A 336,224-nucleotide genomic window follows, 5' to 3' on the forward strand; every position below is an offset into this window, starting at 1 on the left:
GCGTCTTCTTCTGCGATCCCCAGAGCCCTTGGCAGCGAGGAAGCAACGAGAATATGAACGGCTTGTTGCGGCAATACTTCCCCAAAGGAGTCAATATCTCGGACTACTCACAGGCACAGCTCAATGCAGTCGCTAGAAAATTAAACGAGCGTCCCAGGAAAACTCTAAACTACGAAACACCTGCTGATCGATTCAGCCAACTTGTTGCATCGACCGGTTGAATCCGCCCCCTGCCGCTGACCTTCATCACTTTCGGACTGTTCTTGCTGGTCATCAATGCGCTGATGATCTTGCTGGTGTCAGCCTTGGTGAGGGGGTTTCAGGTGTCGAGCTTCTGGACGGCCTTCTTTGCCAGCATCTTTGTGTCTGTCATCAGCTTCGTGCTGGAAGTGTTCTTCCTGGGTAACGGCTCCGTGCATGAGATACGGATGCCGCATAGTGGGGTGTGGCTGTAGAAAACAGGCGGACTACTTCTGTAGTGGCAAACCCCAAGAGTGTCGGCAAGGCTAACGTAGTGATAAGGAAAGAGATGAGTGGCATTGACATCAGTTGGTATTGGAATTTCATGTTCAAGAAAATCCACTTCTCGCTGGTGTTCGCGCTCATCTTGCTATTTGGCAGCGTGCATGCTGAAGAAAAGCCCACGGAAATACATGACCGCATAGCATCATCAAATGCATTACACAAGCGGGTGGCGTTGACCTTGGATGCATGCTCCGGCAAGTTCGATGACGACTTAATTGAATTCCTGATCCGTAACCAGATCCCCGCGACACTGTTTGCAACAAAAAAGTGGCTGCTGGCCAATCCGGTAGGTGTTTCCATCATCAAAGCGCATTTGGACCTGTTTGACGTAGAAGACCATGGTGAAAATCACATTCCGGCGGTCATAGGTGTTGGCAGGAAGGTCTATGGCATCCCGGGTGAGCCTGATGTCTTGCACCTGAGGCGGGAGGTCTCGGAAGGGGCCAAAGCAATTACCGAGATGATTGGTGTACCTCCGCACTGGTACAGGGGGGCAACTGCGGAGTACGACTCGCGGGCAGTGACCGAGATAGAAAAGATGGGTTATGGGATAGCAGGGTTCTCGGTCAACGCTGATTCAGGAGCAACACTCAAGAGGCTGGCGATTGAAGAGCGGCTGAAGCAAGTCAAGGACGGTGATGTCATCATTGCACACATGAACAAGCCCGCCTCCGATTCAGCGGAAGGACTGTCAATGGGGCTGATCCACTTGCTCAAGACAGGTTTTGTATTCGTGCGATTGGATCAAGTCAATCTCACAGAGGTGCCGCTTCCAAATCGCTGACATATCGAGTAAATGCGATGTTATTTATGCCAGGATAACGATTGTTCACGTCCAGGTGATTGACGGCTTGATCGAAGGCATGGTGGTCCACGTCTGGATTGACTATGAACAACCCGCGTAGTCCAAAAGCTATTTCAACGTAGCCCTCTATGCGACCCGCCAAGACCTCGCGCAGTGAACTCGAAGTTTGTGCAAAGTGGGCACCCTCAACCATATTGATGGAATCTGCTTGCTTGAGTCCAGGAAAATACTTGCCGCTGTTCTTGTCAGTGCAACGATTCGTCCCCAATACTTAGGGAAGAATTTATAGCGACGCGCCTTTTTTGTCATTCGAAAATGCACGATTGAGTCTATGTGTTGCTGGCATCATTTCAGAATGGGAACGGAATCCTAAGTCTTGCGCCGGTAGTCATGCTGAGTCAGCGGCACAGAGATTGCCAGCGGCAATGCCATGGACCTAAAACAGCTCAACATCACCGATATTGGTAGTCGGTTCGATCAGCGCACCATTCGATACCAAGGCGCTATAGCTGCAAACTTGATTTCGGCCATGCTCCTTGGCGTAGTAAACGGCTTTATCGGCTCTTTCGATGGCACCGCTAGGAGAATCACCGGCTCGGATTTCCGTAAATCCGATACTTAAAGTGATAGTGCCCACCTGAGGAAAGGCATAGTGTTGGGCGGTTATTCGTAACCGATCCAGCAGCGTTGAGGTTTCAACCTCGCTATGACAGCGCACCAGCACCACGAATTCCTCTCCACCAAACCGATAGATCTGATCATGAAAGCGAAAGTGGGAGCGCATCATGCGGGCCAGTAGCAAAAGCACTTCGTCTCCAATAAGATGTCCGAAGTTGTCGTTCACGCGCTTGAAGTGATCGATGTCAATCATCGCCAACCAAAATGTTGCTGCCGTATGAATGTCACGCCGTTCAGTCTGAGGGTAATTTTTGTCTCTACCGCCGCTGCTTTTCTGTTCCAAGGTAGCGCGGAGAAATGCGCCGTCAAAAGTCTTGCGATTCAGCAAATCGGTCAAGGAGTCTCGCTCACCATAGTCCAGGAGTGCTGAAAAATTGCGATACAGCCTGAGAATTCCGCTTATCAGATCGCGTCTTTCTGTGGAAAGGGGCGCATCCGTGAGCAACTCCAATACACCGGCATTACCGGATGGGCTACCAAGGGGGAACACCACGACGTGTTCTTCACTGATGGACTCCTGAATTCCTTCCGCCATCGCCTTCTTCCGTAAAGGAAATTGCGACAGCAAGGGAAGTTGGTCAAAGGGCGTCCATACCGTGTCTCCAATTACACATGTCTTACCCGCCCATACCTGGGCGGATAGTCGCCACCGCTCCTTGCCCTGCTCCCCGATAGCGCGATAAATGCTTGCGCAGCGTGGGAGCAACAAATCACTGATTGTGTTGACCAGGGCAACGTCTAGCGCCCCCCGATCCCGCAAGGCTGTCAGGTCGGCAAGGTTATCGACGAGGTCGTACATTTGCGCAGGCTATTTTGCAGGTGCTTACTAAATCCTGGCATCCAAAAGACGGAGGGGCTGCGTTGACTGCTTCCCTGCAACCGTATTGAAAACCAGCTTATGTCTTGACGCTAACAACCAATGCAAGTTGGCTTATGCCCGTGAACATGATGGATAGATCGGTTATCTAGCATTGCCGCTGCCGCAATGCTCTCAGCGTCACCGTGCAGGCCTTGGACTGGATCTTCGTGCATCATGCTTTCCAACGAAATGGTTCTTCCCGTGAATCGGGAAAAACTTTATGTTTTTAGACGTCTTGCATTCTGACATAGGGCAAACGATAGCGATAGCCTTTGCATAGAGGCTTCGGACCTGGAGTCCCGGTTGACCACCATCTGCACAGTTATCTCAACATTCGGGCAAATGATTTTGCTGAATTGGGTCACATTCCCGTTTGTATCAAGAACAGGGACTCCATCGCCGGCCTTGTGGACTTTCCATTTGAAAGGCGTTCCATGAACCTTACATCAGCGCCTCGAGCAACGTCATGTCGTCCGGATAGGTACTGCGCTGAAAATCGGTCGCCAGCTTTTCAGCTACTGTGTAACTCAATATGGGGTACAGGATGGCATTCACTTTTTTGGAGCTGCCATCGGCGGATACGATGGCCGTGCCGTGTGTTGCCGCCCCAAGGTCACGCTTTGTTCAATGGTTGCGGCCTGGGTCTTGAACAGCCTTCAGTGTCTCAAACTCGACGTTGTAGAGTTCACCGCCAACACGTTCAACGCGTCGGATATATACGTCCTGCACGATGTCGCGCGTCTGGCCATTGATCAGTACCGGACCGCGAGGACTCTCAAACGTCTGACCTTTCATGGCATTGAGTAGGGCGTCGCCGGTTTCTCCCTTGGTTGATTTCAATGCATTGGCAATCACACGCATACCGTCGTACGCGGCAACGGCCATGTAGTTGGGCCTCTTACCGCCATTGGCCTTCTTGAACGACTCCACGAATTTCTTGTTGGCAGCAGACGGATGCATGGCAGAGTAGTGATGAGAGGTCACCACGCCCAATGCCACATCCCCCATTTCATTCAGGATGTCGTCCTCGGTCACGTCGCCCGTTGCAATGAGCCGAATGCCCGCCTTGTCGAGTCCGCGTTCGGAGAACTGTTTCATGAACAAGGAGCCAACGCCCGCAGGCAGGAAGACAAAAACCGCATCGGGCTTCTCATCGCGCACCTTTTGCAAGTACGGTGCGAAGTCGGGGTTTCGCAGCGGCACCCGGATGGCTGCCTTGATGGTGCCGCCGTTGAGCATGAAGCGCACCTTGAATGCACTTTCGGCGTCCAGTCCAGGACCATAGTCGCTGACCAGCGAGACCACGCTCTTGATGCCGTTCTTGGGTGCCCACTCGGCCACTCCGATTGTGACCTGGGGCAAGGTGAAGCTGCTGCGGATGAAGTAGGGTGAAGCATCGATCACGCTGGAGGTGGCGGCAACGAACACCACCGATGGCGTCTTGCTTTGCGTTGCAATCGGTGCCACCGACAGTGCTAGCGGCGTCAAAGAGAAGCCGCCCAGTACCTGGACCTTGTCGTTGACGATAAGCTCCTGGGCAATGCGCTTGGCCTGATCCGGCTGGCCGGCATCGTCCCGGATGACCAGCTCGATCTCCTTGCCGCCAAAGGTGTCACCGTTTTCACGCAGGAAGTGCCGCGCACCAGCTTCCAGCTGTTTGCCGGTGGAGGCAAAGGGCCCCGTCATGGTGAAGATCAGCCCGACCTTGACTGTGCCGGATTGCGCCCAGGTGGACAGGGGAGAGCTTGCCAAGGCCATGGCCCCGGCTGCACATGCTGTTTTCAATACCAGTCGTCTGTTTGTCATTTCAGCCTCGTACGCGCAGGATTGCGCTGAAGTAGTTGGTCAAAGCGTCGCGGGCCTGCAACGGCAGGATGTGACCCACATACTGGTCCGGGCGCACGATGACCATGCAACCCGCCGCGCGATCAATACCGCGGATCGTGAAAATGTCCTCGCCCAGCTTGGCGTCTACACAGAAGACCTTTTCGTAGTCGCAAAGCCCATAGCGGCCCACGCGCGGGCGCAGCAAGGAGGGCATGTCGCCGTAGTCCAGTGCGCGGAATTCCTGCTGGAAGACGGCGCGGGTGTCGATCACCGCATCCACGTCTTCTCCAGGTTTGGTATGCCGACGTACGGGGGAGGCCGGGTCGTTCTCCAGCCAGTTGCACAGTGCTGCAACAGTGCCCCCTGCTGTGCCTGCATCGCCTGCAGGCGCAAAAAGGAATAGATGGAAGCGCGCATCCGCTTCAATGCAGTGCCCCAGATGCATGGGCTTGGCGTCTGCCAGCCGAATCACGGGCGCCGAATGCAGGCGCTTGCCGATGTCGAAACCGGTGGCTAGGTGCTGATGCGTCGCAGCACCCGTCAGTGCGCTGGGTTCGTACTGGATGGTCAGGCCGCAGGTGAAGGGCAGGTTGTTGACAAACTCGCGCGCCACGCGAGGCAGACCTTCGTCCGTGATGTCTTCCTCGGACTTGGCACCAACAACGCGGGCCCATTTATGGTCGAACTCCACCAGACCCTTGGCCGCTGCACGACGCTCACCGGAGTAGCTATGCAGCAACGACGGATCCGCACGACCGGTCAATACGGAGATCAGTTTCCAGCCCATATTGAAGGTGTCACCCATGGACACATTCATGCCCTGGCCCGCCTTGGGGCTGTGGGTATGGCAGGCATCGCCGGCCAGCATCACGCGGGGTGAACGCGTGCGCACTTGGTCCTCAGGCACGTCGTCAAATTTATCGGTCAGGCGGTGGCCGATCTCGTAGATGGACGACCAAACCACCTCTTTCACGTCCAGCGTGAAGGGCGCCAGGATGCGCTGTGCCTTGGCAATGATGTCGTTGGCGCCCATGCCGCGGTCGGCTACGCGTTCGTTCTCGCCCAAGCGATCCATTTCGACATACAAGCGCACCAAGTGTCCACCCTCGCGTGGCAACACCATCAGAATGCCCTCGTCCTTGGAGCGTACAAAGGACTTCTTGCGCCAGTCCGGGAAGTTGGTAACGGCCAGCAGATCAATCACGCCCCAGGCCTGATGCGCTGCATCGCCGTGCAGTGCTCCGCCAATGGCATTGCGCACGTTCGAACGCGCGCCGTCGCAACCAATGACGTAATTGGCGCGTACTATGGCGGTCTGCCCTTCGCGACCGGGCGCTGTGTGTTCCAGCGTGACGGTGACGGGGAACTCTTGTGCGTTCGGGTCAATCTTCAGGTCCCGCACTTTCAGGCCATAGTCCGGCTCCAGTCGGGTGGGGGCGTTGCGCATGATGTCCATGAACATGTCATGCACCCGTGCCTGGTTGATCAGGATGTGGGGCATCTCGGATATGCCATCCGGCACGTCCTGCACACGGGCCACACGCCGGAGGTTGGCGTCCGTTCCGGGGTTCCAGAAGGTGGTCTCGTTGATCCAGACCGATTCGCGTTTGACCTTGTCGGCAAATCCAAAGGCTTGGAACATTTCCATGGTGCGCACGCTGATGCCATCGGCCTGGCCCTTTTCCATGGGCCCCAGTTTGGGCTCGACCAGCATGGTGTGGATCTGCGGGACCCGGGCAAGCTGGGCGGCTAGGCAGAGGCCGGCAGGTCCGGAGCCTGCGATCAATACATCCACCGTTTCCGGCAGTGGATCACCGGCGCGACGGTGGTCAGGGGCCGCCACCGAAACGTCGGGGTCCCCGGGAATGAATCCATTTGTGTGAAATTGCATGTTGTCTCCTGCGGTGCGTTTGTTGGGGCAAGCATTTATAGAATGTATAGATATCATATGCATACGTTCTATAATCGTCAAGTGGGTCATCAAAACCTGCAAAATGGCTCTGATTTGCGATAAACGGAGACGACGCATGGACGAGAGAGAGATGGCCGGGCACCTGATCCGGCGCCTGCACCAGCAGTCGATGCAGGTATTTCAGGCGCAGACCCAGGCTGCGGGCTTTGACCTGACCTCGGTGCAGTTTGCCGCGCTCAACGCGCTTGCCCGTGATCCTGGCATTGACCAGGCAAGTCTGGCCGCAACCATAGGATTCGACCGAGCCACCATAGGCGGCGTCATAGATCGTCTGGAGCGCAAAGGCTTGGTGCAGCGCGAGGTCAGCGCGCAAGACCGTCGTGCGCGTCAGCTGACACTTACCGCAGAAGGTGAAAGCATGCTGACCGCATGCAGGCCCGTGGTGAAAGCCTTGCAGACCGACATCCTGGCGCAGCTGTCACCCGCAGAGCGCGAAGCTTTCATGGCATTGGCGAAAAAGGCGCTGGGGCTGGCGTGAGCTGACGCCATAGCCACCGGATGCCGGGTCAGCGGTTGGATGTCGGCAGGCCAAGGGCCTGCCGCAGCAGGGGTTGTGAAATACCCAGTCCCAGCTGCACGGCGCGCTCCACCACCGGCAGTATGCGTCGCTGCAGCTTTTCTTCGTGGTTCTTGGCAATGTCGGCCAGGCGGTGTTCCAGAAATGGATTGAGCAAGCGATCCCTCAGCTCCACCAGATAGGACCGTGCCTGCAAGCCGCCGTCTTCGGCATCAAACACCGGCAACACTTCATCGGCCCAGACCGACTCCAGTGGATCACGCATCAAAGGGTCATGCATGGCTTGCAGCACCGTTTCGTCGGCCGGGCGCGATAGGGACAGCCAGCGGTCCGCCAGAAAGGTGTGGGCGAGGTTGAGCAGCCACAGTTTGCGTTGTTCGAACTGTGGCAGATCTTCGGTCAACACCATGGCCGGATGCCGGCATGGCAGTACCAGGCCGGGTTGCAATTCAATAGCCCACAGGGCATAAGGCTCGGTCACGGCGCCTGCCGGCTCCAGGGGCGATGACACGATGCGGTCCACCAACGAGTTCACCCACACACATTGCGCCTGCAGGTAGTGCACAAAGGCCGGTTCGGTTCCCCACTGGCGTGCGACGCTGACCACGATGTTGCGCAGCGTATCTCCATTGCGGCTCACCAGTTCACAGGGAAGAATGGTCAAGGGGGCAGCGGGCAGCGTGCGCCAGCGGTGGTACAGCAATGCCAGCAGCTTGGCCGGAAAGCTGCGGGGCGTCACGTTGCGCACCTGCAAAAGTTCAGCGTTGTCCGCGTCATTGAGAACATAGCCTGCGTCCGCCGTGTTCGAAACGATGACTTGCACCGAAGTTGCCATGGCCTCCAGTAGCTGCGACCAATCACGATCGGCGTGCCAGACGGTTTGCACCGAATCGACTTCCACGGTTGTTTCGACCGGCCGGCCACCTTGCATGCCTCGGACCTCCACCCGATAACCCTGTGACAGGGCCGCAGCTCGCGCGCTGCTCTGTGGACTGGCCGTGCTCTGGACCACCGTAACGCGCCCCAGCGCCTGCCCTTGCCGCAATGCCTCGGCGACAAACAGGTCCACATGGGCCTGCAAAAAACGGCCGGTGCCGAACTGCAGAATGGGATGGGCTGCCGCCATCTGCTGGCTCAGCATTCAATCAGTGCCTTCACCACGCCCATGGCGGGATCCAGCAGCGTGGAGAAGTTCGCTGGCACATCGGCCAGCGCCATGCGGTGCGTGTTCAGCGCAGCAGTCGGTATCTGACCGGCGCGCATGGCAGTCAGGACGGTTTCAAAGTCTTCCATCGTGGCGTTGCGGCTGCCCAGCAGGGTTGCCTCGCGTTTGTGAAATTCCGGGTCCGAAAAAGTGATGTTGTCCCGCACCACCGAAACCATCACATATTTGCCACCATGCGCGACGAACTGGAAGCCGCGTTCCATGGCACGCGCGTTGCCGGTTGCATCCAGAACGACGTCGTAGAACTCGCCATGGGTCAAGGCACTAAGTTCCTGTACATCGTTGGGGCCGATGAGTACACCAGCTGCGGCCCCCAGATGTTTCCTGCAGAAGTCCACCCGATCGGGGCGTGTATCCAGAGCCGTCACGATGCCGCCGCGCAGATGCGCAAACAGGGCAGCGGCCATGCCAATCGGACCGGTGCCCACCACCAGCACTCTTTGTCCGTGCTGGATATCGGCCCTGCGCACGCCGTGTGCGCCTATGGACAGGAACTCCACCATGGCGGCCTGATCCAGTGTCACGCCCTCGGCCTTGTGCACGAAAGGTGCGGGAACGCTCAGGTATTCGGTGAAAGCCCCATCACGATGGACCCCCAATACCTGGATGTTGACGCAGCAATTGGTTTTGCCCTGGCGGCATGCCACGCAGGTTCCGCAGGAGAGATAGGGCATGACGTAGACCACGTCTGCGCGTTGCAGAAAGCTGCCTTGCGGTGCCTCTTCTACCGTGCCGGAAATCTCGTGACCCATCACGCGCGGGTAAGCCAGATAGGGCTGGTTGCCACTGAAGATGTGCAAATCGGTCCCGCAGACACCGACGCGGCGTATGCGCAGCAAAACGTCGTTGGATGCACGCGTGGGTATGGCGCTTTCAACGGCGCGCAGTACGCCTGGTGTTTCACAAATAACTGTCAGCATAAATTTCCTTGTGTGGGGTTGTTCGATGCGGCCTGCGCAGGGTCTTCTCGTTACATAGGGACCGGTGCGGCCGGGTCGAGCAGACCGCGCTCGCGCAGGAATCGCCACAGCTCCGCTGGAATGGCGTATTCAAACCACTCCACATTCATGAGAAGCTGGGCGGCGGTACGTGTTCCTGTGACGCAGGAAACCACGGCGGGATGCGCCATGGGAAACTGCAGCGCCGCGGCTTGCAGCGGAACCCCCCATTCGCTACAGACACTCTCGAGCGCGCGCACTTTGGTCACGACCGCAGTCGGCGCTTCTGCATAGTTGAATTTGGCGTTGCCGGCCAGAATGCCGGAGTTGAACGGCCCGGCGATGACGATGGCGTTGCCGCGACGTACGCACTCGTCCAGAAAAGGGTTGAGGCAGGTTTGCTCCAACAGCGTGTAGCGTCCTGCCAGCATGGTGCAGTCGAGGTCGAACTCGCGCATGCTGTCCATCACGACCTGCCATTCGTTGACACCCAGTCCCACGGCCTTGACCATGCCTGCGCTGCGCAGCTCGTCCAATGCCTTGAAACCGCCGCCCTGGGTGAGTTGCTGCCAATAGTGCGTATGCAGGTCGCCGTGCGTATCGCGGCCGATGTCATGCACATACAGGATGTCGATGTGCGCCAGCCCCAGGCGCTGCTGGCTGTCCTCAAAGGAGCGCATGACGCCCGAGTAGCTGTAGTCGTACTGTGGGCGAAACGGATAAGGATTGGCCCAACCGCCGTCACCCGGTGCCACGCTGGCATCGGGCCGCATCAGCCGGCCCACCTTGGTGCTCACCACGTACTCAGCACGGGGCACTTCGGCCAGTTGCGTGCCCAGGCGGTGTTCGGAGCGGGTGTAGCCGTAGAAGGGTGCCGTATCAAAGTAGCGCACACCGGCAGCCCATGCGCTGGCGAACACGTCCTCCACTTCGCGGGCGCTGGTTGCGCGGTACAGACCACCCATTTGCGAACAGCCTAGCGCCAAGGCTGTCAACTGAAGGTCCACGCGGAATAGTTTTCGGAGATCGATGCTTTTCATAGGGCTGCCCCCGACGCCAGTGCGTCGGGGCGTTCATGGAAGATGAAGGAGGAGGTTCAGTACAGAACGTTCTTGGCCGCAGCGCTGTCGATGTTCTTCTTGTTGACCATCAGCACACCGGTGTCGCGGAAGGCGGGAACCTTCTTGCCTTCGGTGATTTCCACCACGGTCTTCACACCCAGGTTGCCCATCTCAAATGCGCTTTGTACGGCGATGGCTTCAATGGTTCCATCCCGCACGAAGCCTTGCAGGTCAGAGTTGCCATCAAAGCCGATGGCAACCACCTTGCCAGCCTTGCCAGCCTGGGCCAGTGCGCGGCCCATGCCAATGGCAGTGGGCTCGTTCGCGCCAAAGATGCCCTTGAGGTCAGGGTTGGCTGCCAGCACGTCGGTGGTTTGGTTCAGCGCGGTTCCCATCTGCGAGTTGGAATAGAAGGGGCCCACGATCTGCAGTTTGGAGTGCGCCTTTACATAGTCGATGAACCCACCAACGCGGCCAATCTCGGAGCCCGAACCTGCGGTGTAGGACATGACGGCAATCTTTCCGGTGGTGCCGATCTTGTCGATCAGGGTCTTGGCGGACATTTCACCCGCGGCCTTGTTGTCCGTGGCCAGGAACGACTGGTAGTAGGCCTTGCCGGCGTCCGATGCTGCCGAGTCGATCAGCACCACGGGGATCTTGGCCTCCCATGCCTTCTTCATGGCGGGAATCAGTGCATCCGGATCGGAAGGTGCCAGCACGATGCCTGCCACCTTGCGGTTCACCGCGTTTTCCACCAAAGCCACCTGACCAGCAAGGTCGGTGTCGGACGCTGCCCCCTGGAAGGTGGCGGTGTAGCCCTTGAGTCCGCTCACTGCGGCATTGGAGCCCTTCTTCACGTTTTGCCAGAAGTCGGAGTTGGTCGTCTTGACGATGACGGCGATTTCCTTGTCGGCCGCAAAGGCCATGTTCGATGCAGCCACCAAGGTGGTAGCAATCAGGGTGCTCAGCAGTTTTTTCATGTCGTTCCTCTTTATCGATGGGTTGTTTCAATGTCCCGGTAAGCCCTGCCGGTAGGGATCACTTGCGATGGCGCATCTGGTCAATCCACACTGTCAGCAGGATGACCAGGCCAATCAGAATTTGTTGAGTGAAGGCGGACACGCCGCCCATGTTCAGGCCGTTGCGCAAAATGCCGATCACGAAGGCGCCTATGATGGTTCCGGAGATCGTTCCCACGCCGCCTGTGAGCGATGTGCCACCGATGACGGCGGATGCGATGGCATCGAGTTCGTACATCAACCCCTCACTGGGTTGCGCAGTCACCAGGCGCGACATCAGCACGCAGCCCGTCATGCCGGCGAGCAGGCCCGAGAACACATAGGCAAACAAGGTGACACGTTGCACCTTCACCCCGGACAGGCGCGCTGCTTCCAGGTTGGAGCCAATGGCGTACAGGTGCCGGCCCAGCGTGGCGCGGTTCAGCAACACAGATACTGCGATGGCCAGCACCACCATCAGCAGCACCGGATACGGGATGCCCACAAACACCACATCCGGGAAACCATCGGCACCAATCTTCACCACGCGCCACAGGGAGCCGTTACCCAGTTCGGCAAAGCTGTCGCCCAGCCCGCCCACGGCCTTGGCATCGGTGATTTGCAGTGCCACGCCGCGGGCAACCAGCATCATGCCCAGCGTGGCGATGAAAGGTGGCAGCTTGAGTACCGTCACGCACAGGCCGTTGATCAGGCCGCAGAGGGCGCCCACCAGCAGACCCGCCAGCATGGCCAGTGGCACCGGGGCTCCTGCCTTGGTGGCCATGGCGGCGATGACGCCGGCCAGCGCCAGAATGGCTCCCACCGACAGGTCAATGCCGCCAGTGATGATGACGCAGGTCGCACCGATGCCCAGGTAGGCGATGGACGTCACCTGAAGGGCAATGGTCATGCCGTTGCCCACGGAGAAGAAGGCATTGCTGGTGAAAGAGAAGATCACGATCAAGCCCAGCAGGCTGGCAAGCGCGGCAAATTTCTGTAGCAGGTCTTTCTGGTGTTCGGTCATGGGGCAGTCGGGGGAGAAGGTGTTTCAGGAAAGGTGTGCGGCCTTGCGACCGGAGGCGTAGTGCATGACTTCCTCCTGGCTGGTCTCGCGGGTGTTCAATGTGGTGACAAGGTGGCCTTCGTGGAATACGGCAATGCGGTCGGTCATGCCCATGATTTCCGGCAACTCGGAACTGATCATCACCACGCCTATGCCTTGTGCAGCAAGCTGGTCCAGCAGTTGGTAGATCGCGTACTTGGCACCCACGTCAATGCCGCGTGTCGGTTCGTCGAAGAACAGGATGCGCGACTCCCGGAAGAGCCACTTGCTGATCACCAGCTTTTGCTGGTTGCCCCCTGACAGCAGACGCACGGTCTGGCGCGTGCTGGGTGTGCGTATGCCCAGTGCTTCGATGTAATGCGCTGCAGCAGCCTGCTCCTTGTCGAAGCGAATCATTCCTGCACGGTTGGAGACGGCCTCCATATGTGCCAGGGTGATGTTTTGCGCCACGTTCATCTTGACGGCCAGACCGTCGTGTTTGCGGTCTTCCGACAGATAGGCCAAGCCTTGGCGCACCGCATCCACTGGCGAGCGTATGGTCAGTCGCTTGCCCAGAAGATGCACTTCGCCGGCGTCTATGGGATCTGCGCCAAAAATCGCGCGCGCCACTTCGGTCCGCCCCGCACCCATCAGGCCGGCAAAGCCCAGGATTTCGCCCCGGTGCAAGTTGAAGCCGATGTCATGGAAAGCACCTTTGCGGCTGAGCCCCTTCACCTGAAAGATCACCTCGGCCTGGGGCTGGCTGGTGCGCTTGGGAAACACATCGTCCAGCGAACGCCCCACCATCTTGGCCACGATCTTTTCAACGCTGGTGTCGCAGAAGCGGTCGGTGGACACATAGCGCCCGTCACGCAACACGCTCACGCGGTCGACGATATGCGCCAGCTCATCGAGGCGGTGCGAGATATAGACGATGCCTACTCCCGCTCGCTTGAGCTCGTGGATGATGGCAAACAGCTGGCTGGTTTCGGAGTCGGTCAGCGACGAGGTCGGCTCGTCCATGATCAGCACCCGGGCGTCGAGCGACAGGGCCTTGGCGATTTCCACCATCTGCTGCTGCGCGACCGACAGCGTGTGCACGATGGCATCCGGCGAAATGTCGACGCCCAGGCGGTCCAGGCATTGCTGGGCATCCTTGCGCAGCCGGACCTTGTCGATCAGCCAGGCCTTGCGTGGCTCGCGCGCCAGGTAGATGTTCTCTGCCACCGACAGGTGGGGCACCAGATTGAGCTCCTGGTGGATGATGGCAATGCCAGCGGCTTCGGACTGCGCGGTGGAATCGAAATGGCACACCTGTCCCAGGTATTCCAGTCGCCCGGCATCTGGCCGGTACTGGCCACTGATCACCTTCATCAACGTGGATTTGCCGGCACCGTTTTCGCCACAGACGGCATGCACCTCGCCGCGCAGCACCTCAAAGCTCACCCCGTCGAGCGCGAGCACACCGGGGAACCGTTTGGTGATGCCGTCCAGTCGCAACAAGGGAGCCGATGCATCGCCGCTGGCCGGGCTCTGGGCATGAACGTTGACGGACACTGGTTGCGGCAATTGCAGACTCCTGGAGGCGGTAATGCGGGAAAGGGAAAGGTGGCTGCCTGGGTTCAAAATGGGTAAGGCCACCCGACCTAACGAGTCGTATTTGGCCTTACCAATTGACGAATTGGCATGGGTGTTTACCCTGGGTTTTGGGCTGAATGGCGGATTTCCGGCCGCGGCAGAGCCTCCCGGGGGTGCGGGTGTCATGCAAGCGTGTGGGATTTCCCGGCTGCTGCCGGGCAAGAGGAATTAGCTCAGGACCATTCGCGCCGGTTGTTTTCCACCCAGCGCTGCTCGGAGGCCTGCAGGTGCGCGCGCACCGCGGTCTGGGCGGCCAGGACGTCGCGGTTTTCGAGTGCGCGCAGGATGGCTTCGTGCTCCTGCAGTGCAGTTGCCCAGGTCTGTCCTGATTCGGAGTGGGCGCTCAGGCGGGCTGTGATGGGGCTGTGGCGCTCATCGAAGAGTTCGCCCACCAGCCGCTCCAGCACCGTGTTGCCGGACATGGCTGCAATGGTCTGGTGAAACTGGCGGTCATAGGCTAGGGGGGAGCGGTTCTGCGCCATGGCCGACAGCATGTTGTCCAGGGTTTGCCGCAGCGTAGCCAGTGCTGCCGGTGTGGCTTTGGCGCAGGCCATTTGCACCACTGTTCCCTCGATCGCGGCACGTGCCTGCATCAGTTCGATGGGGCTTTCCCCCATGGCGGCCTGTGCCTGTGGTTTGCGCTGGGTGACGCTGCAGACATATACGCCGGCCCCCATGCGCACTTCCACGCAGCCTTCGATTTCCAGTGCAATCAAGGCCTCGCGCACGGAAGGGCGTGATACGCCCAGTTGCTGGGCCAGCTCACGCTCGGGCGGCAGGCGCGCGCCGACGGCGTAGTTGCCCTTGTCTATCAGGGTTCTGATCTGGTCGGCAATTTGCTGATACAGCCGACGGTTGTCGACTTGTTTCAATTGATCCAGCATGCTCACTCCTAGGCGTTGTCTGGCAGTTTAAGTCACCGGTTGGATTCGCTCTGCGATTTGACACGCGGGGTCAGGCCAATTTATCATCAATCAAACTGGCCTGACCAATTTGAGTATATTCGGGCTTGCCTCATCCGACCGGAGACTTCCCCATGACCATACAAGTGCCTGCGCTGATCCAGCTCAGCGATCTGGACAACGTGGCCGTTGCGCGCAGCCGCATCGAAGCCGGGCAAACCGTTGCAAGCGCCGCGAGCCGCGTTCTGGCAGTGGATGCCATAGATGCGGGCCACAAGATCGCGCTGCAGACCATCGGTACCGGAGAACCGGTGCGCAAGTACGGACAAATCATCGGGCTTGCCACGCGCGCGATCGGTGCTGGCGAGCATGTTCACGTCCACAACGTGGGCATGGTGGCTTCGCGCGCGCAGCATGGAGCGGGAGCGGATTACCGGGCCACGCCCATCACCCTTGATGGGGCAACGTTTGAGGGCATTGTGCGCCCTGATGGCCGTGTGGCAACGCGCAACTTCCTGGGCATTGTTGCCAGCGTCAATTGCTCGGCCACGGTGTGCCAGCGCATCGCACAGCATTTCACGCCGCAGGTGTTGCGGGACTATCCGAACGTGGATGGTGTGGTGGCGATCACCCATGGCCAGGGCTGCGGCATGGCCAGCAAGGGCGAGAGCATGGACGTGTTGCGTCGCACCCTGCGGGGCTATGCCGACCAGCCCAACTTTGCCGGTGTGTTGGTCATCGGCCTGGGTTGCGAGGTGAACCAGGTCGCCGGCATTGTGGACGGTCTGGCCCCACGTGGGCCAGGCCTGCTGGCCACATTGAAGATCCAGGAGGCTGGCGGAACACGAGAAGCCATCGCGGCAGGAATTGACGCACTCACTGCCATGCTGCCCATGGCCAATCAGGCAGAGCGCACAACCGTCAGTGCCAGCCATCTGGTGGTAGGTTTGCAGTGCGGTGGCTCTGACGGTTACTCCGGCATCAGCGCCAACCCGGTGCTGGGCGCTGCGGTGGACCTGCTGGTGCGCCATGGCGGCACGGCCATTCTGTCGGAGACGCCGGAAATCTACGGCGCCGAACACCTGCTCACAGCGCGTGCTGCGTCCCAGGCCGTGGCCGATCAGCTGCTGGCGCGGCTGCAATGGTGGGAGACCTATACCTCGACCCATGGCGCCGACATGAACAACAATCCGTCGCCCGGAAACAAGGTCGGCGGCATCACGACCATATTGGAAAAGTCCCTGGGTGCGGTGGCCAAGGCAGGCAGCACCGGACTGATGGCGGTATACGAATATGCGCAACCGGTGCGCACGCACGGGCTGGTCTTCATGGATACCCCGGGCTACGACCCGGTCTCCGCCACCGGCCAAGTCGCGGGCGGCGCCACCCTGATCTGCTTTACCACCGGGCGTGGTTCCACCTATGGCTGCAAGCCGACCCCTTCACTCAAGCTTGCCACCCGCTCCGCGCTGTTCCAGCGCATGCGCCTCGACATGGACTTCGATGCGGGCACCGTGGTGGAAGGCAGCCAGACCATCGCCGAGGCAGGGCAGGCCTTGTTTGAACTCATGCTGGCAACCGCTTCCGGACAGCAAAGCAGCAGCGAGCGCAATGGCCTGGGGGACAACGAGTTCGTTCCCTGGCAGCTCGGAGCGGTCATGTGAGTACCATGGTGGAGTTTCTTCAACCACCTGTTCCCATGCAAGCTCTAGACGTACTCACCGTGGGTGAGGCCATGGCACTGTTCTCAGCGTGTACCACCGGGCCGCTGCCAGAAGTCGAGCAATTCAACCGTTCCGTCGCAGGTGCGGAGCTCAATGTGGCTATTGGCCTGAGCCGCCTGGGGCTGCGTGTCGGGTACGTCAGCCGCGTCGGCAACGACATGCTGGGTGAGTACCTGCTGTCGGCCATGGCGCGCGAAGGTGTGGATTGCCGCTATGTACAGCTGGACCGCCTGCACCCCACCGGCCTCATGTTCAAGTCGCTGGAGGAGTCCGGCAAGGATCCCAGTACCCAGTACTTCCGCAAAGGCTCAGCGGCCAGTCACATGGGGCAGGGGGACATGCCCCCGGATGCATTCCAGACGGTTCGGCATTTGCACATCACCGGCATCAGTCCAGCACTTTCCGGCAGTGTGCGCGAGCTGGTGGAACACATGGTGCGTCAGGCGCGTGCGACCGGGGTTGCCATTTCGTTCGACCCGAATCTGCGCCCCAAGTTATGGGAGAGCGAATCCGTGATGGTGCGCACCCTCAACGCGCTGGCTGCCCAATGCGACCTGGTCATGCCGGGGCTGGCGGAAGGCCGGCTTCTGACCGGACTCGACACGCCACAGGACATTGCCACTTACTACCTGGATCGGGGCGCCAGACAGGTCGTGATCAAGTGCGGACCGGCGGGGGCTTATTACGCCAGTGCCTCGGCACAGGGAATGGTGAGCGGATTCCTGGTGCCGCAGGTGGTGGACACCGTGGGGGCGGGTGATGGCTTTGCCGTCGGTGTCATCAGCGCGCTGCTGGATGGCCTCACTCTTGCAGAGGCCGCCTTGCGCGGGAACGCTATCGGCGCCCGCGTGGTCCAGTTTCCCGGTGACAACGACGGACTGCCTACGCGGGCTGAGCTGGAGATTGCAATGCATGCACCACGTACGGGCGAAGTTGAAAGCGGTCCGCGCATGGAGGTCAGTCGAGCAAAGGCTTGAGCAGCATCCATGCAGCTGTGGCCAGCAGCATCCAGGCAAAGGCCAATCGCATGCGCCGCTCGGGCAAGCGGTGGGCCACCGCGACACCGGCAGATACCGTAAACAGTCCGCCAATGGCCATGGGAAGCCCCATGGACCAGGCCACCCGGTGCGCGCCGCTGTAGGTCAGCAGGGCAATGATGGAGCTCGGTGCCACCAGAGCCAGCGAGAGGCTTTGCGCGACCGTCTGGCGCTGACCAAACCAGCCATTGAATATCGGCGTAGCCACCAGCCCACCACCGATGCCCAGCAGCCCCATGCTGCTGCCGCCCACAATTCCGACCAGGGGCAGGTAACGCAAGTCGCGTGGTTTGTTCTCCCCGGGGGCGGCGGTGGCATGGGTTCCGACCAGCATGCGCAGAGATAGCAACAGCAGGAATATGCTGAAGATGGTGCGCATGAGGTCGGTGGGCAAGCGGGTAGCCATGTGTGCAACCAGCCAGGTGGTGATGCAGGCCAGCAGACCGATCTGCAGTGCGGTCTTCCAGGCGACCGGATGGCGCTGGCTGTAACGCAGCCAGGCAATCAGCAGGTTGGGCACCATCAGGACCAGGGCCGTGCCTTGGGCCACCGCCTGGTCCAGTCCAAAGCCCAGCACCAGCATCGGAATGCAGATGATGCCGCCACCAATGCCAAACAGGCCACCAAAGAAACCCAGAGCTGCGCCCAGGCTCAGCATCATCAGAAGTTCAGGCAGGGAAATGGCGGGCATGCAGGTGTGATGAAAAGACGGTAGGTCAATGCTATTGCTAGCAGCCAATAGCATCAATGGCATCACAAGTAATTCATTCGGTAATAATTTGCACGAATGAAAGACTCTCCAGACCTGCAGTTCTTCTCCATCCTGGCGCGCCAACCCAGTTTGGCCGCCGCCTCATTGGAGCTGGGTGTAACGCCGCCGGCCGTGAGCCGCAGACTGGCCCAGCTGGAGAAAAGACTGGGCGTGCGCCTCTTGAACCGGACCACCCGCCGTTTGAGCCTGACGGCCGAGGGCGAGCGCTACCTGGAAGAAGGCGGGCGCATCCTGCGCGAAATCGAAAGCCTGGAGCGCACCCTGGCGGCGGGGTCCGACGTGCCCCATGGGCTGTTGAGGATCAACGCTACCTTCGGTTTTGGACGGCGCCATCTGTCGCCAGTGATTGAGGCGTTCAGGCGGCTGTATCCGTCGGTGGAGATCGTTCTGGAGCTGACGGACCGATCCCTGGATCTGGCAGCCCACGCCATGGATATCGGCATCCATTTCGGCGCACCACCGGACCGGCGCATCCTTGCGCGCAAGCTTGCGCCCAACCGGCGCTTTCTATGCGCTGCGCCCACCTATCTGCAGGGCCGCAAGGCTCCGACCGTGCCGCGCGATCTGCATGCCCATGAGTGCATCGTCATCCGTGAGAGCAGCACCGCTTTCAACAACTGGCATTTGTCGGACGGGCAACACCAGGAGATGGTGAAGGTGTACGGCGGTCTGAGCACCAACTTTGGCGAGATCGCCGTGGAATGGGCGTTGGCCGGACACGGCATTGTGTTGCGCTCAGAATGGGATGTCGCACCGTATCTGCGTTCGGGGCAACTGCAGCGTGTGTTGCCCGCGTGGGAAGGACTGTCTTCGGACATCTATGCCATCTATCCCCAGAGGCATCACCTGTCTTCGAAGGTAAGGGTGTTTTTGGATTTTTTGGCCGCAAGGTTTGCAGAGCAGCGTGAACCCAAGGCCCACAACGCCGACGTCTGGTGACAGTCGGGGAGAAACGGCATCATGGACTTGAAACTCGAATCAAAACGCGCACTTGTCACGGGGGGCAGCCGTGGCATCGGCAAGGCGGTGGCGCGCGCACTGGCTGCCGAAGGTGTTGACGTGGCCTTGCTTGCGCGCGACCCGCAGCGTCTTGCGGCTGCAGCGACCGAACTGTCCGCGGCCAGCGGTCGTCGGGTGATCGGCGTGGCGGCCGACACCGGTGATCTGCAGGCCGTGCGGCGCGCTGTGGCCGAAGCCGAGGAAAAGCTGGGTGGTGGCATCGATATTCTGGTCAATGCCGCGGCTGAACCGGCTGGCTATGCGCCACCGCCGCCACTCGCAGACATCACCAGCGACTTCTTTCACCAGCAACTGGACATCAAGGTCATGGGCTACCTGCGCACGGCCCAGGCAGTGGCACCTGGCATGAAGGCGCGCGGCTGGGGTCGCATCGTCAACGTCAGCGGGCTGGCTGCGCGTTCCACCGGCAATGCCGTGGGCAGCATCCGCAACGTGGGCGTTTCGGCTCTGACGAAAAACTTGGCCGATGAGCTGGGGCCACATGGCATCAATGTGACGGCGGTGCACCCGGGTGTGACCGTCACTGAGCGCACCGCGGACATGGTGGCGCACCATGCGCAACGCCGCGGTGTGGACAAGGTGGTGGTTCAGGCGGAGCTGGATGCGGGCAACAGTACCGGGCGTGTGGTTACTGCAGAAGAGGTGGCGGACGTGGTTGTGTTTCTTGCTTCACCCAGGTCTCGCGCAATCAATGGCGATGCGGTTGCGGTGGGAGGCGGTGCTCCGCGCGCGATCCACTACTGAGGTACGGGGCGGATGGTGGCGTTAGGCGCTCTCGACGAGTTCGACGACGGCACGTACCAGAGATTGGGAGTTGTCGGAGAAGGAGTACAGCCGCTCCAGGTCGTAATAGTGCGCGAAATTTTTGCCCCATTCTGCAAACTCCTCCAACGCGGCGTTCTGGTTGGGTGACATGCGTCGATTCTGGAAATCGACGTAGACCAGGTTGTCATGCACTGATTCCATTGGGTTACTCCTTCATGTTGTCCCGAAGGATGCCGCCTGCGCGTGAGCAGGGCGAGCAGTGTTACGCGTGATTTACAAAACCCACTCCTTTGCCCCACGTCAAGTTTGCCCTGATTGCCGTTGGTCAAGTCTTGCGCCCACGATTACCATGTAAGCATGGGAAGAGGAAAAACGAAGGAGAGACCATGATGGAAGACTATGACCTGAATGCCCTGCTGCGCGTGGTCGTTGACCGCAAAGCTTCCGACCTCTTCCTGACCACGGGTGCGCCGCCCCAGATCAAGGTGGATGGCCGCGTGCAGGCGCTGCCTGTACCTAAGCTGCTGCCCGGTCAGGTGCAGGCGCTGGCGTACTCGGCCATGGAGCCGCAGACCATTGCGGATTTTGAACGCACGCTGGAATGCAATATTGCCTACGCGCCACAAGGCGTTGGGCGTTTCCGTATCAATGTCTACCGTCAGCGCAGGGAAGTTGGTCTGGTGGCGCGTCTGGTGCAAAGCCATATTCCCGATTTCAATGCCTTGGGACTGCCGGAGATCGTGGGTGAGCTTGCGCTATTGCCGCGCGGACTGGTGCTCATCATCGGTGCGGCTGGCTCCGGCAAGACAACGACATTGGCATCCATGGTGGAATACCGCGCCAACCGACAGAGCGGGCACATCCTGACGGTGGAGGATCCGATTGAATACCTGTTCAACCATGGCGCTTCCACAGTGGACCAGCGCGAAGTGGGCGTGGACACGCACAGCTTTTCCGACGCGCTGCGCAACGCCATGCGTCAGGCGCCCGACATGATCATGATTGGTGAGATCCGCGATCAGGAGACCATGCAACATGCCGTTGCCTATGCGGAAACCGGTCACCTGTGCGTGTCCACCCTGCATGCCAGCAATGCCAGCCAGGCTATCAAACGCATACTCAATTTCTTTCCGGAGTCGGCGCACAAGCAACTGCTGATGGACCTGTCACTCAATCTACAGGCCGTGGTGGCGCAGCGTCTGCTGCCAGGACAGGGAGGCGGCCAGGCACTTGCCACCGAAGTGCTGCTGCAGTCCGCCCATGTGGCCTCGCTGATACAGCGTGGCGCGATCGATGAGCTGCGGCTGACGCTGGAGAAGGCGACCATCGCAGGAACCCATACCTTCGATCAGTCACTGTTCGAACAAGTGCAACGCGGCCGCATTGCCCCCGAAGTGGCGCTGGCCAACGCCGACTCACGTACCGATCTGGGATTGCGTATGCGTCTGCGCCGTTGATTGAAGGAACAAAAACCATGGCTATCCGGAATCTGTCGCGCTCGGAACTGCGTTTGCGCATTCCCGTGGCGGCATTGCACTTTGCTGACACCTCGGAGCTGGTGCAGCAGCCCTTACCCTGGATCGGCCAGGACCGAGCGGAGCGGGCCGCACGCTTTGGGTTGGGGCTGGAGCACCCGGGCTACAACCTGTTTGTGCTGGGCGAGGTGGGAAGCGGACGTTCGTCACTGCTTCTGCAAAGCATGCAGTCGGTGGCCGAGACCCGGTCGGTTCCGCCGGACCTGTGCTACCTGCACAACTTCGATATGCCAGAGCATCCGCGTGCCCTGCGCATGCCGCCCGGGCAGGGAAGGCAGTTGCGTCAGCTCATGCAGGCGCTCGCACGCACGCTACAGACGGAAATACCACTGCGCCTCTCCAGTGAGGATTTCAAGGCCGAGCAGGAGCGCATACGCAATGCCTACAAGGTGGAAGAGGCTAAGGCCTATGCCGAGCTCGACGCCTTTGCCGAGGCCAGGCACTTCACCTTGTTCCGTGAATCGGGGCATCTGGTTTTCACCCTGATTGGCGACAAAGGGCGCGCTCTGACTGAGGCGGAGGCACGTGCCCTGCCCAAGGAGCAGCGCTCCGAAATAGACCAGGCAGAGCAGCAGCTGCGCGAGGAAATCACGCGCTTCATGGAGAAGATGCGGCCGCTGGAGCGTGTCATGAACGAGGCGCTGGCTTCCCTGTGCCGCCAGAGCGTCAAGCCCTTGCTGGACCATGAGCTGCAGGAAATCCGCATCAGCTTGAAGAAGCAGATCAAGGATTCGGTCAAGTTGGGAGCCTATCTGGACCAGGTGCTGCACGATGTGCTGGAGAACGTGCAACTCTTCACGCCCTTAGATGATGAGGAAGCCGAGTTGGCGCGGCGTGAAGCACTGGTGCAGCAGATGGCACGCTATGCCATCAACGTGGTGGTGGACAACGCGGGGCGCACCGGGGCACCGGTCATATCCGAGCAGAACCCGGTGTTCCGCGCCCTGTTCGGCAGTATCGAATACCAGGTGGAAGAAGACGTGCTGATGACCGACTTCTCCCGCATCCGCGCCGGCAGCCTGCTCAAGGCGCATGGCGGCTTTCTCATGCTGCATCTGCGGGACTTGCTGGCCGACGAGTTGGTCTGGGAGAAGCTGCGTCGCTACCTGCGCAGCGGTCGGGTGCAGATCGAAGAGCCCGGCACCGGCGCCATGCCCATGGCGGCCATGTCGCTGGAACCTGAAGCGGTGGATGCTGACGTCAAGATCGTGCTGATCGGGTCGGTAGAGCAGTACTACGCCGTGCAGGAAGCGGACCCGGAATTTGCCCGCCACTTTCGTGTCAAGGTGGACTTCGCTGAGAGCTTTCTGGCCAATGACGAAACATGGACGGGCACCGCCGTGTTTGTGGCCCACACTTGCCGCAAATGGGGACTGCCGCACTTCTCGCGCGAGGCCGTTGCGCGGCTGCTGGAGGAGACGCATCGCCAGGTGGATGACCAGACACGCCAAAGCGCCATATTTGACCGTACCGAGACCCTGGTGGTGGAGAGTGCCGCCAGGCGCCGTGCCCGCGCCCAGGGAGAGGGAAGCCTGCTGGTGGACCGTGTGGATGTGGAGCAGGCCCTGGTGGCCCGGCGTCTGCGCCACGACTACCCGGAGCAGCGCCTGCAGCAAGCGATTGCCGAAGGCGATCAACTGATTTCGGTGCAGGGCACGCGCGTGGGCCAGGTCAATGGCCTGACGCAAATCGATCTGGGTGACTGGCGCTTCGGGCTGCCGGTTCGCATATCCGCGCGCACGCACGCGGGCCATGGCGGTGTGCTCAACATCGAGCGCGAGGTATCCATGTCAGGCCCCATTCACGACAAGGGTGTGCTCATTCTGCAAAGCTATCTGACGTCGTTGTTTGCGCACAGGGCGCCACTGGCACTGAGCGCGTCCATCGTGTTCGAGCAGGAATACCAGGGCGTGGAAGGCGACTCCGCTTCGTGTGCCGAGCTGTTTGCATTGCTGTCCTCTCTTTCGGGTGTGGCGCTGCAACAAGGCATTGCGGTGACCGGCGCGCTCAATCAGCACGGCGACGTGCTGCCGGTAGGCGGCATCAACGAGAAGATCGAAGGCTGGTTCCGCGTCTGCGCAAACCAGGGCCTGGATGGTCACCAGGGCGTGCTGATACCGGAACGCAACCTGCGCCACCTCATGCTCGACGACCAGGTGTTGGACGCGGTGGAGCGGGGGCAATTTCACATCCATACCGCCAGCCATGTCTTGGACGGTTTGGCGTTGTTGAGTGGACAGCCCTCCGTGCTGTCAGAAGGCCCCACGGATGGCTTTGCCGAAGGGGGGCTGCTGGAGCGTGCCGAAGCCAACCTGCAGGCCTTCCGTCGTGCCTGCCGCCTGTCGCCGCGCGGCAGATAGGGCGCGCTCGACTTCCTTCTGGGACTCCGTTTCGTGCATATTTGATCCATCTCAATCAAACACCAATCCCGACTTGAGAATTGAATCCTGCGACCTAAATTTGTCAGTGGGGGCCGTGGCCATTGTGGCTGCGGTGTCGTAGCAACAAGTTTTTTCAAAGGAGCACAACCATGAGCGCACTCATCAACCGGGGCAATCTGTTCGACGATTTCTTCCGCGATATTGGACCCAGTTACTACGTCAGGCCATTGCACGGAGATCCTTTGCCCTCTCCTGCACAGATCAAGGTGGATATCAAGGAGACTCCGGAGGCATACACCGTTCACGCGGAAGTTCCTGGCGTTGCCAAGGAAGATATCCATGTGGTTCTGGATGGCAACACGGTGACCCTGAGTGCCGAAGTCAAGCAGCAGGACAGCACCACCAAGGACGAAAAAGTGCTGCGTAGCGAGCGGTATTTCGGTGCCGTTTCGCGCAGCTTCCAGTTGCCCGTGGACATTGACCGGGATGCCTCCAAGGCCAAGTTCGAGAACGGCGTTCTGACGCTGACACTGGCCAAGAAGAGGGCTGGCGGCGGCACGCACCGCCTGAGCATCGACTAGTGGCCACGCGTCCCGTCTCATGAATGAAAAAATCCGCCGTCTGCTTGATCAGATGAGCGCGCTGGAGGAAGACCTGCGCCGGGAGGTGCAGGCGCAGGAAGCCAACGCGCTGTACCAGATCAAGGGTCGGCGGATTGAGTTTGAGGAGTCCGTGCGCCAGGCACATCTCAAGCTCAAGACCGGCTTCTTTCATTGGCTGGTGACCTATAGGCCGCAGAACCTGATCACCGGACCCATCATCTACAGCATGATCTTTCCGATGCTGCTGCTGGATGTGTGTGTGAGCTTCTACCAGGCGACCTGTTTTCCCATCTATGGCATCGTCAAGGTACGTCGCGGCGACTACATGGTTTTTGACCGGCAGCAGCTTGGCTATCTGAACTTCATTGAGAAGTTCCATTGCACCTATTGCGCCTATGGCAACGGCCTGATGGCTTATGTAACAGAGATAGTCGGCAGGACCGAAGAGTATTTCTGCCCCATCAAGCATGCGCGCAAGATGCTGGGTGCCCACTCACGCTACGCACGCTTTCTGCGCTATGGCGAAGCGGATGACTATGAGGCCAGACTGGAGCAGTTCCGCGTCGGCCTGGGTGATATCAAGCAAGTGGAGTCCGCAGCTGCGCAAGCGTCTGACACAGGTCACTCACCCGGTTCCTGAGAGCCCTGGCTGACCGCATCGCCATCGTGGGGCTTCAAGGCCCAGAAGGAAAGGGATGAGCCGATGGTGACGGCGCCCAGGGTCAGGAATGCGTGGTGCAGTGCGCTGGTCACGGCCAGCCTGTCGGTCTGGGGAATGTCTCCCAGATACCAGCCCGTCACCAGTGAACCGCAGGCCAGTCCGAAGCTCATGGACAGCTGCTGCATGGAGCTGCCCATGGTGCTGGCCATGCTGGAGTCCTTGGCTTCGATATCCGCATAGGCCATGGAGTTCATGCTGGTGAACTGCAGCGAATTGAAGAAGCCTTGTGTAAGGCTCAGGCACACGATGTGCCACAGAGGTGTGGAGGACCCCACCAGGGAAAAAAGCGAGACGGTCAGGCCGATCAGCACGGTGTTGACGACCAGGACCTTGCGATAGCCAAAGCGGCCCAGCACGCGGGACGCAACCAGCTTCATGCCCATGGCCGCCGCCGCTGCGGGCATCATCAGCAGACCCGATTCCCACGAGGTAAGTCCAATGCCCACCTGGTAGAGCAGGGGCAGCAGGAAAGGCATTCCGCCCAGACCCAGGCGCGTGACAAAACCACCCAGTACGGAAATTCGGAAGGTACGCACCTTGAACAGCGTCAGGCGCAACAGTGGAAAGGCGGTCTGACTGGCGTGAACACCATAGGCCAGCAGCAGACTGACAGCAATCACCAGCAGCACCGTGGCCGAAGTACTGTCGATGCGATGCTCACCAAACACCTCCAGCAACCACGACAGCAAGGCTGTGCCCGAGCTGAACAGCACCAGCCCGACCAGATCCAGCGGATGCTGCGTGTCGCTGCGGTAATCGGGCATGTAGCGGTATATCAGCCACTGCGCAGCCAAACCCACCGGCACGTTGACGAAGAAGATGTCGCGCCAGGACAGCCAGTGCACGATCACGCCGCCTACGGTCGGGCCCAGCAAGGGGCCGATGAGCGCGGGAATGACGACAAAATTCATGGCCACCAGCAGTTCGGACTTGGCAAAGGTCCGGATGATGGTCAGCCGCCCCACGGGCACCATCATGGATGCGCCAATGCCTTGCAGGATGCGTGCACCCACCAGCATGGGTACGTTGACCGACAGGCCGCAGAGCACCGACGAAAGGGTGAACAGCGCCACGGCCCAGGCAAATACGCGGCGGGTGCCGAACCGGTCTGCCATCCATCCGCTGATGGGAATGCCTACGGCCAGACTCAGGATGTAACTGGCCACCACGCCCTTGAGGCTCAATGGAGTCACGTTCAGGCTTGCGGCCATGGAGGGGACCGCCGTGTTGACGATGGTGGAGTCCAGCTGCTCCATGAATAACGCTGTTGCCACCACCCAGGGTAAGTAGCGTTTGACGGTGGTTTGCTCCATGCTGGAATTGTGTACGAATTTAGAGAAAAATGACGTACGTCATGGAATGTGCGGTTTGAAGGTCCCAGAGGATCATCGCGCTGCATATTGGAGGCATGATGTTTTTGTAAGTTGGGACCTCACCTTATCCATACGAATATGAATGATCACGCCGAACTCCTGCACATCATCACCCCGGCCAATCCCGCAGAGTTGTGGCATACGCTCTCCAACTCCTCGGCAGATGCCCAGCGCTTTGGCCATATCGGCGAAGCCTTGCTGGACGCCAAGCTGATAGACCAGGAGCAATTGGGCAAGACGCTCAGGCAACAGGAGCTGGACCGTTCGCGCGGCATACACAAACCGTTGGGCACCATGCTGGTGGAGGCAGGTTCGGTTTCCAACCAGCAGATCGACCATGCAATCGCATGCTGGCTGGGCACCGGCGTGGTGGATGCCACGCAATTTGATTTCGACCCGCAGGCGATTGCGCTGATCAAATCCAATGTGGCTGAACGTGAATCGGTGGTACCCCTGATGCTGCACGAAGACGTGCTGGTGCTGCTCATGGCCGACCCGCAGGACCGGCGCTTATTGCAGGAACTGCGTTTCATGACGCAAAAGCGCATTTTGAGTCTGTTGCCCGCACCTGGAACGCTGATGCCCGCCATCGCCCGTGCCTATGCCCGCCCAGCCATTCCTGCTGAGTCTGCAACCTCTGTCAACCGCATGTCTTCCAAGGACCTTGCAAGTGACCTCGCGCTGGATAGCGACCGGGCGACCGAGCAGGCCAACGACGTGGTCAGCGAATCGGACAACACCCTGGTGCGCCTGATCAACTCGTTGATCGAAGAGGCGATTGCGCTCAAGGCATCCGACATCCACATCGAAACCCGCCCGGCACCCGCCAATGTGCGTATCCGCTTGCGCCTGGACGGTGAGCTCAAGCTCCATCTGGAAGTCGAGTCGCGCTACCGCTATGCACTGGTTGCGCGCATCAAGATCATGGCCAACATGGACATCTCCGAGCACCGCAAGCCGCAGGACGGAAAGATCGACTTCTCGCGCTTTGGCGGGACCAAGACGGAATTGCGCGTGGTGACGGTCCCCACGTCCAGCGGACTGGAGGACGTGGTGCTGCGTCTGCTGGCGGGCTCCAAGGCGCTCCCCATCTCGGGGATCGGACTGGGCGAGGCAGACTTGAACAACCTGCGCGAAGTCGTGCGCAAACCCTATGGCCTGATTCTGGTGTGTGGCCCCACGGGCAGCGGCAAGACCACCACGCTGCATTCGCTCATTGCCGACATCAACACCGAAAGCCGCAAGATATGGACTGCAGAGGACCCCATTGAAATCACGCAGGAGGGTCTGCGCCAGGTGCAGATGAATGCGCGCATCGGCTGGACCTTTGCCGCGGCCATGCGCACGTTCCTGCGCGCCGACCCCGATGTGATCATGATTGGCGAGGTCCGCGATGAAGAGACGGCACGCATCGCGATCGAAGCCTCGCTCACCGGCCACCTCGTGCTGTCGACCTTGCATACCAACTCGGCTTCCGAGAGCATTGCGCGTCTGCTGGAGATCGGGCTGGACCCTTTCAACTTCTCGGACTCGCTGCTGGCGATCCTGGCGCAGCGCCTGGTGCGCAGGCTATGCCGTAAATGCGTGCAGTCACGCCCGGCAACCGATCAGGAGATCCACGATCTGGCGTTTCAATACGTGGAGAGCGTACAGCGCGCTGACGAGAAGAATGTGCAGATGCAGGTGGAGATCTGGAAGGCCGCCTTTGGCAAGCCCGATGGCAAGGGAGGTCGCGTCCTCTACAGCTACCAGAAGTGCGGCTGCGAAGCCTGTGAGGGCCGCGGCTACAAGGGGCGATTGGGCATCTATGAGCTGCTGCTCAACAGCGAGGAGATTCGCCACCATATCCGGCAGCGCGACTCGGCTGGTGATATCCGCTTCACCGCCTTGCGCGGGGGCATGCGCACGCTGCGCCAGGACGGACTGGAAAAAGTGCTGCTGGGTTTGACCGATGTGTCCGAGGTCATGGCCGCCAGCAATCTCTGAGCGCTGCTCTGGAGATTGCCGGCTGTGCAAGCCCTAGACCAGACCGGTAGACGTGGCCAGCAGGAAGCCCACTAGGCAGGAGGTGCTCACACCAATCAGGCCGGGTGCAATGAAGCTGTGGTTGATCACATACTTGCCGATGTGGGTGGTGCCTGAACGGTCGAACTGGATCGCGGCCAGGTCACTCGGATAGGTAGGAAGGATGTAGTAGCCATAGGACGCTGCGGCAAAGGCCACGATGTAGCCCGGAGGCACGCCAATGGCCAGACCCACAGGCACCATGGCACTGATGGCGGCGGCCTGCGAATTCACCAGCTTGGAGACCAGCAACAGGGCAATCGCATAGGTCCAGGGTTGGGTTTTCACCATGTCGGTCAATGCGAGCTTGAGCTGCGGCAGATTGGCTTCAAACACGGTATCTGCCATCCAGGCAATACCAAACACGGCTACCACCGCGACCATGCCGGCGCGAAACACTTCCATCTTGCCGATGGTGCTGGGGTCGGTCTTGGTGCACACGATCATCAAGGCACCGGCCAGCAACATGAACATCTGGATGGTCAGCACCATGTTCAGCGGCTTGCCGCCCACGACGGGGCGCAGCTCCTGGAATGCGCCCAGGAATGCCACCACCACAATCGAACCGATGAAGATCCACATGGCCACCCATTGGTCGCGCGACAGGATCTTGCCGATCAGCGAAGCAGTGTGGCCGTAGACGAGCTCGCGCTTTTCCGGGTCGGCAATGCGTTGTTGGAACTCCGGGTCGTCCTTCAGTTCTTTGCCGCGGAACCAGCTGAAGATGCCAATCATCAGCACACCAGCCAGTGTGGATGGGATGGTGATGGACAGCACCTGGATGAAGTCAATCACATGGCCGTTGACTGGCACCTTGGCCAGAAAGGCCACCAGCGACACCACGGCAACGGATACCGGGCTGGCCAGGATGCCCATCTGGCTCGCAATGGATGAGGCGGCCATGGGCCGCTCCGGACGGATGTCGTTCTTGATGGCGATGTCATAGATGATGGGCAGCATGGTGTAGACCACATGCCCGGTGCCGCACAGCATGGTCAGAGCACAGGTGGTGAACGGTGCCAGGATGGACACGTATTTGGGGTTGCGCCGCAGCAGCTTTTCAGCGCCCAGCAGCATCACTTCCAACCCACCGGACGCCTGCAAGGTGGCCGATGCAGCCACCACCGCGATGATGGTCAGCATCACATCCACTGGTGGTTTTCCAGGCGTGAGGTTGAAGGCAAAGGTGAGTAGAACAATGCCGATACCGCCGAGCAAACCCAGTGCGATACCGCCTTTTCTGGCGCCGTAGAAAAGGCAAACTAAGATGATGGCGACCTGAAGCAAAACACTCATGACAGACTCCCAATAAGCAAGTCTTCACTGTATGCCTCGCAGGTTTTTTTGCCTGTTTTGACCACATCAATCATTGATGTGGGTCAAACTAGCAATACGCTTTCAGCGGGATTGGCGGTGGTAGAACCAGCGCTTGCCCGCCTCCACCATCAACAGGTATGCCAGCAACAGCGCGGCCAGCAGGGCGAAGAATTCACCCGGCAGCGGTGTGAAGCCCAGATACACCGCCAAGGGCGAGAAGGGCAGCGCCATGGCGGTGAGTACCACGCCCAGGGACGAGAGCACCAGCCAGCGGTTGGGGTGGCTGCGCAGCGGATTGCGCCGCGTGCGGATCACAAAGATCACCAACACCTGTGTGGCAATCGACTCCACGAACCAGCCGGTGCGAAACAGCGACTCGTGGGCGTTGAACAGCTTGATCAGCAGGTAGAAGGTGAGGAAGTCGAATAGCGAACTCACTGGCCCTATGGTCAGCATGAAGTTGCGGATGAAGCGCATGTCCCAGCGCTTGGGTGCGGCCAGGTCTTCGGCGTCCACGTCGTCCAGCGGCAGCGCAATCTCGGACACGTCATAGAGCAGGTTGTTGAGCAGGATCTGCAACGGCAGCATCGGCAGGAAGGGCAGGAACAATGTGGCCGCGGCCATGCTGAACATATTGCCGAAGTTGGAGCTGGTGGCCATCATGATGTACTTCATCACATTGCCGAAGGTGCGCCGCCCTTCCAGAATGCCCTGGTGCAGCACCATCAGGTCCTTCTCCAGCAGGATCATGGCCGCAGCCTGCTTGGCCACATCCACTGCCTCGTCCACCGAGATGCCAACGTCGGCGGTATGCAGTGACGGTGCATCGTTGATGCCGTCGCCCAGATAACCCACCACATGGCCGCGCGCCTTGAGCGCCAGGATGACACGGTTCTTCTGCGATGGGTTGACGCGGCAGAACAGGTTGACGTCATCCACACGCGCACGCAGTGCGTCGTCGTTCATGACGGCGATCTCGGTGCCGGTCAGCACACCTTGGATTTCCAGGTTCAGCTCGGTGCACACATGGCGGGTCACACGCTCGTTGTCTCCGGTGACGATCTTCACCGCTACGCCGCTTTCGGTCATGGCCTTGAGTGCCAGACCGGCGCTTACCTTGGGTGGGTCCAGAAACGCGGTAAAGCCGGCAAATACCAGTTCACTTTCGTCCGACACCACCGCATGCGCCATCTCCAGCGGCACGTCCCGCCAGGCAATGCCCAGCACCCGGAAGCCTTCTTCGCCCAGGCTGTCGAACAGCTTGTGGATGCGGTCGTGGACGGCATCGTCCAGGGGAACCGGTTGGCCGTTGTCGTCCAGCACGTGGGTACACAAGGTGATGACGTCTTCCGGTGCGCCCTTGACCACCAGGCGACGGGCCAGGGGATGGTTGGCATCCGAGGTGCTTTGCAGCAACACGGATACACGGCGGCGCTCGAAGTCAAAGGGCACCTCGTCGATCTTGGCCCAACGGCTGACGTCGATATCACCGTGCGCCAGGATGGCATCGTCCAGCGGACTCTTGAGTCCGCTCTCGAAGAAGCTGTTCTGGTAGGCCAGCTCCAGCACCTGGTCGCTGCTCTTGCCTTGTGTATCCAGATAACGCTCCAGCCGGATGCGTGCTTCGGTCAGGGTGCCGGTCTTGTCGGTGCACAGCACGTCCATGGCGCCCATATCCTGTATGGCAGACGGGCGCTTGACGATGACCTTGAGTGCGGCCATGCGCAAGGCCCCTTTGGTCAGGGTGACCGACACCACCATGGGCAGCAGCTCGGGTGTGAGGCCCACGGCCAGTGCCACCGCAAACAGAAAGGACTCCAGCAACGGTCGATGCAAGGCCACGTTCACCAGCAGCGTCACCAGCACCATGAGCAGGGTGAAGCGCATGATCATGGTGCCGAACTGCCGCGTACCCAGCTCAAACGCCGTGGGTGGTGCGGTCTTGTTCAGGTCCACCGCAATCTGTCCCAGCGCCGTGGTGCTGCCGGTGCGCCCTATGAGCGCCTGTGCTGAACCGCTGACCACGGTACTGCCCAGGTAGATGCGATCCGCCGCGTCCAGCTCCCAGGTGTCTTTATGTGTGGCGGGCGCGCCGGCTTGCGGTGCGGTTTTTTCCACCGGATAGGGTTCACCGGTCAGTTGCGCCTGGTTCACGAAGAAGTCGTTGGCCTGCAGCAGGCGCGCATCCGCTGGTATCAGGTCACCCGCGGACAGGTGCACCACGTCGCCTGGTACCAGATCACCCACCAGGATCTGCTGCGTCTTGCCATCGCGCAGGGCCATGGCCGTCACAGCGACCTTCATGGCCAGGCTGGCTGCGGCCTTGCCGGCGCGGTGTGCCTGCACGAAATCCAGCGTGACACTCATCACCACGATGAGGCCGATGATCAACGCGCCGCTGACGTCGCCCGTCACGCCGGTCAGCACGCTGGCGGCCAGCAGTATCAACACCAGCGGATTGCGGAAGTTCAGCAGAAACTGCCAGATCAGTGCCAGCTGCTTGGCGTCTTGCAGTCGGTTAGCCCCGTACTGTTGCAAACGCTGCTGGGCTTCGGAGGTGGTGAGGCCGACCTCGGCGGACTGCGGTGCGTTCAGGGGTGCCATGCTTGCATCATAGGCACGGATATCCAGGCAGCACAACCCGCATACTCAAAGATAGTCTTGCTTCTCCCAGGCGCGTAGCGCTCTGAGCAGGGACTTCTTCTTGACCTGATGCCCAGCCATCCTGCGCAAGATGTCGTCCAGCGTACGGATGGCATCCACAATGAACGGGCCCTTGTTGAGCATCACGCACTCCGCACGCTCGCCCATGCTGGCATCCGAAATTTCCGCACGCGAGGGCATGCCGGTCTTGCCCAGCGTCTCCAGCACCTGCGTGGCCCAGATCACCGGCATGTGCGCAGCCTCGGAGCAGCTCAAGATTTCCTCCTGGATCTCGGCCATGCGCTCGAAGCCGCATTCCACCGCCAGATCGCCGCGCGCAATCATCACGCCAGCAGATGGCGCGGCCATGGAAGCCAGCATCAGGGCTGGCAGGTTCTCAAATCCGCGCAGGGTTTCGATCTTGAGCACCACGCCCACATCGTCGCGTTGCAGATCATGCAGCGCCTGCAGCAGGTGGTGGATGTCCCGGGCTTCCTGCACAAACGACAGTCCCACCAGGTCGGCAATCTCGGCCACGGTCTGCAGATCCTGCAGGTCCTTGTCGGTGAGCGCAGGCAAGGCCAGCTGGCTGTCCGGGAAGTTGATGCCTTTGTCGGCCATCAGGTTCTCGCCGGTATCGCGCGCCTGAACGATTTCCACCTCCATGAATTCGGGTGTGACCTTGCGGATCATCCCGCCGATGTGGCCATCATCGAACCAGATGCGCTCACCCGCGTGCACCTGCTCAAACACCAGGGGCATGGTGCAGGAGATGTGGGCCACCGCGACCGGCCCTTGCGGGTCGTCCGTGCTGACCATGGCGCCCTCGGCGGTGTCATTGGTCAGGCGCAGGATGTCGCCGCGGTGCAGGCGCAGCGCAACGGAGCGGGGCGCAATGCCGCGCGGATAGGCGGTGAACTCCTTGTGGGCATGCTTGCCCTTGACGCTCAGAGCCACGTCCGGGCTCAGGTAGTAGGTTTCCAGGCATTCCGCCACCACGCCATCGGGTGTGCACTCCACAACCCGCAGGCGGCGCTTCTTGTCACGTGCGTCGGTGAAGTTGATGGGCATGCCTTCTGCCAATCGCTCAAACCACTCGCCATCCACGACCACGGCCGCATCACAGCGCGCGCCTATGGCCGCGTCCTCGGCATGGCCTATCCACAGCCGGGATGCTGCCAGCACAAGGCCATAGTCGTCCCGCTGCGGCTTGAGCTTGACGACCATGGGGCCTGGTTTCAAGGGGCCGGTGCGCACCTTGGGTCCGCCCAGATCCATCAGGATGCGCACTTCGCGCTGCGCGTCCTGGGCGGCGCGACGCACCAGGTTGGCCATGGCCTTCCAGGCCTGGGCATCGTCATGCGCGCAGTTGATGCGCGCCACGTCCATGCCAGCTTCGACCAGATTGCGCACCATGCTGAAATCGGAGGCTGCTTCGGATGACAGGGTCACCATGATGCGCACGCCGCGCCCGGACGTGGCCGGACCCAGCAGCAGATCGGTGTGGCTTTGCAGCAGGTGGCGACCGGTCAGGCTGCCAGCCGGTTCATCCTTGGAATGGTCCTGCCAGGGTTGCCCGGTGAGGCGGTGCAATATGCCAAGCACCTTGTCCAGGTTGGCCATCACATGGGATTCGGAGTGGCTCAGCGACGACACGCCCAGCCAGGTCAGGCTGTTCTGCAGCGTGCGCAAGTCCTTGGAGCGCAGTGCCAGGTAGTGCACCAGATTCAGCGCGCTGTTGCGATACGGTGGCGCCACGCCTTTGAGCGCACGGGCAAAACGATGTTCTGCCTCCTGCATGGACTTGCGCAACTCCCACAGTTGCTCGATGAGGGACAGGCAGGTTGTCTTGTCCCAAGGGTCGGCATCACTGCCAGTGGCGGGCTGGGTGGAGGCGGCGGGTTGGTGTTTCATATGCACCGGTATAGACCCGCCATGCTACAGCTGCGTGACAGTCGTCGCGCCAGGCGACTTGCAAAGGATGGCCTTACGCGATGAAGCGCGCCAGGATTTCTGACAGACCTTCCTTGTTGAAAGGCTTGGTCAGGAAGTCGTTCATGCCAGCGTCAAAGCAGGCATCCTTGTCCGACTGCATGGCGTTGGCGGTGAGCGCCACGATGGGCGTGTGCGCATTGGGCCCGGCGCCAGCGCGTATGGCCCGTGTGGCTTCAAAGCCGTTCATGACCGGCATCTGAACATCCATGAATATCAGCGCATAGGGCCGTTGGGCGGCGGCCTCAACGGCTTCCTGCCCGTCCTTTGCCAGATCGATCTGGAAACCCAGGCGCTCAAGCAGCACGCTGGCGAGTTTCTGGTTGATGGGATGGTCCTCGACCAGCAGGATCCGGGTGTGGGCTTTTGCTGTGTCGTCCCGATGTGACTGGACGGGCGATGCCTCCAGCTCCCCGGGGACAGTCTCCACATGGTTCGCTGCACGTGCAACGGCCAGTGCCTCGGATGCAGGGGCGAGGGTGGAATCTGTGGCCGCGGACTTCTCGACGGATCTGGCCAGAGGCAATTCAAACCAGAACAGACTGCCTTGCCCCAGTTGGCTTTGAACGCCTATGCGTCCATGCATGCCCTCCACCAGCTTCTTGCAGATCACCAGTCCCAGACCGGTGCCGCCGAACTTGCGGGAGGTGGAAGTGTCTGCCTGGACGAAGCTGGTAAACAGCTTGCCCATGACCTCATCCGAAATGCCCACACCTGTGTCCTGTACCTCGAAGCGCAGGCCTTCGGGCACAGTCTGGACACGCAGGTGGACTGCACCCTGGCGGGTGAATTTGACGGCATTGCCCACCAGATTGAACAGAACCTGGCGGATGCGCAGGCTGTCACCCACGTAATCGCAATCCGGTCCGGTGGGCAATTCCACATGGAAGCCTATGCCCTTGTCCTGTGCCCGCATGGCAAGAATGGAGGTTACCGAATTCACCAGCACGCCCATGGAAAATGCGTGGGATTCGAATTCCATGTGTCCGGCCTCGATCTTGGAGAGGTCCAGGATGTCGTTGACCAGTGCCAGCAGTGCCTCGCCAGAGTGTGCGATGTTGCGCGCATAGGACTTCTGTTCGGGGGTGAGTCCGCTGTCTAGCAGCAGATCGGCCATGCCAAGCACACCATTCATGGGTGTGCGGATTTCGTGGGACATGTTGGCCAGGAATTGGCTCTTGGCGGCGTTGGCTTCTTCGGCCTGGATCCTGGCCGTCTCCAGGTCCTGCTGCAGCCTTTGTGCGGCAAGCAATGAACGCAGCAGCAAGTGGAACAGGAAGATGCTCAGCACACTGACCAGGGTTGCCGTCCACAGCACGATTTTGCGGTTGGTCACATAGGGGGCGAGGACTTCCTGCAGGCTTTCGCCCACGACAAAATTGAGCCCGTATTCCTCGTCGCGGAAGAAGCCATACAGGCGCTCGATTCCGTCGGTAAGCGCCAGCCTACGAAAGCTGCCGGACAGGGGCGCGTCAGGCTGCAGGTAGGGGGATTCCTTCACGATCAGGCCCAGGCTGGACTCGCTGGATGGAAACCGGGACATGATTTCGCCGGTGTCGCGTACCAGGGCAACCGAGCCGCTCTGGTGCACACCCAGCGTCTGCGAGAAATCGGCAAACAGATCCGGACTGATGGATACCACCAGGACGCCGTTGAAGGCGCCGTCATTGAAGATGGGGCGGGTGAACTGGATGGACCATTTGCCCGAAACTTTCCCCTTCACCGGCTTGCTGATGAAGAGGTGATCCAGGTTGGGGGACTGCTGATGGACACGAAAATGCTCGCGTGTGCTCAGATCGGTCCGCTCGCTCGGTGGTGCCAGGTTGGAAAAGGCCAGAAAGCCGTCCTTGTCAATCACGGCGATCTGGAACGATATGTCCTGGATATTTTCCTGACGCTGCTTCACCAAGGCGCCAAAGGACTTCCAGTCCCCCGTCCAATGGGTGCGCATGTCCAGCAGAATCTCGTTGACGCGCTTGATGGTGGAGCGTGTGCTTTCGGCAAACACGCGGGCTTGCACCATGGTTCTGACCTCTGCCTCATGCAGGTAACTCGCCCGACTGCGCTCCAGCTCGAAATAGGCTACCGACCAGATGATGGTCAGACACAGCAGAACCACCAGTCCAACCCGGAATTTCAACGCTCGGGAATCTGGACGAAATACGGCTTGGGGTCTCATGGTCGAGACTCTACTATGGAAGCCCGGCGCAACGCGGCCGCCTCAATGCATGCGGCGCGCGTGCTCGTACTTCTGCACTTCTTCCATGGGAAACCGCAGAAACCCGTCCTCCCTGACGTATTTGGGTCCCAGCCCGACGGCACTGTACAAACCAATGAGCACCACGGATACGCCCCAACGTTCGGCCAGTTCTTCTTTTGACAACAGGTGCGGGCTCTTTGGTTTCATGGAGTTCTGCAGGCTTGGTGTGAACATGCTGCATTGTTCCCTGCACGGGGCACTTCAATCCACCGAAAAGGCCGGTTTATCCGAAGCTCATTCGCCACCCGCAAGGGCACCCAAAAGAATTGCGACAATAGAGGGCTGGCCGAAATTGTTTGGCCAGATAAACAAAAAGGAAATCTGAAAATGGCAACTGCGAAAAAAGTGGCTCCCAAGGCTGCAAAGACCACCAAGAAAGTAACCGCTCCCGCTAAGGCTGCTAAGCCCGTGGCCAAGAAGGCTGCAGCCCCTGTGGCGAAGAAGGCTCCCGTGTCCAAGGCCGCCAAAGCCATTGCCAAGCTGACCGAAAAGATCGTGAAGCTGACCGCCCGCAAGAACGCCCTGGGCGCAGAAATCAACGCGCTGAAAGATCAGCGTACCGCGTTGAAGGCACCTGCTGCCGCTGCACCCGCCGCCGCTCCCGTGGTGGCCAAGGCCAAGAAGGCTCCCGCCAAGAAGGCCAAGTAATTTGCCGCGGCCTTCGGGCCTCGCATCTTGAAAGCCCCTCTGCGAGGGGCTTTTTTTTTGCCTTTCTCGTTGCTGGCAGAATTTGCGCAACCATTCATCAACAGGAGTTATCCATGTCAAAAGAAAAAGTGGCCCTTATCACTGCTGGCGGCTCGGGCATGGGCGCCGCTGCGGCGCGACGCCTGGCGCAGGACGGCTACCACGTGGCCATTCTTTCCTCTTCGGGCAAGGGTGAGGCCCTGGCCATCGAGCTGGGCGGCATTGGTGTGACGGGCTCCAACCTGGTCCCTGACGACCTCAAGCGTCTGGTGGACCTGACCATGAACAAGTGGGGTCGCATCGATGCGCTGGTCAATTCCGCCGGCCACGGTCCGCGTGCGCCCATTCTGGACATATCTGACGAGGACTGGCACAAGGGCATGGAGGTCTATCTGTTGAGCGCAGTGCGCCCCGTCCGGCTTGTGACACCCATCATGGAAGCACAGGGCGGCGGTGCCATCGTCAACATCTCCACCGCCTGGGCGTTTGAGCCCGTGTCCAACTTTCCCACATCGGCGGTGTTCCGTGCCGGGTTGGCCAGCTTTACCAAGATATTCACCGACACCTACGCACCCAAGAACATCCGCATGAACAATGTGCTGCCCGGCTGGATCGACAGCCTGCCCGCCACCGAGGAGCGGCGCAGCGGCGTGCCCATGGGCCGCTATGGTCGTGCCGACGAAGTGGCCGCCACCATTGCCTTCCTGCTGTCCGAGGGCGCGGGCTACATCACGGGTCAGAACATCCGGGTGGATGGCGGTGTGACCCACGCGGTGTGAACGCGCGCCATCTGGCGCACGCCCACAGCTATTGGCGTGGCCGACCCATGAACAAGGCCAGCATACCCAGCGTGCCCATGGCAATCGCCATGGCGGTGATGACAAATGGCGCATTGGCGTGCCCCGCGAACAGTCCCACAAACAGACCAGCAATGGGTTGTGTCAGATTGTTGAGCAGCACAATCAGCCCGGTGGTCTTGCCCAGGTCGGCGGCGGGAATGACGTGCAGCCGACGTGTCCGGATGTAGACGCTGAACATCTTGTCAAACCCCACCACCATCAAGAAGCCAATGGCATAGCCCCATGGCGTGTGGCAGAGCGCGGTAGCAAGGCCACCCAACCATATGCAGGCAAACGAGAGCCAGCCCAGGGTACGCAACGGCAAAGAGAGGCGGGCAATCAACAGCAGGATCACCACGGTGGTAACCGCCCCTGCCGTTTGCAGCAAGGCGTAGTCATTGCCCGTCTGGTGAAACGCGCCCGTCACCATGGCGGCTGAGGTGGAAAGGGTCACGCCGACTACAAGATTCACCCCCGCGGCCAGAACAATGAGCGGCAATAGCCCCGGCAAATGCAAGACGTGAACCAGTGCCGTGCGATAGGGCTGCAGCCAGTGCATGCCTTGCAGCGGATGCGCCAGCGCGGGATCGTTCAACGTGACCGGGCTGGTTGCGCGCCATAGTTTCATGGCACCGTCGGCAGCCAGGAAGAGCAGCGCCGTGCCACCCAGCACCATCACCCATGACCACCGCTCAAGTGCCAACGCCGCCAGCAGCGGCCCCAGCACCATGCCCAGTTGGTCTGCTATCTGCGCATGTGCCAGGACGCGCTCGGTGCGAAACCCCCGGAATACTTGCGGCAGCATGACCTCGCGCGCCATCAAGCCCTGGGTGGTCAGCACTCCGCATACGGCAGACACCACCACCAGCCAGGCCACATCCCCCGTCAACCCCGACGCCAGCGAACCCAATACACAGGTGACGGCGCGAAGCGTCTGGCTGATGCGCAGCAACCGGAACGGCGAAACCCGGTCACAGAGCGCGCCACATACCGGAAAGGAGAGGAACCGGGGCAAGGTCTCCACAAAGAATGCAACCCCCGACCACGCCACGCTCTGCGTGACCTGAAACACCACCAGAGGAACTACAAACAGCAGAACCTGATCGGCCAGTCGCGACAGGAAGAGTGATGCGTAAAACGCGGAGTGGTCCGTGCGCACAGCGGTGGGCTCGCTCAGTCCTTGTCCTTGGGCTTGACGACATGGATGGTCTCGCCGCGCGCGAGCATTTCCACGAGTTGGGCTATGCGCCTCGCACGTGTCTCGGTCTTCACAGCCGTTTGAATGCGCCACAGAATGGCGTAGCGGTTGGCCGCGTTGATCGTCGAGAAGAACGCCTTGGCCTTCGGTGCGGCGTCGAGCGCCGCCATCAGGTCATCAGGGACCACGGCCGTACGTGCGCCGTCGTACGCCTGCGCCCATCGGCCGTCGGCCTTTGCGGCCTCGGCCTGGGCAAGGCCCGGTGCCTGCATGCGCCCCGCCTTGATGAGCGCCCCCACCTTTTCGATATTGACCTTTGACCAGACGCTACGGGCGCGCCTGGGAGAGAAACGCTGGAGAAAGTACTGCTCGTCCAGGCCTTTCTTCTGACTGTCAATCCACCCCCAGCAGAGTGCAATTTCCACCGCTTCCAGGTAGGTGACGCTGGCACTGTCGGCGCCGCGCTTGGCGATCTTGAGCCACAGACCAGGGGATGTGGCATGGTGCTGCTTCAACCAGGTTTCAAACGCCCGGGCGCTCTTGAACAGGGTTGGGGTATCGGCGGTTGTGTCAGTACGCGAGGCTGTCATGCAATCTGGATTGTGGCGTCCTTCAGTGAACTATGTGCCTGACCCAATTGGAATACCGCAACGGCTTGCACCAACTCATTGGCCTGGTGTTTCAGCGCACTTGTTGCGGCGGACATTTGTTCAACCAGTGCCGCATTTTGCTGTGTAACCTGATCCAGCTGAGATACCGCTTCCCCGACCTGCGCTACGCCCTGGGCCTGATCTTTGCTGGCCACGTTGATCTGGCCAACGATGTCGGCCACATTTTGTATCGACCCGACCACTTCCGTCATCGTGCTGCCTGCCTGATTGACCAAGGTGGTGCCTTGTGCGACCTGACTTACGCTATCGTTGATGAGTTGTTTGATTTCTTTTGCGGCATCTGCGCTGCGGCCCGCCAGTGTACGAACTTCGCTCGCCACCACGGCAAATCCTCGGCCGTGTTCACCGGCTCGGGCTGCCTCGACAGCAGCATTCAGCGCCAGGATATTGGTTTGAAACGCAATGCCGTCTATGACGCTGATGATGTCTGAAATCTTGCGCGATGAGGCATCGATGTCCTTCATGGTCGATACCACTTTCAGCACCGCGTCCCCGCCTCTGTTGGCCACCGAAGATGCCTGACGCGCGCGCTCGTTGGCATCTTGTGCGCTTTGGGCATTCTGTCGCACGGTGCCGCCCAGATCATCCATGGATGCGCCAGCTTCTTCCAGTGCCGTGGCCTGACGCTCGGTCCGGTGGGACAAATCCAGATTGCCCTGCGCTATCTCGGTGCTGGCGTGGGCAACCATCTCGGCCCCTTGGCGTACGGCAAACACTGCCTGTGCCAGATTGTGTTGCATGGTGCGCAAGGAGTTCAGCATCTGCCCCAACTCATCTCCGCCACCTTTCGGGATGTGGTTGTCCAGCTTGCCGTCGGCCACATTCATCACGATCTGTGCGGCGTCCCCAATGCCCCGCGCTATGCGCGAGCTGATGGAATAGGCAATTGCCGCACCCAGAACAATCATCAACAAAACGAAGGTGGACGTGGAGGCAATGGCATTTCGATAGGTTGACGCAATGCCCTCATCTGTCGCGTTTGCAGCTTGCTGATTTACCTGGTCCAGATTCTTCAGCGCTTCTGCCAGTGCCAGAAAAGCTTTTGCTCCTTTGGTCAGTTGCGCCTGTGCAGCTTCGGCATCGTTGGAACGCGAGAATTCAAGGGCCTGGGTGCGGACGAAGCCTACCTTCTTCCACTCGACCTTGAAGGCTTCCAAGGATTGCTTTTCCTCTTCCGTTTCCGCATGGCTGGCATAGGCCTTGAGGCTGTTGTCGAGTTCGGCGTCAAGTTTTGTCAGGCTCTCCTCGATCTTCTTCTTCTTTTCGCCATCGGACTCCATCACGTGGCGCAATAGCTCCACGCGAATGTTCGACGTTGTAGCGTGAATATGCCCCACTTGTTCTATGGCAGGCAGGTGGGTCTGCGCAATGGTCTGGGCCTTGCGATGCACCATGTCCAGCTGGTAGACGCTGATCGCGCCCTGCAATAAGCCCATGAGAAGAACCAACGAGAAGCCAATCAAAAGCTTCTTCCCAATTTTCATGTTTGTCGCCATCAGCAATGCTTTTCTTATATGTTGCGAGAGGTGCTTGTCCGTCCTCGGTGCGAGGGATGGTACGTTCTAAAGAAATAACACTCCAATCGAATTGCGGATGCAACTGATGTCAAAAAGCAGATAGGTGTGCGACTTTGATCAACCTCGCATCAACTGAATGCGAATGTCCCTACAGGCGGCATGGGCCGGTGTTTTGCCACCCGCTATTGGGCCTATAGTGAATCAAACTGCCTGGGAACTACATGGAGCCGAAAAGCACAGCGCTATCGTTCAGCGAATCGCCTGATGCGCTCATATTGCTGAGTGCGGATGGCCGGATCATGAACTGGAACTCCGGTGCGCAACTCATCTTTGGATTTGCCAGAGACGAAGCCTTGGACTTGCCGCTGCTGGACCTGGTGGTGCCACCCGATCACCGTGCCGAGCAGCAACAGCGCTTTGATGAAACCCTGGCCGGAAAAATCACCACGTTTGAGTCCGTGCGTAGACGCAAGGATGCATCCTTGCTTTATGTGGATGTCACCATGCAGTGCACCCGTTCGGCGCAAGGTGAACCATGCGTCGTTTCCGCCGAAAAGGATGTCACCAACATCAAGGTGATGCGTGATGCCAAGCTGATGGAAGCGCGCTTTCGCGATTTGCTGGAGTCCACGCCCGATGGCATCGTCATGGCCAATCCCACCGGCCACATCGTGATTGCCAATAGCCAGGCCGAGCGTCTGTTCGGCTATGCACCGGGGGAGTTGCGCGGTGTTTCAGTGGACCTGTTGCTGCCTCTGCGTTACCGCCATGCCCATGTGGGACACCGTTCCAATTATTTCCAGCAACCACGAACCCGTGCCATGGGCTCCGGGTTGGACCTCTCGGGCCTGCGCAAGGATGGCAGCGAATTCCCGATCGAAATCAGCCTGAGTCCGTTGCGCACCGAGGAAAGCGCGTTTGTGATGAGCGCCATCCGCGATATCAGTGAACGCAAGCGCTTTGAGAAGGCGCTACAGGAAAAAAACCAGGAACTGGCCAGTGCCAACCAGGCAAAGGATCATTTCCTGGCAGGCATGAGTCATGAACTGCGCACCCCACTCAACGCCATCATCGGATTTACCGGCACCTTGCTGATGCAGTTGCCGGGCCCCTTGAACAAGGAGCAGGAAAGGCAGTTGCGCACCGTGCAGTCCAGCGGCCGGCACTTGCTGGCATTGATCAACGATTTGCTGGATGTCTCGAAGATCGCCGCCGGCAAGGTCGAACTGGCATTTGAAGCCGTTGATTGCAAGGACGTTCTGCACGAGGTTGAAGCGACGCTGAGGCCGCAGGCGTCGGACAAAGGACTGGCCTTTGAGCTGCGGATGCCGCAACAGTCGGTGGTGCTCAAGACCGATCGCCGTGCGCTGTGCCAGATCATTCTGAACCTGACGGGCAACGCCATCAAATTTACCGAATCCGGGTACGTGAGGCTCACCCTTGCGGCCCACTCGCCCCAAGGCAAGAACGTAGTGGAAATACGTGTCGAGGACAGTGGCGTGGGTATTTCCCCGGAAGACATGGACAAATTGTTTGGTGCCTTTACCCGCATCAATCCGGCCCGTGCCAATGCCCCGGAGGGCACCGGCCTGGGCCTGCACCTGAGTCAGAAACTGGCCGAGCTGCTGGGAGGCAAGATTTCGGCAATCAGCCAAAGTGCCGTCGGTAGCAGCTTCACCTTGAGTCTGCCAAGGTAGTCGGCCATGACAGCACGCATACTCATTGTTGAAGACAACGCCGCCAACCTGGAGCTGGTGCGCTATCTGCTGTCCTACCACGGTTACGCCGTCATGTCGGCCAGGGATGGTCCGCAAGGCGTGGCTGTGGCCTTGCAGGAGCGCCCCGATCTGATCCTGTGCGACCTGCAAATGCCCGGCTTTGACGGTTACCAGGTGTTGCAGGAATTGCGCGGCAAACTTACCGCCGTGATCGTTGCACTGACGGCCTTTTCCATGCCCAATGACCGTCAAAAGGTATTGACGGCGGGGTTTGATGGCTACATGTCCAAGCCAATAGACCCGGAAAAGTTCGTGCAGGAAGTGGAGCTTTACCTACCCGTTGCCCAGCGCGCGCGGGCAGGCAACTAGGGCCCGCGCGCCGTCTGCTTGTCGCCATGCCTGTCGTACTCATTGTTGATGACCAAACCGACAACCGTGACCTGGTGACCACCCTGGTCCGCTACGCCGGACACACCTCGCTGGAGGCAGCCAATGGCGGCACGGCGCTGGAACTGGTGCGTCGGGAAAAGCCTGATCTGGTGATTTGCGATTTGCTGATGCCGGTGATGGACGGCTATGAATTTGTGCGGCAGCTGCGCGCACACGCCGACATCGCGCATACCCGGGTCGTCTTCTACACCGCCACCTACCTGGAGGAGGAGGCACGTGCGCTGGCCGCTGCCTGTGGGGTGAAGTATTTGCTGTTCAAGCCATGCGAGCCGGAACTGATTTTGAAAACCATAGAGCTGGCCTTGCAGCAACAGCCGTCGAACGCTGCGTTGCCCGATGAAGCGGGTTTTGACCGTGAGCATATGCGCCTGTTGACCGATAAGCTGGTCTTGAAGGTGGGCGAACTCGAAGCAGCCAATCAGCGCCTGCATATGGAGGTCATGGAGCGCCAACGCGCCAGTGAGCGGCTGCAGGAGAGCGAGCTGCGTTTTCGCCAGATTGCCGACAACATCCGCGAGGTGTTCTTTCTCACCGACCCCGAGGAGTCAAGGTACTACTACGTCAGCCCGGCCTATGCCGGCATCTACGGTTTGAGCTGCGAAAGCCTGTATGCCAACCCGCAGTCATGGCTGCAGGTCGTCCATGCAGATGACCTGGAGCGTGTGGTCCGGAAACTGGCCGCGGGTCGCGCTGACGGCACGGGCTATGAACTGGAATACCGCATCCTGTGGGCCGATGGTCAGCAGCGCCATATCCATTCCAGTGCCTTTCCCATTCGCAATGCAGCCGGAGCGGTTTACCGCTTTGCCGGCGTGGCCGAAGATGTCACAGAGCAGGTGCGTCTGCGCGTGGAGCTGCGTGCGCGTGAGACCGATTTGCGCCGGGCCCAGTCCCTGGCCAAACTGGCCCACCTGGTTACGCGACCCGATGGGTCATTTGAGAGTTGGTCGGATTCCTTGCCCGCCCTTTTGGGCGTGGCGGCTGATCAAGTGGAGTCCAGTAGCCGGGCTTGGCTGGCTCGGGTGCATCCGGATGACCGCGCGCGATTTCGCGCCGTGTGCATTGAGGCCGCCAGAACCGATGCACCGGCCACTGTGGACTACAGGTTGCAAAGCGGAGGGGAAGGGTGGATTCACCTGCACCAGGAGCTGGAGCCCTTGCATAACGGCGCCAACACGCCGGGCAACCGGCGCTGGTTCAGTACGCTGCAGGACGTCACTGCGCAAAAGCTGTCCGAGCAAAAAATCCACAAGCTCAACCGCGTGTATGGAATGCTCAGCAGCATCAATTCACTGATCGTGCGGGCCACCAGTCGGGAACAACTGCTGCGCGAGTCCTGCCAGGTGGCCGTGGAGAAAGGTCAGTACCAGCTGGCCTGGATTGGTTCTCTGGAGGAAGGGTCCAGCGAAGGCGAGGTGCAGGCCTGGTGCGGGGATGATGGCACGTATGTGCGGCTGATCCGCCTGACCACGGCGTTGGATGCCCCTTTCAGCAGTCGGCCTGCGAGCCGCGCCCTGCAAAGCCTCAAGCCCATTGTTTCCAATGATGTACGCGCAGACCCCACGCTGGCAGAACTGGTGGACACCATGCTCGCACGCGGTCTGCACTCGCAGGCCTGTTTTCCCTTGGTTATCGGCCACCAGCCGGTGGGCGTGCTGACATTGTGTTCGGCAGAATTGAATGCCTTTGACGCACAGGAAATTCAGCTGCTGGTGGAGTTGTCGGGCAATATTTCCTTCGCACTGGACCACATCCAGAAAGGTGAGCGGCTGAACTACATGGCCTACTTTGATGCTCTGACGGGTTTGCCCAACAGCGCCTCACTGACCGAACGGCTTGAACAGGGCATCGCCGCCAGTGCGGCTCAGCAGCGCAAACTGGCCCTGGTTTTGATGGACGTGGAACGCTTCAAGGCGGTCAACCAGGCCTACGGGCGCCAGGGTGGCGACGCATTGCTCAGGCAATTGGCCCAGCGCCTGTTGGCTTGCCCTGATACGCGTCTGCAAGCAGCGCGCATCAGTGCGGACCGCTTTGCACTGCTCCTGCAGGACATGGCCGACGTGGACGAGGTCGCAAGGTGGATGACCCAGCAGTACCGCGACTGGTTTGACACACCCTTTGTCATACAAGGCCAGGTCTTGCATGTATCGGCCAAGATGGGCGTTGCCATCTATCCCACGGACGGCTCGGACGCTGAAACGCTGTACCGCAATACCGAGGCGGTCCTGAAGAAGGCCAAAAGCAGCAACGAGCGCGTGCTCTTTTACGATGTGCGCATGGCCGAGGCGGTAAGTGAGCGACTGGCGCTCGAAGGCAAGCTGCGTCTGGCTCTGAAGCGCGATGAGTTTGTGCTGCACTACCAGGCAAAGGTGGATGTGGATACCCGGCGTCTGGAAGGAGTGGAAGCCCTGATCCGCTGGAACAGCCCGGAATTGGGCCTGGTGCAGCCATCGCGATTCATTCCTTTGCTGGAAGAAAGCGGTCTGATCGTGGAGGTCGGCCTTTGGGCCTTGCGCCGTGCGGCGCAGGACCATGCGCGCTGGCGGGCACAGGGTCTGGTCGCCCCACGCATTGCGGTCAATGTTTCTGCTGTGCAACTGCGCGAGGCCGATTTTGTCAGCCGCGTGACCAAGCTGCTGGGTGAGCAGGTCGCACCGCAGGGCATCGATATCGAGTTGACGGAAAGTCTGCTGATGGAGGACGTCGAGAGCAATATCGAGAAGCTCAACGCCCTTCGCAGTTACGGCGTGCGGCTCTCCATTGACGACTTTGGCACCGGCTATTCATCCATGGCCTATCTGTCCAAACTTCCGGCAGAGATTCTCAAAATCGATCGCGCCTTCATACTCACCATGCTGGACGATCCCGACACTATGACACTGGTATCCACCATGATTTCCATGGCGCATTCGCTGCGCATGAAGGTGGTTGCCGAAGGCGTGGAAACCGAAGAGCAGGCCAAGATCCTGCGCCTGCTGCGCTGCGACCAGATGCAGGGCTTCCTGATCGGCCGGCCGGTTCCGTTTGAGGAGTTACGGCCTTGAGCCTACCGGTTACTTCTTTTGTATCCGGGTGATCTTGGTACCTTCGATACTCAGACTGGCCATGAGCCCCTGCTGGTCAAAGATGTAGGCATAGGCATCGTCCTTGATGGTGGAGCTGGAGATGTTCTTGGCCACTCCTTCGTTCACAACCACTACGCTGGGGCCGATACCGATCTCCCAGCCATTGGTCTTGTCGAGGTAATTCACGGCTTTGTCATTCATCAGGAAGACCACATAGCCATAGGATTCGGCCCCCGCCTGCCATCCCCAGGAGGCAGACACCGAGTTGTAGTATCCGTAAAACTTGCCTTCACGCGTCATCACGCCTTCACCGTAGCTGCCGCCAAACACCAGGCCCGCCTTGATGATTTTGGGAAACACCAGTACCGCGTGGGCACCCTTGGCCAATCGCTGCGCTTCCGGGTGGGCGCTGTACAACGCGTTGAGTGCCCGCTGCGCTTCGGCATTCAGGTCTTCCCCGGTTTCCGCCAGTGCCGGAAGCCCCACCGCTCCAAGAAGAAGAGACGATGCGGTAACGACCATGATGCGGTGGAAATTGCGGCGTGTAGATGGAGTCTGCATTGCGAAGTCCTTATAGGTGAACGCATATCGCCAACAAGGTCAGGTGCACAACCATGTTGCAACCTGATCGGCGTGACCGCGCATGGGCGAGCACTGGTTGTTGGCAGGGTCCGATGGCACGGATGCCATCACGAAGTGGTCATTTTTTTCCAGATGAAAAACCGACGGGGTAACAGGTCGTAAATTTCTGGAACAGGCACCCAGGGTTTACCCATGCAGGCATGGAAATGGCATGGCAGGGGCCGAATGCGCCGGGGGCTTACGGTACAGAGAGCCAGCAGACTTTGTTGCTGTCTTTCGTGAGCGAACACTGCCCAAATTCGTCATCGCAATCGCTGTGACCCATCTCCTGCGATTTGCACAACGCACACATGGCGTTTTGCAACTGGGTGACTTTGAAGGCGTCGAGATTGAAGCCTCTCTCGACGTCTCTTGCCTCATGGTAGAGACGGGCCACCTTGGCTTGAAGCACGGGATCTTCGGTCAGCTCCGCATGGCGTCCGGCCGCGTCTGCTATCGCGCTGGCTCTCTTTCGCACCCAGATTGACATGGTATTGAATCCTCCTTGCCGCAGTATGGAGATCGCTACGCAAGATGGATATCCCCCAAGTGGGTGAATTTGCAGTGCTTGTCGGTAACAACAGCGCACTTTTTTGCTCGGGAGCGACAAGTTTCTGCGGTACCAGGCAAGTGACCCGGGCAATGCTCTTACATCCGGTTACCTCTTGGCCGCCGGCTTGCGAATCGTCCACACGGCCAGACCCATCAGCGTCACACCTGCGATCTGCACCAGACTCAGTGTGGTGCCGTAAATGCCCCAGTCGAACAGCACGGCGGCCAGGGGGTAGACGAACTGCAGCACAGCGATCTGACCCAGGGTGAGGCGGGCCATGCCAGCGAAGAGAATGACGTAGGCAAAGCCGGTGTGGATGGCGCCCAGGCCGGCCAGCCAGGCCCAGGCAGAGACCTGCTGTGGCCAGCCGAATACAAACGGCGCCCAGGCCAGCACCACGCAGCCCACGGCGCATTGCCAGAAGGCCAGGGTGAAGGGGCTGATGGCCTGTTTGGACTTGGCCAGCAAGGTGACGCCGGCATAGCTCAGCGAGCCGCCCATGCAGAGCAGCAAACCCGTCACGTAAGCGCTGTCGGCTGCGTGCTGCGGCGCGTTGCTGTCCAGCAGGCCGGTGGTCAACGCCAGTCCGAACAAGGCTACGGGCGTGGCAATCCACTGCGCTCTGGAGACGCGCTCGCGCAGCACGATGGCGCTGAAGACGATGACCCAAATGGGCTGGATGTGGAACACCACCGTAGCCACCGCAATGGAGGTGCGCGGGATGGCGGCGAAGAACATGGCCCAGTTCAGGATCATCAGGCAGCCGGTGGCGCAAGCCACTGCCAGCGCTTTGCCGCTCAGGCGCAAGTCCTTCAGCGTGTGGTTGGCCGCACTCCAGGCCAGCAGGGCCAGCGCACCAAAGGCACAGCGAAACCACACTGTCACCAGCGGATGCTGTGCCGCTTCCTGCACGAAGACACCGATGGTGCCCAGCAGCGCACCACCTGCCACCATCAGCCACACGCCCCGTTTTTCGTTTGCCGCGGCGGTGTTGGACGCGGGGGCGGCGGCAGGCAGGGTCTTGGTTTGCATGGCCGGATGTTCAGCCAAGTGCCATACGCTGTAAAGCGCATAGTTCGAACATATATCATTCGATTTTCGAATGGATTGAGGAGTGCTGTGATCTATCCGGACTTTCAGATCGACTGGATGCGTGCATTCGTGGCGGTGGTGGACGCAGGCTCGCTGTCTGCGGCCGCACCGTTACTGCACCGCTCGCAGTCGGCAGTGAGCATGCAGATCAAGAAACTGGAGAACGCGCTGGGCCGGCCGGTGCTCTCACGCGGGCCACGTCATCTGCAGCTGACCGCTGCCGGCGAGGAGTTGCTGCCCTACGCCCGCCGGATGCTGGAGCTGCAGGCCGAGACACAGGCCGTTCTGTTCGGGCCACCGCTGGAAGGGCGGGTGCGCCTGGGGGTGCCGGATGACTACGCCTCAAGCTACCTTACGCCGGTGTTGCGCAGCTTTGCCGGGCGCCATCAAGGTGTGGAGATCGAGTTGACCTGCGAGCAATCCACTTCCCTCATCCCCAAGGTGACGCGTGGCGACCTGGACCTAGCGCTGGTTTCGCGTGACAAGCCGCAGCGCGGCAGCTTCCTGTTTCATGAGCCGCTGGTGTGGGTGGGTTCGCCCCAGTTTGAGGTCTGGCGCAAAGACCCCTTGCCCATCGCCGTGTACGAATCCGGCAGCATGGCCCGCATCGAAACCCTGGCGGCACTGGGCGCCAAGCGGCGCTCCTACCGCGTGGTCTATCACAGCTCCAGTCTGGCCGGGCAGGTAGCCGCGGTGGAGAGTGGCCTGGCGGTTGCGGTGCTGACCCGTTGCAGTGTGCCGGCGCACCTGCAGGTGTTGCAGAGCCTGCCCAAGGAGTACGAGTTGCCCGGACTGGCTACCATGGAGGTGGCGGTGTTGCGCAGCAAGGTGTCCAAGCGCTCGCGCGCGGTGGACGCCATGTATGAGCAATTCAGCCAGACCCTGGGCACTTGAGCAACCCACGAACGCAACCCGTTATTGACACTGCAACCCACCATGCCACGCTTCGCCGCCAACCTCTCCCTGCTCTACAACGAATTTGCCTTTTTGGACCGTTTTGCGGCTGCGGCCAGGGACGGCTTCTCGGCCGTGGAGTTCCTGTTTCCCTATGACTTCGAGCCCAGTGCACTGGCGCAGGCCTTGCAGGACAATCAATTGCAGCAAGTCCTGTTCAATGCGCCACCGGGCGATTGGAGTGCCGGTGAGCGGGGCATTGCGTGCCTGCCGGGACGTGAGGCGGAGTTCAGAAGCGGCTTTCTGCGCGCACTGGAATATGCCTAGGCACTGCAGTGCCCTCGCATCCACGTCATGGCGGGACTGGCGCCGGCGGGCGTTGAGCCTGCGGCACTCAAGGACACATTCCTTGCGAATCTGCACTGGGCCTGCGAAGCCGCCGCCGCGGGGCCGGACGTCCTGATCGAGCCCATCAACACCCGTGACTTTCCAGCCTACTACCTGAACCGTCAGGACGCTGCGCATGCCATCGTGCAGGAAGTGGGCGCTGACAATCTCAAGGTGCAGTTCGATCTCTACCACTGCCAGATTGTGGAAGGAGACGTGGCAAGCAAAATCCGCCACTATCTGCCCACCGGGCGTGTCGGCCACATCCAGATTGCAGGTGTGCCCGAGCGGCATGAACCATCGGTGGGGGAGCTGAATTACCCCTATCTTTTCGAGGTGATTGACCAGGTGAGCGCCACCTGTGGCTGGAGCGGCTGGGTCGGCTGTGAATACCGGCCCGCACGAGGCGCTGTGGCAGGTGCAACCTCACAGGGACTGGGCTGGCTGCCGCGATAAGGGGGATGCAGAAGCGGGCTGCATACACTTCTTTACCTTCTTCACACGCCACTAACAATTTGGATGCCCGCCATTCATCCAGGACTGCTTAAATTGGTTTTCACCAATACGAGGAATTCTTCCTCAATGGAGCAAAGTACATATGGCAAGTCAATTCACCTTCGTTCGTCAATGGACATCCCCCAGGTTGCGAATGGAAGTCGTGCTCGGTAGCCACACCATCAAGGCGTTTGTAACCGCACCCAAGGAGTTCAATGTGCTGGGCATTGTGCGTTTGGGCATGGAGTTTGGATTGCTGGGATTGACGGACGAAGGTAACTATGTCCGTATCAATGGTTCCAACGTCCAGACGTTGAACAACGATGAAGTGGAGGCTGCCATCGACCGGGCCACCACTTACGGCAGGGGCGAGCCCTTTGCTGCAAGGCGTCCTGCGGACGCTCCAAAGACCGCGCACGTGCCGGTTGTCACTGCGCGCAAGTGCCGCAAGATCGATCCGCTGCTGACCAACGCCAGCACCTGGTCGCGGCCGCACGCCGCGCGACGCACCACCGTTTAGCGCACCAGTCGGTAACCCACCGCGGTCTCGGTCAGCAAATGCTCGGGCTGAGTCGGATCGGGCTCCAGCTTTTGCCGCAGATGACCCATGTAGATGCGCAGGTAGTGGCTCTGCTCCGTGTGTGACGGCCCCCAGACCTCCTTGAGCAGCTGGCGGTGTGTCATTACCCGCCCCGCGTTGGCGATGAGCACCATCAGCAACCGGTATTCAATCGGCGTGAGATGGACCTCCTCACCGGCGCGGCGCACGACGCGTGCTTGCCGGTCCACCTCCACGTCGCCAAAGGCAAAGACCGGGACTTCGTCGCCCGTGCCTTGTTGCGCAGAGTCTTCGGGCCCTACACGTGTGCGGCGCAGGTTGGCGCGCACACGGGCCAGCAACTCACCCACACCAAAAGGCTTGGTGAGGTAGTCGTCCGCACCGGCATCCAGCGCTGCGATCTTGTCGGACTCGTCGGCGCGCGCAGAGAGCACGACGATGGGCACGTTCGACCAGGCACGCACGTCGCGGATCAGGTCCAGTCCATCGCCATCGGGCAGACCCAGATCGACCACCAGAAGATCAGGCTTGCGCGTTCCCGCATCAAGCAGGCCACGCCGCACGGTGTCGGCCTCATGCACCTGCCAGCCTTCAGCCTCCAAAGCCAGGCGCACAAAGCGGCGTATCTGCGGCTCGTCTTCAATCAGGATGGCTACCGGGGCGGACATGGGGGTATGGGCTTGCGGGTTAAATTTCTTCCACCGTCTCCATGGGCGGAGGTTCGGTGCGTGGCAGGCTGATTGTGAACGCTGCGCCCCCTCCGCTGGCCTGGCTGACGCTGATTTTTCCCTTGTGCGCTTCGGCAATGGCTTTGCAGATGGCCAGGCCCAGGCCGACACCCCGCGTGCTGGATTCGCTCTGGCCGCGCGTGAATTTCTCGAACAGCACATGTTCCTGCCCTTTGCTCGATGCGGGTAGGCCGGGGCCGTAATCGCGCACGGTGAGCTCCAGGTTGTTGGCCGTGGTACGGGCCGATACCCGTACGGCAGGCGTGTGCCCCTCCGGTGGGATGCCGTATTTGGCAGCGTTCTCCAGAAGGTTGACCAGGGCCCGCTCCACCAACGCTGCGTCGAACTCCACCAGCGGCAGGTCGGCGGGCACATCGGTTTGCACACTCAGTCCGGCCAGCGCATGGCGTGCGGCACGTATGGCACTGCCCACCACTTCCTCTACCGACTGCCAGTCGCGGCGCAGTTGCACCTGCCCGCTCTCCAGACGGGCCATATCCAGCAGGTTGCCCACCAACGCGCTGAGTTCGCGTGCCTCATTGCCCATGGCCTGCACCATGCTGTGCTGTTCGGTTGTGAGCGAGCCCATCTGTTCCAGCGTCTGCGCCTGCCCGATCAGTGCCGTCAACGGGGTTCGCACGTCGTGGGACATGGCTGCCAGCAGCGTGTTGCGCAGGCGCTCGGACTCCATCTGCACCACCACCTGCTGCGCCACCTCCACATAGTGCACACGCTCCAGTGCAATGGCAATCTGGCGCGCCAGGGTCTCAAGCTGCTGCACCTGCTCAGGGATCAGCAGCCATCGCCCCTGTGCCGGTTGCACTGCCATTACGCCGCGTATGCGCATGGGCGCCTGCAGGGGCACGTAATGCCAGGGGTTGGAGGGCAGGGTGGCGGTGGCCATGCCGGCCCGCTGTCCATTGCGAAAGCTCCAGTCGGCAATGCTGGCATCCATGCCCTGCGGCAAATGGGAGCCCAGCTCCAGCTGGTCTTCGGCATTGGCAATGAAGACCTTGGCCTGCCCGCCAAAGGTGCGGGTCACTGCGGCCTCGCCCAGCTCCACCACCTGCACCGTCTGCAGCGCGGCGGAGAGGTCGCGCGTCAACTCGAACAGGGCATGGGCGCGACGCTCCCGGCTGGCCGATACGCTGGCGGCAAAACGCAGATTGGCAGTGAGCTGGCCAATCAGCAGACCCACACCCAGCATCACACCAAAGGTCACCAGGTATTGCACATCGGTCACCGCAAACGACAGGCGCGGAGGTACAAAGAAGAAGTCGAATGCTGCAACCGACAGCACCGCAGCCAGCATCGCCGGGCCGCGCCCCAGGCGCACTGCCACCAGCACCACGCACAGCAGGAACAGCATGACGATGTTGGCCAGATCGAACAGCGCCAGCATGGGCAGCGTCAGCACCGTGGTGGCCACACAGGCCACCAGTGCCCAGGCATAGCGCTGCCAGCTGGTGTGCTGACCAGAGGCTTGCGTATCTTCATCGCTGTTGGCGGGAACCGCAGGCGCTATGCGCCGTACGGCCTCGGTGGACCCCACTTCGACAATGTCCAGCTCCTTGGCCAGGCTGGCCAGGCGCTGCATCAGGCGTGGGCGCAGCATATGCCTCCACGCGCTCCAGCGCGACGGCGCGGGCCGCCCCAGGACCACGGTGGCGCAATTGAGCATGCGCGCCCGCTCCATGAGCGTGCGGGCGACGTCGTTGCCGGTCAGCACCACGGTCTCGCCACCCAGCTCTTCGGCGAGCTTGAGCACCGTGAGCACGCGGTCACGCGCCACGGCGGGCAAGCGTTGCAATGCCGGCGTTTCCACATACACCGCGTGCCAGCGCACATTGAGCTGGCCTGCCAGGCGCGCCGCACTGCGCACCGCATGCTCGGCACCTTCGCCCGGGCTGACGCAGACCAGCAAGGCGCCCGAGGTATTCCAGGCATCGGAGTTCCTGTCCTGTCCCTGGCTGGCGATGCGGTGCTGGCGCGCACGGTAGCTGCGCACGTCGTCGCCCACATGTTCGGCGGTGCGGCGCAGCGCAATCTCGCGCAGGGCAAACAGATTGCCTTTGCGAAAGAAGTTTTGTGTGGCCCGCTCGGCCTGATGCGGCACATACACCTTGCCGGCCTTGAGCCGCGCCAGCAACTCATCGGCGGTGACATCCACCAGGATCAGTTCATCGGCATCATCGAGCACGGTGTCGGGCACGGTTTCGTTGATGCGGATGCCAGTGATGGCGCCCACGGTGCCGTTGAGGCTTTCCAGATGCTGTACGTTGAGCGCGGTCCAGACGTCGATGCCCACGCCCAACAGCTCCTGCACATCCTGCCAGCGCTTGGGGTGGCGTGAGCCCGGCGCATTGCTGTGGGCCAATTCGTCGAGCAGCAGTATTTCCGGCTTGGCCTGCAGCGCGGCGTCGATGTCAAACTCTTGCAGCACCTGTCCGCGGTAGGCGATCTGCTGGAGCGGCAGTTGCTCCAGTCCCGTGAGCAGTTCATCGGTTTCGCGCCGGCCATGGGTTTCCACCAAGCCGATCAGCACGTTCTTGCCTGCCGCCTTGGCGCGCTGTGCGGCCTGCAGCATGGCGTAGGTCTTGCCCACACCGGCGCTGGCACCAAAGTAGATGCGTAGCTTGCCGCGTGTGACTTCCTGTGCCTGCTCGCGTAGTTGGGCGAGCAGGGCGTCGGGGTCGGGGCGGGTGTCGGAATGCGAGGCCATGGGGGCTTTTGGAAGCTTGGGCAAATACGGTTGTTGTGGTTCGATTATTGAGCGGTTATTCCGGGTTACTTCGGGAATCAGGCCGCCGCGGCACTCAGCGCCGTTCGTGTCCCCCGGCCTGCGGCCTCCTCCTTTACCTCACCGCGCTGAGCGCCACGACCTCCTGATTCTGCAAACGTGTTTGGCGCGCAATGGATCCAAAGGCAATATCACATCGCGTCCAGCGCCAGGTTCAGCCGCAGCACATTCACTCCAGGCTCACCCATCAGTCCCAGCAAAGGACGCTCGGTGTTCTGCGCAACCAGCGCCTCCACCTTGACAGCGTCCAGCTTGCGCGCAGCAGCCACGCGCTTCACCTGGTACAGGGCGGCGGCCACGCTGATGTGTGGGTCCAGACCACTGGCAGACGCGGTGACCAGATCCACCGGCACGCTGGCTGTGTTGCTGGGATCGGCATCATGCAGGGCCTGCACGCGGCCTTTGACTGCGTCCACCAGCGCGGGGTTGAGAGGGCCCTGGTTGGAGCCACTCGACGCCAGTGCATTGTTGGGCTGTGGGCCGGTGGCGGAGGGGCGGCCCCAGAAGTGGCCGGGGTCGGAGAAGTTCTGTCCGATCAACAGCGAACCGACCGGCTTGCCGTCTTTGAGGACGAGGCTGCCCGCAGCCTGTGTCGGGTACAGAGCCTGTCCGAGGGCGGTGACTGCCAGCGGGTAGAGCAGGCCGGTCAGCACGGACAGCAACAGGAACAGAACCAACAAGGGGCGAAATGTGTTTTTCATGTGAGTGACTCCAGAATCAGGCCAGGTTCATGGCAACCAACAACATGTCGATGGCCTTGATGCCGGCAAAGGGGACGATCAGCCCGCCCAGGCCGTAGATCAGCAGGTTGCGACGCAGCAGGGAGGCTGCACCCACCGGGCGGTACTTCACGCCCTTGAGCGCCAGCGGAATGAGCGCCACGATGATCAGCGCGTTGAAGATCACCGCGGACAGGATGGCCGAGGACGCACTGCCCAGGCGCATGACGTTGAGGGCCGCGAGCTGCGGGTAGGTGGTGACGAAGATGGCCGGGATGATGGCGAAGTACTTGGCCACGTCATTGGCAATCGAGAAGGTGGTGAGCGAGCCGCGCGTCATCAGAAGCGCCTTGCCGGTCTCCACCACTTCCAGCAGCTTGGTCGGGTTGGAGTCCAGGTCCACCATGTTGGCGGCTTCCTTGGCGGCCTGCGTGCCGCTGTTCATGGCAACGGCCACGTCGGCCTGGGCCAGTGCGGGTGCGTCATTGGTGCCGTCGCCGGTCATGGCCACCAGACGACCTTCGGCCTGGTAACGGCGGATCAGCATCAGCTTGTCTTCCGGCGTGGCTTCGGCCAGGAAGTCGTCCACACCCGCTTCGGCGGCGATGGCTGATGCGGTGAGCTTGTTGTCGCCGGTGATCATCACCGTGGTGATGCCCATGCGGCGCAGTTCGCCAAAGCGTTCCTTGATGCCGGTCTTGACGATGTCCTTGAGCTCCACGATGCCCAGCACCGTGCTGCCATCGGTCACCGCCAGGGGCGTGCTGCCGCGGCGGGACACGTCGTCTGCAGCAGCAATCACGTCCGCATGCATCAGGCCGCCCTGGGCCAGCAGGTATTTGCGCACTGCATCCACTGCGCCCTTGCGCAGCACGCGGGTGCTGCCGTCGGGCTGTGTGGCGTCCACGCCGCTCATGCGGGTCTGGGCAGTGAAGGGCACTTCAATCACTGCGCCGGACAGATCGGGCACCTTCACCGTGCGCTGTGCCAGAAGCACGATGCTGCGGCCTTCCGGGGTTTCGTCGGCAACGGACGATTGCGCGGCGCAGATGGCCAGTTGCTGCAGCGTCACGCCGGGTGCCGGGATGAACTTGGAAGCCTGGCGGTTGCCATGGGTGATGGTGCCGGTCTTGTCCAGCAGCAGCACGTCCACGTCGCCAGCAGCCTCCACCGCACGGCCCGAGGTGGCAATCACATTGGCCTGCATCATGCGGCTCATGCCGGCCACACCCACGGCGGACAAGAGGCCGCCAATGGTGGTGGGTATCAGGCACACCAGCAGCGCCACCAATGCGGTAATGCTCACCGCCGTGCCGGACTGCATGGCTTCCACGCTGAACAGCGAGTAGGGCAGCAGCGTGACCGTCACCACTAGGAACACAATGGTCAGCGCGATCAGCAAGATGGTGAGCGCGATTTCATTGGGCGTTTTCTGGCGCTTGGCGCCTTCGACCATGCTGATCATGCGGTCCAGGAACGACTCGCCGGGGTTCACACCAATGCGCACCACCAGCCAGTCCGACAGCACACGGGTGCCGCCGGTGACCGAGGCAAAGTCGCCACCGGACTCTCGCACCACGGGGGCGGATTCGCCGGTGATGGCACTCTCATCCACCGTGGCCACGCCCTGGATGACTTCGCCATCCACGGGAATGATCTCGGTTGCTTCCACCAGCACCACATCGCCCTTGCGCAGGTTTTCTGCCTTCTCGGGCAGCCACGTGGAGCCGTGCACCGGTTCCTTCAGCTTCTTGGCCCAGGTGCTTTGCTTGAGGCTGCGCAGCGACTCGGCTTGGGCCTTGCTACGGCCTTCTGCAATGGCTTCGGCGAAGTTGGCAAACAGCACGGTAAACCACAGCCAGACGGCAATGCTGAGGATGAACCAGGCCGGTGCCTCACCGTGGCCTTGCAGCGCCTGCAGGCCCTGCAGGGTGGTGAGGATGCTGCCGATGTAGACGACAAACATCACCGGGTTGCGCCACTGCACGGCAGGGCTCAGTTTGGTAAATGAGGCCTTGATGGCCGGGCCCACCAGGGCCGGGTCCAGAATGGTCAGGGAAGAGCGGGTATTCATGATGGGTTTCTCGAAAAGTGCTTTCACTTGGGGGCCACGCTCAATGTGCGGGCCAGAGCATCAGGTGCTCCACCATGGGCCCCAGCGCCAGTGCCGGCACGTAGTTCAGCAGCCCTACCAACAGCACCGTGCCGATCAGCAGCACCACAAACAGCGGGCCGTGGGTAGGCAGCGTGCCAGCCGTGACAGGCAGGCGCTTCTTGGCGGCCAATGCACCGGCAATGGCCAGCACCGGAACGATGACGCCAAAGCGGCCCAACCACATCAGGAGGCCCAGCAGCACGTTGTAGAACGGTGTGTTGGCGGACAGGCCGGCAAAGGCGCTGCCGTTGTTGTTGGCGGCGGAGGTGAAGGCGTACAGGATCTCCGAGAAGCCGTGCGCACCGGGGTTGGCAATGCCGGCCTTGCCCGCATCGGCCATGACGGCAATGGCCGTACCCACCAGCACCAGAATCGGTGTCACCAGGATGGCCACCGAGGTGAGCTTCATCTCGTGCGACTCGATCTTCTTGCCCAGGTATTCGGGTGTGCGGCCAATCATCAGCCCGGCAATGAAGACGGCCAGGATGGCAAACACCAGCATGCCGTACAGGCCGGTGCCCACGCCACCGAACACCACTTCACCCAGCTGCATCATCACCATGGGCACCATGCCGCCCAGCGGGGTGAGCGAGTCGTGCATGCCGTTGACGGCACCACAGCTGGCGGCCGTGGTGATCACGGCAAACAGGCTGGTTGCGTTGATGCCAAAGCGGGTTTCCTTGCCTTCCATGTTGCCGCCGGATTGCAGGGCGCTGGCGCCCTGGTCCACACCCAAGGGGGTGAGCAAGGGGTTGCCGGTCTGCTCCGCCGGCATGATGGCAATCACCGCCACCACGAACATGACGGTCATGGCAGCCAGCACCGCCCAGCTCTGGCGCTTGTCACCTACTTCGATGCCGAAGGAGAAGCACAGTGCCGCCGGAATCAGGAAGATCGACAGCATCTGCACGAAGTTGCTCAGCGCCGTGGGGTTCTCATAGGGGTGGGCCGAGTTGGCATTGAAGAAGCCGCCGCCATTGGTGCCCAGCATCTTGATGGCTTCTTGCGAGGCCACCGGACCCATGGGCAGTGTCTGCTTGTCGGTCTGTGCGTCTTCCATCACGGCTACGCCCTTGGCATCGAGCACGGGTTGGCCGGCAGCGTCCACCTTGGGTTGCTGGAACTTGGTCACCTCCAGGGTGGTCACGTCCTTGTAGCCGTCAAAGTTCTGGATCACGCCCTGGCCGACCAGGAAGATGGCAAACACGAACGACAGCGGCAGCAGCAGCCACAGCGTGACGCGGGTGATGTCCACCCAGAAGTTGCCGATGGCTGCACTGGAGCGCGCGGCAAAGCCGCGCACCAGCGCAAATACCACGGCAATGCCGGTGGCCGCAGAGAAGAAGTTCTGCACCGCCAGCGCCAGCATCTGTGTGAGGTAGCTCATGGTGGACTCACCGCTGTAGCCTTGCCAGTTGGTGTTGGACACAAAGCTGACGGCGGTGTTGAAGGCGGAGTCCGGCGACACTGCCGCCATGCCAGCCGGGTTCAACGGCAGCACCGCCTGCAGGCGTTGCAGGGCATACACGGCCAGCGCACCCAGGGCGTTGAAGGCCAGCAGCGCCAGTGCGTATTGCAGCCACTTCATGGTCTGCTCTGGCGATGTGCCAGCCAGGCGGTAGAGCGGTGCTTCCAGCGCATGCATCCAGCGTGGCAGACGGCCGGAACTGATACGCGCGATCCACATGCCCAATGGCCAGGCCAGGGCAAGCAGTACGACAAGGTAGAGGGCCAGCAGGCCCCAGGCAGAGGCAGTCATCAGAAGTCCTCCGCACAAAACAGCGCATAGACCAGATACACCAGGAGCAGCAGCGCGCACATGCCGCCGGCTCCATATAGGACGTGCAAGGTGTTCATGGTCGTGCACTCCCCGGTTTTTCCAGTTTCTTCAGACCCCAGGCCATCAGCACCATGGCAAGCCACAGCGCCAGACCTCCAGCAACAAACAGTGCGTCCATACGTTCTCTCCAAAAAGATGGAGTCAGTATGTTTTTTGCGGCGTAAAACTGCTGTTCAGATTGGCGGGGTGGGCGTAAAAAAAGCGTAAAAACACCGGGCAGCCGGCGCTGTGCTCAGTGGACCGGGCTTGCGTGGAAGCGGTCCAGCACGTGGCTGGTCATGCCCCGGGCCAGCTCCTCTTCACCAAAGAAGACCGTGCCCACGTCCTCCTTGTGGAGCAGCAGGGACTCTTCTTCGCTGTGGGTGCGCACCACGATTTCAATGTCCGGGTTGAGCAGCCGGGCCGTCTCGGCCATCTTGCGCACATGCAGTGCGTCTGGTGTGGCAATCACCAGCATGGCGGCCTTGGCAATGTGGGCCTGTATCAGCACGTCGGGCTCGGATGCATTGCCGGAGACGGCCGCCACACCGCTCTTGCGCAAATCTTCCACCAGCTCACGGCTCTGCTCGGCCACCACATAGGGGATGTTGTTGGCCTCCAGCGCTTTGGCAATGCGCTTGCCCACGCGGCCAAAGCCGACCAATACCACCTGGCCTTCCAGGTACTTGCGTTCGGTGCTCACAGGCAGTTCGGCGTACGGGTCCTGCCGCTGCTCCAGCCTGCGCGCCAGATCGGATTTGGCCAGCACCCAGGTGCGCAAGGGTTCCACCGCGCGGAACAGGAAAGAGTTCAAAGCAATGGAGATCACCACACCCGCCAGGATCAGGCTCATGCCCTCGGGCGGCAGCAAGCCCAGCGACAGTCCCAGCGTTGCCAGAATGATGGAGAACTCGCCAATCTGGCCCAGCCCGGCGGCGATGGTCAGCGCCGTGTTCAGCGGATAGCGAAAGACCAGCACCAGCCCCAGCGTCATCAGTGCATTGCTCAAAATGACAATGGCCACTACGCCCAGCACCCGCAGCGGCTCCTGCACCAGGATCAGCGGGTTCACCAGCATACCCACCGACACGAAGAACAGCACCGAGAATGCGTCACGCAATGGCAGTGACTCTTCTGCCGCGCGGTGACTGAATTCGGATTCGCGCATGACCGACCCGGCAAAGAAGGCCCCCAGGGCAAACGACACGCTGAACAGCGCCGACGCACCGTAGGCAATGCCAATGGCCGTGGCAATGACCGAGAGCGTGAAGAGCTCGCGCGATCCCGTGCGGGCCACCAGCACAAACAGCCAGGGCAGCAAACGCCGCCCCACGATCAGCATCAGGGCGATGAAGGCCGACACTTGCAGCAAGGTCTGGCCAATCGTCACCCACAAGGGCTTGATGGGGCCAGCCACAGCGGCCGGACCTCCCAGCGCCGTGGCCAGGGGCGGCAGCAGCACCAGCACCATGACGGTGGCCAGGTCCTGCACCACCAACCAGCCCATGGCGATGCGCCCGCTCATGGTGTTCATCTGACCGCGCGCCTCCAGCGACTTGAGCAACACCACCGTGCTGGCACAGGCCAGTGACAGTCCGAATATCAGCGCGCCGCCCACGCTCCAGTTCCAATACCAGGCCATGGCCATTCCCAGCGCCGTGGTGACCGACATCTGGATGACGGCGCCAGGTATGGCGATGCGCTTGACCGCCAGCAGGTCGTCCGGCGCGAAATGCAGGCCCACACCGAACATCAGCAGCATGATGCCGATCTCCGAAAGTTGCGAGGCAATCTGCACATCGGCCACAAACCCCGGCGTTGCCGGACCAATGACCACGCCGGCCACCAGGTAACCCACCAGTGCAGGTACCTTGATGCGCTCAGCCACATAGCCCAGCGCCAGGGCAACGCAAAAGCCCGCAGTCAGTGTGGTGATCAAAGAGATGTTGTGATCCATGCGGTGTCCAGATGAACGTACGGGAGAAGGGGATTGCCCTTTTGTAACAGAACGAGACGGTCTACCCAGGCTTTGTAGGGGGATTTGCGTGCGCTTGATCCATGTTGTCACGCAATTTACATTTGTTCAAATATAATTGGCTTGACCCGCTCCACCACCAGTGTTTCGCTGTTTGTTGGCGTGAGAAGGCCTTTTCAGGAGAATCCGCATGAATCACTTCCGCTCATTTGCACTCGCAGCTTCGGTCACCGTTTTGCTGGCCGCCTGCAGCTCCACTCCCATCGCCAAGGTTGAGCCGGCGAGCCCGCCACCCGCAGTGACAACGCAGCCTCAGGCACCGGTTGCCTCCAAGGCTGAGCCCGTGGCGGCATCGACGGTGGCCTCCGTGGTGGTGCCCCCCTATCTGGACCCCAGCAACGCCCTGGCCAAGGACCGCAGTTTCTATTTCGACTTTGACGACTTCTCGGTCAAGCCCGAATACAGCCGCCAGCTCGAACTCCATGGCAAGTTCCTGGCAGGCAGCCCCAAGGTCTACATCCGCGTTGAAGGCAATGCCGACGAACGTGGCAGTTCCGAATACAACCTGGCGCTGGGGCAGAAACGCGCCGCAGCCGTGGTGACCGCATTGAAGGTCTATGGCGCCACCGATGCGCAGATGGAAGCCGTGAGCTGGGGCCGTGAAAAGCCCAAGGCCCTGGGCCATGACGAAGCTTCCTGGGCGCAGAACCGCCGCGTCGATCTGGTCTACCCCACCAAGTAGGCCAACAGGTGGCACCGCTTGTGGCGGTGAAGAAGGTCACGCGTGAAGAGGTCACCCCTGCCAAGGTGGTGCGACGCTTCCGCGTGATTTTCAACGCCGTGCGAACCCATTTTCGGCAACTGGAAAAAGAGGTGGGATTGGGCGGAGCCCAGGTCTGGGCATTGAGCATCATTGCGGACCATCCCGGCATCGGCATGGGCGACATTGCAGAGGCCATGGACATCCACCAATCCACTGCCAGCAATCTGGTGAAGGCGCTGCAAAAGAAAGACCTGATCGCCGTGGACAAATCACTGGAAGACAGGCGCAGTGTGTGCGTCAAGCTGTTGCCCTCCGGTCGCAAGCTGCTTGCCAAGGTGCAGGGGCCGTTTTCCGGCGTATTGCCAACCGCTCTGGAAGAGCTGGACCCCGTCATTCTCAAACGCCTGGACAAGGATCTGGATGCCCTGATCCGCGCCTTGCATGCGGACGAGTCCGCTGCTGAAATACCATTGGCCAATTTGTAAAGGCCGCACATGACCAATTCCTCACCCTGGTTTTTCTGGGCAGTCCTCTCCGCCGTCTTTGCTGCGCTGACTGCCATCTTTGCCAAGATCGGCATACAGGGTGTGGATTCGGATCTGGCTACACTGGTGCGTACCGGCATCATCATCGTGGTGCTCAGTGCCTTTGTGTGGTCCACGGGAAAATGGTCCAACCCGTTCGAGCTGCCTGCACGCACCTGGCTCTTTCTCGGACTCTCCGGTCTGGCGACCGGTGCATCGTGGGTTTGCTATTTCCGCGCCTTGCAGGTGGGTGAGGCCTCCAAGGTTGCGCCGGTGGACAAGCTCAGTCTGGTTCTGGTGGCCTTGTTTGCCTTTGCCTTTCTGGGCGAGCGTCCCTCGCTGAGGGAGTGGTCCGGCATTGCGATGGTGGCAGGCGGCGTGCTGGTATTGGCCATCAAGCGTTGATGCAGTCGCATCGCCAGCAGGTTTAGGACCAGGATGGCTTCTGCATTGCGCTTGCGCCTGATACTGGCTGCAGTCCTGTGGTGCACAGTGTGCGGCGTCGGCCGCGCTGACGCCTTGGCCGACGCCCTGCAGGTACGCAGCCGCGGCGATTACGCGGCAGCGGCCCAACAGTTCAGGCAACTCGCTGCTGCCGGCAATGCATCTGCTGCGTTCCAGCTGAGCCTGCTCTATGCCAGCGGGCAGGGGGTCAAGGCAGATGCACGGGAATCGGTGCGCTGGCTCAAGATGGCGGCCGTCGGCGGTGATGCGCAGGCTCAGATCAACCTGGGTGTGGCTTATGCCAAAGGCCGGGGTGTGCCGCAGGACGACGGCAAAGCATACGTGTGGTTCTCAAAGGCAGCGGGGTCCGGCGATTCGGTTGCGCTAACCAATCGCGATATCGCTGCGCGCAGGTTGTCGACCATGCAGTTGAATCAGGCCAATGAACTGTTGGTGCAGTGCCAGGGCCCGCATCTCGACGCCTGTCTGTAGAACCACAGCAGTTCCGATGGCCTTTGCAAATGGAAGGTAAAGGTCTGCAAACCCGTTGGAAGCCACGGGTAGCTCAGGCAAACTGCACGGCTATGCAAAACGTCACCAGTGCCGAGAAGCCGCGCAGTGTCCAATTGGCAGTCCTGCTGATCTGGGTCAGCATTGCCGTGGACGCTCTGACGACCCTGCTGGGCAATGACGGCCTTACTGGCGATACCCTGCTGTTCAATGGCGTCATGCTGGCGGTCTACGGTGTGGTGAATCTCATGATCGCCAGCGGACGAAACTGGGCGCGCATCGTCTACTCGGTGCTGGTCGCCTGTGAAGTGGCACTGCTGCTGGCTTTTGGCCTGGATGGCGCATCCGATCTGGATGTGCTGGTGACTTCCTTCACGCTGCCTCTGGAGGCATGGAGCCTGATCATGCTGTTCGGCGCCAGTGCCGACAAATGGTTTGCCGCCCCGGCCGCCGAATGACTTGAGCGGCAACCGGGGTGAGGCAGCCTCGCTCAGGCGAAGGTGTTGACGTTGTTGCCCAGGGTGTCGGTGGGTTTGCTCACTGCCGGTGCAGGCGCGGCTGGAGCATTGGCGGCAGCGCTCTTGCTGCCGTCTTTGTCACCATCCGAGTCCGTTCCGCCTACGCGCGCAGGTGTTTGGGGAATGGGTGATGCGGCTACGCCGGAAATTGCGGTCATGGAGATCCTTTGTGGTTGATGCCTTTCTATCGACCACAAGCGCCTGGAACTTCACTGTTCATTGCGGAGCCTTAAGAAAGCGGTAAGAAGTCGGCCAGGATCACTATGGAACGCACTACAGAATCTGCGCCACCTCTTCAAAACCAAGCCGCAGGTTGCGCGGTCGTATCCCCTTGGGGTCAGACACGCCCAGATTGACCAGGAAGTTGGCTGCATAGCGACCGTCGGGGAAGAATTCCTTGTTGACCAGTTCGGCATTGAAGCCCGACTGCGGGCCGGCCTCCAGCCCGAGCGCGCGTGCGGCCAGTATCAGGTAGGCGCCTTGCAGACTGCTGTTGCGAAATGCAGTCTGTTCGGCCAGTGCCGCATTTGCCTCGAACAGCGGCTTGGCGTTGTAGGCCGGAAACTGGGTGGGCAAGTTCTCGTAGAAGCGCTTGTCCTGCGCCACGATCACGGTCACTGAGGCTGCCAGCGTCTGCGCCACATTGCCGGACGACAGCGCAGGCTTGAGCCGCTCCTTGGCCTCGGCGCTTCGCACGAACACATAGCGTGCGGGCTGTGCGTTGAAGGCGGTGGGTCCCCATTTGAGCAGGTCGTACAGCGCGTGCAGAGTTTCGTCCGATACGGGCACGGGCTGGAATCCGTTGACCGTGCGGGCGTTGGTGAAGAGCTGCTTCAACGCAGCATCTGGAAGCGCTTGAAGTTGTGTCATGGTGGTGGGCCCAGGTGATGTTGACGAATTTCAGAAACCGGCCAGGACGGCGCCCTTGAACTCGGTCTGCAGATACTTGCGGATTTCCTCGGACTGGTAGGCCTTCACGATCTTTGCGACCCAGGGCTTGTCCTTGTCCTGTTCGCGCACAGCGATCAGGTTCACATAGGGGCTCTTGGGGCTTTCCTGCGCGATGGCATCGCGACCGGGTTGCAGACCGGCCGACAGGGCGTAGTTGGTGTTGATGGCCGCTGCATCCAGGTCATCCAACGAACGTGGCAACTGGGCAGCGTCCAGCTCCACGAACTTGAGCTTCTTGGGGTTCTCGATCACATCCAGCGGAGTGGCTTTCAGGCCGGCCTCGGGCTTGACCTTGATGAGGCCCTTGTCCTGCAGCACCAGCAGCACGCGGCCACCGTTGGTGGGGTCATTGGGAATGCCGAAGCGGGCACCTTCCTTCAATTCCGCCAGGCTCTTGACCTTCTTGGAGTACAGACCGATGGGGAAGTTGACGGTGTAGCCCACGTTCACGAACTTGTAGCCGCGGTCCTTGATCTGCTGGTCCAGAAACGGTTTGTGTTGGTAGCTGTTGGCGTCCAGGTCACCAGCGGCCAGCGCGGCATTGGGCTGGATGTAGTCGGTGAACTCCACGATCTGGATCTTCAGGCCGTCCTTCTCCAGAATCTTTTTCACCTGCTCAAAAATCTGCGCGTGCGGTCCCGCCGTCACACCGATCTTGAGCGGCTTGTCCTGCGCCCACACCGGCAGCAAGGCGGCAGCCACGACGGCGGTTGCAACTGACTTCAAAAGAAAACGCTTGTTCATGAAAACTCCGTGAAAAAAATCTACTTGTGACTGAGGCTGCGCACCAGCCGGTCACCTGCGCTCTGCAGCGCCTGTACGAAAAGAATGAGTACCAGCACCACGGCCAACATCACTTCGGGCAGAAAGCGCTGGTAGCCGTAGCGGATGCCCAGGTCGCCCAGGCCACCGCCGCCAATGGCACCGGCCATGGCCGAGTAGCCGGTCAGGCTGACCAGGGTGATGGTGATGGCCGCCACAATGCCCGGGGCCGCTTCGGGCAGCAGCACCTTGAAGATGATCTGCCGGGTGCTGGCGCCCATGGCCTGCGCGGCTTCCACCAAACCATGGTCCACTTCGCGCAGCGCCGACTCCACCAGCCGCGCCACAAAGGGCGCTGCGGCCAGGGTGAGCGGCACCACGGCAGCAGCCGTGCCGATGGAAGAGCCCGTGATGAAGCGCGTGAGCGGAATCACCGCAACCAGCAGGATGATGAAGGGCGTGGAGCGTATGGCATTGACGATGGTTCCCACCACGCGGTTCACCGCCGGGTTTTGCAGCAATGCGCCTGGGTTGGTCAGGTGCAGATACACGCCCAGCGGAATGCCGATGAGCGAACCCACTACGCCGGAGATGCCCACCATCACGGCGGTCTCCCACAGCGAGGAGGCAAACAGGGTGAGCAGCTCGGTGCTGAAGGTCTCAAGCATGCGACACCTCCTGCACCAGCACGCCGGCGCCGCGCAAGTGGGCAATGGCGGCACTGACCGAACCCGATGCGCCCCGTGCCAGCACAGCCAGCGTGCCAAAGGGCTGACCCTGCACCTCATCGATCTGGCCGTGCAGCACGTTCAGGTCCAGGCCGAAGCGGCGGATCACATCTGAAAGCAGTGGTTGGTCGGATTCCGCACCGGCAAACACCAGGCGCAACAGGCTGGCGGAGGGCGCATGCGCCGCACCCAGCAGCGCACGCACGCGCTCCAGCACCGACTCCGGCAGGGCCTGCGGCACCACGTCATCGAGCAGGCTGCGGGTGATGGCATGGGCCGGTCGGCTGAATACCTGCAGCGTGGGCCCTTCTTCAACAATGCGCCCGGCATCCAGCACCGCGACCGCATCGGCTACCTGCTTGATGACCTGCATCTCGTGGGTGATCAGCACGATGGTGAGGTTCAGCTCACGCCGGATCTCGCGAAACAATGCCAGGATGGAGCGCGTGGTCTCCGGGTCGAGCGAAGAGGTGGCCTCGTCCGACAGCAGCACTTGAGGGTTGCTGGCGAGTGCGCGGGCAATGCCGACGCGCTGCTTCTGGCCGCCGCTGATCTGTGCCGGGTAGCGGTCGCGCTGGCCGTGCAAGCCCACCAGCTCCAAGAGGGGTTCCACCCGCTGCACGATGTGCGCGCGGCGCATGCCTTGCAGTTCGAGTGGCAGGGCCACGTTGTCCAGCACGGTGCGTGAGGACAGCAAGTTGAAGTGCTGGAACACCATGCCGATGTTCTGGCGCGCCAGGCGCAGGGCCTGGGCATCCAGTGTCGTCAGGTCCTGGCCGTCCACCACCACGCGTCCGCTCTGGGGACGGTTGAGCAGGTTGATGGTGCGTATCAGGGAGCTCTTGCCCGCGCCACTGCGTCCGATGATTCCGGTGATGCTGCCGCGCGGCACGTGCAGGGTGATGTTGCGCAGCGCCTCGACCGGGCCTTGGCGGCCATGGTAGGTCTGGGTAATGGAGTCGAGTTCAATCATGTGCAATGTGCCAGACGCCGCAAATGGCTGACAGCGCCTGGAGAGATGTCTGCATTCTGGAAGGGGCGTGCTCCGCTGGGAACGACCAAATCTGCAGTTCGTAATTACCTTTTCAGATATTCAGCCGGGTTTGTTCTGCGCTTAGTGACAATGCAGCACTGCGGTGTAGAGTGCGGCAGTGGCAGCAATAACTGGTGGGGAGCGGTTGCAATGTTCTTGAGAGTGGGCAAGCGGTTGGTGGTGGCGGGATGGGTGGTGCTGCAGGTGTCGTGCGCCACCATGTCGCCCGAGGAATGCAAGCTGGCGCGCTGGAATGAGGTGGGCCAGCGCGATGGACTTCGGGGCGCGCCGCTGTCGGTGCTGGGCGACCGTTTGGAGGACTGTGCCAAGGTGAATGTGGTGGTGGATACGCAGGCCTACAGTCAGGGCCGCGACCTGGGCCTGCAGAGTTACTGCCGCATCGAAAACGCCGTGCCGCTGGGCTTGAGCGGCGGCAGCTACGCGGGTGTCTGTCCTCCGGCCATCGACGTGGTGTTCCAGCAGCGCTACCAGGTGGCCCACGCGGTGTATGCCTTGCGCAATGAAGTCAAGAACCTGGACGATCGCACCGAGTCGCTGGAGCGCCAACTGCGTGACATCAACCGCAGCGAAGACGAACGGCTGCGCGGCGCGGGGTCCGACGCCGAGCGCAGCAAGATCCACAAGGACATCGACAGCCAGCGCCAGAACATCCGCAACGAGCTGGCAGAAACCGACCGGCGCCTGCACAGAAGGCGTGACGACTTGCGCAACGCAGAATTTGACTTGAGCAACCTGCGTTAGCGCCGTTCAGCGCGGCACTAGAAACCTGCTGCGCTCGGATACTTCTGTCGCTACGTCCGCGTCACCCACGGGGCGGATGTGAAACTGGATGGCAATGCTCTGCCCCGCGAGGGCTTCGGCCTGCGCCGCCGGCAACCGTACGGCAATCGGCAGCGTGCGCTCTTCGGTGGAGGCCAGCTCCAGCTCCGCCGGGCCCACAGTGCCAAGGCCGTCGACTTGATCACTGGAGACGCTGATGCGGTAGCGCTGGGCATGCTCCAGCGCATGCATGACCTGCAGCCGGTAGACGTTTTCAATGGCGCCTTGCTCCACCATGCGGGCCATCACGCCACGGTCACGGATGACGTTGACGCGCAGCGGGTTGTGCACGGCCAGGCCGGCAACCAGGCCCAGGACGAGTGCCAGCAACAGGCCACCGTACACCAGCACGCGTGGCCGGCGCAGGTGGTGCACCCACGGCAGCCCGGTTTGATTGGCGTCCATGGCGTTTTGCGTGGCATAGCGCACCAGGCCGCGGGGTGTACCGATCTTGTCCATCACGTCGTCGCAGGCGTCGATGCAGGCCGCGCAACCAATGCAGTTGCTCTGCAGCCCGTCGCGGATGTCGATGCCCGTAGGGCAGACCTGTACACACATCGTGCAGTTGATGCAGTCGCCCAGACCCTTCGCCTGAGCCTCGGTGCCACGTGCCCGGGAGCCACGGGGTTCGCCGCGGCGGCTGTCGTAGCCGATGATGAGGGTGTCCCGGTCAAACATGGCGCTCTGGAAGCGCGCATAGGGGCACATATGCTTGCAGACCTGTTCGCGCAGGTAACCGGCATTGCCGTAGGTTGCCAGGCCATAGAAGCCGACCCAGAAGGCCTCCCACGGCCCCCAGCCGGCCTGCAGTGCCTCCAGGGCCAGCGTGCGCGCCGGCGTGAAATAGGCCACAAAGGTAAAGCCGGTCCACAGACTGAGTGCGACCCAGCTCACCTGCGTGCCCGTCTTGCGGGCCAGCTTGGCAAGTGACCAAGGCGATGCGTCCAGTCGCATGCGGGCACTGCGGTCGCCTTCGAACTGCTGCTCCAGCCACATGAAGAGCTTGGTGTACACCGTCTGCGGGCAGGCAAAACCGCACCAGATGCGGCCCGCCAGCGTGGTCACGAAAAACAGGCCCAGCGCCGAGATGATGAGCAGCAGGGTCAGGTAGATGAAATCCTGCGGATACAGCACCAGGTTGAAGAGGTAGAAGCGCCTGGCATCCAGATCGAAAAGCACCGCCTGGCGCCCGTTCCACAGCAGCCAGGGCGTGGCGTAGAACACCAGTTGCGTCAGCCACACCATGAGCCAGCGCAGGCGGGCAAAACGGCCGCTGGAAGAGCGGGTGTAGATCTTGATTTCGGCGTAGGGTCGGGCGGTGGTGGACGATGGCATGGTGCAATCCTGATCGTTGCACCGACTATGCCGCGCCTTGAACTGATGGGTAAGATGCAGATTCCAGAAAAAATACCGTATCAGATAGACCATGAAGCTGTATGAACGCTATGCCGACGAGATTGCCGACCTGATTCGCAACCAGGTGCTGTTGCCGGGTGCGCGCCTGCCGTCCGTGCGCCAGGCCCGCAGCCAGCGCAAGGTCAGCCCGTCCACCGTGTTCGAGGCCTACAGCCTGCTGGAAGCGCGTGGCCTGATCCAGTGTCGCCCGCGTTCCGGCTATTACGTCAATGCCCAGAGCCGCGTGCGCACGCCGGAACCCGCCACGGCCCCGCCCGTGCCGCAGTCCACTGCCGTGGATATCAGCGACCTGGTGTTCGATGTGCTGGGCTCCACCCGCAACACCGAGCTGGTGCCGCTGGGCTCGGCCTTTCCTTCCGCCCATCTGTTTCCGCTGGACAAGCTGGCCAAGGGACTGACCCCGGCGATGCGCCAGCTGGCGCCCGAGCGGTTGACCGAAAACCTGACCATGGGTGACGAGCAGTTGCGCCGCCAGATCGCCTTGCGCTACACGGTGGCGGGCACCCGGGTGGACGCGTCGGAGCTGGTCATCACCAACGGCGCCATGGAAGCCCTGAACCTGTGCCTGCAGGCCGTCACCCAGCCGGGTGATGTGGTGGTGGTGGAGTCGCCTACCTTCTATGCGGCCTTGCAGGCGCTGGAGCGGCTGCAACTGCGCGCGGTGGAGGTGGCCACCCATCCGCGCCACGGGGTGGACCTGCAGTCTCTCGCGGCAGTGCTCGAACAGCATCCGGTCAAGGCCTGCTGGCTGATGCCCAACTTCCAGAACCCGCTGGGCAGCCTGATGCCGGTGGAAAACAAGCGCAGTCTGGCAGCGCTGCTGGCCCGCCACCAGGTTCCGCTGATCGAAGACGATGTGTATGGCGAGCTGTACTTCGGCCTCTCGCGGCCATCACCTGCCAAGGCATTTGACACGCAGGGGCTGGTGCTGCATTGCAGCTCCTTCTCCAAAAGCCTGGCGCCGGGTTACCGCGTGGGTTGGGTGGCCGCCGGGCGCTATGCCGAGCAGGTGCAACGGTTGAAGCTGATGACCAGCCTGTCAACGGCGATTCCGTCCCAGCTGGCCCTGGCGTCTTACCTGCAGACGGGAGGCTTTGACCGGCACTTGCGCCAGATGCGGTTGCGCCTGGAGGAAAACGCCAGCATGGCATTGCGCACCATCGCCCGGTATTTCCCCAAAGGCACGCGGGTGACGCAACCGCAGGGCGGCTACTTTCTGTGGGTGGAGTTGCCGCAAACGGCAGATGCCCTGGCGCTGCACCGTGTCGCTCTGGCAGAGGGTATCAGCGTGGCACCAGGGCATCTGTTTTCAGCCGACCGGCGTTTCTCGCACCACCTGCGTCTGAACTATGGGCACCATGATGCGGCTATTCTGGCCGCGGCACTCAAGGTGCTGGGGCGAGCGTGTGGCGTGCATTGACCAGCCCTGCGCGGCGGACATGCATCAAGCCCTATAGTGGCTGGCATATTGACCCGAGCAGCAAGGAACTCCAAAGGGATTGCAATGAAAAAATGGTTGATGACGGGATTGTTGGCCTTGGGCCTGCTGGGATGGGCGCACGCTGATGAAGCACTTCGCCAGGCCATAGCCAGCCCGCTGCGCACACCGGCTTTTGCCGCACGCGACGGCTGGCGTCACCCCTATGAAACGCTGACCTTCTTTGGTTTGCGCCCAGACAGTACCGTGGTTGAAATCAGCCCCGGTGGGGGCTGGTACACGGAAATCCTGGCGCCTTATCTGCGCGAAAAGGGTCAGTTGATTCTGGCGGCCGATGATCCGCTCTCAACCAAACCGGAAACGGTCAAGGGTCTGGAGCGGCTCAAGGCCAAGCTGGCGACCCAGCCGGCGTTGTACGACCGAGTCAAACTGGGTGTGTTTGCACCACCAGACAAGCTGGACTATGCAGCGTCCGCCAGCGCCGATCTGGTACTGACATTCCGCAATGTGCACAACTGGATGAGCGATGGCGACGCGGGCGTGCGTGCGGTATTTGCCAGCGCCTATCGCGCGCTCAAGAAAGGTGGGGTGCTGGGGGTAGTGGAGCATCGTTTGCCCGCCGCAGCCATTCAGGATGCCACCAGCAGAAGCGGCTATGTGCACCAGGATTACGTGGTCCAGCTGGCACAGGAAGTCGGATTCCGTCTGGAGGCCAGTTCGGAGATCAATGCCAATTCCAAGGATACGGCAGACCATGTCGGTGGTGTCTGGGCCTTGCCACCAACCTATGCGAACAAGGATGTGGACAGGGACAAATATCAGGCTATTGGGGAAAGTGACCGCATGACGCTGAAATTCGTCAAGCCGTGAGTAGCCTGGTGCTGCAGCCTTAGCAGCATATTCAGCAGCCGGGCACCGTCGGCTAGGCGGCGGTCATTGACCGGCAGGAATCGCCGCTGGGACTGTTGCCTGCGTAACCACGTTGAAAGGTTCCACCTCGGAACCGAACTCCGACTCTTCTGCCTGCAGCTTCTGAGCGATCACGAAGTTGTTGATGTTGGTCAGCGAGGTGATCACCGGAAAACCGAAATCGTGAAGGGTTGACCCATAAATCACGATGTTGTTGCAATGCGCCTGGTTGATTCGCTGCGCCACCCGTTGCCAACCCTCTTGCTCGGCCACGGGAACAATGGATAGCGTGGGCCACGGCATACCATTGAAGGACTTGGCGGACCAGATTCGCAGCTCGAAATGGTTGGTGACGGAGTTCAGCAAAGCTTCTTTGATCATCTGGATGGCGGTCGTGTCGTAGAACTCTTCAAAGTCCACCATTTCCACGTAGATGCGGCATTTCGTCATAGACATTCCTCACAGTATTTGGCGTTCCGTATTGGAAAGGCGCGCAGGCTTTGGCTCAAGTTCTGTGTAGCCGCTTTTACATTCGTGTTCACGCAGTTTTGTAAATGCCACGTAACACTTTTTGCGACCTCGTTCTCCGCTCGATTCAATGGCGGCAGGTTGAATTTTCAGCCAGCCAATATGAATGAAAAGTGCTGTCCCGTTCCGGTTCAAGGCGGACAGCATGCATAGACAAAGGAGTATCTATGTTCGCCGTGTTTGATAACCTGGGCATACGCAACCGATTCGCCATCCTGCTGGGAATCTTCCTACTGGGTTTTGCGTTATTCGGCTTCTGGTCCTTCAAGACATTGAATGAACTGCAAGTCAATGGCCCGCTATTCCAGCGCATTGTCAAGAACAAGGACCTGGTAGCGGACATTCTCCCTCCGCCAGCCTACATCATCGAGTCCTATCTGACCGTCCTGCAACTCAGCTCTTCGTCCGATGCGAAGTCGCGTGAAGAGCTCATACAAAAGCTCTCGCGTCTGCATGGCGAATACAACGAATCGCACAACAAGTGGAACGCCAGCCATTTGAGTGAGGACCTGGCGGATGTGTTTCTCACGCAGGCTGATACGCCGGCACAGGCCTTTTATGAAACCGTTGCATCCAAACTGATACCTGCTGTGCAGGCCGAAGACAGGGATGCCACTGCAAAAGCCTTGCAGGAGCTGGAGGCCATATACGAACTTCACCGGACAGCCATTGATAGCACCGTGCTCAAGGTCAACAAACTGGTGGAGCAGGATCAGGCCGATGCAGAGGTGCGTATTCAGGACGCCAGTAATTTGCTGGTTGCGACTCTGGTCGTGTCCTTGATTGCAAGTCTGGGCGTGGCTGTCCTGATTATTCGCAGCATAGTCAGGCCCTTGGCCGAAGCCGTACGGGCAGCCAAGACCTTTGCCTCCGGCGATCTGAGTGCCAGCCTGGACCCCAAAGGCAAGCATGAGTTTGCGCAACTGCTGGCTGCCATGCGTGAAATGCAACTCAGACTGTCAGCGCTGGTGCTGCGTGTGCGCATGGGATCGGAAGCCGTGGACTTGGCATCGGGAGAAATATCCCACGGCAATATGGATTTGAGCGAGCGCACGGAACGTCAGGCAGGGGAGTTGCAGAACACGGCGGCATCCATGGAGCAGCTCAGTGCACAGGTGCGTCACAACGCCGACAATGCCCGCGCCGCCGATCAACTGGCGCGCAATGCCTCGCAGGTTGCGTCCCAAGGAGGCGGCGTTGTGGAACAAGTGGTCGAGACCATGAAGGGCATCGATCAGCAGTCACAGAAGATTGCGGAAATCACCAGCGTGATCGACGGAATTGCCTTTCAGACCAATATCCTGGCGTTGAATGCCGCAGTGGAAGCGGCGCGCGCCGGTGAACAGGGCCGTGGGTTTGCGGTCGTCGCCAATGAGGTGCGTGCTCTGGCCGGCCGCAGCGCAGAAGCCGCAAAGGAGATCAAGGAACTGATCACCGCCAGCGTGGATCGCGTGCAGAAGGGATCGGTGTTGGCAGATCGTGCGGGCGAAACCATGCGGGACGTGGTGCAGTCCATCCAACGCGTGTCCGATATCGTGGGCGAAATCACCGTGGCAAGCATCGAACAGTCCGCCGGGGTGAATCAGGTCACCGACTCCGTGGCTCAAATGGACCAGGTGACGCAGCAGAACGCCGCCTTGGTTGAAGAGATGGCCGCTGCAGCCATGGGGCTGAAGCAACAAGCCAATGAGTTGGTTTCTTTTGTATCGGTTTTTCGTTTGCCGCCCAAGCTCGCCATGAATGAGCTGCCTGTCGGAATCGAGTTTGCAGGCTGAGTGACGCAGATGCGTCGAACGATCGGGACGTGTCAGGCCACGTCCACCTGCATCGACGTGTTGACTGCAGGTGCCGTGTTGAAAGCTGGAAGTTCGACGTAGCGCCTGCGCTTGTGCTGAACGACAGTAGCGGTGACGCCCTCTGCCGCATTGGTGTTGCGCCGGCGTGTAGTTGCATACGACTCCCCGCGTCCGGTAGTCAGCGCCAATTGAATGGCTTCTTCTACCGCGCGGGCGTCCAGCGGACGGACCAAGGAACCATTGACACGCACATAGGACCCTGACGCCGTGGTGGCCAGCAGGCCAAACTCCATGCCCATGCGCACAATACCCAGTACGTTGAACTCTTTTGGGGCCGCCACAAAGGCCTTCATGGCTTGCGTTCCGAGCACGACCTTCAAAGTTTGCAAGGATTTTGATTTGCTGTTCATATGCCTCTCACCCAGGTCGATTGCTGCCGCCACTGTGTGCTGAAACTATTGCGGCGACAGGCGGAATGTGGTGATTCGATTAGATGACAGGCCGGCAAAATCCACTGTAAAAGCCACTTTGCAATCGCTGCGGAAAAGTTGCTGTGAATCAATCCGGGCCATGCGCCAGAATCGGAGTTAGCAGATAGGAGTAGGAATGTTTCGACCAGATCGCTTGGGAGCCAGCAGACTCAATGACTTTGCACGATTGTGCGCGCGTGGTTGCGGGCTTGCGTTGACTGCCCTTGTCGCGTTGACAGCTTGCTCCGGAAGGCAGGCGTCAGGCTGGTCCGGTTATGCCGAGGGCGACTATGTGTACGTGTCTTCACCGTTGAGCGGGCAACTCAACAGTGTGGACGTGCGTATCGGCCAAACCGTGGAGCAAGGCGCGCAGTTGTTCGTGCTGGATGCGGAAAGTGAACTCGCGGCCCAGCAGGAGGCCGCGTTCCGCCTCAGCGCGGCACAGGCGCAGTCGCGGGATATGGACACCGGCAAGCGCCACGAAGAAGTCGCCGTCACGCAGGCGCAACTGGAACAGGCTCGCGTGGCGGAGACCCTGGCGGCGAGCGACCTGCAGCGCCAGCAGCAACTGGTGGCGCAGGGCTTTGTGTCCAAGGCACGTGCCGAAGACGCCGCGACCACACTGAAGCAGGCTCACGCCCACGTCGAGGAACTCGCCGCCGCCATGCAGGTGGGGCATCTGCCCGCCCGCAATGAGGAGCGTGCGGCACAGCAGGCCAGTGCCCAGGCGGCCCGGGAAGTCTTGCATCAAAACCAGTGGCGCGTGCAGCAAAAGCAGCAGAAGGCGCCCGTTGCAGCTTGGGTTGCAGATGTGTTCTACAGGCCGGGCGAGTTCGTACCGGCGGGGCAGCCGGTGGTGTCGCTGTTGCCGCCGACCAATATCAAGGCGCGTTTCTTTGTACCGGAGGCGGACCTGGCCAGTTTGCACGCCGGGCAGAGCGTTTCACTTTCCTGCGATGGTTGCGGTGCTCCGATTGCTGCAGTGGTGAGCCGTATCTCCACCCAGCCGGAGTTCACGCCGCCGGTCATCTATTCCAATTCGCAGCGCAGCAAGCTGGTCTTCATGGCCGAGGCGCAACCCTCTGCACAGGATGCGTCGCGGCTCAAGCCGGGGCAGCCCCTTGACGTTCGTCCGGCAACACAGGCAAACGGGGCTGCCAGATAGCATGCAGAACACCCAACTGGATCCCTCGATGGGCGCCTCAGGCGGGCTCGCAGACCGCAGCGAAGGTGCAGGACCGTGGGCAATCGACGTACGCGGCCTGATCAAACGCTATGGCAAACGCACGGTAGTCAATGGCATCGCCCTGCAGGTTCAGACCGGCAAGATCGTGGGCTTCCTGGGGCCCAACGGCAGCGGAAAGACCACCACCATCCGCATGATCTGCGGCCTGCTCACACCCGATGCGGGCAGTGGTACCTGCCTGGGGTTGGACCTGATCCAGGGTGCTGCGGCGATCAAGCGCCAGGTGGGTTATATGACGCAGAAGTTCGGTTTGTATGACGATCTATCCATCCGCGAAAACCTCGATTTTGTGGCGCGACTTTTTGAATTGCCCGACCGTAAGCAGGCGGTAGACGGCGCGTTGGAGCGCCTGGGTCTGAGCGCCCGCCAGCAGCAACTGGCCGGGACGCTCTCAGGCGGCTGGAAGCAGCGGCTGGCGCTGGCGGCCTGTCTCATCCACAAGCCGCGCCTGTTGTTGCTGGATGAGCCTACTGCCGGGGTAGACCCCAAGGCACGACGCGAATTCTGGGATCAGATCCATCAGCTGGCGACGCAAGGCATAACCGTGCTGGTGTCCACCCATTACATGGATGAGGCCGAGCGCTGCGATTCGCTGGTCTACATCGCTTATGGAAACATACTCGCCCAAGGCACGGCACAGTCCATTGTGGCGGCCTCGGGCGCCAGCAATCTGGAGGATGCCTTTGTGCGCCTGGTGGGGCAGGTCAAGGACAATTTCGAATGAGTGCCGCACACCCCACACGTTTCAGTCTGGCACGGATGATGGCGGTCTTCATCAAGGAGTTCCAGCAAATGATGCGCGACCGCCTGACCTTTGCCATGGCGGTTGGCGTGCCCATACTGCAGCTGGTGCTGTTCGGCTATGCCATCAATACCGACCCCAAGGGGCTGCCCACTGTCATCGTCAGCACCGACAGTGGGCCCATGGCGCGTGGCGTGGTGGCGGCGTTGCAAAACACGGGCTACTTCCGCATCGACCATGTGCTGACCAGCGAGCGCGTGGCAGAGGAACTGGTGGAAACCGGAGAAGTGCAGTTCATGGTTGTCATCCCTACCGACTTTTCGCACCGGCTCGTGCGCGGTGAGCGACCGGCCATCCTGGTGTCTGCCGATGCAACGGACCCCAGTGCATCCGGCAACGCCATTGCGGCGCTCAATTCCCTGGTGCCGCAGGCCATCGCCCATGACCTGCCGGGTGCACTCAAGGCGCTGGCGGGCAGCCCCGCATCCTTTGAAGTGCGGGTGCATAGGCGCTACAACCCGGAAGGCCTGTCGCGCTACAACATTGTTCCCGGTCTGGTGGGCACCATTCTCACCATGACCATGGTGATGCTGACTTCGCTGGCTATGACGCGCGAGCGCGAACGCGGCACCATGGAAAACCTGTTGGCCACGCCCGTGCGTCCCAGCGAAGTCATGGTGGGCAAGATACTGCCTTATGTGGTGTTGGGGTACATCCAGCTGGGCGTGATTCTGGGTGCGGCCTTTGTGCTGTTCGAGGTCCCCATGGAAGGCAGCAAGACGCTGCTGCTAGCCATGATCGGTGTCTTCATCGTGGCCAATCTGGGGGTGGGCTTCACGTTCTCCACCATCGCCAAGAACCAGTTGCAGGCCATGCAGATGACTTTCTTCTTTTTCCTGCCGTCCATGCTGCTGTCGGGATTCATGTTCCCCTTCCGGGCCATGCCGCAGTGGGCGCAGTACGTGGGTGAGCTGCTGCCCCTGACGCACTTCCTGCGCGTGGTCCGCGGCATTCTGCTCAAGGGCAACACCTTCGGTCAGCTGTGGCCCGAGCTATGGCCCATGCTGCTGTTTCTGCTTGCTGCCGGAGTCGTGGCACTCAAGCGCTACCGCCAGACATTGGACTGAAGCCGGCAAGGGCTCAGCCGGCGGCGACCCGCCTCAGGCAATCGGGTCGAAATCGTTGCCCGCAATGGGCGTTCTTTGCATGGCCCGTTTGCTTAGCAGAGTGATCAGCAGTGCCGCGGCGGCGGACCCAGCCAATACTGGAGAGGTCGCCACGATCTTGGACAGACCGTCGACGGCCTGCACGCTCACTTGCTGCACGTGGTTGACCAGTGCCACTACGTCGCCGGCAGCCACCGATCTGGCATCCTCTGCATTCACCTGCAATTTGGACCAGCCTTCGCTGAAGGTGATGCGTGCAAAGATGCCGTTGGCTACGGCCGCCAGAGACAGAACGCTCAGTGGCTTGAGTAAATGTTCCAACAGTCTGCCGCGAACGGCAGGTGGAGCCTCTTCGTAGACCTTGGCAACGAGCAGGGGCACCAGATCGCCAGGCGGTTGTGGAGTCGTTGTGACCGCGTCGCTCAGCGCCACAGTCAATGGATTTGAAGTGTGTACTGTAGTCATGGCCAACCCATTATTGGCGGGTAGTGTGAACGAGTGAGGATGATGCCACCCGACCATGACGATGGTGTGAAAACCAACTGAATCTTGCGTAAAGGAATGTAACGACGCGCTCAGTTCTCCGGGAGGTTTCTGCGCTCGGCACGCTCCTGGGCCATCTGTGCTTCGAACTGCGCCCGGCCCTCCTTGATGACCGCAACCATCTTGGCCTGGTCGCGGTAATACGGGTGCATTTTTTCAAACAAAGCCAGGTTGTGGGTCCTGAAGCGCACCGCGCTTGCGCTGGCATCTTCGTGGGAGCGCCCCAGGATTTCCAGCACGCTGCGTGCGCTGACCAGGCTGGACTCGAACAGCTCGCGCTCCACCCGCATGACCTTGCGCTCGCGCAGCTTGTTCCAGTGGGTTACATCGTGGGCTCGTGCCACGATCTCCAGCTGCGGGAAATGCGCCTGCGCCAGGTCCACGATCTCCAGAGACTGCTCCACATCGTCGACGGCGATGACCAGTACCTTGGCAGTTGCCGCACCGGCGGTGCGCAGCAAATCCAGGCGGGTGGCATCGCCGTAAAACACGCGGTAGCCGAACTTGCGTGCCGCTTCTATCATTTCTGCGTCATGGTCCAACACGGTGGTGGTAAAACCTTCTGCCACCAGCACACGCGAAACAATTTGCCCGTAGCGGCCGAATCCTGCAATGAGAACTGGCGCCTGCTGTTGCTCGGAAATCTCCTCCAGTACCGGCACACCGCAGTGCGCATAGCGCGGCAACACCAGCCGGTCCACGGCCACCAGCACCAGTGGGCTCAGCAGCATGGACACTGCGACCGTGCCGACCAGCAGCGAAGCCGTTTCATCGGAAAACACATTGGCGCCAGCGGCCGCCTGAAACACGACAAAAGCGAACTCGCCACCCTGGGCCAGCAGCAGCGTGAATACCGGGCGCTCCTGGTAGGGCAGTTGCATGCCACGCGCCAGCGTCCAAATCACCAGAGCCTTGACGGCCATGAAACCCGCCAGGATCAGAGCGACCCGCCCGGGTGATTGCAGCAGCACACCAAAATCGATACCCATGCCTACGGCGATGAAGAACAGGCCCAGTAGCAATCCCTTGAACGGCTCTATGTTGGTCTCCAGCTCACGCCGGTATTCGCTCTCGGCCAGCAGCACACCGGCCAGAAAGGCGCCCAAGGCCATGGACAGGCCCACCAGTTGCATCAGTGCAGCAATGCCAACCACCAGCAGCAGAGAGGCGGCGGTAAAAATCTCCGGCGTTCTGGAGCGCGCAATCCAGCGGAACAGAGGCCGCATCAACAGCCGCCCGCCCAATATGATGCCGCCAATCACCGCCAAGGCCTGAATGGCCTTGATGCCAGTTTGCGACAGGGACAGAGGTTCATGGGTTTGGGCTACGGCACCCAAAAGCGGCAGCAGCGCCAGGATGGGAATGGCTGCAACATCCTGAAACAGCAAAATGGAAAATGCCGCCTGCCCGCTGCCGGTGCGCAACAGATTGCGCTCATCCATGACCTGCAATGCAATGGCGGTGCTGGACAGGGCCAAGCCCAGGCTGCCGACCAGCGCAATGCGCCATGGCACACCCAGCATGCATGCAATCAATGCCAGCAACACGGCGCAGCCCAGCACCTGCGCACTGCCCCAGCCAAAGATGGGTCTTCGTAGTGCCCACAGTCGTTGCGGCTCCAGCTCCAGGCCCACCATGAACAACATCAGCACCACGCCGAATTCGGCGAAATGCAGAATGTCCTCCACGTTGGTCACCAGACCCAGGCCCCAGGGGCCGATGGCAATCCCGGCGGCGAGGTAGCCAATGATGGAGCCCAATCCCAGGACCTTGCTCAAAGGCACGACCAAGACGGCGGCGCTCAGATAGATGAAGCTGTTGATCAGCCATGCGGGCATATGTTGCATGCCCGCAAGATAACCCAAACCGGACGGGATATTTCCAGGTGCACGAGGATTCATCACACATACCGGGTGGTGCGCCTTGTGATTGCGCAATAGGGCACACTGCGGGCATTGCAAAACTTTCCATGCCGCTCTGCGGAACTCTGCATGACGACAAGCCCCGCTCCTCAAGCGCCCACCTTCCGTGAGGCATTTGCCTACTGGCTCAAATTGGGACTGATCTCTTTTGGCGGACCCGCCGGGCAGATTGCCATCATGCATGAGGATCTGGTGGAACGCAGGCGCTGGATTTCCGAACAGCGTTTTTTGCACGCCCTGAACTACTGCATGGTGTTGCCTGGGCCGGAGGCGCAGCAACTTGCCACGTACATTGGTTGGCTGATGCACAGAACCTGGGGTGGCATTGTTGCGGGTGGGCTCTTCGTATTGCCGTCGTTGTTCCTGCTCGTGGCCCTGTCCTGGGTCTATATGGCGTTTGGGGATGTCCCTGCCATTGCAGGTGTGCTGTACGGCATCAAGCCGGCAGTGACGGCCATCGTGTTGTCGGCTGCTTACCGTATCGGCTCGCGTGCTTTGAAGACCGGCTATCTCTGGGCCATTGCCGTGGCGGCATTTGTTGCCATCTTTGCGTTGAGCGTGCCCTTTCCCCTCATCGTGTTGTCAGCGGGCGTGGCGGGCTATCTGGGCGGACGTTTTGCTCCAGGCAGATTCACTGTGGCAGCGGGGCACGGGAGTGCAGGGGTCAATGCGGGAGCCGCCGTCATCGATAACGACACGCCGACACCGGCCCACGCACGGTTCAGCTGGACACGGCTGGGTTTCATACTGGCCGTGTTTCTTTTCATATGGGCCGCAGCCATGGGTACCTTGACGGTGTTGTTCGGATGGGATGCGGTACTAACCCAGATGGCCTGGTTCTTTACCAAGGCCGCGCTTCTGACATTTGGTGGTGCCTACGCAGTGCTGCCCTATGTCTACCAAGGTGCGGTGGAGCACTTCCATTGGCTGACCGCACCCCAGATGATCGATGGTCTGGCGTTGGGGGAGACCACTCCTGGGCCGCTCATCATGGTGGTCTCATTCGTGGGGTTTGCAGGAGGTTGGAGCAAGGCTGTCCTGGGGCCTGACGCCCTGTTCCTGTCCGGCATGGCGGCGGCGACCGTGGTCACCTTCTTCACTTTTCTGCCGTCCTTCTTCTTCATATTTCTGGGCGGTCCCTTCATCGAAACCACGCACGGAAATCTCGCATTCACTGCGCCACTTACCGGCATCACGGCGGCCGTCGTTGGAGTGATTGTGAATCTGGCGGTGTTCTTTGCCTACCACGTGCTGTGGCCGCAAGGCTTTGCCGGACCATTCGAATGGATGTCCGCCATCCTGGGTGCGGCGGCTGCAGTGGCCCTGATCCGCTACAAGATCGGTGTCATTCCCGTGGTACTGGCGAGCGGGATTGCGGGACTGGCGCTGCATGCGCTGAGGTCCATGCTGGTCACGCAGACATAAAAAAGCCGCCAGTCAATACAACAACTGGCGGTTTTTGCACCCTGAGAGGCAGCCCTGCGGGCCGCGCGGCATCAGGCGCTCAGTTTATAGTCGCTGCGACCGTTCTTGAGAACCGCGCCACTGGCAACCACGCGCTTCAGTGAAATTCCAACAGAGCCCAAAGGCAGACCGGAACCTTGGGAAATGGCCAATCCCGTAATGGTTGTCCAGGTGCTGTTGTTCAGCACTGTCTGCAAATACTGCAGGACCTTGGTGTCATTGCCTGACAGCGCGCCACTACCGGCCTTTTTTGGGGCCTTGGTCTTTGGAGTCTTTGCTGCCTTGACGGTCTTGCGTGCGCGCCGTGCTGCTGCGGGTTTGACGATGGCGTCTTCAGCAGCTTCTGCACCTTCAGCCAAACGGGCCTTGGCCGATACGCGGGGCAGCGTGGCAACCACATCCATTTCCGGGCTGGCCAGTTCGGATGCAGTGGCGTAGAGACCGCGCAATTGTTCTTCCAGTGTCAGCAGGTCTTGTGACAGTCGCGCCAGCATCTTGAAATTGGCAAATGCCTGTTCACCTTCGGCCTGGAATGGTTGACTGGCTACGGTGGTGACAAGGTGCTCAGCTTGCTCACGGACCGCGCCAGAGACCACGACGGTGGCTTGGTGAAGTGCCTGACCGGCTTGCTGAATGGCCGAGAGCGTGGTTTTGGACAGCGACATATGGATCCTAAATTGACTGATATAAATACCCGCACCTGCAGTGAGCAGCCATGCGTGGCAGGGGCTATTTTAATAGTTTTGTGAAATGCTCCCATTTTTTGAGCATATGGGCATGACGGGTTGTGTCGAATATTCAAACGGGCCGATAGTGGAGTGCCTGTCCAATCTGCGGTAAATTGGCCCAACATAAACAGACACTGCCATGACAACCACACCCTCCGCCGACTCCATTTATCTCCCCGTCGAAGATGCATTGCGACGCACCTTGCATAACGAAGTCCATGCGCGGCCACAGGCCAGTATTTCCATGCCGGCACTGGTGTTGTATGTGGCAGTATTCAACGAAGGCGTGACCCGCGAACAGGAGTGTGAACACCTGCGTTTGCTACCCGGTCAGCAGAGCCTGGAGCCCGATCAGATGCATGGCAACTTCATGCGCCTGCATCTCGATGGTTACACGCTGAAGTGGGAGCGCCATAGTGAATTCACCCGCTATTCGCTGGTCTATCCCACACCGTCCCTGGCTTTGGAAAACGGCAGTCGTGCAGACTTGATGGACCTGGTCAGACTGCCACCGCATTGGCTGCAATCCATCCCGGGGCGCACCATCGCGGCAATCCGGTTGGTGATGCTGCACGGCGATCTGAACGACGCGACGGGGACCATGGTCCAGGCGCAACAATGGTTTGGCGAATATCCCTTGGTGGCTTCCTTGATGGGTAGCAATGGCCACTCCTGTGCTGTCACCGATTTCATGCTGCGCCCGGATGGCTTTGAGCACATCCTGGTAATTGCGCCGCAGAACACTTCGCAGACGCGCGCTGGGCGCGTATCCCAGCGTCTGCTGGAATTGGAAACCTACCGCCTCATGGCATTGCGGGGATTGCCGCTGGTCAAAGAGCTGGGACCCATGCTGCACCAATCGGAACGCGAGTTGGCGGATATCACCACTAGCCTGGAGAACAAGTCTGCAGCCGATCAGGAACTGCTTGATACGCTGGTATCTTTGTCTGCGCGCGTGGAGCGGACTACCGCAACCCATATGTACCGTTTTTCTGCAACCCGTGCCTACCAGGCTCTGGTAGCGCAGCGTATTGTCGAGCTGCGTGAAAAGCCCTTTTCGGGAATGCAGACCATCGGCGAGTTCATGCAGCGCCGCCTGTCTCCTGCCATGGCAACCGTTGCGGCAACGGCCCAGCGACTGACGTCCCTGTCCGAGCGCGTGGCGCGTGCCAGCAGTCTGCTGCGCACCCGTGTGGATATTGCGGCGGAGCTGCAGAACCAGCAGTTGCTGGCCAAGCTGACGCGTGGGCAGGAACTGCAGCTGCATCTGCAAACCACGGTGGAAGGACTGTCGATTGCTGCCATCTCGTATTACGTGATCAGTCTGTTGCTATACGGTGCCAAGGCGCTCAAGGCCGGCGGCGTGCCGGTGAACCCTGAGTTGGCAGTGGGGGCTTTGATTCCTGTAGTGCTGTGGGGCGTATGGAGTGCGACGCGGCGCATCCACAAAAGTGTTGTGATGCTCACCCAGAAAGATGAACCCAAGGCAGGCCATCCTCCATCGCGGTAAGCTAGTGCCCTGACAAACAAGTTGCTTGACGCACAGGAGCTGAAGTGATTGAAGGATTGGTGGCGGGCAATATCTGGGGCGACCCCGAGAAGCGCATGGGCAAGAGCAACAGCATCTTCGTGGTGGCCAAGGTGCGCGCGCAAGGGACACAGCCTGACCTGGTCATTGTCAATGTGATTGCTTTTGATGCCCAGGTATGCAAGGACCTGCTGGCGTTGCGGGATGGTGATGCGGTGTCACTGGCCGGCAGCCTGAGTCCCAAGGTGTGGGTTGACAAGCAGGGTGTGAGTCGCGCCGCACTCGATATGGTGGCCAGCCGTGCACTGGCTGTGCATGCACATGACTAGCTCATCCATCATCTCCGCGCCTGAGGGCGACGGCATTTCTCACACCCTTGCGCGATTGGTGCTGGACATCGCAGGCCGGGTTCCGCCCAGTTCTGAGCATCCGGCGACGCAAGCGCAGCAGGCAGCGTTGGAGCTGACGCGACAGGCTGCACAAAAGGCAGCCATGACGTCGGGCTCTCTGGCTTTGGCGCCAGGCCCCTTCGGATTGGTGACGCTGTTGCCTGACTTGCTGGCGGTTTGGAAGATCCAGTCGCAACTGGTCAGCGACATTGCCGCGGTGTATGGGCAGAGCGCGACCTTGACCCGAGAGCACATGCTGTATTGCCTGTTCAAGCACAGCGCCGCACAGGCCGTGCGCGATCTGGTGGTGCGGGCCGGTGAGCGCTGGCTGATTCGCCAGGCATCCGGCGCAGTGATACAGGCCATTGCCCGGCGAATTGGGCAGCGCCTGAGCGAAAAGATGCTGGCGACCGGTGCTTCACGCTTAGTCCCGTTCCTGGGGGCCGTGGGGGTTGGCGCCTATGCCTATTACGACACGCGCCGTGTCGCCGAGAGCGCCATGGAATTGTTTGCGGCAGCAAGCGCAGCTGAGGCCGAGTAGCATCACTTCTTCCCCCCAGTGAGGGCATTACTGGCGCGGCTGCATGCTAGGCAGTGCCTGCAGATAATGGGCGCATGTCCAAAACCACGCTTTCCATGCTCGATCTGGTGGCCGTCCGCGAGGGCTCCAGCGTATCCGATGCCATTGCCATTTCCCTGCAAACCGCACAGCATGCCGAGCGACTCGGTTTTACCCGTTACTGGCTGGCGGAGCACCACAACATGCCTGGTCTGGCCTGCTCCTCCACTGCGGTACTGGTGGGGCATATCGCTGCGGGGACTGAGCGTATCCGCGTAGGTTCCGGCGGCATCATGTTGCCCAACCATGCGCCGCTGGTAGTGGCAGAAGCCTTCGGAACTTTGGAAGCCCTGTACCCTGGTCGCATAGATCTGGGCCTGGGACGTGCACCCGGAACCGATCAGGTCACCATGCGAGCCCTGCGCCGCAATCGCGTCGAGACCGAAGAAGACTTTCCGCGTGAAGTGGCCGAGCTGCAGCAGTTGCTGGGCGAGCCGGTGGCGGGCCAGCGCGTTGTCGCTTCGCCCGGTGCGGGCTCGCATGTGCCGATCTGGCTGCTGGGCTCCAGTCTGTTTTCAGCGCAACTGGCTGCCTCGCGTGGACTGCCTTATGCCTTTGCCTCGCACTTTGCGCCACGCATGCTGATGCAGGCGCTGGAGTTGTACCGCAGCAGCTACGTGCCATCAGCTGATTGGCCCAAGCCACGCGTGATAGTCGGCGTGCCCCTGGTGGCAGCACCGACCGACGACGAGGCCCAGTTCCTGGCCAGCAGCATATTTCAACGGGTCTCAGGCATCGTGAGGGGTGAGCGACGCGCGTTGCAGCCGCCCGTTGCGGGTTACCTGGAGTCGCGTGATGCGCAGGAGCGCGCAGCCATTGCCGATTTCCTGGCCATGGCCGTCATCGGCGGCCCGGCCACCGTGGCCCAACATATGAAGAGAATCGCCGAAGTGACCGAGGCCGACGAACTGATGCTGGTCTGTGATGTGTTCGACCCCGCCATGCGGCTGCGCAGCCTGGACATTGCCGCTGCCGCCCTGGCGGCCTGAAGGACTAACCGTCTGCCAGCGCTGCACGCAACTGGTTGAGCCGGTCCTTACGCGATATGGCAATGCGTGCACAGGCATCGATGATGGTGCGCAGCATGGAGGGATTCAGCGTCATCAGAAAGTCGCGGGTACTCATCTCGCCGATCAGCATGCGTCGGCTAGCCGCCAGCGCCGCGTCGCACCCTTGCGGTCCCAGGCTGCGGTAGATGAAGGCAGTCAGAGGGGAAACCGCCAGATCGTTGCTGGCGTCTTCCGGCCGGCCTTTCTCCAGCATTTGCAGCAGTTGCGCATCCAGCCCGGCAGGCGATGGGCCCTGCGGCAGATAGTCTTCCACCCGCTCGGGCATGCCCGCGTTGGAACGGATATCACCCAGGAACATGGACACCGGGCAGTTGCCTCCGGTGTCGCGGGCCATGGCCTCGATGATCACGATGGACAGGATCTTCAGACGCAGAAAGGCCACGGTAAATGCGATGTTGGCAGCTGCTGCTGCCGTCATCTCGGCATATTCGGCAGCCGATGGAAAGTTGGCATATTGGTGGAAGACGCGGGGGGCCTGCAGGCTTTCGAGGAAGTTGTGCATGCGCGAAAGCGCTTCACGATAGTCCTGCAAGGTGTAGACGCCAACGGCCGACAGCGGCGCATTGGATTCCTCGATCAGAAGCCAGGTGCCGGAAACGAATCGCCCCGGGTTGGGCTCCGCGAAGCTGGCCACATCGCGGTTGGTGATCTGGATTGCTCCCACCATGGTGGCATCCACAAAAGCGTCGAGTGCGGGGCCGTCTGTCAATCCCAGGCGCTTGATGCCCTGTTGCCGCACCCGTTCTGCAAGTACCTGGATGTTGTCGCGACCATCCGGTTCGGGTGCGCGAAAGGGGATCGTTGCTTCAATGCAAGCCACTACGGCGATCAGGTCAGCCGGGGCCAGGAAGGGTTGCAACATGCGCACCGCGACTGCGGCGCTCATGAATTCATTCATGCCGCGAAACAGCGGCAATGTCTGGCCGGGGATGAAGTCAAATATCTCAAGGCACAGTTGCATGTCCGGATCGTCACCCGCGGTCTTACGCAGGATCAGATCGTTTCCCTGGCGACCCACAAGCGGGTTGAGCAAGTGTGTTACCCGCGCGGGAAAGCCGTCATCCAACTGGTAATAGACGATGTCGTGGAAAACGGCGGCCAGCACCTGTCTGGGGGCCATGCCTTCGCACATGTAGAGCGCATGGTCGGAGCAGTGGTAGCGGCGCCTGGAACTCTCCATGGCGCTGTGCACCACCATGGCGATCTGCTCTATTTGTTCCATCGCAATCTCTACCTGCAAGGCGTCGAATGCCGTTCGCAGGTATTGGATAAAGCGGTTGATATTTGCGATCTTCATATTGTTCTCACCCTTGAATTTCGGCCTGTACTCCGGTGCGGAATGGTATCGTATGCCGCTGACAAACAGCATGCCGCAAGAGGGGGTTTCGACCATGGAAAAGAAGGCTGGCTCGCCGTGGGCATTGCTCTTGCCCATGTTGCCAGTGTTGCTGGGGCTGGCCTTGATGGTCATGGATACACGCTGGCAGCAGGCGCTACGCAATAACCAGTTTGATCAGTTTCAGCGTTGGCATCCGCGCGAATACCAGCCGGCTCCGGTGCGGGTGGTGGACATAGACGATGAAAGCCTGGCGCAATTGGGGCAATGGCCGTGGCCGCGCACGCGCCTGGCCCAATTGCTGGATACCTTGGGTGCAGCGGGCGCGGCAGCCGTCGGGTTTGACGTGATTTTTTCTGAACCGGATCGCACTTCACCCAAAGTGGCGGCTGATCTGTGGAAGCTTCAGGGGCAGCAGCGGGCCAACGTTCTGGCCCTGCCTGACCATGATGAGGTCTTTGCGCACAGCCTGGAAAAAGGCGATGCGGTGCTGGGTTTTGCCATGCTGCGCAACAAGATTGCCAGCAAAAAGAGTGCGTCGGAAAAGTACGCGCCTCTCTCGCAAGTGCTGCCCGAGCAGAAGTCCCGTTTCATCTATTCCGGAGAGCCACAGCCAGAATGGTTGCATGCCTTTGATTCGGCCGTTACGTCCCTGCCACTCTTCGAGAAGGTGGCCAAGGGCAATGGCGCTTTGACTTTTGTACCGGATGGCGATGGCGTGGTGCGTCGGGTGCCGCTGGTATTCCAGATCGACGGCACACCGGTGGGCAGTCTGGTGGGAGAGTCGTTACGCGTGGCCCAGGGCGCCAAGAATGTGGTGCTCAAGAGTGCCGGCCAGAACAGTGGCCTGTCGGAGCTACGCATTGGTGATTTGATCGTGCCGACTACGCCGCACGGCGAAATGTGGGTGCACTACACCAGGCCGGTCAAGGAGCGCTATGTGTCGGCCTGGAAGGTTTTGGCCGGACAGGTTCCGCCAGAGCAGTTGGCAGGGCACATCGTATTGGTGGGCAGCTCAGCCCAGGGGTTGATGGATTTGCGCTTCAGTCCCATGGGCTTGATGCCCGGCGTGGAGGCCCATGCACAAGGGCTGGAGCAGGCGTTGACTGGACACTTCCTGGAGCGGCCCAGTTGGGCACGCGGGCTGGAGAGCCTGGTGCTGATGATCAGTGGCCTGATGGCCGGGCTGTTGGCCATGCGCACGCGCGCACTGGTGGCGGCCAGCGCCAGCGTGGCGTTGCTGGGTGCCATCGTGGGCGGCGCATGGTGGGCCTTTGTGTCCCAGGGCTTGTTGCTGGATGCAGCGACCCCGGCACTGGCAGTGCTCCTGACCTACATCATCTGCAGTCTGTGGCACCACTTCAGCAGCGAGCGCGAACAGCGCTGGATCAAGGATGCCTTCTCGCGCTACGTCTCACCCAACCGCGTGGCCTATCTGGTCGAAAACCCGGATGGCATGGCCTTGGGTGGCCAGCGCCAGACCTGCAGCTTCATCTTTACCGATCTTGCCGGTTTCACCTCTTTGATGGAGGGTGTGGATCCGGCGCAGGCGGTGAGTCTGCTCAACGCCTATCTGGACGAGATGATTGCGATTGCCTTTCGCTTTGACGGCACCCTGGACCGCATCGTCGGTGATGCGGTGGCCATCATGTTCTCCGCTCCCGTGCCCCAGGCCGACCACCGAGTGCGCGCGCTGACGTGTGCCCTGGAGATGGACGCATTTGCCAACCGGTACGCAACCCGGCTGCAGAAGGAAGGTTCGGCATTTGGCAAGACCCGCATCGGCGTGCACAGCGGCGAAGTGATCGTGGGTAACTTCGGCGGCAGCCATATGTTTGACTACCGCGCGCTGGGCGATGCGGTCAACACGGCGGCACGGCTGGAGAGTGTCAACAAGCATCTGGGCACGCGCATGTGCATTTCCGAGGCGATCCTGGCAGATAACCCGCAAGCCGTGGTGCGCCCGGTCGGACGCCTGGTGCTCAAAGGTAAAAGCAAGGCGCTGGCCGTGTTTGAACCGGTGACGGAAGATGTGGTGCAGCGGGCTCCACTGGAGGCCTACCGCGCAGCGTTCCAGGCCATGGCGGCAGAAGATGCGCAGGCCCTTGCCCTGTTTGCCCAATTGGCGCAGGACTGGCCGCAGGATCCGCTGGTGAAGCTGCACCACGAGCGCCTGCTGGCCGGTGAACGTGGCGACCTGATTGTGATGAGCGCGAAGTGAGTAGACAGGCAGACAGGGCCGTTTAGCGGATGGTGATTTCGACCCGGCGGTTGCGCGGCTCCGGTGTTTCGTCCGGTGTGGGGATCAACAGGTTGCGTTCGCCATGCGACTCCACGGAAACCTGGTCAGCTTTCAGTCCCTGGGCCTTGATCAGTTCGGCAACCGCCTGGGCACGCTTGAGCGACAGGGCCTCATTCACCTCGGCTTTGCCAACCGTATCCGAGTGCCCGGTGATAGACACGTCCACGGAACTGCGCTTGCTGGCCGCATCCACGACCCGTGGCAGCAGAGCCTGGGATTCCGGTGTCAGCTGTGCACCACCGGTTTCGAAATAGAGGATGTAATGAACCGGCAACTCGGGCCGCGCCGCTCTGGCTTCGGCGAAGTCCCGCTGCAGCGTCTGTTCGTCGACTGCAGCAGGCGCTGCCGAGCCGTCCAGCAAAGCGCCAAAGCGCGCCTGATCGATGATCTGCTCACCCTTGGAGCCTTTGACGACGACTTTGCCCACCGTGCCATCCGGGCTTTCCAGCAGGGCGACGTAAGAAAGATCCTTGGGGGGCGGCGGCGAAGCGCACGATGCCAGAAGGCAGGCACTCAGCAGGGCAGGCAGGCTGCGAAACATGGCCGCGCACTTCATTGTGCGGGCTCGTCAACCTTCACCACAAACTGGGTGCCGCGTACGCCAATGGTCCCTGTGGGCGTCTTGACCGAAACCGCATCGGGCTGCAGCTTGGCGATCACACCGGAGACGTAGTTCATGCTGCCCTTGGCCAGGCTGCTGCCCAGCTTGAGCTTGCCTTGGCTGGGCGCGTACAGGTACTCGTCCACCGTCAGCTCGGTATCTGCGCCAAAGGACATGACGGTGTCGTCCTTGAATGTCACACCCAAGCTGCTCTTGTGCCCGGTCTTGAGCTGACTGCCCTGAAACAAAGGCGTGCCCAACTGCGCGTTGACCTTGTTCTTGCCGGTGGTGATGGTTGCCTCCCCCGACAGGGTCTTGACGTAGCCGATGGCGGCATCTTCCGCCCAGGCCGCGGTGAGCGCAGTGAGCAACAGGCAGGCAACGATGGGACGAATGTTCATGTCGGACTCCAGAAAATGCCCGGTACAGGCGGCCCGCCTTGGTCGACAGGGCGGCACAAACATCTTACACCGCAAGCCCCGAACGCTCCACCTCTACGGCACAGTCGTAGAAAGTGGGTGCATGGCCCATATCGGTCAATTGCTGGCTGGTCAGCTCGTTGACATTGGTGCCGTCCATACCCAGCTTGCGCCACCATACGCCCAGACCGTGGACTACGCCAGGCCGTGCGCGCGTACTGACCTTGGCGACGCAACGGTAGGTTCCCCGGGCGTTGAATACCCGCACCGTGTCGCCGGAAGCGATACCCCGCGCGGCCGCATCGTCCGCATGGATTTCCAGCAGCGGCTGGCCTTCGATGTCGCGCAGGCTTTTGACGTTGACAAAGCTGCTGTTGAGGAAATTGCGTGCCGGTGGCGAGATCATGGCCAGCGGATAGGTGTCGCCGCTGCGCGCCACTTCGTAGTTGGGCAGGTAGTCGGGTAGGCCGTCCTGCCCGGCATCGGCCAGGCGCTGGCTGAAGAACTCGCACTTGCCCGATGGGGTGCGAAATCCGCCCTGCGCAAAGGGCGCGTCTGGCACAGCCAAGGTGGTAAAGCCTTTTTGCAGCAGCTCTTCAAAATCCACGCCCGCTTTGAAGGCACTGCGGGCCAGCGTCAGGTCGTCGTCGGAAAAGCAGGCGTCGGTGTAGCCCATGTGCCGCGCCAGGTCGCGGAATATCTGCGTGTTGCTGCGCGCCTGTCCCAGCGGCGCAATGGCCGGGCGGTTGAGCAGCACATCGGTATGGCCATAGCCGCCGTGGATGTCCCAGTGTTCCAGCTGTGTGGTGGCGGGCAGTATGTAGTCGGCGTAGTCGGCCGTGTCGGTGCGAAAGTGTTCCAGCACCACGGTGAACAGGTCTTCACGGGCAAAGCCCTGGACCACCTTGACCGAGTCAGGAGCCACGGCCACGGGGTTGCTGTTGTAGACCACCATGGCCTGTACCAGCGGGGCGCCGTCGTCCGCCTTCTGCAGCAGGGCATCACCGATGGTGCTCATGTTGATGGTGCGCTTAACCGGGCCGGTGCGCAGGTCGGGGCGCTCCAACGCATCGTCGTCATAGGGGAAGGTTCCGCTGGAGGACAGCAGCATGCCGCCGGCGCGGTGGCGCCAGGCGCCTGTGAGCGCAGGCAGACAGGCCACGACGCGCACGGCATTGCCGCCGCCACGCACGCGCTGCATACCGTAGTTCAAGCGGATGGCGGCGGGTTCACCCGCCTTGCAAGTTTCGCCGTAGATACGTGCCAGCTCGGTGATTTCCTGCACCGTGATGCCGCAGACTTCGGCGGCGCGTTCGGGCGTCCACTGCAGGGCACGCTCCCGTAGCGCGTCCCAGCCCACGGTGTAGCCGGCAATGTAGTCATGGTCCAGCCAGTCATTGCGGATCAGCTCATGCATCAGCGCCAGCGCCAGTGCGGCGTCGGTGCCGGGACGCAGGGCGATGTGCTGATGGCACTTCTCGGCGGTCTCGGTTTTGCGCGGGTCTATGCAGATGATGTGCGCGCCATTGCGCTTGGCCGTCTGCACATGGCGCCAGAAATGCAGGTTGCTGGCAATGGAGTTGCTGCCCCAGATCAGGATGAGGCGCGACTCGGCAAAAAACTGCACCTGGGTGCCCAGCTTGCCGCCCAGCGTGTGGACCAGGGCCGCGCCGCCTGCTGAAGCGCAGATGGTGCGTTCCAGCTCGGCGGCCCCCAGCTTGTTGAAGAAGCGCCCGGCCATGCTTTCACCCTGCACACACCCCATGGTGCCGGCATAGCTGTAGGGCAAGATTGCCTGCGGCGTATGTACAGCCACAGCCTTGAGGCGTGCCGCGATGTCGGCCAGGGCCTCTTCCCACTCCACTTCCACGAACTGACCGCTGCCCTTGGGCCCGCTGCGCTTGAGCGGCTTGAGGACGCGTTCGGGGTGGTAGGTGCGCTCGGTGTAACGCGACACCTTGGTACACAGCACACCGCCGGTATGGGGGTGGTTCTCGTTGCCGTGGACCTGGATGGCCACGCCGTCCTGCACCGTGGTGCGCAGGGAGCAGGTGTCGGGGCAGTCGTGCGGGCAGGCGCCCAGGACGTCAAACCGGCCTTGGGCGGGAGGGGGGGAGATAGAGACGTGCATGACGCTATGGTAAATGCGGCGGCGACATAATGCTTGGATGAAGCTGATTGAACCCATTGTTTCCGCAGCGGCCGAGATGGCGGCCATACGCCGGGACCTGCATGCGCACCCGGAACTGTGTTTTCAGGAAGTCCGTACCGCCGACGTGGTGGCCGCCAAGCTCACCGAGTGGGGCATCCCTATCCACCGGGGGCTGGGTACCACCGGGGTGGTGGGCATCGTCAAGGCCGGCACCAGCGACCGGGCCATCGGTCTGCGTGCCGACATGGATGCCTTGCCAGTGCAGGAGTTCAACACCTTTGCCCACGCCAGCCAGCACCAGGGCAAGATGCACGCCTGCGGCCACGACGGTCACACCGCCATGCTGCTGGCCGCAGCCAAACATTTTTCCACGCATCGCAACTTTGATGGAACGGTGTACCTGATATTCCAACCCGCGGAAGAAGGGGGCGGTGGCGCGCGCGAGATGATCAAGGAAGGGCTGTTCGAGCGCTTTCCCATGCAGGCCGTCTTCGGCATGCACAACTGGCCGGGCATGGAGCAAGGGCAGTTTGCGGTCAGCGCCGGTCCGGTGATGGCTTCCAGCAATGAATTCAAGATCACCATACGCGGCAAGGCCGGCCATGCCGCCATGCCGCACAACGCACTCGACCCGGTGGTGGTGGCTGCGCAGATGGTGCAGGCCTTCCAGACCATCATCAGTCGCAACCTCAAACCCATAGAGGCCGGCGTGATCTCGGTGACCATGATCCATGCGGGCGAGGCCACCAACGTGATTCCCGACAGCTGTGAGCTGGAAGGAACCGTGCGCACCTTCAGCTTGGCCGTGCTGGACATGCTGGAGCAGCGCATGCGCGTGGTGGCTGAGCACACGGCCCAGGCGTTTGGTCTGACCTGCGAGTTCGAGTTCTTCCGCAACTACCCGCCCACCATCAACTCCGCTGCCGAGGCCGACTTTGCGCGTGGCGTGATGGCGGAGCTGGTGGGGGCCGAGCGTGTCATCGCCCAGGAGCCCACCATGGGCGCCGAAGACTTTGCCTACATGCTGATGGAAAAGCCGGGCTGCTACGTGTTCCTGGGCAATGGCGACGGTGGCCACCGCGAGAGCGGCCATGGTGCGGGGCCGTGCATGCTGCACAACCCCAGTTACGACTTCAATGACGAACTGATTCCCTTGGGCGCAAGCTACTGGGTGCGGCTGGCCGAATCCTGGCTGGCCTGAGGCCCGGGGGGGTCCCTACTTGTGGTCCCAGTCCTGGCGCTCCAGGTAGCTGGCTGCGTACATGCCCACGGGTTCCGGCCGGTGCAGTGCGTAATGGTGGGTCAACGCGTGGACCCATTTCAGCAATGTCTTGATGGTCATGGCGTTCTCCTCTTTTAAACGGTATATACAGTTTATACCGTTAAACCGGAATTGCAAACCCGTGTTTCCACAAGCGCCGCCCGCTCAGCCGCCGAAACGCTTTTGCCCTATGTACAGCAGGCCGTCAAAAATCAGGTTGTCCACCAGCTCGAAGGGGCGCGTCATGCTGGGCGCCATCTTCCAGGCGGCACCCCCGGTCATGATGCATTTGGGTTCGGCGCCGCAGTGCTGGCGCACGTGCTGCACCATGCATTCCACCGCCCCGGCAATGGCGTAGGTGCCGCCGCTGGTGAGGGCGTCGCTGGTGTTGGTGGGAAAAGGTTTGACCTCTCCCGTGGGGACGTGCAGCCCGGCGGTGCCGGATTCCAGGGCGCGCAGCATGATGCCGTGGCCCGGCAGGATGAAGCCGCCCAGGAACTTGCCGCTGGCATCCACTGCTTCCACCGTCACGGCCGTACCCACCATGACCACCACCATGGGGCGGTTTGCGCCTTGGCGGCGCATGTGCTGGTAGGCACCAATCATGGCGACCCAGCGGTCAGCGCCCAGTCGGGTGGGGTGGTCGTAGCCATTGCGCAGGCCGGCTTCGGCCTCGCTGGCGACCACCCACTGCGGCGCCACGTCCCAGGCTTCCATCTGCTCCTCGACGCGGCGTCGTATCACATCGCCGGCCACCACGCAGCCCAGTACGTGGCGTGGAGCCTCCAGTGACTTCCATGGGCCCTCGGCCAGCTTGTCGATGTTTTCCAGAAACTCGGCGCCATGGTCCAGTACCTTGGCGTCGCTACGGGGGGCGTCATACAGCGCCCATTTCAGGCGGGTGTTGCCGATATCCAGTGCAAGAAAGGTCATGGTGTGCCCGGCCTAACCCTGACGCCAGGGCAGTCCGGCACGGCGCCAGCCCCCTTTGTTGCCACGGTGGGCCTCGGCATCCGGATCACCTTCAAAACCTTCCAGAATGTTGTAGGCCTGTAGGCCCAGTTCCGTAGCCCGCTTGGCTGCTGCGACCGAGCGGACTCCGCTGCGGCACAGGAGCAGCACCTTCTTGCCGCCCGCTGCCGACTTGATTTCGGCGTCGAAGTTGGCGTTCATGGCCATACCGGGCCATTGTTTCCAGGCCACAGACACTGCGCCCGGAACCTGGCCGACCCATTCGCGCTCGGCATCGGTACGCACGTCCACTAGCACGGCGTCTCCGGCCTGCCACCAGGCATAGGCCAGCGTGTTGCTGATGTCGCCTGCATAGCCTTCGGCTGACTTGACGGCCAGATTGGCGGCGTCGGCATCGTGGCGCACCCCGGAGCTGAGGTTGGCGGGCACGGCTTCGTCTATGCGTCGCGGTTTGGGAAGGTTGAGTGCATCCATGATGGCAATGAATTCCTGCAAAGTTTTACCTGCGACCCGGGCGTTATGCGCCTTTTCTTGGCCGATGCTGGAGTGGGTACGTCCCTGGTAATCGTGGCCGGGCCAGACGGTGGTGGCGTCGGGCAGGGCAAACAGAATCTGAGTGAGGCTGTGGTACATGGCCTCGGAGCTGCCCGACTGGAAATCGGTGCGGCCACAGCCGTTGATCAGCAGTGTGTCACCGGTGAACACATGGTCGCGCCAGACAAAGCTCATGCTGCCCTGGGTGTGCCCCGGGGTATGCAGCGCCTTCAGTGTCTCGCCGCCAAAGACCAATGTGTCGCCGTGAACCAGCAGCTTGGATGCGGTGGCAATGCCGCAGCCCGCTGGAGCTGCCGTCTTGGCGCCCGCGTGCTCGGCCAACAGATAAGCGCTGGTGATGTGGTCGGCATGCGCATGCGTCTCGATGGTCCATTGCAGACGCAGGTCGTTCTCGCGCAACACGGCCAAGTCACGTTCGATCTGCTCGTCCACCGGGTCGATGATGACCGCGTCCCGCGTGGCGGGATCAAACAGCACATAGGTGTAGGTGCTGGAGGCGGGATCGAAAAGCTGTAGGGGTTGCATGGCGGATTTGCTTGGCAGTGTAGCCACTTGTGCTGGCCCTGACGCTGGCGCCCATGCAATTGAACCTGCGGTTTACCCTAGGTTGGGGTAGTCGGGATGGGGTTGGACGGACTTATCCGATACGTGCCAGCAAGGTTTCCATGTCCTTGACCATGTGGTCCAGGTCGGCTTTTTGCGCGGCGTCCGGGTGGATGCGGGCATTGAGTTCCTGCTCCAGAAAGCACACGGTCATGCGCAGGTAGGTGCTGTCCAGTGCCTTGCGCACGGCAGAGAACTGCTGGCCGATCTTCAGGCAGTTCTCGCCTTCCTCCACCATGCGCTGGATGCCACGCAACTGACCCTCCGCGCGGCGAAGGCGGTTGAGTACATCGGTTCTGGCCTGTTGATCCTGCAAAACGCTCATGGCGCGACTCTCCGAAGGGTGCATAGTTGATGGCTCCATTTTCCCAGCAGTTCACCCGGTTTGGAGCGGGCGAACGGTAAACCGGGTTATTTCTGGCATGCCATGTTGGATTCCGGCACACCCAGCTTTTTCAGGAAATAGCCCATGGGGCAAAAGTTGGTGATGCCGAACTGGAACAGGTTGGCGCCGACGAATGCGGTAAACGCCAGCCACCAGTGCGAAACAAACAAGGGGCTGGCGTCCACGCCCAGGGCCAGCGAGATCAGGATGAAGCTGCCGGCAAAAATATGGATGTAGCGGTCTACGGTCATGGGTTTCTCCAAAGGGGGTTGTTGTCAAACATGGGGATGGGGAACCTTGTCGGCAAGACGGACAATGCCCAGTGCCTTGAGCACGTATTTCTCGTACACCGGCTCCGAGGTTCCCTTGCGGATCTTGCGCATGAAATATTTTTCGAAGGCAATCTTGGCCAGATGTACCCATTTGCCTTTCTTGAACCAGTTCACGTTGCGTGGCGGGATCTGCGGTAGCGCCACGAAGGCCGCACCGATGTCGCCCATATCGGCCAGGCAGATGGCGTTCCAGGTTCCCTTGGCATTGGCGGGTTGGCCGCTCAGATCGGCCGCTATGTTGTGGGCAATGGCGCCTACCATGCTCTCGATCATGTAGCCGGTCTTGGGTGTACCCGTGGCCACTGGCGTGACTTCCACCGGCGGGATGGCTACGCACACACCTGCCGAGTAGATGTTCTTGTAGGCCTTGCTGCGCTGGTATTCATCAATCAGCACGAAGCCGCGCGGGTTGCACAATTCCGGCACGGCCGCCACGGCATCCACGCCTTTGAAGGCTGGCAGCATCATGGACAGTTTGAAGCCCAGCTCGTGCTCCTTGTAGACATTGCCCAGGTCGTCTAGCTGGGTCACAAACATCTTGCCTTCCTCCACCTTGGTGGTCTTGGCGTTGGTGATCCACTTCATGTCGCGGTTGCGCATCTCGGACTCCAGCATGGACTTGCTGTCGCCCACGCCACCCAGGCCCAGGTGGCCGATGTAGGGTTCGCTGGTCACATAGGTGATGGGTACCTTGTTGCGCAGTTTGCGCCGGCGCAGGTCGGTGTCCAGGATGAAGGCGAATTCGTAGGCCGGACCGAAGCAGCTGGCGCCCGGCATGGCTCCAATGATCACCGGGCCCGGATTCTTGAGGAAGTTTTCATAGTCCGCCCAGAAGGCCTGCGCGTGGTCCACGCTGCACACCGAGTGGGTGAAGCCGCCGCCGCCATGCGACAGCGGGCCCGCACCAGGCACTTCGCTGAACGACAGCTTGGGGCCGGTGGTGATGACCAGGTAGTCGTAGTCCATGGTGGCACCGTCGCCCAATGTGAGCCGGTTGTCGGCGGCATGGATGGCAGTGACCGGTTGGGCTACAAAGCCTATGCCCTTGCGTTCCAGGTAAGGCCGGATGGGCAGCGTGATTTCGTCGCGCTGGCGCCAACCCACGGCAAGCCACGGATTGCTGGGAACAAACTGGAAGTAGTCCACCGCGTTGACGACAGTAACTTGGTGCTCCTTGCCGAGCAGCTCGCGGATTTCATAGGCGGCCGGAATGCCGCCTATGCCTGCGCCTACGATCACGATATGGGCCATGGTGTTGTCTCCTGGTTTTGTAGTGGATTGGGGTTTAGGAAAGGGCCGCGTCTGCGCGCAGCTCCATACGGCGCCGGAACAGCGCGTAATACAGGACCGGTATCACCACCAGTGTGAGCAGGGTGGACACCAGAATGCCAAAGATGAGCGAGATGGCCAGCCCGTTGAAGATCGGGTCATCCAGGATGAAGAATGCGCCGATCATGGCTGCCAGACCGGTGAGCACGATGGGTTGCGCCCGCACGATGGCCGACTGCAGCACGGCCGACTTGAAGTCCACGCCTTCTTTCACCTGCAGCTCGATGAAGTCCACCAGCAGGATGGAATTGCGCACGATGATGCCGGCCAGCGCGATCATGCCGATCATGCTGGTGGCGGTGAACTGTGCGCCCAGCAGCGCGTGGCCTGGCATCACCCCGATGATGGTCAGCGGAATCGGCGCCATGATCACCAGTGGCGTGAGATAGCTCTTGAACTGCGCCACCACCAGCAGGTAGATCAGGATCAAGCCGACACCGTAGGCAGCTCCCATGTCGCGGAAGGTCTCGTACGTGATCTGCGATTCGCCGTCCCACTTGAGCGCGTATTGGCGGTAGGTGTCGGTGGGCTGGTGGATCCAGTACTCGGCATTGCCGGCCATGGGCTTGTCGGCAGCAGACTGCATCGTCGAGCGGATGCCAAACAGGCCGTACAGCGGCGAGTCGAGCTTGCCGGCCATATCGCCAAAGACATAGCTCACTTCCTTGAGGTCCTTGGTGCTGAGCGGCTTGTCGATGATGCCGCGTTCTACCTGTACCAGTTCGGACAGGGGAACCAGTTGCCCATTGGCCGCGCGCAGGGGCAGGGCCAGGATGGCATCCAGGCCGAGCTGCGACTGCAGGGGCAACTGGATGCGCACCGGCACCGGGTACTTGGAAACACCGTCGTGCAGATACGCCGCATCCGCACCCGCCAGGGCGGCTGAAACCGTCTGGGCGATGGATGCCACCGGTATGCCCAGCGATTCGGCGCGTTGCCGGCGCACGCGCAGGAAAGCACGCGGCGCATCTTCCCGCAGGCTGCTGTCCACGCCGACGATGTCAGGGGTTGCGGCAAATGCGGCCTCTACCTGGGCAGCCAGTTTCTGGCGACCGGCTTCGTCCGGGCCATAGATCTCTGCCACCAGGGGCGACATCACCGGCGGGCCAGGCGGCACCTCCACCACCTTGATGCGGGCATGGTGCTGCATGGCTATCTTTTCCAGGGCCGGGCGCAGGCGCTGGGCAATCACATGGCTCTTGTCGTCGCGGTGGTGCTTGTCCACCAGATTGACCTGCAGATCGCCCTGTTCGGCGTCCGAGCGCAGGTAGTACTGGCGCACCAGCCCGTTGAAGGTGATGGGCGAGGCGGTACCGGCATAGGCCTGCAGATCGGTCACCTCGGGCTGGGTTGCCAGATAGGCACCCAGTTCCTGCAGCGTGGCCGCGGTGTCTTCCAGCGGCGTTCCGGCAGGCATATCCACCACCACCTGGAACTCGCTCTTGTTGTCAAAGGGCAGCATCTTGAGCACCACCAGTTGCACCAGCGCCAGGCCTACCGACAGCAGCAAGGCCGCCAGAATGCCGCCCAGCAGCAGCCAGCGCTTGCGCGCACTGTCGAGAAACGGCCGGAGAACCGCATGGAAGATGCGCGTGATCCGGGTCGGGGCCGAAGCGGGTTGGGCCGTGCCGGAATGTGTCGGGTGCGCGCCGTGCTCGCGCATGAACTTGAGCGCCAGCCAGGGCGTCACGGTAAAGGCAATGGCCAGCGAGATCGCCATGCCCAAGCTGGAGTTGATCGGGATGGGGCTCATGTAGGGCCCCATCAGGCCGGACACAAAGGCCATGGGCAACAGTGCGGCAATCACGGTCAGCGTAGCCAGAATGGTCGGGCCACCCACCTCATCCACCGCCAGCGGAATGATGCTGCGCAAGGGCGCATCCGGTGTGAGCTGCTGGTGGCGGTGGATGTTCTCCACCACCACGATGGCGTCGTCCACCAGAATGCCGATGGAGAAGATCAGCGCAAACAGCGACACGCGGTTGAGCGTGAAGCCCCAGGCCCAGGAGGCAAACAGCGTGGCTGTCAGCGTCAGGATCACGGCAGTGCCGACGATGATGGCTTCCCGGCGCCCCAGTGCAAAGCCCACCAGCAGGATCACCGAGCCGGTGGCAAAAGCCAGTTTCTGGATCAGCTTGTTGGCTTTTTCGGCGGCGGTCTGACCGTAGTCGCGGGTGACGCTGGCGTGCACGCCTGCCGGGATCACGGTGTTGCGCAAGGCATCCATGCGCGCGCGCACGGCGCTGGACACGTCCACGGCGTTCTCCCCAGGCTTCTTGCTGACCTGGATGGTGACTGCCGGGTAGTTTTGGCCCGCTGCGGGCGCGCTGGCCGCGCCTTGGCTGGTCGCGGCGGTTGGGGTTGTGGCAAAGGCCGCGCCGGGCGTAAACCAGACGTAGTGCTGCGGCTGCAGGGTGCCAGTGCTGATATCGGCTACATCGCGCAGGAACACGGGCTTGCCGTTGCTCACGCCCACCACGATGTCGGCCACATCCTGTGCGTTGCGCAGGAACTCACCCGCGTCCACGGTCAGCATGTGGGAGCCCGGGCTGTTGGCGTTGCTGCTAGGTGTGGTGTCCAGGACGGCGCCGGCCGGCATGCCGTAGTTGGCCGCAGCCACCGTCTTTTGCAGCGTCAGCACGTCCACGCCCCGTGCCCGCAGGCGCTCCGGGTTGAGGGCGATGCGGATGGCGCGTCCCGGGCCGCCAATGGTCTGCACCTCGCGCACACCGGGCACGGCCTTCAGGTCGGCTTCCACCGCGTGGGCGACCGTCTCCAGTTCGGCAGCGGAACCCGCGTCCTGACTCCAGAGGGTCAGTGCTGCCACGGGGACATCATCAATGCCCTTGGGCTTGACGATGGGGGTCAGCGTGCCGAGATCGCGCGGCAGCCAGTCCTGGTGGGCGTTGAGCACGTCATACACGCGCACCAGCGCTTCGGTGCGCGGTACGCCCACCTTGAACTGCACCGTGAGAATGGCCATGCCGGGGCGGGCCACCGAATAAGTGTGCTCTATGCCGGCAATCTGCCCCAACACTTGCTCGGCGGGTTTGGCCACCATGTTCTGCACGTCCTGGCTGCTGGCCCCGGGGAAGGGAATCAGCACATTGGCCATGGTCACATTGATTTGCGGCTCTTCCTCGCGCGGCGTCACCAGCACGGCAAACAGGCCCAGCAGCAGCGCGACCAGCGCCAGCAGGGGCGTGAGCGCATTGCCCTGAAAGGCCGCGGCGATGCGGCCGGAGACACCCAATGAATTGGTTTGCTTCATGGAACGCTCACTTGGACGCGGGTGTCGCGTCGGGCTGGGCGGCACGCAGCGGGTCGGTGGCGACGACCTCGCCAGCACGCAGACCGGTGAGCACCTCGGTGCCCTCGCTGCCCAAATCGGCACCCAGACGCACGGCACGCAAGGCAAAGGTCTTGCCGGAAGCGACGTACACGGCGGTCAGCTCGCCACGGCGCACCACGGCGCTGGTGGGCACCAGCAAGCGTGCGCTGCCGGAACCGCCAGCAACGGCAAATTGCACACGCACCTGCTGGCCCGGGACCAGAGCAGCCGCCTCTTTGGCTGGCAGGTCCATGCGCCATTCGGTGGTCTGGGAGACCGGATCGCTGGAGGGGACCTCCACGCGATTGAGCGGGGTAATACTTTGGGGGGTACCCACACCACTGTCCACTACGACAGCGGTTTGTCGCGCCTGGCGCACGGCTGCGGTGCGTGAAGCTGGTACCTGCACCACCGCGCGCAGGGGCTGCGGCGTGTAGACCACCAGCAACGGCGTACCCGGTACGGCCAAGTCACCGGCCTGGGCAAAAGTCTGCAGAACCCAGCCGTCCAGCGGCGCCGTGACGCGGGTGTAGCCCTGTGCCAATGCCGATTGGCGGGCGCTGGCTGTGGCCTGTTCGCGTTGGGCCTGGGCTGACTGGAACTGCGCGGTAGCGGTATCGAGTGCGGCCTGGCTGACGAACCCTTGGGCCTGCAGGTCGCGTGTGCGCTCCAGCTGGGCCCGTGCGTTGCGCAGGTCGGCGTCGGTCTGGCTGACCTGCGCCTGGGCGCGTTGGCTGCCGACCTGGGCTTCGCGGTCGTCTATGGTGGCAATGACCTGGCCGGCACGTACCTTGTCACCGGCCTTGACGGAAAAGCTGACGATGCGCCCGGACGCCTGCGCGGCTACGGTGCTTTGTTTGACGGCCTGGATCACGCCATCGAGCACGTAGCTGTCTGCGCTGGCGCTGGACTTGACGGTAACGGTGGGGACAGCTTGGCTCTGTGCCAAGGCGGGACCGGCGCCCATGGTCACCAGGCCCAAAACGGCAGCCAATGTCATGCGGCGGGGGCACAATAGCGTGTAGGGAAAGGTTTTCATGCCCCGATTTTATACCCCATACAGTATTTTGTATAGGGGATACCTGCTTTTCCGCGGGTGTCCAGTGTTCGTATGCGATTGATATAGGTCAGTCGATTGCATACTAGTATGGGTATTATCGGGTTAATACCGTTGAAAGTACGAAATTCAAGTGTCTGATTCAAATAGCCCAGTCAAAAAGGTCATTCCCCTGACGGTGTCCACCGCGCCCATCGAGCCGCCCCCGGGTGCCGATCCGGAGTTGGTGTCGCTGTACCAGTCGCACAAGAAGATTTATCCGCGCAGTGTTTCCGGTGTGTTCTCGCGCTGGCGCTGGGTGCTGGTGTTCCTCACCCAGATCGTGTTCTACGGATTGCCCTGGCTGGAGTGGGGTCAACGCCAGGCGGTGCTGTTCGATCTGGGCGCACGCCGCTTCTACATCTTCGGCCTGGTGCTGTATCCCCAGGACTTCATCTATCTCACCGGCATCTTGGTGATCTCAGCGTATTCGCTGTTCCTGTTCACGGCGGTAGCAGGGCGTCTGTGGTGCGGCTACGCCTGCCCGCAGACGGTCTATACCGAAATATTCCTGTGGCTGGAAAAGCTGGCCGAGGGTGACCGCTCCATGCGCATGCGCCGCGACGCCGCGCCCTGGACACTGGAGAAGTTCGGTCGCAAGGCGGCCAAACAGTTCATGTGGATCACCCTGGCGCTGTGGACGGGTTTCACCTTCGTTGGCTACTTCACGCCGATCAAGGTGCTGGCTGGCGAATTTGCCCAGTGGAACCTGGGTTCCTGGGAAATCTTCTGGACCTTCTTCTACGCCTTTGCCACCTGGGGCAATGCCGGCTTCATGCGCGAGCAGGTCTGCAAATACATGTGTCCATATGCGCGCTTCCAAAGCGCCATGTTCGACAAGGACACCCTGGTCGTCACCTACGACAAGGAACGCGGTGAGCCGCGCGGCGCCCGCAGCAAGAAGGCCGATCCGGCAGCGCTGAATCTGGGCGCCTGCGTGGACTGCAGCCTGTGCGTGCAGGTGTGCCCCACCGGCATTGATATCCGCAACGGCCTTCAGTACGAGTGCATTGGCTGCGGCGCCTGTGCCGACGTCTGCGATACCGTGATGGACAAGGTGGGCTATGCGCGCGGCCTGGTCAAGTACAGCACCGAACATGCGCTGGAGCAAAAGTGGACGCGCCAGCAGACCCTGCGCCACGTGCTGCGCCCGCGCGTGCTGATCTACACCACCATCCTGGGTGTGGTGGTCACGGCCATGGCCGTCAGCTTGGCATTGCGCCTGCCATTCAAGGTCGATGTGGACCGCGACCGCGGTTCGCTGGCCCGCATTGCTGAAGGCGGCAAGATCGAGAACGTGTTCCGCATCCAGGTGATGAATGCGGCGGAGTCCTCCCAGTCCTTCCATATCTCGGTGGAAGGTCTGCCAGGACTGAGCGTGGCCAGCAACGCCGACGTGACCGTGGCCTCCACCGAGTCGCGCTGGGTACCGGTGCGGCTGCAGTTGCCCTACGAAGGCGCGGAGCCTGGCTCGCACACGATCCACTTCAAGATCGAAGCGACCGGCATTGGCAAGAGCGTCACCGAAAAGTCCGTCTTTATCGTGCCACGCTGAACCGTTCCGCGCTACAGTGACCCCATAAAAGCAGGAGACAAAAAATGAAGCAAAAGCTGATGTGGATTGCATGGCCTTCGTTTTTGATGGCGGGTGTTCTGGAGTTGCTGGTGTTCGCGGTCATTGATCCCCAGGACATGAGCTGGTTTGGCCACGCTTTCGAGCTGTCGCGCCAGGCCACCTACACCCTGGGCTTCTTCGTATTCTGGTTTGTGACCTCGCTGGCGGGCGCTCTGACGCTGTTCCTGTCGCTGCCGCCTAACGCGGTCAACCAAAGCCCCCTGTAGAGCTCCGTTCTGCAAGTCAGACGGGCGGTGTAAGCCTGTGTTGGTCTAAATCGTTTACAGTTGACGTTTACGTAAACGTCAAGTGCGCCTGCGATGCGCCGCCCGAGGAAGACCCATGACCGACCTATCTGCCGAATTCAAGGCACTTGCCAACTACCGCCCCAGCAACAAGGTGCGCTTTGTCACCGCTGCCAGCCTGTTTGACGGGCACGATGCGGCCATCAACATCATGCGCCGCATCCTGCAGAGCATGGGCGCCGAAGTCATCCACCTGGGCCACAACCGTAGCGTGGACGAGGTGGTGACCGCCGCCTTGCAGGAAGACGTGCAGGGCATTGCCATCAGCTCCTACCAGGGCGGGCATGTCGAATACTTCAAGTACATGGTGGACCTGCTCAAGAGCCGGGGCGGCGCACACATCCAGGTGTTTGGCGGTGGCGGCGGCGTGATCGTCCCACCCGAAATCCGCGAGCTGCATGCCTACGGCGTGGCCCGCATCTACAGCCCGGAAGACGGTCAGAAGATGGGCCTGGCCGGCATGATCGGCGAGATGGTGATGCGTTGCGACCAGGACTTGAGTCCCTTCGCGCCCAAGGACGTGGCAGCCCTGCAGGGCCACTCCGAGGCCAGCTGGCGTGCGTTGGCGCAATTGCTGACCGCCGTGGAAGCAGGCAAGGTGGATGCTGCACTGATGGGTGCTCTGCAAGCCCAGGCGGCGAGTCGCACCATTCCTGTGGTGGGTATCACCGGCACCGGCGGTGCGGGCAAATCGTCGCTGACCGACGAGCTGATCCGCCGCCTGCGTCTGGACCAGGACGACAGCCTGCGCGTGGCCGTCATCTCGATCGACCCTTCACGCCGCAAGAGTGGAGGCGCATTGCTGGGCGACCGCATCCGCATGAACGCGATTTCTCCGTGGAAGTCCGGCCCGCGCATCTTCATGCGCAGCTTGGCCACACGCGACTTCGGCTCCGAGATCAGCGCGGCATTGCCCGACGTGATCACCGCCTGCAAGGCTGCAGGATTCGATCTGATCGTGGTGGAAACCTCCGGCATCGGCCAGGGCGATGCGGCCATCGTGCCGCTGGTGGATGTGCCGCTGTATGTGATGACGCCGGAGTTCGGTGCGGCCAGCCAACTCGAAAAAATCGACATGCTGGACTTTGCTGAGTTCGTCGCCATCAACAAGTTCGACCGCAAGGGCGCCAGCGACGCGCTGCGCGACGTGGCCAAGCAGGTGCAGCGCAACAAGGAAGCCTGGACCACGCCTGCAGAGCAGATGCCGGTATTTGGCACCATGGCGGCACGCTTCAACGACGACGGTGTCACCGCCTTGTACCAGGCGCTGCTGCCGCGCCTGCAGGCTCTGGGCCTCCAGGCAAAAGCAGACGGCCTGTTGCCCCGCGTGAGCGTACGCTTCAGCTCCAACCAGACACCGGTGGTGCCGGCCGCAAGGGTGCGCTACCTGGCCGATATCAGCGATACCGTGCGCGCCTACAAGGCCAAGGCTCGCGCCCAGGCCAAGCTGGCGCGCGAGATCCAGCAACTGCGCGCAGCAGCCAACATGCTGGCGACCGACAAGCCGCACCGCCCCAAGGCGTCCGAGGCGGCCATCGATCTGGCTGAACAGCGGGAGTCCAACCAGGATGCTGCCGCTCGCAAGCTGCTGGCTCAGTGGCCCGAGATGCAAAAGGCCTACGCTGGTGACGAATACGTGGTGAAGATCCGCGACAAGGAGATTCGCACCGCGCTGACCACCAAGAGCCTCTCTGGCACCACCATCCGCAAGGTGGCCCTGCCGCAATACGAGGACCATGGCGAAATCCTCAAGTGGCTGATGCTGGACAACGTGCCCGGCAGCTTCCCCTACACCGCGGGTACCTTTGCCTTCAAGCGCGAAAACGAAGACCCCACGCGCATGTTCGCCGGCGAAGGCGATGCCTTTCGCACCAACAAGCGCTTCAAGCTGCTGAGCTCCGGCATGCCGGCCAAGCGCCTGTCCACCGCCTTCGACTCGGTCACCCTGTACGGCAACGACCCCGACCCGCGACCGGACATCTACGGCAAGGTGGGCAACAGTGGCGTGTCGATTGCCACGCTGGATGACCTCAAAGTCTTGTACAGCGGATTCGATTTGTGCAACCCGGCCACTTCGGTCAGCATGACCATCAACGGCCCGGCGCCCAGCATCCTGGCCATGTTCATGAACGCCGCCATCGACCAGAACATCGACAAATTCAAACAGGACAACGGCCGCGAACCCACCGAGACCGAGACCGCCAAGATCCGCGAATGGGTGCTGGCCAATGTGCGCGGCACGGTGCAGGCCGACATCCTCAAGGAAGACCAGGGCCAGAACACCTGCATCTTCAGCACCGAGTTCAGCCTGAAAGTCATGGGCGACATTGCCGAATACTTTGTGCACCATGACGTGCGCAACTTCTACTCGGTGTCGATCTCGGGCTACCACATTGCAGAAGCAGGTGCCAACCCGATCAGCCAGCTCGCCTTTACGCTCTCCAATGGTTTCACCTTTGTGGAGGCGTACCTGGCGCGCGGCATGCACATCGACGACTTCGCGCCCAACCTGTCCTTCTTCTTCAGCAACGGCATGGACCCGGAGTACACCGTCATGGGCCGCGTGGCCCGGCGCATCTGGGCGGTGGCCATGAAGGAGCGCTATGGTGCCAACGAACGGTCCCAAAAGCTTAAGTACCACATTCAAACGAGTGGCCGCAGCCTGCACGCGCAGGAGATCCAGTTCAACGACATCCGCACCACGCTGCAGGCCCTGATTGCCATCTACGACAACTGCAACAGCCTGCACACCAATGCGTTTGACGAGGCCATCACCACGCCTACCGAAGACTCAGTGCGCCGCGCCATGGCCATCCAGCTCATCATCAACCGCGAGTGGGGTCTGGCCAAGAACGAGAACCCCAACCAGGGTGCCTTCATCATCGAAGAACTCACCGAGCTGGTGGAAGAGGCCGTGCTGTCCGAGTTCGAGAAGATTGCTGAGCGCGGCGGCGTGCTGGGCGCCATGGAAACCGGCTACCAGCGCAGCAAGATCCAGGACGAGAGCATGACCTATGAAATGCTCAAGCACACCGGTGAGCTGCCCATCATCGGCGTCAACACCTTCCGCAATCCGCATGGCGACCAGGTGCAGGACAAGCTGGAGCTGGCCCGTTCCACCGATGAGGAAAAGCAAAGCCAGTTGAAGCGCCTGCAGGACTTCCACGCCCGCAACGCAGACAAGGCGCCCGCCATGCTGAAAGCCTTGCAACAGGCCGTGATCGAAAACAGGAATGTGTTCGAGGTGCTGATGGACGCGGTGCGGGTCTGCTCGCTGGGGCAGATTACCAACGCCCTGTTCGAGGTGGGTGGTCAGTACCGGCGCAGCATGTAAGGCTCAGGCCTTCTTCGTCATCACGACCTTCTGGTACAGGCCTGCGAAGTAAGTCTGTTTTTCGATCTTTTCCACTGGCGCACCTTCGGGTAGCCAGCTGGCGATCTCGTGGTTCCAGACATCCATGGCAAAGGGCTCCAGTATGGTGAGCACCGGCACCATGAGGTAACGGAACGGGCTGAAGGCGCGGGGCTTGTGGTAGTCCACAAACACCAGCCTGCCGCCCGGCTTGGTGACCCGCAGGGCCTCGGCAATGGTCTTGCGGCGCACTTCGGCAGGCTGCTCGTGCAGCAGAAAGAACACCACCGTGGAGTCGTGGCTGCCGTCGGCAAACTGCAGCGCGGTGGAGTCCTGCAGATGGGCATTCACCCGCTGCGTGTTCTTGAGCTTGGCGTGCAGGTTCTTGATCTGTATGGGCGCCACATCAATCACGTCCACGCTGCCCTGCGGACCCAGACGCCGCACCAGATGTTCGGTGAAATCGCCATACACGCAGGCCACCTGCAGTACGCGGCCATTGATGACTTCGCCCATTTCCTGCAAGGCGGCGTCGCGCAGGCGCGCAAAGTTGCCCCACAGAATCAGGTTGACCAGCCACTGGCGTTCAAAGATGTGCACCGCACGCGGATGCAGGTAAGCCCACCAGTACGTGTTTTCCAGATAGGCTGGAATCGTGGCTGGAGGTAGCGCGTGTTTGGCGGACAGGGAAGTGGTTTCCACGGTATTGGCGGCGGGAGGTGGGCTCACTACATGTCTTTCAGGATGGGCCCGGTGCAGCAGAGCGGCACCGGGCAGTGGGAAGAGGTCAACAGTATCGCCACAAGCTCTTACAAACTGGTGAAGAAACCGATGCCAACCAGCGTCAACAGGGTCAGGCCGAACGCGATCAGTGTGAAGCCCAGGATCCTGGATGCCTTCATCTTGGCCGGTGACGGAGCATCGACCAGGCGGCTTTCCAGCTCGCCGCTATCGACCAAGCGCTGGTACTCCAGCGGATGCTCGTGCTTGAACTCTTCGAGCGAGAAGGTGCCGGTGAACATCACCACCTCCAGCGGGAACTTGTCGGGCCGGAAGTGGTTGTTGAAGAAGTGCACGGTGAACAGGAACACCACCGCCAGGAAGGCCTCTTCGCCGTGGAAGATGGCCGCCACATTGAACACCCAGCCCGGCAGGAAGGCACCAAACACATTGGGCAGCCACATCACCAGGCCACTGACGCCGATGATGGTGACACCCCAGAACGGAGCCCAGTAGTCGAACTTCTCCCAATAGGTCCAGCGGTCAAACTTCGGACGCGGACCCTTGCCGAAGAACCACTTGAACATGCCCAGCATGTCGGCAGCGTCCTTCAGATTGGGCACCAGCGAGTTCGGGCCGAAGATCTTGAAGTTCTTCCAGTCGCGTGCCACGCGCATGCCCATGTAGAACAGGTGCCAGAAGAACACGCCAGCAAAGATCACCGCATTGACCCGGTGGATCTTGCCCGCAATGTGCGGGCCGCCCAGGGCGTTCATCAGGTGCGATGCCCAGGGTGCATCCGGATAGAACAGCGGCATACCGGTCAGCGTGAGGATCATCAGGCTCAGTGCGAAGGTGATGTGGCCCAGGCGCCAGATCGGGCTGAAGCGCTGGATATGCTTGCCGGCCATATTGGCTGGAAGCACGTCGGCCTTGATGTGCGGCTGGCTTTGGCGTTGCTTGCGTTCCTTGTACTCGCGGAAGAACCACAGCAGGGTGTGCAGCCAGAAGAAGCCGAAGGTACCCACCAGCAACTGCACCATGATCTGGAAGGCAATCCAGATTTGCGGGTACTTGTTGAAGTCGTGGTGGTTGCCGTGTGGCTGGAAGGAGGCAAAACCGTCCGGCGCCAGCGGGATTTCCTTCTTACCGCTGTGGCAGGTCTTGCAGGTCTTCATGCGGTTGTCCGGATGGACCTTGGAGGCCGGGTCATCCACCCGCAGGATGTCGTGGCTGCCATGGCAGTTGTAGCACTTGGCGGTATAGGCATAGCCTAGCGTGCTGATCTGGCCGTGGTAGGTGGCCTTGTACGACGCAAAGTTGGCCTCGTGGCAGCTTCCGCACTGCGAGGAGATGGACAGCTTGAAAGCGTTACCCGAGGTGCTGTTGACGGAATGCGCGCTGTGGCAGTCGCTGCAGACGGCGGCCTTGGGGTTGTGCTTTTCCAGCGATTCTTTGCCATGCACCGAGTCGGTATAGGCTTCCAGCTGGTCGGTGTGGCAGTTTTCGCCGCAGGTCTTGGAAATGCTCAGGCGCCAGGCGGCGCGCTCCGGCGAGTCCTTGGGCAGGCTGGCCGAAGGCACATTGAAGCTATGGGTGTCGTGGCAGTTGTCGCACGTGGCGTTGGGCTTGGTCTCGTCGTCTTCATTGGGCTTGGCGTGGAAGGACTTCTTGTACAGCTCAATGTTCTGAACTACCGTGCCCAGACGTGGGCGCTCGGCGGCCTTGCCATCCTTTTGCACCTGTTCCCAGAGCGCCTGGTGGCAGCCCGCACAGTCCACTTTCTTCAGCGGCTCGGTGGTGTTCTTCTGGTGGGCATTGCCTGTGCCCGCGTTGTCCTTGATGTCGGTGTGGCAGGCCACGCACTGCATCTTGCCGTGCACACCCTTGGCCAGCGCGTCTGCGGCGACCGCATGCAACACCCGTTCCTTGCCCTTGCCGTCGCTGGCTTTGAGTTTGCCTTTGCCACCATCGTGGCAGCTCAGACAAGTGGCGTTGTCCAACCCGGTTGCGGCGGCGCTCGCCGCGCTTTGGGCCCAGGCCCCGACTGACAGAAACAGTGCCAGAAGGCACATCAAGAAGTGACGCAGTGACAGAGCAGGGTTGGTTTGCATGGTGTATTTCAGATTATTTTGGATGCTACTTCCCGAGGACCATTATGTGGGGCGAGTGAAGAAGGCCACAACCATTACCAGCGGAGGACTTGATTTACCTCAATCTACTGTTGTGAACAGTCCCAATGGCGTCCGGTGGGCGCGTGCGGTTATCCGCCGGCCGCACCCTTGATTTGCCCGGCCCATGCCAGAATCTGCCCACTTTCCCGCACTTACTGACCATGAACACGCTCTCAGACTTTCCCATCACCCGCAAATGGCCTGCCCAGTATCCGCAGCGCCTGCAGCTGTACTCGCTGCCCACCCCGAACGGAGTCAAGGTTTCCATCATGCTGGAGGAAACCGGCCTGCCGTATGAGCCACATCTGGTGAGCTTCCAGACCAATGACCAGACTTCGCCGGAGTTCCTTTCGCTCAATCCCAACAACAAGATTCCCGCCATCATTGATCCCGACGGCCCGGGCGGCAAGCCGCTGGCGCTGTTCGAATCCGGCGCCATCCTGTGGTACCTGGCCGAAAAGACCGGCCAACTGATTCCGGCGGATGCAGCCGGGCGCTACGAAACCCTGCAGTGGCTGATGTTCCAGATGGGCGGGATTGGCCCCATGTTTGGCCAGGTGGGCTTCTTCCACAAGTTTGCCGGCAAGGACTTTGAAGACAAACGTCCGCGCGACCGCTACGTGGCCGAAAGCCGCCGCCTGCTGGGTGTGCTCAACCAGCGCCTGGAAGGGCGCGCGTGGGTCATGGGTGAGAGCTACACCATCGCCGACATTGCCATCTTCCCCTGGGTGCGCAACCTGATCGGTTTCTATGGTGCAGGTGATCTGGTGGGTATAGAGAAGTTCCCGCAAGTGATTCGTGCACTGGAGCAGTTCGTGGCGCGCCCAGCGGTGGAGCGCGGCCTGCAGATTCCGAAAGCAGCGGCTTGAACCGTTCAGCGGAGAAGCACAGGCTGTTGCTGGGCGGCATGCTGCTGGTAACGGCTCTGGTGTGCTTTGTCATTCTGGACACCACCACCAAGTGGGTGACGCAAACCGTGCCGCCCTTGATGGCGTTGTGGGTGCTGTTCGGGATTCAGGCGGCGGTATCCATTGCCTTTGTTTCCTGGCGTCGCGGGTTCGCGAGCATGCGCACGGTTCATCTGAAGTGGCATGTGGTGCGCGGTGTGCTGCTGCTGGCGGTCCAGGGGCTTGCGTTCTTCAGCCTGCGCTATTTGCCGGTAGGCGAATTCACCGCCATGGCCATGACCACGCCCCTGTTTGTCACGCTGCTGGCGAGCCGGATTCTGGGGGAACACGTATCGCTGTATCGGCTGTTGTTGGTGGGTGGCGGCCTGGCCGGCACCCTGATCATCGTGCGGCCCGGCAGCGGTGTGTTCGGCTGGGCCGTGCTGTTGCCAATGGGGTTGGTCTTTTTCAATACGGCGTACCAGCTGCTGACCAGCCGTATGGCCCGCACTGAAGATGCGGTGAGCACCCAGGCCTATACCTGTTCGACCGCGTTGCTGTGTCTGACTGTGGTTCTTCCCTGGATCTGGGCGCCCGTGCCGGACCTGCAGGCTGGGCTGGGTCTGCTGGTGATGGGGCTGGCTGCATCGGCAGGCAATCTGCTGTTCATCCTGGCGTTTGAGCGAGCCCCGGCGGCCACGCTGACACCCTATATGTATCTGCAGATCGGCTTAGGCATTCTGGGCGGCTGGCTGGTGTTCAGGCACGTGCCCGATGCGCAATCGGTCATGGGCATGGGTCTGATTGCTGCATGCGGCGTGGCGGGCGCGGTCCTGACGCTGCACGAAAAGCACAGGCTCGCCGCGACCTGAGTCTTCACGGCAATCCCACCGCCAAGCCATCGCTGCGCGGATCGTGCGCGCCGGTCATTTGGCCGCTGACTGCGTCGATGGCAATGGCGCCCGGGTGTCCCATGAGCGGATTGCGCGCATCGATCAGGCTGATGGCGTGCCCACGCGTGCGCAACTGCGCGACCACGCTTGCAGGGATGTCGCTTTCCAGCTTGAGCGTGTCCTGGCTGTCGGAGAACGTTTTGCCCAGCAGGAAGCGCGGCTGGCGCAGCGCGGTCATGGGGTCCATGCCGTAGTCAATCAAGCGTGTGAGCACTGCCGCCAGGGTTTGCGGTTGTCCGTCGGCGCCCTGGGTGCCGTAGAGCAGTTGCACCTTGCCGTTCTTGCGGTACATGCCGGGGTTGAGCGTGTGAAACGGGCGCTTGGCCGGCGCGAGCGCATTGGGGTGTGTTGGATCCAGCGAAAACGAGGCGCCCCGGTTGTGCCAGATCAGCCCGGTGTCGCCCACCACCATGCCGCTGCCCCAATCAAAGTAGATGGTGGCCAGCATGGAGACACTGTTGCCAGCCATGTCGGTTGCGCCCACATACACCGTGTCCCCGGTTTGAAACGTCTGCGGCCAGGGCAAGGCCGCACCCATGCGGATGGCGCGTGCGCGCGCATCCAGGTGGGCCGTGGACAACAGCCCACCGACAGGGACCATGGCGAATTCCGGATCGGCCACCCAGCGGTTGCGGTCCATGAACGCCTGCTTCACCGCCTCCACCAGCAGGTGGTAGTAGTCGGCACTGCCTTCGGCAATGCCCTGCAGGTCGAAGCGCTCCAGGATGCCCATGATTTCCAGCGTGGTCATGCCTTGCGTGGGGGGCTGGTGCGCCAGCAGTTCGCCGCCGCGGTAGGGCAGGGACAGCGGTTGCTCCAGCCGGGCCCGCGTCAGCGCCAGATCGTGCTGGGTGAGCGGTGAGCCTGCAGCTTGCAGTGCGCTGCCCATGCGCTCGGCCAGCTTGCCCTCATAGAACTCCCTGGGGCCGCGCTCGGCCAGTGTTTCCAGGGTGCGGGCCAGATCGGGTTGGCGTCGCACAAAGCCCGCGGGGGGAATCTGACCTTGGTGCAGAAAATGGCGATAGATGTCGGGCAGCGCCTGGGCATCGGGCAAACGGAAATTCAGCCAGAAGCGCTCGGAGTCGCTCACCTCGTAGCCGTCGCGCGCCAGCGCGATGGCCGGGGCCAGCAAATCGCCCCAGCTCCGGCTGCCGCCCAGGTCGTCGCGGCTGATGGCCTGCGCCTGCGCCAGCGTGTCCACGGTTGCAGCGCTGGTCAGTGCGGAGCGCGGGCCCCGCAGCGGGATGGCCCCGTCATAAGCCGGTACCACGGCGGCAGACTGGCCAATGCCCGAAAGCGTTTGCACACGCCCCTGTGCATCGCTGATGAGCATGAAGGCGTCACCCGCCAGCCCGCAGAAGTGCGGGTAGGTCACGCACAGGCTGGCCGTGGTGGCAATCGCAGCTTCCACCGCATTGCCACCACGTTCCAGTATCTGTGCCCCGACTTGACTGGCCAGTGCATGCGGACTGGTCACCATGCCCCGGGAGGAATGTGTCGATGCAGTGCCCCTCATGGGTTGAGCGCCAGCATGTGGTCGCAGATGGCGCCCGGTGTCGTGAACCAGATGTCTCCAGCGTCACGCGCGCGGGCAATGTGCTGCAGGGCACGCCGCAAGTGCCGCAGGCGATACGGCTGGCCGACGATGTAAGGATGCAGCGCAATCCCCATGACCAGCGGCTGTTGGAGGCTCTGCAGCAGCATTTCGTCAAAGTTGTCGATCACCATGTCGGCAAAGGCACAGGCATCCATGTGCCGGCCCATGATCATGGGGATGTCGTTGAGTTCCTGCGGGTAGGGGATGGACCACAGCGTCTGGCCGCTGCGTGTGTGCATGCGCGTGGGTTGGTCGTCATGACACCAGTTCAGGCTGTAGCTGTAGCCGGTTTCCGCCAACAGGTCCGGCGTGCTGCGGCTCTCCGATATCCAGGGAGACAGCCAGCCAGCAGGCACCGCACCCTGCCATTGCGCAATGCGTGTGCGGCAGCCGTCCAGCAACTGGCGTTCCTGGTCCTCCGTGAGGTCCGACTGGCGGAACGCGTTGCTATGTCCATGCCCTATCAGTTCGTCGCCCCGCGCCAGCACCGCCTGCAGCAATTCAGGGCAATGGTCCATCAGCGCGGTATTGACGAGGGCACCGGTGGGCAGACTCAGTTGGTCAAACAGCTCCAGGCAGCGCCAGGCTCCCACCCGGTTGCCATATTCACGCCAGCTGTAGTTGAGCACGTCCGGCTGTGGCGATGCCGGGCCTATGCCGGCACCCAGTCCCTCGCCGAAGGCAAAGTGCTCCAGATTGAACCCTATATAGACAGCCAGCCGCTTTCCCTGGGGCCAGTGGTAGTCGGGGCGCCGGGCAATGCCGCTGTAGGCAAAGCGCCCGTGGCCGGGAAGGGTGGCAAATGGAGTCACCATGGGAGCCTTACAGCGTGGCCAGGCCCGCGCGCACGAGCAGCCACTCTGCGCTGTCGTTCCACACCTGCATCTGCACGATCTTGCCGTGGCTTACCACGTAGCGGTCCACATAACGGTTGCCTTCAAAGGGCGTGCCGTCCAGCCACTCGCCGTACAGGGTCCCGATGTTGTAGACGATGGCCTCTGCATCGGTGGCGCCAACCACCAAGTCAGTTTGTATGAAGCGCTTCTTTACCCACTTGTAGCGGCTGGCATTGAAGGCACTGGTTTGTGCGGGCTCGCGCATGGCGCGTCCACCGGTAAAGAGTATCTGCAGATCGGGAGAAGTGAAGGCGCGGGCGGACTCCGGGTCGGGAATCATGACGATGCGCAAAAACTCTTCCACGATTTCCTTGGGGCCCATTGCGGTTGCAGTGTTCATAGCTTTCCTGGTCGTGCCGGGCACGGTTGGTGTGCAGCGCGTGCACGGATGTGTTTGCACCGCTATCAAGCAGTTTCTGTTCCATGTGCATGCCGTGAGGATGGGTGGTGCGCATGCACCGAATTGAAAGGTGCACGCGCCCCATCGAATCGCGCAGTGCACAAATGAAGTGCAATTTGCGTACATTCGATTGAAAAATTGTGTACAAAAGCATGGCACAGTGTTTGCGTAGTGGTGGGTCATATGAATGCAGTCGCCACTCCTCCCAGTGCCATCGAAGTCGTCGGGCTGACCAAGCGCTACGGCGCGGGAAAGCCTGCCGTGGACAACATCAATCTGCGCATTGCCAATGGCAGCTACTGCTGTCTGTTGGGCCCCTCGGGCTGTGGCAAGAGCACGACCTTGCGCATGATTGCCGGCCACGAGTCGGTCAGCAGCGGAGACGTGCTGCTGGAAAACCGCAACATCACCGACCTACCCGCTGCCGAGCGCGGCACGGCCATGATGTTCCAGAGCTTTGCGCTGTTCCCGCACCTGAGTGCGCTGGACAACGTGGCCTTCAGCCTCAAGATGAAAGGCGTGGCCAAGGCCGAGCGGCTGGCCAAGGCGCAGGATCTGCTGGAGCGCGTGGCCATGGGCCATCTGGCCGCACGCAAGCCGGGCGAACTCTCCGGCGGGCAACAGCAGCGCGTAGCGCTGGCGCGTGCCCTCATCACCCAGCCCAAGGCCTTGCTGCTGGACGAGCCGCTCTCTGCACTGGACCCCTTTCTGCGCATACAGATGCGCGCCGAACTGCGTCGCTGGCAAAAGGAACTGGGCCTGACCTTCATCCATGTGACCCACTCGCAAGAAGAAGCCATGGCCCTGGCCGACACCATGGTGGTGATGAACCACGGCATCATCGAGCAAAGCGGCTCGCCGCACACCATCTACAACAAGCCGGTCAATGAATTCGTGGCGCGCTTCATGGGCGGCCACAACGTGATCGAAACACCTGCCGGCAAGATCGGCGTGCGTACCGACCAGACCCGCGTGGCCCTTGCCGGTTCCAGTGAGATTGAAGGACTGCCCAGCATTCCTGCGCTGGTGACCGACGTGGAATACCAGGGCACCTATGTGTTGCTGGGGCTGCAGAATCCCAGCGCTGCGCAGGCCGTGGTGAACACGGCCGAGTACTCAGTCATGCTGTCCGAAGCGCAGTTCGCTGCCAGGCCATTTGCCGTAGGCGACGCGGTGCAACTGGCCTGGACGCCCGAGTCCGCGCATTCCCTGCAGGCCTGATTCCAGGTTCAACGATTTCCCCAACCTTCGCAAGAAGATTCATCACCCCCAAAGGAGTTACTTCCATGTCAGACGCAACGAAAGATTCCCCCTTGAGCGCACTCTCCGTGCAGCGCCGCTCGGTTCTCAAAGGCACCGCAGGCATTCTGGCTGCTGGCATGTTCCCCGCCATCCATGCGCAGGAAAAAATCGTGCTGCGCTATCTGGGCACTGCGGTGAACCAGGACAAGGAAATCGCCGACAAGTTCAAGGCCGACACTGGCATTGAAATCCAGTACGTGGCCGTGACTACCGACGACGTCACCAAGCGTGCCGTCACCGCGCCCAACAGCTTCGACCTGATCGACACCGAATACTTCTCGCTCAAGAACATCGTGCCCACCGGCAACCTCAAGGGCATTGATACCAAGCGCATCAAGAACGCCGACAAGATCACCACGCTCTTCACCAAGGGTGAAGTGGCCGGCAAGAAGGTGGGCGACCAGGGTACCGCTCCCAAGAAGACCATCTTCCTGGAAGGTGAGAAGTCCAAGAAGTTCTCTGCGACTCCCACGCAGTTCATGAGCCTGATCCCCACCGTGTACAACGCCGACACGCTGGGCATCCGTCCCGACCTGATCAAGCGCCCCATCAGCTCTTGGGCTGAACTGCTGAACCCTGAGTTCAAGGGCAAGGCCGCCATCCTGAACATCCCCTCCATCGGCATCATGGACGCTGCCATGGTGGTGGAAGCCATGGGTCTGTACAAGTACCCCGACAAGGGCAACATGACCAAGAAGGAAATTGATCTGACCATCAAGACCCTGATCGAAGCCAAGAAGGCCGGCCAGTTCCGCAGCCTGTGGAAGGACTTCAACGAGTCCGTCAACCTGATGGCCTCTGGCGAAGTGGTGATCCAGTCCATGTGGAGCCCCGCCGTGACGGCCGTGCGCACCAAGGGCATCGCCTGCACCTTCCAGCCGCTCAAGGAAGGCTATCGCGCCTGGGCTTCCGGCTTCGGTCTGCCCGCCACCCTGTCCGGCAAGAAGCTGGATGGTGCCTACGAATTCATCAACTGGTTCCTGGACGGCTGGGCTGGTGCCTACCTGAATCGCCAGGGCTACTACAGCGCCGTGCTGGACACTGCCAAGGCCAAGATGGAAGCTTACGAGTGGGCCTACTGGATGGAAGGCAAACCCGCCACGCAAGACATCAAGAGCCCGCACGGCGACCTGCTGGCCAAGAAGGGCGAAGTGCGCGACGGCGGCAGCTATGAAGCCCGCATGGGTGGCATCGCCTGCTGGAATGCGGTGATGGACGAGAACGCGTACATGGTTCAGAAGTGGAATGAGTTTGTAGCGGCGTAAGCCGCACCCCCGTCCAGGCTCACTGCGTGTAGCCTGTTCCCCCCTTAAAAGGGGGCAACACCTGCGGCCCGGCGAAGCCGGTTCCGCGGTGTTCCTGGATGGGGTGGCACTGCGTGCACCCTGGGCGTTGCTTCGCTCGTCGAGTGTGTGCGCAGACGTATGGTTTTCTTGCTTGCATAACTGGCTACTTCAATGAGCGCACCTACACCTTCATTACCGGCTTCTGGCGCTGCGCCGGGGCGAACGATTGCGGCCTGGTGGCAGGCTTTGCCGTTGACCACGGTGTTTGTGCTGTTCTTTCTGATCCCGTTGGCGCTGGTGCTGATGGTGAGTTTCTGGGACTACAACCAGTACGAGATGCTGCCGGACTTCACGTTCAAGAATTACGTGGCGGTGTTTGAGGGTTGCTTGTCAGGTGACGATATGTGCGTCACTTTCAAGACCTATCTGTCCACCTTCAAGTTCTGCCTGCTGGTGTGGTTTCTCACGCTGGTCATCGGCTTTGCGGTGTCCTATTTCCTGGCTTTTCACGTCAAGTCCAATGGCGTGCAGGTGGTGCTGTTTGTGTTGTGCACCATCCCGTTCTGGACGTCCAACGTGATCCGCATGATTGCCTGGGTGCCGCTGCTGGGGCGCAATGGGCTGGTCAACTCCATGCTGGTGGGGCTGGGGGCGGTGGACCAGCCGGTGGAGTGGTTGCTGTTTTCCAATTTCTCGGTGGTGCTGGCCTTTGTGCACCTGTTCACCACCTTCATGATCGTGCCCATTTTCAATTCCATGATGCGCATTGACCGCAGCCTGCTGGAAGCCGCCGCCGACAGTGGCGCCACGGCGTGGCAGACGTTGTGGAACGTGATCGTGCCGCTGTGCCGTACCGGCATCATCATCGGCTCCATCTTTGTCATCACCATCGTCATGGGCGACTTCGTCACCATCGGCGTGATGGGCGGCCAGCAGATTGCCTCGGTCGGCAAGATCATCCAGGTGCAGACCTCCTACCTGCAGTTCCCGCTGGCTGCGGCCAACGCGGTGATCCTGCTGGCGCTGGTGCTGATGATCATCTGGGCGCTGACCCGCCTGGTCGATATCCGCAAGGAGCTGTGAACATGGCTGTCGAAAAACGCGCTTCCGGCTTTTGGCCACTGGCCCTGTTCTTTGCGGCCTATGTGCTGTTCCTCTACGGCCCCATGCTGGTGATCGTGGTGCTGAGCTTCCAGGGCCCCCAAGGCGGTCTGACATTCCCCATGCAGGGTTTCTCCACCCACTGGTTCCACAAGCTGGCCGAAGGGTTGGGCGTGGTGGACATTGGTGCCGCGCTGTACCGCTCGCTGGGTCTGGGCTTGACCGTGATGGCACTGACCGTGGTGCTGTCGATACTGGCCGGTCTGGCATTCCGCAAGAAGCTGTGGGGCGGCAACGTGCTGTTCTTTGTGGTGGTGGCCAGTTTGATCATGCCGTCCATCATTGTGTCGCTGGGCATTGGTCTGGAGTTCCGCCTGCTCGACACGGGCATCAAGAAGGTGCTGGAAGCCTGGGGCATGGAGTCGCTGCTGGAGAGCTACAGCACGGCACTGGGGATTTACACTTCGGCCCTGGGCGCGCACCTGACCTGGACGTTGCCCTTTGGACTGCTCATCATGTTTGCCATCTTCAACCGCTTCAACCCCGCCTACGAGGAAGCCGCACGCGATCTGGGTGCCACACCCTGGCAAGGTTTTCGCCATGTGGTGCTGCCGCTGATCGCACCGTCCGTAGTGGGCATTGGCATGTTCGGCTTCACCTTGAGCTGGGACGAGATTGCCCGCACCTCGCAGGCCATTGGCGACGTCAATACGCTGCCACTGGAGCTGCAGGGCCTCACCACCACCGTGACCACACCGTCCATCTACGCGCTGGGCACCGTGACTATGGTGGTGTCCTTTGTGGTGATGGGTCTCACCGTGGGCTTGGGCAAGCTGTTGAGCAAACGGCAGAAGTCAAGGCGTGCGGCATGAGTGAACCGGTAGTTCTCACCGAGAACGAAATCTACGAGCGCATGGTGGAGACCATTCTGGACCACCGTCTGCCACCCGGCACCAAGCTGGTGGAGGACCGCCTGGCCACGGCGTTTGGGGTGTCGCGAACCCGCATCCGTCCGGTGCTGGTGCGTCTGGCCAACGAGCAGATCGTCACCCTCACACCCAACCGTGGTGCCATGGTGGCCCAGCCCACCGAAGCGGAAGCGCGCGAAGTGTTTGAAGTGCGCCGCATGATCGAGCCCACCCTGATTGCCTGCTTTATCCAGCGCGCCAGCAAGAGCGATATCGCCGTGCTGACGCAGTGCATAGCGCAGGAGGAAGAGGCGCGCCGCCAGGGCGACATGCGCAGGGCCATACGCCTCTCGGGCGACTTCCATCTGCACATTGCCAACGCGGCGCAGCACCAGACGTTGGGCCGCATCCTGCGTGAGCTGGTATCGCGTACCTCCCTGATTCTGATGACCTATGGCACACCCAAGATGCAGCCGCATCTGGATGCCAACACCTGCGCCTGTCAGGAGCACCGTGCCCTGCTGGACGCCATCCGCCTGCGCGACGCCAAGGAGGCCGCGCGACTGATGCATGAACATCTGGCCCAGCTGGAAGCACAGCTGCAATTCAACGTGCCCGAATCTGATACGCCCGATCTGCTGGCACTGTTTGGCTCGGACCCGTCCATGGCGCCGGTATGAGGACGCCATGCGCCGCCTGCTGCTGATCAATCCGAATACCTCGCTGCACGTCAGCAAGCTGCTGAGCACCCACGCCCAGGACTTGGCCGGACCACAAGTTCAAGTCGAAGTGCGCACCGCGCGCTTTGGCGCACCCTATATCGCCTGCGAAGCCAGCTATGCGGTGGCGGCACACGCCACGCTGGACGCCTGGGCCAGTGCGCTGGCGCCGGGCGAGCCGCGCTTTGACAGCGTGCTCATCGGCTGCTTTGGCGATCCTGGTCTGCTGGCGCTGCGCCAGGTCAGCCAATTGCCGGTTACCGGATTGGCCGAGGCTTCGTTCATCGCTGCGGCGGCGCGTGGGCGCTTTGCCATCGTGACGGGCGGAGAGCGCTGGAAGCCCATGCTGGAACGGCTGGCGCATAGTCTGGGGTTTGGCGAACAGCTGGCCGTCATCCACACCGTGGCGCCCAGTGGCGCCGAACTGGCAGCTGACCCGCAAGCGGCGCACACGCTGTTGGCCAAGGCCTGCGTGGACGCGGCACGCGCGTCAGGCGCGCACAGCGTGATACTGGGCGGCGCCGGGCTGGCGGGTATGGCCGCCATCATCCAGCCATGGGTTCATGTCCCGGTGCTCGACAGCGTGACGGCTGGCGTGGACCATGCCTTGCGCCAGGCCCAGCCGGAGACATTGCAGGCCAAACGCGTGTTCGACTTTGCCTGGTCCAACGTGTCGTCGGAGCTGGCCGCTACCGGGTTGGTTGCCGGGTAGGCGCCAGACCGACAGGCATTCGCTCTTTTGCCCACTTATGTAGTGTTATCCTCGGGGGAAAACGGAGGGGCGTTGCTCGTGTTGGCTTTGGCATTCAATATTTCCATAGCGCTTTTGGCAGCGGCCTGCATCGGTAACGGCATTCAGTGGCGGATCCAAGCAGCATGACGCCCCTGTCGTTGGACAGAGCAGTGGATGCCGTTCTTCGTATAACCGACCGTTTCGACATTCAATTCATCTCTGAGGCCGGCAAGCGCTGGCTGGCGCAGTTCTTCAAATCACCGACCCTGCCCAGAAACTTTCTGGACTTCATCCATGCCGACGAAGTGCCTTTGGTGCGCCAAGCCATGTTGGGCACGCCGGATGCATTCAACTGTGACGTCCGCATAGGCAGGGAAGGCAATCCGTGCTGGGTCAATTTCCGGTGCCAGCGACTGAGCACCAACGGCCAATACGTCATGACCATGATGGACATCTCGTCATGGAAGACCGAGGCGACTTCGTTGCGCCACGCGGCCGAGCACGACGATCTGACCGGCTTGCCCAACCGTGGAGCCTTGAAAAGGGCTGTTGCCAACTGCATTGAATCCACTGACGAAGGATTCATCGTTGCCTTGATGGATCTGGACGGATTCAAGCGAGTGAACGATACCCTGGGACATCAGGCCGGCGACGCCGTGCTGGTGGAGACGACCAAGCGTCTGCTGAAGTTGCTGGGCCCGCAAGACATTCTCGCGCGCCTGGGGGGCGACGAATTCGTGATCCTGTTTCCGGGCAAGAGCCTGCAGTCGGCGATTCAGGTCCTGAAGGCGGTGCTGATCGCCGTTGCCAGACCTTTCCAGACCGCGCCGCACAATGCCTACCTGGGAGTCAGCATCGGCATTGCCGAATACCCGCTGCATGGGGATGACTACTCATCGCTGCTCAAGAATGCCGATACAGCGATGTACCAGTCCAAGAATGCGGGAAAGAACCGCATTTCGGTGTTTGCGCATGGTGAGACCAGCCCTGACTTTTCCATTACGTCCGCCATGCACAAGGGCATCCAGGAAGGCGAGTTTTACCTAGAGTACCAGCCACAGTTCGACATGAACAGGCAGTTGGTGGGAGCCGAGGCCTTGATGCGTTGGGAGAACCGCAAGCTCGGCACGGTGGGGCCCAACGTCTTCATCCCCATTGCAGAGTCGGCCGGGCTCATGCCTTTTCTTGGCAACTGGGCATTGCGAAGCGCCTGCCATCAGCTCAAGCAGTTTCAGTCCCTCTGCCCGGGCTTTGTCATGTCCGTCAATGTGTCGGCGCTTCAATTCGATGGCGACCATTTCGATCAGCAGGTGATCAGTGCCATCCAGGAAGCTGGTATCGATCCGCGTTCGCTGATCCTGGAAATCACGGAGTCCACCTTGTTGCTTGCCAAGGACAAGACGGAGCAGGCGCTTCACACGCTGCGTGAGCGCGGTGTCCGGTTTTCCATAGACGATTTCGGCACCGGTTTTTCCAGCCTGTCCTACCTGACGCGCCTGCCGGTATCGAGCATCAAGATCGACAAGGCGTTCGTGTGGGCGATTGCAGAGCTGCACGACGGTCCTACGCCGGACAAGCAGCTCATCAGCGCAATGATCAATCTGGGGCAAAGCATTGACTTGCGTGTGGTCGCCGAAGGCGTGGAAAACGACACCCAGTTCGACTTTCTGAAGGCGGCTGGATGTGACCTGATTCAAGGCTATCTGCTGGGCCATCCCATGTCGGCTCAAGCAATTTGCAGGCACCTGTTGCGTCAAATGGAAATGGCCGCATGACGATTGGCACACTGGAGCGTTTGCTGGAGGCCATGCAGGATTCCAATGGGATCCCGGCCAGGGAACGTTCTGTGGCATCGGTGTTGGGTGCACTCGATAGCGCAGACGAAGGCAAGCACCAGGTGGTTGACTTCATCGTGGAGGACTTTGCCCTCACGCAAAAGGTGCTCGCGCTGGCCAATTCACCGATGTACGCTGCCTTCGGCAAGGGCGCTGCATCGGTAACCGCCGCCATGAAAGTGCTGGGAAACGATGCCCTGATGCGGGTGGTGCTTGGGACCGAAGTGGTGACCGAAGAGGAGTTGTCGGCGGACGACAATTTGTCCCGGACGCTGTTTGCTTCCGAGTTGGCCCGGTGCGCCTATGAGGATCGAGCGGAAGAGGCATCCATCGCCACGCTGATGTACGAGATCGGTCGCCTGATGACCGGAAGATATCTTCCCCAGGAGGCTGCCACCATCGCGCGCCTGGTGGCCGATGGATCAGACCCGCATACGGTGGAGACGGCGGTACTGGGTGTGACCTATCAGGAGCTGGGCGTGGAGCTGGCCGCGCGCTGGAATTTGCCCAACTTTCTTCTGTCCATCATCGATGGCTCCGGCGATGCCTCCCTGGTGGGGCTGGCTGCGTTCGCGAGTTCGTCGTCCTCCCTGATCCACGAAGGGCGCCTGGACGAGGCCAATGAACTCTTGCGCAATCTGAATCTCCCCGGGGTGGACAAGGAGCGACTGGGCAACCTGACGCGACGCAAGATGGATGAGATGGTGCGACAGAATGGCATAGTGCCCCCCCAGTCCGCCGAACAGGATTTGCTGGACCTGTTGGGCAAGCTGGAACAGCAAAGCGGTCTGTCGTTTGATGCCATGCTCAATGCCATGTTGCCCGAGGTTGCCCGGCTGTTGGGCATGGCGCACTGTGCGCTCCTGATGATGACGCGAACCGGGTCGTTCCGGGTGTATGCGGGCTTTGGCAAGGACCAGGAAGCTTTCCGTGCGCAATTCAAGATAGCGGCGGAATTCAAGCCGACACCGTTTCATGCGGTCATCCTGAGAAGCATTGACGTATCGATAGATGACGTTTCCAGGCTGAAGTCGGCTTCATTGCCGGATGGCTATCGGGATCTGCTGCCCGATGTGAAGAAATTCATTCTGCTACCTGTGGCAAATGGCAGTGTGCGGGCCATGCTGTATTGCGACTGGGAGTCGGACAGGGCGCTGTCAACGGGTGAAATGAGCGCGGTATCAGATCTTCGCAACCTTCTGTTGCCATACATGTCAAGTTAATGTGCTGTGACACCCCTATTCATGGCATGGGGCAAGCATGCGTCATTGCTTAATTGGTTGATATGCGCTAAAAAGGGCGCTTGAATTTTTTGCAAACTCAGGGAGTGTCCGGCATGACGCAATGGAGTACAAAGAGGGCAGGGTTGCTGTATGACGCGGTTACCACATATGTGGCAACTTCGGGCGAATCGGAATGTCACCCCCAGCTTGCGAAAGTACTTCGCCTGGCGGGAGACGCATCCAGCACCGCCGTGACGAGTGAGTATGAGCTCAACGCCATCCATTTCGAGCTGTGCGCATTCTGCATTGGCAAGAACCTCTTCAACTGCGCCGGGCACCAGCATCAGCCGGAATGTGCATTCATCGACACCGCCCTGGAAACCAAGATAAGCCAATTCAACGGGCAGCCTAGCTAAGCATCTAGTCGCCCGTAGCGCAGGCTGCCTGCAGCTTGGCGGCCAGCCAGGTGCACAACGCACTGCCTGCATCTTCAAATCCCCCGATCACCGTGAAATGGTTGGCGCCCGGAATGGGGCGCAACTCCGACACATTGCCCGCCGCCTGCCAGGCCTCGTGGTAGATGCGCGACTGGCGCGCGAACTCCGTGGTTTCGTCTCCGCCCCAGGTAATCCATAGCGGCGTCTTGCAAGGTCTTACCGAGAAGGCCGGTGAGTTGCGGCGGATGATGCCGTCATCCAGCTGGATGGCGGGCTGCAGGTAGCTGTAGCGCAGCGGCGCAATGTCAAACAGGCCACTCAGGGGAATGGCGGCCACAAACGGGTCCTGCGGCAGCCCGTAGTCCTGCGCCCATTCCGTCTGCAGGGCCATGGCTGTCAGATGGCCGCCAGCCGAATGGCCGCCAATACTCACGCGTGCCGGGTCACCGCCATAGTGCTGGATGTGGCGCAATGTCCAGGCCAGGGCCGAGCGGGTCTGGCGCACGATCTCGTCAATCGTCACATGCGGGCACAGCGCGTAGTTGATTACCACCGTGGTGATGCCTGCGGCCTGCAGGCCCAACGCCACACCGCTGAAGGTCTTGCTGGACAGCGCCCGCCAGTAGCCGCCATGGATGAACACAAACACCGGTGCATTGGGCTGTACCGCCGGGAAGATGTCCAGCGTCTCCTCCAGCGTGGGGCCATAGGGCACATCCAGCATGCAGCGCAACTGGCTGCGCGCCTGCTGCGCGGTGGCGACGAAATGCCGCCCCGGTGCATCCGGATCGGGCAGGGCGATGGAAGGGTTGTACTGCGCATCCAGCTCGGACTGGGCACAAAACTCTCGGTACAAGGGGCGCATGGCGGCAACTTTCTGTTTGACAAATAAATAGTTTAGAACTAAAGTAAATTCCACTCAACGGCATTGTGCTGTATTTTGACTGGGGTGTGTGATGAAGATCGTGTGCATAGGCGGCGGACCTGCCGGACTCTATTTCGCCCTGCTGATGAAGATGCGCAACCCGGCGCACGACATCACCGTGGTGGAGCGCAACAAGGCGTATGACACCTTTGGCTGGGGCGTGGTGTTTTCCGATGCCACCATGGACAACATGCGTGTGCACGACCCGGTCACCGCGGCTGAGATCCAGCAGGCCTTCAACCACTGGGACGACATCGAGCTGGAATTCAAGGGCCAGCGCATCCGCTCCGGCGGCCACGGCTTTGTGGGCATTGGGCGCAAGAAGCTGCTCAACATCCTGCAGGCGCGCTGCGAGCAGCTCGACGTCAAGCTGGTGTTCGAAACCGAAGCGGAGTCCGACCTGCAATACCCGGATGCGGACCTCATCATTGCCAGTGACGGCATCAACTCGCGCATACGCACGCAGTACGAGGACATCTTCAAGCCCGACATCGCGGTGCGCCCCAACCGCTACATCTGGCTGGGCACGCACAAGCTGTTCGATGCCTTCACCTTCGCTTTCGAGAAGACCGAGCACGGCTGGTTCCAGGCGCACATCTACAAGTTCGACGAAAACACCACGACCTTCATCGTGGAATGCCCCGAACACGTCTGGCAGGCGCACCGGCTGGACGAGGCCGACCAGCAAGCATCCATTGCCTTCTGTGAGAAGCTGTTTGCAAGCACCCTGGGTGGCGCATCCCTGATGACCAATGCGCGCCATCTGCGCGGCTCGGCCTGGCTCAATTTCCAGCGCGTCAAGTGCGAACAATGGTCGCTCTACAACGGCCGCAGCCATGTGGTACTGATGGGCGATGCGGTGCACACCGCACACTTTGCCATCGGCTCGGGCACCAAGCTGGCCATAGAAGACGCCATCGAACTGGCCAACCAATTTCAGGCCCTGGGCGATACGCGTGAACACATTCCCGAAGTGCTGCAGCGCTACCAGGCTTCCCGCAACATCGACGTGCTGCGTCTGCAGAACGCCGCGTGGAACGCGATGGAGTGGTTCGAGGTTTGTGGTGGTCGCTACTGCGACCAGCTTGAAGGACCGCAGTTCATGTACTCCATGCTGACGCGCAGCCAGCGCATCAGCCACGAGAATCTGCGCCTGCGCGATGCCGCCTGGCTGGGCGACTTCGAACGCTGGTTTGCCAATAAGGCCGGCATGCAGATCGCGCCGGACCAAAAGGCTCCGCCGCCCATGTTCACGCCTTACTCCGTGCGTGGTGTCACGCTCAAGAACCGCGTGGTGGTCTCGCCCATGGCGCAGTATTCCGCAGTGGATGGCCTGGTGGGCGACTACCACCTGGTGCATCTGGGCGCGCGTGCCATGGGCGGTGCGGGCATGGTGTTTGCCGAGATGACCTGCGTCAGCGCACAGGGCCGCATCACCCCCGGCTGCCCCGGCATCTACACAACCGAACAGGCACAAGCCTGGGCGCGCATCGTGGACTGGGTGCACGCCCATACCGACGCCCGCTTCGCCATGCAGATCGGCCATGCCGGCCCCAAGGCCTCCACCCGCGTGGCCTGGGAAGGCACCGATCAGCCGCTGCAGAGTGGCAACTGGCCCATCATCAGCGCGTCCGAGCAGCAGTACCTCCCTGGCGTGAGCCAGGTTGCCAAGGCCATGACGCTGGAGGACATGGTCACGGTCAAAGCCGAGTTTGTCGCCGCAGCCCGCGCCGCAGCCGACATCGGTGTGGACTGGCTGGAGCTGCATTGCGCGCATGGCTATTTGCTGTCGGCCTTCATCTCGCCCCTCACCAACCACCGCACCGACACCTATGGCGGCAGCCTGCAGAACCGCCTGCGCTATCCGCTGGAAGTGTTTGCCGCTGTGCGTGCCGCATGGCCGGCAGACCGGCCCATGTCGGTGCGCATTTCGGCGCACGACTGGGTGGAGGGCGGTATCACACCGTCGGATGCGGTGGAGATTGCGCGTGCCTTCAAGCAGGCCGGTGCCGACATGATCGACTGCTCGTCGGGCCAAGTCAGCAAGAGCGAGAAGCCTGTGTATGGCCGCATGTACCAGACGCCGTTTGCCGACCGCATCCGCCAGGAGGCCGGCATCGCCACCATCGCCGTGGGCGCCATCAGCGAGGCCGACCACGTCAACAGCATCATTGCCGCCGGACGTGCCGATCTGTGTGCGGTCGCACGTCCCCATCTGGCCAACCCGGCATGGACCCTGACCGAAGCCGCCAAGATTGGCTACACGCCCATGGTGTGGCCCAAGCAGTACTGGGCAGCCAAGGCGCAGATGGAGGCCAACTTCCAGCGCGAAAAAGCCCAGGCCGCTGCGGCAGCGTTGTCGCCTGTGCGCGCGGCGGAGGCCTGAAGACCATGTTGTCTTTATCCGATGAAGTTGGACTGCGTACTGGTGGGAGGCACGCGGGATTCAGGACGGTATGGCACTCCGCTCCGTCCGTGTCCCCCGCCCGCAAGCGGGCTCCTCCTTTACCTACCGGAGCGAAGTGCCATACCGTCCTGAATCCAGAAGTGCTGTTGGTACTCAGACGGTATTCAGTCTATGCACGCCAACACGACTTGCTGCTGCTGGCGCCGGGGTGGATGCTGCAGCGGCATAAAGGAGGAGGCCGTAGGCCGGGGGACAGCCGCGGAAGCATTTACCCCGGCGTCAGCAGCCCAACCACCGCAACGAAAGCAATGCCTCCAACACGCAACAAACAAGCAAGCCATGTCTGACGCAGCAACCGCCCATCAAGCCACCCAGCGTTTGCAGGGAAAGCACGCACTGGTAACCGGAGGCGGCAGTGGCATTGGTGCAGCGATTGCACTGACCTTGGTGGAACAGGGTGCGCATGTCACCGTGCTGGGTCGTCGCATGGAACCCTTGCAAGCGCTGGTGGCGCAGCATCCTGAAACCCTGCAGGCCGTCTGCGCCGACGTATCCGACGCAGCGCAAGTGGACGCAGCAGTACACGAGGCACAAGTGCGCTTCGGCCCCATCCACATTCTCATCAACAACGCCGGCCAGGCTGCCAGTGCGCCCTTTCTCAGGACCGATGCATCGCTCCTGCAACAGATGCTGGACGTGAACCTGCATGGCACCTGGAACTGCACCCAGGCGGTGCTGCCGCAGATGCTGCAGACCGGGTGGGGCCGCATCGTGAACGTGGCAAGCACCGCCGGTATCACCGGCTACGCCTATGTGGCGGCTTATTGCGCGGCCAAGCATGCGGTGGTGGGACTGACCCGTTCGCTGGCGCTGGAAGTAGCCCGCAAAGGCATTACCGTCAACGCCGTCTGCCCCGGCTACACCGAGACCGACATCCTGCGCGAGAGCATTGCCAACGTGGTGGCCAAGACGGGCCGCAGCGAAGCAGAGGCCCGCGCCGAATTTGCCAAGGGCAATCCGCAAGGCCGTATCGTGCAGCCCGCCGAAGTGTCCGACACCGTACGCTGGCTGTGCGGCGAGTCCGCCAGCTCCATCACCGGCCAAGCCATTGCTGTCTGCGGTGGCGAGGTCATGCATTGAACGCTTATGAAAAAAGATCCCAGCCTTGCCCTGTTGAACGCCGCCGATGAACTCGGCTACGAAGCGCGCAGCGCCAGCAACGACCACGCCGCACTCAAGCTGTGGCTGCGCATGCTGGCCTGCACCACGCAGATCGAAGACGAAATCCGCCGCCGCCTGCGCACCCGCTTTGACATCTCGCTGGCGCGCTTTGACTACATGGCCCAGCTCTACCGCAAGCCCGAAGGCCTGCGCATGAAAGACCTCACCCGCTTTCTCATGGTGACCGGTGCCAACGTCACCGGCCTGACCGACGAGCTGGAGCGCGACGGCCTGGTGGAACGCAGCAGCAGCCCGACCGATCGCCGCTCCTGGATCGTCAACCTCACGCCCAAGGGACGCAAGAACTTCGAGTCCATGGCGGCCGAGCACGAGGGCTGGATTCTGGAGCTGTTCTCCTGCCTGGACGCCAAGACTGTGAACCAGCTCTACACCGAGCTGGGCGCGCTGCGTGTGCACCAGGTGGCCCAGGCAGATGCCGCATCCAAAGAATGAAAAACGGAGACCCATCCATGACACCTACCGCAATCGATCCGACCCTGCTGGCGGGCAACCGCAAACCCATGACGGGGTACCGGGCCACGCACTTTGTCTGGCAGTGCGACCAGGGCGTGGCCACGATCACGCTCAACCGGCCCGAGCGCAAGAACCCGCTGACCTTCGATTCGTATGCCGAGCTGCGCGACCTCTTTGGCGCGCTGAAATACGCGAGCGATGTGAAGGTCGTGGTGCTGGTGGGTGCGGGTGACAACTTCTGCTCCGGTGGGGATGTGCACGAAATCATCGGCCCGCTGGTGGACCTGCCCATGCCGGAGTTGCTGATGTTCACCCGCATGACCGGCGACCTCGTCAAGGCCATGCGGGCCTGTCCACAGCCCATTGTTGCGGCGGTGGACGGAGTCTGCGCCGGGGCCGGTGCCATCATGGCCATGGCCTCTGACCTGCGCATGGGCACGGCACGCAGCAAGACGGCGTTTCTGTTCAACCGGGTGGGCCTGGCCGGTTGCGACATGGGCGCCTGCGCCATGCTGCCGCGCATCATCGGCCAGGGGCGTGCCAGCGACTGGCTCTACAGCGGCCGTTCCATCGGTGGCGAAGAGGCCGAGCGCAGCGGCTTCCTCAACCGCCTGGTGGCGCCAGACACCTTGCTGGCCGACGCACAGGCCTGGGCGCGCGACATTGCAGCTGGCCCTACGTTCGCCAACGGCATCACCAAGACCATGCTGCACCAGGAGTGGAGCATGTCCATCGACCAGGCCATAGAGGCCGAAGCGCAGGCGCAGGCCATCTGCATGATGACCGGGGACTTCAAGCGGGCCTACCAGGCCTTTGTGGCCAAGCAACGCCCCGTGTTTGAAGGCAACTGACATGAGCGACACCCGTTACCTTTCCTGGCCCTTTTTCGAGCCGCAGCATGCGGCGTTGGCACAGCAACTGGATGCCTGGGCGCAGGCCCATATCACGCAAGCCCATGGCAGCGATGTGGATGCTGAGTGCCGCGCTCTGGTGCGTTCGCTTGGGCAAGCCGGCTGGCTGCGCCATGCGGTGGGTGGCACGGTCTTTGGCGGCACGGCAGACACCATCGACACACGCAGCATCTGCCTGATCCGTGAAACCCTGGCGCGCCATTCGGGCTTGGCGGACTTTGCCTTTGCCATGCAAGGCCTGGGCTCGGGTGCCATCAGCCTGGCGGGCACCGAGGAGCAAAAGCAGAGCTACCTGCCGCGGGTGGCTGCGGGTGATGCCATCGCAGCTTTTGCACTGAGTGAGCCGCAAGCCGGTTCTGACGTGGCGGCCATGCAATGCAGTGCGCGTATCGATGGCGACTTCGCGGTGCTCAACGGCAGCAAGACCTGGATATCCAACGGCGGCATTGCCGATTTCTATGTGGTATTTGCCCGCACCGGTGAAGCGGCTGGCGCGCGTGGCATCAGCGCCTTCATTGTGGACGCCGACACACCGGGGCTGGAGATTGCTGAGCGCATCGAAGTGATTGCGCCGCACCCGCTGGCCACGCTGCGTTTCACCGATTGCCGCGTTCCGCTGAGCCGCCGCATTGGTGCTGCGGCAGAAGGCTTCAAGATTGCCATGCGCACGCTGGATGTGTTTCGCACCTCGGTGGCTGCTGCTGCGCTGGGCTTTGCCCGCCGCGCGCTGGACGAAGCCCTGGCACGGGCGACAACGCGCAAGATGTTCAACCAGACGCTGGCCGACTTCCAGCTCACGCAGGCCAAGCTGGCGCAGATGGCCACCGCCATCGACTCTTCCGCACTGTTGACCTACCGCGCCGCCTGGCAGCGAGACCAGGGCCAGAGCGTCACCAAGGAAGCCGCCATGGCCAAGATGGTGAGCACCGAAGGGGCCCAGCAGGTCATCGATGCGGCCGTGCAGATCTGGGGTGGCATGGGCGTGGTCAGCGACCACCCTGTGGAACGCCTCTACCGCGAAATCCGTGCCCTGCGCATTTACGAGGGTGCCACCGAAGTGCAGCAACTCATCATTGCGCGCGAGTTGCTCAAAGACCAGCAGGAGGCCTGACATGCCCAGCGCACACCAAGACACCTTTGCCCGTGACCACCTGCCGCCCGTGGAGCAGCAGCCGGTATTCCTGTTCGACTTGCCGGAGCTGCAGTTTCCCGCGCAGCTCAACTGCGCCACCGAACTGCTGGACCGCCATGTGCAGGAAGGCCGGGGCGGGCGTCTGTGTGTGCAAGGCGGCGGCGAGCGCTGGACCTATCGCGACCTGTTGGAGCGCGCCAACCGCATTGCCCATGTGCTGACGCAGGACATGGGGCTGGTGCCGGGTAACCGCGTGCTGCTGCACACGCCCAATACGCCCATGGCGGTGGCGTGCTGGTTCGGCATCGTCAAGGCCGGTGGCATTGCCGTGGCCACCATGCCGCTGCTGCGCGCCAAAGAGTTGCGTGCCATCGTCGACAAGGCAGAGATCAGCCATGCGCTGTGTGACCTGGGCCTGCAAGAAGAGTTGCGCCTTACCCTACCGGACACGCCCCACCTCACGCAGGTGAAGCATTTCCGCAGCCCGCATGCAGACGGTCTGGAAGCCGCCATGCAGCGCCACCCCACCACCTTTGCCAACGTGGATACCGCGCTGGACGACACCTGTCTGCTGGCCTTTACCTCAGGCACCACAGGTGTGCCCAAGGCCACCATGCACTTCCACCGCGACGTGATGGCTGCCTGCGCCTGCTGGCCCCGCCATGTGCTCAAGCCCAACGCGGACGACGTGTTCATCGGCAGCCCGCCGCTGGCCTTCACCTTCGGGCTGGGTGGGCTGGTGCTGTTTCCCATGTCGGTGGGCGCATCCACCGTGCTGCTGGACAAGGCTGGCCCGCCGCAATTGCTGGACGGCATACGCGACTACGGCGCTACCGTGGTGTTCACCGCGCCCACGTCCTACCGCGTGCTGGCTGCGCGGGGCGAGGAAGTGCGAAAGACCCGGCTGCGCCGCTGCGTATCGGCGGGTGAGGCGCTGCCCGCATCCACACGCCAGCTCTGGCGCGAGGCCACGGGCATTGAAATCATCGACGGCATTGGCGCCACCGAGATGCTGCACATCTTCATCTCGGCGGACGAGAAGCACGCCCATCCCGGGGCCACCGGCACGGTGGTCCCGGGCTATGAGGCGCGCGTGGTGGACGATTCCGGCAACCCGGTACCCCCTGGAACGATCGGCAAGCTGGCCGTGCGCGGCCCCACCGGCTGCCGCTACCTGGACGACGCACGCCAGGCCAACTACGTCAAGGGCGGCTGGAACTATCCCGGCGATGCGTATGTGATGGACGAGGCTGGCTACTTCTTCTACCAGTCACGCACCGACGACATGATCATCTCGGCGGGCTACAACATTGCCGCGCCCGAGGTGGAGGATGCGCTGATGCTGCACCCCGCCGTGCTGGAGTGCGCGGTGATCGGCGTGCCCGATGAGGAGCGGGGCCAGGTGGTCAAGGCGTATGTGACACTGCGCCCCGGCTTTGTTGCAGGCAATGCCACGGTGAAGGATCTGCAGGACTTTGTGAAGAAGTCGGTGGCGCCGTACAAGTATCCGCGGCAGATTGAATTTGTGGACAAGTTGCCGCGTACCCAGACGGGCAAGTTGCAGCGCTTCAAGCTGCGTGAGGTGGAGTGATGGGGCAACCTTTTGAGGTCCCTTGTATCGAAAAGCAGACCCTGGTGGACGCGAGCCAGCACGGCACTCAGCTCCGCGGCTGTCCTCCGCCCTGCGGGCTCCCCCTTTATGCCGCTGCGCTGAGCGCCGTACTGTCCCGCGTCTGCAGGCGCTTTCGGTATTCGCCAATTGCACGCCAATATTGTTCAGAAATAAATAAGCACGAAACTAGGAGTCAAGAATGAAACTGCTTCAACCCCCGCACTGGCCGCGTCCGCGCGGCTATGCCAATGGCGTGATGGCGCGTGGCCAGATGGTGTTTGTGGCGGGCATGATTGGCTGGGAAGCCAACGGCCAGTTCCAGTCGGACGACATGGCAGCACAGGTGCGCCAGGCGTTGATCAATGTGGTGGATGTGCTGACCGAGGCGGGAGCCAAGCCGGAGCACATCGTGCGCATGACCTGGTATGTGACCGACAAAAAGGCCTACGTACAGGCCTATACGGAGATTGGCAAAGCTTTTCGGGAGATCATTGGCAGCTTCAACGCCGCCATGACGGCGATTGAAGTGCAGGCCCTGATTGAAGACCGGGCCAAGGTCGAGATCGAGGTGACGGCCGTCATCCCTGACTGACCGTCTGCGCCTCAGTTCAGCAGGTAGGAGTTCGCCACGTCTTCAAAGTCTTCTGCATCAATGGCTGCGTCGTAGGCGGCGCGGGCTGCCAGGGCTTCCTTGGTGTAGGGGATCAGCGGCTTGTCCAGGGGGCGCAGTTTGTGGCGGCGCAGGCCGCGCAGCTGTTGTGAGCGTTCCATGGTTTGCAAAACCAGTTCAGGCTCCATCATCAGGCTGAAGGGGTTGAAGGCAACAGTGGTGTCTTTCATGGGGCTACTCCGGTTTATCAAGCGCTGTCAGATGACATTGGCGCGTGAATGAACTGTAGCCAGCCCCGCGGGTTTATGTAGTCAGAAGGCGGATGGAAACCCTGTAGGAATTTGCCTTACAGCCACCCTTAAAGCACGCGCACTTTCACACTCTTGCCCTTGACTTTGCCGGTGTTGAGTTTGTTGCAGGCCTGTTCCGCGATGTCACGCGCCACCCCCACAAAGGTGCAGAACTCGGTGACCTGGATCTTGCCAATCTGTTCACGCGTATAGGCCGGACCGCCTTCTGTGCTGGTCAGTGCGCCCAGCACATCTCCGGGGCGGATCTTTTCCTTGCGACCACCCAGAATCTGCAGACAGGCCATGGGCGGCAGCAGGGGGGCATTGCTGGCCGGGGTGAGCTCTTCCAGCTTGAACCAGACCGAAGGTGCGTTCTGGTACTGCTCGATCTTGCCGACCGCGCCCATCTCATTCATGCTGGCCAGGCTCAGCGCCAGACCCGATTCGCCGGCGCGTCCGGTGCGTCCGATGCGGTGTACATGCACTTCGGGGTCGGGCGTGATATCCACGTTGATGACGGCTTCCAGTTCCTTGATGTCCAGTCCGCGTGAGGCCACGTCGGTGGCCACCAGCACTGAGCAGCTGCGGTTGGCAAACTGCGCCAGCACCTGATCGCGCTCGCGCTGCTCCAGTTCGCCGTAGAGTGCCAGCGCATGGAAGCCCTGCTCCTGCAGCAGCGTGACCAGATCCTTGCACTGCTGCTTGGTGTTGCAGAACGCCAGCGTGCTGACCGGGCGGAAGTGGTTGAGCAACTTGCCCACGGTTTGCAGGCGGTTGCTGCGCTCGACCTGGTAGAAGCGCTCTTCGATCTTGCTTTCCGCCACGGGTGCGGCCACCTTGATCTGCTGTGGCTCGCGCATGAATTGTTTGGCCAGCTTCTCGATGCCTTCGGGGTAGGTGGCAGAAAACAGCAGGGTCTGGCGCGCCGCCGGGGTTTGTTTGACCACGGTGGCGATGTCGTCAAAAAAGCCCATGTCCAGCATGCGATCGGCTTCATCCAGCACTAGGGTGTTGAGGCCTTCGAGCGTCAGATAGCCGCGCTCCAGATGGTCCATGATGCGCCCCGGCGTGCCCACCACGATGTGGGCTCCATGCTCCAGCGATGCGCGCTGTCCGCGCAGCGCAATGCCGCCGCACAGGGTCACGACTTTGATGTTTTCTTCGGCGCGCGCCAGCCGGCGGATTTCGGTGGTGACCTGGTCCGCCAGTTCGCGCGTAGGGCACAGCACCAGGGCCTGCACCGCAAACCAGCGCGGGTTGAGCTTTGCCAGCAAGGGCAGGGCGAAGGCAGCGGTCTTGCCGCTGCCGGTCTTGGCCTGCGCAATCAGGTCCTTGCCCTGCAGTGCCGCGGGCAGGCTGGCGGCCTGGATCGGCGTCATGGTGGTGTAGCCCAGCTGCTGCAGATTGGCCAGCGTGGCGGGCGAGAGTGCGAGGGTGGAGAAGTCATTGGCGCTTGCGGCCATGCCTGTGGAGGCGGAGGTGGGGGAGGCAGTCATACCCTCGATTATCCGCGCCACCGCCTTGTGGCGTGTTGGTGAGCGGATGCCACCGGGGCAGATGGTTCCGCGAATGTCCCCCGGCCTGCGGCCTCCTCCTTTATTTCGCTGCACCATCCGCCCCGGTGCCATCGGTAGCGGCGCTAAACTGGATTGAACTATTTTTCATCCCCCGATGCAGTCCCCCACTCCTCGACGTCCCGTCTGCGCCGCATGTCAGCGCGCGCAAAGCGCCTGCATCTGCGCGTGGGTCACGCCTGTGGACCATTCGGTGGATGTGCTGATACTGCAGCACCCGCTGGAAGTGCACCACGCCAAGAACAGTGCGGGTCTGCTGCATCGCTGTTTGCCTGGTAGCCGGTTGCTGGTGGGCGAGTCCTTTGATGCTTCCACCCTGCGTGCGGCCTTGCCTGCCGACCGTTACGTGGTGTTGCTGTACCCGGCAACGGCCAGCGTCGGCCATCGGGTTGCGCCGCCACTGGAGCCACAGCGTTTGCGTGATCCGCTCCAGGTGGGGCTGGTGGTGTTGGACGGCACCTGGCGCAAGAGCCGCAAGATGCTGCATTGCAATCCGCTGCTGCAGAGTCTGCCGCGTCTGGCGTTGACCGATGTGGCTGCGTCGTCGTATGTGATCCGCCGCGCGCACCAACCCGGGCAGCTCTCCACCTTCGAGGCTACCTGCGCAGCATTGGCGCAGTTGGAAGGCGATGCGCAGAAGTACCTGCCTTTGCAGCAAGCGTTCCAGGGCTTCGTCATGCAGCAGGCAGCGCGGAACCCGGCCCATGCCAATGCCTAGAATCCGGCCATCGAGTTGATGGGTACAAAAGGAAAGCTATGCGACTGAAGTGGATTGCCGCAGCCTTGCTGGTCTGCACATTGATCGCCTGCGGCACCGCCGTGGTGAATCCGGTGAGTGGCGAGACCGAGCTCTCCGCCATGAGCGAAGAGCAGGAGGTAGCCGAAGGCGCCAAGGGGCACCAGCAGGTGCTGCAGGAATACACCGTCTACAACAATCCCGCGGTGCAAAACTATGTGAATGCGCTGGGGCAGCGCCTGGCGGCGCATTCGCACCGCGCCAATCTGCAGTGGCACTTCACCGTGCTCGACAGCCCGGAAATCAATGCCTTTGCCTTGCCTGGCGGCTATGTGTATGTGACGCGCGGCATCATGGCCTATATGGAAAGCGAAGCGGATCTGGCTGGCGTGATAGGCCATGAAATTGGCCACGTCACTGCGCGCCATGGAGCGCAACGTGCCACCAGCCAGCAGCATGCCGGGCTGGGCGTGTTTGCCGCCAACATCCTGGGGCTGGTGCTGGAGTCGCAAGGCGTAACGGGCGCCGGGCAGATGGCCGGGCAGGTGTCGCAAACCGTGGCTGCGGGCTACATCGCCTCCTATGGGCGCGAGCAGGAGTTGCAGGCCGATGGGCTGGGCGCCGAATACCTGGCACGCAACCACTACGACCCGCACAACATGGTGGACGTGATCACCGTGCTGAAGAACCAGGAACGCTATGCGGCAGACGTTGCCAAGTCCGAAGGCCGGCCTGCGCCGACTGGCGGCGGTTGGCTGGCATCGCACCCGTCCAATGACCAGCGGCTGCAGCAGATCAAACAGACCGCCGATAGCTACGGCGCCAGCTCCACCTATGCCGATGACGGGCGCAGCCGTTACTTGCAGGTGGTTGCCGGTCTGGCTTTTGGTGAAAGTGCCGATCAGGGGCTGGTGCGCGGGCGCAATTTCTACCATGGTGGTCTGAACATTGCGGTCACGGCTCCGGCCGCGTGGACCATCCAGAACGAGTCGCAACAGGTTGCCTTGGTCAATGCGGCGACCGATGCCGCCCTGTTGATCAAGCCGGTGCCGCCTGCTGTGGGCAAGACCCATGCGGAAGTCATTCGCAACGGCTTCAAGCCCACGCAGGGCAAGAGCGAAGCCACCACGCTCAATGGCTTGCAGGCTACACACTTCACAGGTGTGCGGCAGAACGAGCAAGGTCAGAACCTGGGCCTGGAGTTCACGCTGGTGAGTGGCCCGGAAAACCATATGTATGCGTTGCAGTACGCAGCCAAGGATGCGGCCACGCTGCAGGCCAACCGCAGCGCACTGCGGGAGGCAGAGTCCAGCTTTCGCGCCATGACGGCGCAGGACCGGCAAGCGGCCAAGCCCTGGAGCATCAAGCTGGTGCCCTATCCCAAGGGCGGTTTTGCCGAGCTGGCCAAGCGCTCACCGTTGCCCCATGCGGAGCAGCAGTTGCGCCTGGTCAATGGCTTCTATGGCGGTGGGGAACCCAAGCCGGGGCAACTGGTCAAGCTGGTGGACGCCAGTTGAACAGCGATGGTCCGGTCCTGCACTCTGCAGTCCGGACCATCTGCGCATCAGGCCAGTGTCAGTTCCACTTCGATGTTGCCGCGGGTGGCGTTGGAGTAGGGGCACACCTGGTGGGCGGTGTCGACCAGGTCCTGAGCAACAGCACGGTCCAGTCCGGGCAGGCTGACGACCAGGCGCGCAGCGATGCCGAAACCTGCGGGAATGGGGCCGATGTCCACGCTGGCGTCAATGGCGGCGTCGGCAGGCACAGCCACCTTCTTCAGGCTGGCCACGTGCTTGAGGGCGCCCATGAAGCAGGCGGAGTAACCGGCGGCAAACAGCTGCTCGGGGTTGGTGCCGGTGCCGGCGCCACCCATGGCTTTGGGCAGGGTCAGCTTGACGTCGAGCAGGCCGTCGTCGGTCACGGAGCGGCCGTCCCGTCCGCCAACGGTGTGGGCGTGGGCGGTGTAGAGCACTTTGTCGAGTTTGGTAGGCATGGAAGTTCCTTTGGTTGAGGTGGGTTGAAAAACTAGGCGGACAGGCGCTGGCGTAGCGTCTTGAGCTGCTGGTTCAGCGCCAGCAGCTCGGGGATGTCGCATTGCGCCTGCGCGGCAATGCAGCCGGGAATGGGTTTTGCCTTGGCCTTGAGCGCGCGGCCCTGGGCGGTGAGCTTGATGTGCACGCGGCGCTCGTCACCCGCATCGCGTACCCGGGTGACCAGACCACTGGCTTCCAGGCGCTTGAGCAGCGGCGTGAGGGTGCCGGAATCCAGAAACAGGCGCTCGCCGATCTCGGACACCATCAGACCGTCCTGCTCCCACAACACGAGCATGACCACGTACTGCGGATAGGTGAGCCCCAGCTTGGCGAGCATGGGTTTGTACAGCTTGGTCATGGCCAGCGAAGTGGAATACAACGCAAAGCAGAGCTGGTTTTCCAGCATCAGGGCTTGGTCTGAAGTGATGTTCGTGGTTGGCATGGCATTAATGTAGCTCACAATTAAATTGCGTGCAATTTAATTGTCGAATTAACCTGTTGCAGATCAGGGGCATTGCGTGGTCCGTCGCACGTAGGGCCTGTCCCTACAATGGCCGCTCGCGCCTGGCGCGCAGCACTCCCCATCGTGAAAGCCATTGTTCATGCCTTCTCTGCACATCTCTACCGCCTTTGACTCGGGCTCCATCGACGTCGTGAACTGCACCGACCCGCGCGACATCCAGTTGCACATCCGCAAGGACAGCGCGGCCGAATTTGCCCAGTGGTTTCACTTCAGTGTGCAGGGGGCTGCGGGCCAGCAGCTGGTGCTTCGGTTTCTGAATGCCGGCCAGTGTGCCTACCCCAAGGGCTGGGAAGGCTATAGCGTGATGGCCAGCCATGATCGCCAGCACTGGTTCCGTATCGACACCGAATTTGACGGCCAGGTAATGACGGGGCGCGTGCGGCCCGAAAGCGGTTGCATCTATTTCGCCTATTTCGAGCCGTACTCCTGGGAGCAGCATCTGGACATGCTGGGCTCGGCGTCGGCTTCGCCTTTGGTGACGCAGGAGCATCTGGGGCTGACCGTGCAGGGGCGCGACATGACCCTGCTGCATGTCACCGATGGTGATAGCACCACGCCCCAGGCTGAGAAGAAAAAGGTGTGGGTGATCGCCCGCCAACACCCGGGTGAGACCATGGCCGAGTGGTTTGTGGAAGGGCTGCTGGAACGCCTGCTGGACACCTCCGATTCCGTCAGCCGCACCCTGCTGCAGCAATGCGTCTTTCATGTTGTTCCCAACATGAATCCGGATGGCGCCGTGCTGGGCAATCTGCGTACCAACGCAGCGGGGGCCAACCTCAACCGCGAGTGGCTGGAGCCAAGCCTTGAGCGTTCGCCAGAGGTGTTTTGGGTGCGCCAGAAGATGCTGGAAACGGGTGTGGACCTGTGCCTGGACGTGCATGGCGACGAAGTGCTTCCGTACAACTTCGTTGTGGGATCGGAAGGCACCAAGGACTACTCACCCCGCATTGCCGATCGCGAGAGCGTTTTCAAGGCGGCCTGGTTGGCCAGTTGCCCCGACTTCCAGGACGAAAGGAACTACGGCCAAAGTGCGCCGGGCGCTGCCAACCCCACATTGGCCACCAACTGGGTCGCACAGCTGTTCGGCTGCCTGGCGTTCACCATCGAGATGCCGTTCAAGGACAACGCCAACCTGCCCGATCCGCTGGTGGGCTGGAACGGTGAACGCTCCCGCAGGCTCGGAGCCAGCGTGTTGCAGGCGGTGCTGGCGGCGCTGTAGCAAGCAGACTTCACACAAAAGCAAAAGGGGCCTTGCGGCCCCTTTTGCTTGGTCGCGCCGCGTACAGGTTTACACCAGCAACGCGTTGACGCGCTTCACATACGAAGCCGGATCTTCCGGCAACCCGCCTTCGGCCAACAGGGCCTGATCGAACAGGATGTGGGCCAGGTCGTTGAAATGCACGGAGCCGTCCAGCTTCTTCACCAAGGGGTGTTCGGCATTGACTTCGAGCACCGGCTTGACTTCGGGCGCAGATTGGCCGGCCTGCTTGAGCATGCGTGCGAGCTGCGTGCTCATGCCGTGGTCTTGCACCACCAAGCAGGCCGGGCTGTCCACCAGGCGGGTGGTGACGCGTACGTCCTCGGCCTTGTCCTTGAGCGCTTCCTTGAGCTTGGCCAGCAGCGGCTTGAAGGCCTCGGCGGCTTCCTCGGCAGCCTTCTTTTCGGCTTCGTCCTGCAGCTTGCCCAGGTCCACTGCGCCCTTGGCCACGCTTTGCAGCGGCGTGCCGTCGAAGTCGTGGAGGTAGTTGAGTGCCCACTCGTCAACGCGGTCGGTCATCAGCAGCACTTCGATACCCTTCTTCTTGAAGACCTCGAGTTGTGGGCTGTTCTTGGCGGCGGCCAGCGTGTCGGCGGTGATGTAGTAGATTGCCTCCTGGCCTTCCTTCATACGCGCCTTGTAGTCTGCCAGGGACACGGCCGGCGTATCGCTCTGGGTGCTGGCAAAGCGCAGCAGCTTGGCCAGACGATCCTTGTTGCCGAAGTCCTCGCCCAGGCCTTCCTTGAGCACGGCGCCGAACTCTGCATAGAAGCCGGTGTACTTGCCTTCCTTGGCCTTGTCTTCATCGGACAGCACGTCGGTCACGCCATCGGCGCCAGCAACGGGAGCCTTGTCGTACTTGGCCAGGTCTTCCAGCACCGACAACACGCGCTTGGTGCAGCCTTCGCGGATGGCGCGCACGTCACGGCTCTCTTGCAGCAGTTCACGGCTGACGTTGAGCGGCAGGTCGGCGGAGTCCACCACGCCCTTGACGAAGCGCAGGTAGTTGGGCAGCAGCGCCTCGGCATCGTCCATGATGAAGACGCGCTTCACATACAGCTTGAGTCCGCCCTTCTTGTCGCGGTTCCACAGGTCCATGGGAGCCTTGGAAGGAATGTAGAGCAACTGGGTGTATTCGGTGCTGCCTTCCACACGGTTGTGGGTGTGGGCCAGAGGCGCTTCAAAGTCGTGGCTGATCTGCTTGTAGAAGTCGTCGTATTGCTCCTGGGTGATGTCCTTCTTGGCACGGGCCCAGATGGCGTTGGCCTTGTTGACGGTTTCCCACTCGCCGGTCTTGACCATGGCGCCGGGCTGGCGGCCACCGTTCTCGTCGCTGGGGTTGATCAGCTCGCCGTCTTTCCACTCTTCCTTTTCCATCTGGATGGGCAGGCTGATGTGGTCGGAATACTTGTTGATGATGCCCTTGACCTTCCAGGTCTGGGTGTAGTCCAGGGCGTCTTCGCGCAGGTGCAGGATGACGCTGGTACCGCGCGCTTCGCGCGTGATGGCTTCCACCTCGAAGGCGCCGCCGCCGCTGGCACCGCCGTCGCTCACCCAGCGCACGGCTTCGTCGGCCTTGAGACCCGCACGGCGGGATTCCACCGTGATCTTGTCGGCCACGATGAAGCCGGAATAAAAGCCCACGCCGAACTGGCCGATCAGGTTGGAGTCGGCCTTCTGGTCGCCGGTGAGCTTGGACACGAAGTCCTTGGTGCCGCTCTTGGCGATGGTGCCCAAGTTGTCGATGGCTTCCTGTTGAGAAAGACCAATGCCGTTGTCGGTGATGGTGAGGGTCTTGGCATCCTTGTCCAGCACCACCTTGACCTTGAGTTCGGAATCGTTCTCGTACAGGGCGCTGTTGTTGATGGCCTCAAAGCGCAACTTGTCGCAGGCATCAGACGCATTGGAGATCAGCTCGCGCAGAAAAATCTCTTTGTTGGAGTACAGCGAGTGGGTCACCAAGTGCAGCAGTTGTGCAACTTCGGCCTGAAAGGAAAGGGTTTGCTTGCTCATAAGTTCAATAGAAGTCCAAAACAGGGGATTTTGACGGCTCGATACGGCCCTGCGGCCAAAGCTCAGCGAATATGGGGCTGGTCAGCGACATTTCAAGGGCCTATGGGATTCGGCGATTTCATGCAAAATAGCGCCATGGCAACCCCCCCAGACAAGTCCAAACCTGCTGATCCGCGGCGTGAAGCGCCTGCCGCAAAGGAGCATTTTCTGGATCCTTTGCCGGTACCGGACGCCACGGAGAGCAATACCGATACCGCCTGGGGCTTGTGGGAACACACCCTGCGTGCCCATGAGGAAGAGGTCAAGAAGGATCCCGAGACCGACTTCCAGGACACCGTGCCGTTCCAGCCACTGCCGGTCAAGAAAAGCTGACCGACGGTTTTCAGAATTTTTCGTGCGGCAACAGGTAGCGCCACTGGCCTACCGGCAAGTTGCCCAGCATCACGCGGCCAATGCGTACGCGCTTCAAGCCCACCACTTTCAGTCCCACCAGCTCGCACATGCGGCGGATCTGGCGCTTCTTGCCTTCGGTCAAGACAAAGCGCAATTGCTCGGGGTTCTGCCACTCCACCCGGGCGGGTTTGAGCTTCTGGCCGTCCAGGCTCAGGCCATTGCGCAGCAGCGCCAGCTTGTCGGCGGGAAAGACACTCTGCACATCGCTGCTGACGGGGTCGTCGTCGTCAATCCGGCTCAGCTGCGTGGGGGCTGCCGGATAGGTGGCGGCGGCGGATATAGCGGCGGCCGCATTGTCTTTGCCGGTATAGACCACGCGCACCAGGTATTCCTTTTCCATGACGGCATCCTCGCCAATCAACTGGCGTGCCACGCGGCCATCCTGTGTCAGTACCAGCAGGCCGGTGGAGTCAATGTCCAGGCGCCCGGCAGGCACCAGGCTCTTGAGCTGGCTGGGGTGGAAGAAGAAGCGGGCGTTGTCGTCCTGCCAGCGGTTCTGCGGCTGCACCAGGGTGATGGCGGGTTCGTGCCCGTCTTCGGCCTGGCCGCTGACCAGGCCTATGGGCTTGTTGATCAGCACGGTGACCAGATTGGCCTGCTGGCCTTTGGCCTTGGGATCGATTTCGATGCGCACGTCGGGCAGCACCTGCATGCCCATTTCTGCCACCTTGCCATTGACCTTTACCCAGCCTTTGGCGATCCAGTCATCGGCTTCGCGGCGAGAGGCCATGCCCAGCTCGGCCATGCGCTTGTTCAGGCGCACGGTTCCGTTGGGGCCGGTGGCCGCCGTATTGGTTTGCCCCGCCGGAATGGGCGCGCGGCCCGCTGGGGGCGCTGCGCGGCGGAATACGGGAGGGGCTTTGGGTTCGGTCATGTGCGGTGCCAAGTGGACGATCCGGCCCATTTTACGGGCGTACCTTTGGCATGCCCCCTATCGGGGTGCCCGCAGTGACCGAAGCTGTCTAGTTTTTGACCGGGCAGGTGCGGATTCCCAGCACCGAGTACAGCGGACAGATGCCAATGGCGCCGGTCAGCAACGGAACTACACCAATCCAACCCCACAGCCCGATGGTGCCGGTGAGCGTCAGTGCCAGCAGAATCAGTCCGGCTGCGATGCGCAGTGCGCGGTCCAGGGTGCCTTCATTGGTTTTCATGGTGTGTCCTTGTCCGTCAAGAGTGGTAGATGGACGCATTGAATCCCAATGCCCGCCCAAAGTCTGTGACTTGAGTCACAGGCCGCTGTCTCCTGGAGCTCAGTCCGCTTGTGAACCTGCCAGGGTGCGCAAGGCCAGGCTGTCGCGGATGGTGATGTGTTCCCGTGCCAGCTCCACCCAGCCCTCGCGTTCAAAGCGGCGCAGCAGCCGAGACACGATTTCGCGCACCGTGCCCAGTTCGTCTGCGAGCTGCTGGTGGGTGAGCGCCAGGTTCTGCCCGCGGCCCAGCAAGGTGGCAGCCAGCCGCTGATCCAGCTTCTGAAAGGCGACGGCGTCGATCAGCCCGGTGAGGTCGGCCATGCGTTCGGCAAACAGGCCCAGCACTTCGTTGCGAAAGGCCGGCGTCTCCAGCCACCGCATGAAGGTGGGTGGGGAAATCAGCAGCAACCGGGTGGGGCGGGTGGTGATGCCTTGGGCCGCCATGGGCGTCATGCGAAACAGGCTGGCGCTGGACACCAGACACAGCTCCCCGGGAACCACGCGGTATAGCTCCAGCGAGCGGCCATCGGCAGAGTGGCGCGATACCTTGACCTCGCCTTCCAGCACCAAGGGGAAGCCCTGACAGGGGGCACGTTCGCCAAACAGCACCGTGTCTGCCGGAACCTGGATGGGTTTGCCCTCGTCGCCCAATGCCGGCAACGGCGGCGTCACATGTTCGAGCGTGGGATACAGGGACAACAGCTCAGCCATCAGCGCGACCTCCGGGTGGAAAAAAGTTGCGAACGCAGCGCCTGCAAATCCAGAATGCGCAGGCCACCGTATTCCACACGGATGGAGCCCTGGGCTTCCAGCGTAGTCAGCGCCTCGTTCACACGCTGGCGCGACAGGCCCACCAGATAGGCCAGCTCCTGCTGGGTGATGCGCAGCACCTGACCCACACCAGGGTACAGCGTGGGGTTGAACAGCGCGGCTAGGCTGCGCGCCACACGGATGTCCGGGTTGTTGAGCCGGTCGATCTCGCGGGCTGCGATGAACTGGCCCAGCCGCTCGTTGAGCTGGTTCATGACAAAGCGGTTGAAGCCGATGGAGTGGTCCAGCAGCCAGTGAAACGTGTCCACATGCAAGCCCGCTACCAGGCTGGTACGCAGCGGCTGGATGTTGTAGCGGTAGGCCTCGTGCTTGAGGGCAGTGCCCTCGCCAAACCAGCCGCCGGGCGGCACACCGGTGAAGGTCATCGTCTGGCCCTCGGCGTTGTCGGTGCTCATCTTCAACAGGCCATCCACCACGCCGAACCAATACGTTACGGGTCGGCCCATGCGGCACACGAACTCGCCGGGCTGGGCTTCGGAGATGCGCAGATCGTCCACCGCGCGCTGGCGTTCGTCCGCCTGCAGCAAGCCCAGCCAGGGGATGGCGTCCAGCTCGGCGGTTGTCAAAGGCCGGCGGCGTTGGTGAAGTGGGCTGTCGGTGGCCATGGTGTTGCGATGGGAATCTGTAAGTTGCGAATAAGTGAAGGGAAAACACCTACCAAGAAGTGGTCGAATTGTCGTCCGAATGACAACTTGACGTCAATGCCAGTTCAATAATCGCGCTTAATTCGAATGACCCCGCTTCCATTGGCAGGGCCGACAAGAGACACGAGGATTCGCATGCGAACGACTTTCCCGCAACTGCTATTGCAGCACGCAGCGCAACGACCGCTGGAGCCCGCCATGCGCGAGAAGGAATACGGCATTTGGCAGACCCTGAGCTGGTCGGGCCTGGCCACCATGGTCGAGGAGTTGGCTGCCGGTCTGCATCAGGCCGGCCTGCGCGGCGGCGACCACATGGTGGTCATCGGTGCCAACCGCCCGCGCCTGTACGCCACCATGCTGGCGGTGCAAGCGCTGGGTGCGGTGCCCATTCCGCTGTACCAGGATGCGGCGGCTCCGGAGTGCGTATTCCCCATCAACAACGCGGAAGTGAAGTTCGCCTTTGCCGAAGACCAGGAGCAGGTCGACAAGCTGCTGGAAATCCGATCGCAGTGTCCGCAGCTGGCACGTATCTTTTTTGACGACCCGCGCGGCCTGCGCAATTACGAAGAGCCGGGCCTGGCGTCCATGGATGAACTGCAGGCGCGGGGCAAGGCCTTTGCCGCGCTGCAAACCGAATTCTTCAAGGAAGCAGTGGCCAAGACCCGGCCCGATGATGTGGGCGCCATGTTTTTCACCTCGGGCACCACCGGCAACCCCAAAGGCGTGGTGCACACCCATGACTCGCTGCTCAACCGCGCCCGTGCCGGGGCCGAGTTTGACAAGCTCACCAGTGCCGAAGAGGTGCTGGCCTATCTGCCACCGGCCTGGATTGGCCAGAACATCTTCAGCTACGCGCAGTGGCTGGCCTGTGGCTACGTGGTGAACTGCCCTGAGTCCGCTGCCACCGCAACCATAGACCTGAAGGAAATCGGCCCGACCTATTACTTTGCGCCACCCCGCGTGTTCGAGGGTCTGCTCACCAGCGTGATGATCCGCATGGAGGACGCAGGCGCAATCAAGCGCAAGATGTTCCACGCCTTCATGGCTGTGGCCAACAAGGTCGGTCCGGCCTTGATGGATGGCGAGTCCGTGGGGCTGTGGGACCGCATGCGCTATGCGCTGGGCAATCTGCTGGTGTATGGCCCTTTGCGCAACACCCTGGGTTTCAGCCGCGTGCGTGTGGCCTATACCGCGGGCGAAGCGATTGGTCCGGACCTGTTCAGCTTCTACCGCTCCATCGGCATCAACCTCAAGCAGCTCTACGGCTCCACTGAAACTGCGGTGTTCGTCTGCCTGCAGCCCGACAACCAGGCGCGCGCCGACACCGTGGGCGTGCCCTGCGCCGGTGTGGAGATCAAGGTGGCGGACAACGGCGAGATCCTGGTGAAGTCGCCCGGTCTGCTCAAGGAGTACTACAAGAACCCGGCGGCCACGGCAGAAGTGCTCACGGCCGACGGCTGGTACCACACCAGTGACGCCGGCTTCATCGATGCCCATGGCCATCTCAAGATCATCGACCGCGTCAAGGACGTGGGGCGGCTCAAAGGTGGCAACTTCGATGGCGCCATGTTTGCCCCCAAGTATGTGGAGAACAAGCTCAAGTTCTTCCAGCACATCAAGGAAGTGGTGGCCTATGGCGACGGCCGCGAGAAGGTGTGCGTCTTCATCAACATCGACTTTGATGCGGTCGGCAACTGGGCCGAACGCCGCAATCTGCCGTACGCCGGGTATACCGATCTGGCGCAGAAGCCCGAGGTCTACCAACTGGTCAAGGAGTGTGTGGAAAAGGTCAATGCCGACCTCAGCGCCGATGCGCTGCTGGCGGGCAGCCAGGTCAGCCGCTTCCTGATCCTGCACAAGGAGCTGGATGCCGATGACGGTGAACTCACGCGCACCAACAAGGTCCGCCGCGGCTTCATCGGCGACAAATACAAGGCCCTGGTCGATGCGCTCTACGAGGGCAAGACCAGCCAGTTCATTGAGACCGTGGTCAAGTTTGAAGATGGCCGCACGGGCAGCGTGAGTGCCACCTTGCGCATCGATGACGCCAAGACGTTTGCCCCGGTCAAGGCCGCAGCCTGAGAGACGCACAGCACCATGAGTAAAAAGAAAATCGGTGACGTCATCCTCGACGTCAAGAACATCAGCCTGAGCTTTGGCGGCGTGAAGGCGTTGACGGACATTTCCTTCAATGTGAAGGAGCATGAGATCCGCTCCATCATCGGCCCCAATGGTGCCGGCAAAAGCTCCATGCTCAACTGCATCAATGGCGTCTACCGCCCGCAGGTCGGCTCCATCACCTTTCGTGGCCAGACCTTCAGCCACATGGACAGCCACCAGGTGGCCAGCATGGGAATCGGCCGCACCTTCCAGAACCTGGCGCTGTTCAAGGGCATGAGCGTGCTGGACAACATCATGTCCGGGCGCAACCTCAAGATCAAAAGCAACATCCTGATGCAGGCCCTGCGCCTGGGCCCGGCCGAGCGCGAAGAAATCATGCACCGCGAGGCGGTGGAACGCATCATCGACTTCCTGGAAATCCAGGCCTACCGCAAGACGCCGGTGGGGCAGTTGCCCTATGGCTTGCAAAAGCGCGTGGATCTGGGCCGGGCGTTGGCCATGGAGCCGCAGGTATTGCTGCTGGACGAGCCCATGGCCGGCATGAACGTGGAAGAGAAGCAGGACATGTGCCGCTTCGTGCTGGATGTGAACGACGAATTCGGAACCACCGTGGTGCTGATCGAGCACGACATGGGCGTGGTGATGGACATCTCCGACCGCGTGGTGGTGCTGGACTACGGCAAGAAGATTGGCGACGGCACTCCGGATGAAGTGCGCAACAACGAAGACGTGATCAGCGCGTACCTCGGCACATCCCACTAAGGAAGACGACCATGGCATTTTTTCTGGAAACTTTGCTGGGTGGCCTGATGGCCGGCATGCTGTATTCGCTGGTGGCGCTGGGCTTTGTGCTGATCTTCAAGGCCTCGGGCGTGTTCAACTTCTCGCAGGGCGCCATGGTGCTGTTTGCGGCATTGGCGATGGCGCGCTTTTCGGAGTGGATTCCGGCGCTGGGCATCACCGAGATCTTTGCGGTCAACCTGCTGGCTTTCATTGCTGCCGGTGCCGTGATGTTTGTGGTGGCCTGGGTGATCGAGCGGCTGGTGTTGCGCCATCTGGTCAACCAGGAAGGCACCACCTTGCTGATGGCCACGCTGGGCATCACCTATTTCCTGGAAGGCCTGGGCCAGTCGTTGTTTGGCAGCAGCGTCTACAAGATCGACATCGGCATGCCCAAAGACCCGGTGATGATTCTGGAGAGCACTTTCGAGGGCGGCGTCCTCATCAACAAGGAAGACTTCTACGCAGCCATCATCGCTGCTGCCCTGGTGGCGCTGCTTAGCCTGTTCTTCCAGAAGACAGCCACCGGCCGCGCACTGCGTGCCGTGGCCGATGACCACCAAGCGGCTCAGAGCATTGGCATACCGCTCAACCGCATCTGGGTGATTGTGTGGTGTGTGGCTGGCGTGGTCGCGCTGGTGGCCGGAATGATCTGGGGCAGCAAGCTGGGCGCCCAGTTCTCGCTGACTACGGTGGCATTGCGTGCCTTGCCGGTGGTGATTCTGGGCGGACTCACTTCCGTACCGGGCGCCATCGTGGGCGGACTGATCATCGGTGTGGGCGAGAAGCTGTCCGAGGTCTACCTCGGGCCGTTTGTGGGAGGCGGCATTGAAATCTGGTTTGCCTATGTGCTGGCGCTGGGTTTCCTGCTCATCCGTCCGCAAGGGTTGTTCGGCGAGAAGATCATCGATCGCGTTTGAGAGATACACATGTTCTATAGAGAAAACGGCCAATTCAAAACCAGCTACCGCGCGGACCAGCAGATACTGCCGATCCTGCAGGACCGAATTGCCATGCTGGTGCTGCTGGTCGTGGGCTTTGTCATCGTGCCCATGTTGGCCAGTGACTACATCTTCCGCGCCATCCTGATTCCCTTTCTCATCCTGTCACTGGCCGCCGTCGGCGTGAACATTCTGGTGGGCTATTGCGGTCAGATTTCACTGGGCTCGGGTGCATTCATGGCGGTGGGGGCCTACGCGGCGTACAACTTCTTTGTCCGCATTGACGGCATGCCGCTGATCCTGGCACTGGTGCTGGGCGGCGTATGTGCCATGCTGTTTGGCATGGTGTTTGGCCTGCCCAGTTTGCGGGTGAAGGGGCTGTATCTGGCCGTTGCCACGCTGGCGGCGCAGTTCTTTGCCGACTGGCTGTTCCTGCGCGTGCAGTGGTTCACCAACAACTCCTCCAGCGGCTCGGTGTCGGTCAACAACCTGCAGGTGTTCGGCTTCTCACTGGAGAGCTCTGCGGCAAAGTACTGGTTCTGCCTGTTGCTGCTCTCCGTCATTGCATTGCTGGCCAAGAACCTTGTGCGGGGTGCGGTCGGACGGGAATGGATGGCCATCCGTGACATGGACGTGGCCGCAGCCGTGATCGGCATTCGCCCCATGTTCGCCAAGCTCAGCGCGTTTGCGGTCAGCTCGTTCATCGTAGGCGTGTCCGGCGGCCTGTGGGCCTTTATCAATCTGGGTGCCTGGGAGCCTGCAGCGTTCTCGGTGGACCAGTCGTTCCGATTGCTGTTCATGGTCATCATCGGCGGCATGGGTTCCATCATGGGCAGCTTTTTTGGTGCAGCCTTCATCGTGATATTGCCCATTGCACTCAGCCAGATTCTTCCAGCCGTCACGAGCGCATTGGGGTTCGAGATCTCCACCGCCAGCATCTCCCACGCGGAGCTCATGGTGTTCGGCGGTCTGATCGTGTGGTTTCTGATTGTGGAGCCCCACGGCCTGGCCAAGCTGTGGGCGATTGGCAAGCAGAAGTTACGACTCTGGCCCTTCCCGCATTGATTTCCGTAGTCCGATTTTTTCCGTGCTTCAACACTAACTTTAGGAGAGACAAATGAAGCTTCATGCCCTAGCCCGCTCGGCCGCCCTGGTGGTGGTCATTGGTTCCAGTCTGGCGGCGAACAGCGCCTTCGCCCAGGCCAAGGAGCAGTTCTTTCCCCTGCTGTCGTACCGCACCGGTCCCTACGCGCCCAATGGTGTGCCATGGGCCAACGGCAAGCAGGATTACCTGAAGATGATCAACGCCCGGGACGGCGGCATCAATGGCGTGAAGATCACCTATGAGGAGTGCGAAACCGGCTACGCCACCGACCGTGGCGTGGAGTGCTATGAGCGCCTCAAGAGCAAGCCTGGTGTGGCACTGTTCGATCCGCAGGCCACGGGCATCACCTTTGCACTGACTGAAAAAGTGGTGAACGACAAGGTGCCGCTGATCACCCTGGGTTACGGCCTCTCGGTGGCACAGGATGGCCAGGCTTTCAAATGGAACTTCCCGCTGATGGGCAGCTACTGGACCGGCGCCGACATCCTGATCCAGCACCTGGGCAAGAAGGAAGGCGGTCTGGACAAGCTCAAGGGCAAGAAGATCACCCTGGTCTACCACGACAGCCCGTTTGGCAAGGAGCCCATTCCGCTGCTGCAGGAACGTGCGCGCCAGCTGGGATTTGATCTGGGCCTGATCCCGGTGACAGCGCCTGGCGTGGACCAGAAGGCGGCTTGGCTGCAGGTGCGCCAGAACCGTCCTGACTATGTGCTGCTGTGGGGCTGGGGCGTGATGAACTCCACTGCCTTGAAGGAAGCCCAGGCCACGGGCTATCCGCGCGACAAGATGTATGGCGTGTGGTGGGCCGGTGCCGAGCCCGACGTGAAGGATGTGGGCGAAGGCGCCAAGGGCTACAGCGCGCTGGCACTCAATACGTCCGGCACCCAACCCAAGGTGATTCAGGACATCCTGAAGTACGTGCATGACAAAGGCCAAGGTACCGGACCCAAGGAAGAAGTCGGTTCGGTGCTCTACACCCGCGGCGTGATCATCCAGGCCCTGGGCGTGGAAGCTGTGCGCCGCGCGCAAGAGCGCTTTGGCAAGGGCAAGGTCATGACCGGCGAACAAGTGCGCTGGGGCCTGGAAAACCTGGCGCTGGATGACAAGAAGCTGGCGGCGTTGGGATTGACCGGCGTGATCCGCCCCATCAGCACCAGCTGTGCCGACCACATGGGTTCCACCTGGGCACGTGTCGAAACCTGGGACGGCACCAAGTGGAATGTGGGAGCAGACTGGTACCAGGCCGATGAGCAAATCATCAAGCCCATGGTCAAGGCGGGTGCCGACAAGTACCTGGCCGACAAGAAGCTGACCCGGCGCGAAGCTTCCGATTGTCAGTCCTGATACACCCCCCGGCTTGCCCACTGCGTGTGGCAGCGCTTTCCCCCTTGCAGGGGGCAACACCAGCGGACCGGCTGAGCCGGTTCCGCGGTGTTCTGGAGGTCACGCTTCGCTGCGCTCGCTAGTGCGATGCGTGTCTGGTGGTCCGGTCGGGCCGCCAGTTGAAAGGGCCGCTGTGCGGGTCTTTCAACTGGTCTCTATGGAAATTTCGCTATGAGTGAACCTAACAACATTGTTCTCAACGTCAACGGCATCGAGGTCATCTACAACCATGTGATCCTGGTGCTCAAGGGCGTGTCCCTGCAGGTGCCCGAAGGAGGCATCGTGGCCATCCTCGGGGGCAATGGGGCGGGCAAGACAACCACCTTGCGCGCCATTTCCAACCTGCTGGCCGGAGAGCGTGGGGCGGTGACCAAGGGGTCGATCGAGTTGCGCGGTGAGCGCATCGAGAACCTGTCGCCTGCCGATCTGGTCAAGCGCGGAGTGGTGCAGGTCATGGAAGGGCGGCATTGCTTTGCCCACCTGAGCATCGAAGACAACCTGCTCACCGGTGGCTACACCCGCAAGAGCAAGGCCGAGATCGCCGCCAACCTGGAGAAGGTCTATACCTATTTTCCGCGCCTCAAGACGCGCCGTACCAGCCAGGCAGCTTACACATCGGGTGGCGAGCAGCAGATGTGCGCCATCGGACGGGCCATTATGGCCAATCCCAGCATGGTGCTGCTGGACGAGCCTTCCATGGGCCTGGCGCCGCAGATTGTGGAAGAGGTGTTCGAGATCGTGAAAGACCTCAATGCCAAGGAAAACGTGACCTTTTTGCTGGCTGAGCAGAACACCAACATGGCGCTCAAGTATGCGGACTACGGCTACATCATGGAATCCGGCCGCGTTGTGATGGATGGCGCCGCAGCCGATCTGCGCAGCAATGAAGACGTGAAGGAGTTCTATCTCGGCATGGGGGGCGGGGAGCGCAAGAGCTTCAAGGATGTGAAAAGTTACAAGCGGCGTAAGCGGTGGTTGGCTTGACGTACACCCCCCGGCTGCGCGCACTGCGTGTCGCTTCGCTTTCCCCCTTGCAGGGGGCAACACCGGTGGCCCGGCGAAGCCGGTTCCACGGTGTTTCTGTTGGGGCGGCTTGCTGCGCTTTGCCGCCACGCCGATCTGTGATGGGTTGTATGAGGAGATTCGGGTATGAGTGACACATTTGATGCGTTGGAGACGCGTTCGCCGGCAGAGCGTGAGGCTGCGTTGTTGGCTGCACTGCCGGCGCAGGTTGCCCATGCCAAGAAATCATCTTCGGCGTTTGCGGTTTTGTTGGCCGATGTGGACGCCGCTGCGGTGACCAGTCGGGATGCATTGGCACGCTTGCCTGTGATCCGCAAGTCGGAGTTGCAGGAGCGTCAGCAGGCGGCGCGTGCTGCAGGCGGTGATGTGTTTGGTGGCTTCAGCGCCGTGACCTTTGGAGCATCCATGACGCGCGTCTTTGCCAGCCCTGGGCCGATTTACGAACCCGAAGGTACAGCGCGGGATTACTGGCGCATGGCGCGTGCCATCTATGCGGCTGGATTCCGCGCCGGCGAGCTGATCCACAACTCCTTCAGCTACCACTTCGTGCCAGCGGGCTCCATGATGGAAACCGGTGCGCATGCCCTGGGGTGCAGCGTGTTCCCGGGGGGGACCGGCCAGACCGAGCAGCAGGTGCAGGCCATGCGCGAGTTGCAGCCGGCGGGCTATATCGGTACGCCCAGCTTTCTGAAGATCATTGTGGAGAAGGCGGCCGAGTTGGGTGTGAATTTGCCAACGGTCAAGAAGGCGATGTTTGGCGGGGAGGCTTTCCCTCCCTCCTTGCGCGACTGGTTCACCGCACGCGGCATTGACGGGTACCAGTGCTATGCCACGGCTGATCTGGGATTGATTGCATACGAGACCGTTGCGCGCGAAGGTCTGGTGCTGGATGAGGGCGTGATTGTCGAAATCGTGCGACCCGGTACGGGCGACCCGGTGGCGCAAGGGGAGGTCGGCGAACTGGTGGTGACCACGCTCAACCCGACCTACCCGTTGATCCGTTTTGGCACCGGTGATCTGTCTGCCGTGCTGCCGGGCCAATGCCCGACCGGGCGCACCAACACCCGCATCAAAGGCTGGATGGGGCGCGCGGACCAGACCACCAAGATCCGCGGCATGTTCGTGCACCCCAAGCAAGTGGACGAAGTGGTCAAGCGCTTCCCGGAGCTGCGGCGCGCTCGACTGGTGGTGAGTGGTGAAATGGCCAATGATGTGATGACGCTCAAGGTGGAGTCCGCATCCACGGACGCGGCCTTGGCCGCGCGCATCGGTGAAGCGATCCGCGATGTCACCAAGCTGCGTGGCACGGTGGAGCTGCATGCCCCTGGTACCCTGCCCAACGATGGCAAGGTGATTGACGATATCCGCAGCTACAAATGAGTTGGCTGGGACATTTCAGACACCCCAGACGATTTCCTTTTCCTCTTTGATGCAGCGTTTGATCATGTCAATGAAGGGAACCGCGCGCTGGCGCAACGAGATGCCTTCAAAACGCGGCGCCGCTTCACCCTTGGCCAGCGCTTCTTTCACCAACTGCGCCTTTTGATCTTCGTCGGCCTGGATCGCGGCTTCCAGGGCCGCAATGGCTTCTGGCATATGCTCGGGTAGCAAAATCCCTTTGGCCTGCGACGCGGCGTCGCTGCGTCCGAGGATGGTCAGGATCTGGCGCCCGTTGGGCTCCAGCATGATCAGGTCACCAGTGGCCGGAGATTTGAATTTGTACATGGTGTTGATTACTTGAAGGATGAGGGCAATGGCGGATCTTCACATATTCCGAGAGCACACGCTCGGAATGGCAGCGGCGCGCAAGGTGGCGCACGCATGGGCAGAACAGGCAACAAACGAATTCGGCATGGAATGCGCCTATGCCGAGGGCAAGGCGGAGGACACCATCCACTTCACCCGATCCGGCGTCAATGGCACCTTGCAAGTGACCAAGGACCGGTTTGTACTGCAAGCCAAGCTCGGCTTTCTGCTGGGTGCGTTCAAAGACAAGATCGAGGCGGAAATCGTCAAAAATCTGGACTCCCTGCTGAAGACGGGCGGGACAAAAAAATAGCGCCTGCAAGAGGCGCTATGTCTGGGCGCAGAGCGTTCAGCTCAGGGAGTCAATCAGGTCCACATACTGCTGCATGGCGGCGTCGCTGGTCAATCCTTTGAAGCTATCCCAAGCCTCCCATTTGGCGCGACCCACCATGTCGGAGAAGCCGGGCTTCTTGTCCACGTTGTCGCCAGCCGTTGCCTGCTTGTACAGGCCGTAAATCTTGAGCAGCGTGCTGTTGTCGGGGCGCTCTGTCAGGGATTTGGAGTTGGCAACAGCGGTTTCAAACAGGGTCTTCAGATCTGACATGGGTTCTCCGGGCGAAAGTTGAAATCGGACCGTTCAGCGGGCTTGCCCGCGGATCAGTGTTTACCCTGTATCTTAAGGCGAGTGAAAACCACCGATGAGAGTTAGCCCGGGACGCCGTTTTTGGCGAGCGAAATCTTCAGGTAGTGATGCGCGTCCAGCGGTTTGAGGGCTGCTGCTTGTCGGTAGAGCTTGGTGGCCTGGGCATGCTGGGTGTCACCCTCCAGCATGAGCAGGGCAGCTGCATACTCGACCAGCCCGAAGGGGGAGTGCGGGTGCAGCGCAAAGCCGCTCTGGAATAGCTGCAGGCTGGTTTCGCGTTTGGCGCCATACGTCATGTTGCCTATGAGGGGCCCCACTTTGTCGATGATGTCCGCATGGAAGGCGCCCAGCGCAAAGTGGGCGTCGGCATGCCGGGGCTGCAGTGCGATGGCCGTCTCCAGCGCATTCTTGATGCGGCTACCCAGTCCCTGGGCCAGAGCCTGGGCCACACTGATGCCCCGGCTGTAGCGGCTCAGGGCGTAGGCCAGCAGATAGTGTGCGTTGGGATCTTCTGGAGTGCTGAGCGTGTGTGCCGTGGCGCGCTCGCAAGCGGATTGCAAAAGACGCAGTCGCTCAGGCTCATTGGGCTCGAGCAATGTGGCGTAGACACAGGTGGCCTTGTTGGCAACGGTAGTGCCCGCACCGTCTAACGCCAGGCCCAGCTGGCAGGCCTCTTCGAAATAGCCGTTGTGAAACAGCGTCCACGCTTCCAGAATGTCTGCGTCGTCGGGGAGAGGCACGCAGTCGGCGGCATGCAACCGTGCCCACTGCTTCTTGATGGTCTGACTGGTGTAACTGAAGTGCCCACGAGGTTTGAATGCGGTCCATCGGCCCATGTTGCGTCTTTCAGTGGTCTACATTGCCTGCGTAGGCGCCGACAAGACTCAGCAGATGGGTCCGTTGACCCGCCTCCAGATACGGCGCCAGCAGATTGAGTACATGGTGCGCACCCCGCAACAGTGCAGCCTGGGCGCTTTCCGGCTCAAGCGCCTTGCGCGGATCGCGCACATATTCAAAACTGAGCCAGTAGGTCAGCACCACGACCATGCTGGTCGCGGTGGGCTCCATTTCGCGCTGGTCGATGCGGATGGCTCCCGAGCGGTTCATGCTGTCCAGCATGGCCTTCACAGATCGGGTCTTGTTCTTGAGTACGGATTGGAAATGCGTTTCCAGCCGGCGATTCTTGCTCAGCAGATCGTTCAGGTCGCGGTACAGAAAACGGTATTGCCAGATCAGCTCAAACAAACTGTGCATGAAGAACCAGGCATCTTCCACATCACGCACGTTGTCGCTGGCGTTGAGCAGCCCGTTGAGCGCCACCTCGTACCGGTCAAACAGCGCATTGATCAGCTCGTCCTTGGCGGGGTAGTGGTAGTACAGATTGCCAGGGCTGATGCCCATCTCGGACGAAATGAGCGTGGTGGAGACATTGGGTTCGCCAAAGCGGTTGAACAGCTCCAGCGTCACTTCCAGAATGCGCTCGGCGGTTCGGCGAGGAGCTTTTTTTGCCATGTTCTTGCAGACGCCTTGGTGACGATGTGGTTGTGCAAAGTGTAGATGGCTTATGTAAACAGGGATATTGCTCTGCAGCAAAGAAAAAGGCGCCGAGGCGCCTTGATGAGGGAGAGGCTTATGCCTTGGGTGGCTTGGGCGTCGAAGCCGCCTTGGCAGGTGTCTTCCTGGCAACCTTGCGCGCCACCTTAGCCGGGGCCGGTTTGGTTGTCGGTGTCTTAACGGTGAGCTTGTATACCGCTTCGCTGAGTTCATCGATGCGGGCCATCAGCTCGTTCACTTCCTTGGCGGTTGGAACGCCCAGTTTGCCCAGGGCCTTGGACACCCTGTCTTCAAAGATGTTCTCCAGCTTGTCCCACTGGCCCGACGCTTTGCTGGTGATGTCGGAAGCCAGGCTGGTCATCTTGCCAGCCGCTTCCATCATTTTTGCTTCGGCAGCGGAATGGGTCTTGCGCTGGATGTTGATACCCTCCTTGACCAAAGCCTCGAAGGCCTTGGTTCCCTCGACCTGGGCACGTGTGAACGCGCCCAAGCCAGCTTGCCAGATTTGTTGGGCTGAGTCCTTGACGGAAGGTTGGGGCTGGGGTTCGGCCTTGGGTGCGGGTTTTTTGGGGTTTTTGGTTGCCATGGGCTGTTTCCTAAGTGAATACACGGCACTCTACGCGCTCTTGGTTCGCAGTTATAGGGAGGCACTTCTAGGTGCTCACGTTTGGGGGATGTGGGGAGCTGGCTCTGGCTGGCGCATGCCTCGGCTGGAGGCGGGCAAGGCGGTCCAAGGGTTTCTCCGTGGATAATCGGGCCTTCGACCAAGATCCTACGCATGCCTCTCAATTCCAAATTTTCTGTGGCCGGCCATCGCGGTATGGTCGGCTCCGCGATTGTTCATGCAGTTTTGTAAGTGTGGAGAAAACAATCAATGAGTCACTTTGCGCAGCTGATTTTGCCCACATTTTCTGAGCCCAGAGGGTCTCTCACCGTTATTGACGGAGCACTTCCATTCACGCCTGTCAGGACGTACTGGATTTACGGTGCGGATGGGCAAACACGGGGCGGGCATCGGCACAAACACACGCGTCAGGCGCTGGTTGCCGTCAGTGGAACGGTCACGATCTACATGAATGACGGTGTCACGTTTGAGAATGTCGTCCTGGACCATCCCGGGAAGTGTCTTTTGGTCGAGCCCAAGGATTGGCATACCATGGCATTTGGCCCAGGTTCCGTGTTGATGGTGATGTCTTCCCATCCGTATGACCGGTCTGAATACATAGACACTCCCTACGAACTGAAATAGCTCATGATTGAGTATGAGAGCCTTGCCCAGTCCAATGCGTGCTTCATGGCTGAATTGGAAGCTGCTGCTTCACGGGTTATCCGTGGTGGTTGGTATGTCCTGGGCCAGGAGGTAACTTCGTTCGAGCAGGAATTTGCGCGCTATGTGGGTGCCAAGCATTGCATCGGTGTGGCAAATGGACTGGACGCGTTGATTCTTTCTTTAGAAGCACTTGACTTGCCAAAAGGCAGCGATGTGCTTGTGGCATCCAACACCTATATAGCCACCGTTTTGGCGATCGTGCGAGCAGGCCATAGGCCGATTCTGGTGGAGCCGGAACTTGCCACGTTCAATATGGATGCGTCTCTTCTGCCGCAGGCTATTACCCCAAATACCCGTGCGGTCTGTGTCACCCACCTGTTTGGCAAGACCTGCCGCATGGATGCCATTGGAGCGTTTGCAGCAGAGCATGGCCTCAAGGTGGTCGAAGATTGCGCACAGTCTCATGGTGCCCGGCTGGGGATGCAGATGACGGGAACCTTTGGAGATGCCGGTTGTTTCAGTTTCTATCCCACCAAGAATCTTGGTGCAATTGGCGATGCAGGAGCAGTGGTAACCAATGACGATGGGTTGGCTGACCGCCTTCGCCATTTGCGCAACTATGGGTCCAAGCAAAAATATGTCAACCGCTACCTGGGCGTGAACTCCCGCCTGGACGAACTGCAGGCAGCCCTGTTGCGGGTCAAACTGCAGCATCTGGAAGAGATGACCTTGCACAAACGTGCGCTGGCGGACGTGTATTTTTCGGAATTGCCTGACTGGCTAACTCTGCCACGTCGACGGGACGATGAGTACGACGTGTTTCACATTTATGGCATTCGCTACCCCGAACGGAATGCCCTGCGCCAGTATCTGTTGGACCAAAGCGTGAAGACCGAGGTGCATTACCCCATCCCACCCCACCGCCAGGAAGCGATGAAGGGAATCTTGGCGGGCGAATTTCCGCGGGCGGACGAGCTGCATGACACCGAACTGAGTTTGCCGATTTCTGTAGGTCACAGTATCAATGACATCCGGCAAGTGGTCGAAGTCGTCCGTCAATTCAAATAGATAGCAAGGTAAAGTGAATGTTCAACGACAAATCGATTCTCATCACAGGCGGTACCGGTTCATTTGGCAAAAAGTATGTCAAAACTTTGCTGGCCAAATACAAACCGCGTCGCTTGATTGTTTTTTCGCGTGATGAACTCAAGCAATATGAAATGCAGCAGGACTTCAATGACCCGTGCATGCGCTATTTCATTGGCGATGTGCGTGATCAACAACGGTTGATTCAGGCCATGCGCGGGGTTGATTTTGTCATTCATGCGGCGGCGCTGAAACAAGTGCCCGCCGCCGAATACAACCCGATGGAGTGCATCAAGACCAATATTCATGGGGCTGAAAATGTCATTCATGCCGCACTTGAAAATAATGTGGAAAAAGTGATTGCACTATCCACCGACAAGGCGGCCAACCCGATCAACTTGTACGGAGCTACCAAGTTGGCCTCCGACAAGCTGTTTGTTGCTGCCAACAATATGGCCGGTGGGCATAAGACTTCCTTTGCCGTAGTTCGCTACGGCAATGTGGTGGGTTCACGCGGATCGGTTGTGCCATTTTTCAAGAAGCTCATCGCGGAAAAGGCTAGCCATTTGCCGATTACTGACGCGCGGATGACCCGATTCTGGATCAACCTGCAACAGGGCGTGGACTTTGTCTTGACGAACTTCCAGCGCATGGGCGGCGGAGAGATATTCGTTCCCAAGATTCCGTCGGTGCGCATTGCGGAACTCGCCACTGCCATGGCACCGGAAATGGAGCAACGAATAGTAGGTATCCGGCCAGGCGAAAAATTGCACGAAATCATGTGCCCAGCAGATGACTCGCATCTGACCCTGGAATTTAGTGATCATTACGTCATCAGCCCCACCATCTCATTCACCGGCCGTAGCAACGATTTTCGGGTGAACAATATTGGCGAAACTGGCGTCATCGTGCCCCAGGGGTTTGAATACAACTCCGGGACCAATCCGGTCTTTTTGGATGTAAAAGAGATTGCAGAGTTCAACCTGCAGGCGGAGGATTGAACGGTGATTCCCTACGGACGTCAGCAGGTGAGTCAAGAAGACGTCGATGCCGTCATCGAAGTACTGAAGTCTGACTACCTGACCCAAGGGCCCATGGTCCCGGCCTTTGAGCGGGCAGTGGCCGACTACTGTGACGTCGAGCATGCCGTGGCAGTCAATAGCGCCACATCCGCGCTGCATATTGCCTGTCTCGCTTTGGGGTTGGGGGCTGGCGACTGGCTTTGGACCAGCCCAATAACGTTTGTCGCGTCTGCCAATTGCGGACTATATTGCGGCGCCCAGGTAGATTTTGTGGATATCGATCCCGATACCTATAACCTGTGCCCGGACGCTTTGGAACGCAAACTAGAGCAGGCGGAAAAATGCGGCCGCTTGCCCAAAGTGGTGGTAGCAGTACATCTTTGCGGGCAACCTTGCAACATGGTAGCCATTGCTGCATTGGCCCAAAAATACGGGTTCAAGGTTATTGAGGATGCTTCACACGCCATTGGTGGTCGTTACCGCGATGAGCCCATTGGGCGTTGCACTTACAGTGACATCACGGTGTTCAGCTTTCATCCGGTAAAAATCATCACCACGGCCGAGGGTGGAATGGCGGTCACCAATGATGCGGAGTTGGCCCGACAATTGATCTTGCTGCGCAGTCACGGTATCACGCGCGACCCGGCGCAAATGACCAAGGAGCCCGATGGTACCTGGTACTACCAGCAAATCGGCCTGGGCTTCAATTATCGATTGACCGATATCCAAGCCGCCTTGGGTTTGAGCCAGATGGCGCATCTCGATGTATTCGTGGCGCGTCGCCACGCCATTGCACAGCGCTATGAACACCTGTTGCAAGGGTTGCCTCTGCGCCTGCCTTATCAGGATCCGCAGGGCTACTCCGGCCTGCATCTCTATGTGATACGGGTACTGCAAGGCCAAGCAAAGGTCCAGCACAAACAGGTTTTCGACTCGCTTAGGCAACAGGGAATAGGAGTCAATCTTCACTACATCCCGGTCTATACACAACCGTACTATCAAAAACTGCGTTCTGATTACGGTGAATTTCCAGAGGCGGACCGCTATTACGCAGAGGCCATCAGTCTGCCTATGTATGTCGGCCTGACCGATGCCGAGCAAGATCAGGTTGTCCAAGCCCTTCGAGTGGCTTTGCAATCGTGAGGGTCGCAGTTATTCCTGCCCGGGGTGGAAGTAAGCGAATACCTCGCAAGAACATCAAGCCTTTTTGCGGCAAGCCAATGATCGCGTGGTCGATTGAGGCTGCGTTGGCGAGCGGTTGCTTCGACCAGGTACTGGTGTCTACCGATGACCAGGAGATTGCGGATGTTGCCATTCAATATGGTGCTGTTGTTCCATTCCTGCGTCCGCAAAGTCTGTCAGATGATTTTTCTGGCACCGGGCCGGTCATCGCGCATGCCATTCAATTTCTACAGTCCACCGGGAAGAGTTGCGAACTGGTGTGCTGCATCTATGCCACGGCGCCCTTTGTAACGGCCGGCGCCCTTCAGGAAGGCCTGCAGGTCTTGTTGCATGCAGAGTGTGATTTCGCCTTCTCCGTAACAAGTTATGCGTTTCCCATCCAACGTGCAGTTCGCATCAACGCAAACGGCGGTATCGAGATGTTTCAGCCGGAGTGCTTCGCCATGCGCTCCCAGGATCTGGAGCATGCGTATCACGATGCAGGCCAGTTCTACTGGGGAACAAGTCAGGCATGGCTTGCGGGAAAGCCCATTTTTGCGCCGCATTCCAAACCCGTCATCTTGCCCAGATACCGGGTTCAAGACATAGACACCCCTGAGGATTGGGTGCATGCCGAGGCGCTCTTCAAAGCGTTACAGAACTGAGCGCTCATGAAGATGAAGGTTGCATTTCGTGTGGATGCATCGCTGCAAATCGGCAGTGGGCATGTTATGCGTTGCCTGACGCTGGCTGAATCTCTGGCCACGCAAGGCGTTGAATGCATCTTCATCAGCCGATCCCATGCAGGAAACTTGCATGCGCTAATTCGTCAGCGAGGGCATGCATTGCTAGCATTGCCAGACAGTACGTTGGATACCTGCATTGAAGATACAGGAGGCAAGGAGCCTGTACACGCGCATTGGCTTGGATGCAACTGGGGAGCCGATGCCGAACAGACTGCTTCTGCCATTGGTGGGAATAAAGTTGACTGGCTGATTGTGGACCACTATGCACTCGACGAGCGATGGGAGACTTCACTGCGTTCTGCGTGCAATCAATTGATGGTTATTGACGACTTGGCCGATCGCGGCCACCAGTGCGATGTATTGCTTGACCAGAATCTGGGGCGCAGTACATCTGACTACGCTGGACGGGTCCCCTCAGCTTGTCAAATCCTGACTGGTACACAGTACGCACTGCTTCGTCCTCAATTCTTGGCGCTTCGGGACTACAGCTTGAAACGCCGTCACCCGCCCGAGTTGGAAAATATCCTAATAACAATGGGGGGTGTTGACCTGAACAACGCGACGCAGCAAGTTTTGGCAGCATTGAGAAATTGCATATTGCCGCAAGATTGCATGGTGACCGTGGTGATGGGCCCGCAAGCTCCCTGGTTGGAGCAGGTACGGGACTTTGCGGCGACAATGCCTTTTCCCACTGAAGTGCTTGTGAACGTCAGCGACATGGCGCGAAAAATGGCCGACAGCGATCTGGCAATTGGTGCTGCCGGTAGTACGGCTTGGGAGCGCTGCTGCCTGGGGCTGCCAAGTCTGATGGTGGTTTTGGCCGATAACCAACGATCAGCGGCGATGGAGCTGGAGCGGCTCGGTGCCGCCCGCCGCGTCGAACTCGGTGACCATTTGCAGAATCAGCTTGGTGACTTCGTAAGTTTGTTTGCCGTAGATGCTCAAACACTTTTGTCCATGATAGACAGGGCGGCCGAAGTGGTTGATGGAAAGGGCGTCGAAAGAGTCTTGTCGCGCATGTTGAATCTTGACGGATGGGCGGATTTTCCTCATGAATAAATTAGGAATATTGCGGGATATCTCGGAAGATGAGCTGGGGCTCATGCTTTCGTGGAGAAATCACCCGTCAGTTCGTGCAAATATGTATACGCAGCACGAAATTAGTCTTTCAGAGCACTTGGCTTGGTGGGCAGCAATCAAGTCCCGTGTTGATCAAAAACATTTCATGTATGAATTGGATGGTCAGCCAAGTGGAGTTACATCTTTTTCTTGTATCGATTTGAAAAATGGCAATTCCGCATGGGCGTTTTACGCATCGCCAACTGCTCCGAGAGGATGCGGAAGCAAAATGGAATATCTCATGCTGGAGTATGCATTCGAGACCCTGAAGCTTGCGAAACTGTACTGCGAAGTCCTTTCTTACAACGTTCCGGTTATCAATCTGCACAAGAAGTTTTCGTTTCAAATTGAAGGTGTTTTTCGTCAGCAGTACATGACTGAGAACGGATTGGTGGATATTTGCAGGCTAGGAATACTGGCTTCGGAATGGCAAGAGAATAGATTGCAGATGCTCAACAAGATAATGCACAGAGACGAAAAATGAATAGCAATCCCAAAATGCAAATTGCTGGGCGAAACATTGGTAACGAATTCCCACCCTATTTGATTGCAGAAATGTCTGCAAACCACAATGGGAACCTGGGCACGGCATTGAAAATAATCGATGCTGCAAAACAATGCGGCGCTGACGCTGTCAAGTTGCAAACCTACAGGCCCGACACCATTACCATGGACCATAACTCGAAGGAGTTTCAAATCCACGGCGGTCTGTGGGATGGTCGAACGCTATACGAGCTGTACCAGGAAGCACATATGCCCTGGGACTGGCACAAGCCTCTGTTTCTGCATGCCCGGAAAGTCGGCATCACTATTTTCAGCTCCCCGTTCGACACCACAGCCGTAGATCTGCTGGAAGATCTCAACGCGCCAGCCTACAAGATCGCGTCCTTTGAAGCCATCGATTTGCCATTGATCAAATACGTCGCCTCAACCGGCAAACCCATGATTATTTCCACTGGCATGGCAGATGTGGAGGAAATTCAGGAGGCCGTTGACGCCGCTCGTTCCGGTGGCTGCAAGGAAGTTGCCATTCTGCATTGCGTAAGTGGATATCCGGCGCCAGCGGCCGACTACAACCTGAGGACCATTGCCGACATGTCCCGTCGCTTCGGGCTTGTGACCGGTTTGTCCGATCACACCATTGACAACACGACGGCCATCACCAGCGTCGCCCTGGGGGCATCCATCATCGAAAAGCATTTCACACTGGATCGTCAGGGTGGCGGCCCGGATGACAGCTTTTCCATTGAGCCACATGAGCTCAAGTCCCTCAGCGCAGGTCTGTGCACCGCATGGGAGGCGATGGGGCAGGTCGATTATGGCTTGAAGTCCAGCGAAGTTGGGAACGCCGTCTTCAGGCGCTCTTTGTATGTCGTGCGCGACATTGCCCAGGGGGAAGTGCTTACTGCCCACCATATCCGCTCCATTCGGCCGGGCTACGGTGTCCCACCCAAGCATCTGGAGAGCTTCATTGGCAAGGTCGCATTGCGCCCGGCAGCACGCGGTACTCCTGTGACCTGGGACTTGATAAGCGATGGCCAATGATCAAGGTCGTTTCCTTGCAATGTATTTCCTGAGTGCCTGAAGTGTTGAATAGACTGGGCCGACTTTTTGCGCGCTTTCCCGCCGACAAGGGCGTGAACCCGCAGGCCATTGCGAGCCTGGGGCTGCGGGTCTCCCGCCACACCAAGGTGTTGGATCCGGTATTGGCCGTTCAATCCGTATCGGACAAGTTGTATTTCCTGCTATTTGCGGCGATCCGTACCAAGCTGGATGCGATTATTCCGTGCCGTGCCGACCTGCTGGTGGTACGTTCCATCAATGGGGCCATAGGCACAGGGTGGGGAGCTGCGTGCAAGCGCACAGCCCTTGCCGCAGGCCTGCTCAGCAAGCCCTGGATACGCGCCTATGGCGCGCTGGCGGACCGCGTGGCCTACCGTAGCACCAGCTATGGGTATCCTTTGCGAGACTGCAAAGACTGGCTTCACTCGAAGGAGTTGTGGCGCCAAATGCGGGGAAAGGAACAACAGTTTTCCCTGTGCCTGGGCGGCATCGAAGTGGCAGATCTGTTGGTGGATTCGTATCTTCGTTTCAAACCTTCACCACGATTTGACGCCGCAGACCCTTTTGTGCGGCGCTTGATTTGGCAAGCCCTGCGCGAGGTGCGGCGGGCCAACGACTATTTTGGTCGAGTTAAACCACGCTGGTACATCAGTTCCTATTCCACCTACCTGGAGCATGGCGTCGCGGTGCGGGCGGCCTTGCTGCATCAGGTCCCGGTGTGGACCTTTGGCAATTTTCAGCAGTTTGGCAAGAGACTGCATATCGGCGACAGCTTCCATACAGCCGACTTTACACAGTACAGATCCTGCTTTGAAGCCCTGGAGGGCAAGGACGAACGTTTGTCGGCGGCCCGCCAACTGCTTGACAAGCGGCTCTCAGGAGGGATCGATGCTGCCACCAGCTATATGCGGCAATCTGCCTATGGCCGAACCGGCGCCGTCATGCCCCAGGGGCTGGAGGGTTCCGTAGTGGTATTCCTGCACGACTTTTACGATAGCCCGCACGTCTATCCCGATCTGATATTTCCCGATTTCTGGCACTGGATCTGTTTCACCATTGAGGTTCTGCAACAAGCCGGGATACGTTTTTCCCTCAAGCCACACCCCAATCAGGTTGCCTTGAACGACACGGTTTTGGCTGACTTGAGGAACAAGTACCCTGGGCTCGGCTGGATTGGGTCCGAGGTCAACAATGTGCAACTGGTACAAGCCGGCATCGCGTGTGGCGTCACCGTATATGGCACCGTGGCCCATGAACTGGCTTATCTGGGCGTGCCCAGCATCGCCTGTGCGCGCCATCCGCACCATGCTTTTGACTTTTGCCGTACGGCTCATACCCGCGACGAATACGCGGGTATGCTACGCACGTTCGACGTGTTCCCAATGCCCAAAGACGCCATGCAGCAGCAGGCTCTAGAGTTCTTCTACATGCACAACTTGTACGGAGCGCCCGAACAACTGGCGTTGCGGCACGCCTTTGTGGAATTCTGGAAAATTTGCGATAGCAAGACTGCGTCCGAGCCTGAGATATTGGGCGCTCTGGATACACTGATTCGGCTCCCCGCCTTTGATCTTTTTGTGCGATCCATGGCGGAATCCGCGTCTACGCAAGTGGGGGTTGCTCCCCGGGTGTAAACGCAGAGCAGTTAATGGAAGGTCCGCGCACCATTGGGTTGACAGCACATGGCCAAGGTCTATTCACACAACAGGTTTGAAGGCAGTATGAAGAGGTTTGTTTACGCGCTTGTTCACGCAGTTTTATTTACTGCTGGGCTGATTCAGTTTGCGTTTGCCGGGCGCAATTTTCAGCGCGCGCATGGCGCCATGGTTTATTTTTTCTGCGCGACGGGTGGTCGTTTCAATGAATGGGCCAGCAGTCTGGTGAGTCGCTGGCACAAGCCACTCGGGCTTGCATCGGCAACAGGTGTGCTGGGTGATATGTCAGGTCCGGTAGGGAGTCAGGCCTTGGAGCAGCTCCGAACCAAAGGTTATTTTGTTGCGCAGCAGGCACTTTCCCCTGAGATGTGCGTTCGCTTGCTGGATTTCGCCATGAACACTCCGGCCTGCGTGCGCCCCATGGATGGAGAGGCTCGGCCTCAGTCTCCCCGAATGGCGCTGTATGACCCAAGCAAGCCCCATGCCGTGCGTTATGACTATCCGGTGGACAGCTTGTTGTCCAACGCTGATGTTCAGACGCTCATGGCGGATGCCTCTTTGATGGCGTTGGCAGAAACATACTTGCAAGCGCGCCCACGCCTGGATGTCATGTCCATGTGGTGGCATACCAATTTTCACGGCAGGCCGGACTCCGAGGCCGCCCAGTTCTACCATTTCGATCTGGATCGACTCAAATGGCTCAAGGTTTTCGTTTACCTGACGGATGTAGGCCCTCAAGATGGCCCGCATTCCTTTATCCAGGGCTCGCACGTGCCGGGTGGCATTCCTCAACATTTCCTGAAGAAGGGCTATGCACGGCTTTCTGACGAGGAGGTGTTGGCGCATTACGGAGAGAAAGCTGAGATCACGTTTGCGGCTCCCCGGGGCACAATCATTGTGGAGGACACCCGTGGCTTGCACAAAGGCAATCCGGTGACGGGAAATTCCCGTCTGATCCTGCAACTACAGTTCAGCAACCTGTTATTTGGAACAAGTTATCCCAAGAGTCGAATCCCGGAAAAGCGGGGTACTGCATTGGCAAACCGAATGCAGCAAGTTCCCGACGTCTACCAAGCCTATATGTGATATGGGATTTAAACAGCTTGCAAAAATGCTGCTCTGGTTTGGCAGCGCGCCTTTGACGCGCTGGCGGTATCTGCGCCAGCCTTCAGTTAGGCTCGCGGCCTGTGGAATGCACCGCAGCTCCGGCTTGAGCGGGAGTGGGCGTTTTGATTTTGCAGGGGCTTTGGTGCTGGGGCGACGTACAAGGGTACATGCCCAGGGCAGTGGACGCCTGTCGCTGGCAGAAGGTGTCTGGGTCGGTGATGATTGTGAGTTGAGCACCGGGGAGGTCCTCTCCATAGGTGCACATACCAGTCTGCAAAACCGCAGCACGATTCTCGGCCATGTGACTTTGGGGGCTGGTTGCGTCTGCGCGCCAAACCTCTATATATCTTCGGCCTGGCACCATTTTGAAGATGATGCACCGCTACCCATACGTTGGCAGGACGCACATGCCTCCGTCGAAACTGTGGCGCACAAACGATCACGTCCGGTCGAAATTGGTGAAGACTGCTGGATTGGAATCAACGTGGTCATAGCACCCAATGTAAAGGTGGGACGCGGCTGCGTTATTGGAGCTAACTCGGTGGTCACCAGGGACTTGCCACCTTACACGGTGGCTGCAGGTGCTCCTGCCACGGTGATTCGAAAGCGCCTGGAGTTCTTGCCACCAACTGCATTACAGGCAAGCTTGTGCGAGCACATCCCCTATTTCTATTGCGGGTTCCAAATGTGGCAGTCTGGTGGCACCGCGTTGGAGGAACTCCTGCAGGGTGGAGGATGGTTGGCAGGACCGCAGTTCACCATTGCGTTGCATATCCAAACCGGCGTGCGAGTCACGCTGACGGTCAGCAGCGCTGTTGTCGGTGAGCTGCGGCACGGGTCATCCGTGGTGACGGTAGCCCCTGGAGTCTCGCGGGCAAGCTTTCCCGCACGCCCTTGCGTAGATGGGCTGCTGTCGTTTGCGTGGTCCTGCAAGTCCGACCCGCATGGCGTACCGATTGCCGTCATTTCGGCAGAACAAGATTCAGAATGAATACAAGATGAGCCGATTGCTCGAATTATTGAAACAAGGTGTGGGTTTCATTACCTTCGTTGCGCAGCAATTCCGGCTGTCCTACCTGGTGCTGGCGTTGACTTTCGTGGTCCTTGCTCTTGAATACGCTGCCACCAGTCTCATGGTGCCTATGGCGCCAGGGCAATCCGGAAATGGAGGCTTGGTGAGCACACTTTGGCACCAGTTTGCCCAGCAGGTAGGCATGCAGCCAGTGTTCAGGACTTGGTTGTGGCTGTTCTTCCTGCTCATGTCGGCGCGCATGATTTTGGGATATGCGCTGTCGGTGCTGACCACCGTACTGGGCAAGCAGGTGCACAAAGCGCTCAGCCGCAGTGTCTTTGGACAAATCCTGCTGCAGGAACCCATGTCGCGGGTCTATACCCGGTCCGTGGGGCACTACATCACTCTCGCCGGAGACGATACCTTCAAATGCGGAACCATCGTGGCCAGCGCATTGCAGACTTTGGTGGGTAGCATGACCGCCGTGGTTGGGATGGTGGTGCTGTTCCAGTTTTCGCACTTTCTATTCTGGTCGGTTGCAGTTTTCCTGGCCTTGAACCTGCTGCTGATTGTCGGCCTAATGCGGTCCATTGTGCGACTCAACGCAAAGTCAACAGACTTGTCACGGGAGTCCGGCACGACCTTCGTGGAGGCGCTCAACAGCCTGCGTTCCATCCGCACATTGCATGGCGAAAAATTTGTCATGGCCACCTATGCTGCCCAAATTCGGTCGTACGTGCGCATGCTGGTGCAGATTGACGCCATCAAGTCCGGTGTGAAGGCATTTCCGGCCATTGTTCTACTGCTGCTTGGTGCCGTGGCGCTCAGACCGGGAGCCGAGATGGAGCTGGCGGACGCCACCCTGTTTGCTGGAACCATCATCATCATCCGGGTGTTTGCCTCGCTGGGGCAGATGGTGGCGGCCGGAATGCAGATCCTGACAGATGTGCGCGCAGTGGGTGACATAGGCGCGTTGTTGGACATTGCGCGTCGGCACACCGACGTCCCTATGCCAAGCGCGCACCTGCCCATTCAGACCCTGTCGTTGCACCAGGTGTCATTTGGTTATGGAGATCGAGGCCGTGTGCTGCAAGACGTTTCGTTTGAATTTGCCTCCAACCACACCTACGCCATCGTAGGTTCCTCAGGTTCGGGCAAATCCACTCTTGCTGACATTGTGTTGGGCCTTACCCTCCCCGACGGTGGTGAAGTACAGGTCAACCATGGCGATATTTCCTTGTCCGCAGCGCGTACACGCTTCATGCTCGTGGAACAACAGCCCAAGATCTTTTCTTCGTCGGTGAAGGAAAACCTGTTGATGGGCCTGCAGGCGACAGATGCGGAGCTCTACGCCGCTTTGGAAATCGTCAATCTGGATGCTATGGTTCGCTCCCTGGAGGAGGGACTGGACACCCGGCTGACCTATCTGGGCGAAAATTTCTCCGGCGGTCAGCGTCAGCGTCTCGGTATCGCCAGGGCTTTGTTGCGCAACCCTGACGTATTGATACTGGATGAAGCGACCAGTGCACTCGATCCGGAGACACGTATCCACGTTGTCACCAAGCTGCGAGAGCGTATGCGTAATGGCATCATCATATTCATAACCCACGACGAAGAAATTGCTACCCTGGCTGACGAAGTTCTAAAGATTGAAAAAAGCGAAACCGCATGAGCGCACTACCAACCTACGCTCCAGTAGCTCTATTTGCCTACGCGCGCCAAGACCACTTGCGTCTGACGGTTGAGTCGTTGCTGCGTAACCCGGAATGCAGCAGCACACCTCTGTATGTGTATTGCGACGGACCGCGCAACGATAGCGCCAAGCCGCAAACCGACGCAGTGCGTGCTTACGTAGATTCGCTGCAAGGATTCGCTTCGATTGCGCGGATCTACCGCGACACCAATCAGGGGTTGGCCCAATCCATTATCAGTGGAGTGAGTGAAGTTGTGGCACGCCACGGCTCAGTGATCGTGATGGAAGACGATCTGGTTGTTTCGCCGCACTTTCTGGCCTACATGAACCAAGGGTTGCAAATTTACAGGGACGAGGCTCGCGTCGCAAGCATCCACGGCTACAGCTACCCGGTGGAAGATGATCTGCCGGATACCTTCTTTTTGCGGGGCGCAGACTGCTGGGGCTGGGCCACTTGGGCGCGCGCATGGCAGCACTTTGAACCCGATGGCAAAAAGCTGCTGACTGCATTGCGCAACAAGAAACTCACAGATGCCTTCGACATGGGCGGTGCCTATCCCTTCACACGCATGTTGTCCAATCAGATCAAGGGCAAGAACAATTCCTGGGCGGTACGCTGGCATGCCAGTTGTTTCCTGGCGAACATGCTGACTTTGTACCCTGGCAAAAGTTTGGTCAACAACATCGGCATGGACGGCAGTGGAACGCATTGTTCGCCCACCGACGCCTTTACCCATTTGCTGGGAACAGAGCCAATCCGGCTTGAAAAAATAACCATTCAGGAGAGCCCAGTCGCTGTCCGTGCTTTTGCCCGCTTTCTGCGCAGGCAGTCGGCGCCGATGGCACGAGTCAAGCGTGGCCTGACCCGGATATGGAATTCACTGGTGAAGCCTCATTCATGAAGCGCTATTTCTGTACTCTGTTTGATAGCGGCTACCTCTTCAAAGGGGCTGTGATGCTCAACTCTTTGAAGAAGCATTGCCCTGAAGCCACCGTATTCGTGCTTTGCCTGGATGCGCTTGCCAGCGACATCCTGCAAACCTTGCAGATCGACGGATGCATTTGCATCCCTCTGTCCTTGGTGGAAAGTGATGCCGTACTAGCGGCAAAAAGCAACCGGAACGTGGCCGAATATTGCTGGACCCTGTCATCGTGCTTTACGGCATGGGTGTTGGACAACCGCCAGGAAGTGGACCTTATCACCTATCTGGACGCCGACCTGATGTTTTTCTCGTCACCGGAGCCCCTTTTTGATGAGCTCAAAGACGCTTCTATCGGCATCATGGAACACCGCTTTATTCCACGCCTGCAGCATCTGGAATCCAAGGGGCGGTTTTGTGTGGAGTGGGTCAGCTTCCGACGCGATGTACAGGGCCTGGCCTGTCTGTATCGGTGGCGAGAGCAATGCCTGGACTGGTGCTATGACCGCCTGGAGGCCGGTCGCATGGGAGACCAGAAATACTTGGATACCTGGCCCCATGACTATTCACGTACACGCGTATTGGAGCACCCCGGGGCAGGCGTAGCGCCATGGAACTACTCCAATTACACCTATGGTCAGAACAGCGAAGGCCAGATCTGTGTAGACAATGAGCCTCTAATCTTCTACCACTTCCACCAGTTCCAGCTGGTTGACGATGGCAGTTTTTACCGCCTTTCACCTTACTATGCTGAGGAGGGGCCGGCGCCTGAACTTATTTATGGTGCCTACGAATCCGCCATGCGCAGCATGGTGCGTGCCATTCAAACGCAAAGACCCGGGTTTTCCAAAGGTATGAAGTCCAACGCGCAGGTTAACTCCAGAAGGTGGATACAGACCTATGTTCCGAGATCAGTCAAAGAACTGCTAAAGAAGTTCATCCGATACTGAGCCCTATGAAAGTCTCCATCATCACCGCCTGCCACCAGAGCGAGGCCACTATTCAGAAGGCTATAGATTCTGTAGCGAGCCAAACCTGGCCGTCCATTGAACACATCATCATTGACGGTGCGTCGAGGGATGCCACGGTAGCCATCGTTGAACGCAACCTGTCAAGGATTGCACACTTTGTTTCGGAGCCGGATAAGGGTGTCTATCAGGCTATGAACAAAGGTTTGAAACTTGCCACGGGTGACGTCATCGCCTTTCTCAACTCCGACGATGTCTACAGCAGTCCTCTGGTAATAGAGTGGATAGCGCGGGCCATGCAAGAAGAGGGCCTTGACGCGTTGTACGGAAATGTTGAGTTCTTCCACGCAGACAACCCCGACAAGGTAGTTCGTACTTACAACTCCGGCCGTTTCAACCCTTCACGCATAGGGTGGGGTTGGATGCCTGCCCACCCGGCGTTGTTCATTCGACGCGAAATTTACCAGCGCTTTGGCAATTTCAAGGAAGACTACAAAATCGCGGGCGACTATGAGTTCATTGCCCGCATATTCAAGTCTGGTGAGCTCAAGAGTCGACATTTTGACAATGTGCTGGTGCGCATGCAGACCGGTGGCCTTAGCACGGCTGGCCTAGCCGCCACTTACCAGCTCAACAAGGAGATATTGCGCGCCTGCCGGCAAAATGGCATTTCAACCAACTGGCTGAAGATACTGTCCAAGTATTTCTTCAAGTTGGGTGAACTTCTCCATGTCTAGTCTGTCCTCCACCAAAGGCATGGGTGGCGATGTACTGGTGACCGGAGCCACTGGGTTTGTCGGTCGTCGTCTGATGGCGGTTCTGGGGAGCAAGGCTGCAGCACTATCCACGCGTTCTGACCTATCATCTTGGCCCGCAGCATTGCAGGGTAAGCAGTGTGTCGTCCATCTGGCAGCACGAGTGCACCTGATGCGGGATACGGCCGAGGATCCGATGGCTGAATACCGCAAAGTCAATGTGGACCACACTCTGGCTCTTGCACGGCTGGCGCATGCAGCCGGTGTGCGTCGTTTTGTCTTCCTCAGTTCAGTCAAGGTCAACGGCGAGCAAACCGAGGTCGGCAAGCCCTTTGGTGCAGACGATATCCCGACACCGCAAGATGACTACGGCATATCCAAGTTGGAAGCAGAGGCCGGGCTTCTAGCCATTGCAAAAGAGACAGGCCTGGAGGTAGTCGTCATCCGCCCGCCACTGGTCTACGGCCCTGGCGTTAAGGCCAACTTTGCTGCCTTGATGCGGGCTGTTGCCAGGCGTTGGCCTCTGCCTTTGGCTTCGGTTCGCAATCACAGAAGCCTGGTCGCCCTGGACAATTTGGTGGATTTCATCTTCACCTGTATCAACCATCCCCAGGCGGCAAACCAGATATTTCTGGTGAGCGATGGCAATGACCTGTCCACCCCCGACCTCATCAGAGGTCTGGCCCGCGCGCAGGGCGTGGTGCCTAGGATATTCCCGTTTCCCGTGAAGGTTCTACGGGCCATTGCGGCGATTGCCGGAAAGCGCATGGCGGTGGAGCGCTTGTGCGGCAACTTGCAGGTAGACATTTCCAAGGCCAGAAATTTGTTTCAATGGACCCCTCCCGTTTCGGTAGAGGAAGGGCTGCGCCGAGCAGCAGGCGATACTTCACACCTATGAAGCGTCTGTTTGATGTCTGTCTGGCGTGCGTCGCCGGCGTTGTGCTTGTGATTCCGTTCCTGCTTGTTGCTGCAGCCGTTCGCCTGACTTCCAAAGGCCCGGTGCTGTACTGGTCAGATCGCGTGGGGCGCGACAATGCCATTTTCCGCATGCCCAAGTTCCGCAGCATGCGGGTAGGCACACCTGCCGTGGCCACACACTTGTTGGCCGACCCGGCAACCTACCTCACACCCATTGGCGGGTTCCTGCGCAAAAGCAGCCTGGATGAGTTGCCACAGCTTTGGAATATCCTCAAAGGCGATATGAGTTTTGTCGGTCCACGCCCAGCACTTTTCAACCAGCATGATTTGATTGCCCTGCGTACCGCACAAGGCGTGCATCGCCTTGTTCCGGGTCTTACCGGTTGGGCCCAGGTCAACGGACGGGACGAGATTCCCATTCCTCAAAAAGTGGCGTTTGACCGGGAGTACCTGGACCGAAGATCGCTCTGGTTTGACCTCCGCATATTGATGCTGACGGCGGTCAAGGTTCTCAAACGTGACAATGTGACGCACTGAATGGTCTTACGCATGACCCAACGGATATTGACCTGGCCGCGTCGCATCAAGCAACTCACGGTAGTGATGTTGGACGTGGCGCTGGCCTTGCTCGCCACTTGGCTGGCTTTCGGCTTGCGCCTGGATGTCTGGGGATTGCCGGTGGGCGCGCAATGGCGTGTGTACCTGCTGGCCCCCTTGCTGGCCATTCCCATCTTTGTGCGCTTCGGCCTGTACCGGGCCATATTCCGCTATACCGGTCAGGCAGCCTTGAATGCCACAGCCAAGGCGGTGGTGCTGTACTCCGTGGCGCTCACCGCCGTGCTGCTGAGCCAGCGCTGGCTGGGGGTTCCTCGCACATTGGGTGTCCTGCAGCCGATCATCTTTCTGATACTGGTCGGTCTGAGCCGTGCCATGGCCCGCTTCTGGCTCGCAGGTCTGCCCCTGCTGGGCTCGGGCCATGCGAGCAGCCGTTTGCTGATTTATGGCGCGGGCAATGCAGGTGCGCAAACCGCGTCGGCGCTGCAGTTGTCCGGACAATTCAAGCTGATCGGTTTTGTGGACGACAACGCCTCCATGGTGGGCCGCATCATCAACGGAACACCGATCTTCAGTGCGGAGCAGATTCCAGATTTGGTGTCCCGCCACAAAGTCACCGACATCTTTCTGGCAATGCCGAACGCTACGCGAGAACGCCGCAACAAGATCATCCGTTCCCTGGAAAGTCTGCCGGTCCACGTGCGCTCGTTGCCCAGCATGTCGGACCTGACCTCCGGAAAGGTAACCGTACAGGACTTTCGTGAACTGGATATCGAAGACCTCCTGGGGCGCGAACCGGTGCCGCCGCGTACCGATCTGCTGGAGCGAGATCTGACCGGCCAGGTGGTGTTGGTAAGTGGCGCCGGTGGCAGCATCGGCAGCGAGCTGACACGCCAGATCGTCCTGCAACGGCCGCGCCAATTACTGCTGCTGGATCACAACGAATTTGGCCTGTATTCCATCCACCAGGAGTTGCTGGCCCTGTGTGCGCACGCGGCGCCGCAGGTCGAACTTACTCCGCTACTGGCCAGCATTGCCAACCCCGATCGCCTGCAAGCCATATTCGATCGCTACCAGCCGGTGACGGTTTACCACGCGGCCGCCTACAAGCACGTTCCCATGGTGGAAGACAACCCGGGAGAGGGGGTGCGCAACAACGTCTTTGGCACCTTGAACATGGCGCGTGCAGCGGTGGCTTCAGGTGTGCATCGTTTTGTGCTGATCAGCACCGACAAGGCGGTGCGCCCTACCAACGTCATGGGCGCCACCAAGCGCATGGCCGAGCTGGTGCTGCAGGCTTTTGCGCAGGCGCATCCGCAAACGCTGTTTTCCATGGTGCGTTTCGGCAATGTCCTGGGGTCCAGTGGCAGCGTGGTTCCTCTGTTCCGCAAGCAATTGGCCGAGGGCGGGCCGCTGACCGTGACGCATCCGGAAGTCACACGGTATTTCATGACCATCCCGGAGGCGGCGCAACTGGTTTTGCAGGCGGGTGCCATGGGGCAGGGCGGCGATGTGTTTGTGCTGGACATGGGGCAACCCATCAAGATCATGGATCTGGCGCGGCGCATGTTGCATCTCTCGGGCTTGAGCGAGCGCAGTGCCGCCAATCCGAACGGCGACATAGCCATTTCAGTCATCGGCCTGCGTCCCGGAGAAAAGCTGTACGAGGAGTTGCTAATCGGGGACAACCCCGAGCCTACCGAGCACCCGCGCATCATGAAGGCGCGTGAGCCGCATCTTTCTTGGCAGGAGCTGCTGGAGGTGCTCTACACGCTGCAGGCGGCGGCCGACGTCAACGACGCGCCAGCGATCAAGGCTGTGTTCCTGCAGCATGTGCAGGGCTACCAGACAAGTTAGGCCTGCGCGCGGCACCAGAGCCGGGCAGGATGCTGATCAGGCACAATTTGATCCAGTTCTTCATTTTTCCTATCTGGACTTTTGACCATGTCTGACGCAACTGCTATTTCCCCCCGCGACAAAGCCGACATCCTGGCCCAGGCGCTGCCGTATATCCGCAAGTTCCATGGCAAGACCATGGTCATCAAATACGGCGGCAACGCCATGACCGAGCCGGCCCTGCAAAAGGCCTTTGCCGAAGACGTGGTGCTGCTGAAGCTGGTGGGCATCAATCCGGTGGTGGTGCACGGCGGCGGTCCCCAGATCGAACAGGCCTTGAAGCGTCTGGGCATGAAGGGCGAGTTCATCCAGGGCATGCGCGTGACCGACGCGCAGACCATGGAAGTGGTGGAGTGGGTCCTGGGCGGCGAGGTGCAGCAGGACATTGTCGGCCTGATCAACCAGGCTGGCGGCAAGGCCGTAGGCCTGACCGGGCGGGACGGCGGCATGATCCGCGCACAAAAACTCAAGATGCTGGACAACGCGGACCCCAGCATCGAGCACGACATCGGTCAGGTGGGTGACATCGTCAGCGTGGACCCCAGCGTGGTCCAGGCCCTGCAGGACGATGCCTTCATCCCGGTCATCAGCCCGATCGGTTTTGGCGAAAACAATGAAAGCTACAACATCAATGCCGATGTGGTGGCAGCCAAGCTGGCCACCGTGCTCAAGGCCGAAAAGCTGATGATGCTGACCAACATCAGCGGCGTGCTCGACAAGCAAGGCCAGCTGTTGACCAACCTCACCGCGCGGCGCATTGATGAGTTGTTTGCCGACGGCACCATCTCCGGCGGCATGCTGCCCAAGATTTCCGGTGCGCTGGATGCGGCCAAGAGCGGGGTCAACTCGGTGCACATCATCGACGGGCGCGTTCCCCACGTTCTGTTGCTGGAGATTCTGACCGAGCAGGCCTTCGGCACCATGATCCGCTCCCACTGAGCCCGCATGCGCCTGCTGCTCGTCGAAGACGATGTGCTCGTGGCCAGCGGCATCAAGCTGGGGTTGTCCAACGCCGGGTATGCGGTGGACTGGGTGGGCACCGCCGAACGCGCCATGGACGTCATGGCCCGCGACACATTCGACATTGCAGTGATCGACATCGGATTGCCGGTGATGGATGGGTTGGAACTGACGCAGTGGCTGCGCAGCCAAGGCCACACCATGCCAGTGCTGATACTCACAGCGCGTGACGCCTTGCAGGACCGCGTGCAGGGTCTGGACCGCGGGGCGGACGACTACATGGTCAAACCGTACGAACTGCCGGAACTGCTGGCGCGCCTGCGCGCCCTGCTGCGCCGCTCGCAGGCTGCCACATCGGCAGTGCTGCGCTTCGGCACCCTGGAGCTCGATACCGGGCTGCGCCAGGCCAGCATTGTGGTGCGCGACGGCAACGGGCCTTCGAGCTCCCGGCTTGCGCTGGAACTGGGCCCCAGGGAGTGGACGGTCATGGAGTATCTGATGCTGCAGTCTCCCAAACCCGCCAACAAGGACAAGCTGCTGCAAGCGTTGACCGGTTGGGACAAGGAAATCACACCCAACGCGGTGGAGGTCTACATCTCACGGCTGCGTGCCAAGCTGGAGCCGCATGGCATCGCCCTGCGCTCCATTCGCGGCTTTGGCTACCGTCTGGAGCAGGTGGGCGCAGTTTGAGCCCCAGTCAGCACGTCAATCTGGGCCCCGGCCTGCAAAGACGGCTGCTGCTGCTGCTGCTGGCTCCTTTGTTGTTGCTGGCGGCAATCAATACTTGGTTTGACTACCAGTTGGCGGATTCGGTCGCCATTCAACAGGACCGTCAACTGCTGACGCTGGTGCCGCAGTTGGCAGACTCCATCCTGATTCGCAGCACTTCTCCGCAGGATCCTCCGGCCTTGCGGCTCTCTCCGGTGCTGGCCGACTTTCTGGAAGCGCGTCCGCACAAGGCAACCTATGCCGTGCTCAACTCCGACGGCAAAGTCCTGCTGGGTGATGCCTGGTTGGGTGACTACCCGCCGAACACCCACGAGCCGGAGTTTTCCAGTCAGGAGTACGAGGGCGTGGTGTATCGCATCGTCAGCCAGCGCATTCTCAGTGCCGCGGGTGAACTGACCGTGCGTCTGGCCGATGGAACCGACGTGCGCATGCAGTGGTTCCAGCGTCTGTGGTTCAAGGTACTGCTACCCAACCTGGTGTTGGCCATTGGCGCGGTACTTGCCGTCAACTGGGCCGTGCGGCGTGCGTTGCGCCCGCTGCTGGAGCTCAAGGATGCGGTGGAGGGGCGCTCCCCGCGCGACCTCAGCCCGCTGGATGCCGCAGGATCTCCGGAAGAAGTGCGTCCACTGGTGAACTCGCTCAATCGGCTGTTTGATCTGGTCAACGCACAGGCCGAAGGACAGCGCCGATTTGTGGCCGACGCGGCCCATCAGTTGCGCACGCCATTGGCCGGTCTGCAAGCTCAGGTGGAGGCCTGGGCACTGGCCGGCAAGGACACCATCACCTTGTCGGCTGAGCAGATACGCAAGCTGCGGGACGCCACGCGCCGCACCTCACAGCTGGCCGCGCAATTGCTGGCGCTCTCGCGGGCTGATGCGCGCAGCGGCAGCCAGGAGCCTCGCCAACCGGTGAGCCTGAAATGGCTCTGTGAGCAGGTGTTGGAGGAATACCTGGACGCTGCCGCGGCCAAGCACATTGATCTTGGGCTGGAGGTGGTGGATATCGAGGTCAGTGGCTATTCGTGGCTGTTGCGGGAATTGCTCTCCAATCTGGTCGACAACGCCGTACGCTATACGCAGCCTGGCGGCCATATCACCTTGCGCTGTGGCGAGCGGTGGGCCTTCGGCCATGGCCACGCGCAGGCTCTTCTGGAAGTGGAAGATAACGGTCCGGGTGTGCCGCCGCAGGAACGCACCCGCATGCTCGGGCGGTTTTACCGATTGCCCGGTACGCCGGGGGATGGCAATGGACTGGGGCTGGCCATTGCAGACGAGATCGCCCGTGTCCACCACAGTCAGCTTCAGATCCAAAGTGGTCATCAGGGGGTGGGTCTGCGCTGCATGCTGCTGCTGGAGCCTGTGCGAGAATCATCCAACCCCTAGCTGCCACCCACGATGCCCGACGACCACAATACGCCACTGGAAGACGCAATGGACGACGTGCAATCGACGCTCGATGCAGCGGCCACGCCTGTGCGCAAGCGCCCCAAGCCGGGCGAGCGGCGCATCCAGATACTGCAGGCACTGGCCGCCATGCTGGAGCAGCCAGCCGCCGAGCGAATCACCACGGCTTCGCTGGCGGCGCGCCTGGATGTCAGTGAAGCCGCGCTCTATCGCCACTTTGCCAGCAAGGCGCAGATGTTCGAGGGACTGATTGAGTTCATCGAGCAGTCGGTATTCACATTGGCCAATCAGATTGTGGAGCGGGAACATGGCGAGGGTGCCCGCGTGGGTGAGCGCCAGTGCGCCCGCATCATTGCCATGCTGGTGCAGTTTGCCGAAAAGAATCCCGGCATGGCCCGAGTCATGGTGGGCGATGCCTTGGTCTTTGAAAACGAGCGCCTGCAGCAGCGGATGAACCAGTTCTTCGACAAGATCGAGGCCTTGCTCAAACAATGTTTGCGCGATAGCGCGCAGGGCGTCTCCACCGCGCCCACGGTTGACGCGCAGGTGCGGGCGGCGGTTCTTGCCGCGTTTGTAGTGGGGCGTTTGCAGCGCTTTGTGCGTTCGGGTTTTAGGCGTCAGCCTTCGGAGCACCTGGAAGCCACTCTGGTCGTCATGCTCGGGTAAACCCGAGTCTCAAATAGAGACGGCTATCTAGAACTTGCCTGGCGACTGGGGGGTCGGCATAAATGCTGCAAAATAGCACGGTCGTTCTATTTTGTTGGCAAATACTGCCGACCCCCAGTCACCATGGCAACTACATCCGGTTCCGCGTCGCGCAGCGCCACCAGTCCCGCCAAATCAGGCGTTACCTCCTTGCATCCCGCTGGGCGAGGCGCTACGTCATCTGGCCGGGCTCTGCAGAAAGGGCAGCACACCAAGGCCGTCATCATCGATGCCGCCTTGGGGCTGGCCACGCAGATCGGTCTGGAGGGTCTGAGCATCGGTGCCTTGGCCGAAATCACGCAGATGAGCAAGTCAGGCGTGTTTGCCCATTTCGGCTCCCGTGAAGAGCTGCAGATCTCGGTCATCCGCGAATACTTCACCCGCTTCGAGCAGGAAATCTTCTATCCCTCCCTGCAGCAGCCCCGTGGTCTGCCACGCGTGCAGGCCTTGTTCGGAAACTGGATGAAACGGGTAGCCGCCGAAATCCAGTCCGGCTGCATTTTCATCAGCGGTGCCGTGGAATTTGATGATCGGCCCGGTCCCGTGCGCGATGCGTTGGCAAGCTCGGTCCACACCTGGCTGGAGGCTCTGCATCGTGCCGTGGTGCAGGCCCAGGAGTGCGGGCATCTGAATGCCAAGGCCGATGCACAACAAATTTCCTTTGAAATCCACGGCCTGATCCTAGCTGTTCATTACGAAGCCCGTTTTCTCAAGAACCCCGGTTCCATCGACCGGGCCAAGACCGCGTTCAACAACATTCTTGCGCACCACGGCGCGCAGAGTCTTTCCTAAACCCAGACCCATCAGGAGCCCACCACCATGCCAGCCTATACCCCGCCCCTGCGCGATATGCAGTTTGTAATGCACGAGTTGCTCCATGTTATGGACGACCTGAAGCAGATTCCCAAGCATTCCGATCTGGATACCGATACCGTCAATGCCGTGCTGGAAGAAGGCGGCAAGTTCGCGTCTGAAGTGCTGTTCCCGCTCAATATCAGTGGCGACAGCGAGGGCTGTACGCTGGACAACACCACGCACGAGGTCACCACACCCAAAGGCTTCAAGCAGGCCTATCGCCAATACATCGATGGTGGCTGGGCGGCCCTGGCATGCGACACCGACTTTGGTGGACAAGGCCTGCCACTGGTGCTCAACCAGATGTTCTATGAAATGCTCAACAGCGCCAACCAGTCCTGGACCATGTACCCGGGTCTGACCCATGGCGCGTACGCGGCCCTGCGCGAGCACGGCACCGACGCACAGAAGCAGACCTACCTGCACAAGATGACCAGCGGCGAGTGGACCGGCTCCATGTGCCTGACTGAACCTCATTGCGGTACCGATCTGGGCCTGATGCGCACCAAGGCCGAGGCGCAGCCCGATGGCACCTACAAGATCACCGGCACCAAGATATTCATCAGCGCCGGCGAACACGACATGGCCGAAAACATCGTGCACCTGGTGCTGGCGCGCCTGACCGATGCACCTCCCGGCATCAAGGGCGTGAGCCTGTTCATCGTGCCCAAGTACCACGTCAATGCCGACGGCAGCCTGGGTGCACGTAATGGCATCCACTGCAGCCGCCTGGAAGAAAAAATGGGCATCCACGGCAATGCCACCTGCCAGATGGTGCTCGAAGGTGCGATAGGCACGCTGGTGGGGCAGCCCAACAAGGGCATGCAGGGTATGTTCGTGATGATGAATGCCGCCCGCTTGGGCGTAGGCAACCAGTCGCTGGGCCTGACCGAAGTGGCGTACCAGAACGCCCTGGCCTATGCCAAGGACCGCATCCAGATGCGTTCACTCTCCGGCCCCAAGTCCAAGGACCAGCCCGCGGACCCCATCATCGTGCACCCGGACGTGCGCAAGATGCTGCTCACCGCCAAGGCCTATGCCGAAGGTGGCCGCGCGCTGCTGACTTTCTGCTCCATGCTGCTGGAGAAAGAGCACTACCACCCGGACGAAAAGGTGCGCAAGGACTCCGCCGAAATGCTGGCCCTGCTGACACCCATCGTCAAAGCCTTCATCACCGACAACGGCTGGATTTCCACATCCGCCTGCCTGCAGGTGTTCGGCGGCCATGGCTTCATCAAGGAATGGGGCATGGAGCAGTACGTGCGCGATGCCCGCATTAACATGATCTACGAAGGCACCAACACCATACAGTCGCTCGACTTGCTGGGCCGCAAGGTGCTGTCCAACAACGGCGCCACGCTCAAGAAGTTCGGCAAGCTGATCGGCAAGCTGGTGGAAGAAGAGGGCGTCAATGAAAAGATGGCCGAGTTCATCACACCCATTGCCATCCTGGGTGACCAGATGACCAAGTTCACCACCGAGATCGGTTTCAAGGGCTTCCAGAACCCGGATGAAGTGGGCGGTGCAGCAGTGGACTATCTACGTGTCGCTGGTCACATGGTGTTCGGCTACTTCTGGGCGCGCATGGCGCAGGTGGCCCTGCGGGAAATTGCCGCGGGCAACACCGACAGTTTCTACGTCGCCAAGCTGCAGACCGCGCGCTTCTACTTTGCCAAGCTGTTCCCTGAGACCGCCACGGCCATGCGCACTGCACGCTCCGGCGTCAAGGTGCTGCTGGACACCGACGCCGCATTGGCCTGAGCGTTTCAGACTGCCACATAACAAAGAGGAGAACCGCATGATCCGTACAGCAGTAGCTTGGGTATTGGCCTTTTCATCCGCATGCGCCATGGCGCAGATGACGCCGGTCGGCTTATGGAAAACCATTGACGACGATGGCAAGACCGAGAAGTCCCTGGTGCGCATCAGCGAGGCAGGCGGCGTACTCACGGGCAGCATCGAAAAGATCTTTGATCCGGCCAAGCAGGACCACAAGTGCGACAAGTGCACCGACGACCGCAAGGACAAACCCTTGCTGGGCCTGAACATCATCCGCAACGTACGCCAGGACGCGGATGACAAGACCATCTGGACCGGTGGCGAAATTCTGGACCCCGCCAATGGCAAGACCTACAAGACCCGCCTCAAGCCCGTGGATGGCGGCAAGACCATGGAAATGCGCGGCTACATCGGCTTCCTCTACCGCACCCAGGTGTGGCAGCGCGTCGAATAAGTCTTCCGGCCCTTTGCGGGCCGGAGAAATCAATTGAAGGAGTAATGTGTGAGTCGCTTTAATGTCCGCAAAGTCGCCGTCCTCGGCGCCGGTGTCATGGGGGCCCAGATCGCTGCGCACCTGGTCAACGTCAAGGTGCCGGTGGTGCTGTTTGATCTGCCCGCCAAAGAGGGTCCCAAGAACGGCATCGTCACGCGTGCCGTGGAAGCCCTCAAGAAGCAGAAGCCCGCGCCCCTTGGTGTAGCGGAAGATGCGGTGCTGATTCAGCAGGCCAACTACGAGGAGCACATGGACGTGCTCCAGGAATGCGACCTCATCATCGAGGCCATTGCCGAGCGCATGGACTGGAAGCTGGACCTGTACCAGAAGATCGCCCCCTTCATCGCGCCGCACACCATTGTTGCGTCCAATACCTCCGGCCTGTCCATCACCAAGCTGAGCGAGGCGCTGCCCGAGGCCATCAAGCCGCGCTTCTGCGGCATCCACTTCTTCAATCCGCCGCGCTACATGCTGCTGGTGGAGCTGATCAACACGCCCACCACCAGCGCGCAGGCGCTGGACGACCTGGAAGCCTTTGTCACCAGCAACCTGGGCAAGGGCGTGGTGCGTGCCAAGGACTCCCCCAACTTCATCGCCAACCGTGTCGGCATCGCCGGCATGCTCTCTACCATGAAGGAGGTGCAGAACTTCGGCCTGACCTACGACGTGGTGGACGACCTTACCGGCAAGAAGCTCGGCCGTGCCAGCTCCGGCACCTTCCGAACCGCCGATGTAGTGGGCCTGGACACCATGGCCCATGTGATCAAGACACTGCAGGACACGCTCAGCCTGGAGACCGACCCGTTCTACGAGAGCTTTGCTACGCCCGAAGTGCTCAAGGCCCTTCTCGAACTCGGCAACCTGGGCCAGAAAACCAAGGCCGGCTTCTTCAAGAAGGTAGGGCGCGACATCCTGCGCTTTGACCTGGCGTCCAAGGACTACGTTCCCGCCGGGGAGAAGGGCGACGAAGTCTACGCACGCATGCTCAAGAAGCCCGCTGCCGAACGCCTCAAGCTCCTGCGCAATGCCGAAGGCGCGCAAGGTCGTTTCCTGTGGGCCATCTTGCGCAACAGCTTCCATTACGCTGCGGTGCACCTGGGCGCCATTGCCGACAACGCGCGCGATGTGGACTTCTGCATGCGCTGGGGCTTTGGCATGAAACAGGGCCCGTTCGAGCTGTGGCAAGAAGCCGGCTGGCTCGAAGTGGCCCGCATGGTCCAGGAGGACATTGATGCGGGCAAGGCGCTGTGCAAGGCACCGTTGCCGGATTGGGTCTTCAAGGGTCCGGTGGCCGAGGCGGGCGGTGTGCACACCCCCCAGGGCTCCTGGAATCCGACCACTGGGCAGTTTGTGCCGGTTCGCCAATTGCCGGTGTACACGCGTCAGCACTTCCCCGAAAGCGTGTTGGGTGCCCAAGCTGCTGACGCCAAGACCGCAGGCACCACCGTGTATGAAGACGAACACCTGCGCCTCTGGACGCTGGGTGCAGCAGGCAGTGCCGATGCCGATGTGCTGATTGCCAGCATCAAGACCAAGATGCATGCCATCGGCCCCGGTGTGGTGGAAGGCCTGCTGCAGGCGCAGGAGCTGGCCGAGAAGGAATACCAGGGCCTGGTGATTTGGTCGCCCGACGACATGTTCTCTGCCGGCGCCGACCTGCAGGCCATGCTGCCCGCCTTCATGATGGGCGGAGCACGCGCCATCCAAGGGGCTGAGGCCGAGATGCAGCAGATGATGCTCAAGCTGCGCTACTCCAACGTGCCCGTGGTGTCTGCGGTACGCGGACTGGCACTGGGCGGTGGCTGCGAACTGGCGGTGTACTCCAGCAAGCGCGTGGCCGCCATGGAAAGCTATATCGGTCTGGTGGAAGTCGGCGTGGGCCTGGTGCCTGGAGCCGGCGGCCTGACCTACGTCGCACGCCGTGCGGCAGAGAATGCAGCGGCATCTACCGGCAAGGATTTGCTGCCCTTCCTCACCGAAGGCTTCACCTCGGCGGCTATGGCCAAGGTGGGCACCAGCGCCTTGGAGTCGCGCAAGCTGGGCTATCTGCTGGAGAGCGATGTCATCGTTCCCCACAAGGACGAGCTGCTGTTTGTGGCCATCAACGAAGCGCGTGCCATGGCTGCATCGGGCTACCGTGCGCCGCACAAGCGCCAGTTTCCGGTGGCTGGCCGCAGCGGCATTGCCACCATCAAGGGTTCCCTGGTGAACATGCGCGACGGCGGCTTCATCAGCGCGCACGATTTCCACATTGCCTCGCTGATTGCCGAAGTGGTTTGCGGTGGTGACGTGGACGCTGGCACCCTGGTGAACGAGGAATACCTGATGACCCTGGAGCGCAATGCCTTTGGCTCGCTGCTCAACAACCCCAAGACGCAGGAACGCATCATGGGAATGATGTCCACTGGCAAGCCCGTAAGGAATTGAGATGAAACAAGTACAAGACGCCTATATTGTTGCTGCCACGCGCACGCCCATTGGCCGCTCGCACCGCGGCTTCTTCCGCAACACCCGCCCCGACGATCTGCTGGTCAAGGCTCTGCAGGCCGTGTTGGCCCAGGCCCCATCGCTGGACCCGCATGCCATCGAGGACCTGATCTGTGGCTGCGCCATTCCAGAGGGGCAGCAGGGCCTCAACGTGGCCCGCATCGGCGCGGTGCTGGCCGGTCTGCCCACCAGCGTGGGCGGTATCACCGTGAACCGCTTCTGCGCCTCCGGGCTGTCTGCCATCCAGATGGCGGCAGACCGCATCCGCGTGGGTGAGGCTGATGTGATGATGGCCGCTGGCGTGGAGAGCATGAGCATGGTGCCCATGACCGGCAATGCGCCTTCGTTTTCACCCGCCATGTTTGCCAACGACGAGAACATCGGCATTGCCTACGGCATGGGCCTGACCGCGGAAAAAGTGGCCAACCAGTGGAAGGTCAGTCGCGATGCGCAAGACGCCTTTGCCGTGGCCTCCCACACCAAGGCACTGGCCGCACAAGCCCGCGGCGATTTTGCAGCCGAGATCACACCGGTGGAAGTAGTGGACCGCAGTGCCAACCTGGAAACCGGTGAGGTGATTGAAAAACGCCGCACCGTGTCGCTGGATGAAGGCCCGCGTGCCGATACGTCCATGGAAGGCTTGGCTAAGCTCAAGACCGTTTTTGCCGCACGCGGCTCGGTGACTGCGGGCAACAGCTCGCAGACATCCGACGGTGCCGGCGCACTAATTCTGGCCAGCGAAAAAGCCATCCAGCAATACGGGCTGACTCCTTTGGCGCGCTTTGTGAGCTTTGCCAGCAAGGGCGTACCGCCGCACATCATGGGCATAGGCCCGATCGAGGCCATTCCCGCTGCATTGCGCTACGCGGGTTTGAAGCAGGATGACATCGACTGGTTCGAGCTCAACGAAGCCTTTGCCGCGCAGTCACTGGCCGTGATCAACACGCTGGGCCTGAACGCGGACAAGGTCAACCCGCTGGGCGGCGCCATTGCCCTGGGTCACCCGCTGGGTGCCACCGGCGCCATGCGTGCGGCCACCGCCATCCATGCCTTGCATCGCAACCAGCTGCGCTACAGCATGGTCACCATGTGTGTGGGCATGGGCCAGGGCGCGGCGGGCATCTTCGAGCGCGTGTGATTCAATTCGGGTTTTATTCGGGAACATAGCTATGCAAGAAGTCCTTGTCGACAACACCGACGGCGTCATGACCATCACCCTCAACCGGGTGGAAAAAAAGAACTCCTTCACCAACGCCATGTACAGCGCCTGCGCTGAGGCGCTGGATGCTGCCAAGGCCGATGCCAGTGTGCGGGTGGTGGTGTTCCAGGGGCATGCCACGGTGTTCAGCGCTGGCAATGACATCGCGGACTTTCTGAACAGCCCGTCTCCCGGCCTGAGCGCGCCGGTGCTGGGCTTCCTGCGCAGTCTGGCATCCTTTCCCAAACCCCTGGTTGCCGCCGTGTGTGGCCCCGCAGTGGGCATAGGCACCACCATGCTGTTCCATTGCGATCTGGTCTATGCCGGTGATAACGCAGCCTTTGCCATGCCTTTTGTGAACTTGGGTGTCTGTCCCGAGGCGGCGTCCAGCCTGCTGGTGCCGCAGATGATGGGCTACCACCGTGCCGCTGAGGCGCTGCTGCTGGGCGAACCCTTCATGGCCGAGGCCGCCCTGGAAGTGGGCCTTGTGAACCGCATCGTTCCGCCGACCGAGGCCAACGGTGTAGCCCAGGCGCAGGCGCGCAAGCTGGCGGCCAAACCGCTGTCTTCGCTGATGGAGACCAAGCGCCTGATGAAGAAGGGCATGCAGACGCAGGTGCTCGCCGTGATTGACGAAGAGGCCGCCATCTTCGGTCGCATGATGGGCGAGCCCGCGGCGCGCGAGGCTTTTTCCGCCTTCATGGAAAAGCGCAAGCCCGATTTTTCCAAGCTGTAAGCAACGGGTCGTTTGTGTCCGCCCTGCATGTATGCGGGTGGCGGGCAGGCCGCGCTCACTCGTGCGTTACTGACTTGCTGCGCAGGGCCTTGATGCTGGAGCGTTGACTCTTGCCCTCCAGTCGGCGCACTTTGGATGCCTTGGTCGGCTTGGTGGCGCGACGCACACGTGGCGGCTTGGCCACGCTGTTGACCAGTTCATGCAGGCGCGCAAACGCGTCCAGCCGGTTCATGTCCTGGGTGCGGAATTGCTGGGCCTTGATGATGAGCACGCCATCCTGGGTGATGCGGCTGTCGCGCAACGCCAGCAGCCGCTGCTTGACGTCCTCCGGTAGCGAAGATGCCACGATGTCAAAGCGCAAATGAATCGCGCTGGACACCTTGTTGACGTTCTGTCCACCCGCGCCCTGCGCGCGGATGGCGGTCACTGTCACTTCGGTTTCATCAATGGTAAGAGGCGCTGTCATACTCTGCGTATTAGACTGCAAGAGCCCTGAGCCGGGGACGCAGTATTTTCAACCACCACCACGAGGGCAAACGCCATGGCAAAGGGTCAACAGAAATCCAACAAGGAATCCAAAAAGCCGAAAAAGGACAGCTCGTCCCCGAAGCCCGCTTCGGCCCTGAGTGAGCCGGTGCGCCCCACGGTCACTACTTATGTGGCACCACGCGGCAAGATGAAGGACAAGTGAACCCAACGGACATGGTCAAGGCTGAACATTCCATTGTTTTTGAACCCGAGTTCATCCAGGCGGTAACCCATATCTTTGAGGAATCCATCGTCTTCAACAAGACCTTGGGACTGAAGATATCCTCCGTCACCCCGGAGTGCGTCACCGGGACCATAGAAATGCGCCACGAATTGGTGGGCCACCCGAGTTACAACCGGCTGCACGGCGGCGTGATCAGTGCTGGCCTGGATGCCATGGGCGGTGTGGCGGTTCTGGCGGCCATTGGTGCGCGGCATATGGATGAACCGGTGGCCGCACGCCTGAGCCGGTTTGCCAAGCTGGGGACCATCGATCTGCGTGTCGACTACCTGCGACCTGCCATTGGTGAGCGTTTTTCGCTGCGTGCCGAGGTTTTGCGCCTGGGCTCTCGCGTGGCGTCCACCCGCATGGAGTTCCTGGGTGCGGATGGCAAGCTGCTTTCCACTGGAGCGGGCGCGTACATCATCTCTTGACATTGGTGACCGATAATCCGGGGATGAACAAGAAAGACCCTGGCTCTCTGGCGCGCTTTGTGCTGCGCGTGGAATTCATCCCGTACATCGTCTTTACCATCATCGGCATTGCGGTTCTGTATGTGGTGGGCAGCATTGCAGTAAATGCCTTCCACAATGGCAGTCTGATACCACCGCCCACCAAGCTCAATCGCTACGATTGCAGCGCTCCCTCGGGTAATTTCTCCATCATGTACCTGCATGGTACCGACCGGGTGCAAATCAAGTCGTCCAGCGGGTCGCTGGACGGCACCGTGAGCCAGAACCAGTTTGATTGGCAGGGTTTTGCCACGGACCGCAATGTGCTGGGCTTTGCGCCTCCCAAAGAGATCGTGTTTGAAGATTCCAAGAGCCTGCATGTCAGCGGTCCCGACTTGGTGAACGTGGTCTGCAACAACACCGTCGCCGCCACCAGCCAACGCCGCGATATCGCTCCCTGAGCCATGGACCGCAAGGAATACAAGCCCCGGTTTGGCCGCCTGCTGGCGGTATGTGGCCTGGCTGTGGCGTTCTGCGGGTTTCTGGTCTGGTTTGCCAGCACCTACTTGCGTGACTGCTGTGGGCCCTGATATGCGCGGCTTCAAGTTGGTAGCCTGCGTGCTGCTGTGCCTGGGATTGGTCGCCTGCCTGGAACCCGCCAAGGACACGCATCCGGATCAGGTGCTGACCAAGCGACGAGCGCTGTTCAAGCAATTCACCCGAGCCCTGGAGCCCATTGGCCTGGTGGCCAGCGGCCGCAAGGACTTCAAGCAGGACGAATTCCTGGTCATGGCGCAGGACCTGGAAAAGCTTTCCAACAAGCCCTGGGTGTACTTTCCGCCCGATGGCAACTACCCGCCCACACATGCGCGCCCTGCGGTATGGAGCAAGCCCGAGGCCTTCAAGCTGGCTCAGGATCAATACCAGGACGCCGTGCACCAGTTGGTTCTGGCCGCGCAAAAGGGCAAGCTAGAAGACGTGCAACTGGCGGTGGATCATGTGACCAACAGCTGCAAGGCCTGCCACAAGGACTTTCGCTACGAGTAGTTCAGCTCAGCAGCTGAATCAAGGCTTGCGGGTGCAGGCTCAGTCCTGCCAGTCCGGCGGTGCCCATCAAGACGCCAAAGACCGACGGCACCAGCGCCACTGCGAAGAGCAGGGGTAGCTGGGTAAGCGAAGCCACGGCCAGCAGCGAAATGGCAATGGCAATGCTCGCATCGGACAGGTCGAACTGGTCGTCGCGGAAATTCAGCGCGTCATAGGTCTTTTGGTCGTTTTCGGCCTGTGCCTTGAGTTCTGCCTTCTTGGCGGCTTGGTCTTTGACCTGTGCCTCGTAGGTGGCGATTTCCTTCTGCAGCAGTGGCAATTGCGCCGGTGTGGCTGCAATGGCCTGTATCTTGAGCTGGGTCAGCGTGGCATTGCCGATCTCTTCGCGAATGTTGCGAGCCTGATAGTACGACCAGTGGTCAATCTTGTCCGCCTGCGCCTGTTGCATGGCCTGCACGATGTTGTCGTCCTTGACCTTGCAGATGCCCATGAAGGTGGCCAGCAAAGCCACTGTGATGGCGACGGCCGGGTTGAGCCAAGCCAGGCGCGGCTTTTCCGGTTTGGCCGATTCGATGATTTCCATGGGGTCTATATCCATACGCGTAGCTCCTAAACGAAGAAAGGGTACCTGGTTTCCCAGGTACCCTGTTCAAGACGACGGGAAGTCGATCAGTTGGCAGCAGGTGCGGCTGGGGTAGCAGCGGCCTTGGCCTTCTTCACCTTCTTGGCGTGTTTCTTCTTCATGGGCTTGGCAGCAGAGGCCTCAGCAGCGGGAGCGGCGGCAACAGCAGCAGCGGGTGCAGCGGCAGCCTTGGGAGCCTCGGGGGTAGCAGCGAAAGACAGGGCGGCAACGCCAGTCAGAACGGTAGCTGCGATCAGGGACTTGACATTCAACATGGTTGGTTCTCACTTCAAAAACGATAGTCGCTGTAGCTTCGACCATCTCAAGCGAGCCCCGAGATTTCTTAGGGCTTGTGCTCACAACGGTATGGGGGTCACATCGTTGACCACGTTTACCGTTCATTTACAAAGCCGCTCAAAATGCCGTCAGCTTTTGGGAAGTTCGCGTGGCTTGCCCTGTTCATCTATGGCGACATAGGTCAATAACGCTTCCGTCACTTTGGCGTATTGGCGCTGTGCGAAATAGTGTTCCGCAAAGACCTCCACCTTGACGGTGATGGAGGTGCGACCGATGCGCACCACCTTGGAGAAGAAACTCAGAATGTCCCCCACGCGTACTGGCTGCTTGAAGACGAATTCATTGACCGCCACTGTGGCCATGCGCCCCTGGGTGTAGCGCGCTGGCAGAACCGAGCCGGCCATATCCACTTGCGCCATGACCCAGCCGCCGAAAATATCGCCATTGGCATTGCAATCTCCCGGCATGGGAATCACTTTGAGCACCAGCTCGGCGTCTGTTGGCAGAGAAACCGGTTCTGCGCTTGAATTTTGGGACATAGGCACAATCCTCATCTGTTTACCAAACGGGATTGTCCTTCATGCGCTCTTTCGGCCCTGCTGCCGCCTCAATTCCCCTGCCCACCGCAACGGCAGTGCCGGCCAAGTCCCATTCCGACTGGGACACGCTCAAGCGCCTGTTTCCCTACCTCTGGGCGTACAAGGTGCGTGTCATATTGGCGCTGGCCTTCATGGTCGGGGCCAAGATGGCCAATGTGGGCGTGCCACTGTTGCTCAAGAAGCTGGTGGATGCGATGACGCTCAAGCCCGGAGACCCAACGGCGATGCTGGTGGTTCCGGTCGCCTTGCTGCTGGGTTATGGCGCATTGCGACTGTCCACTTCGTTGTTTACCGAATTGCGTGAGCTGGTTTTCTCCAAGGCAACCGAGGGTGCGGCGCGCAGCCTCTCGTTGCAGGTGTTCCGTCACCTGCATGCCATGAGCCTGCGCTTTCACCTGGAGCGACAGACGGGGGGCATGACGCGCGATATCGAGCGTGGTACACGCGGTGTGCATTCGCTCATCAGCTATTCGCTCTACAGCATCATTCCCACCTTGATCGAAGTCACGCTGGTGCTGAGCCTGCTGGCAGTGAAATTCGACATCTGGTTTGCTTGGATCACCGTCGCGGCGCTGGTGATCTACATCGCCTTCACCATCACGGTGACCGAGTGGAGAACCCAGTTCCGCAAGAAGATGAATGAGCTGGACTCCACCGCCAACAGCCGGGCCATCGATTCCCTGCTGAATTACGAGACCGTCAAGTATTTCAACAACGAAGAGTTCGAGGCCAAGCGCTACGACGAGAACCTGCAGCGTTACCGGCGCGCCGCCATCAAGAGCCAGACCACCCTGAGCATTCTCAACACCGGGCAGCAACTCATCATTGCCATTGCGCTCGTGGCCATGCTCAGCCGCGCCACGCAAGGGGTGGTGGACGGACGCATGACCCTGGGCGACCTGGTGATGGTGAATGCCTTCATGATCCAGCTCTACATCCCATTGAACTTCCTGGGCGTGATCTACCGTGAAATCAAGCAAAGCCTGACCGACCTGGAAAAGATGTTCACCCTGATGGAGCGTGAGCGCGAAATTGCGGACCTACCCGGAGCGCAGCCTCTGCAATTGCCAGCAGGTGAGGCTAGCGTACGCTTTGACCACGTCACGTTTTCTTACGACCCGGCGGGCAGCGCTGGCGCCGCCAAGGACAAGCCCGCACGCACCATTCTGCATGACATCAGCTTTGATATTCCGGCGGGCAAGACGGTCGCGGTGGTAGGGCCTTCGGGCTCCGGCAAGTCCACATTGGCGCGGCTGCTGTACCGCTTCTACGACGTGCAGCAGGGGGCGATTCTGATTGCCGGGCAGAACATCCAGCGCGTCACGCAGGCGTCGGTGCGCCAAGCCATTGGTATCGTGCCGCAGGACACCGTGCTGTTCAATGACACAGTGGAATACAACATTGCCTATGGCCGCCCCGGCTGCAGCCGCGAAGAAGTGGAGGCCGCAGCCAAGGCGGCCCATATCCACACCTTCATCAGCGGCACGCCCAAGGGCTACGACACCATGGTGGGAGAGCGTGGACTCAAGCTCTCGGGCGGTGAGAAGCAGCGCGTGGCCATTGCGCGCACCTTGCTCAAGAACCCGCCCATCCTGATATTTGACGAGGCCACTTCCGCGCTGGACTCAGCCAACGAGCGTGCCATCCAGGCCGAGCTGCAAAGCGTGGCGCAAAACAAGACTACGCTGGTGATTGCGCACCGCCTGTCTACGGTGGTCGATGCCCACGAGATTTTGGTGATGGATGCCGGGCGCATCATCGAGCGCGGAACCCATGCCGCGCTTCTGGCATTGGGTGGTCGTTACGCCCAGATGTGGGCCCTGCAACAAAATGGCGAATCACCGGAGTGAATCAGGTTTGCGGACCCGTTGTATTGGCATTTGACCGGGGCTTCGCCTGGAGGGCGTTCGGTTCATCCGGCAGATTTGGGTAGTCCGCGTTGCGGTTTGATGAGCGGTTGGCGCAATCTTCGGGCCGTCGCGTGGCCGGTCGAAATTTGGCGAAATACGCCTTCCAGAATTCGGTGGTGGCTTGCCTGGAATCGTGGTGCAGGAGTCGGTCCATGTTCTTGCTCTTTTGATTGCATCTCGGTCGATGGGAACGGTGGTGCAACTCTGGCAGTTGGTGCTCCTGGAGTCTTGATGGAAATTTGATCAGCGTCTGCAGGCAAAATCAGGTCCATTCAACGGGCACGAGGATTCACCTATGGCCAGCTCTCAAAACACCATGGACTATCTCTTGGACGTCCTTTCGGACAGCCACCAGGTCAGTTCGCGCCGCATGTTCGGCGAGTTCTGTCTGTATTACGCGGGGCGACCCGTGGGGCTGGTGTGTGACGACCAGCTTTTTCTCAAGCCCACCGAGCCGGGTCAGTTGCTGATGAAGGACCTGGTGTTTGGCGCACCGTTTCCCGGCGCACGCCCGCATCTGCTGATCAGCGCGGACCTGTGGGACGACCGGGTCTGGATGAACCGCATCGTGCGCGCCACCTTTGACAGCTTGCCGCCACCCAAGCCGCCAGCAGCGCCCCGGGCTAAGAAAGTGCTGGCAGGTTCAGCTGGCATCCAGTCGCTGGCCAATCTGGGACCCAAGTCGCGCGAGATGCTGGAGGCCGCAGGCATTCGGACGGTGGCCCAGCTGCGCAAGCTCGGAGCGGTGGCAGCATATGCCAAGGTAAAGCAGCGGGATGGCCGCGCCAGCCTGAATCTGTTGTGGGCGCTGGAAGGTGCGTTGACCGATCTGCCATGGCAAACTGTGGCGCATGAGCACCGCACCAGCTTGCTGCTGGCACTGGAGCAATACCAGTCTGAAGTGAAACGCACGGCCCCCAACAAACCCAAGAAGAAGTAGAACCATGGAAACCAAATGGCTTGAAGATTTTGTCAGCCTGGCTGAGACCCGCAGCTTCAGCCGCTCGGCGCAATTGCGTCACGTGACACAACCGGCTTTCTCGCGGCGCATCCAGTCGCTGGAGGCCTGGGCGGGCACGGATCTGGTGGACCGCAGTTCCTACCCCACGCGCCTCACCCCGGCGGGCGAGACTTTGTATGACCAGTCGCTGGAAATGCTGCAGTCGCTGCAAAGTACGCGTGCCATGCTGCGCGGCCATTCTTCCGCCGGGCAGGACTTCATCGAGTTTGCCGTGCCGCATACCCTGGCCTTTACTTTCTTCCCGGCCTGGGTGAGCAGCCTGCGGGAAAGCTTTGGCAGCATCAAGAGCCGTCTGATTGCGCTCAACGTGCACGACGCTGTGATGCGCCTGGTCGAGGGCAGCTGCGACCTGTTGATTGCCTACCATCACCAGTCGCAGCCATTCCAGTTCGACAGCGAACGCTACGAGATGGTGAGCCTGGGCGAGGAAATCGTCGCGCCCTATTCGCGCGCCGACGCCAACGGCCAGCCGCAGTTCCAGTTGCCCGGCAGGCGTGAGGCACCGCTGCCGTATCTGGGCTACGCGCCCGGTGCCTACCTGGGCCTGATGGTGGACATGATGCTCAAGGACGCGGGGGATGCGATGCATCTGGACCGTGTTTATGAGACCGACATGGCCGAAGGCCTCAAGGCCATGGCGCTGGAAGGACATGGCATCGCCTTCCTGCCGCAAAGCGCCATCCGCAAGGAGCTGCGGGCCAAGAAGCTGGTGAGTGCGGCGTCGCCCCATCTGCCGCCCCTGCAGGTCAAGCTGGAGATTCGCGCCTACCGTGAACGCTCCAGCGGCAAGGAGGGCTTGCGCAACGGTGGCAAACCGCACAAGAGCGCGGCCCAGGCCCTGTGGGAGCATCTGGCCAGCGGCAAAAGTGCGGGGACAATACCCACATGACCAACGCCTTGAACACCCTCACGATCACCCGCCCCGACGACTGGCATCTGCATGTGCGCGATGGCGCCGCCCTGGATACCGTGGTGCCGCACACCGCCGCCCAGTTCGGCCGCGCCATCATCATGCCCAATCTCAAACCGCCGGTGACCACTGCGGCGCAGGCCGTAGCCTACCGCGACCGCATCCGGGCGGCGGTGCCCGCCGGTCTGCAGTTCGAGCCGCTGATGACGCTGTACCTCACCGACAACCTGCCAGCCGATGAAATCGCGCGGTCCAAGGATGCCGGCGTGGTAGCCGCCAAGCTCTACCCCGCAGGCGCCACCACCAACAGCGACGCGGGCGTGACCGACCTGCGCAAGACCTACAAGACGCTGGAAGCTATGCAACGGTCCGGCATGCTGCTGCTGGTGCATGGCGAAGTCACCTCCAGCGACATCGATCTGTTTGATCGCGAGGCAGTGTTCATCGACACCCAGCTCATTCCCCTGCGCCGCGATTTTCCTGAGCTCAAGATCGTCTTTGAACACATCACCACGCTGGAAGCCGCCCAGTACGTGCAGGAAGCCGGGCCCTACACCGCTGCCACGCTGACCGCGCACCACCTGCTCTACAACCGCAATGCCATCTTCACCGGTGGCATACGCCCGCACTACTACTGCCTGCCTGTGCTCAAACGCGAAACGCATCGCCAGGCCCTGGTCAAGGCAGCCACCAGTGGCAGCAACAAATTCTTCCTGGGTACCGACAGTGCGCCGCATCCGGCCCACCTGAAAGAGCACGCAACGGGTTGTGCGGGCTGCTACACCGCCCATGCCGCCATGGAGCTGTATGCCCAGGCCTTTGATGCCGCCGGAGCCCTGGACAAACTGGAAGGCTTTGCCAGTTTCCACGGTGCCGACTTCTATGGCCTGCCGCGCAACACGGGCAGCATCACGCTGCAGCGCGAAAGCTGGACGCCGCCCGAGAGTTTTGCCTTTGGTGAAGCCCAGCTCAAACCCCTGGCTGCGGGTGAGCCCCTGGCGTGGCGCATGGTCTAGAAGCGATTGACTGGGAAGCGCCCTGGCTGCGTCCATGGCGCGTTCCCGGTCAGGCGATTGCCCAGCAGGTGGCTGCCGGCCTGTCGGTCGCACAGGCCCTGAATGCGGTGCAGAGCGCACCCAAACGCTTTGTGCCGCAGGCGGATCTTCCTGCGGGCGTGGCCTACGAGCAGCACATCTTTGACACCGGCTGTGTTCCTACACGGGACGGCCTGCATGACTTCTTCAATGGCCTGGTGTGGATGCGCTTTCCTAAAACCAAGCTGCGTTTGAATGCGTTGCAGGCCGAGCAGATCGCGCGCCTGGGCATTCAGCCCGTGCGTGGCCCGGCCCGTGACGCATTGACGCTGTTCGATGAAAACGTGGCCTTGCTGCAGGCCCCCGACGCACTGTGGGAGGCGCTGGCGGTCAAGGACTGGCAGACGCTGTTTTTCACCGGTCGGGGGCTGTGGTCGCAGGCGCAACTGATCCTGTTTGGCCATGCCCTGATCGAAAAACTGGTGGCTCCGCGCAAATCCATCACCGCCCATGTGTTCCGGGTGCAAACCCCGCAGCCGGAGATTGCGGCGATTGACGAATGGCTGGCGCATGTTTTGAATGCCGAGCTGTTGGCTACCAAACCGTTTGCCCATCTTCCAGTTTTGGGTGTGCCAGGCTGGTGGCCTGACAATGAAGACAGTACCTTCTATGCAGACCCCAGCGTGTTCCGCGCCCACCGCCCGGACGCCAAGGTTTCAGAGGAGTGATACCGCAAAGCCCGTACATTCGCTATGCACTTGAGTGCGCTTTTTTGGGAATTCTGCGGCCTTGGCCCTAACATCACGTACCACGCGCTCAGAGCGCACTGTCTTTCGAGGAAACCATGAAACGCATTCTTCTCTTTGTCCTGACCAATGTTCTGGTGGTCGCCGTGCTTGGCATCGTGGCCAGCCTGCTGGGCGTCAACCGCTATCTCACTGCCAACGGCCTGAACCTGGGTGCCTTGCTGGGCTTTGCTTTGGTGATGGGTTTCGGTGGCGCCATCATCTCGCTGCTGATCAGCAAGCCCATGGCCAAGTGGTCGTCGGGTGTGCAGGTGATCGACCAGCCACGCAATGCCGATGAAGCCTGGATCGTGGAGACCGTGCGCAAGCTGGCTGACAAGGCCGGCATCGGCATGCCGGAAGTGGGCATTTTTGAAGGCGAACCCAACGCCTTTGCCACCGGCGCTTTCAAGAACTCGGCGCTGGTAGCCGTTTCCACCGGTCTGCTGCAAGGCATGACGCGCGAGGAAATCGAGGCCGTCATCGGCCACGAGATCGCCCACGTGGCCAATGGCGACATGGTCACCATGACGCTGATCCAGGGCGTGATGAACACCTTTGTGGTGTTCCTCAGCCGAGTCATCGGTTATGCAGTGGACAGCTTCCTGCGCAAGGGTGACGACCGCGACAGCGGCCCCGGCATCGGCTACATGATCACCACCATCGTGCTGGACATTGTGCTGGGCTTTGCCGCTGCCATCGTGGTGGCGTGGTTCTCGCGTCAACGTGAGTTCCGCGCCGACGCCGGCTCTGCCCAGTTGCTGGGCCGCAAGCAGCCCATGGTCAACGCGCTGGCACGCCTGGGCGGCATGACGCCCGGTGAGCTGCCCAAGAGCGTGGCTGCCATGGGCATCACTGGCGGCATTGGCCAGCTTTTCAGCACCCACCCGCCCATCGAGGAGCGCATTGCCGCGTTGCAGAACGCCGCTATTTGATTCGGGTCAAGGCTTGTCGGGTGCGGAGCGCAGCACCCGCAGTCCGTTGAACACCACCAGCAGGCTGGCGCCCATGTCGGCAAACACCGCCATCCACATGGTTGCGCCATTGAACAGCGCCAGCACCAGGAACACCGCCTTGATGCCCAGCGCCAGGCTGATGTTCTGCCACAGGATGGACTGAACCCGGCGTGATAAATGGATGGCCTGCGGGATGCGGCGCAGGTCGTCATTCATGATGACCACGTCGGCCGCTTCCATGGCCGTATCGGTGCCCGCACCGCCCATGGCAAACCCGATGTCGGAGCGCGCCAGTGCGGGCGCATCGTTGATGCCGTCGCCGGTCATGGCCACAAAGCCGTATTGCGCTTGCAGCTGTTCAATGGCGGCCAGCTTGTCTTCGGGCAACAGGTTGCCGCGTGCATCGTCTATGCCCGCCAGTTTGGCAATGGTGCGGGCGGTGGCCAGGTTGTCACCGGTGAGCATTACCGACGTTACGCCCAGCGCATGTAGCTGCGCCAGCGCTTCGCGCGAGCTTTCCTTGATGGTGTCGGCAACCGCAAAGATGGCCAGAACCTGGGTTTGCGTGGCAAGCAGGGTGACGGTTCGGCCCAGCGCCTCATGGACGGCCAGACGGGCCTCGATTTCCGGACTGCAGATGCCGCAGTCTTCTATCAACCGGTGGTTGCCCAGCAGAATGGCGAGCCCATTCTTGGTGGCCTGAACGCCTCGCCCGGGCAGGGCTGTGAACGCCTGCAACGCGCCGTCCACGGGCAGATCCAGGCCGCTGGCAATGGCCAGAGACACCGGATGGTCCGAGTGCCCGGACAAGTCGGCTGCCCATTGGCGCACCTGGGCCTCGCTGTATTCGGTAGCGAGGATTTCGGTGGCAACCAGACGTGGCTTTCCCTGGGTGATGGTGCCGGTCTTGTCCAGCGCAATGGCTTTGATCTTGCGCGCGTTTTCCAGGTGCACGCCGCCTTTGATGAGAATCCCGCGCCGGGCAGCCGCCGCCAGTCCGCTCACCACCGTGACCGGGGTCGAAATGACCAATGCGCAGGGGCAGGCGATCACCAGCAACACCAGGGCCTTGTAGAGGGCCTGCATCCAGGTCCAGTGCAGCAGCCACGGTGACAGCAGGCAGACGGCCAGCGCCAGTGCAAAAACGGCCGGGGTGTAGAGCGCAGCGAAACGGTCCACAAACTGCTGGGTTGGCGCACGCGCGCCTTGCGCCTGCTCCACTGCGTGAATGATGCGCGACAACAGCGTGGCATTGGCGGCCGACGTGACCAGCATCTCGAAGCCGCCCGTGGTATTGATGGTTCCGGCAAACACCGGGTCGCCCGCAACCTTGTCCACCGGAATGCTCTCGCCCGTGACAGGTGACTGGTCTATGGCGGTAGTGCCCGACAGAATGGTGCCGTCCAGCGGAACCCGGGCGCCGGGTTTTACGCGGATGACCGTGCCGATGGCAAGGGTCTTCACCAGGCTTTGCTGCCAACTGCCATCTGCCTGACGCACCTCGGCCATTTCGGGCGTCATGTCCAGCAGCCCCTTGATGGCATTGCGCGCACGGTCCACCGAGCGGGCCTCTATCAGTTCGGCAATGGCGTAGAGCGCCATCACCATGGCTGCCTCGGGCCACTGCCCGATCAGAAAGGCGCCCGTTACCGCCACCGTCATCAGTGCGTTGATGTTGAGACGCAGGTTGCGCAGCGCCGCCAACCCTTTGACGTAGGTGGAAAAACCCGCCAGTGCGATGGCCAGCGCGGCCAGGACCATGCCAAGGGCGCTCCATGGCAGACCGGCAGGGGCCAGGTACGCAACCGCTTCCGCACCAAAGGCCAGCGCCAGGGCCAGGCCATAACGCGGCAGGCCCTCTGGCAGGGCAAAGCCTGCGTGCGCGTGGTGGTGATCATGTCCATGGCTGTGGTCGTGGCCTTCATGACCATGGCCATCGTGATCCGTGGCTTCGGCAATCGGCAGCACCTTGAAGCCCGCCTTGCGTATTGCCTCCAGCGCGGCAGGAATTGACTCGGCGGGCGCATCGATGGCCAGTGTGCGTGCGCCGAGCTGAAAGTTCAGGCTGCGCAGGCCAGGTATGTTGGTCAGCGCATGGCGGATCTCGCCTTCCTCGGCCGCGCAATCCATGCTCGGGATACGGAAAACGGGTGTGTTGGCGGGTTCTGCTGCAGCTGTTGTGTTGGGGCTCATGGGGTGTCCTCGCCATTCGCAATGGCTTTGTTGCCTGTATTAAAAACCCTGTAGCTGCTACAGAGTCAAGTTTGTGCCAGAGTACCCCTCAAGCACCCCAACAGGACACACCCATGAAAATCGGAGAACTGGCCCAACGCACCAACACCCCGGTAGAAACCATCCGCTATTACGAGCGCGAGGGGCTGCTGGCCGAACCCGGTCGCAGCGAGGGCAACTACCGCGTTTACGAAGATGCGCATGCGCATGCGCAGCGTCTGTCCTTCATCCGCCATTGCCGCGGGTTGGACATGACGCTGGAAGAAATCCGCGTGCTGCTCCGTTTCAAGGATGCGCCCACGGAAAACTGCCGCGAAGTCAATGATTTGCTGGACGAACACATAGGCCATGTGGCCCAACGCATCCGTGAATTGCGCTCGCTGGAAAAGCAGCTCAAGGCCTTGCGCGAAACCTGCATGGTCTCGCAGGACGCAGAGCATTGCGGCATCCTCAACGAACTCACCGAGATTGCGCGAAAGCCGGTTGCGTCAGCAGGGCGTGAAGGCCATGTGCACGGTGCGCATAGCGGCAGTGGTCAGCGCAAGGCTGCCCACAGGCATTAGGTGCCGGATCAAGTCGACACAAGTTCCCGTCCCACAGCCTCCGCAACACGTATCCCATCCACTCCCGCCGACATGATGCCGCCGGCATAGCTGGCACCTTCACCCGCAGGGTAGAGGCCGCGCACATTGCTGCTTTGCAGGTCTTCGCCGCGCGGCATCTTCAGGGGTGAAGATGTGCGTGTCTCCACACCGGTGAGCACCGCATCGGCCATGTCAAAGCCACGTATTTTCTTGCCAAACACAGGCAGTGCTTCGCGCAGTGCCTCGATGGCGTAGGCGGGCAGGCTGGGAGCCAGGTCGCCGAGCTTGACGCCGGGTTTGTAGGAAGGCAGGACGCTGCCGAACTGGGTTGAGGCGCGCGCCGCCAGAAAGTCGCCCACCAGCTGTCCGGGTGCTTCGTAGCTGCTGCCACCCAGTGCATAGGCGCCGGCTTCAAGCTGGCGCTGGAAGGCAATGCCCGACAGCGGGTGCGCGGCCTTGGGGTTCTGGGCGCGAAGTGCCGCGGCTTCCCTGGCGTAGCGCGTCCCCTTGTCTGCGCCAAAGGCCTGCACAAACGTGGCTTCGTCCTGCGGGTAGTCGGCAGGGTCTATGCCGACCACCATGCCGGCATTGGCGTTGCGTTCGTTACGTGAGTACTGGCTCATGCCATTGGTGACCACCCGGCCGGGTTCGCTGGTGGCGGCTACCACGGTGCCGCCAGGGCACATGCAAAAGCTATAGACCGCGCGCCCATTGGCGGCGTGGTGGACCAGTTTGTAATCGGCCGCACCCAGCATGGGGTGTCCAGCGTGACGGCCCCAACGCGCCTTGTCGATCACGCCCTGCGGGTGCTCGATGCGAAAGCCTACCGAGAACGGTTTGGCCTGCATGGCCACGCCGCGCTCGTAGAGCATGGCGAATGTGTCGCGCGCACTGTGGCCCAGGGCCATGACCACGTGCCTGGCTGGCAAGGTGTAGGTGGTGTTGCTGGGCACGTCCAGCACCTGCAGTCCGGTGAGTTGGTGCACGTCGCCATGGCTGTCCAGCAACACATCCACCACACGCTGTTCAAAGCGCACCTCACCACCCAGTGCCACGATTTGCGCACGCAGGTTTTCCACCACCTTCACCAGTTTGAAGGTGCCGATATGGGGGTGTGCTTCGTACAGGATTTCGGGCGGCGCGCCGGCCTTCACAAATTCGTCCATCACCTTGCGGCCCAGAAAGCGTGGGTCCTTGATCTGGCTCCAGAGCTTGCCGTCGGAAAACGTGCCAGCGCCGCCTTCTCCAAACTGCACATTGCTTTCCGGGTTGAGATTGCGTTTGCGCCACAGGCCCCAGGTGTCCTTGGTGCGTTCACGCACCGTCTTGCCGCGCTCCAGCACCAGCGGCTTGAACCCCATTTGGGCCAATACCAGCGCTGCAAACATGCCGCAGGGGCCAAAGCCCACCACCACGGGGCGCTCGGACAGGTCTGCGGGGGCATGTACTGCCAGGCGGTATTGCATGTCCGGCGTGGCGCCTATGTGGGCGTGACCGGCAAACTGGGTCAGCAGCTTCTCTTCCAGCGGCGCAGACACGGTGATGTCCACGATGTACACCACCACCAGATCCGCCTTGCGGGCATCGAAGCTGCGCTTGAATACATTCAGGTGCTCGATGTCTTCGGGTTGGATGTTCAGTGCCTGGGCGGCAAGCCGCTTGAGCGCCTCGATGGGGTGGGCAACCGGGGCACGATCGGCCTCGGTTTCAGCGGGTGCATCGGCAGCGCGGCGTACCTCCACCGGAATGGCGGAAAGCGGGAGTTTGAGTTCTGTGAGTCGAATCATGGCGGGCTCGTGGTGATCAAGCAGGGTGCCAATGATACGGGCAGCGCTGCGGGCTGGACAGCGGGCCCGGGCGGACCTATATTGCCGCAACAATCAACCTCGGGGAGGCCCCTTCAACCGCATGACAACAGGAGAACTCCATGCGCAACCCTATCGGATGGTTTGAAATTTACGTGGACGACATGGCGCGAGCGCGCAAGTTCTACGAGTCGGTGTTTCAGATAGCCCTGCAGCCGCTGGAAGGTGGCGGGCCCAGCATGCTGGCATTTCCTTCGTCCATGGAAGACTATGGGGCCGGAGGCACACTGGTACATATGCCCGGCTTTCCCGCGGGCGGCAACAGCACCTTGGTGTATTTCTCCTGCGATGACTGTGCGGTGGAGGAATCTCGGGTGGTTGCTGCGGGCGGCAAGATCCAGAAGCCCAAGATGTCCATCGGACAGTACGGCTTCATTTCGCTGGTGGTGGATACCGAGGGCAATATGCTGGGGCTGCACTCCATGTCCTGAACGCAAAAGGGGGCCTGAGCCCCCTTTTTTGGCTTCAAGAAAGTCTTCCTCAAGCCGGCAGGAAGCCCTCAACCGAGAGGTAGCGTTCCCCCGTGTCGTAGTTGAAGCCCAGCACAGTGGCACCTGCCGGAATCTCCGGCAGCTTTTGTGCAATCGCAGCCAGTGTGGCGCCACTGGAAATACCCACCAGCAAACCTTCTTCACGGGCACTGCGGCGCGCATATTCGCGGGCCGGCTCGGCATCGACCTGGATCACGCCGTCCAGCAGCTCGGTCTTGAGGTTCTTAGGGATGAAGCCTGCACCAATGCCCTGGATCGGGTGGGGCGAAGGCGTTCCGCCAGAGATCACGGGAGAGGCTGTTGGCTCCACTGCAAACACCTTGAGCTTGGGCCACTTGGCCTTGAGCACCTGTGCCACGCCGCTAAGGTGTCCGCCGGTGCCAACGCCGGTGATGATGTAGTCCACGCCATTGGGGAAGTCGTTGAGGATTTCCTGCGCCGTGGTGCGCACATGCACGTCGATGTTGGCGGGGTTCTCGAACTGCTGCGGAATCCAGGCGCCGGGCGTTTGTGCGGCCAGTTCCTGCGCGCGGGCGATGGCACCCTTCATGCCTTTTTCGCGCGGCGTGAGATCAAAGCTGGCGCCGTAGGCCAGCATCAGGCGGCGACGTTCGATGGACATGCTGTCGGGCATCACCAGTATCAATTTGTAACCCTTGACCGCAGCCACCAGCGCCAGACCCACGCCGGTATTGCCTGAGGTGGGCTCGATGATGGTGGCGCCGGGCTTGAGTTCGCCACTCTTTTCGGCCGCTTCGACCATGGATAAGGCAATACGGTCCTTGATGGAGCCCCCGGGATTGCTTCGCTCGGATTTCACAAACACGTTGTGCGTGGTCCCGAAAAGACGGTTGATGCGGATATGGGGTGTGTTGCCAATGGTTTGCAGTACGTTGTCAAAGCTCATGGGGCCTCCAAAAGGTGGGATTAGGTTGCGACATTGTGGGCTAGTTTTTCAACAGATTTCTGTATATGCATATGCAACCCCTGCGCAAGCCTGATAATCGGGGAGTGAAGCCCACCAGACCACCGCTGGTGCAATTCTGGAAACAGAGCACTGGAGGAACGTCCGGACTGCATAGGGCAGCGTAGCAGCTAACGGCTGTCCACCGACAAGTCGTAAGACCCTAAGGTGAGGATCAGAGCAACAGAGACGAGTTTTGGACTCGGACGCAACGCAAGTTGCGGCACGAGCCCAAAGGTGAAACGGGCAATCTCTACGCGCAGCAATACCAAGTAGGCACACGTTGACGGGGCCCCCGGAGTGTGCGGGTAGGTAGCATTGAGCCGCTCGGGTGACCGACGGCCCAGAGTAATGGTGGTCACGTGAGGGGAAACCCTCACGCACAGAATCCGGCTTACCGGTGGGCTTCACACTTTTGCCCCCATTTTTGCGGTATGGTTACTTATCGCTCACCATTCATCGGAGGCACTATGCGACCAGTACGCGAGTTGTTGAAGAATCAAGATGCACCCTGGAGCCTCAAGCCGCAAGACAGCGTGTTTGACGCCCTGAAAATCCTGGCCGATCACGATGTAGGTGCACTGATGGTGATGGACCAGGGCAAGCTGGTGGGAATCCTTTCCGAGCGCGATTACACCCGCAAGATCGCGCTGGCAGGTAAGGCGTCCAAGGACACGTTGGTAAAGGACATCATGACGTCCAAGGTGCTCACGGTGGATGCCAGCGCTCGTACCGAGGACTGCATGAGCCTGATGAGCCAGAAGAAGATCCGCCACTTGCCGGTGGTGGATGGCGACAAGGTGCTGGGCCTGATCTCCATCCGCGACTTGCTGGATGAAATCATCAAGGACCAGGAGTCCACCATCAACCAGCTACAGACCTACATCGCCAGCTAGAACTTCTCGTGCGCCGCCAGGTAGCGCCATTGGCCTACCGGCAGGTCACTCACCGTGACGCGGCCCAGGCGGATGCGGCGCATGGCGGTGATTTCCAAGCCCGCCTTCTCGCAAAGGTAGGCCACAAGCCCCGGGTGTGCGCCCTTGATAGCAAAGCGCAGTTTGCTGGACTGCGGTGTGGAGCTGTTGATACTGAACTTGGTATGCGGCAACGGGTTGCGTTCATCGTTGAGTGCACGGTTCATTTTCTGCAGATGCTCCGGCTGCACTTCGCCCCGGACGTCGACGATGAGTTCGTGCTCCATCGCACCCAAGTCCTCACTGAGCTTGCGCGTGACGCGCCAGTCCTGGGTGAATACCACCAGCCCGCTGGCGCCCGTCTCCAGCGGGACTTCGGCTTCCAGATGCAACAAATGGCGTTTGAGCTGGCGAATGCCGGACGGATCGTCGGCGTAGTGGTTTTGCGCGGTAAGCAGTGTGCGGGCATTCTTGACCGGCGGCTTGCCGCCCCGACTCTTGGCGGGAGCCGCGCGGGGCACATCGTCCTCATCGTCGTCTTCCGTGTCCACTCCGTCCAGCCAGCCGGGAGGCTTGTTCAGGATCAAAGTCACATCACCCAGGTTGAGCAAAGTGGCGTCGGGTGAGAGGGTCACGGTCTGCTGCTGCACGCGAAACGGCGGATCTTCCACCACCACGCCATTGACCATGACCCATCCGCCCTCTATGTAGCGCTCGGCTTCGCTGCGGGAACAGCCCTTGAGTTGCATGACCTTCTTGGAAAGCCGTTCGCCCTCATCCACCACTGGCTTGGTCCGGTCCACCGTGCGTGGGCGGTTTCTGGGTTTGGGGCCACCGGTTCGCGGCACTGCGGGCTGTGCTGCTGTTTGCCCTTGCGGAGGTGCGGCTCTGCGAAACGTACTCATAGCCCACCCCGATCGTCGGGGGGCATCTGTTGCAGCTGCTGGATGTGCTCCACATGCGCTAGCAAGGAGCGTCTGGCTACCGGCCAGATGCGCGGGTCCACATCGTCATAGGCCAATGGCAGCCACTGGTCCAGATTGCCCTGCGGGTTGGACTGCATCACCGTGGCAATCTTGGCTTCGCGCTGCAGGCGATGCGCCTTGAGGTGGGCAATCGCCGTCAGAGCATGGGTAATGACGTGGCCATGGGACGGCAGAATGAACTCCACCTGCATCTGGCTGCATTGGGCATGCAACACATCCAGCGAGTGCAGGTAGTGGCCCATGTGGCCGTCCGGTGGATCGATTACCGTGGTGCTGCCGTTGAGGATGTGGTCGCCGGAGAACAGCAAACCATCCTCTTCGAGCAGCAGGCACACGTGGTTGGCAGCATGGCCAGGGGTATGGATGACGCGCAGACTGTGGGTGGCCACCTGGGCATCGTCGCCTTGGCCCGTCACGGTCAGGCGCAAGACCTCGCCGTCCTCCAGCGCCCTGTCCGGCGTGAATGCACTGGCCGCGCGTGCCGTGGGTGCAGAGGGCAGGCCAAGAATGGGCGCAATGACGCCGTTGGCGGCGCACAGTGCCTGCAACGGTTTGGCGCCAGGGGAGTGGTCAGGGTGCGAATGGGTACACACAATCATGCGGATATTGCCGCCAAGGCCATCCGCATGGGGTGCTGCTTGCCACAGGCGTTGGACATGGTCCGCATCGGCAGGGCCCGGATCTATGACCAGAAATCCCGCATGCGCATCTCCTACCAGGTAGCTGTTGGTGCCGGGGCCGGTCATGACACCCGGATTTGGGGCTGTCAGCCGCCACACGTTTTTCAGAATGGCAACGGGCTTGTCGGACTGCCAGTCAGTGGGGGCCGGAATGGCGCCGGTTGCGGGGTGAAGGATTTGCGATGGTCTTGGCATGCGGGCCATTTTGCAGCAAGCGCGGATAATTGCACCCATGCGAATTCCGTTTACCAAAATGCAGGGTGCTGGCAACGACTTTGTCGTGCTCGACGAAACCCGCGGTCAGCTGGGCCTGAGCCCAGCCCAATACCGCTTTCTGGGTGACCGCCACTTCGGCGTGGGCGCCGACCAGATCCTGACCGTGCGGCCCTCTCCCGCAGCTGGCATTGACTTTGAATACATCATCCACAACGCCGATGGCAACGAGGTGGAGCAATGCGGCAACGGCGCGCGCTGCTTCGCCCGCTTCGTGCATGACAGCGGTCTGACCGACAAGGACACCATCCGGGTGAAAACCATGAAAGGTGTGATCGCGCCGCAGCTCACACCCGATGGCCGCATCACGGTGGACATGGGTGCGCCGCGCTTTGATCCGCAGGACATTCCTTTCGATGCAGACGGTTTGACACTCAAACACCAGGGCGACTGGGGCAACTGGCCGGTGGTGCCCGCAGGCAGCACCGCTGAGGTGTTGCTGGCCACTGTTTCCATGGGCAACCCGCATGCGGTCATCCAGGTTGCCGACGTGGACACAGCGCCGGTGGCGGTGCTGGGCCCGCAGGTGCAGCAGAACCACCGCTTCACCCAGGGCGTGAACGTGGGCTTCATGCAGGTGCAAAGTCGCAGCAGCATTCGCTTGCGCGTGTATGAGCGCGGTGTGGGCGAAACTCTGGCCTGTGGCACCGGGGCCTGCGCCGCGGTGGTGGCCGGTATCCGCCTGGGGCTGTTGGGCGAGCGCGTGGATGTGCACACCCGTGGCGGAGTACTGACCATTGCGTGGGCTGGCGGCGATGCACCCGTGATGATGACCGGGCCGGCGACCACGGTATTTCGTGGCGAGATTGACGTGCCGGACGATTTGCCTGCCTGATGCCAGATACTTGAGCCAATAAGCCGAACTTTTTACCTACACTGAGCCTCCATGAGCAACCCATTGAACCAAGCGCTGGCCAACCCGATCACCGAAGACGACATTGCCAATTACCTGGCCAATACGCCGGACTTCTTCCTGCGCCACGCTGAGCTGCTGGCGACGGTGCAACTGACCAGCCCGCACGGCAACCGTGCCGTGAGCCTGCAGGAGCGCCAGGCCGAGATGCTGCGCGAAAAGATCAAGCTGCTGGAGCAGCGCATCATGGAAATGTTGCGCAACGGCAATGACAACGTCATCCTCTCCAACAAAATCCTGCGCTGGGCCGCCAGCCTGCTGCAAGGTGGAGACCCGCGTCAATTCCCGCTGCAGATCGCAGCGGGAATTGAACTGCAGTTTGCCGTGCCCCAAGTGGGGTTGCGTTTGTGGGATGTGGCCGCCGACTATGCCATCGAGCCCTACGCCGAAGGTGTGAGCGAGGACGTCAAGCTGTTCGCGTCCTCGCTGACAGAACCCTTCTGTGGCCTGAACACCGGATTTGAGTCGGTGAGCTGGTTGAGTGCACCCTCCGGCATCGCTTCGCTGGCGCTCATCCCCTTGCGTGAAGGGCCCAGTGGCTCCACTACCCCAGCCTTCGGCCTGCTCGTGCTGGCGTCCGGCGATGCACAGCGCTTCACCAGCGGCATGGGCACCGACTTCCTCGCCCGTATTGGCGAGCTCGCCAGCGCCGCTCTCTCACAATTGCGTTAACGCTTATGGCCGACGCGGCTGCTCTGGTCGACAAATACCTGGAGTACGTTCGCGTCGAAAAGCGTCTTGCCGCACGCACGGTAGAGCTGTACGCGCTGGACTTGCAGAAGCTGCGGGGCTTTGCCACGCAGGCGCAAGTGGAGCTGCTGGCGGTGCGCAATCCGCATGTGCGGCGCTGGGTGGCGCAAATGCACAGCGGCGGACGCAGCGGCCGTGGCATTGCGCTCATCCTCTCGGGTTGGCGCGGCTTTTACACATGGCTGGGGCGTCAGGGTCTGGTTGCCAGCAACCCGGTGCAGGATGTGCGTTCGCCCAAAGCCCCGAAACCCTTGCCCAAGGCGCTCGGGGTCGACGATGCGGTGCAGTTTGCCGATTTTCAGAGTGACGACGACCCGTGGTTGGAAGCGCGTGATGCGGCCATGGTGGAGTTGCTCTATGGCAGTGGCTTGCGTGTGAGTGAGCTCACGGGCCTGGATGTGGAAGCCAGCGGCACGGCGCGTGGTTGGGTCGACATGCAGGCCGCAGAAGCCCATGTGCTGGGCAAAGGTTCCAAGCGTCGCAGCGTGCCGGTGGGCAAGACGGCCATGCAAGCGCTGGAGCGGTGGCTGGCATTGCGCGGACCTATGGGAACGGCGGCGGGCGGGCCGGTGCACGCGACCCAGGAAAACGCGGCGCGGGCGCTGTTCACTGGACGCAACGGCACACGGCTCACGGCGCAATCGGTCTGGCAGCGTCTGAAGCGGCGCAGTTTGCAGTCGGGCATCAGCACACCGGTGCATCCGCACATGCTGCGGCATTCGTTTGCCAGTCATGTGTTGCAAAGCAGTGGGGATTTGCGGGCGGTGCAGGAGTTGCTGGGGCATGCCAACATCACGACGACGCAGGTCTACACGCGGCTGGACTTCCAGCATTTGGCCAAGGCGTATGACTTGGCGCATCCGCGGGCTCGGGTCAAGGGCTCTTCTTCTAAGTCCTGAGTTTCCCATTTGCCGACTTTGTTGGCGGGCTGCGTTTGGGGTATGGGCCCCGGCCGCCTACTGCGGGTACGCACAAGTTGGCCGGGGCCCATACCCCAAACTCAGCGGAGGCGTTCGTGCGTTCTAGCGGTCAAATACCGGCTGTATGGGCACACCAGCGACAATACCCCCATGAAATCGATTCGCCTGCGCGCCGGCAAAGAGCGCTCCCTGTTACGTCACCACCCCTGGATTTTTGAATCGGCCATCGCCAAAGGCGGCGGCGACTCCGGGGAGACCGTGCGGGTGGACTCGGCGGAGGGGCAGTTTCTGGGGTGGGCCGCTTTCAGTCCGCAATCGAAGATCCGGGCACGTATGTGGAGCTTTGACGAGAAGCAGCGCATTGACGAAGGGTTCTTTCGCTCCACCATTGCACACGCCATCCAGGCACGCAGTCGCTTCGATATCCGCAGCGACGGTGTGCGCCTGATCCATGGCGAGTCGGACGGTTTGCCCGGGCTGATCGTGGACCGGTATGGCGACACGCTGGTGGCGCAATTCACTTCCGCAGGTGTGGAGCGCTGGCGCGATGTGATTGCCGATGCGCTGTTGCAGGCAACCGGGTTGTCCCGGCTGTACGAGCGTTCCGACGCCAGCAGCCGCACCCTGGAGGGATTGACGGAGCGCACCGGCTGGCTGCGTGGTGAGGGGCCTACCGACTTGGTTCTGCAGGAGCACGACTGGAAACTGCACCTGAGCATCGCCAACGGCCACAAGACGGGCTTTTACCTGGACCAGCGCGACAGCCGACACAAATTTGCGTCCTATACACGCCGCCTGCAGTTCCAGCGCGTCCTCAACTGCTTTTGCTACACCGGGGGCTTCAGCGTGGCAGCGCTCAGCGGCGGGGCGGGTCACGTGACGTCCATCGATTCCAGCGGTCCGGCGCTGGAAGTGGCTGCGGCCAATGTGGCGCTCAATGGGTTTGATGCCGGCCGCGCCACCTGGATGGACGCGGATGTGAATGCGTCGCTGCGCCAGTTCGCACAGGAAGGCCGCACCTTTGACGCCATCATCCTGGACCCGCCCAAGTTTGCGCCCACCGTGGCCCATGCGGAGCGGGCCGCGCGTGCCTACAAAGACATCAACCGTCTGGCCTTCAAGCTGCTGGAGCCGGGTGGCGTGTTATTTACCTATTCCTGCTCCGGCGGCATCAGTGCCGACCTGTTCCACAAGATTGTGGCGGGTGCCGGGTCGGATGCGGGGGTGGACGGCTTCATCAGCGAGCGCATGGGTGGCGCACCGGATCACCCCATGACCATAGCCTTTCCGGAAGGCGAATACCTCAAGGGGCTGGTGGTCATGCGGCGTTAGGACGGTGTAAGCGAGGCACTTGAATTGATCGATACACTCCCCATCTGCTGATTTTGGGCTCCAATATGTCACTTATCCCCGCCACCATCCTGACCGGTTTCCTGGGTTCCGGCAAAACCACCCTGCTCAAGCGCGTACTGGCCGAGGCCCATGGACAAAAGATTGCTGTCATTGAGAATGAATTCGGCGAGGAAAACATCGATAGCGACATCTTGGTGAGCGACACCAACGAGCAGATCATCCAGATGAGCAACGGCTGCATCTGCTGCACCATCCGCGAAGACCTGCGCGCCACGCTGCGCGATCTGGCCGAAAAGAAGCGCAAGGGCGAGCTGGATTTCGAGCGTGTGGTGATAGAGACCACCGGCGTGGCCGATCCGGGCCCGGTGGCACAGACCTTTTTCATGGATGATGAAGTGGCCGAGTCCTATTTGCTGGACTCCATCTTGACCCTGGTGGATGCCAAGCATGCCGAGCAGCAGCTCAATGATCGCCAGGAGGCGCGCCGCCAGGTGGGGTTTGCCGACCAGATATTCATCAGCAAGTCCGATCTGGTGTCCAAGGACGAACTGGATGCGCTGATGCACCGCCTCAAACATATGAATCCACGCGCGCCGCAGCGTGCGGTGCATTTTGGCGATGTGGCACTGAGTGAGGTATTCGACCTGCGCGGCTTCAATCTGAATGCCAAACTGGACATCGATCCGGACTTCCTGAATGCGGAAGAACATGACCACGATCATGATCACCATGACCATGCGCACCACGACCATGAACATGGCGAGCATTGCGATCACCCGTCCCATCATGGGGAGCATGGTCACCACCATCACCATGATGATGTAAAGAGCTTTGTCTTCAAGTCAGAGCGGGCCTTTGATCCTGCCAAGCTGGAAGACTTCCTGGGCGCGGTCGTCAATGTCTACGGCCCCAAGATGCTGCGCTACAAAGGCGTGCTGTTCATGAAGGGTACGGACCGCAAAGTGATTTTCCAGGGTGTGCACCAGCTCATGGGCAGCGATCTGGGACCGGCCTGGACAGATCAGGAGGTGCGTTGCAGCAAAATGGTCTTCATCGGCATCGATCTGCCCAAGGACATTTTGTTGCAGGGACTGGAGCAATCCCTGGTCTAGACGGTGTTTAATGGCACTGCAATGTGCCGTCTAGCGGATGCGCCTGGTTTTGAAAGAGTTTGAACGATGGCTGGGAGTGGAATGATTGTCTCGATTTTGCAACTTATGGGTTTTCCGATGGCGAAGCCTGTACACTCGCGCGCCGGAGAAACACCGCCAGACCAACCCACCAAGACTTCCAATACCACCCACGGCGCGATAGAACACAAGCAGGCGAGTCCCGCCAGGAGAGACAAAGTGAATGCGAAATCCGGGAAAGATAGCAAATCCAAAGCCGTGACAGCAAAGCCGAAGTCGGTTGCCAAGCCTGCCGCCAAACCTGTCAAAGCGGCAACCAAAACAGTGGCCAAGCCGACCGCCAAGGCCGTTGCACCTGCCAAAGTGGTAGCCAAGCCGGCGAAGGCGCCGGTCAAGGCGGTTGAAAAAGTTGCCCCCAAACCCGTGACCAAAGTTCCTGCAAAGGCCGCCAAGGCGGCTGCTCCGGCGCCCGTCAAAACAGTTAAATCCGCTGCCAAACCGGCGGCTCCCAAAAAGGTATCTCCCCCTGTGAAGCCTGTTGTATCCCAGCCCGTGCAAGCACCTGCGCCTGCCGCTCCTGCTGTCGTGGCTCAAAAGGCGGGTCGACCCTCGTCCCGTCTTGCCCAGTTGACTGTTCCTTCCATGGCGCAATCCGTTGCGTCCACGGCCGCCAAAGCCAGCTATAGCCAATCCATTCCCTCACCTGTCATCGTGCCCGTTTTGCCTTCTTCGATCAAAAAAGACCCCAAACTCGCCAACAACTGGAAAACCAAGCCAGTTGCTGAACTGACTGACGCCGATCTGATGGCCATGCCCGATTCGGAGTACATGAATGAAGTCCAGTTGGCCGCATTTCGCCTGAAGCTCGCCACACTCAAGCGCGACATTCTCAACAGCGCCGGTGAAACCACTGAGCATTTGCGTGAGGACACCTCGGTCGTTCCCGATCCGGCAGACCGCGCCACCATCGAGGAAGAACATGCGCTGGAATTGCGCACGCGTGACCGTGAGCGCAAACTGCTCAAGAAGATCGAGCAGTCCATTGCCCGTATCGATGCTGGTGACTACGGTTACTGCGACGAAACCGGTGAACCCATCGGTGTGGGCCGCTTGTTGGCCCGGCCTACGGCGACCCTGTCGCTTGAAGCCCAACAACGACGTGAACTCAAGCAAAAGATGTTCGGTGATTGATAGCCGGATGTTTTCTTGCCGATCTCTCTGATTCGTTCATTCAGCAGCCATGGCAACCAAAGACGAGAAACCTGGTCTGCTGTCCAAGGTAGCCATGTTTGTCCGCAATCCGACCAGAGACTGGTCGGAGCTGGACCAGCCCGCGGATAACGAAGCCACCGCCTACGACAAGCAGGCGCTCAAGGCGATGATAGAGCGCAAGCGGCAAAACGACTTTGTCCGCAAGCGCGAGTTCGACCAGCTGCGCAAACTGCGCAACCGGGACCCGGCAACCCTGGCCAGCATGGCACGCCCCTCGTTTTTTCAGTCCAGCGTGTCTACCGACATTGACGGACGGGCCGTGACGCTCAAGAAGATTGACGAAATCGAGGCGCAGATGTCGCGCCAGTGGTGGAAGGCACGTGCCCAGGACAGCCAGTCGCCACCAGCGGCAGCTCCTGTTTCCGCGAGGGACTCGGCGACAGACGACTCAAGGAACGATCCAAAGCCCTCTTTGGCACCCTCCGACATGTCGGTCGCGTTTGCCAGCACCGAGGTTATGCCTGTGCCGGAAGGCGAGGAAGAGGACAACGAATTTGCGCCCACACGGATGACCACGGATGAAGCGTCCCTGTCATACGCAAGCCAGAACTCGGGACGCGAAGGCAAGTCAGACAGCGGTACCGGCTTTTCACCCTCCACGCTTTTCGATGCCAACGAAATGGCGACCGACCCCGAGCTGGAAGAGGCGGCCATCCGTTTTGCCAACGGGGATATTGTGGGGGCGGAAAACGGATTGTTGTCCGCCCTGAGGGGCAATGACCTAGAGCCCGATGCTGCGCAGTCATGGACTGCGGCTTTGCTTGACCTCTATCGGGCCACAGGAAACCGCGAGTCCTTTGAGAATGCCGCCAACGAGTTCGCACTGCAACTGGATGGCGTGTGGCCGGTCTGGAAAGCGTCGACTGATGGGGACACGCAGAGTCTCAGGGATGGCGAGGCGCAAGCGGTGCAATCCACGCCGATCTGGGAGTGTCCAGCCGTGCTGACCGGCGCCGGCATGGAGAGCCTGCGCGCGGCCCTGGTGGGAAGCCCTATGCCCTGGCACCTCAACTGGAACCATTTGCAAACCATTGAGCCGGATGCCATGCCGCTGCTGGGGGCCCTGTTCGAGAGTCTGTGCACAGAAGCTGTGTCACTGCGGTTGGACGGTCAGGATCAATTGGTGCGCACCTTGCGTGCACTGACGCCCTCGGGAGAAGGCAAGGTCGATCCCGCCTGGTGGCAAGTTCGGCTCAATGCCTTGCGTGCACTGGGCTTGCAAGACGACTTCGAATTGGCAGCATTGGACTACTGCATCACTTTTGAGGCCGCTCCCCCGGAGTGGAATGAGGCTGAGTGCAGGGTGCTCACGGCTGCCGAGGCCTCATCCCTGGCGGCAGCCGCCGGCCCCACCCGGAAGGTATTGGAGACCGCGGAAGTCGCGGCAAGCGCATCCCTGGAACTTTCGGGTGAAATCCTGGGTGACGCAACGCAGGCACTGGCGACTCTGGATTCCGCTCCCGCCAGTACCAAGCACATTGCGATTGATTGTGGTCCACTGGTTCGGGTGGACTTTGCTGCTGCGGGCAGCATTCTCAACTGGGTGACCGCGCGTCAGGCCGAAGGCAAGCAGATTCAATTCCTGAACGTGCACCGGCTCGTCGCGGCATTCTTCAACGTCATCGGCATCAACGAATACGCCAAGGTCATCCCGCGCGCACTTTGAAAGCGGTGCGGGCAACCGACCACCATTGCCGCCTTGCAAATCGTTGATCCGGACCAACCTACGCATCCACATGGAACAATTTCACGGAACCACCATCATCAGCGTGCGGCGCAAGACGCCAAGCGGTTACCAAGTTGCCATCGGTGGTGACGGACAGGTCACCCTGGGCAACATCGTGGTCAAAGGCACGGCACGCAAGGTGCGCAAGCTCTACCACGGCAAAGTGCTAGCAGGTTTTGCCGGTGCTACTGCAGACGCATTCACCCTGTTCGAGCGCTTTGAAGCCAAGCTGGAAAAGCACCAGGGCCATCTGGTGCGTGCCGCCATCGAATTGACCAAGGACTGGCGCACCGACCGCGTGCTGCGCAGGCTCGAAGCCATGCTGGCCGTGGCAGACAAGGACGCCTCCCTCATCATCACTGGCAATGGCGACGTACTGGAGCCGGAAAACGGCATCGTCACCATCGGCTCCGGCGGAGCCTATGCGCAGGCGGCCGCGGTGGCCCTGTTGAACAACACCGAGCTGGACGCGGCGACCATCGTCAAGCGCTCCCTCGAAATCGCCGGCGAGCTCTGCATCTACACCAACATGCAGCACACCATCGAAACACTGGACTGAAGGCCCCGGGGCCTCCAAAGCACATATGACTCCTCAGGAAATCGTTGCCGAACTCGACAAACACATCGTAGGGCAGGGCAAGGCCAAGCGTGCCGTTGCCATTGCCTTGCGCAACCGGTGGCGCCGCCAGCAGGTGGAAGCCAAGCTGCGTGCCGAAATCACCCCCAAGAACATCCTGATGATTGGCCCGACTGGCGTGGGCAAGACTGAGATTGCGCGGCGCCTGGCACGTCTGGCCGATGCGCCCTTCATCAAGGTGGAAGCCACCAAGTTCACCGAGGTCGGTTACGTCGGCAAGGATGTGGACTCCATCATCCGTGACCTGGCGGAAATCGCGGTCAAGCAGACCCGTGAGGCCGAGAAGATCAAAGTGCGTGCCCGTGCAGAAGATGCGGCCGAAGAGCGCATCCTGGACATCCTGATTCCCATGCCGCGCAACGAGTTCGGCTTTGCGTCCGGCGAACCCACCCCCGAAAGCACCGCACGCCAGACCTTTCGCAAGAAGCTGCGTGAAGGCCAACTGGCGGACCGTGAAATTGAAATCGATCTGCCGGTGGCCTCCCCCCAGTTGGAGGTGATGGGGCCACCCGGCATGGAAGAGGTGACCGAGCAGTTGCGTGGCATGTTCGGCCAGATGGGCCAGACCAAGCGCCAGACGCGCAAGCTCAAGATTGCCGAGGCGCAGAAGCTGCTGGTGGACGAAGAGGCCGCCAAGCTGGTCAATGAAGACGACATCAAGAGCCAAGCCATCCACATGATGGAGCAGAACGGCATCGTCTTCATCGACGAAATCGACAAGGTCACCTCCCGCAGCGAAGGCAGTGGTGCAGAAGTCTCCCGCCAGGGCGTTCAGCGTGATCTGCTGCCGCTGGTGGAGGGCACCAGCGTGACCACCAAGTACGGTGTGGTCAAGACTGATCACATCCTGTTCGTGGCATCGGGTGCTTTCCACCTGAGCAAACCCAGCGACCTGATTCCGGAGCTGCAGGGGCGCTTCCCCATCCGCGTGGAATTGCAGTCGCTCTCGGTGGAAGACTTTGAAGCCATCCTCACCCAGACCCATGCCTCGCTCACGCGCCAATACCAAGCCTTGCTGGCCACTGAGGATGTGAAGCTCGATTTCACGCCCGAAGGGATCACGCGGCTGGCCAAGATTGCCTTCGAGGTCAATGAGCGTACCGAGAACATTGGCGCACGTCGGCTGTCCACGGTGATGGAGCGGCTGCTGGATGACGTCAGCTTTGACGCGGCCTCCATGGCGGGCCAAACCGTGACCATCGATGCTGCCTATGTGGATGCCCGTTTGGCCGAGCTGAGCCAGAACGAAGACCTGTCGCGCTATATTTTGTAAATTACAAATAGGTAGTCGGCTTCAAGCTTCACTTTCAGTACCTCTGCTAAGTGCTTCATTTAGAACGGATTTTTGCTTGCATCAGCCTGCAAAACCGGCGCTAAGTCCTTGATTTCATTGGAAATTTTTCGCAATCGCCAGGTTGCAAGATGGCTGTTTGCTGGTACAGTGCAAAAAAGTGGAATTAAGTGGTAATAAATGCCCTTAAACAGCCACTTCCCCGCAGGTTTTCAAAAAAGGGTGTGCTGTCGTGTTTCAAGGGGCTTCGTCTCTCAGTCTGGATGCAAAAGGTAGGCTCTCCGTGCCGACCCGGCATCGTGACGTTCTGAGTGCGACCGCCAACGGCCAGCTGACCATTACCAAGCACCCGCACGGGTGTCTCATGGTGTTCCCCCGCCCGGAGTGGGAGAAATTCCGTGAGCGCATCGCCGCACTGCCCATGTCTGCACAATGGTGGAAACGCATCTTTCTGGGTAACGCGATGGATGTGGAGATGGACGGCACCGGTCGGGTGCTGGTGTCGCCCGAACTGCGCGAAGCGGCCGGCATCACCCGCGACACCATGCTGCTGGGTATGGGCAACCACTTCGAGCTGTGGGACAAGGCCCTGTACGACGCCGAGGAAGCCAAGGCCATGCAGGGCGATATGCCCGATGTCTTCAAGGACTTTTCGTTTTAAGGCCCACGGTGGAAACAACATGGAACCATGCCACCGTATTGTTGAACGAGGCGGTAGATGCATTGTTCAACGACGGTGGTCAACCTTACCCGGACGCAGCAGATGGCACCTACGTGGACGCCACCTTCGGGCGCGGCGGCCATTCGCGCCTGATTCTTTCGCGCCTGTCACCAGCGGGGCGTCTGATCGCCTTCGACAAGGACCCGCAGGCGGTGGCCGAGGCCGCCTCCATCGTGGACCCACGTTTTTCCATTCGGCATCAGGGTTTTGCGAATCTGGGCGAGTTGCCCGCGGGCAGCGTCAGTGGCCTGTTGATGGACCTGGGTGTGAGTTCGCCGCAGATCGACAACCCCGAGCGGGGGTTCAGTTTTCGTTTTGAAGGGCCGCTGGACATGCGTATGGATACCACGCGTGGCGAGAGTGTGGCGCAGTGGCTGGCAACAGCAGAAGTCAATCAAATCACGGAGGTGATACGTGAATATGGTGAAGAACGGTTTGCTGGGGCAATTGCAAAGGCGATTGTTGCTCGCCGACAGGAACGGGGGCCTTTTTCAACCACCACCGAACTGGCCCAACTCGTGGCTGACACGGTCAAAACCCGCGAGCCGGGCAAGGACCCTGCAACGCGCACATTTCAGGCTTTTCGGATTTTCATCAACGCCGAGCTTGAAGAGCTGCAACAAGCGCTAGAGGCCAGTCTGAACGTGTTGCAGCCCGGAGGACGTTTGGCAGTGATCAGCTTCCATTCGCTGGAAGACCGCATCGTCAAACAATTCATCGCCAAACACTCACGCGAGGAGTACGACCGGCGCGCGCCTTTTGCTGCACCCAAGGTCATGCAACTCAAATCGCTGGGCCGCATCAAACCCGGCGATGAAGAAGTCAAAGGCAATCCGCGCTCCCGCAGCGCCATCATGCGCGTGGCGCAGAGGGTGGGAGCGCTGTCATGACAAGGATCAACTTGATGCTGCTGCTGGCCGTAGTGGCCAGCGCCATCTATCTGGTCAACGTCCAGTACGAGTCGCGTCGCCTGTTCACCGAGCTGGACAAGGCGCAGAACGAAGAACGCCGCCTGTCCAGCGAACTGGAGCAGCTCAAGGTCGAGAAGCGCGCGGAAGCCACCTCGGCACGGGTGGAGAAGCTGGCGCGCGAAAAATTGCAGATGCGCCTGGTGCAACCGGCCATCACCACGTACGTGAGCTACGGTGACGCTGCGTCAGCACCCAAGAACACGGCCCAAGGCGCCGTCACCTCTGCTCCGCTGGCAACGGCCTCTGCAGGAGCCAGGCAATGAGCCGCAGCGTGCGTTACACCTCCAGCCCTTTGCTGGCTAGCCGCACGCCGGTATGGCGCAGCAAGTTTGTGGTGGCGGCCATTGCGCTGGCGTTTTGCGGTCTGGTGGCACGTGCCGCCTACATCCAGGTGTATGCCAATGACTTCTTCCAGCGCCAGGGCGAGGTGCGCTTTGCGCGCACGCTGGAGCTACCGGCCTATCGCGGACGTATTCTGGACCGCAACGGCCTGATTCTGGCTTCCAGCGTCCCGGCGCCCAGCATCTGGGCCATCCCTGACGATGTGGACACCGACGGCGAAAAGTCCAAGTTGCAGGCCCTGGCCAAGCTGCTGGACATGCCTTATGCCGATCTGGCCAAGAAGCTGGATGAAGACAAGTCCTTTGTCTGGATCAAGCGCCAGGTGGATGCCGACATCGCCAAGGAAATCGCCGCGCTCAACATCAAGGGCATCTACCAGCGCAAGGAATACAAGCGCCAGTACCCCGAAGGTGAAGCCGCAGCCCACGTCGTGGGCTTTACCAATGTGGAAGACAACGGCCAGGAAGGTGTGGAGCTGCTCTACAACAAGCGCTTGCTGGGCAAGCCCGGCATGCGCCGCGTGATCAAAGACCGCCTGGGTCGCGCCGTGGAAGACGTGGGTGAAATCGTGCCGCCGGTGGACGGCCAGGACATCCAGCTCAGCATCGACAGCAAGGTGCAGTTCTTTGCCTATGAAAAGCTCAAGGATGCGGTGCTGACCAACCGCGCCCAGGCTGGCAGCGTGGTGGTGCTGGACGCCATCACCGGCGAAGTGCTGGCGTTGGCCAACTACCCCAGCTACGTGCCTGACAAGCGCCAGAACCTTACCGGTGCGCAGCTGCGCAACCGCGCCCTGACCGACACTTTCGAGCCAGGCTCGGTCATGAAGCCCTTTACCGTGGGACTGGCGCTGAACACCGGTCGCGTCAAACCCTCTACGGTGATTGACACTTCGCCGGGTAGCTGGAGCATCACCGGAGTCACCATCCACGATGCCCACCCCCATGGCGCGTTGACGGTGCAGCAGGTGATTCAGGTGTCCAGCAACGTGGGCACTGCCAAGATCGCCATGCAGATGCCTGCCAGCGAGATGTGGGAAACCTTCTCGCAGGCTGGTTTCGGCCAGAAGCCGCAGATCGAATTCCCCGGAGTGGTATCGGGCCGCCTGCGTCCCTATTCCAAATGGCGTCCCATCGAACAGGCCACGCAGTCCTATGGCTACGGCCTGTCTGCCTCGTTGTTCCAGATGGTGCGTTCCTACACCGTGTTTTCGCATGACGGCCAGATCATTCCGGCCACCTTGCTGAAGAACTCCGAGCCGGCGGTGGGTGTCAGTGTGTTCAAGCCGGAAACCGCTGCCGAAATCCGCAAGATGCTGCAAATGGCCGCAGGGCCTGGCGGCACCGGCCCCAAAGCCCAGACACAGGGCTATTCCGTGGGCGGCAAGTCCGGCACGGCCTACAAGCAGCAGGGCAAGGGCTACGGCAGTGACGGCAACCGCAAATACCGTGGCTGGTTCGTGGGCATGGCGCCCATCGACAAGCCGCGCATCATCGTCGGCGTGATGCTGGATGAGCCCAGTGCGGGCAAGTATTTCGGCGGCGATGTGGCAGCCCCCGTATTCAGCGAGACGGTGCAGCAGACCTTGCGTCTGCTCAATGTGCAGCCTGATATGGCGGTGCGCCCCAACATCGTGGCCAGTGCGGTGGAGGAGAGCTTCTGATGCTGACGACTTCTACCCAGGCCGTACGTTGGCTGCGCCAGCATGTCTCCGGCGCGCTGCGCACGGACAGCCGCAAGGTGCAACCGGGCGACGGTTTCATTGCCTGGCCGGGCGCAGCCGTGGATGGTCGCTCCTTTGTGGCGTCCGCCCTGCAGGCGGGTGCAACTGCCTGCCTGGTGGAGGCGCAAGGCGTCGAGCAGTTTGCCCTGCCCAAGGAGGGTGTGGAAAGCTTCCAGGGCCTGAAGGCCGCCACCGGCCCCATCGCCGCTGAATATTTTGGCCATCCGTCACAGGAGCTGGCCGTATTGGCCGTCACGGGCACTAACGGCAAGACCTCCTCCGCATGGTGGCTGGCCCAAGCCCTGTCTGCAGTGGAGGGCGACAAGGCCATGCCCTGCGGCATGGTCGGCACCCTGGGCGTCGGACGTCCGCCTGCGGCTGGTTCCGCAACCGGACATGCGCATGACGCGGTGGTGTCCACCGGCCTGACCACGCCCGACCCGGTGCAACTGCAAAACGCACTGCGCCGTTTTGTCGACGATGGGCTGAAGGCCTGCGCCATGGAGGCTTCGAGCATTGGCATCGAAGAAGGCCGCATGGATGGCACCCAGATCCGCGTGGCGCTGTTCACCAACTTCACGCAGGACCATCTGGACTACCACGGCAGCATGGACGCGTACTGGCAGGCCAAGCGCCGCCTGTTTGCCTGGCCGGGCCTGCAAGCCGTGGTCCTCAATGTCGATGATGTGCGCGGTGCCGAGCTGGCTGCGTCATTGAAGGGCAGTGCGCTGGATGTATGGACGGTTTCCACCGTGCGTAGCGCCCGCCTGCAAGCCCGCAACATCGCCTACCAGGCCAGTGGCATCTGCTTTGACGTGGTGGAGGGAAATGAATCCCTTGCCGTCCGCACCCATCTGATCGGCAGCTACAACGTGTCCAATCTGCTGGGCGTGCTGGCGGCCATGCGTGCGCTGGGTATTGCGCTGGCGGACGCGGTGCAAGCCTGCAGCCAATTGCACGCTGTACCCGGACGCATGGAATGTCTGGGCGGTGTGGACCAGCCGCTGGTGGCGGTGGACTATGCCCACACGCCCGATGCACTGGACCATGCACTGGAGGCCCTGCGCCCCATGGTGCAGGCGCGCGGCGGCAAGCTCTGGTGCGTGTTCGGTTGCGGAGGTGACCGCGATACCTCCAAGCGTCCGCTCATGGGTGCGATTGCGGCCAAGCTGGCGGACCAGGTGGTGGTCACCAGCGACAACCCGCGCAGCGAAAAACCCGAGGCCATCATTGCGCAAATCCTGCTGGGCCTGCCGCCCTGCAACGCAGTCGTGGTGCAGTCGGACCGGGCTCTGGCCATTGCCCAGACCGTGGCCAAGGCGGCAGCGCAGGACGTGGTGCTGATTGCTGGTAAAGGCCATGAGTCCACACAGGAAATTGCCGGCGTCAAGACCGCGTTCTCGGACGTGGCCCACGCAGCACGCGCCCTGCAGCAATGGCACGCAGTGGAGGGTGGACTATGAGCACGATGATGCAATTGCAAACGGCAGTGCCATGGCTGCAAGGCGCCACTCTGGTGGGTGACGGCAGCACCGACGTGCTGCGCGTGCATACCGACACCCGCACCATCGAACGCGGCGACTTGTTCCTTGCGCTCCAGGGTGAAAAGTTTGATGCCAACACCATGCTGCACGATGCGTGCAAGGCGGGTGCTTCCGCGCTGATCTGTCACGTGGGCCTCAATGCAGACTGCTACCCCGAAGGTGTGCCCCGCATCGAAGTGGCCGACACCCGTGTGGCATTGGCCGAGCTGGCCCGTGGCTGGCGTGCGCAGTTCAGCTTGCCGCTGATTGCGGTGACCGGCAGCAACGGCAAGACCACGGTCACGCAGATGATCGCCAGCATTCTTTCGGCAGTAGCAGGTGAAGACGCATTGGCCACCCGCGGCAATCTGAACAACGATATCGGTGTGCCGCTCACCGTGCTGCGTCTGCGTCCCCATCACCGCATCGCCGTGGTGGAGCTGGGCATGAACCACCCCAGTGAAATTGCCGCACTGGCGCATGTTGCCCAGCCCACGGTGGCGCTGGTCAACAACGCGCAGCGTGAGCACCTGGAATTCATGCAGACGGTGCAGGCCGTGGCAGAAGAGAATGGCTCGGTGATCACCCTGCTGCCCGCCGACGGAACTGCGGTGTTCCCTTCGGACGATGCGTTCACTCCGCTGTGGGCCGACTTGGCCGCAACGCGCCGCACTGTGCGCTTCTCCCTGCAGCCTGGTCAGCAGACCAACGACGTGGGTTGTCTGTCCGCTCATTGGGCCGATGGAGCCTGGGCCGTTCAGGCTCGCGCTCTGGAGCAGAACTTTGCATTCAGACTGCACATTGCCGGCCGCCACAACGTCAAGAACGCGTTGGCCGCTTCCGCATGTGCGCTAGCAGCCGGTGTGTCGGTGGACGCCGTGGTGCAGGGACTGGAGCGCTTCACCCCGGTCAAAGGCCGCTCGCGTGCCGTGGCGCTGGTAGGCTCCGACCGCACCCGTACCCTGGTCGACGACACCTACAACGCCAACCCCGATTCGGTACGCGCCGCCATTGCCGTGCTCGCCGAGCTGCCCGCGCCGCGCCTGCTGGTGCTGGGCGACATGGGCGAAGTGGGCGAGCAGGGCCCTGCGTTCCACACCGAAACAGGTGCCGAAGCCAAGGCATCGGGCATCGAACATTTCTTTGCCATGGGTACGCTGGCCCGGTATGCCGTGGACGCCTTTGCGGGCGCGCAGCACTTTGACAGCATCGATGCGCTCAATGCCGCCGTGCTGCAACAGCTGCCGCAGGTCAACAGCGTGCTGGTCAAAGGTTCGCGCTTCATGCGCATGGAGCGTGTGGTCGAGGCGCTGATCGCCGAAGCAGGCAAAGGGCAACCATGACACAACAGAACAACAACGAGGTATTTTCATGCTGCTGACATTGGCCCAATGGTTGCAGAGCCTGTCGCCGGAATTCGGATTCTTCCGGGTGTTCCAGTACATCACCTTCCGTGCGGTGATGGCGGCGCTCACGGCCTTGCTGATCGGTCTGTGGGCCGGTCCTTTCGTGATCCGGCGTCTGACCGAACTCAAGATCGGCCAGCCCATACGCGGCTACGGCATGGAAAGCCACCTGAGCAAGAGCGGCACGCCCACCATGGGGGGCGTGCTGATCCTGTTGTCGATAGCAGTGTCCACCCTGCTGTGGTTTGACTGGCACAACCGCTTCGTCTGGATCGTGCTGCTGGTCACGCTGGGCTTTGGTGCCATCGGCTGGGTCGACGACTGGCGCAAGGTGGTGCACAAGGACCCTGAGGGCATGCGCTCACGCGAGAAGTATTTCTGGCAATCGCTGATCGGCCTGCTGGCCGCTTTGTATTTGATGTTCTGCATTTCTGAGAACTCCAACCTGCGCGTGATGCAGCTGTTCTTCCAGTGGATCAGCTCCGGCTTCGATGTGAGCCTGCCGCCCAAGGCCGGCCTGATGCTGCCGTTCTTCAAGGAGGTGAGCTATCCCCTGGGCGCGCTGGGCTTTGTGGTGCTGACCTACCTGGTCATCGTGGGTGCCAGCAACGCGGTGAATCTGACTGACGGGCTCGACGGCCTGGCCATCATGCCGGTGGTGCTGGTGGGTTCCGCACTGGGCGTGTTTGCCTACGTGACCGGCAGCTCGGTGTATTCCAAGTACCTGTTCTTCCCCTACATCCCCGGCTCCGGCGAGTTGATGATTTTCTGCTCGGCACTGGCCGGTGCAGGGCTGGCCTTTTTATGGTTCAACACCCATCCCGCGCAGGTGTTCATGGGCGACGTGGGCGCGTTGGCGCTGGGCGCCGCATTGGGCACGGTGGCGGTCATCGTGCGCCAGGAAATCGTGCTGGCCATCATGGGCGGCATCTTCGTGGTGGAGGCGCTGTCGGTCATGTTGCAGGTGACCTACTTCAAATACACCAAGAAGAAATTCGGTGCGGGCAAGCGGCTGCTGAAGATGGCGCCGCTGCACCACCATTTTGAAAAAGAGGGCTGGAAAGAGACCCAGGTGGTGGTGCGCTTCTGGATCATCACCATCCTGCTGTGCCTGATCGGCCTGTCCACCTTGAAGCTGCGTTGACGAACATGAACAACTTACGCGATCAACAAGTCATGGTCTTGGGGCTGGGCGCCTCGGGCCTGGCCATGGCGCGTTGGTGCGTGCGTCACGGCGCGCAGGTCACCGTCGTGGACACCCGTGCCGAGCCGCCCCAGCTCCAGACGCTGCAACAGGAGCACCCTGCGGTGCAGTTTGTGCATTCGCAGTTCCTGCCTTCCCTGATCGAAGGCAGCCCGGTGCGTGCCGTCTTCAAGAGCCCGGGCCTGAGTCCCGCCGATACCGACGCACTGATGGCCACGGCCCAGGGCCTGGGTCTGTGGGTGGGTGGTGAGCTCACCTTGTTTGCGCAGGCTCTGAAGGACCTGGCAGAGAGCCAGCAATACGCACCCAAGGTCCTGGCCATCACCGGCACCAACGGCAAGACCACGGTCACGTCGCTCACGGGCCACCTGGTGCGCTGGGCCGGCAAGACGGCCGCTGTGGCCGGCAACATCGGCCCCACCTTGCTCGACACCTTGGCCAAAGCGCTGGACGAGCAGGCCTTGCCCGAGTTTTGGGTGCTGGAACTCTCCAGCTTCCAGCTCGATCTTCCCAGCGGCCTGGAGCCCACGGCAGCAACCGTGCTCAACGTGACCCAGGACCATCTGGACTGGCATGGCGACATGCAGGCCTATGCCAAGGCCAAGTCGCATATCTTTGGTAACACCGGCCTCATGGTGTTGAACCGCGAAGACGCCACCGTGATGGCCATGCGCCCCGAGCCAGTGCGTGTGAAGCTGCAGCGCCCGGTGGAGCGCGCCTATGTGAGCTTTGGCACTGACATGCCGCAACGCCCCGGCGACTTCGGTATCGAAGAAGTCAACGGCATGACCTGGCTGGTGCGCGCCCTGGAAGCCGATGAGACGCGCAAGAAGTTCAAGGACGCGGAGGAGTTGCACATCCAGCGCCTGATGCCGGCCGATGCACTGCGCATCCGTGGCCGCCACAACGCGGGCAACGCTCTGGCCGCCCTGGCACTGTGCTCGGCTGCCGGCTGCGCGCTGGGCCCGATTCTTTTTGGCCTGCGTGAATACCGTGGTGAACCGCACCGGGTCGAGAGCGTGGGCATTCTCAATGGTGTGGAATTCTTCGACGACAGCAAGGGCACCAATGTGGGCGCCACAGTGGCCGCACTGCGCGGCCTGGGCGAGGAACGCAAGCTGGTGTTGATTCTGGGCGGCGAAGGCAAGGGCCAGGACTTCTCGCCGTTGGCCGCACCGGTGGCGCGCCATGTGCGTAGCGTGGTGCTGATTGGCCGCGATGCGCCGCTGATCCGTCAGGCGTTGGCCGATACCGGCATTCCCCTGCTGGATGCCAGCAGCATGGAAGACGCGGTAGCCCAGTCCAACCGCGCGGCCCATGCAGGCGACGCGGTGCTGCTGTCGCCCGCCTGCGCCAGCTTTGACATGTTCAAGGACTACGCCCACCGTGCTCAGTGCTTTGTGGACGCGGTGCGCAACCTGGCGCTGGAAAACGGCACCGAGCTGGAGCAAAGTCAATGAGCGCCATGGCAAGCACCATCAAGGGCTGGTTCACCCGTGGGGCGGACGGGGCCGCGGCATTGCCGGTACGTCTGGGCGGCCGCGGGTCCTTCTCCACGCCCACCCGTTCGGTACAAGTGCGCGGCTTTGATCAGCCGCTGGTCTGGGTCACGGTCAGCCTGTTGCTGTGGGGCCTGGTGATGGTGTATTCGGCATCCATTGCCATGCCCGACAACCCGCGCTTTGCCAACTATGCGCACACCCATTTCCTGATCCGTCACATTGCATCGATTGGTGTGGCATTTGTCGCGGCACTGCTGGCGTTCCAGGTGCCGGTGCAGACCTGGGAAAAGGTTGCTCCCTACCTGTTCATCGCCTCGCTGGTGCTGCTGATGCTGGTGCTGATTCCGTTCATCGGTAAAGGCGTCAATGGCGCGCGGCGCTGGATTGCGCTGGGTATTCTCAACTTCCAGCCTTCCGAGCTGGCCAAGTTTGCTGTGGTGCTGTACGCAGCCGACTACATGGTGCGCAAGATGGAAGTGAAGGAGCGCTTCTTCCGCGCGGTGATGCCCATGGGCATTGCGGTGGCGGTGATCGGTCTTTTGCTGCTGGCCGAGCCCGACATGGGAGCCTTCATGGTGATTGCCGTGATTGCCATGGGTATTCTGTTTCTGGGTGGCGTGAACGCCCGCATGTTCTTCCTGATTGCCGCCATCCTGGTGGTGGCCTTCGGTCTGATGATTGCCCTGTCCGAATGGCGGCGCGAACGCATTTTTGCCTACCTCAACCCCTGGGACGACCGTTACTCCATGGGCAAGGGTTACCAGCTTTCGCATTCGCTGATCGCAATAGGGCGCGGCGAAATTTTTGGCGTGGGCCTGGGCGGCAGTGTGGAAAAGCTGCACTGGTTGCCCGAGGCGCACACCGACTTCCTGCTGGCCGTCATCGGTGAAGAGTTCGGTCTGGTGGGCGTGGTCACGGTGATCTGCCTGTTCCTGTGGCTGACCCGCCGCCTCATGCACATCGGCCGCCAGGCCATCGCGCTGGACCGTGTGTTTGCCGGTCTGGTGGCGCAGGGCCTGGGCCTGTGGATGGGCTTCCAGTCCTTCATCAACATGGGCGTGAACTTGGGTGCGCTGCCCACCAAGGGCCTGACCTTGCCACTCATGAGCTATGGCGGCTCGGCCATCCTGATCAACCTGATTGCCATCGCCGTGGTGCTGCGCATCGATTACGAGAACCGCAGCCTGATGCAGGGAGGGCGGATATGACGAAACAGTCTTGCGCACTCATCATGGCCGGTGGTACCGGTGGTCACATATTTCCTGGCTTGGCTGTTGCAGAGGCATTGCGCAATAAGGGCTGGCGCGTGCATTGGCTGGGCGCTCCGGGCAGCATGGAAAGTCGACTGGTGCCTGCGCGTGGCTTTGCACTGGAAACCATTGCCTTTGGCGGCGTGCGCGGCAAGGGTCGCATGACCTTGCTGCTGCTGCCACTGCGCCTGCTGCGTGCCTTCTGGCAGAGCTTGCAGGTGGTGCGTCGCGTCAAACCCGATGTGCTGGTGGGCCTGGGTGGCTACATCACCTTCCCGGGCGGCATGATGGGCGTGCTGGCGGGCAAGCCGCTGGTGCTGCATGAGCAGAATTCGGTCGCCGGCATGGCCAACAAGGTGCTGTCGCGTGTGGCTGACCGTGTGTTCACCGCCTTCCCCAAGGTGTTTGCCAAGGGTGAGTGTGTGGGCAATCCCTTGCGTTCCGAGTTCCTGAACCAGCCGGACCCGCAGACCCGCTTTGCCGGACGCAGCGGACCATTGCGTCTGCTGGTGGTGGGCGGCAGTCTGGGTGCGCGTGCGCTCAACAGCGTGGTCCCCAAGGCACTGGCCCTGATTCCACAGGCACAGCGCCCAGTAGTGATCCACCAGAGCGGTGAAAAGCAGATCGACGAGCTGCGCGCCAACTATGCAGCCGCGCAGGTGACGGCCGAACTCACACCCTTCATTACCGATACCGCTGCGGCGTTTGCCGCGGCCGATCTGGTGCTGTGCCGCGCAGGCGCAAGCACCGTGACCGAGCTGGCTGCCGTAGGTGCCGCTGCGGTCTTTGTCCCTTTTCCGTCCGCTGTGGACGACCACCAAACCTTCAATGCCCGCTTCCTGGTGGACCAGGGCGCGGGCTGGCTTATGCCCCAAAGCGAAATGACACCTGAACGTCTGGCCGAATTCATCACCACCACCGACCGCACCGCGCTGCTGCAACGCGCGCAGGCCGCCAAACAGTTGCAGCAACTGCGTGCCACCGACGCCGTGGTGGCCGCATGCGAGGAGCTCACCGCATGAAGCACGCCATCAAACATATCCATTTTGTGGGAGTGGGCGGCTCCGGCATGTCCGGCATCGCCGAGATCCTGAGCAACCTGGGCTACTCCATCTCCGGCTCCGATCTGGCCGACAACGCGACCACGCGACGTCTGGCTTCGCTGGGTATCAAGGTCCATGTGGGCCACAGTGCCGACAACGTTACCGGTGCCGACGCGGTGGTGACCTCGACCGCGGTCAAGCAGGACAACCCCGAGGTGGTTCGTGCTCGCGAGATGCACATTCCCATCGTGCCGCGTGCGCTGATGCTGGCTGAACTCATGCGCCTCAAGCAAGGCATCGCCATTGCCGGCACGCACGGCAAGACCACGACCACCAGCCTGGTAGCCAGCGTGTTGGCGGCGGCCGGGCTGGACCCCACTTTTGTGATCGGTGGGCGCCTCAACAGCGCCGGTGCCAATGCCCGCCTGGGCCATGGCGACTACATCGTGGTGGAGGCCGACGAGTCGGACGCATCGTTCCTGAACCTGCTGCCGGTGATGGCGGTGGTGACCAATATCGATGCCGACCACATGGAAACCTACGGCCATGATTTCGGCCGCCTCAAGAAGGCCTTTGTCGACTTCCTGCACCGCATGCCGTTCTATGGAACTGCCATTCTGTGCACCGACGATCCGGCGGTACGCGACATCGTCCATGACGTGACCTGCCCGGTCACCAGCTATGGCTTCAACGAAGGTGCCGAGGTGCGCGCCATCAACGTGCGCGCTGTGGGCGCACAAATGCATTTCACGGTGCAACGCCGCAACGGCGTGGTCCTGCCCGACATGGATGTGGTGCTCAATCTGCCCGGCATGCACAACGTGCTCAATGCGCTCTCCGCCATTGCGGTGGCGGTGGAACTCAACATCGAAGACGCGGCGGTGCAAAAGGCGCTGTCCGAGTTCCGCGGCGTGGGCCGGCGCTTTCAGCGCTATGGCGATTTGCCGCTGCCCCAGGGCGGCACGGTCACCGTGATTGACGACTACGGGCACCACCCCGTCGAGATGGCCGCGACCCTGGCGGCTGCGCGCGGCGCTTTCCCGGGGCGCCGTCTGGTGCTGGCCTTCCAGCCGCATCGCTACACCCGTACGCGCGATTGCTTTGAAGATTTCGTGAAAGTGATTGCCCTGGCCGACGGCGTGCTGCTGAGCGAGGTCTATGCCGCAGGCGAGGCGCCCATCGTGGCCGCCGATGGCCGTGCCCTGGCCCGCGCACTGCGCATTTCAGGCAAGGTCGAACCGATCTTTGTGGACGACATTCTGGCCATGCCGCAAGCCGCCATCGACAACGCGCGTGACGGCGATGTGCTGATGTGCATGGGTGCCGGCTCCATTGGCGCCGTGCCGGGAAAGATCGCTGAGATGCTTACCCAAAAAGGAGTGGCTGTATGAGTCACGACGTTTCCTCCCTCGGCAAAGTCGCGGTGCTCATGGGCGGTGCTTCTGCCGAACGCGAAGTCTCCCTGATGTCGGGCGGCGGCGTACTCAAGGCTTTGCAAAGCCGGGGCGTGAATGCGCATGCATTTGATCCGTCCGAGCGCAGCCTGGATGAACTCAAGCGCGAGGGCTTCGACCGCTGCTTCATCGCCCTGCATGGCCGCTTCGGAGAAGACGGCACGGTGCAGGGTGCGCTGGAACTGCTGGGCATTCCCTATACCGGGTCCGGCGTGATGGCATCGGCCATCTCCATGGACAAGGTCATGACCAAGCGCATCTGGCGCTTTGAAGGTCTGCCCACGCCGGCCTGGGTTCAGGTGCACAGTGGTGCCGAGACGCGTGCGGCCTTTGCCGAGTTGGGGGCACCCATGATCGTCAAGCCCGCGCGGGAAGGCTCTTCCATCGGATTTACCAAGGTGATGGATGTGGAGCAGTGCGACGCGGCCTATGCGTTGGCTGCGCAGCACGATGTGGAAGTGCTGTGCGAGCAGTTCATTGCCGGTGACGAAGTGACCTGCCCGGTGTTGGGACCTACCGATGCGTCGCATGCACTGCCGCTTATCCGCATCGTCGCACCCGATGGCAATTACGACTACCAGAACAAGTATTTCACCGACGTCACCCAATACCTGGTGCCCGCCGGTCTGCCCGATGGGGAAGAAGAGGCCATTGCTGCCATCGTCCGTCGTGCCTATCAGGTCCTGGGTTGCCGCGGCTGGGCACGTGCCGACGTGATGATCGACGGCAAGACCCGCAAACCCTATTTGCTGGAGATCAATACCTCGCCCGGCATGACCGGCCACTCGCTGGTGCCCATGTCGGCCAAGGCTGCCGGCATCAGCTACGAAGAACTGTGCGTACGCCTGTTGCAAAGCGCCACGCTGGATGCGAGGGCTTTGAAATGAACACTGCGGTGGCTACGCCCGTGGACGTCAAACTCATGAACTTGGCGATGGTCGCCTTGTTGCTGGTGTTTGTCGGCCTGTGCGCTGTGGCCGCCGTGCGCAGTTTCTCGCGCATGCATGCCTTCGATATCCAGGCCATTACCGTGTCCGGTGATACCCGCCACAACAACAGCGTGACGTTGCGTGCCAATGTGGCTCCGCGCATTGCGGGCACGTTCTTCACCGTGGATCTGGCCAAGGTGCGCGCCGCTTTTGAAGCTGCGCCCTGGGTGCGTCGCGCCGTAGTGCACCGCGACTTCCCCAACCGGCTGCGGGTGACGCTGCAGGAGCATCAGCCGGTGGCTTTGTGGGGAGGCGAGGGCGAGACTCGGCTCGTCAACAGTTTTGGTGAAGTGTTTGAAGCCAACGTGGGCGAAGTCGATCAAGACGGACTGCCCACCTTGACCGGCCCCGAAGGCCAGGGCCCCGAGGTACTGGCCATGTACCGGGCGCTGGTGCCGTTGTTTGCGGCGCAGGACATGACGATTGAGGAACTGGAACTCTCCGGACGCGGGAGCTGGAGCGTGCGGCTGGAGGCTGGCACGGAAATCGAGCTGGGACGGGGCAACACCGAAGAGGTGGTGGCCCGCGTGAACCGGTACCTCAAGACCCTTACCCAGGTGGTTTCGCGTTACGGACGCCAACCCAATGCCATCGAGTCGGCCGACTTGCGGCATGAGAACGGATACGCCATCCGTTTGCGCGGTGTCAGTACCACCGAGGTGGCGAAAAAATAATGGACCAATACAGCAGGTGAATTTATGGCAAAAGAGTACAAGGATTTGGTTGTAGGTCTGGACATCGGCACCGCCAAGGTGATGGTGGTGGTGGCCGAGGTCATGCCGGGTGGCGAGCTCAAGCTCGCGGGCCTGGGCGTGGCGCCCAGCAACGGCCTCAAGCGCGGCGTGGTGGTGAACATCGACGCCACGGTGCAGAGCATCCAGGCTGCGCTGAAAGAGGCGGAGCTGATGGCCGACTGCAAGATCACCCGCGTCTACACCGGCATCACCGGCAGCCACATCCGCGGCATCAACTCCAGCGGCATGGTGGCGGTGAAGGACCGCGAAGTGACGCAAGCCGACGTAGCACGTGTGGTGGAGACGGCCAAGGCCATCAACATCTCGACCGACCAGCGCCTGCTGCTGGTGGAGCCGCAGGAGTTCATCATCGACGGCCAGGACGTGCGCGAGCCCATCGGCATGAGCGGCATCCGGCTGGAAGCCAAGGTACACATCGTTACCGGCGCGCAGACCGCGGCCGAGAACATCATCAAGTGCGTGCGCCGTTGCGGCCTGGAGGTAGATCAGCTGATGCTCAACCCCTTGGCCAGCAGCCTGTCGGTGCTGACCAAGGATGAACGTGATCTGGGCGTGGCCATGGTGGACATTGGTGCAGGTACCACCGACGTGGCCATCTTCACCAATGGCGCGATCCGGCACACCGCAGTGATCCCGATTGCCGGCGACCTGATTACCAGCGACATCGCCATGGCCCTGCGCACACCGACCAAGGACGCTGAAGACATCAAGGTCGAGTCGGGCCACGCCAAGCAGCTGCTGGTGGACCCCGAAGTGCAGGTGGAAGTGCCCGGCCTGGGCGACCGCGGACCGCGCATGCTCAGCCGCCAGGCGCTGGCCGGTGTGATCGAACCGCGCATCGAAGAAATCTTCTCCCTGGTCAACCAGGTGATGCGCGAGTCCGGTTACGAGGAAGTGCTCTCCAGCGGCATCGTGCTCACCGGTGGCAGTTGCATCATGCCCGGCATGGTGGAGCTGGCCGAGGACATCTTCCTCAAACCCGTGCGCCGCGGCATCCCCAAATACAACAGCGCTCTGGCCGACATGGTGGCCCAACCCCGTGCTGCCACCGTGATGGGCCTGCTGGAAGAGGCCCGACTGGCCCGCATGCGCGGCTACAAGGTGGCGCAAAAAGCGGGGTCCATGAAGACCGCGCTGGGCGGCATCAAAGACTGGTTCATCGGGAACTTCTAGAAATGACGCCCCCACGCTTCTCACTTCGTGTAGTGCGCTGCCCCCCATGGGGGCCTTCGCGCCTTGGGGCGGCCCGGCGGCGCTCAAGTCTGCACGAACTGCGCATGTGGCTTGCACGCGGAAGTCCCCATTGGCGATGGCGATGTGTAGATCCCCCGCCCTGATCTGCACAAACAGGCAACTGCGAAAACATAACCAAACGACACGAATCAGCAATTTTTGAAATTCAGGAGTAACAAGATGGCCATCGAAATGATTGAAGAAGAAGGTTTTAACCAGGGCACGCAGATCAAGGTGATCGGCGTGGGCGGTGGCGGCGGAAACGCGGTCGAGCACATGATCCAGTCCAGCGTGGACAACGTGGAATTCATCTGCGCCAACACCGACGCGCAGGCACTCTCGCGCAGCACCGCGCACAAGACCATCCAGCTCGGCGCCACGGGCCTGGGTGCCGGCAGCAAGCCCGACAAGGGCCGTGAAGCTGCTGAGATGGCCGAAGCCGACATCCGCGATGCCATCCAGGGCGCGCACATGCTGTTCATCACCGCCGGCATGGGCGGCGGCACCGGTACCGGTGCGGCTCCCATCATTGCCCGCGTGGCCAAGGACATGGGCATCCTCACCGTGGGTGTGGTGACCAAGCCCTTCGACTTTGAAGGCGGCCGCCGCATGGCCAACGCCGATGTCGGTCTGACCGAGCTCGAAGCCAATGTGGATTCGCTGATCGTGGTGCTGAACGAAAAGCTGCTGGAAGTCCTGGGCGATGACGTGAGCCAGGAAGAAGCCTTTGCCCAGGCCAATGACGTGCTCAAGAACGCCGTGGGCGGCATTGCCGAAATCATCAATGTGCCCGGCCATGTGAACGTCGACTTCGAAGACGTGCGTACCGTCATGGGTGAACCCGGCAAGGCCATGATGGGTACCGCCATGGCCAAGGGCCCGGACCGCGCCCGCATCGCCGCCGAACAGGCCGTGGCCTGCCCGCTGCTCGAAGGCATCGACCTGTCCGGCGCCAAGGGCGTGCTGGTGCTGATCACCGCTGCCAAGGGTTCGCTCAAGCTGTCCGAATCCAAGCTGGCCATGAACACCATCCGCGCCTTTGCTTCACCCGACGCACACGTCATCTACGGCACTGCCAACGACGACAGCCTGGGCGAAGAAATCCGCGTCACCGTGGTGGCCACCGGTCTGTCCCGCAACGGCCAGCGCGCACGTCCGCCGATGCAAGTGGTGCAGACCCCGGTGCTGCGTACCGGTACCGACAACGTGCCGTTCCAGATTCCCACGCTCAACAACCCCGTGGGCATCCAGAACGCAGCGCCCGCAGGCGCAGCCGGCATCAGCCAGCCCGACTACGGCAGCATGGCCACGCCTAGCGTCTGGCGTACCAACCGCACGCAGGCTGCTGCGCGTGTGGATGCGCTGTCCAGTGGTGGTATGGACGACTACGAGATCCCAGCCTTCCTGCGCAAGCAAGCTGATTGATGGGTGTAAAGCTACTGCGCGCCCCGATCTGAACCCTGTGGTGCTCACCGTACGCAAGTACGGTTCCGCTCCGCGGGCTCACCTCGGGTCGCTCGCTACGCTTTCCATCCCACCCATCCAAAATGCCCAACCGGTAAAATCGCTGCTGTGCTCAAACAAAGAACTCTCAAATCCCTGACCCATGCTGTGGGCGTGGGTCTGCACAGCGGGCAGCGTGTGGAAATCACCTTGCGCCCTGCGGCTCCGGATACGGGCATCGTCTTTCGGCGCGTGGATTTGCCGCAGGTGGTGGACATTCCGGTGTCGGCCGAGGCGGTGACGGATACGCGGCTGGCTTCCACCTTGTCCAAGGGCAATGCCCGGGTGCTGACGGTGGAACACCTGATGTCGGCCTGCGCCGGTCTGGGGGTAGACAACCTGTATGTGGACATTACGGCAGAGGAAATCCCGATCCTGGACGGCTCGGCGGCCTCGTTCGTGTTCCTGCTGCAGAGTGCCGGCATCGAGATGCAGAACGCGCCGCGTCGCTTCATCCGCCTGACTCAGCCGGTGGAAGTGCGTGAGGGCACGGGCCCTGCAGAAAAGTGGGCGCGCCTGGAGCCGTTCCACGGGTACAAGCTCAGCTTTGAGATCGACTTCAACCACCCGGCGGTGGACTCCACCGGCCAGCGCGTGGAGTTCGACCTGAGCGTGGGTTCCTACTCGCGCGATATTGCGCGGGCACGCACCTTCGGCTTCACCAAAGATGTGGAGATGATGCGCTCCAACGGCCTGGCCCTGGGCGGCGGGCTGGACAATGCCATCGTCATGGACGACTACAAAGTACTCAATGCCGATGGCCTGCGCTACGACGATGAGTTTGTGAAGCACAAGATCCTGGACGCCATGGGCGACCTGTACCTGATCGGCAAGCCCTTGCTGGCCAGCTACTCCGCCTTCCGCTCGGGCCACGCCCTCAACAACAAGCTGTTGCGCGAACTGCTGGCACACCCCGAGTGCTGGGAAATCGTGACCTTTGAAGACGAACGTCGGGCTCCGGTGGGCTTTGCGCAACCCGCGCGCGCCTGGTAGGCCAAAGGACTACAGCCATGCTGATCTTTCGTTGGCTGGCCATGATGTTCGCGCTGGGCATCATCGTCAGCTTTGCCCTCTATGCCGGAACCGGTCAGGAGCGCTTCAAACGCTTTGGCCTGCTGGCTCTGAAGTGGGCCGTGCTTGCAGGGCTGGGCTTCTTTGCGGTGCTGATTCTGGAGCGCCTGGCCTGAGCGTCTAGGCAGAAAATGCCTGGCATGAACATCCTCGCCATCTCCGGTAGTCTGCGCAGCGCATCCATCAACTCGGCCTTGCTACGCGCCACCCGTCGACTGGCGCCCAACGACATTGCGATCCATCTCTGCAACGGGCTTGGCGAATTGCCTCTGTTCAATCCGGACCTCGAGAGTGATCCGCCGCCCGCCGTGCAATCATTCCGTGCACAGGTGGCCGCTGCGGATGCCCTGCTGATTGCAAGCCCGGAATACGCGCATGGGCTGACCGGTGCCATCAAGAATGGGCTGGACTGGCTGGTCAGCTATGAGCCTTTTGCTTTCAAGGCGGTTGCCGTGCTCAACGCTTCGCCGCGCGCCCGCCACGCAGACGACGCGCTGCGCGAGGTGCTGCGCACCATGAATGCTACCCTGGTGGAATCGGCATCCATTACGGTGCCGTTGTTGGGCTCGGGTCTTGATGAAGACGGGATGGTGAGTTCCGCTTCGGTGGCGGGAGCCCTGCGCGACTGCCTGGCAAGTTTGTACGATACGGTGGTATTGCAGCAGGCCAACCACCTTGCGTCGTTTCCGTTGCGCTAGTGCATTTCCGGAGAGCAATCCATGGCATCCAGTAAATCCCCGGCTACCAGACCCTTCCCCAAGAAGACACCTGCCAACGACGCCGGCAAGTCGCCCTCGGAGCTGATTGACGCACGCATCACGGAACTCAACGACTGGAGGGGTGCATTGCTCTCGCGTCTTAGGTCCTTGATCCGGGATGCGGACGCCGGCATTACCGAGGAATGGAAGTGGAACACCCCGGTCTGGTCCTGTGGCGGAATCATCTGCACCGGCGAGACCTACAAGAAGGTGGTGAAGCTGACTTTTGCCAAGGGGGCCGCGCTTGCCGACCCGGCCCGCCTCTTCAACTCCAGCCTGGACGGCAACGTCCGGCGGGCCATCGATTTTCCGGAGGGCAGCACCGTGGATGAACCAGCCCTGCGCACGCTCATTCAGGCCGCCGTGAAGCTGAATAAGTCCACCTAGTCCATCCACCACAATGAGGCACCATTGAACATCGAACAATTCATGCTCGGCTACAAGGCCGCGTGGGAGCAACGCAATCCCACCATGTTTGCCGCATTGTTTGTGCCCGACGGCAAATACCACAACACGCCTTTTCAGGTACAGCAGGGCACAGCGCAACTGGAGGAATACTGGAAGCGGGTGCAGCTACAGGAAGACGTGAAAGTCACGTTTGAAATCCTGGCAGCCACGGCCACCACCGGCATTGCACACTGGCACGTCACTTACCAAGTGGCGTCGGAGGAACTGTTCCAGATCTGGGCCAAGTCCACCGGCACCAGTCTGGTAGCGCGCAAGCCCGGCGATGCTTTACCGCGCATGGTGCTCGACGGCGTGCTGCAGGCGACTTTGGGAGGCGGTGCGTGCGCAGAGGCGCGCATCTGGTGGCACAGCCTGCCGCAGCCAGCCTGAAACCCTTCAGGCCGGCGGGGCAGCGCGCTTACTGCGCGCCGTAGCCGACGATGCCCTTGATTTCCAGGAAGTCGTGGATGCCCCAGTCGGCGTATTCGCGTCCGTTGCCCGACTGTTTGTAGCCGCCAAAGGGGGCAAAGGTGTCCCACTCCGGGTAGTTGATATTGACCTGGCCGGCGCGCAGTTGGCGTGCGACCTTGCGTGCATGCTCCAGGTCGCCGGACTGCACATAGGCTGCCAGCCCGTAGACCGTGTCGTTGGCGATCGCAATGGCCTGCTCTTCGCTGTCGTAGGGCATGATGACCAAGACAGGGCCGAAGATTTCTTCGCGTGCCACGGTCATCTCGGGGGTGACACCGCCGAACACCGTGGGGCGCACGAAGTAGCCGCGGCTCAGGCCCTCGGGGCGGCCCAGGCCGCCGCTGACCAGCGTGGCGCCTTCGTCGATGCCGACCTCGATCAGCCCTTGTATCTTGTTGAACTGCAGCTCGCTGACTACGGGGCCCAGCACCGTGTCAGGTGCTTGCGGGTCGCCCACCTTCTGGCTCTCGGCAGCCAGCTTGGCAATGGCCAGCGCCTCGGCATGGCGTGCGCGCGGTACCAGCATGCGGGTGGGGGCATCGCAGGACTGGCCGGTGTTGCTCATGCAACCCTCCACACCCTTGCGCACGGCCGACTCCAGGTCGGCATCTTCCAGGATGATGTTGGGCGACTTGCCGCCCAGCTCCTGCGCCACACGTTTGACCGTGTCTGCCGCTGTCTTGGCCACCATGATGCCGGCGCGGGTGGAGCCGGTGAAGGACACCATGTCCACGTCCTTGTGGCCGGACATCACTTGGCCCACGGACGGGCCGTCGCCATTGACCATGTTGTACACACCTGCGGGCGTGCCGGCGGCGTGCATGATCTCGGAGAACACGATGCCGCTGATGGGCGCAATCTCGCTGGGCTTGAGCACCACGGTGCAGCCCGCGGCAATGGCCGGTGCCACCTTGCAGACGATCTGGTTGAGCGGCCAGTTCCAGGGCGTGATCAGTGCGGCCACGCCAATGGCTTCCTGCACGATGCGGGTGCCGCCGCGGGATGACTCAAACGAGAAATTTTCCAGCGCCGTGATGGTGGCTTCCAGGTGCACGCGACCGGCCCAGGTCTGTGCATCGCGCGCCCAGGACATGGGGGCGCCCATCTCGTCGGACACGGCACGCGCAATATCTTCGGAGCGTTCGTTGTAAACGGCCAGAATGCGTCGCAGCAGTGCCAAGCGTTCGGCCGGCGTAGTGGCCGAGAAGGCGGGGAACGCAGCGCGGGCGGCGGCCACGGCGCGGTCCACATCGGCAGCGCTGCCCATGGAGATGCGGGTATAGGCCTCTTCCGTGGCGGGGTTGATGACGTCCAGCGTGGCCGGTTTGACCGGATCAACCCAAGCGCCATTGATGTAGAACTGCAGATGATGCGACATGAAAAAACTTCCTGAGGGGGTGTAGACGAGCAGGGGGATTAAAGCACTTTGCCCACTACCCTCCGGTCTTGTTGGGATTTCTCCAGGCACGCTCGAAGGGCAAGCGCCAGGCGTGCGGGGCGATCAGTTGGTGGATGGATTTCGGGCCCCAGGAACCCGGCTCGTACAGGCGCACGGGCGGAGGCGATTCCAGCAGCTGGGTGGATACCTCCCACAGCCGCTCAATGCCTTCGGCGGTGGTGAACAGCGTGCGGTCGCCGCGCATGGCGTCCAGGATCAGCCGCTCGTAGGCTTCCAGCACCTCGCCCATGAGGCCGGTGTCGTGCATGGCGAACTGCAAGCTGAGCTTGTCCAGTCGCATGCCAGGGCCGGGCCGCTTGCCATAGAACGACAGCGACATCTTGGAGGCGTCGGCCAAGTCAAAGGTCAGGTGGTCCGGGCCCTGCGCGCCCACACCGGAACCCACCGGGAACATGCTCTTGGGCGGCTCGCGAAAGGCAATGGAGATGATGCGCTGACCCTCGGCCATGCGTTTGCCGGTGCGCAGGAAGAAGGGCACGCCCGCCCAGCGCCAGTTGTCGATGTAGCACTTCAGGGCGATGAAGGTTTCGGTCTCGGACTGCGGGTCCACACCGGGCTCGTCGCGGTAGCCGTTGTACTGGCCGCGCACCACGTCGTTGGGGTGTATGGGCAGCATGCTGCGAAACACCTTGTTCTTCTCTTCGCTGATGGGCGCGGGCTCCAGCGCGGTGGGCGGCTCCATGGCCATAAAGGCCAGGATCTGCATCAGGTGGGTGACCACCATGTCGCGGTAGGCCCCGGTCTGCTCATAGAAGGCCGAGCGGTTGCCCAGGCCCAGGGTCTCGGGCACGTCGATCTGTACATGGTCGATGAAGTTGCGGTTCCAGATCGGTTCGAACAGACCGTTGGCAAAGCGGAAAGCCAGGATGTTTTGCGCCGGCTCCTTGCCCAGGAAATGGTCGATGCGGAAGATTTGCTCTTCGGCAAACACCTCGTGCAGTTGGCTGTTGAGTTTGACCGCGCTGGCGAGGTCCACACCGAAGGGCTTTTCCATCACGATGCGGGCCCGTTCCACCAACTGCGCTTCGCCCAGCATGCGCACAGCGGACAAGGCCGCACTGGGCGGCACACTCAGGTAGTGCAACAGGCGGGTCTCACCATGCATGGTGGCCCGTGCCGCATCCACTGCTGCCTTGAGCGCCTGTGGCCCTGCGGCCAGCGGAACGTAGTCCAGGCTGCTGGCGAAGGTATCCCAGTCGCCCGGCGTCACCGGGCGGTTGAAGAACGCGTCAATCGAGGCGCGGGCCGCGGTGCGGAATTCTTCTGCACCGATGTCGTCCAGCGACACGCCGATGATGCGGCAACCGGGAATAAAGCCCGCGCTCGACAAGTGGTACAGGCCTGGCAGCAGCTTGCGCCGCGCCAGATCGCCCGTGGCACCAAACAGCACCACCACCTGCGGGAACCGCGGGCCTACGCCCGGAGGAATCTTCGCCATGTCGTGTCTCCTGAGGAAAAACTGCGGCTCTTGTCCTAGATCTTCAGGCCCGGGCTGTTCCAGATTTTGTCGGCGTATTCCGCAATCGTGCGGTCCGAGGAAAAAGGCCCCATGCCCGCCACGTTGCGCAGGGCCTTGACGGCCCAGCCTTTGGGGTCCAGGTAGGCCGCGTCCACACGCTCCTGCGCCGTGATGTAGCTGGCGTAATCGGCCAGCAGCAGGTAGTGGTCGCCCCACATGGTTAGGGCGTCGTGGATCGCGTGGTAGCGGCCTGGCTCCTGCGGGCTGAAAGTGCCGCTGCGGATGGCTTCCAGCACGGCGGCCAACTCGGGGTTCTGCTCCACCAGCTTGGCCGGCTGGTAACCCGCAGCGCGGGTGGCAGCCACTTCAGCCGTGGTCATGCCGAATATGAAGATGTTGTCCGCGCCCACGTTTTCCTTGATCTCTACATTGGCGCCATCCAGCGTGCCAATGGTCAGTGCACCATTGAGCGAGAGCTTCATGTTGCCGGTGCCCGAGGCTTCAGTGCCAGCGGTGGAAATCTGCTCGGACAGGTCGGCCGCGGGGATCAGCATCTCAGCGAGGCTCACGCTGTAGTTGGGGGCAAACACCACCTTGAGCTTGTTGCCCACGCGCGGGTCGTTGTTGATGACGCTGGCCACGTCGTTGATCAGGCGGATGATCAGCTTGGCCATCTGGTACGCAGACGCAGCCTTGCCCGCAAACACGATCACGCGCGGCACCGTCACCGAATCCGGATTGGCCAGAATGCGCTGGTAGCGGGTGATGACGTGCAGCACATTGAGCAGCTGGCGCTTGTATTCATGGATGCGCTTGACCTGCACGTCAAACAGGGCGTCGGTGGGAGTCTCCAGGCCCATGTGGCTTTGCACCCAGGCCGCCAAGCGGCGCTTGTTGACCAGCTTGGCCTGCTGGAATCCGGTGATGAGCTTTTCGTTGTCCAAGAGCGGCATCAGGCCTGCCAACTGGGTCAGGTCACGGCGCCAACCGGTACCTATGGTCTTGTCCAGCAAGGCGGAAAAGGCCGGATTCGCCTGGGCCAGCCAGCGGCGTGGCGTGATGCCGTTGGTCTTGTTGTTGAAGCGCTGCGGCCACAAGCGGGCAAAGTCCGCAAAGATGGATTCGGTCATCAACTGGGAATGCAGTGCCGATACGCCGTTGACCGAGTGACTGGCCACCACGGCCAGATAGGCCATGCGCACGCGGCGCTCGCCCTGCTCATCCACCAGCGAAACCTTGCGCAGCATGTCCGGGCCCACGCCCGCCTGTGCCAGGCCGGAGAGGAACTGGGCGTTGATGTCGTAGATGATCTGCAGATGGCGCGGCAGGATGCGTTCCAGCATCTGCACCGGCCATGTCTCGAGCGCCTCGTGCATCAGCGTGTGGTTGGTGTACGAGAACACGCCCTTGCACAGACGCCAGGCATCGGCCCAAGGCAGATGTTGTTCGTCCAGTAGCAGGCGCATGAGTTCGGGGATGGCCAGCACAGGATGGGTGTCGTTGAGGTGGATGCTGACCTTCTGCGGCAGTTCCTCAAAGCCATCATGCCGGCTCATGAAGCGGCGCAGCAGATCCTGCACGCTGGCACTGCAGAAGAAATATTCCTGGTGCAGGCGCAGTTCACGGCCCGAGTCGGTGGAGTCGTCCGGGTAGAGCACGCGCGACACGTTCTCGGAGTGGTTCTTGGTCTCCACTGCGGCAAAGTAGTTGCCGCGGTTGAATGCTCCCAAGTCGATTTCTTCGGTGGCCTTGGCCGACCACAGGCGCAACGTGTTGGTGGCGGTGGTGTCGTAGCCGGGGATGATGGTGTCGTAGGCCATGGCCTGCACATCGTGCGAGTCCACCCACTGGTAGGCATCGCCGTCCTTGACGATACGCCCGCCAAAGCGCACCCGGTAGGTCACTTCCGGACGCGGAAACTCCCAGGGGTTGCCATGGGTGAGCCAGTAGTCGGGCACCTCGACCTGGCGTCCATCCACGATGGTCTGGCGGAACATGCCGTAGTCGTAACGGATGCCGTAGCCGTAGCCGGGAATGGCCAGTGTGGCCATGGAGTCCAGAAAGCACGCGGCCAGCCGGCCCAGGCCGCCATTGCCCAGGGCGGCATCGGGCTCCAGCTCCGTGACGGCGTCCATGTCCACGCCGAAATCCAGCAGCGCCTGGCGGATGCGGTCGCGCAGCCCCAAGGCCAGCATGGCGTTGCTGAAGGTGCGGCCAATCAGGAACTCCATGGACATGTAGTACACGCGCTTGGCATCCTGCGCGTATTGCGCGCGGGTGGTCTTCATCCAGCGTTCCACCAACTGGTCGCGTACCGCATAGGCCGCGGCATGCAGCCAGTCCTCGGTGCGGGCCGTCTTGGGATCCTTGCCCACGGTGAACATCAGCTTGTTGGCAATGGCGTGCTTGAGGGAGTCCAGGTCACGCCCGGGAGCATCAAATGGAAAATCGATCGCGGGGGTGATTCTTGCGGGTGAAGTCATGGCGTTCAATGGGCTCCAATAAGACTTTGGTAGAGGGCGGTGTACTGTTGCGCAGCGCCGCTCCAGTCGAAGGCAATTCGCATGCCAGTTTGTCGGACGCGGTTCCAGTCGGCGCGTCGGCGGTACAGGGCAAAGGCGCGCCGCACCGCGTGCCGATAGTCATTGACGTCGAACTGGTTGAACACGATGCCGGTGGCGGTCTGGTCGTCCAGGGTTTCCAGATCGGTATCAATCACCGTGTCGGCCAGTCCGCCCACGCGCCGCACCAAAGGGATGCTGCCGTACTTCAGTCCATACATCTGGGTCAGGCCGCAAGGCTCGAAACGCGAGGGCACCTGGGTGATATCGCTGCCGGCAAAGATGCGGTGTGCCAGCGACTCGTCATAGCCGGTCTTGAAGGCCACCTGCTGCGGATTGGCCTGGGCCTTGGCCGCAAATGCCTGCTCCAGCTGGGTGTCGCCATTGCCCAGCACCAGTAACTGGCCGCCGCGGGAGGTGATTTCATCCATGCCGGCGAGCACCAGCGGAAGGCCTTTTTGCTCGGTCAGGCGGCTGACCACGGAAAACAGCGGCACATCCGGCGCCACGGTGAGTCCCACTTCTTCCTGCAGGGCGGCCTTGCTGCGGGCCTTGCCCACCATGTTGCGCACATCGTAGGGGTGGGCCAGGTGCACATCGGTGGCCGGGTTCCAGACATGGTCGTCTACTGCGTTGAGGATGCCGGTGAGGTGGCCCGATCGCGCACGCAGCAGGCCGTCCAGGCCACAGCCCTGCTCGGGCGTCTGGATTTCGCGCGCGTAAGTGGGGCTCACTGTGGTGATGTGGCTGGCATAGGACAGGCCGGCCTTCATGAACGAGATCTGCCCGAAATACTCCAGCCCCTGCACGCTGAACACGTGGCCGGGCAGCCCCAGGTCGGGGAAGTTCTCCGGCCAGAACACGCCCTGGTAGGCCAGGTTGTGGATGGTGTAGACACTGGGGATGCGCGGGCTTCTGCCGGCATTCCAGACGGCCAGACAGGCCGGAGCCAGGGCAGCGTGCCAGTCGTGGCAATGCACCAATTGGGCGCGCCAGAGCTTGTCCAGCCCATGGGCCAGATGCGCGGCGCCCCAGCCCAGTGTGGCAAAGCGCCGGTGGTTGTCGGCATAGGGCTGCTTGTTGGCATCTTCATACGGGTTGCCGGGGCGGTTGTACAGGCCGGGTGCCACCAGCACATAGGCCCACACCGTGTGCTCGCCCTGGCTGACGGCGGGCAAGGCACCAAACTGCACCTCGACCTGCTCGCCCCAGGGCGTGCCGAAACTGCCCACACTGACCGGGTCTTTCAGCCCGGCCAGGATGGCAGGGAAGCCGGGCAGCAGCACGCGCACATCGCAGCCCTGCTTGAGCAAGGCTGCAGGCAATGCGCCTGCAATATCGGCCAGACCGCCGGTTTTCAATAATGGGAATATTTCGGCACTGACCTGGAGTACGCGCATGGGGGTGTTTTTCCTTTGGGTGTTCAGCGTGGCAATCGGTCCAGCATTTCGCGGGTGATCAGCACCACGCCATTTTCGGTGCGTTCAAAGCGCTCTGCGTCGGCCACCGGATCTTCTCCGACCACCAGACCCTCGGGTAGTTCGCAGCGGCGGTCAATCACCACGCGGCTGAGGCGGCAGCCGCGCCCGATCGTGACATCGGGCAGGATCACAGCCTGGTCGATCACGCAATACGAGTGGATGCGCACGCTGGAAAACAGCACTGAGTTGCTGACCGCTGAGCCCGACACGATGCAGCCGCCCGAGACCATGGTGTTGATGGCCTGGCCGTGCTTGCCTTCAGCGTCCTGCACGAACTTGGCTGGTGGCAACTGGCGCTGGCTGGTCCAGATCGGCCAGCTGGTGTCGTAGATGTCGAGCTGCGGTGTGACCGATGCCAGATCGAGGTTGGCTTCCCAGAAGGCGTCGATGGTGCCCACGTCGCGCCAATACGGCTCCGCGTCGGGCGTGGAGGATACGCAGGAGTAGGAGAACGGATGGGCGATGGCGCGCCCCTCTTGCACCACCTTCGGGATCACGTCCTTGCCGAAGTCGTGGCTGGATTCGGGGTTGGCGATGTCGGCATCCAGCAGGTCATAGAGGTACTGCGCATTGAAGATGTAGATGCCCATGCTGGCCAGCGACACCGCATCGTTGCCGGGCATGGGTGGAGGGTCTGCCGGCTTTTCCACGAATTCCACGATTTTGCGGTCGGCATCCACGGCCATGACGCCGAAGGCGCAAGCCTCCTTGCGCGGCACTTCGATGCAGCCCACGGTGCAACCGGCGCCGCTGTCCACATGGTCCTTGAGCATCAGCGAATAGTCCATCTTGTAGACGTGGTCGCCGGCCAGCACCACCACGTATTCGGGCTTGCTGCTCTGGATGATGTCGATGTTCTGGTAGATGGCATCGGCCGTGCCTCGGTACCAGTGCTCCTCGTTGACGCGTTGCTGTGCCGGCAGCAGATCCACCATCTCGTTGAGTTCGGCACGCAGGAAACTCCAGCCGCGCTGCAGATGGCGCAGCAACGAATGCGATTTGTACTGGGTGATCACCCCGATGCGGCGTATGCCGGAGTTCACGCAGTTGGACAGCGCAAAGTCGACGATGCGGAATTTGCCGCCAAAGTACACCGCCGGCTTGGCGCGCCGGTCGGTGAGTTGCTTCAGGCGCGACCCGCGTCCTCCGGCCAGCACCAGCGCTATGGTGCGGCGTACCAGCATATGGGGTTGCATCTGCCGTTCGTGTTGAGCAGCTTGTGAAATTGTGGTTGGCAAGCTCATGGTGTCTCCTTGTCGTTTGGGGTTGGTCTGCTGTTGTGTTGGATCAGGTCATGACGCTGGGTCGGTCCATGCCGGTCAGGCTGCGGATATGGGCGACGGCATCGGCCAACTCCACCAAGGGGCGCAGTGCGGTTTGCGCCTCGATGTCGTGGCGGCTGGCGTCCGGTTCGTGGCGCTCCAGATAGACGCGCAGGGTGGCACCTTCGGTGCCAGTGCCGGATAGGCGGAACACCACGCGCGATCCGTCCTTGAGGACCACGCGCACTCCCTGCTTGCTGCTCACGCTGCCGTCCACCGGGTCGGTGTAGGAGAAGTCATCGGCAAAGGCAATGTCGCAACCCGCCACGGTGGTGCCGGGCAGACCGGGCAGGGCGTCGCGCAGGCCGCGCATGAGCGTGTCGGCCTGGGCTGTGGGAATGGCTTCGTAATCGTGGCGCGAATACACGCAGCGGCCGTATTGGGTCCACAGCTCGCGCACCAGTGCCTCCACCGATTTGCCGGTTACCGCAACCAGATTGAGCCAGAACAACACGGCCCACAGGCCGTCTTTTTCACGCACATGGCTGGAGCCGGTGCCATAGCTTTCTTCGCCGCACAGCGTAGCCTTGCCCGCGTCCAGCAGGTTGCCGAAGAACTTCCAGCCGGTGGGCGTTTCGTAGCTGGCAATGCCCAAGGCCTTGGCGACGCGGTCCACCGCAGTGGAGGTGGGCATGGAGCGCGCCACACCGGCCAGACCCGATCGATAACCTGGCACCAGGGTGGCATGCGCGGCCAGCACCGCCAGGCTGTCGCTGGGGGACACCACAAACCTGCGGCCCACCACCATGTTGCGGTCCGCATCGCCGTCGGAGGCTGCCCCCATGTCGGGCGCGTCATCGGCAGACATGTGGGCGATCAGGTCTTCGGCATTGACCGGGTTGGGGTCGGGATGCAGGCCGCCAAAATCTTCGAGCGGTACGCCATTGACCACGGTCCCCGCCGGTGCGCCCAATTCGCCTTCCAGAATGGCACGGGCATACGGGCCACCGACCGCGTTCATGGCGTCATAGCGCAGGCGAAAGCCTCCAGCAAAGAGTTTGCGGATGGCATCAAAGTCAAACAGGGAACGCATCAGCTCGGCGTACTGGGCGACCGGGTCGATGACCGTGATTTCCATGCCCTCCATGAAGACGGTGCCCAGGGCGTCCAGGGCAATGTCCGGGCTGTCGCTGATGTGGATGCTCTGCACTTCGCGGGAACGCGCAAACACCGCATCGGTCACCTTCTCAGGTGCCGGACCGCCATTGCCAATGTTGTATTTGATGCCGAAGTCGCCGTCCGGTCCGCCAGGGTTGTGGCTGGCCGACAGCACGATGCCACCGCTGGCGCCCGTGGCGCGAATCACCGCGCTCACCGCCGGTGTGGAGAGGATGCCACCTTGCCCGACCAGTACCCGTGCGTAGCCTTTGGCTGCAGCCATGCGCAGAATGGTCTGCACCGCCACGCGGTTGTGAAAGCGCCCATCCCCACCCAGCACCAGCGTCTGGCCCTTGGCTTCGGGCAGCACGTCAAACAGGGACTGGACAAAGTTCTCCAGATAGTTCTTCTGCAGGAATACCGAGACCTTTTTGCGAAGGCCCGATGTGCCGGGTTTCTGGTCGCTGAACGGGGTGGTAGGCAAAGTCAGAAGGGCCATGTTGGATTGCTCATCAGGTTTGAAACGAGGGTGTAAACAGGGGCTGCGTGCTGGCCAGCCAGAGGCTGCCCGCCGGCACCGTTTCGCGCGGACTCAGTGGACGGTCCATGTGTTCACCGTTGCCGGTGTCGATGTGGCGCAGCCACTGTCCTTCAGGCAAATGGAACTCCACGGCTTCGCTCGATGCATTGATCAGCAGCAGGCAGTCGGCATGCGACGCGCCTGTGCGCGAGTGGCCCTGGCCCGCATACAGATGCAGGGCCAGCGCGCGGTGGTGGCGGTCATTCCATTGATCGTGGTTGAGCGGCATGGCAAGGGGCGTGGTCCAGCGTGCAATCACGGCGTGGCGGGTCTCGTCGGCCTGCCACCACGCGCGGCTTTGCAGCAGATGTCTCTGCTTGCGCGCTTGCAATAGGTGTGCCACAAAGCCGAACAGCGCAGTGTCGGCCTGGTCCCAGTGCAGCCAGGTGGTCGGGTTGTCCTGGCAGTAGGCATTGTTGTTGCCCTGCTGGCTATGGCCTATATCGTCGCCGGCCAGCAGCATGGGCGTACCCAGTGACAACACCGTGGCCGCAAGCAAGGTTCGTTTGTGGCGCAGGCGCAGTTCGCGGATGGCGGGGTCGTCCGTGGGCCCTTCCATGCCGAAGTTGTTGCTCAGGTTGTGGCCATGGCCATCCCGGTTGTGTTCGCCATTGGCTTCGTTGTGACGCTCGTTGTAGCTCACCAGGTCGGTCAGGGTGAAGCCGTCGTGCGCCGTCACGAAGTTGACGCTGCTGTGGGCGCTGCGCCGCTGTGGATGGAATGCATCGCTGGAGCCAGCCAGCCGCAGTGCCAGGGCACCCAGGTGCTCCTGCTCGCACAGCCAGAAGGCACGCTGGGTGTCGCGGAAGCGGTCGTTCCACTCCAGCCAGCCCGCCGGATAGGCGCCCAGCTGGTAGCCGCCCGGGCCTATGTCCCAGGGTTCGGCCACCATCAGCCGATCGCACAGCACCGGGTCCTGCGCTACCGCCATCAGGAACGGGGCATGGCGGGCAAAGCGGTAATCGGTTTCGCGCTCACCGCGTGCCAACACCGGCGCCAGGTCAAAGCGGAAGCCATCCACGCCAAACTCCTGCACCCACAGGCGCAGGCTGTCCATCACGGTGCGCAGCACCAGTGGCTGGTTAAGGTTGACGCAGTTGCCGCAGCCGGTCCAGTTCATGTACTGCGCGGGATTGTCCGGGCGCAGGTGGTAATAGCAGGCGTTGTCGATGCCGCGCAGGCTCAGGGTGGGGCCGAACTCATCGGTTTCGCCTGTGTGGTTGTAGACCACATCCAGAATCACTTCCAGCCCCGCCTGGTGTAGTGCATCCACCAAGGTGCAGAACTCGGTGCGCGGGCTGCTGCCTTCGGTGCCGCTCCAGTACCGTGTTTCAGGTGCGCTCCAGGCGATCGGGCTGTAGCCCCAGTAGTTGGACAGCCCCATGCGCAGCAGACGGACTTCGTCGGCGCGCTGCGCGATGGGCATCAGGCAGACGGTGGTGATGCCCAGTGTCTTCAGGTGACGGATGGCGGCCGGATGGGCCAGACCCGCGTAGGTGCCTCGCAACGGCTCCGGCACTTCCGGGTGCAGCGCGGTAAAGCCCTTGACGTGCAACTCATAAATCACCCGCCGCGCCGGGTCAACCCGCGCACCGGGTCTTGGCGGCGGCAGGTCTTCCACCACGCGGGCCTTGAGGGCGTCACGGGCGCTGTCCCTTGGATCGGGTTGGCCCGTGTGCTGGGCATCATGACCCAGATGGATATCCTGCCCCTGGTAGCTGCCAACGACTTCGCGGGCATACGGGTCCAGCAACACCTTGGCCGGATTGAAGCGGTGACCCACCTGCGGTTGCCAGGGGCCGTGCACACGCCAGCCATAGACCAGTCCGGCCCGGGCGTCCGGCAGGAAGCCGTGCCAGATGCCATCGGTTTGCGCGGGCATGGGCAGGCGGGCCGTCTCCACCAGACCCGCAGCATCAAACAGGCAGAGATCGACGGCGGTGGCGTTGGGCGCGGCCAGCGCAAAGTTCACACCGTTTGATTGCAGTGTGGCGCCCAACGTGCGGAAGTGTCCATGTTGTAGCGTCATGTCCGCCGCAGCTTTCAGGTGGGAGTGAGGATCAGGGTGGCCAACGGTGGAAGCGTCATGACAATGGATTGGGGCAGGTTGTGTGCGCTGACCTGCTCACTGTACAGCGCATTGTTGGTGATGCCGCTGCCGCCGTACACGGTCTGGTCGGAATTGATGCGCTCGGTCCATTCGCCGCCGCGCGGTACACCCAGGCGGTAGTCGTAGCGCGGCACTGGCGTGAAGTTGCACACCACCACCGCGCAACTGCCGTCCTCACCCCAGCGGGTGAATGACACAATGCTCTGCGCCGCATCGTCATGCGAAATCCATTCAAAGCCACCCGGTTTGACGTCCTGCTGGTGCAGGGCGGGATAGGCCTGGTAGACGCGGTTGAGGTCACGCACCAGGCGTTGCACACCGTTGTGCGTGGGCTCGGTTTCCAGATGCCAGGGCAGACTGCCAGTGTCCGACCATTCGGTGGGTTGGGCCAGTTCGCAGCCCATGAAGAGCAGCTTCTTGCCCGGGTAGCCCCACATGAAGCCATAGAGTGCGCGCAGGTTGGCGAACTGCTGCCACGGGTCGCCTGGCATCTTACCCAGCAGGGATTTCTTGCCATGCACCACCTCGTCGTGCGAGAGCGGCAGCACGAAGTTCTCGGTGAAGGCGTACATCAGCCCGAAGGTGAGCTTGTTCTGATGGTGCTTGCGGTAGACCGGGTCGTAGGCGGCGTATTGCAGGGTGTCGTGCATCCAGCCCATGTTCCACTTGTAGTGAAAGCCCAGGCCGCCGCTTTGCAGGTCCGGGCTGGGTGGGCGGCTCACGCCGGGGAAGGCGGTGGACTCTTCGGCCAGGGTGATGGCGCCAGGCCGCTCGGTGCCGACAATGAAGTTCATGCGGCGCAGGAATTCCATGGCCTCCAGGTTCTCGCGCCCGCCATGCTTGTTGGGAATCCACTGGCCCTCGGCGCGGCTGTAGTCGCGGTACAGCATGGAGGCCACCGCATCCACGCGCAGGCCGTCGATGCCAAAGCGCTCCAGCCAGTAGAGCGCATTGCCCACCAGGTAGTTGCGTACCTCGGTGCGGCCGAAGTTGTAGATCAGCGTGTTCCAGTCCTGGTGGAAGCCCTCACGCGGGTCGGCGTATTCGTACAGGTGGGTGCCGTCAAAATTGGCCAAGCCGTGGGCGTCGCTGGGGAAGTGCGCAGGCACCCAATCCAGGATGACGCCCAGGCCGGCATCGTGCGCCGCATCGACAAAGTCGCGGAACTCTTCGGGCGTGCCAAACCGCGCCGTGGGCGCAAACAGGCCCAATGGCTGGTAGCCCCAGGAACCGTCAAACGGGTGTTCGCTCACTGGCAGCAATTCCAAGTGGGTGAAGCCCATCTCCTTGGCGTAGGGAACCAGGGTCTGGGCGAGCTCGCGGTAGTTCAGCCAGCGCCAGCCGTCGGCCTTGCGCCAGGAGCCCAGATGCACCTCGTAGATGCTCATGGGCTTTTCAAACTGGTTGGCCTGGGCGCGGTCTTCGCGCATGGGGCGGCGCGGCAGCAGCGGGTAGACCACGCTGGCATTGTCGGGACGCATCTGTGACAGAAAGGCGTAGGGGTCGGCCTTGAGTGCGATGCCGCCGTCGGCACCCAGGATTTCGAACTTGTAGAGGTCGCCCTGCGCCAGACCTGGGATGAAGATCTCCCACACGCCACACTCCCGGCGCAGCCGCATGGGGTGGCGTCTGCCGTCCCACTGGTTGAAGCGGCCTACCACGGAGACCCGTTTGGCATTGGGCGCCCAGACGGCAAAGCGCACGCCATCCACGCCCAGCATCTGCGTCAAGTGCGCGCCCAGGGCTTCAAAAGGGCGCTGGTGCGAGCCTTCGCCCAGCAGCCAGACATCCATTTCCTGCAGCACAAAGGGGAAGCGGTAGGCGTCTTCCAGCACCTGCGTCAAAGCCGTGGTGCGGTCGGGAGCTGGTTTCCAGTCCACCTGGAACTGGTATTCAAAGCGCTCCTTGGCCTGGGGGATGGCGCCGCTGAAAACCTCGGTGCCCGTGATCCGCTGCAGCGTGGCGCGGGGCGTACCGCTTTGGCGGTCCAGCACGACCACGCTGTCGGCGCCGGGCATGATGGCATTGACCCAGACGGCGCCGTCGTGCTCGTGCATGCCAAGGACGCTGAAGGCGTCGCCATGGTCGGCGCGCATCAGGGCTGAGATGTCGTTTGCGGTGAGCATGTTCTTCTTATCCGTTTGTGGCATTGCAGTATGGTTACCGATTTGGAGAACAAGCCCTAGGCTATACCCTAAAACACGCTTGCGCTACGTTCGTTCGGAACAGGTACGTAACTTTTCATCGGCTACGCCCCGCCCGGTAAGAGGCTTTGTTCTTGGTTGTGCCCGCCAGAGCGTTGCCCGCGCCTATGCCATCGGCGGCGGCCAGGCGGGCCATGGCCTTGCCGGCATGGGCATGGGTAATGGCCAGTCCCAACGCATCGGCCGCGTCGGTGCCGGGCAGGCCACTCAGGCCCAGCAGGCGCTTGACCATTTCCTGAATCTGACTCTTCTGGGCACGACCATGTCCGGCCACCGCCTGCTTCATCTGCAAGGCGGTGTATTCCGCCACCGGCAGGTTCTGTGAAACCAAGGCGGTCAGCAGTGCACCGCGTGCCTGGCCCAGCAGCAGGGTGGATTGCGGGTTGACGTTCACGAACACGATTTCCACCACCGAGCAGTCCGGCTGGTAGCGCTGCACCACTTCGCCAATGCCATCGAACAGGATCTTCAGGCGCTCCGGCAACGCCCTAGTATCCAGGTGCTGGGTGCTGATGGTGCCGCTGGCCACATAGCGCAATTGCCCCGCGTGTTCATCCACCACGCCGAATCCGGTGGTGCGCAGGCCAGGGTCTATGCCAAGTATTCGCATGGGTTCCTACAGATCAAAGTACCAGCGGGCCGAATGAAAGAATACCGGTGCCGCAAAGCACAGGGCGTCCACCCGGTCCAGCAAGCCACCGGCGCCGGTGACGGCGCGGCCTTCCTTGCCCCAGCTCGGAATGCCGCGGTCGCGCTTGAGCGCCTTCATCACAAAGTGTCCCAGCGAGCCGGCCAGACAGGCAATGAAAGAGAACGCAAAGGCCGTGCCCGGCACCCACGGTGTGATACCTGCCAACGCTGCACCAAACACGCTGGCCACGCTGATGCCTATCCACCAGCTGGGCCAGTTGAAGCTGGTGCTGATGGCCGGTGCCACAGGCTTGCGTTGCAGCCAGCGGCCCATCAGATGCTGGGTCACCATGCAGACCTGCACCACCATGACCAGGAAAAACACCATGAAGGCATTGCGGTGGTCGTAACCCGGAAAGTGCAGCATCAGCAGCGCCGGCACATGGCTCATGCCGTAGATGCAGACCATGATGCCCCACTGCAGCTTGGCATTGCGCTCCAGGAAATGCTGCGGATCATTGGCAAGCGCGCTGACTACCGGCAGCGCCAAAAAGACGAACACCGGAATGAAGACCGCAAACATGTCGAAGTGTTCCGCTGCCACCAGCCAATACTGGACGGGGAGCACCACAAAAAACGCCAGCACCAGGCTGCGGTGGTCGCCGCGCCGTGTGGGCGAGAGCGTCAGGAACTCGCGCAGGGCAAAGAAGGACACCAGGGCAAACAGCGTGAGCGCCACGCGGTTGCCCATCATCCAGCCCAGCCAGAACACCACCACCATGAACCAGCTGGTGCGAAGAATGCCGTTGATGCTGCGCAGCTGGACGCGCCGGTTTTCGGCCTGGGTCTCGTCGGCAAACTCGCGGATGGTGAACGAAAACGCGGTGATGCTCGCTGCCAGCAGCAGGCCGAATACCAGCACAAACAGGGCGCCTATCTGCTGGGTGGGGGACAGGTTCTTCAGGTAGAAATACATGGCTTGGAATTCAGACGTCGCGCAGGGCGATCACGGCATTGCGGGCGCGGTCCAGGAAGGCTCGCCTATCCTCGCCAGGCTCCAGATGCAAGGGGGCACCGAAGGTGACCGAGCACAGCACCGGCACCGGCACCACTTCGCCCTTGGGGAGCACGTGCTGCACGTTGTTGATCCAGGCGGGCACCAGTACCGCTTGCGGAAACTTGGCAGCCAGGTTGTACAGGCCCGCCTTGAAGGCCTGTGGCAACCCCTGGTGGCCGCGCGTTCCTTCTGGAAACAGGATGATGGAGTCGCCGCGGCCCAACGCTTCGATCAGCGGCTCCAGCGGGTCTTCGTCCGCCGTGCGCTCGCGTGACACATAGATGACATTGAACACGGCAGAGGTCAGCCACTGCCTGAAGGGAGTCTTGGTCCAGTAGTCGCGCGCCGCAATGGCGCGGGTCACATGGCGCAGTTCCTCGGGCAACGCCGCCCAGATCATCACCAGGTCGGCATGGCTCTGGTGGTTGGCAAAGTAGATGCGCTGTTCGGCCTTGGGCGGACATCCATACCAGCGCGCCTGAGAGCCGGTCAGCAACCGAACCAGGCCCAGCAAAAAATAGCCCATCAACTTAGCCAGCATGGCGGCCATGATACAGATGCAGGCGCAGGTACCAATGCACCGGCAAGTCAGGGCAGACGGGCATCCGCCATGCGCCCTGTGATGACGCTGGCGCGGCCCGACAGATAGGCGGAGTTGGACATCTTTTCGAAGTACTTGGGACGCGGCAGCATCACCACCAGGCGGGCGGCCTCGTAGGCTGTGAGTTTGGAAGCGGGCTTGCGGAAGTAATGCTGGGCAGCGGCCTCGGCGCCAAACACGCCCTCGCCCCACTCCACGCTATTGAGATAGATCTCCAGAATGCGCTGCTTGCCCAGCAGGGTCTCCAGTGCCATGGTGAGCACAAATTCCTGGGCCTTGCGAAACAGCGTGCGTTCGCCCGAGAGGAATAGGTTCTTGGCCAGTTGCTGCGAGATGGTGGAGCCACCCACCACCTTGGGCGGCTTGCTGGTGCCTCGGAGTTCGGCACGCTGTTCCGCCTTGCTGTTCTTGGCCCAGGCTTTTTCCAGCGCATCCCAGTCCACGCCATCGTGGCTGGAGAAGCCGTCGTCTTCGGAGGCGATCACCGCGCGCTTGAGGTTGTCCGACAGTTGGGCATACGGTACCCAGGTCTGTGCCCAGGGCAGTGCGCCCTTGTCCTTGGCAATGCGCCAGGCTTCGGAGCGCTGGAATGCCGTGGATTGCGGATCCACCGCGACCATGACGGCAATACGGACCAAGAAGAAAATTTGCAGACACAGCAAACAGAGGGTCACCAGACCCAGCCAACGCCACACCGCCCTCATGGTGCAGAACTGACCCGCGCTTGCAGCGTTTCGTCGCGCGTGAACTTGAAGCGCGATACCACCAGAATCTGGTCGGCCTGCTTGCGCATGGCCGGTGTGAAGGGGCCAAAAGGCCCGGCAGCACGCGCAATGGCAGCCGCGCGGCGGTCCAGCAGGCTGCTGCCCGAGCTCTCCACCACTTCGGTGCCGAGTACGCGGCCATCAAAGTTGACAGTCACAATCATGGTCAGTTCGCCATAGAGCTTCTTCCCGTTGAAGGCCGGGAAGTTTTCGGTGCCGCGGTCTTCGATCGTGCGGCGCAGCGTGTCGTAGTACACGGCATAGACTTCCTCGCGGGTGGAAGGGCTGATATAGCGCTTCTTGGGTCGCGAGTTTTCACTGTTGATGCGCCGTTCGATCTCGGCCAGCAGGTTGAGCAGCTGCTTGCGCTTTTCCTCGCGCTGCTGCGCTTCGGTCTTGTTGCTCAGTTCCTTGGGTTCGGGTTGGGGCAGTCGGGCAATCTGTTCCTGCACCGTGGACAGCAGCACGCTTTGCTGCTCCTGCAGGCTTTGCAGCTTGCTGGCATTGACCATTTCCAGGGTCTCGCCGGTGTCGGTCAGAGGGGCTGGCGGCAGCGGGCTGGTGGCGCGGCCTTTTTCGGCATCGCCGCCACCGGCCAGGCTGGCTTGGGCGATGGCCTTGGCCTTGTCACTCTTCTCGTTGGTACGGGCGTTGACCAGAATGACTTCCAGCGGCGTGTCCTCAAACACCCGTCGGAACGACTCCGGGTCCACAAATCGCACCGAAAGCAGCACCCCGTGCACCGCAAGCGATGCACCCAGGGCCAACTGCAAAGTGCTGTATTTGGAAAGAATCACTAGGCAGGATTATCGTTAGAACCTTCCGCGCTGTCGCTCACATCTACCGCAATGGCGATCGGGCCGGCCACTTCTTCGTCGTCTTCCTCGGTGGCTTGCGCCGTTTCATCGGCAACCACGGTGTCCAGCCGCTCCAGCACGGTGCCATGCACGTCCAGGGTGATCAGGTCGATTTCTCCCAGCTTGATGCGCAGTTTGGCGCCGCGCGGCAAGCCTTGCGCACCCAGCACCGGCAGCACCAGCGGAAGCTCGTCGGCCCGCACCATGTTCTCCTTGAACAGCGATGCGGTCAGCTCGGTCAGACCGTGTAGCTGCACATAGCGCAGTGTCCAGAAGCGCTCCATTGCGCCCTGGTAGCCGTTGTAGGCGCTGTAGGCCGCGTCAAAACTGCTGATGATGGAGAACAGGTCGGCATCCTTGGGCTTGAACGGTGCTGCCAGCGCAGCCGTCTTGCCGTGGCGTGCGCAGGCAATGATCTGCCACTGGTTGACCAGGTCGGTATAGCGACGCAGCGGCGATGTGCTCCAGGCGTAGCTCTTGACGCCTATGCCCGCGTGCGGCAAAGCCTTGGTGCCCATGCGCACCTTGACGCCGGGCGCCAGCGAGGCCTGGCTGCGGTAGATGGCGGGCACGCCCAGCTCGGCCATCCAGCTGCCCCAGGTGCTGTTGGCCAGGATCATGGCCTCGGCCACGATCAGGTCCAGCGGCGCGCCACGCTGGCGCACACTGATCTGCACCGTCTCTTGCCCGGTGGGCTCGGCGCCGTCATTGCCCACCAGTCGGAAGTTGTAGTCCGGGCGGTTGAAGGTTTCGGGTTTGCCGCGCACCACTTCGCGCTTCAACTTGAGGTCCTTAGCCAACCGGTAGAGGAAGGCCAGTTCCGTACGCAGTTCCGTCATGGACTGCGGCTCACTGTCGTGGTTGAACGCCGGGTCCAGCAACCAGGGCTCGGTCACGATGGCATCGAGCTGGTCGTGGCGCAGGTTGCGGGCAATGGGTACGCGCTCCAGCCGGGTTTCGCTGCTCTTGATGTCCAGTGTGGTTTCGTCCAGCGTCACATACAGCGACACTGCAGGGCAGGCACGGCCCTCCTGCAAGGTGTAGATCTGCACCACATCGTCGGGCAGCATGGTGATCTTGTAGCCCGGCATATAGACTGTGGACAGGCGCGCACGCCCCAATTGGTCCACCGGGCTGCCCGGCAGTACAGCCAGGCCGGGCGCTGCGATGTGGATGCCCACGGTGACCGTGCCGCTGCCCAGGCCTTGCAGGGAGAGTGCATCGTCGATTTCGGTGGTTTGGGAGTCGTCGATTGAGTAGGCCTGTACCGGGGCCAGCGGCAGCTCGTCGGCAATGGCTGGCGCGCTGACAGCGGGAAAACCATGACCCTTGGGGAAGTTCTCCAGCAGGAAACGCTTCCAGTGGAAGAGGTAGGGCGAGTGGATGGCGCCGGCCTTTTGCAGCAGTTCCAGCGGTGCGGTGTGGGTGGCACGCGAGGCCTCGACCACGGCCTTGTACTCGGCGGCGTTCTTGTCGGGCTTGAACAGGATCTTGTAGAGCTGCTCTTTGATGGGTTCGGGGCAAGCGCCCTGGCCCAGCTCGCCGGCCCAGGCGGTGATCTGCTCGGCAACCAGGCGCTTCTTTTCGATGGCGGCCAGGGCCTGGGCAATGATGTCGGCCGGCGCACGCTTGAAGCGGCCCTTGCCGGCGCGGCGGAAGTAGTGCGGCGCCTCAAACAGCTTGAACAGCATTCCAGCCTGCTGCTCGATGCTGGCGTTGGCCGAGAAGTAGTCGCGCGCCAGATCGGCGAAGCCAAATTCCTCTTCCGGCGCGAATTCCCAGGCCATTTCCAGCTCAATGCCTTCGGCCTGCTTTTGTGCGGCCTGCACAAAGGCCGCCGGCGCGGGCTTTTCAAACCGGATCAACATGTTGGCGGCCTTGACCTTGACCCGTTTGCCACTATCCAACTCCACCTGCGCAGAGGACTCAGCCTCCGACAGCACCCGACCGGCCATGAACTTTCCGGCTTCTTCAAACAATAAAAACATGGGGGGATTGTCCCTGTATTTGTCTTCAGTCCCCGGTGATATGGGCCATGACCGTGGGCAGGTGGCTCTCATAGTCGGAGATGGCGTGGTTGCCGCCTTCGAGCAGAAGCACTTTGCACGCTGCATAGCGCGCATGCATTTCGCGCCAGTCCAGCACCTCGTCGCCCTTGGCAATGATGCAGAAGTAGTTGCGCGGTCGGCCCAGCGGCCCGCAGACCAGATCGCGCAACTCCTGCACGTACTCAGGTTGGAAGTAGAAGCTTTCCTGTGGATCGTGCCAGTGCGTCTGCTCGCCGATGTAGGCGGCCAGGTCCCGCGCCGGGTCTACCGCCGGATTGAGCAGCACCGCTCGGCAGCCGGTGCGCTCGGCAATCCAGGTGGCATAGAAGCCGCCCAGGGATGATCCCACGACGGCCATGCTCTCCAGCGGCCAGTCTGCGATGCCTTGCATGACCATTTCCATGGCTTCGTGCGGCGATGGGGGAAGCTGGGGGCACCACCAGACGATCTCGGGATGGCGCTTTTGTAGCGCAGCAAATGTCTGCTGCGCCTTGGCCGATTGTGGGGAGGAGCGAAAGCCGTGCAGGTAAAGCAGGTGGGTGGTGGTCATGTGGTGGCGGTGGTTTGTTCGCTTGGCGGGATAATTGGGCTCATGTCATCCACATTTTCTCAGCCGTCCCTGCGCCAGCGCATTGCGCCCTGGTTTGCAGGCTTTGACGGCCCGCTGGCGTTCGCGGTCTTTCTGCTGGCCTGCGCCGGTTTGCTCACCATGTATTCCTCCGGCTGGGACCATGGCACCCGCTTCGAGGACCATGCACGCAATATGCTGATTGCGGCCGGCATCATGTTTGTCGTGGCCCAGATTCCGCCCCAGCGGTTGATGGCGCTGGCCGTGCCACTGTACACGGTGGGGGTCGCGCTGCTCATTGCAGTCGCTATCTTCGGCATCACCAAGAAGGGGGCCAAGCGGTGGATCAACGTGGGCGTGACCATCCAGCCTAGCGAAATTCTCAAGATCGCCATGCCGCTGATGCTGTCCTGGTGGTTCCAGAAGCGCGAGGGCCAGTTGCGCCCGCTGGACTTTGCGGTGGCTACAGTTCTGCTGGCCGTGCCGGTGGCGCTGATCATCAAGCAGCCCGATCTGGGCACGGCGCTGCTGATCTTGACGGCTGGTATGTCGGTCATTTTCTTTGCCGGCATGAGCTGGAAGTTGATTGTTCCGCCCATTGTCCTGGGACTCATTGGGGTAGCCCTACTCGTGATCTTCGAGCCCACACTGTGCGCCGATGGCATGCGTTGGCCGGTGCTGCACGACTACCAGCAGCAACGTATCTGCACCTTGCTGGACCCTTCGCGCGATCCGCTGGGCAAGGGGTTCCACATCATCCAGGGCATGATTGCCATCGGTTCGGGCGGCGTCTTTGGCATGGGCTTCATGCAGGGCACGCAAACCCATCTGGAATTCATCCCCGAGCGCACCACTGACTTCATCTTCGCCGCCTTCTCGGAAGAGTTCGGCCTGCTGGGCAATCTGTGCCTGATCGCATCCTTCATCTTCCTGGTGTTGCGCGGCCTGGCCATTGCACTGGAAGCCCCCACACTGTTCGCCCGCCTGCTCGCGGGCAGCGTGACCATGATCTTCTTTACCTACGCCTTTGTGAACATGGGCATGGTCAGCGGCATCCTGCCGGTGGTGGGCGTGCCTTTGCCGTTCATCAGCTACGGCGGTACTGCGATGGTGACGCTGGGGCTGGCGTTGGGCATTCTGATGTCGATTGCCAATTCGAAGCGGTTGGTGCAGTCTTGACCTATTAGTTTTGGGGTTGGGGTTGGATCGGTTCCTTGCGGGGATTTTGTAGGTCCCCTTCCCACCAGCAGGGTCTACCAACAATAAGGTCTTGAACCATAAACCGCCACACTCCAACCGTGGCGCCTAAAATGGCCCAATGATCTCTCGCGAACCCACCATCGAACGCCTGGCCACGGCCAAGTCCCTGTTGCTCACGCCGTTTGGCCTGGATGAATCCCATCTGACCCGCGCGCTCAACGAAATCAAGGCGCACAAGGTCGACGAAGCGGACCTGTATTTCCAATACACCCGCTCCGAAGGTTGGAGCCTGGAAGAGGGCATCGTCAAGACCGGCTCCTTCAGCATCGACCAGGGCGTGGGCGTGCGCGCGGTGAGTGGCGAGAAGACGGCCTTTGCCTATTCCGATGATATTTCCGAGGCGTCGTTGCTGGATGCCGCACGCACTGTGCGCACCATCTCCAGCGCAGCCAAGTCAGCGCGTGTGAAGGCCTCGGCGAACAAGATCGCCGGTGCGCGCAGTCTCTATACGGCAGTGGACCCGATTTCCACGCTGGACAGTACCACCAAGGTCGAGCTGCTGGGCAAGGTGGAGCGCCTGGCGCGTGCCAAGGATCCGCGCGTGGCGCAGGTCATGGCCGGTCTGGCGGCCGAGTACGACGTGGTGCTGGTGGCCCGCGCCGATGGCACGTTGGCGGCGGATGTGCGTCCTTTGGTGCGGTTGTCGGTGACGGTCATTGCAGAGCAAAAAGGCCGACGCGAAGTTGGCTCCAGTGGTGGTGGCGGCCGTTTCGGGCTGGCCTATTTCACCGACGCGCAGATCGAGGAATACGTCAACCAGGCCGTGCATGCGGCACTGACCAATCTCGATGCGCGCCCCGCCCCCGCAGGCGAAATGACGGTGGTGCTGGGTTCCGGCTGGCCCGGCATCCTGTTGCATGAAGCCATTGGCCATGGGTTGGAAGGCGACTTCAATCGCAAGGGTTCCAGCGCATTCAGTGGCCGTATCGGCCAGCGCGTGGCGGCCAAGGGCGTGACCGTGCTGGACGACGGCACCATTGCCGACCGCCGCGGTTCGCTCAATGTGGATGACGAGGGCAATGCCAGCCAGCGCAATGTGCTGATCGAAGACGGCATCCTCAAGGGCTATATCCAGGATTCCATGAATGCCCGCCTGATGGGTGTCAAACCCACAGGCAATGGCCGCCGCGAGAGCTATGCCCACGTGCCTATGCCGCGCATGACCAACACCTACATGCTGGGTGGCGACAAGGCCCCCGAGGAAATCGTGGCCAGCATCAAGAAGGGCCTGTATGCCACCAATTTCGGCGGCGGTCAGGTGGATATTACATCCGGCAAATTCGTGTTCTCTGCCAGCGAAGCCTATTGGGTGGAAAACGGCAAGATCCTCTACCCCGTCAAGGGCGCCACCATCGTGGGTAACGGGCCGGATGCGCTGACGCGCGTCACCATGATCGGGGCAGACATGAAGCTCGACAGCGGAGTGGGTACCTGTGGCAAGGAAGGCCAGAGCGTGCCGGTAGGCGTGGGCCAGCCCACGCTGCGCATCGACGGTCTGACCGTGGGCGGTACGGCCTGACAGGTTGCTGCCTTTGCGTCCATTCGTAGCCGGTGCGCGTGACACCTTTCCGATGCTGGTGGGTGCGGCGCCTTTCGGGGTGATATTCGGTGCATTGGCGATCGGCTCCGGCCTTCCGGTGTGGATGACCCTGGGCATGTCGGCCCTGGTGTTTGGCGGTTCGTCCCAGTTTGTGGCCGTGAGCCTGATTGGCAGCGGTACGGCGCTGCCGGTCATCTGGCTGACGACGTTCGTCGTAAATCTGCGCCACGCGCTCTACAGCGCGACCCTGCTGCCCTATGCGCGCACATTGCCGGCACGCTGGCGCTGGGCACTGTCCTTCTGGCTCACGGATGAAACCTTCGCGGTGGTGGAAAACCAGTTGCGTCACCACGTCGACGTAAAGGACGGCGCCTACTACTGGTTGGGCTCTTCACTGTCCATGTACGTCAACTGGTTGGTGTGGACCACGGTGGGGGTACTGCTGGGACAGAGCGTGCCGGGGCTGGCAAACCTGGGGCTGGACTTTGCCATGGTGGCGACCTTTGCCGCCATTGTGGCGCTGCAATTGCGGGAGCGGCCCATTCTGATGGCCGCTCTGGTGGCGGGCGTAGTGGCCATGCTGGCGCGCGGACTGCCTTACAAGCTGGGCCTGATGCTGGCAGCTGTTGCGGGCGTTGCCGCAGGCGTCGCCATGGAAGTATGGGCTGCACGCGTTGCGCCTGCAGAAGACAAGAGGCCCGCGGCATGAATACCGATTGGCTATGGATTTTGCTGGGCATGGTGGTGGTGACCTACGGCATACGTCTGAGCTTTCTGGTGTTTGGCCATGGGCTGGCGTTCCCTTCATGGTTGGAGCGTGCCTTGCGGTATGTGCCTGCGGCGGTTCTGACGGCACTGATCACGCCCATGGCGTTGGCACCCCAGGGCGTGGTGGATGTGTCACTGCACAACGCCTATCTGCCCGGCACCATCGTCGCCACGCTGGTTGCGTTGATCAGCCGGCATACCCTGGGTGCCATTCTCAGCGGCTTTGTTGCCTACGGACTTTGGCGCTACTTTGTCGCCTGAATGGGCGCTGTCAAAAACTTGTGCTACATTGCCAACCATGCATTCAGCAACTTTCTTCTTTAGCTACTTTTGGTTCTCAAGCGCCTGCGGCGGTAGAGAGATCTGAGCGTACCTGTAGAAAAGGTCCCGAATCTTCCAAAAACCGCCGGCACCCCCGGCGGTTTTTTTATGTGCATTTTTGTTTTAACCAGGAAATCGCCATGACTACCAAAGCCCATACCAGCGCCGACCGCACTGGCATTACCGACGACGAACGCATCAAGGACATTACCGTGTTGCCACCCCCCGAGCATCTGGTCCGCTTCTTCCCGATCCAAGGCACGCCTGTTGAAAAGTTGATTTCCGACACGCGCCACACCATCCACAACATCATGGCTGGCAAGGATGACCGCCTGCTAGTGATCATCGGGCCGTGTTCCATCCACGATCCATCGGCGGCACTGGAATACGCCCGACGTCTGAAAGAGCAGCGCCTGAAATATGCCGACACGCTGGAAATCGTCATGCGCGTGTACTTCGAAAAGCCACGCACCACGGTGGGCTGGAAGGGGCTGATCAATGACCCCTACCTGGATGAGAGCTTCCGCATTGATGAGGGCCTGCGCATTGCGCGCCAGTTGCTCATCGAAATCAACCGCATGGGCTTGCCGGCTGGCAGCGAGTTCCTGGATGTGATCTCACCGCAGTACCTGGGCGACTTGATTTCCTGGGGCGCCATTGGCGCGCGTACCACCGAAAGCCAGGTGCACCGCGAACTGGCCTCGGGTCTGTCTGCGCCCATCGGTTTCAAGAATGGAACGGATGGCAACATCAAAATCGCCACCGACGCTATCCAGGCTGCCGCGGGCGGGCACCACTTCCTGTCGGTGCACAAGAATGGCCAGGTGGCGATTGTGCAGACCAAGGGCAACAAGGATTGCCACGTCATCCTGCGCGGCGGCAAGGCGCCGAACTACGATGCAGAAAGCGTGGCTGCAGCCTGCGCCGACCTGGAGAAGGCCAAGCTGCCTGCAACCTTGATGGTGGATTGCAGCCACGCCAACAGCAGCAAGCAACATGAGCGGCAACTGGTCGTGGCGCGCGACATTGCATCGCAAATTGCCGCGGGCTCGCACAGCGTCTTTGGCGTGATGGTGGAAAGCCACTTGCACGCTGGTGCGCAGAAATTCACGCCGGGCAAGGACGACTCGGCCAAGTTGGAGTACGGCAAGAGCATTACCGACGCCTGCCTGGGCTGGGATGATTCTCTGGAGTCTCTGGAGGTCTTGTCTGCTGCCGTGAAGGCACGTCGTCGCTAGTCAGTTTGCCATGGAGTCGCCACGCTTGCCTTTTGTCAGCGTGGCGACAATTCATTTGCGTTAATCTTGTGCCATCAACAAGACACAGGAGCACCAATGCGCAACGAAGTGAACGTGACCGTGGGCGGACAGAGCTTTTCGTTCGCCATGGATGGCAAGGAGCCCATGGCCAATGACCTGGCGCGCAAGTGGCTGGACGATCAGTTCGTGGCCTTGGAGTGCGAACCCTTGCGCGCTTCCGGCAAGGTGTTGCTGGCCGACAAGGTGGTCGTGGTGGCCCGCGAGGCAGGTGTCGTGCGCTTTGCCGATGCCCAATGGGGCGCCCAGTTTGCCGCTGCGGCTACGGCGGTGTTGGGCAAGAAAAGCCTGCAGGTAGACGCAGACAGTCTGACTGTGACGTATTGAGTTGGTTCTAGCGCTGGCGCAGGGCCAGTTCCAGCTTCGCATGGATGCCGCCAAAGCCGCCATTGCTCATGCACAGAATGTGGTCGCCGGGTTGGGCGTGGGTTGAAACCAGCGCCACGATGGCGTCCACCGTGTCGGCAACAAAGGCGCGCTGACCCATGGGGCTGAGCGCTTCAGCTGCATCCCAGCCAAGGCCGCCACTGTGGCAAAAGGCCAGGTCCGCTTCTTCCAGACTCCAGGGTAGCTGGGCCTTCATGGCGCCCAGCTTCATGGTATTGCTGCGAGGCTCAAATACGGCCAGGATGCGTGCTTTGCCGACCTTGCGGCGCAAGCCGTTCACCGTGGTCCGGATGGCGGTTGGATGGTGGGCGAAGTCGTCGTAGATGGTGACCGGGACAGCGGCGGCACTGCCGTTCAGTGTGATTTGTGCCCGCACTTCCATGCGACGTTTGACATTCTCAAAAGTACCCAAGGCTGCCGCAGCCTGTTGCGGGCTCACGCCTACGTGTTCGGCGGCCGCGATCGCGGCCAGGGCATTGAGCTGGTTGTGAACGCCGCCCAGATTCCAGCGCACGTGGGCCACCGGTTTGTCGCGGAGCAGCACGTCGAAGTCATGGGGTTCGCCTTGCGTCGTGAAGTCACTCACTGCGGCGCCAAAGCTGCGCACTTCGCTCCAGCAGCCCTGGTGCAATACGCGCGCCAGACTTTCTTCCAGACCGTTGACTACCACTCGCCCGCTGGAGGGAACGGTGCGCAACAGGTGGTGAAACTGGCGCTCAATGGCTGCCAGGTTGTCAAAAATGTCGGCGTGGTCAAACTCCAGATTGTTCAGGATCGCGGTGCGCGGACGGTAGTGGACGAACTTGCTGCGCTTGTCAAAGAAGGCCGTGTCGTACTCATCGGCTTCGATCACAAAGCATGGGCCTTTACCCAATTGGGCGGAGACGCCGAAGTTCATGGGGACGCCGCCCACCAGAAAGCCCGGCTCCAGGCCTGCGCTCTGCAAGACCCAGCTCAGCATGGCCGTGGTGGTAGTTTTGCCATGGGTGCCAGCAATGGCCAGCACGTGCCGACCCTGGAGCACGTGTTCGGCCAGCCATTGCGGGCCACTGGTGTAGGGCGCGCCTGCATCCAGAATGGCTTCCATCAAGGGAAATTTGGGCTCGCCATTGTCAAGGCGCGCGCGGCTAACCACATTGCCCACTACAAACATGTCGGGTTTGAGTGCCATCTGGTCGGCGCCAAAACCTTCCACCAGGTCGATGCCCAAAGCCCGCAATTGGTCGCTCATGGGTGGATACACACCCGCATCGCAACCAGTAACGCGATGCCCCGCTTCGCGTGCCAGAGCGGCCAGACCGCCCATGAAAGTGCCACAGATACCCAGAATATGAATGTGCATAGGGCTATTGTGCACAATGCCGATATGGACTCCGTCAAAGAAGAAATTGCATCGACCGCCGCCCGCATGGTGGTGGAAGAGGGCTTGGAATATGGCGCTGCCAAGCGCCGCGCAGTCAAACAAATGGGGCTGCCAGGACGTACGGCGCTGCCGGACAACGATGCCATCGAACTGGCGGTAGAAGAGTACATAGCCATTTTCTGTGCCGATACACAGCCGGCAGAATTGCGCTCATTGCGTGAGTTGGCGCTAACTTGGTTGGAGAAGATGCATACGTACAGACCCCATCTGGGGGGCGCCGTGTGGCGCGGGACGGCCACACGCCTGTCGGATATTTACATCCAGCTTTTCTGTGACGACTCCAAGTCGGCAGAGATATCGCTCATTGATATGGGCGTGCGCTTTGAAGTCCACTCGGTTCCCGGCTTTCACGGTGAGATGGTGGATGCGCTCAGTGTGCAAGTGGCATGTCCTGCCCTGGAGGCGCACGTGGGGGTGCACCTGCTTGTCTACGATTTGGACGACATGCGTGGTGCCTTGAAACCGGATGCCCGCGGCCGCAAGCCCCGTGGGGATGCAGCGGCCTTGCGCAATTTGTTGCATGATGGACGGCTATGACGGAAGCAAATTCAACCCCCGGTACAGCTGACGAACCTGCGTCGCACCCATCTCGACGTGGCTTGCTGGTGGCTGCCGGCGTGCTGGCGGCATTGGGCGGCGGCTTGGCGTGGTGGAAAAATCAGGCAAGCGACAGTTCCGGGGATGTTGTGCAGGTGGTACCCGACTTTTGGGAGCTGCAATGGGATATGCCACAAGGAGGCGTTCTGCGCTTGCAGGAGTTCCGTGGCAAGCCGTTGTTGGTCAACTTCTGGGCAACCTGGTGTCCACCCTGTATTGAAGAGTTGCCACTGATCAATGACTTCTACCGGAAAAACCGGTCCAATGGCTGGCAAGTCGTCGGCCTTGCGGTCGACAGACCCGATGCCGTGCAAGGATTTCTGCAAAAACTTCCACTGGATTTTCCTGTGGGGTTGGTCGCGGCCACCGGTGCTGGGCTGGCACGCCAGTTGGGAAACCCCTCAGGATCCTTGCCGTTCTCCGTGGCCTTGGATGCACAGGGCGTTGTGGTGCAACGCAAACTGGGCCGTCTGCGGCCGGATGATCTGAACCTCTGGGCTCAGTTAAAATAGCCCCGCTCCGCGTCTTTTGCCCGGACATTGCATGCTTGTCCGCGGCGTGTCATACAAGTATTTAACCTTGAATTGACGACAAATAAATAAAATTGCCAAAAATAGCGGTAATTTTGCTGTAAATTACGGCCCCTGTTACTGAACGTTGTTGGAGACTCCATGGACTTACGCAAACTCAAAACTCTGATCGACCTCGTGTCTGATTCCAATGTTTCGGAGCTGGAAATTACCGAGGCCGAAGGCAAGGTGCGCATCGTGAAGGGAGGCGGGGCTCTGGCTCAGGGTTACGGCCAACCGGTCTACCATCAGGTTCAATCCGCTCCAGCGCCAGTTGCCGCACCTGTGGCTGCTCCCGTAGCGCCCGTGGTTGAAGAGGTTGCTGCCGGTCATGCCGTCAAATCTCCCATGGTCGGGACCTTCTACCGTGCTTCCTCGCCTGGCGCCAAACCTTTTGTGGAGGTTGGTGACAGCATCAAGGAAGGCGAAACCATCTGCATTATTGAAGCCATGAAGATCCTCAATGAAATTGAGGCCGACAAATCGGGGACCGTTACCAAGATTCTGTGCGAGAACGGGCAAGCGGTCGAATACGGCCAGCCACTGTTCATCATCGAATAAGCGCCAAGCCCATGTTCAAAAAAATACTGATCGCCAATCGTGGCGAGATAGCCTTGCGAATTCAGCGGGCCTGCCGCGAGCTGGGGGTCAAGGCTGTGATGGTCTATTCCGAGGCGGATCGGGAAGCCAAATACGTCAAGCTGGCGGAAGAGGCCGTGTGTATTGGGCCTGCGGCTTCGGCACAGAGCTACCTCAACATGCCGGCCATCATCTCCGCTGCGGAAGTGACGGACGCCGAGGCGATCCACCCAGGCTACGGGTTCTTGAGTGAAAACGCCGATTTTGCCGAGCGTGTGGAAAAGAGTGGCTTCCAATTCATCGGCCCCACACCGGAATCCATCCGGATCATGGGTGACAAGGTATCTGCCAAGCAGGCCATGATCCGTGCCGGTGTGCCTTGCGTGCCCGGTTCAGAGGGTGAACTGCCGGACGACCCGGCAACCATTCGTCGTGTGGCCAAGGCCGTTGGCTACCCGGTCATCATCAAGGCTGCTGGCGGCGGCGGCGGACGTGGCATGCGCGTCGTCCATACCGAGGCGGCGTTGATCAATGCGGTGCAGATGACCAAGGCTGAGGCCGGCGCGGCGTTCGGCAATCCCGCGGTCTATATGGAGAAGTTCCTCCAGAATCCGCGCCATGTGGAAATCCAGATCATCGCCGACAAGTACAAGAACGCAGTGTATCTGGGTGAGCGCGACTGTTCCATGCAACGGCGTCACCAGAAGGTGCTGGAAGAGTCTCCCGCACCGGGGATCAATCGCAAGCTGATTGAACGCATTGGCGAGCGTTGCGTGGCCGCCTGCAAGAAGATTGGCTACCGCGGAGCCGGTACGTTCGAATTCCTGTATGAAGACGGAGAGTTCTATTTCATCGAGATGAACACCCGCGTGCAGGTGGAGCATCCGGTGACCGAGATGGTGACCGGTGTGGACATCGTCAAGACCCAGATCATGGTGGCCGCCGGTGAGAAGTTGCCTTTCACCCAGAAGGACATCGTGATGCGCGGGCACGCCATCGAGTGCCGGGTCAATGCCGAAGATCCCTACAAGTTCATTCCGTCTCCGGGACGCGTGACGATGTGGCACGCGCCTGGTGGTCCTGGTATCCGTGTGGATTCGCATGTGTACACCAACTACTTTGTGCCGCCCAACTACGACTCCATGGTCGGCAAGATCATTGCCCACGGTGACACGCGCGAGCAGGCCATGGCCCGCATGCGCACGGCGTTGGCCGAGACGGTAGTGGAAGGTATCAACACCAACATTCCCCTGCATCGTGAGTTGCTGGTGGATGCCAAGTTCATGGCCGGTGGAACCAACATCCACTACCTCGAACACTGGCTCGAGCAGCACAAGCGCTGAAAGTACCAGGCATGTTTGAACTGCGCCTGATGTGCCCGGAGGACCGGGTGGAAAGTCTGAGTGATGCCCTGGATGCGCTCGACGCGTTGAGCGTGAGCGTGGAAGATGCAGATGCCCAGACCGATGCAGAGCAGGCGCTCTTTGGTGAGCCGGGCATGCCGCCTCCCAAGGATGGCTGGCAGCGCTCCCGCGTGATCGCACTATTTGACAAGGAAGAGTCTGCCCAAGAGGCTGCTACTTTGCTGCAGTTGCAGGATTTCTTCAGCAAGTGTCAGGTTCTGGGGCTCAACGCGGTGGCTGACCAGGATTGGGTGCGTCTTACCCAATCGCAGTTCGCGCCAGTGGAGATTACGTTCGATTTCTGGATTGTCCCCACATGGCATGAGCCACCTGCGCAAGCCAGACAAGTCATTCGCCTGGACCCGGGGCTGGCCTTTGGCACGGGCACGCACCCGACAACCCGCATGTGCCTGCGCTGGATCGCCAGTCATCCGGTGGCGCCCCGTGTGCTGGACTATGGTTGCGGCTCAGGCATTCTGGCTATCGGGGCGGCCAAGTACGGCGCTTCGGAAGTGATCGCTGTGGATATCGATGAAGCGGCCGTGCAATCCACACAACTGAATGCCGAAGCCAACCGGGTCGTGCTGGATGCCGGCCTGCCGGACAAGGCGGTGGGTACCTTCGGGCTGGTGCTGGCCAATATTCTCGCCACACCACTTAAGGTGCTGGCGCCCTTGTTGTGCTCCCATGTGGCAAGCGGCGGCAGTCTGGTACTGGCGGGCATTCTGGAGCGGCAGGCCGATGAGCTGATTGCCGCCTACGCGCCGTATTGCAAGTTGTCAGTCGCTGATGCGGAAGATGGCTGGATCCTGATGACGGCTGCTTTTTAGCGCCTGACTTTGCGCTCTACAATGAGCCGCACATGAGTCTGATTACCCAATGCCCGGCATGCGCCACGATGTTTCGCGTCGTGCCGGACCAGCTTCGGATATCCGAAGGCTGGGTGCGTTGCGGTCAGTGTGATGAAGTCTTCGATGCGAATGCACATATGCAATCGCAGGACGCACCTGTCGTGGTGTCAGCACCTGAAGTCAGATTGCCGCCCGAAGCGACTTACTCACCAAGCGACATATCGGATCCCTTGGATCCCGCGTCCAGCATTAATGTGGGTTACGACTGGGGGGCAATTGCGGAGCCGCAGGTACACCCCAGTGCCGAAGAGCCAATTGCCAATCTGAGCGAGGAGTTGCATCACGTCGGTGATGAGCCATCTTCAACGCCAGAAGACGTCTTGAACGAGGAGCCTCCTGCCGAGGTGGAACCCTATCTGGAGCCAAGCCATTTTGACTTGCCCGTGATGGAAGACTCCCTGGCTTCCCAGTATGTGCCACCGATGGAGGACAACTGGCAGCATGCTCCCGAATCGTCGGTTGATGTGTCCGAGGAAGATGCGCCAGCATCAGCCGAAGAAGTTCCGCTGTCTTTCATGCCGCGCGAAGAGCGCACTTCCCGGCTGGGACGCATCTTTGGCAAGCGCATGATGGTTGCGGTGTGCTGCCTGTTGGTGGCCATGCTTGGGCTCCAATTGCTGATGGCAGAGCGTGATCGCGTGGCCACCATCATTCCGAGCATGCGACCGGTACTGGTGGCTGCTTGCGATGTACTCAGGTGCGCTGTGTCCGCGCCCAGACAGATCGAGTCGATAGCTATCGACAGTTCAGCGTTTACAAGCATCAAGCCCGGAATCTACCTGTTGAATGTGACGCTGAAGAACGCCGCAACCCTTGCGCTTGCCAGTCCCGCGCTGGAGTTGACACTGACCGACATGCAGGACAAGCCTTTGTTGAGACGGGTCATTCTTGCAGAGGAGTTTGCGGGCAAGACTCCCGTGATGGAGGCTGGGGCTGAACTCTCCAGCAGCATTCCCGTTGCTGTGCGCGCCGGGTCGGCCATTGAAAATATTGCGGGTTACAAGCTGCTTGCCTTTTACCCATGAAAAAAGCCCAACACCTCGCGGTGCCGGGCTTGCTACTAACCAATTTCTTGATTAGGGTTTGCTGGCCGTAGGGAAGGGCCAAGCGGCCTGCGGGTTCAGAGTGGTCTGAGCAGCAGGGGCCGCAGGAGCGGCAGCGGCAGCGGGTGCTTTCGCGGCTTTCTTCGCAGCCGGCTTCTTGGCTGCCTTCTTGGCTGCTGGCTTCTTTGCAGCGGGCTTCTTGGCCGCAGCAGCTTTCTTGGCGGGAGCCGCCTTCTTAGCAGGAGCTGCCTTCTTGGCGGCTACCTTCTTAGCAGGAGCTGCCTTCTTGGCGGCTACCTTCTTAGCAGGAGCTGCCTTCTTAGCGGCTACCTTCTTAGCAGGAGCTGCCTTCTTGGCGGCTACCTTCTTAGCAGGAGCTGCCTTCTTGGCGGCTACCTTCTTAGCAGGAGCTGCCTTCTTAGCGGCTACCTTTTTAGCAGGAGCCTTCTTCGCGGGTGCGGCCTTCTTTGCGGCCGGTTTTTTTGCAGTTGCCATAACTTTCTCCTTGATCAAGTAACAAAGAGCACTTCTTGTGAGTTGGAGTACAAGAAGCGATTCATACCGTTGGGAAGTTGCCCAGCGGCATGAACGTGGTAACACACCCGCACACCACGCTCTACGGCGCGATTGTTCAGGTGTGAAATTCTAGAAAACATTGTGAGACATCAATCCCAGGAAAGCGCGCCACCCGACTGATACTCAATCACACGGGTTTCGAAGAAGTTGCGCTCTTTTTTCAAGTCAATCATCTCACTCATCCAAGGGAAGGGGTTCTCTTCGTTGGGGAAGAGTGCCTCCAATCCAATCTGGGTGGCGCGACGGTTGGCAATGTAGCGCAGATAGCCCTTGAACATGGATGCATTCATGCCCAACACGCCGCGTGGCATGGTGTCCTCGGCATAGCGGTACTCCAGTTCCACTGCCTTTTCAAACAGCGCCTTGATTTCCGCCTTGAACGAAGGCGTCCACAGATGCGGATTCTCGGCCTTGAGCTGATTGATCAGGTCAATGCCGAAGTTGCAGTGCATGGACTCGTCACGCAGGATGTACTGGTACTGTTCTGCGGCACCGGTCATCTTGTTCTGACGGCCCAAGGCAAGAATCTGCGTGAAGCCTACGTAGAAGAACAGGCCTTCCATCAGGCAGGCAAACACGATCAGGCTTTTCAGCAGGGTCTGGTCGGTTTCCGGTGTGCCGGTGTGGAAGGCAGGGTCCATGATCGCTTCAATGAAGGGAATCAGGAACTCGTCCTTGTCACGGATGGATTGGATTTCGTTGTAGGCATTGAAGATCTCGCCTTCATCCAGGCCAAGGGACTCCACGATGTACTGGTAGGCGTGGGTGTGAATGGCTTCTTCAAATGCTTGGCGCAAGAGGAACTGGCGGCACTCCGGTGCAGTGATGTGGCGGTAGGTGCCCAGCACGATGTTGTTGGCAGCCAACGAATCGGCGGTCACAAAGAACCCGAGGTTGCGTTTGACGATGCGACGCTCGTCTTCGGTCAGACCGTTGGGGTCTTTCCAGAGCGCAATGTCGCGCGTCATGTTGACTTCCTGCGGCATCCAGTGGTTGGCGCAGGTGGCGAGGTACTTTTCCCACGCCCACTTGTATTTGAAGGGGACCAACTGGTTGACGTCGGTCTGACCGTTGATGATGCGTTTGTCTGCAGCACGCACACGACGTGCGGCTTCGGTCAGCAGAGGTGGAGACGTTGCAGCAGGGGCTGGAACCGCGGCACCATCATGCAGGGTGCGCAATCCGAGAGCGGCGTCTTCTTGCGTCAGCGGTGCAGCAGAGTGCGCCGTACGTGAGAAATTTGTTTGCGGTGAGGGCTTGACTTCTTCGTCCCAGGACAACATAGGGTATTCCAATCTGCGGATTATGGGAGCAGTGAAATGAAATGAAAAGTTATCATTCATTTCACCGCCTAAGAGTGTTGTTCAATAGCATCGCAAATGCATGCAATGCGCATCGCCAATCACTGGCACGACTCGCAAGTGGGATCGTCCACACCGCAGAATCGGATGTCGGTCGCAGCGTTTTCGGGCAAGGCCATTTGCGCCTTGGCTGCTGCGGCAGCGGCTTCCAATGCACTCATCTTCTGACCGCCGTTTTCGCTGCCAGACGACACAGCGTTCAGACGCCCAGCGGACACAGTCGATTTCTCAGCATGTGTGGCAGACATGGTGCGCAGGTAGTAGGTAGTCTTGAGTCCGCGCAGCCAGGCGAGCTTGTAGGTCTCGTCGAGCTTCTTGCCGGAAGCACCCGCCATGTAGATGTTGAGCGACTGGGCCTGGTCGATCCACTTCTGGCGGCGTGCGGCAGCTTCCACCAGCCACTGGGTTTCCACTTCGAAGGCAGTGGCGTACAGCTGCTTGATTTCCTGCGGCACGCGGTCGATGGGCGCGAGTGATCCGTCAAAGTGCTTCAGATCCATCACCATTACGTCATCCCAAAGGCCCAGACGCTTGAGGTCGCGCACCAGATAGCTGTTGATCACGGTGAACTCGCCCGACAGATTGGACTTGACGGACAGGTTGCCGAAGCAGGGCTCGATCGACGCATCCACGCCGATGATGTTGGAAATGGTGGCTGTGGGGGCAATGGCGACGCAGTTGGAGTTGCGCATGCCGTCGGCCGCAATCTTCTTGCGCAGGGCATCCCAGTCCAGGGTGGCGGAGCGGTCTACTTCCACATAGCCGCCACGCGCACTGGCCAGCATGTCCAGCGTGTCGGGTGGCAGCACGCCCTTGTCCCACAAGGAACCCTTGTAGCTGGAGTACTTGCCGCGTTCGCGCGCCAGCTCGGTGGACGCCCAGTAGGCGTAATAGCAGATGGCTTCCATGGAGCGATCAGCAAAGGCAACTGCAGCGTCTGAAGCGTAAGGAATACGCAGTGCATACAGGCTGTCCTGGAAGGCCATGACACCCAGGCCCACAGGACGGTGGCGCAGGTTGGAGTCGCGTGCCTTCTTGACGGCGTAGTAGTTGATGTCAATCACGTTGTCCAACATGCGCATGGCCGTGGTGATGGTGCGCTTGAGCTTGTCGTGGTCCAGGTCCTTGCCGTTCTCGCCATCTTTCAGATGGTGCAGCAGATTGACCGATCCCAGGTTGCAGACCGCGGTTTCGGTGTCGGAGGTGTTGAGCGTGATCTCGGTGCACAGGTTGGAAGAGTGCACCACGCCAGCGTGCTGCTGGGGCGAGCGCACGTTGCAGGCATCCTTGAACGTGATCCAGGGATGGCCGGTTTCGAACAGCATGGTCAGCATCTTGCGCCACAGGTCAGCGGCTTGCACCGTGCGGCTGGGCTTGATTTCGCCACGCGCAGCCTTTTCTTCGTAGGCCACATAAGCCTTCTCGAATTCGGCGCCGAACAGGTCATGCAGGTCCGGCACGTTGGAGGGCGAGAACAGTGTCCAGGTGCCCTTTTCCATGACACGGCGCATGAACAGGTCGGGCACCCAGTTGGCGGTATTCATGTCGTGGGTGCGGCGGCGGTCGTCACCGGTGTTCTTGCGCAGCTCCAGGAATTCTTCAATGTCCAGGTGCCATGTCTCCAGATAGGTGCAGACCGCGCCCTTGCGCTTGCCGCCCTGGTTCACGGCCACGGCGGTGTCATTGACCACCTTGAGGAACGGCACCACGCCTTGCGATTCACCATTGGTGCCCTTGATGTGGGAGCCCAGGGCGCGCACGCGCGTCCAGTCGTTGCCCAGGCCGCCGGCAAACTTGGACAGCAGTGCGTTTTCCTTGATGGATTCGTAGATGCCATCCAGATCGTCCGGCACCGTGGTCAGGTAGCAGCTGGAGAGCTGTGAGCGCAACGTGCCGCTGTTGAACAGTGTGGGTGTGGAGGACATGAAGTCGAAGCTGGAGAGCACTTCGTAGAACTCGATGGCGCGTGCCTCACGGTCGATCTCGTTGAGCGACAGGCCCATGGCCACACGCATGAAGAAAGCCTGCGGCAGTTCGATGCGCTTCTTGCCCACGTGCAGGAAGTAGCGGTCGTACAGAGTCTGCAGACCCAGGTAGTCGAAATTCAGGTCGCGGTCGGCCTTGAGTGCGGCGCCAAGTCGCTTCAAATCGAACTGCAGCAGCTTTTCGTCCAGCAGCTCGGCATCCACGCCTTTCTTGATGAAACCGGGGAAGTAGTCGGCATAGGCCTGTGCCATATCGGCCTGGGCCACGTCGCGGCCCAGAATCTCGCGCGAGATGGTGACAAACAACAGGCGCGCAGTGGCGTAGGTGTAGTCCGGATCTTTCTCGATCAGTGTGCGGGCTGCCAGGATGGATGCCTTGTAGACCTCGTCCATGGGAACGCCGTCGTACAGATTGCGCATGGTCTCGGCCACGATGGGATCGGCCTTGACGTCGACGCCCAGGCCGGCGCAAGCAGTCTCGATGCGGGATTTGAGCAGGTCCAGGTCCAGCTCCACCCGCTGACCGTCTTCGGTGACGTGGATGGTGGCCGCCTTGGGTTTGACCTGTTCCACCTGCTTGGCGCGCTCCTGGGTGCGGCGTTCGCGGTACAGAACATAGGCGCGGGCTATCTCGTGGTGGCCACCGCGCATCAGTCCCAGTTCCACCTGGTCCTGCACATCTTCAATATGGAAAGTGCCGCCACCCGGGCGTGAACGCATCAGCGCGCGAATGACTTGCTGCGTCAGGCCATCCACGGTTTCGCGCACGCTGGCCGACGCTGCACCCTGTGTGCCGTGCACGGCCAGAAAGGCTTTCATCATCGCCACGGCGATCTTATTGGGTTCAAACGGAACCACTGCGCCGTTGCGCCGGATGATCTGGTAATGGGCCAACGGATGGGCCTGCGCGTCGGCATATGAGGGAGCAGCCTGGGTACTCAGGACGCCGGTGGACAGTGGGGTGCTTGGAGATGCGTAAGACTGCATGATTTCCTCTTCTAAATCAGTTTTATTGTTGGGGTTCAGGGAAGTCGGGAAGGGCCTGTCATCGGTGCGATCCCCTTGTGTATCCGTGTGAACGTAACACACTATATCTGGGGTCATGGTTGATGGCAAGCCACTACCTGTAGTGTATCCAACGACGATGCGGGATGGCCCATTGCGACTGAAAAAAGTTGCAACAAGGTCTTGCAATGCAGGACTTTTTCTCTCCGCCCGCGCCCAGCCCGCATGAAATGCGGCTCCAACAAAAAGGACGTCGATTTGGCGCGGCTTGGCGGACGTTTTTGTCGCCAAAAGCGCGCCGCGCAAGACCTTTCGTGGCCGGCGTTTTTGTCAGATAAGTGTGCACCTGCGGATGCCGGCTGCACCAGGTCGGCCTGTCAGCCGCCCATCACATATGCTTATCGGGAAAATACGGGGGTAAAAAGCCGCAACGGTTACGCAGATAGTCCCAATCAAAGCCGGGACCGGGGTCGGATTTGCGTCCCGGGGCAATGTGTTCGTGTCCCGCGATGTGCGCAACCGGGTAATGGCCAGCGATCGCGGGCAACAGGGCGAGCAGGGTTTCGTACTGGGGTTGCTCGAAGGTGTTGCCTTCCAGTCCTTCGAGTTCTATGCCTATGGAGAAGTCATTGCAGTTGCTTCGCTCGCCAAAGCGCGACTGCCCTGCATGCCAGGCCCGGTCATCGCAGCTGACGAACTGCCACAACTCGCCTCCACGCTGAATGAAGAAATGCGCGGAAACCTGCAGACCTTCCATTTGCTTGAAGTAAGGGTGTGCGTTCCAGTCCAGCGTATTGCAAAAAAGCTGCTGCACCGCATCTCCTCCGTACTCGCCGGGTGGCAGGCTGACGGAGTGCAGCACCACCAGATCGACAGCCACGTCTTTGGGGCGTGGTCCGAAATTGGGCGAATCACAGCGGCGTGCAAAGGCGTACCAGCCATCTCGCCACGTGATCGGGTCCACGGCAGGGGGGCTATTCATCGGAATCCTCGCCGCTCACGTCTGGTGCATCGATCTTGAGCCTGGCTATGCGGTAGCGTATTTGTCGCAACGTCAGTCCCAGCTGTTTGGCTGCCAGGGTACGGTTGAATCCGGTTTCCCGCAACGCACGCACCAGGATGCTGCGCTCCTGCTCGTCCAGATAGCGTTGCAGGTCGTCCGGCAAGGGCGCTTTGGCCGCCGGGGTCTCCACCGCCTGGGGAGGCGTTGAAGTGCGTTGGGGGGAGGGCATGCAGCGCTCAAGCTCTATGCCCGAGAGTTCGAGGGCGTTGCCTTCGCTGAGGGCCAGCGCACGGTGCAGAATGTTTTCCAGTTCACGCACGTTACCCAGCAAGGGCAGTCCGGCCAGGCGCGCCATGGTGTGGGCGGGGACCTGCCGCATGGGCAGGTCGGAATCCCGGGAAATGCGCTCCAGCAATGTCTGGCACAGCGCAGGCAAATCCTCCGGGCGCTCGCGCAGAGGTGGGATGTCTATGTCAATCACGTTGAGGCGGTAGAACAGGTCCTGACGGAAAGTGCCTGCGACGACTTCGCTGGGCAGATCCTTGTGGGTTGCACTGACGACGCGCACATCCACAATTTCCTCCTGGGTGCTGCCCAGGGGGCGTATTCGCCGCTCCTGGATGGCTCGCAGCAGCTTGGCCTGCATGGGCAGCGGCAGATCGCCAATTTCGTCCAGAAACAAGGTGCCTCCGTTGGCCGCCTGGAAGAAGCCTTCACGGTCATGTGTGGCGCCGGTGTAGGCCCCTTTCTTGGCACCGAAGAACTCCGCTTCCAGCAGGTTCTCGGGGATGGCACCGCAGTTCACTGCAACCCATGGGCCATCGCGGCGGTGGCTGTTGGCATGCAGTGCCTGGGCTACCAGTTCCTTGCCGGTCCCGGATTCGCCGCGCACCATCACCGGCGCCATGCTGCGCGCCACTTTGGCAACGCGCTCGCGCACGGCGCGCATTGCTGGCGAGTCGCCCACCAGGCGCTGCAGTGCCTGCTCCCCCTTTCCGCCTAGCGCTGCAGCTGGTGTATCTGGCGGCGTAGGCAGGACGTCGGAGGCCGTTGCCGCGGCCGTGCGTGCGCCCAATGCCGCGGCGCTCACCACTGCGCGGAACTGCTTGAGGTCCACCGGCTTGGTGAGATAGTCAAATGCACCCGCCTTGAGGGAGTCCACCGCATTCTCGGCAGATCCATACGCGGTGATCACGATGCAACGCTCTTGCCGCTGCTGCGCGCGCAATCCCTTGAGCAGATCGATGCCGGAGCCATCCGGTAGGCGCATGTCGGTGATTACCAGATCAAATCGCTGCCTGTTGAGCTGCTCCCACGCCTCTTGTATGGTCGCGGCGGCATCCACCTGGTAGCCCTCGCGTAGCAGCGTGAGCTCATACAGCGTACGAAGATCTGGTTCGTCGTCAATGACCAGGATTTGGATGTCAGTCAATGGGTGTGTGGAGGCCATACGGATGGGGTTGCTTCCTCATTGTCCGGGACGGCACCGGCGACGCGTACCAGGGTGATGGCAAAGGCATTTCCATCCACCATCTGGCCATCGACTGCGCGCCGGCTGCGTTCATAGGCAATGCTGGCTCCGTGCCCTTCACAGAGTTGGCGACAAATATAAAGCCCCAAGCCACTGGAGCGGCTCTCGGATGAGAAAAAAGGTTCAAACAGGTGACGCTCCACGGTCTGGTCCAGTGGCGGGCCTTCGCTCCAAACCTCCAGAGTGGCAAATTCTCCCTGGGGGACATAAGTCTGTACCCGGATATTGTGAGGCACGTCGCTGGAGAAGCGGCGTGCATTGTCCAGCAGATTGACCAGCACGCGGCGCAGATGGTCACCTTCAAATTGCACGGTGGTGGGTACATCTGCCAATGTGCACAGCAGGCGTTGACGGCAGTGGTTTTGCTCCCCCCATTCGTTGCAGATGCGTTGGGTGGTCGAGTTCAGCGCCACATGCAATGCCGTGAGCCCACCTTCCCGCGGTTGTGCCCGCGCCGCATCCAGAATGTCGTCCACGATTTTGGACAGGCGCTGCGTGTTCTGATGCACCATGCGGGTCAACTTCTTGTGACGCAGTTCGCTCAGGTCTTCCTCCAGCAGCGCATTGGCCTGTGAAATTGCTGCCAGGGGGTTGCGGATTTCGTGCGCCACCGCTGTGGACATGCGGCCCATGCTGGCGAGCTTTTCAGTACGCATGCGTGCTTCCTGCTCTCTCTGGTCCTTCATGAACAGCACGCACAAACTCTCCCCGCCAAGCGCCTGCGGATTGGTGGGCCGGGTGCTCACATGGATGCGACGCGGACCCCTTTCGGGGGAGCGGATACTGATGTCCTCTTCCTGGGCCATTGCCAGGGCAAAGCTGCGCTGCGTCAAATCAAGCAGGGGTTGCCATTCGGCTCTTTGCTGCAGATGGCTGAATGATTCCGGCGACTCCGTGGCGTCCGCCATCAATGCGCGTGCTGCCGGATTTGCCGCGCGGATGGCGCCCTGCCGGTCCACAATCAGCACCCCATCGGGCAGGGACTCAATAACCAGTTCGTTGACCTGCCGTTGCAGGTTGACTGCCGCCTGGCTGCTGCGTACCCGCAAACCCTCACTGGCCAAACGGGTGGACAGCTGATTGGCAAGCAAAGCGATGGCAAAGTAGCCCGCCCCAGTGAGGGCGGCCTGCAGCAGCGTGACAGTGGTGCCGGTGCTGACCTGCAGTAATTCGGGCAGGGTGCTGCCGAGCAGCAGCACCGTCACCCCGGCGGCGGTACCGAGCGCCAGTCGCAAGGACCCCAGCACCGATGCCAACAAGATTGGCAGGGCAAACAACGGCGTGTAGTTGACCGGGCTGCCCTGCAGGATTTGCAGCGAAGAAAACGCCAGCACGTCCAGCCCGACCAGCCGGATCCAGTGGCGGTTGAACCGATCACCGAGAAACAGAGGTTTGCCAAACAGTCCGGTGGTCAGGGTGCTGGCGAAATACGCCACACTGATGAGGAGCAGCCAGATGCTGTGTGTAGAGCCAGTGGCCCGCATGGTGATCTGCATGGCCACCAGCACCAGACCCAGCGTCAGACGGGCCGTCATGAAGCCCTGCCAGATACGAGAGAACTCGCGTGTATCGTCCGTATGGATATCCGTACCCGACGCTGCTACCGGTCCCAGCCAGGAGCGCACGCGGGCAGACACGGACATCAGGGCTCCCGGGCCAGGCGGTGCGCGGCGCTGCAGTACACCGCCTGTGCGCCGTGTACGGCCTCGGTCGCCGGCAGATGCACACCGCAGTGCGCACATACCACCATGGCCGCGGCACCTGGGGGGGGCGCACTCTTGCGCACTGCCTTGTTCACCTTGTTGGCACGGGAGTGACGCCACTGGAATGCAAACACCATGAAGATGAAGAACAGCAGTAGGAACTTCACGGTGCGCGTCCCAGAATGATCTCCAGCACAAAGCGTGACCCCACATAGGCCAGCAGCAAAAATGCCGACCCCATGTACAACACCGTGGTGGCCCGCTTGCCGCGCCAGCCGAAACCAATGCGTCCGACCAGCAGCACCACGAAGGTCAGCCATGACAGTACCGAGAACACCGTCTTGTGGTCCCAGCGCCAAGCGTGGCCATAGACCACCTCGCCAAACAGCATGCCGACCACCAGCGTGGCACTGAGCAGCACGAATCCGGCACCCACGAAGCGATAGGTCAGCCGCTCCAGGGTCAGAAGCGGCAGTCCACTGTGGGAGTCCTTGCCAGAGCGAATGCGTCGCTCCGCGTGGTTCATGAACCATGCATGCACCACCGCCATGCCGAACAGGCCGTAGCAGGCCACACCAAAAGCCAGGTGCACCGGAAGCCAGACCGAGGTGGTGGCGGGCATGACACTGCCCGGAAACAAATAGGCCAGCATGACAGCAATGGCGCCAATGGTGCTGAGCGTCCAGCGCGTCGGGAGCTGCGGGTAAATCAGGCTTTCCACCGCATATACCGCAGCCACCAGCCAGGCGGTGACCGAGAGGGCCGTGGCAAAACCGAAGTGCGGCGGATCGCCCAGCAGTGCCAGCGCCAGCAAAGCCCCCTGCAATAGCCAGGCTACTCCCACCCACAAATGGGCGGACCGCACTCCCATGCGGTTGACCAGAACGGCTGGAAAAGCATAGGCCAGCGCGGACAGAACCGACAGAATCAGCGGAATGGGGGACGCACTGGCTAAAATCATGTGCACAGTTTAGCGTTTTGCATTCCGCCAGCTTCGTCTGGCGCCCAAATACAGGTTCCGGCTTGCCGGACTTTTCACCCATGGCCTCCGCACTCACCGACAAACTCAGCCGCCTCGTCAAAGAACTCCGCGGGCAGGCGCGCATTACCGAAAGCAATGTCTCCGATATGCTGCGGGAGGTCCGCATGGCACTGCTGGAGGCCGATGTGGCACTTCCGGTGGTGCGTGATTTCATTGCACGCGTCAAGGAAAAGGCGCTGGGCCAGGAAGTGCTGGGCTCGTTGCAACCCGGTCAGGTGCTGGTGAGCATCGTCAATCGTGAGCTTGCTGCCACGATGGGCGAGGGCATCAGCGACATCAATCTGGCGGCCCAGCCGCCCGCCGTGATTCTGATGGCGGGTCTGCAGGGTGCAGGTAAAACCACGACCACCGGCAAGCTGGCCAAACACCTGATTGAAAAGCGCAAGAAAAAGGTGCTGACAGTCTCGGGCGACGTGTACCGCCCGGCCGCCATCGAACAATTGAAGACGGTGACAGCGCAGGCCGGCGCCGAGTGGTTCCCCAGCACGCCAGACCAGAAGCCGGTGGACATCGGCCTGGCAGCCCTGGACTACGCCAAGAAGCACTTTTTTGACGTGTTGCTGGTGGACACCGCGGGGCGTCTGGCCATTGACGAAGCCTTGATGCTGGAAATCAAGCAGCTGCACGCCGCCCTCAACCCGGTGGAAACGCTGTTCGTGGTCGACGCCATGCAGGGGCAGGACGCGGTCAACACGGCCAAGGCATTCAAGGACGCGCTGCCGTTGACCGGCATTGTGCTGACCAAGACCGATGGCGACTCGCGCGGTGGTGCAGCGTTGTCGGTGCGTCAAGTCACGGGGGCGCCCATCAAGTTTGCCGGCGTGAGCGAAAAACTTGACGGCCTGGAAGTGTTCGATGCAGAGCGCCATGCGGGGCGTATTCTGGGCATGGGCGACATCGTTGCGCTGGTGGAGCAGGTCACTTCCGGCGTCAACATCGAAGCAGCGCAGAAACTGGCCGCCAAGGTCAAGAGCGGTGCCGGTTTCGACCTCAACGACTTCCTGGCGCAGATTCAGCAGATGAAGCAGATGGGCGGGCTCTCCAGCCTCATGGACAAGCTGCCCGCCGCCATGACGGCCAAGGCTGGTCAGGTCGACATGGAGCGCGCCGAAAAGGACATCAAACGCAAGGAAGGCATCATCCACAGCATGACGCCGCTGGAGCGCGCCAAGCCCGAGCTCATCAAGGCCACGCGCAAGCGCCGCATCGCCGCGGGCGCGGGTGTTCAGGTGCAGGAGGTCAACCGCATGCTCAAGGAATTCGAGCAAATGCAGGAAATGATGAAGAAGATGAAGGGCGGCGGCATGATGAAGATGATGAAGCGCCTGGGTGGAATGAAGGGCATGAAAGGCATGCCCGGCATGCCTTTCTAGGCAAGCACTTCCGTCGTCACCACTTCACCACGTAAGGTGTAGCTGCGCGTCTCGGTGATGCGCACATCCACCATCTGGCCGATCAGCCGGGGTTGGCCGGCAAAGTTCACGACCCGATTGCACTCGGTGCGGCCCATGAGCTCACCGCTGTCACGCTTGGAGCTCCCTTCCACCAGCAGGCGCTGCACCGTGCCCAAGCGGCTTTCGCTGATGCGGGTGATGTTGGCGTTGATGGCGCCTTGCAGGTGTTGCAGGCGGCGCAGCTTCACATCGTGCGGCGTGTCATCGTGCAAGTTGGCCGCAGGTGTGCCCGGGCGCGGGCTGAAGATGAAGCTGAAGCTGTTGTCAAAGCCGATGTCGTCGATCAGCTTCATCATCTTGTTGAAGTCGTCTTCCGTTTCTCCGGGGAATCCGACGATGAAGTCGCTGCTCATGGCCATGTCCGGACGGATGGCGCGCAATTTGCGCACCGTGCTCTTGTATTCCATGGCGGTATAGCCGCGCTTCATGGCCATCAGGATCTTGTCGCTGCCGTGCTGCACCGGCAGATGCAGATGGCTGACCAGCTTCGGGATTTTGTCGTACGCGGCGATCAGGGAAGGCGTGAACTCATTGGGGTGGCTGGTGGTGAAACGCAGGCGCTCAATGCCGGGAATGTCGGCCACGTATTCCAGCAGGGTGGCAAAGTCGGCAACTTCAGAGCCGCCAGTTCCCATAGGTGCGCGCCAGGCATTTACGTTCTGGCCCAGCAACGTGATTTCCTTCACACCTTGGTCGGCCAGTCCGGCCACTTCCACTAGCACGTCTTCAAACGGACGGCTCACTTCCTCGCCCCGGGTATAGGGCACCACACAGTAGCTGCAGTATTTGCTGCAGCCTTCCATGATGCTCACAAAAGCGGAAGCGCCTTCCACCTTGGCGGGCGGCAGGTGATCAAACTTTTCAATTTCCGGAAAGCTGATGTCCACCTGCGGCTTGTTCTGGGCCGCGCGTGCCGCCAGCATCTCCGGCAGCCTGTGCAGGGTTTGCGGGCCAAACACCACGTCCACATAGGGCGCGCGGGCGATGATGGCGGCACCTTCTTGGCTTGCCACGCAGCCACCTACGCCGATCTGCACGCCTTTCTTCTTGAGGTGCTTGATACGGCCCAGGTCAGAGAACACCTTTTCCTGGGCCTTTTCCCGCACCGAGCAGGTGTTGAAGAGAATCAGGTCGGCCTCTTCCACGTCCTGCGTGGGCTCGTAGCCCTGGGCCGCGCCCAACACGTCGGCCATCTTGTCCGAGTCGTACTCGTTCATCTGGCAGCCAAAGGTTTTGATAAAGACTTTTTTGGACATGGAGCAACTCCGCGAAATACAAGGATGCAGCGACGTGCTGCAAAGAGGGGCTGCCGCGCAGGCGGCGAAAGCAAAAGGTGCCAGCCGCCATGGCGGCTGCAGGGGCTACTGCTGGGTGGGCAGTTTGAGTGCGGCTTCCGCGTCGGTCAGTATCCAGACGTCATGCACTTCACCGGTCGGGTTGCGCACGTAGTTCACCACCAGGCTTTGGCCCACGATGGAACCGGACAGCACCAGCAGGTTGTTGGTTCCCCGGATCCGGGAGCCGGGAGAAAGCCGGTCCGACTTGCCATCCATCTGGATGATGGGCGGATAGGTCACCACCATGGTGCCGCGCATGGCGTTGGGCGGGAAGGGGCGCACATTGATTTGCGCCTGTGCCAGGGCGGTCATGCCCAGCAAGGGCAGGGCCAGCAAGGTGCGCCGCAGACGCGACGGGTGTTTGAAGTTGCAGCGGTTCATGGTGTGTATCCAGAGGCTGTGGAGGGAATGGTCGGGATGCTATCACGCGTCCAGAAACCAAAAAGCCCGCCAAAAGGACAGCGGGCTTGGGGAATTTGGTGGTGATAGGTGGATTTGAACCACCGACATCAGCATTATGAATGCTGCGCTCTAACCAACTGAGCTATATCACCGAAGGCCGCAATTATAGCAAGTCCAAAAGGACTTTTGCCAGCGGCCTTTTGATCGGGCTTCAGGCGTTGCGGAATTCGGCCTTGCGCTTGTTCACGAAGGCGTCCATGCCTTCCTTCTGGTCGGCGGTGGCGAACAGTGCGTGGAACAGGCGGCGTTCGAACATCAGGCCATCGGACAGGCCGCTTTCGAAGGCGCGGTTGACCGTTTCCTTGGCTGCCATGGTGGCAATCTGGGAGTAGCCGCAAATCATCAGGGCGGCACCCAGCGCCTCTTCCATCAGCTTGTCCTGCGGAACCACGCGGCTGACCAAACCGGCGCGCTCGGCTTCGGCGGCGTCCATCATGCGACCGGTCAGGGCCAGATCCATGGCCTTGGACTTGCCCACGGCGCGGGGCAGGCGCTGCGTACCGCCGGCACCGGGGATGATTCCCAGCTTGATTTCGGGCTGGCCGAATTTGGCTGTGTCGGAGGCGATGATGAAGTCGCACATCATGGCCAACTCGCAGCCGCCGCCCAGTGCAAAGCCGCTCACCGCAGCGATCACAGGTTTGCGGATGCTGCGAATGATTTCCCAATTGCGGGTGATGAAATCGTCACGGTAGGCCTCGGTAAAGGTCTTGGTGGCCATGGCGGTGATGTCGGCACCCGCAGCAAAAGCCTTCTCACTGCCGGTGATCACGATGCAGCCGATGGCTTCGTCGGCATCAAAAACCTTGAGCGCATGGCCTAGCTCGATCATCAGCTGCTCATTGAGGGCATTGAGCTGCTTGGGACGGTTGAGCGTGATGATGGCAGCCTTCTCGCCTTCCACACGGGTGGTGATGCATTCATAGTTCATGGGGTGGTCTCTCTAAACGGGAAATCAAAACTATAGCGGAGCGGGTCGCTCCAGCCAGCGGTTGACGGCATCGGCATCGCGCTGGGCCAGGCGTACCGCCGTGCTGGGCATCGGCATGGACAGCTTGAGTGTGAGCAACAGCTTGTCGCGTGCCACCGTCACCACCACCTTCTTTGCATTGCCGCAGTACAGCGTCAGATCGTCCAACGTCAGCATGCGCCAGGGGCCGCTGGCTTTGGCAACATCAGCTTGCACGGCCAGCCATTCATCGCCTGCGGCGAAACCGGCTTTTTCGGCCACACCGCCACGCAGCACCTGCTGAATCGTCACCCCGCCAGACTCCTTGACACGCAAGCCCAACTGTTGCGCCACTTGGTCCGGCTCGCGGTGCACCTGCACGCCATTGCGCTCCAGCAGCTCGGCAACCGGGAGCTCCTGCGTGCTATGCACCCAGTGGCTGATTTCCTTGGCAAACGAGCGCTTGCCCAAATCCTGCAGTACGGCCAGCAGGTCCTGCTCCGTCATGGGGCCGGCCTTGCAGCGGGCCCACAGAGACTGCATCACTGCGTCCAGTGTGGTGTGGCCTTCTGCGCGCAAGGTCAGGTCCAGGCACAGCGCAACCAGCGACCCTTTGGTGTAGTAGCTGACGGTGGCGTTAGCCGTGTTTTCGTCCTGGCGGTAGTACTTCACCCAGGCATCAAAACTGGCTTGCGCCACGCTTTGCACCAGGCGGCCCGGCGTTTGCTGTACCTGGTTGATGGTCTTGCCCAGCAGTTTGAGGTAGATGGCGTTGTCAATCAGGCCAGCGCGGCGCAGCAGCAGGTCATCGTAGTAACTGGTGAAACCTTCAAAGAACCACAGCAGCTCGGTGTAGTTCTCCTGTGCGTAGTCGTAACGCGCAAACTCAGCCGGGCGCAGGCGCTTGACGTTCCAGGTGTGGAAGTACTCATGGCTGATCAGGCCCTGCAACACGGTGTAGCCCTCAGGCTGCTTGTGTTTGGTGGGCGCCAGGGTCTGGCGCTCCTTGCGCGGCAGGTCCTTGCGGTTGCAGATCAATGCCGTGGAATTGCGGTGCTCCAGGCCGCCGTAGCCGTCGTGTACCGCATTGAGCATGAACAGGTAGCTTTTGAAGGGTGCCGCTTTGGCGCCCTTGGCCAGTGCGCCGTGCCAGAGGCGAATCTCTGCTTCGCAAATGGCCTTGGTGTCGGCAACCAGCTTGTCGCCATCGAAGCTCTCGGTGGCACCGGACACCACAAAGCGGTGCGGTATGCCGTAGGCCTCGAACTCGGCGCTCCAGAAGGTGCCCATCTCCACCGGACAGTCCACCAACGCGTCGTAATCGTCGGCCTGGTAGCTGCCAAAGCCGGACTTGAGCACGCGCAGCGGGGCAAGGCCGGTAGCCAGCTTCCAGGCTGGGGCTTGCGCAGGCACGGCGATATCCACGGTATGAGGCAGTCCCTCGGCACCGGCTACCTTCAGAAATAGACTTGTGCCGTTGAAGAAGCCACGTGTGGCGTCCAGCCAGGCGGTGCGCACCGAGCTATCAAAGGCGTAGACCTGATACTGCACCTGCAGCGCAACGCCGGGCTTGCAGCTCACCAGCCAACTGGCCTTGTCGCGCTGCGTGGACGCCACGACCCGGCCGGATTGCCGGCATTGGAGCTTCTGCAGGTTCTTGGCGAACTCGCGCACCAGATAGCTGCCCGGAATCCACACCGGCAGCTGCAAGAGCTGCTCGGCCTGGGGCATTGGAATCGTCAGCGTGACATTGAAAAGATGCGCGTGCAGGTCGGCAACTTCAACCTGGTAACGAATGCCTTGTGCGCGGTCCGCGGGAGCTTTCCCCCGGCTCATGACTTGGCTTCAGCCAGGCGTTTTTCGATTTGCTTGGCGTCAATGGCGCCCGGTACACGCGTACCGTCCACAAAGATCAGCGTAGGTGTGCCATTGATCTTGTAGGTGCGGCCCAGTTCCACATTGCGCTTGAGCGCGTTGGTGTCACACATCTGCACGGAGTTTGGAATGGGCACCTCGCGCACCATCCAGTCTTGCCAGACTTGGCCGCGGTCCTTGGCGCACCAGATGGCCTTGGATTTTTCCAGGGAGTCCGGCCCCAGGATGGGGTAGAGGAACATGTGGATAGTGACGTTGTTGACCGTTTGCAGTTCGCGTTCAAAGCGTTTGCAGTAACCGCAGTTGGGGTCTTCAAACACCACCAGCTTGCGCTCGCCGGTGCCGCGCACGATGGTGAACGCATCCTTGTAGGGCAGGGTATCCACCTTGATGGCGGTGAGCTTGTCCACCCGTTCTTCGGTCAGGTTGCGGTGCTGCTTGGTGTCATACAGGCTGCCCACCATCAGGTAGTCACCCTGGGCGTCGGTGTAGTAGACCTCGGTGCCGTTGACACGGATTTCGTAGACACCGGGCATGCCGGTCTTGCTGACCTCGTCAATGGCCTTGAGTTCCGGGAAGCGCTGGGTGATGTTCTTGCGGATAGTGGCTTCCTGGGCAAGGCAGGCTGCCGAGACAGCAAGGGTTAACAAGGCAAGGCCGAAGCGGCGCAAAGTGGCGGTTTTCATAGGGTTCTCTGGGTAAGGGGTGAGGAGATCAGGCGACACCGGGGGCGTTGTGCAACGTGCCCATGGCACGGCCGGTGACCCAGCGCTTGAGCGGTCCGCTGCGTTCGAAACCACGCATGCCGATGCTGCGCAAGGTCTGCCAAGTTGGATGGTTTTGCTGGAATATCTGTTGCAGTGCGTCTCCGGAGCCGCCAACGACTGCGAAATCGGCCTTGCGTGCACGTTCGTAGGCGCGCAGCAACTTGGGGTCACCCACACTGCGCCAGTAGGCGCGCTGGTCCAGGATGCGCACGAGTTCGGCCACATCTCCCAGTCCCAGATTCAGGCCTTGGCCCGCAAGCGGATGCACGTTGTGGGCGGCGTCGCCGGCCAATGCCCAACTGGCACCGTGTGCGTGGCCCACCCAGCGGCGCGCCTGCGCGGCCTGCAATGGCCAAACCTTGCGTTCGCTGCTGAGACTCAACGCACCCAGGGCGCCGTGGCTGGCAGCGTCCAGTTCGGCGCAAAAGTCCGCCGCAGTCGCCGCCTGCATTTCCTGTGCGCGCTCGGGGCGCAGGGACCATACCAGAGCACACACATTTCCTTGAGCACCACCCAGCGGCAGCAAGGCGAGGATGTCGCCATTGTCAAACCACTGGCGCGCCACTTGGGCATGCGGCACTGCGCATTCCACGCGGGCAGCCAAAGCCCATTGGTTGTAGGGCTTGGCATCAAATTCCACACCGAACTCGCGCCGGGTGGCGCTGGCGCGGCCTTCGCACACCACCGTGAGTTCTGCGTTGGCCGGTGTATCCACCATCTCAATCAGGGGCTGAAAGCGCACGGCCTCCTTGAGCAAGCCTTCGAGCACCGGCACATCCACGATCCAGTTCAAGGCATCCACGCTATGCTGTGTCGCGTCGAACACGACGGGCTCGTGCTGCTCGCTTTGCACTTGCATGCGGGTGACAGGGGTGGCATGCAGGGCGTCCGGCCAGCAACGTACAGCCTCCAGTACGCTGCGCGACGCGGGGCTGAGTGCATAGGCGCGCACATCCGAGTGGGCCGCGTCCGCGGGCGCGGCCTGCGCATACAAGGCAACACGCAGCCGCTTGGCCGCCAGGTGCAACGCCAGACTGCGCCCCACAATGCCTGCGCCACGGATACAAACGTCATAAGTTTTCGACATGGGATCATTGTAGAAGGCTGGTGCACTGAAGCACTCCTGGCATTGCATACACTTGGTGTCCAAGCGGGGATTTGTTCGACAATCGCCGACTGACCGCAAATACTCCACAGGGACACGGCCTCCAAGATGCATGTTGACTCGACTCCAATGGCCAAGGGCAGCGTGTGCCGGCAGTGGCGCGGGAGTCTTGTCCCGCATGGGGAGTGCTCGTCTTGAATACTCCCGTAGTTCGATCAATTCCAGCCCCGAAACATGAGTACAAGCCTGTCAGCATTGCGCTGCTGGTTTCTCTGCTGTTCCATGTACTGGTGCTGAGTCTGACGTTCTACGGTGATGGGCTGGGTTTGCCAGGCTTTGAATTTCCCTGGAGAGAAAGACGCTTGCATGCCGACGATTTGCATCTGGTGCTTGTGCCATTGCAGTCTGTGGAAAAAACTGAATCCACTGCAGGTGGGGCAGTTCAAGCCGAAGCCCAGCCGGAGACCAAAGTGCTGGAAGTGGTGGGGGCGAAAGCCTTGGCGCCTACGGAGCCTGTAGTCAGGTTGACGACGCCACCCGTCAACTTGCCTTCTGAAGAAATTCGCCCCGTGCAGCCAGCTCCGGTGCTGTTGGCAGAGCGGGCCAATCCCGCCGCCATCACGGTAGTGCCCCCCGCACCGCCGTCGCCACCCGTTGCGGCGCCCAACATACCCACCCCGGAACCTGCAAAACCCGTGATGCCGGATGCAAACACGGCATTGCCCAAGCAGCCTGATCCGCCGGCTGGTGAGCGGATCATGGAGGCAGTCAAATCCGCGCGGACCGATCAGGAGACGCCGCCTCCGCCGGACCCGTTGGAGACAGCGCGCAAGATGGCAGAACAACAGGACGCCGCCCGCGCACTAGCTGCCCGCCAAGAGGCCGATCGCCAGGAGGCAGCCAGCAAGCTTGTTGCGCAGCAAGAGGCCGCACGTCAGGAAGCGGCCCGGAAGGAAGCCGAGCAGCAGGATGCTTTGCGCAGGGCGGCGGCGCAACAGGAGGCTGCCCGTCAGGATGCGGAGCGGGCGCAAGCCGAGCGCGTGGAGGCAGCTCGCAAGGAGACCGCGCGTCTGGAAGCGCAACGGGCTGAAGCCGCTCAACAGGCGGCAGCCCGGCAGGAGGCGGCCCGCAAGGACGCTGAGCGATTGGAGGCCGCCCGTGTTGCGGCTGCACAGCAGGATGCGGTGCGTCAGGAGTTGGAGCGCGCAGAGGCTGCTCGCAAGGAAGCTGCGCGACTCGATGCCGCACGTCAGGAGGCAGATCGCATGGATGCGGTACGCAAGGAAGCTGCGCAATTGGCCGCGCGGCAAGAGGCGGCCGATCAGGAAAAGGCGCGCCAGTTGGCCCTGCGCGCCGAGCAGGATGCGAAGCGCCTGGAGTCACGTCTGAAAGCGGGGCGGCAAATCAATGAAGAGATGGCCAAGCGCAATTCTCCCTTGCTCCCTTTGTCCATCAGCACGGCGCGCAGGGGGCGCCTGTTTGGACGCAGTGACCCCAATGCCGAACTCATTCGCTACGCCGAGGCGTGGAGCCGAAAGATCGAGCTAAACATGACCTTTGACATGGTCCGCGAAGCGGCGAAGCAGCCCCACACCAATCCGCTGGTCACGGTGGCGCTGCGTAGTGACGGCTCGGTGGAGTCGATCACCTTTGTCATGTCAAGTGGCGTGCCAGCCTTGGATGAGGCCATTCGGCAGGTGGTGCAAAGCCAGGCTCCGTATTCCCAGTTTCCGCAGGGACTGTCCCGGGACTACGATGTGATCGAGATCCGTCGCACCTGGAATGTCGACATGGCCATCCGGTTGTACTGATGCAATTCGGTAGCAGAATGGAACCGTTGGAATGCAAGGCGAGTGCATAGGCGTTCATGGAGTTCAAAAAATGGAATACGAAGAGCGATTCACGCAGGCAGAGCTGGGGTTCGTAATTGAACAGGCCTTGATTTATATGTGTGCTTGCCCGGCGCAAGTGGCGCAGGCCATACTGAAGTTGCGCGAGCTGTACCGCTACCAACTGCATTGCTCGGGCCAGGCCGACAGCGACATCGCGGTGCATGAACTGATATCGCAAAGCACGATTCAGTCGCACGCCATCATGCAGGACTGCATGGAAAAAATCATCGAGATGGAGGGCTGGGACAGGGCCACTCTGGAAATGCCGCAAGGGCTGCGCAAACGGCAATTGAAGGAAATATTGTCGGATGTCAACGGTGTTTAACGTCCTCGTTGGGCTTGCCCAACGTCGGCTCGACCCTGTTCAACACCCTGACCAAGGCGGGTATTGCGGCGGAGAACTATCCCGCTGATCAGGACATCAACATGTCAAGGCCTTCTTAGGATGGCCTTTGTTTTTTGCGGCACCAATTTCGCGGGGTAGTCGGACAACAAGTCGGTTATAAGTGAGTCTGGTTTGACTGGGAGGGCAGGCCATATGACTCAGAGCAGCACAAAAGAAAATCATGTTCTCGGAAAAGCCGCGTACCCGCTTCGGGTCGGCTCCTCTTATAGCCGAAAAGACGTGTTTCGCATCGTTGGCCTAGTACCTGAGCCATCTGGTGGCAATTGCTTCACCGGCTACACCGCTCATGGTGATGATTGGTTCATCTTTTGTGGAGTTTGCACACCTAGCCGCACTGGACATGACTATGGCAACCATTTTGACGGTGATTGGCTGAACTGGTTCGCAAAGACAAATAGCAGTAAGAACTGAATCCAGTGACGGACTTATGCCTAGTTCGCCTGAATTGACATGCAATGCTGCCCCCAGCGCTGACCGTCGAATATTTAACGGTTGTTTAATATATCGAACTAATCGCGTTTCTAAATTGATACAGAACCTTACGCGACAAAAATCAGAGACCAATGGGAGATAGTGAATGAACGGAAAGCTATCGATTTACTTCGATATGGTGCGCTTTATGGCGGCCGTAGTCGTATTGCTGGGGCACCTCGCCGAGCGGTTTCCATTCGGATTTCCTACACCGTTTCCGTCCAAGGATGCAGTTGTTGTCTTTTTTGTGCTATCTGGTTATGTGGTGGCCTTCGTGGTGGATACAAAGGAACGACAACTTGCAGAATTCGCTTTCAGTCGTTTCACGCGTTTGGCTTCCGTGTTTTATCCAGCCATCCTTATCAGCCTGCTGCTAGTGCCGATAGAGGGTCGTGTCGGAGGATATACCGCTGAAGGGATGCAGGCAGCAATGCAATCGGCTCTGCTTAATGCCGCCTTTCTGGGGCAAAATTGGACTTTCAATATAAGCCCGCCGAATAACAACCCTTCATGGTCACTTAATTATGAGGCCTGGTATTACGTAATATTCGGTCTGTTTATGTTGATGCGCAATCCATGGCGCTGGCCTCTGACCTTTCTAGCCGCTCTATGCGCTGGGCCAAAAATTCTATTGATGATGCCACCATGGATTGCTGGATGTATGTTGCACAGGTATGGGCGCAACGTGCGCATGTCGCAAAATGCCGCAACCACTTTATTTGTCGCCAGCATCTTTGCCTATTCTTTGTACTTCCTGTTTGACTTCAATGTGCTAATGCGAGGACGTTTACATGCGGCGGCGCCGGAGTTCATGAGCAATCTGCAATGGTCAAACCGATTTGCCGGAGATTACTTCCTGACCATCATCATCGTAGCGAACTTCATTGCATTGCCATGCATGGATAACGTGGTAACCAGGACCATGCAGCGATATCAGCAGCACATTCGAAGGGCGGCCGGATACACACTATCCATTTACCTCTTCCACATGCCATTGATACTCATTTTTGGGAGCATCCTGAATTCTATGGCACCAGGTCGCACAACCGGATTGGCGGTCCTAGCCATGATCGTGCCTGTTATTGCTCTTCTGGCGAGATGGACGGAGCACAAGTTGCCGACATTAAGAGCTTTTCTACGAAGATCTATACCGATGCTAGCGCGGTCTGCCTGACTGCCATTGGAAGCACATGGGCAAGCAATTTGCGTTGATTGAATGGACGCAATTCGCCCGTAGCAACCAATAAGACTAGGTAGTGATTTTGGGTGTCTTTGCAAAAACTTCCACGATGATGTCGGCAGGAAGTAATCGAAACACCGGCAGTGAAAGGCGCAGGCATGCGTAGATGATTCGACCGACCGTGCCATGGTACGAAACTTTGATTCGCTCCCATAAACCATCTGTCACGAACGTTTCAAGTTTCGTGGAGCCAACATGGTGCAAGCCCGAATACTTCTTTGTAAACCGTTGTAAGGTTGAGGGGCTGAAATAATTGAGATGGGGTGAAGGAAAATCCTTCTGCCACAGGCGCTCCAATGTCCCAGCATGCCCCATTCGCGCCAGAAGCTTTCCCATGCGGTAAATCGCACCTCGGCTACTGGGAAGGTTGAGCACCAATACCCCTTGCGGGGTAAGGAGCTTTTCACACTTCTGCAATGCCTCTACTGGATCCGGCAAGTGTTCGAATACGTCATTGAACACAATGAAGTCGAAAGGTTCATTGAAGTCCAGATCATTGGGGAAAAAGCCATCTGAGACCCTGAATCCCTTCGCGCGCGCAATTTCGGCATGGGGAAAGGATGGTTCAATGGCACATGGCAGCATTCCTCGGTTGCGGGCCTCCTCCAGAAACCAACCTTCTGCGCAACCTACTTCAAGAACGGTTTTTCCGTTCAGAACGTAGCGCTGTTCAAGCCAATCACACATGCTTGTAAAGTTGCGGCGCCTCAAGGGTTCGAGTCCTTCCACTCCTCGTCCGCCGCCTGCCGTGAGTATGGAGGTGTCAAATCCACAATGAGGGCAAGTAAACAGCCAAGGCTGAAGTGGATTCAGCTTTCCGTCGCAAATCAAGCAATTCATAAAAATATTCCCTGAATTTATTGTTTTTCTCTATGTCATACCAAATGTAGCCTTAAATAGAACAGTTGCGTAGCGCGATGATCTACCATCGATGCCCCCTTTACCTGGGCAAAATCGTGGCACCGTTCTCTAAACGCACCATGGGCCATGTGGCTGACCGGTTGCTCCAGCCAGTCTCCAAAATGAGTCCGAAAGAACGAGTCATACCGGCGCTGGCTGGACGCCTTGATGCTGATGCTCTTGGCCTCGCTGACGGTCATTAAAGGCCAATGACCCAGCATCATGCGGAACTGCTTACCCTTCACGCTGGTGGCAATCGGGAACGTTCGTTTGCGAGCATTCAGACGCACGCCAAACCCACTCAGAACCCTGTCCCGAATGATCCTGCCATCTGTGGCGGTGGCCTTGGAAAGCATGGATTCGCTGATAAGTACAATCACGGCCTATTCCCCATGACAAAACGAGGACAAAAAACCGAGGTCGCGTAGCGCTGTCGGTACTTCGTGTTGTCCGTCGCCATCTCCACGTTTTGAAGGGGACTGGCGCCTCCACCGCGCCCACTTTGGGATCGAGGGTGCAGGCGGGGCCTCTAGATATAAGGATATTTCATGAGTTTGAAGTGTGGCATCGTGGGCTTGCCCAACGTCGGCAAATCGACCCTGTTCAACGCGCTGACCAAGGCGGGCATTGCGGCGGAGAACTATCCCTTCTGCACCATCGAGCCCAATGTGGGTGTGGTGGAGGTGCCGGATCCTCGGCTGCAGCAGTTGGCTGCCATCATTTCGCCGGAACGGATTGTGCCGGCCATCGTGGAGTTTGTGGACATCGCCGGCCTGGTGGCTGGTGCCAGCACGGGTGAAGGACTGGGCAACAAGTTCCTCTCGCACATCCGAGAGACGGATGCCACCATCAATGTGGTGCGTTGCTTCGAGGATGACAACGTGGTGCATGTGGCGGGCAAGGTGGACCCGATTGCCGACATCGAAGTGATCCAGACCGAGCTGTGCCTGGCCGACTTGGGTGCCGTGGAAAAGGCTTTGCACCGCGTGACCAAGCTGGCACGCTCGGGTGACAAGGAAGCCGCCAAGCAGGTGGCCATTCTGGAGCGCTGCCAGACTGCACTCAACGAAGCCAAGCCCGTGCGCACCATCGACTTCAGTAAGGAAGAACAGCTGCAGCTCAAGCAGTTTTTCCTGATCACGGCCAAGCCCGCCATGTTTGTGGCCAATGTGGCTGAGGACGGCTTCGAGAACAACCCCATGCTGGACCGCCTGACCGCCTTTGCGAATGCGCAAAAGGCTCCCGTGGTCGCCATTTGCGCCAAGCTCGAAGCCGAGATGTCGGAAATGGATGACGAGGACCGTCAGATGTTCCTGGAAGAGTTGGGCCTGCACGAGCCGGGCCTGAACCGGTTGATCCGCTCGGCCTACGCGTTGCTGGGCCTGCAGACCTATTTCACGGCAGGCGTCAAGGAAGTGCGCGCCTGGACCATCCACGTGGGCGACACCGGCCCGCAGGCTGCCGGCGTGATTCACACCGATTTCGAGAAGGGTTACATCCGTGCCCAGACCATCGCCTTTGATGACTTCATCCAGTACAAAGGCGAGCAGGGTGCCAAGGACGCGGGCAAGATGCGCGCCGAAGGCAAGGACTACGTCGTCAAGGATGGCGACGTGATGAACTTCCTGTTCAGCTCCTGATTTCACGCGCCCTTGCCGTTTTCCGTCTATGACCTGATGGCCCTGGGCGCGGCCGTCTGCTGGGCTTTTACCAGCGTGATGTCGGCGGGGCCGGCGCGCCATCTCGGGGCATTGGCATTCACCCGCTGGCGCATGGGGCTGTTGCTCTTCCTGCTGTGGCCGGTGGTGCTGGTCAGCGGCACCTGGCACAGCCTCAGCTGGGCGCAGTGTGGAGTCATGGCCTTGAGTGGGTTCATCGGCATCTTTGTCGGCGACACCGCGCTCTTTGCCGCCATGAACCGTCTGGGACCACGCCGCACCAGCGTGCTGTTTGCCACGCATGCCTTCTTCAGCGCCGTGCTGGGCTATGTCTTTCTGGACGAACACATGGGCCTGCAGGCCATGTTGGGCGGGGTGCTGGTGATGGGCGGCGTGATGACGGCGACGCTCTTGGGGACCCACAAGAATGAAGTGCACGAATGGGAGGCCAACCGCGGTGGTTGGGGCCTGGGCGTGGCGCTGGCATTGCTGGCGGCGCTGTGCCAGGCCAGCAGTTCCCTGATTGCCAAGCCGGTGATGGTCAGCGGTGTGGACCCGATTGCGGCCACCGCGGTGCGCGTCAGCGTGACCTGTGTGGCTCAACTGGTGCTGTTGTGGTCGGGCTACCCCGCGGCCCGTGCCCAGAACCCCGCCACGCCGCGGGTTCTGTTGCTGGTGGGATTCATCGGGTTTCTCGGTATGGGTGTTGGCATGAGCCTGATCCTGTGGGCACTGAAGCATGGCGATGTGGGCATGGTGGCCATTCTCTCCAGCGTGTCGCCCGTGGTGGTGTTGCCTTTGCTGTGGTGGCGCTTGCGCCGCGCACCGGCACCGGGAGCCTGGTTGGGCGCGGCGCTGACCGTGGTGGGCACCGCGTTGGTGTTGTCCCGCTAAGCGGACATCAACCGCTTGTAGGCCTGGCGCGTCTGCTCGGATACGGAGGCCACGAGCTGGGCGTGTGGTGTGCGGTGGCGCGCCATCATGCGCGCCGTTGCCACGGCCTTGGAGCGGCAGAACCAGTGGCAACTGTGCTGCAGTAGCAGCAGCTCGGCGGTGAGCATATAGGCCTTGTCCCTTTGCGCCAGTCCGGCTTCGTTGCGCACCAGACGGTCCACACCCTCGCTGTGGATGCGCAGCAGGGCGCGCAGATCGGCGCTGGATTGCGGAAACAGTTGCACTGCATAGGGCACCGCTATGGGCAGCGTGCTAAAGCGCGTTGGTGCTGCGTCCAGCTTGGTGACCATGTCGGCAAAGCTGCGGATCTGGTCACGCAAGGTGATTTCGGCTTGATCCAGAACGCCCCACACCTGCTGGCTGCGTTGTGGGTCTTTTTCGCCAAGTGCGCGCAGATAGCCGTCAGCAACGGTTTCCATCAGTCTTTCCACCTGGAACTGCCCCAGGATGCCGGCCAGCAGATGGATGCGGCGCAGTTGCGATCGTTTGTTGACAAACCACGCGCCACCAAGGGCCAGCGATAAGAGAAGGAGTTCCATCAAGCAAATATTCCCAAGAGCGTGGACGTCATGAGCACGTAACGTATGAATTTACCAATCGCCATGTACAACAGGCAGGGCCAGAACGGCAGGCGCAACCATCCTGCAACGGCGCACAAGGGGTCGCCCACCAGAGGCAACCACGCCAGCAGGCAGGCCTTGGGACCGAGCTTCCTGAGCCAGTCCAGGGCGCGCACATGCATTTTGGAGTGGCTGTACTTGTCGGCCACTTGGTGCGCGCCATAGCCCATCCACCAGTCCACGGCACCACCCAGGGTGTTGCCCAGCGTGGCTACGCCGATGACCTGCCACAGCAGCTCCGGATTGAGTCTGATCAATCCGAACACCACCGGCTCCGAACCCAGAGGCAGCAGAGTGGCAGACACGAAGGACACCACAAACACCGTTCCCAGACTGTACTGCGGCAAGGCCAGCAGGGTGATGAGGTGATTGATCCAGGCTTCCATTTGCCACGGAGTATAGGAACTGCGGAATAAAAAATTTCAATTGCTGAAATTTTGAGCAGGTAGAATGCTGCCAGGCCTTTCGCAAACGCTACCCACCCCCACCTCCGTCTTCTTCACAACAATATGCATATTGGTCCGTTTGCATTGGCGAATCCGCTCATGGTGGCACCCATGGCGGGTGTGACCGACCGGCCCTTCCGTCAGTTGTGCAAGCGCCTGGGGGCGGGCTATGCAGTTAGCGAGATGGTGACGTCACGCAAGGACCTGTGGAACACCCTCAAGACTTCCCGACGTGCCAATCACGAAGGCGAGCCCGGCCCCATCGCCGTGCAGATTGCCGGCACCGAAGCACCCATGATGGCCGAGGCTGCGCTCTACAACATCGACCGCGGCGCCCAGATCATCGATATCAACATGGGCTGCCCGGCCAAGAAGGTGTGCAACAAATGGGCCGGTTCCGCGCTGATGCAGGACGAGGCCCTGGCTATTGAAATCGTCGAAGCCGTGGTCAATGCCTGTGCCTCGCGCAATGTGCCAGTCACACTGAAGATGCGCACCGGCTGGTGCCAAAGCCACAAGAATGCGCTGGTGATTGCGCGCGCTGCCGAGAGCGCAGGCGTGCAGATGGTGGTGGTGCATGGACGCACGCGCGAACAGGGCTACAAGGGGCAGGCCGAATACGACACGGTGGCCGCCGTCAAGGCCGCACTGCGCATACCAGTGGTGGCCAACGGCGATATCGACTCACCCGAGCGGGCCCGTGACGTGCTTGCCAGGACCGGTGCTGACGCCGTGATGATCGGTCGCGCAGCGCAAGGCCGCCCCTGGATATTCCGCGAAATCTCGCATTACCTGAAGACAGGGGAACACTTGGCGCCGCCGCTGGTCAGCGAGGTCAAACGGCTGCTGGTGGAGCATTTGCATGACCACTACAACCTGTACGGCGAGTTTATTGGCGTGCGCTCTGCGCGCAAGCACATAGGCTGGTATGTGCGCCAGTTGCCGGACGGGGAGGCCTTTCGAGCCCACATCAACACACTGGATGAATGCCAGCAACAGGTTCAAGCGGTGGAGCGCTTCATGGATCGGTTGAACGCGCAGATGGATCGCATTCCCGCTGCGGGAATCCCGACAGAGAACGACGAAGAAAACCTGAGACAAGAGACAGCATGAGCAAGAAGCAAATTGAAGAGACTGTTCGCAGCAGTCTGGAAGTCTATTTCCGCGATCTGCGTGGTACCGAGCCCGATGGCCTGCACGACATGATGGTGCGCATCGTCGAAAAACCCCTGCTGGAAGTGGTGATGGCGCATGCCGACCACAACCAGTCCAAGGCGGCCGAGTGGCTGGGCCTGAATCGCAACACCCTGCGCAAGAAACTCCTCGAACACAAACTACTGAAGTAAAACCATGAACGCTCTGCTTTCCGTCTCTGACAAGACCGGCATCCTCGAACTCGCGCAGGCCCTGCACGCGCAAGGCATCAAGTTGCTCTCCACCGGCGGCACCGCCAAGCTGCTGGCCGACAACGGCCTGCCCGTCACCGAAGTGGCGCAGATGACCGGCTTCCCCGAAATGCTGGACGGCCGCGTCAAGACCCTGCACCCGCGCGTGCATGGCGGCCTGCTGGCACGCCGCGATCTGCCCGAGCACATGGCCGCCCTGGCCGAGCACCAGATCGACACCATTGATGTGCTGGTGGTCAACCTCTATCCCTTCGAAGCCACGGTGGCCAAGCCCGGTTGCACCCTGGAAGACGCCATCGAGAACATCGACATCGGCGGCCCGGCCATGGTGCGCAGTGCGGCCAAGAACTGGAAGGACGTGGCGGTGCTGACCGATGCGTCGCAGTACGCCACCGTGATTGCCGAACTCAAGGCCTCCGGCAAGGTCAGCGAGAAGACCAAGTTCGCGCTCAGCGTGGCGGCGTTCAACCGCATCAGCCAGTACGACGGCGCCATCAGCGACTACCTGTCGTCGGTGCAGTTCGGTGACGGCGTGCCCGCTGGTCAAGCACCTACGCTGGCCCAGTTCCCCGGCCAGAGCAATGGTCGCTTCGTGAAGCTGCAGGACCTGCGCTATGGCGAGAACTCGCACCAGCAGGCAGCCCTGTACCGCGACCTCTATCCGGCGCCCGGTTCGCTGGTGACGGCCAAGCAACTCCAGGGCAAGGAGCTGAGCTACAACAACATCGCTGATGCCGATGCCGCCTGGGAATGCGTCAAGAGCTTTGATACCCCGGCCTGCGTCATCGTCAAGCACGCCAACCCTTGCGGTGTGGCGGTGGGCGCCAATGCGCTGGAAGCCTACAGCAAGGCTTTCAAGACCGATCCCACTTCGGCCTTCGGCGGCATCATTGCCCTCAACACGCCGCTAGACGAAGCCGGCGCCAAGGAAATCTCCAAGCAGTTCGTGGAAGTGCTGATGGCCCCGGCCTACACCCCCGAAGCGCTGGCCGTGTTCGCGGCCAAGGCCAATGTGCGCGTGCTGCAGATCGACTTGCCCAAGGGCGGCAACACCGCCTGGGAGCAGGGACGCAACCTGATGGATGCCAAGCGCATCGGCTCGGGCCTGTTGCTGCAGACGGCTGACAACCATCAGCTCACCCTGGCGGACCTCAAGGTGGTCACCGTCAAGCAACCAACGCCGGAAGAACTGCAAGACCTGTTGTTCGCCTGGAAGGTGGCGCAGTACGTCAAGAGCAATGCCATCGTCTTCTGCAAGGGCGGCATGACCATGGGCGTGGGCGCCGGCCAGATGAGCCGTCTGGACTCGGCCCGCATTGCCAGCATCAAGGCCGAGCATGCCGGTCTGTCGCTGAATGGCACCGTGGTGGCCAGCGATGCCTTCTTCCCCTTCCGCGATGGTCTGGACGTGGTGGTGGATGCGGGAGCTACCTGCGTCATCCAGCCCGGTGGCTCCATGCGCGATGATGAAGTGATCGCAGCCGCCAACGAGCGTGGCGTGGCCATGGTGTACAGCGGCATCCGCCACTTCCGCCACTAAGGTCGACGGGCTTGCCCCGTCCGCTCTGGTCCGGTTGGATCAGAGCGGACCGCAGCGTTTGCGCTACGGGGCAGGGCTGGAGGTTCTTACCAAAAGGCCGGCCATGATCAAGGCCGCAGTAGCTGCAAACCACATCAATGCATCGCTGTGCGTGGACTTCATGGCGGCGCCTGCCATCAAGGGCCCGGCAACCGCGCTGGCCGTGTACAGCATGGAAATCGCACTCACATTTTTGGCGATGTTGCCTGATGCCGCCAGCGTGCTGGCAATGAGTGCCAAGGTCAGCAAGGCCGTGATAAAGCCGCCCAACAGGAACACCGCAATCACGATCATCGGGTAGTTCAACGGCAGTAGCAGCGCAACACTGACCACGGCAATGCCCGCCGCAGAGGCTATCGCTGCAAAGCCCACTCCGCGGTGGTCAGCCAGCCAACCCACGCCGTACTGCATGAGCAGGCCACCCAATCCGAAAACGGCCAACAGGTCTGCGGTTTGTCCTACATCCAATCCACGCCCCTGGGTAAACGGGGCAAACAGTCCGGACACGGCGGCTTCCAGCATGCCGCCCAGCAGTGCGATGACCAAGCCCTGGCGGAACACGGTATCGCGCAGTGCTGCGGTGGCCTGTGTGGGTGTCTTTTCAGCGGGGTGGTGTTGCAACTCCTTGGGTGCAGCGCTGGCAAACGCCAGGGGCACGATTGCGGCCAATGTAAAAGCGCTCCCGATCCAGAAAACAGCGTTGCCTTGCAGGCCCAGGTAGCTGGCCAGCATCGGGGCCACGATGGGGGCCAGCGCAATCAGCGTTTCATGAAATCCGACCAGGCGCCCACGCGCTTCGGCGGGCGCGATGCGGTACAGCCAGGGTTCCACGCCAATCCAGCGCAGCCCCAAGCCGAAACCGCAAAGCATTCCCCCTGCCATCCAATACGGCCATACCGAAAACGCCATCCACGGTAGCGCACACACCGTGCAAGCCAAGCCCAGCACGATGACCCACATAGGCCCCAAGCGTTTGCAAAGCCAGGGCGCAATGGCCAGGCCGGGCAGTTGGCCAAGCCACAGGGAGGCCGCGAACATGCCCAGATGGGCGGCGTCCAATCCATGTTCGGCAAGCCACACGGGCAACACCACAAAAGCAATGCCAAACTGGCCTATCTGCGCCAGGGTGGACACTGCGTTCAACGCAGCAATGGTGCGCCAGTCAAATTCAGTTTCGGCAGACATAAGGGCGTTTGCAGCTATGCCGCTCTGTTTTCCTGCAAGTGGTTGCCCCCATCGACGACCATCAGCTGACCGGTGATGTAGCTGGCGCCCGGGCTCACGAGAAAGGCGACCATGGCCGCAATTTCCGCAGGCGTGGCCGCCCGCCCCATGGGGGTGTGCATGGACGCCTTGCGTTCCGTCTCCGTCTGGGAGGCAGTGGCAACCCATCCGGGTGCCACCGTGTTGATCGTGATACCTTGGGCGGCAACTTCCAATGCAATGCCCATGCTCATGCCAACCATGGCGGCCTTGGCTGCGCTGTATGCCGCTTCCCCCGGATTGCTGCCCATGGTGCCTGTAGTGGACGCGATATTGACGATGCGGCCATAGCGGCGCTTCAGCATGCCCGGTATGACGCGCCTGGTCACGTTGTAGCCCGTGGTCAAATTTCTGGCGATGGACACGTCCCACTCGTAGTCGTCCATGGCATCAAACAGTTGAAAGACCTCGGGCGATCCTTCCTTGGACATGCCAGCATTGTTGACCAGCAGATCAATGCGTCCAAAGTCGCGTTCCACCTGGGCAACCAGTTCGGCGGTGGCAACCCGGTCTGTCAGGTCCGCCGTGTAACCCCTTGCCTGCCTGCCTTTTGCCTGAAGGGTCCTGGCGCGGTCGTGTATGCGCGGGCCGGTTGCAGCGATGGCTACCTGTGCGCCCATTTCCGCCAACAAGTTGGCGCAGGCAAAGCCGATCCCGTCCGGACTTCCGGCTCCGGTGATGAGGGCGACCTGGCTTTGGAGATTGAACAGCGGGTGCATGGGTTTGCGCTTTGGTGAACGGCGGGCCCCAGGTTGTATCGCAAGCGCATCGCCTGCCCAGTACCCCTTTTGTAGCGGTCAAAAGGTCCAGTGACCACCAGCCCCTTTAGGCGGTCACTCCCACTTGGCGTAGACCACGGCACACAGAGCCGCACCAATCGCCCACAGCATCCAGGTTTGGGTGACGGCGTAGGGGTAGAGCATCAGGGTCACGCCAGTCCACTTGAGCGGGTTGCTCTGGACTTTTCTGCCACGGCGGAAGGCGACATAACCGTAAATCCCGAACAGCAGTCCGCCCAACAGATAGGCCGGCGTGGGCAGGGTCAGGTCCATGCGCGGCGAACGCTCAAAACCGTCGCCTGAAGCCCAGGCTCAGGAAGTCCTCGCCATTGGCGCCGTAGTCATTGAGCACGTCGTAGATGGCGCAACGGTGGTGCAGGCGCACAAAGAGCTCGTTATTTTTGTCGGAGGGTCGATAGAACGTAGCCTCCAGGAACAGCCAGTTCAAGGTCTGGCTGCCTTGTCCGTTGCGGCCACGCTCCAGGGGGCTGACGCTGCTGGTATAGCTGATGCCAAGTGGAGCGGCGCGCAAGTCAATGCGCAGGGAGTCGCCCAAGGACAGTCCACTCCAGCGCAAGGCCGGGGCTAGGGCAATTTCACTCAGTGATGCCTTGCCTTCCTGCCAGCCCACCATGCCATCCAGTTCCAGCGTCAGGGGCAGTGTGTCTGCTTGCCAAAGGGTCTTGCTACCCGTGAGTGCCAGCAGGTAGTGGTCTTCAAAACCTGCGCGGCCGGTCAACGCACCAGCTGGCTCCGTGTCGTAGTACTTGCCAATGTAGGCTCCAACACCCCATTCGGGCTCTTGCGCCGCAGCGGATGGGATAAGGCTTGCGGCCAGGAAAACGATTGCGCCGCAAAGCGCTGCAAACCGGGCGATTGCACAAGCCATATGTGATGCTCCTTATGCTTCAGAAGCTGGCAAATATCTCGCTGGCCGCCTGCACGGTTTCCGCGATGTCGGCATCGGTGTGGGCCGCGCTCATGAAGCCAGCTTCGTACAGGGCGGGGGCGATGTACACCCCACGGTCCAGCAGACCGTGGAACAGCGTGTTGAACCGTGCGTTGTCGGTGGTCATCACCTTGGCGTAGTTCTGGGGCAATTCGGGGAACAGGAAGAAGCCGAACATGCCGCCTTCGCTGTCGCCGCAGAACGGAACGCCCGCTTTGGTGGCCGCAGCGGTCAGGCCGCTGATAAGCGACTGTGTCTTGCGGCTCAGGTCTTCGTAGAAGCCGGGTTTGCCGATCTCGGCCAGGGTGGCCAGACCGCAGGCCGTGGCTACCGGATTGCCCGACAGCGTACCTGCCTGGTACACCGGACCCAGGGGGGCGAGTTGCTCCATCAGGGCGCGCTTGCCACCAAAGGCCGCCAAGGGCATGCCGCCGCCAATCACTTTGCCCAGTACCGTCATATCGGGTTCAAAGCCGGGGATGTCGCGGGCATACACGCTTTGTGCGCTGCCAAAGGCCACGCGCAAGCCGGTCATCACCTCATCCAGAATCAGTAGCGCGCCATATTGCGTGCACAGCTCACGGCAGCGCTTCATGAAGGGCACGGAAGCGCGCACAAAGTTCATGTTGCCGGCAATCGGCTCGATGATCAGGCAGGCCAGTTCCTTGCCGTGCAGGGCAAAGGCTTCTTCCAGTTGCTGCAGGTTGTTGTACTCCAGCACCAGCGTGTGCTGCACCACTTCGGGCGGAACGCCAGCGCTGGTGGGGTTGCCAAAAGTGGCCAGGCCCGAACCGGCCTTGACCAGCAGGGCATCGGCATGGCCGTGGTAGCAGCCTTCGAACTTGATGAGCTTGCTGCGGCCCGTGGCACCACGGGCGACGCGGATGGCGCTCATGCCCGCCTCGGTACCGGAGCTGACCAGGCGCACCATCTCCATGCTGGGCACACGCGCCAGGATGGCTTCTGCCAGTTCCACTTCACGCTCGGTCGGTGCGCCGAAGGAGAAACCTTCGACGGCGGCCTTTTGCACGGCTTCCAGCACGGCAGGGTGGCCATGGCCCAGGATCATCGGGCCCCAGGAGCCGATGTAGTCGATGTACTTCTTGTCGTTGGCATCCCAGAAGTAGGCGCCTTGCGCACGCTTCACAAAGCGCGGTGTGCCGCCAACGGCCTTGAATGCACGTACGGGCGAGTTCACGCCGCCGGGGATGACCTTGCGGGCGCGGTCGAACAGGGATTGGTTGCGGTCTGTCATATCGGTTGGGTCTTCAGTGGCGGGTGTCGTTGGGCGAAATTTCAAAGCTGGATTCCTGGGCGTCCTCTTCTTCGTCTTCATCGGGCTGGGCCCAGAACAGACGGTCGGGAATGACGTTGCCCATGCCGGGCCTAAAGCCGCTGTCCAGGCAGCGGTCCAGGTAACTCAAAGCCTCGGCCACGGCTTCGGTCAATTCGGTTTCACTGGCGATCAGGGCCGTCACGGCAGCTGAGAGGGTCTCGCCCGCGCCGGTGAAGACCGCCTCAAAGCGCTCAAACTTGTGTGAGCACAAGGTGGTGGTGGGCGAGCACAAGGCGTTTTCGATGAACTGGTCCGGCAACGGAATGCCGGTGACCAGCGTATAGGCCACACCAAACTCGTTGGCGGCGCGGGCAATGTCACGTGCACTGGGGCCGCGATCGGCGCTCCAGTCGGGCAGCAGCCAGCGCGAGAGGGTGCTGTGGTTTCCCACCAACACGGTGGTCTGCGGCAGCAGAAGTTCGCTGCAGGCGTCCTGATACATGTCAATCTGGTCTTCACGCCACCACGACAGGTCGGGCATGTAGGTCAGCAGAGGAACCTCGGCATAGTCGGAAGCCAGTTCGGCAATCGCGCTGAGGTTTTCGGGGCTGCCGACGAAGCCCACCTTGATCGCCTGCACCGGAATGTCTTCCAGAATCACGCGAGCTTGCTCGGTCACGGCCTCGTCATCCAGTGCAAAGTGGTCAAACACCTCGGAGGTGTCGCGTACATAGGCGCCAGTCATGATGGGCAAGGCATGTGCCCCGACCGATGCAATGGCCATCAGGTCGGCAGTGAGTCCGGCTGCACCACTGGGGTCGCTGGCATTGAAGACCATTACGCATGCGGAAGGTCCGTCATCGCGTTCACCAGCTTCGGGTTCGGGAATGGGGGATGCGGTCATGTGTGTACCTGTCCTTGAGATTGCCATCAGGCAGAATGGCAGGGTTAGCGCGGACAGTGGCGTTTTGTGCGTCTGTTGCCTCTATACAATCGTTGCATTCTATTCGAAGGCCCTATAAGCTGTGACCGAAACTAAAACTTGGATGTGTCTGATTTGCGGTTGGATTTATGACGAGGCCTTGGGTGCCCCGGAACATGGAATCCCCCCCGGAACACGATGGACTGACGTGCCCATGAACTGGGTCTGCCCCGAGTGCGGTGCCCGCAAGGAAGATTTCGAACTGGTTCAGATTTAGCGCGGTGTGCCCTGACCCGCAAAACAGTCGGGTGGCACAGTGTGATCAGGAGAGGAGTGAGGCCTTGTGAGTACCCAAGATACGGCATTGAAAGTGCTGGTGGTGGACGATAGCAACACCATACGGCGCAGTGCGGAAATTTTTCTCAAGCAGGGCGGTCATGAGGTCCTGTTGGCAGAAGACGGATTTGATGCCCTCTCCAAGGTTAATGATTACCAGCCCGATCTGATTTTTTGCGACATCCTGATGCCGCGCCTGGATGGCTACCAGACCTGCGCCATCATCAAGCGCAATGCCAAGTTTTCCGGCGTTCCGGTGGTCATGCTGTCTTCCAAGGATGGCGTCTTCGACAAGGCGCGCGGTCGTATGGCCGGCGCCCAGGACTACCTGACCAAACCCTTTTCCAAAGAGCAGTTGCTGCAGGCCGTGCAGCAGTTTGGTGCTGCCGTGCAGGGAGTTGCCTGATGGCCATCCAGAAAGTATTGATCGTCGACGACTCCAAGACCGAGACCATGTTCATGACCGACCTGTTGCAGCGCAACGGTTATGTGGTGCGCTCGGCCGAGAATGCCACCGAGGCGTTTGCGCGGCTGGCAGAGGACAGGCCGGACCTGATTCTCATGGACGTGGTGATGCCGGGACAGAACGGCTTTCAGCTCACGCGCTCCATCAGTCGTTCCCCTGAGTTCACCGGCATTCCCATCATCATGTGTACCAGCAAAGGCCTGGAGACCGACCGCGTTTGGGGTATGCGACAGGGTGCGCGCGACTACATCACCAAGCCGGTGGACTCCGTCGAACTGTTCGCAAAAATCAAGGCATTGGGCTGACCCCGTCGATGGCCACGCGCGAAGCACTCCGGGAACTTCAGGCACGACTGGCCAAACGCTTGCAGGCAGCACAGACCGAGGGCATGTCGGTGGCCTGGCTGGCGGTGCGTGCCGGCGGCCACAACTACCTTCTGCCTTTGGGGCAGGCTGGCGAAATCGTGCCGCTGCCACCGGTGCAGCGTGTCCCTTATACGCGAGCCTGGTTTGAGGGCGTACTCAATGTGCGCGGCAATCTCTATGGTCTGGTGGATCTGGCAGCCTTTGTCGCGGCCAATCAGGGGCCGGCGGTGGTTCCCGCCCCGTCCCGACAGGACGCCAGTGTTGTCACGCTGAATGCCACGCTGGAAGTGAATTGCGCGTTGCGTGTGGACAGTCTGGCGGGCTTGCGTGGCAACGACGCCTATGCCTCCATTTCTGCGCCAGTGGCGGGAGAGCCCCCGTTTTTTGGTAACTGTTTTCTCGATGCCGAGGGACAGCGTTGGCAGGAATTGAACCTGCAGGCGTTAGCCCAATTTCCGCCCTTTCTGCACATCGGGATCTAGAGGTGCCCACCATGTCCGTCACTGACCAAATCAAGAACCTCTTTGCCAAGAAGGCACCGGAAGCCGAAAGGGAATCCCGTCTGAGCCTGGCTATGCCGGACGATGGGCCCGACGGCGACTCTCCTGAAACCATACAGGAATTCCCGCCCGAGGCGCCTCGGGCGGCTGCCCCCGCGCCCACACCGGGCAAGCCGGTTGCGCCGAATCCCGATCTGGTGGCTTTGCCCCTGCTGGGTGCGCGGCCCATTGCACAGCAGCTGCGCCTTCTGGGGCTTGCGCTGGGTGCGTCCCTGTTGCTGCTGGTCGGTGTGACTACCTTTGTGCTGCAACAGGCGGACAAGACGGCTCTGCAGTTGGGCAGTACCGGGCAGGCTCTGATGCAATCGCAGCGGCTGGCCAAGGCAGCCACCCAGGCGCTGGCGGGCAATGCCCAGGCTGTGGCCGATGTCAGCGAGAGTGCTGAAGCTTTCGTGCGCACGGCGCGCGCCTTGCACGATGCCGGCAGTGCACCCGAGCTCGATGCCGTTTTGCCCCTGGTGGACCGGGCTGAAAAATCGGCCCAGGCAGTCCTGCAAGCACAAAAGCCCCTGACCCAGGTCGCGCTGGCGCTACCCCTGATCCACACCCAGGCAGCCAAACTGCTGGAGTCGGCGCAAGGTCTGGCCAGCCTCAAGGTGCAGTTGGGCGCTCCGGCATCGGAGATTGCCGCAGCAGGACAGCTGGGCATGCTGTCCCAGCGCATCGACAAGCTCTCCAACGAGTTGCTGGTGACGGAAACCGTGACGCCCGGTGCGTCCGGCCAGTTGCAGAAAGACATGGCCACGTTCAAGGAACTGGCGCAGACCCTTCTGAACACGGCCAAGGACGGCACCACGCACGACGCTGCGGAGTCGGTACTCAAACAGTTTGAAGAACTCAGTGCGCAGGGCGCTGCAGTGCTTGGCAACCTGCCGGTGCTGGGTGCCGCACGGGAGGCCCAACGCAGTCTGGTGACCGACAGCGAGCCGATGCGACGTGCCCTGGAGCAGGTGCAGGATCGTTTGGCATCACATGCGAGCGTGGGCGCGGGCGTCATCGTGTTGCTGGTGCTGGCTGCGGTGGTGGCCGCGCTGGCGGCGGCTGGGCTATCCGTGGTGCAACGGCATGACAGCCGCAAACGCCAGATGGAAGCAGAAGCCCAACGCCGCCAGGCCGAGCAGCACGAGCAGGAAGCCAAGCGCGTCAATGACGCCAACCAGGCTGCCATCCTGCGCCTGATGAATGAGCTGCAGACCGTGGCCGAAGGCGATCTGACCCAGGAAGCCACCGTCACCGAAGACATCACCGGCGCCATTGCCGACTCCGTCAACTACACCGTGGAAGAGTTGCGCTCCCTGGTTGCCAATGTGCAGAACACGGCGGCGCAGGTGGCGCAGACCACTGCGGAAGTGGATGCCACGTCCACCGAGTTGCTGGCAGCGTCCAAGGAACAGCTCCACGAAATCCACGCCACCGGCCAGAGCGTGCTGGAAATGGCCGGACGCATCAACGATGTGTCGGCCCAGGCGCAGGAGTCGGCGCGCGTGGCGCGCCAGTCGCTGCTGGCAGCCGAGTCGGGTCTGACCGCAGTGCAGAACGCTATAGGCGGCATGAACTCCATCCGCGACCAGATCCAGGATACGTCCAAGCGCATCAAGCGTTTGGGCGAGTCGTCCCAGGAGATTGGCGAGATCACCGAACTGATCTCCGACATTACCGAGCAGACCAATGTGCTGGCACTCAATGCTGCCATCCAGGCCGCATCGGCGGGGGATGCCGGACGCGGCTTTGCGGTGGTGGCAGAAGAAGTGCAGCGGCTGGCCGAGCGCTCCGCCGATGCGACGCGCCAGATCTCCGCACTGGTCAAGGCCATTCAGACCGACACCCAGGATGCCATAGGCGCCATGGAGCGCTCCACCCAAGGCGTGGTGGAGGGCGCCAAGCTGTCGGACAACGCCGGTACCGCGCTGACCGAAATCGACCGCGTGTCGCGCCGTGTGGCCGACCTGATCGAGCAGATCTCCAACTCCGCTTCGCGTGAAGCGGGTCTGGCCAATGAAGTGGCCGAAAACATCCAGCATATTTTTGCCGTGACCGAGCAGACAGGCGACGGTACGCGGGTTACGGCGGGTCAGGTGCGCGAGCTCTCGCGCATGGCAGAAGAGTTGCGCCAGTCGGTGTCGCGCTTCAAGATTGTCTGACGCTTGCAAGTCACGGAGACCCATCCCATGTCATCGACTTCTACTGCAGCTTCCGGGGATCCGGTGTTGAACGATCTGGGCCCGCTGGCGTGGGTCCTGGATGAGCTGCGCAAGTCACTGGACGGCGCTACCAAGGCCATGCACCGTTTTGTGCGCGATGCCGAACTGGCGCGTGGTTCGGGCCTGGGCGAGCTCGATGCCAGCCACCTGCGCGTGGCGCGCCAGCAGTTGCACCAGGCTGTGGGTGCACTGGAGATGGTGGGCATGGCCGCACCCGCCAAGCTGCTGCATGCCATGGAGTCTGCGGTGCAGAAGTTTGTGCAGCACCCGGAGCAGTGCAGTGACGACGCGGCCCTGCGGATCGAGCGTGCCAGCTTTGCCCTGACCGAATTCCTGGAGGGTGTGCTCAAGGGAAAGACGGCTTCCAGCGTCGCGTTGTTCCCGCAGTACCGCGCCGTGATGGAACTGGCCGGTGCCGAGCGCATCCACCCGGCCGACCTCTGGGCCAACGAATGGCGCTGGCTGCCCATACCGCAAGACCCCACGCAACGGCCTTTGCATTACGCGCCCGAAGTGCGTGCGCTGATGGACCAGGCGGTGCTTAAGATCGTGAAGACGGCGGATGCGCCCGCCGCGCTTAAGATGGCGCAGCTCTGCACCGCGCTGGCCGCGGGCCAGAAGGCGCTGGAGTCTCACAGTTTCTGGATGATTGCGGCGGCCTATTTCGAGGCCATGGGCCACACCCTGCTGCCCGCTGACATTTACACCAAGCGCACAGCGTCACGCATCCTGCAGCAATACGCCACGCTGGCCAAGGGGGAGTCCACTCCCTCCGAACGCCTGGCGCAGGATCTGGTGTTCTTCTGTGCCCAGGCTCAACCGGCGGAGTCGCTGGAGTCGGGCGCACTGGTTGCGATACGCGCGGCCTATGGCCTGTCAGACAGTGTGGCGGTTGATTACGAGTTGGCCCAGTTCGGGCGTTTCGACCCGGCGCAATTGGCACTGGCGCGCAAGCGCATTGCCACAGCCGCAGAAACCTGGTCCGCGTTGGCCGGTGGTGACACCAGCCGTCTTGCCGCAGCGGCAGAACAGTTTGGTGCGGTGGCGGATTCCATCCTCAAGCTGCATCCACAAAACCGCGCGCTGGCCCAGACACTCACCAGCGTCATGGAAGCCACAGCCCGATCGGGCACGGCACCTTCTCCGGAAGTCGCCATGGAAGTGGCGACCTCGGTGCTGTACCTGGAGGCTGCCTACGAAGACCTGGACCCGACCGACGACCAGATGGTGGAGCGCAGCAACCGCCTGGCCCAGCGCCTGCAAGCCGTGCGCGAGGGCGCAGAGCCCGAGCCGCTGGAAGCCTGGATGGAGGAGCTCTACCGCCGCGTGAGCGACCGCCAGACCATGGGCAGCGTGGTCGATGAATTGCGCACTTCGCTGGGCGAAGTCGAAACCGGGCTGGACCAATTCTTCCGCAACCCGCTGGACCTGGCGCCTCTGCGCGACGTGCCCAGCCGCCTGGCACAGATGCGCGGCGTGTTCTCCGTCCTGGGGCTGGATCAGCCGGCCCTGGCTGCGTTGCGCATGCGTGCCAGCGTGGACCGCTTGCTCATTGGCGATGTGGACATCGCCGCAGCACGTACCGGTCTGTTCGAGAAACTGGGCAACAGCCTAGGCGCGATGGGTCTGCTCATCGACATGTTGAGCTACCAGCGGGCCATGGCCAAAAAACTCTTTGTCTACGACGAAGAGGCGGGTGAACTCAGACCATTGATGGGGCGGGAACGCACGGTGGTGCCTGAAGCGGCGCCTGTTGCCGTGGCAGAGACGCCGCCCGCATCGGAGTCGGCAACGCTGGTCGAAGCAGCGCCCGCAGTGCCTGTGCAGCCCGTGGCGCAGGAAGAGGACGACGACGAAGAGTTGCGCGAGATCTTTCTGGAGGAGGCGCGCGAGGTGGTCGCCAATGGCGAGGCAGCCTTGCAGCAACTCATGTCCGACCCCGCCAATCTGGCCGACCAGACCACGGTGCGACGCGCCTTCCACACGCTCAAGGGCAGTTCGCGCATGGTGCGCCTGAATGAGTTCGGTGAGGCCGCATGGGCGTTCGAGCAATTGCTCAATGCCTGGCTGGCCGAGCAGAAGCCAGCCAGCCAGGACCTGTTGACTCTGTCGACCCAGGCTGTGGCTGCGTTCGGCCGCTGGATTGATGACATCGCGAACAAGGCCGACGCACCATGGAGTGCCGCGGCGTTCCGTGCCGCCGCAGACGCGCTGCGTCTGGACGGTGCGCTGGTACCGCTGAAGGTCCCCGGTTGGGTGGAGCCCGAACCCGAGCCGGTGTCTCAGGAGCCCTTGGCGCCGGAGCTGGCCTTCGCGCAAGATCCGTTGGCGCCACTGGAAGAACAGTCAGAAACCGCCGAGTCCGAATTCATGCACACCCGCTCGGGTGAAGAGATCGACTCCCTCTTGCCGGATGTCGAACTGGGCATTGCCCGGCCCGAATTTGCGGCAACGGCGGTGTTTGATGATCCGCTGCATCCCGGTCATGAAGAAAGACAGCTGCCGCCGGAGCTGGACTTCGCCAGCACGCAGATGTTCGAAACTCCGGCATCCACGCCGCTGCCACAGGATGCCGTTGACTCGGTGAGTCCGGATGATTTTGATCTGGGCAATTTCGACTTTAACGTCAGCCAGCCCAGCGCACCAGAACCTGTTGCGCACGTGCAAGCGCCAGCGCCCGAGCCCGAACCCGCGACCTTTGATCTGGACTTCCCCGAGCAGTTCGAACAAGTCGAGCCCGAGCCCGTGCCACCGGAGCCCGCAGTACAAGAGGCCGTGGTGGCCGAGCAGTTGGTCCCGGAACCGGTGATCGATGAACCGGTGGTCCACGCCGAGCCCACCATGGCGCATGCCGAAGACGAGCAGACCAAGGTGATTGGCGATTTGCGCCTGAGCATTCCGCTCTACAACGTGTATCTGAATGAAGCCGACGAATGGTCACGTCGACTGATCACCGAGCTCAATGAATGGTCGCTGGAGCTGCACAAACCCCTGCCGCAGACGGCCGTGATGCTGGCCCATTCACTGGGCGGCAGTTCGGCCACGGTGGGGTTCACCGCGTTGGCGGAAGTGGCCAGAACGCTGGAACACGCGCTGGAGCATGTGCGCCTGCACGACCAGGGCAATGAGGAGTACGCCAGGGTATTCAACGAAGCCGCCGAGGACATTCGCCGCTTGCTGCACCAGTTTGCCGCCGGCTTCCTCAAGACCGCGGACGCGGCCGTTCTGAAAGAGCTGCAGGACATCCTGGCCACCGAATTCGATGCGACGTTGATTGCGGAGGAATTCGCCGATTCGGACGATTTCGATTCGCAGGAAATGATTGAAACGCGGGCGTCTCCGCTGGAGCCGCAGATTGCGGTCGAAGCCGAAGCGCCTGCACCGGAAGTGGCTGAACCAGTGGTGCAGGAAGCATCGCTGGAGCCAAGCATCGATGCACAGGACCATCTGGACGCCGATCTGTTTCCCATCTTCCAGGAAGAAGCCGCCGAGCTGCTGCCGGCCTTGGGTACGGCGCTGCGCCAATGGGTGGCACGCCCTGAAAACCTGAGTGCGCGCGCCGAAGCGCTGCGCGTGCTGCATACCCTCAAGGGCAGCGCGCGTCTGGCTGGCGCACTGCGTCTGGGTGAAATGGCGCACCGCATGGAATCGGATGTGGAGGCGCTGGGCACCGACGATTTGCAGACCAGTCTGCTGGAGTCCTTGCTGGGTCGCCTGGACCGCTTGCAGAACACGCTCGATGCGCTGGATCTGGCCCCCCGCGAAGACGTCAGCAAGGCGCCGCCGCCAGCGATCGGTGCATTGCTTGATCCCTTGGCGCCGGAGCCACAGGTGGTGGCACCTTCTGTCAGCGGGCCCGCAGTGCCGGTGGAGCAGGTCACGCGTGCCACACCGCGCAGCCTGCCGGTGCAGTCGGTGCGGGTGCGCGCCCAGTTGCTGGACCGGCTGGTGAATCAGGCGGGTGAAGTCATGATCAGCCGCTCGCGGCTGGACAGCCGCATCGTGCAGATGCGCAGCGCACTGACCGAACTCACCAGCAACCTGGACCGTTTGCGCCAGCAGCTGCGCGATGTGGAAGTGCAGGCCGAATCGCAGATGCAGTCGCGCCTGGCCCTGACCACGGACGACAGCAAGGGCTTTGACCCGCTGGAGTTCGATCGCTTCACCCGCGTGCAGGAACTCACGCGCATGATGGCCGAGTCGGTCAACGACGTGGCCACCGTGCAGCGCAATATGCAGCGTGCCGTGGAAGGCGCCGAAGACGACCTGATGGCCCAGGGGCGCCAGGCACGCGAACTGCAGCGTGACGTGCTGCGCACGCGCATGGTCGAATTCGAGGGCATCTCCGAACGGTTGTATGGCGTGGTGCGCCAGGCCGCCAAGGAAACCGGCAAGCAGGTCAAGCTCGACATTGCCGGTGGCAACATCGAAATGGACCGCGGCATTCTGGACCGCATGACGCCAGCCTTTGAGCACATCCTGCGCAATGCGGTGGCGCATGGCATCGAGAGTGCCGAGGCGCGCCATCTGGCGGGCAAGGAGTCCATGGGCAACATCCATATCCGGGTGCATCAGGAGGGCAACGATGTCACGGTGGAATTCGCCGATGACGGTGGTGGCCTGCATCTGGACAAGATTCGCGCCAAGGCCGTCGAGAATGGCTTGATTGCAGCGGACGCGCAGCTCAGCGACCAGGAAGCGGCCAAGCTGCTGTTTGCGCCCGGCTTCTCCACCGCAGCCCAGGTCACTGAGCTGTCCGGGCGCGGCATTGGCATGGACGTGGTGTTGACTGAACTCAACGCATTGGGCGGTCGTGTGGAGACGCAGACCGAGACCGGCAAGGGCACTACGTTCCGGCTGATATTGCCGCTCACCACGGCGGTGACGCAAGTGGTGCTGCTGCGCCTGGGAGACTTCACCATTGGCGTACCAGCCAATCTGATGGAGACAGTGCTGCGCGTGCCGCAGTCCGAGGTGGATGCCGCCTACCAGCAAGGCAGCTACAGCTGGAATGGCCAGCCCATACCGTTCTTCTGGGGTGGAGCATTGCTGCAGGGTTCCGGGCGCAGCACCGACCCGCAAGCGCGCAACCTGCCGGTGGCCATCTTCCGCAGTGCCGGTCAGCGTCTGGCCCTGCATGTGGACGAGGTGCTGGGCAACCGCGAAGTGGTGGTCAAGAACCTGGGGCCGCAATTGGCCCAACTGCCCGGCCTGGCCGGCATGTCCATGCTGGCATCGGGCGCGGTGGTGCTGATCTACAACCCGGTGGCTCTGGCCACGGTCTACGGCGCGCAGGCCAATGCCCTGTCTGCTGCCGCACGGGCTGCGCCGGTGGATGGCGCGCCAACACCGGTTGCCATCCATGCAGGTGAAGCACTCGCGCCCTTGATACTGGTGGTGGACGACTCCATCACCGTGCGCCGTGTGACCCAGCGCTTGCTCAAGCGCGAGGGCTTCCGCGTGGCACTGGCCAACGACGGCCTGCACGCGCTGGAAGTGCTGCGTGAAGAGAAACCCGCCGTGGTGCTGTCCGATATCGAGATGCCGCGCATGGACGGTTTCGAGCTGGTGCGCAACATCCGTGCGGATGAGTCGCTGCGGGACCTGCCGGTGATCATGATCACATCGCGCATTGCGCAAAAGCACCGCGACCATGCCGTGGAGCTGGGCGTGGACCACTACCTGGGCAAACCGTATGCGGAAGACGAGCTGCTGGCGCTGATCCGCTCGTACTGCACGGACCTGGTAGAAGTCTAGGGACTGGCTGCTAGGCGGCTTTTTTCACCACGCCATAGCGCAGCAATGTGCGGGCGCGCGCAGCGGCGTGGTCCACCACCGGTTGTGGATAGTCGCGGCCCAGCACCACACCGGCGCTCTGCAGCTCCAGTGGTTTGGCTTGCCACGGTGCGTGGATGGCCTTGTCGCCCAGGTTCTTGAGCGCCGGCAGGTAGCGTTTGATGAACTTGCCCTGGGCATCAAATTTTTCACTCTGGTTGACCGGGTTGAAGATGCGGAAGTAGGGTTGCGCATCGCAGCCGCTGGAAGCCACCCACTGCCAGCCGCCGTTGTTGGCACTCAGATCAAAGTCGTTGAGCTTTTCTGCAAAGTAACGCTCGCCCCAGCGCCAGTCGATCCCCAGATGTTTCACCAGAAAGCTGCCCGCCACCATGCGCAGGCGGTTGTGCATGTAGCCGGTCTGGTTGATCTGGGCCATGGCCGCATCCACGATGGGATAGCCGGTGCGGCCTTCGCACCAGGCGGCAAAGCGCTCCTCGGCCAGTGCGCCTTCTTCCCACTCGATGGCATCGTATTCGGGCTTGAAGGCGCCGGCGGCCACATGCGGGAAATTGGCCAGGATCTGGAAGTAGAAGTCGCGCCACACCAGTTCCGACAGCCAGGTCTGCGCGCCCGCGCTGCCTTTGGCGATGCGGCGCCGGGCCAGGTTGACCAGATGGCGCAACGACACCGTGCCAAAGCGCAGATGCACGCCCAGGTAGCTGGGGCCCTTCACCGCCGGGAGGTTGCGTGTCTCGTCGTAGCGGTCCATGCGCGCCACAAAGTCGTCCAGTAGGGACGCGGCACCCGACATGCCGGTGGGAATAGCCAGCGACAGGAGGTTGGTGGGTTCAAAGCCAATGGCTTGCAGCGCAGGCAGCACATGGTCATGGGCCGCAGGGCGGGGCGCCAGCTGCGGGCAGTGCGCGGGGAATTTGCTTTCAGGCAAGGGCGCATCGCCCAGCCTGGCCAGCCAGGCGCGCAGGTAGGGCGTGAACACGCCATAGGGCTTGCCGGTCTGGGTCAGTACTTCGCGCTCTTCAAAAATCACATGGTCCTTGACCTGTGCCAATTGAATGCCCTGCGCCAGCAGCGTGTGCTTGACTGCCGCATCGCGGGCCAGGGCCTGCGGCTCGTAGTCCTTGGCGGCAAACACGGCCTGGGCCTTGAGTGCAGCGGCCAATGCCGGTATTTCCTTTTCCGCCAGGCCGTGCAGCACGATCAGGCCCGCTCCGGGTTGGCCTGCGGCGGTGCGCAGGGTCTGGTCCAGCTCCAGCAGGGACGCGTGGATGAACTCCATCCGCCGATCCTGGCGCGGCAGCGCATCCAGAATCGCGGTGTCGAACACAAACACGCAGTGCACCTGGGCACATTGCTTGAGCGCCAAGGCCAGCGCCGGGTTGTCCTGCAGACGCAGGTCGCGCCGCAGCCAGACCAGACCGGTGTGAAAAGGGGTATGCATGCGAGCCGTTAAAATGAAGCCATGTCCGGCGATTCTGCACCCATCAACCTCACCAACCATTTCCTCATCGCTATGCCCGGGCTGGAGGACGACCTTTTTGGCAAGAGCGTGGTGTATGTGTGCGAGCACAGCTCGCGCGGTGCTTTGGGCCTGGTGATCAACAAGCCGGCCGACATGAAGCTGCCGGCCCTGTTCGACAAGGTGGAGCTGCCGCTCAAGCGGGAAGACCTGCAGGCCGAGCCCGTGTACCAGGGCGGCCCAGTGCAGACCGAGCGCGGCTTTGTGCTGCACGAGCCCATCTATATCGGCGAAGACGCCAAGAACGAAACCCTGTACGCCTCCACCATGACCATTCCCGGCGGGCTGGAGATGACCACCTCCAAGGACGTGCTCGAAGCCCTGTCCAGCGGCGCTGGCCCCAAGCGCGTCCTCATCACGCTGGGCTACTCCGCCTGGGGCGAGGGACAACTGGAGTCTGAACTCAGCGAAAACAGCTGGCTCACCGTGGACGCCGACCGCGGCGTGATCTTCGACACGCCCGTAGAGGAGCGCTACGAGCGCGCCCTGGGGCTGCTGGGACTGCAGTCCTGGATGATTTCCAACCAGGTGGGGCATGCATGAGCGTGGCTCCCGTCAGCACGCCCATGTCCGTACCCGCCACGCTCTCCACCTTCATTGCCTTTGACTTCGGCGAGAAGCGCACCGGCGTGGCCGTGGGCAACCGCTTGCTGGGCACAGCACAGCCGCAAGGCTCCATTCACGCGCAGGGCGATGCGCGCTTCGTGCAGATCGCCAAAGCGCTCCAGGAGTGGCAGCCCGATGCCATCGTCATCGGCGTGCCCTACCACCCGGATGGTGCCGCGCATGAAAACACCGCGCGCGCCAAAAAGTTCGGGCGCCAACTGCACGGCCGTTTCAAGCTGCCTGTCTTCGAGGTGGATGAGCGTTACAGCACCACCGAGGCCATTGCCAGCGGCGCCAAGGATGCCGACGCGGCATCGGCCTGCATCATTCTTGAACAGTTTTTAAGGAGTCTGTGATGAGCCACGACAACGACAAGGGGGCCCTGAGCGCCGCCGGGCCGTCCCAAGGCGCGAGCGCCCCCTCGGGGGGCAGCGAAGGTCGCGCAGCGACGAGCGTGGGGGCCTTGTTCCTCGATGCGGAGGCCTTGTACCGCGAACTGCTGCGCGGCGTGCAGATGGTGCGCCATGCCGACACGCGTCTGGTGGGCATCACATCCGGTGGCGCCTGGCTGGCTGAGCGGCTGCAGCGTGACTTGAATCTGCCGGGCAAGCCGGGCGTGATTTCCTCGGCCATGCACCGCGACGATTTTTCCAAGCGTGGCCTGTCCAACAGCGCGCAGACCCAGCTCCCGTTCGATGTGAACGATGCGCATATCCTGATCCTGGATGACGTGCTCTACACCGGCCGCACCTTGCGCGCCGTGATCAACGAGCTGTTCGACTATGGTCGCCCGGCCAGTGTGCAGCTCGCCGTGCTGGTGGATCGCGGCGGACGCGAGTTGCCGGTGCAGGCGGACTTTGCCGCTGCCCGCGTCACGCTGGGAGATGACCAGTCGCTGTCGCTGGCACGCGCTGAAGACGGCGTGTTCCGTTTTGAAGTGAAGAAGGCCTGACCATGCTCTACAAGCGCAACCCCCAACTCAACAAGAACGGCGAGCTGATTCACCTGCTCTCAGTGGAGGGCCTGCCCAAGGACATCCTCACCCACATCCTGGACACCGCCACCAACTTCGTCTCGGTCAACGACCGCGAAGTGAAGAAGGTTCCGCTGCTGCGCGGCAAAAGCGTGTTCAACCTGTTCTTCGAGAACTCCACCCGCACCCGTACCACCTTCGAGATTGCCGCCACGCGCCTCTCGGCCGACGTGATCAACCTGGACATCGCGCGCTCCAGCGCCTCCAAGGGCGAGTCGCTGCTGGACACCATCGCCAACCTGAGCGCCATGGCCGCCGACATGTTCGTGGTGCGCCACAGCGAGTCGGGTGCGCCCTATCTGATTGCCCAGCATGTGGCGCCGCATGTGCACGTGATCAACGCCGGTGACGGCCGCCACGCCCACCCCACGCAGGGCTTGCTGGACATGTACACCATCCGGCATTTCAAGAAGGATTTTTCCAACCTCACGGTGGCCATCGTGGGCGACGTGCTGCACTCGCGCGTGGCGCGCTCCGACATCCATGCGCTCACCACGCTGGGCTGCGCCGAAGTGCGCGTGGTCGGCCCCAAGACGCTGGTGCCAAGCGACATGGCACAGATGGGCGTTCGCGTGTTCCACACGCTGGAAGATGGCATCCGGGGTTGTGACGTGGTGATCATGCTGCGCCTGCAGAACGAGCGCATGAGCGGCGCACTGCTGCCCTCCAGCCATGAGTTTTTCAAGAGCTTTGGCCTCACACCCGAGAAGCTGCAACTGGCCAAGCCCGATGCCATCGTAATGCACCCCGGTCCCATCAACCGCGGGGTGGAAATCGACTCCGCCGTGGTGGACGGCAAGCAGAGCGTGATCCTGCCGCAGGTGACCTTTGGCATTGCGGTGCGCATGGCGGTGATGAGCATTGTGGCGGGCAACGAAGCATGAGCAGCACTACCACCAGCTCCCCTTACTGGAGCATTGGCATCGACAAGCTCAAAGCCTATGTGCCGGGCGAGCAACCGCAGACCGATGGTTGGGTCAAGCTCAACACCAACGAGTGCCCCTATCCGCCTTCACCGCTGGCGCTGCAGGCCATACGCGAGGCCACCAGCGACAAGTTGCGCCTCTATCCGGACCCCAACGGCACCGCGCTCAAGGCCACCATTGCCAAGCACTTTGGCCTGAACCCGGCGCATGTGTTTCTGGGCAACGGCTCCGATGAAGTGTTGGGCCATGCCTTCCTGGGCTTGCTCAAGCACGAGCAACCCATCCTCTATCCGGATGTGACTTACAGCTTCTATCCGGTGTATTGCGGCCTGTACGGCATTGCCTACCAGCAGGTGCCGCTGACAGCAGACTTTGCGGTGAATCTGGCCGACTACGCAGTGCCCAACGGTGGCATCGTGCTGCCCAACCCGAATGCGCCCACGGGCGTGGCCTTGTCGCTGGATGCCTTGCGCAACCTGCTACAGGCCAACCGCGCATCGGTGGTAGTGGTGGACGAAGCCTATGTGGACTTTGGCGCCCAGAGTGCTGCGGCACTCATTCCCGAATTCGACAACCTGCTGGTGGTGCAGACGCTCTCCAAGTCACGTGCACTGGCCGGTCTTCGCGTAGGCTTTGCGCTGGGTCATCCGGCCCTGATCGAAGGGCTGGCGCGGGTCAAGGACAGCTTCAACTCCTATCCGCTAGACCGCCTGGCATTGGTAGGTGCACAGGCCGCCATCGAAGACCAGGCCTATTTCGAGCAGATCACCTCTGCCGTGGTGCAAAGCCGCGACTGGCTGACGGCTGAGCTGGCAACGCTGGGGTTTGCCACGCTGCCTTCCAGCGCCAATTTTGTTTTCACCCACCATCCGCAGCACCAGGCCGCATGGCTGTTGGCGCAGTTGCGCGAGCGGCGCATCCTGGTGCGGCACTTCACGCAAGCGCGCATTGCCGACTACCTGCGCATATCGATCGGCACCCAGCAGGAATGCGAGACGTTGATTGCCGCGCTGCGCCAGATCGTGTCCAACCCCAAGTAAAGGCCTTTGTATGAATATCCTGATTCAAGGCGGACGTGTGATCGACCCGGCCAGCGGCTATGACGCCACCGCCGACGTTGCGGTCGCAGACGGCAAGATCCTCGCCACCGGCGCCATTCCCCAGGGCTTTGTGGCAGATACCGTCATCGACGCAAGCGGCTGTGTGGTGGCCCCCGGTCTGGTGGATCTGTCCATGCGTTTGCGCGAGCCTGGCCACGAGCACGAAGGCATGCTGGTATCCGAGTTGGCCGCCGCTGTGGCCGGCGGCGTGACCAGCGTGGTCTGTCCACCGGACACCGAACCGGTGCTGGACGTCCCCGGTCTGGTGGAAATGCTGCGCTACCGCTCGGAGCGCTTGCACCAGTCGCGCGTCTTCCCCCTGGGCGCGCTGACCCGCAAGCTGGAGGGCGAAGTGCTCACCGAAATGGTGGAACTGACCGAGGCTGGTTGCGTGGGCTTCAGCCAAGCCGACGTGCCCGTGGCCAACACCCAGGCCCTGCAGCGGGCGCTGCAATACGCTGGCACCTTTGGCTATGCGGTGTGGCTGCGCCCCCAGGAGCTGTACCTGGGCAAGGGTGTGGTGGCCAGCGGGCCACTGGCCACACGCATGGGGTTGAGCGGCGTGCCGGTGGCAGCCGAAACGATTGCGCTGCACACCATTTTCGAACTGGTGCGCGCTACGCGCACCCGGGTGCACCTGTGCCGCATCAGCAGCGCGGCTGGCGTGGAACTGGTACGCCAGGCCAAGTCCGAAGGGCTGCCCGTGACCTGCGACGTGAGCATCAATTCGCTGCACTTGACCGACGTGGACATCGGCTACTTTGACAGCCGCATGCGGGTCACCCCGGTACTGCGCCAGCAGCCCGATCGCGACGCCTTGCGTGCAGCGCTGGCGGACGGCACGATAGACGCGCTGGTGTCGGACCACACGCCGGTGGACGAAGACAACAAGGCCCTGCCTTTTGCAGAGAGCGAGCCGGGCGCCACCGGCGTTGAGCTGCTGCTCAGCCTGACCCTCAAATGGGCACAGGAGAGCGGCATCGGCCTGTCGGCCGCGCTGGCCACCATTACGCGCCGCCCTGCCAGTGTCATGGGCACCTCACTGGGGGCCTTGAGCCATGTGCTGGGAACGCTGGCCAGCGGTGCTGCAGCCGACATCTGCGTGTTCGATCCGCAGACGCACTGGACCGTGACTGCCGATGCGCTGCGCAGCCAGGGCAAGCACACACCGTTTGGCGGCTATGAGCTGCCCGGCAGGGTGCGCGCCACGCTGGTGGACGGGCGCATCGCCTACCGCGCCTGAGCCGCAGCCTGTGCGCAGCGCAAAGGCCGTCTGGCGATTGCTACAGGTGCTGCTGCACATCCTGCACGGCCTGTGGACCATCTGGCGTGTCTTTCCCCGGCTGTCGCAGCAGGAGCGGGATGCGCGTGCGCAGGTCTGGGCGAAAGCCCTGCTCAACAAGCTGTCCATCGAGTTGGTGGTGCGGGGCGTGCCTGCCGATGGCCCGGTATTGCTGGTGGCCAACCACATCTCCTGGCTGGACATCGTGGCCATGCAGGCGGTACGGCACTGCCGTTTTATTTCCAAGAGTGATGTGCGGCACTGGCCGCTGGTCGGCATGCTGGCCGCCGGGGCCGGCACCCTGTTCATTGAGCGCGCGTCTCGGCGTGATGCCATGCGCGTGGTGCACCAGATGGCCGATCAGCTGCGTGCGGGCGACGTGCTGGCCGTGTTCCCTGAAGGCACCACCGGCGACGGAACCCAGGTGTTGCCCTTCCATGCCAATTTGCTGCAGGCGGCCATTTCCGTGAATGTGCCGGTGCAACCGGTGGCGCTGGGTTTTGCGGATGGCGTCACCGGTCAGGCCAGCCTGGTGCCGTGCTACATCGGCGACGACACCTTGGTGCAATCGCTTTGGCGCACCGCCTGTACCGACCGACTGCAGGCCATCGTGCAATACGGACAAAGCCAGACCGCGCAGGGGCGCGATAGGCGCACCTGGGCCGAAGACCTGCGCCAAGCCGTTGTGGCCCTGCGCCAGACGTCCTAATAGGTCGAAGAGTTGGACGAGTCGCCCGAGGTGTGGTGGCGTTGCCCGCCGCCCCGTTTGGCGACGTACATGGCGCTGTCTGCCAGCACCAGAAGCTGGTCTGCGCTGTCCGCGTCTTCTGGATACAGCGCAATCCCGATGCTGGCGCCTATGACCAGCAAACGACTTCCGACCGTGTAAGGCTCGCTCACCCTGGCAATCAGCTTCCTGGCGATCTGGCCCGCTTCCGGCGCGCTGGGGTTGTCGGTCATCAGCAGGACAAATTCGTCGCCGCCAATGCGCCCGATGATGTCGGAGGCGCGCACGCATTCGCGCAGCCGCGCGGCCACTTGCTGCAGCAGCAGATCGCCCACGTCATGGCCGTGGGTATCGTTGATCAGCTTGAAACCATCCAGATCCATGAACAGCACCGCCAGGCTGCCCTTCTGGCGTTCGGCCAGGGCGAGGCTCTGCGCCATGCTGGCCTGAAAGGCCATGCGATTGGGCAAGCCGGTGAGCGGGTCGTGGTGCGCCAGATAGCTCATCTGCTTTTGCGATTGCAGCAGGCGGATCACCAGTTCGTTGAAACTCTTGACCATGGCGCCCACTTCGTCATGGCGTATCAGCGGCAGCGGAGCCAGAGGAGTGTCGCCCTTGGCCATGGCCCGCATCTGCGCTGCCGAGTCGACCAGCGGCCGGAAGATGTAGGCAAGGATGACGACCAGAAACAGGATGACCAGAAGGCTCACCACCAGGCCGCCTTTCATGACCTGGGACAAAAGCTTGTCTACAGTCCTGAACGCCTCGCTGCTGGGGGTGCGCACGACCAGAAACCATTGGGCGCTGGGTACGTCCGTGACGGCCACCAACTCCTCCTTGCCCTGGGCATTCACAGTCACCCCGGTGCCTCGCCAGCCCAGCATGGCTTTGTCGTGCAGCGGGTTGCGCCCCACGGCGGGTGTCGGGCTGAGCCGCATGTCCGGGTTGCTGGCGGTGACGAACATTTTGTCGCGCGGGGAAATCAGCAACATGCCACCACTGTTGCCGACGATGCCCTTCTGGACCAGATCCAGAAAGCCGGGTGAATTCAATGCAGTCACCCCCATCAGCACGCCGATGATCTGCTGCTGGTCGTTGCGTATAGGAACCGCCATGTTGATGACGGCCACCTTGGCTGCGCGGCCTATGCTGGGTCTGCCAATGGCGAACTCGCCCTTGTCGCGCGCCTGACGGAACCAGTCCCTGTCGTTGAAGTCCAGCTCGGAGCGGCCAGGCAGCACCGGGTAGTCGGCGATGGCGCCCCTGCCATCTTCTGCGACCACCACCACCCCGAAGCTGAACAGGGGGGCAATCGCATCATTGGACTTCAGCCAGTTTCGCAGTTCTTCCGGGTGGGAGAGCGCATGCCGGGGCAGCTCCTTGCTCAGGCGTTCCAGAAACTGCCGGCGTGCCCTGATCTTGGTGTCAATGTCCTCGGCAACATACTTGCCCATGGAGAGCTGCTGCGCATTGACGACCTCGGTGATGCCGCTCTTCAGCGTGGATTGGATCACCAGATAGCGCACCACACTGCCGGTCAGAACCAGGGTGATTGCGAGCGCGATGAGTTTGATGACCAGACTGTGCGTGTACTTCACTGATTGGAAGTTCTTGAAATGCATGACCCGCTTCCAATGGATGACTGTGACCGCAGACTGCAATGGCGCCGTTTCCGTACAGCGACCACATTGATTTTGAAGAGCGAATTCTAGAGTGCATTGGGGTAACCGAAGTTACCGTTTGGCCAAATAGCGCGGAAGGTCAAGCCCATGGGCGCACGGGTCACGCCAAGCACACGGGCGGTGCGGCAGGATCTAGTGTGGTTTTTCTTGACTTTCGTCAAAAAAGTGAAAGCGATTGCGTCCGGCCATCTTGGCACGGTACATCGACTGATCGGCACGGCGCAGCAGCAGATCTGGGTGTGTGCCATCGCGTGGATAGACTGCAATGCCCATGCTGGCCGACACCTGGAGCTGGGTCCCGTCCACGGTGACGGGTTCACTGGCAGCCTGCAGCAGACGATCCAGCACAGGCTCAGAGTCGTCGCTGTGGTCGAGGTCCACCAGCACCGCGACGAATTCGTCGCCGCCCAGGCGTGCCAAGGTGTCGCCGTCGCGCAGGGCGCCTTTCATGCGCTGGGACAGCACGACCAGCAGTTCGTCGCCCACATCGTGACCATGGGTGTCGTTGACCAGCTTGAATCCGTCCAGGTCCAGGAAGACCACGGCTAGCGCCTGCTTGCGCCGCTGGCTCTGGCTCATGGCCTGGTGCAAGCGGTCCGCCAGCAGCAGCCGGTTGGGCAAATGGGTGAGGGTGTCAAAGTGCGCCAGGTTCTCCAGCTGCTTCTGGTAGGTCTTCATGGCAGTGATGTCGGTAAACAGCATCACGTAGTTCAGTACCTTGCCTTGCGCATCGGTCACTGCACTGATGGTGAGCATTTCCACGTAGGCATCACCGTTCTTGCGCACGCTCCAGATTTCGCCGCTCCAGTGTCCTTCGCCCTTGAGCCCTTTCCAGATGGTCTCCAGGTAGCCATCCGAATGGGGGCCGGGCCGCAAGACATAGGGTTGGGTTCCCATTACCTCTTCGCGCTCATAGCCCGTGATGGTGGTGAAGGTGCGATTGACTTCGACGATACGGGTGTCGGCGTCGGTGATGACAATGCCCTCGCGCGCATGGCTGAACACATTGGCCGCCAGTTGCAGTTTGTCTCTGGAGCGTTTGCGTTCAGTGATGTCTGTCAGACTGGCCAGCACAGCAGGCGCCCCACCGTATTGAATGAGGGTGCCGGTCATCTGCACGTCGACGACGGAACCGTCCACGCGAAAGAGCTTCATGTCCAGTGCAGGCGAATTCAAGCCGGTTTTCTCGCGTTCCTTGATCCGTTGTCGCGTGATTTCCCGGAAGTCCGGATGGGTCATCTCCATGATGGGCAGGCCCATCAATGCTTGCGCACTGGGGGCGCGCAAAATCTGGACTGCTGCCGGGTTGGCGTACACCACATGGGTATGTTGGTGCACGATGATGCCCATGGGCAAAAACTCCACCAGCGTGCGGTAACGGGCCTCGCTTTCGCGCAACTGGCGACCTTCGGTGTCACGCTCGATGGCAATGCAGGCCAGTGCGGCGTACTGCTGGATGAGTACCAGGTCCACTTCCTCCGGCGCCCGCGGCTCGTGGTAGTAGATGGCAAAGGTGCCGAGCACCTTGCCGGAAGATGAAACGATGGGTTGGGACCAGCAGGCCGCCAGCCGCGCCTGGCGTGCCAGCGGACGATACGGTTCCCAGTAGGGGTGGGTGGCGATGTCTTCCACTACGACGCGACTGGCCGTGTAGGCGGCGGTTCCGCAGGAGCCGGCCGCAGGGCCGATCTCCAGCCCGACCAGGGCCGAGGTGTAGAAATCCGGCAGGCTGGGGCCCATGGCATGGGCAACGCGTTTGCCCTCTTCGTCCAACCGTATCAGGCTGCACAGGGCGCCAGGGCGCAGGGCTTCAAAGCCATGCAGCAACACTTCAAAAATGCGGGTGAGGGGGGCGTTTTCCACCAGCAGTTCCAGCACTTGCGTACGGAACTGGGCCTCTTCGCGGTTCAGGACTTCGTTGGCGCCGGATCTGTCAGAAGCAGTCACAGTTTCTCTCCCCCCATGCGCAATGGTACTCCTGAGCCCGCAAAAACACCTTACAAATCGGCTTGTCATCACGGGGCATCCGGCAATAATCACGCCATCAACCGTACAGGCCGCCCATGCAAACCTATCAAACGCTCACACCCCACCAGCACGATCTGGGAGGCGGTTTCATCGTGCGGCGACTCCTGCCCTCGGCGCAGCGCCAGGCCGTCGGGCCGTTCATCTTCTTTGACCATTTCGGCCCGGTGCATGCGCAGCCCAGCGACAACCACGATGTACGGCCCCATCCGCATATCGGCCTGTCCACCGTCACCTATCTGTTTGAAGGCGCCATGATGCACCGCGACTCCACCGGCGCCGTGCAGCGCATGGAGCCTGGAGAACTCAACTGGATGACGGCGGGCAAGGGCATCGTCCATTCCGAGCGCACGCCCGATGACTTGCGCGACAAACCCCGCGTGTCGCACGGCCTGCAACTGTGGATGGCCCTGCCAGCTGAAGAAGAAGAGTGCGAGCCCTTTTTGCTGCATTTCGATGCGCAGGACATTCCCAAGGTGCAGCTGCCCGGTGCGCGCGTGACGGTCATGGCTGGGTCTGCATTTGGTGCCACCTCGCCGGTGCCGGCCAAGTCGCCCACCATCTACCTGGACATGGCGCTCGAAGCCGGTGCCGCATTGCAGATTCCGGCCAACTATTCCGAGCGCGCGCTGTATGCGCTGGACAGCAGTTGCACGCTGGACGGTGAGCCCCTGGCGCAGCACCAGATGGTGGTGCTGCCAACCGGCAGCACGCCTGCCTTGCGTGCCAGCGGCGCGGCGCGCGTGGTGCTGGTGGGTGGCGAGCCGCTGGGTCACCGCTTCATCGCCTGGAACTTCGTCTCCAGCCGTAAGGAGCGGTTGACGCAGGCCAAGGAAGACTGGATCGCCCAGCGCTTTGACCCCATCCCCGGCGAGACCGAGTTCATTCCCTATCCCGCGCCGCGGCCCGCTGCCTGAGCATGGTGCGCGCCCATCGCCGCACGGTGCTGCGCGCCTTGGCACTGTCGCCGCTGGCCGGTGTGGCGCATGCCGCATCCACCGATGCGGCCCGTTGGTCGCCCTGGCCGGCATCCCGTCGCACGCCATCGCTGACCCTGCCCACGCTGGACGGTGCAACCTGGGACCTTACGCAGGTCAAGGGGCAGGCCGTGCTGCTCAACTTCTGGGCTACCTGGTGCGAGCCCTGCCGCGCTGAAATGCCCTCGCTGCAGGCGTTGCAAAAGCAGTACCGCGACCGCAATCTGCTGGTGGTCACGGTGAACTTCCGGGAGTCTCGCGACGCGGTGCAGCGCTACCGCGATGTGCTGGGGCTGGACTTCATGGTGCTGCGCGACTCGTATGGCGATGTGAGCCTGGCTTGGGGTGTGCGCACCTTTCCCACGTCCGTGCTGATAGACCGCGCCGGGCGCGCGCAATGGTCGGTCCAGGGTGAGGTGGACTGGGCTGACTCGGCGGTGCGACAGAAGATCGAAACCAGGCTGTAGTCGGAGTTGGGTACAGTTGGCCCCCTTGATACGCCAACCATTTGCGAGTTCCACCATGACCCTTACACGCCGCCGCATGCTGCAAGCCGGATGCGCCGCCATCGCCACCCCCACCATTCTTGAACGCGCCTTTGCTGCCGAGCGCCGCTTCGAGCCGCAGGTTCAGGGCTGGCGCACCTTTGAAGTCACCACCAATGTCCAGGTCGCAGATGCCAAGGGTGTCACCCGCATCTGGCTGCCGGTGCCTGATCTGGACAACGACTTCCAACGCGCTGGTCTCAACAGCTGGAGCGGCAACGCCACCAGTGCGCGCCTGGTGTCTGACGCCAGGACCGGCACACGCATGCTGTACGCCGAGTTTGCGGCCGACGTGGCCGCGCCAACGCTGTCGCTGACCAGCGCGGTGCAGACGCGCAACCGCGCCATCGACTGGTCACGCAAAGTGGCGGCTCACGAAGACCCCGTCGTGCTGCGCGCCAACCTGGCCGCCACCGAGCTGCTGCCGATTGATGGCGTGGTACTGGAGACCGCCAAGAAGGCCATTCAGGGCGCGGGCAGCGATGTCGAGAAAGTGCGCGCCATCTACCAATGGGTGGTGGACAACGCCTACCGTGAACCCAGCACACGCGGTTGCGGTGTGGGCGACATCAAGGCCATGCTGGAGAGCGGCAACCTGGGCGGCAAGTGCGCCGACCTGAACGCCATCTTTGTCGGCTTGTGCCGTGCGGTGGGCGTGCCCGCGCGCGACATCTACGGCCTGCGTGTGGCGCCTTCCGCCTTTGGCTACAAGGAGCTGGGCGGCAACTCGGCCAGCCTCAAGGGCGCGCAGCATTGCCGCGCCGAAGTCTTCCTGAAGGAATATGGCTGGGTGGCGATGGACCCGGCCGACGTGCTCAAGGTGATGCGCCAGGAAACACCCGAGTGGATCAAGGACGTCTCCAACCCGGTCTCTGCACCCGTGGCCAAGGGCCTGTTCGGAGGTTGGGAAGGCAACTGGGTGGGCTGGAACACCGCCCACGACCTGAAGCTGCCCAACTACTCGCGGCCACAGACGCTGCCGTTCCTGATGTATCCGCAAGGCGAGAACGGCAACGGTCGCTTTGACGAGCTGGCGCCCGACAGCTTCCGCTACACCATCTCGGCCAAGGAACTGACGGTTTAGATAACCTGAACCTGTGCCGCTCCGGTGGCCAGGCGGCCAATCACCGCCGCCTCGCTGAAGTCTTGCGCACGCAAGATGCCCAGCACCTGATCCGCCACATGCGGCGCACAGGCAATCAGCAGGCCGCCGCTGGTCTGCGGGTCCGACAGCATGTTCTGCTTCCACAGCTCGCATCCGGGGGGCAACAGCATGCTGCTGCCGTAACCATCCCAGTTGCGCTTGGAGGCTCCGGTGGCGATGCCACTCTGTGCAATCTCTGCGGCCAGCAGAATCACGGGGACTGCATCAAATGTCACTTGCGCAGACAGCGATGAGCCGCGGCAAATTTCCAGCAGATGGCCGGCCAGGCCAAAGCCGGTGACGTCGGTCATGGCGTGCACGTCGGGCAGGTCGGCCAGGGCGATGCCGGGTGTGTTGAGCTTGGTCGTCCAGCGCACCATGTCGGCATAGCCTTCGGCCGAGAGCGTGCCCTTCTTGAGCGCCGCAGACAGCATGCCCACACCCAGCGGTTTGCTCAGGATCAGCACATCGCCGGCCTGCGCCGCGTTGTTGCGCTTGACCTTGTCGGGGTGCACCAGACCGATGCCGACCAGACCGTAGATGGGCTCCAGCGTGTCGATGCTGTGGCCACCTGCCACCGGAATGCCCGCGGCCTTGCACACGTCCTGCCCACCGGCCAGGATCAGGCGGATTGCTTCTTCCGGAATCTTGCCCAGCGGCATGCCCACCAGGGCCAGCGCAAACAAGGGCGTGCCGCCCATGGCGTACACGTCCGACAGCGCGTTGGTCGCGGCAATGCGGCCAAAGTCATACGGGTCGTCCACGATGGGCGTAAAGAAGTCGGTGGTGGCGATGACGGCCTGCTGGTCGTTGAGCTTGTAGACCGCGGCATCGTCGCTGGTCTCGGTGCCCACCAGCAGGTCCGGCGGCAGCAGCGGCATGTTGCTGCTGGCCAGCAGGCGCGAGAGCACCGCTGGCGCAATCTTGCAGCCGCAGCCGCCGCCGTGGCTGAATTCGGTCAGGCGAATGGCCGCCACGGTTTCGGGGTTGGCAAGGGAGGAGGGGGAGCTGGTGGTCGGCATATAAAATTGCGTCTCTGATTCAACATGCAACGGGACACCCATTGACTTCAATTGATCATACCCGTGCGACTGTTGAGCAGCTGGCCGAGTTCGACACCATCATCGACGCGCGCAGCCCTGCCGAGTTTGCCGAAGACCATATTCCCGGTGCCATCAACTGCCCCGTGCTGGACAACGAACAGCGCATCATCGTGGGTACCTTGTACAAGCAGGCGTCACCCTTCGAGGCGCGCAAGGTCGGCGCGGTGCTGGTGGCGCGCAATGTGGCCAACCATATCGAGACCTACTTCGCCGACAAACCCAAGAACTGGAAGCCGCTGGTGTACTGCTGGCGCGGCGGCCAGCGCAGCGGCGCTTTCACCCACATCCTGCGCGAGGTGGGCTGGTCGGCCAAGCGCCTGCAGGGCGGTTACAAGTCCTGGCGCCACCATGTGATCGAGCAACTGGGTAGCCTGCCACAGGCCCTGCGCTTTACCGTGGTGGCTGGCCCCACCGGCAGCGCCAAGACGCGGGTGCTCGAAGCTTTGGAGCGCCTGGGTCATCAGGTATTGAACCTGGAAGCGCTGGCGCAACACAAAGGCTCGGTGCTGGGCGACCTGCCGGGGCAGCCGCAGCCTTCGCAAAAGATGTTCGAAACCCTGGTACTCGCCGAAGTGTCGCGTTTTGATCCGGCGCGCCCGGTGTTTGTGGAGTCCGAGAGCAAGCGCGTGGGGCAGCTGCGCGTGCCCGATGCGGTGTTTGAAGGCATACAAAGCGGCAACTGGGTGCGCGTGCAAGCCAGCATGGAAGAGCGCGTGCAGTTCCTGCTGCGCGACTATGACTACTTCCTGAGCGGCCCGGTGCTGGAGCAGCAGCTGGACCGCCTCAAGGAATTGTGCGGTGGCGAAACCGTCAAGCGCTGGAAGTCACTGGCCGCCAGCAAGGAATTCGCCACCCTGGTGGCCGAGCTGCTGTCCCAGCACTACGACCGGTTTTACCTGCGCTCGCTGAACAACCACGCCGAGGCCAGTACGCCGCAGGCTACTTTTGTTGCGCAGGATTTGTCGGCCGAGGGGATTGAAGCGCTGGCTCGGGCTATTGGGGCTGCTGCGTCCTGAGTCTGTTCTTCCAATCAATTCGCCCCTAGCCCCAGCCATGTCCCCGCCATTCCACCGTTGCGTTGTACTAAACGGCCCGGTCTCGGGTGTGCATGCGGTGCACATGCACAGCAATCGCGCCTTTAACAGGCATTGCCATGACAGTTTTGGATTCGGGCTGATGGATGCGGGTGGTCAGGTCTCTGCCAGTGGTCGCGGACCAGTGGAATCACTTGCCGGGAACATCATCACCACCAACCCCGGTGAGATACACGATGGTGTGCCCCTGCAGCGGCGTCCACGGTGTTGGCGTATGGTCTATGTTTCTACGCAGCTCATGGCGGATGCGGTGGGCTTGGATACTGTGGAGTTGACCCGCCCCGTGCTGGAGGATGCCGAGCTGCGCCAGACGGTTGATGCACTGCTACGGCACTGGGCGCCCACACAGGGGCCGGACTCTGGCGCAGAGGAAATGCTCACCCACACCCTGGGCATGTTGGTGCAGCGTTATGGCAACCGGGCACTGCCCGATGTGCTTCCCTCTACGTTGTGCGCGGTCCGCGAGAGTCTGCTGGACCAGATGGACGCGCCGCCGTCGCTTGAAGCGCTGTCGAAGTTAGCAGGGCTTTCGCGTTTCCAGTTGGTGCGCCAGTTTGCGCGGACGTTTGGTCTGCCGCCCTTTGCCTGGCTGCAGCAGCAACGGCTGCACCGCGCACAGGCGCGGATAGCCAAGGGATATTCGCTCACGGAATCGGCCCTGTCCTGTGGCTTTGCCGACCAGAGCCACATGACCCGCGCCTTTCAACGGTTCCTCGGCTACACACCGGGCATGTGGCAACACGCGCAGCACAGGCTGCAATAACGTTCAAGACCCGACGGCCCACCCGCAACGAAGATGGCCCCAACACACCACCGGGTGTGTTCTTCATGGCGGAAGGGCCTTTCATGATCAGTCTTGAATTTCTTGTGACCTCGTTGGTGGTGGTCGTCACTCCTGGAACCGGCGTGTTGCTCACGGTTTCCACTGCGCTGTCGCAGGGGCGCTTGGCGGGTGTGTATGCGGCGATGGGCTGCACGCTGGGCATCTTGCCGCACATGTTGGCTGCAGGCCTTGGGTTAGCCGCAGCCATGCACGCTGGCAGCCTTGCTTTTCAGGCGCTCAAGGTGCTGGGCGTGCTGTATCTGCTCTATCTGGCCGTGTTGACCTGGCGTGACCGAACTGCCTTCACGGTTGACGAAGCACGCCCGCCTGTCCGTGCATGGAGTCTGGTAACCAAGGCCATCTTGCTGAACTCGCTCAATCCAAAGCTCTCGCTCTTCTTTCTGGCCTTCCTACCCCAATTTATGGACGCTTCCGCTGCGCAGCCTCTTGTGGCATTTGGCGTGCTGAGTGCCGTTTTCATGACCATGACCTTGGCGGTTTTCGTGGGTTACGGCATGTTGGCTCACGGCTTTCGGAGCATCGTGATTCAGACACCTACCGTGCAGGCCGGGCTGCGCAAGAGCTTTGCAGTGGCCTTCGTCTTCATGGCGGCAAGGTTGGCATGGACCGAGGGCACACCGTAAACTCAGCATAACAATGCTCGTGTTAACGACACCATTTTGCGATCCTGCGTGCTCTTTCAAAAGGAGCACACCAAATGGATTCGTTGACACTTTCCCAAATCTTCGTGGCCTGGCTTGTAGCCTCCGTTCCCGTGAGTTTGTTTGTAGGGCACTGCATCTTCGGCTCCAATCGTTGCGAGTGATAGGTCACCAAACTGCAAACAGACCTTCACGCAGGTCTTCCCGAAGCATATATTTCGATGCGATCAAAGACGCCTTAGCGTGCCTACTCTCGTGTTTGGGCTTGCGTCGCCGCAGCCAGCGTGTAGGTGGTTGAATCAGCAAAAACAGCAGCGTAATTAAGCACTCAGCGCCTCCAGAAGAGGCGCAACATCTTGCGCTAGACTGAGGCTCTTACTTCTTGTAAGAACAATCCGACTCAGCATTTGACGGCGAGAAAGACGTGAATATTTCTCTGTCTTCACCCAACACATCCACTTCGCCTCTCCCCGAAACGAGCCGGCGCATACTGTTTGCGCTGCTCGTATCGGTGGTACTGCACTGCAGCCTTCTCGTCGCCGGCTGGCGGAATGCAGAGCCCATACGTCTTACACCACCAGAGCCCACTTTCCTCACACTGAGGCTGCGGACCCTGCCTCCACCTTCCAACGAATCCACAGAAAGACAAGGTAACACTGTTGACACGGCGAGTAGGATTGCCCGACGTGAGCGGACGGAGCCCTCACCACAAAACGCTTCAGACGCAGGCGTACAGGTCCAGGTTCCTGAGTCACCTGCCCAGGCCAAGCACGATGCACCGGCAAAAGACGACGGCAATTTGCAGCCACTGGACATTTCACCCCAGGCAATTTCCAATGCGGCGCGGCGCACCGGTCCTGAAAGCATCGCGCAAGCCGCCAACCGGCAGCTCAATGCAGGTGGTGTTCCCCCAAGCAATGAGCTAGCCAAAGGGATAGCTTCCGGCACGATACCCGATTGCCTCAACGACTCCACCGATGACATCAAACGAAACAACTCCAAGCCCCTCGGTGGGCTGTTGGCACTGCCGTACTTGGTCTATTCGGCCGCGACCGGAAAATGCAAATAGCAGAAAAGATCTTGGTCCATGACGTCTCTCTCATTCAAACGCCTGGCACTCCTCATCTTTGTCGTTGTCCCCATCGCGGCATGGTTCGTGGTGAAGCCCATACGGGTCCTGGCACCTGGCTTCATCGGTATCACTTGCCCAGTGGATGGCGTCTGTCTGGATGACGCATCCAAATTGGACGAAGCAAAGGCGCTTCATGCGGAAGGCAGAGCATTTGTCGCGTCTGCCTTGACCCCATTGAGCGAGAACCCGAAAGTCATCTACTGCGCAACGGTTGCCTGCGCCGAGTCCTTTGGATTGGGCGCCCGTTCCGCCGTTACCGTTGGCCACTTTGGCACAGTCATTGGACCAAGGGCTTGGAAGCCGTACTACGTTCGGCACGAGATGATTCACGTCTTGCAAGCTGAGCAGATTGGTGTCATTCCTCTTCTTTTCAAACCATCGTGGTTTGTCGAGGGCATGGCTTATGCATTGAGTGAGGACCCAAGGGAGCCCTTGGCGGAACCCTTTGAAACAGATCGGAAGCTGTTCAAGGGCTGGTATCAGGCGACGGGTAAGGATTCTGTTTGGGTAGCGGCGAAGAAGCTGTGATGGTGGGCTTGCATTGCTTTCTGCACATGCGCAAAGGCCACCAGAGTCGACAAATGGCGATGACATGTGTCAGCAAATCCGATACAAGAAAGCAATCTGTCCATTGAACTCTGCAAGGCCCAAGGCAAACCCTTGTCAGCGCCGAAGATGTTGTCACTTGCGCTGGCAGTACTGGCCACAGCGACCGAGTCACTTCGGAGATACGACTTGACTTAACGAAACTTTACTCATTGTTTACCGCCGTAGAACCTGGCAGAAGTCGTACGCCAATAAATTGAACTTCAATCGGAATACCATGAACGATTTCAATTGTGGCTTGCAGGAGACTTCTGTTTCGCCAGTTATTTTTGACAAAAATCGTGGAGACGCAATTGGAATCAATATAGGCAGACTATGGCTTTGGAAAAGGTTGAACCTAAGCTACTGATCGGCATGTTTGCACTAGTTGGTCTGCTTCGTTTTAGTGATTTCGCATTCAGCAATCCGAATCCGGACTTGATGCGCTCGTCTTTTCTGTTGTTATGGGGGGAAGCTGCTGCTCCAAAGTTTGAGACATGGAGAGCGTTGTTGACCAGTTTGGTTCGCGCCGAAGAGGCAGAAAAGATGAAGAAAATTAATGACTTCTACAACAGGAACATCCTCTTCAAGGACTCAACCGAAATTTGGGCAGACAAGGACTACTGGCCAACGCCCAATGAAACGCTTGGACGAGGTGCAGCACATTGCACGGGGTATGCACTTGCAAAGTACTACTCACTGAAGCTGGCTGGTGTTTCCGCAGACAAGTTGCGATTGGTCTACGTTAA

At 61.1% G+C, this 336,224-nt stretch carries 312 protein-coding genes, 1 tRNA gene, 1 other RNA gene and 3 pseudogenes; 188 read left to right on the forward strand and 129 right to left on the reverse strand.

Translation table 11 applies throughout. The features are described from left to right. From AC1RMF_RS11590 to AC1RMF_RS11600, 3 genes are all read left to right on the forward strand, one after another. A partial coding sequence (locus AC1RMF_RS11590) for an IS30 family transposase (RefSeq protein WP_493141580.1) occupies positions 1 to 221 on the forward strand: 221 nt, incomplete at its 5' end. Between the two features lie 15 nt (positions 222 to 236). Next, positions 237 to 455, forward strand: a complete 219-nt coding sequence (locus tag AC1RMF_RS11595; RefSeq protein WP_493141975.1) for a phage holin family protein — start codon at positions 237 to 239, stop codon at positions 453 to 455. Between the two features lie 74 nt (positions 456 to 529). Beyond that, a complete protein-coding gene (locus tag AC1RMF_RS11600) occupies positions 530 to 1,309 on the forward strand; it encodes a polysaccharide deacetylase family protein (protein WP_493141581.1) in 780 nt (259 codons plus the stop codon). 457 nt (positions 1,310 to 1,766) lie between these two features. On the opposite strand, the gene AC1RMF_RS11605 is transcribed toward AC1RMF_RS11600, so the two are convergent. From AC1RMF_RS11605 to AC1RMF_RS11615, 3 genes are all read right to left on the reverse strand, one after another. Next, complete coding sequence (locus AC1RMF_RS11605) at positions 1,767 to 2,807, reverse strand: GGDEF domain-containing protein (RefSeq protein WP_493141583.1); 1,041 nt, start codon at positions 2,805 to 2,807, stop codon at positions 1,767 to 1,769. Positions 2,808 to 3,491: 684 nt separating this feature from the next. Next, positions 3,492 to 4,673, reverse strand: a complete 1,182-nt coding sequence (locus AC1RMF_RS11610) for an ABC transporter substrate-binding protein (protein ID WP_493141585.1) — start codon at positions 4,671 to 4,673, stop codon at positions 3,492 to 3,494. A gap of 1 nt (position 4,674) precedes the next feature. Further along, on the reverse strand, positions 4,675 to 6,585 hold the full coding sequence (locus tag AC1RMF_RS11615; protein ID WP_493141586.1) for an FAD-dependent monooxygenase: 1,911 nt from the start codon (positions 6,583 to 6,585) through the stop codon (positions 4,675 to 4,677). A gap of 136 nt (positions 6,586 to 6,721) precedes the next feature. Here AC1RMF_RS11615 and AC1RMF_RS11620 point away from each other — a divergent pair, with 136 nt between their 5' ends. Beyond that, entirely contained in the window at positions 6,722 to 7,144 is a 423-nt protein-coding gene (locus AC1RMF_RS11620) for a MarR family winged helix-turn-helix transcriptional regulator (RefSeq protein ID WP_493141587.1), read from the forward strand. Positions 7,145 to 7,172: 28 nt separating this feature from the next. On the opposite strand, the gene AC1RMF_RS11625 is transcribed toward AC1RMF_RS11620, so the two are convergent. The 7 genes from AC1RMF_RS11625 to AC1RMF_RS11655 all read right to left on the reverse strand — a co-directional run bounded on the left by AC1RMF_RS11625 (position 7,173) and on the right by AC1RMF_RS11655 (position 14,969). Further along, positions 7,173 to 8,324: a mannitol dehydrogenase family protein gene (locus AC1RMF_RS11625; protein ID WP_493141589.1), complete on the reverse strand. Its 1,152-nt coding sequence runs from the start codon at positions 8,322 to 8,324 to the stop codon at positions 7,173 to 7,175. Beyond that, complete coding sequence (locus tag AC1RMF_RS11630) at positions 8,318 to 9,328, reverse strand: zinc-binding alcohol dehydrogenase family protein (RefSeq protein WP_342620502.1); 1,011 nt, start codon at positions 9,326 to 9,328, stop codon at positions 8,318 to 8,320. The genes AC1RMF_RS11625 and AC1RMF_RS11630 overlap by 7 nt, the downstream gene beginning before the upstream one ends. A 50-nt stretch (positions 9,329 to 9,378) precedes the next feature. After that, positions 9,379 to 10,386 carry an aldo/keto reductase gene (locus AC1RMF_RS11635; RefSeq protein WP_493141590.1) on the reverse strand — a complete coding sequence of 336 codons (1,008 nt, stop codon included), beginning with the start codon at positions 10,384 to 10,386 and terminating at the stop codon, positions 9,379 to 9,381. A gap of 56 nt (positions 10,387 to 10,442) precedes the next feature. Next, positions 10,443 to 11,387 (reverse strand): ABC transporter substrate-binding protein, encoded by a 945-nt coding sequence (locus AC1RMF_RS11640; RefSeq protein ID WP_342620504.1) that lies wholly within the window; start codon positions 11,385 to 11,387, stop codon positions 10,443 to 10,445. A gap of 58 nt (positions 11,388 to 11,445) precedes the next feature. Then, complete coding sequence (locus tag AC1RMF_RS11645; protein ID WP_342620505.1) at positions 11,446 to 12,429, reverse strand: ABC transporter permease; 984 nt, start codon at positions 12,427 to 12,429, stop codon at positions 11,446 to 11,448. A 24-nt stretch (positions 12,430 to 12,453) separates the two neighbouring features. Beyond that, entirely contained in the window at positions 12,454 to 14,004 is a 1,551-nt protein-coding gene (locus AC1RMF_RS11650) for a sugar ABC transporter ATP-binding protein (protein ID WP_493141592.1), read from the reverse strand. Between the two features lie 254 nt (positions 14,005 to 14,258). Continuing rightward, entirely contained in the window at positions 14,259 to 14,969 is a 711-nt protein-coding gene (locus tag AC1RMF_RS11655; protein WP_493141594.1) for a FadR/GntR family transcriptional regulator, read from the reverse strand. Between the two features lie 152 nt (positions 14,970 to 15,121). Between AC1RMF_RS11655 and AC1RMF_RS11660 the strand changes: the two genes are divergently transcribed. Beyond that, positions 15,122 to 16,651: a UxaA family hydrolase gene (locus AC1RMF_RS11660; protein ID WP_493141596.1), complete on the forward strand. Its 1,530-nt coding sequence runs from the start codon at positions 15,122 to 15,124 to the stop codon at positions 16,649 to 16,651. Positions 16,652 to 16,686: 35 nt separating this feature from the next. Next, entirely contained in the window at positions 16,687 to 17,688 is a 1,002-nt protein-coding gene (locus AC1RMF_RS11665) for a sugar kinase (protein WP_493141597.1), read from the forward strand. On the opposite strand, the gene AC1RMF_RS11670 is transcribed toward AC1RMF_RS11665, so the two are convergent. Then, on the reverse strand, positions 17,669 to 18,439 hold the full coding sequence (locus tag AC1RMF_RS11670) for a sulfite exporter TauE/SafE family protein (RefSeq protein WP_493141598.1): 771 nt from the start codon (positions 18,437 to 18,439) through the stop codon (positions 17,669 to 17,671). The genes AC1RMF_RS11665 and AC1RMF_RS11670 overlap by 20 nt on opposite strands. Before the next feature lie 96 nt (positions 18,440 to 18,535). Between AC1RMF_RS11670 and AC1RMF_RS11675 the strand changes: the two genes are divergently transcribed. Together AC1RMF_RS11675 and AC1RMF_RS11680 are read left to right on the forward strand one after the other, a co-directional pair. Beyond that, the gene (locus AC1RMF_RS11675) at positions 18,536 to 19,459 is read left to right on the forward strand and encodes a LysR family transcriptional regulator (protein WP_493141599.1); all 924 of its coding nucleotides are present in this window, start codon (positions 18,536 to 18,538) and stop codon (positions 19,457 to 19,459) included. Between the two features lie 21 nt (positions 19,460 to 19,480). Then, complete coding sequence (locus AC1RMF_RS11680) at positions 19,481 to 20,284, forward strand: SDR family NAD(P)-dependent oxidoreductase (protein WP_342620511.1); 804 nt, start codon at positions 19,481 to 19,483, stop codon at positions 20,282 to 20,284. Between the two features lie 21 nt (positions 20,285 to 20,305). Here AC1RMF_RS11680 and AC1RMF_RS11685 read toward each other — a convergent pair whose 3' ends face one another. Then, positions 20,306 to 20,506, reverse strand: coding sequence for a hypothetical protein (locus AC1RMF_RS11685; RefSeq protein WP_342620512.1), 201 nt, complete (start codon positions 20,504 to 20,506; stop codon positions 20,306 to 20,308). 185 nt (positions 20,507 to 20,691) lie between these two features. Here AC1RMF_RS11685 and AC1RMF_RS11690 point away from each other — a divergent pair, with 185 nt between their 5' ends. From AC1RMF_RS11690 to AC1RMF_RS11705, 4 genes are all read left to right on the forward strand, one after another. Further along, positions 20,692 to 21,762 carry a PilT/PilU family type 4a pilus ATPase gene (locus AC1RMF_RS11690; protein WP_493141601.1) on the forward strand — a complete coding sequence of 357 codons (1,071 nt, stop codon included), beginning with the start codon at positions 20,692 to 20,694 and terminating at the stop codon, positions 21,760 to 21,762. A 17-nt stretch (positions 21,763 to 21,779) separates the two neighbouring features. Further along, a complete protein-coding gene (locus AC1RMF_RS11695) occupies positions 21,780 to 24,200 on the forward strand; it encodes a Lon protease family protein (protein WP_493141603.1) in 2,421 nt (806 codons plus the stop codon). Positions 24,201 to 24,370: 170 nt separating this feature from the next. After that, positions 24,371 to 24,802 (forward strand): Hsp20/alpha crystallin family protein, encoded by a 432-nt coding sequence (locus AC1RMF_RS11700; RefSeq protein ID WP_342620515.1) that lies wholly within the window; start codon positions 24,371 to 24,373, stop codon positions 24,800 to 24,802. A 19-nt stretch (positions 24,803 to 24,821) separates the two neighbouring features. Beyond that, the gene (locus AC1RMF_RS11705) at positions 24,822 to 25,463 is read left to right on the forward strand and encodes a hypothetical protein (protein ID WP_493141605.1); all 642 of its coding nucleotides are present in this window, start codon (positions 24,822 to 24,824) and stop codon (positions 25,461 to 25,463) included. Here the strand turns inward: AC1RMF_RS11705 and AC1RMF_RS11710 are convergent. Continuing rightward, the gene (locus AC1RMF_RS11710; protein WP_493141606.1) at positions 25,445 to 26,857 is read right to left on the reverse strand and encodes a DHA2 family efflux MFS transporter permease subunit; all 1,413 of its coding nucleotides are present in this window, start codon (positions 26,855 to 26,857) and stop codon (positions 25,445 to 25,447) included. The genes AC1RMF_RS11705 and AC1RMF_RS11710 overlap by 19 nt on opposite strands. A 138-nt stretch (positions 26,858 to 26,995) precedes the next feature. Between AC1RMF_RS11710 and AC1RMF_RS11715 the strand changes: the two genes are divergently transcribed. Further along, positions 26,996 to 28,903, forward strand: a complete 1,908-nt coding sequence (locus AC1RMF_RS11715; RefSeq protein WP_493141607.1) for a GspE/PulE family protein — start codon at positions 26,996 to 26,998, stop codon at positions 28,901 to 28,903. Between the two features lie 33 nt (positions 28,904 to 28,936). Here AC1RMF_RS11715 and AC1RMF_RS11720 read toward each other — a convergent pair whose 3' ends face one another. From AC1RMF_RS11720 to AC1RMF_RS11740, 5 genes are all read right to left on the reverse strand, one after another. Beyond that, the gene (locus AC1RMF_RS11720; RefSeq protein ID WP_493141608.1) at positions 28,937 to 30,277 is read right to left on the reverse strand and encodes an anaerobic C4-dicarboxylate transporter; all 1,341 of its coding nucleotides are present in this window, start codon (positions 30,275 to 30,277) and stop codon (positions 28,937 to 28,939) included. A gap of 102 nt (positions 30,278 to 30,379) precedes the next feature. Beyond that, entirely contained in the window at positions 30,380 to 32,902 is a 2,523-nt protein-coding gene (gene mgtA / locus AC1RMF_RS11725; protein WP_493141610.1) for a magnesium-translocating P-type ATPase, read from the reverse strand. Positions 32,903 to 32,947: 45 nt separating this feature from the next. Next, the gene (locus tag AC1RMF_RS11730; RefSeq protein ID WP_493141612.1) at positions 32,948 to 34,855 is read right to left on the reverse strand and encodes a pyruvate kinase; all 1,908 of its coding nucleotides are present in this window, start codon (positions 34,853 to 34,855) and stop codon (positions 32,948 to 32,950) included. Between the two features lie 73 nt (positions 34,856 to 34,928). Further along, the gene (locus tag AC1RMF_RS11735; protein WP_493141614.1) at positions 34,929 to 37,112 is read right to left on the reverse strand and encodes a hybrid sensor histidine kinase/response regulator; all 2,184 of its coding nucleotides are present in this window, start codon (positions 37,110 to 37,112) and stop codon (positions 34,929 to 34,931) included. Between the two features lie 42 nt (positions 37,113 to 37,154). Further along, positions 37,155 to 37,340 carry a hypothetical protein gene (locus tag AC1RMF_RS11740; protein WP_342620523.1) on the reverse strand — a complete coding sequence of 62 codons (186 nt, stop codon included), beginning with the start codon at positions 37,338 to 37,340 and terminating at the stop codon, positions 37,155 to 37,157. A gap of 180 nt (positions 37,341 to 37,520) precedes the next feature. On the opposite strand from AC1RMF_RS11740, the gene AC1RMF_RS11745 reads away from it, so the two are divergent. Together AC1RMF_RS11745 and AC1RMF_RS11750 are read left to right on the forward strand one after the other, a co-directional pair. Further along, entirely contained in the window at positions 37,521 to 37,841 is a 321-nt protein-coding gene (locus AC1RMF_RS11745) for a hypothetical protein (RefSeq protein WP_342620524.1), read from the forward strand. Positions 37,842 to 37,954: 113 nt separating this feature from the next. After that, a complete protein-coding gene (locus AC1RMF_RS11750) occupies positions 37,955 to 38,659 on the forward strand; it encodes an SDR family oxidoreductase (protein WP_342620525.1) in 705 nt (234 codons plus the stop codon). Between the two features lie 28 nt (positions 38,660 to 38,687). Here the strand turns inward: AC1RMF_RS11750 and AC1RMF_RS11755 are convergent, their stop codons facing one another. From AC1RMF_RS11755 to AC1RMF_RS11765, 3 genes are read right to left on the reverse strand one after another with little or no spacing between them, the layout of a single operon-like run. Next, positions 38,688 to 39,878, reverse strand: a complete 1,191-nt coding sequence (locus AC1RMF_RS11755) for an MFS transporter (protein ID WP_493141617.1) — start codon at positions 39,876 to 39,878, stop codon at positions 38,688 to 38,690. A gap of 14 nt (positions 39,879 to 39,892) precedes the next feature. Next, the gene (locus AC1RMF_RS11760; RefSeq protein ID WP_493141619.1) at positions 39,893 to 40,507 is read right to left on the reverse strand and encodes a YdeI/OmpD-associated family protein; all 615 of its coding nucleotides are present in this window, start codon (positions 40,505 to 40,507) and stop codon (positions 39,893 to 39,895) included. Continuing rightward, positions 40,504 to 42,072: a methyl-accepting chemotaxis protein gene (locus AC1RMF_RS11765; protein ID WP_493141621.1), complete on the reverse strand. Its 1,569-nt coding sequence runs from the start codon at positions 42,070 to 42,072 to the stop codon at positions 40,504 to 40,506. Before AC1RMF_RS11765 ends, AC1RMF_RS11760 begins: the two co-directional genes overlap by 4 nt. A 254-nt stretch (positions 42,073 to 42,326) precedes the next feature. Here AC1RMF_RS11765 and AC1RMF_RS11770 point away from each other — a divergent pair, with 254 nt between their 5' ends. From AC1RMF_RS11770 to AC1RMF_RS11780, 3 genes are read left to right on the forward strand one after another with little or no spacing between them, the layout of a single operon-like run. Beyond that, positions 42,327 to 43,802 (forward strand): PAS domain-containing sensor histidine kinase, encoded by a 1,476-nt coding sequence (locus AC1RMF_RS11770; protein ID WP_493141622.1) that lies wholly within the window; start codon positions 42,327 to 42,329, stop codon positions 43,800 to 43,802. Positions 43,803 to 43,808: 6 nt separating this feature from the next. Continuing rightward, positions 43,809 to 44,192, forward strand: a complete 384-nt coding sequence (locus AC1RMF_RS11775) for a response regulator (RefSeq protein WP_342620530.1) — start codon at positions 43,809 to 43,811, stop codon at positions 44,190 to 44,192. Positions 44,193 to 44,218: 26 nt separating this feature from the next. Beyond that, positions 44,219 to 47,317, forward strand: a complete 3,099-nt coding sequence (locus tag AC1RMF_RS11780) for an EAL domain-containing protein (RefSeq protein WP_493141624.1) — start codon at positions 44,219 to 44,221, stop codon at positions 47,315 to 47,317. Positions 47,318 to 47,326: 9 nt separating this feature from the next. Here AC1RMF_RS11780 and AC1RMF_RS11785 read toward each other — a convergent pair whose 3' ends face one another. The 3 genes from AC1RMF_RS11785 to AC1RMF_RS11795 form a co-directional block, all read right to left on the reverse strand. Then, complete coding sequence (locus AC1RMF_RS11785) at positions 47,327 to 47,899, reverse strand: lipid-binding SYLF domain-containing protein (RefSeq protein WP_493141625.1); 573 nt, start codon at positions 47,897 to 47,899, stop codon at positions 47,327 to 47,329. A 259-nt stretch (positions 47,900 to 48,158) separates the two neighbouring features. Beyond that, on the reverse strand, positions 48,159 to 48,449 hold the full coding sequence (locus AC1RMF_RS11790) for a hypothetical protein (RefSeq protein ID WP_342620533.1): 291 nt from the start codon (positions 48,447 to 48,449) through the stop codon (positions 48,159 to 48,161). Between the two features lie 168 nt (positions 48,450 to 48,617). Further along, complete coding sequence (locus tag AC1RMF_RS11795; RefSeq protein ID WP_493141627.1) at positions 48,618 to 49,544, reverse strand: DMT family transporter; 927 nt, start codon at positions 49,542 to 49,544, stop codon at positions 48,618 to 48,620. Between the two features lie 87 nt (positions 49,545 to 49,631). On the opposite strand from AC1RMF_RS11795, the gene AC1RMF_RS11800 reads away from it, so the two are divergent. From AC1RMF_RS11800 to AC1RMF_RS11810, 3 genes and pseudogenes are all read left to right on the forward strand, one after another. Beyond that, positions 49,632 to 50,498, forward strand: a complete 867-nt coding sequence (locus tag AC1RMF_RS11800) for a LysR family transcriptional regulator (RefSeq protein WP_493141629.1) — start codon at positions 49,632 to 49,634, stop codon at positions 50,496 to 50,498. 42 nt (positions 50,499 to 50,540) lie between these two features. Then, positions 50,541 to 51,341, forward strand: a pseudogene (otnI, locus tag AC1RMF_RS11805) (2-oxo-tetronate isomerase). A 193-nt stretch (positions 51,342 to 51,534) separates the two neighbouring features. Beyond that, the gene (locus tag AC1RMF_RS11810) at positions 51,535 to 51,900 is read left to right on the forward strand and encodes a hypothetical protein (RefSeq protein WP_493141631.1); all 366 of its coding nucleotides are present in this window, start codon (positions 51,535 to 51,537) and stop codon (positions 51,898 to 51,900) included. Here AC1RMF_RS11810 and kdpE read toward each other — a convergent pair. The 7 genes from kdpE to AC1RMF_RS11845 all read right to left on the reverse strand — a co-directional run bounded on the left by kdpE (position 51,897) and on the right by AC1RMF_RS11845 (position 62,117). Beyond that, complete coding sequence (gene kdpE / locus AC1RMF_RS11815) at positions 51,897 to 52,607, reverse strand: two-component system response regulator KdpE (protein WP_493141633.1); 711 nt, start codon at positions 52,605 to 52,607, stop codon at positions 51,897 to 51,899. The two genes, AC1RMF_RS11810 and kdpE, sit on opposite strands and share 4 nt — an antisense overlap. 19 nt (positions 52,608 to 52,626) lie before the next feature. Then, a complete protein-coding gene (locus AC1RMF_RS11820; RefSeq protein WP_493141635.1) occupies positions 52,627 to 55,389 on the reverse strand; it encodes a DUF4118 domain-containing protein in 2,763 nt (920 codons plus the stop codon). Between the two features lie 209 nt (positions 55,390 to 55,598). Beyond that, entirely contained in the window at positions 55,599 to 56,168 is a 570-nt protein-coding gene (gene kdpC / locus AC1RMF_RS11825; protein ID WP_493141636.1) for a potassium-transporting ATPase subunit KdpC, read from the reverse strand. Positions 56,169 to 56,184: 16 nt separating this feature from the next. After that, positions 56,185 to 58,260 (reverse strand): potassium-transporting ATPase subunit KdpB, encoded by a 2,076-nt coding sequence (gene kdpB / locus AC1RMF_RS11830; protein ID WP_493141638.1) that lies wholly within the window; start codon positions 58,258 to 58,260, stop codon positions 56,185 to 56,187. 40 nt (positions 58,261 to 58,300) lie between these two features. Next, a complete protein-coding gene (gene kdpA, locus AC1RMF_RS11835) occupies positions 58,301 to 60,100 on the reverse strand; it encodes a potassium-transporting ATPase subunit KdpA (RefSeq protein ID WP_493141640.1) in 1,800 nt (599 codons plus the stop codon). Further along, entirely contained in the window at positions 60,100 to 60,198 is a 99-nt protein-coding gene (kdpF, locus tag AC1RMF_RS11840; protein WP_342620543.1) for a K(+)-transporting ATPase subunit F, read from the reverse strand. The genes kdpA and kdpF overlap by 1 nt, the downstream gene beginning before the upstream one ends. A gap of 215 nt (positions 60,199 to 60,413) precedes the next feature. Further along, entirely contained in the window at positions 60,414 to 62,117 is a 1,704-nt protein-coding gene (locus tag AC1RMF_RS11845) for a cation:proton antiporter (RefSeq protein WP_493141641.1), read from the reverse strand. A 208-nt stretch (positions 62,118 to 62,325) separates the two neighbouring features. Between AC1RMF_RS11845 and pal the strand changes: the two genes are divergently transcribed. From pal to AC1RMF_RS11870, 5 genes are all read left to right on the forward strand, one after another. Next, positions 62,326 to 62,877 (forward strand): peptidoglycan-associated lipoprotein Pal, encoded by a 552-nt coding sequence (pal, locus tag AC1RMF_RS11850; RefSeq protein WP_493141643.1) that lies wholly within the window; start codon positions 62,326 to 62,328, stop codon positions 62,875 to 62,877. Between the two features lie 8 nt (positions 62,878 to 62,885). After that, positions 62,886 to 63,383: a MarR family winged helix-turn-helix transcriptional regulator gene (locus AC1RMF_RS11855; RefSeq protein WP_493141644.1), complete on the forward strand. Its 498-nt coding sequence runs from the start codon at positions 62,886 to 62,888 to the stop codon at positions 63,381 to 63,383. A gap of 9 nt (positions 63,384 to 63,392) precedes the next feature. After that, a complete protein-coding gene (locus AC1RMF_RS11860) occupies positions 63,393 to 63,827 on the forward strand; it encodes an EamA family transporter (RefSeq protein WP_493141646.1) in 435 nt (144 codons plus the stop codon). A gap of 33 nt (positions 63,828 to 63,860) precedes the next feature. Further along, positions 63,861 to 64,358, forward strand: a complete 498-nt coding sequence (locus AC1RMF_RS11865) for a tetratricopeptide repeat protein (RefSeq protein WP_493141647.1) — start codon at positions 63,861 to 63,863, stop codon at positions 64,356 to 64,358. A gap of 92 nt (positions 64,359 to 64,450) precedes the next feature. Then, entirely contained in the window at positions 64,451 to 64,834 is a 384-nt protein-coding gene (locus AC1RMF_RS11870; RefSeq protein ID WP_342620549.1) for a hypothetical protein, read from the forward strand. Between the two features lie 32 nt (positions 64,835 to 64,866). Here the strand turns inward: AC1RMF_RS11870 and AC1RMF_RS11875 are convergent, their stop codons facing one another. From AC1RMF_RS11875 to AC1RMF_RS11895, 5 genes are all read right to left on the reverse strand, one after another. Further along, complete coding sequence (locus AC1RMF_RS11875; RefSeq protein WP_342620550.1) at positions 64,867 to 65,052, reverse strand: hypothetical protein; 186 nt, start codon at positions 65,050 to 65,052, stop codon at positions 64,867 to 64,869. Between the two features lie 115 nt (positions 65,053 to 65,167). Beyond that, positions 65,168 to 65,764, reverse strand: a complete 597-nt coding sequence (locus AC1RMF_RS11880; protein WP_342620551.1) for a malonic semialdehyde reductase — start codon at positions 65,762 to 65,764, stop codon at positions 65,168 to 65,170. A 30-nt stretch (positions 65,765 to 65,794) separates the two neighbouring features. Next, entirely contained in the window at positions 65,795 to 66,589 is a 795-nt protein-coding gene (locus AC1RMF_RS11885; protein WP_493141648.1) for a MetQ/NlpA family ABC transporter substrate-binding protein, read from the reverse strand. 20 nt (positions 66,590 to 66,609) lie between these two features. Next, a complete protein-coding gene (locus AC1RMF_RS11890) occupies positions 66,610 to 67,275 on the reverse strand; it encodes a methionine ABC transporter permease (protein WP_342620553.1) in 666 nt (221 codons plus the stop codon). After that, positions 67,268 to 68,308 (reverse strand): methionine ABC transporter ATP-binding protein, encoded by a 1,041-nt coding sequence (locus tag AC1RMF_RS11895; protein ID WP_342620554.1) that lies wholly within the window; start codon positions 68,306 to 68,308, stop codon positions 67,268 to 67,270. Before AC1RMF_RS11895 ends, AC1RMF_RS11890 begins: the two co-directional genes overlap by 8 nt. A gap of 210 nt (positions 68,309 to 68,518) precedes the next feature. Here AC1RMF_RS11895 and AC1RMF_RS11900 point away from each other — a divergent pair, with 210 nt between their 5' ends. Next, on the forward strand, positions 68,519 to 69,130 hold the full coding sequence (locus AC1RMF_RS11900) for a DUF2799 domain-containing protein (protein WP_342620555.1): 612 nt from the start codon (positions 68,519 to 68,521) through the stop codon (positions 69,128 to 69,130). 6 nt (positions 69,131 to 69,136) lie between these two features. Here the strand turns inward: AC1RMF_RS11900 and ccoG (AC1RMF_RS11905) are convergent, their stop codons facing one another. Beyond that, on the reverse strand, positions 69,137 to 70,543 hold the full coding sequence (gene ccoG / locus AC1RMF_RS11905; protein ID WP_493141650.1) for a cytochrome c oxidase accessory protein CcoG: 1,407 nt from the start codon (positions 70,541 to 70,543) through the stop codon (positions 69,137 to 69,139). Positions 70,544 to 70,634: 91 nt separating this feature from the next. On the opposite strand from ccoG (AC1RMF_RS11905), the gene AC1RMF_RS11910 reads away from it, so the two are divergent. Together AC1RMF_RS11910 and AC1RMF_RS11915 are read left to right on the forward strand one after the other, a co-directional pair. Further along, positions 70,635 to 72,044, forward strand: coding sequence for an aminotransferase-like domain-containing protein (locus AC1RMF_RS11910; protein WP_493141651.1), 1,410 nt, complete (start codon positions 70,635 to 70,637; stop codon positions 72,042 to 72,044). Positions 72,045 to 72,128: 84 nt separating this feature from the next. After that, a complete protein-coding gene (locus tag AC1RMF_RS11915) occupies positions 72,129 to 72,932 on the forward strand; it encodes a class I SAM-dependent methyltransferase (RefSeq protein WP_493141653.1) in 804 nt (267 codons plus the stop codon). Positions 72,933 to 72,995: 63 nt separating this feature from the next. Here the strand turns inward: AC1RMF_RS11915 and AC1RMF_RS11920 are convergent, their stop codons facing one another. After that, on the reverse strand, positions 72,996 to 73,427 hold the full coding sequence (locus AC1RMF_RS11920) for a hypothetical protein (protein ID WP_493141654.1): 432 nt from the start codon (positions 73,425 to 73,427) through the stop codon (positions 72,996 to 72,998). A gap of 239 nt (positions 73,428 to 73,666) precedes the next feature. Here AC1RMF_RS11920 and AC1RMF_RS11925 point away from each other — a divergent pair, with 239 nt between their 5' ends. After that, a complete protein-coding gene (locus AC1RMF_RS11925) occupies positions 73,667 to 75,274 on the forward strand; it encodes a methyl-accepting chemotaxis protein (protein ID WP_493141656.1) in 1,608 nt (535 codons plus the stop codon). A gap of 32 nt (positions 75,275 to 75,306) precedes the next feature. On the opposite strand, the gene AC1RMF_RS11930 is transcribed toward AC1RMF_RS11925, so the two are convergent. Further along, the gene (locus AC1RMF_RS11930) at positions 75,307 to 75,705 is read right to left on the reverse strand and encodes a hypothetical protein (protein WP_493141658.1); all 399 of its coding nucleotides are present in this window, start codon (positions 75,703 to 75,705) and stop codon (positions 75,307 to 75,309) included. Between the two features lie 196 nt (positions 75,706 to 75,901). On the opposite strand from AC1RMF_RS11930, the gene AC1RMF_RS11935 reads away from it, so the two are divergent. The 3 genes and pseudogenes from AC1RMF_RS11935 to AC1RMF_RS11945 all read left to right on the forward strand — a co-directional run bounded on the left by AC1RMF_RS11935 (position 75,902) and on the right by AC1RMF_RS11945 (position 78,880). Then, positions 75,902 to 76,930 (forward strand): HlyD family secretion protein, encoded by a 1,029-nt coding sequence (locus AC1RMF_RS11935; RefSeq protein WP_493141659.1) that lies wholly within the window; start codon positions 75,902 to 75,904, stop codon positions 76,928 to 76,930. 28 nt (positions 76,931 to 76,958) lie between these two features. Continuing rightward, positions 76,959 to 77,678, forward strand: a pseudogene (locus AC1RMF_RS11940) (ABC transporter ATP-binding protein); the annotation flags it as partial. Between the two features lie 53 nt (positions 77,679 to 77,731). After that, positions 77,732 to 78,880: an ABC transporter permease gene (locus AC1RMF_RS11945; RefSeq protein WP_493141661.1), complete on the forward strand. Its 1,149-nt coding sequence runs from the start codon at positions 77,732 to 77,734 to the stop codon at positions 78,878 to 78,880. A gap of 33 nt (positions 78,881 to 78,913) precedes the next feature. Here AC1RMF_RS11945 and AC1RMF_RS11950 read toward each other — a convergent pair whose 3' ends face one another. After that, entirely contained in the window at positions 78,914 to 79,384 is a 471-nt protein-coding gene (locus AC1RMF_RS11950; RefSeq protein WP_342620564.1) for a hypothetical protein, read from the reverse strand. A gap of 110 nt (positions 79,385 to 79,494) precedes the next feature. Continuing rightward, positions 79,495 to 81,309 (reverse strand): glutathione-regulated potassium-efflux system protein KefC, encoded by a 1,815-nt coding sequence (gene kefC, locus AC1RMF_RS11955; protein WP_493141663.1) that lies wholly within the window; start codon positions 81,307 to 81,309, stop codon positions 79,495 to 79,497. 144 nt (positions 81,310 to 81,453) lie between these two features. Between kefC and chrA the strand changes: the two genes are divergently transcribed. Beyond that, complete coding sequence (chrA, locus tag AC1RMF_RS11960; protein WP_493141665.1) at positions 81,454 to 82,809, forward strand: chromate efflux transporter; 1,356 nt, start codon at positions 81,454 to 81,456, stop codon at positions 82,807 to 82,809. A gap of 71 nt (positions 82,810 to 82,880) precedes the next feature. Here the strand turns inward: chrA and AC1RMF_RS11965 are convergent, their stop codons facing one another. Then, complete coding sequence (locus AC1RMF_RS11965; protein ID WP_342620567.1) at positions 82,881 to 83,513, reverse strand: hypothetical protein; 633 nt, start codon at positions 83,511 to 83,513, stop codon at positions 82,881 to 82,883. A gap of 202 nt (positions 83,514 to 83,715) precedes the next feature. On the opposite strand from AC1RMF_RS11965, the gene AC1RMF_RS11970 reads away from it, so the two are divergent. The 4 genes from AC1RMF_RS11970 (at position 83,716) to AC1RMF_RS11985 (ending at position 87,101) form a co-directional block, all read left to right on the forward strand. Continuing rightward, positions 83,716 to 85,086, forward strand: a complete 1,371-nt coding sequence (locus tag AC1RMF_RS11970) for a DUF3422 family protein (RefSeq protein ID WP_342620568.1) — start codon at positions 83,716 to 83,718, stop codon at positions 85,084 to 85,086. Positions 85,087 to 85,130: 44 nt separating this feature from the next. Next, positions 85,131 to 85,433, forward strand: coding sequence for a single-stranded DNA-binding protein (locus AC1RMF_RS11975; RefSeq protein WP_342620569.1), 303 nt, complete (start codon positions 85,131 to 85,133; stop codon positions 85,431 to 85,433). Next, on the forward strand, positions 85,426 to 86,034 hold the full coding sequence (locus AC1RMF_RS11980) for an EcsC family protein (protein WP_342620570.1): 609 nt from the start codon (positions 85,426 to 85,428) through the stop codon (positions 86,032 to 86,034). The genes AC1RMF_RS11975 and AC1RMF_RS11980 overlap by 8 nt, the downstream gene beginning before the upstream one ends. Before the next feature lie 74 nt (positions 86,035 to 86,108). Then, on the forward strand, positions 86,109 to 87,101 hold the full coding sequence (locus AC1RMF_RS11985; protein ID WP_342620571.1) for an LLM class flavin-dependent oxidoreductase: 993 nt from the start codon (positions 86,109 to 86,111) through the stop codon (positions 87,099 to 87,101). Positions 87,102 to 87,105: 4 nt separating this feature from the next. Here AC1RMF_RS11985 and AC1RMF_RS11990 read toward each other — a convergent pair whose 3' ends face one another. Continuing rightward, on the reverse strand, positions 87,106 to 88,479 hold the full coding sequence (locus AC1RMF_RS11990; protein WP_342620572.1) for a hypothetical protein: 1,374 nt from the start codon (positions 88,477 to 88,479) through the stop codon (positions 87,106 to 87,108). A gap of 52 nt (positions 88,480 to 88,531) precedes the next feature. On the opposite strand from AC1RMF_RS11990, the gene AC1RMF_RS11995 reads away from it, so the two are divergent. Further along, positions 88,532 to 90,739 carry a CHASE2 domain-containing protein gene (locus AC1RMF_RS11995; protein ID WP_493141667.1) on the forward strand — a complete coding sequence of 736 codons (2,208 nt, stop codon included), beginning with the start codon at positions 88,532 to 88,534 and terminating at the stop codon, positions 90,737 to 90,739. 22 nt (positions 90,740 to 90,761) lie between these two features. Here AC1RMF_RS11995 and AC1RMF_RS12000 read toward each other — a convergent pair whose 3' ends face one another. The 3 genes from AC1RMF_RS12000 to AC1RMF_RS12010 all read right to left on the reverse strand — a co-directional run bounded on the left by AC1RMF_RS12000 (position 90,762) and on the right by AC1RMF_RS12010 (position 93,971). Continuing rightward, the gene (locus AC1RMF_RS12000; protein ID WP_493141669.1) at positions 90,762 to 91,361 is read right to left on the reverse strand and encodes an OmpA family protein; all 600 of its coding nucleotides are present in this window, start codon (positions 91,359 to 91,361) and stop codon (positions 90,762 to 90,764) included. 11 nt (positions 91,362 to 91,372) lie between these two features. Continuing rightward, positions 91,373 to 91,822, reverse strand: coding sequence for a FecR family protein (locus tag AC1RMF_RS12005; RefSeq protein ID WP_493141671.1), 450 nt, complete (start codon positions 91,820 to 91,822; stop codon positions 91,373 to 91,375). 64 nt (positions 91,823 to 91,886) lie between these two features. Further along, positions 91,887 to 93,971 carry a molybdopterin-containing oxidoreductase family protein gene (locus AC1RMF_RS12010; RefSeq protein ID WP_493141673.1) on the reverse strand — a complete coding sequence of 695 codons (2,085 nt, stop codon included), beginning with the start codon at positions 93,969 to 93,971 and terminating at the stop codon, positions 91,887 to 91,889. Between the two features lie 37 nt (positions 93,972 to 94,008). On the opposite strand from AC1RMF_RS12010, the gene AC1RMF_RS12015 reads away from it, so the two are divergent. Further along, on the forward strand, positions 94,009 to 95,193 hold the full coding sequence (locus AC1RMF_RS12015) for a M20 aminoacylase family protein (protein ID WP_342620577.1): 1,185 nt from the start codon (positions 94,009 to 94,011) through the stop codon (positions 95,191 to 95,193). Between the two features lie 15 nt (positions 95,194 to 95,208). Here the strand turns inward: AC1RMF_RS12015 and AC1RMF_RS12020 are convergent, their stop codons facing one another. From AC1RMF_RS12020 to AC1RMF_RS12055, 8 genes are all read right to left on the reverse strand, one after another. Continuing rightward, positions 95,209 to 95,334, reverse strand: a complete 126-nt coding sequence (locus tag AC1RMF_RS12020; RefSeq protein WP_342620578.1) for a hypothetical protein — start codon at positions 95,332 to 95,334, stop codon at positions 95,209 to 95,211. 84 nt (positions 95,335 to 95,418) lie between these two features. After that, a complete protein-coding gene (locus AC1RMF_RS12025; protein ID WP_342620579.1) occupies positions 95,419 to 96,186 on the reverse strand; it encodes a type III pantothenate kinase in 768 nt (255 codons plus the stop codon). Positions 96,187 to 96,198: 12 nt separating this feature from the next. Next, positions 96,199 to 97,305 carry an MBL fold metallo-hydrolase gene (locus AC1RMF_RS12030; RefSeq protein ID WP_342620580.1) on the reverse strand — a complete coding sequence of 369 codons (1,107 nt, stop codon included), beginning with the start codon at positions 97,303 to 97,305 and terminating at the stop codon, positions 96,199 to 96,201. Between the two features lie 112 nt (positions 97,306 to 97,417). After that, positions 97,418 to 97,708 (reverse strand): metal-sensing transcriptional repressor, encoded by a 291-nt coding sequence (locus AC1RMF_RS12035; RefSeq protein WP_342620581.1) that lies wholly within the window; start codon positions 97,706 to 97,708, stop codon positions 97,418 to 97,420. 86 nt (positions 97,709 to 97,794) lie between these two features. Beyond that, a complete protein-coding gene (locus tag AC1RMF_RS12040) occupies positions 97,795 to 98,019 on the reverse strand; it encodes a YgaP family membrane protein (protein WP_342620582.1) in 225 nt (74 codons plus the stop codon). Positions 98,020 to 98,043: 24 nt separating this feature from the next. After that, positions 98,044 to 99,351 carry an NAD(P)/FAD-dependent oxidoreductase gene (locus AC1RMF_RS12045; protein ID WP_493141677.1) on the reverse strand — a complete coding sequence of 436 codons (1,308 nt, stop codon included), beginning with the start codon at positions 99,349 to 99,351 and terminating at the stop codon, positions 98,044 to 98,046. A gap of 34 nt (positions 99,352 to 99,385) precedes the next feature. Beyond that, the gene (locus AC1RMF_RS12050; RefSeq protein ID WP_342620584.1) at positions 99,386 to 102,700 is read right to left on the reverse strand and encodes an efflux RND transporter permease subunit; all 3,315 of its coding nucleotides are present in this window, start codon (positions 102,698 to 102,700) and stop codon (positions 99,386 to 99,388) included. A 7-nt stretch (positions 102,701 to 102,707) separates the two neighbouring features. After that, positions 102,708 to 103,799 (reverse strand): efflux RND transporter periplasmic adaptor subunit, encoded by a 1,092-nt coding sequence (locus tag AC1RMF_RS12055; protein ID WP_342620585.1) that lies wholly within the window; start codon positions 103,797 to 103,799, stop codon positions 102,708 to 102,710. A 151-nt stretch (positions 103,800 to 103,950) separates the two neighbouring features. Here AC1RMF_RS12055 and ccoG (AC1RMF_RS12060) point away from each other — a divergent pair, with 151 nt between their 5' ends. From ccoG (AC1RMF_RS12060) to icmF, 3 genes are all read left to right on the forward strand, one after another. After that, positions 103,951 to 105,411 carry a cytochrome c oxidase accessory protein CcoG gene (ccoG, locus tag AC1RMF_RS12060; RefSeq protein ID WP_446738014.1) on the forward strand — a complete coding sequence of 487 codons (1,461 nt, stop codon included), beginning with the start codon at positions 103,951 to 103,953 and terminating at the stop codon, positions 105,409 to 105,411. Between the two features lie 44 nt (positions 105,412 to 105,455). After that, entirely contained in the window at positions 105,456 to 105,698 is a 243-nt protein-coding gene (locus AC1RMF_RS12065; protein ID WP_342620586.1) for a hypothetical protein, read from the forward strand. Positions 105,699 to 105,813: 115 nt separating this feature from the next. Beyond that, positions 105,814 to 109,110 (forward strand): fused isobutyryl-CoA mutase/GTPase IcmF, encoded by a 3,297-nt coding sequence (gene icmF, locus AC1RMF_RS12070; protein WP_493141679.1) that lies wholly within the window; start codon positions 105,814 to 105,816, stop codon positions 109,108 to 109,110. Between the two features lie 3 nt (positions 109,111 to 109,113). Here icmF and rquA read toward each other — a convergent pair whose 3' ends face one another. Together rquA and AC1RMF_RS12080 are read right to left on the reverse strand one after the other, a co-directional pair. Continuing rightward, the gene (rquA, locus tag AC1RMF_RS12075; RefSeq protein WP_342620588.1) at positions 109,114 to 109,857 is read right to left on the reverse strand and encodes a rhodoquinone biosynthesis methyltransferase RquA; all 744 of its coding nucleotides are present in this window, start codon (positions 109,855 to 109,857) and stop codon (positions 109,114 to 109,116) included. 80 nt (positions 109,858 to 109,937) lie between these two features. Continuing rightward, positions 109,938 to 111,962 carry a cytochrome C gene (locus AC1RMF_RS12080; RefSeq protein ID WP_493141682.1) on the reverse strand — a complete coding sequence of 675 codons (2,025 nt, stop codon included), beginning with the start codon at positions 111,960 to 111,962 and terminating at the stop codon, positions 109,938 to 109,940. A gap of 221 nt (positions 111,963 to 112,183) precedes the next feature. Here AC1RMF_RS12080 and AC1RMF_RS12085 point away from each other — a divergent pair, with 221 nt between their 5' ends. Together AC1RMF_RS12085 and AC1RMF_RS12090 are read left to right on the forward strand one after the other, a co-directional pair. Continuing rightward, complete coding sequence (locus AC1RMF_RS12085; RefSeq protein ID WP_493141684.1) at positions 112,184 to 112,891, forward strand: glutathione S-transferase N-terminal domain-containing protein; 708 nt, start codon at positions 112,184 to 112,186, stop codon at positions 112,889 to 112,891. Next, positions 112,888 to 113,781: a DMT family transporter gene (locus AC1RMF_RS12090; protein ID WP_493141686.1), complete on the forward strand. Its 894-nt coding sequence runs from the start codon at positions 112,888 to 112,890 to the stop codon at positions 113,779 to 113,781. Before AC1RMF_RS12085 ends, AC1RMF_RS12090 begins: the two co-directional genes overlap by 4 nt. 4 nt (positions 113,782 to 113,785) lie before the next feature. Here the strand turns inward: AC1RMF_RS12090 and AC1RMF_RS12095 are convergent, their stop codons facing one another. Genes AC1RMF_RS12095 through AC1RMF_RS12105 form a run of 3 tightly spaced genes read right to left on the reverse strand, consistent with a single transcriptional unit; the run spans position 113,786 to position 116,695 of the window. Then, the gene (locus AC1RMF_RS12095) at positions 113,786 to 115,342 is read right to left on the reverse strand and encodes a gamma-glutamyltransferase family protein (protein ID WP_493141688.1); all 1,557 of its coding nucleotides are present in this window, start codon (positions 115,340 to 115,342) and stop codon (positions 113,786 to 113,788) included. Positions 115,343 to 115,374: 32 nt separating this feature from the next. Then, the gene (locus AC1RMF_RS12100; protein WP_493141690.1) at positions 115,375 to 116,274 is read right to left on the reverse strand and encodes a polysaccharide deacetylase family protein; all 900 of its coding nucleotides are present in this window, start codon (positions 116,272 to 116,274) and stop codon (positions 115,375 to 115,377) included. Between the two features lie 7 nt (positions 116,275 to 116,281). Further along, positions 116,282 to 116,695: a nuclear transport factor 2 family protein gene (locus AC1RMF_RS12105; protein WP_493141691.1), complete on the reverse strand. Its 414-nt coding sequence runs from the start codon at positions 116,693 to 116,695 to the stop codon at positions 116,282 to 116,284. Positions 116,696 to 116,938: 243 nt separating this feature from the next. Here AC1RMF_RS12105 and AC1RMF_RS12110 point away from each other — a divergent pair, with 243 nt between their 5' ends. The 9 genes from AC1RMF_RS12110 (at position 116,939) to AC1RMF_RS12150 (ending at position 126,278) form a co-directional block, all read left to right on the forward strand. Continuing rightward, positions 116,939 to 117,976, forward strand: coding sequence for an ABC transporter ATP-binding protein (locus AC1RMF_RS12110; RefSeq protein WP_493141693.1), 1,038 nt, complete (start codon positions 116,939 to 116,941; stop codon positions 117,974 to 117,976). 65 nt (positions 117,977 to 118,041) lie between these two features. Continuing rightward, positions 118,042 to 119,322, forward strand: coding sequence for an ABC transporter substrate-binding protein (locus AC1RMF_RS12115; protein ID WP_493141694.1), 1,281 nt, complete (start codon positions 118,042 to 118,044; stop codon positions 119,320 to 119,322). 192 nt (positions 119,323 to 119,514) lie between these two features. Beyond that, complete coding sequence (locus tag AC1RMF_RS12120) at positions 119,515 to 120,426, forward strand: ABC transporter permease (protein WP_493141696.1); 912 nt, start codon at positions 119,515 to 119,517, stop codon at positions 120,424 to 120,426. A 2-nt stretch (positions 120,427 to 120,428) separates the two neighbouring features. Then, positions 120,429 to 121,316 carry an ABC transporter permease gene (locus AC1RMF_RS12125; RefSeq protein WP_493141697.1) on the forward strand — a complete coding sequence of 296 codons (888 nt, stop codon included), beginning with the start codon at positions 120,429 to 120,431 and terminating at the stop codon, positions 121,314 to 121,316. Then, complete coding sequence (locus AC1RMF_RS12130) at positions 121,313 to 122,032, forward strand: GntR family transcriptional regulator (RefSeq protein ID WP_493141699.1); 720 nt, start codon at positions 121,313 to 121,315, stop codon at positions 122,030 to 122,032. Before AC1RMF_RS12125 ends, AC1RMF_RS12130 begins: the two co-directional genes overlap by 4 nt. 7 nt (positions 122,033 to 122,039) lie before the next feature. After that, a complete protein-coding gene (locus tag AC1RMF_RS12135) occupies positions 122,040 to 122,783 on the forward strand; it encodes an aspartate/glutamate racemase family protein (RefSeq protein WP_342620600.1) in 744 nt (247 codons plus the stop codon). Between the two features lie 164 nt (positions 122,784 to 122,947). Continuing rightward, on the forward strand, positions 122,948 to 124,579 hold the full coding sequence (locus AC1RMF_RS12140) for a putative bifunctional diguanylate cyclase/phosphodiesterase (RefSeq protein ID WP_342620601.1): 1,632 nt from the start codon (positions 122,948 to 122,950) through the stop codon (positions 124,577 to 124,579). Then, a complete protein-coding gene (locus AC1RMF_RS12145; RefSeq protein WP_493141701.1) occupies positions 124,576 to 125,862 on the forward strand; it encodes an HDOD domain-containing protein in 1,287 nt (428 codons plus the stop codon). The genes AC1RMF_RS12140 and AC1RMF_RS12145 overlap by 4 nt, the downstream gene beginning before the upstream one ends. Positions 125,863 to 125,942: 80 nt before the next feature. Next, complete coding sequence (locus tag AC1RMF_RS12150; RefSeq protein ID WP_493141703.1) at positions 125,943 to 126,278, forward strand: hypothetical protein; 336 nt, start codon at positions 125,943 to 125,945, stop codon at positions 126,276 to 126,278. Between the two features lie 4 nt (positions 126,279 to 126,282). Here the strand turns inward: AC1RMF_RS12150 and AC1RMF_RS12155 are convergent, their stop codons facing one another. Beyond that, a complete protein-coding gene (locus AC1RMF_RS12155; RefSeq protein WP_493141705.1) occupies positions 126,283 to 127,164 on the reverse strand; it encodes an alpha/beta hydrolase in 882 nt (293 codons plus the stop codon). A 91-nt stretch (positions 127,165 to 127,255) separates the two neighbouring features. On the opposite strand from AC1RMF_RS12155, the gene AC1RMF_RS12160 reads away from it, so the two are divergent. From AC1RMF_RS12160 to AC1RMF_RS12190, 7 genes are all read left to right on the forward strand, one after another. Beyond that, entirely contained in the window at positions 127,256 to 129,610 is a 2,355-nt protein-coding gene (locus tag AC1RMF_RS12160) for a bifunctional salicylyl-CoA 5-hydroxylase/oxidoreductase (RefSeq protein WP_493141707.1), read from the forward strand. Between the two features lie 360 nt (positions 129,611 to 129,970). Continuing rightward, the gene (locus AC1RMF_RS12165) at positions 129,971 to 130,771 is read left to right on the forward strand and encodes an SDR family NAD(P)-dependent oxidoreductase (protein ID WP_493141709.1); all 801 of its coding nucleotides are present in this window, start codon (positions 129,971 to 129,973) and stop codon (positions 130,769 to 130,771) included. 6 nt (positions 130,772 to 130,777) lie between these two features. Continuing rightward, on the forward strand, positions 130,778 to 131,305 hold the full coding sequence (locus tag AC1RMF_RS12170) for a MarR family winged helix-turn-helix transcriptional regulator (protein ID WP_493141711.1): 528 nt from the start codon (positions 130,778 to 130,780) through the stop codon (positions 131,303 to 131,305). 17 nt (positions 131,306 to 131,322) lie between these two features. Then, entirely contained in the window at positions 131,323 to 132,177 is an 855-nt protein-coding gene (locus AC1RMF_RS12175) for an enoyl-CoA hydratase family protein (RefSeq protein WP_493141713.1), read from the forward strand. A 1-nt stretch (position 132,178) separates the two neighbouring features. Next, positions 132,179 to 133,348 carry an acyl-CoA dehydrogenase family protein gene (locus tag AC1RMF_RS12180; protein ID WP_493141714.1) on the forward strand — a complete coding sequence of 390 codons (1,170 nt, stop codon included), beginning with the start codon at positions 132,179 to 132,181 and terminating at the stop codon, positions 133,346 to 133,348. Between the two features lies 1 nt (position 133,349). Further along, on the forward strand, positions 133,350 to 134,960 hold the full coding sequence (locus AC1RMF_RS12185) for an AMP-binding protein (RefSeq protein ID WP_493141716.1): 1,611 nt from the start codon (positions 133,350 to 133,352) through the stop codon (positions 134,958 to 134,960). A gap of 220 nt (positions 134,961 to 135,180) precedes the next feature. Then, positions 135,181 to 135,573: a RidA family protein gene (locus tag AC1RMF_RS12190; protein WP_493141718.1), complete on the forward strand. Its 393-nt coding sequence runs from the start codon at positions 135,181 to 135,183 to the stop codon at positions 135,571 to 135,573. An 11-nt stretch (positions 135,574 to 135,584) separates the two neighbouring features. On the opposite strand, the gene AC1RMF_RS12195 is transcribed toward AC1RMF_RS12190, so the two are convergent. Continuing rightward, positions 135,585 to 135,821, reverse strand: coding sequence for a hypothetical protein (locus tag AC1RMF_RS12195; protein WP_342620612.1), 237 nt, complete (start codon positions 135,819 to 135,821; stop codon positions 135,585 to 135,587). A gap of 128 nt (positions 135,822 to 135,949) precedes the next feature. Continuing rightward, positions 135,950 to 137,377, reverse strand: a complete 1,428-nt coding sequence (gene dbpA, locus AC1RMF_RS12200) for an ATP-dependent RNA helicase DbpA (protein ID WP_493141720.1) — start codon at positions 137,375 to 137,377, stop codon at positions 135,950 to 135,952. Between the two features lie 175 nt (positions 137,378 to 137,552). On the opposite strand from dbpA, the gene AC1RMF_RS12205 reads away from it, so the two are divergent. Next, a complete protein-coding gene (locus AC1RMF_RS12205; protein WP_342620614.1) occupies positions 137,553 to 138,173 on the forward strand; it encodes a tRNA-uridine aminocarboxypropyltransferase in 621 nt (206 codons plus the stop codon). A 38-nt stretch (positions 138,174 to 138,211) separates the two neighbouring features. Then, the gene (locus AC1RMF_RS12210; protein ID WP_493141723.1) at positions 138,212 to 139,708 is read left to right on the forward strand and encodes a M48 family metalloprotease; all 1,497 of its coding nucleotides are present in this window, start codon (positions 138,212 to 138,214) and stop codon (positions 139,706 to 139,708) included. A gap of 47 nt (positions 139,709 to 139,755) precedes the next feature. Here AC1RMF_RS12210 and AC1RMF_RS12215 read toward each other — a convergent pair whose 3' ends face one another. Next, the gene (locus tag AC1RMF_RS12215) at positions 139,756 to 140,184 is read right to left on the reverse strand and encodes an organic hydroperoxide resistance protein (protein ID WP_342620616.1); all 429 of its coding nucleotides are present in this window, start codon (positions 140,182 to 140,184) and stop codon (positions 139,756 to 139,758) included. Between the two features lie 32 nt (positions 140,185 to 140,216). After that, on the reverse strand, positions 140,217 to 140,666 hold the full coding sequence (locus AC1RMF_RS12220; RefSeq protein ID WP_493141725.1) for a MarR family winged helix-turn-helix transcriptional regulator: 450 nt from the start codon (positions 140,664 to 140,666) through the stop codon (positions 140,217 to 140,219). Positions 140,667 to 140,826: 160 nt separating this feature from the next. Here AC1RMF_RS12220 and AC1RMF_RS12225 point away from each other — a divergent pair, with 160 nt between their 5' ends. Then, positions 140,827 to 141,966, forward strand: a complete 1,140-nt coding sequence (locus AC1RMF_RS12225) for a M14 family metallopeptidase (protein WP_493141727.1) — start codon at positions 140,827 to 140,829, stop codon at positions 141,964 to 141,966. 69 nt (positions 141,967 to 142,035) lie between these two features. Here AC1RMF_RS12225 and htpG read toward each other — a convergent pair whose 3' ends face one another. Beyond that, the gene (gene htpG / locus AC1RMF_RS12230) at positions 142,036 to 144,018 is read right to left on the reverse strand and encodes a molecular chaperone HtpG (RefSeq protein ID WP_493141729.1); all 1,983 of its coding nucleotides are present in this window, start codon (positions 144,016 to 144,018) and stop codon (positions 142,036 to 142,038) included. A gap of 135 nt (positions 144,019 to 144,153) precedes the next feature. On the opposite strand from htpG, the gene AC1RMF_RS12235 reads away from it, so the two are divergent. Beyond that, positions 144,154 to 144,390 carry a hypothetical protein gene (locus tag AC1RMF_RS12235; protein ID WP_493141731.1) on the forward strand — a complete coding sequence of 79 codons (237 nt, stop codon included), beginning with the start codon at positions 144,154 to 144,156 and terminating at the stop codon, positions 144,388 to 144,390. 10 nt (positions 144,391 to 144,400) lie between these two features. On the opposite strand, the gene AC1RMF_RS12240 is transcribed toward AC1RMF_RS12235, so the two are convergent. The 4 genes from AC1RMF_RS12240 to AC1RMF_RS12255 form a co-directional block, all read right to left on the reverse strand. Further along, positions 144,401 to 145,345, reverse strand: a complete 945-nt coding sequence (locus AC1RMF_RS12240; RefSeq protein WP_493141732.1) for a pseudouridine synthase — start codon at positions 145,343 to 145,345, stop codon at positions 144,401 to 144,403. Positions 145,346 to 145,433: 88 nt separating this feature from the next. Next, a complete protein-coding gene (locus tag AC1RMF_RS12245; RefSeq protein WP_342620622.1) occupies positions 145,434 to 145,625 on the reverse strand; it encodes a YgaP family membrane protein in 192 nt (63 codons plus the stop codon). A 99-nt stretch (positions 145,626 to 145,724) separates the two neighbouring features. Then, complete coding sequence (locus tag AC1RMF_RS12250; protein ID WP_493141734.1) at positions 145,725 to 146,375, reverse strand: Crp/Fnr family transcriptional regulator; 651 nt, start codon at positions 146,373 to 146,375, stop codon at positions 145,725 to 145,727. Beyond that, positions 146,375 to 147,100, reverse strand: a complete 726-nt coding sequence (locus tag AC1RMF_RS12255) for a Crp/Fnr family transcriptional regulator (protein ID WP_493141735.1) — start codon at positions 147,098 to 147,100, stop codon at positions 146,375 to 146,377. The genes AC1RMF_RS12250 and AC1RMF_RS12255 overlap by 1 nt, the downstream gene beginning before the upstream one ends. A gap of 174 nt (positions 147,101 to 147,274) precedes the next feature. Here AC1RMF_RS12255 and AC1RMF_RS12260 point away from each other — a divergent pair, with 174 nt between their 5' ends. From AC1RMF_RS12260 to AC1RMF_RS12290, 7 genes are all read left to right on the forward strand, one after another. Further along, positions 147,275 to 149,221, forward strand: coding sequence for an AMP-dependent synthetase/ligase (locus AC1RMF_RS12260; protein ID WP_493141737.1), 1,947 nt, complete (start codon positions 147,275 to 147,277; stop codon positions 149,219 to 149,221). Between the two features lie 15 nt (positions 149,222 to 149,236). Next, entirely contained in the window at positions 149,237 to 150,022 is a 786-nt protein-coding gene (locus AC1RMF_RS12265; RefSeq protein WP_342620626.1) for an ABC transporter ATP-binding protein, read from the forward strand. Positions 150,023 to 150,033: 11 nt separating this feature from the next. Further along, positions 150,034 to 150,960, forward strand: a complete 927-nt coding sequence (locus AC1RMF_RS12270) for a branched-chain amino acid ABC transporter permease (RefSeq protein WP_493141739.1) — start codon at positions 150,034 to 150,036, stop codon at positions 150,958 to 150,960. 9 nt (positions 150,961 to 150,969) lie between these two features. Next, the gene (locus AC1RMF_RS12275; protein ID WP_342620628.1) at positions 150,970 to 152,046 is read left to right on the forward strand and encodes a branched-chain amino acid ABC transporter permease; all 1,077 of its coding nucleotides are present in this window, start codon (positions 150,970 to 150,972) and stop codon (positions 152,044 to 152,046) included. Positions 152,047 to 152,098: 52 nt separating this feature from the next. After that, positions 152,099 to 153,430 (forward strand): ABC transporter substrate-binding protein, encoded by a 1,332-nt coding sequence (locus AC1RMF_RS12280; protein ID WP_493141741.1) that lies wholly within the window; start codon positions 152,099 to 152,101, stop codon positions 153,428 to 153,430. Positions 153,431 to 153,640: 210 nt separating this feature from the next. Beyond that, complete coding sequence (locus AC1RMF_RS12285; RefSeq protein ID WP_493141743.1) at positions 153,641 to 154,453, forward strand: ABC transporter ATP-binding protein; 813 nt, start codon at positions 153,641 to 153,643, stop codon at positions 154,451 to 154,453. 165 nt (positions 154,454 to 154,618) lie between these two features. Continuing rightward, entirely contained in the window at positions 154,619 to 155,872 is a 1,254-nt protein-coding gene (locus tag AC1RMF_RS12290) for a phenylacetate--CoA ligase family protein (protein WP_493141745.1), read from the forward strand. 15 nt (positions 155,873 to 155,887) lie between these two features. Here the strand turns inward: AC1RMF_RS12290 and AC1RMF_RS12295 are convergent, their stop codons facing one another. After that, on the reverse strand, positions 155,888 to 156,217 hold the full coding sequence (locus AC1RMF_RS12295) for a DUF1840 domain-containing protein (protein WP_342620632.1): 330 nt from the start codon (positions 156,215 to 156,217) through the stop codon (positions 155,888 to 155,890). Between the two features lie 28 nt (positions 156,218 to 156,245). Here AC1RMF_RS12295 and AC1RMF_RS12300 point away from each other — a divergent pair, with 28 nt between their 5' ends. Then, positions 156,246 to 156,551, forward strand: a complete 306-nt coding sequence (locus tag AC1RMF_RS12300) for a polyhydroxyalkanoic acid system family protein (protein WP_342620633.1) — start codon at positions 156,246 to 156,248, stop codon at positions 156,549 to 156,551. Positions 156,552 to 156,587: 36 nt separating this feature from the next. On the opposite strand, the gene AC1RMF_RS12305 is transcribed toward AC1RMF_RS12300, so the two are convergent. The 4 genes from AC1RMF_RS12305 to AC1RMF_RS12320 all read right to left on the reverse strand — a co-directional run bounded on the left by AC1RMF_RS12305 (position 156,588) and on the right by AC1RMF_RS12320 (position 159,021). Beyond that, positions 156,588 to 156,842, reverse strand: a complete 255-nt coding sequence (locus tag AC1RMF_RS12305; RefSeq protein ID WP_342620634.1) for an acyl-CoA-binding protein — start codon at positions 156,840 to 156,842, stop codon at positions 156,588 to 156,590. Positions 156,843 to 156,943: 101 nt separating this feature from the next. Then, entirely contained in the window at positions 156,944 to 157,717 is a 774-nt protein-coding gene (locus tag AC1RMF_RS12310; RefSeq protein ID WP_493141747.1) for a hypothetical protein, read from the reverse strand. 10 nt (positions 157,718 to 157,727) lie between these two features. Continuing rightward, positions 157,728 to 158,393, reverse strand: coding sequence for a TetR/AcrR family transcriptional regulator (locus AC1RMF_RS12315; protein ID WP_342620636.1), 666 nt, complete (start codon positions 158,391 to 158,393; stop codon positions 157,728 to 157,730). Positions 158,394 to 158,511: 118 nt separating this feature from the next. Continuing rightward, complete coding sequence (locus AC1RMF_RS12320) at positions 158,512 to 159,021, reverse strand: phasin family protein (RefSeq protein WP_493141749.1); 510 nt, start codon at positions 159,019 to 159,021, stop codon at positions 158,512 to 158,514. A gap of 288 nt (positions 159,022 to 159,309) precedes the next feature. Here AC1RMF_RS12320 and AC1RMF_RS12325 point away from each other — a divergent pair, with 288 nt between their 5' ends. From AC1RMF_RS12325 to AC1RMF_RS12460, 28 genes are all read left to right on the forward strand, one after another. Next, positions 159,310 to 159,684: a sugar 3,4-ketoisomerase gene (locus AC1RMF_RS12325; RefSeq protein WP_493141751.1), complete on the forward strand. Its 375-nt coding sequence runs from the start codon at positions 159,310 to 159,312 to the stop codon at positions 159,682 to 159,684. Between the two features lie 3 nt (positions 159,685 to 159,687). After that, entirely contained in the window at positions 159,688 to 160,773 is a 1,086-nt protein-coding gene (locus tag AC1RMF_RS12330) for a DegT/DnrJ/EryC1/StrS family aminotransferase (protein ID WP_493141752.1), read from the forward strand. 17 nt (positions 160,774 to 160,790) lie between these two features. Beyond that, on the forward strand, positions 160,791 to 161,792 hold the full coding sequence (gene pseB, locus AC1RMF_RS12335; RefSeq protein WP_493141754.1) for a UDP-N-acetylglucosamine 4,6-dehydratase (inverting): 1,002 nt from the start codon (positions 160,791 to 160,793) through the stop codon (positions 161,790 to 161,792). Positions 161,793 to 161,795: 3 nt separating this feature from the next. Further along, positions 161,796 to 162,956 carry a UDP-4-amino-4,6-dideoxy-N-acetyl-beta-L-altrosamine transaminase gene (gene pseC, locus AC1RMF_RS12340; RefSeq protein ID WP_493141756.1) on the forward strand — a complete coding sequence of 387 codons (1,161 nt, stop codon included), beginning with the start codon at positions 161,796 to 161,798 and terminating at the stop codon, positions 162,954 to 162,956. Beyond that, positions 162,953 to 163,639, forward strand: coding sequence for a pseudaminic acid cytidylyltransferase (pseF, locus tag AC1RMF_RS12345; RefSeq protein WP_493141757.1), 687 nt, complete (start codon positions 162,953 to 162,955; stop codon positions 163,637 to 163,639). The genes pseC and pseF overlap by 4 nt, the downstream gene beginning before the upstream one ends. A gap of 6 nt (positions 163,640 to 163,645) precedes the next feature. After that, positions 163,646 to 164,779 (forward strand): UDP-2,4-diacetamido-2,4,6-trideoxy-beta-L-altropyranose hydrolase, encoded by a 1,134-nt coding sequence (pseG, locus tag AC1RMF_RS12350; RefSeq protein ID WP_493141759.1) that lies wholly within the window; start codon positions 163,646 to 163,648, stop codon positions 164,777 to 164,779. Then, complete coding sequence (gene pseH / locus AC1RMF_RS12355; RefSeq protein WP_493141761.1) at positions 164,772 to 165,323, forward strand: UDP-4-amino-4,6-dideoxy-N-acetyl-beta-L-altrosamine N-acetyltransferase; 552 nt, start codon at positions 164,772 to 164,774, stop codon at positions 165,321 to 165,323. The genes pseG and pseH overlap by 8 nt, the downstream gene beginning before the upstream one ends. Continuing rightward, positions 165,320 to 166,384, forward strand: coding sequence for a pseudaminic acid synthase (gene pseI, locus AC1RMF_RS12360; protein ID WP_493141763.1), 1,065 nt, complete (start codon positions 165,320 to 165,322; stop codon positions 166,382 to 166,384). Before pseH ends, pseI begins: the two co-directional genes overlap by 4 nt. A gap of 41 nt (positions 166,385 to 166,425) precedes the next feature. Continuing rightward, complete coding sequence (locus tag AC1RMF_RS12365; protein WP_493141765.1) at positions 166,426 to 168,036, forward strand: hypothetical protein; 1,611 nt, start codon at positions 166,426 to 166,428, stop codon at positions 168,034 to 168,036. 48 nt (positions 168,037 to 168,084) lie between these two features. Beyond that, positions 168,085 to 169,143: a phytanoyl-CoA dioxygenase family protein gene (locus AC1RMF_RS12370; RefSeq protein ID WP_493141767.1), complete on the forward strand. Its 1,059-nt coding sequence runs from the start codon at positions 168,085 to 168,087 to the stop codon at positions 169,141 to 169,143. Continuing rightward, on the forward strand, positions 169,043 to 170,155 hold the full coding sequence (locus AC1RMF_RS12375) for an acyltransferase (RefSeq protein WP_493141768.1): 1,113 nt from the start codon (positions 169,043 to 169,045) through the stop codon (positions 170,153 to 170,155). Before AC1RMF_RS12370 ends, AC1RMF_RS12375 begins: the two co-directional genes overlap by 101 nt. A 7-nt stretch (positions 170,156 to 170,162) precedes the next feature. Beyond that, on the forward strand, positions 170,163 to 171,848 hold the full coding sequence (locus AC1RMF_RS12380) for an ATP-binding cassette domain-containing protein (protein ID WP_493141770.1): 1,686 nt from the start codon (positions 170,163 to 170,165) through the stop codon (positions 171,846 to 171,848). Continuing rightward, positions 171,845 to 172,771, forward strand: a complete 927-nt coding sequence (locus AC1RMF_RS12385; protein ID WP_493141772.1) for a glycosyltransferase family 2 protein — start codon at positions 171,845 to 171,847, stop codon at positions 172,769 to 172,771. The genes AC1RMF_RS12380 and AC1RMF_RS12385 overlap by 4 nt, the downstream gene beginning before the upstream one ends. Beyond that, positions 172,768 to 173,739: a hypothetical protein gene (locus AC1RMF_RS12390; protein ID WP_493141774.1), complete on the forward strand. Its 972-nt coding sequence runs from the start codon at positions 172,768 to 172,770 to the stop codon at positions 173,737 to 173,739. The genes AC1RMF_RS12385 and AC1RMF_RS12390 overlap by 4 nt, the downstream gene beginning before the upstream one ends. Before the next feature lie 5 nt (positions 173,740 to 173,744). After that, entirely contained in the window at positions 173,745 to 174,494 is a 750-nt protein-coding gene (locus tag AC1RMF_RS12395; RefSeq protein ID WP_493141776.1) for a glycosyltransferase family 2 protein, read from the forward strand. Next, on the forward strand, positions 174,487 to 175,410 hold the full coding sequence (locus AC1RMF_RS12400) for an NAD-dependent epimerase/dehydratase family protein (protein ID WP_493141778.1): 924 nt from the start codon (positions 174,487 to 174,489) through the stop codon (positions 175,408 to 175,410). Before AC1RMF_RS12395 ends, AC1RMF_RS12400 begins: the two co-directional genes overlap by 8 nt. Beyond that, positions 175,407 to 175,967, forward strand: coding sequence for a sugar transferase (locus AC1RMF_RS12405; RefSeq protein ID WP_493141780.1), 561 nt, complete (start codon positions 175,407 to 175,409; stop codon positions 175,965 to 175,967). Before AC1RMF_RS12400 ends, AC1RMF_RS12405 begins: the two co-directional genes overlap by 4 nt. A gap of 12 nt (positions 175,968 to 175,979) precedes the next feature. Further along, complete coding sequence (locus tag AC1RMF_RS12410; RefSeq protein WP_493141782.1) at positions 175,980 to 177,842, forward strand: polysaccharide biosynthesis protein; 1,863 nt, start codon at positions 175,980 to 175,982, stop codon at positions 177,840 to 177,842. Positions 177,843 to 177,929: 87 nt separating this feature from the next. Further along, entirely contained in the window at positions 177,930 to 178,820 is an 891-nt protein-coding gene (argB, locus tag AC1RMF_RS12415) for an acetylglutamate kinase (RefSeq protein WP_342620646.1), read from the forward strand. A 6-nt stretch (positions 178,821 to 178,826) separates the two neighbouring features. Then, positions 178,827 to 179,531, forward strand: a complete 705-nt coding sequence (locus tag AC1RMF_RS12420; RefSeq protein WP_342620647.1) for a response regulator — start codon at positions 178,827 to 178,829, stop codon at positions 179,529 to 179,531. Positions 179,532 to 179,551: 20 nt separating this feature from the next. Next, the gene (locus AC1RMF_RS12425; protein WP_493141977.1) at positions 179,552 to 180,952 is read left to right on the forward strand and encodes a sensor histidine kinase; all 1,401 of its coding nucleotides are present in this window, start codon (positions 179,552 to 179,554) and stop codon (positions 180,950 to 180,952) included. A 48-nt stretch (positions 180,953 to 181,000) separates the two neighbouring features. Then, positions 181,001 to 181,639, forward strand: a complete 639-nt coding sequence (slmA, locus tag AC1RMF_RS12430) for a nucleoid occlusion factor SlmA (RefSeq protein ID WP_342621079.1) — start codon at positions 181,001 to 181,003, stop codon at positions 181,637 to 181,639. Positions 181,640 to 181,762: 123 nt separating this feature from the next. Beyond that, positions 181,763 to 182,470: a TetR/AcrR family transcriptional regulator gene (locus AC1RMF_RS12435; RefSeq protein WP_342620648.1), complete on the forward strand. Its 708-nt coding sequence runs from the start codon at positions 181,763 to 181,765 to the stop codon at positions 182,468 to 182,470. A 27-nt stretch (positions 182,471 to 182,497) separates the two neighbouring features. Then, positions 182,498 to 184,294 carry an acyl-CoA dehydrogenase C-terminal domain-containing protein gene (locus tag AC1RMF_RS12440; RefSeq protein ID WP_493141784.1) on the forward strand — a complete coding sequence of 599 codons (1,797 nt, stop codon included), beginning with the start codon at positions 182,498 to 182,500 and terminating at the stop codon, positions 184,292 to 184,294. Positions 184,295 to 184,331: 37 nt separating this feature from the next. Further along, the gene (locus AC1RMF_RS12445) at positions 184,332 to 184,766 is read left to right on the forward strand and encodes a DUF2147 domain-containing protein (RefSeq protein ID WP_342620650.1); all 435 of its coding nucleotides are present in this window, start codon (positions 184,332 to 184,334) and stop codon (positions 184,764 to 184,766) included. Positions 184,767 to 184,814: 48 nt separating this feature from the next. Beyond that, positions 184,815 to 187,232, forward strand: coding sequence for a 3-hydroxyacyl-CoA dehydrogenase/enoyl-CoA hydratase family protein (locus AC1RMF_RS12450; protein WP_493141786.1), 2,418 nt, complete (start codon positions 184,815 to 184,817; stop codon positions 187,230 to 187,232). Position 187,233: 1 nt separating this feature from the next. Beyond that, positions 187,234 to 188,430, forward strand: a complete 1,197-nt coding sequence (locus AC1RMF_RS12455; RefSeq protein WP_493141788.1) for an acetyl-CoA C-acyltransferase — start codon at positions 187,234 to 187,236, stop codon at positions 188,428 to 188,430. A gap of 31 nt (positions 188,431 to 188,461) precedes the next feature. Continuing rightward, positions 188,462 to 189,226: an enoyl-CoA hydratase gene (locus tag AC1RMF_RS12460; RefSeq protein WP_493141790.1), complete on the forward strand. Its 765-nt coding sequence runs from the start codon at positions 188,462 to 188,464 to the stop codon at positions 189,224 to 189,226. 55 nt (positions 189,227 to 189,281) lie between these two features. Here the strand turns inward: AC1RMF_RS12460 and arfB are convergent, their stop codons facing one another. Next, on the reverse strand, positions 189,282 to 189,692 hold the full coding sequence (gene arfB / locus AC1RMF_RS12465) for an alternative ribosome rescue aminoacyl-tRNA hydrolase ArfB (RefSeq protein WP_342620654.1): 411 nt from the start codon (positions 189,690 to 189,692) through the stop codon (positions 189,282 to 189,284). Between the two features lie 75 nt (positions 189,693 to 189,767). Here arfB and AC1RMF_RS12470 point away from each other — a divergent pair, with 75 nt between their 5' ends. The 5 genes from AC1RMF_RS12470 to AC1RMF_RS12490 are packed head-to-tail and all read left to right on the forward strand — an operon-like array spanning position 189,768 to position 191,473. Then, the gene (locus tag AC1RMF_RS12470; RefSeq protein WP_493141792.1) at positions 189,768 to 189,917 is read left to right on the forward strand and encodes a hypothetical protein; all 150 of its coding nucleotides are present in this window, start codon (positions 189,768 to 189,770) and stop codon (positions 189,915 to 189,917) included. Positions 189,918 to 189,928: 11 nt separating this feature from the next. After that, positions 189,929 to 190,408: a thioesterase family protein gene (locus AC1RMF_RS12475; RefSeq protein ID WP_342621080.1), complete on the forward strand. Its 480-nt coding sequence runs from the start codon at positions 189,929 to 189,931 to the stop codon at positions 190,406 to 190,408. Positions 190,409 to 190,431: 23 nt separating this feature from the next. Beyond that, the gene (locus AC1RMF_RS12480) at positions 190,432 to 190,887 is read left to right on the forward strand and encodes a hypothetical protein (protein ID WP_342620656.1); all 456 of its coding nucleotides are present in this window, start codon (positions 190,432 to 190,434) and stop codon (positions 190,885 to 190,887) included. A gap of 3 nt (positions 190,888 to 190,890) precedes the next feature. Next, positions 190,891 to 191,016, forward strand: coding sequence for a hypothetical protein (locus AC1RMF_RS12485; RefSeq protein WP_342620657.1), 126 nt, complete (start codon positions 190,891 to 190,893; stop codon positions 191,014 to 191,016). 1 nt (position 191,017) lies between these two features. Continuing rightward, positions 191,018 to 191,473, forward strand: a complete 456-nt coding sequence (locus AC1RMF_RS12490) for a c-type cytochrome (RefSeq protein WP_342620658.1) — start codon at positions 191,018 to 191,020, stop codon at positions 191,471 to 191,473. 1 nt (position 191,474) lies between these two features. Here the strand turns inward: AC1RMF_RS12490 and AC1RMF_RS12495 are convergent, their stop codons facing one another. From AC1RMF_RS12495 to AC1RMF_RS12505, 3 genes are all read right to left on the reverse strand, one after another. Then, on the reverse strand, positions 191,475 to 192,071 hold the full coding sequence (locus tag AC1RMF_RS12495) for a DUF4337 domain-containing protein (RefSeq protein ID WP_342620659.1): 597 nt from the start codon (positions 192,069 to 192,071) through the stop codon (positions 191,475 to 191,477). A 71-nt stretch (positions 192,072 to 192,142) separates the two neighbouring features. Continuing rightward, positions 192,143 to 192,370 carry a hypothetical protein gene (locus tag AC1RMF_RS12500; protein WP_493141795.1) on the reverse strand — a complete coding sequence of 76 codons (228 nt, stop codon included), beginning with the start codon at positions 192,368 to 192,370 and terminating at the stop codon, positions 192,143 to 192,145. 150 nt (positions 192,371 to 192,520) lie between these two features. Beyond that, positions 192,521 to 192,931 carry an acyl-CoA thioesterase gene (locus AC1RMF_RS12505; protein WP_493141797.1) on the reverse strand — a complete coding sequence of 137 codons (411 nt, stop codon included), beginning with the start codon at positions 192,929 to 192,931 and terminating at the stop codon, positions 192,521 to 192,523. A 41-nt stretch (positions 192,932 to 192,972) separates the two neighbouring features. Between AC1RMF_RS12505 and AC1RMF_RS12510 the strand changes: the two genes are divergently transcribed. Beyond that, positions 192,973 to 194,841: an ABCB family ABC transporter ATP-binding protein/permease gene (locus tag AC1RMF_RS12510; protein WP_493141798.1), complete on the forward strand. Its 1,869-nt coding sequence runs from the start codon at positions 192,973 to 192,975 to the stop codon at positions 194,839 to 194,841. A 1-nt stretch (position 194,842) separates the two neighbouring features. On the opposite strand, the gene AC1RMF_RS12515 is transcribed toward AC1RMF_RS12510, so the two are convergent. Further along, positions 194,843 to 195,055, reverse strand: a complete 213-nt coding sequence (locus AC1RMF_RS12515) for a hypothetical protein (protein WP_493141800.1) — start codon at positions 195,053 to 195,055, stop codon at positions 194,843 to 194,845. A gap of 141 nt (positions 195,056 to 195,196) precedes the next feature. On the opposite strand from AC1RMF_RS12515, the gene AC1RMF_RS12520 reads away from it, so the two are divergent. The 5 genes from AC1RMF_RS12520 to htpX all read left to right on the forward strand — a co-directional run bounded on the left by AC1RMF_RS12520 (position 195,197) and on the right by htpX (position 199,586). Beyond that, positions 195,197 to 195,841 (forward strand): TfoX/Sxy family DNA transformation protein, encoded by a 645-nt coding sequence (locus AC1RMF_RS12520; RefSeq protein WP_493141801.1) that lies wholly within the window; start codon positions 195,197 to 195,199, stop codon positions 195,839 to 195,841. Between the two features lie 4 nt (positions 195,842 to 195,845). Beyond that, positions 195,846 to 196,811: a LysR substrate-binding domain-containing protein gene (locus tag AC1RMF_RS12525; RefSeq protein ID WP_493141803.1), complete on the forward strand. Its 966-nt coding sequence runs from the start codon at positions 195,846 to 195,848 to the stop codon at positions 196,809 to 196,811. Next, a complete protein-coding gene (pyrC, locus tag AC1RMF_RS12530) occupies positions 196,808 to 197,848 on the forward strand; it encodes a dihydroorotase (protein ID WP_493141804.1) in 1,041 nt (346 codons plus the stop codon). Before AC1RMF_RS12525 ends, pyrC begins: the two co-directional genes overlap by 4 nt. Continuing rightward, the gene (locus tag AC1RMF_RS12535) at positions 197,833 to 198,594 is read left to right on the forward strand and encodes a DUF3025 domain-containing protein (RefSeq protein WP_493141806.1); all 762 of its coding nucleotides are present in this window, start codon (positions 197,833 to 197,835) and stop codon (positions 198,592 to 198,594) included. The genes pyrC and AC1RMF_RS12535 overlap by 16 nt, the downstream gene beginning before the upstream one ends. Positions 198,595 to 198,710: 116 nt before the next feature. Beyond that, the gene (gene htpX / locus AC1RMF_RS12540) at positions 198,711 to 199,586 is read left to right on the forward strand and encodes a protease HtpX (RefSeq protein WP_493141808.1); all 876 of its coding nucleotides are present in this window, start codon (positions 198,711 to 198,713) and stop codon (positions 199,584 to 199,586) included. A gap of 6 nt (positions 199,587 to 199,592) precedes the next feature. Here htpX and AC1RMF_RS12545 read toward each other — a convergent pair whose 3' ends face one another. Continuing rightward, positions 199,593 to 201,800, reverse strand: coding sequence for a heavy metal translocating P-type ATPase (locus tag AC1RMF_RS12545; RefSeq protein WP_493141810.1), 2,208 nt, complete (start codon positions 201,798 to 201,800; stop codon positions 199,593 to 199,595). Positions 201,801 to 201,913: 113 nt separating this feature from the next. On the opposite strand from AC1RMF_RS12545, the gene cadR reads away from it, so the two are divergent. Beyond that, complete coding sequence (gene cadR / locus AC1RMF_RS12550) at positions 201,914 to 202,402, forward strand: Cd(II)/Pb(II)-responsive transcriptional regulator (protein ID WP_493141812.1); 489 nt, start codon at positions 201,914 to 201,916, stop codon at positions 202,400 to 202,402. An 8-nt stretch (positions 202,403 to 202,410) separates the two neighbouring features. On the opposite strand, the gene AC1RMF_RS12555 is transcribed toward cadR, so the two are convergent. Next, entirely contained in the window at positions 202,411 to 204,210 is a 1,800-nt protein-coding gene (locus tag AC1RMF_RS12555) for an NAD(P)/FAD-dependent oxidoreductase (RefSeq protein ID WP_493141813.1), read from the reverse strand. A gap of 140 nt (positions 204,211 to 204,350) precedes the next feature. Here AC1RMF_RS12555 and AC1RMF_RS12560 point away from each other — a divergent pair, with 140 nt between their 5' ends. Then, positions 204,351 to 204,719 (forward strand): VOC family protein, encoded by a 369-nt coding sequence (locus AC1RMF_RS12560; RefSeq protein WP_342620671.1) that lies wholly within the window; start codon positions 204,351 to 204,353, stop codon positions 204,717 to 204,719. A gap of 49 nt (positions 204,720 to 204,768) precedes the next feature. Here the strand turns inward: AC1RMF_RS12560 and cysK are convergent, their stop codons facing one another. Beyond that, the gene (gene cysK, locus AC1RMF_RS12565) at positions 204,769 to 205,686 is read right to left on the reverse strand and encodes a cysteine synthase A (RefSeq protein WP_493141815.1); all 918 of its coding nucleotides are present in this window, start codon (positions 205,684 to 205,686) and stop codon (positions 204,769 to 204,771) included. 106 nt (positions 205,687 to 205,792) lie between these two features. Here cysK and rnpB point away from each other — a divergent pair. Both rnpB and AC1RMF_RS12575 read left to right on the forward strand, forming a co-directional pair. Continuing rightward, an RNA gene (gene rnpB, locus AC1RMF_RS12570) (RNase P RNA component class A) lies at positions 205,793 to 206,156 on the forward strand. A 57-nt stretch (positions 206,157 to 206,213) separates the two neighbouring features. Next, positions 206,214 to 206,639, forward strand: coding sequence for a CBS domain-containing protein (locus tag AC1RMF_RS12575; protein ID WP_342620673.1), 426 nt, complete (start codon positions 206,214 to 206,216; stop codon positions 206,637 to 206,639). On the opposite strand, the gene AC1RMF_RS12580 is transcribed toward AC1RMF_RS12575, so the two are convergent. Next, a complete protein-coding gene (locus AC1RMF_RS12580; RefSeq protein ID WP_493141817.1) occupies positions 206,636 to 207,562 on the reverse strand; it encodes an RNA pseudouridine synthase in 927 nt (308 codons plus the stop codon). The genes AC1RMF_RS12575 and AC1RMF_RS12580 overlap by 4 nt on opposite strands. Further along, positions 207,559 to 208,482 (reverse strand): annotated as a pseudogene (locus AC1RMF_RS12585) (MBL fold metallo-hydrolase); the annotation flags it as partial. The gene AC1RMF_RS12580 and the pseudogene AC1RMF_RS12585, both read right to left, overlap by 4 nt. Positions 208,483 to 208,555: 73 nt before the next feature. Between AC1RMF_RS12585 and dapF the strand changes: the two are divergent. From dapF to AC1RMF_RS12730, 29 genes are all read left to right on the forward strand, one after another. Next, positions 208,556 to 209,431: a diaminopimelate epimerase gene (dapF, locus tag AC1RMF_RS12590; protein ID WP_493141819.1), complete on the forward strand. Its 876-nt coding sequence runs from the start codon at positions 208,556 to 208,558 to the stop codon at positions 209,429 to 209,431. Between the two features lie 51 nt (positions 209,432 to 209,482). Beyond that, a complete protein-coding gene (locus AC1RMF_RS12595) occupies positions 209,483 to 210,181 on the forward strand; it encodes a DUF484 family protein (RefSeq protein WP_493141821.1) in 699 nt (232 codons plus the stop codon). Positions 210,182 to 210,186: 5 nt separating this feature from the next. Beyond that, positions 210,187 to 211,158, forward strand: coding sequence for a tyrosine recombinase XerC (locus AC1RMF_RS12600; protein ID WP_493141823.1), 972 nt, complete (start codon positions 210,187 to 210,189; stop codon positions 211,156 to 211,158). 171 nt (positions 211,159 to 211,329) lie between these two features. Beyond that, on the forward strand, positions 211,330 to 212,511 hold the full coding sequence (locus AC1RMF_RS12605) for a class I SAM-dependent rRNA methyltransferase (protein WP_493141825.1): 1,182 nt from the start codon (positions 211,330 to 211,332) through the stop codon (positions 212,509 to 212,511). A gap of 65 nt (positions 212,512 to 212,576) precedes the next feature. Beyond that, complete coding sequence (locus AC1RMF_RS12610) at positions 212,577 to 213,644, forward strand: CobW family GTP-binding protein (protein WP_493141827.1); 1,068 nt, start codon at positions 212,577 to 212,579, stop codon at positions 213,642 to 213,644. A 441-nt stretch (positions 213,645 to 214,085) separates the two neighbouring features. Further along, the gene (dksA, locus tag AC1RMF_RS12615; RefSeq protein WP_446738037.1) at positions 214,086 to 214,853 is read left to right on the forward strand and encodes an RNA polymerase-binding protein DksA; all 768 of its coding nucleotides are present in this window, start codon (positions 214,086 to 214,088) and stop codon (positions 214,851 to 214,853) included. A 49-nt stretch (positions 214,854 to 214,902) separates the two neighbouring features. After that, positions 214,903 to 216,600, forward strand: coding sequence for an STAS domain-containing protein (locus tag AC1RMF_RS12620; protein WP_493141829.1), 1,698 nt, complete (start codon positions 214,903 to 214,905; stop codon positions 216,598 to 216,600). A 70-nt stretch (positions 216,601 to 216,670) separates the two neighbouring features. After that, positions 216,671 to 217,219, forward strand: a complete 549-nt coding sequence (gene hslV / locus AC1RMF_RS12625; protein WP_493141831.1) for an ATP-dependent protease subunit HslV — start codon at positions 216,671 to 216,673, stop codon at positions 217,217 to 217,219. Between the two features lie 25 nt (positions 217,220 to 217,244). After that, positions 217,245 to 218,570: an ATP-dependent protease ATPase subunit HslU gene (gene hslU / locus AC1RMF_RS12630; RefSeq protein ID WP_493141833.1), complete on the forward strand. Its 1,326-nt coding sequence runs from the start codon at positions 217,245 to 217,247 to the stop codon at positions 218,568 to 218,570. Positions 218,571 to 218,820: 250 nt separating this feature from the next. Beyond that, positions 218,821 to 219,249, forward strand: coding sequence for a division/cell wall cluster transcriptional repressor MraZ (gene mraZ / locus AC1RMF_RS12635; RefSeq protein ID WP_342620684.1), 429 nt, complete (start codon positions 218,821 to 218,823; stop codon positions 219,247 to 219,249). Between the two features lie 8 nt (positions 219,250 to 219,257). Further along, positions 219,258 to 220,199, forward strand: coding sequence for a 16S rRNA (cytosine(1402)-N(4))-methyltransferase RsmH (gene rsmH / locus AC1RMF_RS12640; protein ID WP_342620685.1), 942 nt, complete (start codon positions 219,258 to 219,260; stop codon positions 220,197 to 220,199). Continuing rightward, positions 220,196 to 220,543 carry a cell division protein FtsL gene (gene ftsL, locus AC1RMF_RS12645; RefSeq protein WP_342620686.1) on the forward strand — a complete coding sequence of 116 codons (348 nt, stop codon included), beginning with the start codon at positions 220,196 to 220,198 and terminating at the stop codon, positions 220,541 to 220,543. The genes rsmH and ftsL overlap by 4 nt, the downstream gene beginning before the upstream one ends. Further along, positions 220,540 to 222,285, forward strand: a complete 1,746-nt coding sequence (locus tag AC1RMF_RS12650) for a peptidoglycan D,D-transpeptidase FtsI family protein (protein ID WP_493141836.1) — start codon at positions 220,540 to 220,542, stop codon at positions 222,283 to 222,285. The genes ftsL and AC1RMF_RS12650 overlap by 4 nt, the downstream gene beginning before the upstream one ends. Beyond that, positions 222,285 to 223,808, forward strand: a complete 1,524-nt coding sequence (locus AC1RMF_RS12655) for a UDP-N-acetylmuramoyl-L-alanyl-D-glutamate--2,6-diaminopimelate ligase (RefSeq protein ID WP_493141838.1) — start codon at positions 222,285 to 222,287, stop codon at positions 223,806 to 223,808. Before AC1RMF_RS12650 ends, AC1RMF_RS12655 begins: the two co-directional genes overlap by 1 nt. Further along, positions 223,805 to 225,211, forward strand: coding sequence for a UDP-N-acetylmuramoyl-tripeptide--D-alanyl-D-alanine ligase (locus AC1RMF_RS12660; protein ID WP_493141840.1), 1,407 nt, complete (start codon positions 223,805 to 223,807; stop codon positions 225,209 to 225,211). Before AC1RMF_RS12655 ends, AC1RMF_RS12660 begins: the two co-directional genes overlap by 4 nt. 28 nt (positions 225,212 to 225,239) lie before the next feature. After that, entirely contained in the window at positions 225,240 to 226,418 is a 1,179-nt protein-coding gene (gene mraY, locus AC1RMF_RS12665; RefSeq protein WP_493141841.1) for a phospho-N-acetylmuramoyl-pentapeptide-transferase, read from the forward strand. A 5-nt stretch (positions 226,419 to 226,423) separates the two neighbouring features. Then, the gene (gene murD / locus AC1RMF_RS12670) at positions 226,424 to 227,938 is read left to right on the forward strand and encodes a UDP-N-acetylmuramoyl-L-alanine--D-glutamate ligase (protein ID WP_493141842.1); all 1,515 of its coding nucleotides are present in this window, start codon (positions 226,424 to 226,426) and stop codon (positions 227,936 to 227,938) included. Beyond that, a complete protein-coding gene (ftsW, locus tag AC1RMF_RS12675; RefSeq protein WP_493141844.1) occupies positions 227,935 to 229,188 on the forward strand; it encodes a putative lipid II flippase FtsW in 1,254 nt (417 codons plus the stop codon). Before murD ends, ftsW begins: the two co-directional genes overlap by 4 nt. Then, positions 229,185 to 230,252: an undecaprenyldiphospho-muramoylpentapeptide beta-N-acetylglucosaminyltransferase gene (murG, locus tag AC1RMF_RS12680; RefSeq protein ID WP_493141846.1), complete on the forward strand. Its 1,068-nt coding sequence runs from the start codon at positions 229,185 to 229,187 to the stop codon at positions 230,250 to 230,252. The genes ftsW and murG overlap by 4 nt, the downstream gene beginning before the upstream one ends. Beyond that, complete coding sequence (gene murC, locus AC1RMF_RS12685; protein WP_493141847.1) at positions 230,249 to 231,664, forward strand: UDP-N-acetylmuramate--L-alanine ligase; 1,416 nt, start codon at positions 230,249 to 230,251, stop codon at positions 231,662 to 231,664. The genes murG and murC overlap by 4 nt, the downstream gene beginning before the upstream one ends. Next, the gene (locus AC1RMF_RS12690; protein WP_493141849.1) at positions 231,661 to 232,614 is read left to right on the forward strand and encodes a D-alanine--D-alanine ligase; all 954 of its coding nucleotides are present in this window, start codon (positions 231,661 to 231,663) and stop codon (positions 232,612 to 232,614) included. The genes murC and AC1RMF_RS12690 overlap by 4 nt, the downstream gene beginning before the upstream one ends. Continuing rightward, a complete protein-coding gene (locus AC1RMF_RS12695; protein WP_493141851.1) occupies positions 232,611 to 233,390 on the forward strand; it encodes a cell division protein FtsQ/DivIB in 780 nt (259 codons plus the stop codon). Before AC1RMF_RS12690 ends, AC1RMF_RS12695 begins: the two co-directional genes overlap by 4 nt. 24 nt (positions 233,391 to 233,414) lie before the next feature. Then, the gene (ftsA, locus tag AC1RMF_RS12700; RefSeq protein ID WP_342620696.1) at positions 233,415 to 234,644 is read left to right on the forward strand and encodes a cell division protein FtsA; all 1,230 of its coding nucleotides are present in this window, start codon (positions 233,415 to 233,417) and stop codon (positions 234,642 to 234,644) included. A 240-nt stretch (positions 234,645 to 234,884) separates the two neighbouring features. Beyond that, positions 234,885 to 236,129 carry a cell division protein FtsZ gene (gene ftsZ, locus AC1RMF_RS12705; protein WP_493141853.1) on the forward strand — a complete coding sequence of 415 codons (1,245 nt, stop codon included), beginning with the start codon at positions 234,885 to 234,887 and terminating at the stop codon, positions 236,127 to 236,129. A gap of 147 nt (positions 236,130 to 236,276) precedes the next feature. After that, complete coding sequence (lpxC, locus tag AC1RMF_RS12710) at positions 236,277 to 237,200, forward strand: UDP-3-O-acyl-N-acetylglucosamine deacetylase (RefSeq protein WP_493141854.1); 924 nt, start codon at positions 236,277 to 236,279, stop codon at positions 237,198 to 237,200. 17 nt (positions 237,201 to 237,217) lie between these two features. Then, a complete protein-coding gene (locus tag AC1RMF_RS12715) occupies positions 237,218 to 237,394 on the forward strand; it encodes a hypothetical protein (RefSeq protein ID WP_342620699.1) in 177 nt (58 codons plus the stop codon). 24 nt (positions 237,395 to 237,418) lie between these two features. Continuing rightward, positions 237,419 to 237,976 (forward strand): NADPH-dependent FMN reductase, encoded by a 558-nt coding sequence (locus AC1RMF_RS12720; protein ID WP_493141856.1) that lies wholly within the window; start codon positions 237,419 to 237,421, stop codon positions 237,974 to 237,976. Positions 237,977 to 237,997: 21 nt separating this feature from the next. Continuing rightward, positions 237,998 to 238,423, forward strand: a complete 426-nt coding sequence (locus AC1RMF_RS12725) for a DUF1801 domain-containing protein (protein WP_493141858.1) — start codon at positions 237,998 to 238,000, stop codon at positions 238,421 to 238,423. A gap of 24 nt (positions 238,424 to 238,447) precedes the next feature. Then, complete coding sequence (locus tag AC1RMF_RS12730; protein ID WP_342620702.1) at positions 238,448 to 238,873, forward strand: nuclear transport factor 2 family protein; 426 nt, start codon at positions 238,448 to 238,450, stop codon at positions 238,871 to 238,873. Between the two features lie 28 nt (positions 238,874 to 238,901). Here the strand turns inward: AC1RMF_RS12730 and AC1RMF_RS12735 are convergent, their stop codons facing one another. The 15 genes from AC1RMF_RS12735 to AC1RMF_RS12805 all read right to left on the reverse strand — a co-directional run bounded on the left by AC1RMF_RS12735 (position 238,902) and on the right by AC1RMF_RS12805 (position 259,735). Beyond that, on the reverse strand, positions 238,902 to 240,332 hold the full coding sequence (locus tag AC1RMF_RS12735; RefSeq protein ID WP_493141860.1) for an aldehyde dehydrogenase family protein: 1,431 nt from the start codon (positions 240,330 to 240,332) through the stop codon (positions 238,902 to 238,904). Between the two features lie 55 nt (positions 240,333 to 240,387). Next, entirely contained in the window at positions 240,388 to 241,851 is a 1,464-nt protein-coding gene (gene zwf / locus AC1RMF_RS12740) for a glucose-6-phosphate dehydrogenase (protein ID WP_342620704.1), read from the reverse strand. Between the two features lie 35 nt (positions 241,852 to 241,886). Continuing rightward, entirely contained in the window at positions 241,887 to 244,355 is a 2,469-nt protein-coding gene (locus tag AC1RMF_RS12745) for a glycogen/starch/alpha-glucan phosphorylase (protein ID WP_493141862.1), read from the reverse strand. Positions 244,356 to 244,360: 5 nt separating this feature from the next. Next, the gene (glgA, locus tag AC1RMF_RS12750) at positions 244,361 to 245,833 is read right to left on the reverse strand and encodes a glycogen synthase GlgA (RefSeq protein ID WP_342620706.1); all 1,473 of its coding nucleotides are present in this window, start codon (positions 245,831 to 245,833) and stop codon (positions 244,361 to 244,363) included. Positions 245,834 to 245,856: 23 nt separating this feature from the next. Next, positions 245,857 to 247,158: a glucose-1-phosphate adenylyltransferase gene (gene glgC, locus AC1RMF_RS12755; RefSeq protein ID WP_446738017.1), complete on the reverse strand. Its 1,302-nt coding sequence runs from the start codon at positions 247,156 to 247,158 to the stop codon at positions 245,857 to 245,859. A 43-nt stretch (positions 247,159 to 247,201) separates the two neighbouring features. After that, a complete protein-coding gene (locus AC1RMF_RS12760) occupies positions 247,202 to 248,833 on the reverse strand; it encodes an alpha-D-glucose phosphate-specific phosphoglucomutase (RefSeq protein WP_493141864.1) in 1,632 nt (543 codons plus the stop codon). A 13-nt stretch (positions 248,834 to 248,846) separates the two neighbouring features. Further along, positions 248,847 to 250,943 (reverse strand): glycogen debranching protein GlgX, encoded by a 2,097-nt coding sequence (gene glgX / locus AC1RMF_RS12765; protein ID WP_493141866.1) that lies wholly within the window; start codon positions 250,941 to 250,943, stop codon positions 248,847 to 248,849. A gap of 14 nt (positions 250,944 to 250,957) precedes the next feature. Then, a complete protein-coding gene (gene glgB / locus AC1RMF_RS12770) occupies positions 250,958 to 253,150 on the reverse strand; it encodes a 1,4-alpha-glucan branching protein GlgB (RefSeq protein WP_493141868.1) in 2,193 nt (730 codons plus the stop codon). Between the two features lie 115 nt (positions 253,151 to 253,265). Further along, positions 253,266 to 253,838 carry a crossover junction endodeoxyribonuclease RuvC gene (ruvC, locus tag AC1RMF_RS12775; RefSeq protein WP_342620710.1) on the reverse strand — a complete coding sequence of 191 codons (573 nt, stop codon included), beginning with the start codon at positions 253,836 to 253,838 and terminating at the stop codon, positions 253,266 to 253,268. 6 nt (positions 253,839 to 253,844) lie between these two features. Further along, positions 253,845 to 254,834 carry a phosphatidate cytidylyltransferase gene (locus AC1RMF_RS12780; protein WP_493141870.1) on the reverse strand — a complete coding sequence of 330 codons (990 nt, stop codon included), beginning with the start codon at positions 254,832 to 254,834 and terminating at the stop codon, positions 253,845 to 253,847. A gap of 10 nt (positions 254,835 to 254,844) precedes the next feature. Then, entirely contained in the window at positions 254,845 to 255,456 is a 612-nt protein-coding gene (locus AC1RMF_RS12785) for a lysophospholipid acyltransferase family protein (protein ID WP_493141872.1), read from the reverse strand. A gap of 47 nt (positions 255,457 to 255,503) precedes the next feature. Further along, positions 255,504 to 256,220, reverse strand: coding sequence for a monofunctional biosynthetic peptidoglycan transglycosylase (mtgA, locus tag AC1RMF_RS12790; protein WP_493141874.1), 717 nt, complete (start codon positions 256,218 to 256,220; stop codon positions 255,504 to 255,506). Then, positions 256,217 to 257,077, reverse strand: a complete 861-nt coding sequence (locus tag AC1RMF_RS12795; RefSeq protein WP_342620714.1) for an energy transducer TonB — start codon at positions 257,075 to 257,077, stop codon at positions 256,217 to 256,219. The genes mtgA and AC1RMF_RS12795 overlap by 4 nt, the downstream gene beginning before the upstream one ends. Next, positions 257,077 to 259,125 (reverse strand): ribonuclease catalytic domain-containing protein, encoded by a 2,049-nt coding sequence (locus tag AC1RMF_RS12800; RefSeq protein ID WP_493141876.1) that lies wholly within the window; start codon positions 259,123 to 259,125, stop codon positions 257,077 to 257,079. The genes AC1RMF_RS12795 and AC1RMF_RS12800 overlap by 1 nt, the downstream gene beginning before the upstream one ends. A gap of 25 nt (positions 259,126 to 259,150) precedes the next feature. Next, positions 259,151 to 259,735: a YqiA/YcfP family alpha/beta fold hydrolase gene (locus AC1RMF_RS12805; RefSeq protein ID WP_493141878.1), complete on the reverse strand. Its 585-nt coding sequence runs from the start codon at positions 259,733 to 259,735 to the stop codon at positions 259,151 to 259,153. A 42-nt stretch (positions 259,736 to 259,777) separates the two neighbouring features. Between AC1RMF_RS12805 and rodA the strand changes: the two genes are divergently transcribed. The 6 genes from rodA (at position 259,778) to AC1RMF_RS12835 (ending at position 265,285) form a co-directional block, all read left to right on the forward strand. After that, on the forward strand, positions 259,778 to 260,932 hold the full coding sequence (rodA, locus tag AC1RMF_RS12810; protein WP_493141881.1) for a rod shape-determining protein RodA: 1,155 nt from the start codon (positions 259,778 to 259,780) through the stop codon (positions 260,930 to 260,932). A 139-nt stretch (positions 260,933 to 261,071) separates the two neighbouring features. Then, positions 261,072 to 262,532 carry a metalloprotease TldD gene (gene tldD, locus AC1RMF_RS12815; protein ID WP_493141882.1) on the forward strand — a complete coding sequence of 487 codons (1,461 nt, stop codon included), beginning with the start codon at positions 261,072 to 261,074 and terminating at the stop codon, positions 262,530 to 262,532. A gap of 13 nt (positions 262,533 to 262,545) precedes the next feature. Continuing rightward, a complete protein-coding gene (locus AC1RMF_RS12820; protein WP_493141884.1) occupies positions 262,546 to 263,262 on the forward strand; it encodes an AzlC family ABC transporter permease in 717 nt (238 codons plus the stop codon). Beyond that, a complete protein-coding gene (locus tag AC1RMF_RS12825) occupies positions 263,259 to 263,582 on the forward strand; it encodes an AzlD domain-containing protein (RefSeq protein ID WP_493141885.1) in 324 nt (107 codons plus the stop codon). Before AC1RMF_RS12820 ends, AC1RMF_RS12825 begins: the two co-directional genes overlap by 4 nt. Before the next feature lie 200 nt (positions 263,583 to 263,782). Then, positions 263,783 to 264,880 (forward strand): 3-deoxy-7-phosphoheptulonate synthase, encoded by a 1,098-nt coding sequence (locus AC1RMF_RS12830; RefSeq protein ID WP_493141887.1) that lies wholly within the window; start codon positions 263,783 to 263,785, stop codon positions 264,878 to 264,880. 96 nt (positions 264,881 to 264,976) lie between these two features. Then, a complete protein-coding gene (locus tag AC1RMF_RS12835) occupies positions 264,977 to 265,285 on the forward strand; it encodes a hypothetical protein (protein WP_342620722.1) in 309 nt (102 codons plus the stop codon). 7 nt (positions 265,286 to 265,292) lie between these two features. Here the strand turns inward: AC1RMF_RS12835 and mpl are convergent, their stop codons facing one another. Then, on the reverse strand, positions 265,293 to 266,687 hold the full coding sequence (gene mpl, locus AC1RMF_RS12840) for a UDP-N-acetylmuramate:L-alanyl-gamma-D-glutamyl-meso-diaminopimelate ligase (protein ID WP_493141889.1): 1,395 nt from the start codon (positions 266,685 to 266,687) through the stop codon (positions 265,293 to 265,295). A gap of 24 nt (positions 266,688 to 266,711) precedes the next feature. Here mpl and AC1RMF_RS12845 point away from each other — a divergent pair, with 24 nt between their 5' ends. The 6 genes from AC1RMF_RS12845 (at position 266,712) to AC1RMF_RS12870 (ending at position 271,852) form a co-directional block, all read left to right on the forward strand. After that, on the forward strand, positions 266,712 to 267,305 hold the full coding sequence (locus AC1RMF_RS12845) for a GatB/YqeY domain-containing protein (RefSeq protein ID WP_342620724.1): 594 nt from the start codon (positions 266,712 to 266,714) through the stop codon (positions 267,303 to 267,305). Positions 267,306 to 267,373: 68 nt separating this feature from the next. Next, the gene (locus AC1RMF_RS12850; RefSeq protein ID WP_493141891.1) at positions 267,374 to 267,877 is read left to right on the forward strand and encodes a TlpA disulfide reductase family protein; all 504 of its coding nucleotides are present in this window, start codon (positions 267,374 to 267,376) and stop codon (positions 267,875 to 267,877) included. Between the two features lie 159 nt (positions 267,878 to 268,036). Further along, complete coding sequence (accB, locus tag AC1RMF_RS12855; protein ID WP_342620725.1) at positions 268,037 to 268,495, forward strand: acetyl-CoA carboxylase biotin carboxyl carrier protein; 459 nt, start codon at positions 268,037 to 268,039, stop codon at positions 268,493 to 268,495. Between the two features lie 11 nt (positions 268,496 to 268,506). Next, complete coding sequence (gene accC, locus AC1RMF_RS12860) at positions 268,507 to 269,856, forward strand: acetyl-CoA carboxylase biotin carboxylase subunit (RefSeq protein ID WP_342620726.1); 1,350 nt, start codon at positions 268,507 to 268,509, stop codon at positions 269,854 to 269,856. 11 nt (positions 269,857 to 269,867) lie between these two features. Further along, entirely contained in the window at positions 269,868 to 270,746 is an 879-nt protein-coding gene (gene prmA, locus AC1RMF_RS12865; RefSeq protein WP_493141892.1) for a 50S ribosomal protein L11 methyltransferase, read from the forward strand. Between the two features lie 32 nt (positions 270,747 to 270,778). Beyond that, complete coding sequence (locus tag AC1RMF_RS12870; RefSeq protein WP_493141894.1) at positions 270,779 to 271,852, forward strand: zinc-ribbon and DUF3426 domain-containing protein; 1,074 nt, start codon at positions 270,779 to 270,781, stop codon at positions 271,850 to 271,852. A 51-nt stretch (positions 271,853 to 271,903) separates the two neighbouring features. Here the strand turns inward: AC1RMF_RS12870 and AC1RMF_RS12875 are convergent, their stop codons facing one another. The 8 genes from AC1RMF_RS12875 to AC1RMF_RS12910 form a co-directional block, all read right to left on the reverse strand. Continuing rightward, positions 271,904 to 272,365 (reverse strand): histone H1-like DNA-binding protein, encoded by a 462-nt coding sequence (locus AC1RMF_RS12875; RefSeq protein WP_493141895.1) that lies wholly within the window; start codon positions 272,363 to 272,365, stop codon positions 271,904 to 271,906. A gap of 170 nt (positions 272,366 to 272,535) precedes the next feature. Continuing rightward, positions 272,536 to 273,729 carry a ribonucleotide-diphosphate reductase subunit beta gene (locus tag AC1RMF_RS12880; RefSeq protein ID WP_493141897.1) on the reverse strand — a complete coding sequence of 398 codons (1,194 nt, stop codon included), beginning with the start codon at positions 273,727 to 273,729 and terminating at the stop codon, positions 272,536 to 272,538. A gap of 119 nt (positions 273,730 to 273,848) precedes the next feature. After that, positions 273,849 to 276,779, reverse strand: a complete 2,931-nt coding sequence (locus AC1RMF_RS12885) for a ribonucleoside-diphosphate reductase subunit alpha (RefSeq protein WP_493141899.1) — start codon at positions 276,777 to 276,779, stop codon at positions 273,849 to 273,851. Between the two features lie 406 nt (positions 276,780 to 277,185). Beyond that, a complete protein-coding gene (gene ampD / locus AC1RMF_RS12890) occupies positions 277,186 to 277,779 on the reverse strand; it encodes a 1,6-anhydro-N-acetylmuramyl-L-alanine amidase AmpD (protein ID WP_342620732.1) in 594 nt (197 codons plus the stop codon). Then, on the reverse strand, positions 277,772 to 279,250 hold the full coding sequence (locus tag AC1RMF_RS12895; RefSeq protein WP_446738018.1) for a sigma-54-dependent transcriptional regulator: 1,479 nt from the start codon (positions 279,248 to 279,250) through the stop codon (positions 277,772 to 277,774). The genes ampD and AC1RMF_RS12895 overlap by 8 nt, the downstream gene beginning before the upstream one ends. Next, positions 279,229 to 280,974, reverse strand: a complete 1,746-nt coding sequence (locus tag AC1RMF_RS12900; RefSeq protein ID WP_493141902.1) for a two-component system sensor histidine kinase NtrB — start codon at positions 280,972 to 280,974, stop codon at positions 279,229 to 279,231. The genes AC1RMF_RS12895 and AC1RMF_RS12900 overlap by 22 nt, the downstream gene beginning before the upstream one ends. Then, positions 280,974 to 281,201, reverse strand: coding sequence for a PP0621 family protein (locus tag AC1RMF_RS12905; RefSeq protein WP_342620735.1), 228 nt, complete (start codon positions 281,199 to 281,201; stop codon positions 280,974 to 280,976). The genes AC1RMF_RS12900 and AC1RMF_RS12905 overlap by 1 nt, the downstream gene beginning before the upstream one ends. Continuing rightward, the gene (locus AC1RMF_RS12910) at positions 281,198 to 281,995 is read right to left on the reverse strand and encodes a cytochrome C assembly family protein (RefSeq protein ID WP_342620736.1); all 798 of its coding nucleotides are present in this window, start codon (positions 281,993 to 281,995) and stop codon (positions 281,198 to 281,200) included. Before AC1RMF_RS12910 ends, AC1RMF_RS12905 begins: the two co-directional genes overlap by 4 nt. Positions 281,996 to 282,075: 80 nt before the next feature. Between AC1RMF_RS12910 and ffh the strand changes: the two genes are divergently transcribed. Continuing rightward, positions 282,076 to 283,449, forward strand: coding sequence for a signal recognition particle protein (gene ffh, locus AC1RMF_RS12915; protein ID WP_342620737.1), 1,374 nt, complete (start codon positions 282,076 to 282,078; stop codon positions 283,447 to 283,449). Here ffh and miaB read toward each other — a convergent pair. The 7 genes from miaB to AC1RMF_RS12950 all read right to left on the reverse strand — a co-directional run bounded on the left by miaB (position 283,446) and on the right by AC1RMF_RS12950 (position 290,007). Continuing rightward, complete coding sequence (miaB, locus tag AC1RMF_RS12920; protein WP_493141905.1) at positions 283,446 to 284,786, reverse strand: tRNA (N6-isopentenyl adenosine(37)-C2)-methylthiotransferase MiaB; 1,341 nt, start codon at positions 284,784 to 284,786, stop codon at positions 283,446 to 283,448. The genes ffh and miaB overlap by 4 nt on opposite strands. 105 nt (positions 284,787 to 284,891) lie before the next feature. Then, positions 284,892 to 285,248 (reverse strand): hypothetical protein, encoded by a 357-nt coding sequence (locus AC1RMF_RS12925; protein WP_493141907.1) that lies wholly within the window; start codon positions 285,246 to 285,248, stop codon positions 284,892 to 284,894. Positions 285,249 to 285,344: 96 nt separating this feature from the next. Beyond that, positions 285,345 to 285,421: transfer RNA gene (locus AC1RMF_RS12930), tRNA-Met, on the reverse strand. Between the two features lie 59 nt (positions 285,422 to 285,480). After that, complete coding sequence (locus AC1RMF_RS12935; protein ID WP_493141908.1) at positions 285,481 to 286,260, reverse strand: enoyl-CoA hydratase; 780 nt, start codon at positions 286,258 to 286,260, stop codon at positions 285,481 to 285,483. Between the two features lie 30 nt (positions 286,261 to 286,290). Continuing rightward, the gene (locus tag AC1RMF_RS12940) at positions 286,291 to 288,114 is read right to left on the reverse strand and encodes a M61 family metallopeptidase (RefSeq protein ID WP_493141909.1); all 1,824 of its coding nucleotides are present in this window, start codon (positions 288,112 to 288,114) and stop codon (positions 286,291 to 286,293) included. Then, positions 288,111 to 288,839 (reverse strand): DsbC family protein, encoded by a 729-nt coding sequence (locus tag AC1RMF_RS12945; RefSeq protein WP_493141911.1) that lies wholly within the window; start codon positions 288,837 to 288,839, stop codon positions 288,111 to 288,113. The genes AC1RMF_RS12940 and AC1RMF_RS12945 overlap by 4 nt, the downstream gene beginning before the upstream one ends. Positions 288,840 to 288,867: 28 nt before the next feature. After that, positions 288,868 to 290,007 carry an FAD-dependent monooxygenase gene (locus AC1RMF_RS12950; protein ID WP_493141913.1) on the reverse strand — a complete coding sequence of 380 codons (1,140 nt, stop codon included), beginning with the start codon at positions 290,005 to 290,007 and terminating at the stop codon, positions 288,868 to 288,870. Between the two features lie 212 nt (positions 290,008 to 290,219). Between AC1RMF_RS12950 and AC1RMF_RS12955 the strand changes: the two genes are divergently transcribed. From AC1RMF_RS12955 to AC1RMF_RS12965, 3 genes are all read left to right on the forward strand, one after another. Next, positions 290,220 to 291,836: a TonB C-terminal domain-containing protein gene (locus AC1RMF_RS12955; RefSeq protein WP_493141915.1), complete on the forward strand. Its 1,617-nt coding sequence runs from the start codon at positions 290,220 to 290,222 to the stop codon at positions 291,834 to 291,836. Positions 291,837 to 291,906: 70 nt separating this feature from the next. Continuing rightward, positions 291,907 to 292,242, forward strand: a complete 336-nt coding sequence (locus AC1RMF_RS12960; protein ID WP_493141917.1) for a hypothetical protein — start codon at positions 291,907 to 291,909, stop codon at positions 292,240 to 292,242. Positions 292,243 to 292,900: 658 nt separating this feature from the next. Next, complete coding sequence (locus tag AC1RMF_RS12965) at positions 292,901 to 293,968, forward strand: acyltransferase family protein (protein WP_493141919.1); 1,068 nt, start codon at positions 292,901 to 292,903, stop codon at positions 293,966 to 293,968. A 75-nt stretch (positions 293,969 to 294,043) separates the two neighbouring features. Here the strand turns inward: AC1RMF_RS12965 and AC1RMF_RS12970 are convergent, their stop codons facing one another. Together AC1RMF_RS12970 and AC1RMF_RS12975 are read right to left on the reverse strand one after the other, a co-directional pair. After that, complete coding sequence (locus AC1RMF_RS12970; protein WP_493141921.1) at positions 294,044 to 294,874, reverse strand: class I SAM-dependent methyltransferase; 831 nt, start codon at positions 294,872 to 294,874, stop codon at positions 294,044 to 294,046. Between the two features lie 35 nt (positions 294,875 to 294,909). Next, positions 294,910 to 295,314 (reverse strand): hypothetical protein, encoded by a 405-nt coding sequence (locus AC1RMF_RS12975; RefSeq protein WP_493141923.1) that lies wholly within the window; start codon positions 295,312 to 295,314, stop codon positions 294,910 to 294,912. Between the two features lie 168 nt (positions 295,315 to 295,482). On the opposite strand from AC1RMF_RS12975, the gene ychF reads away from it, so the two are divergent. Further along, positions 295,483 to 296,574: a redox-regulated ATPase YchF gene (gene ychF / locus AC1RMF_RS12980; RefSeq protein WP_342620758.1), complete on the forward strand. Its 1,092-nt coding sequence runs from the start codon at positions 295,483 to 295,485 to the stop codon at positions 296,572 to 296,574. Between the two features lie 12 nt (positions 296,575 to 296,586). After that, positions 296,587 to 297,486 carry a DMT family transporter gene (locus AC1RMF_RS12985; protein WP_493141925.1) on the forward strand — a complete coding sequence of 300 codons (900 nt, stop codon included), beginning with the start codon at positions 296,587 to 296,589 and terminating at the stop codon, positions 297,484 to 297,486. Here AC1RMF_RS12985 and AC1RMF_RS12990 read toward each other — a convergent pair. Both AC1RMF_RS12990 and AC1RMF_RS12995 read right to left on the reverse strand, forming a co-directional pair. Further along, positions 297,483 to 298,085 carry a hypothetical protein gene (locus AC1RMF_RS12990; protein ID WP_493141927.1) on the reverse strand — a complete coding sequence of 201 codons (603 nt, stop codon included), beginning with the start codon at positions 298,083 to 298,085 and terminating at the stop codon, positions 297,483 to 297,485. The genes AC1RMF_RS12985 and AC1RMF_RS12990 overlap by 4 nt on opposite strands. Further along, positions 298,085 to 298,552: a YqaA family protein gene (locus tag AC1RMF_RS12995; RefSeq protein ID WP_342620761.1), complete on the reverse strand. Its 468-nt coding sequence runs from the start codon at positions 298,550 to 298,552 to the stop codon at positions 298,085 to 298,087. Before AC1RMF_RS12995 ends, AC1RMF_RS12990 begins: the two co-directional genes overlap by 1 nt. Positions 298,553 to 298,675: 123 nt before the next feature. Between AC1RMF_RS12995 and dusB the strand changes: the two genes are divergently transcribed. The 3 genes from dusB to purH are packed head-to-tail and all read left to right on the forward strand — an operon-like array spanning position 298,676 to position 301,558. After that, positions 298,676 to 299,725, forward strand: a complete 1,050-nt coding sequence (gene dusB, locus AC1RMF_RS13000; protein ID WP_493141929.1) for a tRNA dihydrouridine synthase DusB — start codon at positions 298,676 to 298,678, stop codon at positions 299,723 to 299,725. After that, complete coding sequence (locus tag AC1RMF_RS13005) at positions 299,722 to 299,958, forward strand: helix-turn-helix domain-containing protein (RefSeq protein ID WP_342620763.1); 237 nt, start codon at positions 299,722 to 299,724, stop codon at positions 299,956 to 299,958. The genes dusB and AC1RMF_RS13005 overlap by 4 nt, the downstream gene beginning before the upstream one ends. Positions 299,959 to 299,962: 4 nt before the next feature. Further along, positions 299,963 to 301,558, forward strand: coding sequence for a bifunctional phosphoribosylaminoimidazolecarboxamide formyltransferase/IMP cyclohydrolase (gene purH / locus AC1RMF_RS13010; protein ID WP_493141932.1), 1,596 nt, complete (start codon positions 299,963 to 299,965; stop codon positions 301,556 to 301,558). A gap of 63 nt (positions 301,559 to 301,621) precedes the next feature. On the opposite strand, the gene AC1RMF_RS13015 is transcribed toward purH, so the two are convergent. The 6 genes from AC1RMF_RS13015 to thiD all read right to left on the reverse strand — a co-directional run bounded on the left by AC1RMF_RS13015 (position 301,622) and on the right by thiD (position 306,768). After that, positions 301,622 to 302,782, reverse strand: a complete 1,161-nt coding sequence (locus AC1RMF_RS13015; RefSeq protein WP_493141934.1) for an MFS transporter — start codon at positions 302,780 to 302,782, stop codon at positions 301,622 to 301,624. Between the two features lie 14 nt (positions 302,783 to 302,796). Then, complete coding sequence (locus AC1RMF_RS13020; protein ID WP_493141936.1) at positions 302,797 to 303,579, reverse strand: SDR family NAD(P)-dependent oxidoreductase; 783 nt, start codon at positions 303,577 to 303,579, stop codon at positions 302,797 to 302,799. A 114-nt stretch (positions 303,580 to 303,693) separates the two neighbouring features. After that, entirely contained in the window at positions 303,694 to 303,912 is a 219-nt protein-coding gene (locus AC1RMF_RS13025; protein ID WP_342620767.1) for a hypothetical protein, read from the reverse strand. Positions 303,913 to 303,925: 13 nt separating this feature from the next. Then, positions 303,926 to 304,528 carry a hypothetical protein gene (locus tag AC1RMF_RS13030; RefSeq protein WP_493141937.1) on the reverse strand — a complete coding sequence of 201 codons (603 nt, stop codon included), beginning with the start codon at positions 304,526 to 304,528 and terminating at the stop codon, positions 303,926 to 303,928. Between the two features lie 19 nt (positions 304,529 to 304,547). Beyond that, a complete protein-coding gene (hemL, locus tag AC1RMF_RS13035) occupies positions 304,548 to 305,843 on the reverse strand; it encodes a glutamate-1-semialdehyde 2,1-aminomutase (RefSeq protein WP_493141939.1) in 1,296 nt (431 codons plus the stop codon). Between the two features lie 13 nt (positions 305,844 to 305,856). After that, positions 305,857 to 306,768, reverse strand: a complete 912-nt coding sequence (gene thiD / locus AC1RMF_RS13040) for a bifunctional hydroxymethylpyrimidine kinase/phosphomethylpyrimidine kinase (protein ID WP_342620770.1) — start codon at positions 306,766 to 306,768, stop codon at positions 305,857 to 305,859. Between the two features lie 142 nt (positions 306,769 to 306,910). Between thiD and AC1RMF_RS13045 the strand changes: the two genes are divergently transcribed. The 6 genes from AC1RMF_RS13045 to AC1RMF_RS13070 all read left to right on the forward strand — a co-directional run bounded on the left by AC1RMF_RS13045 (position 306,911) and on the right by AC1RMF_RS13070 (position 316,471). Then, positions 306,911 to 307,063, forward strand: coding sequence for a rubredoxin (locus AC1RMF_RS13045; protein WP_493141980.1), 153 nt, complete (start codon positions 306,911 to 306,913; stop codon positions 307,061 to 307,063). A gap of 66 nt (positions 307,064 to 307,129) precedes the next feature. Continuing rightward, positions 307,130 to 307,528, forward strand: coding sequence for a response regulator (locus AC1RMF_RS13050; RefSeq protein WP_342620771.1), 399 nt, complete (start codon positions 307,130 to 307,132; stop codon positions 307,526 to 307,528). Next, positions 307,528 to 307,893: a response regulator gene (locus AC1RMF_RS13055; RefSeq protein ID WP_342620772.1), complete on the forward strand. Its 366-nt coding sequence runs from the start codon at positions 307,528 to 307,530 to the stop codon at positions 307,891 to 307,893. The genes AC1RMF_RS13050 and AC1RMF_RS13055 overlap by 1 nt, the downstream gene beginning before the upstream one ends. Positions 307,894 to 307,901: 8 nt before the next feature. Continuing rightward, positions 307,902 to 308,435 (forward strand): chemotaxis protein CheW, encoded by a 534-nt coding sequence (locus AC1RMF_RS13060; protein WP_342620773.1) that lies wholly within the window; start codon positions 307,902 to 307,904, stop codon positions 308,433 to 308,435. Between the two features lie 11 nt (positions 308,436 to 308,446). After that, positions 308,447 to 310,654 carry a methyl-accepting chemotaxis protein gene (locus tag AC1RMF_RS13065; protein ID WP_493141941.1) on the forward strand — a complete coding sequence of 736 codons (2,208 nt, stop codon included), beginning with the start codon at positions 308,447 to 308,449 and terminating at the stop codon, positions 310,652 to 310,654. A 27-nt stretch (positions 310,655 to 310,681) separates the two neighbouring features. Next, positions 310,682 to 316,471: a hybrid sensor histidine kinase/response regulator gene (locus AC1RMF_RS13070; RefSeq protein WP_493141943.1), complete on the forward strand. Its 5,790-nt coding sequence runs from the start codon at positions 310,682 to 310,684 to the stop codon at positions 316,469 to 316,471. A 10-nt stretch (positions 316,472 to 316,481) separates the two neighbouring features. Here AC1RMF_RS13070 and AC1RMF_RS13075 read toward each other — a convergent pair whose 3' ends face one another. Next, positions 316,482 to 317,951, reverse strand: coding sequence for a cryptochrome/photolyase family protein (locus tag AC1RMF_RS13075; protein ID WP_493141945.1), 1,470 nt, complete (start codon positions 317,949 to 317,951; stop codon positions 316,482 to 316,484). Positions 317,952 to 317,972: 21 nt separating this feature from the next. On the opposite strand from AC1RMF_RS13075, the gene AC1RMF_RS13080 reads away from it, so the two are divergent. The 7 genes from AC1RMF_RS13080 to AC1RMF_RS13110 are packed head-to-tail and all read left to right on the forward strand — an operon-like array spanning position 317,973 to position 323,685. Next, a complete protein-coding gene (locus AC1RMF_RS13080) occupies positions 317,973 to 318,572 on the forward strand; it encodes a YqgE/AlgH family protein (protein ID WP_342620777.1) in 600 nt (199 codons plus the stop codon). Next, positions 318,569 to 318,991 carry a Holliday junction resolvase RuvX gene (ruvX, locus tag AC1RMF_RS13085; protein WP_342620778.1) on the forward strand — a complete coding sequence of 141 codons (423 nt, stop codon included), beginning with the start codon at positions 318,569 to 318,571 and terminating at the stop codon, positions 318,989 to 318,991. Before AC1RMF_RS13080 ends, ruvX begins: the two co-directional genes overlap by 4 nt. Then, positions 318,991 to 319,587 (forward strand): bifunctional pyr operon transcriptional regulator/uracil phosphoribosyltransferase PyrR, encoded by a 597-nt coding sequence (gene pyrR, locus AC1RMF_RS13090; RefSeq protein ID WP_493141947.1) that lies wholly within the window; start codon positions 318,991 to 318,993, stop codon positions 319,585 to 319,587. Before ruvX ends, pyrR begins: the two co-directional genes overlap by 1 nt. Before the next feature lie 2 nt (positions 319,588 to 319,589). Beyond that, positions 319,590 to 320,552, forward strand: a complete 963-nt coding sequence (locus tag AC1RMF_RS13095; RefSeq protein WP_493141948.1) for an aspartate carbamoyltransferase catalytic subunit — start codon at positions 319,590 to 319,592, stop codon at positions 320,550 to 320,552. Further along, positions 320,549 to 321,634 carry a histidinol-phosphate transaminase gene (gene hisC, locus AC1RMF_RS13100; RefSeq protein ID WP_493141950.1) on the forward strand — a complete coding sequence of 362 codons (1,086 nt, stop codon included), beginning with the start codon at positions 320,549 to 320,551 and terminating at the stop codon, positions 321,632 to 321,634. Before AC1RMF_RS13095 ends, hisC begins: the two co-directional genes overlap by 4 nt. Positions 321,635 to 321,644: 10 nt before the next feature. Further along, positions 321,645 to 322,937: a dihydroorotase gene (locus AC1RMF_RS13105; RefSeq protein WP_493141952.1), complete on the forward strand. Its 1,293-nt coding sequence runs from the start codon at positions 321,645 to 321,647 to the stop codon at positions 322,935 to 322,937. A 10-nt stretch (positions 322,938 to 322,947) separates the two neighbouring features. Then, complete coding sequence (locus AC1RMF_RS13110) at positions 322,948 to 323,685, forward strand: lysophospholipid acyltransferase family protein (RefSeq protein WP_342620783.1); 738 nt, start codon at positions 322,948 to 322,950, stop codon at positions 323,683 to 323,685. Here the strand turns inward: AC1RMF_RS13110 and AC1RMF_RS13115 are convergent. Further along, on the reverse strand, positions 323,682 to 325,325 hold the full coding sequence (locus AC1RMF_RS13115) for a cache domain-containing sensor histidine kinase (RefSeq protein WP_493141954.1): 1,644 nt from the start codon (positions 325,323 to 325,325) through the stop codon (positions 323,682 to 323,684). The two genes, AC1RMF_RS13110 and AC1RMF_RS13115, sit on opposite strands and share 4 nt — an antisense overlap. Positions 325,326 to 325,517: 192 nt before the next feature. Next, positions 325,518 to 327,332 (reverse strand): sensor domain-containing diguanylate cyclase, encoded by a 1,815-nt coding sequence (locus AC1RMF_RS13120; protein ID WP_493141955.1) that lies wholly within the window; start codon positions 327,330 to 327,332, stop codon positions 325,518 to 325,520. A 116-nt stretch (positions 327,333 to 327,448) separates the two neighbouring features. Between AC1RMF_RS13120 and AC1RMF_RS13125 the strand changes: the two genes are divergently transcribed. From AC1RMF_RS13125 to AC1RMF_RS13135, 3 genes are read left to right on the forward strand one after another with little or no spacing between them, the layout of a single operon-like run. Then, positions 327,449 to 328,327, forward strand: a complete 879-nt coding sequence (locus tag AC1RMF_RS13125) for a pirin family protein (RefSeq protein ID WP_493141957.1) — start codon at positions 327,449 to 327,451, stop codon at positions 328,325 to 328,327. 2 nt (positions 328,328 to 328,329) lie between these two features. Next, entirely contained in the window at positions 328,330 to 328,854 is a 525-nt protein-coding gene (locus AC1RMF_RS13130; protein ID WP_493141959.1) for a TlpA family protein disulfide reductase, read from the forward strand. Between the two features lie 55 nt (positions 328,855 to 328,909). Further along, complete coding sequence (locus tag AC1RMF_RS13135; RefSeq protein ID WP_493141960.1) at positions 328,910 to 330,016, forward strand: transglutaminase-like domain-containing protein; 1,107 nt, start codon at positions 328,910 to 328,912, stop codon at positions 330,014 to 330,016. On the opposite strand, the gene selD is transcribed toward AC1RMF_RS13135, so the two are convergent. Beyond that, a complete protein-coding gene (selD, locus tag AC1RMF_RS13140) occupies positions 330,013 to 331,098 on the reverse strand; it encodes a selenide, water dikinase SelD (protein WP_493141962.1) in 1,086 nt (361 codons plus the stop codon). The two genes, AC1RMF_RS13135 and selD, sit on opposite strands and share 4 nt — an antisense overlap. Before the next feature lie 41 nt (positions 331,099 to 331,139). Between selD and mnmH the strand changes: the two genes are divergently transcribed. The 6 genes from mnmH to AC1RMF_RS13170 all read left to right on the forward strand — a co-directional run. Further along, a complete protein-coding gene (gene mnmH / locus AC1RMF_RS13145) occupies positions 331,140 to 332,195 on the forward strand; it encodes a tRNA 2-selenouridine(34) synthase MnmH (RefSeq protein WP_493141964.1) in 1,056 nt (351 codons plus the stop codon). A 103-nt stretch (positions 332,196 to 332,298) separates the two neighbouring features. Then, the gene (locus tag AC1RMF_RS13150) at positions 332,299 to 333,036 is read left to right on the forward strand and encodes an AraC family transcriptional regulator (protein ID WP_493141966.1); all 738 of its coding nucleotides are present in this window, start codon (positions 332,299 to 332,301) and stop codon (positions 333,034 to 333,036) included. Positions 333,037 to 333,119: 83 nt separating this feature from the next. Further along, complete coding sequence (locus AC1RMF_RS13155; protein WP_493141968.1) at positions 333,120 to 333,740, forward strand: LysE family translocator; 621 nt, start codon at positions 333,120 to 333,122, stop codon at positions 333,738 to 333,740. 817 nt (positions 333,741 to 334,557) lie between these two features. Further along, a complete protein-coding gene (locus AC1RMF_RS13160) occupies positions 334,558 to 334,827 on the forward strand; it encodes a hypothetical protein (protein ID WP_493141970.1) in 270 nt (89 codons plus the stop codon). An 18-nt stretch (positions 334,828 to 334,845) separates the two neighbouring features. Beyond that, entirely contained in the window at positions 334,846 to 335,418 is a 573-nt protein-coding gene (locus AC1RMF_RS13165; RefSeq protein WP_493141972.1) for a hypothetical protein, read from the forward strand. Between the two features lie 393 nt (positions 335,419 to 335,811). Beyond that, positions 335,812 to 336,224, forward strand: a 413-nt coding sequence (locus AC1RMF_RS13170; RefSeq protein WP_493141973.1) for a transglutaminase-like cysteine peptidase, incomplete at its 3' end; no start/stop codon positions are given.

The sequence above is a fragment of the Rhodoferax sp. GW822-FHT04A08 genome, assembly GCF_058801025.1.

Excerpts from the sequence above, each read along its gene's own strand:
- AC1RMF_RS11600 (WP_493141581.1), top strand. The coding sequence starts at position 530 with ATGAGTGGCATTGACATCAGTTGGTATTGGAATTTCATGTTCAAGAAA.
- AC1RMF_RS11605 (WP_493141583.1), bottom strand. The coding sequence starts at position 2,807 with ATGTACGACCTCGTCGATAACCTTGCCGACCTGACAGCCTTGCGGGAT.
- AC1RMF_RS11610 (WP_493141585.1), bottom strand. The coding sequence starts at position 4,673 with ATGACAAACAGACGACTGGTATTGAAAACAGCATGTGCAGCCGGGGCC.
- AC1RMF_RS11615 (WP_493141586.1), bottom strand. The coding sequence starts at position 6,585 with ATGCAATTTCACACAAATGGATTCATTCCCGGGGACCCCGACGTTTCG.
- AC1RMF_RS11620 (WP_493141587.1), top strand. The coding sequence starts at position 6,722 with ATGGACGAGAGAGAGATGGCCGGGCACCTGATCCGGCGCCTGCACCAG.
- AC1RMF_RS11625 (WP_493141589.1), bottom strand. The coding sequence starts at position 8,324 with ATGCTGAGCCAGCAGATGGCGGCAGCCCATCCCATTCTGCAGTTCGGC.
- AC1RMF_RS11630 (WP_342620502.1), bottom strand. The coding sequence starts at position 9,328 with ATGCTGACAGTTATTTGTGAAACACCAGGCGTACTGCGCGCCGTTGAA.
- AC1RMF_RS11635 (WP_493141590.1), bottom strand. The coding sequence starts at position 10,386 with ATGAAAAGCATCGATCTCCGAAAACTATTCCGCGTGGACCTTCAGTTG.
- AC1RMF_RS11640 (WP_342620504.1), bottom strand. The coding sequence starts at position 11,387 with ATGAAAAAACTGCTGAGCACCCTGATTGCTACCACCTTGGTGGCTGCA.
- AC1RMF_RS11645 (WP_342620505.1), bottom strand. The coding sequence starts at position 12,429 with ATGACCGAACACCAGAAAGACCTGCTACAGAAATTTGCCGCGCTTGCC.
- AC1RMF_RS11655 (WP_493141594.1), bottom strand. The coding sequence starts at position 14,969 with ATGCTGGATCAATTGAAACAAGTCGACAACCGTCGGCTGTATCAGCAA.
- AC1RMF_RS11660 (WP_493141596.1), top strand. The coding sequence starts at position 15,122 with ATGACCATACAAGTGCCTGCGCTGATCCAGCTCAGCGATCTGGACAAC.
- AC1RMF_RS11665 (WP_493141597.1), top strand. The coding sequence starts at position 16,687 with ATGCAAGCTCTAGACGTACTCACCGTGGGTGAGGCCATGGCACTGTTC.
- AC1RMF_RS11670 (WP_493141598.1), bottom strand. The coding sequence starts at position 18,439 with ATGCCCGCCATTTCCCTGCCTGAACTTCTGATGATGCTGAGCCTGGGC.
- AC1RMF_RS11675 (WP_493141599.1), top strand. The coding sequence starts at position 18,536 with ATGAAAGACTCTCCAGACCTGCAGTTCTTCTCCATCCTGGCGCGCCAA.
- AC1RMF_RS11680 (WP_342620511.1), top strand. The coding sequence starts at position 19,481 with ATGGACTTGAAACTCGAATCAAAACGCGCACTTGTCACGGGGGGCAGC.
- AC1RMF_RS11685 (WP_342620512.1), bottom strand. The coding sequence starts at position 20,506 with ATGGAATCAGTGCATGACAACCTGGTCTACGTCGATTTCCAGAATCGA.
- AC1RMF_RS11690 (WP_493141601.1), top strand. The coding sequence starts at position 20,692 with ATGATGGAAGACTATGACCTGAATGCCCTGCTGCGCGTGGTCGTTGAC.
- AC1RMF_RS11695 (WP_493141603.1), top strand. The coding sequence starts at position 21,780 with ATGGCTATCCGGAATCTGTCGCGCTCGGAACTGCGTTTGCGCATTCCC.
- AC1RMF_RS11700 (WP_342620515.1), top strand. The coding sequence starts at position 24,371 with ATGAGCGCACTCATCAACCGGGGCAATCTGTTCGACGATTTCTTCCGC.
- AC1RMF_RS11705 (WP_493141605.1), top strand. The coding sequence starts at position 24,822 with ATGAATGAAAAAATCCGCCGTCTGCTTGATCAGATGAGCGCGCTGGAG.
- AC1RMF_RS11710 (WP_493141606.1), bottom strand. The coding sequence starts at position 26,857 with ATGGAGCAAACCACCGTCAAACGCTACTTACCCTGGGTGGTGGCAACA.
- AC1RMF_RS11715 (WP_493141607.1), top strand. The coding sequence starts at position 26,996 with ATGAATGATCACGCCGAACTCCTGCACATCATCACCCCGGCCAATCCC.
- AC1RMF_RS11720 (WP_493141608.1), bottom strand. The coding sequence starts at position 30,277 with ATGAGTGTTTTGCTTCAGGTCGCCATCATCTTAGTTTGCCTTTTCTAC.
- mgtA (WP_493141610.1), bottom strand. The coding sequence starts at position 32,902 with ATGGCACCCCTGAACGCACCGCAGTCCGCCGAGGTCGGCCTCACCACC.
- AC1RMF_RS11730 (WP_493141612.1), bottom strand. The coding sequence starts at position 34,855 with ATGAAACACCAACCCGCCGCCTCCACCCAGCCCGCCACTGGCAGTGAT.
- AC1RMF_RS11735 (WP_493141614.1), bottom strand. The coding sequence starts at position 37,112 with ATGAGACCCCAAGCCGTATTTCGTCCAGATTCCCGAGCGTTGAAATTC.
- AC1RMF_RS11740 (WP_342620523.1), bottom strand. The coding sequence starts at position 37,340 with ATGAAACCAAAGAGCCCGCACCTGTTGTCAAAAGAAGAACTGGCCGAA.
- AC1RMF_RS11745 (WP_342620524.1), top strand. The coding sequence starts at position 37,521 with ATGGCAACTGCGAAAAAAGTGGCTCCCAAGGCTGCAAAGACCACCAAG.
- AC1RMF_RS11750 (WP_342620525.1), top strand. The coding sequence starts at position 37,955 with ATGTCAAAAGAAAAAGTGGCCCTTATCACTGCTGGCGGCTCGGGCATG.
- AC1RMF_RS11760 (WP_493141619.1), bottom strand. The coding sequence starts at position 40,507 with ATGACAGCCTCGCGTACTGACACAACCGCCGATACCCCAACCCTGTTC.
- AC1RMF_RS11765 (WP_493141621.1), bottom strand. The coding sequence starts at position 42,072 with ATGAAAATTGGGAAGAAGCTTTTGATTGGCTTCTCGTTGGTTCTTCTC.
- AC1RMF_RS11770 (WP_493141622.1), top strand. The coding sequence starts at position 42,327 with ATGGAGCCGAAAAGCACAGCGCTATCGTTCAGCGAATCGCCTGATGCG.
- AC1RMF_RS11775 (WP_342620530.1), top strand. The coding sequence starts at position 43,809 with ATGACAGCACGCATACTCATTGTTGAAGACAACGCCGCCAACCTGGAG.
- AC1RMF_RS11780 (WP_493141624.1), top strand. The coding sequence starts at position 44,219 with ATGCCTGTCGTACTCATTGTTGATGACCAAACCGACAACCGTGACCTG.
- AC1RMF_RS11785 (WP_493141625.1), bottom strand. The coding sequence starts at position 47,899 with ATGCAGACTCCATCTACACGCCGCAATTTCCACCGCATCATGGTCGTT.
- AC1RMF_RS11790 (WP_342620533.1), bottom strand. The coding sequence starts at position 48,449 with ATGTCAATCTGGGTGCGAAAGAGAGCCAGCGCGATAGCAGACGCGGCC.
- AC1RMF_RS11795 (WP_493141627.1), bottom strand. The coding sequence starts at position 49,544 with ATGCAAACCAAGACCCTGCCTGCCGCCGCCCCCGCGTCCAACACCGCC.
- AC1RMF_RS11810 (WP_493141631.1), top strand. The coding sequence starts at position 51,535 with ATGGAAGTCGTGCTCGGTAGCCACACCATCAAGGCGTTTGTAACCGCA.
- kdpE (WP_493141633.1), bottom strand. The coding sequence starts at position 52,607 with ATGTCCGCCCCGGTAGCCATCCTGATTGAAGACGAGCCGCAGATACGC.
- AC1RMF_RS11820 (WP_493141635.1), bottom strand. The coding sequence starts at position 55,389 with ATGGCCTCGCATTCCGACACCCGCCCCGACCCCGACGCCCTGCTCGCC.
- kdpC (WP_493141636.1), bottom strand. The coding sequence starts at position 56,168 with ATGAAAAACACATTTCGCCCCTTGTTGGTTCTGTTCCTGTTGCTGTCC.
- kdpB (WP_493141638.1), bottom strand. The coding sequence starts at position 58,260 with ATGAATACCCGCTCTTCCCTGACCATTCTGGACCCGGCCCTGGTGGGC.
- kdpA (WP_493141640.1), bottom strand. The coding sequence starts at position 60,100 with ATGACTGCCTCTGCCTGGGGCCTGCTGGCCCTCTACCTTGTCGTACTG.
- kdpF (WP_342620543.1), bottom strand. The coding sequence starts at position 60,198 with ATGAACACCTTGCACGTCCTATATGGAGCCGGCGGCATGTGCGCGCTG.
- AC1RMF_RS11845 (WP_493141641.1), bottom strand. The coding sequence starts at position 62,117 with ATGGATCACAACATCTCTTTGATCACCACACTGACTGCGGGCTTTTGC.
- pal (WP_493141643.1), top strand. The coding sequence starts at position 62,326 with ATGAATCACTTCCGCTCATTTGCACTCGCAGCTTCGGTCACCGTTTTG.
- AC1RMF_RS11860 (WP_493141646.1), top strand. The coding sequence starts at position 63,393 with ATGACCAATTCCTCACCCTGGTTTTTCTGGGCAGTCCTCTCCGCCGTC.
- AC1RMF_RS11865 (WP_493141647.1), top strand. The coding sequence starts at position 63,861 with ATGGCTTCTGCATTGCGCTTGCGCCTGATACTGGCTGCAGTCCTGTGG.
- AC1RMF_RS11870 (WP_342620549.1), top strand. The coding sequence starts at position 64,451 with ATGCAAAACGTCACCAGTGCCGAGAAGCCGCGCAGTGTCCAATTGGCA.
- AC1RMF_RS11875 (WP_342620550.1), bottom strand. The coding sequence starts at position 65,052 with ATGACCGCAATTTCCGGCGTAGCCGCATCACCCATTCCCCAAACACCT.
- AC1RMF_RS11880 (WP_342620551.1), bottom strand. The coding sequence starts at position 65,764 with ATGACACAACTTCAAGCGCTTCCAGATGCTGCGTTGAAGCAGCTCTTC.
- AC1RMF_RS11885 (WP_493141648.1), bottom strand. The coding sequence starts at position 66,589 with ATGAACAAGCGTTTTCTTTTGAAGTCAGTTGCAACCGCCGTCGTGGCT.
- AC1RMF_RS11890 (WP_342620553.1), bottom strand. The coding sequence starts at position 67,275 with ATGCTTGAGACCTTCAGCACCGAGCTGCTCACCCTGTTTGCCTCCTCG.
- AC1RMF_RS11895 (WP_342620554.1), bottom strand. The coding sequence starts at position 68,308 with ATGATTGAACTCGACTCCATTACCCAGACCTACCATGGCCGCCAAGGC.
- AC1RMF_RS11900 (WP_342620555.1), top strand. The coding sequence starts at position 68,519 with ATGTTCTTGAGAGTGGGCAAGCGGTTGGTGGTGGCGGGATGGGTGGTG.
- ccoG (WP_493141650.1), bottom strand. The coding sequence starts at position 70,543 with ATGCCATCGTCCACCACCGCCCGACCCTACGCCGAAATCAAGATCTAC.
- AC1RMF_RS11910 (WP_493141651.1), top strand. The coding sequence starts at position 70,635 with ATGAAGCTGTATGAACGCTATGCCGACGAGATTGCCGACCTGATTCGC.
- AC1RMF_RS11915 (WP_493141653.1), top strand. The coding sequence starts at position 72,129 with ATGAAAAAATGGTTGATGACGGGATTGTTGGCCTTGGGCCTGCTGGGA.
- AC1RMF_RS11920 (WP_493141654.1), bottom strand. The coding sequence starts at position 73,427 with ATGTCTATGACGAAATGCCGCATCTACGTGGAAATGGTGGACTTTGAA.
- AC1RMF_RS11925 (WP_493141656.1), top strand. The coding sequence starts at position 73,667 with ATGTTCGCCGTGTTTGATAACCTGGGCATACGCAACCGATTCGCCATC.
- AC1RMF_RS11930 (WP_493141658.1), bottom strand. The coding sequence starts at position 75,705 with ATGAACAGCAAATCAAAATCCTTGCAAACTTTGAAGGTCGTGCTCGGA.
- AC1RMF_RS11935 (WP_493141659.1), top strand. The coding sequence starts at position 75,902 with ATGTTTCGACCAGATCGCTTGGGAGCCAGCAGACTCAATGACTTTGCA.
- AC1RMF_RS11945 (WP_493141661.1), top strand. The coding sequence starts at position 77,732 with ATGAGTGCCGCACACCCCACACGTTTCAGTCTGGCACGGATGATGGCG.
- AC1RMF_RS11950 (WP_342620564.1), bottom strand. The coding sequence starts at position 79,384 with ATGACTACAGTACACACTTCAAATCCATTGACTGTGGCGCTGAGCGAC.
- kefC (WP_493141663.1), bottom strand. The coding sequence starts at position 81,309 with ATGCAACATATGCCCGCATGGCTGATCAACAGCTTCATCTATCTGAGC.
- chrA (WP_493141665.1), top strand. The coding sequence starts at position 81,454 with ATGACGACAAGCCCCGCTCCTCAAGCGCCCACCTTCCGTGAGGCATTT.
- AC1RMF_RS11965 (WP_342620567.1), bottom strand. The coding sequence starts at position 83,513 with ATGTCGCTGTCCAAAACCACGCTCTCGGCCATTCAGCAAGCCGGTCAG.
- AC1RMF_RS11970 (WP_342620568.1), top strand. The coding sequence starts at position 83,716 with ATGACAACCACACCCTCCGCCGACTCCATTTATCTCCCCGTCGAAGAT.
- AC1RMF_RS11980 (WP_342620570.1), top strand. The coding sequence starts at position 85,426 with ATGACTAGCTCATCCATCATCTCCGCGCCTGAGGGCGACGGCATTTCT.
- AC1RMF_RS11985 (WP_342620571.1), top strand. The coding sequence starts at position 86,109 with ATGTCCAAAACCACGCTTTCCATGCTCGATCTGGTGGCCGTCCGCGAG.
- AC1RMF_RS11990 (WP_342620572.1), bottom strand. The coding sequence starts at position 88,479 with ATGAAGATCGCAAATATCAACCGCTTTATCCAATACCTGCGAACGGCA.
- AC1RMF_RS11995 (WP_493141667.1), top strand. The coding sequence starts at position 88,532 with ATGCCGCTGACAAACAGCATGCCGCAAGAGGGGGTTTCGACCATGGAA.
- AC1RMF_RS12000 (WP_493141669.1), bottom strand. The coding sequence starts at position 91,361 with ATGTTTCGCAGCCTGCCTGCCCTGCTGAGTGCCTGCCTTCTGGCATCG.
- AC1RMF_RS12005 (WP_493141671.1), bottom strand. The coding sequence starts at position 91,822 with ATGAACATTCGTCCCATCGTTGCCTGCCTGTTGCTCACTGCGCTCACC.
- AC1RMF_RS12010 (WP_493141673.1), bottom strand. The coding sequence starts at position 93,971 with ATGCACGTCTCTATCTCCCCCCCTCCCGCCCAAGGCCGGTTTGACGTC.
- AC1RMF_RS12015 (WP_342620577.1), top strand. The coding sequence starts at position 94,009 with ATGAAGCTGATTGAACCCATTGTTTCCGCAGCGGCCGAGATGGCGGCC.
- AC1RMF_RS12020 (WP_342620578.1), bottom strand. The coding sequence starts at position 95,334 with ATGACCATCAAGACATTGCTGAAATGGGTCCACGCGTTGACCCACCAT.
- AC1RMF_RS12025 (WP_342620579.1), bottom strand. The coding sequence starts at position 96,186 with ATGACCTTTCTTGCACTGGATATCGGCAACACCCGCCTGAAATGGGCG.
- AC1RMF_RS12030 (WP_342620580.1), bottom strand. The coding sequence starts at position 97,305 with ATGCAACCCCTACAGCTTTTCGATCCCGCCTCCAGCACCTACACCTAT.
- AC1RMF_RS12035 (WP_342620581.1), bottom strand. The coding sequence starts at position 97,708 with ATGAGCGTTTTGCAGGATCAACAGGCCAGAACCGATGTACTCAACCGC.
- AC1RMF_RS12040 (WP_342620582.1), bottom strand. The coding sequence starts at position 98,019 with ATGACCGTAGACCGCTACATCCATATTTTTGCCGGCAGCTTCATCCTG.
- AC1RMF_RS12045 (WP_493141677.1), bottom strand. The coding sequence starts at position 99,351 with ATGGCCCATATCGTGATCGTAGGCGCAGGCATAGGCGGCATTCCGGCC.
- AC1RMF_RS12050 (WP_342620584.1), bottom strand. The coding sequence starts at position 102,700 with ATGAAGCAAACCAATTCATTGGGTGTCTCCGGCCGCATCGCCGCGGCC.
- AC1RMF_RS12055 (WP_342620585.1), bottom strand. The coding sequence starts at position 103,799 with ATGAAAACCTTTCCCTACACGCTATTGTGCCCCCGCCGCATGACATTG.
- AC1RMF_RS12065 (WP_342620586.1), top strand. The coding sequence starts at position 105,456 with ATGAAGCAAAAGCTGATGTGGATTGCATGGCCTTCGTTTTTGATGGCG.
- icmF (WP_493141679.1), top strand. The coding sequence starts at position 105,814 with ATGACCGACCTATCTGCCGAATTCAAGGCACTTGCCAACTACCGCCCC.
- AC1RMF_RS12080 (WP_493141682.1), bottom strand. The coding sequence starts at position 111,962 with ATGCAAACCAACCCTGCTCTGTCACTGCGTCACTTCTTGATGTGCCTT.
- AC1RMF_RS12085 (WP_493141684.1), top strand. The coding sequence starts at position 112,184 with ATGAACACGCTCTCAGACTTTCCCATCACCCGCAAATGGCCTGCCCAG.
- AC1RMF_RS12095 (WP_493141688.1), bottom strand. The coding sequence starts at position 115,342 with ATGGTGACCAGTCCGCATGCACTGGCCAGTCAAGTCGGGGCACAGATA.
- AC1RMF_RS12100 (WP_493141690.1), bottom strand. The coding sequence starts at position 116,274 with ATGGTGACTCCATTTGCCACCCTTCCCGGCCACGGGCGCTTTGCCTAC.
- AC1RMF_RS12105 (WP_493141691.1), bottom strand. The coding sequence starts at position 116,695 with ATGAACACTGCAACCGCAATGGGCCCCAAGGAAATCGTGGAAGAGTTT.
- AC1RMF_RS12110 (WP_493141693.1), top strand. The coding sequence starts at position 116,939 with ATGAATGCAGTCGCCACTCCTCCCAGTGCCATCGAAGTCGTCGGGCTG.
- AC1RMF_RS12115 (WP_493141694.1), top strand. The coding sequence starts at position 118,042 with ATGTCAGACGCAACGAAAGATTCCCCCTTGAGCGCACTCTCCGTGCAG.
- AC1RMF_RS12120 (WP_493141696.1), top strand. The coding sequence starts at position 119,515 with ATGAGCGCACCTACACCTTCATTACCGGCTTCTGGCGCTGCGCCGGGG.
- AC1RMF_RS12125 (WP_493141697.1), top strand. The coding sequence starts at position 120,429 with ATGGCTGTCGAAAAACGCGCTTCCGGCTTTTGGCCACTGGCCCTGTTC.
- AC1RMF_RS12130 (WP_493141699.1), top strand. The coding sequence starts at position 121,313 with ATGAGTGAACCGGTAGTTCTCACCGAGAACGAAATCTACGAGCGCATG.
- AC1RMF_RS12135 (WP_342620600.1), top strand. The coding sequence starts at position 122,040 with ATGCGCCGCCTGCTGCTGATCAATCCGAATACCTCGCTGCACGTCAGC.
- AC1RMF_RS12140 (WP_342620601.1), top strand. The coding sequence starts at position 122,948 with ATGACGCCCCTGTCGTTGGACAGAGCAGTGGATGCCGTTCTTCGTATA.
- AC1RMF_RS12145 (WP_493141701.1), top strand. The coding sequence starts at position 124,576 with ATGACGATTGGCACACTGGAGCGTTTGCTGGAGGCCATGCAGGATTCC.
- AC1RMF_RS12155 (WP_493141705.1), bottom strand. The coding sequence starts at position 127,164 with ATGCGCCCCTTGTACCGAGAGTTTTGTGCCCAGTCCGAGCTGGATGCG.
- AC1RMF_RS12160 (WP_493141707.1), top strand. The coding sequence starts at position 127,256 with ATGAAGATCGTGTGCATAGGCGGCGGACCTGCCGGACTCTATTTCGCC.
- AC1RMF_RS12165 (WP_493141709.1), top strand. The coding sequence starts at position 129,971 with ATGTCTGACGCAGCAACCGCCCATCAAGCCACCCAGCGTTTGCAGGGA.
- AC1RMF_RS12170 (WP_493141711.1), top strand. The coding sequence starts at position 130,778 with ATGAAAAAAGATCCCAGCCTTGCCCTGTTGAACGCCGCCGATGAACTC.
- AC1RMF_RS12175 (WP_493141713.1), top strand. The coding sequence starts at position 131,323 with ATGACACCTACCGCAATCGATCCGACCCTGCTGGCGGGCAACCGCAAA.
- AC1RMF_RS12180 (WP_493141714.1), top strand. The coding sequence starts at position 132,179 with ATGAGCGACACCCGTTACCTTTCCTGGCCCTTTTTCGAGCCGCAGCAT.
- AC1RMF_RS12185 (WP_493141716.1), top strand. The coding sequence starts at position 133,350 with ATGCCCAGCGCACACCAAGACACCTTTGCCCGTGACCACCTGCCGCCC.
- AC1RMF_RS12190 (WP_493141718.1), top strand. The coding sequence starts at position 135,181 with ATGAAACTGCTTCAACCCCCGCACTGGCCGCGTCCGCGCGGCTATGCC.
- AC1RMF_RS12195 (WP_342620612.1), bottom strand. The coding sequence starts at position 135,821 with ATGAAAGACACCACTGTTGCCTTCAACCCCTTCAGCCTGATGATGGAG.
- dbpA (WP_493141720.1), bottom strand. The coding sequence starts at position 137,377 with ATGACTGCCTCCCCCACCTCCGCCTCCACAGGCATGGCCGCAAGCGCC.
- AC1RMF_RS12205 (WP_342620614.1), top strand. The coding sequence starts at position 137,553 with ATGCAGTCCCCCACTCCTCGACGTCCCGTCTGCGCCGCATGTCAGCGC.
- AC1RMF_RS12210 (WP_493141723.1), top strand. The coding sequence starts at position 138,212 with ATGCGACTGAAGTGGATTGCCGCAGCCTTGCTGGTCTGCACATTGATC.
- AC1RMF_RS12215 (WP_342620616.1), bottom strand. The coding sequence starts at position 140,184 with ATGCCTACCAAACTCGACAAAGTGCTCTACACCGCCCACGCCCACACC.
- AC1RMF_RS12220 (WP_493141725.1), bottom strand. The coding sequence starts at position 140,666 with ATGCCAACCACGAACATCACTTCAGACCAAGCCCTGATGCTGGAAAAC.
- AC1RMF_RS12225 (WP_493141727.1), top strand. The coding sequence starts at position 140,827 with ATGCCTTCTCTGCACATCTCTACCGCCTTTGACTCGGGCTCCATCGAC.
- htpG (WP_493141729.1), bottom strand. The coding sequence starts at position 144,018 with ATGAGCAAGCAAACCCTTTCCTTTCAGGCCGAAGTTGCACAACTGCTG.
- AC1RMF_RS12235 (WP_493141731.1), top strand. The coding sequence starts at position 144,154 with ATGGCAACCCCCCCAGACAAGTCCAAACCTGCTGATCCGCGGCGTGAA.
- AC1RMF_RS12240 (WP_493141732.1), bottom strand. The coding sequence starts at position 145,345 with ATGACCGAACCCAAAGCCCCTCCCGTATTCCGCCGCGCAGCGCCCCCA.
- AC1RMF_RS12245 (WP_342620622.1), bottom strand. The coding sequence starts at position 145,625 with ATGAAAACCAATGAAGGCACCCTGGACCGCGCACTGCGCATCGCAGCC.
- AC1RMF_RS12250 (WP_493141734.1), bottom strand. The coding sequence starts at position 146,375 with ATGGCTGAGCTGTTGTCCCTGTATCCCACGCTCGAACATGTGACGCCG.
- AC1RMF_RS12255 (WP_493141735.1), bottom strand. The coding sequence starts at position 147,100 with ATGGCCACCGACAGCCCACTTCACCAACGCCGCCGGCCTTTGACAACC.
- AC1RMF_RS12260 (WP_493141737.1), top strand. The coding sequence starts at position 147,275 with ATGCGAACGACTTTCCCGCAACTGCTATTGCAGCACGCAGCGCAACGA.
- AC1RMF_RS12265 (WP_342620626.1), top strand. The coding sequence starts at position 149,237 with ATGAGTAAAAAGAAAATCGGTGACGTCATCCTCGACGTCAAGAACATC.
- AC1RMF_RS12270 (WP_493141739.1), top strand. The coding sequence starts at position 150,034 with ATGGCATTTTTTCTGGAAACTTTGCTGGGTGGCCTGATGGCCGGCATG.
- AC1RMF_RS12275 (WP_342620628.1), top strand. The coding sequence starts at position 150,970 with ATGTTCTATAGAGAAAACGGCCAATTCAAAACCAGCTACCGCGCGGAC.
- AC1RMF_RS12280 (WP_493141741.1), top strand. The coding sequence starts at position 152,099 with ATGAAGCTTCATGCCCTAGCCCGCTCGGCCGCCCTGGTGGTGGTCATT.
- AC1RMF_RS12285 (WP_493141743.1), top strand. The coding sequence starts at position 153,641 with ATGAGTGAACCTAACAACATTGTTCTCAACGTCAACGGCATCGAGGTC.
- AC1RMF_RS12290 (WP_493141745.1), top strand. The coding sequence starts at position 154,619 with ATGAGTGACACATTTGATGCGTTGGAGACGCGTTCGCCGGCAGAGCGT.
- AC1RMF_RS12295 (WP_342620632.1), bottom strand. The coding sequence starts at position 156,217 with ATGTACAAATTCAAATCTCCGGCCACTGGTGACCTGATCATGCTGGAG.
- AC1RMF_RS12300 (WP_342620633.1), top strand. The coding sequence starts at position 156,246 with ATGGCGGATCTTCACATATTCCGAGAGCACACGCTCGGAATGGCAGCG.
- AC1RMF_RS12305 (WP_342620634.1), bottom strand. The coding sequence starts at position 156,842 with ATGTCAGATCTGAAGACCCTGTTTGAAACCGCTGTTGCCAACTCCAAA.
- AC1RMF_RS12310 (WP_493141747.1), bottom strand. The coding sequence starts at position 157,717 with ATGGGCCGATGGACCGCATTCAAACCTCGTGGGCACTTCAGTTACACC.
- AC1RMF_RS12315 (WP_342620636.1), bottom strand. The coding sequence starts at position 158,393 with ATGGCAAAAAAAGCTCCTCGCCGAACCGCCGAGCGCATTCTGGAAGTG.
- AC1RMF_RS12320 (WP_493141749.1), bottom strand. The coding sequence starts at position 159,021 with ATGGCAACCAAAAACCCCAAAAAACCCGCACCCAAGGCCGAACCCCAG.
- AC1RMF_RS12325 (WP_493141751.1), top strand. The coding sequence starts at position 159,310 with ATGAGTCACTTTGCGCAGCTGATTTTGCCCACATTTTCTGAGCCCAGA.
- AC1RMF_RS12330 (WP_493141752.1), top strand. The coding sequence starts at position 159,688 with ATGATTGAGTATGAGAGCCTTGCCCAGTCCAATGCGTGCTTCATGGCT.
- pseB (WP_493141754.1), top strand. The coding sequence starts at position 160,791 with ATGTTCAACGACAAATCGATTCTCATCACAGGCGGTACCGGTTCATTT.
- pseG (WP_493141759.1), top strand. The coding sequence starts at position 163,646 with ATGAAGATGAAGGTTGCATTTCGTGTGGATGCATCGCTGCAAATCGGC.
- pseH (WP_493141761.1), top strand. The coding sequence starts at position 164,772 with ATGAATAAATTAGGAATATTGCGGGATATCTCGGAAGATGAGCTGGGG.
- pseI (WP_493141763.1), top strand. The coding sequence starts at position 165,320 with ATGAATAGCAATCCCAAAATGCAAATTGCTGGGCGAAACATTGGTAAC.
- AC1RMF_RS12370 (WP_493141767.1), top strand. The coding sequence starts at position 168,085 with ATGGCCAAGGTCTATTCACACAACAGGTTTGAAGGCAGTATGAAGAGG.
- AC1RMF_RS12380 (WP_493141770.1), top strand. The coding sequence starts at position 170,163 with ATGAGCCGATTGCTCGAATTATTGAAACAAGGTGTGGGTTTCATTACC.
- AC1RMF_RS12385 (WP_493141772.1), top strand. The coding sequence starts at position 171,845 with ATGAGCGCACTACCAACCTACGCTCCAGTAGCTCTATTTGCCTACGCG.
- AC1RMF_RS12390 (WP_493141774.1), top strand. The coding sequence starts at position 172,768 with ATGAAGCGCTATTTCTGTACTCTGTTTGATAGCGGCTACCTCTTCAAA.
- AC1RMF_RS12395 (WP_493141776.1), top strand. The coding sequence starts at position 173,745 with ATGAAAGTCTCCATCATCACCGCCTGCCACCAGAGCGAGGCCACTATT.
- AC1RMF_RS12400 (WP_493141778.1), top strand. The coding sequence starts at position 174,487 with ATGTCTAGTCTGTCCTCCACCAAAGGCATGGGTGGCGATGTACTGGTG.
- AC1RMF_RS12405 (WP_493141780.1), top strand. The coding sequence starts at position 175,407 with ATGAAGCGTCTGTTTGATGTCTGTCTGGCGTGCGTCGCCGGCGTTGTG.
- AC1RMF_RS12410 (WP_493141782.1), top strand. The coding sequence starts at position 175,980 with ATGACCCAACGGATATTGACCTGGCCGCGTCGCATCAAGCAACTCACG.
- argB (WP_342620646.1), top strand. The coding sequence starts at position 177,930 with ATGTCTGACGCAACTGCTATTTCCCCCCGCGACAAAGCCGACATCCTG.
- AC1RMF_RS12420 (WP_342620647.1), top strand. The coding sequence starts at position 178,827 with ATGCGCCTGCTGCTCGTCGAAGACGATGTGCTCGTGGCCAGCGGCATC.
- slmA (WP_342621079.1), top strand. The coding sequence starts at position 181,001 with ATGGACGACGTGCAATCGACGCTCGATGCAGCGGCCACGCCTGTGCGC.
- AC1RMF_RS12435 (WP_342620648.1), top strand. The coding sequence starts at position 181,763 with ATGGCAACTACATCCGGTTCCGCGTCGCGCAGCGCCACCAGTCCCGCC.
- AC1RMF_RS12440 (WP_493141784.1), top strand. The coding sequence starts at position 182,498 with ATGCCAGCCTATACCCCGCCCCTGCGCGATATGCAGTTTGTAATGCAC.
- AC1RMF_RS12445 (WP_342620650.1), top strand. The coding sequence starts at position 184,332 with ATGATCCGTACAGCAGTAGCTTGGGTATTGGCCTTTTCATCCGCATGC.
- AC1RMF_RS12455 (WP_493141788.1), top strand. The coding sequence starts at position 187,234 with ATGAAACAAGTACAAGACGCCTATATTGTTGCTGCCACGCGCACGCCC.
- AC1RMF_RS12460 (WP_493141790.1), top strand. The coding sequence starts at position 188,462 with ATGCAAGAAGTCCTTGTCGACAACACCGACGGCGTCATGACCATCACC.
- arfB (WP_342620654.1), bottom strand. The coding sequence starts at position 189,692 with ATGACAGCGCCTCTTACCATTGATGAAACCGAAGTGACAGTGACCGCC.
- AC1RMF_RS12470 (WP_493141792.1), top strand. The coding sequence starts at position 189,768 with ATGGCAAAGGGTCAACAGAAATCCAACAAGGAATCCAAAAAGCCGAAA.
- AC1RMF_RS12475 (WP_342621080.1), top strand. The coding sequence starts at position 189,929 with ATGGTCAAGGCTGAACATTCCATTGTTTTTGAACCCGAGTTCATCCAG.
- AC1RMF_RS12480 (WP_342620656.1), top strand. The coding sequence starts at position 190,432 with ATGAACAAGAAAGACCCTGGCTCTCTGGCGCGCTTTGTGCTGCGCGTG.
- AC1RMF_RS12485 (WP_342620657.1), top strand. The coding sequence starts at position 190,891 with ATGGACCGCAAGGAATACAAGCCCCGGTTTGGCCGCCTGCTGGCGGTA.
- AC1RMF_RS12490 (WP_342620658.1), top strand. The coding sequence starts at position 191,018 with ATGCGCGGCTTCAAGTTGGTAGCCTGCGTGCTGCTGTGCCTGGGATTG.
- AC1RMF_RS12495 (WP_342620659.1), bottom strand. The coding sequence starts at position 192,071 with ATGGATATAGACCCCATGGAAATCATCGAATCGGCCAAACCGGAAAAG.
- AC1RMF_RS12500 (WP_493141795.1), bottom strand. The coding sequence starts at position 192,370 with ATGTTGAATGTCAAGTCCCTGATCGCAGCTACCGTTCTGACTGGCGTT.
- AC1RMF_RS12505 (WP_493141797.1), bottom strand. The coding sequence starts at position 192,931 with ATGTCCCAAAATTCAAGCGCAGAACCGGTTTCTCTGCCAACAGACGCC.
- AC1RMF_RS12510 (WP_493141798.1), top strand. The coding sequence starts at position 192,973 with ATGCGCTCTTTCGGCCCTGCTGCCGCCTCAATTCCCCTGCCCACCGCA.
- AC1RMF_RS12515 (WP_493141800.1), bottom strand. The coding sequence starts at position 195,055 with ATGGACCGACTCCTGCACCACGATTCCAGGCAAGCCACCACCGAATTC.
- AC1RMF_RS12520 (WP_493141801.1), top strand. The coding sequence starts at position 195,197 with ATGGCCAGCTCTCAAAACACCATGGACTATCTCTTGGACGTCCTTTCG.
- AC1RMF_RS12525 (WP_493141803.1), top strand. The coding sequence starts at position 195,846 with ATGGAAACCAAATGGCTTGAAGATTTTGTCAGCCTGGCTGAGACCCGC.
- pyrC (WP_493141804.1), top strand. The coding sequence starts at position 196,808 with ATGACCAACGCCTTGAACACCCTCACGATCACCCGCCCCGACGACTGG.
- htpX (WP_493141808.1), top strand. The coding sequence starts at position 198,711 with ATGAAACGCATTCTTCTCTTTGTCCTGACCAATGTTCTGGTGGTCGCC.
- AC1RMF_RS12545 (WP_493141810.1), bottom strand. The coding sequence starts at position 201,800 with ATGAGCCCCAACACAACAGCTGCAGCAGAACCCGCCAACACACCCGTT.
- cadR (WP_493141812.1), top strand. The coding sequence starts at position 201,914 with ATGAAAATCGGAGAACTGGCCCAACGCACCAACACCCCGGTAGAAACC.
- AC1RMF_RS12555 (WP_493141813.1), bottom strand. The coding sequence starts at position 204,210 with ATGATTCGACTCACAGAACTCAAACTCCCGCTTTCCGCCATTCCGGTG.
- AC1RMF_RS12560 (WP_342620671.1), top strand. The coding sequence starts at position 204,351 with ATGCGCAACCCTATCGGATGGTTTGAAATTTACGTGGACGACATGGCG.
- cysK (WP_493141815.1), bottom strand. The coding sequence starts at position 205,686 with ATGAGCTTTGACAACGTACTGCAAACCATTGGCAACACACCCCATATC.
- AC1RMF_RS12575 (WP_342620673.1), top strand. The coding sequence starts at position 206,214 with ATGCGACCAGTACGCGAGTTGTTGAAGAATCAAGATGCACCCTGGAGC.
- AC1RMF_RS12580 (WP_493141817.1), bottom strand. The coding sequence starts at position 207,562 with ATGAGTACGTTTCGCAGAGCCGCACCTCCGCAAGGGCAAACAGCAGCA.
- dapF (WP_493141819.1), top strand. The coding sequence starts at position 208,556 with ATGCGAATTCCGTTTACCAAAATGCAGGGTGCTGGCAACGACTTTGTC.
- AC1RMF_RS12595 (WP_493141821.1), top strand. The coding sequence starts at position 209,483 with ATGAGCAACCCATTGAACCAAGCGCTGGCCAACCCGATCACCGAAGAC.
- AC1RMF_RS12600 (WP_493141823.1), top strand. The coding sequence starts at position 210,187 with ATGGCCGACGCGGCTGCTCTGGTCGACAAATACCTGGAGTACGTTCGC.
- AC1RMF_RS12605 (WP_493141825.1), top strand. The coding sequence starts at position 211,330 with ATGAAATCGATTCGCCTGCGCGCCGGCAAAGAGCGCTCCCTGTTACGT.
- AC1RMF_RS12610 (WP_493141827.1), top strand. The coding sequence starts at position 212,577 with ATGTCACTTATCCCCGCCACCATCCTGACCGGTTTCCTGGGTTCCGGC.
- AC1RMF_RS12620 (WP_493141829.1), top strand. The coding sequence starts at position 214,903 with ATGGCAACCAAAGACGAGAAACCTGGTCTGCTGTCCAAGGTAGCCATG.
- hslV (WP_493141831.1), top strand. The coding sequence starts at position 216,671 with ATGGAACAATTTCACGGAACCACCATCATCAGCGTGCGGCGCAAGACG.
- hslU (WP_493141833.1), top strand. The coding sequence starts at position 217,245 with ATGACTCCTCAGGAAATCGTTGCCGAACTCGACAAACACATCGTAGGG.
- ftsL (WP_342620686.1), top strand. The coding sequence starts at position 220,196 with ATGACAAGGATCAACTTGATGCTGCTGCTGGCCGTAGTGGCCAGCGCC.
- AC1RMF_RS12650 (WP_493141836.1), top strand. The coding sequence starts at position 220,540 with ATGAGCCGCAGCGTGCGTTACACCTCCAGCCCTTTGCTGGCTAGCCGC.
- AC1RMF_RS12655 (WP_493141838.1), top strand. The coding sequence starts at position 222,285 with ATGCTGACGACTTCTACCCAGGCCGTACGTTGGCTGCGCCAGCATGTC.
- AC1RMF_RS12660 (WP_493141840.1), top strand. The coding sequence starts at position 223,805 with ATGAGCACGATGATGCAATTGCAAACGGCAGTGCCATGGCTGCAAGGC.
- mraY (WP_493141841.1), top strand. The coding sequence starts at position 225,240 with ATGCTGCTGACATTGGCCCAATGGTTGCAGAGCCTGTCGCCGGAATTC.
- murD (WP_493141842.1), top strand. The coding sequence starts at position 226,424 with ATGAACAACTTACGCGATCAACAAGTCATGGTCTTGGGGCTGGGCGCC.
- ftsW (WP_493141844.1), top strand. The coding sequence starts at position 227,935 with ATGAGCGCCATGGCAAGCACCATCAAGGGCTGGTTCACCCGTGGGGCG.
- murG (WP_493141846.1), top strand. The coding sequence starts at position 229,185 with ATGACGAAACAGTCTTGCGCACTCATCATGGCCGGTGGTACCGGTGGT.
- murC (WP_493141847.1), top strand. The coding sequence starts at position 230,249 with ATGAAGCACGCCATCAAACATATCCATTTTGTGGGAGTGGGCGGCTCC.
- AC1RMF_RS12690 (WP_493141849.1), top strand. The coding sequence starts at position 231,661 with ATGAGTCACGACGTTTCCTCCCTCGGCAAAGTCGCGGTGCTCATGGGC.
- AC1RMF_RS12695 (WP_493141851.1), top strand. The coding sequence starts at position 232,611 with ATGAACACTGCGGTGGCTACGCCCGTGGACGTCAAACTCATGAACTTG.
- ftsA (WP_342620696.1), top strand. The coding sequence starts at position 233,415 with ATGGCAAAAGAGTACAAGGATTTGGTTGTAGGTCTGGACATCGGCACC.
- ftsZ (WP_493141853.1), top strand. The coding sequence starts at position 234,885 with ATGGCCATCGAAATGATTGAAGAAGAAGGTTTTAACCAGGGCACGCAG.
- AC1RMF_RS12715 (WP_342620699.1), top strand. The coding sequence starts at position 237,218 with ATGCTGATCTTTCGTTGGCTGGCCATGATGTTCGCGCTGGGCATCATC.
- AC1RMF_RS12720 (WP_493141856.1), top strand. The coding sequence starts at position 237,419 with ATGAACATCCTCGCCATCTCCGGTAGTCTGCGCAGCGCATCCATCAAC.
- AC1RMF_RS12725 (WP_493141858.1), top strand. The coding sequence starts at position 237,998 with ATGGCATCCAGTAAATCCCCGGCTACCAGACCCTTCCCCAAGAAGACA.
- AC1RMF_RS12735 (WP_493141860.1), bottom strand. The coding sequence starts at position 240,332 with ATGTCGCATCATCTGCAGTTCTACATCAATGGCGCTTGGGTTGATCCG.
- zwf (WP_342620704.1), bottom strand. The coding sequence starts at position 241,851 with ATGGCGAAGATTCCTCCGGGCGTAGGCCCGCGGTTCCCGCAGGTGGTG.
- AC1RMF_RS12745 (WP_493141862.1), bottom strand. The coding sequence starts at position 244,355 with ATGACTTCACCCGCAAGAATCACCCCCGCGATCGATTTTCCATTTGAT.
- glgA (WP_342620706.1), bottom strand. The coding sequence starts at position 245,833 with ATGCGCGTACTCCAGGTCAGTGCCGAAATATTCCCATTATTGAAAACC.
- glgC (WP_446738017.1), bottom strand. The coding sequence starts at position 247,158 with ATGAGCTTGCCAACCACAATTTCACAAGCTGCTCAACACGAACGGCAG.
- AC1RMF_RS12760 (WP_493141864.1), bottom strand. The coding sequence starts at position 248,833 with ATGGCCCTTCTGACTTTGCCTACCACCCCGTTCAGCGACCAGAAACCC.
- glgX (WP_493141866.1), bottom strand. The coding sequence starts at position 250,943 with ATGACGCTACAACATGGACACTTCCGCACGTTGGGCGCCACACTGCAA.
- glgB (WP_493141868.1), bottom strand. The coding sequence starts at position 253,150 with ATGCTCACCGCAAACGACATCTCAGCCCTGATGCGCGCCGACCATGGC.
- ruvC (WP_342620710.1), bottom strand. The coding sequence starts at position 253,838 with ATGCGAATACTTGGCATAGACCCTGGCCTGCGCACCACCGGATTCGGC.
- AC1RMF_RS12780 (WP_493141870.1), bottom strand. The coding sequence starts at position 254,834 with ATGTATTTCTACCTGAAGAACCTGTCCCCCACCCAGCAGATAGGCGCC.
- AC1RMF_RS12785 (WP_493141872.1), bottom strand. The coding sequence starts at position 255,456 with ATGCTGGCTAAGTTGATGGGCTATTTTTTGCTGGGCCTGGTTCGGTTG.
- mtgA (WP_493141874.1), bottom strand. The coding sequence starts at position 256,220 with ATGAGGGCGGTGTGGCGTTGGCTGGGTCTGGTGACCCTCTGTTTGCTG.
- AC1RMF_RS12800 (WP_493141876.1), bottom strand. The coding sequence starts at position 259,125 with ATGTTTTTATTGTTTGAAGAAGCCGGAAAGTTCATGGCCGGTCGGGTG.
- AC1RMF_RS12805 (WP_493141878.1), bottom strand. The coding sequence starts at position 259,735 with ATGACCACCACCCACCTGCTTTACCTGCACGGCTTTCGCTCCTCCCCA.
- rodA (WP_493141881.1), top strand. The coding sequence starts at position 259,778 with ATGTCATCCACATTTTCTCAGCCGTCCCTGCGCCAGCGCATTGCGCCC.
- tldD (WP_493141882.1), top strand. The coding sequence starts at position 261,072 with ATGATCTCTCGCGAACCCACCATCGAACGCCTGGCCACGGCCAAGTCC.
- AC1RMF_RS12825 (WP_493141885.1), top strand. The coding sequence starts at position 263,259 with ATGAATACCGATTGGCTATGGATTTTGCTGGGCATGGTGGTGGTGACC.
- AC1RMF_RS12830 (WP_493141887.1), top strand. The coding sequence starts at position 263,783 with ATGACTACCAAAGCCCATACCAGCGCCGACCGCACTGGCATTACCGAC.
- AC1RMF_RS12835 (WP_342620722.1), top strand. The coding sequence starts at position 264,977 with ATGCGCAACGAAGTGAACGTGACCGTGGGCGGACAGAGCTTTTCGTTC.
- mpl (WP_493141889.1), bottom strand. The coding sequence starts at position 266,687 with ATGCACATTCATATTCTGGGTATCTGTGGCACTTTCATGGGCGGTCTG.
- AC1RMF_RS12845 (WP_342620724.1), top strand. The coding sequence starts at position 266,712 with ATGGACTCCGTCAAAGAAGAAATTGCATCGACCGCCGCCCGCATGGTG.
- accB (WP_342620725.1), top strand. The coding sequence starts at position 268,037 with ATGGACTTACGCAAACTCAAAACTCTGATCGACCTCGTGTCTGATTCC.
- accC (WP_342620726.1), top strand. The coding sequence starts at position 268,507 with ATGTTCAAAAAAATACTGATCGCCAATCGTGGCGAGATAGCCTTGCGA.
- prmA (WP_493141892.1), top strand. The coding sequence starts at position 269,868 with ATGTTTGAACTGCGCCTGATGTGCCCGGAGGACCGGGTGGAAAGTCTG.
- AC1RMF_RS12870 (WP_493141894.1), top strand. The coding sequence starts at position 270,779 with ATGAGTCTGATTACCCAATGCCCGGCATGCGCCACGATGTTTCGCGTC.
- AC1RMF_RS12875 (WP_493141895.1), bottom strand. The coding sequence starts at position 272,365 with ATGGCAACTGCAAAAAAACCGGCCGCAAAGAAGGCCGCACCCGCGAAG.
- AC1RMF_RS12880 (WP_493141897.1), bottom strand. The coding sequence starts at position 273,729 with ATGTTGTCCTGGGACGAAGAAGTCAAGCCCTCACCGCAAACAAATTTC.
- AC1RMF_RS12885 (WP_493141899.1), bottom strand. The coding sequence starts at position 276,779 with ATGCAGTCTTACGCATCTCCAAGCACCCCACTGTCCACCGGCGTCCTG.
- ampD (WP_342620732.1), bottom strand. The coding sequence starts at position 277,779 with ATGAATAGCCCCCCTGCCGTGGACCCGATCACGTGGCGAGATGGCTGG.
- AC1RMF_RS12895 (WP_446738018.1), bottom strand. The coding sequence starts at position 279,250 with ATGGCCTCCACACACCCATTGACTGACATCCAAATCCTGGTCATTGAC.
- AC1RMF_RS12900 (WP_493141902.1), bottom strand. The coding sequence starts at position 280,974 with ATGTCCGTGTCTGCCCGCGTGCGCTCCTGGCTGGGACCGGTAGCAGCG.
- AC1RMF_RS12910 (WP_342620736.1), bottom strand. The coding sequence starts at position 281,995 with ATGATTTTAGCCAGTGCGTCCCCCATTCCGCTGATTCTGTCGGTTCTG.
- ffh (WP_342620737.1), top strand. The coding sequence starts at position 282,076 with ATGGCCTCCGCACTCACCGACAAACTCAGCCGCCTCGTCAAAGAACTC.
- miaB (WP_493141905.1), bottom strand. The coding sequence starts at position 284,786 with ATGTCCAAAAAAGTCTTTATCAAAACCTTTGGCTGCCAGATGAACGAG.
- AC1RMF_RS12925 (WP_493141907.1), bottom strand. The coding sequence starts at position 285,248 with ATGAACCGCTGCAACTTCAAACACCCGTCGCGTCTGCGGCGCACCTTG.
- AC1RMF_RS12935 (WP_493141908.1), bottom strand. The coding sequence starts at position 286,260 with ATGAACTATGAATGCATCACCACCCGTGTGGAAGGCGAGAAGGCTGCC.
- AC1RMF_RS12940 (WP_493141909.1), bottom strand. The coding sequence starts at position 288,114 with ATGAGCCGGGGGAAAGCTCCCGCGGACCGCGCACAAGGCATTCGTTAC.
- AC1RMF_RS12945 (WP_493141911.1), bottom strand. The coding sequence starts at position 288,839 with ATGAAAACCGCCACTTTGCGCCGCTTCGGCCTTGCCTTGTTAACCCTT.
- AC1RMF_RS12950 (WP_493141913.1), bottom strand. The coding sequence starts at position 290,007 with ATGTCGAAAACTTATGACGTTTGTATCCGTGGCGCAGGCATTGTGGGG.
- AC1RMF_RS12960 (WP_493141917.1), top strand. The coding sequence starts at position 291,907 with ATGGAATACGAAGAGCGATTCACGCAGGCAGAGCTGGGGTTCGTAATT.
- AC1RMF_RS12965 (WP_493141919.1), top strand. The coding sequence starts at position 292,901 with ATGAACGGAAAGCTATCGATTTACTTCGATATGGTGCGCTTTATGGCG.
- AC1RMF_RS12970 (WP_493141921.1), bottom strand. The coding sequence starts at position 294,874 with ATGAATTGCTTGATTTGCGACGGAAAGCTGAATCCACTTCAGCCTTGG.
- ychF (WP_342620758.1), top strand. The coding sequence starts at position 295,483 with ATGAGTTTGAAGTGTGGCATCGTGGGCTTGCCCAACGTCGGCAAATCG.
- AC1RMF_RS12990 (WP_493141927.1), bottom strand. The coding sequence starts at position 298,085 with ATGGAACTCCTTCTCTTATCGCTGGCCCTTGGTGGCGCGTGGTTTGTC.
- AC1RMF_RS12995 (WP_342620761.1), bottom strand. The coding sequence starts at position 298,552 with ATGGAAGCCTGGATCAATCACCTCATCACCCTGCTGGCCTTGCCGCAG.
- dusB (WP_493141929.1), top strand. The coding sequence starts at position 298,676 with ATGCATATTGGTCCGTTTGCATTGGCGAATCCGCTCATGGTGGCACCC.
- AC1RMF_RS13005 (WP_342620763.1), top strand. The coding sequence starts at position 299,722 with ATGAGCAAGAAGCAAATTGAAGAGACTGTTCGCAGCAGTCTGGAAGTC.
- purH (WP_493141932.1), top strand. The coding sequence starts at position 299,963 with ATGAACGCTCTGCTTTCCGTCTCTGACAAGACCGGCATCCTCGAACTC.
- AC1RMF_RS13015 (WP_493141934.1), bottom strand. The coding sequence starts at position 302,782 with ATGTCTGCCGAAACTGAATTTGACTGGCGCACCATTGCTGCGTTGAAC.
- AC1RMF_RS13020 (WP_493141936.1), bottom strand. The coding sequence starts at position 303,579 with ATGCACCCGCTGTTCAATCTCCAAAGCCAGGTCGCCCTCATCACCGGA.
- AC1RMF_RS13025 (WP_342620767.1), bottom strand. The coding sequence starts at position 303,912 with ATGGACCTGACCCTGCCCACGCCGGCCTATCTGTTGGGCGGACTGCTG.
- AC1RMF_RS13030 (WP_493141937.1), bottom strand. The coding sequence starts at position 304,528 with ATGGCTTGTGCAATCGCCCGGTTTGCAGCGCTTTGCGGCGCAATCGTT.
- hemL (WP_493141939.1), bottom strand. The coding sequence starts at position 305,843 with ATGACAGACCGCAACCAATCCCTGTTCGACCGCGCCCGCAAGGTCATC.
- thiD (WP_342620770.1), bottom strand. The coding sequence starts at position 306,768 with ATGACCGCATCCCCCATTCCCGAACCCGAAGCTGGTGAACGCGATGAC.
- AC1RMF_RS13045 (WP_493141980.1), top strand. The coding sequence starts at position 306,911 with ATGTGTCTGATTTGCGGTTGGATTTATGACGAGGCCTTGGGTGCCCCG.
- AC1RMF_RS13055 (WP_342620772.1), top strand. The coding sequence starts at position 307,528 with ATGGCCATCCAGAAAGTATTGATCGTCGACGACTCCAAGACCGAGACC.
- AC1RMF_RS13060 (WP_342620773.1), top strand. The coding sequence starts at position 307,902 with ATGGCCACGCGCGAAGCACTCCGGGAACTTCAGGCACGACTGGCCAAA.
- AC1RMF_RS13065 (WP_493141941.1), top strand. The coding sequence starts at position 308,447 with ATGTCCGTCACTGACCAAATCAAGAACCTCTTTGCCAAGAAGGCACCG.
- AC1RMF_RS13070 (WP_493141943.1), top strand. The coding sequence starts at position 310,682 with ATGTCATCGACTTCTACTGCAGCTTCCGGGGATCCGGTGTTGAACGAT.
- AC1RMF_RS13075 (WP_493141945.1), bottom strand. The coding sequence starts at position 317,951 with ATGCATACCCCTTTTCACACCGGTCTGGTCTGGCTGCGGCGCGACCTG.
- AC1RMF_RS13080 (WP_342620777.1), top strand. The coding sequence starts at position 317,973 with ATGTCCGGCGATTCTGCACCCATCAACCTCACCAACCATTTCCTCATC.
- ruvX (WP_342620778.1), top strand. The coding sequence starts at position 318,569 with ATGAGCGTGGCTCCCGTCAGCACGCCCATGTCCGTACCCGCCACGCTC.
- pyrR (WP_493141947.1), top strand. The coding sequence starts at position 318,991 with ATGAGCCACGACAACGACAAGGGGGCCCTGAGCGCCGCCGGGCCGTCC.
- AC1RMF_RS13095 (WP_493141948.1), top strand. The coding sequence starts at position 319,590 with ATGCTCTACAAGCGCAACCCCCAACTCAACAAGAACGGCGAGCTGATT.
- hisC (WP_493141950.1), top strand. The coding sequence starts at position 320,549 with ATGAGCAGCACTACCACCAGCTCCCCTTACTGGAGCATTGGCATCGAC.
- AC1RMF_RS13105 (WP_493141952.1), top strand. The coding sequence starts at position 321,645 with ATGAATATCCTGATTCAAGGCGGACGTGTGATCGACCCGGCCAGCGGC.
- AC1RMF_RS13115 (WP_493141954.1), bottom strand. The coding sequence starts at position 325,325 with ATGCATTTCAAGAACTTCCAATCAGTGAAGTACACGCACAGTCTGGTC.
- AC1RMF_RS13125 (WP_493141957.1), top strand. The coding sequence starts at position 327,449 with ATGCAAACCTATCAAACGCTCACACCCCACCAGCACGATCTGGGAGGC.
- AC1RMF_RS13130 (WP_493141959.1), top strand. The coding sequence starts at position 328,330 with ATGGTGCGCGCCCATCGCCGCACGGTGCTGCGCGCCTTGGCACTGTCG.
- AC1RMF_RS13135 (WP_493141960.1), top strand. The coding sequence starts at position 328,910 with ATGACCCTTACACGCCGCCGCATGCTGCAAGCCGGATGCGCCGCCATC.
- selD (WP_493141962.1), bottom strand. The coding sequence starts at position 331,098 with ATGCCGACCACCAGCTCCCCCTCCTCCCTTGCCAACCCCGAAACCGTG.
- AC1RMF_RS13150 (WP_493141966.1), top strand. The coding sequence starts at position 332,299 with ATGCACAGCAATCGCGCCTTTAACAGGCATTGCCATGACAGTTTTGGA.
- AC1RMF_RS13155 (WP_493141968.1), top strand. The coding sequence starts at position 333,120 with ATGATCAGTCTTGAATTTCTTGTGACCTCGTTGGTGGTGGTCGTCACT.
- AC1RMF_RS13165 (WP_493141972.1), top strand. The coding sequence starts at position 334,846 with ATGACGTCTCTCTCATTCAAACGCCTGGCACTCCTCATCTTTGTCGTT.